The organism is Actinoplanes derwentensis (assembly GCF_900104725.1).
GTDB classification, from domain to species: domain Bacteria; phylum Actinomycetota; class Actinomycetes; order Mycobacteriales; family Micromonosporaceae; genus Actinoplanes; species Actinoplanes derwentensis.
On record NZ_LT629758.1, the window covers coordinates 1,601,404 to 2,055,078 of the forward strand.

Consider the following 453,675-nt stretch of genomic DNA (forward strand, 5'->3'; position numbering starts at 1 on the left):
TTCGCGAAACGGGATCCGGTGGGGGCGCGGACCTATAGTCGCCGCCATGTGCGCTCACGTTCTGGTGGCAGACGACGACCCGCGGCAGGCCGAGTTGGTCCGCCGGTACCTGACGGCCGACGGCCACGAGACGGTCGTCGTCCATGACGGGCGGGCCGCCCTCGACCTGGCTCGCCGTCTGCGGCCCGACCTGCTGGTCCTCGACGTGATGATGCCGGAGCTGGATGGTCTGCACGTGTGCCGGACGCTCCGGGCGGAGTCGGACATCCTGGTGCTGATGCTGACCGCCCGGACCAGCGAGGACGACCTGCTGCTGGGTCTGGAGCTGGGCGCCGACGACTACCTGACGAAGCCGTACGGCCCGCGGGAGCTGATGGCCCGGGTTCGGACCCTGCTGCGCCGGGCGTCCAAACCGGCCTCGGAACCGGCGGCGCGACGGGTCGGCCGGGTGGGGCTGGATCCGGTACGCCACCTCGTGACCGTCGACGACGAGCCGATCGAGTGCACCCGCGGCGAGTTCGCGATCCTGACCGCCATGTCGGAGCAGCCCGACCGGGTGTTCACCCGCGCCCAACTGCTGCATCACACCCGCGGCATCGACCGTAGTTCGACCGAGCGAACGATCGACGTACACGTGTTGAATCTGCGCCGCAAGATCGAGACCGATCCGCAGCGGCCGGCCCAGTTGATCACCGTGTACGGCGTCGGCTACAAACTGGCCCACGGGTGAGCCCCGGACGGGTGCCGTGGCGGCACAGTCTGGTGATCCGGCTGCTGGCCGCCTCGGTGCTGATCGCCATCGCCGCCATCGCCGCGACGGCCTGGCTGGCGACCCGCACCGCGACCCGCGCGATCAATCAGGAGCAGGGCCGGTCGCTCACCGGGGACAAGGGTGTCTACGACATGCTGGTCGCGTACGCGGCCGGGCATCCAGACTGGTCCGAGGCTCCCGAACTGGTCCACCAGCGGGCCGCCGAGCTGGGACGGCGAATAACCCTGATGACCGAGGACCGTGAGGTGATCATCGATTCCGGCCCGGGCCCGTCGCTGCGGGCAGCCCGTCCGTCGGCGGTGATCGACCCGCTCAACCTGGACCTGGGCCTGACCGGCGGCACCGAACGGATCGACGAACGGGCTGTCGGACCCTATCTGCTGCCCGCGAGCGAGCGCGCCGAACTGCGCGACTACGCCCGCAGGATGCTGAACTGCCTGACCCGAGAAGGCGTGGGGGCTCGGATCATGGAGTCGCCGACCGGCCGGCCCAGCGTGCAGGTCATCTCGCCTGATCCGGACGGCGCGCGGCCCCGGTGCGGGGCCGATCTGGACGTGACCGCCACCGCCACCGAACGCAAGGCGCTGCGCACACTCGGCACCATGACCAGCGCCTGTCTCGGTGGCGTTAACGGCGGCATCCTGATGGTGTCGCCACAGTTCAGTGACTACATTCTCAGCAATGCCAACGGGGATCGTACGGTGGTCTCGGTGATCCCGGGCGGTGTCTCCTCCGAAACCGGCACGACCCGGATCAGGTCGTGTCTGGAGAAGTCGCGCCGCACCCAGCTTCAGCCGTACGTCGCCCCGCCGGCCCTGCTCTTCGTCACCGACCCGGACACCGGCGCCGATCGCACCACCTTCACCCTCTCTCGCGGCAACACGATCCGGATCGTCGCCGTCACGGGGGCCGTCCTGCTCGCCACCATCCTGGTCACCGTGCTGGCCGGCCGCCGCCTGGTCAGGCCGCTGCGGGCCCTCGCGGAAGCGGCCGGCGGCTCCGGTCCGGTCATCGTCACCGGCCGTGACGAGATCGGGCACCTGGCGAGAGCGCTGAACGACTCAGCCGAACGCCGGGACCGTGCCGAGGCACAGCGGCGGGCCATGGTCGCCGACGTCGCACACGAGCTGCGGACCCCGCTCACCAACATCCGCGGCTGGCTGGAGGCCGCCCAGGACGACATCGCCCCGACCGACGCCCAACTGGTGGCGCTGCTGCATGAGGAGGCGTTGTTGTTGCAGCACGTCATCGAAGACCTCAGCGATCTGGCCGCGGTCGACGCCGGCACCCTTCGGGTGCATCCGGAGGAGATTCCGGTGCGAGACGTGGTCGGCCAGGTCGTGGACATCCACGTGGGCACGGCACACACCGCGGGGGTACGTCTGGAGACGGTCGCCGTGGGTGATCCGGTGCTGTTCGCCGATCCGGTCCGCATACGGCAGGTGGTCGGGAACCTGGTGTCCAACGCCATCCGTTACACCCCGCCCGGCGGCACGGTCACGGTCACCGTGCAGGAACAGGCCATCCTGGTGCGCGACACCGGAATCGGCATCAGCGCGGAGCACCTGCCCCGGGTGTTCGACCGGTTCTGGCGGGCCGACGAGTCCCGTAGCCGTACCACCGGTGGCAGTGGATTGGGTCTTGCCATCACCCGGAAGCTGGTCGAGGCCCACGGCGGTGCCATCTCGGTGGAGAGCACCCCTGGCCAGGGAACCCTCTTCACCGTCCGGCTGCCGCCCGGTGCATGATCCGTGTCCGTTTGAGATGTCTTGACGGGGACCGTTCATCGCTGACTGTCGGTTCCGGGTTCGGCGGGTGGGTGCCGTAGGGCGAGGGTCGCGTGGACCTGGGCGAGCTGGGTGGTGGCGGTCAACATCGCCAGGTCGGCGCCGGGGACGTACGGCTCCTCCGAATGATCGTCTTCGTTGATGTTGGTGTGATAGTCGACGAGGCAGACCTGGTAGAGACGCTCGGCCTCGTCGGTGAGTTCGGCGGCGCGGGCGGCGTGCTCATCAGGAGTCATGCCGATCATGGTGCCATCCCGGCCCGGACGATCCGGTCAGCCTCGGCCGCCGTCAAAAGCCGGCCGGTGCGGGCAGGTGTACCTCGAACTGGCAGCCGGGGCCGGTGTTGCGGACGCCGACCCGGCCACCGTGGGCTTCGACGAGGCCGCGCACGATCGCCAGGCCGAGACCACCGCCGCCGGAACCGTCGGTGCCGGGTGTGCGGGCGCGTTCGCCGCGGAACGCGACGTCGAAGACCCGGCCCAGGTCGCTGTCGGGGATGCCGCCGCACGTGTCGGAGACGGCGAGCCACACGCTGCCGTGTTCGTGGCCGGCGGCGATGTGCACGGTCCCGTCCGCGGGTGTGTACCGCACCGAGTTGATCAGCAGGTTGCTGACGATGCGGGTGAGTTCGCGTTCGCCGGCCCAGACCAGCGGCCAGTGGGAGTCCGCGGCCACCAGCCGGATACGCCGGGACGCCGCCAGCGGGGCGACACCGGCGATGGCGTCGGACACGATCTCGCTCAGCGGAACCCGGGTGGGCACCAGGTGCAGTGCGCCGGCGTTGATGCGGGACAGTTCGAACAGGTCGTCGACCAGCTGCGTCATCCGGTCGGTCTCGATGCGGATCCGCCGGTGGTATTCGTCGACGGTGTCCGGGTCGTCGATGACGCGGTCCTCGAGGGCCTCGGCCATCGCCCGGAGCCCGGCCAGTGGGGTGCGCAGGTCGTGCGAGACCCAGGCGACGAGTTCCCGCCGCCCGGCCTCCAGATGCCGTTCGCGGTCCCGGGCCGCTTGGGCCCACACGGCGGAGGCGGCGAGCCGGCTTCCGAACACGGCGCCGACGGCGAGACTGATCACCGCGGAGGCGGTTACGGTGACCAGGACGACCCACAGGTCGTGCGCGGACAGGAACATCGCGTGGGCGACGGTGGCGACACCGGCGACCACGGCGAGCACGGTGACGGCGAGCAGGACCAGGACGTGGACGAGGATGGACCGGCCGCGCAGCAGCCGCAGCGCACCCGCGCCGGCCAGCCCGACCACGCCTCCGGCGGCCAGGGCGTAGAGCCCGATGAGCATCGTGTCGTTCACCGGCGGTGCCCGTCGACGAGGGGCTCGTAGCTGTACCCGACGCCCCAGACGGTGCGGATGCGGACCGGTTCGGCCGGGTCGTGCTCGATCTTCTCGCGCAGCCGGCGGACGTGGACGGTGACGGTCGACTGGTCGCCGAACTGCCATCCCCAGACCTTGTCCAGCAGATCGGAACGGGTCCAGGCCCGGCCGGGGTGACGCATCAGGAAGACCAGCAGGTCGAACTCCCGGCCGGTCAGCGCCAGCGGAGCGCCGTCGCGTTCAGCGACACGCCGTGCGGTGTCGACGCTCAGGTCCGCCTCCCGCAGCATCGCGGCCGGGCCCGGATTCACCGCCTGACCGCCGGTGCGGCGGAGCACCGACTGGATCCGCAGGACCAGCTCACGAGGGGAGAACGGCTTGGTCACGTAGTCGTCGGCGCCGACCTCCAGCCCGAGGACCCGATCGGCTTCCTCGCCCAGGGCGGTGAGCATGATGACCGGCAGGCCGGGCAGTTGCCGGCGGATCCGGCGGCACACCTCGAGACCGTCGATGCCGGGCATCATCAGGTCCAGCACCACGAGGTCGGGGCACTGGGCGGCGATCGCCGCGAGCCCGTCGGCGCCGTCGGCGGCCAGTCGCACCTCACAGCCGGCCTGTTCCAGGTAGCGCCGGACGACGTCACTGACCGTGGCGTCGTCGTCGACCACCAGCACCCGATGTCCCATGCCTGGCCACGCTACCCATCACCGGGCCGGTCGACGTCCTCGCCGGGCCTTTCGGAATCCTTACGGCCCCGCGTCAGGCGGGCGATCGCGGCGCCCACCGCGAGTAGAACCGGCATCCAGAGGAAGTCGTGGACGATCAGCACTCCGGCCAGGAACGTCAGTACACCGGCCGGTGCCAGATCCGGGTCGTCGAGGGCACCGGTGACGGCGTACCCGATGATCAGAATTCCGGTGAGGGCCAGGACGGTCCGTGTTCTGCTCATGACGCCAGCACGGTGATCCGGCCGACCCATTTGGTCTGCAGAACGCCGGGCCGGTTCGGGGCGATCAGCCGTGCCGGGTAGCCGTGATCCAGGTGCAGCGGTTCGCCGCCCAACCGCAGCGCGACCAGGGTGAGCGGGTCACCGATGTGCTCGGCGGGCACGGTCGTGGACCGGTACCGCCCGCCCGTCTGCAGCGATTCCACCAGCACCGCGACCTGGTCCGGGTCGTCACCGGCCAGTGCGACCAGGTCACGTAGCCGCACTCCGGTCCACTGCCCGGTGGCGCTCCAGCCCTCGACGCAGGCGATCGGCAGTTCCGCGGTGTGCTGGGGCAGCGCCGCGAGGGCGGCGAGGTCCAGGTGCAGCTGTCGCCGTGTGCCGGTGACCACCAGCCGGTACGACGGATCCACCGCCAGGGCGGCGACCCCGGCTCGGCCGGCGGTCTTGTTGACCGGCAAGCCCTGCGGGCCGGCGCCGGGACCGAGGACCGCGAGGGCGGACAGCGGCCGGACGGTCTGGCCGGCCGTGGTCAGAGTGATCAACCCGGCGGCGGCCCCTACCGCGCCGAGGATCCGGCGCCGGTTCGGGTCCGCGACGGCGACGGTGCGGGCGGTGCGAACGACCGGCAGTTGCACGGCGATGTGCACCAGCAGCGCGCCGACCACCAGCCAGGCCACCCAGTAGTGCCCGGCGGTGAAGAAGAACGGCATCGGCGCATACCAGCGGGCGACGTTCAGGACACCGCTGACCACCTGGAACAGGGCGGCGGCGACAAGTACCCCGACGCTCGCGCGTTCCGCCGCGTGGGCGATCGACCGGATCGGCGGCCAGACGAACAGGCGTGGATACACCGACCACAGTTTCGCGCCGAGCAACGGCACCGTGGCCAGCCCGGTCGCCACGTGCACGCCCTGCGTGAACCGGTAGAGCCCGACGGGCCGCGACGGCCACCAGAACCAGCCCGGCGGGTGCTGGACCAGATGACTGATCAGGCCGGTCGCGAAGCAGACGGCGAAACTCACCCCGAGCGCGATACCGAGCAGGCTGGTGAGCCGGGTCGATCGCAGCGCCGAGCCGAAGCGTCCGGGGCGGAACGGTCCCCGCCGCAGTGCCTCCGGCGGCGCGGGCACCGGGGCCCGCAACCATCGGCTCAACAGGCGGTCAGAGTGGCGAACCATCGACCGGCCTCCGTCCCGGTGCTGAGGACGCGCATGTCGGCCGCCGAGGCCAGGGTGGGAAGGTCGTCGACCGGAACACAGGCCCACGGCAGGGGACCGCCCTGCCCGGCCGGGGTCTGCACCGTCGCGATGCCGGACCAGGCGGGAGTGCCGGGCGGCGCCAGTTCGGCGTGCAGGCGCCCGCCGGGTCCCAGCAGCTCGCGACATCGGAGCAGGAGCCGGTGCGGGTCACCGCCGATGCCGATGTTGCCGTCGGCCAGCAGCAGGTGCGGCCAGCGGCCGGTGCCGGGCACCGGGTCGAAGACGTCGCGTTGCAGCGCGATCGCGCCGCGGCGGCGGGCCAGGCGGACCGCGGTGGCGCTGATGTCGATGCCGAGCGCCGGGTGCCCGGCGCCGGTCAGCGCGCCGGTGAGCCGGCCGGGACCGCAGCCGACGTCGAGGGTCGCGCCGGTGCAGCGGTCGAGCAGCGCCGCGTCGCCGGCGAGGACGTCCTGGCACCAGGCGGTCGGGTCGAACCGGAGCATGCTGCCGCTGGCATGCCGGGCGGTGAACGCGGCGGGAACGCCGGCCACCGCCCGGTTGATGGCGGCGTCGAAGACCGCGATGGCGGTCACCGGGCGACCGTCGCCGGTGCCGGCAGTTCGGTGGCGACGGCACGAGCGAAACGGCTGTCCGCCGGGCATCGGGCGGCCACCTCGTAGGCGTCGGCCGCGGTGTCCACATCACGCAGGGGCGGCAGCAGGTGTAAGCGCAGACCACGGCGGCGCAGCGCGGTCAGTGTCTGCCGTCCGGTGGCCGGCGTGGAGGTGGGGATGGCACGCAGGATCTCGGCATGACCGGGATCGCGCAGGCCCAGTGCCCACCAGCCGCCGTCGTCGGCCGGCCCCAGCACCGCGTCCACGCCGCTGAGCAGCCGCAGCGCCCGGTCGAGGTGATCGGCGGTGAGTTGTGGGGTGTCCATGCCGATCAGGACGGTGGCGGTACCCGGGGCCCGGGTGTCGGCGAACGCGTTGGCGAGGCGGTCGCCGAGCGGGCCGCCGCGCTGAGCGACCGTCGTCCAGCCCGCCGGCACCGGATAGGCGCCGTCGACGACCAGGATCCGGGCGCCGGACGCGGCTGTCGCGACCGTGTCGATGGTGTCGGCCAATGCGGCGGCGGCGATCACGGCCGCCTGGCCGGGAGTGCACGGTGGGCACAGTCGCGTCTTGACCCGCCCCGGCACCGGGGCCTTGGCCATCACCAGGATCTGGGCGGCGCTCATCGGGCCAGCACCGCGCTCATGTCGCGGACGGCCCGGACCGTGCCGAGGACGGTGCCGGTCACCTTGGAGCGGGTGCCGGCTGCCCGTGGGTGGTAGTCGACGTCCATCTCGACCACCCGCCACCCGGCCCGCCCCGCCTCGATCAGCAACTCCAGCGGATAACCGAACCGGCGGTCGCGCAGTCCCAGCGCCAGCAGATCGTCGCGGCGTACCGCCCGGATCGGCCCGATGTCGTGCACGTCGAGACCGGTCGTGCGGCGCAGCCGGCGGGCGAGAACGGCGTTGGCGACCCGCGCGTGCAGCGGCCACACCCCGGCCGCCACCGGACGACGCCGGCCGGTGCCCAACTGGGCCACACCGCGCCGGACCGGATCGGCCAGCCGGGGCAGCTGCGCCGGATCGAAGGAGCCGTCGGCGTCCATCACGCACACCACCCCGTCATCCGGGCCGGCCGCCAGCACACCGGCGTGCACCGCCGCCCCGTATCCGGGTTCGGTCACACTGATCACCTCGGCGCCGTACGCGCGGGCCACCGCGGCCGAGCCGTCGGTCGAGCCGTTGTCCACCACGATCGGCCGGTAGCCGGCCGGCATCCGGGACAGCAGGCCGGGCAGGGCCGCGGCCTCGTTCCGGCAGGGAAGCACCACATCGGTCATACAGCGGACGCTAGAACGCGATCGGCCGGCAAATCCTTACCTGGCGATGACGAGATCTTACGAAACGATGACGTGCCCCGGGAGTTCTTACGATCCGCTGACGGCCCGCCGTGACGTGGGCTTTCGGCCCGGTTCTGGTTCTACCGTCGGCGCCGTGACCCACGTACTCGTGACCGGTGGAGCCGGTTTCATCGGAACCCATGTCGTAGCCGCCCTGCATGACGCCGGCCATCAGGTGACCGTCGTCGACGCGGGCCATCCCGGCGCGCATCGCACGCCACTGCCGGACACCGTGGCGGGAGCCCCGCTGCACCGGTTCGATCTGCGCGACCAGGCGGCGGTCGCGGGTGTCCTTGCCGGTGTCGACGTCGTGGTTCACCAGGCCGCCATGGTGGGACTCGGGGTGGACCTCGACGACCTGCCCGAGTACGTCGGCTGCAACGACCTCGGCACCGCCGTCCTGCTCACCGAGATGGCCCGCGCCGGCATCCACCGGCTCGTACTGGCCAGTTCCATGGTCGTCTACGGCGAAGGCGCCTACACCTGCCCGCGGCACGGCGCGGTACACCCCGCGCCACGGACGGTCGCGGACCTGACCGCCGGACGGTTCGAGCCACCGTGCGCCACCTGCGGCACCCCGTTGGAACCCGGCCTGGTCGGCGAGGAGACACCCTTGGACCCCCGCAGCGTGTACGCCGCGACGAAGGTCGCCCAGGAACACCTGACCGCGGCGTGGTCCCGGCAGACCGGCGGCACCACCGTGGCGCTGCGATACCACAACGTGTACGGGCCGGGAATGCCCCGCGACACCCCGTACAGCGGCGTCGCCGCGATCTTCCGGTCCGCGCTGCAAGCCGGCCGGCCGCCGCGCGTGTTCGAGGACGGCGGGCAGCGCCGCGACTTCGTGCACGTCCGCGACGTGGCGGCCGCCAACCTCGCCGCGGTGAACGCGACCGGTACGCGTACCGGCTGGCGCGCCTACAACATCGCCTCCGGCCGTCCGGCCACCGTCGGGCAGATGGCCGCCGAACTGGCCCGAGCCGCGGGCGGCCCGCCTCCGGTCGTCACCGGCGAGTTCCGGCTCGGCGACGTCCGGCACGTGGTCGCCTCGCCGTCCCGGGCCCGGACCGAACTGGGGCTGTCGGCCACCGTGAGCCTCGCCGACGGCATCACCGAGTTCGCCTCCGCCGCACTGCGCGGATGAACCGCCGGACCCGGCCGGCCCGCGCCGACCTGATCGCCGCCGCCCTCGCCGCCGGACTGTTCGCGGTGGCCGCGATCACCGGCGGGGTGCTGTACCTGCTGGGCCGGCCGGTGCACGCCAGCACCGCGCCCCTGTTCGCGCACTGGCTGCCGCACATCGGCCCCGGCACACCGTTCGCCCTGCTGACAGCCGTGCTGGTCTGGTGGCGAGGGCCGGCGCTGGCGGCCCGGCTCTCCTGGCGGCCGTTGCTGGCCCTGTCCTACCTGACCGCCGTGGCCTGGACGTCGTCACTCGCGCTGATCGACGGCTGGCAGCGTGGTGTCGCCGGCCGGCTGACCACCGAGCACGAATACCTGCACGAGGTCCCCGGCATCACCGACATCCCCGCCACCCTGGCCGGATTCACCACCCGCATCCTCGACTTCCAGCCGGACTCCTGGACCACCCATGTGTCGGCTCATCCGCCGGGTGCCCTGCTCGTCTTCGTCTGGCTCGACCGGGCCGGACTCGGCGGCGGCGCCTGGGCCGGTGTGCTGTGCGTCCTGGTGGCGGGCCTGGTAGCGGTCGCGGTACCGCACACGGTCCGGGTGCTCGGTACCGACGAGGCGGCCCGCGCCGTGGTGCCGTTCACGGTGCTGTTCCCCGGTGCGGTCTGGGCCGGGGTATCGGCGGACGGACTGTTCGCGGGCGTGACGGCCACCGGTGTCGCCCTGCTGGCACACGCCGTAGCCCGCGGGCGTGCGACGGCCGCGGTCGCCGGGGGAGTGCTGCTGGCGTTCGGCTGCTACCTGTCGTACGGCCTCGTCCTGATCGGTGTCGTCGCCCTGGCCGTCGTCGTCCTGGCCGGCGCGCACCGGCGTACCGCGGGCTGGGCGCTGGCCGGGGCGGCGCCGATCGTGGTCGCGTTCACCGCGGCCGGGTTCTCCTGGCTGACCGGCTACCACCTGATCGTCGAGCGCTACTACCAGGGTGTCGCCGCCGACCGTTCCTACGGCTACTGGGTCTGGGCCAACCTCGCGCTGTTGGCCGTCGCCGCCGGTCCCGCCGCGGCGGTGATCCTGCGCCGAGCGGTGACGGCCGCGCGCCCGCGTGCCCGCGACGCCGTCTGGGTTCTGCCGCTCGCCGCCACGACGGCGATCATCGCCGCTGACCTGTCGGGATACAGCAAAGCCGAGGTGGAACGGATCTGGCTGCCCTTCACGGTGTGGCTGATGTCCGGTGCGGCTCTGATCCCGCCCGCCGACCGGCGTATCTGGCTCGCGGTGCAGGCGGCGGTGGCCCTGGCGGTCAACCACCTGGTCCTGACGGTCTGGTAGCCGCTCCACCAGTTATCGCCGACCTGCATCAACATCGGCCAAAGCTGTTCCTGACGCCCGCCGCGTCAGCGGTGCAGGTAGGCGGCCAGGCCGCCGAGTTCCTCACTGGCGATGAAGACCGACCGCACGTTGATGATCGCTTCCTCGACGTGCGCGTGGCAGCCCCAGGCCGCGTCGCCCCACGAGTCGGCGACCTTGAGTTCGGCCGGTGCGCCGCATCCGGCGGCGCCGCCGAGCTGGCAGCGTTCCGGGTGCGGGGCGGCGGCCTGTGCGGCCGCGGCGGCGCGCATCTGCGCGGTGAGTTCGGCGGCGGCGGTGGCGCGCTGCTCGGCGTCGGCGCGCAGGCGCTGTTCGGAACGGACCGTCCGGGCCAGTTCGTCGTGGGCGGCTCTGGCCCGGGCCTCGGCGGTCTGTTTCGCCTGTTCGATGTGGTGGCGCTCGATGGCCAGCGCGGCGGTGCCGGCGAACAGGTGGGCGAGGGCTAGGTCGGTGTCCTGCGGGACGCGGGGTGTGCGGTGGTACATGGCGAAGGTGCCCAGCAGGGCACCATCCCGGGCCAGGATCGGGGTGGACCAGCAGGCGGCGAGTTCGGCCTGCTCGGCCAGGTCCCGGAAGTCGGTCCAGAACGGGTCGGTGGTGATGTCGGTGACGATGACCGGCTCACGGCGGTGGGCGGCGGTGCCGCAGGAGCCGACGCCTTCGCCGGTGGCGATGCCGTCGATGGCCTGGTTGTAGAAGTCGGGCAGGCTGGGCGCGGCACCGTGCCGCAGGTGCCGGCCGTCGGGGTCGGCGAGCAGGACGGAGACGAGCACCTCCCGCGGGGCCAGGGTCTCGATGCTGCGGGCCATCCCGTCGAGCACCTCGGCCAGCGGCGCCTGGCGGGCGATCTGTTCGAGCAGGGCCCGGTGTTCGGCCGTCAGTCGCTGGGCGTGTTTGACCTGGGTGGTCTCCACGCCGATCATCCGGATCCCGGTCACCGTGCCGCCGACGTCGCGGTGGGGCTCGTAGGTGAAGTCGAAGAACGTCTCCCGCACGTGCGGGCCGGTGCCCAGCAGCACCCGGGCGTCCCGGCCGGTGTACGGCTCCCCGGTGCGGTAGACCTGGTCCAGCAGGGCGAGGAAGCCCTGGTCGGCCAGTTCCGGTAGGAGTTCGGCGAGCGGTATCCCGGTGCGGGCCCGGTCGGCGCCGATGGCGGCGAAGAACGCCGGGTTCGCGCTCTCCACCACGTGCGAGGGCCCGGTGAGCGCGGCGAAGACGGCGATGGACTGCCCGAACAGGGTCCGCATGTCGTCGGTGCCCGATACCGCTGTCATGCTGTGGCCTGCCCGTCGTCGTGATGGTTGCTCAACGGCAAATGATGGTGGTCAGACTACGCAGGGGTCGGCGTACCGCATCTCGGCCTCCGCCTCCCCGGCGAGATGTGACGGCCATCACATCCACTGTGGTGCAACCTTTTTCGTGGTTGTCACCGTTCCACCTCCGTCAAAGGAGGCTGACGATCTTGAATGTCGAGGAAGAGGAAGGGTTTCGCCAGTTCGTCGCGGCTCAGCTGGGCCCGCTGCGCAAACTGGCCTACCTGACTTGCGGTAACTGGCACACGGCCGAAGACGCCGTGGCCACCGCCTTGGCCAAGCTGTACCCGCGCTGGCCCAAGCTCGACCGTCCCGACCTGTACGCCAAGACGATGGTGTACCGGGCCGCAGTCGACGAGGTGCGCCGGCCCTGGCGCCGGGAACGTTCGGCCGGCGACGAGATACCGGAGGTCGTCCTGCACGACCCGTCGACTGCCACCGACGACCGGATCCGGATCCAGGCGGCCTTGCGTGCCGTGCCCCGCAAGCAGCGGGTCGCGCTGATCCTTCGCTACTACCTCGGGATGAGCCTCGAGGAGAGCGCGGGGGTCCTCGGGGTCTCCGTCGGCACTGCCAAGAGCCAGACGTCGCGAGGGCTGTCGCGCCTTCGTGAGGTTCTGGCCACCGAGAGAATCGACCTGCAGGTCGCGGATGTTGAGGAGTTGTCCCGTGCGGTTGCATGAGGTGGTGGATCTGGCGACGTCGGGCGCGCCGCCGGACCGGAACACGATCGACGAGATCGTCGGCAAGGGCCGCAGGGTGCAGCGTCGCCGGCGGGCCGGTTTCGCCGGTGCGGGCGCGGCGCTGGCCGTGGTCGCGGTGACCGCCGCGGTCACCGTTCCGTCGATCTTCGGGGGGACGGGTCAGGGCACGGTCGTCGACGCCGCGGCCCCGTCGGCCGGCACTCCGAAGACGGCCACGGCCGCGTGGGAGTTCCCGGCCGACCCGTTCCAGTTCACGTTCGGTGCCTTCGACGCCGGCCGCTGGCACGTGGCGGCGCCGGTCGTGGCGTCGACGTCGTACCAGATCGCGTCGGTCTACCTGGACGGCCGCACCACGAACGACCGGGCGGCCACCGACGAGGAGATCGCCCGGGCCGGCGACAAGCGTGGCGGCCCACCGGAACCGACGATCTACGCCTATCTGGTGCTGTACCGGCCGGGCGCGTTCAACCCCGCCGGTCTGACCGGGGCCACCGAGCTGACGGTCGACGGCAAGCAGGCGTACCAGGTCGGGGACCCCGGCGACGGCGGTATGGCCCGACGGACGCTCGCCTGGGCGTACGCCCCGGACGCGTGGGCGGTCCTGACGACCCACTCGGACTCCGCGGAGGACCCGTCCGACGCGGAGCTGCAGAAGATCGTCGCGGGCCTCAAGCCGTCCCAGGCGGCCCCGGCCAAGCTGCCGTTCACCCTCGACTACGTACCGGCCGGCTACCAGCCCGTCGAACTCGGCTCGCACGCCATGTCCGGTCTCAACGGCATCGCGGCGGCCCGGAACGGCGACTACGGTGGCGCGATCTTCGCGAACCCGGCACCGCCCACCACGAAACTGATCGAGCCGTACGGCGGCGCTGACGGTGAGAGCCTTCCCGGCAGCTTCCAGATCTTCGTGGTGCCGCAGCAGAACTCGAACCAGACGACCGGCAACACGACGATCAAGTGCGGCAACGGCTTCTGCACCCACCGCAGCCCGGACGGTAAGACCAGCATCCAGGTGGCGAGCGACGGACGTCTCTCCGACGCCGAGATGACCAAGATCCTCAAGGGTCTGAAGCTGAAGAACGTGAAGGACGACTCCACCTGGGCGGACGCGGCCACCGCGCTCGTCAAGTGATCCTCGTCTGAGGGCAACGGCCGGGCCCGCACGGGCCCGGCCGTTGCCCTCAGGAACGCCGGGTGATCACGGCGATGCCCACCGCCGAGGCCAGGAACGTGAACGCCAGCAACGCCCACCCGGTGGCACCCATCGTCACAGCCGCCGTCACGACGGTCGGCGCGGCCATCGCGCCCAGCGCGTATCCGGTGCCGTACATGCCCTGGTAGGCACCGATCCGGTCGGGCGGCGCGAGATCGAAACTGAGACTCCATCCGGCCGCGCTCGACGTGATCTCGGCCAGCGTGTGCACGGCCGCGGCCGCGAACAGCACCACGACCGCCACGATCACGCTCACCTGCCCGGCCGCGGCCCACAGACCGCAGGCGGCGGCCATCAGCCACCCGGCGTGCATCATCACCCGGCCCGCGCCCTGGACATCGCCGGTACCGCGGCTGAGCCGGACCTGCAACGCGATCACCAGCACCGTGTTGACCAGCAGCAGCGGCGACACCAGCACGTCGGGCGCCGTGGTGTGCCGCACGACCCACAACGGCATGGCGACCTCGAACAGCCCGAACTGCATGCCGAACACACCGCTGAGCACGGTGACGGCAAGGAACCGCCCGTCGCGATACGGCGACCGCGACCGGACCGCGGGCCCGCCGTCCGAATTCGGTTCAGTGCCGGGCCGGGCGTCGATCCGGTCGGCGGGCAGCCCGACGAGCAGCACCGCCGAGACGAGATAGAGGGCACCGGCCGCCGCCATCGTCACCCGGTAGGCGCCCCCGGTGCCGATCGCCAGCGGGATCGCCGCCACCGAGGTGCCCACGGCGATGCCGATGTTCGTCACGGTGCGCATGGTCGCGCGGATCCGGACCCGCTCCGCCCCCGGGAACGCCCGGCCGACCGCCGCCGCGCGCACCGACGACCCACCCTGCTGAGCGAGGGTGACCAGCGAGGAGACGACGATCAACGTCACCAGATCATCGACCCGGAGGTACGCCACCAGAGCGCATGCCTGGACCAGGTGCAGCACGATCAGCATCTGCCGGGAACTCCACCGGTCGGCGAGGTGACCGAACCCGAGCGAGGCCACGACACCGACCCCACCGGCCACGGTGAGCCCGATTCCCGCCGTCACCGCCGGAATCCCGACGACGGTGGTGAGGTAGAGCATCGTCAGAGTGAAGAAGGCGCCACGTCCCACCGTGTCCACCAGGGTGACCGTGAGCAGGCGCCGCAACAGGGCGTCCCGGCGGACGAGGGAGCGTAACGGAACAGCAGTCGTTGTCACGGCTCTGTTCTGCCGTACCGCGGGTGCCAGGCCAATCGATGTAGCGTACTGCTTAATGATCAGGTACCAACTGGCGCCGGGCGACGTGTCGGAGATCCGGTTCGGGATCTCCCCGCTCAGCGAACTCGGCCTGGGACTGCGCGCGGTGCGCTTCCCGGAGGCTTCGCCCCGTATTGGCCACGGATGCGCGCCGTCATGCAGGCCGACATCCTGTACCGCGGGCACGTGGCCTCCTCCGCCGGCCTGTCCCCGCACGTGTCGTTCGACGGACAGAACCTGGACGTACGCCTGAGCAGCCCCGACGCCCGTCGACGACACCCTGCCTCCCACGATCATGTACGCGGCCCGTGGCCAGGGCGCCATGTGGTCGGCCGGCGCCCGCCCCGACGCCGGCGCCGTCCGCGAACTGCTCGGAGGCACCCGCGCCGCCCTGCTGATCGCCCTCGGCGAACCGGGTTCCTCCACCGAACTGGCCCTGCGCCTGGGCATCACCACGTCCGCGGTCAACCAGCACCTGCGCCTGCTCGAACGCGCCGGCCTGCTCAACCGCGCCCGCTACGGCCGCAGCGTCCTCTACTACCGCAGCGACCTCGGCGAGGCCTTAGCCGCCGCTGACCCCTAGCTGCTACGTACATGTATGCGTATAGTTAAGTCATGCCCAACAAAACCATCTATGTGTCCGACGACGATCTGCCACTGTTCCAGCGAGCGCAGGAGATCGCCGGAGGCAAGCTGTCCACGGCCATCGCCGCCGCGCTGCGCCGCTACGTCGAGATCGAGGAGGGCCGCCAGCAGGGCTACGAGGAGATCGTCGTCCGCGTCGGCCCCGGCCTCGGCCGCAAACAGCGCTTCTCCGGCATGCTGCTGGCCGAGATGGAACTCAGCGGCAACGAACGCGACGAGACCTACCGCGTCTACCGCACCCGCACCGAGAAGTTCGTCGTCCACCACGAGCGTTCCGAAGCCCACGTGAACACCGGCCCGAACGCCGAGAAGTACCGCACCGGCTGGCGCGCGTGGGTCGGCGACTGGAGCGCCGACCAGTCCTGGACCCGGATTCCGGCCGACTCCACCCTGCACATCACCGAAAACCTCGACGCGCTGCGCGAGTTCATTCCGGGCGGACTGTACGACCTGGTCCTCGACGCCGTCGACCAGCCCACCATCGAAGACCTGGACATCTGACCAAGGGTCGCGCTGCTCGGTTCGAACGGCGCCGGCAAGGCCACCCTGGCACGGATCCTCGCCACACTGCTGAAACCGGACCACGGTACGGCGACCGTCAACGGCTTCGCCGTGCTGACCGTGGGATGCGCCGCCGCCTCGACATCGGCATGGGCCTGATCGGCGATCCGCCGGTGATCGTCCTCGACGAGCCGACCGCCGGCCTCGCCCCGGAGTCCCGCCGCGAGGTCTGGCAGGTGATCAAAAACTCGCCGAAGGCGGCACGACCATCCTGCTCACCACCCAGCACCTCGAAGCGGTCTTCCTGGCGACGGTCGGAAAGGGGCAGCGATGAGCACGCATGTCATGCACGACACCTAGGTGATGCTCGGGCGTTCCCTCCGACATGTCACCCGCAGCATCGACACCATCATCACCGTCACCATCACGCCGATCGCGTTCCTGCTGCTGTTCCGCTTCGTGTTCGCCGGCGCTATCGAGGCCGGCGCCGGCGACTACACGAACTACCTGATGCCCGGCATCCTGGTGCGGTTCACGCCGGCGCTGACTTGGCTGGCGGTGATCCCGGGCCTGTCGTTGTCCTCTGCCGCCGAAAGATCGCCTGAAGCCGGCCGGTCATCAGAACCAGGAGGGCGGCCACCACCACATACGCTTCGGCGGCGTGGCGGCCAGCTTCGCCATGAAGGCGGCGTCCGCGGCGACCCGTGCAGCGGCTTCGGCGGCGAAATCGGCCTCGGTCATCAGATGAATGGGAATCGGTTCCGACACGTGCGGCAGCACGGGCTGGTTCGGGGAACTGTTCTCTCCGGGGAACCGGCCGTCACTGTCCGGGAACAGGACCTGCTGCAGACGCATGCCGTCTCTGCCGTACGCCTCGCGGGCGACCGCCGGACCACCAGTCGACGACCAGGTGGCCACGTCACGGATCAGCACCCGGCCCGAGGACAGGACTGCCTGCTCCCCGTCGGCGAGGACCCGCCCCTCGGCGACCAGCCGGCCCAACTCCTCCAGAGGCCTCCCGGAGGAGTCGTAGGCCAGCAACTCGGGCCGCCCGAAGCTGGTCAGGCCCACTGTGTAGGAGAACAGCGGACCCCGGTCGCCCGCGTTGGGGACCAGAATGACGATTCCCCATCCGCGGTCCTTCATCAACTGCTCGCGGTCCCGGCGGTCGGGATCGGGCTCGAATGGCAATGTGGCCTCACTGGGAAAGACGGATCGGGGCGCGACGCCATGGTAGAGGCAGCCGGAAGTTGTCCGGTCACCGATTCGGCTGATGAGCCGATCGGTGTCTGGCGTGTCGTCATCCGCCGGTGACCGTGTGCCGTTGAGTGATGGCGCGGTCGGGCTTGTGGACGAGGAACCGGCCGCGACCAGTTCCATTCCTCGTCCACGGAGACACCGATCCGTGACTGAACAGCCGTACACCCCGACCCCTCACAGCGGCCCATCCGCGGCGCCCGTACCAGTCCAGCCGACTTACGGCCCCTCGACAGTTCCCGGCATGACCACGATGGTGGCTGCTCCGGCGAAGATGAGCCTGCACAAGAAGTTCGCGCTGGCCTATGTCGGCGTTCTCGTTGGTCTGACCGTCATCGGCATCGCTGCCGGTGGAGATGGAGAGACTCCCGCCGGAGTACCCGTTGCGGCAGCCACCACCATGACCGTTGCGGAGCCGGTCACGGTTTTGACCGTCTCCGAGCAGAACGCTGTCGAAATGGCATCCGACTACCTGGAATACAGTGCGTTCTCCCGTTCCGGCCTGATCAATCAGCTCGAATACGATGGTTTCACCACCGACCAGGCCGACCACGGCACCACTCAAGTGGGGCTGTAGCGCCGGTCAGTGGGTTCGGCGGGTGGGGAGGCCGGCCAGCAGGGCGTCGAGGGCGTCGGTGTCGGCCCAGCCGTTCACCGACACGTCGCCGGAGGCGGTGACGATCACTTCGAGGCGGTCGGGGCCGGACACGTCCCGTAGACGGTCGGTGAGGTGCCGGAACTCCTGGTTGGACGAACCCAGCCACGGGCGCTCGTGATCGACGAGGTCCTGCCGGAACGGGCCCGCCACCAGCAGGTCCGTGTGGTCCAGGAGGGCGGCCACGGCACGGTTTCCTTCGACTGCTTGGGTACGGAGGTCCGCGTACTCGTACCCGGTGAAGGTCATCACCGTCAGTCCCGCGGCCTGGACACCGGCCGCGATGACGGCCAGACCGGCGGGCTGTTCGAACGGTTCGCCGCCGAGCAGGGTGACTCCGCTGGTGCCGGCCGCCACCACCCGGGCCACCAGGTCGGCGGGGTCGGTCAGGGTGCCGCCCCGCGTACCGAACAGGTGGGGGTTGAAACAGCCCGCGCAGCGGATCGTGCAGCCCTGCACCCAGATCGCGGTCCGCTCGCCGGGGCCCTCGGCGGTGGTCTGCTCCAAAACCCGGGCCACCCGGACCGGCTCAGACATTTCCGGCCCGGTCCAGCACCCGGGCGACCCGGACCGGCTCAGACATCGACGATACGTCCGAACGGCTGATCCTGGACGTGCTGCGGAGTCGCCGGGGGAGTGCAGGTCAGCCGGTCCCGGACCGCCACGAACTCGTGCGGGGCCAGCCCGGCGGTGGCCAGGAAATCGGCGACCGAATGGAAACCACCGCGCGCCAGCCGGGCCGAGACGACGGTGGCGGCACGTTCCGCGCTGAAACCGGGCAGGGCGGCGAACTCGTCCGGGCCGGCCCGGTTCACGTCGACCAGCCCGGACGGCTGCGGCGGCGGCGCGGGATGGTCGAACAGGTTCCGCGGGCCGAATTGTTCGCCGAACGCGGGTACCGGATCCGCCGGAACCGGCGACGGTGCATCGGGATAGGGCGGCGGGAGAGAGTGACCCGGCGTCGTGGTCGCGGCCTGCTGGAAAGCGGGACCGGCGGGAGCGATGTAGGGCTGCGGCGCCGGGTAGGGCGAGGCGGGCGGCGTACCAAAGGTGGGCGTGGGGTAGGCCGGTGTCGCATAGAACTGGCCCGGCGCCGGGACCAGACCCTGCACCTGCGGCGGCAGCGGAGCCTGAGCGGGCCACGGCATCGGCTGCTGCGGCGGCAGATACCACGGGTGCTGAGCGGCCCGCCACCGCAACCACTCGGCGTTGATGATCAGCGCGTGCACCACCGAGATCATCCACGTGAACAGCACGCCCAGGGCCAGGAGCATCGACCAGACCGAGTCGTCCGGAACCTCGGGACCGACGAAGAAAAAGACGTTGGCCAGCACCGAGTAGACGATCCCGGAGACCCACCACATCGGACGCCGCGCCCGGATCCCGACGTAGCAGAACCCGGCCGCGCTCAGGCAGCCGAAACTCAGGATCGGCAGCAGCAGCCAGGCACTGTTCCCGATCCGCCACCACACCCGGCTCGGCCCGCGGGCCGGCTTGACCCCGTGGGGGTGACCGTCAGGCGGGGTCCACGTCACGGTTCACCTGCTGATCCTGCACGAACGAGGTCTGGCGCGTGTAGTCGCTGGTGAAGGCGCTGTTCTGCACCTTGCCGTCGATCAGGTCCTCCAGCACGGCGATGTAGTCGAGGCAGTGGTCGCCGAGGATGTCCAGGGTCTCGGCGCTGACCGTGCCGTCGGGGTTGACGGTGACCACGATCCGGGGCTTGCCGGTCACGTCCGCTCCACCTCGAAGACCAGCCGCACTCCGGCGTTGTCGTCGACCGTCTCGGACTCCAGCCGCAGTCCGGCGGCGGGTGCCTGATCGCGCAGCCGCTCCAGCACGGTCTGCTGCACCCGGCGGCCGTAGGCGGCGTCTGTCGCGGTCACCAGCTCGACCGCGCGGGCCTGGTCGGCGCCGGTGAAGTGGGCACCCCAGATGCCCTCGGTGTCGCAGGCGAAAGTGGCGCCGACCTCGCCCCACACGGCGGTCATCCGGTCGTCCGCGGTCGTCACCGTGGCGCCGGTGTCGCGCAGCGCGTCAGCCAGCAGGGTGACGTCGCGCATCCGGGTCCGGACCTGGCAGACGCCGTCGGCGCCACGGTCGGAAGCGGCTTTGATCGCGGCCGCACCGGCCACTGCCAGCGGCACCAGAAGTAGTGTCACACTCACGGCGAACCCCCGTTCCTCGTCGGTGTGCCGACACCTTACCGCCCGGACATGTCCCAGTCGTCGGTGCCGGTTGCCGAAACCGCCCTGGTGCGAGCCCAGCCGCGCAGCGCGTCGAGGCGTTCGGCCTGGGTGACGCTCAGCGGCACGATGCTCATCACCGCGCGCACCAGGTCGTCGCGGCTCAGCGGACGCCGTTCGGAGAAGGCGTCGAACAGCCCGGCGGTGACGGCCTGTTCGATCTCGGCGCCGGAGTACCCCTCGGTCAGCCCGGACAGTTCGAGGAACAGTTCGTCGCCCTCCGGTAGTCCACCGGCGGCCCGGGGATGGCGCATCGCCCGCCGCAGATGCACCTGCCACACCGCGATCCGCTCGGCCCGGGTGGGCAGGTCGACGAAGAACGTCTCGTCGAACCGGCCCTTGCGCAGCAGTTCCGACGGCAGGCCCTCGAAGTCGTTGGCGGTGGCGATCACGAACACCGGATGCTGTTTCTCCTGCATCCAGGTGAGGAAGGTGCCGAACACCCGGGAGCCGGTGCCGGAGTCACCCGTCCCGGACGCGAACCCCTTCTCGATCTCGTCGATCCACAGCACACACGGCGCGATCGCCTCGGCCGTACGCAGCGCGGTCCGCATGTTGTGCTCGCTGGATCCGACCAGACCGGAGAAGACCCGGCCGATGTCCAGGCGCAGCAGCGGCAGGTTCCAGACGGCGGCGACGGCTTTCGCGGTCAGTGACTTGCCGCAGCCGGGCACACCGGTGATCAGCACCCCGCGCGGGACGGGCAGCCCGTAGTCGGCGGCGTCGGCGAGCCACGATCCGTTGCGTTTGACCAGCCAGGCCTTCAGCTTCTCCAGACCGCCGACGTCGTCGAGCACGGTGTCGGTGGTGACGATCTCCAGCAAGCCCGACTTTCGTACGGTCTGACGCTTCTCGTCGTGCACGATGTCCAGGTCGTCCAGGTCCAGCACCGGGCTGTTGACCATGGCCCGGGCGTACGCGTTCTCCGCCTCCTGCATCGTCAGCCCGGCCGCCGCGGCGACGAACCGTTCACGCCCCGTCTCGTCCAGGTCGACCCGCAGCCGGCCGCTGGCCGTGTTCGAGCTGATCATCGTTTCCAGCAGCACCCGCCGCTGGGTCTCGCCGGGCAGCGGGTAGTCGACGATCGTGACGTCCTTGGACAGCTCGGCCGGGATCGCCAGAACCGGGGAGAGCAGCACCAGCGTGCGCGGGTGCAGGCCGCTGCGGAACACCTGGGCGATGTCGCGCAGCAGCCGGACCGGCTCCATGTTCTGCGGGTACTGCCCGTCCTGCAGCAGCGGATGCAGGTCACGGAAGACGAAGACGGCCGGCTCCTCGATGCGCTGGATCGCCTGCAGCGCGTCGACCGGTCGCAGACCGCCGGCTCGGGGCTGCCCGTCCTGGTGGATCAGGCCGCGGGTGGCCGTCCACGTCCACACCCCGCGCGGAATCCGCACCTGGTCGGTGTCCCGGGCGATCGCCGCGATCTCGTGCAGGGCCCGCTGCTCTTCGAACGACTCCAGGTAGAGGATCGGGAACCGGGCCTTCAGCAGTTGCGCGAAGGTCGCCGCGAAGGACCTGTGGTTCATGCCGCCATGTTCGCACGACCGGCAAGGGAATTCCCGCTTGTGGCTGCCGCGCGAAATGTGCGGGCATAGCACGACTCCCCTGAGCCTGATGAGATCTATCAGCTTCGATGGTTGCGCCGGTAATTTTCGACTCCGAAAGCCGTTTGGGGGCAAACGGCTCCTCTTCCACACCGATCGAGAGGAACAGGGGACGTGACACTCCACCGCACGTCAGCAGCGAGCGCGGGCCTCCTCGCGCTGGGGCTGAGCGCGATCGTCGGTTACGGCACGCCCGCCGTCGCCGCCGAGCCCACCGGCACCATCCTGGCCGCCGGTTCACCGGACGCCATCGAGGGCAGCTACATCGTCGTCCTCAAGGACGGCACCACCACGACGGCCACCACACTCGCCGGCCGGTACGACGGCACGGTCGAAGAGGTCTACGCGAAGGCGATCAAGGGCTTCGAAACCAGGATCGATGCCGACGACGCGGCGAAACTGGCCGCCGACCCGGCCGTCGCCTACGTCGAACAGAACCAGATCATCCGCCTGGCCGCCGGCACCCAGACCGGCGCCACCTGGGGCCTGGACCGGATCGACCAGGCGAGCCTGCCGCTGTCGACCACCTACACGTACCCGAACACCGCGTCGAGCGTGCACGCCTACATCATCGACACCGGCATCCTGACCACGCACTCGCAGTTCGGCGGGCGCGCGACCAGCGGTTACGACTTCGTCGACAGCGACAGCAACGCCACCGACTGCAACGGCCACGGCACTCACGTCGCCGGTACCGTCGGCGGCTCCACCTACGGCGTGGCCAAACAAGTGCAGCTCGTCGCGGTCCGGGTCCTCGACTGCGAGGGCAGCGGCACCACGGCCGGCGTCATCTCCGGCATCAACTGGGTCACCAGCAACGCGATCAAACCGGCCGTGGCGAACATGAGCCTCGGCGGCGCCGCCAGCACCACCCTCGACACCGCCGTGTCGAACTCGATCGCGGCCGGCATCACCTACGGCGTCGCGGCCGGCAACGACAACGCCAACGCGTCCAGTTACTCCCCGGCCCGTGTCACCAGCGCCATCACGGTCGGCGCGACCGCCAGCACGGACGCCCGCGCCAGCTACTCCAACTACGGCAGCGTCCTGGACATCTTCGCGCCCGGCACGTCGATCACCTCGGCCTGGTACACCAGCACCACCGCGACCAGCACCATCAGCGGCACCTCGATGGCCACCCCGCACGTCGTCGGCGCGGCCGCCCTGGTCCTGCAGGACAACCCGTCCTACACCCCCGCCCAGGTCGCCTCGACCCTGACCACCAACGCGGTCGCCAGCAAGGTCACCAGCCCCGGCACCGGCTCGCCGAACCTGCTCCTGCAGGTCGGCACCGGCGGCGGAGGCGAGACCCCCACCCCCACCGGCTGCACCGGCACCAACGGCACCGCCGTCAGCATCCCCGACGCCGGTTCCGCGGTGACCAGCTCGATCACCGTCTCCGGCTGCGGCCGCTCGGCCTCGTCGGCCTCGTCGATCGCGGTCGACATCACCCACACCTACCGCGGTGACCTGACCATCGCACTGGTCGCCCCGGACGGCACCAGCTACGCGCTGAAGGCCAGCAGCAGCTCGGACAGCACCGACAACGTCAACACCACCTACACCGCGAACCTGTCCAGCGAGGCTGCCGACGGCACCTGGCAGCTCAAGGTCCAGGACGTCTACTCCTCGGACACCGGCACCATCAACTCCTGGACCCTCACGGTCTGACCCCGTTCCCCCGAAGTGATCGGGCCCGGCGACCACTCGCCGGGCCCGATCACCATTGGGTGGCCGCCGGTAAGGCCGACGCCCTCGCGCCCCGAAACGCCGGGGCCTTGCGGAAACGCCGTCCGTGGCATAGCCCCGGGGTGACCGACGAGGACGCCCTGACCGCTCGGTTTCGACGGCATCCGGGTGTCGGTCGATGACGTCACCACCGCGGAGTCCGCGCTGGCCAGGCTCGCGGATTTCACCGGCATCGAAGGCCTGGACCCTTCGGCGACGGCGATCCACTCGGCGTTCCATTTCCGTCCCGCGGACCGCTGACCCGGTCGTTCTCCGGCGGCGCGGGGTCCGGGCGCCTCGGCGTGGGGGTGACACACTCTGATCATGGGTTTGTTCACATTGCCGGAAGCGCGACTCGAACTCGTGAAACTACGGCCCGTCATCGCCGAGATCATCACTCTCCGTGCCGACATGGTGGAACTCTCCGCGGCCCTGGTACCCGGCGGTGAACCCACCACGCTCGGCGGCCTGCCGGAGCGCAAATTCACCGAGGCCCGTCTCAACGAACTGATGACCGAGATCCAGCAGACCGGCGCCGCACTCAAGGGCGTCGCCCCACTGCTGCTGGACTTCCCCGCCGATCTCGACGGCGTTCCCGTTCTGCTGTGCTGGCTCGAAGGCGACGCCGACATCACCTGGTACCACCGCGCCGACCTCGGCTTCGGCGGCCGTCGCCCACTCCCCGAAACCACCTAGTTCAACCGAGATCCAAACCCTTTTCCGGTACGCCCCACGAAACGGTCCCGTCCACACCGCGCGAGATGGCAGCTGGTCACGGCCGACGACGCGGCCGCCGGGCCGAATGCGGTGGCCGCCGCTACGCCAGCCGAATGCGGTGGTCCCGGCACACCGGCCGAATGCGGTGGCCGCGGGGGCGTCGGCCGAATGCGACGACTGACCGCGGGCCGGGCCGAATGCGGTGACCCGGTGGGCGCACGGCTGAATGCGGCGGCTGTCGGCCGCCGGGTTCTGACCGGCCGGGCGCCGGGCTGAATGGGGGACCGCTGGGCGGTGAGCATCGCATTCGGCCCGGCGGTCGCGGGTCGGCCGTTCGCCGGGAACCGCCTCGCGGGGCGAGGCGGGACCGTTTTGTGGGGCGTACCGGAGAAGGGTCTAGGAAGTCACCGGGAGAGGGACGCCAGACGCCTCTGGTCGGCGGGGCGGCGGATCGCGCAGCGGACCTCGGGCCAGCGGGCGGGGCGTTCGTAGACGAGTTCGAGACCGTCTTCGGTGTCCCATTGTTCGCCGATCTGGCGGAAGCCGAAACCGGTGGCCAGCGAGCGCGAGGCGACGTTGTCGGGGGAGATGCTGACCCGGACCCGGTTGACGCGGGGGTCGCGGATCGCCCGGGACAGCAGATCATCGAGGGCGGTCCGGGCATAACCGTGACCGCGGTGGTCGGGGTCGATGCCGTAACCGATCTCGACCACGCCGGTGGAATCCGGTGGGCCGTGGAATCCGGCGGCGCCGACCGCCTTGTTGAGCGAACCGGCCCAGATCAGACCGGTCACCCAGGCTGCGGCGCGTGGATCAGCGTCGCATTGGGCGGCACGCATGCGCCAGACCGGGCCGCATTCGGGGCCGAGAAGGTAGGGGGTGACCGGAACCGGAATGACGGTAGCGGCGGTGGCCGCATCGCCGTCGGCTAGCGCGTGGAACGCCGCGGGGGTCAGATGCAGGATGCGTACGTCGGGGTGTGACTGTGACACCGGGGAAGAGTGCCACAAACCCGGCGACTGCGACCCTTCTCATTAGGAGCGTCACAGTCGCCGGAATCACACTTTCCTAAACTGTGAGCGTCCAGGTGCTCAGATAGCCGGTGTCGCCGGAGTAGTTGTCCTTCACACTCAGGCTCCAGGTGCCGTTCGCGGTCTCGCTCGACAGGTTCGCGGTGTAGGTGGTGTCGACGTTCGCGGCACTGTCCGAACTGCTGGCCGCCTTGAGGATGTAATAGCTGCCGTCGGGGGCGTAAAGCCAGATCGACAGGTCGCCGCGGAAGGTGTGCACGACGTTGACGTAGACCGTCGACGTCGCCGACGCCGCCGTGCGGGAGCAACCCGAAATGGTGATCGAGCTGGCCACCGCCGCGCCCGCGTCCGGAACAGTCACGTCGGTCCCGTTACTGCCGGTGCACGTGCCTCCGGTCGCGGTGACCGTCGGTGATGCGGTAGCGGTCGGTGACGTCGTGATCGTCGGGGATGTCGTGGTTCCGCCGCCGATCACCGTCACCACCGTGACCGTGCTGTTGGTGCACGCCGCGGCATAGGTGGTCAGCGCGGACTTCTCGGCGGTGTCCACGGTCAGGCCCCAGCGGGTCTTCACCGCGGTCCACTCGGTGATGTAACGGCAGCGCACGCTCGCCAGCGACGGGATCCACTCGGCCGGATCCTGATCACTCTTGGACTGGTTGACGTTATCGGTCACCGCGACCAGGGGCCGGGCGTCGCCGATGTCGTTGGCGTAGGCCTCCCGCTGCGCCGACGTCCAGTTCCGGGACCCGGAGTCCCACGACTCGGCCAGCGGCACCATGTGGTCGATGTCCAGGTCCGACGGGTCGGTCCAGGTCTCGCCGTCATAGTAGGAGAGCCAGGCGCCGCCACTGAGCGCACATCCCGAGCCGACGCTCGGCGCGGTGGTGGCCTCGGCGATCAGCACCTCGTAACGGGTGTTGCAGCCGTCGCTGTCGGCGTCGATCCAGTGGTTGAACAGGTCCCGGTCGTAGCCGGTGCGCACCTCGGTGGCCACCGGCAGGTTGGCGACCATCGTGCGCAGCGGCTGCGAGACGGTGGCCGCCGCGGCGGGCCCGGCCGTCACGACGACGGCCACCAGCCCACTCGCCAGGGCTGCCGCGGCGGTGATGACGAGGGCTAGACGTTTCCGGATCATGGGGGTTTCTCCGGTTCCTCAGGGGGTTTCTGAGATTCTGAGCCCTCACCGGGTCCGGATTGCATCGATCAACGGAAATGTTTCATGCCAGCTGGGCCATCGGGGCCGCGGTATGCCACGGCCCCCGGCCCACGCCCGACCGCTGACGTGAGCTGCGGGCCGTGGGTCAGATGCGGATGTCGATGTCGTTGAAGGCGACCTCTGCGGGGAGCTGGTCGGAGGTGTTCAGGACGCCCAGGACGATGCGGCCCTCGGTGAAGGGCGAGTCCTGCCAGGTTCCGAGCTTTTCGCCGTCGTGAGTGAAGGTCAGCTCGTCGCCCTCGGCGGTGACGCCGACGGTGATCGGGTCGCCCTGTGCCGCCGGTGCGGCGTAGTGGAATGTCGTCAGTTCGGTCATGTCGCTGCCGTCGTCGAGGCCGTGGGTCATCAGGCGGTAGCCGTCGGCGCAGACCGCCAAGAGGTGGCCCGCCTCCGTGTCGGATGACGCACTGAACTTGCCGAAACGCAGCCACACCGCCGCACAGCCCTCCCCGGTCAGCAGCCGGGTCGTCACCGTGACGGTGAAGTCGCGGAAGGTCCGGCGTGGTCCGAGGCAGCGATACGGCCCGGGCGACTTCTTCGTCACCACCAGAGCGCCGTCGAAGGAGCAGGATGCCTTGTTCGTCTTGTCCTGCACCACCCGCCAGTTCTTCTGAGCGGTCAGCGGGTCGGCGACGGCCGACTCCCTCTCGGGCGCCTTCTCCGCCGTGCCGGAGGGGGAGACCGGCGGCTGGGAGGCCGCTCCGGAAACGCCCTGGCGGGTGTCGTCACGGTTGACCGGGATGAGGCCGGAGGCGATCCCCGCGAGCAAGGACACCGCGACGACCGCGGTGAAGGCCAGCACGACGGAGGCCGTCCGGCCGAGACCTTGCCGGGGCTTCGGCGTTTCGGCTGGCGGCCGGGCCTCGACCCATCTGGTCGTCTCCGACCCGGGAACACCGGCGGCGTGCACGGCCACCGTGGGACCGGCCTCGTCGACTGGAGCCTCGTCGACCGGGGGCTGCCGCGGATGGAACCGGGTCGTCACCGAAGCCGGGCTCGCCACGGCATGCCTGTCGTCGGCGGCCTGGGCGTCGGCCACCGCCTCGCGCAGTGCCGGCCGCTGGTTCAGTACGGACGTGGCGTCACCAGCACGTTGTGGGCCGGAGTGCAGAAGCCGGTCCAGCAGTTCCCGGGCGGTGGGCCGGTCCGCCGGGTCCTTGGCTAGGGCCTGTTCGACGAGGCCCCGCAACGATCCGGGTAACCCGTCCAGGTTCGGTGGCATGGTCATGATGCGGACCGCGACCATGTGCGGCATGTCGGCGGCGAACGGGCTGCGGCCGGTCCCGGCGTAGGCGATCACCGCGCCCCAGGCGAAGATGTCGGCGGCCGGGGTCAGGGAACGGGCGGAGTCCTCGTCGAAGCGTTCCGGGGCCATGTAGGTCACCGTGCCGACCACTTGACCGGCGCGGGTGAGCTCGGTGGCCTGCTCGACCGCGCGGGCGATCCCGAAGTCGATCACTTTCGGGCTGCCCGGGGCGAGCAGGACGTTGCCGGGTTTGAGGTCGCGGTGGATGACCCCGGCGCCGTGGATCGCGGTGAGGGCCGTCGCCACACCGATGGCCAGACCGTGCAGGTTGGGTGTGCTCAGCGGCCCCTGCTCGGCGACGACCGTGGCGAGGCTGGGGCCGTCGACGTACTCCACGACCAGGTACGGCTGCTCATGCTCGGGGTCGGCGTCGAGGACCTCGGCGGTGCAGAACGGCGGCACGGCCTGCGCCCGCTCGACCTCGCTGCGGAACCGCTGCCGGAACTGCGGATCGTCGGCCAGCCCCGCCTTGATGACCTTCACCGCGACACGGCGGCCCTCCGGGTTCACGGCCAGATAGACCGTGCCCATGCCGCCCTCACCGAGCCGCCCGATCAGCTCGTAACGTCCCATGTGCCGTGGGTCGCCCGGCTTCAACGGACTGCCGTCCACCGGCCCGGTGGGATCGGTCATCAGATTCCTTTCGTGGACAATCCGGCCTTCGGGCCGGGGAGGAAACGGAGTGCCCTGCGGTGCAAGTCGGGGATAGTCGAGGCGGGTCGGCGTGTGCGCCGGATCCCCCGCAGGACCACTATCGGACAGGCGTGCTATCTAATGTGGATGAGCACCCTCGTGAAGCGGGCGTACAAGTTCCGCTTCTATCCGACGTCCGAGCAGGCCGACCTGCTGGTGCGGACGTTCGGGTGTGTGCGCAAGGTCTACAACCTGGCACTGGAAGCCCGTACCGCTGCCTGGTCCGAGCGCCACGAACGGGTGAACTACGCGGCGACCAGTGCGATGTTGACGGTGTGGAAGAAGTCGGAGGAGTCGGCGTTTCTGAACGAGGTTTCGTGTGTGCCGTTGCAGCAGTGTCTGCGGCATCTGCAGGGCGGGTTCGTGGCGTTTTGGGAGAAGCGGGCTCGTTATCCGCGGTTCAAGTCCAAACGCCGGTCGAAGGCGTCGGCGGAGTTCACCGCCTCGGCCTTCCGCTGGCGTGACGGTGAACTGACCCTGGCCAAGATGACCACACCTCTGAAAATCGTGTGGTCGCGGCCGGTGCCGCAAGCGTGTACGCCGTCGACCGTGACGGTGTCGCGCGACAGCGCTGGTCGCTGGTTCGTGTCGCTGCTGTTCGACGACACCATCGCCACCCTGCCCGCCACCGACACGGCGGTCGCGATTGATGTCGGCCTGAACCATCTGATCACCCTGTCGACCGGGGAGAAGATCGACAATCCCCGCCACGAACGCGCCGACCGTAAGAGACTGGCCCGCGCGCAGCGTGTGCTGGCCCGTAAGGAGAAAGGTTCCAGGAATCGGGACAAGGCCCGGCTCAAGGTCGCCCGGATCCATGCCCGGACCGCTGACCGGCGGCGTGACCATCTGCATCAGCTGACGACTCGACTCGTGCGTGAGACACAAACGCTCGTGATCGAGGACCTGCCCGTCCGCAACATGGTCAAAAACCACCGTCTGGCCAGGAGCATCTCCGACGCAGCCTGGTCGCTGTTCCGGGAACTGCTGACCTACAAATGCAGCTGGTATGGGCGGGACCTGGTCGTGATCGACCGCTGGTACCCGTCGACGAAACTCTGCTCGCACTGCGGGCACCTCATGGACAAGCTGCCGCTGGACGTACGAACGTGGGCATGCCCCGGATGCGGTGTCAGCCACGACCGCGACGTCAACGCGGCGAGAAACATTTTGGCCGCCGGGCTGGCGGTTGCTGCCTGTGGAGCTGGTGTAAGACCTCAACGGGGAAACCTCCGTGCGGGGCGGCAGGCTGTGAATCAGGAAACCCGGCGGGCGACCGCCGGAATCCCCGCCCCTTGAAGGCGGGGAGGATGTCAAGCGCTGTTCACCTGTGTCGCTTCCTGATTCGCTGTCCCCAGCCGGGGCGCCCACGTGGCCGGGGCCTCATCGGCCCCACCGTCGGCAAGGACCACGACATTAGCGCCTGCCGTCGAGTCCGCCGCCACGACCATCGCCCCGTCCGGTCCGCCGTCTCCCCGTCCCTCCCGGACGGTCAGGCCGTGCCGGCGCAGTTCCCGCACGGTCGTCACCAGACGGCGGGCGACCGGCGGTTCCGCGTCGACGACCAGCGTGACCTGGTAGGCCGCCGCCAGCTCTGCGGCCGTTCGCAGCACGGCGTCCGCCCGGGTGGCGCCGAGACGGGCGATCACGACACCGGCCGGCGCCGGGAGAGCCGCGACGAGGGTGATGACCGTGCCGGTCAGCGGCGTGCCACCCGGCTGCCCGTCGGCCATCACGACCAGGTCGGGTTCCCCCGAGCGGACGATGTCGGCTAGGTCGTCGGCGGGATTGCTGCTGAACCGGGCCACCACCGGCACGTCCGGGCCGTTCCCGGCGCGTGCCGCCAGAGCGGTCAGTTCGGTCATCGCCTGGTTCATCTCCAGCAGGCCGTTGCCGATCTCCAGCGGGGCGGCCGGGTACGGCACCAACCGGGCCAGTGCGAGAGTCGCCGGCCGGCGGGACCGGACCAGCGCGGTCGCCAGGTCCAGGACCGCTGCGGCGCGGGCCTCCGCGTCCGGCACCACCACCAGCGCCTTGTACCCGGCGGTGCCGCGCAGTGCCGCCCGTTCCGCTTCGGCGACGTCACGGTCGGCGATGCGCCTCGGGTAGATCCACCCGAGCAGCGGGCCGGCCATCATGGTGGTGACCAGGGCCATCACCACCATCATCGAGAAGATCTGCTGGTCGATGATGGCCAGTTGCAACCCGACGGACAGGATGACGATCTCGGTCAGGCCGCGGGTGTTCATCAGCGTCGCCAGAGCGCCGGCCTGCCGTGCCCCGACCCGGTTCAGCCTGGCTCCGGCGTACGCGCCGATGAACTTTCCGCTGATCGCCACGAGCAGGATCAGCGCCAGTTCCAGCAGTGCGCTGCCGTCGACGGTGGAGAGGTCGACCTGCAGGCCGGCGACCACGAAGAACACCGGTAGCAGCAGGAGCACACTGACCTGTTCCAGACGTTCGAGGATCTCGTGGCGCAGCGCCTCACCACCGGCCCGCGGCATCACCGCCCCGAACACGAACGCGCCGAAGATGGCGTGCAGACCCATGATCTCGGTGAGGTAGCAGGAGATCATCAGCCCGGCGAGGATCACGGCCAGGACGTCGGGGGTGAGCCGCCCGGCACGCTCGCGGGCCACCACCAGGCGCCGCAGCAGCGGCCGGACCCAGCGGAACATCACGACCAGGAACGGGATGATGCCGAGCACCTGCCAGGGCAGGCCGCCGTCGGCGGTGCCGACCGCCACGACCACCGCCAGCAGGGACCAGGCGATCACGTCGTCGACCGCCGCACTGGCCAGGGCCAGGCCGCCGACCTCGGTGCGGATCAGGCCCCGGTCGGCGACGATTCTGGCCAGCACCGGGAACGCGGTGACCGCCATGGCCGCACCGAGGAACAGGGTGAACGGCAGGATGTCGGTGACGTCGTGGCGTCCGGCCAGCCACAGCGCCAGCACGGCGCCGAGCCCGAGCGGTGCCAGGATCGAGCCGATCGAGACGCTGACCGCGATCCGCTGCCGGCCGCGGACCAGGGTCTGGTCCAGCTCGTAGCCGACGATGAACATGAACAGCACCAGGCCGACGTTGGCCAGTCCGGCCAGTGCGGGACGGACGTCGGCCGGGAACAGCCGGTCACTGACCAGGGTGCCGAAGATGCTCGGCCCGATCAGGATGCCGGCGATGATCTCGCCGATGACCGGCGGCTGGCCGATCTTGCGGGCCAGCGCGCCCAGGGCCCGCGCCAGCACGATGATGACCGCCAGGCCGAGCAGCAGCTGACCCACCGCGTGTGAGGTCACGGCTGGATCCCGTCGATGCGGTCGGCGAGGGTGGCGGCGTCCGGCCGCTGGTCCGCCGGGCCGAGGCACTCCCGTACCAGGTCGGCGACCGGTCCGGGCAGGCTGTCGCTGACCCGTGGGGTGGTGGACAGCACGCGGCGCAGGGCGAGCAGGCCGTCGGACTCGGGCAGATCCCCGTAGACGCCGGTCCCGGTCGTCACCCGGTGCAGCACGACACCCAGTGACCACACGTCGCCGGCCGGACCCGGGGCACCGCCCAGCAGCAGGGCCGGGTCGACGTACTCGATCGCGTCGAGACCACCCATCCCGGTGACCGTGACCCCCGCGGCGAACACCTGGGACAGCCCCAGGTCGGAGAGCCTGCCGCCGTCCGGATGAAGCAGCACGTTGCCCGGTTTGATGTCGCGGTGCGCGATGCCCGCCGCGTGCAGGGCCGCGGCGGCCCGCGCGGCAGCGGCCAGCGCCCGTAGACCCTGGACCGTGGTGTACGGCTCGGCCGGGTCGGCGAGTGACCCGGCGGGCAGGTACTCCATCGAGTAGAAGAAGACGCCGTCCTGCTGTCCCGCGTCGATCGGGGTCACCAGGTACGGGGAGCGCACCGCCGCGAACGCGGCCAGCTCCCGGGTGGCCCGGCGGAACGCCACGTCGCTGGACTCGGCGTGCAGCACCTTGACGGCGACGAACTCGACGTCCACCGGCAGCCGGCGCGGGCGCCGGGCTAGAAAGAAGTGCCCGTGGTTGCCGGAGCCGAGCGGTCGGATGAAGTCGTAGTCTGCGATTCCCTGCACCTGTTGATGTCCCTCACGTCTACGTGTTGCGGTGAGACTCGTAGCGGAACCATCGCGGTCCCATGTCGATCCGGGTGCCCGGGGTGATCACGGCGGGCACGCCGGGGGTGAGCTGTTCGGGCCCGGCGGCGCCGGGGCGGTGCAGCAAGGTGCCGTTCGCCGAGTTCAGGTCCACCACGGCGACGTGCCACCCGGTGAGCCGCACCCGCACGTGGCGGCGGGACACGCCGCTGGCCGGGCCGGTGATCCGCATCGGGTTGGCCCGCTGCGCGGCGACGTCGTCGTCGGTGTCGGGCTCCCGGCCCACCACGTAGTCGGTGTCCAGGCGCAGCGTGCTGCCGTCGTCGAGCAGCAGCACCCCCAGCGGCGGCCGCGGCCCGAGCCGGGACACCTGGGTCAGTTGGGCCATCGAGATGCCGCAGATCTGGCAGTACCGCTGATCCGGGTCGTTGAAGTGGTCGTCGCGGCAGTACACCCCTTCGACCAGGGCCTGGGTAGCGGGCGGCGGTTCGGGGGCGGGACCGGGATCGGGAGCATATCCGGGCAGCAGGAGGACTGCCTCGAACGGAACCGCCCGGTCGGGCCGGCGGGCCGGCATCACGGCCCGGCCGGCGGGGGCCACCGGCTGGTCCATCGGCGTCACCGGCTGTGCCGGCTGTGCCTCGAGGCCGGCGCCGCTGACCACCCCGGCTTCGAGAGAGGTCCGCGGATCCGGCGCCCCACTGCCCGGCAGACTGAGCCGTAACGTCGACAACGGGCCGTCGATCGTCCGGAACTGCAGCATCGGCCCCTGCAACTCGACCGTGCCCTGCCTGCCGTCCGCCACAGCGGCCGCGCTCCCGCGTACCAGAACGGCGGGGTTCTCACCCAGAGCGGCGACCGCGCAATCCGGACCATCGCCGCCGAGCCGACCGGCCAGCCGCGCGATCAGCACCGAGCCGTCGGCGCCCTCGGCCTCGGCGGCGACCTCCCGGACGAGCGCCAGCAGAGCGTCGGTCTGGGCGCCGCCGTCCGCGCAGACCGCGAGCAGCGGGCCGGTCCGGATGACCAGCCCGGCGCCCGGCAGTGGTTGTACCCGCATGCTCACACCAGCCTCCCGCCCCGGAACCGCCAGCGCAGGAACGGCACCCGCATCGGCCCGTTCGCGGCAAGCCAGACCGCCACCCAGACCACCCCGAAGTGCGTGGCGAAGGCCCATCCCGCAGGCGCCGCCCCGATCAGCGGAACCGCACCGGCCTTCAGCAGGATCCAGAGCAGCAGCCCTTCCGGTACGCCGGTGAGCAGTCCGAACAGCGTCGGCCAATCTTTCTCCCAGCGGAACTGCATCAGCAGGTGGTACAGCAGCTCCCAGCCGACGCCGATCACCGCGACCGCCGCCAGCACCACGAACGCGTCCCGATGGCTCAGGGGCAGCAGCGGGACCAGGACGAGGGTGATCAGTGAGCCGACCAGCGCGATCAGGAAGAACCTGGTCTGGATGCGGCCGATCAGGATCGGGACCATGCGGCACTTCCTTCCACCGGCCGGTTGAGGCTCCAGCGAATCCACTGGGCGGTCGAGCGCAGCGGCCCGAGCCGGGGTGCCCAGCCGCGCCGGGCCAGGTCGTCGGCGATCTCCTGCGCCGCCACCTGCAGTCCGAGGAACGTGTCGACGCCGGGGAAGTAGCCGCCGAGGGTCGCGGTTCCGGAGGCGTACAGGGCGCCGTCGCCGTTGGCCGTGCCCTTGACCTCGAACGTCCGCTCGACCTCGAGGCGGCCCAGCGGGTTGCGCCCGGCTCCACCGTTGGTGAGCAGATCGTTGAGCAGCCGGTGGTCGGCGATGTCGGCTTCCAGCCCGGTGCAGTCGATGATGAAGTCGGAAGCGATCCGCTGCACGCCGTCGTCGCGCTGCACGATGCTGGTCAGCCGGTTGCCCGGCTGCACCTGTTCGACCAGGCCCCGGTAGGCGCGGTACCAGCCGCCGTCCCGTCCGGCCTGCATCTGCTGCTGCCACCGGCGCCGTTTCGGGGTGTTGGTGCCGCCCATGCGCCGGTACTCGGCGGCCCGCTCCTCGCCGTCCAGCTTCCGCATCTTCGCCTTGAGCTGCCCGCCCCACACCGACTTCGGATAGTTGAAGCCCTGGTAGGCGAACCCGTGCCCGCCCTTACGCCGCGACCAGCGGTGCGGGCCGTGCGAGCCGGTCACGAACGTCCGGAAGACGTGCTCGATCTCGGTCCGCAGACCGAATTTCTCGCGGTCGTCCATCAGCCGCTGCAGCACCCGCGACGCGACGATCCCGCCGCCGCGCACCATCACGGTGCCGGGCGTGGTCTTCAGGTACTCGTACACGTGCTCGTGCGGCTCGTAGGCGTTGACCACGTGGTGGAAGTCGCCGTGTGTCTCCCGGAACGCCTGCAGGTCGGGCAGGAACTTCAGCCCCGGATAGCCGACGGCGATGTGCACGAACCGAGACCGGTAGGCGACACGTTTGGTCGCGGTGGTCCCGGCCGGCGGGGTGAGGATGGTGAAGTAGCCGCCGCCGGCCCGGCGGCGGACCATCCGGACCACACCCTTGACGAGCATCTCCGGGTACGCGATCCGCGCCGACTCCCGTTGCAGGCTGGCGAACACCGCCCCGGCCCGTGGGGTCCAGTAGTCGGCGAAGATCGGCTCACCGAGCACGTGCAGTAGCGGCCGGAGACTGCGGTCCTGCCAGGCCTCCGACAGCGCGTACGACGGAAAGCCCCAGATGTTGTCCGGCCGCGACGAGGAATCCGACCGGATCCGCTCCGGCACCGGAATCTGCGACACCCGGGTCAGATACTGATAGGTCTGCCACGGATGGTCGATGTTCGACAGCACGGCGATCTGGTCCGTCGGCACCCCGGCGATTCGCAGGTAGTCGACGGTGACGAACGACCCGATCCCACCGCCGACGGTGACGAACGGTATGTCGCGCACCTCGATGCCCGACTCCTGAACCATCGCGTCCGTCCACAGGGGACCTTCCAGGAGCCGCGGTGTCAGCTCCCCGGGCATGCCGGTGTCTCTGGATTCCATTGGTGTTCTTTCCCATCGACACATTTACCTGTCGCTCGACGGGCACATGATTACCACAGCCCAGCAAAGTCCCGGCGCCCGCGTGGCGCCGGCCCGTCAGAAACCGAGAGCCGTCGCAGTCCGGTGATAGAGCGCCGCTTCGGCCTGAATCGTGGAACTGTCGAGACCGGGGCGTTCGTTGGTGGTGACCATCCGGAACAGCAGCGCCCGCGCCACCGCCGACACCGGAACCCCCAGCCTGGCCGGCAGGTCGGGCGGGCCGTCGTGCCAGCACAGGGCGTCGGCGACGATCATGCCCTCGGCGAACGACACCGGCCGCCAATAGGGGGACACGTCGATCACCGCGGGTGGCAGGAGCGGCGCGAAAAGGATGTTTCCGGCCAGGTCCCCGTGGATCAACTGGGCGGGTTCCCGCTCGTCCGCGGAATCCAGGGCCCCGCGCAGTCGTGCCGCCAGCGCGGTGAACTCCGGCCGGAAGACGGCGTCCGATTCCGCCCACGCCACTCGGTCGGCGGTCGCCCAGCGATCCTGCCGGGTGCCGACGAACAGCGGTCGCTTCAGATGCGCGACCGCCCGCGATCACGTCCATGATGCGGGCCGGCCCCAGCCGGGGGTCGTGTTCCCGCAGCACCTGAGCAGCGGCCATCGAGCCGTGGGGGAGCACGTCGTCGACGAGGCGCTGCACCTCGGCGGGAAGAGACATCCAGAACTCGCGGTCGGTGGTCACCCGGCGATTGTCGTCGCAGCTGTGAGGCCGTGCACTTCGCCTTGCAGCCGGGGCGGCCGGGCGGTTGGGTCTGGGAGGCGCGTATCGGCTCGTTTGAGGAGACTGGTTTTGACGACGGGAGAACCGGCGGTGACGGAAGCGGGGCCGGCTCGGACGGCGGTGGTCACCGGCGCGAGTCGTGGATTCGGGCGGGCGCTCGCCCTGGAACTCGCTGATCGCGGGTGGCACGTCATCGCCGGTGTCCGCGAAGGATCACTCGACCACCCGCGGATCCGGACCGTCGTCCATGACGTGCGCGACCCGGTCGACGCGGCGCTGTTCGGGGACGGGCCGATCGACGTGCTCGTCAACAACGCCGGGATCGGGGCTCCGGCCGAGCCGATCGAGATCGCTGACCCGGCCACGATCCTGAGTGCGGTGGACGTCAACGTCGCCGGGCCGATGCGGCTCGTTCAGGCGCTGCTGCCGCTGCTGGAGAAGACGCCCGACCCGCTGATCGTCAACGTCACGTCGCGGCTCGGGTCGCTGAGCGCCCAGGCTGAGGGGCGGTTCGCGGACCGGCGGAGCAGTTACGCCTACCGGATCTCGAAAGCCGCCCAGAACATGCTGACGATCGCTCTGGCCCAGGAGTTGGCCGGGCAGGTGCGCTGCTGGGCCGTGCATCCGGGGGCGCTCACCACGGCGATGGCCTCGATCGACGCCGACACCTCGCCGGAGAGGGCGGCGGCCCGGCTGGCTGAGTTGATCGAGCGGGGCGGGCCGGAGTCCCCGAGCTATCTGTCGCTGGACGGTCCGAGGCTGCGCTGGTAGACGTACTAGAGCTGGGGGTTGATCAAGATTTTGGGGCCGGTCGCGCTGCCCGCCGGACGGCGACCGGCCAGGATCTCGGCGGCTGAACCCAGGCCGACCGTCGCGGCGACCAGCGGGCGCGGGTCGACCGAACCGGACGCGAAAGCCGCGATCGCCGGGGCCAGACCGGCCGACGCGCCCAGGATGCCGACCGTGGTGACGTCCTTGAGCACCGCGTCGCGCGTGTCGATCAGGCTGGGGGTGCCGGACAGGCCGATGTAGACGACACGACGGCCGGGTTCGACCAGGGATACGGCGAGTCCGGGCAGTTCGGGACCGTTGGAAGCGTCGACGACCGCGTCCCACGGCAGATCCGGCAGCGTCTCGCGAGTCCACGCGTCGTCGCGGCCCGCGCGCTCACCGAGCAGATGCACCTCGATACCGCGAGCCCGCGCCAGCATGGCGGTGAGCAGGCCGATCGTGCCGGTACCGAGGATCAGTAGACGTTCGCCGGGGGCGAGGGCGGCGGCGTCGACACAGCGCTGGGCGTTGCCGGCCGGTTCGACGAGCGCTCCGGCGGTGGCGTCGACGGTGTCGGGGAGCGCGTGCAGGTAGGCGGCCGGGAACGCCAGCTGCTCGGCCAGCGCCCCGGCGAGACCGTCGCGGATGCCGAGCTCGTGCCGGTCCGGGCAGACGTGGTGACGGCCGGCGATGCAGCGGCGGCAGTGTCCGCAACCGATCATCGTGTCGCCGGTGACGCGGCGGCCGGCCCACGACTCGTCGACACCGGGGCCGACCGCGCGCACGGTGCCGGACCACTCGTGCCCCGGCCGCAGCGGATAGGACGAGACACCGCTGTGCAGGTAGCTCATCTCGCCGGTGAACAGCTCCACGTCGGTGCCGCAGACCCCGGCCCGTTCCACGTCGACGATCACCTGGCCGACTGCGGCGACCGGTTCGGGCACCTGCTGGACCTCGGCCTTGCCGGGCCCGGTGAGTACCAGCGCACGCATCATGATCACGATCTTAGGACCTGCTCGCGGGATCGTCCGGCGGCCGCCCCCGCGACCACCTGGACCAGGCCCAGCGCGATCACCATGACCAGGGCCGATCGCCAGCCGCCGGTGCGTTCGGCCAGCACGCCCGCCGCGACCGGGCCGGCGGCCGCCAGCAGGTAGCCGAACGACTGCGCCATTCCCGACAGTCGGGTGGTCGCCGCGTCGGTGGTTCCGCCCAGGCTGATCAGTGTCAACGCGGTTACCAGGGCGGCGCCCTGACCGATTCCGGCTATCGCTGCCCACAGCACTGCCAGATGCGGGGTCAGTAGTAGCCCGGTTACCGCCAGGACCATCGGGAGGCTCGCCATTACCGCGCCCAGTCGCGGCCAGCCGTTCAACAGCAATGGAATAGCCAGCCCGCCGACGATGCCCATGCCCTGAAACACGAACAAATGCACCCCCGCCGTCCGCTCCGGCACCCCGTTCGCGACCTCGATCGTCGGCAACCACGTGACCAGCACGTAGAAGCTCGTCGACTGCAACCCCATGAACGCGGTGATCCACCAAGCCCGAGGCTGCCGCCACACCGCGACATCGCCGGTTGTCCGAATCGGCTCACGCTCCGGCACGCTACGGGCCCGCGGTGCCCAGGCCGCCGCGACGACCAGCGCCGGCAGACCCCACACCCCGAGCGCCAGCCGCCAGTCCACCGCGTCCGCGATCGGCACCGCCACCGCCGAAGCCGTAGCGGCCGCCACCGTGAGAAACGCGGTATAGGACCCGGTAGCCCGCGACATGTTCGCCGCGTAGTCGCGCTTCACGATGGCCGGCACGAGCACGTTCCCGACCGAAATCGCACACCCGATGATCACGGTTCCCACCCACAGCCCCACCACCCCCGTCCAGGACCGCACGACCGCGCCGACCGCGAGCACCAGCAGCGCCACCAGCACCGCCCGTTCCATCCCGAGCCGCCCGGAAGCCCGATGGATTTGAGGCGACACCACCGCGAACGCCAGCAACGGCAGCGCTCCCAACAGCCCCAGAGCACTCTCGCCAAGCCCCACACCTACGCCGACCTGCGGAAGCACCGGCCCCACCGCGGTGATGGCGGGCCGCAGACAGAGTGCGACGAGAAAAACGGCCGCCGCCGGAAGTAGGCGCTTCACGCCCGCGAGCCTCTTACGGGAAGAGCGAAAAGGTCAAGATCCATCCTTTCGGTACGCCCGGCCACAGCCCCGTTTCCGTCCCGCGAGGTACGCGATCCGCCCGGACCGCCGGGGCGCCCGCCTCCGCGAAAACGCACCCTGACCGCGGAGCGTGCCGAGGTGAAGCATCCGGCACCGCCGGGCGGCGGCTGGCGTAGGCAGCCGCCTCCTTGCGATCTCTCCTCGATCACCTGGATGACCGCCATCTATGGTGAATGGCGGAAGTCAAGGTGGCTGCCGCCTGAACCCATTGGCCAGAGGCATTGGAAATGGTGACGCCAACCGTATCTGGTAAGATGCGCGTCGCCCATCCCGATAATTGTCACCACAAAGGACGCAAAATGCAGGACGACGGAAGAACTCCAGTTTATTCGGCCGCCGATACGGTCGCCGTCGTACTGGACTTCCTGACCTTTCTGACGACCCTGCACCGCGACCGTGACCATCTCTATATGCCCCCGCCGGGAGGGTGGCCCGGTTACACGCCTGAGAACTGTGCCGATTTCAAGTCCGATCTCGTCGTCGAAGTGATGAGGAACCTCCCGTTCCTCGGCGGCGAGGCGACCCGGCACGACAGTTTGGGGCAAATTCACTACAAATGTTGCCTGCTTGACTACACCACGTTCGATCGCGAGGAACTCACGGAGCAGGAAGACCTCTGGGAGAGGGAGGACGAAGAGAGCGACGACGAGTCTGCGCCCGACCACGTCTTCATCCTCGCTGCTGGTTACGAGAGTGGCGGCCGGACTGTTTTCATCGACGCGCTGGAGGGCAAAGCCGTCGAAGCGGAGATCCGAGGTGGGAATGAAAACTCCATCTGGGATCTCAAAGAATACTTCGAGGACTTGAAGAACAAGTACCGGAATCTGGAGATCGTCCCCATCCCGCACGCCGAGATGAAAGTGATCACAATAGCGGACCTGCATCGTTTTGAGTCAGACGAAACGGTGAGCGAGGAAGAAGTTCTGATGCAAAGCGATCGCTGGTGGGGTAGCGACCTGGATATTAGATACACTCGGCAGCTCTACCGGGAGTTCGGGTGGCCGAATGATTTCCAGAGGGACGAGGCGTTCCGCGAACTCTGCAAGGTGATGGATGAGCGGATGGCCCGATAAGCAGAAGTCTCATCGGTGGGTGGTTCGAGGGCCCGCCCCGTGTGGAGATAATGCTCGATATGAACCCCCGATATGACGAGATTCTGGAACCGCTGCGCCAGGCGTACGATGCTCGCGCGGCCTGGCGGGACGGGACCACCAAGGAACCGTGGAAGTTGGCGGAGCGCCAGGCGTTCCGCGACCGGCTGGCGCCGGGTGCGCGGGTGCTGGAGGTCGGTGCGGGTACCGGGCAGGACAGCGCCTCCTTTCGGAAGGAGGGATTTGCCGTCGTCGCGGCTGATCTGTCGCCGGTGATGGTCGAGCACTGCCGGGCCAAGGGCATCGAAGCTCACGTGATGGACTTCCTGCACCTGGACTTGCCGGCCGGCTCCTTCGACGCGGTGTTCGCGATGAACTGCCTGCTGCATGTGCCCAACCGTGACCTGCCCGCGGTCCTGGAGTCGATCCGAGCGGTTCTGAGTCCCGGTGGTCTCTTCTTCGTCGGGGTGTACGGCGGCGAAAGTGCCGAGGGTCCTCTCGACGATGACCAGCACGTGCCGCCGCGCTTCTTCTCGTCGCGAACCGACGAACAGTTACTCGGCTTCGCCGTCGCCGCGCGGTTCGACGTGGTGGATTTCCATCCGGTCGATACCGGGCGTGGCTTCCGCTTCCAGTCGTTGACCCTGCGACGTCCGAGCGCCGGCTGATCGGGCCTTGCGGAGGTCCTGCGCCGGGTCAGAGCAGTGGGGACAGCCAGACCGCGGACGGGGTGGCCAGGAGCAGGCCGAGCAGGAACAAGGCCGCGGCGATGGTACGGCCGGTGCGGATCGAGTTCTGGTGGGTGGCGAGTGTTCCGGCTCGGGTGCCGGGAGTCAGGATCGTCAGGCCCAGACGGGACGGGCGCAGGCCGCGGGCGGTCACCCGTCCGGTGGCGAAGACGGGGACGGCTCGCGGTACCCGTACCTCGATCAGGCGGAGCCGGTCGTTCTTTCGCATGTCGTTCAAGATCGAAGCGGGGACGATCGGCGGGGGCGGGACCTGTTCCACGGTCGTGGTGATCGTGATCCGGGGCTCGGTCTGAATCGGATCATGGAGGGCGCCGGGGGCCACCAGCCGCGGGTCGACGGGGACGTGGTGGCCACGGTCGGCGATCACCGGCCAGGTGGGGGACTCGATCTCCAGGAGGACGTCGTGGTCCGAGTCGGCTGTCGCGCGGCTGGGTGTGCGGAGCACGGTCAGCCGGAACCATGTGCAGTCCTCGCCGCTCAGTGGTGCCGTCTGGGGTCCGGCGGGGCCGTATTCGGTGGTGGCCTCGAACGCCACCGGGCCGACAGCCCCGGCTGGGGCGGGGCGGCGGCGGCGCAGGATCCAGAGTGCGCGCAGATCGCTGAGCATGAGCAGGACGAAGATTCCGGAGGCGGCGATCAGGAGCCCGCCGATGCAGAACGCCACAGTCGCGACGGCCATCACGCCGCCACAGTAGGCGGGTGGGACAACCCGTGTGTTCGCAGCCGGTCACGGCCGGGATCTCTGCTGGTGAGGTGCTGCCTTGATCTGGGATCGATAGGTCTCGTAGGCCGGTTTGGGGAGGTAGCCGCCGGTGCAGAGGCCGAAAGTGCCGAGTGGGGAGTCCGCGGCGGAGTCGGCGTCGGAGAGTGCGAAGAGCTCGAACTGCGCGGCCCCAGCGGCGGCGGATGCGTCGATCAACGCGGTCAGGGAGGAGACCTGGCCGGTGGGTGTGCGGTGTGCCCCGCTCGGGCTGCCGGCTTCGGCGATGTGGATCGGCAGACCGGTGGGGAAGTGTGCTTCGGCAAGGCGGTGGCGGAGGTGGCCCAGCGCGTGCAGGGTGGCGCCGTGCACGTCGTCGTGGGGGGAGAAGCCGTCCGGGTAGAGGCCGAGGCCCACATAGTCGACGTGTGCGGCGAAATCGGCGTACGGAATCGCGTTGAGGGATCTCCAGAAGTCGTCGTCGCCGCCGAGCCATTCGGCGGGTTCGGCGAGGGAGAAGCCGACCTGGACGCCCTCGCTCACGCGGGTGCGTGCGTGGGGCAGGCCTTCGGTGAGGGCGGCGAGCACGCCGGGTGAGCTGCCGTCGATGTGCGGAATGGGAAAGTTCGGTTCGAGGGTCACCTGGAGATATCTGACGAGGTGGCCGTAGCGGTCCAGGGCCCGGTCGATGAAGGCGAGCCAGCCATCGAGGTCGGCGACCGGTGGCAGGTAGCTGAGCACGAGGTCCAGTTCGCGGCCGCCGGTGACGTACCAGTCGTCGGGCATGGTCAGGTGGTCGAGGTCGCCGGAGGCGCCGATCTGCTGTTCCAGGGCGGTATTGCCGCCGCACCAGCGGACATATTCGCGGATCACGAACGGCTGCCCGCCGGACAGGTCGTCGATCAGTGGGCCGATCCGAAGTGGATCAGCGGGGTCGGCGCAGGTGGCTCCGGCGCGGCTGCCGATGTAGATACCGAACCTCATGCGAGCACCTCCAGGTCGCCGCCGGTGAGCCGGTCGGCGGTCTCGGTCAGCCAGGTGATCTCGGTGGCCAGTACGCGCAGCCAGTAGTGGGCCTCGATCATCTGGATTTCGGGTAGGCCGGGCGGGAGCGCCGGTGTTTCGCGGCGCAGGCGTTCGGCGCGAGCGCGCAGCACGGCGATCGCTTCGGCGGCGGGCAGGATTCCCAGGTACGCCACGGCGGTGAGGAAATCGGCCGAGGCGGGCGCCGTTTCGGTGAGTGCTTCGCGAACCCGGGAACGGAACAGGGTGATCCCGGCATCGGTGGGACGGTAGATGGTCCTGGCCGGGCGGCCGGCGACGCTTTCCGGGGTGCCGGCGAGGAGAAGACCGCCGTCGGCCAGCGATTTCAACAGTGTGACCACGCTGCTGCGGCGGATTTTGAGGTGTGGGTAGCGGGCCTCCAAGCGGCTGGTGACTTCGTAGGCGTGGGCGGGCTGCTCGACGAGCAGCCCGAGGATCGGCAGCACGAGACTGTTGCGGGCGGCGTCCAACGGCATAGCGCCCACCCTATAGGCGTATACGTCTAATGGCTAGGCCGGGCCGGCACGAGCCCGTGGATCGACTCGCGAACGATGTCAGCGGGATGACCCGTGATGGTGGCCATACCTCCTATGCGTGCGGGTGATTTCCGGGTTGTTGCAGGCTTTGATTGGGTGTCGGTGACGGCGATCACAGCAGGGGGCTCGGGAGATGAAGCTCGATCACATCGGTGTGAGTGTGGGTGACCTGGCGGCGGCTGAGGGCTGGTACACGGCTGCGTTCGGGCTGCGGGTCGAACTGCGGCTGCGAGTCGAACCGGTTGACCTGGACATCGTGATGCTCATCCACGACGAGTACGGGTACCGGTTCGAACTGCTGCACCGGCCGGGAAGCGTCGCGGCGCCACCGGCCGGGTCGGCGGCGGCTGCCGTTCTGGCTCGGGGCTACGGGCACGTGGCTTTCGGCGTACCCAGGCTGCAGTCCGCTTTTGATCGGCTCCTGGAACTCGGGGCGCAACCGGTGATGGCACCGTGCCCGTCGCCGGAACCCGGCGTGAACATGGCCTACGTCGCCGATCCCGAAGGCAACCTGATCGAACTCGTGGAGCGTGCCCGATGACGGACCTGACCGGAAAGGTGGCGCTGATCAGCGGCACCGGCAGGGGAGTGGGCCGCGCGGCGGCCCTCGAGTTCGTGGCGCGTGGCGCCATGGTCTTCGGCGCGGACCTGGACGCCGCGGCGAACGCCGAAACCGAACGGCTTGCCGAATCTCAGCTACGGCTAGCCGTAGCTGAGAAAGGTCAAATGCGCTCGCTGGCTCCGGTCGATCTCGGGAACCAGGTCGGCGCGGACGCGTGGACAGCCGCGGCCGTCGAGGCTTTCGGCGGCATCGACATCCTCTACAACAACGCGTCTGCCCTGCGCCACGGCCCGATCGACACCATCCCCGAAGCCGACTGGTACTTCACCATCCAGAACGAACTCCACCTGGTCTTCCACTGCGTCCGCGCCGCCTGGCCACACCTGGTCGCCCGCGGCGGCGGGGTGATCATCAACGTGGCGTCGGTGGCCGCGAAACGCGGCGTGGCGTTCACCCCGATGGCTCCGCACGGCGCCGCCAAAGGCGCTGTCCTGGCGCTGACCAGGCATTTGGCTGCGCAGGGCGCCGACGTCGGCATCCGCGCCAACACCATCTCACCCGGCATGATCCGCACCCCGGAGACCGCGCAATTCGTCGACGACCCGGACGGCCCGGTGCCGGGACTGCTGGCCCAGACCCCGTCGCGGCGGGTCGGTGAACCCGCCGACGTGGCGAAACTGGCCGCGTTCCTGGCCGGCGACGACGCCACGTTCATCAACGGCGCCGACATCGCGATCGACGGCGGCGTCTCCGCGATGGGCGGCTGATCATGGACCTCGTCCTCCCCGGCGATCCGGGCTGGGAGCAGGCCCGCGTGGGCCGGGTCTTCAACGCCCGCCGTCCCGGCCGTCAGCCCGCCGCCGTTCTCCGGGCCAAGACCGAAAGAGATCTGATTGCTGGGGTACGGCTGGCCAAGTCACGTGGCTGGAGGATCGCCATCCGGTCCGGTGGCCACAGTTGGGCCGCGTGGAGTGTCCGCGACGACGCCCTGCTGATCGACCTGGGCGACTTCCGGGAGATGTCGTACGACCCGGAGAGCACCATCGTGTCGGTGACCCCGCCGGTCAAGGGCGGTGCCGAGCTGCGCCCGTACCTGGCCCTGCACGGCCGCTTCTTCGGCGGCGGCCACTGCCCGACCGTGGGTGTCGGCGGGTTCCTGCTGCAGGGCGGCCAGGGCTACAACGCCCGCGGATGGGGCTGGGCCGCCGAGAGCATCGTCGCCATCGACGTGGTGACCGCCGCCGGTGACCTGGTCCGGGCTTCAGCGACCGAGAACAGCGACCTGTTCTGGGCCGCCCGCGGCTCCGGCCCCGGCTTCTTCGGGCTGGTCACCCGCTTCCACTTGCAGACCCGCCCGCTCCCGAAGGTGATCGCCGAGACCGTCCACGTGTACCCGTTCGAGCTGTTCGACCAGGTGATGACGTGGCTGCACACGATTCATGCCACGATCTCGCCGGACGTGGAGATCGTCGCGGTGTCCGCCGATGGAGTTCTGGCGGTGACCGGTCTTGCTCTCGTCGACTCGCAGCAGGAGGCCGTCGCGGCTCTCGCTCCGCTGGAGACGTGCCCGGTCATCGACCACACGCTGCACCGGCAGACCGCTGTCCCGTCGTCGTTCGAGTCGCATGCGGCCCGGCAGATGGCGGCCAACCCGGAGGGGTTCCGGTACATCGTCGACAACGCCTGGCTGAGCGGGCCACCGGCCGAGCTGACCAAAGCGCTGCATCCGCTGTTCACCGGGCTTCCTACCGTACGGTCGTTCGTGATCTGGTTCAGCATGGCCCCGCTGCGGGAGCTGCCCGACATGGCGTTCTCCCTGCAGTCGGAGATCTACTCGGCGACCTACCTGGTCTACGACGATCCCGCCGACGACATCCGCCTCCGGGCCTGGCTCACCGACCGGATGACCGAACTGCAACCGTTCACCGCCGGGCAGTACCTCGGCGACTCCGACTTCACCGCCCGTCAGGTCCGGTTCATGGGCGAATCCCAGTACCAGCGCCTTGAGTCGATCCGCGCCCGCCGCGACCCGGACGGAGTCTTCGCAGGCTACCTGACCGCCGGCGGCACCGAACCGGCCAACGTCAACCCGTGGGAGTCATGATGCGATGCGCGGGCAAGATCGTCGTGATCACCGGGGCGGCCCGGGGCCAGGGCGCGGCCGAGGCTGCGGCGCTGCGAGCCGAGGGCGCCACCGTGATCGCCACCGACGTCCTGGACGCCGAGGGAGTACGCCCACTGGATGTGCGCTCGCTCGATCAGTGGACCGGCCTGGCTCAACACTTGCGGGAAACGTATGGACGTGTTGACGCGATAGTCAACAACGCTGGGATCACCGGCCGTGACCGGCTGCCCGACATCGATCTGGACACCTGGGAGAACACCCTGGCCATCAACCTGACCGGCCCGATGCTGTCGATGAAGACCCTGGTCCCGCTGATGCCACCGGGCTCGTCGATCGTCAACATCTGCTCGGTCGCCGCGGTCTCCGGGCACGCTGCCGCCCCGTACACGGCCAGCAAATGGGCTCTGCGGGGTTTGACCCGCAGTGCCTCCCTGGAACTGGGCGTGCGCGGCATCCGGGTCAACGCGGTGATGCCCGGCCTGATCGACACCCCGCTGATGGCGTCGGCCCCGCAGGCGTTCTTCGACGCGGCACTCCCGGAGATCCCCCTCGGCCGGGTGGGCACCCCGGACGACATCGCCCCGCTGATCGTCTACCTGGTCTCCGACGAGTCCGGTTACGTCAACGGCGCCGAGATCGTGGTCGACGGCGGCCTGACGGCCCACGTCTCCCACAAGGCCATCGCCGACGCGACCCGCCCCGGCTAGGCGGCCTTCCCGGTCAAGGCGCGAATGCCTTTTCAGTGTGGTGAGTTCGGGTTCGATTCGCACCCCAAGTCACCACGCGGGTACGGGCGGTGGAACTTCTCCCGACGTTCCACCGCATCCGGGAACGGCTGGCCGTCAGACCGGGACCGGGGTCTTCGGCCGGTTCAGCGCCGGAGCGACCACCGCGGCCACCGCCAGCAGCGCGAGGACGGCGACCATCGCGTACCGCAGGCCGTAGTGCTCGCCGAGGAAACCCAGAGCCGGCGGCCCGACCAGGAAGGCGACATACCCGGCCGACGCGACCAGGGCGACCCGGGTGGTCGGGTTGTCGCCGGAGTCGCCGGCCGCGGACAGCGCCACCGGGAAACCGAGGGCCGCGCCGACACCCCAGAGCAGCACCGCGGCGGCGGCCACGATCTGGTTGTCGACGAAGACCACCAGGGCCACGCCGATCCCGCCGATCACGGCGCTGGCGCCGAGGACCGCGGCCCGGCTGAACCGATCGAGGAACCAGCCGCCGCCGAACCGCCCGATCGTCATGGCGGCGGCGAAGACCACGTAGACACCCGAACCGAGGGCGGCGTCGAAGCCGTGCCCGTCGACCATGAGCAGCGGCAGCCAGTCGTTGGCGGCGCCCTCGGCCAGGGCCATCGCGAGCACCACCACACCGATGAGCAGCAGCCTGGTGTCGCGCCAGACACTCGGGCCGCTCTTGTCGGCAGTGGCGGTGCGCGGCTGGACACCGACGCCGGAGGGCAGTTGCCGGACGGCGAGTGCGGCGACCGGTGCGGTGATCAGCCCGATGACGACCAGGTGCCAGGTGACCGAGAAGTCGGCGGCGGTCAGGAACATCCCGGCGACGGCGCCGAGTACCGTGCCGAAGCTGAAGAACCCGTGCATGAGCGGGAGCACCGCGCGCCCGATGATCTGCTCGACGTCGGCGCCCTCGACGTTCATGGCGACCTCGCTGCCGCCCATGCCGAAACCGAACAGGAACAGCCCGGCCGCGACGAGCACACTGCTGGCCAGGCCGGCGCCGATCCCGACGACCGGGGCGCTGGCGGTGGCGGTGAGGATGCCGACGGTGGCGACCGGCCGGGTACCGAACCGGCTGACCAGCGCCCCGGAGCCGAGGATCCCGATCATCGAACCGGCGGAGAGCCCGACCAGGATCAGGCCCATCTCGGCGGTGGTGGCGCCGAGCAGGTCACGGACGTCCGGGGTGCGGGTCACCCACGACGCGAGACTGAGCCCGGGGATGAAGAAGAGCGCGAACAGCGCGGTGCGCCGGCGTGCGGTGGCGTGGTCCATCGAGATCCCTTTCCTAGTGCGTACAAACGTACGCACCAGGAAACGGGTCCTACCATGGGCCGACCGGGTCCGTCACGTCCGGAACGGGCCGGTGACACAGTAGGTGATGCCGCCCGAGGACGAGCCGCTGGTGCCGCGCTGGGACGAGAAGTAGAGGCGGTTGCCGGCCGGGGTGAATGCCGGGCCGGTCAGCTCGGACGAGCCCTGACCGGTGACGCGCAGGAACACCGAGATCTTGTCGTCCGGCGTGATCACGCAGATCTCCATGCTGCCGCCGTCTTCGGCCACGTACAGGTCGCCGTACGACGAGCCGGTCACGTTGTCGACGCCGGTCAGGGGAGCCGAACCGGACGTGACCAGGCTGTCGTCGTACGCCAGCTCGAAGGTGTTGCTCTGGAGGTCGACCTGCCAGACCCGGTTGTCGCCCTTGGTGGTGAACCAGACGGTGTCGTTCGCGTAGTGGCAGCCCTCGCCGCCGTTGAAGGACTTCGCGCCGGAGACCTGATACCGGGTCCGGGTGGGGGAGCCGTCCGGGTCCGGCACGTTCTGCCAGCTGAACGAGCCACTGGTGCCGGTCCCGGCGACGAGCACCTGCAACGTGCCCGTCGACAGGTTCCCCCAGGTGCCGGGCACGAAGCGGTAGAACCGGCCGTCGGTCTCGTCCTCGGTCAGGTAGATCACCTGGCGGACCGGGTCGGCGGCGGCCGCCTCGTGCTTGAAACGTCCCATCGCGGGCCGGACCACCGCGGTCCCGCCGAGCGGGTAGGTCTCCCAGACTCGGCCGAGGGTGATCTCCTCGCAGCTCAGCCAGGTGTTCCACGGGGTCTTGCCGCCGGCGCAGTTCTGGTTGGTGCCGGACAGGATGCGGGAGGCTCCGATGATCGCGCCGGCCGAGTCGAACCGGATCCGGGACGCGCCACCGCCCGCCGAGGAGCTGACCTCGGCGTTCGACACGTAGATCCAGCCGCTGCCGTCGGGGATCACCGCGCCACCGTCGGGGGCGTCGTGCCACACGTAGGAGGTGCCGGGTACGGCCTGCCGGGAACGGGCGATCACCGTGCTGGTGAAGCCGGCCGGCAGCTGGATGCCGTTGCTGTCGGCGGCCCGCAGCGCGCCGTAGGGGCCGGTCGCGTTCTGAGCCGGTGCGGCGTACGCCGCCGACCACGCGGTGAAGGGCAGGGCCAGGCCACCGGCGCCGGCCAGGGTGGTTCGCAACAGGTTTCGCCGATTCATGCGGCGGACGTTAAGCATCCATTGAAGACGGTCGGTCAACATCCGGAAGCCAATCGCTGAACTTCAATGTGCGGCATGGTTTGCCCGATTCGAGGGCTTTGTCGGGGGGTGCCCGAACCCCCGTCTCAGTTATCGACCGAACCATTGTCGATCGGCGTGCGGCGAATGAACATTCGATGGCAGACGACGTTTTTATCCAGTGGGGAGAAAGAGAATGGGCAAGACAATCCCGAAGGTATTCGGAATCGCCGCAGCCGTCGCTCTCGGTGCTGCTGGAATCACTCTCATCCCGACGGCTGACGCGGCCACCGGGTCATTCGCGAAGGGGCCGGCGCCGAGCAACAGCAGTATCCAGGCGGCGCGCGGGCCGTTCGCGATCGCCGAGAGCAGTGTCGCGCGGGCCTCGGTGTCCGGGTTCGGTGGCGGCGACATCTACGCGCCGACCGACACCAGCGCGGGCACGTTCGGTGCGGTGGTGATCGCGCCCGGCTTCACCGCCCGCAAGTCGAGCATGGCGTGGCTGGCACCGCGCCTGGCCTCGCAAGGGTTCGTGGTGTTCAACATCGACACCCTGACCACCTCGGACCAGCCGGCCAGCCGGGGCCGGCAACTGCTGGCCGCCGCCGACTTCCTGACCAGGAGCAGCAGCGCCAAGGCGAAGATCGACCCGGCCCGGGTGGCGGTGGTCGGGCACTCGATGGGCGGCGGCGGAGCACTGGAGGCCGCGCAGAGCCGGTCGTCGCTGAAGGCCGCGATCCCGCTGACCCCGTGGAACCTGACCAAGAACTTCCGGCAGGTGCAGGTCCCGACGCTGATCGTCGGCGCCGAGGCGGACACCATCGCGCCGGTGCGCAGCTTCTCGACACCGTTCTTCGAGAGCCTGCCCGCGGCACCCGGCAAGGCGTTCCTGGAGCTCAACGGGGCCAGCCACTTCGCGCCGAACACCCCGAACGCCACCATCTCGTCGATGAGCATCTCCTGGCTGAAGGTGTTCGTCGACGGCGACACCCGCTACCAGCAGTTCATCTGCCCGGGACCGGGCCGGGGCGCGGCGGTCGAGCAGTACACCGCGACGGCCTGCTAGTCCTGCAGCAGCGCCCGCAGAGCCGGCTCGGCCGACTCGAAGGCGATCGGCCCGCTGCCCAGCAGCGGGCCGTACAACACCCCCTCCAGGGTGCGCACGTAGAGGGCGGCACGGCGGCGCAGGTCGTCCGGGCCGCCCTCGATGCCGGAGTCCCGGAAGATCCGGACCTGGGCGTCGATCGACCGGTGTTTGACATCGGCGGCCGCGGTGAACAGGACCCGGGCCGCGGCCTCCGGCTCGGCGGCCATGAACCGCCCCAGCTGCTGTGCCGACTCCAGCAGCTCCGCGAAGACCCGCGAGATGTCGATGACCCGCTCCGGCCCGGTGTTACGGGTCTCCCCGGCGGCCTCCGCGATCAGGATCTCGGCGATCGCCCACAGCACCTCCCCGAGCAGTCCGTCCCGGCTGCCGACCGCCCGGTAGAGAGTGGCCCGGCTGATCGCGAGTTCACCCGCGAGAGTGTCCATGTCGATTGTCGAATACTGCAGGAAATGGTTCGCCGCACCCCGCAGCAGAACCTCCGGGTTGATGACACGCCGAGCGGTGGGAATGGCGGTTCTCCCGTCCTGAAGAATGGAGGCTGGCCGTGGGTGATACGCCTTGTCGGGGCGGCCGGTTCAATCCTTCGGCAAATATCATCCGGACGGCTGACGGGATTCGGTGATTCGCTCCCGTAACGGGACCGAAATCTCACCCACGGCAACCGGACGAGTGACAGATGCGCGGAAGAGCCGGCCGGAAGTCCGGTTTGTGCCACCATCCCTGGTTGGTAGCCGTTCGAGGAGGTCAAGTGGGCAGTTCAACGCGGCCGTGGTGGGTGCGGCTCGGGATCGTCGTCGGCGCTCTCCTGCTGGTCCCGGGCACTCTGGCCGCCGCCCACCCGATCCGGATATCCGCCCTCACCATCGACGGCCCGGTCAACCTGCTGCTCGTCGGCATCGACCCGCGCGGCAGCCATCTCCGGCCGCTCGCCGACACCATCATGATCGCGCACATCCCGCGGAACCGGCGGGGCGTCTACCTCTTCTCCCTGCCCCGCGACCTGGTGGTGCAGATCCCGGCCTTCCCCCGCAACGGCAGCCCCACCCAGCGCGCGAAGATCAACGCCGCGATGGCGCTGGGCAGCCAGACCGGCCCGAACCGCTACGACGCGGCCCAGGGCTTCGACCTGCTGTCGCGCACGGTCGGGCAGGTCACCGGGATCCGCCGGTTCGACGCCGGGGCGGTCCTGAACTTCGGCGGCTTCCAACGGCTGATCACCGCGATGGGCGGCGTCACCATGGTCATCGACCAGGACGTGGTCTCCGAGCATCGCAAGCCCGACGGACGGCCCCGCGACCGCCGGCCCGAGTGCCGGGGGCACGACAACTGCCCACGGCCCTACACCGGCGTGCAGAAGACCTACCGCAAAAGCCCGTCGCCGGTACGTCTGACCGGCTGGGAGGCACTCGACTACGTCCGGCAGCGCTACGGTCTGCCCCGCGTCGACTACGACCGTCAGCGCCACCAGCGGCAGCTCGTCCGAGCCCTGGCCGGGCAGGCGGCCCGGGCCGTGGCCGCCGACCCGGCCAAGCTGCCGAGGGTGATCGGGGCGCTCGGCGACTCCCTGACGTTCATCGGTGGCCCGTACAGCGCCCTCGCCTGGGCCACCGCCGTCAAGAACCTCCGGCTCACCGCCCCGGTCTCGGTCACGTTGCCCGGCCGGGCGTACTTCGAGAACGGAAAGTACCTGGGCGAGCAACTGGAACCGGGGGCCCGGGACTTCTTCGCCGCGGTCAACGGCGACCGGGTGGCCAGGTTCCTGGTCGACCACCCGCGGATCGTCGACTAGGTTTCGGGTGAGTCCCGGGCGGACAGCTCTTCGGCCGGTTCCCTCCAGCGCAGGCGTCTAGCGGCGCCGCCGCAGCCGGGCGATCACCAGGCCGATCAGCCCGGCGGCGATTGCGAGAGCCCCGCCGGCGATCAGTGCCCCGGTCGGCAGCTCCCGGTTGTTGGAAGCGGGCGCGGCCTTTGCGGCCTTGGTGGGCTCGGTCGTCACCTGAGCCGCCGCGGGCACGCCGTCCAGGGGATGGCTCAGCAGGTCGACCTTCTTCAGCCCGTCGGCCATCTCGGAGATGGTCAGCAGGGCGCTGCCGTCGGCGGAGTACGCGATCGACTCGCCCTGTGGCTCGTCCGGCAGCGCGACCGTCCGGGCCGTACCCCCGCTGATGGTTTTGACCAGGCCCTCCGCATCGGTCTGGCCCTCCGGCACGTCGAACTCGAAGGCGTCGGCATAGGTCCGCAGCGCGATACGCCGGCCGTCCGCGCTCACCGCCCCGCCGGTCACCACCAGCCGCCCCTTGAAACCGTAGGGGTTGCTGGTCGCGGTGATCGGGATCGTGAAGTCCCCGGCCCGCCGCAGCGGTGTCGTCCCGTCCGCCGTCAGCGGCCCGGCCGGCACGTAGACGCCCGCGGTCAGCGGATCCTTGGTGACCATGATCGGGACACCGTCCGAGCCGACCAGCAGCGCCTCCGCGTCGTGCGCACCGTCCGGGTAGGACATCCGGAACAGGGTCGGTGACTTGCCGCCCGGCTTCAGCCGCCACACCCCGATGGTCTCGCGGACCCGGCTGTTGTCACCGATGTCGCCGACCCAGATCGTGCCGTCCGCGCCGCGGGCCAGGTCCTCGGTGTCGCGCGGCTGCGACGGGTAGGACACCTTGTCGGTGACCTTGCACTTCCTGTTCAGGAAGAAGATCTTGCGGCCGTTCGGGTCGTCGGCGCCGTCGTTGACCACCACGTAGCCGTCGCCGTCGGCGGCCAGGCCGGAGATCTCGTCGAGGAGATCGTTCTTGACCGTGCACGTGGTCTGCGGGGCCGCGGCCATCGGGATCGGGACAGCGGTCAGGGACACCGACAGAACCGCGGTGGTCAGGAACGTCATGAGCTAACCCTGCCACGGCCCCGCCAGATACCGCGCACTCAGTAATCCCACAGGAGGCTCACGGGGCGAGCAGAAAAACCCAGGTCAAGCTGGGGACATGACACAGATGGCCCTCCCGTACGCGTACCCGTCCACCCGCCGAGCCGCGCTCGGCGACACCACCCCGGCCCGCTGGCGGCTGTTCGGCGCCGAGTTCGCCACCGCGCTCGCCGTCAACCTCGGCCCGGCCGCCGGCCAGCCCGTTCCCGACCACGGGGTGATGATGACCGCCGCCGCGCCCGGTGCCGTGATCGTCGGCGCGCAGACCCGGCTCGTCGCGGTTCAGCCGTCGATCACCTCGTGGTGACCGCTGTGCCGGAAGTCATAAGTCCCACATTGTGGACGGTCGGCCCGCCGGGGCCCGTGTCCCCGGCGGGCCACCGGCCACCGTGAACAGCGATCTTGAGACGTGATACGTCCGATTGACGACTGATTGACAACTCTCCCCTGCGGACACACGGAGCCGGTCGATCCCTGTACCGTGCCGCAGTGTCGAATTTGATCGCAGAACGTTACCGCCTAGTAGGTCAACTCGGCCAGGGCGGCATGGGTCGCGTCTGGGCGGCCCGTGACGAGTTGCTCGCCCGGGACGTCGCGATCAAGGAGCTGACGCCCCCGCCCGGCCTCACCGAGCCGGAACTCGTTGCGCTGCGGGAACGCGCCATCCGCGAGGCCCGCTCGATCGCCATGCTGGACCAGCCCAACGTGGTCCGCATCTTCGACGTGGTGTTCCACGGCGGTGACCCGTGGATCGTCATGGAGCTGGTGCCGTCCCGCTCTCTCTTCGATACTGTCCGTGACGACGGCCCGATGGCTCCCGACCAGGTGGCCCGAGTCGGCCTCGGTGTGCTCGCCGCGTTGCGCGCCGCCCACCGGGTCGGTCTGCTGCACCGCGACGTGAAACCCGGCAACGTCCTGCTGGCCCATGACGGCCGAGTGGTCCTGACCGACTTCGGCCTGGCCACGGTGGCCGGCGACGTCAGCATCACCCGCACCGGCGTGGTCCTGGGCTCCCCGCAGTACCTCGCTCCGGAACGCGCCCTGGACGGCGAGGTCGGCCCGGCCGCCGACCTGTGGTCGCTGGGCGCCACGCTGTACGCCGCGGTCGAGGGCCGCCCGCCGTACGTCCGCTCGTCCCCGATGACCACCCTGGCGGCCCTGGCTACCGAACTGCCGGACCCGCCGGAACGAGCCGGTGTGCTGCGGGTCGCGCTGACCGCCCTGCTCCAGCGCGACCCGGCCCGCCGCGCCGACGCCGAGACCGCGCACCGTCTCCTGCTGGCCGCCACCGCCCCGGGATCACCACCGCCGGCCGACGTCCCGGTCTACGGCGACCCCACGTTCGCCACCACCAAACCCAAGACCGCCACGCCCGCTCCGGTCGCCGCCGTCGCCGCCGGCAAACCCAGTGAGCCGTCCGAGTCGCTGACCACGGAGTCCGCCTCGAAGAAGGCCGAGAAACGGCGTGCACCGGTCGCCGTCGGAGTGGCGGTGGCGGCGCTGCTGATCGCGGTCGGGGCGATCACGTACCCGCTGGTGTCGAAGCCGGAGACGCCGAGCCCGCAGGCCCTGCCGTCCGCCTCGCTGCCCGGTCAGGCCGCCGGAGCCGGGACGCCACTGCCCGGCAAGCCGAGCAAAGCCGTCCGTCCCCGCCGCAGCCCTTCACCCGGCGCCCCGTCAGCCAGCGCAACCGCCGCCGGCACGGTCAAGGGCGGTAAGAAGCCGTCCGCGGGCGCGTCCACCGCCGCGACCGGGACCACCACCCCCACGACCGAGGCGGCGGCCACCGGAACCCCGTTCGAGAGCAACGGCACCGGGACCTGCCTGTACGCCCCGGCGAGCACCGGGCAGATCCAGTCCTGGGCCTGCAACGGTTCCGCCGGTCAGCGTTTCACCATCGGATCCGACAAGACCCTGCGGGTACGCGGCAAATGCGTGCAGATCGGCAGCACCGACGACGGCGCGACCCTCCGGCTGGCCACGTGCACCGGCGCACCGGCCCAGCAGTGGGACTACAACTCGTCGTTCGACCTGGTCAACCTGTGGGCGATCAAATGCGTCGACATCCCGGACGCCAGCAGCTCCAACGGGGTGGTCGTGCAGATCTGGGAGTGCACCGGCGCCTCCCACCAGAAGTGGAGCCACGCCTAGACGTGCCGGAGCCGGGCGAAACCGAAGCCGGCCAGCAGGACCGTGAGGGTGAGGTAGAGGCCCAGCTCGATCCATGGGAACGACCAGGACCGGCCGGCCGGGTCTGCCGTGCACTGTGGCCGACCTGTTCACCACCACCGTGAAAGCCACCATGAACCGGCGGCGGGCCTAACCCGCCGGGCGGCCCACGAGCAGGCGCAAGGCGCCGAGGAACTGCGGCTGGGTGCGCAGGTGGCCGTGGCGGCGGTCCCACGCCCCGGAGCCGAGGTCGGCGCGCAACCGTTCGACGGCACGGGCGGTGGCCGTCTCGTCGACGAAACCCCAGGCGGACTGCGCGGCCCGTACACGTGCGTCGAGGAACTGTTCGGGACGGGCGTAGAAAGCCTCGGTGAAACCGTCTGCGCAGTCGATCGGGATCGGCACCTCGACCACCTCGGTCGTTGTGCCGATCGCGGCCGCGATGTCGTCGACCGGCGGGTAGCGGCGGCGTTCCGCGGCGATCAGTTCCGGGGCGTACTCGGCGAGCCAGAGCCGGTCCAGGGCGTCGCCGTCGAAGGTCAGCACCACCACCGGACCGCGGGCCACCCGCCGCAGTTCGGCCAGGCCCCCGGCGGTGTCGGCCCACTGGTGCACGGTGACGGTGGCCATCACCGCGTCGAACGCGCCGTCGTCGAACGGCAGCCGCTGCGCGGTCGCGTCCAGCGCCGGGACCGCGGTCGCCGGCCGTTGGGCACGCATCTGCGCGGACGGCTCGACCGCGACCACGTACCGATCGGCGGGCTCGTAAGATCCGGCCCCGGCACCGACGTTCAGCACGGTGCGGGCGTCACCGAGCACGGTGTGGATCATCGCGGCGATCCGGGGGTCGGGGCGGCGCTGCCGGGCGTACCCCGAGCCGTTGGTCTCGTAGTCGAAGTCGCCGCCCGTTGCTGTGCTCATGTGCCGACGCTAAACCTGTACCCCCGGGTCCAGGTCAAGCGCGCACGGCGACGGCGTGGAAACGGGCCGGGGAGTCGTCGTAGCCGACCAGGTCCCAGCCGGTGTCGGGGGTGAGGACCCGTAGGACGGGTCCGGCCAGCGGCTCGTCGGGGTCCAGGACGCGGCCGCCGGGCGTCGGCGAGCAGCCCGGCCCGCCCGTCGACCAGCGCTGCTGCGGGAAAGGTCAGGTGGGTAGGGCGGCCTCGGCTGCCAGCCGTAGGCTCCTGATCATCGGGTTCGGGTCGCCTTTGCGGCTGACCAGGACGACCCGGCTGGGGGAGGCGCCTTCGATCGGGACGGTGGCCAGGTCGGGACGCAGCGAACTACGACGATCACCGGCCGGGAGTACGGCGATCGCCCGGCCGTTCGCGACCAGTTCGAGTTTGTCCTCATAGCTCTCGACCTGCGGAACACCTGACCCGAGCAGCTGGTACGACGTCCAGTCCGCGGTCTCGAACACGCAGGGCGCCGCCTGCACACCGGCCAGCTCCGCCGAGGTCACCGACGCGCGCCCGGCCCACGGATGGTCGTGCGGGACCACGAGCTTCCGCGGCTCCTCGTACAACGGGGTGGTGCGCACGTCGTCGTCGGCCAGCGGCAGCGGCGCCCGTGCGATCAGCGCGTCGACAACCTTGCCGGCCAGTGCGCCGACATCGCGGCAGTTCAGGTGCCGGGTGGTGATCTCGGCGCCGGGGTGGCGGCGGCGCAGTTCCCGGACGGCGGCCGTGATCACCAGGTCCTCGACGTAGCCGATGGTGATCCGTTCGGCTTCGGCCTGCTCGCGGACGGCCAGTTCGGCCTCGCGGGCGGCCTGCAACAGAGCCCGCGCGCGGGGCAGGAACGCCTGCCCGGCCGGGGTGAGCCGGGTGCCCTGCGGGATCCGGTCCAGCAGCCGTACGCCGAGATGTTTCTCGAGCCGCTGGATCTGGCGGCTCAGCGCCGGCTGGGCCACGTGCAGGTCGGCGGCGGCCCGGCCGAAGTTCTGGTGCTCGGCCACCGCGGTGAAGTAGCGCACGAGGCGCAGTTCCAGGTCTTGTCCGAGATCGTTCACCCGGTCCAGCGTACGCGTCATGCCGTTTCGGAATGATCGGGTTACCGGACCGGTCTTGGACGGCCGGGCCGTCGCGGGCTTTGACTTCAGGGGCAACGATTCCCGAAGAGAGCGACAGGAATGATGAAGGCGATCCAGTTCCACGAAGCCGGCGGGCCGGACGTTCTGCGGTACGACGAGGTGCCGGTTCCGGCGATCGGGCCGGGTGAGGTGCTCGTCCGGGTGCACGCCGTGGGCATCAACCCGCCGGACTGGTACCTGCGTGAGGGCATGACGGTCATGCCGCCCGAGATGCGGCCGGCGTTGGAGTTCCCGCTGACTCCCGGTACGGACATGTCCGGCGTGGTCGAGGCGGTCGCCGTGGACGTGCCGGAGTTCGCCGTCGGTGACGAGGTGTTCGGGATGCTGCGGTTTCCCGGGTTCGACGGTCGCGCGTACGCCGAATACGTGGCCGCACCGGCCGCGGACCTGGCCCGCAAGCCGGCCGGGGTCGACCACGTGCAGGCCGCCGGGGCGCCGATGGCGGTACTCACGGCCTGGCAGTATCTGATCGATCTCGGCCATGACGTGCCCTCGCCGTTCACCGGGCAGGTGCACCGGCCGGTGCTGATCACGCCGGGGATGACCGTGCTGGTCAACGGCGCCGCCGGTGGGGTGGGCCACTTCGCGGTGCAGTTGGCGAAGTGGAAGGGGGCACGCGTGATCGCGGTGGCCTCGGGTCGGCACGAGCGGTTCCTGCGCGAGCTGGGTGCTGACGAGTTCATCGACTACACCACGACGGACGCCGCCGACGTGGCCCGCGATGTGGACCTGGTGATCGACGCGGTCGGCGGGCCGGGCGCCCAGCGCTTTCTGAACGTCCTCAAGTCCGGTGGCACGATCCTTCCGGTGTTCTTCGCCGAGTACGACCCGCAGGAGACAGCGCGCCGGGACATCACGGTCTCGAACATTCAGGTTCGGTCCAACGGTCCCCAGCTCGCCGAGATCGGGCGGCTGTTCGATTCCGGTCTGCTCCAGGTCGGGGTGGACAGCACCTACCCGCTGTCCGAGGCAGCGGGCGCGCATGCGCGGGCCGCGCAGGGCCACATCCAGGGCAAGATCGTGCTGACGGTTCGCCCGTGACCACCGGACCTGAGTAGACGGTGGCGGTCCGCCCGGATGCCTGAAGCTCCCCGAGTTGGTAAGGATCTTGACCGAGCCCGCGTGACGTGGTCGTCACAGGCTCATGGTGACGGTGGTGGCGCTGCGGGGAGCGGTCTCCGGGTTCGGAGACCGCTGCGGCTCCAACGGCGACCCCGGCACCAGGCCCCTGCACCAGGTCCGGCGGCGGCACTCTCCGCAGCCGTCGCGACGAACAGTGGCCAGATGGCCGGCGGCATCCAGAAACCTCGCCGGGCGGGGGAGTGCGGGATCCGCATGAGTTGGGATAGTATCCAATCAAGCTCAGGTTGGGTCCCGCTGAATGGTGGACTCTTGGCGTGAGCGGGATGGGGTCGTGGGTCCACCCGGAGGGTCGGAGTTCGGCTTCCTCCATTTCGGCGGTGCGCTGGAAATCGCACTGGAGTCGTGTGCGTCGGCGATGCCGACGATGCTCTGAATATGGCATTTTCCCAGGTGGCGTACGGGATGGCCGGTTCTTGATGTGGCGCGTGAATTGCTGACCGCGCCATTTTTTGCTGTCCGTTCGCTGTGCAATGGGCCCGCAGTCGAGTTTTCGGGAACGAAACAATCGCTTCATCATTCGTTCGCATTCTCGATCTTTCCTATCACTCGATAGCAACGAGCCCGGCGGGTCCCGCCGAGACCGGAGCGACTCCGTGACATCCGTCGAGAGGTTGCGCACGATGAATAGAAGGAAACTCCTGACCGCGGCCGTCGTGGCCACCGCACTGACCGCCCTGTCCGCCTGCAGCGGCGGCGCCACCCCGGGGACCTCGTCGTCCACCGGCACCGGCGGCACGCTGAAACTCGCCTTCCTCGCCGGCATCAGCACCCCCGACCCGGACACCGCATACGACGGCCCGGAGCTCAACCTCGTCAACAGCGCCTACGAAGGTCTGCTCAAGTACCAGCCGGGGCAGGCGAAACCGCAGCTCACCGGCGCACTCGCGACCAAGTGGGCGGCGAACGCCGACAACACCGTGTTCACCTTCGACCTGCGGACCGGCGTGACGTTCCACGACGGCACCGCCTTCACCGCGTCCGCGGTCGAACCGTCGTTCCAGCGGCGCACCACGATGGCCAAGGGCCCGTCCTACATGGTCGCCGATGTCAAGTCGGTCGAAGCGCCCTCCGACAGTCAGGTCGTCATCACGCTGAAGGCGCCGAACAGCGCCTTCCTCGACCTGCTGGCCTCCCCGTTCGGCCCGAAGATGCTCAGCCCGAAGGCCCTGCAGGACCACCCGACCAGCACCGACGAGGACAACTGGTTCGCCACGCACGACGCCGGCACCGGCCCCTACACGTACGGCACGTTCGAGCCGGACGCCGACTACAAGCTGACGGCCTACCCGGGCTACTGGGGGACCAAGCCCGGTTACAGCGCCGTGGACTTCACTGTGCTGGCGAGCATGTCGACGATCCAGCTCAAGTTGCAGAGCGGTGAACTCGACGGTGTCATCGGCTCCCTGGACGGCGCCAGCTTCACCACCCTGAAGGGCGACAGTTCGCTCACCACCAGCGCGTTCTCCAGCATGCAGACGCCGACGCTGTTCGTGAACCCGAAGAGCGCTGCCGTCGGGGCCGCCGATGTCCGGGCCGAGCTGCTGGCCGGTATCGACTTCGCGGCGCTGATGAAGAAGGCGCTGCCGGACACCACCGAGCCGACCACCGAGGTCTTCCCGGTCAACCTGCTCGCCGACCCGGGCACCGACCAGCAGAAGATCACCTACGACGCGACCGCGCTGGCCGGGCTCGCCTCGGGCGCCCTCGCCGGCAAGACCGTCAAGATCGCGTACACCCAGACCGGCCCGGACGGTCAGGCCCTCAGCGACAACCTGGCGGCCGTGCTCAACACCGCCGGCATCAAGGCGGAGAGCGTCGGTTACGCCGCGGGCACCTACTACCCGGCGCTGGCCAAGGGCGCGGACGCGCCGGACCTGACGATCTTCGCCGGGTTCCCGGACACCGCACACCCCGACGCGTGGGCCTCGGTCTTCTACACCCCGGACGGTGGCCTGGACCTGTTCGGCGCCGAGGTGCCCGGCCTCGCCGAGACGCTCGCCGCAGCCCGCAAGACCAACGACCAGGCGGCGTACGGCAGAGCAGCCGCCATGGTCAGCGAGTCCGCCTACTGGTACTCGATGGGGACCATGAAGGGCACCGCCTCGTTCGCCAAGGACGTGGCCGGCGCCGACACCGCCTGGCACCCGGTCATCACCGGCGTGCTGGAACTCAACCTGCTGCACCCGGCTTCATGAGTGCCGACCCGGTGCTCGACGTCGCGGGCCTGACCATCCGGTACACCTCGCGGACCCCCGCGGTGGTCGCCGTCGCCGGCGTCAGCCTGCGCGTCGCCCCCGGCCAGTGCCTCGGCCTGGTCGGGGAGTCCGGATCGGGCAAGAGCACGATCGGACTCGCCGTCCAGGGCCTGCTCACCAGCGAACGGCACGTCACCGCCGACGGCGACGTGACGATCGCCGGCACCCGCCTCGGCGTCACCGACGAGACCGGCTGGGCCGGCGTACGCGGGCACCGGGTCACCACCGTCTTCCAGGACCCCATGTCCTCACTCGACCCGACCATGACGATCGGGCGGATGCTGCGCCGGGTCACCGGCACCCCCGCCGACAGCCTGCGCTGGCTGGACGAGGTGGAGATCCGGGACCCGAAAGCGGTCCTGCGTTCCTACCCCCACCAGCTGTCCGGCGGCATGCGCCAGCGCGTGATGATCGCGCTGGCGCTCGCCAGGGGCCCGGCCCTGCTGGTGGCCGACGAGCCGACCACCGCGCTCGACGTCAGCGTGCAGGCGCAGATCCTCAAACTGCTCACCCGGCAGCGGGAGGGCCTGGGCTGCGGGATGCTCTTCATCACTCACGACCTGGGTGTCGCCCGCGCGATGTGCGACGACGTGGCGGTGATGCGGGCCGGCGAACTCGTCGAACAGGGCAGCGCCGGCACGATGTTCGGCGCGCCGGTCGACGCGTACACCAAGCGCCTGATCGCGTCCCGGCTCACCTTGGACACCGACCGGGACCGGCCGGTCGGCCTGCCCGAACCGACGGTGGTCGCCGCCATGACCGAATCGCCCACCGCCCCGCCGGACGTAGCGGAGTCCTGGGCCGGTAACCGGCTGACCTGGTCGGCGTTCGATCGTGAACCGGCCGGTGTTCGCGGCGGGCACAGCCTGGAACTGGTCGGGGTCACCAAGTCGTTCCGGACCGGCGGCCTGTTCGGCACCGGCCGCAAGACCGTGCTGACCGGCGTCGACCTGCGTATCGCCCGCCGGGAGAGTGTGGCCCTGGTCGGGGAGAGCGGATCCGGCAAGAGCACGATTCTGCGGATCGTCGCGGGACTGGAGACCGCCGACAGCGGCGACGTCTACGTGGACTCCACCCAGGGCACCGGTGTCCAGGTCGTCTTCCAGGACGCGGGCGCCTCGCTCACCCCGTGGCGCACCGTCGGGCAGCTGCTCACCGAACGACTCGACAACGCCACCACCCTGTCCACGGCCGACAAGAAGGCCCGTGTCCGGGAAGCTCTGGAACGGGTCGCGCTCGATCCGGTGCTGGCCGGTGCCCGGCCCGCGGAACTGTCCGGGGGCCAGCGCCAGCGGGTCGCCATCGCCCGGGCCACCGTCGTACCACCGGCCCTGCTGCTCTGTGACGAACCGACGAGCGCCCTGGACGTGTCGGTCGCCTGCTCGGTGCTGAACCTGCTCAACCTGCTGCGCCACGAGCTGGGCCTGTCCATCCTCTTCGTCACCCACGACCTGGCCGCCGCCCGGATCATCGCCGACCGGATCGACGTGATCAGTGCCGGTCAGATCGTCGAACGTGTGCCGGCGGCCGACCTGGCCGACGGCATGACCAGCGACTACGGCAGGAGGCTGCTCGATGCTGTCCTCGCGTGACCTGGTGCGGCCGGTCACCCTCAAAGCGGCCGGACCGGGCGAGCGGATCGCTGTCGGGCTGCTGTTGGTCCTGGTGATCGTGGTGATCTGCGGGCCGCTGCTGTCGCCGTACAGCGCGATCGTGCCGTCCGGTGAGCCGTACCTGCCGCCGCTGTCCGCCGGGCATCCGCTCGGCACCGACAACCTCGGGCTCGACGTCGCGACGCGGGTGCTGGACGGCATGCGCACCAGCGTGTACGCGGCCGTCGTGGTCACCCTGTTCGCCGCCGTCGCGGGCCTGGTCATCGGTACTCTCGCCGGTTTCGCCGGCGGTTTCCTGGACACCGCGCTGATGCGTTTCACCGACCTGTTCCTCGCGCTGCCGGCGACCATCGTCGCGATGGCCATCGCCGCCGGTCTCGGCCCCAGCCTGACCAGCTCGATGATCGCGATCGGGGTGGTCTGGTGGCCGCTCTACGCCCGTCTCGTACGCGGTGAGGTCCGGCGCGTCACCACCGGCCTGCACGTCGAGGCGGCCCGGATGAGCGGTACGAAGGGACTGCGTCTGGTGCGGCGGCACGTCGTCCCCAGTGTGCTGCCGACCGTGGCCGTCACCGCCAGCCAGGACATCGGCGCGGTCATCCTCACCATCGCCTCCCTGTCGTTCGTCGGGCTCGGCGCGCCCGCCCCGGCACCCGAGCTGGGCCTGATGGCGTCGGCCGGTATGCAGTACGTCGTCAACGCCTGGTGGATCCCGGTCGTCCCCGGCCTCGCCGTCGGACTGCTGTCGCTGCTCTGCACCTATTCCGGCGACGGACTGCGATCCGTCCTACGGGCGAAGGGAGCCTGACCCCCATGCTGCGCTTCGCGGTACGACGTACCGTCGCCCTGTTCTTCGTCCTGCTCGTCCTGGTCGTGCTGGTGTTCCTGATCAGCCGGTACGGCGGCGGCGACCCGGTCCGCGGCTACCTGGGCGCCAACGCCTCCGCGGCGGCCGTCGCCCAGGCCCGCGTCGACCTCGGCCTGGACCGCCCGGTGTGGGCCCAGTTCGCCGACTACCTGGGACGGCTCGTGCGCGGCGACTTCGGGATCAGCCTGAGCAGCAAACGCCCGGTCGCCGACGACCTGAGCTCGCGGATCCCGGCCACCGCCGAACTCGCGATCTGGACCGTCTTCGTCACCGTGTTGCTAGGTGTGCTGCTCGCCCGGGTGTCGTCGATGCGCGGCCGGTTCGCCGGGGTGCTGCGGTTCGTCCTGTTCAGTGGCGCCAGCGCGCCGTCGTTCTTGCTGGCCACCGGCGGCATCCTGCTGTTCTTCGTGCACCTGCGGATCCTGCCGGTCGCCGGGCGTACCGCGTACGGGCCGAGCGAGGGACTCAGCGGCATGTACGTGCTGGACGGGCTCCTGACCGGCAACCTGGCGTACGCCGGGGACGCGGTCCTGCACCTGCTGCTCCCGGCGGTGGCCGCCGGACTCGGCCCCGGACTCGCCCTGGCCCGGGTCCTCGCCGACGGGCTCACGAGCAGCCTGCGATCCGGGTACGCCCGGACCGCGCGCTCACTCGGCGAGACCGAGTCCAAGGTGCTGTGGCGGCACTCGCTGCGCAACGCCGCCAGCCCCGCGCTCAGCCTGCTCGGCGTCCAGCTCGGCATGATGCTGTCCAGCCTCGTCGTGGTCGAGCAGATCTTCAGCTGGAACGGCCTGGGTCAATATCTGGTACGGGCGATCAGCGGCGCCGACACCAACGTCGTCGCCACCGTCAGCCTCATTCTCGGCGCCTGCTACGTCGTCCTCAACGCGCTCGTCGACCTCGCCCTCGCGGCCGTCGACCCGCGCGTCCGTCTGTAAGGAAGGAACCCCCGTGATGGCACTGCAAGTCACCGACATCACCCCCAGCGACCAGCTCAAACCGGTCGGGAACGTCGTTCTGGTCGTGGTCGACATCCAGGGCGGCGGGCTGGAGAACCCGTTCACGCCCAGCAAACCCGAACAGACCTTCATGCCCGGCCGGCCGGAACGCAACGCGGCGGCCGTCACCCTGGTCGAGGCGTTCCGGGCCGCGCAGGTGCCGGTCGTGTTCATCCAGGAGGTGCACAAGCCGTCGCTCGTCGACATCGGCCGTGAGCTGGACGGCAACGAGGGCCCGCACTGCATCGAAGGCGAGCCGGCCACCGAACTGCACCCCGGCCTCGACCCCCGCCCCGACGAGTACCTGATCAAGAAGCGGCGTTACTCCGCGTTCTACGGCACCGAACTCGACATCGTGCTGCGCGGCTACAAGGCCGAGACGGTGATCCTGATCGGTGGCATGACCGACGTCTGCATCCACTACACGGCCGTCGACGCCCACCAGTACGACTACCACATCCGGACCGTCTCCGATCTGGTCGTCGGATCCGGGCAGGAGCTGCACGACGCCGCCCTGCGCGCCATCAAGTACCTGCAACGCGACGCGCTGGTCAGCAGCGACGCCGTCTACACCTGGCTGGGGGAGCAGAAGTGAACATCGTCGGGAAGACCGCACTCGTGGTCGTCGACTTCCAGGGCGGACCGCTCGACGGCCCGCAGAGCGCCTACGCCCACGAGCAGCGGGACAAGGCCGTCGCCATGGTCGCCGCGTGCCGGGCCAAGGGGGTGCCGGTGGTGTGGATTCAGGAGGTCCACAAACCCCACATGATCGACATCGGCCGGGAACTGGACGGTTCCGAGGGGCCGCACTGCATCGAGGGCGACAAGTACACCGAGATCGCCCACGGGCTGACGCCGCTGCCGGAGGAGTTCCACATCCGCAAACGGCGCTACTCGTCGTTCTTCGGCACCGAACTCGACATCGTGCTCAAATCGTACGGCGTCGACAGTCTGGTTTTGATCGGCGGTTTCACCGACATCTGCATCCTCTACACCTCGGTCGACGCCCACCAGCGCGACTTCTACCTCAACGTGGTCACCGACGTGGTCGCGGGCAGCTCGGTGCAGGCCCACGACGACGCCCTCAAGATGATCAACTACTTGCAGCACAAGTCGCTGGTCGAATCCGGCGAGGTCATGGAGTGGCTCGCGGCATGACGGAGCACCGGAACCGGGCGGGTAGCGGGCGGGAGCGCATCCTCGACGCCGCGGCGCAGCTGTTCGCCGCCCAGGGGTACGCCGGCACCTCCACCCGGGACATCGCGCAGCAGGCCGGCATCCGGCAACCGTCGTTGTACGCACACTTCTCCGTCAAGTCCGAGATCCTTTGCGAACTGCTCGTCGAGACGTTGCGGCCACCGGTCGAGTACGCGGCGAAACTGTTCGACGACACCGACCTGCCCGCCCGGGACCGGCTGATCCGGCTGCTCGACTTCGACATCCGCGGACTGTTCGCGGGACGCCGGCCGGTGGCCGTGCTCGGCGTCCTGCCGGAGGTGCGCGGCCCGGAGTTCGCCGAGGCGCACCGGCTGCGCAACGGGCTCCGCGAGCTGTACGGCCGGCTCTGCGGTGACGCTCTGGCCGCCGCCGGCGCCCCGGTCGGGCCGGACGAGCTGCACCGGACCACCGCGATCGTGTTCACCCTGGTGGAGGGCATCAGCGCCCGGCGGTTCGAGGACCCGGATCTGGACGTGGACCGGACCATCCAGGACACGACCACCGCGATCCTTCGCATCCTCGGCGTGTAGCCCGTGGCCCCGGACCGGCTGACTCAGGCCAGGTCGGCGCGGACGTGCTCGAAGAGCCCGTCGCTCTCGGTGGGCGGTGTCGGACATGGGTGCTCCTCTTGTTCGTGGAGGGCATCACCATGCCTCGGGCGCCCGGAAACAACCAGGGTGCGGTACTCCCTGGAAGATCCGTCAGGCGGTCGCGTGCGCTGCGGGACGTACCGCCTCGTCGCTCTTGGCAGTCGGTCGGCGACCGCGCACGCCGCTGACCAGGACCAGAACGACTCCGAGTACGAGCCAGGCGGACAGGACGACGATGGAGTGGGTGGTGCCGCGGCCGTCGAAGTAGGCGGTGGAGCGCAGTAGTTGCCCGCCTGCTCCGGGCGGAAGCAGCTGGCCGAGGGCGCCGGCCCAGCCGGGCAGCATCTCCGGGGCGCTGGCGGTGCCGGACAGCAGGGTGCCGACGTCCACCTCGGCCGCGGCGGCGATCCCGCGGATGGTGGCGCGCTCGTAGCCGAGTTCGGCGAACAGGCGCCGGGCGGTCTCCAGGATCCGCCGCCGGGTGCGTTCACCCTTGCGTTCACCGTGCGACGGCTCCCCGTCGGCGGCCGGTGCCGGAGTGGCGGCCTGGGTCATCGTGCACCTCCGGTACGTCGGCGTCCGACCGTACAATCAGCGATCCTCGGCATCGGTTCGGTGCGGCCGTTCCCTGTCCAGGCGGGTGGAACCACCGGCACGGTTCGGCGGTTGGAACAGGCCGGTCTTGTACGCCGCTCGCCGTCGGTCTCCGGCGAGCGGGTCACCATCGTCGGACCGGCCGCCGCCAGGCTCGCCCTGCGGCACGAGGCCGTGAGCATCATTTTTGAGATCCTTGACACAAACGTCATGGGCTCGTAACGTAAATGACCACGAAGGTGAAACGTTTCAAAAATGCGATTGCAATTCTTGGGAGTCCATATGCGCTTCGACCGCAAGTTCGCCGGTGCTCTGGCGATCACCACGGCGACGGCCCTCGTCCTCACCGGCTGTACCAAGAAGAACGAGACGGATACTGCCGCGTCGGGTGATGCGGGGAGTAAGACGTACAAGGTGGCGTTCGTTCCGAAGTTGCAGGGGGTGCCCTACTTCGAGGCGATGAACGCCGGTGGTGAACAAGCGGCTGCGGCGTTGGGGAATGTGCAGTGGCTGTATCAGGGGCCGACGCAGGCGGATGCGGCGGCGCAGGCCGACATCGTGCGGTCCTACATTCAGCAGAAGGTCGACGCGCTGATCGTGGCCCCGAACGACCCCGATTCGATGGCGCCGTTGTTGCAGCAGGCCAAGGATGCCGGGATTCATGTGGCGACCGCGGACACCGACGCGCCGTCGAGTGTGCGGGAGGTGTTCGTCAACCAGGCCACCGCCGAGGGCATCGGCCAGGGCCTGACCGACAGTCTGTTGACCGCGATGGGCGGTAAGGGCAAGTACGCGATCGTGTCGTGCGGGCAGACCGCGGAGAACCTGAACTCCTGGATCGAGGTGCAGAAGGCGTACACGAAGGAGAAGTACCCGGACGCGCAGATCGTGGACATCGTGTATGCCGGTGAGGATCAGGCCAAGGCCACGCAGATGGCCACCGACCTGATGAACGCCCACCCCGATTTGACCGGTCTGGTCGGCGAGTGCACCTCCAGCGCGCCGGGGGTGGCGCAGGCGGTCAAGGACGCCGGGAAGATCGGCAAGGTGTTCACCGTGGGTCTGGGCACGCCGCAGGCGATGAAGCCGTACCTGACCGACAAGTCGTCGACCGCCGCGATCCTGTGGGACGTGGAGAACCTGGGCTTCCTGACCGCGTGGGCCGGCGCTCAGATCGCTCAGGGCAAGACCCCGGAGGCCACCAACAACGTCTCGGCCGACCTGCCCGCGGTCACCTACGACAGCACCTCCAAGATGCTGCTCCTCGGCCCGGCCCTGGCGATCACCGCCGAGAACGTCGACCAGTTCAACTACTGACCGGCCCAGCCGCAGACAGCACGAGGCCCGGGACGGGCGACCCCGTCCCGGGCCTCGTTATGCTTCACCCGGCGTCGGCCACAGCGGTGAGTCCTGAGGTCACCCCGCGGGCCGGGCGCGACGACAAGAGAACACGCTGAGGAGTGGCTTGGTGCGCACGACTGTGCAGGATGTCGCGCGTGCGGCCGGGGTGTCGGTGTCGACGGTGTCGCGGGCGCTCACCGGCGGAGCGGTCAGCCCGTCGACCCGGGAGGCCGTCGTTGCCGTGGCACACCGGCTCGGCTATCGACCCAATCGGGCGGCTCGGGGACTCATCACCGGGCGTACCGGCAATCTGGGTTTGATCGTCCCTGACCTGCGCAATCCCTTCTTCGCTGATGTCGCCAAGGGGGTCACCGCGCGGGCCCGGGCGGTCGACTGCGGTGTCTTCATCAGCGACACCGACGAGGATCCGGTCGCCGAGTTGGAGGCCGTCGCCACGTTGCGGCACAACACCGACGGCATCCTGCTCTGCTCGCCGCGGTCCTCCGATGCGCAGATCCTGGCCGCCGCCGACCCGCAGAACACGGTTCTGCTGCACCGGCGGGTGCCGGGCATGACCTCGGTGGTCGCCGACGTCGCCGACGGCATCCGGCAGGCCGTCCAGCATCTGCGGGCGCTCGGGCACCGGCGGATCGCGTTCGTCTCCGGGCCGGAGGATTCGTGGGCGTCCCGGCAGCGGCTCGCCGGACTCGCCGCATTCGGCGCCGACCGTGAGCTGGAGATCCTGCCGGTCGGCACGGTGGCGCCGACCTTCGACGGCGGGGTGCTCGCCGGCGACCTGGTGCTCGCCAGCCCGGCGACCGCGGTTCTGGCCTACAACGACCTGGTCGCGATGGGTCTGCTGCACCGGCTCGCGGCTCGTGGCGCGGTGGTGCCGGACCGGATGAGCGTGGTCGGTTACGACGACATCAGCCTCGCCGGGATGAGTCATCCGCCGCTGACAAGCGTTTCCGTCCCCAAGGATCGGGCCGGGGCGATCGGTCTCGACCTGCTGCTCGGCCGGGCCGGCACGGTCACCGCCGCACACGGCGCCGAGGTCATCCTGCCGACCGCCCTCGTAGTACGCAGCTCGTCCGGCCCTCTGGCTCAGGCCTGACCTCAGGTGACCGCGCCCAGTTGCCACGGGACGAACTCGTCGCGGCCCAGGTCCAGGTCCTCGCTGGCGGTGAGTTCGCCGGAGGCCACGGCCAGGATCGCCTCGAAGATCTGCTCGCCGGACTCGGTCAGCGAAACGGTTCCGGCGACGATGCCGCCGGTGTCGATGTCCATGTCCTCGCGCATGCGCTGGTAGATCTCCGAGTTCGTCGCCACCTTCAGCACCGGCGCCGGTTTGCCGCCCAGCACCGAACCCCGGCCGGTGGTGAAGACGACGACGGTGGCACCCCCGGCGACCAGGCCGGTCACCGAAACCGGGTCGTACCCCGGCGTGTCCATGAAGGTGAACCCGGTATCGGTGATGGGTTCGGCGTACTCGTAGACGGCGGTCATCGGAGCGGAACCGCCCTTCGCCACCGCACCCAGGGACTTCTCCAGGATCGTGGTCAGGCCACCCGCCTTGTTGCCGGGGGAGGGATTGTTGTCGAGCGTGCCGCCGCCCGCCGAGACGTAGGTGTGCCACCACGCGATCCGGTCGAGCAGCCGCTGCCCCACCTCCTTGCTGACCGCGCGCCGGGTGAGCAGGTGCTCGGCGCCGAACACCTCGGGTGTCTCGGCGAGCACGGTGGTCGCGCCCTGCGCCACCAGGAGGTCGGAGGCGTGACCGAGGGCCGGGTTGGCGGTGATGCCCGAATAGCCGTCGGAGCCACCGCAGTTCAGGCCCACGACCAGGGACGACGCGGGCACGGTCTCGCGGCGGCGTTCATTCAGACGATCCAGGAGGGTGCGAATGACGGTCGTGCCGGCGCGCACGGTCGCTCGTACGCCGCCGGTGTCTTGAATGGTCAGTCTCTCGACGATCGTGTCCGAGGCCTCGGGGAGCCCGGCCAGCACCGTGTCCACCCCGATCATCTCGCAGCCCAGTCCCAGGACCAGCAGGCCGCCGATGTTCGGGTGGTTCGCGTAACCGCGCAGCGTACGCAGCAGGATCCGGCCGCCCTCGCTGGCCGGGACCAGGCCGCAGCCTGAGTCGTGGGCGAGCGCGACCACGCCGTCCACGTGCGGGTACGCCGCCATGACCGGGCCGCGGAACTGGTCGGCGATCATCCGGGCGGTGGAGGCCGAACAGTTGACCGAGGTGACGATGCCGACGAAGTTGCGGGTGCCGACCCGGCCGTCGGCACGGCGGTAACCCTGAAAGGTGCGCGTCTCGGTGGCCGGTTCCACAGGTTTGACGCCGGTGCCGAACTCGTACTCGTGATCGACGGCGGCCATGCCCAGGTTGTGGGCGTGCACGTGCTCGCCGGCCCGCACGCCGACGGTGGTGCTGCCGATGACCTGGCCGTACTTGTGGACCGGCGCGCCGATGGCCAGGTCGCGCAGCGCGATCTTGTGGCCGCGCGGAACGGCGGTCCGCACGGTCAGCTCCCGGCCGTCGTGGCGCAGCGTGTCGCCGGCCGGCAGTTCCCGGGTCGCCACGGCGACGTCGTCGTTTTCGCGCAGCAGCAGTGCCACCTCGCGCAGGTCCAGGTGCGGCATGAGCAGTCCTTGACGATTTGCGGGAACGTTTGCACCACCATCCTGACACGCCCGGCATCGATGGGAAACCCGCCGTGAACACTTGACGGCCGTCGAGTCGGATGAAAGCCTCGGAATGCGCTTTCCTGCAGGTGGAAAAGAGTTTCGATCTCGATCGAGAGAGGACTTCCGGTCAGGAATGAATCGATTCACGCAGGACCGAGGGAAACCCGGATCGTCGACTCGATCGCCAGCCCTGACGTCGGCCCGGTCGCACTCCCACACGTCGGCCCGATCGTTCGCTCGTCGCCGCGCGGCGATCGTCGGGACCGGGGCGATCGCGGGCGCTCATGCTGAAGCGTTGCGGGCCCACCGCGACCGCGTCGAGATCGTCGCCGTGCAGGACCTCGCCGTCGACCGGGCCGAAGCCTTCGCCGAGACGTGGCAGATCCCCGCCGTCCACGCCTCGATCGACGAGTTGCTGGCCACCGGGATCGACCTGGTCCACCTCTGCACCCCGCCCGCCACCCACCTGCCGATCGCCTTGCAATGCCTCAAAGCCGGAGTGAACGTCCTGGTCGAGAAGCCGCCCACCCTCTCCCTCGCCGAACTCGACCAACTCGCTGAAGCCGCCGCCGACTCCGGGGCACACTTGGCCACCGTCTTCCAGCACCGGTTCGGCTCCGGCGCCGCCCACCTGAGAGCCCTCATCGAGACCGGAACCCTCGGCCGGCCGTTGCTCGCCACCTGCCACACGCTGTGGTTCCGGGACGACGCCTACTTCCAGGTGCCATGGCGCGGCCGGTGGTCTACCGAAGGCGGCGGCCCGACGATGGGCCACGGCATCCACCAGTTCGACCTGCTGCTGTCGGTACTCGGCGGCTGGGAACGGATCACCGCCGTCGCCGCCCGCCGCAGCCGTCCGGTCGAGACCGAGGACGTGTCGATGGCCCTCGTCGAGTTCACCGACGGCACGGTCGCCTCAGTCGTCAACTCGGTGATCTCACCCCGCCAGACGTCATCGCTGCGTTTCGACTTCGAACGAGCCACCGTCGAACTCGACCACCTGTACGGGTACACCGACGCCGACTGGACCCTGACCCCCGCCCCCGGCCACGAGTCGATCACCTGGTCGCCGCCTCCCACGCCCGCGGCTTCACCTGGGTCTGTCGCCTTCCTCGCCAGGAGTGGGCATGCCGATCAGCTCGCGGTCCTGCTCGACGCACTCGACGCCGGTGCCGAACCACCGGTGAGTATCGGCGACACCCGCCGGACCATGGAGTTCGTGGCGGCGCTCTACGCCTCCGCGGCCACCGGGCAGCAGGTCAGGCGAGGCGAGATCACCGACGGTCATCCCTTCTACCGCGCCATGAACGGAGACCGATGGACCTTCGCGTAGACCACCGGTTGGACGATTCGGTCACCGTGTCCGCGGGAGACGTGCCCATCGCCGAGTACGTCTACCGCCCGGACACCGTGCAACGGGAATCCCCGAAGCCCTACCTGCACCCACTGCGCACGCTTGCCGGAGACGAGGTGTCCCTGTTCCGCCCGCACGATCACGTCTGGCACAAGGGAATCGCCTGGTCGTTGCCGCACGTGGGGGAGCACAACTTCTGGGGTGGCCCGACGTATGTACACGGCAGCTCCTATGTACAGAAGCCGAACAACGGCAGCGCCACCCACCGGCGTCTCGTCAACATTGATGCGGCAACGTTGACACACGAACTTGACTGGACTGCACAGGGCGGCGAGCCCGTCCTCACCGAGGAACGGACCCTCACCTTCGCGGTGATCGACGACATCAGCTGGGTGCTCACTTTCGACACGGCGATGACCAACGTCTCCGGGGCCGTTCTGGCTTTCGGATCCCCGACCACAAAGGGCCGGGAGAACGCAGGTTACGGCGGCCTGTTCTGGCGCGGCCCGCGCTCGTTCTCCGACGGCCTGCTGCAGTCCTCGTCGACAACGGGCGGTGACGAGTTGCGCGGCACCCGGGCCGAATGGTTCGCGTTCCGCGGCCGTCACGACGGCACCGGCCGGGCGTCGACCGTGCTCATCGTGGACGACACGGCCAACCCCCGTCACCCGCCGCAGTGGTTCGCCCGTACCGAGCAATTCGCCTGTCTCAACCCCGCCCCCTTCTTCAGCGAGGAACTGGACCTGGCCGACCAGGAGACCGTGCGCTTCCGCTACGCCGTCGTGATCACCACCGGTGACCACGGCGAACCCGGCACCGCCGCCCTGGCCACCCACGGCCGAAAGGCGCTGGCATGACCCAGTTCCCCGGCGGGACGTCGGTCACCCGGCTTCAGGTCTATACCGATGGCGGCGGCACCCCGCATCTGCACACCGTCTCCACCGAGGCATATGTGGTGATCGGCGGCAAAGGCACGCTGCAGACCCTCGACATGTCCGGCTTCCGGGAGACACCGCTCGAAGCGGGCAGCACCGTGTGGTTCACCCCCGGCGTGATCCACCGGGCGATCAGCGACGGTGACCTGCAAGTCGTCGTGGTGATGTCGAACGCGGGGCTGCCCGAGGCCGGCGACGCCGTGATGACTTTCCCCGCCGACGTGGTCGCCGACCCGGTCCGTTATCAAGAGGCGATCACCCTCGGTGACGATCCTGCCGAGCCGGTACGGCGGCGCCGGGACCTGGCCGTCGAGGGATTCCTCTGCCTGGTCGACGACCCCGGCGCGCTCGCCGGCTTCTACCGGGACGCCGCCGCCCTGGTCCGGCCACGCATCGAAAAGTGGCGCCGGATCTGGTCACACACCGCCGAGGCGCAGACCCGTCGTACCGCCGCCATGCTCGACGCCCTCGACCGCGGCGACTTCCAGCACCTGCACGAGGCCACGTTGCAGGCCGCCGACCCGGACCCGGCCCCCAGCTGGGGCATGTGCGGGCACCTCCGCCCACTCCACGCCCTTCCCGCCCCATCGTCCTCGGTCACCCCGCGGCCCGCCGTGACGGCACCGCTTTCCGTGACGGCGCCGTCGTCAGCCGCCCCGGAGCCTTCCGTCACCTCGCCGCTTCCCGTCGCCTCGCCGCCTCCTGCTACCGCGCCATCGCCCGTCAGCCCGCCCAACAACGTTCCGTGAAGGGAGCCCCATGACCCGCCGTTACGGCATTGTCGGGCTTGGTCACCGTGCACAGCTCTACGTCGACGCGCTCGCCGGAGACTGGAGCGACACCGGCACGATCGTCGCGCTCTGTGATACCAACCGCACCAGGATGGCCTACTACAACACCGGATTGCGGTTGTACGACCCCGCAGAGTTCCCGGACATGCTCTCGACCATCGACGCCCTGATCGTGACCACGGTCGACGCCACCCACGCCGGCTACGTGTGCGCCGCTTTGGAAGCCGGTGTCGACGTGATCGTGGAGAAGCCGCTGACCACCGATGAGGAGGGGTGCGCCCGGATCGCCGCGGCCGCCGCCCGTAGTTCGGCCCGGCTGATCGTGACGTTCAACTACCGCTACTCGCCGCGTAACTCCGCGGTGCGCGAGGTGCTCGCCTCCGGCCGGATCGGGCAGGTCACCGCCGTGCACTTCGAGTGGCTGCTGGACACCATCCACGGCGCCGACTACTTCCGGCGCTGGCACCGCGAGCGGGAGAACTCCGGCGGACTGCTCGTACACAAGTCGACACACCACTTCGACCTGGTCAACTGGTGGCTCGGCAGCAGCCCGGCGATGGTGTTCGCGCAGGCTGGGCTGCGGTTCTACGGGCCGGATGGCGCCGGGGTGGGCGGTGGGCCGTTCGGGCTCGACCTCAATGTTGATCCACGGTTGAAGGCGCTCTATCTGGACGCTCAACATGAGGACGGGTACATCCGTAATCAAGATGTATTCGGCGACGGTATCAACATTGACGACACCATGTCGGTGCTGGTCCGGTACGCGAATCAGGCGGTGCTGACCTACTCGCTGACAGCCTACGCACCGCGCGAGGGCTATCGGGTCGCGTTCACCGGCACGCGCGGGCGTCTCGAACTCGAAGTGTCGGAGCGGGCGTGGTGCTCGACGGAAGCCGCCATCGACCCGACCGCGGGCAAGAGCGAGGAGGAGACGTACGAACGGCTGACCGTCCAGGAGCATTGGAAACCGGTCGAGGAGATCGTCATCAAGCAGGGCTCGGGCGGTCACGGCGGCGGCGACGCGCTGCTGCTCGACGACGTGTTCCGCGGTCCCGGCGACGACCCGCTCGTCCGGCAGGCAGGTTGGCGCGACGGCATCCGCAGCGTCCTGACCGGAGTAGCGGCGGACCGATCAGCCCGCTCAGGCCAGCCGGTCCAGTTCCTCGCCGACGGCCTCGCCCTGAAACCCGCCCCCTGACACCGAACCGCCTCTAGGCCGACCCAGCCTTCGCATCGGCCGGACAACCGGACACCGGGGCATCAGGACACCCGGTCGCCCTGCCCCGGCCTGTCTCCGGGCGGTTTCCTTCGGATGGGCTCGGCTCTGGAACGGGTGAATGCGGATCGGGGGGAGTGGCGGTGCTTGCCAACCGGCCGTGGCATCCTTAGCTTCGTGCAAATGAAAATCGCTTTCACTGGCAAGGGTGGCAGTGGGAAGAGCACGATGGCCGCGCTGTTCGTGCAACACCTGCGGACGGCCGGTCATCGGGTCCTCGCCGTCGATGCCGACGTCAACGTGCACCTCGCCCCGTTGCTCGGGGTCACCGCCGACGCCGGCACCGCCCTGTCCCACCCCGACAACGCGCGGCGTGTCCGTACCCACCTGCTCGGCACCAACCCGCGCGTCGGCGGCGTCGAGCGCTTCGTCGCCACCACCCCGCCCGGCCCCGGTTCCCACCTGATCACCCTGGACACGGGCGACCCCGTGCTCGCCGGGCACGCGGTCGTCCTCGACCCGCGTACCCATGTCATGCACGTCGGCACGTACGAGCCCAAGGACATCGGGGCCGGCTGCTACCACGGGCATCTCGCCATCCTGGAGAACCTGCTCTCGCACCTGGATCCGGCCGATGACGGGTGGGTGGTCTGCGACATGGTCGCCGGAACCGACGCGTTCGCGAACTCGCTGCACGCCCAGTTCGACGTGATCATCGTGGTCGCCGAGCCGACGCCGGAGTCCGTCTCGGTGGCCCGCCGGTACCGCGAACTGGCCGCGGCGGCCGGGGTCGCCGACGCGGTCGCGATCGTCGGCAACAAAGTCGCCGACGAGGCCGACCTCGAATATCTCGAGCGTGAGTTGGGCGTACCACCGATCGCGGTCCTAGGTCTGCAGACCGGTCTGCGCCGGGCCCGTCAGGCCGGCGTCCCACCGCGCCCCGACGACCTCGACGACGCCTCCGCGCTGTCCGCGATCGCCGCCCACGCCGCCGTCGGCTCCCTGCCGCCGGCCCAGCGGGAAGCCTTGATGCGCACCCTCCACCTGAGGCTGGCCGGCAAGGGCTGGGTCCGCGCCGCCCACGGCGACGTCACCACCCAGCTCGCCCCGGTCCCCGCAACTCCGTAGCAACCCTGCTCCCGGCAGCGGCCGCCGAGCCCGCCGCTGCCGGGTCTGCCTTTCGGTCGATGGGTGGTGCGATGCGGGCCGTCCCATTCCTTGACTGGCGTGTCACCCACCGCGCATGAGCCCGGCCCCGAGCAGATGAAGGTGCGGATCGCACCCGGCACTGACCCGCGGCCGGGTTCGGGGTTGCGCCGTGTCGGGCGCTTGAACCGTGCCTCGCGTCCGGCCGTCCTCGGGCACAGGCGTTAGCATGTGCCGCGATCTTTGTTGCGGCTCGAGCCGCGATTTCTGGCGGCTGAGACGAGGCGACATGAAGTGGTTCCGGTTCGGATCGAATAAGCACGAGGGCGAGAGCGACGCCGGACGGCAGCAGGAGATCTACCGCGAACTGCAGCAGCGCTTCCCCCAGGCGCCGGGCGGCACCGCGCCGGCCCCGGGCGTCTACGGCCAGCCTGCTGGAGGTGCCGCGGGCGTCTACGGCCAGCCTGCTGGAGGTGCCGCGGGCGTCTACGGTCAGCCGGCTGGTGGTGCGGCTCCCGGCGTCTACGGCCAGCCCGCCGGTGCCGTTTACGGGCAGACCCCGGGTGTCTACGGCCAAGCCCAAGGCGGCAACGGTCAAGGCGTCAGCCAGGGCAACGGCCAGACCCTCGGTGGGTACGCCGCTCAGGCCACCGAGGCCGCCCGGCTGCTCGAGGGCGACGACGGCATCGCGGTCGCGTCGGTGATACTGCACGAATATGCCGACGCCGTTCACGCGGCCCTGGCCGGGCAGGGTTTCGAGGTGGACCGCCGGCACTACCGGTGGACGTGGGAGGGCGCCGGCCCCCGGCTCCGTTCCCCGCTGCTGGCCGGACCGCTGGGCGCCTTCCACCCGTTCATCCAGGTGGCCGCGTCGGTGACGGTCGTCAGCGCCAAGGCCAAGCAGACGGTGAAGGTGGTGGCCGCCGCCCCGCTTCTGGAGCACCTCTTCGAGATCCTCGACCTGGTGACGTCCGGCTGGGAGTACGGCGGTGTCCGGGCCGACACCGACCAGGCCACCCTGGCCGCCTCGTTGATCTTCGCGGCCAAGGAGGTCCGGGACGCCATGTCCGACGAGCCGCCCCTGCCGAACCCGATCCGCGAACAGATGCGCCGCAACAACACCGTCGACATCTGGGACCCCACCGGCACCCGGGTGGTGAGCGGCTTCAACCCGGGCCGCTCGATGCGCGAGTCCCTGCTCGCCTGACCATCGGGTGCTGCTCCGGCTCGCAGAGGGAGGAATTCCACGAACCGGAGCAGGCCCGATCAGCGCCGTATCTCAGAGGCGACGTACCTCAGAGGCGCCGAACATGAGAGGCGCCGAACGTCAGAGGGGACCTGGACGGCGGCGCCCAGCGCGTTCGGGGATCACGCGCTTTCCGAGGGCGTAGCGGTAGGGGACGGACTCTCGGTGGGCGACGGGCTCGCCGTCGGCGAGGGTGACGGGGAAGCGGTCGGCGGCGGACCGGACGGCGGCGGTCCACCGGGCCCTCCGGGACCACCCGGGCCGCCACCACTGTCGTCGCCGCCGACCACGGTGTCCGACAGATCCAGGCCGACCGCGAACCGGGCCGCATAACCGCCCCGGACACGCCGCGGGTTCAACAGCATCTGCTCCCCGGCGGCGAGGTAGATGAAGTCGGTGGCGTTGGTGGTGTCAGGGGTGCCTTTCGCCGCGTACGGGTCGGTGGCCAGGAACGTCGTGTTGAACTCGTCGGCGAAGAAGAACTGGGACGTGAACTCGTACGGGTTGCCGTCGGTGCCCGTCGTCCGGATCTTGACGTGGAAGTGGACGGTCCGGCCCTGGTACCAGCCGGGCAGCACGGTGATGAACCTGAGCCGGCCGCAGTCGTCACTGACCTGGTAACCGCGCAGGAACGTGTGCCCGACCGAGTCGTTGGCGGCCTGGTCGGAGTAGACCCCGTACGCGTCGCAGTGCCAGAGGTCGACGAGTGCTCCCGGCAGGGCGGTGCAGCCGGCGGTGGAGATCTGGAGAACGTCGATGTCGAGGACGAAACGGGTGCCGTCGGAGACGGTGCCGTCGTAGGTGTCGATGCGGATGTCGGAGCGGTTGAGACCTTCGTCGACGTAGTAGGGGCCTTCTGTCATCTCCGGTTTCGCCACACAGTCGACGGTCAGCGGAGCAACGGTGGAGCGGGGTTCGCCCGCGGCCTGGGCGGCAGTGCCGGCCAGGGCCAGTCCGGCGCCGGTGAGTCCGAGCGCGGCGAGTGCCTGTCGCCGGCTCAAGACCCGGCCGACCAGTTCGTCGTCGGTATCCAAGGGATCCTCCTCGTGGGATGGGACCCGCCGAACGCTAGGAATAGATGCTCATAAATACCTCAAGGAAGTCTGTGTCAGGCCTGTGGAAAAGCCGTACCGGCCATCAGATCGGCGAAGGCGGCAGCCGCGTACGGCGACTCGAACAGCCGGTCCAGCCGGGCCCGGGCCAGTCGTCGCCGGAACGCGTCGGACTCGGCACCCGCGTCGTGCACCATCTCCGCGAACCAGCGCGAGAACTCCTGGTAATCCCAGGTCCGCCGCAGGCAGGCCGCCGAATAGGCGGCCAGCCCCGCGTCGTCGCCGTGCAGTGCGGAAGCCGTGATCGCCCGCGCCAGCAGGTAGGCGTCGGTGATCGCCAGGTTCATCCCCTTGGCGCCCATCGGGGTCAGGATGTGCGCCGCGTCGCCGGCCAGGAACAGCCGTCCCCACGCCATCGGCTCGGCCACGAAACTGCGCATCTCCACCACCTCACGACCGGTGATCGGCCCCTCGGGCAGCGCGTCGTCACCCAGCCGCAGCCGCAACCGGCTCCAGGTGTGCTCGTCGGGCCACTGCCGCGGGTCGTCGCCCGGCTGGTACTGCAGGTAGAAACGACTGGCCTGCGGACCCCGGGCGAACTGCGCGGCGAACCCGTGCCGGCTGACGGCCATCAACGGGTAACGCGGCGGCGGAGAGTCGGCGAGGACCGTGTACCACCCGATGCCGTGGTCGAACGAGTAGGTGGTCAGCTCCTCGGCCGGGATGCTGGCCCGGCTCACCCCGTGAAAACCGTCGCACCCGGCGACGTACGAGCAGGTCAGCTCGTGGGTGGTGCCGTCGGCGTCGCGGTAGGTGACGTGCGGCCGGTCGCCGTCGAGGTCGTGCGGGGTCACGTCACGGGCCTCGAACCGCAGGTCACCGCCGCCGTCGAGATAGCTGCCGATCAGGCGCTGCACCAGCAGCTGTTGCGGGACCAGGCGGCTGGGCCGGCCACCGGCCAGCGCGGGCACGTCGAGCAGTCGGGGCACCCCGTCGGTGCGGATCTCCAGTAACGTCTCGACCGGCCCGGATCCGGTGACCTGGTCACCGAGGCCGAACTCCGCGAAGATCTCCCCGGCCCGGTGGTCGATCACCCCGGCGCGTTGACGGCCTTCGACGTAGGCCCGGTCCCGCATCTCCAGCACGACACAGCCGACGCCGCCACGCTGCAGAAAGTTCGCCAGCGACAGCCCGGCCGGCCCGGCCCCGATGATCACGACAGTGGTGTCCAGCGACATGACGCCCTCAAATCCACATAGGATGATCGATCCTACGACAGGCGCAGCCTCTTGTCGGCCACCCCGATCCGGATGCGCTGCCCCCAGGAGAGTTCGAGGGCGTCGGACTCCAGACCGTCGGCGAAGACCACCAGACGCTCGGACTCGCTTGTCAGCTCCAGCTCGGCACCGGCACTGAGCAGTCCCGACGTCTTGGTGACGCCGGTCGCGGGGGAGGGCCACGCCTCCCGGACGAACCAGCACAGCGCCGGATCGCCCGGACCCGGCAGCGGCGGGCCGGCGGGCCGTTCCCGGGCGATCGACGCGCACCAGCCGGTCGCCCCGGTGCCGGAGCCGACGATCAGGCCGGACGACGACTGCCGTTCCCGGGCGCCGTCGGGGGTGCCGAGCACGTACCGCGCCGACTGGTGCCCGGCGTGGCCGACATAGACCTCGTTCAGCCCGAACAGCTCCTGGCCGTCGTCGAGCCGGGCCACCACCATGGTCCGCTCCTGGGCCGGCTGCTGGCCGGACCGCAACCGGGCCGCCAGGTCACCGGCCCGATGCCGGGCGAGCACCCCCGGATTGCGGCCCGGCTCCGGGTCGACACCGATCACCGGTTGACCGTCCAGGTACTTCGCGACGTTCGCCACCAGGCCGTCCTGGCCGACGGCGACCACGATGTCCTCGGGAGCGAACAGGAAGCGCGGCAGGTCGGCGCGGTCGACGTGCCCGCGCCGCCAGTCGGCCGGGACGGCCGCACCCACCTCGGTGAGCGCGGACCGCAGGGCCTCGTGCCGGGCCGTGACCTCGTCGAGGTCCCGGCCCCGCTGGCGCAGGAAGTAGGCGGCCGCGCCCATCGTGCCGTGCCGGGCGAGCAGCTCGTCCAGCTCACTGCGCCGCGACACGATCACGATCCGCGGGGCCAGGGTGCTCACTGGCCGAGCCGCCCGACCAGCTTGGTCAGCACGTCGGGGGTGATCGTCAGCTCGTTGATCTGGGGGAGCTGACCGGCCAGTTCCTTGAGCGCCAGGGCCTGCAGGACGGCCGGCGGCAGGTCCTGGTAGGCGGCCAGGCGCGCGGCTTCGGCCTCCGCCTCGGCCAGGCCGACGATCCGGGCGCCGGTCGCGCGGGCCTCGTCACGGACCCGGGTCGCCTCGGACTCGGTGATCGCGGTGCGCCGGGATCGCTCGGCGGCCGCGATGCTGGCGACCTCCTTACGGTCGACCTCGGCTTTCGCCGCGACCAGCTGCGTCTCGGCGTCCAGTTCGGCCTCGCGGCGGGTGTTGGCGCCGTGCTGTTCGACCAGCTCCTGCTGCCGGCGGGCCAGTTCGATCTTGCTCTGCAGCTCGGTCTCGGCGATCTGGCGCTCCTGCTCCACGGCGTGGGCCCGGCGGGCGTACGTCGCCTTGTCCGCGTCCTGTTGCACCTGCTCACGGGTCGGGGTCTGCAGGGCCCGCTCCAGGTCGGGCTCCGGGCGGATCGCGACCACCCGGGCACTGACCACCGACACCCCGGTCTCGCTGAGCCGGGGGTCACCGGCGAGGGCGTCGGCGACCGACTGCCGCACCGGCGCGATGCCGGTGGTCAGTGCCTCGGCGAGCGGCAGGCGGGCGAGCACGTCGAGGGCCGGCTGCTGGGCCAGCTCGGCGAGCAGGGTGGCCACCTGGTCGAGGGGCTGGCCGCGCCACTTGCCCTTGTAGGGGTCGATGGAGAAGTCGAGGCGGCCCGCGGCGGCGGCCGGGTCGCTGAACCGGTAGGTCACGGTGGCCTGCACGGTCACGTCGGCGAAGTCCTCGGTGCGGGCGTGGAAGAGCAGCGGCAGCTCGCGGTCGTCGACCGGCACCTCGCTGAGCACGGCGGTCAGCGGCCGGTACCAGAACGACAGGCCCTTGCCCGAGCGCTTCTCCTTGCCTTTCACGGTGTGGCTGACCCAGCTGGTCGGAGCGCCACGCAGGTGCCGCAGGTGGAAACGGCGCGTCACGTCAGCCATCTCGAAGATCCCTTCGTTTGTCGTCGAGATGACGATAATCCCGTCAGGCTATTATCGTCAACATGACGCGAACTGAGTTCTCCGTCACGGTGGACCTGGTGCTGCTGACCATCCGGCAAGCCGCGCTCCAGGTCATGCTCGTCCGCCGTGGCATCCCGCCCCATCAGGACCGATGGGCGCTACCCGGCGGATTCGTTCTCGGCGACGAGGACCTGGGTGACGCCGCCGCCCGTGAACTGCGCGAGGAGACCGGCCTCGACCCGCGCGACGGCCACTTCGAGCAGCTCGCCACCTATGGGCGGCCGGGCCGGGACCCGCGCGGCCGGGTCGTCACGGTGGCCTACCTGGCACTGTTGCCGGACCTGCCGACGCCGGTGGCCGGCAGTGACGCGGCCGGTGCGGCCTGGCGCCCGGTCGACGAGGTTCGCGGGGAGCTGGCCTTCGACCACGATCAGATCCTCGCCGACGGTGTCGAGCGCGCCCGGTCCAAGCTGGAGTACACGCCGCTGGCCACCGCGTTCTGCCCGCCCGAGTTCACCGTGGCCGACCTGCGGGCCGTCTACGAGACGGTGTGGCGCACCCGGCTCGACCCGCGCAACTTCCACCGCAAGGTGACGAGCGCCGACGGTTTCGTGGAGTCGGCCGGCGGCACCGTGATCCGGGATCGGGGGCGGCCCGCCCAGCTCTTCCGCCGAGGACCGGCCACTACGTTGCACCCGCCGCTACTGCGGGAACCTAGTAGACCGGCAGAGTGATCGCGGTCGCGGCCCGGTGGATGGGCTCGATCACCTTGGCCATCAGGCGCTCCTTGCCGGGCAGCCGGGCCATCAGGCCGAGCATCAGCATCGACATCCGGACCTGCGTGCGGGTGCCCATCACCATGCGCTTGATGTTGGCCGGGCCCAGTTCCTGGTTGCGCAAGGCGAACGGGCGCATTCGTTCCTCGTACGATCGGAAAGCGGTCTCGAAATCGCCGGAGGCGGCGGCCAGCTCGCCGGCCAGGAGGTAACCGCCGACCAGGGCCAGACTGGTGCCCTGCCCGGAAGCCGGTGACGCGCAGTGGGCGGCGTCGCCGAGCAGTACCACCCGCCCGGCCGACCACCGGTCCATGTGCACCTGGGCGATCGTGTCGGCGTAGAAGTCGGGGGTGTCGTCGAGACCGTCCAGCAGGCGCGGAACCTCCCAGCCCTCAGTCGCGTAGGCCTCGCGCAGCGCCTGTCGGGAGAGGGCGGCGTCGCCGGCGAACAGGAACATCGCCTTGAGGGTGGCGTCGTGGGTCGTGCTGTAGACGAGCGCGGTCCGCCCGGGGCCGATGTAGGTCAGCTCCTCGCGGTCCAGTCCCAGGTGGTTGGGCGCACTGTAGATCGCGATGCGGTAACCGAGGTCGCGCACGAACTGCTCCTCGGGGCCGAACGCCAGCGCACGGGTCGCCGAATGCACGCCGTCGGCGCCGACCACCACGTCGAACTCCTCGGTGCCGCCACTGGCGAAGGTCACCCGGGTGTCGTCGATCGCGACGATCGAGTCACCGAACCGGTGGTCGACCGTGGTGGCGGTGAGGTCGAACAGCATCCGGAGCAGGTCGCCGCGCAGCACCTCGGCGTCGTCGTGGACGCGGCCGCCGAACGTGTCGGCGTCCATCGAAGCGACCCGTTTGCCGGTGGTGTCGACCACCGAGCCGCTGCGGACCCCGGTGCGCAGCCGGCGCAACTCGTCGAGTATTCCCATCGAGCGGACCACGTCGAGGGCGGCGCCCCGGATGTCGACCTTGTAGCCGCCGTCCCGGATGCCCGGCGCCTTCTCGACGACGGTCGGGGTGATGCCGTGCCTGGTCAGCTGGTGGGCGAGGGTGAGGCCGGCGACACCGGCGCCGGAGATCAGAACCTTCATGCCACGACCATACGGCCGTATAAGACGTTTGTGCAATACATACGTGCAATACGTATGTGCGAGACGACTGTCTCAGACGGCGTGTAGGGTGAAAGCATGGGAAACCGGGAACTTCTGCTCGACGCCGCCAAGCGATGCCTGTACGACAAGGGCTACACCCGCACCACCGCCCGTGACGTGGCGACCGCCGCCGGGGTCAGCCTCGCCGCGATCGGCTACCACTACGGGACGAAGGAGGCACTGCTCGACGCCGCGCTCCGGCAGGCCCTCGAGGAGTGGGGCGACGATCTGATCCGGGTGCTCAGCGACGAGCACGACGAAACGGCCGTCCCTGCGGATCGATTCGCGGCCGCCTGGGACAAGGTGATCGCGTCGTTCACCCGGACCGCGCCACTGTGGGCGGTGCAGTTCGAGATCATCGCGTCCATCGACCGCGCACCGGAGATGCGCTCGGCCTTCGCCGAGGCCAACAGCCACGCGCGGCTGGCCCTGGTGGAACTCTTCAAGCTCACGGTCCCGGCGGAGCGGCAGGAGGCGGCCGGCACGCTGTTGCAAGCCGTGCTCGGCGGCCTGGCCGCGCAGTGGCTGGTCGATCCAGACAGCGCCCCCACCGGAGAAGAGCTGGTGGAGGCGCTGCGGTCGATCTCGGAAAGCCTTACGACACCAGCGGCTTGAGGGCTGCGCCGACCTGGGAGACAAAACCGGGGCGGTGGCCGTTGCGGGCCAGGTTGATGGTGATGCCGTCGATGCCGGCGCCCAGCACCTTCTCGTGCAGCTGCTCGGCGACCTGGTCGGGGGTGCCGAGGAAGGTGCGGTTGCGCCGGTCCTCCGGGATGGCCTGGGCCAGCTCCTTGACCTCCTGCTCGTCCTCGCCGACCAGGCCCATCACCAGGCAGCTGGTGGCCAGGGTCGCCGGGTCCCGGCCGATCTCCTCGCAGCGCTGGCGCAGCACGGTGACCTTGTGGGCCAGCACGTCGTTGTCGGCGATGATGTTCATGTGGTCGGCGAAGCGGGCGGCCAGGCGGAACGTCTTCTGCTCGCCACTACCGCCCAGCATGATCGGGATGTTCGGCCGGACCCGCGGGTTGTTCATCGCGCCCCGTGCGGTGTACCACTTGCCGTCCAGGGTGCCTGGCTCACCCTTCAGCATCGGCGCGATGATCTGCAGCGCCTCGTCGAGACGCTCGAAGCGCTGCCCGAAGGTGCCGAACTCGAACCCGTAGTCGTTGTGCTCGCGCTCGAACCAGCCCGCGCCGATGCCGAGGATCGCGCGGCCGTGCGAGACCACGTCGAGTGTGGTGACGGTCTTCGCGAGCAGGGCCGGATTTCGGTACGTGTTACCGGTGACCAGCGTCGACAGCTGAATCGTGGACGTGGCGGTGGCCAGTGCCCCGAGGGTCGTGTAGGCCTCCAGCATGGCGTTCTCCGGCGCACCGATGCCGGGCAGTTGGTAGAAGTGGTCCATTACCAACACGGTGTCGAAGCCGGACGCCTCGGCCTCCTTGGCCTGGGCGACGACGGAGTCGAACAGCGTCTCGACCGGACCCGGGTAGGTGAAGTTCGGGATTTGGTAACCGAGCTTGATGGTCACAGTGTCTCCGATGGCTTCGATGTAAGAGGGCTATCACTTGCTAATGTAAGAGCCTACTCACATGGAGGCAAGCGTGTCGTCGAATCGGGCCTATCACCACGGTGACCTGCGCGCCGCGCTGATCACGGCCAGTTTCGAGGTTCTCGCCGAGTGCGGGCTCCAGAAATTCTCGGTCGCCGCGGTGGCCCGTCGGCTGAACGTCAGTTCCGCCGCGCCCTACCGGCACTTCCCCGACCGCGACCACCTGCTCGCCGCCGTCTCGGCCGTCGCCGCCCGCGACCTGAACAGCACGATCCTCGCCGCCGCAGCCACCGTCGGCCCCGACCCGGGCGACCGTCTCGCCGCCGCGGCCGGCGCCTATGTGCACCACGTGGCCCGCTCCGGAGCCGGCCTCCCGGTCATCTACGCCGCCGGGCTGTCCCGGATCACCGTCGACGGCCGCCAGGAGCACACCCGCACCCTGATGGCCACCCTGATGGACCTGGCCGCCGGCACCGGCGCCGGCACCCACCGCGAGGAGCTTCTGCTGGTCGAGGCCACCATCGCGGTCGCGCACGGGTACATCGCCCTGTTCGACGACGGCTTCTTCACCCGCGGCCATCACACCACCGACGACATCGCCGCCCGCGCGATCGAGGCCGCCCGTGCGCTGACCCCGTCACGGTGCCCGTGACCCGCGCAGATTCTCCTGCTCGACAAGCGCGTCCCGGTCGGCCAGCCGGCGCAGGCCCTGCAACGGCCGGTTCATCCGATGGTTGCCGGTCAGCCGGGGCTCGTTGCGGGCCAGGAAACTCCAATATCCGGCGGTGTACGGGCAGGCCGAGTCACCCACCCGCGACCGTGGGTCGTACCGGCACCCGCCGCAATAGTCGCTCATCCGGTGAAGGTAGGCGCCCCCGGCCGCGTACGGTTTCGTACTCATCCGCCCGCCATCGGCGAACTGACTCATCCCGATGACGTTCGCCGTCATCACCCACTCGTAACCGTCGACGAAGTTGCGATGGAACCAGTCGGCTACCGCCGCCGGCCGCCACCCCCGCTGCATCGCATAGTTGCCCAGCACCATCAGCCGGGGAATGTGATGCACCCAGCCCCGATCGCGGACTCCGGCCAGCACATCGGACAGGCAGCGCGCCTGTACCGCGTCGGCGTCCAGGGTGGCGAACCATTTCGGGATCCGTCCTCCGGCCCCCAGCTCGTTCGCCGACCGGTAGCGGGGCTCGAAATACCAGTACAGATGCCACACGAAGTCGCGCCACCCGAGGACCTGCCGGATGAACCCTTCGGCACTGGCCAGCGGCACCGCCCCGGCCCGGTAGGCGTCCTCGGCAGCCGCGATCACCTCCAGCGGATCGAGCAGACCGAGATTGATCGCCGGACTGAGCGCGCTGTGCGCCATCCACGGGTCCCCGGCCAGCATCGCGTCCTCGTGCGGGCCGAACCGCGGCAGCCGGTGCGCCACGAAATGCCGCAGCCGGTCCACAGCCTCCCGCCGGGTGACCGGAAACAGGCGGGGCCCGTCGTTACCGGCGAACTCGATCCCCTCGTCATATTGCCAACGGTCCAGCTCCGCCCGTACCGAATGATCGATGTGGTCTTCGGTGATCGTCGGAGGTGACGCCACGTCAAGCCGGGTGACACCGCGCGGGGGAGGCTCACGGTTGTCGGCGTCCAGGTTCCAGCGGCCCCCGGCCGGCTCGGCACCGTCCATCAGCACACCGTGCCGCTGCCGGGCGAAGCGGTAGAAGTCCTCCATCCGTAGGTGATCACGCCCGCGCGCCCACGCCGTGAAGTCCTGCGGCGCGGTGACGAAACCGCGCGGCGGCAGCATCTCGACGTCCGGCATCCGCCGGACCAGGTCGCGGGCCGCCCGGGAGGTCGGATGACACACGGTGACCGGCTCGCCGACCCCGTCGCGGTACGTGTTCGCGCGCACCAACCGCACGTCACCCTCCTCGGCGCGGTGGCGCAGCGCCGACAGGATCAGGTGCGCCTTCTGCCGATGGAACACCCGGCGCCGGAACACCGCCTTCGACTCCACCAGCAGCACCGGCTGACCGGGCTCGTCCAGGAAGTGCGGCCCGAGTTGATCGGCGAACAGCCAGCGACGCCTCATCCGGTCATAGTCCCGCAAGACGGGCAGAAGAGCGGTCCGGCACACCCTTCAGGATCGCGTTTTCCCAGCCGACTGTGTGAGTCCGGCGGCTACACCGCCGTGGCGAGCGGGGAGTGACGACGTGCAAGCAGTTACCGGGGGCGTGGACCAGGTGGCCTGGCAGCCTGAAGACGCCGACATCGCGGTCGTGGAACGGATGTTGAACCTGGTGCGCGCCCATCTCGGGATGGACGTGGCCTGGGCTTCGACGCTGACGGCGGACGAACAGACCATCTACGCGGCGACCGGCGACGTGGAGACGATGGGCGTACCGATCGGCCGGGGTCTCGACCTGCGGGACTCGTACTGCGCCCGGGTCCTGGCCGGGGTCATACCGCCGGTCATCACCGACGCCCGGACCCATCCGATCGCCCGTGAACTGCCCCCTACCATGGACTATGGCATCGGCTCCTATGCCGGAGTGCCGTGGCGCGGGCCGGACGGCGCGGTCGCGGGCATGGTGTGCGGCGTCAGCCGCCAGCCGGACCCGTCACTCGGCGAGCAGTCGCTGAGATACATGGCCCTGATCGCCGACGTGATCAGCGACCACATGGGCAGCCCGATCGTCCGGCAACGGCACGCGACCGCGGCCATCCGTCACACCGTGCAGGCGGTCCTCGACGCCCAGTCCGTCCGGATGGTGTTCCAGCCGATCATGCGGATGACGGACCAGGACATGATCGGGTACGAGGCCCTCGCCCGTTTCGACCCGACCGTCTTCACCGGCCCCGACAAGGCGTTCGCCGCCGCCGCCCGGTGCGGACTCGGCATCCCGCTGGAACTGCTGGCGCTGCGCCAGGCCCTGTGGCGTCTGCCGGACCTGCCGCCGGACGGCTGGCTCGCGGTCAACCTGTCCGCGGAGGCCCTGCTCGACCCGCACGTCCGCGACATCCTGCTGCTGCACGCCGAACACCGGCTGGTCGTCGAGGTCACCGAACACACCCAGGTCACCGACTACGCACCGCTCACCGGTGCCCTGCAACGACTGCGGCAGGCCGGCATCCGCCTCAGCGTCGACGACGCCGGAGCCGGGTACGCCAGCCTTCAGCACATCCTGAAACTGCGCCCCGACCTGATCAAACTCGACATCAGCCTGGTCCGGGACATCGACACCGACCCGGTCAAGATCGCGCTGGCCCGCTCACTGGCCGGGTTCGCCGACCAGATCGGCGCCGAACTGGTCGCCGAGGGCATCGAGACCGCCGCCGAACAGGACTGCCTCACCGAACTCGGCGTCACCTACGGCCAGGGCTATCACCTCGGCCGGCCCGCCGAGCTGTGCTGACCGCCTTTCCGGGGGCACAGCGCATAGATTCTCCGGCGTGACGAACACCTGGGCGCCGCTACGGCAACCCGTCTTCCGTGCGCTGTGGCTGGCCGTTCTCGCGGGCAACGCCGGCACCTGGATGCAGACCGTCGGCGCGCAGTGGCTCGTCGTCCACGAAGCCGACGCGGCCACCTGGGTCAGCCTCGTGCAGGCGGCCACGACCCTGCCGGTGCTGCTCCTGGCGCTGCCCGCCGGGACGCTCGCCGACGCGCTGGATCGGCGGCGGATGCTGCTGACCGTACAACTCGGGCTGTCGACCGTGGCCGCGAGCCTGGCCGCGCTCGCCTTCCTCGGCCTCGTCGAACCTCCGCTGCTCCTGCTCTTCACCTTTCTGCTCGGCGCGGGCCAGGCGCTCACCCTGCCGTCCTGGCAGGCGATCATCCCGGAGATCGTGCCGCGGGAGCAGTTGGCCGGCGCGTCGGCGCTCGGCGCGGTCAACACCAACCTGGCCCGCGCCGCCGGGCCCGCGGTCGGCGGCCTGATCGTCGCCCAGTTCGGGCCGGCCGCGGTCTTCGCGCTCAACGCCCTGTCCTTCGCGGTGTTCGCGCTGGCCCTGGCCCGCTGGCGGCGCCCGGCGCAACCCGCGGCCGGTCGCCCGGAGCGGTTCGGCCCGGCGTTGCACGACGGCACCCATTTCGTACGGTATTCCGCTGACGTGCGCCGCATCCTCGGCCGGGTGCTCCTGTTCGTGCTGCCCGGCAGCGTGATCTGGAGCCTGCTGCCCCTGGTCGCCCGCCGGGAACTCGGCATGGGCGCGAGTGGCTACGGCATCCTGCTCACGGCCCTCGGCGCCGGTGCGGTCGGCGGTGCCCTGCTCATGCCCCGGCTCCGCACGCTACTCAGTCCCGACCGGCTGATCCTCGTCACCGGCGTCGTCTACGCGGCCGCGCTGCTGGTGATCGCGATGGTCCCGCACGTGGCGGCGGTCATCGCCGTGCTCGCCTTCGCCGGGCTGGCCTGGATGATGCTGGTCTCCCGAATGAACGCGGCCATGCAACTCGTCCTGCCGAACTGGGTCCGCGCCCGCGCTCTCGCCATCTACCAGGTGGTCTTCGCCGGAAGTCAGGCCGCCGGAGCGCTCGTCTGGGGTCAGGTCGCCTCGGCCTTCGGCCTGCGCGCCACGTTCCTCGCCGCGGCATCGCTGATGGTCACCGGCCTTGCGCTGGTACGGGTCTGGCCGGTCCGCCCGCACGAGGACCGCGACACCGACCCGGCCGTGTTCTGGCCCGAACCACACCTGCTGACCGAACCGCACCTGGATCAGGGCCCGGTGCTGGTGCAGGCGACCTACCGGGTGGCGCCCGCCGACGCCGGCGCCTTCACCAGGGCGATGCTGGAACTGCGCGAATCCCGGCTGCGCACCGGAGCCACCCGCTGGGGGGTGTTCCGGGACACCGCCGACCCGGAGGTGTTCGTGGAGGCCTACCTCGTCCCCACCTGGGAGGAACACCTGCGCCAGCACGAGGGCCGCCTGACCGGCAGCGACGAGACCGCCGAGCAACGTGTGCGAGCCCTGGCGTCCGGCCCGCCGGTGATCGCCCACCTGCTGGGGGCCGACGTCCGGGGCTGATTCACGTGGTCAGGGCGGAGGGGACCTCCAGATCCTCGGACTTGTAGAGAGCCGCCAGCGAAGCCGGGTCGTCGGCGGCGCAGGTGTCGGCGATCGTGTCGATCAGGTGGTCGTAGTCGGCGCCGGTGCGGCCCTGGTACGACGCGTCCATGCGGCCCCACTCGTCCCAGGGGAGGGTCTCGACCCGGTTCAGCGCGGCCAGGTCGCGGATCGCGTTGCCGCGGATCTCGGCGGGACCGAAGTTCTCCGTGCCGTGCACCCCGAAACGGCTCGCGTCCAGACGGCCCGCCCGGAACTGCGACCACGCCTCACCGCCGGTCAGGAACTGGCCGGGTGCCAGCGCCTCCGGTGCCGCCAGCACCGGCAGGCCCATCGCCTCCGGGTCGGCCCGCGTCCACGGCCCGGCACTCTGCCGGAACTCGACGACCCAGTGGTCGAGGCCGAAACCCGGCTGGAAGTAGGTGGCGAACCCGCACCGGGCTCGGGCCGCGATGCCGCGACGGCGCAGCAGGGCACAGGTCAGGACGGCGAAATGCCGGCAGGTGCCGACCACCCGCTGGTCCGGTGCCCGGCCGGCGGCGAGGGGCGCCGGATCCAGGGTGAGCAGGGCACGGATCAGGCTGGCGGCCGGGCGGAGCTGGTTCTCCGAGAAACGGCCCGGTGACAGGTCGAGCTGGCCCGCGTCGGTGGGCTGGATGACCAGCCGCGGTGCCAGCGCGCAGAGGGCGACCGGATCGTCCGGCAGGCCGTCGAGAGCGGCCCGGCTCACCGTGCTGAGGTCGGTCAGCGGACCGGCTGCTGCGTAATCGATCCCCGTCATTCCCGCATCGTAGGCGCCGGGTCCGACATTCTCTGTCCGATCGGGTGGCACCCGATGGGCGGAATCGGGCCGCCGGTCTGGCCGGCGGCCCGATTCGACTACTTCTTCTTGTCCTTCTTGGACTTTTTGTCCTTCTTGGACTTCTTGGATTTCTTCGCCATGGCAGCCTCCTCGGGGTACCTCGGAATCTTCCCGCTCCGATCCTAGGCCCGACGCTAACCCAGCGGCGCCGTTTGGTCACTGCAAGTCAGTGGACGGTTTACCTGCCGTTCACAACCCGGCGTTTGCGGCCCTCAGTGGCGCGAACCTTGCGGGACCGGCACGGAACCGTTGGGATACCCGTACCGGATGATCGTGGAAAGGCCGGTGCACATGCGCCCTTTCGGTCGATGGTGGGTTCTCCTGGACGAACGTGTCGAAGAGGCGATCGCCTACCTGGGCCGCGCGCCCGGGGTGTCCGGGTTCCTCGTCGCGGGCAGCGTCGGGCGCGGCGAACCATGGCCGATGTCCGACAACGATCTGCTTCCGATCTACCCCGGCACGGTTCCCCGAGTGGCAACGGCAGGCAGACCGGGCCCTCGCGGAGGTGACACGCGCGCCGGGAGGTCGGCGAGGACGTCACCGAGGATCAGAACGCGCGGGATCAACTGGCCGCCTACGCGCTTCACGTGGTGCGCAAACGGCCCGAACTGGGCGGGCCGTGGACGGTGAGTCCGGATCGGCTGCTCGGTGCGCACCTGGCGGAACTGCGTCAGTTGCTGATCGGGCGTGATTCCCGGTCGTAACCGAGCTTGTCCATCAGGTTGCCGGTCGCGTTCGCGAAGGCCTGGGTCAGGTCGTCGTCGAAGTGGTTGCGCCAGTCGCCGGGACAACCCTTGCGGTAGTGCGAGACGCCGCCGGCCTTCTTGCGGTCGTTCATCCGGCTGAAGCTGTACTTGTCGAGCAGCCCGGCCAGCTCCGGGCGCGGGACGGCGATTCCGCAGTGGCGCATCAGCGCGTCCATCTCGGCGAGCTGGTCGTCGCCGGTCAGGTCCTCGTAGCGCACCAGCCGGACGTTTTCCGACGGTGGCGCGTCGACCCAGGAGCGGACCGCGGAGAACATGCCCTTCTTGGCCAGGTGGTCGATCAGATGGAGCATTCCCTCCTTCTTCGACTTCTCCCGTAGGATTGCGCGGACTTCGAGCACGTCGCCCATCGGGGTGTGCGAGTCACGGGTCGAGAAATAGCTGGAGACGACCAGGTCGCGCGGATCCCGGTAGATGAAGAAAGCCCGATGGGAGTCCGGCTTCGGCATCTTGCTGAACCGTTTGTGCGAGAAATACAGCGACAGGCCGATCCGGTTCGGCGGGACAACCCGCGGATCCTTCCAGCCGTAGTAGCGCGGATCGTAGGTGGCCAGGCCGGAGTGCCGGTACACCACCGGGTCGCTGAACACCGACTTCACCCACTGGCTGGCCGTCTTGCGAACCGCACAGTGATAGACGTTCGTGAACTCGCAACGGTCCGCCACCGGAACGCTGACCCGGAGCCGGAAGTTGTGCGCCTCGAGCTGCGCGCGGCGTGCGACAACCCGCACGGAATCGGGGGAGTGCTGCTTGGCGAACATGATCGCGCGATTCAACATCGTCAAAGTCCCGATTCCTTGCCAGGCGGAACGGCGCGCCGACAGCGCGCACGCCGTCGTGCGTTAGTGCACTTTACAAGAACATCGAGACTGTCACGAGAGTGTCTCGTCTTCTTCGGTGAACGCAAGCTGTGAAAAGGCTTGGGTGAAGCTGAGAGCGGCCATGTCGTTATTCGTCTCCACCTGCGAAAACTCTCGGCTGTGGGGTGGGTGATGCCTGCTCGGAAGCTTAAAGGATTCACAGTTAACGAGTGTGATGGACCTGTTGCTGGACTATCTCGCAAATATCAACGGCCGCCGTTGAACCGGGTGGGGCGGGGACTGGTACGACAGACAGAAGCTCGGTGAGTGGGGGTCTGGTGCCGTTTCCTGGCAACGTTCTGGAGGCTGTTCTGTTCGATGTCTGGCGGGGGATGGTGCCGCCGGAAGCTCTGCTGATGGCCGTCGCCGATCATCCGGTCTGGGTTCCGCTGCCGGAACGGCCGGACGGCAGCGGGGGTGGGCTACCCGGCATCCTGATCGACGGGGCGCCCTACATCGCCGTCTACACCTCCGTCGAACAGCTCGCGGTCGCTGGTGTGGCGGAGCTTCGGCGGGTTCGGCTCAATGGGCGGCAACTGTCATCGCGTACCGCGCAAGGGTCTGGATTCGCCGTCAATCCGGGGTGCCGGGTCGGGATGCCGCTGCCGGCGGCGGCCGTCGACCAGCTTCGAGGGCCACAGCCGGGCCAGGAGCGGGGGCCACGGCCGGGCCGGGAACGGCGTGTGCGCCTCAGGCATCCGCATCCCCCGCCGCGGGAACTGCTGAACGCGCTGATCGCCGAGTTCCACCGGACCCCGGCCGTACTGGAAGCCCGGATCGTGCTCAGCGCCGGTGACGACGAGCCGGGCACCCTCGTCGTCGGGATCCGGCCGGACCGCGGTATCGGCACCTGGCTCGCGGACTCGCGAGACGCGGTGCGGCGGGCGTCCCGGACGATCCTGCTGGCCTACACCGTGGACGGTCTGTTCCTCGACGAGCCGGGCGGCGTCGTCGTCGACTGGATGATCCAGGAAACGGAGCCCTTCTATCGTCGATGGTGACTCGGCGGTGTTTCGGAGCCCGTGCCGGTTGAACTAGGCTGACCTCTCATCCGAGTTGCCGAAAACCTTTTCGAGAACGTAATGAGAAGGAAAAATCCTTGTCACGAGCCACCCTTCGAGACGTCGCCAAGCTGGCCGGCGTCTCGGTTGCGACCGCTTCCAAGGCGCTCAACGGCCAGCCGCAGGTGCGGGCGGAGACCCGGGACCGCGTCGTCCGTGCCGCCGAGCAGCTCTCCTTCTCCCCGAACACCCTCGCCCAGGGCCTGATAACCCAGCGCAGCGGTACGGTCGGGCTGCTCACGTCCGACCTGGAAGGCCGCTTCTCCATCCCGATCCTGATGGGTGCCGAGGACGCGTTCGGCTCCGATCAGACATCGGTGTTCCTCTGTGACGCGCGTGGCGACACGATCCGGGAGAAACACCACCTGCGGGCGCTGCTGTCCCGCCGGGTCGACGGGTTGATAGTGGTCGGCGCCCGTCCGGACAGCCGCCCCTCACTGGGGGAACTGCCGATCCCGGTGGTGTACGCGTACGCGCCGTCCGACAACCCCGGCGACATCTCCCTGGTCACCGACAACGTGGGCGGCGGCCGGACCGCGGTGGACCATCTGATCCGCTGTGGCCGCCGCCGGATCGCGCACATCACCGGTGACCCCGGCTACGGCGCCGCCCAGGACCGGGCCCGCGGCGCCCTGGAGCGGCTCGCCGAGGAGAACCTGGAACTGTCCGGCGGCGAGGTGTGGTTCGGCATGTGGTCCGAGGCGTGGGGCCGCGGCGCCACCCGCATGCTGCTCGACCGCGATCCGGGCGTGGACGCGATCTTCGCCGGCTCCGACGAGATCGCCCGCGGTGTCCTCGACGTGCTGCACGAGGAGCGCATCGACGTGCCGTCGCAGGTCGCGGTGATCGGTTTCGACAACTGGAGTGTGCTGGCCGCTAACTCCCGCCCGCCGCTGACCACCATCGACCTCAACCTGGAACAGCTCGGCCGGATCGCCGCCCAGCGCCTGTCCGCCGCGATGGAGGGCCACCCGGCCTCCGGCGTGGAGACCTTCCCGGTCCGCCTGATCACCCGCGAGTCCACAGCCCCACTGCGCTAGATCCGCGTGCGGTAGGTGACACATTCCGGCACCTACCGCTGCGAAGCTCGGTGCTGTCGTCACCGCCGACGTCTACGGCGGTGACGGTGCGACCGAACGGATCGTCGGCAAAGCCCTGCACGGTCGCCGTGACGACGTGGTCCTGGCCACCAAGTTCAACGGCCCGATGCGCGCCGTCGCATACGTGCCGGCCGCGCTCACCCGGCCCGAGCTGGGCCGCCGGGGTGCCGGCGACCGGGCGCTGTCGATCTAGACGATGGTGGCGAGGCGCGGATAGACGCGGCGGGCGTTGCCCTCGTAGACCTTCTGCTGGTCGGCGGGGGAGAGCTGGAGGTGGTCGACGTACCGGCGGGTGTGGTCGAAGTATTCGCCGGTCTGCGGGTCGACGCCGCGGACCGCTCCGACCATCTCGGAACCGAACAGGATGTTGTCCACGCCGATCACCTCGAACAGCAGGTCGATGCCGGGCTGGTGATAGACGCACGTGTCGAAGAAGACGTTGCCCAGCACCGACTCGGTCAGCGGTGGCCGGCCCAGCATGTCGGCCAGCCCGCGGAACCGGCCCCAATGGAACGGCACCGCTCCGCCGCCGTGCGGGATCACGAAACGCAGTCCGGGGAACTCGGTGAACAGGTCGGACTGCAGGAACTGCATGAAGGCCGTGGTGTCGGCGTTCAGGTAGTGCGAGCCGGTGGCGTGGAAGTTCGGGTTGGTCACGGCGGAGACGTGCACCATCGCGGGCACGTCCAGCTCGACCATGGCCTGATAGAACGGGTACCAGCTCGGGTCGGTCAGCGGCGCGGAGGTCCAGTCGCCGCCGCTCGGGTCGGGGTTGAGGTTGCAGCCGACGAAACCCAGCTCCTCGACGCAGCGGCGCAGCTCGCCGACCGAGTTCGCGATCGGCACGCCGGCCGTCTGCGGAAGCTGGCAGACTCCGGCGAAACTCCGCGGGTAGAGCCGAACGACCCGGGCGACGAGGTCGTTGCAGGCCCGGGTCCAGGCGGCGCTGACCTGTTCGTCACCGAAGTGGTGTCCCATGGCGGAGGCGCGGGGCGAGAAGACGGTCAGGTCGATCCCGCGTTCCCGCATGAGGCGCAGCTGACTGCCCTCGACCGACTCCCGGATCTCGTCGTCGGAGATCCACGGGTACGCCGGAGCCGCCCGCCCGTCCCGGAACGCCGCCTGCTGCGCTTCCCGCCAGGCGGTGTGCGAGCCGGGGGCCGTCGTGTAGTGACCGTGACAGTCGATGATCATGCGGAGCCCTCCCGGACCGGCAGGACCGGGGTGCCGTGTGTATGGAACGTGTCGATCGTCTTCAAGCCCCAGGCCTGGCCCTTCGCGCGTTCCTCCTTGATCCAGCTGACGGTCTTCCAGTCGGGGGCGAGGATCAGGCGGGCACCGGCGTTGCAGATCTCGATGCGGTTGCCGCCCGGCTCCCACACGTACAAGAAGAAGGTCTGTTGAATGGCATGTTTGTGTGGTCCGGTCTCGATGTGCACGCCGGCTTCGAGGCAGACGTCGGCGGCCCGCAGGATCTCCTCACGGGTGTCGGTGGCGAACGCGACGTGGTGCAACCGGCCGCGGGTGCCGGTCCAGTCCTCGGTGTAGACCAGGTCGTAGGACTTGTTGCCGAGGGAGTACCAGATCGCCGCCGGGGTGACGTGGTCGTCCTTGACGATCTGCTCGGTGCAGCGGGCGCCGAGGACGTCCCGCAGGAATCCGGCGGTCCCCGGCACGTCCGCGGTCAGGTAGTTGACGTGGTCGAGGCGGCGCAGGTTCGCACCACGCCCCGGATAGGCGGCGGCCTGGTTCTTCAGCGCCGGCCGATCCTGGTCATCGGCCTGGTACCACTCGACGTCCCAGTACAGGCCCATCTCGTGGCCGTCCGGATCGGTGAACAGGTAGACCTCGCCGAGACCGCGCACGTCGTCGACCCGGCCCCGGCCGAGTCCGGTCGCCTCGATCGTCGCGATCAGACGGTCCCGTGCCTGCGGGCTCGCGGCCCGCAGATAGGTACGCCCGATGCCGGCCTGCTCGCGGTGCACCAGCCGCAACGTCCAGGACTGGTAGTCGTCCCAGGTGTGCAGATAGCTCGACTGCTCGTCGCGGTGGACTTCGCGCAAGCCCATCACCTGCACGAAGAAGTCGCGGGACTGCTCCAGCACCGGGGTGTACAGCTCGACCGGGCCGATGTGGGCGATCTCCCGGCGCCGATCGGGATCGTGGGTCAGACGGGGCTCGGGTGCGATGGTCATACGGATTGCCCTCCCTTGCGCGGCCACACGAGGCCGTCGGACAGTTTGCGGGCGGTACGGACCACCGAGCTGGCGTGCAACCGGGTGCCCGAGCCGGTGCCGTCGAGCGTGACGTCCACGTCGAAGGTGCCGGTGGGGTGTTCGGTGCGCACCAGCGAGCCGCCCGTTGTGTGCGCGACGGTTCCGGCGGTCCGGACGGCGGCGGCGACGGACACCGCTCCCAGCACACCGATCGCGGCGTGCACCCGGTGCGGGATGAAGGTGCGGGTGGTCACCGTGCCGCCGTGGCGGGGCGGCGACACGATGCTGATCTTCGGGACGGTGGTGTCGCGGACGTCGCCGAGCCCCATCGCGGGACCGGCCGCACAGCGCACCGCCTCGACGGTGGCGCGCAGGCCGGTGTTCTCCTCCAGCTCCTCCGGCGACTCGGCACCGTCCAGGCCGAGATCCGCCGCGCGGACCACCACGACCGGCATACCGGCGTGCACGCAGGTGACTTCGATGTCGCCGAACCGGTCGACCAGCCGCCCGGTCGGGAAGACGCTCCCGGCGTCGCCCGGGAACCGGAGACCGATGGGGGCGGCCGGGAACGGGGTGCCGGCCATGACGGTGTCGCCGTCGTAACGCACCCGGCCGCCGGGCGTCTGCACCCGCGCCTCGGCGAAACGCACCGCCGGATTCAGGATGCGGATACGCACCGTCGTGAGGTCGCCGCCGGGGGAGACCAAGCCGCGTTCGACAGCGAACGGGCCCACCCCGGCCAGCAGGTTGCCGCAGGTCTGGGCGTCGGTGACCACCGCCCGGTCCGGCATGACCTGCAGGAACAGATAGTCCACGTCGGCCTGTGCGTCGGCTGACCGGCTGATCACGGCGATCTTGCTGGTCAGCGGATGGCCGCCGCCGATGCCGTCGATCTGCCGCTCGTCCGGTGAGCCCATGATGCGCAGCAGCAGGTCGTCGCGCTCGTGCGGGTTCGCGGGCAGGTCCGCGGCGAGGAAGTACGCGCCCTTCGAGCTGCCGCCGCGCATCTGCATGCAGGGGATGCCGTCGGTGTTCACGAGGGGAGCCGGTCGACGTACTGAACGCCGAGCGCCGCCAGCAGCGGGCGAAGTTGGTACAGGTCGACGCCGAGCGTGCCCGCGGCCAGCTTGGCGCGTTTGCCCGTCTCGGCGGCGAGTCGGGTCGCGGCGGCGGCGGCGACCTCCGCCCCGCTGGTGGCGGGCACCGCCAGCACACCGTCGTCGTCGGCGACGACGATGTCACCGGGCCGGATGATCTGGCCGTCGGCGACCACCGGGACGTTCACCGAGCCGGGGCTGGCCTTCACCGTGCCCTGGGCGTGGACGGCCCGGGACCAGACCGGGAAGCCCATCTTGCGCAGGGTGGCGATGTCGCGCACTCCGGCGTCGATGACCAGGCCGAGCACGCCCCGGGCGCGCAGCGAGGTCGCCAGCAGATCGCCGAACATACCGTCGGTCGACGGCGACGTGGTGGTGACGACCAGGACGTCACCGGCCCGGCACACCTCGACCGCCGCGTGGATCATCAGGTTGTCGCCGGGCGGGCAGGACACGGTGATCGCCGAACCGGCGATCACCGTCCCGCTCTGACGGGCCTGAATGGCCGGACCGAGCAGCCCGGTACGGCCGGCGGCCTCGTGGACGGTGGCGACACCGGCGTCCCGCAGGACGGCCACGGTGTCCGGCGCGGCACGGTCGACGTGGCGTACGACGTAGTGCGATGCCATCGGTCAGCTCCGATCCGAAAGGGGTGCCGACCACTCTGTCAGCGGTATACCGTCCCGATCAATATCGTGAGCAAGATTGTCTTCCGGATTGTTGACAATTTGTGGGTCAGGCGATGTAGGCCAGGCCCTTGAGCGTTTCGATCACGCTGGCGATGTGGTCGCGCATCGCGGTCTCGGCGGTCCGGGGATCCCGGTCGCGGATGGCGGCGATGATGCGTTCGTGCTGGGGGAGTGACGTCTGCGGCCGGCCGGGGACCATCGACAGCATGTACTGATGGCGGACCAGTTGGCCGCGGAGTGTCTCGACGATGCGGTCGGCGGTGCCGTGGCCGGCGATCACCCGGATCAGGGCGTGCAGGCGCTGGTTGAGGTCGCTGTAACGGCGGTGCTCACCGGCTTCGACGGCGTGGCGCATCAGAGTGCCGATCTCGTCGAGTTCGACGACCTGGGCGTCGGTCACCCGCTCGGCGGCCCGGCCCGCGATCAGGCCTTCGACGACCAGGCGGACCTCGGTGATCTCCACCGCCTCGGCCATCGAGACTTTGCGGACCTGGGCGCCGCGGTTGCGGTGAACCTCGATCAGGCCTTCGGCGGCTAGGTCCTGGAGGGCGGCGCGCACGCCGAAACGGCCGGTCGCCAGCCGCTGGCAGAGCTGGGCCTCGACGAGTCGTTCACCGGGCAGGTATTCGCCGGACAGGATGGCCTCGCGCAGAGTGTCGCGGACCAGGGCGGCGTTCGCGGGGCGGCGTTCGTCGTCAGGCATGGGTGCTCCCGAGGTGGTTGAACCCGCAATCATGCCGGAAGCGGTCGGCCACCGGAGATGCCGACCGGGCGGGAGCGGACAGCGGCCAGGACCAGCAGGATCCACATCAGGCGGGCGTCGAAGTAGTCGCCGGAGAACAGGCAGGTGGCGCCGATGAAGATGCCGCCGTACGCCGCCGTTCGGGCCGCCAGGCCACGTTCGGTGCGCGGGGCCCGGATGTAGGCGTGCCACAGCATGAACCAGGCCAGGCCCAGAAGGGTCAAACCGACGAAACCGCCTTCGGCCGCCACCGACAGCGGCAGGTTGTGGACGTAACGTTCGCCTTCGCCCAGGTCGGCGATGGCGTGGAAGCCGTTGAGGCCGGTGCCGATCAGTGGGTGCTGCCAGAACAGGCGCAGCGCCCACGCGAACAGCACGTCCCGGTCGGAGGTGTAACCCTGGCCGACGGTTGCCTCGACGAAACGGGACTGGACGAAATCGGCGATCGTCGGGCCGGCCGTCACGGCCAGGAACACCGACAGCACCAGCAGCAGGCCGGCCGGGCGAGCCAGCCGGTTCCAGCGCGGGCGGGGGCGGACGGCCAGCAGCGCCACCCCGATGGTGACGGCCAGTGCGACCATGCCGCCGCGCGATCCGGAGGCGATGGCACCGAACAGGAACCCGGGGATCGGCACCAGCCAGCGCAGCCGGTCGCCGGAACGCAGGTACAGGTAGATGCTGGTGATGACACCGAGGATCATCACTCGTACGAACACGTTGGGGCCGCCGCCCAGCGCCGCCCACCGCCCACCCGGCGCATGCCCGCGTCCCGTGCTGGCCGCCAGGAGGTAGACCCAGGCGGCGGCGTGGAAACAGCACAGGGTGACATGGGTGACGTGGTCGCGGTCCCACCGGGCCATCGCGGCGTAGACACCGACCAGGAACGCGGTGGCGGCGATGTCACCGGACATCGGGCCGGTGACCGCGTGCGACGGCGCCCACGTGACCGAGAGCAGCTGGTAACCGAACAGGCCCAGGATCGGCAGGACGCAGTAGGTGCCGGCGGCGGATCGCGGGCCCAGCCGGTGCGACTCCAGCATCAGACAGAGCAGCAGGACCAGGTAGAGCGGCACCCGGACGTCGTTGAGGATCGGCACGTCGAGGCCGATCCGGGTCAGGGTGAAACGGCCGGCCAGGGCGGCGACGAACGCCAGGATCACCACCAGGCCGGGCCGGTTCATTCGGCCAGGGCACGTTCGACCAGGGCCACCGACCAGATGCCGAGCAGTGTCGCGGCGGCGGCCATCGCGACCAGTGCGGCGTACGGCGGGGCCAGCACGAGCATCGCGGCGTGCGTGAGTACCACCTGCAGGCCGAGGCAGCCGAGCAGCAGCCGGTTCAGGCGTGGTGGTTCGGGCAGGGCGTCCAGCACGGGCCGGGCGGCGTAGAACATGGCCAGCGGGACGGCGGCGAAGATGCCGACGTGCAGGACACCGACGGCGGCATCGAACTCGGGGCCGAGGAAACCGCGGATCAGGTACGGGGCGGCCAGTGCGATCGTGACGGCGGCGATCGCGGCCAGGGCTCCGGCCAGCACCGGTAGCGAGGTGAGGGTCCGCAGCGTGTGGCCGTCCTGACCGGACCGGTGGAACATCCGGCTCAGCCGGGGTAGCAGCACTGGCGACAGGGTGCCGAACAGCGAGCAGATCAGGGTGGTGGCGGAGGTGACGAAACCGACGTAACCCGCCTCGCCGCCGCCGGGCAGGGCCGCCGCGACCACGAGCGTCGGGTAGGTGAACAGAGCAGGCAGGGCCATGTCCGCGGGCAGGCGCTTGACCCCGTACCCCAGCAGGGTTTTGAGGTCCGGCTCGGGTTTGCCGGGGTGTGGGGCCGGGCGGCGGCGGACCGTGACCATGCCGGCCACCGCGACCACCGCCGCGCCCGCCCCTTGCAGGATCAGGAAACTCTCGATGCCGCCGGTGATCTGGATGGCGGCGAGCGGCACCAGCCCGAGCCCAGCACCGGCGACGACGTTGGCGTGCACGATCTGGTGGGTGCCGCGCAGCGCCGCGATCGTCACCGTGCACAGGCAGGTGCCGGTGAGCAGCACCAAGGTGGCGGCGACCGACGAGGCGCCGCCGGGCAGGCCGAGGAACCGGTCGGCCCACGGCGCGAGGGCGAGCCCGGCCAGCACGAAGACGGTCGCGACCGCGGCCTGGACGGCGAACGCGCCGCGGGCCAGGCGTTCGGTGCCGGTGTGGGTGCGCGGCAGGTAGCGTTGCAGACCCTGGCTCATCCCGACGGTGAACAGGGGCTGAAAGGTGCTGACCACACCGCGGGCGATCTGGTAATAGGCGAAACCGCCGACCCCGCCGACGGCCGCCACCAGGTGGAACAGGAACAACCCGGCCCCGAGGACGAACCACTGCACCAGGGTCGTGGCGACGTAGTCGTGGGCCAGCGACCGGAGCACACGCCGCCGGTCAGCGCCGAACATGCGCCAGATCGAGCGGTACCGCCCGCTGGAGCATCTCGCCGGTCCGCCGGTAACCCAGCAGCGTGAGCGCGGTCAGCACCAGGATCCGCAGGTCGGTGCCGAATCCGCGATGCTCCACGTAGGCCAGGCCCAGTGCGATCTTGCCAGGGCGGATCAACTGGTCGTACGCCCGGTCGACGTCCTCGTGCCCGGCCAGGATCGTGCCCTCGTCGTGGAAGACGATGGACGCCCAGTCGGTGACGCCGGGCCGCACGTCCAGCAGCCGCATCTCGTCCTCGGTGTACCGGCTCACGTCCGAGGCGACCTGGGGGCGTGGCCCGACCAGGCTCATGTCGCCGGTGAGCACGTTGACCATCTGCGGCAGCTCGTCCAGTTTCCACTTCCGCACGAATGCTCCGGTGCTGGTCAGGCGCGGGTCGTCGTCGGCGGTGGACGGGCCGCCGAGCAGTGACGCGTCGACGACCATGCTGCGGAACTTGAGCATGGCGAACGGTTTGCCGTACCGGCCGATCCGGGTGCCGTGGTACAGGATCGGGCCGCCGTCCTCGCGGCGGATCCGCCACGCCACCGCGACGGCGATCGGGGTCGCGGCGAACAGCACACCCGCCGAGACCGTGATGTCCAGAGCCCGTTTGGCGATCTCGTAACGGCCGGTGGCCTTCTTCTCCCGGGCCGGGGTCCTCGGTGGCGGGGCCGAGGACGACAGCCGGTGGACGTAGATCCGGGAGGCGGTGCCGCGGTGGACCTCGGTGCGGCCGGCCAGGACGGCACCGGACTTCTCGTAGAAGCCGATCGCCCGGACCTGGCGTTCGCCGGCGACGACTTTCACGGAATCGACGTTCTGCCCGGCGAACCAGTCCATCAGGTGCTCGAACAGCCGGGCCGCCACACCCCGCCCGCGCAGCGACGGCACCACCACGAAGTTGACGATCTCCGCCGCCGGCAGGCCGGGGTCCGCCGACGACGGGTAGGCGAACGTCTCCAACAGCCGGAACACTCGGGCCGGGCGCAGCAGCCGGGGCAGCACCAGCGGCACCGCGACCGGCCAGGCCTGCCGCACGAACTCGCGGAACAACGCCGAGGTGTCCACCGAACCGGCGATGTAGCCGAGGGGCTCGCCGGACGGCACCGATTCGGCCAGGAACAGCACCGCGTGCGGGCTGCCGGCCAGATGCCGGTACAGCATCCGCAGCACCGGTTCGCCGAGTGACGACAGGAAACCGTTCGGCACCTCGTCGACGTGCATCCGGGCGACCGCGCTGATCTGGGCGTGACTGAACGGTCCGGACACGATCCGGAACTGCTCCTCAGACATGAGCACCCACCGGCCGCAGGTCGGCGAGCAGGTCGGCGGCCCGGCCGATGCTGTCCCGCCGGGTCGCGGCGCGCACCGGCAAGGTGACCACGTGCTCGGCGGCCCACTCGGCGTTCGGGCAGGAACCGGGCGTGTAACCGGCGAGGGCCAGGTCGGGGCCGGACAGCGGGTGGACCGGGGTGGCGAACCAGCTCCCGATCTCCAGGCCGGCGGCGCCCGCGGTCCGCAGTGCCTCGTCCTTGTCGGCGACGACCGCCGGGAAACGCAGCGGCATCCCGGGGACGATCCGGTGCATTTCGATCTCGTACGCGTCGGCCAGCTCCCGGCGCCGTTTCAGTTCGGTGTGCCCGGCCGCGATCCGGGCGGCCAGGCGGCGGCGGGTGCCGGTGCTCATCCGCCAGCCGTACTCCGGGCTGACCCGCGGATCCGGCGGGTACGAGCCGACGACCAGGCCCATTCCGGCCAGCCGCCGGTACAGCGCCCGCAGCCGCCACACCATCCCGGCCCGGTCCGCCGCCCGGAAGGCCAGGTACTCGGCGTTCGTCATCAGCTCCCGCAGCCCCGGCGGTGCCGTGTAGCGGGCGTAGCCGTCCCGCATCGCGGCCGCGAGTTCCGGATCGTGGACGACCGCGGTGCCGCCGAGCCCGGCGACCACCGGCTTGCCCCATTCGAACGAGTAGAAGGCGGCGGCACTGCGCGACGTGTCGATCAGTCCCGGTGTGACGTGCGCGCAGTCCTCGATGATCGGCACGTCCACGTCGATCTCCTCGACCGGCACCGGGATCCCGAAGGTGTGCTGCACGATCACCGCCCGGGTGCGGGACGTGACCGCCTCGGCGATCCTGTCCGGGTCGGGGCCGAACGAGTCCCGGTCGATGTCGGCGTAGACCGGCCGCACCCCGAGACGCAGCAGCGGCTCCACCACGGCCGCGCAGGTGTAGGCCTGGAGGATCACCTCGTCACCGGGCCGCACCCGCAGCCCCTCCAGGATCGCGTGCAGGGCGACCCGGCCCCGATGGTAATGCAGAACCGTGCTCATCGGACGCCTCCCCGTCGGTCCAGAACGGCCCGGATCGAGCCGATCCCGTAGATCACGTGCGTGGCCAGGAACACCGCCGGAAGCACCGTGGCCAGGGCCGGATCCTTCTGCCGGCGGGCCGACCGGACGGCGAACGTCAGCGCGGCCGAGCCGTAGGTGGCCAGGATTCCGCCGGTGACGCGGCGGGCGGTCCGGCTGACCGGCGACAGCGCGGCCCCGGCGGCCACGGTCAGGACGAAACCGGCCGGTACCACGTTGCGCCACGATCCGATCCAGCGTCCGACCAGACGGCTCGCCTGGAACGGCCAGTAACCGGCTTCGAACGTCCACGCGCAGAACTCCCGCAGATCGCTGCGCGCGTAGTACGTGCAGGTGATGTCCGGCAGCAGCAGGATCTGGCCACCGGCCGCCCGCAGCCGCTGGTTGAACTCCCGGTCCTGCGCGCGGGTCAGCTTCTCGTCGAACAGCCCGATCCGGTCGAACACCGCCCGCCGGTAGCAGCCACCGAACACCGTGTCGACCCACTGCGGTTCGCTCGCGCCGGTCCGGTACCGGGAGTTCCCGGCCCCGAAGACGCTGGTGGTGGACGCGGCGATGGCCCGGCCCAGCAGCGTCTCGTCACGGGCCCGGGACAGCCGGATCCCGCCGACGTTGTCCGCACCGGGATTGTCCATCAGCCCGCGCACGCAGCGTTCCAGATAGTCCGCCGGGTACTCGGCGTGCACGTCGAGGCGGATGATCACGTCGCCGCGGGCCCGGCGGATGGCCCGGTTGAGCCCGGCCGGCTTGCTGTGGCCCGGATTGTCGACCAGGTGCACCCGATGGTCCCGGGTCGCGTAGCGGCGGACCACCTCACGGGTCCCGTCGTTGCTGTAGCCGTCGGCGAGCAGGATCTCCATCCGGTCCGCCGGGTACGTGTTGCCGAGCACCGAGTCGAGGAATCCGGCGATGAACCGGGCCTCGTTCCAGCACGGGATCACCACGCTGAGGAAGGGCATCTCCATGTCCGGCCCCTCAGCTCGCGCCGAAGAACCGGCGGATGCTGCCGGCCACGATGTCGATCTGCTCGTCCGCCAGCTCCGGATGCAGGGGCAGCGACAGCACCCGGCGGCACAACTGTTCGGTGTGCGGCAGACTCCAGTGTTCCAAGCCGAGGCCTTTCTGCTGGTGCATCGGGATCGGCCAGGAGATCAGCGTCTCGATGCCGTCGGCGCGCAGATGTTCGGCGAGGCGGTCCCGGGCGTCGGTGGTGACCGGATAGTTCTGGAACACGTCGTAGCGGCGGCCGTCGGCGTTCGGGCCGACCGGCAACTCCAGATCGGGTAGGTCGCTCAACTGCTCGTCGTAGCGCCGGGCCAGTTCCCGGCGGCGTTCGATCCACTGCGGCAGCCGGGCCAGCCGCCAGTCCAGGACGGCGGCGTGCAGGTTGTCCAGGCGGCAGTTGTAACCCCAGCCGTCGATCTCGGCCTTGGCGACCCGGCCGTGGTCGCGCAGCCGCAGCAGCCGGTCGGCGAGCGGTTCGTCGTCGGTGAGGACCGCACCGCCGTCCCCGAACGCGCCGAGCAGCTTCGCCGGATAGAACGAATAGGTGCTGGCCAGCCCGAACGTACCGGCGGTCTGCCCGTCCAGGGTGGCGCCGAGCGCCTGCGCGGCGTCCTCCAGCACGGTGGCCCCGACCTCGCCGGCGAGATGCATGACCATGGGCATGTCCACGGTCCGCCCGTTCAGATGCACCGCGATGATCACTCTGGTTCGTTCGGTGATCTTCGCGGCCAGGTCGGCGGTGTCCATCAGATGGTCCGGGCCGATGTCGGCGAAGACCGGGGTGGCGCCACGCAGCACGAACGGCGAGACGGTGGCGATGAACGTGTGTGCCACCGTCACCACCTCGTCGCCGGGGCCGATGTCCAGGGCGTGCGCGAGCAGCCGCAGCCCGTCGGTGCAGTTGCTAACCCCGACCGCCCGGCGTGAGGTGGTGAACTCCGCGAGGTTCTTCTCGAAGTCCGACAGTTGGTGGCGCAGCATGAGGTCACCGGCCGCGAGGGTGTCCTCGATGACGGGCAGCAGCTCACTGCGCTGCCGCCGCCACTGCTCGGGGTAGTCAACGAATTTGACTCGCCAGTCCACGGTGGGCCTCCAGATGGTTACGGACCCGGCGCCGGATCGATTCCGGGTCCAGTTCGTACGCGCCACGCAGGTAGTCCTGGTCACCGACGACCGACATCGACTGGGCCGGCAGCGCGATCCGGACCAGCGGGGTGCCGGTCGCCGTTTCGGCCAGCACCTCGGCGATCGCGCTGCCCAGCCCGCCGACGATGGAGTGCTCCTCGACCGTGACGATCACCGAGTAGGCGTCGGCTGCCTCCCGGATCGGAAGAGTGTCGAGCGGGTCCAGCCACGGGAAACTGCGCACGTCGGCCCGGATGCCGTCGCTTTCCAGCAGCTCGGCGGCCTGGCAGACGTTGCCGAGGATGGCGCCGGTGGAGCACAGCAGCACCTCGCCGCCGTGTGACAGCGGGATCGAGGCGCCACGGGGGGCGTCGACCGGGTGGGCGTGCACCGTACGCTCGCCGGTCTTGCCCAGCCGCAGATAGGCCGGGCCGCCGCCGGCGAGCAGATCGGTGAGCACCGCCCCCACCTCGGCCGGGTCACCGGGCGCGGCCACCGCCATGCCCGGCAGCGCCCGCATGATCGCCAGATCCTCGGTGGCATGATGCGACATTCCCAGCGCGCCGTACGCCATCCCGCCGCCGACCGCGACCACCGTCACGTCCGCGTGGTGATAGCAGATGTCGTTGCGGATCTGCTCCAGGCACCGCAGCGTCGGGAAGTTCGCGATCGAGTAGGTGAACACCCGCCCGCCCGCGAGGGCGATCCCGGCGGCCAGCCCGGCCATGTTCTGCTCGGCCACCCCGGCGTTCAGGAACTGCCCTGGCCGGACCGCGGCGAACTCGTCGACCGCCCCGAACCCGAGATCCGCGGTGATCAGCACCAGATCCGGGTCGATCAGGGCGGCCGCCAGCAGCCCTGCGAAGAACCGGTCCCTCATCCGGTCCCCACCTCGGCCAGCGCCCGTTCCAGTTCGTCGGCCGACGGCGGCCGATAGTGCCAGAGCACCTGGTTCTCCATGAACGAGACACCCTTGCCCTTGACCGTACGAGCCAGTACGCACCGTGGCCGGGCCCGGCCCGCCTCCCGCGGCACCCGCATGGTGGCGGCCAGCGCGTCGTGGTCGTGGCCGTCGATCTCGGCGACGTCCCAGCCGAACGACTCCCACTTGGCCGCGAACGGCTCCAACCGCAGCGTGTCCTCGGTGGTACCCATCGACTGCAGGCCGTTGCAGTCCACCACCGCGACCAGCAGGCCCAGCTCGTGATGCCCGGCGAACATGGCCGCCTCCCACACGCTGCCCTCGTCGCACTCACCGTCGCCGAGCAGTACGTAGGTGCGCCATTCCCGGCCCATCTGCCGGGCCCGCCACGCCAGCCCGGCACCGACCGGCAGGCCGTGCCCGAGCGAACCGGTGGACAGGTCGACGCCGGGCATGCCGACGTGACTGACGTGCCCGGACAGGTAGGAGCCGTTCTGGTAGTGCCGGTGCAGCACCGCCGGGTCGAAGAAGCCACGTTCGGCCAGTACCGCGTACAGGGCGGCCCCGGCGTGGCCCTTGCTCATGATGAACCGGTCCCGGTCCGGCCAGTCCGGGTTCGCCGGGTCGACGCGCAGTACGTCGGCGTAGAGCACGGCGAGGATGTCGGCGCAGGACAACGCCGAGCCGATGTGTGAGCTGCGGCCGACGCTGGTCATGGTCAGCACGTGCCGGCGCACGGCGTTGGCCAATCGGGCGCTCATAATATGCAATATCCGATGTAGGGGTCGAAATCGAACCGACGCAACTCCAGCGAATTGATCCCCACCTCGTCCAGCACCGCTGTCGTCTCGCCCGGCCACAGCGGATTGTCCAGCTCGTCGAAGGCCAGGACCGCGCCCTTCGGCATCCGGGGCAGCAGGTGCCGCAGCGCCGCCACCGTCGGCTCGTACAGGTCCAGGTCCAGGAACAGCAGGCTGATCACCAAGTGCGGGTTGTCGGCCACGAACGACGGGATGGTCTCGGTGACGTCACCGCGGATCAGCCGGGCCTTCGGCAGGTGGCCGAGGAAACGGTCGCTGTCGTAGATCTCCAGCAGCTTCGACAACTCGTCGTAACTGTTCGAGGCCAGATCCCCGGCCCGTGCCCCGGTCGTCTCCGGCCGATCCCGCTCACCCACCTCGGGGAACCCGCCGAACGAGTCGAAACCGTAGAGCCGCCGCGTCAGGTTGGTCGGCTCCAGTGCGGCACTGAGCTGCGCGAACGTCATGAAGCTACTGCCCCGGAACACGCCGCACTCGACGATCGAACCCTTCACCGGCAGGGCCAGTTTGAACAACTCGTACAGGGCCGCGAACCGGGTCACCTGGGCGCGCCGGGCGTACCGGGCCAGGTTGGCGAGGCGTGTCGGCAGGTCGTCGACACTGCCCGCGAAGACTTTGGCGATCGCCGCCGGCACCCGCCGTTCCGCGTCGGTCTGCAGAGCACCCGGACTGGTCACGCCGCCACCTCCAGAGACATCCGGCCCCACCAGCGCTTCTCGGAGGGCTGCGGACGGGTGTACTCGTCGAAACCGGGCGTGGCGTCCGGATCCCGGCGCGGCACCATGTTCAGCACACAACCCAGCAGGGACGCGTTGACCGCGTGCAGCGCCCGTACCGCCGCGGTGACCTGGTTGTTGGTGGTCCTGCGGGACCGGACCACGAGCAGCGTGCCGTCGGCACGAGCCGCCACCACCTCACCGTCGGTGACCGGTAGCAGCGGCGGGCAGTCAAAGATCACCACGTCGAAACGGCGGCGCACCTCGTCGACCACCTCGGTCATCCGGGGCGAACTCAGCAGCTCACTGGGGTTGGGCGGCGGCGTCCCACCGGCCAGGAGCCACAGACCCACACCCCACGGTTGTATGGCCTGATCAAGGTTGGCCGACCCGTTCAGCACATTGCTCAGCCCGGTCTGGCCGTCCAGTCCGAGGAACCGGCCCAGCCGGGGACGGCGCAGTTCGGCGTCCACCACCAGCACCCGCTGACCGGTCTCGGCGAACAACAGCGCCAGACTGCACACGATCGCCGACCGCCCTTCCCGCGGCACCGCACTGGTCACCGCAAGGGTCTTCAGCGAACTCCCGGCGGCTGCCGACTGCAGCAGCGTGCGGACCTGGCGCAACGCCTCGGTGCGCGCCGACGTGCCCGGCGACACGAACGGCCCGGACACCGAGGGCGCGCGGGCGTCCTCGGGCACCCGGGCCAGCACCGGCACGGCCGCCAGCTCCCGCAGCGAGTCCGCGGACCGCACGGTGTGGTCGGAGATCTCCCGGACCACCGCCGAACCGGCGCCGACGATCAGCCCGGCCATCAGCGCCAGGGCGTAGTTGTCGACCGGGCGCGGCGCCACCGGGTCGGGCATCATCCGGGGCCCGTCGACCACCTCGACCCGGATCACCGGTTCACCGCCGGGCTGTGTCTCCAGGTTCTCCACCGTGGCCTTGAACAGCACCGCGAGCTTCTGGGCCAGCAGCATGCCCCGGTCCGGCGAGGTGTCCTCCACGGTGACCTCCATCAGGACGGTGTCGGCGATGGTCTCGGCGGAGATCCGGTCGCCGATCAGGTCGGGGCTCAGGTTCACCCCCGGCACGGCGGCCAGCGGGACCTCGATCTCCTCACTGGTCAGCAGCTCGGCGTAGGTGGCGAGCCGCCCGGAGGAGAACATGCTGCCCGGGTAGAGCTCGGCGGCCTCGGCCATCGGCGCGGTGAAGAAGAACGTGACCCGGGCGGCGTGCACCGGCGTGGTCCGGACGTTCACCACCAGTGCCACGCCCAGCGCGACGACGACCGACCCCACCAGCAGCCACCAATGTCTCTTGGCCACACGGAGGTAGTCGCGTAGGCCCATGCGAAGACCCTAGGGTGATATCGGACATGCCTGGTGAGTATATAAAAATCACTCTTTGGGGGGATCGGCGCTGATAACCTGCCGACGTGCCAGCCGCCCTGCCGTTCCGGCGCCCGATGCCGCCGATCTACGCGGCGATCGCGCTGGCGTTCGGCGTCCGGTTCGTGCGCTCGCGGCGCCGACGTCGCCACCGGCGTTCGGACGACCGGGTGGTCCTGTTCGGGGCGGGTCGGGCCGGCACTCTGCTGCTGCGGTCCATGCTCACCGACCCGGACTGGCGCTGCCGGCCGGTCGGGCTGCTCGACGACGACCCCGGTAAACACCGGCGGCGGTTGCACGGCGTGCCGATCCTGGGCGGACGCGACGACATCGGGACCGTGCTCCGGCGTACCCACGCGGGGACCTTGATCTTCGCCGTCGCCAACGCGGGAGCCGACCTGGTCCGCGACGTCCGGGAGAGAACCGTCGCGGCGGGCGCCGAGTTCAAGGTGGTGCCGTCGGTGACCGAACTGCTGGACCATCCGGTCGCCGTCGACGACATCCGGGACGTGCAGGTCGCCGACCTGCTCGGCCGCCACCAGATCGACACCGGCCTGGACGGCGTCGCCGGGTTCCTGACCGGCCGGCGGGTGCTGGTCACCGGGGCCGGTGGCTCGATCGGTTCCGAACTGTGCCGGCAGATCCACCGCTTCCACCCGGCCGAACTGATCATGCTGGATCGCGATGAATCGGCGCTCCAGGCCACCCAGCTCTCCATCGACGCCCGGGCCGGCATCGACGACCCGTCGATCGTGCTGGCCGATCTGCGCGACGCCGCCCACCTGCGGCAGATCTTCCACAGCCGCCGTCCCGAGGTGGTCTTCCACGCCGCCGCCCTCAAACACCTGGCACTGCTGCAACGGTTCCCCGGCGAGGCGTTCAAGACCAACGTGCTCGGTACCCTCAACATGCTGGCCGCCGCCGAGGGTGTGCAACGGTTCGTCAACATCTCCACCGACAAGGCCGCCGACCCGACGAGCGTCCTCGGCTACTCCAAACGCGTCACCGAACGCCTCACCGCCTGGACCGCCGGACGCCATCCCGGCACGTTCCTGAGCGTCCGGTTCGGCAACGTGCTCGGCAGCCGCGGCTCGGTCTTCACCACGTTCACCGCGCAGATCGCCGACGGCGGCCCGGTCACCGTCACCCACCCCGATGTGACCAGATATTTCATGACCGTCCAGGAGGCGGTGCACCTGGTCGTGCAGGCCGCCGCGATCGGCCGCGACGGCGAGGCCCTGGTCCTGGACATGGGGGAGCCGGTGCGGATCGCCGAGGTGGCCCGGCAGATGGTCGAACTCCGGCCGCATCCGGTGGACATCCGCTACACCGGGCTGCGGCCGGGCGAGAAACTGACCGAGACCCTGTTCGGGGCCGGGGAAGTCGACACGCGGCCGTTCCACCCGCTGATCTCTCACGTCGAAGTCCCGGCACTGAGCGCGGCGGACGTCGCCCGGTACGACCCGGACGGCGCCCCGGAGAACACCGCCGCGGGCCTGGCCGAACTGTGCGCGCTGCCGTCGCTAACCGGTGCGGGCGGGTAACTCCAGCGCCCGCACCGGCGCCCGGTCGGACAGCACCATCCGTGGCGTGCCGGCCGCCAGTTCCAGGGCCGAGCGCAGCCGTTCCTCCTCCCGGTCCCGGTCGCGGTACCAGGCGACCGACCAGATCCGGTGCAGCTTCCAGCCCAGATCAGCCAGCACCTGACCGCTCAGCCGGTCCCTGTCTCGGGCCGCCGAACAACCCGCGTACGCCGGGCCGTCACAGCGGATGCCGAGAGCGAAACCGGCGTCCGCAATCCCCGGCGTGCGTACCCCGATGTCGACCCGGCCGCCCGCCGAACCCAATGCCGGAACCGCTGGATAACCCCAGGACCGGACGGTCGCCAGCACCGACTCGGCGAACGGGCCACCCGGCCCGGCCGTGGTCTCGGCCGGGATCGCCCCGTGCTCGGCGTACTCCAGGTAACCCGCGAGCAGCCGGACACCCTCGTTCTCGGTCACCGGCACGTCCCGCGCGCTGATCGACGTCACGATCTCCACCCGGTAGCGGGCCCGGGTGATCGCCACGTTCAGTCGCCGCCAGCCGTTCGGCCTGTTCAGCGCCCCGAAATTAGCGCTGATCTTGCCGGTCTCGTCGTAGCCGTACCCGATCGAGAAGATCATCACGTCGCGTTCGTCGCCCTGCACCGTCTCCAGGCTCTTCACGAAGAAACCGTGCAGCCGATCGTCGTCGAACAGGCGCCCCGGTGCCATCGCGGCCAGAGCCTTGTCGATCGCCTCGGCCTGCGCCACCGAGAACGTGACCACCCCCAGCGACAGCCCCGGCCGGGTGCTGAAGTGATGCAGGATCCGCTCGGCCACCCGGTGCGCCTCGACCGGGTTGTCCCGCGCGCCACTGCGCCGGTAGACCCCCTCGGCCGGGATCAGCGCCACCCCGGTGTCCGCCCCGGCCGGTGTCGCGCTCGGGAAGACACTGAGCCGGTCCTGGTAGAACTCCCGGTTGGAGAACGCGATCAGCGCCTCGTGCCGACTGCGGTAATGCCAGTTCAAGCCCAGGCTTGTGAACGCGCCACAGCCCTTGGCCAGCTCCAGCACCGACTGGAAGTCCAGCACCGGTAGTTCGGTGCCGGGTTCGTCGGGCGTACCGGCGGCCCGGTCGAAGAACGACGTCGGCGGCAACTGCCGCTCGTCACCGGCGGTGATCAGCGCCGCACCCCGGTAGACACAGTTGATCGCGTCGGCCGGGGTCACCTGCGACGCCTCGTCGAAGATCACCACGTCGAAACGGATGTCCGGCGGCAACGACTGGCTGACCGTCAACGGCGACATCAGGAAACACGGCCGCAGCCCGAGGACCAGCTCCCGGGCCTGCCCGATCAGCTCCCGCACCGGCAGATGACGGCTGGCCTTCATCGCCTCCCGGCGGATCAGCTCGGCGCCGGGGGAGTCGGCGGCCGGACGGCGCGACACCACGGCCCGCTCGATGTCGGCGGACGCCGCCGACCCCAGCCGCAGATCCCGGGTCGCGAAATCGGCCGCCAGCCGATCCCGGTCCGACGCCCGCCACGGGCGCAGCCGCTGGTCGGACTGGATGACCGCGTCCGCCCACGACCGGAAGAACGCGCGCTCGACCGCCGGGCGCACCTGGTCGGCGGGGACCGCCCGGTCGGCACAGAACTCGATCACACCGTCCAGGCCGTACCCGCTGAGCACCGCCCGGGCGTCCTGCGCGGCGAACCACTCCTCCTGGCCGCCCGCGTCGGCCCGGATCTCCTCCAGGAACCCGCGAGCCCGTTCGTGGTCACCGAGCCGGGACTCCAGGTCCGGTCGCCGGGCCGGGGCGAACGCCTCCAGCACCGCCTCGCGGGCCGCCGTCCACTGCTCGGCCAGCCGGTTCAGTCCGGCGATCGGCCGCAGATCACGCAACTCCCCGGCGTGGGCGTCCGACAGCGGCTGCTCCTGCCCGGTCAGCAGCCGACGCGCGGTCGCCGTCCAGTCCAGGGCGGCGGCCAAGGCTTTCTCGTCGGTGTCCGCACCCTGAAACGCCTCGCCGAACACCGTTGCGTAGTCGGCCGCCCGCTCGTCCATCGCCGTCTCGGCCCGCGCCACCTCCTGACGCAGCCGGCCCAGATGCGAGACCTCGGCGAAGTCCAGGTGGTGTCCGGTCGCCGCGTCGTAGGCGCGGACCACGGTGGCCACCGCGGCCAGGGCGGTGCCGTGCGCGCGCAGCCACTCGACAGCCGTGTCGATGCTGCCGGTGAGCAGTTCCGGGGGACCCGGACGGCTGCCGAGAACCGCGTCCCGGGCGGTGGTGGCGAGCCGGATCAGGTCCGAGTCCGGGCGTGGCGAGCACAGATAGGCCGCCACCGCCCCGATCGACGCCACCGGCGCCATCCGCAGTCCCGCGTCGACCACCTGCAGCGCCTCCGACACGGCGGCGAAGTCGGTGCCCGGGCCCTGCCAGTACCGGCCGAGCACGCTGCCGTACGCCTGCTCGGCCGCGGCCAGGTCGAGCCGGGCCCGCTGCCACGCCACCGCCGTCTCCAACCGCGGCAGAGCATCCCGGACCGAAGCGGTGGGCAGCACGAACGTGGCCACCACCCGCTTGTCCCGGCGGTATCCGCCGAGCATCCGCCGCCAGCCCCGGTGCACCCGGGCGAACCGGTCGGCCAGCTCGTCGACCGGCTGGGTGAGAATCGCCTCGGCGAAGAACGGCCGGGCCCGCACCTCGGCCGCCACCAGGTTCTCCAGCGACCGGCGCAGCACCTGCGCGCCGGTCGCCACAGTCGCGGCGGTCCCCGGCCCGAACCAGAACGGCTCCGGCCGGTTGCGCCGGGCCCCCAGTTCGGCGAGGGCCGCGATCCGGCCGATGTCGGCGACCGCGACCGCGTTCGGCAGGCCGAGCTTCGCGGTCACCCGGTCGACCGCGCCGCGATGCTTCTCCAGGGCGTCGGCGGCCTCGGTGCATTCCCGGGCCTGCCGGTCGGCCTCGGCCGCGGTCAGCCGGTTCAGGTCCACCGGCGCCGGAGTCAGGCCGGACAGGTTCGGCACCGACGGCAGATCGGCCGGCACCGGCAGCGCCGACCAGGTCGTCCCGGCCCGCTTGCCGGCGGCGTCACGGGCGGCCCGGACCGCGGTCAGATCACGGCCCAGAGTCTGGGCGGCCCGGCGCATCGGCGTCAGATCGGCGGCCGTCACCCACTCGTCGCGGGCCGCCGCCGGGCGCTTCCCGGCATGGCCGGCCAGCCTGGCGAGCACTGCGGCGTCACCGGGCCCGGCCAGTCCGAAGGGTGCGGTGGCGGGCAGCGCCCGGGCCAGCCCCGCCAGGGCCCGCTCGGCACGCGACAGCACCGGGTCGAGGGGTTCGCGGCGCAGCACGTCCCGCCACGGCAGTGACTCCCGGCCGGCGACCGCGCGCCAGGCGGTGGACAGCCGGTCGGCGGCCTCCCGGATCCGGCGCAGCGACTCCGGTGTCACCGAAGCCGGCGGGATCACCGGGACCGGCGCGGCCGGGGCTCCCGACAGCCGGGAGCAGATCCCCAGCACGTCGTGCAGGCTGCGGGCCAGCGGTTTACGGACTTCGTTCATGGCGTACGCGTACGCGCTCAGTTGTTCGCGAAGTTCCCGCGGCGCCCGCCGATCCAGGGAATCCGGCTGCCGCGCCGGCGGGTGACTCTCGTCCAGGGCCGCGGCCAGCGCGGTCGCCACCTCCTTGCGGCCCGCCTTGTGCCCGTGCAGCTCCAGGACGTGCCGGTGCAGCCCCGCCTCGACCAGCCGGTGATGCACCACGTCCAGGGCGGCGGCCTTCTCCGAGACGAACAGCACCCGTTTCCCGGCGTGCAGCAGACAGCCGATCATGTTGGCGATCGTCTGCGACTTACCGGTGCCGGGCGGTCCGTCCATCACGAAACTGTGGCCGGCCACCGCGGCGGCCACACACGCCCGCTGTGAGGCGTCCGCGTCCAGCACCAGGGGGATGTGCTCGGGGGGCGCCAGCCGGTCGATGTCACCCGGCTGGATCGCGGCGAACCGGAAGTCGCCGCCCGGCTCACCGCCGCCGGTCGAGGCCAGCGCCCGCACCACCGGGTGCGCCACGATCCGGTCCTCGTTGACCAGCAGGTCCCGGTAGATGGCCTCCTTGTGGAAGGTCAGCCCGCACAGCAGCACCCCGCGTTCGACGTGCCAGCCGCGCCGCCGCGACACCTGACTCTGCAACGCCGACCACAAACCCTCAAGATCAAGATCGGCTTCCTGTCGTACGACCGGAGGCTCCACACCCAGCCCGCGCAACCGGATCGCCAGCGCCGGATTGAACACCGCGTCGTCGTCGCGCAGTCGCAGTCTCGGCGGGTCACCCGGCCCCGGCGTCACCAGGTCCACCGGCACCAGCAGCACCGGGCTGGCGAACTGGTCCCCGCTCTCGTCCCGCCAGCGCAACAGCCCGAACACCAGGTGCAGCACCGACACGCCGCGGTCCAGGTACTCCTGCCGGGCCTTGCGCGCCATCCGCCGCACGGTGGCGTCCAGTTGCGCCTCCGGCATCTCGGACCGCAGCACCACGCCGTCGGCCGCCAGCCGCTCCGGATCGGCCCCGGTGCCGGCCAGCCCGCAGTCGTCCTGCAGCCGCAACGCCGCCAGCACCGCTTCCGGTTCCGGCCCGACGACCTCCACCAGATCCGGGTGATCCGGCGGAAAGTTGATCAGCCGGTTGGTGTCACCCAGGTCGACGAGGCTGTCCCGCCAGGCATGCAGCGCCGCATGGACGTCGTCTCTCATGCCACGATTGCAACAAGAGCACACCCCTCTTCGCTGGCGAATCAGAATCCTCGCGTGGCACGGATTCCCTTTACATCCCGGTGGCGTGGGTGCCGGCGAACTCCCCGATGATCTTGATCAGCGCGTCGGGGGTCTCGATCTGCGGCAGGTGCCCCGATTGCGGGATCAGCACGAAATCGGCGCCCGGGATCGCCGCGGCGTAGGCCCGGCCGTAGTCGGGGTCGCCGATCCGGTCGGCCTCACCCCAGACGACGAGCGCCGGGCCGGTCACCGCACTGAGCCGCCCGGCCAGCGTCGGGTCACCCATGCCGGCGCCGCTGTAGACCCCGAGCGCCAGACGGTTGCCGGCCATCGCCTCCCGAACCGGCGGCGCGAGCTCGGCCGGGTCGATCCCGTAGGTAGCCGGGTCGTGGTAGCTGAGCTTCGCGACCTCGGCCATGGTCAGCGAGAAGAAGTCGGCGACCGGGTGCCCGTCGACCACGATGCCGACCGCGTCGACCAGCACATACCTGCTCACCCGAGGCGAGTTCAGCAACGCCAGTTCAGCGGTGATCCACCCACCGATCGAGTTCCCCACCACCGTGACATCCTCAAGATCAAGGGCTTCGAGCAGGGCTGCGTACGTGATAGCCAGACCACCGATCGTGTCCAGCCCCTCCGGCCGAGGGGTGCCGTTGAAGCCGGGGTGGATCGGGGTGAACACCCGGGCGTGCTCGGCTCCGGCGAACCGGTCGGCCCACGATTCGACGGTGAACGGCCCGCCACCACCGTGCAACAGCAGCACCGGACGGCCCGCCCCGCGCTCGGTGACGGTGACCTCGACGGCGCCGATGCCGGGAACGGTGAGCGAATGGACAATCATGGTTTGCTCCTCCTGCGGGACCTTTATGTAAGGAACCTTAGATCAGGAACCTTATATAAACAACCTTCCGGTAGCCTCGACCCGTGAGTACCTCGTTGCAGCAGGTCGGCCTCGCCGTCAAACGCCTCCAGTGGCGCCATCACCGGGAGGCGAACCGGGGCCTGGCCCTGCTCGGCCTGTCACTGGTGCAGTGGGACACCCTGCGCCACCTGCACGCCAACCCCGGCGCCTCACTGCACCAGTTGGCCGAACTCACCTTCCAGACCGACCAGTCGATGGGCGAACTCGCCAAACGGATGGTCGACCGCGGGCTCATCGAACGGATCGAAGGCCCGGGCCGCAAGGTCCAGCACCAGCTCACCCCCGCCGGCGACGAGCTCCGGCAGGCTGGCGGGGCCACGGTCGACGGTGTCCTCGCCGGCTCTCTGGGCCATCTGAGCGACGGCGAGCGCGAGACACTTCACCAGCTCCTACTCAAGGCCGCAGGCTCCTGACGTTTATGCCGTACGGCTCCACTCGTCGGCCAGCAGGGCATAGCCGACGCAGTCGAGCCACGCGCCGGATCGGTGCAGGGAATCCCGGACGGTGTAGAACTCGCGACGCATCCCGACACGCTCCATCAGCCGCCACGACGCCTCATTACCGGCGAAGCAGGTGGCCGTCACGCGGTGCAGCCCGAGATCCTCGAAGCAGAGCCGGAGCAACTCCCGGACGGCTTCGGTGGCGTACCCGCGCCCGGCGTGTTCCGGGTGCAGCACCCATCCCAGCTCCGCTTGCATGCCACGGGCCCGGTCGGCGACCTCCGCCTGAGCCCACGCGTCCTCGACCTTCACCATCAGGTCGCCGACGACCGTACCGCCGTGCTCGATCACCAGGGTCCGGCCCAGACTCTCCGGGGCCCGGAACCAGGCTCGATGCTCGTCCAGAGTGGCCGAAGCCCGGGTGATCCATCGGCTCACGTCCTCGAGACGACGGAACGGCCAGGTGGCGTCGGCGTCGTCGATGGTCGCCGGCCGCATCGTCAGACGGTCGGTGTGCCGAGGCCAGGTCAACCCGCCGAGTCCGGCATTCACTGCTTCTTCCGGACGGCGTACCGGTGCAACGTCACACCCTCGTCGAAGCGCGCCTGCTCGAGTAGATCCAGCTCCAGCGGCTCGTCGAGGCCGTCGAACAGCGACCGCCCGGCGCCGAGAACCACCGGGTGGGTGACGAGCAGCAATTCATCCAGCAGTCCCGCCCGGAGCAGCTCGGTAGCCAGCGTGGCACCCCCGACACCGATGTCACCTTCGGTCTGCGCGCGCAGGTCGGCAAGCGCCCCGACAGAGTCGATCACCCGAGTGTTGTATTCGGCGCTGGTCCGTGTCCGCGACACCAGCACCTTCGGCATCGAGGTCCAGATCCGTCCGTACTCACGAAGATATTCGGGCAACGAGGCGTCGTCGCGCGCTTCCGGCCAGAACCCCTCCATCGTCTCGTAGACGACGCGCCCCTGAACCATCAGCGACATCGCCCGCGCCCGAGAGTTGAACTCCTGATGCAGAGACTCACCGATGCGCGCCCACGATCCACTGCCCTGTTCATTCTCGGTGTACTCGATCCGCAGGTCGAGGGACACGTTGATCCAGTACACGAACCGGCCTGACATCAGCTCTCCCGAGTGATAGCGGTCTGCAACTGCTCAGTCGAGTGATAGTGACATGCCATCACTGTGGGAGCGGGCATCGACGGATTCCGCGCCACGTTCGTGCTGCGCGACGTCAGTTGCGACGATCGTCGCCACTTCCGCGAACTGCTCGCCGCCAGCGAGGAAGGCGGCACCCCGAACATTCTCAGCAGCCGCTTGCAACCCCGCTCGGAGGCGGGCCCCCTCACGCGCGGCAGTACGCCCGGCGCGGGCAGTGGGTGGCCAACTCACTCACCGCGTACTCGTTCACGGACGACCTACGCCACCTACAGCACTGGTCAGGTGCCTCAGGACAGCTCTTGAACCCTTGCTTTCAGCGCAGTCTCCAGCCCTTCCGGGCGTTCCCCGAGGAGCAGCGCGTCGTGGAACCTTTCGGGAAACAGGGTCGTGACATGCCCGGTGCCCCAGTCGGCGTCGGTCGGGATGTCGAACCCGATCACAGGTGCCAGGTGCACACCGATCGGCAGAACAGCTGCCGTGCGCTGGGCTGTGAGGGTCTCGCAGCTGGCCCAGACGTACACGGCTTGCACTTGAGTGATCGTGTCGGCATCCGCGGGTATCGTGCCGACCGGTTTCACGGCGCAAGCCATCTCGGCGGGACGGGTCGACCAGTCCGTCGTCAATTTCGCCTCGATGAGGGGAGTCACCTTGGTGATCAACTCGGCTTCGAATCGCGGGTCGAGCGACGGCAAGGCCGCCCTTCCGGTGAACCAGAAGACGGCGGCGCCAACCACGGCAATGGCCAGTGCGGCAAGAACCGAATTTCGGATGCCTGCAGCTGACAACCCCGGCAAGCTGCGCCTGTCAAAGATCGGCGGCCGGTTGAAAAGACGTGCTGTACCCCGCATGGGTCCTCTCGGTCCGATCTTGAGAAGGGAAGGTACTCGATAGATTCGCAGCAAAACAGAGTCGTTCGTCCGCCTTGACATCGCGACACGGGGATGACGAGCTGGCCGTCAAGCTTCAAGGTTTCGGGCGAGAACTGCATATGAAACTGCTCCGGGATGGGCCTGCCTCAACCGCGGACGGCGGCCATCGCTCGGTCCAGCAGCTCGTCGCGGGAACCCGTACCGTCGCCGGCCACCCACGTCTTCATGGCCGCGTTGAAGCAGGCCATCGCGGCGGTGACCAGGGCTTGGGGGCCCGGTTCCGGCTCGGGTAGGCGGGCGGCGACCAGCGGGACGAGCAGTTCCGCCCAGCCGTCCTGTTTGTCGCGGTGCCGGGGGAGCATCGTGGGGTTGCAGTCGAGCATCCGGTAGAAGGCCAGGGACTTCTCCGGCTCGGCCGCGTTGATCGCGGTGATCACGTCGAAGGCGCGGCGCAGTGACAGCCACGGGTCCTCGGTGGCGGGCCGGGCGGCGAACGCGGCGGCGAGCCCGGGACCCAGGTCGGCGACCCAGGTCAGGACCACGTCCTGTTTGGTGCCGAAGTAGCGGAAGAACGTGGTGCGTGACAGCCCGGCCTCGGCGGCGATCTGTTCGACGGTGGTGTTGTCGCAGCCCTGTTCGGCGAAGAGGCGGGCGGCGACGGTGCTGACTTCGGCGCGCATCGCCTGGCGTGTCCGTTCCCGGAGCGACCGGGGCGATGTCTTCGGTGTGTCCGTCACTACACGACCGTACCCGGTTTCGATGTGGGACTCAGTACCACTTCGGGCTACGGTTCCCTCATGTCTTCCGCACTTTTCGCCCCGCTCCAGCTGGGCGCGATCGCTCTGTCCAACCGCATGGTGATGGCTCCGCTGACCCGGCAGCGCACCGACAACGACGGGGTTCCCAGCGACCTTCACGTCGAGCACTACGCGCAGCGCGCGTCGCTGGGCCTGATCATCACCGAGGGCACCTACCCGGTTCGCGAGGGCCGGACCTGGACCGGCCAGCCCGGCATCGAGACGCCCGAGCAGGTCGCCGGCTGGCGCCGGGTCGCCGACGCGGTGCACGCCGCCGGCGGCAAGATCGTCATGCAGGTCATGCACGGCGGCCGCATCTCCCACCCGGACATCAGCGAGACCGGCCGGATCGTCGCGCCCAGCGCCATCGCCGCCCCCGGCGAGATCCGGATCCCGGACGGCAAGGCCGACTACCCGGTTCCGCACGAGCTGACCACCGACGAGATCGCCGGCATCGTCGCCGGGTTCGTCAGCGCCGCGCGCAACGCGATCGAGGCCGGGCTGGACGGTGTCGAGATCCACGGCGCCAACGGCTACCTGATCCACCAGTTCCTGTCCCCGGCGGCGAACACCCGCACCGACGGCTACGGCGGTTCCCCGGCCGGCCGTGCCCGCCTCGCCGTGGAAGTGGTGACCGCGGTGGCTGCCGCGATCGGCGCCGACCGCACCGGCATCCGGATCTCCCCGGCGCACAACATCCAGGGCGCCCTGGAGACCGATCCCGCCGACGTCACGGCCACCTACACGGTGCTCGCCGAGGCGCTGGCCCCGCTCGGCCTGGCGTTCCTCGACATCCTGCACGCCGACCCGGCCGGCGAGCTGGTGCAGAAGCTGCGCCACGCGACCGCCGCCCCGGTGATCGTCAACTCCGGCTTCGACGTCCAGACCACCCGCGAGTCCGCGGTCCAGTTCCTGGAGGACGGCTTGAGCGACGCGGTGGCGATCGGCCGGGCGGCCCTGGCCAACCCGGACCTGGTGGCCCGCTGGGCCACCGACGAGGCGCTGGAGAACACCCCCGACCCGGCCACCTTCTACACCGCCGGTGCCCGCGGCTACACGGATTACCCCAGCCTCGCCGTCTGACTCCTCTGGCGGCTGACCGACGACTTTTACCGGGTGCCGGTCGAGCGGGACACCTCGGCCAGGTAGGCGTCGGTCAGTTCCCGCAGGACCGACGGGGTGCCGGGCGGGCGGGGGAGGCCCAGGTGCTTCTCCCGCAGCTCGTCCATGAACCGGTCCCACAGGTCGGGGCCGCCGTGTTCGAGGAGTTCGGCCCGGATCGACAATTCGGGGGTGACCGGCAGGTGGCGGCGGCCCCAGGCGCCGAGGTGGGCCAGCACCGGCACCAGCTGGATGGCCGGTTCGGTGAGGCTGAGCAGGATTCGCTGTTTGTGGCCGGGGTCGGGCGCTGAGGTGATCATGCCGAGCTGGGTGAGGCGTTGCAGGCGGTCGGCCAGGATGTTCGTGGCGATGCCCTCTTCGGAGTTGGTGAGCAGGGCCCGGAAGTGGCGGCGATCGCCGAACATCATGTCGCGGATGATCAGTAATGACCATCGGTCTCCGATGACCTCGAGTGACAGGTTGATCGGGCACCCGGACCGGTGGTCCTCGACATGGATCATGTGTTCCTCATTCCACACCGACCGGTTGCAGCCTACTATCGGTTTCACTACGCAACCGGTTCGAGAGTGAGGATAGGTCATGGCTTTCGTGACAGCGTCCGTCGCGGTCTCCGCCGACGGGTTCATGGCAGGCGAGAACCAGCGGCTCGACCAGCCGTTCGGGGACGGCCCGGTCGATCAGATCACCCGGTGGATGCTGGAGACCCGGGAGGAGAACGCGGCGGAGCTGGCCGACGTGACCGACGCCGACGCGTTCATCATGGGGCGCAACATGTTCAGCCCTGACCGGGGCGAGTGGGATCTGTCGTGGCGGGGCTGGTGGGGCGAGGACCCGCCGTACCACAAGCCGGTCTTCGTCCTGACCCACCATGCCCGCGAGGATCTGCCGATGGCGGGCGGGACGACCTTCCGCTTCGTCACCGGTGGGCCGCACGACGCGCTGGAGCGGGCGGTCAAGGCCACCGGTGACGGCCGGATCTCGATCGCCGGTGGCGCCGAGACGGTCAACCAGTTCCTCACCGCGGGCCTGATCGACCAGCTCACCCTGCACGTCACGCCGGTGATCGTCGGTTCCGGGTCACGGCTCTTCGACGGGGTGCCGCCGGTGAAGCTGGAGCAGGTCAGCTCACGGGCGGCATCGCTGGTGACACACCTGACCTATCACGTGGTGCGCTGAAACATCGGCTGCCACGAGGTGCCGTCGGCGGCTGCGGCCAAGGCCTCGGCGACCGCCTCGCTCAGTTCCGGCCGGTCCACGGTGGCCAGCTGGTTCGCGAGTTCCCGCCAGGAGTCGGACTGCGCCCAGCCCCGTAATCTCGTCTGCCGGACCAGTTCGGTGTCGAGAGTGCGGGGCAGGGTGGCGCACTCGCTGAGCCCGCCGCCGATCTCCAGGGCGATCATCGTGGCCACGCACTGGTCGCAGGAGCCGCAGTTCACCCCGGGCTGGGTGCGGGTGCAGACGGTCAGGGTGCGCAGGGCCAGCGCCGAGTGCACCAGGTACCGGGAGATCTTCTCGATCCGGGCCGCCTCGACCCCGTCGTGCAGCAGGGACAGTCCTTCGGTGGACCACAGCGGGTCCAGCAGCGGGTGGGAGCCCCACGGGGGCAGGTGCCCGTACTCCTCGGTGGACGCCAGCAGGCACGTCCCGAGCACTCCTTCCAGGGTCAGCGCGACCGAGGCCAGGGCGGCACCGTGGTACTCGTTCCAGCCCACCACCTCCTCGGTCAGCGACCGCAGGTTCGTCTCGACGATCAGCAGCCGTTTCCCGGTCTCCCGGGCCACCTCGGTCAGCCGGGCCAGCAGCCGTTCGTGGTCCGGCCCGTCGTCCTCGTGCACGTTGGCGAAGACCAGGTGGGTGATCTCCCGGTGGCCCGGGGCGTCGGCCCGGCGCAGGTCTTTGAGCAGGCTGTAGTGCGAGTCGACCCCGGCGGTGAAGAACAGCCCGACTCCGGCGGCCGCCGAGGTCGGCCCGGCTGTCGTGGTCGGCACGATCTCCACCGGTTTCGCGTCCCACCAGCGGTGGTAGAGGTCCATCGCGTCGCGGGCGCCGCGCAGCAGCCGCCCGGAGACGGGCGCGTTGATGATCAGCGGCTCTTCGATGGCCATGGCCGGCAGGGCGAAAGCCGGAACGAAAGTGTTACCCGGGTTCGCTGGTGGGGGCGGGGGTGGACCGCCGGCCGCGTCCCGGATCCGGAATTCCAGCAGTTCACCCTCGTTGCGCGGCCACCGGACCATGCCCAGGACGCGGGTCTCGTAGGCGCCGGTCTCCGCTGCTACACGTTCGAGCATCACCCGACAAGTATCCGGACAATACGGAATTATCGGGCGGTTTGTCCTGGAAAGTCCCCCTTCAGTGGCCGGTTGACTGGCGTTCATCGGCTACAGAGACCATGTGCACGTGTTGACGTACCTCCGACTCACCGGCCTCGCCGGATCGCTCATGCTCGTCACCTCCGGGTGGCTCGGCGGAGCGCACCCCCACGCCGACCTGGCCAGCAACCCGGTCAGCATCGCCCGCGGCCCGTACGGCCCGGCGATCCTGCTGCTCTGGCTGATCGGAACCGGACTGCAGGCGTGGGCGTGGTGGTCGGCCCGCGATCGCACACCCTCGGTCCGCTGGGCCATGGTCACCGCGCTGCTGTGGATGCTGCCGTTCCTGTTCGTGCCGCCGATGGGCAGCCGCGACGTCTACTCCTACGTCTGCCAGGGCGAGATGTTCCTGCACGGCATCGACCCCTACCGGTTCGGCGTGTCGGAACTGCCGTGCACCTGGCTGGACACGGTGTCACCGATCTGGCAGCACACGCCCACCCCGTACGGCCCGCTCTCCATCCTGATCGCCGCCGCGGTGGTCACGCTCGGCGGCGGCCTCACCGGCGCCATCGTCGTCTTCCGCCTGGTCACCCTGGCCGGCATCCTCGCGGTCGCCGCCGGCCTGCCGGCGCTGGCCCGCCGCTGCGGCGTCGATCCGCAGCGCGCGATCTGGCTGGCGCTGGCCGGCCCGCTGCTCGGCGCGCACATGCTGGCCGCGCCGCACAACGATGCGATCATGCTGGGGTTGGCGGTGCTTGCGTTCTTCGTGCTGGTACGAGTGGGCAGGCATCCGTTGGTCGTCCTCGGCGCGGGCGCCCTGCTGGGACTGGCGGTCGCGGTGAAGGCCACCGCCGGGGTCCTGATCCCGTTCGCGGTCCTGCTCGCGGCCCGCCCGTTCCTGCAGTCGGCGGCCCTGATCGGGGCCGGCTCACTCGGCGCGTTCGGCGCGGTGACCGCCGTCAGCGGCCTCGGCCTGGGCTGGATCCCGGCGATGCGCGTGGGCGACGGCCTGATCCAGTTCACCTCGCTGCCGACCGCGGTCGGCATGACCATCACGTACACCGGCCGGTTGTTCGCCCCGGACTTCGACGCGGTCCCCGCCGCCCGGAACGTCGCCCTGGTGGTCCTGATCGCGACCCTGGTCTTCCTGTGGTTCCGCGCTCTGCGGGGCCCGGACCGCCCGCGCGCGGCCCTGCACCACGCCGCGCTGGCTCTCGCCGCGTTCGTGGCCCTGGTCCCGGTCTTCCACGCCTGGTACATCCTGTGGCCGTTGACGCTGCTGGCCGCCACCACCGTCCGGACCAGACTGGTGATGCTGCTGACGATCGCCGCGGCGTTCCTGGTCCTGCCGGACGGCGGCGGCCTGTCCCGTTTCCTGAAGTTCCCCGGCGCCCCGCTGGTGGTGATCGCCCTGATCGTCCTGGTCACGGTCCAAGCTCGCCGCCGCCGCGTCGCCGTCGAACCGGTACCTAGCTGATCTTGGCGGCGGTGCGCACGAATCCCGGGATGAGCACCGCCGCGAGCACCGCGTGGGTCAGGGCGAGCACGACTTTGCTGCCGGTGGTCGCCTCCACGCTGAGGAACGGCACGAACGAGACCGCCAGGACCAGCAGTGCCGCGATGGTCCAGACGGTGAGGGCGCGAGCGGTGAACCGTTCCAGGATCGCGAGCGCCGCCCACCCGAGCAGGCTGGACGCCGCCGCGATGAAGGCGATCTGCGAGAGACCGAGGTCGGTAGCCGGCTGTCCGGGCCCGGTGACGACCAGGTCGTGGCCGAGAACCGGTTCCCCGATCGCCCAGACCAGCACGGTCGCGAGGACCGCACCCACGACCACGATCAACCGCTTGCCGGTACGCCCGGTCAGCGCTGTGTTCCCCGTTGCCACCGTCACGATGCCTCCTTGGGAGAGTCAATTGTTGAGGTACTCAACCTTTCCGGGAGCTTAGCAGAAACTTGAGCAAGTCAACTATTGATGCGACGTATCATCAGGATATGAACGACTCGCCTGCCGAGGACCAGCTGATCACCGAGCTGACCGACCTGGTCTTCCAGGCGGCGGGCCGGCTCCGGCAGGGCTTCAACACGATCGCCGCCGAGCTGGGCCTGACCCCCGCCCAGGCCTTGGCCCTGGTCAACTTGCGGGGTCCGGCCCCGATGCGCGACCTGGCCGACGTGCTCAGCTGCGACGCCTCCAACGTGACCGGCATCGTCGACGCCCTGGAGAAACGAGGCCTGGTCACCCGCCGCCCCGACCCGTCCGACCGCCGGGTCAAACACGTGGTCCTGACCGACGAGGGCACCCGCCGCCGAGACCAGCTGACCACCGAGGCCAACACCCGGTCCGCCGACCTCTTCCAGGTCCTGGCAACCGACCGCACCCGCCTGCGCGACCTCTTGGCGGCAGTCGTCCACCAGGAGCCAGTGAGGGCTGCGACGGTGAGTCAGCCCGAGCCGGAGGATGCCGCCGGGCGGCTCTGATCGCCGGGCACCGCCTGCTCAGGCATGGCGGAGCAGGCGACGAACAGGCCCAGAACGAAGCCGAGCAGGGCGCACATCGCGGCGATTTTGGCGATCGACGAGAAGTCGGTCCAGATTCTCATCGAGTGCCCCATTCAGGCCGTAGGGGGCAGCGGAACTGGCTGATAACCTGACGCATAGTGACGCCTTTCGTTGGCCGGCGAGCCGGGAGGGTGTCTCGGCTGGGCCGATGTAACGGCATCGGCCCAGCTTCGTGTCTGCTGGGCGCTGGAGCGCCCGGACCTTCGAGGCGAGTCGCGACCTCACCCCTCTGAACGATCGTTAAAACGCCGGTAGTCAAATGATGCGGTGGCAAGTTGGCAATTGCCAACTCCGATGTGCCAAATTGGCATTGCCAGAGTTGCTACCATCTGAACAGCTACCTGGCTGACTCGGCGCACCGCCGTGCCCGCTCTACGGAGGTGAACCCGATGTCTGGTGATCCCGGGCCCATGGTTCGCCGGCGGCAGCTCAGCGCACTTCTGCACCGCTACCGTCTTGCGTCCGGCAAGTCGGTCAAGGAAGTCGCCGAGCGCTTGTTCGAGGCGCCCTCGAAGGTCACCCGTATCGAAAAAGGGCAACGCCTCGCGACCGTCCGTGACATCGCGGACCTGTCGAGAATCTATGACTTACCGGACGACGTCCGGGACCAATTGATGGATCTTGCACGGGGCAGCCGGGAGCGGCAGTGGTGGCAGCGGCCGGATCTCAGCCCTGCTCTGCAGATCCTGATCGGAATGGAGGGAACGGCCCAGTCGATCAGCGAGTTCGAACTCACGCTGGTCCCCGGGCTTCTTCAGACGTCTGAGTATGCTGACGCGCTCCTGCGCCGCTGGGTGCTTGACGCCGGCAAGCGGAGTGAACTGGTCGCTGTCCGGATGAGGCGGCAGGAGATCCTCCGTCCGGGGAGTTCGCCGGCTCTCCGCGTGGTCGTCGACGAGGCGGTGCTGCGACGTCAGGTCGGCGGACCGGAAGTCATGCGTGAGCAGCTGTCGCACGTCAGTGAGCTGGCCACGTCAGGAATCTGTGACTTTCGGGTGATCCCGTTCGGCGTCAGCGAGCCCGTGGGTGTCAAGAACGGCTTCACGGTTCTCGAGTTCGGGAACCTCACCGCGCTGCCTGACGCGACTCCCATTCCGGGTGTGCTCTTCCTGGAGTTGAGTGACGGAGACAGGTACCTCGACGACCCCGACCAGATCGAATACCATTTGTCCTACTTCCAGAGCCTTCAAGCACAGGCTCTGACAAGCGAAGAATCCATCAACATCATTCGAACCGCGATCGCCGACATCTGAGGCGAGGTTCGCCCATTTTATGGAGATATAACATGAATAACGGCAAGTCGGTCAGCGTTGACTGGCAGACCTCTTCGTACTGCTCCTCCAGCAACTGCGTCCAGGTGGCGGCGATCGAGGACTCGATCGCGATCCGGGACTCGAAGAACCCGGACGGCACCGTTCTGATGGTCGCGCCCGGCGAGTGGCACGCGTTCCTCGACCGTGTCGCCAACGGGGACTTCAGCTCCATGGCGTAAGCGGGACTGGACGGACGGAGGCCTTGCGGGGCCTTCGTTCGCTTTGGGGCGCCGGTCGTGATTGACAGGGCGGGCACAGCGCGGGCACAAGAGGGTCCTCGGTTGGCGGGATTGTCTGGGGGTGTTCAGTTCTGCCGCTACGAAGGGTGACCCCTGATGTCTCGCTACACCCTGTCCCGTCGTTCGTTCGGGGCCGCTCTGGCCGGGGTCGTCGGCCTCGTCGCTCTCGGGGCCTGTGCCGAGGAGTCGACGTCGGCGGCGGGAAGCAGCGCGGCCACCGCCGGTAGTGGGCTGTTCGACGCCACTCAGGTGCATGACATCGAGTTCGCGTTCGCGGAGGCCGACTACGACACGATGATCGACGCCTACCTGGACTCCAGTGACAAGAAGTGGATCGAGGCCACGGTCACGGTCGACGGGACGAGGTTCGAGAAGGCGGGCCTGCGACTGAAGGGCAACTCGTCGCTGCGCGGGCTCACCAAAGCCGGCGCCACCGCCAGTACGGAAAGCAACAACCGTGGCGGGCCGGGTGGGAGCATCTCGTCGGACAACCCGCAGGACCTGCCGTGGCTGGTGCGGCTCGACAAGTACGTGGACGGCCAGGCCCTCGGCGGCTACACCGAGTTCGTGGTCCGCTCGAACAATTCGGACTCGGCGCTGAACGAGGCGGTCGCTCTGGAACTGCTCGGGGTGGCGGGGCTGGCGACCCAGAAGTCGGTGTCGACACGGCTCAGTGTCAACGGCGGCGACGACGTGCTGCGCCTGATCATCGAGAACCCGGCGGACAAGTGGGACGCCGACAACTTCAGCGGGGCCGGCATCCTCTACAAGGCGGAGGCGAACGGCGACTACAGCTACCGGGGCGACGACGCGGCCAGCTACACCGACATCTTCGACCAGGAGACCGACTCCGACAACGTCGATTTCGCGCCGCTCGCCGCGTTCCTCAAGTTCATCAACGAATCCACCGACGCCGTGTTCGGTGCCGATCTGGGCGAGCACCTGGACACCGCGGCGTTCGCCACCTACCTGGCCTTCCAGGAGCTGATCAAGAACTCGGACGACATCGACGGGCCGGGCAACAACTCGTACCTGCGTTACACGACCGACAAAGATCAGTTCACCGTGGTCGCGTGGGACCACAACCTGGCGTTCGGTGGCATGGGCGGCGGCGGTGGCAACCGCGGTGGCGGCGGAAACCCACCCGAGGGCGGTGCCCGGCCCAGTGGTGCGGCCGCACCCGGCGGCCAGCAGAACCAGAATCAGGGTCAGCGGCAGGGCGGCGGCGGGATGGGCGGCAAGAGCAACATCCTGGTCACCCGGTTCAACGCCGACAAGACCTTCAAGGCGGCGTACGAGAAGGCCCTCACCGACCTCAAGGCCGGCCTCTACACCAGTGGCAAGGCCGCCGAGATCCTCCAGACCCGGGCGGCGGTCCTGACCGCGAAGGCGTCCGACCTGGTCAGCGCCGAAACGATCACCAGCGAGTCGGACAGCATCAAGCAGAACTTCGCCTAGCCGGGCGCCGAGTCCCGGCGCGGCGCGTCACTCGCGTTCCTGAACGGCGTCGGTGAGCCGGCGGAGGAAGTCGAGAACGACCTCCTTCTCCGGCTCCGGCAGGGCGGCGCAGACCTCGTCGATCCGGCGGATGACCGGTGCCCACGCCTCCAGGGACGCCTGCCGGGCGGTTTCCGTCTCGGTGATCGTGACCCGGCGGCGGTCGGTGGTGTCCCGGGTGCGTTCGACGTGGCCGGACCGTTCGAGGCGGTCGAGCAGCAGGGTCGCCGACGCGGTCCGGATGCCGAGGTGGGTGGCCAGTTCGGTGGCGCCCATCGGCCCGTTCTGCACGAGTGCCCCGATGGCGGACATGTCAGTGGCGTTCATCTTCATCCGCCCGGCCATCCGCCCGACCAGTTCGCGTGATCCGCCGATCATGTCGCGGACGGCCAGGGTGACGGGGTCGAGTCCGTCGTACAGCTCGGTCAGTTCTTCCTGCATGGAGGTATTTCATCATGCCTTGCAACTAGGGAAACTAATGGCTAGTTTGCCTAAGTGTTTTGTCACGACGTGGACCGGCGGCACGACGTGGTCCAGCAGCATGTGCGGCTCCTGCTGGAGGCGCCGTTCCGTGCCGACGCGGACCGTCGCTGCCGGGCCGAGGAGATCGCTCGCACCGGGCAGCGGGTCGTCGAAGGCGTGTTGTCGTCCGCCGCTGACTGGGAGCTGCGGGACTGGCTCACCGGCGCGGTTCTCGCGCGCGGCGACGACGGTCCCGCCGGGCTGGCGAGCGCCTTGTCCGGCCACTACGACGCCGACAACCTGTTCACCGACGACGCCCCCGGCCTCATCGGTGAGCAATGCTCGGTGACGACGGCGATTCCGCCGTCGCTGGGGCGGGCGATCGAACAGTGGCTGTTCGCCGACGAGACTCCGGATCAGGAGATCGCCGAGTTCATCGGCTGGCCGGTGGGGTCGGTCCGGGAGCACCGATGATCTCGCGCAACGTGTCCAGGACGGTGCGGACCGCGGCCCGGTGCAGAGTCTCCGGCCGGGCCAGCACGTCGATGTGACGGGCGGCCGGCAGGTCGGCGAGCGGCCGTAGCACCAGCCGCGGATCGGCGACCGTGAGACGTCCCGGCAGCAGTGCCAGCACGTCACCGGCCGCCACCAGACAGGCCGCGACGCCGAAGTCGTTGATCCGGTGCCGCACGTCGAGCGGCCGCCCGGCCGTCGCGGCGATCGCCGTCAGCACTCCTTCCAGCGGAAACCCGGTGTGCACGCTGATCCACGGCCACGTGCTGACGTCCGTCGCGCGCAGCGGGTCGCGCGCGGACAGCGGATGGTCCGCGGACATCGCGACGTACAACGGCTCGGTCATGATCGGAACAACCGTGAGCCGGTCGGCGGGCCACGGCGGACTGTGTGCCAGCCGATGGGCCAGGACCAGGTCGTAGTCGCCGACCAGGGCCGGGAAGTCGGCGTGCGCCACGTCCGCGTCCGAACAGCGCACACCCGGCGCCCGCAAGATCAGCGGCGCGAACCAGGCCTGCCCGGCGCTGTGGAAGCCGGCGATGGTCACCGGCGCGTCCGGGTCGTCGAGATGCTCACCGACGGCGCGGGCGGCCCGGTCCAGCGCGGTCATCACCTCGACGGCCGCCGCGGCCAGCGCCGCCCCGGCCGCGGTGAGCACGAGCCGGCGCCCGCGGCGTTCGGTCAGCGGCACCGGCGACGACCGTTGCAGAACGTTGAGCTGCTGGGACACCGCCGACGGGGTGATGTGCATCGCACGGGCGACGGCGGCGACACTGCCGCGCTCCCCGAGTTCCCGCAGCAGCCTCAGGTGATGCGGATCCATTAGGCCTCGCTACATCGTCGGTTCATCAGTTGGTGTCTTGTCTACCGCATCGGTGGGCCGCAAGCTTCCCGATGTGATGGGAGATCTTCTACTGCTGGCCGTTGCGGTCATCTGGGGCAGCAGCTATCTGGCGGCCAAGACCCTGGTGGTCGCCGGTGGTGTGCTGCTCGTGCTGGCGTTGCGGTACCTGGTGTCGGCGGCCGTGCTGCTGCCGTTGATGATCCGGCGGCGGGTGCAACGCCGGGAGCTGGGTGTCGGCATCCTGCTCGGCTGTACCCAGGCGTCGGTGCTGGCGCTGGAGACCTGCGGGGTGTCGATGACCAGCGCCACCAACGCCGGGGTGCTGATCAGCCTGACGATTCTGATCACTCCGCTCCTGCAGGGCGGCCTGCCGCCGAAGTTCTTCGCGGCGGCCGCGGCGGCCACCGCCGGTGTGGCCTTGCTGGTGGCGGGGCCCGGACTGCGTACGCCCAATCTCGGTGACGTCCTGATGCTGCTCGCCGCACTGGTCCGCGCCGCGCACGTCACGCTCTCCGGTCGTCTCAGCCGGCCGTCGTACGACACGGTCACCCTGACCACCCTGCAGACCGTGGTCGGCGCGGTCGTGTTCAGTGCCGCCGCCTGGCCGCTGACCACCGGCGGTTTCCGGACGGCCGAGTGGGCGGGCGTGCTCTATCTGGCTCTGGGCTGCAGCGTCTTCGCGTTCCTGGTGCAGCTGTGGGCGATCCGCCGGACGTCCGCCGCCCGCGCCAGCCTGCTGCTGGGCACCGAACCGGTGTGGGCGGTCCTGATCGGCGTCGGCCTCGGCGGCGAACACCTGACCCCGTTGGCGGTCGCCGGCATCGTCCTGGTGCTGGCCGGCGTGTTCTGGGGCCAGCGAGTGGAACGCGAGGCCCGCACCGCCCGGCTGCGGGTCCCGCGTGCAGGCTCTAGTCCTGTGGACCCAGGCAGGAGCGCATATGCGGAGCCGCGGCCATGAGCAGTTGCCGGCCGATCGTGGTGAGCTGGCCGACCTGTTCGGGGGTGAGTACGTCGAAGACCAGGCGGCGGGCCTCGCGGACGTGATCGGGAGCGGCGGCGGCGATGGCGTCCCAGCCGCTGTCGGTGAGGACCGCCCAGACGCAACGGGCCTCGGTGGCGGTCTCGACGCTGCGGCGTTCGACCCAGCCGTGTTTCTCCAGGCGGGCGACGGCGTGCGAGAGACGCGACGGTGATCCGGCGGCGAGGTGGGCGAGCTGGCCCATTCGGACCGCCCGGTCGGGGGCCTCGGACAGCGCGGAGAGGATCGCGTATTCGAAGTAGTTGAGCCCGGAGTCCCGTTTGAGCTGGGCGTCGATCGCCGGGGGCAGGGTGGTGAGTACGGAGATGAGCGCTCTCCAGGCGGGTGCTTCGTCGGCGGAGAGCCAGGGGGCGGATGTGCTGTCGCTCACGGATCAGAAGAATACGCGACCGGTGACTTGAATGTTCAATACGAGGCATGGCACTCTCCTGTTGAACATTCAAATCGAAGGGACACCCATGGCCATCCTGCGTATCGACGCGAGCATCCTCGGCCCCAACTCCGCGAGCAGCGAGCTCGCCGACCTGGTCGAGAAGGAGCTCGCGGGCGCCGAGGTCAAGCGCCGCCATCTCGGCGCCGACCCGCTGCCCGCCGACGCCTGGGCCACCGCCATCCAGGCCGCCTACGTGCCGGTCGACCAGCGCAGCGACGCCCACCACACCTCGGTCGCCCTGGCCGGCGAGCTGGCCGGCGAGCTGCGTGCCGCCGACGCCGTGATCGTCGCCCTGCCGTTCTACAACTACGGCGTCTCCCAGCACGCCAAGACCTGGATCGACCTGGCCATCGCCGGTGGCGAGAACGGCGAGAAGCTCCTCGAGGGCAAGCCCGCCGTCGTCCTCACCACCCGTGGCGGCGCCTACGGCCCCGGTACCCCGCGTGAGGGCTGGGACCACAACACCGACTTCCTGCGCCGTGTCTTCGCCGACGTCTGGGGTGCCGAGCTGACCCTGATCGAGCGCGAGTTCACCCTGGTCGGCGTCAACCCGGCCCTGGACGCGTTCACCGACACCGCCGCCGAGATGCGCAAGATCGCGTTCGAGGCGGCCACCGCGGCCGGCCGTACCCTCGCCGCTCGCTCTTGATCTTCAGGTTTCCGTGCCGGGCGTGCGACAGCCGTGTCGCATGCCCGGCACGGGCCGATCAGGCGGCCGCGATCGCTGACGCGAAATCGGGGTGGGCCCCGATCTGGGCGAGCAGCACGCCCGTCGCGTTGTAGCAGTTGAACCTTTCGATCTTTCCGTCCCGCAGATACCAGAGATCCGCCGCCGGCACGTCGATCCGGTTTTCGGTCGCCGGGATCTCATCGGCCGGGGTCGGGAATCCGCCGAGATGTGTGCCCTGGATGCGCAGTTCGACGGCGACGACATCCCCGAGCGCATGCAGTTCGAGCAGCTCCCGGTGGACATCGGGGAAGACGCCGGCGAAGCCGGCCACCGCCTGGGCGACCTGATCGCCGCGGAAACTCAGCGCGTTCGGAATGTCGTTGAACGACCCGTCCTCGGTGAACAGGGCGCGGAAGCCGGCACCGTCGAGGGCGTTCCCCTCCGCGAGCCGGTAAGCCTCGCGAACGATCTCCTCGTTGCTCTTCACGTCTGCTTCTCCCGGGGCTCGATGTCTGTCGTGGGCAAAGCTAGCTCGTTTTTGACTAAATGGTCAATAACGTAGGCTGGCTCACATGGCACGTCCCCGGAAGTTCGTCGAGAGTGATGTCGTCAGCAGCGCCGGTGAGGTGTTCGCTGTGCACGGCCTCGCCGCCGCGACACTCGACGACCTGGTGCGGGCGACCGGTCTGGGGAAGCAGAGCCTGTACAACGCGTTCGGCGGAAAACGGGAACTGTTCCTCCGGGCGCTCTCCGAGGACCGGGAGGAGGCGGCGCGGGCCGTCTCGGAAGCCCTCGGCCACGGCGACGCGCTGCCGCTGGAACGGATCCGGGGCCACATGCTCCTGATGGCGATCGATTTCAGCCACAGCGATCGGCGGGTCTCGCTCACCACCCGGGCACTGGTCGAGTCGACCGGCGAGGACGACGCGCTCTCCACCGCCACCAGAGCCGGCATCGACCAGCTCGCCGGGATCTACGCCCAGTGCCTGGAACACGCGCGGGAGAACGGCGACCTCCCGGCGGACGCGAACGTGCCGTCGCTGGCGATGTACTTCGTCGCCATCACCCGTGGAATGGAACTGCTCGGCCGTGCCGGTGTCGGCCGCGCCGCCCTCACCGCGGTCGCCCTCGACGCGCTGCGCGTGCTCCGCGCCCCATGACCAGGCTGATCCTGCTCAACGGGCCGCCGGCGTGCGGCAAGTCGACGATTGCCCGGCTGTTCGTGGAGCGCCATCCGCTCGCGCTGACCCTGGACATCGACCGGATCCGGGACCTGATCGGCGGCTGGCGCGACCAGGCCGGCCCGGCTGGGCTGCTGGCCCGCGACATCGCCCTGGCCGCCGCCCGGACCCACCTGACCAGCGGGTACGACGTCGTAGTGCCGCAACTGCTGGCCCGCCCGCAGTTCATCGAGCGGGCCGAAGCGCTCGCCGCCGAACTGGGCTGCCCGTTTCACGAGGTGGTCCTGATGGACGGCCGGGAGAACGCGCTCCGGCGCTGCGCCGTCCGCGACGGCGAGGTTCCCGCCGAGATCGGTGCCTTCTACGACCGGCTGGTGGCCCTGATGGCGACCCGCCCGGCCGTGCGTTTCGTGCACAGCCGGGAAGGCGAGATCGAACAGACCTATCAGGACTTCCTAGCCGTGCTCGGCGGCGGCCTGCCGTAGGTCGATCTCCTCGATCATCTCGCGAGCCGTCTCCTGGTCAGCTTCCGGTCGCGGTCTGCCGGGAGTGTGCTCAGGAACGCCGCCACGGCCGGGTGGCTGGCGGCGCCCCGGCGGAAGGCGACCCTGGTACGTCGGCGGGTCGGCAACGGCAGCAGCGTCACCCCGGCAGGCAGCCGGCCGGTCGCGAGCTGTGGCACCATCGCGACACCCTGACCGGCGGCGACCAGGGCCAGGACGGTTCCGAAGTCGTCCACCCGATGCCGGCCGCGCGGGGCGAACCCGGCCGCCCGGCAGATCTGCAGGGTCGCGGTGTGGCAGAGCGTTCCCGGGGTGGCCAGGATCCAGTTCGCGTCGCGGTGATCGGACAGATCGGTGCCCGGGCCGGTGCCGGCGAGATGGACCGCCTCGTCGAGCATCGGGACACTGTCCAGCCCCGGATCCCACTGCTGCGGCACCACGTCGTAGTCCTGGATCAGTCCGACGTCCAGCCGCCGGTCCAGCAGCGCGGCGGGCACTGCGGCCGGATCGATCTCGGTCACCATCAGGTCCAGGGCGGGGTGTCGTTCGCCCAAGGTGACCAGCGCCGGGGTGAGCAGGGTGCTGATCGCACTGGGGAAGGCGCCGATCCGCAGTTCGCCGGACGGCCCGGAACTCGCGGCGGCGAGCGCGGCCTCGGTGCGTTCCAGCGCGGCCAGCACGGTTTCGGCGTGTGTCACCAGGACGCGTCCGGCGCCGGTCAGGGTGACGCGGCGGCCGGTGCGTTCCAGCAGCGCGGTGCCGGCTTCGCGTTCCAGCGCGGACAACTGCTGGGAGACCGCGGACGGGGTGTAGGTGTGGGTCTCGGCGACGGCGGCGATCGTGCCGAGGCGGGACAGGTCGCAGAGCAGACGCAAGCGGCGTACGTCGAGCATCAGTTCAGCTTACGGAGGTCCGCAGGAACGTGAACTGGACCTGATGCTCGGCAGCGCCGAGGCTTGTCGCATGGCATTGAACGGAATCCTCGTACCGCTGATCACGCCCTTCGACACCGACGGCAAGGTGGCCCTCGACGCCCTGGAACGTCTGGCCCACCAGGTCCTCGACGACGGCGCGGCCGGCCTCGTCGCGCTGGGCACGACGGGGGAGCCGGGCTCGCTCGACCCGTTCGAGCAGGAGGCGGTGGTCGGCGTGGCCGCGACGGTCAGCCGGGAACACGGCACACCACTGCTGGTCGGAGCCCGCCCCGACCTCGCGGCGTTGCCGGGGGTGACGGCAGCGCTGAGCACGGTTCCGGCGTTCGTCCGGCCGGGTGAGGCCGGGGTGATCGCGCACTTCGAAGCGCTCGCCGCGACCATGCCGCTGGTGATCTATCACGTTCCCCATCGGACCGGGCAGGCCTTGTCGGCACAGACGCTGTTGCGGCTGGCCGGGATCCCCGGGGTGATCGGTATGAAGTATGCGACCGGGGTGATCGACGACGCGACAGTGGCCCTGGTCGCGGGCATGCCGGACGGGTTCGCGCTGCTCGGCGGCGACGACGCGCTCCTCTCGCCGCTGCTCGCGATCGGTGCGCACGGCGGCGTCTCGGCCTCGGCGCACGTGGACACCCGGTCGTTCGTGGACCTCGCCACCGCCTGGCACTCGGGAGATCATTCGCGGGCACGGGCTCTCGGCAACCGGCTCGCCGGGCTGTCCCGGGCACTGTTCGCCGAACCCAACCCCACCGTGATCAAGGGGGTGCTGCACGAGCAGGGCCGGATCCCGACCCCGGCGGTGCGGCTGCCCCTGCTCGCGGCGAGCCCGGAGTCAGTGCGCCACGGCTCGGGCCTGGGCGGTGACGGCGGTCAGGAACGCGGTCAGCGCTGGTGACGGTGGAGCGTCGCGGGTCACCGCGAACAGGCGGCGGCCCAGCACCGATTCGGCGGCTTCGCGGTAGGCGAGGGCCGGTTCGGGTGGCGGCAGGGTGATCCGGGGCAGGAGGGCGACGGCGCCGGTCAGACGGACCAGCTCCAGCTGTACGTCGGCGTCGTTGGAGTGGTGCCGCAGATCCGGGTCGAACCCACCGAGTGCCCGGCAGGTCCCGACGACCATCGCGTGATGGCCGGTGCCCTCGTGCGACGACACCCACGCCTCAGCGCGCAGAGCCGCCAGCGACACCGGGCCGCCCGCCAACGCCAGCGGATGCGCCGACGGCAGCACCAGCCGGGACGGCTCGGACAGCAGCGGCACGAAACGCAGCCCGTCCGGTCGCGGGCGGGGATGGCCGTCGTACTCGTCGCTGATCACCAGGTCCACCGCACCCAGCCTTAGACCCGGTAACGCCTGCTCCAGCTCCAGTTCGGCGACCTCCAAGCGAACACCCGGATGCTCGGCCGTCACCCGTGCCACCGCCGGGACCAGCAGCCGCCGGGCCGCCGACTGGAGACCACCCGCGCGGACCGTCCCCCGGATCTCGCCACCGAGCGCCGCCAGAGCCGCCAGATCGGAGGTCGCCGCCTCCGCCGCGGCCAGCAGGATCCGCGCGTGCCGGGCCAGCACCCGCCCGGCGTCGGTGAGCCGGACTCCCCGGCCCGCCTTCTCCAGCAGAACCGTCCCGACCTCTTTCTCCAGCACGGTGAGCTGCTGCGACACGGCTGACGGGCTGTAGCCGAGGGCGGCGGCCACCGCGCCCAGGGTGCCCCGCTCCTCGAACTCCCGCAGGAAACGCAGCCGCCGCAGATCCATGCACAAACCCTAACCAGTCAACTCCAAAAACCATCACTGGACCTGTACGGTTCGGCGTTCGATGCTCGTACCCATGGGTCCGTTGCTCTGTCTGTTCTCCGCCGCCTGCTTCGGGGCGATGGCTGTCTTCGGCAAGTACGCCTACCAGGCCGGAGTCACCCCGCCGACCCTGCTGCTGATCCGGTTCACCCTGGCCGCGGTGCTGCTGGGACTGTTCCTGCCGTTCGCCACGACCCGGCCGGCCCGGGTGCCAGGGCGGGTTCTGGCGATCGCACTCGGGCTGGGCGCCATCGGGTACGCCACCCAGGCGAGCCTCTACTTCGCCGCGCTGACAGTGATGGACGCTTCCCCGCTGGCGCTGATCCTCTACACGTATCCGCTGATGGTGACCGTCGCCGCCGTCCTGCTCGGCCGGGATCGCCTGACCCCCGCCCGGGGCGTGGCCCTGATCGCGGCCACCGGCGGAACACTGTTGGTGCTGCTCGGATCCGGCGCCGCGTCGTTCCACCCGCTCGGGGTGGCCCTGGGAATCGGATCGGCGCTCACCTACACGGTGTACATCCTGGTCTCCGACCGGGTGGTGCGGGAACTGCCGCCGCTGCTGCTGGCCACGCTGGTGATGGCCGGTGCGGCGGTGGCCCTGGCCGGCCGGTCGGCGGCGACCGGCGGCCCCGACCTGAACTTCGCCCCGGCCGGCTGGCTGTGGCTGGCGTGCATCGCGGTGGTGTCCACGGTGCTGGCGATGCTGACGTTCTTCGCCGGGCTGCGCCGCACCGGTCCGTCGACGGCGGCCATCCTGTCCACCTTCGAACCGGTGGTCACCGCGGCCCTGGCCACCCTGCTGCTGGGCGAGTCCCTGTCGCCGCTCCAACTGGTGGGCGGTGCCCTGGTGCTGATCTCGGCCATGAGTCTCGGCTCGGCCGGTGCCGCCGCCCGCGGTGCGCCTCAGCCGGCCGGTGGCGGTGGGTCAGAGCACCAGCTTCATCCGCGGGGCTGAGGTCATCGTGAAACCCAGCTTCGCGTAGAGCGGCAGGGCCGCCGGGGTGGCGCTCAGGTCGACGCGGTCGGCGGCGACCGAGCGGGCCCAGGCCAGCACGTCGAGGACGAGCGTGGTCGCGAAGCCGTGGCCACGGTGCTCGGCCAGGGTGATCACGTTCATCAAGCGGACGGTGCGGCCCTTGGCGCAGTACGGGTTCGGCACGCCGAGTTCCAGGGTGCCGATCGCGGTGGCGACGATCGCGCCGTCGACTTCGATCACCGGGAACCGGGCGTTGTCCGCGTCGTCGACGAGCCGGGTGAACCACCCAGCCGCGTGCTGGCGCCACGGTTCGTTCGTGGTAGCCGCGACATCGCCGAACAGCAGCCCCCAGAGCCGGACCAGGTCACCACAGTCCTGGGCGGTAGCAGCCCGCAGGCGACCGTTGACAATCCTTGACACGCCGCCATGTTGACACGCCCCGCTTCCGGGCCTGCTGCGGGGGCGGTGCCACGGCGGTCAGGGCCGGCGGGATTCAGGGTTGGCGACGGGGAGGTCTGTGCTGGGGAGTGAACGGGCTACCGCATATGCCCGGTGGTCGCGGGGGGACCTTGCGCCGGGAACACCTTGCGGGGACGGGGCGGGACCGTTTTGTTGATCGTACGAAATGGGCATTTTTGCCTTGTGAGGTTACGAAGTTTGGCTTGGGTCAACGGAAAGCTTGGGTTTGATTGGCCTGGGCAACGGAATCCCTTGCGTTTGGGGGTAATGGCTACCATATTGAGCGAATGGCGTTCGGTGGATGAGGGTGGTCATGGAGCTGATCCGGGCGGCGACGTTCGACTCGCCCGCGCGTGTCGAGGAGCCGGTTCGGCCGTTGCTGCGGGTCGGGGTGGTGCAGCATCGGTGGCGTTCGGATCCGGCTGAGCTGCGGGAAGTGTTGTTCGGCGGGATTGCTCGGGCGGCTGCGGAAGGGGCTTCGGTGGTGTTTCTGCCGGAGTTGACGCTGTCGCGGTATCCGGCGTTCGAGGAGCCGGTCGGGAAGCCGGTCGATGCGGCTGAGGACCTGGTCGGTGGGCCTACCGTGGCGTTCGCTGCCGAGGCTGCCCGGCGGTACGGGATTCTGGTGCACGCGTCGTTGTATGAGAAGGTCGATCTGGGGGACGGCCTGGGATACAACACCGCGATATTGGTGGACGAGTCCGGAAATGTCGTTGCGAAGACTCGGAAGACGCATATTCCGGTTACCGAGGGCTACGTCGAGGACAAGTATTTCCGGCCCGGGCCGGCTGACGACGCCTACCCGATCCACCGTGTCGGTGATGTCGCGTTCGGGCTGCCGACCTGCTGGGACGAATGGTTTCCGGAGGTCGCCCGCGCGTATGCGCTGGCCGGCGCCGACATTCTGGCCTACCCGACTGCGATCGGCTCCGAACCCGACCATCCGGGGTTCGACACCCAGCCGCTGTGGCAGCAGGTCATCGTCGGGCACGCCATCGCCAACGGCCTCTTCATGATCGTCCCGAACCGGACCGGTGACGAGGGCGGCATCAGTTTCTACGGTTCGTCGTTCATCGCCGACCCGTACGGCCGGATCCTCGCCCGAGCACCCCGCGACGACGAAGCCGTGCTGGTCGCCGACCTCGACCTCGACCAGCGTAAAGACTGGCTGACGCTGTTCCCGTTCCTGCGGACCCGGCGCCCCGACACCTACGGTGGCCTGGCGTGACGTGGCGGATGCCGGCCGAGACCGAGCCGCACACCTGCACCTGGATGGCCTGGCCGTCCTCGGGGTACACCGACGGTGACGACGCCCGCGAGGCGTGGGCCTCGGTGGCCCTGGCGGTCGCCGAGTTCGAACCGGTCCGGATGGTCGTCGACCCGTCGGCCGTCAAGGACGCCCGCCGCTGGCTGGGTAACGCCGTCGAGTACTTCGAGGCGCCACTCGACGACGCCTGGATGCGTGACATCGGCCCCACCTTCGTCGTCGGCCCGGACGGCCTCGGTGCGGTGGACTGGGTGTTCAACGGCTGGGGCGGGCAGAGCTGGGCGACGTGGGAACGGGACGCGAGGATCGCCCGGCAGGTCGCCGAGTGGGCCGGTGCCACGATCATCGGCTCGGAGCTGGTCAACGAGGGCGGCGGCATTCACGTGGACGGCCAAGGCGCCGTGCTGGTGACCGAAACCGTTCAGCTTGATCCGGGTCGTAACCCGGGCTGGTCGAGAAATGACGTCGAGGCCGAGTTGTTTCGTACGCTCGGCGCTGACCGGGTGGTGTGGTTGCCGCGTGGCTTGACTCGTGACTATGCAGAGTTCGGGACGCGCGGCCATGTCGACATCGTGGCGACGTTCACCGCGCCGGGGGCCGTGCTGCTTCATCTCCAGACCAACCCGCGGCACCCGGATCACGCCGTGTATGACGCGATAAAAGCGGCATTCCCGGCGGGTTGGATCGTGGAAAACCTGCCGGCCCCCGAGAAGATCAACGACGCCACCGGGCCAGTTGATCATTCTTACGTCAATCACCTAGTCTGCAACGCCGGTGTCGTCGCCTGCACGTTCGACGATCCCCGGGACGCCGCGGCTCTGGACATCCTGGCCGCCGCCTATCCCGGCCGCCGGGTGATCGGCGTCGACGCCCGGGCGATCTTCGCCCGCGGAGGCGGCATCCATTGCATCACCCAGCAGGAACCCGCCGTACCTGGAGGAAAACCGTGACCGACTTCGACGTCGTGGTGGTCGGTGCCGGTGTCACCGGACTGACCGTCGCCAACCGCCTGCACGCCGCCGGGAAGAGCGTGATCGTCCTGGAAGCGCGCGACCGGGTCGGCGGGCGCCTGCTCACCGAGGACATCGAGGGGGTCCGCCTGGAAGTCGGCGGCCAGTGGGTCTCCCCGGACCAGACCGCCCTGCTCGCACTGATCGACGAGCTGGGCCTGGAGATGTACTCCCGCTACCGCGCCGGCGAGTCGGTCTACATCGGCGCCGACGGGGTGCGCCGCACGTTCGAGGGCGAGAAGTTCCCGGTCTCGGCCACCACCGAAGCCGAGATGGCCCGCCTCACGGACGAACTCGACCGTCTGGCCGCCGCGATGAACCCGCTCCGCCCGTGGGAGCACCCGGACGCCGACGAACTGGACCGCATCTCGTTCGCGACCTGGCTCGCCGCGCAGACCGACGACGCTGAAGCCCGCGACAACATCGGCCTTTACATCGGCCCGGCGATGCTGACCAAACCGGCCCACTCGTTCTCGGCCCTGTCCGCGGTGCTGATGGCGGCGTCGGCGGGCGGTTTCAGCAACCTCGTCGACGCCGACTTCATCCTGGACCGCCGGGTCGTCGGCGGCCTCCAGCGGGTACCGCTCGCACTCGCGGACCGGCTCCCCGACGGCACCGTGCACCTGTCGGAAGCGGTCACGAAGATCGAATGGGACGACGACGGCGGCACGGTCTTCACCGGCCGGGGCAGTTACTCCGGCCGCAAGATCGTGATGGCGGTGCCGCCGACACTGGTCAGCCGGGTGCAGTACATCCCCGCGCTCCCGCCGGTCCAGGCCCAGATGCGCCAGCACATCTCGTTCGGCCTGGTGGTGAAACTGCACATCACCTATGACACGCCGTTCTGGCGCGCGCAAGGCCTGTCCGGAACGGCGTTCAGCCCCTATGCGCTGGTCCACGAAGCCTATGACAACACCAATGAGGACGTCGACGGCGAAACCCGCGGCACCCTGGTCGGATTCGTCTCCGACGTGAAAGCCGACAGCATCCTGTCGCTCGATCCGGACACCCGCAAGAAGGCGGTCCTGGATTCACTGGCCGCCTATTACGGCCCGGAGGCACTGACGCCGGTCGCCTATTACGAGAGCCCGTGGATGGCCGACGAATGGACCGTCGGCGCCTTCGGCACCAGCTTCGACATCGGTTCGCTGACCCGTTACGGCCGCCATCTGCGCCAGGAGGTGGGCCCGCTCTCGTTCGCGAGCAGCGACATCGCGGGTCTCGGTTTCCAGCACGTGGACGGTGCGATCCGGATGGGCGAAGAGATCTTTTCTCGGTACGAATGACGAAACGGTCGCCTGACTACCGCGCGAGGTAGGTGCCCGCTCCCGCCCGGTCCCGCGACCGCCGGGGGCGGGCGGCCCCACCGGAAACCTTCGTTTGCCGTCTCTTGTCCGAACGCTGGCATTCGAGGCGGCATTCGTCGCCATAACGTGTGCATGCGATGACCCGTTGTCATGCCGGGTTCCGAATGGAAGCCCACGACCAGCGGAATCGTTGTCGGCCACCGTTGGTGACCGACGGCCGGTCCGCTCGCGCCGCCAGCCCCTGTGACCTGGTGCTGCTGGACCTGGGGCTGCCCGACACCGACGGCCTCGACGTGTGCCGCGAACTGCGGGCCCGCGGTGCCGTCCCGATCATCGTGATCAGCGCCCGGGCCGGGGGGATCGACCGGGTGGTCGGCCTGGAACGCGGCGCCGACGACTACGTCGGATTCCAGTCTTACCAGACATATGATCAACTTTCGGCCGCCGAAGGGATCCCCATGCTTGAGCGGTCGCTCAAAAACTTCGCTACTCTGCACTCGGGCAGCGAATTGAGCGACTGCTCAAACGGGGGAGACCGATGGTGGAGAAGAAGCGGATACGGGCGGCGAACCTGGTGCTGGTCGGCCTGATCGCCGTCTTCGGGGCGGTGTTCCTGTGGCTCACCGTCCGCGCCGGGCGCGCCGACAGCGCCCTGCTGTTCGTGGTTCTGCCGACCGTGGTGGCCGCGTCCCTGGCACTCGTGCCCGGGGGCACCACACACGGGAAGGTGTTCCGGCTGACCACCATCGGTCTGCTGCTCGCGGCCGTGGCCCTGCACGAGGGAGCGATCTGTGTCGTGCTCGCCGCGCCGCTCGTCTACGGGGTCGCGCACATCGTCACCGGCGTGGTCGGCTCGATCCGGGAGTCCCGGCGGCTGCCGGCACTGATCCCGCTGCCCCTGCTGCTGCTCGGTGTGGAAGGCGTGCAACCGCAGTGGCGGATCAACCCGGACCAGTCCGTCGAGGTCAGCCGGGTGATCGCCGCCGACCCGGCGACCGTGCCGGCCCTGCTCGCCGCCGGCCCGCGACCGGCTGACCCGCGACCGCTGTCACTGCGGCTGCTCGGCGTCCCGACTCCGGGTCACGTGCACGGCGACGGGCTGGCCGCGGGGGACCGGTGGACGTTCGGATACCACGGCAGCTCACACGGGCCGGGCGGGCAGATCGTCACCGAGGTCACCGAGGCCGGGCCGCAGCGGATCGTCTTCCGGGTCGTCGAGGACAGTTCGATCACCGGCCGCTGGGTGGACCTGCGCGACGCCACCCTGAGCTGGCAGCAGCTGGGAACCGGCACCGAGGTCACCGTGCGGATCGACTACCGGCGCGGACTCGACCCGTCCTGGTACTTCGGGCCACTCCAGGACAGCCTGATGAGCGCCGGCGCCGAACACCTGCTGGACATGCTGGTCCTGCGGTGACCATCACGCTGGCCCGCTACCTGTGCCTGCTGATCCCGCTGGTGGCACTGCTGGCGGCGGCCCGCGCGAACCCGCGCCGGGCGGGTGCCGCCCTGGCCTTCACCGCCGCCGCCACCGGCATCGCGGCCCTCCACGAGGTGTCCAGCTGGTACACGTTCGCAGCGGTCGACGGCTCCTACCGGGGTATGCCGGTGGACCTGTGGCTGGGCTGGGCCGTGCTCTGGGGGCCGATCCCCGTGCTGCTCCGGCGCCACCTGCCGCTGCCGGTGGCGCTCGGCCTGCTCCTGTGGATCGACGCGATCGCGATGCCGGCCCTGGAACCACTGGTGGTCCTCGGCCCGCACTGGCTGACCGGCGACATCCTCGGCCTGCTCCTGATCGCCCTGCCCGCGCAACTGCTGGGCCGCTGGACCGACGACCGCCGCCACCTGATCCTCCGGGTCCTGCTGCAGATGGCCGTCTTCACCGCATTGGTGATGTGGCTGGCCCCGAGCGTCGCCTACACCTTCGGCGACGGCGGCTGGCAGCACCTGCGTGGCCTGCCCGCCGAAGTACGGTTCCTGCTCGCCCAAGCGGGGCTGGTGGTGGCCCTGCCCGCACTCGCCGCGGTCCGCGAGTTCGCCATCCGCGGCGACGGCACCCCGTTCCCCTGGGACCCACCACAGAAGATCATCACCACCGGGCCGTACGCCTACCTCGCCAACCCGATGCAACTCAGCGCCGTACTCCTGCTGCTCCTGCTGGCCGCTGTCACCCACAGCACGGTCCTCGCGGCGGCGGCCGTGACCGCAGTCGCCTTCTCCGCCGCGGTCGCCGGTCCGCACGAGGAACACGACATGGCCCGGCGGTACGGCGAACAGTGGCGTGCCTACCGGCGGCACGTGCGGGACTGGTGGCCGTCGCCGGTGCCCTACCGGGCGTCGACACCGGCGACCGTGTGGCTCGACGACGACTGCGGGCCGTGCCGGGCGTTCCGTGACGCCCTGAACAGGAGAAACCCGGTCAACCTGACGATCCGTCCGGCCGCCGACCACGAGCGGACACTGTGGCGGGCCCGCTACGAAGCCGCCGACGGCTACACCGTCGACGGAGTCGGTGCCGTCGCCAGAGCCCTCGAACACACCAGCCTGCTCCCCGCGTACGCCAGTTGGCTCCTGCTCCTCCCGGTTTTCAAGCACCTGGCCCAGCTCGTCACCGATGCCCTGATCGCACCTCCCCATCCCGCCCTGCGGCAGAATGAGCGCCAATGAGCGAGCTTGCGAGCGAATCATCAGCACAGTGGAAAATTCATGGCGGCGCCGGAGCGAAGCGGAGGTGACGTCATGAACGACACCAAGCAGCGCCTTCTCGACGGAGCTTTGACCGCGCTGCGCGAGCACGGTGTCACCGGGGTCTCGGCCCGGACCATCGGAGCCGCCGCCGGGGTCAACCAGGCGCTCGTCTTCTACCACTACAAGAGTGTCGACGAACTGCTCGGCGCGGCCTGCCTGGCGGCTACCCGGGAGCGGGTGACCGCCTACGCGGACCGGTTCGCGGCGGTCGGTTCGCTGCGGGAGTTGTTGCAGGTCGGGCTTGATCTGCACGCCTCGGAACTGGCCGGCGGCAACGTGTCGGTGCTGGCGCAGATGCTGGCCGCGGCGCAGACCGGGGAACGGCTGGCCACACCCACCGCCGCCGCTCTGCAACTCTGGACCGACGAGATCGAGATCGTGCTGAACCGGCTGCTCACCGGTTCGCCGGTCGCTGAGGTGGCGGACATTCCGGGACTGTCCCGGGCGGTTTCGGCGGCTTTTGTGGGCCTCGAACTGTTCGAGGGGGTGGACCCGGCGGGGGCCCGGCAGGCGCTGGCCGCGCTGGATCAGCTCGCGGTGCTGGTCGAGGTGGTGGACGAGCTGGGGCCGATCGCGCGGCGGGCACTGCGATCGAAGGTCAAGAGTCACCTGAAAGTGCGGGAACCTTCCGGTCCGCAGTAGCGACCAACCGCCGTGACACTTCCTGATTTAACGGCATATGTCCCGCATCGCATCACCGCGGACGCGGACTTCGAGGGGACCGTGGTGCCCGGACTGCGCGCCGAGTTCTTCCGCCGCCCCGACGGGGACCGGATCGCTTCGGTGGGGCGGTATTCGTACCTGGGCCGCGAGGTCTTGATGGCCTGGGGTTTCGTGGACGAACAGCACTGCCGGTGGCACGCGGTCCACGACCCGGTCGACGGCTGGCAGGCGACCGTCGACGGATGCCCCGACATCCGCAAGAATCCGGACACCATCGAGGTCCGCACCCCGACCGGCGCGTGGCTACCGGTAGGAGCGTGAACAGGGCCAGGGTCCGGCGGACCCTGGCCCCACCACGAACTAAGCGTGGGAACGGGACTTCCGGCCGGCCCGGCGAGCCGCGTCGATGACCGGATCGGTCTCGTCGTCGAACTGCCCGATCACCTGCTCCAGCAGGTCCTCCAGCGCGACGAGCCCGATCACCGACCCGTCGTCGACGACCAGCGCCACCTGATTGCGCAACTGCCGCATCGAGGCGATCGCGTCGAGCACCGTGGTGTCCGCGGGCAACCGCAACGCCGACGTCATCAGCGACCCGGCAGTGGCGTCCGTCCCGCCGCCGACCGCCTTCGCGGCCTCCCGCACATGCACGATCCCGGCGATCTCCCCGGACGCGTCGGTGACGGCCAGCCGCGAACGCCCGGCCTCGGTACTGCGCAACTCCACGGTCCGGGCGTCGTCGGCGGCGGTCACCGTGACGATCCGGTCGTTCGGGGTCATCACCTCACGCACGGTCCGCGACTCGATCTGCAACATCGCGGTCAACAGCTCGTGCTCGGCGGCCGGAATGGTGCCGTGCTCCTTGGACGTCTGCAGCAGCAGCCGCAACTGCTCGGCGTTGTGCACCTGCGCCAGCTCGTCCTGCGGTTCCACCTTGAACAGCTTCAGAACCGCGTTGGCCAGCCCGTTCAGAGCCAGCAACACCGGCTTCAGCACGGTGGTGAACCCGACGAACGGGATCGCCAGCAGCGTCGCCGACGTCTCCGGGTGACTGATCGCCCACGACTTCGGGGCCATCTCACCGACCACCACGTGCAGGAAACTGACCAGGACGACGGCGAACAGGAACGCCACCACGTACGCCGCGTCACCGGGGATGCCGACCGCGGTGAACACCGGCTCCAGCAGGTGTGCGACCGCCGGTTTCGCCAAGGCACCGAGGCCCAGCGTGCACAGGGTGATGCCGAGCTGCGCGCCGGCCAGCATCAGCGACAGCCGCCGGGTGCCGGCCATCGCCGCCCGGGCCCCACGGGACCCCTCGGCGGCGGCGGACTCCAGCCGGTGCCGTTTCGCGGCGACCAGGGCGAACTCGGCCGCCACGAAGAACGCGTTGGCGACGAGCAGGAAGAACGAGATCGTCAGCGACAGGGTGGTGCTCATGCCGGCACCTCGACTTCGACCTCACTGAGAGCGACGCGGGACGGCACACGCCTGCGGACTTCGAGCACGGTCAAACGTACCGCCGCCTGGGGTTGAGGGTTTCCGTCGTCGTCGATCGAGGGCGTCGGTGTCAGCTCGACGCTCTCCTGGACCTCCGGCAGCCGGCCGAGCCGGGCCAGGACCAGGCCGGACAGCGTGTCGTAGAGGTCGTCCTCGGGCAGGCTGATCCCGGTGGCCTCGGCGATCTCGTCCATCCGGGCCCGCCCCGGAACCACCCAGGAACCGTCGGTCCGCTGCTCGATCACCGGCTCCGGCAGGTCGTCCTCGTCACGGATCTCACCGACCAGCTCCTCGGCCACGTCCTCCAAGGTGATGATCCCGGCGAAACCACCGAACTCGTCGACGACGATCGCCATCTGCCGGTGCGCGGCCTTGAGCCGGTCCAGCACCACCGGCAGCCGGCACGACTCGGGCAACGCCACCGGGGGAGTGGCGAGCGTGCTCACCGGCGTGCTGTCACGCACCGCCGGGTCCAGGGCTACGACCTCGGCGATCGACACCACCCCGAGCACGTCGTCCAGCCCGTCACCGATCACCGGGAACCGGGAATGCCCGGTGTCCAGCAACTCGACCACCCGCGACGCCGGCTCGTGCCCGCCGATCGACGTGACGTCCACCCGCGGGCGCATCACCTCGGCGGCCGTCCGAATCCGGAAGTCCAGCCCGTGATCCAGCAACCGGGCCGCCCGCGCGTCCAGCAGACCGTGCGCGCTGGACGCCTCGATGATCCGGTCCAGGTCCTCCGAAGTGGCACCCTGCGGCAGCTCCTCGATCGGCTCGATGCCGATCGCACGCAACAATCGGGTCGCCGTCGAGTCGAACAACCGGATCAGCGGGCCCATCACGGTCAGGTAGATCGCCGTCGACCGGGACAGCGCCCGCGCCACCGCGACCGGCTCGGCGATCGCCAGGTTCTTCGGCGCCAGCTCGCCCAGCACCATCTGCACGACGGTCGCGAACAGCAGCGCGAACACCATCGACACCGAGGTGGTCAACGCCTCCGGCAACCCGGTCGCGCCGAGCAGCTCCGCGGTGCCCTCACCCAGGAACGGCTCGGCCACATAACCCGCGAGCAGCGCGGTCACCGTGATGCCGACCTGCGATCCGGAGAGCACGAACGACAGTTTCTGAGTGACCTTGAGGGCCCGCGCGGCTGCCGCGTCACCCTCGTCGGCGAGAGCGCGCAGACGCTCCCGGTCCACCGCCACGTAGGCGAACTCCTGGGCCACGAAATATCCGGTGGCCGCTGTGAGCAACACAATCGCCACGATGCCGATCGTGATCAGCAACCGGGTTCCCTCCGCACGTTCAAATGTATGTTTGCCCGATGAGCGATCTGTTGCGCATCGGGGAGCTCGCCGCTCAGGCCGGGGTCTCCACCCGCACCGTTGACTATTACACGCAACAGTTCGAGTAGACCGGCATGCGCAACACATCATCGGGCTGTTGACCAGGGAATATGGAAACCTATTGATTTGTGTCCTCCGTACCCGGTAATCGGGCGTTAGAGGCGCTGAAGTCCATAGTACCTCGGTCAAGATCACCGTTCTCAGGCCCACGGTCGCTATGTTGACGTTAACAACAGGCTGAGAAGCCCTCAGAGTTCACGGCAACCCCTGTTCATCGGATCACCCAGGGGTCAATTGGTTCGTCGCTCAGCGGCCACTACAGCGGGCTAAGCAATTCGTATAGCCGCTGAACTAATGAAACCGTTCGTTCCCGGAAAACTGTCAACACCCGATCACCGGATATTCAAAAGGCCGATATCCAGATATCCTTGTATCTGTCGGCAGGGAATCGCGAAGTCTTTGCAGCAAATGATTCCTGCAACCAAGCTGCACCCGTTTGGCAACTGACAAAGAATGGCTCTACAGCGTATACTAGAACCACACCCGGAAAGACATGCCCTGCCAAATCGGTGGGGCATTTCGCAACCCCGAAAGTTAGAGGAGAGAACAGCATGATGGTTTCTGTTCGGACGCGTTGGATGCAGGTCAACGCCCCTACCCGTAAGGCCGTGATGGAGCAGCTTCGCACCCTCGGAATCGACATCAGTAGCGAACTGCCGATCGTTGACACTGAGGTTCGCATGATGCCTGCCGCACAGTTGATGACGATGATCGATGAGGAGTTCTTCGCAGAGATCGGGCAGCACCCGATGAAGGTTCTCGTTATGCACCTCAACCACCTGAAGCACTTCGGGTACACCCCCGAACAGCAGGCGGGGATTGAGAAGTTCGTTGCCGACAACATCACGTGGTGCGAGATCGATCTGTCTAGCAACAAGATCACGATGGCGGATCACGAGGAGTGCGACCACACCGTTCGGGCCGAGTGCTGGCACGTCGGCGGTTGGGCCAACCGCTACTTCCCGAACGAGAACACCAGCCCCCTTCGGCTTATGTGCAGCCAGGACATCTGATGCGTTGCCCGGAACATCGATGGAAGAAGCACTACCGGTCAATCAGTGACGCTGATCGGGTGGCCCTGCTCTGGGGCTCGTACGTCTACGACTGCGGTACCGGCACCGGGTACCACATCACTACCAACATTAATTTTGAGGAGAACCGATGAACTACAACGATCCCGGTAAAGACGCCTGGGGACTTGCGCCGCCGAACGGTCTGGAGATCTTCCAGGTCGAGGGTCACCACATCCGTTTCGGGTACGACACCGAGCGGGACGCTGCTTACGCCGTTGGCCCCGACTTCGCTAAGGCGATGGGACATCGGGATGCCGCTGACGCTGCGCGTCTGCTGGAAGACTCTGAGAAGGGTACGCAAAATGTGCGTACCCTTGGCGGTCTACAAGAGATGACTGTCTTCTATGAGGATGGCCTCTGGGAGTTGATCTTCCGGAGTTCCCTTCCCGGCGCTAAGGCTATCAAGGGACGAGTCAAAGAGATTCTGAAGCAGATCCGCAAAACCGGGTCCTACTCAGCTACACCAGCGATCCCTACCAGCTTCGCTGAGGCGTTGCAGCTTGCTGCCGATCAGGCCCGTGAGATCGAAGCTCAGCGAGCCATCAGTGCGGCTCAGTCTGCACAGCTTGAGATTCAGGCCCCGATGGTGGATGCCTATCGGTCCTACCTGGAATCGGCTACAGACAAGAACATCTCGGACGTCTTCGGGATCATCAGCTCAAAGATCAACGAGCGATACGGCCTGAAGGTCAAGAACAAGCACGTCAAGTTGCTCCGTCGGACGTGGTTCACGTTCAAAGCCGGTACTGATCAGGTCACCGGTAGTACGGCGTACGCCCGCACGAACGGATATCTGACCGAAGAACCCGGAACATACGGTAACCAGGTTCGATTCACGACAAAGGGCGCACTGCGTCTGGCTGAGATCGCCGAGAAGCACTTCAAGCGATAGGTAGTGGGGCCGGGCCTACGGGTTCGGCCCCTTCCCAGCCGAGTAACTTTAACCGCGCGGTTAAAGAAATCAAGGGTACTTACCAGAGCAGTACCCCGTCACACCACAGAGGAGATTTGAAGTGAGCGAGAACGTAGGCAAAAACGGCAGTTCCCTGGGTCCGCCGGAAGAGGAAATCTTCTTTCCACTGAGCGAAGAGCGTGACCCGTGGTGCGACTGCTACAGCGACGTAGACGATTGGGAGAGTTCAAAATGGGATGATGGGGAGGAGTTCTGATGACTGAATTTATCAACCGCGACAACAGTCCAGAGGAGAATCTTAGGATCGCTCAACTGATGTACGCCGGGGCAGAGACGATCATCGAACGGGATGCATACTCCGATGTCCCATCCGTCAACCAGGCCCGTTTGCTGGTTATGGAAGCGATCATCGCTGGCGCACTTCACCATCGAGATCACTACCCGATTATCAGCACGCCGCTGATTAGAGAGTTCGCCATAGCCAAGGCCGGTAGGTCTTTGGCTCGCGGTCAGATTGACGATGCCCTGAAGTTCTGGGGAAAGACCAACGGTGGAACAACCAGGAAGGGATCTCGATACATCGAATTCCAGCCTGGCACTAAGGGGTCCAGGAAACCTAGGAAGTACATCCTTGGCCACTTCCTGATTGAGCACGCCGACGAAGAGTCGCCGGTCAACTTCCGGGCCGATCTGTTTGGTCCGATCTACGAAGCGAGTCGCAAGGCGAAGGAGGTGGTAGGAACTGCCGTCTCCAAAAGTGACCGAGCAGATCGACCAGCTAAACCGTCTGTCGTGGCTGAACTTCCCGGTGATGCCGAAGACGTTCCTGCTGGCAACCGAGCGAGGGGTGAGGATTCACGCGACGTTGTGAAGGTCTATCCATGGCAGCTCAAGGGTGTCTCGGCCAATCCAACGACCGAGGACTTCGCCGTGTGGGAGGAGTTCAACCCAGACGAATCGGAGACAGCTTTCGATGAGTTGTGCGAGCTGTTCGTACAGGGTCGACTGGAGAGTCTGTAGTGATCAGGGGGCGGGCTTCGGTCTGCCCCCTAGGTCTCATTTGGCTAGTCGATAGCTGTCACTTAGCTGCACGCTAGCTAGTCAACTAAAGAAGACCATGACCGAGACCAAGACGAGGTCAATGACGAAGATTAAGACGAAGACAAAAACCACAGATCGCCAGCAACCGAAGCTGGCTCAGTGAAGATCTTCCATCTGCTCCGAATCCGGGATTCGGGCCACATACAAAGAACTTGAAAACCTTGGTCGTCGCAAGCTCCTCCTACCTTGGTCGCTGTCGCTCCTCGTCTCCGGGGCTTTGGCCCTACGACCAATTGAAGGACCGAGCCGGTAGAGCGAAGGTCAAGGGCAAAGAGGAATGCCACTCTGAAGAACCGAGTGTCATGGTGGGTCAAGGTCAAGGGCTGTTGCTGTGTCTACTACGGAAGCAGATCTCCCAAACTCAGGTCGATGGAACTGACCTTCGGAACTTTGGTCGATGCTTCCTTACCAGCTAGGTCGTCGATGACTCCCTTACGCTGTCCTGTAGGAATATTGCAGCAATAGATCATTTAAGGTGCCCAGCAAAGCCGTACAGGCGTCAGAAGCTAATTCAGGTACTCGGCTTAGGGTCTGCAATTCCCAACGGCTTAGAATGGCTCTCAAGTCACAGGGCGACTCTCAGCCTGGTGACGGCTCTCACGCAGTCAAGCCGAGTGCGCTCTCCTGCTCACGCTCAAAGTCAAGAGCGGACTTTTCGCTCTGACGCTGGCGCTCAGAGGGTTACAGTCTTAGCCGGCATACTATGCCGGGCGGCTTGATGAAGGATGATGTCGGTAGTACCGACGTCATCTGTAGACATTCTGAAGGGTCCGCAGATTGTGCGGGCAGACCTCGGTAGTACCGAGGTCTGGTCTCAGTTACCGTCTCAGACCTCCCGTCACTTCTTAGTCTCTCTGTTGGGCACCAACCAAACGCTGAACGCTCCAACGACGATTAGGCCCGTGGTGATCCACGGTGTGTCGTACTGAGCTGCGAGTCCTGTGAGCACCAGCCACAGCAGGGCGACAATCGATTTCGCGTACTCCAAAGCCTTGCCGGTCAGAAGACCCATTGAAACCTCCCAGTTGGATTGATTAGTAGCTCTTACGGGTTATCACGTCACTATCGACCAATCATGCACTGATAGAGGGGGTGAGCTGAGAAACCGAGGAGGACGAATGCGTACCTATATCGAAGACGGTGTGTTCCGGAACCAGTACAAGCGCTGTGCCTGTTGCAGTCTTGAACTGCACGTCTACCACTATCCATTGAGCAACGGCGTCCGAAGTCTGATCACATGCGTCGCCTGTAAGCGTGACTGCCGTGGGTCTGCGGACTGCAAGCTCGGAATGCTGGTTTAAAGCCTCGGTGTAAATCCCGGGCGGGCATCGCCTCTGAGGCTCCAGAAATACGAACTGGTGGGATTGGATGCACGACCTATTACAGCCGCTCTGAGCGGCACTGAACACTTCACGAGCAAGCTCGCTTGTGAGAGTAACGATTGGAGATTGAAGATGACTGAGCGAAAGAAGACCGAACCGAAGACTGACGACATCAAGTCACAGGGCGACTCTCAGCCTGGAGACGACAAAGCTGAGACCTTCCGACTGATGAAAGAGGCGGTCGAGAAGAGTGGAGTCAACCCGACGCCGTGCTCTGTATGCGGGTCGGTTGTGGAGCCTCACCAGCACGCTGAAGCGGATGAGTGACGGCTGGCGCGGAACCAACACCTATCAATGGCGGAAGGTACGCGACTACGTCCTACAGCGCGACAACTATGAATGTCAGCTTAAGCGTCCAGGGTGCACACAGCGTGCCACCACTGGGGATCACATCGTCCCACTTAGCAAAGGCGGCAGCCTACTCGATCCGAACGGAATCAGAGCTGCGTGTCATCACTGCAACTCAAGCCGACAGGCAGGCAAAGGCAACCCTGAATGGAAGCCCGGTCTGACGCAATGGTAACCGGACAGGAAAAAGTTCAGCGGAACTCGTTCAGTTCGGGAAAAAGACAGTGATAACCCAGGTGTAGAGCAACCAAACACTTGGAGGATCAATGGAGCGCGGGCGACCGATTAAGCACGAGATCAACGTCGGGGATGTATTCGGCAAGCTGACTGTACTGGACGCGTCAGTTCGGGTGCCGATGAAGAACGGCTACACCAAACGTGGCGTAGTCGTTGAGTGCGCATGCGGTAGCAAACTGACAATCGGAATGGAGAAGCTTTACAACGGTCGAGAAAAATGCTCAAAGGATTGCTCTGCTGTTGAGCGGCTGACATTGCAATACGCGAGCCCCATCGGACCTAAGCCCGTCTCATCGTCGTATATGTCAGCGCACCAGCGTCTCAAGCGTCGTCGTGGCAAGGCTACTGAACACACATGCCCTTGCGGTAAGCCTGCCAAGGAATGGGCGTACAACCACGCGTGTCCTAACGAGATGAAGGAATGGCGGGAAGCGCGCCAAATCAAGGGACACGGTACGCAGTCAGGTCGATGGATGCCATTCAGCCAGGACATCGAGATGTATGACGCTCTGTGCTATGAGTGCCACGCTGCGCGTGATGGGAACGGACACTAAGGTCGTCTTTCCCTCAATCGGAACATAAGCGCAGTCCCCGCTCTGTCTGTTTCCCCCCGGAGGAATTTGACGAAACTGCTTGACACTTAGAGGAGATTCATTGACAACTACGACTATTCAAGAAGATCGTCCCGTTCTTGGGTACACACTCCCAAGACTGTTTACCGAACCCAAGGTTTCGCTACTGACGAGGCGTACGACTCTGGGATATGAGGTCATCGAGTTTGGACAGCGGATCGGGATCAACGTCCTTCCGTGGCAACGCTGGTGGTTGCTGCACTTCCTCGAACTGAACCCAGACGGCACTCTGCGGTTTAAGCGTGCTCTGCTGCTGGTGAGTCGGCAGCAAGGCAAGTCATTCCTGTGCTCGCTGTTGGCCCTGTGGATTCTCAGTCGCGGTAGAACGGTTCTCTACAGCTCGACAACCATCGACACCGCTAAGGAGCAGTGGGAGATCACTGCCGATTATGCCGAGGACCACCCAGAATACTTCGGTGGTGAGGTCAAGCTCCGCAAACCGAACGGACAGTACGCAATCGAGTGTCCAGGCTTGAAGTGCAAATACAAGATCGTCTCTGCCGGTAGACGAGGGGGTCGCGGTTTGAGCGGTGTGGGTCTCGTCCTAGTCGATGAATTGCGCGAGCATATGGACTTCGATGCACTTAACGCTGTCGAATCGACGACTCTATCTGTTCCTGATGCTCTGCTCGTTATGCTCTCGAATGCTGGTGATGTCCGGTCTGTTGTGCTCAATCATTGGAGGGCGGTAGCCCAATCCGGTGAGGACCCTGAACTGTTCTATGCTGAGTGGTCGGCTGCTGATGGCTCTGAGATCGACGACGTTGAAGCACTGAGGCAGGCAGGGTCATTGCGTTCTGGGGTAACTGCTGGTCACGGCGGTGATGAGGTCGTGTGATCGGCGGTCGGCGCGTCGGTTGGCGCGGGCGATGTTGGTGGCGCCGTTGATGCGGTGCCAGCCGATCGCGGTGTTACGCAGGGTGGCCATGACGGCGGGTCCGGTGCCGGTCCGGGCTTGGTGAAGATCCTCACGGAAAGTGACGTCTCTGACGTTGTGGACCTGGTTCTCGATCAACCACTCTGCCCTGGCCCATTTTTGCAGGTCAGTGGGCTGGGCGTTGGCGGCGCTCAGGGAGGTGATCAGGTAGGTGGTCTCGCGGCTGGTCTTGCCGTCGATGGTGCGGGTCCGGGTGATCCGGGCGGCCTGCTGGGCTTTCGGGAAGGCGATTCCGCCCGGGGTGTGCAGGGTGACGGCCTTGACCGTGCGGGTCTCCTTACGGCCGTGCCCGCGGTCGCGGGTGCGGTCACCGACCGGGATCTGCGCCCACGGCAGGGTCTTGAGCTGGGTGTGAAGGGTGGGCTGGTTCCCCTTCGCCTGCAGCAACAGGTGTGCTCCGCGGCGGGTGATCTGCTCGGCGTGATCGGTCTGGGTATGCATCGCGTCGGCGACGAACAGGACCCCGGTCAGGCTGCCCAGCACGTTTTCGACGGCGGTGAGCAGGGGTGTGAAGGCTGGGATTTCGTTGCTTTTGGTGTCGACGGTGACCTGGGCCAGGACGATGCCGGTGCTGGTGTCCAGCGCGGACAGCAGATGCACCTGGCGGCCCTCGGGCAGGCGGGCGCCCCGCAAGGTCTTGCCGTCGACGGCTATCACGGTCCGATAGCGGCGTGGCCGGGCGGGTGCCGGCGGTGTCCGCGACCGCAGCCAGCCGGCCAGAACAGTGCTGACCACACTCGCGTCGAGGCGGGTCAGCAGCCGCCACATCGTCGTGCCGGCCGGCACGCCCCGGGTGAACCCGAGCCGGACCTGGTCGGGCTCGTCGAGGTCGTACAGCCAGTCGGCGATCGCAGCGAACGAGGTGGCACCGGCCAGGACCGCGCAGACCGCGACTGTCAGCAACGCCACCAGGGAATACCGGGTCCCGTGCGGGTTACGCGGGTCCGGAATCCGGCCCAGGGCTTCGGCGAGCCCGGTGTGTTCACTATCGGTGACCGGTGATGGTGGAGTGTCGGAGCCGGGGGTTGTCACGGTCAGTGCGCGAATCAGAGATGATGCCATCGGCGGGTGGAGTTCCTCGGTGGTCGTGCAGCGTGAAGAACTCCATGATCACCTTGAGGGCTTCACCCGCTTCCACTGCCTCCACAGAGGCCGATCACCCCACGAAATCCCTGTTCAGCGGGTCAAGGACCGAGAACGCAACAGCCCTGCTGAGGCAGGCAAACCCGAGTCTCGGTAGGACCGTGACTCTCAGGTCGTTGAAGGCATTAGCCGGCGGTCCAGTGAACGCATTCAAGACTGAGAATATGTGCATGAGTATTCCGAGTCTCAATAGCTGTGTCTCTCCGGAGGCGTGGCAGAACTGCCTAGACCCCAATCCGATCAAAGACAGATCGAGGGTATGTCTCGGTATCGATGCTAACGACGATCTCAGTCACATCACCGTTGTGGGTGCAGTTACAGGCTCAGACGGACGTACACGAGTTGAAACCGTAGCTGTCTACCAGTCCACCAGAGAGTTTCGTTCGGAGTTCGGTGACCTCCTCAGCAGGGTTAGGCCACGCTTCGTGGGCTGGGGTCCTACAGGACCGATGAGTGCGCTCCGCAGCGACTTCGGAAAGCTGAAGTTCAAGCGCTTCAACGAGTTCAAGGGTGATCAGCTTTGCTCTGCCGCAATGGAGCTTGCCGACCAGGTAGCCGCTGGCAGAATTTCCCACAGTGGAGACGAACTTCTCACCACTCAACTGCTGTCTGCTGCTCGATTGAACGTCGGTGACGGTTGGCGTTTCGGTCGTAAAGGCGACATCGACTGTGACTCAAGCTACGCGCTCAGTTTCGCTGTTCGTCTGGCTCGCTCTATTCCGGAATCTCAGGGTCTTCGTGTCGTCACCCTCGACGACGAAGCTGCCTAAATCGGTCGATCGAAAAGAAGTTTCCAAAACTGACGCACTTACCGGGATCTTGCACTGATAAGGAAAAGCGAAGGGAGTGATGCATTTGCATACAGCTAAAAGCCCCTTGAAGAGATTGGAGGTACTGCCGTGAAGTTCTGGACACCCTGGAAAACCCAAGCGGAATCGTTCGCCAGCACTGCCACTTCCGGCGGTACCCCCATCCTCTCCACACTGCCCAATGACTGGAGTACGTGGCAGGCACTCATCAATGGCACCGAATCCCCGACTCAGGTCAGTCGTGATGAGATCATGGCCCTTCCTGGTTTCGTCCGGGCAAGAGATGTCTTCTGTTCGCTCGGCAACCTGCCGCTCCACTCAATCAACGGTAGTGGTCAGAAGATCGATCGGAAGCTGTTCACTCAGCCTGAGTCGACCATCGGTCGTGTTCGGTCAGTCACTATGGCGAACCTTTTTGAAGACCTCTTGTTCGATGCCGTATCGCTCTGGGTCGTTGTTGCTCGTGACGCTACCGACTATCCGACCGCTATCCGGCATTACAAGTTCGGTGAGTGGAGTCAGGACGAAAAGACCGGGCGTATCCGCATCGGAACCGATCTAGTTCCCGCTGAGGACGTGATCCTCTTTGAGTCTCCAAATGCTCCGCTCCGCAAGACTGCTGCTGGCACCGTCCAGACCGCAAAGCTGCTGGCCGCTACTGCCAATCGGTACGCCAATTCTCCTCAAGCCGTCGGCATCTTCAAGCCAAACGACGGCAGTGAACCAGAAGACGATGTCATCCAGTCATTCCTCGGCAAGTATCGCGCCGCTCGTCAGAAGAATGTGGATGCCTTCCTCCCAGAGAACATCGATTACGTCCCCGGTCAGATGCTCACCGCTGACGAACTTCAGCTCATCGGTGCACGCGAGTTCCTGATCTCTGAGGCTAGCCGGCTAACTGGTCTGCCGTCCTCATGGCTCGGTCTGAACACGACTACCAGGACGTACAGCAACGCGATCGACGAGCGTAAAGACCTGATCGACTTTGCGGCTAAGCCGTTCCTGTCAACGATTGAACAGCGGCTCTCGTTGGGTGACGTAACCCCTAACGGTCAGGTCGCGAAATGGAGCCTTGACGGTTTCCTTCGTAGTAACACAACGGAGCGATACCAGAGCTATAAGACCGCCCTTGAAGGTGGCTGGTTGACCGTCGATGAAATCCGATCCTACGAAGACCTTCCCAAACTGAACGGAGGTGCCGAGTGACTGACCGATTCGATCTCGAAGCTACCGAGCTTTTTAGCGACCGTGATTCACGGGTCATCCGTGGACTTCTGATTCCTGCCGATGACGTTACCAAACGCGGAGGCTATGACCTTCGATTTGCACGCGACTCGGTGACCTTCTCGGATCGGACCCCGGCTCTTCTTCATCACGACAGTAAGCGTCCCGTTGGTCGACTGAGCACTTACGAGTGGACTGATCGAGGACTTGAGATTGCCGTCAAGGTCTCCAAAACCGTCGATGGTGATGAAGCCCTTGAGCTTGCCAGTGAAGGTGTCCTCGGCTTCAGCGTTGGGGTCAACATCCGCTCTGTCCACGATGAAGGTAAGAGCCGTACGGTGCTCGCCGGTGACGGCGTAGAGGTGTCCATGGTTGCACTGCCCGCGTTCTCTAAGGCGCTTGTCGATTCTGTTTCATTCAGTGAAGAAATCAATCATCAGGAGGTAAATATGTCCGAGGAAATCCTTGCCGCTCTCGCTGGTCTCAGTGAGAAGCTTGACCGTCCTACCGTCACTCCCGTTCCCGTTGCCACCGTGACCAAGGAAGAGCCGCTTTACGACCTCAATGGTGGGTCTGCTCGATTCAACTTCTCCGAGGATGTCGTTGCGTCCTTCAAGGGTGATGCTGCCGCTCACCAGCGCGTGGACGGTTTCATCAATGAGACGTTCTCTGTCTCCAGTGCCGATGTCACCCCCGGCAAGGCTCCCGGTTGGCGACCCGAGGTCGGCTACAGCAACCTTCGTCCCTACGGCCGTGTCCTCGATCGTGTCATCACCCGTGGGTCGCTCAGCGACAACCAGCCGTTCGCCTACCCGATCCTCAATGGTGTCACTGGCACCCTCGTGGCGCCTCATGTGGAAGGTGTTGAGCCTGTGGTTGCTGGCGGTGCCACCTGGGGAACCCAGACTGTCATCCCTTCGGCTCTGTCCGGCAAGGTCGGCTTCAACCGCGAAACGATCGACCTCATCGGTGGGATGGCTCAGAGCCTCCTGTTTGCCGAGATGACGAAGGCTTCGGAGAAGGCGGCTGAGCTCCGTCTCGTTGCTCTGCTCGATGGTCTGTCGCTCCCCGCCGGTCAGATCAAGACTGTCAATGGCTCGAACGATGTCCTGATGGACAACCTGGACGCTATGCACCTTGGCTTGCTCGAACCTCAGCGGTTCGACGGGGCTGTGGCCTCTCCTGCCCTTTACTCCAAATTGTTTTTGGCGAAGGACTCCACGGGTCGCCGACTCAACAGTGCTCTCAACCCCAGCAACGCTAACGGTCGTGCCGATGGTCTCTCGGCTATCTCTGCGAACGGGCTTACGTTCATCCAGGGGCGTGACACTCTCGGTAACGGCACCGTGAACAGCTACCTCATCGATTCGAGCTGCGTCTATCAGTGGCTGTCTGCCCCCAAGCGCCTTGACTTCGATATTGCTGTCGCAGTCGTCTACATGGGTTTCTGGCAGTACTCGGCTGAGGCGGTCACTGACAAGTCCGGGATCATCCGAATCAACACCGGAGCCTGATCACTCTAAGCCCCCGGTGTTGGCATGGGCTCCTCCTCTCCTGTGCCAGCACCGGGTTTCACCTGGAGGTGATTAAATGATCTCTGTCTCTGTCGCGGCGGTCTACGTCAACGCGTCTGTTGAGGATGTCCAAAGCAGCTACGACACTGCTGTAACGATGGTCTCCGATTTCCTCGGACCGGTTACATCTTGCCCTGTGGAGCTTCAAGAGCTTGCTGTACTGATGGGCACTGCTCGTCTTTTCGAACTCCGGAACAGTCCGAACGCTTCGGTTCAGTGGTCACCTGACGGTTCCACGATGGCATTCACTCCCAAGGATCCGTTCACGACCGTCAAGAGTTTGCTTCGCAAATACAAGCCTATCGGTGGTTGTGGCTGATGGACATCCAATCGATCCGAGCCAGACTCAAGGCAGCTTTGGAATCCACGGGCCTCACAGTCACCGATGGCGAAGACGCAAGGGTTCAGGTTCCTGCTCTGCTGATCTCTCAGCCTGCCGGTCAGTTCATCGAGGCCAGCGGCAACGGATACACCCTGTACTTCGAAGTCACAGCCATAACCCGTATCGGGTCGATGAAACAGAACGTCGAAGAACTCGATGCCATGGTCCAGGCGGTCATACTCGCCGCAGACGAACACTTCTTCGGTTTCCGTGGCTGTACGAGCTACGCACTAGCCAACATCAATGGCGCTGATACTCCGTGCGCCGTCATCACACTCTCATACTTGGAAGGGGTTCAATAATGGCTCTCAATGGTCTTCGCGCAAACCGACTCAGCATCCTTGTTGGTGCAGTCGAGAAAAACTACGAATGCACATCCGTCGCTATCAGCTCCGAGGACACTGACGCCGGTTTCGTGTCGTTCGCTGACACCTCGGATGGCAAGTCCTACAGCCTCGTGATCACTGTCGCCCAGGGCGACACTCTGTCGCTCGTTGGGTACAACAACGCTGGTGAAACCCGTACCGTCACGGTCGATTTCAACCGCATGGATGGTTCTAAGATCCGTGTCACTGGCACCGTTACCGTGGCCGCTACCGATGGCACCGTGTTCGGTGGGGATGTCGACAAGTCCGGCAGTGCTCTGTTCACATCGGAGATGACGTGGCCGTTCCTGGCGAAGCCGACTCAGACTCTGATCGCTGCTCCCTGATCAATGAGAGATTCCGGTGGTGTTCGGATCGAGGGTCTTGCTAGAGCCGTCAACGGTCTAATCCGATCCGGTGTAGAACTTCAGGATCTCAAGGCTGCCTTTGGTCGGATTGCGGATCTGGGTGTGGAGCTGGCTAGCCGGTTCGCACCCATCCGTACCGGTGCCCTTCGTCGATCCATCAGAGGCAGCAAGGCGAAGAACAAAGCCACAGTCCGCGCTGGTGGTGCCAGGCTCCGATATGCCGGACCGATCAACTACGGCTGGCCACGCCGCGAGATCCAGCCAAACCTATTCCTTCAGCGTGCGGAGACAGTCCTCCGCCCTGATGTACTCCCGATTCTCGAACGCGAGATCAACACAATCCTTGAACGACAATTCTGAAAGAGGTACCCAATGTCTACCTTCACCGCCCTTGACCTCACCGTTGAGGAAGCCTTCAAATCCCTGACTGGTTTCCAGAGCATCGCGATTCGGCAGACGTTCGGTAAGCCGGTCCAGGAACTCGACAACCTCCTCATGGTGTATGCCCTCCTGATGTGCCACAGCGGACGTTCCTATGAAGAGGTTATGAAGCTTTCGATCTCGGAGGTTGACGCTCTGTTCAAGGCGGAGGATGAGGACCCCTTTCGCGGAAAAGCGTGACCTCAGCAACGACCCGTGGGGACACCTCGGGTTGTTCATCACCTTTGGCTTCACCCCTGATCAATACCGATCTATGACCTTTGCGGAAATCGACTGTGCCTTGGAGGCATACAGCAAAAAGAACAGGATGTGACCATGGCGGGATCGTCGATTGTAATCAGCATTCTCAGCAACAGTGCTAGGGCTCGTGCGGACTTCGTTAGAACCTCACGATCTCTGGACCGGCTAGGGGATTCGAGCAGGGCTGTAGGCAGAACCCTCAGTGGTGTTACGTCAGGTCTGACATCGATCGGTCGAAGCGTCAGCAACGTCGGTGGCAACATCCTGAGTGTCACTACGAAGGTCGGATCTCTTGCTACCGCTCTAGTAGGTGTCGGTGCTGCTATTCCTGTGATTGCTGGACTCGGTGTCGAGTTCAAGAACCTCACAGGACTGCTGTTCCTGGTGCCTGCTATCGGTGCCAGCATCGCGGCAACCATCGGTGCAATCGCCATCGGTTCTAAGGGCCTGGGTGATGCTCTTGAAGCTGCCTTCCTGCCTCTGACTGCCAAAGGCAATGAGGACTTCGCGAAGCAGATCGAAGGACTCTCACCGGCTATTCAGCGGCTAGCTGTTCGTGTCCGTCGTCTGTCACCTGCTCTGGTCAAGGTTCGGGAGAACGTCTCGGCGAGTTCAGTCAGTCGTAGCATTTGATCTTGATGGGTCGGTGGGACAGGATGCCCGCCGTGCGCAACATGTTGACCCTGGTCGATCGTGAAGAGATCTCCCGTGGCTTGGCCGAGGGCCTGGAATTCAAGGAGATTGCCCGGCTGATCAGCCGGAACCCGTCGGTGGTCTCACGGGACGTGGCCCGCCACGGCGGCCGGGCGGAGTACCGGGCCGTGACTGCGGACCAGTTGGCGCTGACCGGTCGGTTGCGGCCGAAGGCGTACGCGGTCGACCGGTCACCACGGCTGCGGACGGTGGTCACGCAGCTGCTCAAGGGCGGCTGGTCGCCGGCGTCGATCGCGGGCCGGTTGCCGCGCGACTACCGCGACGATCAGGCTGTACGGGTGTCACACGAAGCGATCTACCAGTGGGTCTACGCCCAGCCGGTGTCCGCCCTGGCTCGGGAACTGCTGAAGCTGCGCACCGGCCGGACCGCCCGCCGTTCGGGCCCCCGCCCGGCCCCGGCCCCGCGGATCCGTGAGCCCCGCTACCTCGACGAACGCCCCGCCGAGGTCGAGGACCGGCAGGTGCCCGGCCACTGGGAAGGCGACCTCGTGATCGGCAAGGCCGGCAGGTCCGCAGTCGCGACCCTGGTCGAGCGGACCTCCCGGATGCTGGTCCTGGTCCCGTTGACCGGACGCGACGCGCTGACCGTCGGCGACGCGGTGATCGCCGCCGCCGGAACGCTGCCGCCACAGATCGCCCGCTCGCTGACCTGGGACTGCGGCTCCGAGATGGCCGGACACGCACGGATCACCGCCGCCGGGCTGCCGGTCTACTTCGCCCGCCCGCACTCACCATGGCAGCGCGGCAGCAACGAGAACGCGAACCGCATCCTGCGCGAGTACTTCCCGAAAGGCGTCCCGATCACATCAGATCCGAAATACCTGGCAATGGTGGCTTCCGAAATCAATGACCGACCCCGTAAGATCCACAATTGGAAGAAGCCCTCCGAGATATTCGCCGAACTCGTAGAGGAAAATGCTTCGACTGCCTGAATCTGCCCTCTGCTGCTTTGGTGGAGCCTTTCAGTCGCAGACTGGAGAGTGCAGCTAGCCGGCTGCTGCCAACCCTGGACCGTGGACTTACGAAGATAGCTGGGACTCTCGGCAACTTCGGTGGTCGCTTCCTGGAGTTCCTGGCTGACAGTCGTTCTCTGTCCGTTCTGGAGAAGGTCTTCACCAACACCGCTGTCGCTCTTCAGAACTCTTCCGATGGTGCCTTCAGCCTGTTCCGGCAACTGCGGCGCATCACCGGGATCGGTGCCGACTTCCTGCCCCGTATCGGTACCGCCGTAGGGGACTTGCTTCAGAACATCAGTGACCGTCTCGCAAAGGTGAACGTCCGTAAGGCTATCGAGGACGGTATCCAGGCAGCGAAGGATCTCTACAGTGACTTCAAGCTGGTGCTCAGTATCGGCAAAAAGCTGGGCTCGGTGTTCAGCTCGATCTTCGGTGACGACATCAATACGACGTTCCTTAATGTCATCGATGAGGCTGCTAAGTCCCTCGACAAGTTCTTCAAGACCGCTGGTGCTCAGGAAGACATCCGTCTACTGAAGACCACCATCAACGATCTGGCTCGGATCTTCACCAGGGACCTCAAGGCGCAGTTACCGGACATCCTGTCGTCGATTCGTATCCTGCTGCCACAGGCTGTCTCGCTGTTTGATTCGATCAGCAGATTTGGTGCCTCACTGTCTCCGTCGCTGCCGTTGCTCAGTCAGGTGCTGGTCGGTATCGCTGAGTTCGTGGGTTCTGGACTGGACGCAATCACTGACAAGCTGATCAAGCCGTTGACCAAATTCGGCGGTGGCAGTGAGGTCGCTACGTTGACGGCTCTGTTCGTCGCCATCGGTGCGGTGAAGGGCTTGAGCGCTCTCGCAGGCCTCGGTGACAAACTTTTCGGTGGTCCTCTCGGTCAGATCTTCGATCGTTTCGGCAAGCGTGGGGAAAGCCCTGCCAAACCGTGGTACGTCTTCGTGGTCAACCCCTCTGGCGGCTCCAGTGATGTCGTCCCTGGTGGTGGTGCCGGTAGGGGCAGACGAATTCTCGACACCCTGAAGACGGCAGATTCAGGCAGTCGAAGCATTTTCCTCTACGAGTTCGGCGAATATCTCGGAGGGCTTCTTCCAATTGTGGATCTTACGGGGTCGGTCATTGATTTCGGAAGCCACCATTGCCAGGTATTTCGGATCTGATGTGATCGGGACGCCTTTCGGGAAGTACTCGCGCAGGATGCGGTTCGCGTTCTCGTTGCTGCCGCGCTGCCATGGTGAGTGCGGGCGGGCGAAGTAGACCGGCAGCCCGGCGGCGGTGATCCGTGCGTGTCCGGCCATCTCGGAGCCGCAGTCCCAGGTCAGCGAGCGGGCGATCTGTGGCGGCAGCGTTCCGGCGGCGGCGATCACCGCGTCGCCGACGGTCAGCGCGTCGCGTCCGGTCAACGGGACCAGGACCAGCATCCGGGAGGTCCGCTCGACCAGGGTCGCGACTGCGGACCTGCCGGCCTTGCCGATCACGAGGTCGCCTTCCCAGTGGCCGGGCACCTGCCGGTCCTCGACCTCGGCGGGGCGTTCGTCGAGGTAGCGGGGCTCACGGATCCGCGGGGCCGGGGCCGGGCGGGGGCCCGAACGGCGGGCGGTCCGGCCGGTGCGCAGCTTCAGCAGTTCCCGAGCCAGGGCGGACACCGGCTGGGCGTAGACCCACTGGTAGATCGCTTCGTGTGACACCCGTACAGCCTGATCGTCGCGGTAGTCGCGCGGCAACCGGCCCGCGATCGACGCCGGCGACCAGCCGCCCTTGAGCAGCTGCGTGACCACCGTCCGCAGCCGTGGTGACCGGTCGACCGCGTACGCCTTCGGCCGCAACCGACCGGTCAGCGCCAACTGGTCCGCAGTCACGGCCCGGTACTCCGCCCGGCCGCCGTGGCGGGCCACGTCCCGTGAGACCACCGACGGGTTCCGGCTGATCAGCCGGGCAATCTCCTTGAATTCCAGGCCCTCGGCCAAGCCACGGGAGATCTCTTCACGATCGACCAGGGTCAACATGTTGCGCACGGCGGGCATCCTGTCCCACCGACCCATCAAGATCAAATGCTACGACTGACTGAACTCGCCGACTGCTGGTGGAACCGTCGCCATCTACTACGGTGCTGGCAAGTTCCTTGAGTCGATGAACCTCGTTTCCGAGAGGGACTGGAATGTGTTCAGCACGTCTTTTTGGACTGAGGCCCTGAAGACGTTCACCGGAGACGGCACTGTCGGACCTCTGGGTCAAGCGATCACGAAGTACATCGACGAGCCGCTGGCGAAGTTCTTCACTGTGTCGCTTCCTGGGTACTGGACCTCCCTAAAGGTGTCTGGTGTAGAAGCGATCAACTACCTCATCACTAAGTTCAACGGTTTCCTGTCTTACCTCGATGAGATCGGCAAGACGGTTCCGTTCTTCGGCGACAGTTTCAAGTCCTCTTCGAAGATTCCTCCGCTGTCTACCGAGCTTGCGACTAGGGATGTCACCAGCGATCGGAAGATCAATCAGGGTGTCGTCATCAATGTCAATGGCGCCTATATGACGAAGCAGGACGTAGGCGCTGCGGTCCAGGACGCTCTCAACAGCTTCAACAAATACCGGGGTCGATGATGGTTGACATTTACGATCCCGATCCTTCAGGTATCCACTTGATAGTTGAGCGCTGGTATCCAGATGAGGCCACCTGGATTCAGCTCGCATTTTCCCAGTTCACGAACACCAAATTTGCGTATTCGACTACTGCGGTCCTGGAAGATCCTGAGTTGCCTGCCGACGAGCAGACCAACCCTCGATCAGTTCCGATCCTTCAACCTGGTTTGGCTACGGTGTCGTTCTCCAGATTGCACTCACAGCTCTACCGACCGCTGAAGGTAGGGGACGAAGTCCGTTGCCGATACGACAATAGGACGCTCTTCGATGGGATCGTTTCACAGACGAGTGTCAGTGGACGTTTAGACCGCCCTGGAGTGTTCGTCTGGGATTTCACTGCAACACTCATTAGCGATTCGGTTCTGGCATTGACTGAGGAGTATTGCTGGGTTGGCAGTCTGCCTGAAGAGCGTGCCATTGAACGATTGAAACGCGTAGAAACCCTCGGCTGGACTGTGGCTGTCCAGCAACCCACGACGGTCTCTTCAAACCGCAAGCTCCAGACCCAAACATTGATCCGTGAACCTGTCGTATTCGAAACATCGAATGGTGTCATCGAGTTCGTCGGTTCTGGATACCTCAACGAGATTGATTGAGAGGCACCCATTGATTATCTTCGTCAAACGTCCAGCTTCCGGAGTCGCATCGGCTCCCATGGATAAGGTCGCGGTGTTCGTCGACAGTGATGGACTGCTTCAGTCTAAGGATCAGGCTGGAGTTTTGAAGACCCTTGGTGATGGGATTACGTCGGTCGCTCTGATCAACACTGCCGGTCTTAACAAGACGTACCGCATCACCCGTGACTCGGGTGGAACCTTCGACTTCGTTGTCGCCGATGGTGCTCAGGGCATCCAGGGTCCACAGGGCATTCAGGGTCCTCAGAGGGCGGTAAGAAAGATTAGGTCCGTTTCGGGATGAGAGTGAATATTCCGGGTTCGTTCTCGATCAGGATTCCGCGGCTGACCATGCGTTTGAGTCGTGCCCGCGCGCCTTCGACGTGTTTCGGCGCGGGGTCGACGCCGACGGCGAGGCAGACGTCCTTGGCGCGCATCCCGGCCGGGTTCGCCGCGAGAGCGGCGAGAATCTGTTGGTAAGGGGCGCTGGCGATCGTCGGGTCGTCGTCGGTGAACTGCTCGGCGGCAAGGTCGCGCAGGGTCGTGCGGGTAGTCGCCAGATCGGCCAGCTCGCTGTCAAGGCGGGCGAGTTCGGCGGTGAGTGCGGTGATCTGCTCGCGGAGCTGGTCGGCGGCGTGACCAGCGGTGGTCTCTCGCTCGGCGATCAGGTCGAGGATCGCGGTCAGGTACACGGCGGATTCACCGCCAGGTCGGCGTGACGGCGTTCGTCAGCCGACGCACGATGTTGGCCGTGGAGGCCCAGAGCGTGCGTGACACGCTCGATTCGGGCCGGCTCTCGTATTCGCGGGTCAGCCGCCGGTGCAGCATCAGGGTGCCGTTGACCTGCTCGACCAGCCATCGCTTCTTCACCGGCACGAACCCGGGCCGGACATCGGAGCGTTTCACGACCTCCACGTCGATGCCCAGCACGGCACCGTGCAGGGCGAAGTCCTGTTTGAACCCGGCGTCGACGAAGGCACGGGTCACCGTCGGCGTGTGTTCGGCGACCTTGTCCAGCAGCCGGATCCCGATCGCGTTGTCGGTCACGGACGCGGCGGTCACGATCACCGCGATGATCAGGCCGAGAGCGTCCACGGCCAGGCCGCGTTTGCGGCCGGGAACCTTCTTGCCGGCGTCTTTGCCGGTGGTCGCGGCGGGGACGTGGTTCGCGGCCCGGATCGACTGGGTGTCCAGGATGACCGCGGTCGGGTCCTCGGCACGGCCGGCCTTCTCGCGGGCCTGACAGCGCAGCAGGTCATGAATCGCGGCATCGGTGCCGTCATCACGCCACAACCCGAAGTAGTAGTAGGTCACCGGCTTCTGGGGCAGATCGTGCGGCAGGTACGCCCACTGGCAGCCGGTCCGGTTCTGATACAGGATCGCGTTCACGATCTCTCGGAGATCCTGGTCGCCCACGCGTCCCGCGACCGAGACCCGTTTGGCTCTCCAGGCGTCCAGGAACGGGCCGATCAGCGCCCACTGTTCATCGGTGACGTCACTGGGGTACGGCTTACGCACGTTCATGACCAGCCCAACCGTGCAGCCGACCGGCCTGACGTGACCGATGTTCATCTATCACGCCATCGAGTGATCACTATCTACCGCGTACCCGCAGAACGATCTCCAAACGGACCCAACGCATAGATCAACCTAAACAGTCCGTGACCGCCCTCTCAGGGGAACGTCGGACCACAGGGACCGGCAGGCACACCTTCACCTGTCGCTTCGGTCCACGGGCGGACAGGTGCTGTCGTTGGTGTCCTCGGTGATTATGCGGGCATCTACACAACGACTGCTCAAGCTGCTGCTGCCGCACCAGTTCAGAACTTCAACGGTCGTACCGGGAACATCGTTCCTCAACAGGCTGACTATGACGCGTTCTTCACGACGGTTGCTGAGGCCAGTGCTGCTGCTCCTGTTCAGAGTGTCCAGGGTCAGACCGGCAACGTCACGATCGCCCCTGCTGACATCGGTCTAGGCACGATCACGGTCCCTGCCACTACACGATTCCAGTCGACTGCCGCTCAGGCTCTGACAACCACTGCCGCTACTGCTGGCACCCTGACGATTCCGGCGAACAAACTGGTTGCTGGCTCCACCTTCGATGTCGTCGTTCTGTTCTCGTCTCTGATCAACACCACGGCGGCATCCAACCTGGTGCTAACGATCCGGTCCAACGCCATTCAAGTGACGACTGCAACCATCGCTCTAGGCACTACCCCTGTTGCCTCCCCAGGTCGTGGCGGAGAGGCACGCTTCCGTGTGGTGTTCCGAAGCGCCGGATCTAGTGGGTCAGTGATCGCTAACGGCGCGGTTCAGGTCAACAACTTGATGCCGATGGCAAGCAACACAGCCGGAACAATCACTGTCAACACGACTGCGTCAGTGACTCTGGATGTCCTGGTGAACGTCTCTGCTGCAACGACTACCGGTCAGGTCCAGTCCGTTTCTATCGACCAGATTCTCTGAGGGGTAACTGAACTGATCTCAGCAAGGAATTGAAGCCGATTCGGGATGACACGGGTGAATAGGTAGTTTCGGACGGTCCTCGAAAAAGACGTGGAGCCATCGATAGACAGGTCTTGCGACAGATCCACGTCTTCGAGAGGGCTCCACGTGCTGGCTTATCGTGCCATGGTCGACGTCCCGAGGGAACTGGTGCAGTACGTGGCGCGGTTGCTCCATGCCGAGCGCCGCGCCCGTGGCACGCGGAAGAAGACACGTGCGCTGACCTGCTTCTACCAGGCGTTACTCGTACTCGTCTGGTTCCGTAAGCAGGAAGACCTGACACTGCTGGGCGCCGGTTTCGGGGTCTCCCGGGCGACCGCGTACCGCTACCGCGACGAGGGCATCGCGGTGCTCGCCGCCCAGGCACAGGACCTGCACACCGCTCTGAAGCGGGTCGCCGCCGACGGCTGGTCGTACGTCATCCTCGACGGCAAACTGTTCGACTGCGACCGGCTGACCGAGACCACCCTGTCGGTCAAGGGAAAGACGATCGACGCCTGGTTCTCCGGAAAGCACCGCGACTTCGGCGCGAACATTCAGGCGATCATGCGCCCGGACGGACTGCCGATCTGGACATCGGCGGCGATGCCGGGGCATCTGCACGACACCAGCTGCGCCCGCGACCTCGGCGTCACCGCCGCCCTGAACTGGTCCGCCGCCGAACTCGACCTGCCGGCCTTGGCCGACTCCGGCTACGAAAGCACTGGTCAGGGCATCAAAACCCCAATCAAGCAACCGGCCGACGGTAAACCCCTCGCCGTCGACAACCGCGCCTACAACCGGCTCCTACGCGGTCTGCGCTGGCAGGGCGAACGCGGCTTCGCGATCCTCGTCGGACGCTGGAAAGCCCTGCGCCGCACCACGATAAGCCCACGCCGCACCGGCGATGTCGTCGCCGCCGCGCTGCACCTGACCCATTTCGAATACAAATACCTAACCGGATCTTGCTGAGATCAGTTCACTATGTCTAACCACATTGAATTCAGGATCGTCAACACACTCGCTCCCAGCGGTCAGGTAGCCGGCAGTCGACTCCAGGTCCGCACCAAGGATGTCGTCGCTTCGGTTCTGGGGCTGATCCCTCTTGCTGCCACATGGTCTGCGTGGACAGACGTTTCCGTTGAAGTAGTGAACGAATGACCTTCACAGCTATAGAGCCATCTCTGTTCTGGAGCTCAGCTACCGTAATCGATGTCACCCGATACAAATACGAGCTGGAAGTCAGCAACGTCAACGTCGTCAACCATCGTCGATTCGAAGCCCTCACCAACGGCAACAACTACCCCGATGATAGTCGATGGATGGGTCCTCCGGCTGGCGGTAATCCTGGCACGACTTCGTTCGAAACCAACGGCGTCTATCCGTTCGCAGCCTTCGCTTTCATCGGGGACGGTCTCACTCATACGTTCGTTGTCGAGGCGTTCGCCAACCCGCAGCGTGGCGCTCTGATCGCCATCTACAGCAAAGCCAACTACCCGCCTGGAACTCGGTCACCGCAGTCGATGGGATTTGGCTCGACCACTCTTCCGATTCCTCCGAACAGTCCCACCATCACAGTCAATTTCCCGACGATCGACGGTCGTTTGTACTACTTCGAGGTGGCTCCTCCGAGTGCTGAAGCCGACACCCCAGGGCAGCCCGGCAGCGGTACCCACCAGTCGTTTCGGATCACGGTCAATCCGTCCGGGTTTCCTGATGCTCCAGCACCCGGCACTGAGGACGACGACGGTACTCCTAAAGACACACCGATTGGTGAAGACCCTCGGGATGTAGATGTCCCTCGTCCTACCACTCCTGCCGAACCTGAGACCTGTAGGTCTGTTTTGGACATGTGTAATGACTACAGCATCGCTACGGGTTCTGCGGTGCGCATCGATTGGCGTAACCGACGCATCCTGATCGTCGATCCTCAAGAGGCCTTACCTCCGGGTGTCGTCAACGGTCTAGGTGCCTCGTACTACAGCCGGATCACTGTCGACGTAGAAGCTGGAGACGAAACGCTACGTCTCGATGAAGGGTCTCAGGTCCAGACTGCTAGCGGTGACTGGCTAGACAACGACCTGAGGGTCTTGGATACCCAAGGGTGTCAACGGCTTCCTATGCCGAATCTGCCTCCTGGCAAAACTGTCCGTCTGCAGTACACGTTCACTCCGGATCGGTTCACTGCTCAGGTGGATTTGGTGTACGACGAAGTGCCATTGAAGAGCAAGATCTACTCAGACTAAGAACCAAACACAAAGAGCAATACTCTAAGGGTGGTTTCTAAGAAAGGAAGTGGCATCCATGAAAGTCCGTGAACGCAAACCTATCGACCTACCGGCCGGTACGACGCTCATCAAGAACTACCGATTCGCTGTGATGGTGGACGGTGAGAAGGTCTACCTCACCGATGAAGACATCGACTCTGTTCTGTTCCGCATCCGCGACGCTTCGAAGAGTCTGGTGATGTCGTATCCGCTGGTGTGCACAGGCGACCTCTGGTCTGTGGAGATCCCTGCCACCGAAACTCAGACGTGGTCCGACCACCGAGCTTTGTACTACGTCGTTGACAAGATCGTCGTTGACCGTGTGAGCCGCTATATCGAAGGACCAATCCGAGTGTCGCCCTATGGAGGTTTTGGAAAATGAGTGAGATCGAGATTGTAGAGATTCTGGAAGGTACCCCCGGTCCTCGGGGTGAGAAGGGAGATCCCGGTGCGGCGTCTACTGTCCCTGGTCCGGCTGGACCTGCTGGCGTTGCGGGACCTCCGGGTCCTACTGGCGCGGCATCTACCGTTGCGGGTCCGATGGGTCCTGCTGGTCCTGTTGGTCCGCAAGGCGTTGCTGGTGTTACAGGTCCGACAGGCTCTCAGGGACCGACAGGGCTAACCGGTCCTACCGGTCCTGCTGGGAGTACAGGCGCAACCGGTCCGGCTGGGCCTACCGGTGCAGCTTCTACTGTTCCTGGACCAATTGGACCTGCTGGTGCTACCGGTCCTGCTGGTCCCACGGGACCTGCTGGTGCTGATTCGACTGTGCCCGGTCCTGCTGGCGCAACGGGTGCCACGGGTCCTCAGGGTTTGACGGGAGCGACCGGACCTCAAGGCATTCAGGGTGTCAAGGGCGATACCGGTAACACCGGTGCCACTGGAAGTACGGGTGCCACAGGTCCACAGGGTTCGCCGAACACCCTTTCCATCGGGACGGTCACAAAGATTTCTGCTGGTGGAACTCCTACTGCTTCGGTCACTGGCACTGCTCCCAACCAGACTCTGAACCTCGGTTTGGTCACTGGTGACGGTGGAGCTGCTGGTGGGTCTCTGACTTACACCGTAATCGGTAGTGGTAGTTCTGCGGTCAGCGCCACAACAGGCAACCTGTACGTCATCGATACATCAACGTCAGTGCGACAGGTCAACCTTCCTGGCTCTCCGGCTGCTGGCGCGACTGTCGCATTCAAGAAAGCAACATCTGACCTCAATTACATCACGATCACGGACCCCAGTAGCTACACCATCGACGGAGAAGCGAACCTCCGGCTGTTCGGTCGCGATCAAACAGTGACTCTGATGTGGTCGGGATCTACGGCTACCGGTTGGAAGGTCGTTAACAAAGCCAATCCTGCACCCACCCAATACATCCCTTCCCTTGGGGTTTACGGCTCCAACTGGCAGTCAAATCAGATATTGAGCGGTTTAGCTCAGGGTGCGAACATGAGCCTCGCCGCCGGTACTGCGTATTACGTTCCAGTCTGGAATCCGACTCCGTGCCGGATCTCGACGGTTGGACTTCAGCTCCAATCAAACTTTGGGGGGTCGGCGTTGTATGCGGGGGTGTTCTCGTGCAGCACTACTAACGCATCGATGCCGGGTGCTCTGTTGGGTTCGGGAAACCTTGACGACTCTGTAGCTGGATTTAGGCAGTCCACTCTGGGAGGTACCCCCGTAACAGTCCCGGCAGGATGGAATTTCATTGCCTGGCTTGCAATCGGTGGCGCAGCTAGTGTCGTTTCGGCAGTTGGCACTCCTGCGTGGGCTGGGCACGTGAATTCGTCGACTTTTATTCCTGCTACGTGTGCCACGAAATCGGGTCAGGTCACTCTGGTGTCAAATCCGGCATCGCCGGGGCTCGTCTCGGGTGTCGGGTCCTGCCCTGCGTCTCTCTACTTCGTAAGCTGATCAGGAGGTAAAAAGGTTTATGCCAGCACTGAACAATTTCCTTCGAACGTTCCGAGAGAAGGTGAACAAGAAGTACCCGAACCGCAAGAAGACTTCGGACGGAACCCTGGGTGACCAGGCACATAAGTCTCGGGTTTCGGAACACAACCCAGATGGTGACGGCACGATCGACGCTTGGGACATGGACTGTAACCTCCTCGGCTCCTCTAACGACACTGGTTCTGCTGCTGAAGACGCAGAGGTTCGTAAGGTCATAGCCGAATTCTTGAAGCAGCCACAGGCTCAACTCGTCATCTACAACAAGCACATTCATAACGTCGACATCGACGAACCTGGTGAATGGCGTTGGTACGGCGACTGGTCTAGCGGCAAAAACCCCCATGACCATCACGCTCATTTGCAGTCTAAGCAGTCCAGAGAAGACATCACCTACAAGGGCAACCTTGACGGTGTGGTGAATGCTCAGCCGAAGCCTGCTACTGGTGAGCTCAGTCGAGGCGACACGGGCGAACGAGTGAAAGCTCTTCAGCGTGGTTTGCGCAAAGTCTTTCCGCTGTACTCCGGTGACCTCGAAGTCGATGGGCAGTACGGTTTGCGCACGGAAAAAGCTGTAGCCCAGTTCCAGAAACGCTCTGGACTGAAGGTCGATGGTGTCGTCGGCGGCATCACGAGAGCAGCGCTCGCGAAGCACGGAATCAAACTCTGACAAAGTTAGATGCTCGGCATAGTATGCCGTCCCTTTTCGTCCGATTCGTGGTCACGGACCGATGTGCGAGGATCGAGCACCTGAAGCGCACACCACAAAGAAGGACCCCCACCGGTTGGTGGGGGTCCTTTGCCATTCCTGCTGGGGACTGACCAGCGCTATTCTACTGGATTGGTCGGCTAGCGGTTACAGCCTGTCTCCGAGCTTGGCTGAACGAGCAGCACCTAACGCCCGTTGCTGAGCACGTGCTCTGCCGTAGACACTCGTCATGATGCTTCGCTCAGACCATCCAAACAGCTTGTTCATGTCCGGTGTCGAGATACCAGCTTCCATAGCTCGATCTGCTGCTGTGTGGCGGATCGACTTTGCATCCACGTGACCCAGACCAGCTTTCTTGGCCCGACGGACGACGATGTCTCTGAGAGTTGTGATACCCATCCCCAGGTCCGATTGCCTTCCGGTAAGCCACAACCAGGGTGATCCGGATTGCCTGTGCTTCTCGCGTAGCTTCATATATTGCTCGATGGCTCGCGCTGTCTTGTCTCCGAACGGGATCGGACGCAGATAGGTCTTGGAGACGGAGACGTTAGCCACCTGATTCAACCAATCGATGTCTTCGACGCGCAGCAACCGAACCTCTGTGTTGCGCATCCCACCAGCTTCACTCATCAGACGGATTATGGCGGCGTCCCGCTTGTCTCGCAGATTGGGTCCGTCACACGCTTTGATCAGCTTCCGGAGTTCAACCTCAGAGAGCACCCGAGGTGGTACGTCGTCGATGCTCGGTTGTGGCAGGCCCTTGAGCGGGTTCCGGGAGATGTGTTCCTCGGAGACGCACCAGTTGAAGTAGGCACCCAGGTTGATGTAATGGTGCAGCCGTGTGGAGCCTTTGAACTTGCCGATCCAGGACTCTAACAGTTCTTCCAGGTCTAGCCTGCTGGCAGTGTGTACAGGCCCACCAGTGAAGTCAGCGACTTTGGCTCTGGACTTCCGGTAGTTGGTGACTGTCTGAGCGCTGATGCCGCGTAGCCGTAAGTGCCGCTCGTAGCTGAGCCAGACGCGATCGTCCATGAGTGCCGGATCTCCCCAATAGTTAGGGGTCTCCACAGTCCCTGTGCCTGACAGGCCGGAAGTTAGGGCGTAGATTCGCCCTGGTGACCGGTTTACTCCGCATCGGGGAGCTCGCCGCTCAGGCCGGGGTCTCCACCCGCACCGTTGACTATTACACGCAGTTGGGGCTGCTCACGTGCGCCGACCGCACCGGGGGTGGCTTCCGTCTCTATGATCAGACTGCTGTTGACACGATCGCCACGGTGAAGAGCCTGGAAGTCCACGGCCTGAACCTGCAGACCATCGCCACTGCCCTGCACGGTGAAGCCGACCGTGACCTCGCCGCCGGACTGGCCGACCTCTCCACCGACCTGCACGCCCTCCAGCAGGCCGCCGAGGGAGCCCCGCATGCGCACGCCCTTCTCACCTTGATCAGCGGCCGGGCACACGCCCTGATCGACCTCGCCCTCGCGATAGTCGACTCCCCGCTGGTCTGGCAACCATACAGTCGCACGTACCGGTGTCCGGTTAACCCCTTTCTGGTACGCCAGGGTGAAGCCCCGGCCCCGGCCCCGCGAGGCGGCGACGGAGGCCTCAGTTCCGTTACACCAGCGGTTCGGCGACGTTGCGGGCCTGGGCGTGAGCGGTGCGCCGAGCCGGATCCGGATCGGTCACGTCGGGCCCGAACCGGATCGGGTGGATCTCGGTGACCCCGGCCCAGCGCAGCCAGCCCTCCAGGTACGGGGACTGGAAGTCCGCGCCGAACTCGGGCGGCAGGCCGGGCCGGTAGACCGCGCTCGTGTAGATGATCGCGGCACGCTTGCCGCGCAGCAGCCCTCGATAGCCGGACGCCGGATCGAACGCGAAGACCAGGCCCGGCTGGCTGATCACGTCGATCAGCTGCTTGAGGATGTAGGGGATGCCGGCGTTCCACATCGGGACGCTGAACAGGTAGGTGTCGGCGGCGTCGAAGCGCCGGAACACGGCGGCCGAGGCGTCCCGGGCGGTGGTGGCGGGCCCGGACGGGGTCCGCGCGGTGAGGCGGAGATGTGCAGCAGGTTCATGACGGCTCCTCGGTTGGTGCGTGCGCCCGGGTTCTTCTCTCCGCAGCGTGGGTCACTCTCCCCGTAGAGTGCGTGCGCACGCACATTCAAATGCTGATGTGTGCGTGCGCACAAGAAATCGCTACCATCGGGTGATGAGCGACACTGACGTGGCTGCCTGGTCAGCCCTGCTCCGGGTGCACGCCGCCCTGGTGCCGGCCCTCGACCGCGAACTGCAGAACACCTGCAACCTGCCGCTGACCTGGTACGACGTGCTGTTGGAGCTATACCACGCCCCCGACCGCCGGCTGAGCATGGGCGAACTCGGACAGAAAGCCGTCGTCAGCCGCACCCGCGTCAGCCGCGTGGTGGAAGCCCTCGGGGCAGCCGGCCTGGTCACCCGGGAAGGCAACCCCGACGACCGGCGCAGCGCCTACGCGACGCTGACCGAAGCCGGCCGCGAACGGTTCCGGGCCGCCGCCCCCGTCTACATGGCCGGCATCAAACGCCACTTCACCGACCTGATGACAAAGGGTGAGGCCCGGACGGTGGCGCTAGCCCTGGAGAAGGTCCTGACCCAGACCCGCTGAACCCCGGCTGGCGCGCGGCAGCAGGTTGATTACGGCCCGGCCCGGCTTCTTCTGGCTCGGCCTCTCCTGGCTCGGCTTACCTTGGCCTGGTTCCGTGAACGCTCCCCGGCGAGCGGGTGACCGATGTCAGCGAGCCGGTCACGATCCCGTATCGGGCCGTCTCGGTGCTGGAAACAGGGCAGAAGCGGCAATCGAAGCTCTGGTACGTTGCGGGCTTCAACGGGGTACTGAGTAAGGATTGACATTGCTTCACAAGCGCTTTGGGCTGCTTCTCTCCTCCGTCGCCATGGTCGCGCTGATCGGTGCCTGTGACTCGGCCACCGAGTCGACCGACACTGCGGGCACGCCCGCCAGCCCGGCAGTTCCGGCCGAGGCGGCCAGCGCGGCACCGACCGTGGACGAGGCCACCAAGAAGGCCTGCACCGAACTACTCGCCGCGATCGACGACAATGCGAAACTGGTCGCTGAAGCCGAGAAGATCGGCCCGCCAGCCGGCCACATCGCCGTCGGCGCTCAGTACATCGCCGGCTCCATGGACCTCTACGCCAAGGCCATCGGTGCCGGCCCCGCAGTCACCGAAGCCGCGAGCAAGGTGGCCGACGAGATGGACGCGCTGGACAAGGCCTACCAGAAGAACCCCGACAAAAAGCCGAGCAAGGCCGACTTGGCCGAGGCGATAACCGGCTTGGAAGCAGCCTGCGGCCAGGGCTGATCACCCAGCCCAGCCCCGCCCCGCCCGGCAACCAGCTGGCCTCGTCTCGCCCAGGCCTGGCCTGGCCTCGCCTGGCCCGGCGCGGTCACCAGTCGGCCCCGCCGGCCACAAATCGGCTGCGCCTCGCCCGGCCCGGTCGCCATTCGGCCCCGCTCTGCCGCCCTCGGTAACTGGCCGGTCCGCCGGATCGGAGCGGCGCCCGGCCTCCCGGCGGGTGACGGCTGATACCCGGTGGTTCGTAGGCGAGCGGGTTGGCGGTGAGTATCGCTCACGCCCGGCGGTCGCGTTGGGCACCGTGCGTGGTGGCGCTACCTCGCGGGGTAGATACGGGCGGTGTGGTTGCGGTTGTGGGGTGTCGACTCGTACCGGAAAGCGGGGTTGATCCTCATGGGCCGGGAGCGGACGACCATCGCTGAGATCACCGACGTTACCGAGGCTTCGCTGGCCACCGTGCCGAAGGTGTGGATCGGGCGGGCCGAGGTGTGGGACCGGACGCGGCGGCGGGTCAAGAACCTGCTGCGGGGGCGCGGTTATCGTGGCCGCTCGGTGCTGTGTGTCCGTTCCCGATCAGCGGTGCCCCGGCTCGTCTCTCCAACCTCTCGCACCGACCACAGCTCTCCCCGGCCCGTCTCCCCCCAGCCGATTTCATCCCGGCCCGTCCTCCCCAGCCCTACTTCCATTTCGGCTAGCCGTAGCTGAGCAATGTCATAGCGGGTCCATGACGTTGCTGAACTACGGCTCGGCTTGCCTGGCCGTAGTTCAGACCTGTTATGGAGCTCCAGAACCTGGCTGAGCTACGGCTAGCCGTGGGGCATGAGTTTGATTGGGAGCGGCATGTTGGACACCAGTCTGGGCGGGACGGGAGAGTCTTAGCCGGTAGTGCGCTTGCCGTGGCCGAATCCGCGCCTTGACCGTCGGCCTCGGTTTACACGGCCGGTGGCGGGGGTTCGGGGGGCGCCGTGTGTGTTGTTGTCCGGTCAGTTGCTGGTTGCGGCCCAGAGCAGGCCGCGTTCGGTGAGGGTCTGGATCTGTGGGACCTTCAGGTCGGCGGGGGAGTGGCCCAGCGTCGACACGAAGACGCGGCCCTTGCCGAAGTGTCGTGTCCACACGACGGGCATCACCACGCCGGCGGTGTCCGGCTCGTCGTGTGCGCCGTCGAAGGTGGTGGTGGCCAGCACGTTCAGGCTCGGGTCGACGTGGCAGTAGTACTGCTCGGTGTGTACGGCGAACGAGTCCAGGCCGGCGGTGATCGGGTGGTCGGCGGTGAAGTCGACCGTGTGGTCGATGAGGCCGCCGGGGTGGCAGACGAAACGGCCGCCGACCATGAACTGGTAACGGGCCGCCTGATAGCCGAACGCGATGATCCCGCCGTGCCATCCGGCGAAACCGGCCCCGGCGCGCACTCGGCCGACCAGCCCGTCCTCCTGTTCGGCGGTGAGGTCGCCCCGGGTCCAGCACTGCACGATCAGGTCAGCGGCGTCGAGGATCGCCTTGTCGGTGTAGACGTCGAGAGTGTCGGCGACGGTCACCGTGAAGTCCCGCGACTCGAGGAATCCCCGGAACTGGTCGGTGCAGGCTACCGGCTCGTGGCCGGTCCATCCGCCGCGGACGATCAACACGTTCATGATCGGTCCAGCTTAGCCCGGCGGCGCGGCGCTGATCCGCGGCGCGGCGCAGGGCAGCGCTGGCCACGTCCGGCTCTCGGCCTCCAGAAGGGCGGAGAAGCCGTTGCGACCCATGCTGAGACGGCGTTCGAAGACCGCATCGGATCGTGTCCAAGGCTGTCCAACCCCGGCCGACATCGCGGGCGCCCGTCGATGTCGCCGCGCTAGCGTCCGCGCGCAGACACGCTGACGATGGGGGATGTCTTGCGAGGCAACAGGATTCGCCGGGTCGTGACCGGACTGACGGGGTCCGCGATGCTGCTGGCACTGGGGGCGGTGCCGGCGCACGCCAAGGATCAGAACGACGTCGAGAGCCGCAAACGGCAGGTCACCTCGACCGGCGCAGGGACGCCCCGGCCGGCGGTGACGGCGCCCGGTGACACGGTTCAGCTCGTCGTCGGTTTCGACGCGGGGGTGAGCGCGGCCACCGCGACCCGCAGCCTCGGCACCGCCGGTGTGCGCGCCGCGGACAGCGCGCCACTGGCGAAGCTGGGTGTGCGCACGGTGAGCGTGCCGCGGTCGCGGAGTGCGGCGGTGACGGCGACGCTGCGGTCGGCGCCGGGCGTCACCTATGTGGAGGTCGACTCCGGGGTGCGGGCCGACGCGGTGGTCCCGAACGACCCGCGCTGGTCGGATCAGGGTGAGTTGCGGCAGATCACCGTGCCGGACGCGTGGAGTCTCACGACCGGTTCGGCGGTGACCGTGGCGGTGGTCGACGGCGGGGTCGACGCGATCGGGGACCTGGCCGGGGCGGTCCTCAGCGGCCGTGACCTGGTGAACAACGACGCGATCGCCAACGACGAGAGTGGTCACGGCACCGCGGTGGCCTCGCTGATCGCGGCTCGGGGCAACAACGGGGCGGGGATCGCCGGGACCTGCTGGGCCTGCAAGATCCTGCCGGTGAAGGTGCTCGGTGCGGCGGGTGACGGCAGTATCGCCATCACCGCGGCGGGCATCGTGTACGCCGCCGATCGTGGGGCGAAGATCATCAACGCGTCGCTGGGCACTTCGCAGGACCTGGCGGTGCTCCGTGACGCGGTGTCGTACGCCCAGCGCAAGGGTTCCCTGGTGGTGGCGTCGGCGGGCAACGACGCGGTGAAGACGCGGCGTTACCCGGCGGCCTACCCGGGGGTGATCGCGGTCGGTGGTACCGACGAGACGAGTGACATCTTCCTGACGTTCGACCCGTGGACCTACGAGATCTACGGATCGAACTACGGGCCGGACTGGGTGGACGTCGCCGCGCCGTGGTGCACGCTCGCCGCTGACCTGGCGACCAAGGGCTACGCGAACTTCTGCGGCACCTCGGCGTCGGCACCGTTGGTGGCCGGGACGATCGCGCTGATGAAGTCCAGGCATCCCGGTGCGACCAACACGGCGCTGGTGCAGAGCCTGACGGCGACCGCCAAGGCCACCGAGACCACGGGTTTCACCCAGTTCGGTGAGATCCGCGCGGGCCGGGCGGTGGCCGGTGTGGACACGAGCGCACCGCGGATCACCGGATCGAGCCCGCGCCAGTCGGCCCGGTTCCGGGGCACGCTCACCGTGCAGGCGACCGGGGTCTCCGACTCCGGTTCCGGGGTGGCCTACGCCGACCTGTACGCCGACGGCCGTTTCGTCGGCCGGGACACCACCGCGCCGTACGCGGTGCGGTTCAACGGCAGCAAGCTCAACCGCGCGGTCGCCCTGCAGTGGCGGGTGTCGGACCGGGCCGGCAACCAGGCCCGTTACAACCGCAAGGTGATCGCCGACAACCGCGGTCCGGCTCTGAAGATCACCAAGGCCCCGCGCAACGGTGCGAAGGTGCGGGGCACGGTCACCGTCACGGTCAAGGCCACCGATGCGGCAGGTGTCGCCCGCACCGAGGTCCTGATCAACGGCAAGGTCGTGGCGCGGGACACCAAAGCCCCGTGGACCTTCAAGATCAAGGTCGCTAAATACGGCAAGACGTTGACCGTGCGGGTCCGCGCGGTGGACAAGGTCGGCAACGTCACCACCACCGGCGCCCGTACCTGGAAACGCTGACCGGAATCGAGGACACCATGGACCGGAGCCGGGCGGTAACGTCGTGGCTCCGGTCCGTTCGCGCGGCCGGGCGGAGAACGACGAAGGGTTCCAGGTGCCGGCCGACATCATCACCGTGGCGGAGTTCGGACAGTTGCTCCGCCGGCTCCGGCGCCGGCAGGCCCGCAACGCCGGCAGCAAGGAGTTGACGTACCGGCAGCTGGCCGAGCGGACCGGATGGTCGCACGGGATCGTCGGGGAATACCTGGCCGGGCGAGTGCTGCCGCCGACCGACCGCCTCGATGTCCTCGTCCGGCTGCTCGGCGCCACACCGGCGGAACAGGGCCAGTTCGCGACCGCCCGGGACCGGCTGGAGGAACAGCGCCGCCCGGGGACCGCCACCCGCGCCCCGGTGCCCCGGGAACTGCCCGCACCGTCGGGGACGTTCGCCGCCCGCACCGCGGAGATGTCCCGGCTGGACGCGATGTTGCCCGACCGGCGCCCGGTGGTGATCAGCGGGATGGCGGGCGTCGGCAAGACGACCCTGGCCCTGCACTGGGCGCGCGGCGTCGCCGACCGTTTCCCGGACGGCCAGTTGTACCTGAACCTGCGCGGTTTCCACCCGGCCGGCGCGGTCGGCACCCACGAAGCCCTGCAACAGCTCCTCGGCTCGCTCGGCGTGCCGCCGGAACGGCTCCCGGCGAGCCCGGAGGCTCAGGAACGTTTGTACCGCACGATGCTCAGCGGCCGGCGGTCGCTGGTGGTCCTTGACAACGTCGCCGACGCCGAGCACGTCCGGCCGCTGCTGCCGCCGGAGGGCTGCCTCTGCGTGCTGACCAGCCGTGATCATCTGACCGGCCTGATCGTGGCCGAGGGCGCCCAGTCGTTGACCCTGCAGCCGTTCGGCGTTCCGGACGGCCGGGAGCTGCTGGCCCGCAGACTGGGCGCGGACCGGCTCGCCGGCGACGACACCGCGGTCGGCCGTATCGTCGCAGCCTGCGGTGGCCTCCCGCTGGCGCTGGCCCTGGTCGCCGCCCGGGCCACGATCCATCCGACCTTCGAGCTGGCGGAGATCGCCGCGCGGCTGGATCAGGCTGCCGGTGGACTGTCCGCGTTGCGCAGCGACGACGTGAACACCGATGTCCGGGCCGCGTTCTCCTGCTCCTACCGCCTGCTTGCGGACGCCGGGCAGCGCATGTTCCGGCTGCTCGGGCTGCATCCGGGGCCCGACGTGTCCGACCGTGCCGCGGCTGCCCTGGCCGGGACGACACCGGGCGAGGCCCGCGCCGTCCTCGACGATCTCGCCCGCGCCCAGCTCCTCACCGAGCACCGGCCGGGCCGCTACGTCTCCCACGACCTGCTGCGCGCCTACGCCGCGGAACTGACCGCCGAGGCCGATCCACCTGCTGAACGCCGGGCGGCGCAGCTCCGGCTGATGAATTACATGGTGTCCGCGGCGTGCGAGGCCGCCATCACGATCAACCCGCTGCGTAAACCCCTCACACCCGGAGCCGGGGAACCGTACGACAGCGAGGCGCACGCGATGGCCTGGTTCCGCGACGAGCATCAGGTGCTGCTCGCCGTCTTCCGGCTCGCGGCCAGCCTCGGGGCGGATCGTCTCACCTGGCGACTCGCCTGGGGCATCGGCGAATTCCTCGACCGCAACGGCAGCCTGCAGGACTGGACCGCGGTCCAGTCCACCGCGCTCGCCGCGGCGGAACGCCTGGACGACCCCGCCGCCCAGGCGTTCTCCCACCGGGTCCTCGCCAACGGCTGCATCCGGCTGGACCGGCCGCACGACGCGCTCAGTCACCTGGCCCGGGCCCTCGACCTGTATCTGTCGCTGGACGACCTGGCCGACGCCGCGACGACCCTCTACCTGACGGCCTGGGCCCACAGCCTCAGAGGCGACTGGCCGCAGGCCATCGACCACGGTGAACGGGCCATCGCCCTGGCCCGCCGCGCCGACGACCCGGTGGTGCTGGGCCTGGCCCTGAACATGGCCGGGCACCTGCACGCCGAACAGGGTCGGTACGACGTCACGCTGGACCGTTGCGGGGAGGCGGCCCGGTTGCAACGCGCGATCGGCCACCGGGTCGGGCTGTCCGCGACCCTGGACACCCTCGGTGTCGCCCACCAGGCGCTCGGCCGTCCCGAACTGGCCGTCGAACACTACCGCGAGGGGATGCGGCTGCACGCCGAGCTGGGTGACCGGTACAACGAGGCGGACATGGCGGTGCGACTCGGCGACGCGTACGCCGCGGTCGCCGACCACACCGCCGCCGCCGGGACCTGGCAGCGCGGGCTCGCCGTCATCGAGGCCATGGACCATCCCGCCGAGGCCGGTCTCCGCGAGCGCCTCGCCGCCCTGGGGTGACTACTTCACCTCGATCCGGCCGATCGGGCCGGGAGCCGCGCTGACCTCGGTCTGCCAGGCGGTGGTGTCGATGCCGAGAGCCGTCCGCAGGAACGCGGTCGAGGTCCGGCGGATCAGTTCCACCCGCTCCGGGCTCTCGTCGGTCGTGTCGGCGGCCCGGTAGGCGTGGATGCCGCCGAGCAGATGCTGCCCGCCGAACACGGTGACCAGGCCCTGGGCGCCGGGGCTGTGGTGGTACACGTCGGTGAACCAGTCCGGGCCGCGGGTCGAGAGCGCCGACTGGTCGTCATCACCGGCGACGACCAGGGTCGGAGTCTTCAGCGCGTCGAAGTCCGGGTGCATGAACGAGAAGTGCTCCCGCGCGAACGGAGCCAGTTCCTCCCCGCCGATTCCGGTGGTGGCCAGCAGGACGCCGGCTTTCACCCGAGGATCGGTGCGGTCGTTGTCGTCGCCGATGACGCGGGCGCCGAGCAGCATTCCAGCGGACTGGCCGCCCCACGAGTGACCGGCGACCGCGAGACGCTCGTGGTCGACGCGACCGGCCAGGCCGGGCACCGCGGCGAGGATCGTGGTGAGGTCGTCGATGACGCGGGTCAGGTCGTCTACGCGGGTCTGCCAGATGGTGGGGTACCGCGGGTCGGCCGGGGTGACAGCGAGTGTCGTGGAGTCCAGGAAGGTGGGCTGGACGACGACGAAGCCGTTCGCGGCCCAGTGGTCGACGAGCGGGTCGTACCAGTCCATCGCGCCGCCGAAGCCGTGCGCGAAGACGATCACCGGCAGCCCGGTGCCGGAGTCGGGTGCGGAGACCCGGATCTGCAGGTCGTCGCCGCGGCCGGGGGCGGGCAGCACGACAGGTTTGAGGGACAGGATCGACATGGGGAGTCCTTACCGGAAAGTGAATCGGAACAACGTTCCACATCAACATACGGAGCGTGGTTCCGTTTCGCAAGCCGAAACGGAACCACGCTCCGTTTTGTGCGGGGCGTGACACAATCCCGGGGTGACGACGGATTCAGGCAGTACGACACCGAAGCGGCGCTCGGACGTCGCGCGCAACGAGCGCGCGCTGCTCGACGCGGCGGCCGAGGTGTTCGCGACCTCCGGCGTCGACGCCACGGTCCGCGAGGTGGCCGCGGCTGCCGGTGTGGGCATCGGCACGCTCTACCGGCACTTCCCGACCCGGGCGGACCTGATGGTGGCGGTCTACCGGCACCAGATCGACGCGTGCGCCGACGCCGGCCCGGCTCTGCTCGCGACGGCGCCGTCACCGTTCGCCGCACTGCTCGACTGGGTGCACCTGTTCGTCGACTTCCTCGGCACCAAACACGGCCTGGCCAAGGTGCGCCAGGGCGACGACGCCGGGTACGCGGCGCTGCACCAGCTCTTCCTCGACCGCCTCGTCCCGGTGCTGAAGGATCTGCTCGACGCGGCCGGCGAGTCCGGCGAGGTGGTCGCCGACATCCGGCCGTACGAGCTGATCCGCGCCGTCGGCGACCTCGTCGCGTGGAACGTGCGGGACCCGGACTACGACGTCCGGCGGATCGTCACCCTGCTGGTCACCGGCCTGCGCCAGGATCAGCCGGCGTGGAAACCGGCCGGAGACAGGCCGTAGAGGTCGCGCAGCGTCCGGCCGGTGTACTCGGTGCGGAACAAGCTCCGGCACTGCGGACAGCGGGTCGTCCAGGGGCAGGCCGGTCAGGTCGGCTCCGACCTAGACCCCATTCTCCTATCGAAGATAAATGCTATCCCGAGCCATGCTGGCCCGCATGAACGCGGAACTGGAATGGTGGGCCAACAGTTCGGTCATGCTCGGCCCGTTCCCGGCCGTCCGGTGGAAGTGACCGAAGCCGACTCGTGCGAGGTCGCGGAGGTCACCGGGGGACCGTAAGATCACCGCGATCGTATGGGGGATGAGGTTTTCTCGTGGTGAACGCACGTAGTGGCGCGGCACTGTTGGGTATCGGGGCGCTCACCGGAGCCCTGTTCGCGGGAACACCGGCGCAGGCCGACGGTCACCCGCTCTACTTCTTGATCGACCCAATGGTCAACAACGGCAGACCGGTCGTTCTCGGCAACGATCCCAAGGTGAAGATCACGGTTCCGGTCCGGGCCGAGGTCTGGGACCAGTCCGGTGGTGTGGACATCGCGGACGGCATGCTGAAGGGCCGCGGCGGCTACTTCTTCCAGTTCCTGAACGGGCCGTCCGGCGACAACATGGAGTGCGTGCAGGCCTCCTCGGAATCGTCGATCTGCACCGGTACCGCGACGTTCGGATCGTCCGACATGTCCAACCCGGACGCCGGCGGGACGATCATGGTGGACATCAGCGGGTTCGCCCGCGACGCCGCCCAGTTCCACCGGATCAGTGAGCCCGCCGACGAGGTGGCGATCCTCAAGCAGACCCGGCTCACCACCGCGGACGCCACGCCGGAGCCGTCCCGCAAGGGCGGCACTCTCACGGTGACCGGGAAGCTCACCCAGCCGGACTGGAACTACTACGAGGCCGACGGCACGCAGGCGATGGTCGGCTACGCCGGTCAGCAGGTGGTGTTGCAGTTCCGCAAGACCGGGTCGGCGAACTTCAGCACCGTCAAGACGGTCAGGACCGCGAGCGACGGCACTCTGCGCACCACTGCTGCGGCGACCTGGCCGGGTGAGTGGCGCTGGTCGTTCGCCGGTAGTGCCTCGGCCGCCGGTTCGACCTCCGGGATGGACGCGGTCACCCTCTACAAGGTGGCGAGACTGACCGCGAACGCGGCACCGGAGCCGGTCCGCAAGAACCGGAATCTCACCGTGACCGGCCGGCTGACCAGGGCCACCACGGATGCGGCTACCACTTTCACCGGGTACGGCAGCCAGTCGGTGAGACTCCAGTTCCGCAAGACCGGTAGCGGCCGGTACAAGACGGTCAAGACGGTCCGGGCCGATGCCAAGGGCAACCTGAAGACCGTGGTCAAGGCCACCGCGACCGGCTACTGGCGGTGGGTCTTCGCAGGCAGCGCGACAGTCGCCCCGGTGTCCGCTGCGGGCGACCACGTCAAGGTCACCAAGTAGTGAGGTCCTACGCGGTGGCCATGAAGTTCGCCGCGACCGGCTCCACCACGGGTGCGGGGACCAGCAGGGCCACCGCGAAGGCGGCCGCGGCCGCACCGGCCAGGATCAGGAACGACATCGTGTAACCGGACTCGGCGGGCAGGCCGTGGGCGCCGGGGTGGGCGGTGACCACCGCGCTGACCACGGCCGTGCCGATCGAGGCGCCGATGGTACGGATGTTGGTGTTCATGCCGCTGGCGGCGCCGGTCTGGTGCCGGGGGACGCTCTGCACGATCAGGTTGACCATCGACGAGTAGATCAGGCCCAGCCCGACCCCGAAGATCGCGGCGGCCAGTACGACCGTCCACTTCTCGTCATGTGCCAGGGCCAGTGTCAGGCAGGACAGGGTGCCCATCGCGGAACCCCACAGCAGCTGCGCCTTGTTGCTGACCCATCGGGTGAGGGGACCGCTCAAGGAACCGAAGATCGCCATCGCGACCAGCATCGGGGCCATCAGCAGGCCGGCTCCGGTGACGGTGGCGCCGAACCCGTACCCGCTGATCGTCGGAATTTGAATCAGCTGGGGGAGGAAGGCGAAGACACCGAACATCGCGGCCCCGAAGAGCAGCGCGGACAGGTTGGTGGCCCAGACCGTGGGCAGGCGCATCATCCGCATGTCGATCAGCGGCTCGGCGGAGCGCAACTCGGCGACCAGCCACGCGGCGAGCAGGACCAGGGCAAGACCGAAGAGGATCAGCGTACGCCCGGACGACCAGCCCCAGACGGCTCCTTTGCTGAGCGGAAGCAGCAGGGCGACCAGCCAGCCGGCCAGCAGCACGGCCGACACGATGTTGACGCGTCCGGGGCTGCGCACCGGGGACGCGGGGACGATCCGCCACGCCGCCACCGTGACGAGCGTGACCACGGCCATCGGGATCCAGAACAGCCAGCGCCAGTCGAGGAAGCCGACGATCGGCCCGGCCAGCACGATGCCGATACCGCTGCCGGTGGCGATCACGGCGGCCATCGTGCCGATCGCGGAGGCGACCCGGTCCGGCGGGAACTCGTCGCGGATGATCCCGAACGACACCGGGAACACGGCGGCGCCGAGGCCTTGGAGCACGCGGGCGGCGATCAGCACGCCGATGCTGGGGGCGAGCGCGGCGATCAGGCAGCCGAGTGCGATGGCGCCGAGCGCGACGAGCAGGGTGCGGTCCTTGCCGATGATGTCGGCGATCCGGCCCATCAGTGGGGTGGCGACCGAGGCGGCGAGGAGCCAGGCGGTCAGCACCCAGGTGACGGTGCCGGTGGTGGTGTGCAGGTCCCGCTGGATGGTCGGCAGGACCGGGGTGAGCAGGCTCTGCATCAGCGCGAACGCCGCTGCCGCCGCGGCGAGCACGGCGAAGGTCGTTCGCGGCGTGGCCGGTGAGGTCCGCGTCGCGGCGGGGATCACCGATGGCGCGGCCTGATAAAGTCGAGGCATGCCTCCACCTTACCGGAGGGGTGCCTCCGTTTCGCAAGGGACTTGCCGATGATCACAGTGCGACGCCCGCAACGCGCCGACGCCCGGCGCAACTTCGACGCGCTCCTGATCGCCGCTCGCGCCGCCTTCGCCGAACACGGCGCCGACACCTCCCTCGAGGAGATCGCCAAACAGGCCGGCGTCGGCATCGGCACCCTCTACCGCAACTTCCCGACCAGGCAGGACCTGATCGAGGCGGTTTACGTGGAGGAGGTCAACCAGCTCGCCGAGGCCGCCACGGCCCTGGCCGGTCAGCCCCCGTGGCCGGCGTTGCGGGCCTGGCTGGAGCGTTTCGTGGCGTACGCGGCGACCAAACGCGCCCTGATCGACCTGCTCAATCGCGACTCGCAGATGTTCGGTTCCTGCCGCGCGGTGATGTATTCCGCGGGCCAGCCCCTGTTCGACCGCGCGCAGCAGGCCGGCGAGATCCGCCCGGAGGCCGCCTTCGACGACGTCCTGCGGATGGTCGCCGGCCTGACCTCAGCCGCCTTCGTCGACGACGGCCAGCGCGCCCGGGTGCTGAACTTCGCCCTCGACGGCCTCCGGCCCCGCACCTGACCGCGTTCCTGTTCGCTGGCGCGAGCCGGCCTACCAGGGGCGCCGGAAACGGCCCGGCCGGAGCCCCGTGGCGAGGGGCCGGCCGGGCCGGTCGTCACTTGGTCAGCGGGGCCAGTTTCGGGTCGTCGGCGTAGGCCTCGGCGGCGGTCGCCTTCGTGACGATCACCGGCGGGAGCAGGTAGGCGGGAACGACCTTCTTGCCGTTGTCGTACGACTTGGTGTCGTTGACCTCGGGCTCGGCACCGGTCTGCAGCGTCTTGACCATGTTGATCGTCTCGGTGACCAGCTTTCGGGTGTCCTTGTTGATCGTCGAGTACTGCTCACCCAGCATGATCGACTTCACCGACTCGACCTCGGAGTCCTGGCCGGTCACCACCGGGACCGGCTTGCCGGCGCCCTTGACCGAGGTGATGATCGCGCGGGCCAGGGTGTCGTTCGGTGACAGCACCCCGTCCAGGGTCTTGCTGCCGTAGGTGGAGGTCAGCAGCGCGTCCATCCGGCTCTGCGCGTTCTCCGCCTTCCAGCCCTGGGTGGCGGTCTGCTTGACGTCGGTCTGACCCGACCCGACGACCACGTCACCGGAGGCGATGGCCGGTTTGAGTACCTCCATCGCGCCGTTGAAGAACACCCCGGAATTGTTGTCGTCCGGCGAACCGGAGAACAGTTCGATCGTCCACGGCCCGGTGGCCTTCTTCGCCTTCATGCCGTCCAGCAGTGCCTGCCCCTGCAACTGCCCGACCTTGAAGTTGTCGAACGCGATGTAATAGTCGACGTCCGGAGTGTTCGTGATGAGCCGGTCATAGGCGATGATCACCGCGCCGGACTGTTTGGCCTGCGCGACCTGGGTGGACAGCTGCGCCGCGTCGGTCGCGCCGATCACGATGACCTTCGCGCCCTTGGTGATCATCGCGGTGATCTGGGCCTGCTGGTCGGCGACCGTGGTGGACGCGCCGGCGTACTGCACGTCGCCCTGGAACCCGGCCTCCTGCAGCCCGGCGGTGAAGAGCCCACCGGCGAGCACCCAGTTCTCCGACGTCTTGGACGGCAGCGCCACACCGATCAGCGAATCCGCCGCGAATCCCTTCGCCGGAGCGCTCGAGCCATCGGTCGAGCCGGCGCCCTCCCGTTCCGATCCACAGCCACCGGCCACCATGGCAAGGGCAACACCGACAGCAATGATTTTGGTACGCATAAAGGCGATCACCTTCCTGACGAAGAAGTACTGGCTTTCTCGCTCTCGGAACTGGGGACTGCCGGTTCTGCCGTGGGGGCGGCGACCGAACCTCGGAAGGGCCGGGTCAACGATCCGATGATCGAGAAGCGGCCCTGTCTCTTGTTGTAGACGTCCAGCGCGACGGCGGCGAGCAGGAAAAGCCCGCGGATGATCTGGTCCATGTCGGATCCGACGCCGGTGAGCTGCAGACCGTTCTTGAGTACGGCCATGACCAGGCCGCCGACGATCGAGCCGCTGACCGTGCCGAGACCGCCGGAGACCGCCGCCCCGCCGATGAAGACCGCGGCGATGGCGTCGAGTTCCCAGTTGAGCCCGTCCTGCGGGCCGGATGCCGTCGACCGGGCCACGAAGATCATGCCGGCCACCGCGGCCAGGACGCCCATGTTCGTCATCACCAGGAAGTTGACCCGGCGCAGTTTCACTCCGGACAGTTCGGCGGCCCGGGCGTTGCCGCCGACCGCGTAGATGTGCCGGCCGCCGGCGGTGTTGCGGGTGTAGAACGAGTACGCGATGACCAGGACGGCCAGGATGATGCCGGAGACCGGGAAACTGGTGCCCAGCCGCCCGCCGGCGAACCGGAAGGTGGCGAAGACGATCACCCCGATGAGCACGGCCAGCCGTAGCCCGGACACCCAGAGCGGGGCCGGTTCGGCGCCCTCCATCTGCTGGCGCACCCGTCGCGACCGCCACTCCCGCCAGATCACCGCGAGGCACAGCAACAGCCCGAGCAGCAGCGTCAGGTTGTTGTAACCGGTCTCCGGCCCGGCTTCGGGCAGGTAACCGGCGCCGATCACCCGGAAACCCTCCGGGACCGGCACCGTGTCGGCGTTGCCGATGTACTGGTTGCCGCCCCGAAACAGCAGCATCCCGGCGAGCGTGACGATGAACGCCGGCACTCCGATGTAGGCGACCCAGAACCCCTGCCACGCCCCGATCAGCGCGCCCACGACCAGACCGAGCACGATGCCGGCCGGCCACGGTACGCCGTGTTCGGTGATCGCCTTGGCCACCACGATGCCGGTGAACGCGGCGACCGAACCCACCGACAGGTCGATGTGACCGGCGACGATCACCATCAGCATGCCGATCGACAGGATCGAGATGTAGGCGTACTGCTGGGTCAGCGCGATCAGGTTGCCCGACGTCAGGGTCAGCCCGCCGGTGCGGAACTGGAAGAACGCGATGATCGCCACGAGCGTGAAGATCATGCCGAATTGGCGGGCGTTGGAGGTGGTCCCCCCGAAAAGGTTCTTCTGTAGGTCTTTCCAGCGGCTCATGGCGTGGTCAGCTTCCGGTTCGAGGTCATCCGCCTCATCAGCAGTTCCGGTTCGGCGTCCGCGCGGGCCACCTCACCGGTGATCGCGCCTTCGAAGACGGTGTAGATGCGGTCGCAGAGCCCGATCAGTTCGGGCAGTTCCGAGGAGATGACGATGACGCCTTTGCCCTCGTCGGCGAGCCGCTGGATGATGCCGTAGATCTCGTATTTCGCACCGACGTCGATGCCCCGGGTCGGCTCGTCCAGGATCAGCAGATCCGGGTCGGTGAACATCCATTTCGCCAGCACCACTTTCTGCTGGTTGCCGCCGGACAGCCGGGTGACGCCCTCGTCGACGGTCGGTGTCTTGATCCGCAGACTGCGGCGGTAACTCTCCGCCTCGTGATACTGCACGGTCTGATCGAGCACCCCACGGCGAGTGATCTTCGACAGTTTCGCGGCGACCACCGAGGTCTTCACGTCGTCGAGCAGATTCAGGCCGATCGCCTTGCGGTCTTCGCTGACATAGGCGAGCCCGTTCTTGATGGCTTCGGCCACCGAGTTCACCGGGATCTCGTGGCCGTCCTTGAAGACCTTTCCCTGCAGGTGTACGCCGTACGAGTGGCCGAAGACGCTCATCGCCAGCTCGGTCCGGCCGGCACCCATCAGCCCCGCGAATCCGACGATCTCGCCCCGGCGCACCGTGAAACTCGAATTCTTGCAGACCAGCCGCTCGGCCGAGATCGGATGCCGCACCGTCCAGTCCCGGACCTCGAAGAACACGTCCCCGATCTGCGGCGTGTGCTCCGGGAACCGGCTCCGCAGATCACGGCCGACCATGCCCCGGACGATCCGGTCCTCGTCGACCCCGCCCTCGCCGACCGTGATGGTCTCGATGGTCCGCCCGTCACGCAGAATGGTGATCGCGTCCGCGATCGCCTCCACCTCGTTGAGCTTGTGCGAGATCATGATCGAGGTGATGCCGCGTTGTTTGAACCCGCGCAGCAGATCCAGCAGATGCCGCGAGTCGTTCTCGTTGAGCGCGGCCGTCGGCTCGTCCAGGATCAGCAGCCGCACGTCCTTGGCGAACGCTTTCGCGATCTCGACGAGCTGCTGTTTCCCGACGCCGATGTCCTTGACCAGGGTGTCCGGGTCCTCTTTCAGCCCGACCAGGCCCATCAACTCCAGGGCCCGGTGGTTGGCGGCCTTCCAGTCGATGCGGCCCCAGCGCCGAGGTTCGTTACCGAGGAAGATGTTCTCGGTGATCGACATGCCCGGAACCAGCGCCAGCTCCTGATGGATGATGACGATCCCGGCGTTCTCGCTGGCCCGGATGTCGGCGAACCGGCACTCCCGGCCCTGGTACAGAATCGTGCCCTGATAGGTCCCGAACGGGTGCACCCCGCTGAGCACCTTCATCAGAGTGGATTTACCGGCGCCGTTCTCTCCACAGATCGCGTGGATCTGCCCGGCCGGCACGGCCAGGCTGACGTCGGCCAATGCGACGACGCCGGGGAACTCCTTGGTGATCGATCGCATTTCGAGCAGGGCTTCGCCCACGGATACCCCCGGACGGTTTGATCAAGTTCGATGAACAGGGCGTTTCCGCACTGTAAATCCAATTGACTGTCGCCGCCATCCCGGCAAGCGAAGATCCGGTTCCGGAACCTCGGAGCCGTCCCGGAGGCGACTCTCCCCTTACGGAAGGGTAGAGTCGCCGGGCCCGCTCCCGGGTGCCGTCCGAGAGGAACCCTGAAGTCATGCCGGTTTGGCTCACGTCACCCAAGGTGCTGCGCACCGAGATCCTGGCCGGGCTGGTCGTGGCGCTCGCCCTGATCCCGGAGGCGATCTCGTTCTCGATCCTCGCCAACGTCGACCCGAAGGTCGGGCTCTTCGCCTCGTTCACGATGGCCGTCACGATCGCGATCTGCGGCGGCCGCCCAGCGATGATCTCCGCGGCCACCGGTGCCATCGCCCTGGTCGTCGCGCCGCTGGCCAAGGAACACGGGCTCGGCTACCTGACCGCCGCGGTGGTGCTCGGCGGCCTGCTGCAGATCGCCCTCGCCGCGGCCGGAGTGGCGAAACTGATGCGTTTCATCCCGCGCAGCGTGATGGTCGGCTTCGTCAACGCCCTCGCGATCCTGATCTTCACCGCGCAACTGCCGCACCTGATCGGCGTGCCCTGGCTGGTCTACCCCCTGGTCGCGGTCGCGCTGGCGATCATGTTCGTGCTGCCCCGGTTCTTCACCGCGATCCCGGCGCCGCTGATCGCGATCGTGCTGATCACCGCATTCGTGCTGATCGCGCACGTCACCGTGCCGAACGTCGGTGACGAGGGCACCCTGCCGGACAGCCTGCCAGTCTTCGGTATCCCCGAGGTCCCGTTCAGCCTGGCCACTCTGACCCTGATCGCGCCCTACGCGCTCGGTATCGCCCTGGTCGGGCTGATGGAATCGCTGATGACCGCCAAGCTGGTCGACGACGTCACCGACACCCGCTCCGACAAGACCCGCGAGTCGTGGGGACAGGGCGTCGCCAACATCGTCACCGGCTTCTTCGGCGGTATGGGCGGCTGCGCCATGATCGGCCAGACGATGATCAACGTGAAGGCGTCCGGCGCCCGCACCCGGCTGTCCACGTTCCTGGCCGGTGTCTTCCTGCTGATCCTGGTGGTGGTCCTCGGTGACGTGGTCGCACTGATCCCGATGGCCGCCCTGGTCGCCGTCATGATCATCGTGTCGGTGGGCACCTTCGACTGGCACAGCATCGCCCCCGCCACCCTCAAGCGGATGCCGGCCGGCGAGACCGTCGTCATGCTGATCACCGTCGCCGGCACCCTGGTCACCCACAACCTCGCGGTCGGCGTGATCCTCGGTGTCCTGGCCGCCATGGTGGTCTTCGCCCGGCGGGTGGCCCACTTCACCGAGGTCACCAGGATCGAGGACACCTATGTCGTACGCGGGGAACTGTTCTTCGCCTCCAGCAACGATCTCGTCCACCAGTTCGATTACGCCGGCGACCCGGACCACGTGGTCATCGACCTGAGCGCCGCCCACATCTGGGACGCGTCCTCGGTGGCCGCCCTCGACGCGATCACCCAGAAATACCGGTCACGCGGCAAGAACGTCGAGATCGTCGGCCTGAACGAGACCAGCGCCGGATTCCACCAGAACCTCGCAGGCAGGCTGAACGCCGGACACTGACAGACTGTGGCGATGACCGGACGGCACATGCAGATCGGGGAAGCAGCGGAACGGGTCGGGCTCAGCATCCGCACCATCCGCCACTACGAGGAAGCCGGGCTGATCGTGCCGTCCGCCCGCAGCGACGGCGGCTTCCGGCTCTACACCGACCCCGATCTGGACCGCCTGCGCGTGGTGAAACGCATGAAACCACTCGGCTTCACCCTCGACGAGATGCGCGACCTGCTGCACATCCTGGACGAACTCACCGCCGGCACCGGCGACCGGGGCGCCCTGATCCAACGCCTCGCCGGTTACCACGAAGCCGCCGAAACCCGGGTCCAGGCATTACGCGACCAGCTGGCGCACGCCGAGGGCTTCGCCCAGCAGATGCGCGAACACCTGGACCAGCACAGCCGTTAGCCCGCCGCTATCCGGCGGTCACCGGTTCGTGGCGACCGCCGGCACCCGGCCCGTCGGCCGGGGCCGATGGCTGTCAGAGGTGCGGGAGGACGAACATGTAGCCCTGCGCCGAGTGGCCGCCGCCGCTGGGGCACCGGCCCTTGTTCTCGTAACCGTCGTAGAACATCACGTGACATTTACGGCAGTAGCGCCACTCCGACTGGGAGCCGGCGCCGGTCACCATGTCGTGCGGCAGCACGAAGTTCAGGCCCTGGGCGGCGTGCCCGCCTCCGGCGGGGCAGACGCCCGCCGGTGAGTAGCCGTTGTAGAACATCGCCTGGCACTTGCGGCAGTACCGCCACTGCGCCTGCGCGGTGGGTGTCTCCACACTGCTGTGCGGCAGCGCGAAGTACAGCCCGCTCGCCACGTGCCCGCCGCCGCCGGGGCAGGAGCCCTTGCCGGCGTACCCGTCGAAGAACATCTCGTGGCAGTGGTCGCAGTAGCGCCAGTAGTTCTGCGTCGGCGCGCCGGCCCGGGCCGGCGCCGGGATCGTCAAGGCCCCGGCGGCGACCGCGGCGCCCAGTAAAGTCCGTCGTGTCAGGTTTGTCATGTTTTCATGATAGATATCAGCCTTGGGGGATTTCGAACCGGCGGGCGTAGAGTCGAGGCACATCACCGGTACCGGTGGTCCTGACGACGGGACGTCCGATGGCATCACCGATCGTTTCCCGCGCCCGCGCGCAGGCCTTCTACCGTGCCGTGGTCACGGCGGGCCGGGCACCCTCGGCGCACAACACCCAACCGTGGCGGTGGCGCGCCTCCGGCCCGGTGCTGGACCTGCTCGCCGGCCCGGCCGGGCACCTCGCGATGATCGGCTGCGGCGCGGCCCTGCACCACGCCCGGCTGAGTCTGGCCGCGCAGGGCTGGCGGGCGACCGTCGAGCGCCGCTCCCGTTCGGCCCGCTCCGGCCCGCTGGCCCGGTTGCGCCTGGAGGGCCGGGCCCCGGCCAGTCCCGGCACCGCCCGGCTGGCCCGTGCCGTCCGTCAGCGGCACACCGACCCGCGGCCGGTCACCGGCCGGGCGATCACCGCCGAGGAGATGCGCAACCTGGTCCGGGCGTTCCACTCGCACGATGTCGGGTTGCACGTGCTGCGTCCGCATCAGGTTCTCGACCTGGCGGTGGCGGTGGCCGGCGAGGGTGCCGCCGACCCGGCTGAGCAGCAGTGGCACGAGCAGCTGGCGCTGTGGACCGGCGGTGACCGGATCGTCGGCGCCGCCGACCGTGGCCGGCTGCCCGTGCGGTGCGGCTCGCGGGACCGGGCGGCGACGTTCGCTGTCCTGCACGGGCGCGGCGATCACGACATGGACTGGTTGTACGCGGGGGAGGCGCTGTCGGCGGGCTGGCTGGCGGCTACTCAGCAGGGGGTGTCGGTGCTGCCGTTCTCGGCGCCGATCGAGCGGGCGGACGCGCGGGAGATGCTGCGGCGGGCGGTGCCCGAGGCGGCCCAGCCGTACGTGATGATCCGCCTGGGCCGCCACGCCACCCAGGCTGTCGCGGGCCCCACCTCGCGGCTGGGTGTCCGGCAGATCATCGACCGGGGTACACGCCGGCAAACGGTGTGATTCGCGGCGGCCGTCCGGGGAACATCATCGACGACCCGTTGCCGCACCCGAATCAGGTTGATCATGCTGTTCGTCGACGAGACAGTGCTGGGCGATCCCGCGCGCCTGGCGGCGGTGGACCGGGCGCGACGGTTGTTACCCGTACAGCCGCTGCCGTTGAACGCGCTGGTCCGGATGGCCGCCCGGCTGTTGCACGCGCCGCTGGCGACGATGGCCCTCGCGGGCCGTGACGGGGAGCACCTGGTGAGCGCGCACGGAGCCGGGGAGGCGGGCGCCGAGGGGGCGTGCGGGCACGTGGTCAGCCTGAACCGCCCGGTGCGCAGCGGTTTCCTGGGGGTGCCGATCCGTGACGACGGCGGCCAGCCGGTCGGGGCCCTCGCCGTCTTCGACTCCGCGGAGCGGGTGTGGACCGACGGTGAGGAGGCGGCGCTGACCGAGATCGCCGAGCTGCTGCGGGCCACCGGCGAGGCGGAGGCACGGGACCGTAGCCTGCTGTCGGTGCTGCTGGAGAACCTGTCGGCGTCGGTCATCGCCTGTGACGACACCGGCCGGGTGATCGCGTTGAACCGGTCGGCGCGGGAGGCGCACGGGCTGTCCGCGACCGGGCCGATGCCGCCGGACTACGAGTCGACCGCCGACGGGGTGCTGCGCGACTCCGCGATGCGGCCGCTGGCCGGGGATCACACTCCGTTGATCCGCGCGCTGCACGGGGAACACCTCGACGCGGTGGACGTGCTGACCACCACGCCCGGCGACCAGATCCGCACCTTCGCGACCACGGCCCGGCCGCTGACCGCCCGGGACGGGCGGTTGCTGGGCGCGCTGGCGGTGGCCGACGAGCTGACCGAGATCCGCCGGGCCGAACGGTTCCGGATCTGTCACCTGGCCGTCGACAAGGCGCTGCGTACCGCGCAGACCGAGTCCGGCGCGGCCCTCGGGGTGCTGACGGCGGTCGGGACCACGCTGGGCTGGCCGTGCGCGGAGCTGTTCCTGATCGACGAGTCCACCGGTCTGCTGCGGTCGGCCGCGCACTGGGACGTCTCCGGTCACGACACCGACGGCTTCTTCGGCAACCCGCCGAGCCGGGGGATGGGCGTGACCGGTCGGGTCTGGGAGTCCGGTCGCCCACTCTGGGTGGCCGACGTGGCCATCGACGACGACCTGATCAAACCCCGGGAGCTTGCTGAGGTACGTGTCTGGCGGCGCCGTGGCATCCGGACGGTGCTGGCGGTCCCGGTGCACGACGGCGACACGATGCTGGGTGTCCTGATCTGCTGCGCCGACTCCCGGGAGGACCACGAGCAGCTGCTCACCGTGCTGCTGGAGGGGGTGGCCGCCCAGTTCGGCGTGTATGTCGCGTCGCGCCGCACCGCGCAGGTGACCCGGCAGCTGGCTCGCGCCCAGGACGACCTGATCGCTCTGGTCGGCCACGAGATGCGTACCCCACTGACCTCGATCGCCGCGAATGTGACGATGCTCGTCGAGGACTCCGGCGATCTCGGCGAGGACGTCCGCCAGATGCTGCGTTCTGTGGCCCGCAACACCACCGCGCTCCAGCGGATCGTGGACAAGCTGCTCGACCTGGCCGGCCTGGACTCCGGCTACCTGCTGCTGGATCTGGAGAAGGTCGACCTGGCCGTGCTGCTGGCCGGCACGGTGTCCGCTACCCGGCACCTGGCCGCCGACACCGGTGTGGTGCTGCGGACCGCGCTGCCGGCGCATCTGGTCCTGGACGGGGACACCGTCCGGTTGCGGCAGGTCGTCGACGATCTGCTGTCCAACGCGGTCAAGTACAGCCCGCTCGGGGGTGAGGTCCGCATCGCACTCACGACCGACGACACGATGGCCGAACTCCGGATCACCGACACCGGTATCGGTACCTCGGCGGACGAGCGCGGGCGGGTCTTCGACCGGTTCTTCCGGGGCAGCAACGTCCGGCATCAGGGCACCGTCGGCAGCGGGCTCGGGCTCAGCCTGGCCAGCACGATCGTGCGGATGCACGGCGGAGCCATCCAGCTGGCCGCCAACCAGCCGACCGGCACCGTGGTCACCGTGCGGCTGCCGCTGCCCGTGGCGTGAGGGCCCGGTCTACTTCTGGATCAGGGTCATCTCGAACGCGTAGAAGTCCGGGCGGTAGACGTGCCGGCCGAACTCCACCACGCGGCCCTCGTTGTCGTACGCGGTGCGCTCCATGGTCAGCAGGGGCGCGCCTGGTTCCTCGGCGAGCAGCGCCGCCTCGGCGGGGGTGGCGCGGCGGGAGCCGATGCGCTGCTGGGCCACCGACATGGAGACGTTGGCCCGGCGCAGCGAGGAGTAGAGACCCTCGTTCTCCAGGTCGAACGGTGCCAGGTCGACCATGTCGCACCGCAGGTAGTTGCGCAGGATCGCCAGGGGCTCGTCGCCGATCAGGCGCAGCCGTTCCAGGTCCCAGATCTCGTCGTCGGGGGTGGTCCGCAGCGCGTGCGAGAGCGCGGCGTCGGCGGGGATCCGGTCCTGCCGCAGGATCCGGGTGCGGGGACCCTGGCCGGCGCTGTTGAGGTCGTCGAAGAGGCTGGTCAGTTCGAGGGTGCGCCGGACCTGGCCGTGCACCACCTGGGTTCCGACGCCGCGTTTGCGGACCAGCATGCCCTTGTCGACCAGCAGCTGGATCGCCTGGCGGATGGTGGGGCGGGAGAGGCCGAGCTGCTGGGCGAGGGCGATCTCGTTCTCCAGCCGGTCGCCGGGGCGCAGCGCGCCGTCCACGATCGCCCGCTCGAACTGCTCGGCGACCTGGAAATACAGCGGCACGGGGCTGGCCCGGTCGAGGGTGACGGGAGGGGGGAAGCTCACGCTATGAATCTACCTCTCGCCGGGCAACGTCCTAATGTCCTGACAAACTATTGACAGGGGGTTGTGACCGCGAGCACAGTTCATCTGGTCGAAACGAGTTTGTCACGACAAAGTATTCAGCGGAAGGGACGAACGATGGTCGCAGGTCAGCAGGCCTCCGCCCGGGACCGGATCGCCGGTGCCCCCATCTCCTGGGGCGTGTGCGAGGTACCGAACTGGGGTTACCAGATGCCCGCCGAGCGGGTTCTCGCCGACATGCAGAGCCTGGGGCTGCGGGCCACCGAGTTCGGGCCGGACGGGTTCCTCCCGGACGCACCGGCCGACAAGGCGACACTGCTGCGGTCGTACGGGCTGCAGGGTGTCGGGGGTTTCCTGCCCGTGGTCCTGCACGACCCCGGACATGACCCGATCGGTGAGGTGGACGTCTTCGCCGACGCCTGTCTCGCCTCCGGCGCGGGGGTGATCGTGCTGGCCGCGATCACCGGGCTGGACGGTTACGACGTGCGCCCCACCCTCGACGAGCTGCAGTGGAAGACCCTGCTCGGCAACCTGGACCGGATCGCCGCGCACGCCGCCGGGCGCGGCCTGCTCGCGGTGATCCACCCGCACATGGGCACGATGGTGGAGGGCGCCACCGACGTGCAGCGGGTCCTGGACGGCTCGCAGATCGGCCTGTGCGTCGACACCGGGCACCTGGTGGCCGCCGGCGCCGACCCGGTCGCGATCACCGTGGCCAACCCGTCCCGGGTCAAGCACGTGCACCTCAAGGACGTCGACGCCGCCCGCGCGGCCCGGGTGGTGGCCGGCGAGATCTCCTTCTCGGACGCGGTCGCCGACGGCATGTGGACCGTCCTCGGCGAGGGGTCGGTCGACGTCCGGGCCATGATCGACGCGCTGGAGGGTTCCGGCTACCAGGGCTGGTACGTGCTGGAGCAGGACTTGATGCTCCGCGACGGGGAACCCGGTGGTGAGGGGCCGATCGCCGACGTACGACGGTGCCTGGCGTTCGTCGAGAAGGCGCTCTCGTAGATCATCTTTGCAAGTGCTCCCATGAAGTTGTTCTCACACACGAAAAGGAACGCACATATGAAGATGCAGCGAATCGTCGGAACCGTCGGGGCCGCCATACTGGCCGGCACCGTCCTGGTGGCCTGTAGCGGCACCGGCAAGGAGGAGGACACCTCCTCCACCACCACCACCGGCGGCGGCACCAAGAGCAGCGGGTTCACCTACGCCGTCGTCACCCACTCGGGCCCCGGCGACGCCTTCTGGGACCGGGTGAAGTCCGGCGCGGAGAAGGCCGGTGCGGACTACGGCGCGACGATTCAGTACAACTCCGACCCCGACCCGGCCAAGCAGTCGCAGCTGATCGACGCCGCCGTGGCCAGCAAGGTCAACGGCATCGTGGTCTCGATGGCCAACCCCGACGGTCTCGAGGAGAGCGTCAAGAAGGCCGTCGCCGCCGGTATCCCGGTGGTCACCATCAACTCCGGCCTGGACAAGTTCAAGGAGTTCGGGGCGATCACCCACGTCGGTCAGAGTGAGTCGGTCGCGGGCGAGGCCGTCGGCGCCCGGCTGAAGTCCGAGGGCCAGACCAAGGCCGTCTGTGTGATCCAGGAAGCCGGCAACGTGGGCCTGGAGGAGCGCTGCGCCGCCGCCGCCAAGGCCTTCGGCGCGATGGAGAACCTGCAGGTCGACGGCACCGACGACGCCGCGGTCCAGGCCTCGATCACCTCCAAGCTGCAGGCCGACCCGGCCATCGACACGGTGCTGACCCTCGGCGGGCAGTACGCCGTCGACGCCGTGAACGCCGTCGGTGAGGCGAGCAGCAAGGCCAAGGTGGCCACCTTCGACCTGTCCGAGGACGTGGTCACCAACATCGAGAGCGGCAAGATCCTGTTCGCGGTCGACCAGCAGCCTTACGTGCAGGGCTTCCTCGGGGTCACCACGCTCTACCTGAAGTCGGTCAACGGCAACGACGTGGGTGGTGGCCAGCCGATCAACTCCGGTCCTGCCTTCGTGACCAAGGAGAACGCCGCACAGGTCGCCGAGTTCGCCGCCAAGGGCACCCGCTGACGACCGGGCCGGGTACGGCCAGCCGCCGTACCCGGCCTCGTTCCCCCTCCCGCACACCCCCCAACGCCTCCAGCGAGGAGTAGTTCGGCTCATGTCGACAGCAACGGCGGTCGACGAGCGCGTCAGCGGCTCGTCGAATTTCACCAAGGTCCTGAAGAGACCCGAGAGCGGGGCGATGGTCGCCGCCATCGTCATCTTCCTGTGGTTCGCCCTGACCACCGACGCGTTCGCGACCTCCGGCGGATCCAGCACCTGGCTCCTGGGTTCCTCGACGATCGGCATCATGGCCGTCGCCGTGGCACTCCTGATGATCGGCGGCGAATTCGACCTCTCCGCCGGAGCGATGACCGGATTCACCGGCCTGCTGGTCGGCATCCTCACCACCGAGTACGGCCTGAACATCTGGGTCGCCATCGTCGTCTCCCTGGTCCTGGCCCTGCTGATCGGCGCGGTCAACGGCATCCTGGTGATGAAGACCGGACTGCCCAGTTTCATCGTCACCCTCGGCACCTTCTTCGTCCTGCAGGGCGTGGACCTGGCCGGCACCAAGGCGCTGATCGGTCAGGTCGCCATCCAGGGCATGGCCAAGGTGCCCTACTACGACCAGCCGCACGCGATCTTCGGCTCCGCGGTGACCTGGGGCGACGGCGGTTCGGTCTACGCCTCGGTCTTCTGGTGGATCGGCGTGACAGCGGTCGCCACCTGGGTCCTGATGCGTACCCGGATCGGTAACTGGATCTTCGCGCTCGGCGGCGCCCAGCAGTCCGCCCGCCAGGTCGGCGTCCCGGTGTTCCGGGCCAAGGTCGGCCTGTTCATGACCACGGCGGCGGCCGGCTGGCTGGTCGGCATGCTCACCCTCTTCCGCACCTCGACGGTGCAGGCCAACACCGGTGTCGGCCAGGAGTTCATCTACATCATCTGCGCCGTGGTCGGCGGCTGCCTGCTGACCGGCGGTTACGGCTCGGCGATCGGCGCGGCCTTCGGCGCCCTCATCTACGGCATGGTCAACCAGGGCATCGTCTACTCCGGCTGGGACAGCAACTGGCTGAAGACCTTCCTCGGCGCGATGCTGCTGGGTGCGGTGCTGCTCAACGAGTGGGTCCGGCGCAGAGCGGAGCAGTCCCGATGACCGAACAGGACACCAAAGACATGGACGTTCTCGTCGAGGTACGCGACATCGGCAAGCGGTACGGCAACATCATCGCCCTCAGTGACGTCAGCACGTCGGTGCGGGCCGGGGAGGTGACCTGCGTGCTCGGCGACAACGGCGCCGGCAAGTCGACCTTCATCAAGATCCTCGCCGGATCGCACGCCCACACCGACGGCACCCTGCTCGTCGACGGGCAGGAACGCACGTTCAGCAGTCCCCGCGAGGCGCTCGACGCCGGGATCGCCACGGTCTACCAGGACCTTGCCGTGGTCCCGCTGATGCCGGTCTGGCGCAACTTCTTCCTCGGCAGCGAGGCCACCAAGGGCAGCGGGCCGCTGCGCCGTCTCGACGTGCCGTTCATGCGGAAGACGGCCAAGACCGAACTCGCCGCCATGGGCATCGACCTGCGCGACGTCGACCAGCCGATCGGCACCCTGTCCGGCGGTGAGCGGCAGTGCGTGGCGATCGCCCGGGCCGTGTACTTCGGCGCGCGGGTGCTGATCCTCGACGAACCGACCGCGGCACTGGGCGTCAAACAGTCGGGTGTGGTGCTCAAGTACATCGCCAAGGCCCGCGACCGTGGCCTGGGCGTCGTCTTCATCACCCACAACCCGCACCACGCGCACCCGGTCGGCGACCGGTTCATGCTGCTGCGCCGGGGCCGCAGCCTCGGCGACTTCGCCAAGGCCGAACTGTCGATGGACGACCTGGTCTCGATGATGGCCGGCGGCGCCGAACTGGAGGCCTTGGCCCACGAGCTGGAACGCTCGATGGGCGCCGACTCGGCCGTCGTGCACGAACTCAAGGAGGACCTGCGATGACCGCGGGCAAACCCACCCTCGGTGTCGGTGTCGTCGGCTTCGGCTGGATGGGACAGGTGCACGCCCGGGCGTTCAGCAGGCTGCTGCAGCACTATCCGGACGCCCCGCTGCGGCCGCGGTTCGTGGCGGTGGCCGACACCGCCACCGACGACCGCAGTCAGCGGGCCGCCGCGGCCTTCGGCTTCGAGCACCAGCTCACCGACTGGCGGGACCTGATCGCCCGCGACGACGTTGACGTGGTCTGCGTGACCGGCCCGAACTTCATCCACCGCGACGTCGCCGTCGCGGCGGCACAGGCCGGCAAACACCTGTGGGTGGAGAAACCGGCCGGGCGGACCTCGGCCGAGACCGGCGAGATCGTCGCGGCCGTGCAGGCGGCCGGGGTGCAGGCGGCGGCCGGGTTCAACTACCGCAACGCCCCCGCCGTCGAGTACGCCCGGCACCTGGTCCGGTCCGGTCGTCTCGGCCGGATCGAGCACACCGCGGTCCGGTTCTGCTCGGATTACTCGGCCCACCCGGACGGGGCGCTGACCTGGCGTTTCCAGAACGAGTTCGCCGGTTCCGGAGTTCTCGGCGACCTGGTCAGCCACGCCGTCGACCTGGTCCGTTTCGTGGTCGGCGATCTGACCGAACTGGTGGTCGACCGGGCCACCTTCATCACCGAGCGGCCCGCCGCCCTCGGGGCCGCCTCGCACTTCAGCCGGGGCGCGGACGGGCCACGGCTGCCGGTGGAGAACGAGGACTACGTCGCGGCTCTGCTGCGCCTGGCCGACGGGTCGCGGGGCACCTTGGAGTCCAGCCGCACCGAGGTCGGCGACCAGAACGCGTACTCCATCGAGGTGCACGGCACCGAGGGGGCACTGGCCTGGAACTACCGGCGGATGGGTGAGCTGCGGGTCTGCCTGGATCAGGACGTCCAGGACGCGCAGTACGCGACACTGATGGTGACGCCCGCGCATGGCGAACTGGGCGCGTTCCAGCCGGGTTCGGCCAACCCGATGAGCTACGACGATCTCAAGGTCGTCGAGGCGTACCGGCTGGTCGAATCGATCGGCACCGGCAAACCGGTCGGCGCCACCGTCACCGACGCGCTGATCGCGGCGCGGACCATCGACGCCATGCTGCTCTCCTCGCAGGAGCGCCGCTGGGTCACCCTCGGGGAGGCATGATGAGCCAGCCGGTCCGGATCGGCCTGATCGGCGCGGGACGCATCGGGGCCTCGCACGCCGCGGTCCTGGCCCGCCGGGTGCCCGAAGCCCACCTCACCGCCGTCGTGGACCCGCGGCCCGGCGCCGCCGACCTGATCGCCGGCCCGCTCGGTGCCCGGGCGCTCTCCTCGGTCGGTGACGTCCTGGCGGACCCGGCGATCGACGCCGTGGTGATCTCCGCCGCGTCGGTGGCCCACCGCGACCTGATCGTGGCGGCCGCCACGGCCGGCAAGCACGTCTTCTGCGAGAAACCGGCCGGCATGTCGCTCGCCGAGATCGACGAGGCGCGGACGGCGGCCGCCGCGGCCGGTGTGGTGTTCCAGGTCGGCTTCAACCGCCGGTTCGCCGCCGACTTCGCCGCCGCCCACGACCTGATCGCCGGCGGCCGGATCGGCGAGGTCCAGCTGATACGCTCGTTGACCCGCGACCCCGGCACCGGCCCGGCCGACCCGGGTGCCGTGCCGCAGTGGACGATCTTCACGCAGACGCTGATCCACGACTTCGACACCCTGAACTGGCTGAATCCCGGCGCCCACGCGGTCGACGTGCTGGCCACCGCGGACGCCCTGATCGCACCGGACCACCGCGACCGCGGCCACCTCGACACGGCCGTGGTGGTGATCCGTTACTCCAACGGTGCGATCGCCACCGCCGAGGCCAGCTTCGCGGCGGCGTACGGCTATGACGTCCGGGGTGAGGTCTTCGGCTCGAACGGCATGGTGACCATGGGTGAGGGCGCGACGACCTCGATGCGCCTGCACGACCTGGCGGGTCGCGCGGCCTTCACCGCCCGCAGCGACACCGACCTGCTCGTCGACTCCTACACCGGTGAGCTGACCGAGTTCTGCCGGGCCGTCACGGAGAAGCGGCCGGCTGCGGTGACCGGCGACGACGCCTACGCCGCCTTCGCGATCGCGCAGGCCTGCATTGACTCGGTGACCACCGGCGCCCGCGCGGCGGTGACCCGGTGAGCGAGCTTGCGAGCGAACCGAGTAGAACAGCGGAGGCGTAGCAATGAGTTTCACTCTCGCGATCTGTTCCGAGATGGTCTACCTGGACCTGCCGCACCTGGACCGGGTCCGCCGCATCCACGACGCCGGGTTCGCCGTCGAGATCTGGGGCTGGACCGACAAGGACGCCGCCGTGCTCGCCGCCACCGGCGCCCGGTTCACCTCGATGACCGGTTACGTCACCGGCGACCTGGTGACCAAGGAGGGCGCCGACGACCTGCTGCGCACCGCCGCCGACTCGATCGCCTTCGCCCAGCGGATCGGGCGACCGGGCCTCAACCTGCACGGCACCGGACTCGGCGAGGGCGGCCTGCCGGTGCGCCCGCACCCGGTGGTCACCGGCGCGGACTGGATCGCGGCCGCTCGCACCCTGGAACGGATCGCGGCCCTCGGCGAGCAGCACGGTGTCACCTTCGTGGTGGAGAACCTCAACCTGGACGTCGACCATCCCGGCGTGCCGTTCGCCCGCGCGGCCGACACGCTGACCCTGGTGGCGGCGGTCGGCAGCCCGCACCTGCGGATGAACCTGGACCTCTACCACGCCCAGATCGGCGAGGGGAACCTGGCCGAACTGATCCGCCGCAGCGCCCCCTACCTGGGGGAGGTGCAGATCGCCGACGTGCCCGGCCGGTGTGAGCCGCTGACCGGCGAAGTGCGCTGGGACTTCCTGGCCCGGGTCCTCGCCGACAGCGGGTACGACGGCACGGTGGCCCTGGAGGCGTGGGCCTCGCAGCCCGGCGTCAAGGGCAGTGACCTGGCCCTGGAGCGGTTCCGTGCGGCTTTCACGCTGTGACCGTCCGCGCATGTTAGTAAGAATGTCCTGACAAAGTCTTGACCCTGGGAAACATTGGGCCAAGGGTGGAATACGGGCAGCACAGCACCAGCAACCAACGGACGGAGCCACCGTGAGCGTGACCGGCACTGAGAGCGAACAGGCCTTCGACCTAGTCGCGATCGGCCGCACCGGCGTCGACATCTACCCGCTCGACCACGGCGTCGGGCTGGAGGAGGTGCGGACGTTCGAGAAGTTCCTGGGCGGCAGCGCGACGAATGTGGCGGTCGCCGCGGCCCGCTACGGCCGGGGCAGCGCCCTGATCACCCGGACCGGCCAGGACGCCTTCGGCCGGTACGTGCGGGCGGAAGCGGAACGACTCGGCGTCGACCCCCGGTTCATCACCACGGTGGCCGGCCCGCCCACGCCGGTGACGTTCTGCGAGGTGTTCCCGCCGGACGACTTCCCGCTCTACTTCTACCGCTACCCGACCGCCCCCGACCTGCTGATCCAGGGTGACGAACTGCCGCTGGACGCGATCCGCCGGGCCCGGGTGTTCTGGGCCACCGTCACCGGCCTGTCCCAGGAACCGTCGCGGGCCGCCCACCACACCGCCTGGGCCGCCCGTGGCCGCACCACCCACACCGTGCTCGACCTCGACTACCGGCCGATGTTCTGGTCGGACCCGGTCGAAGCGTCCGCCGAGGTCGGCAAAGCCCTGGAACACGTCACCGTCGCCGTCGGCAACCGGGAGGAATGTCAGGTCGCGGTCGGCGAGACCGAACCCGGCCGGGCCGCCGACGCCCTGCTCGACCGGGGCCTGGAACTGGTTCTGGTCAAACAGGGCCCGAAAGGTGTCCTCGCCGCGACCCGCAACGAGCGGGTCGAGGTGGCACCCCACCCGGTGAACGTGGTCAACGGCCTCGGCGCCGGTGACGCGTTCGGTGGCGCCCTGGTCCACGGCCTGCTCGCCGGCTGGGACCTGCGCCACATCGTCGAGTTCGCGAACGTGGCCGGTGCCCTGGTCGCCGGAAAGCTCGAATGCTCCACCGCCATGCCGACGGAGCCCGAGGTGCGCGACGCCATGAATGAAAAGGACGCCTGAGCGATGATCGACCTCACTGAGATCCGGGCCCGCCACCCCCAGCACATCCCGCAGGCATGGGCGTCCCGGACCCGCCGGGACCTGCTCGGTGACGACGGCCGGCTGCTGATCGTGGCCGCCGACCACCCGGCCCGCGGCGCGCTCGGCGTCCGGGGCGACAGCCTGGCCATGGGCAGCCGCCGCGACCTGCTGGACCGGCTCGCCGTCGCGCTGTCCCGGCCCGGCGTCGACGGGGTGCTGGGAACCGCCGACATCCTGGACGACCTGCTGCTGATGGGAGCCCTGGACGGCAAGGTGGTGTTCGGCTCGATGAACCGCGGCGGACTGCAGGGCGCCAGCTTCGAGTTCGACGACCGGTTCACCGGCCACACCGCCGACGAGATCGCCGCCGCCGGCATGGACGGCGGCAAGATGCTCACCCGGATCTGCCTGGACGACCCGGGCAGCCTCGCCACCATCCAGGCCACCGCCCAGGCCGTCGACGCGCTCGCCGCCCGCAGACTGGTCGCGATGATCGAGCCGTTCTGGTCCGAACGGGACGCCACCACCGGCGCCATCAAGCACCGGTTCGACGCGGAGAGCACCATCAAGTCCATCGCGGTCGCCTCCGGCCTCGGCGCCACCAGCGCCTACACGTGGCTCAAGCTCCCGGTGGTGGACGAGCTGGAGCGGGTGATGGAGTCGACCACCCTGCCGTCGCTGCTTCTCGGCGGCGATCCCCAGGGCGACCCTGACGACACGTACGACTCGTGGGGTGAGGCTCTGAAGCTGAACGCGGTCCGAGGCCTGATCGTCGGCCGGGCGCTGCTCTACCCGCCGAACGGCGACGTGGCCGGCGCCGTCGACATCGCCGCCGGGCTGGTGCACCCGTGAGCCGCTGGGTGAAGCCGCTGGGCACCGCCGCCGCCGACGGGTTCGACGTCGTCATCGACGAGCGGATCGACGGCTGGGAGCACACCGGCCTGCGGATCGTCACGTTCGACGGGCTTTCGGCAACGGAACTGGACGTCGCCGGTACCGAGTTCGTCGTCGTGCCCCTCAACGGTGGTTGCCTCGTCGAGGCGTACGACAGCGATGGTGTTCTGCACACCGCTGACCTGGCCGGGCGCGCGGACGTCTGGGCCGGGGCCACCGACGTCGCCTACGTGCCGGCCGGATGGCGGATCAGCCTGTCCGGGCCGGCCGGTGGCCGCACCGCGATCTGCACCGCCCCGGTCGGCGCAGCGGCCGCGCCGCAGAAGTTCGCCCACCTGCCCGCCGCGGGTGTGCCGGTCGAGATGCGCGGCGCCGGCACCTGCTCCCGCGAGGTGCGCAACTTCGGGGTTCCCGACGTGCTCGACGCCGCCGCGATCATCGTCTGCGAGGTGCTGACCCCGGCCGGGAACTGGAGTTCCTACCCGCCGCACAAACACGATGAGGACCGCCCCGGCCAGGAGGCCGAACTCGAGGAGATCTACTACTTCGAGACCCGGGTCGAGGGCGGCCGGGCCGTCTCCGGCGCCGACCCGGTCGGCTACCAGCGGGTGTACGGCACCGGTGACCGCCCGATCGACGTGTCAGCCGAAGTGCGCACCGGCGACGTCGTCCTGGTCCCGCACGGCTGGCACGGCCCGTCGATGGCCGCCCCCGGCTACGACCTCTACTACCTGAACGTGATGGCCGGCCCCGGAGCCACCCGGGCCTGGCTGATCTGCGACGACCCGAGCCACGGATGGGTCCGCAGCACCTGGACCGGCCAGGAGATCGATCCGCGACTGCCCTTCGGAGATGAACCAACATGAGTGTGACGGTGCGCTTGACGGTGGCGCAGGCCACGGTGGAGTTCCTGGCCCATCAGTACTCGGAGCGCGACGGCGTACGCCGGAAACTGTTCGCCGGCTGCCTCGGCATCTTCGGGCACGGCAACGTGGCCGGGATCGGGCAGGCGTTGCTGCAGCACGAGACCGCGGCCCTGGCCGCCGGTGAGACCCCGGGCCTGCCGTACGTGCTGGCCCGCAACGAGCAGGCCATGGTGCACACCGCCGTCGGGTACGCCCGGCAGAAGGACCGCCTGCAGACCTGGGTGTGCACCGCCTCGGTCGGCCCCGGCTCGACCAACATGCTCACCGGCGCCGCCCTCGCCACGATCAACCGGATCCCGGTGCTGCTGCTGCCCTCGGGCACCTTCGCCACCCGCCGGTCGGCCCCGGTGCTGCAGGAACTCGAACACTTCGGCGCCGGCGACGTCACCGTGAACGACGCGTTCCGGCCGCTCTCCACCTACTTCGACCGGGTGTCGCGCGCCGAGCAGCTGCCGTCGGCGCTGCTGAACGCGATGCGGGTGCTCACCGACCCGGCCCAGACCGGCGCGGTCACGCTGTCACTGCCTCAGGACGTGCAGGCGGAGGCGTACGACTGGCCGGAGGAACTGTTCGCCGACCGGGTCTGGCACGTGGCCCGCCCACCCGCCGAGAAGTCCCGGATCCAGGCAGCCGCCGACCTCATCCGTGACTCCCGCCGCCCGCTGATCGTCGCCGGTGGCGGCGTGCACTACTCCGGCGCCGAGGACGCCCTGGCCGCGTTCTGCGAGGCCACCGGCATCCCGGTGGGGGAGTCGCAGGCCGGCAAGGGCTCCCTGCTGCACGGGCATCCGCAGCTGCTGGGCGCGGTCGGCTCCACCGGCACCACCGCCGCCAACGCCATCGCCCGCGACGCCGACCTGGTGATCGGGATCGGCACCCGGTGGAGCGACTTCACCACGGCGTCGAGGACCGCTTTCCAGGCGGCGGGCGTACGATTCGTCAACGTCAACGTGGCGAACTTCGACGCCGGGAAGCAGTCCGGACTGGCCGTGGTGGCCGACGCCCGCGAGGCCCTGGAGTCCCTCACCGAAGCCCTGCAGGGCTGGAGTGTCGACGACGGCTACCGCACCGAGCAGGCCCGGCTGTGGGCGAACTGGGACGCGGCCGTCGAGGCCACCTACCACCCCGGCCCCGAGGTCACCGCCGCCCTGGCGCCCGGCCGGCTCACCCAGGGCACCGTGCTGGGCCTGGTCAACGAGCTGACCGACCCCCGCGACGTGGTGCTGTGCGCGGCCGGTTCGATGCCGGGTGACCTGCACAAACTGTGGCGGGTCCGGGACCGGCGCGGCTACCACGTCGAATACGGCTACTCCTGCATGGGCTACGAGGTGCCGGCTTCGATCGGGATCCGGCTGGCCGACGAGTCCCGCGACGTGTTCGCGATGGTCGGTGACGGTGGCTACCTGATGATGCCGACCGAACTCGTCACCGCCGTCCAGGAACGGGTCAAGGTCATCGTGGTCCTCGTGCAGAACCACGGCTTCCACTCGATCGGCTCGCTCTCGGAGAGCCTGGGCTCCCAGCGGTTCGGCACCCGGTACCGCTTCCGCGGCCAGGAGTCGCACCAGCTCGACGGCGGCACCCTGCCGGTCGACCTGGCCGCCAACGCCCGCAGCCTCGGCGTACACGTCATCGAGGTGCACAGCCGCGACGAACTCGGCAAAGCCATCCAGGTCGCGAAACACGCCCCGTCCGACGGTGGGCCGATCCTGATCCACGTCGAGACCGACCCGCTGATCCACGGCCCGGACAGCGACTCCTGGTGGGACGTGCCGGTCAGCGAGGTGTCCGAGCTGGACAGCACCGCCGCGGCCTACGACACCTACCTGCAGCACAAGCGCCTTCAGCGCCACCACTTCTAGAAAGGGACGCCGTCATGGCAACCATCGAGCACTGGATCGACGGCGCGTACACCGCCGGGACCGGCACCCGGCGTGCAGCGGTCTTCAACCCGGCCACCGGTGAGCAGCAGCACGAGGTGGTGCTGGCCGGCTCCGCCGACGTGGACGCCGCCGTGGCCTCGGCCAAGGCCGCTTTCGAGTCGTGGGGCCAGGCCTCGCTGAGCAAGCGCACCAAGGTCCTGTTCGCGTTCCGGCAGCTGGTCAACGACAACATCGGCCGGCTCGCCGAGGCGATCAGCGACGAGCACGGCAAGGTGCTGTCCGACGCGGCCGGTGAGGTCCAGCGCGGCCTCGAGGTCATCGAGTTCGCGTGCGGCATCCCGCAGCTGCTCAAGGGCTCCTACTCGGATCAGGCGTCGACCGGCGTGGACGTGTTCAGCTTCCGCGAACCGCTCGGCGTGGTCGCCGGGATCACCCCGTTCAACTTCCCGGTCATGGTGCCGATGTGGATGCACCCGGTCGCCATCGCCTGCGGCAACACGTTCGTGCTCAAGCCCAGCGAGCGCGACCCGTCGGCCGCCAACCTGGTCGCCGAACTGTGGAAGCAGGCCGGACTGCCGGACGGCGTCTTCACCGTGGTGCACGGCGACAAGCTCGCGGTGGACGCGCTGATCGATCACCCCGACGTGGCCGCGATCTCGTTCGTCGGCTCGACGCCGATCGCCAGGTACATCCACGGCCGGGCCACCGCCAACGGCAAGCGGGTCCAAGCCCTCGGCGGGGCCAAGAACCACGCGATCATCCTGCCCGACGCCGACCTCGACTTCGCCGCGGACCAGCTGTCGGCGGCGGCGTTCGGGTCGGCCGGCGAACGGTGCATGGCGATCTCCGCAGCGGTCGCGGTCGGTGACGCCGGGGACCGGATCACCGACCTGGTCCGGCAGCGGGCCGAGAGCGTGGTGGTCGGTAACGGCCGGGACCCGCGCAGCGAGATGGGCCCGGTCGTCACCGACGCCGCCCGGCACCGCATCGAGAGCCTGATCAGTTCCGGTGAGGCCCAGGGCGCGAAGGTACTCGCCGACGGCCGCGGGCTGCGCGTCGACGGGTTCGAGAAGGGCTTCTTCGTCGGCCCGACCGTCATCGACCAGGTCACCACGTCGATGGACGTCTACACCGAGGAGATTTTCGGCCCGGTCCTGTCAGTGGTCCGCGCCGACGACGTCGACGCCGCGATCAACCTGATCAACAGCAATCCGTACGGCAACGGCACCGCCATCTTCACCTCCAGCGGTGAGTCGGCCCGCCGTTTCCAGCGCGGTGTGCGAGTCGGCATGATCGGCATCAACGTGCCGATCCCGGTGCCGATGGCCTACTACTCCTTCGGTGGCTGGAAGGACTCGCTATTCGGCGACCACCACATCCACGGGCCGGAAGGCATCAACTTCTACACCCGCGGCAAGGTCGTCACCTCCCGCTGGCCGCAGGCCAAGACGGCACCCGACGCCTCGCTGCAGTTCCCGACCGCCAGCTGACGAGGTTTCGCGACACGAAAGGGCCCGCCGGACGGCGGGCCCTTTCGCTTTGTGCAAGAATGGGAGCGCTCCATTCCGTGACAACACCGGAATGAGAAGTGTGAGAGGTATCGGAAACGATGTCCGGACCCCCGTCTCATAACGCTGTGAAACCGTTGAGAATTGTCAGCCGGAAGCACAGGATTCGAGCTCACCCCTGTTACGTCCTTTAATGAGGGAGAGACGTGTCCACGACCACAAAGCACCGGGCAGTTTTCAGCACCGTCGTCGCGGCCGCGCTGACCGTAGCCGGAATCGCACTCGTGCCGGCCGCGAACGCCGCCACCACCGCCTACCCGAAGGGCCCGGCCCCGACCAGCAGCAGCATCGAGGCGTCCACCGGCCCGTTCGCCACCGCGCAGACCAGCGTGTCCCGGCTCGCGGCCAGCGGCTTCGGCGGCGGCGACATCTACTACCCGACCAGCACCGCCAACGGCACGTTCGGGGCCGTGGTGATCGCGCCCGGGTTCACCGCGTACAAATCCAGCATGGCCTGGCTCGCGCCGAGGATCGCGTCACAGGGCTTCGTGGTGTTCAACATCGACACCAACACCACCTCCGACCAGCCCGCCAGCCGCGGCCGCCAGCTGCTCGCCGCCGCCGACTACCTGACCGGCAGTAGCAGCGTGCGCACCCGGATCGACCCCACCCGCGTCGCGGTCGTCGGCCACTCGATGGGCGGCGGTGGCACCCTGGAAGCGGCGCGCAGCCGCCCGTCACTGCAGGCCGCGATCCCGCTGACCCCGTGGAACACCACCAAGTCGTGGAGCGGCAACACCGTCCCGACACTGGTCATCGGCGCCGACGGGGACACCGTGGCGCCGGTCGCGACCCACGCGCTGCCGTTCTACAACAGCCTGCCTAACAGCCCCGGCAAGGCCTACCTGGAACTGAACAACGCCACCCACTTCGCGCCGAACAGCTCGAACACGACGATCGCCAAATACAGCATCGCCTGGCTGAAACTGTTCGTCGACAACGACACCCGCTACCAGCAGTTCGTCTGCCCCGGCCCCGGCGCGAGCCTGACCGTCGACCAGTACCGCAGTTCCTGCGCCAACTTCACGATCTGACCCTTGAAAAACCGGCTTCGGGTACGCGTACCCGAAGCCGGTTTTTCAGCCTTCCGCCTGGACCTTCTGCAACGCACCCAGGAACGCGTCGGCGGACTGGGCGCCGGAGATCCCGTACTTCTGGTTGATCAGGAAGAACGGCACCCCGCTGATGCCCAGCTGGCGCGCCGTGCGGATGTCGTCGTCGACCTCCGAGCCGAACTTCGAGCCACCCACCACGTCGGCGACCTCACCGGCCGGCACCCCGATCCCGGTGGCCAGCGTGACCAGCACCTCCGGGTCGTCGACGACGGCGGCGTCACACAGGTGAGCCTTGAGCAGCGCCTCGTGCATCTCGGTGCCGAGACCGTGCTGACCGGCCAGGTGCGCGACCCGGTGCGCGTCACGGGTGTTGACCGAAACGGCGTTACCCAGGTCGTACGTCAGACCCTCCGCCTCGGCGAGCTGTGTGACCTGATGGGTCATCGCCCGCACCTGCGAGGCCGGTGCGCCGATCTTCTTCGCCAGCATCTCCCGAACCGGCTCCCGCTGCCCCTGAGGGATGCTGGGGTCCAGCTGGTAACTGTGCCAGTCGACGGTGACCTCACCGTCGAACCGGTCGAGGGCGGTCTCCAGGCGGCGCTTCCCGATGTAGCACCACGGGCAGACCACATCAGACCAGACATCGATGCGGATGGTCACAGGCAGGCTCCGTTCTCGCAGACCGGCGCGTCCTCGGTGCCCTCGAGAAGAATCATCGTCGGGATCGGGGCCGGGATCTGCTCGGTCTCCTCGACGGGTGCTTGCTCGGTGGTTTCCGGCATGGTCGCTCCTCCGGCTATTCTGACCTGGCGGTCAAGTTGCCCGGCAACGGTAGCAGACATGTTGACCGCCCGGTCAAGTTACGGAGGGGCATGCGCGCGGACGCCCAACGCAACGCCGTCAAGCTACGCACAGCGGCGTCGGAACTGTTCCAGGAACACGGCCTGCAGGTCTCCCTCAAGGAGATCGCCCGCCGCGCCGGAGTGAGCCACGGCACGCTCTACAACCTGTTCGGCTCTCGCGAGGTCCTGATCGACGAGGTGATCGCCGACCTGGCCGCCACCCGCCTGAGCGCCGCCGCCACCCGGGCCCTGGCCAGCGCCGACCCATGGCAGGGTTTCGCCGGTTACCTCACCGAGGTCTGCGAGTTGCAGGCCACCGACCCGGCCCTGGGCGACGTCCTGACCCGCCGTTACCCCGACGCGAGCCGCCTGATGGCGGTGTGCGACAACTCGTACGCCGCGACCGAGGCCATCATCGCCCGAGCCCACCACGACGGCTCCCTGCGCCCCGACTTCACCGCCTCCGACCTGCTGTCCTTCCTGGCGTCCCACGCCCCCTTGGCCCGAGCGACGGCGTCCACCGGCTCAGAGGCGTGGCGCCGCCAGATCACTTTCATGCTCGACGGACTCCGAACCGCAGCGGCCACCCACCCGCTCCCCGCGGCGCCGCTGACCCCGGCCCAGATCAACCACCTGCTGATCCAGGAGTCATGACCGCTGTTCCCGTCGTTGATTGTCGGCGGATTACAGGTTGTTGATCCGGGCCAGCAGTTCTGCCTCGGTCAGGTTCTCCAGGACGGTGTCCTGCTTGCGGCCCAGGACTGCCAGCAGCTTCTCCTTCTCCAGCTTCTTGGCCGCCGCTGCCTTCGCTGCCTGGTCCTCGGCGAGGCGGATGGCGATGACGTGCTTGACGACCTCCAGCTTGGTCTCCAAGGTGGCCTTCGCCGGATTGGTCTCGGTGGCCACGAACGACTCGGTGGCGGTGGCCTTGAGTTCGGCGTTGACGGCCTTGGCCACATCGTCGAGGCTGAAGCCGGACTTGGCGGTCAGCGGAAGCTCCCACAGCTGTTCGGTGGTCAGCAGGCCCTTGGCCGACGGGTAGCGGAATTTCTCCCGCGTGGCCTTCTCGAAAATGGTCACGGTGGCCTCTCTCGGATGTCCGGGTAGGGGATCAGAACTGGATGCTGACGAGGCGGTGCCGGCCGCCTGTCATGGTCACCTTGGCGACCACGGAGTTGCGGACCGTGGAGCTGAAACCGAGGCCGGACAGCTGATCCGGGGACGGCTCGCACTTGGTGCGGTCGCCGAGGACCTCGAACACCTTGCGGTGCGGTTGCAGGTCACGGCGTAGGAACTCGTTGTAGATGCCCCGGGCCGGCTGGTCGTTCACGCAGTCTTTCAGCATGAAGAAGTAGTGACGGTTGCCGACTTCGCTGTCGTCGAAGTGGTTCGGCGAGTACATGATGGTGGACACCGGCACGAACTGTTCGGTGGTGATGCCCCACAGGTCTTTGCCGGCGCTGCCCGCCTGCATGTCCTTGCCCGGCCGGAACGCGGTGATCACCTCGCCGGCGACCGTCATCCGGCCCACCTCGACGGTCTCCTTCTGGCTGACCGCCCGTTCGTGGCTGTAGTGCTCGATCTTCCCGTTGCTCTCGGTTTCGATCACGAAACCGACCCCGTTGCTCTCCCGCTTGCGGAACTGGTTCACCGCGATCCGGTATTCGCCGGCGGGGACCTTGCCGGTCCAGGTGACGTTCTCCACCGGCTCGCGGGAGTGGCCGCTGCCCGCGTTCATGTCGACGTCCAGCTTGTTGCGCTTCTCCTGGTACCAGATGTGGGTGCCGTCGGGTTCGTACACGTGCAGGTCGAGGTCGTCGAAGTTGAACCAGGACAGGCTCACCCGCAGTTTGCCGGTGACGTTGCCGCCGGCCCGTTTGACCCGCTCCTTGATCGAGTCGGTGACGTTGCCGCCGTACGACCAGGCGAAGTCGTTGTCCCAGGTGAACAAGCGCGGGGCAGCGGGGTGCCGGCCGGTGGTGAGACTGACGAAGTGCGGTTCGTGGCTGTTGGCGACCCACAGATCGATGCTCGCGGCATCGGGCAGGATGTCCTTCATGAAGGTGACGATCGGCACCTCCTCCGGTTTCGCGTCCCGCAGACGCGCACCTGAGGACCCGGTGGTGGCCGCCTGCATGAGCAGCCCTTCGATGCCGTCCTTCATCCGCGACCGGGTGTCGTTGTCGACCCACAGCACGTTGTTGACCGACACGTCGGAAAGCCGGGCGAAACGTCGCTGCAGCGACTCCTCGATGCCCAGCTCGTCGATGGTCTTCATGGCGGCCTTGACCATGGCCGGGGTGATCAACGCGGTGGGGCGCTGATAGTTCTGCGGCGCCACCTTCGTCTCGAACGACCGGACCGCCTGCTCCAGGTCGACGCCCGCGGAGAGATCCTGGACGAGGGTGCCGATCACCGTGTTGCGGAACCGGGCCGCCGGGTGCATGGCGTTGGCGAACACGAACGCCCGCCGGTCGGCCGCCTGCGTCCACTGGTTCTGCAGCGACCGGAACTCGGTCACCGCCCGGCGATGCTCCGTGCCGCGGTAGAGGGCGTTGCCGTCGATCAGGTCGGCGACGGTGTCCAGAGCGTGCGGGACCAGCTCGGCCAGGCCCCGCTGGAACACCTGCACCGCGGCGTCGAAGGTGCCCCGGGCCGGGCCGACGTCCGTGCTGTGATGCCGCTTCTCCACCCGGCCGTGCAGGTGGTGCCACACCTCGACCTGGCCGTCACGCAGCGTCCGGGTCGTCTTCGTCCCGTACTGCGCCTCGGGCGACCGGAAGATGCCGGACAGCGGCAGCGAGCCGACGAATTCGTCCATCGCGGCGGCGACGACGGAGAAGACCGGGTCAGAGGCGGACACCCCGGACCAGACGGTACGGACCTGTCCGTCCCGGATCTCGACGACGTTACCGAAGCCCTTGACGAATCCGCGGCAGGTCGAGCAGTCGTACTCGGACCGCTCACGGAATTTGAGATTGGTGCCGGCGGGAAAGGAATCGAGAAAGGTCAGCCAGAGTGAGTCCCGGTCGAGACTGTCCCCGGCGACGTACAACTCGCCCTTTGACATCGCGGACAGACGTGTAGTCACATCCGTCACGAACTGCTGATAGTCGCCCACCGTGAACTGATCTCAGCAAGATCCGGTTAGGTATTTGTATTCGAAATGGGTCAGGTGCAGCGCGGCGGCGACGACATCGCCGGTGCGGCGTGGGCTTATCGTGGTGCGGCGCAGGGCTTTCCAGCGTCCGACGAGGATCGCGAAGCCGCGTTCGCCCTGCCAGCGCAGACCGCGTAGGAGCCGGTTGTAGGCGCGGTTGTCGACGGCGAGGGGTTTACCGTCGGCCGGTTGCTTGATTGGGGTTTTGATGCCCTGACCAGTGCTTTCGTAGCCGGAGTCGGCCAAGGCCGGCAGGTCGAGTTCGGCGGCGGACCAGTTCAGGGCGGCGGTGACGCCGAGGTCGCGGGCGCAGCTGGTGTCGTGCAGATGCCCCGGCATCGCCGCCGATGTCCAGATCGGCAGTCCGTCCGGGCGCATGATCGCCTGAATGTTCGCGCCGAAGTCGCGGTGCTTTCCGGAGAACCAGGCGTCGATCGTCTTTCCCTTGACCGACAGGGTGGTCTCGGTCAGCCGGTCGCAGTCGAACAGTTTGCCGTCGAGGATGACGTACGACCAGCCGTCGGCGGCGACCCGCTTCAGAGCGGTGTGCAGGTCCTGTGCCTGGGCGGCGAGCACCGCGATGCCCTCGTCGCGGTAGCGGTACGCGGTCGCCCGGGAGACCCCGAAACCGGCGCCCAGCAGTGTCAGGTCTTCCTGCTTACGGAACCAGACGAGTACGAGTAACGCCTGGTAGAAGCAGGTCAGCGCACGTGTCTTCTTCCGCGTGCCACGGGCGCGGCGCTCGGCATGGAGCAACCGCGCCACGTACTGCACCAGTTCCCTCGGGACGTCGACCATGGCACGATAAGCCAGCACGTGGAGCCCTCTCGAAGACGTGGATCTGTCGCAAGACCTGTCTATCGATGGCTCCACGTCTTTTTCGAGGACCGTCCGAAACTACCTATTCACCCGTGTCATCCCGAATCGGCTTCAATTCCTTGCTGAGATCAGTTCCGTGTCATCCCCTTTGATCACCGCAGATCCTAGGGAATGCCGGCAATCGGCGAAACGCATTTCCGGCGGCGTGCTGGGACCTTCGGTGAGAGGGCCGCAGCACGCCGCCGGGTATCGCGTTCCTTCTAGCCGGACCTCAACTGCAGGACTTGGCTCCGGACGCGTACGCCAGGCCGAAGCCCGCCGCTGACGAGTCCATGAAGACCACCTTGCGCCCGCCCGCCGCGGTCGCGTACATCTGCGCGCCCGGGCTGCACGACGCCGGGCCGAGGTACCGGCCTTGAAGCGTGTACTGCTTGAGCTTCGGATTCAGCGAGTTGCCCGGGTAACCGCCGCTCTCCATCCAGGCACTCACCGGCGCCTCCTCGGTCACGGTGAGGGTGCTGTCGGACAACGCGACGGTGACGGCACGGATCGCCTGCGGCGAGTTCTCTTCGAAGAGCAGGCTGCTGGTACGGGTGGCGAAGTCGTAGAGCCGCACCGAGTCGTGGTACGCCCCCTTGCTCCACTCGCCGTCGACGATGGTCCCGTAGTCGCGGTCGGTCATCCAGGCGACACCGGTGCCGGACAGATCGGGATAGCTCATCCGCTCGGCACCGACATCACCACCGGCGTACGCCGTCTTCCCGGTCGCGAGGTCGTACACCTCCACGCCCAGCGACCAGTACTGCCCGTTGGCGTCGGGCTGGCGGTAGATCTCGTACCGGACGTAGGAGATCTTCCCGTTCTCGACACTCGGGGCCGTCGCGCTGCCGAACCAGTCCGGATGGGTGAGGGTGTGCACGTCCGGCGAGCCGATCCGCAGGTAGCGCACCACGTCGAGGTATCCCTGCGCCGGATCGTACTGACTCCACGTGACCACGTCACGGTCGAAACCCAGACCATCGATGCGGTACGGGGAACCGTACAGCTCCTTGACCGGACCGCCACCGATCGGCGCTGACAGGATGCGGGTGGTCTCCCCGGTCGGCGAGCCGGGGTCCAGTGCGATCGACGACCACACGACGCGCTTGCCGTCGGTGTGCGGGAAACCGTTGGCGCTGCCGTCGGCCGGGGAGAGCTGGTACGGCGTGCCCTTGCCGTCGGTGCGGCCCACCCAGATCGACGTCGGTTCGGTGCGGTTCGCGTCCGATCGCGGCACGGCGAACCAGCCGTTCGCCACGCTCGCCTTCATGTCGGCGTACATGCCGGTGTTGAGCCGGTCGATCAGGACCTCGGTGCCCTTGCCGTACAGGTTCTTCTTCCACTTCGCGGTGATCCCACGGGAGTCGAACGCCGCCTGCACCACCTTGAGGTCCTTCTTGCTCAGGCGGAACGACTTGGCGGAGGCGAGCACGGCGTCACGCGCGTCGACGAAGTCGGACATCGGCGTCAGGTAGTCGGTGAGCGCCCGGTAGACGATCTTGTCGGCGACCGTCTTGTCCAGCCCCTGACGCATGTCCCACAGGGCGCCGGACACGATCGTCGAGTTGAGGTGCACGCCGCCGTAGTCCATCGACGCGATGTCGATGAGGTGCTGGAAGTCCGCGGTGGTGGCGCCGTCGTCGAGGTCGCGCAGGGCACAGTCGGCGGGCGCCAGGGTGCGGCAGAGGTCACCACCGAGCAGGCTGGCCTGCGGGTCGGACATCGAGGTGCCCGACGCGTCGACGTCGATGGCGTTGCCGAAGTAGTCGGCGATCGCCTCGTTGAGCGCGCCCGGCTGCCCGGCGTACACCAGGTTCGCGGTGCGCTCCACCACTCCGTGCGTCATCTCATGGCCCACCACGTCCGGGTCCGCGGCCAGCGGCAGGTACTCGTCGTCGCCGCTGCCGTACACCATGCGGGTGCCGTCCCAGTACGCGTTGACGAACGGGTAGCCGCCGTATGTGATCCCGACGACCGAGTCGATCGGCATGCCCGCGTCGTCCAGGCTGTCACGCCCGAGTTTCGCCTGGTACCACTCGAACACCTGCGCGGCGCTCCAGGCGGCGTCCACCGCACCGGCTTCGGTCAGGTCGGCGCCGAGCGTGGTGGTCGGCGACACGAACGGCGTCAGGCCCTCGGGCCACTGGCCGTCCATCAGGTTGTAGTAGTCCCAGCCCCGGCCGTCCCAGGTGGTGATCGGCACCGTCGCACCGCTCGGCCGGCGGTGGGTGATGTCCATCATCAGGTAGGAACCGGCGTCGAGCAGCGACAGCGGCACGGTGGCGCCGTGCAGCGTGGTGCCCTGACCGGCGACCGACCCCGTCCCGTCACCGGCCTGACGCGGCTGCGCCGCTTCCTGCGGCACGGCGGCTGCGGCCTGCTGGTCGGCGGCGAAGGACTTGAGCCGGCTGACGCTGAGAAGCGGCACCCCGTTCGTCGCGCCCACGTACACGTCACGCAGCACGGGCAGGCCCGAGACGGTGTCCTTGCCCTGGACGAGCACCCGCCGCGCGAGCACACCGGTGCCGGTCGGCATGACCAGTAACCCCTGGTCGGTGCCGGTGAGGTCGGTGGCGGCCGTGCCGGGACGCGGGGCGGACGGCACCACCGCCGTACCGGGATGCAGGCTCTTGCGCACCTCCTCGACCGCGCGGGAGATCGCGAGCGCGGTGGGGATCGGGGTGGCGGTGGTGTCGACGTCCAGGTTCGTGAAGTAGGTGCCCGACGTTCCGGTCACCGTGCGCTCGGCGGCCTTCTTCTCGGTACGCACCACGTACTGGGCACCGAACACCGGCAGGCCCCGGTACTTCTGGTTCAGCCGGACCGTCTCCCGCTCGCCGTCGGTCTCGACGCTCGCGGTGGTGAGCGTGCCGGCCGGATCGCTGATCTTGTAGCGATCCTGGTGGCCCGCGAGGTGAGCCTTGGCGGCCTTGTCCGGCGCGACCGTGGCGTCGACCGGGTCGGCCACATCGTCCACCAGCGCGGGTGTGTCCGTCTCCGGCGCCACGGTGACCGGGACCGGCTCGCCGGCCGGTGCCGCGGGCGCCGCGGGTGCCGCGTTCGCGGCCTGCGCGTTGGCGCCGAGGAGGGCGGCCACCGCCAGAGCGGCGATTGCGGGTAGTGCCTTGGGTCTGCGCAACTGTTGCTCCTGCGAGGTTGTGGACAGGCTCCAGCCACCGGCCGGCTGGTTCCGCACCGGTTCGCCCACCTCACCGCGGGCCCGGCACCCGCCACAAGGACGATCTTGTGCACTTGCGCAAGTGCGCAGACCCGGCCGGACAGCTTCTTACCCATTCGTAATCCCCGATTCATCGGAGCCATCGGCACGCCGAGCATGCTCGGATCGAGGGGTGTAAACGCGTATGAATACAACGGACATACCGTGGTCGGCGACGGGTCTCGATCCGTCCGCCGGCCGGGTGCTGGAGCACCTGATGGCGGTGCGATCGGCGGACCGCGACGAAGTGGCGTCCGCGGCCGGTTTGACGCCCGCCGAGGCGGACCAGGCACTGTGGCTGCTCGCGGACTCGGCACTGGCGTCGCGGATCGGTGGCGTGGTGCCGCGCTGGGCGGCCGCGCCACCACGGTCGTCGCTCGGTGCCCTGCTGGCCCGGCAGCGAGCCGAACTGGCCCGGGCCGAGGACCTGGTGGAACGGCTCTTCGAGACACACGAGGCGGTGTCCGGGCCCCGTAGCACCGGCGTGGTGGAGGTGCTAAGCAATGCCGACGAGGTGCCCGCGCGCTACCGCCAGCTGCTGACCGAGAGTTCGTCGGAGGTGCTGCATCTGGCGAAGCCGCCGTACGTGACGAGTGCGTCGGCCGAGACCGTGGCAGTGGCGCCCGAGGTGCGGATGCGATCGGTGTACGAGACGGACGGTCTCACCGACGCGGTGTCCCTCATGACGGCGTTGCGCGGCACGGGCCAGGGCGGCAAGATGCGGCTGACCTCGCAGATCCCGGTGAAGCTGGTGATCTTCGACCGGGCGGCCGCTCTGCTGCCGATCCGCGGGGACCGCCCCTCCTCCGGATCGCTCGTGGTGCACTCGCCCGCACTGGTGACCGCGCTCGTGGCACTGTTCGAGAGCGTGTGGGACCGCGCCGAGCCGGTGTTGCTGACGAAACGGCACGACCTGTCGGACACCGGCGACGCCTTACCGGCCTCCGGGCGGGACCTGCGGACCCGGGAGATCCTGCGGATGATGGCGGTCGGCATGAAGGACGACACGATCGCCCGGATCCTGCACCTGAGCCGCCGTACCGTTCAGCAGCACATCAGCGACGCCGGCTCGGTACTCGGCGCCCGGACCCGTTTCCAGATCGCCGTGCTGGCCGGGAAACGGGGGTGGCTGAGCGACCAGGACGACAGTGCGCCGCAGCGTGGCATCATCGGCGGATGATCGATGCGGAGACGCTGCGGGCGACATTGCCGGGGCAGTGGCGGGTGCTGGCGAGCACGTTCCCGATGTGGCTGTCCGGGCGGAGGATCAACCCCACTTTCTCGTACGGGGTACTGCCCGGTCCCGATCTGCGGTTCAGCGACGAGGTCGGCTATCGCACCCGGTCCGGCAGACAGCGGCGGATCACGGGTGTCGACCGGTTCGACCCGGCGACCGGGCGGTTCACGTGGCGGGGCCGGGGTGCCCTGGGTCTGCTGACCAGTCGATGGCGGGTGGACCACCTCAGCGACGACCGCGAACTGATCGTGCTCACTTTCGACCGGTCCCTGGTCACCCCGGCCGGCACCGATGTGATCGGCCGCGGCCCGGATCCGCGCCCTGGAGCCCGCGACCGCCTGCCGGCGCTGTCCACCGACGGGCTCCAGTGGCTGCCGTAGTCCACAATGCACGGATGACGCGACCCCCTCAGGTGCCCGGACTGCCCCTGCTCGGCAACGCCCTGCCGATGATGGGTGACGTCCAGCGGTTCTTCGTCGACACCTACCGCCGGCTCGGCCCGGTCTACCGGGTCAAGGCACTCAACCAGGCGTTCGTCATCATGGCCGGGGAACGCGCCAACCGTTTCCTGCTCGAACACGGCGAGGACGTGTTCTCCAGCGAGACCAGTTTCGGCGGGCTGAACCACGAGTTCGGCATGCGCGTCCACGTGCTGCGCGGGCGTCCGCACCGGCATCTGCGCAAGGTCCTCGCCACCGGGCTGTCCCGGGACCTGCTGGCCGCACGCTGGGACGACGTCGTGCGGGAGACCGAGCAGGCCTTCGACGGCTGGCAGGGGCAGCGGTCGTTGCCGGTGGTCGACGCCTGTCAGCGGCTGGCCGCCGCGCAACTGTCCGTGGCGTTCACCGGAGCCAGCTCCGCGGCCCGGTTCACGACGCTGCGATCGGCGTTCGAACTGGTCCTCGACGTCACCATCGCCGGGAAGTGGCCAGCGGCGGCGCTGCGGCTGCCCGCGTACCGGCGGGCGCGCGCGGAGATCCACGCCTTCGCGCGGGACGCGCTCGCCGAACGGGCCGCCCACCCGACCGGCGGGCCGCGGGACCTGCTCGACCAGGCCCTCGACGCGGTGGACGAGAACGGCGAACAGTACTCGCTCGACGTCCGGGCCGGCATGGCCCTGCAGGGCTACTTCGCGGGTGTCAACACTGTCGCCTACCTCTACAGCTTCATGCTGCGTGCGCTCCTGGACAACCCCGGAGTGCTCGAACGGGTCACCAGCGAGGCCGGCGCCGAACCGATCACGTGGGAACGGCTGCGCGGTCTTCCGGCACTTCGCGGGCTGATTCTGGAGACTCTGCGCGTCTACCCACCGGCGCCCGGCTCCGCCCGTACGGCGACGAAGGCCTTTGATTTCGAAGGTTTCCACATCGCCGAGGGGGACCGGGTGCTGGTGGCGACCTGCGTGCCCCACCACCTCGCCGAGTTCTTCCCCGATCCGGACCGGTTCGACATCGACCGTGATTTCACGGCGGCTCGGCGGGCCTCGGTCTACGCGCCGTTCTCGGTCGGCGGCCACACCTGTCTCGGCGCCGGGATGACCGAGGCGCTCGCAGTCGCCACGGTGGCGTTGCTGGTCCGGTGCCTGACCATCACGCCCACCCATCCGGGCCGGCCACTGCGCATCACGGCCACCCCCGGCCCCAACCCGGGCCGCCGCTTCACGGTGTCGGTCAGGCGGTGAGAGCGGTGGTCGCCGCCCAGAGGGCCTTGGCGGTGGTGGGGTTCCGGGCGGCTCGGCTGGGTTTGCGGACCTTCGGGTAGCCGGTGAAGCTGAACAGGCCGTCGGGACCGACGTAGGCGTTGCCGGGGACGTTCTGGGTGGCCGCGTACAACAGGGGGAGTGCGCCCTGTTCGGCGTCCTGGACCAGGAACGGGAACCGGTTGATGACACCCAGCGGGGAATGATCCACCAGGGCGGTCCGGGCGACTCCGGGGTGCGCGACCAGGGAACGGACCGGGCTGCCGGCTTCGGTCAGGCGACGTTGCAGTTCCAGGGAGAACAGGACCACGGCCAGCTTCGACGACTCGTACACGGCGAGGCCGTTGTATTTGCGGGTCTGCCAGTCGAGGTCGTCCAGGTTCAGCCGGCCGAAACGGTGCAGCTGGCTGCCGACCGTGATCACGCGGTCGGTCAGGCGGGGGAGCAGCAGGTTGGTGAGCAGGTGCGGGCCGAAGTAGTTGGTCGCGGTCTGCAGATCCAGGCCCTGCGCGGTCCGGGCCGCCGGGATGTCCATCACACCGGCGTTGTTGATCAGGATGTCGACGGGGCCGCTGTAGGACGCCGCGAACGTTCGCACCGAGTCCAGGTCGGCCACGTCCAGGTGCTGGATCACGAAGTCGCCGCGCAGACCGGACACCGCGCGGTGGGCCTTGTCGACGTTGCGGGCGGCCAGCACGACGGTGGCGCCGGCCCGGGCCAACTCGCGGGCGGTCACCAGGCCGATGCCTCCGGTGGCACCGGTGATCACCACGGTGGTGCCGGTCAGGGCCGGGAGCTGGGCGGCGGTCCAGTTGCTCATGGGAACTCCTCAGGAGTGGAAGAAGACGTCCACCAGTAGACGAGCCCGCGCCGGGCGGATGAAGGCCCTGCCCAGCCACTGAATGACAGGGCGTGGATAACCGGCACGCGTCTGCCGGACGATGAGGGGAGACGACGAGGGGAACCCGATGACAGCACTGGACCGAGACGGGCTGGGTGACTTCCTGCGCGGCCGCCGGCTGTCCCTGCAACCGGAGGACGTCGGGTTGCGGCGTGGCGCGCGCCGGCGCACGAGCGGGCTGCGCCGGGAGGAGGTCGCCGAACTGTGTGACATGTCGGCCGACTATCTGGCCCGTCTGGAGCGGGGCAGCGGCTCCCAGCCGTCGCCGCAGATGGCCGCGGCCATCGCCCGTGGCCTGCGGCTGACCCCGGACGAGCGGGACCATCTGTTCCTGCTGTGCGGGCACCGGGCCCGGTCCCGGCAGCTGCGCGATGCGCACATCAGCCCGGGACTGCTGCGGGTGATGGACCGGCTGCAGGACACCCCGGCCGAGATCCTGGGACCGCTCGGCGAGACCTTGCAGCAGACGCCGCCGGCGGTGGCGCTGCTCGGCGACGAGACGCGGTTCACCGGGCCGGCGCGCAGTGCCCTCTACCGGTGGTTCACCGATCCGGCCGCCCGCGCCCGCTACCTGCCCGACGACCACGAACTCAACAGCCGCGTGTACGCCTCGATCCTGCGCGCCGTCAGCACCACGCACGGCTCCGGATCGCCGGCCGCCGCGCTCGTGGCCGATCTGCTGAGGCTCAGCGACGAGTTCGCCGGGCTGTGGGAGCGGCAGGAGATCGGGTTGCGCTGGAGCAACGCCAAGCGTTTCGTGCATCCCGAGGTCGGGCGGATCGACCTCTACTGCCAGACGCTGCTCGACCCCGACCAGGGACAGTCACTGTTGATCTTCACTGCCACTCCCGGCACCGAGAGCTACGACAAACTCGCGCTGCTGACCGTGCTCGGTTCCGACACGTTCACCGGGTCACGGTGAACACACGTTCACCGGGTCACGGTGAGGTCGCCGGGGTCACCGCGCCGAGCACCGCTCCGAAGCCGCCCATCGCGATCACGATGATCGCCGGGACCAGCAGGATGTAGCCCAGGATCAGCCCGGCGACCGCCATGCCGTGCCCGGACCGGTGGCCGTTCTTCGTCTCCCGCAGCGCCAGATGGCCGAAGAGCACCGCGAACGCGCACGGGATGCCGAAGGCGCAGAAGCCGCCGAAGAAGCCGATCAAACCGAAGATCAAGGACGCGACTGCCAGACCGGACGTCGGTACGACCACCGCCATCGGTGGCGGCGGATAGTAGCCGGGCTGCGGCGGGTACGGCGTCATCGGCGGCCCGGACATCGGCGGCCCGGACATCGGGTGAGGCCGGTAGTGGCCGTGGTACTGCTGCGGGTACGGCTGCGGCGAGTACGGCTGACCCGGATACGGCTGCGGCGGGTACGGCGGCTGCTGGCCGTACGGATCTTGTGGTCCGGGCGGGGGGTAGCTCATGGTTCGGGACATCCTTCGGTCGGGGCTGCACAGCATCTGACCGCGGGTGACGCGGTCGTGTTCGGTTCGTCCTCCGAACCCGCCGCATGGTACTGGCCGGCAGGCTACCTCTCATCGGCCAGGGCGAGGACGACCGAACTGATTACGACGGCGATCGTCCAGGCCAGGACCACCGGCACGATCCGGTCGTGCCAGTCGGGGCGCAGGCCACCGAGCAGCACCGACCACCAGTACAGCCAGTCGATGCCGGTCTTCTCGGCTATCCAGCGGCCGGCGACCGAGCCCAGCAGCAGGAACGTGACCCATTGGAAGGCCCCGCCCGGTTTGAGCACGAGCAGTTTCCCGGTCAGTGCGTTGTAGGTGGTGCCGGCGAGTACGGCGACCGCGCCGCAGATCCAGAGCCAGTGCGCGGTGAACGCCAGCCAGGTCGCCGCCGCGGCCGGGGCCACCACGAAGACGGCGAACGCCAGCCGGCGCAGCCACAACTCGGTGCCGAGCCGGGCCCGGACCCGGGCACCCGATTTCGGCGGGCCGTCCCAGGTGAGCAGCGAGAACCTCGCCAGGAAACCCTGCAGCTCCCACATCGTCAGGGTCGTCTCCGTCGCTCGGGACCGGTCGACCACGGTGAGGTCGACCTTGCCGCCGTGACAGGAGAAGAGCGCCGTCGCCGGCACCTTGACCAGCCGAGAACGGGCGGTGCGCACGAACGTGATCACTTTCGGTGAGCCGAACGCTCCACCCGCGAGGATCAGCGACGCCACCGGCCAGAGCGCGGCGGTCGCCCCCAGCGCCAGCAGGTAGTGCGTCAGAAAGGTGAGCATGGGCGGGCACTTCTCCCTCTGGCTGCCGGCGGCTCAGTGGAACAGCTGGTCGATGATGTCGTCGATCACGCCGTGGTACTGCATCGCCCCGGTCGCCAGCAACCGGCGTACCCCATCCTTGCCCTTGCTCGGCCGGCGTCGCGCAGCAGTTCCAGCAGGCGTTGCCGAGGATCGTCGGCGGCGGTCAGTTCCGTGACGGTGGGCCGGCCGGTCAACGTCCGCAGCCGGTCACGCAAGCCGGTGTAGGCCTCGCCGACCGCCGACGTGGTGGCTTCGGTGATGCCGGAGCTGGCACCCGCGGCCAGGGCCGCCAGGATCAATTCCGCAAAGCCCATCGAATCAGCCTCCGCATTCGCAACGACGGTGCAGCGTATCCACGGCCGGAGCGGTATCCGGGCGCCCGGAACCGGCTGTGGATGATCGGCGCGGTAACGCGGCCGGCAGGCCCCGTCGTTCCGGCTGGAGCGAAACTACCGATCTGCAACGCGGCGAAACCTCTCCCGCAGCGGCGGGGCGACCGAACGGGGCGGGCATGGACGACGCGCGTGCCCCCAGGACTTCAGCGGCCTTGGCGGATACCGCTGAGCGCCAGGCCAATCTGTTGAGCAGTTCGGCGGTGCCGATCTATGTGGCGGCGGCCTGGCTCCTGGACGGGCCGATCCGCTGGGCGATGGCCGGGATGGCGTTGCTGCTGACGGTCGTCGGATTCGCCGTCCGGAGAGCACCCGGAGACCGGGACAAGTGGGCTGGCGTCGTCACGTGTCTGCTGGCCAGCGGGGTCTGGGGATGGCTGACGCCGCGGATTCCAATGCTTGCCTCCGCCGTGCTGGTCGTGGCGATCATCTATCCGGCACTGATGCTGCCGGCCCGCAGTGCCAGGGGTCTGCTCGTCGTGGCGCCCATGGTCGCGTTGGCGGCACAGTTCGCTGAAGGGTTCGCGGGCAGCCAGGCTGTTCAGGCTGTCGCGGTGGCGATGACCAGTGTCGGGCTGGGGCTCGTCTTCTACCGGATCCGGCGAGTGACGGCCCAGCGGATCTCCGATGACACCCGGGCGCTCGCCGAGGCGAACGCGCGGCTGGAGAACCTGTCCCGTACCGACGGGCTGACCGGGCTGGCCAACCGGCGGCGGCTGGACGAGGCGCTGGACCAGGCGTGGGTGGACGCTGTCGCCGGGGACGAGCCGGTCAGTGTGGTGATGGTGGACATCGACCATTTCAAGAGCTACAACGACCACTACGGGCATCTGGGTGGTGACGACTGCCTGCGGAAGGTGGCCGCGACCCTCGCCGGGGCGATCCGGGAGGGGGACCTGGCGGCCCGGTACGGCGGTGAGGAGTTCTCGGTGATCATCGCCGGTGGTGACGCCGTGGAGGTGGCGGAACGGATCCGGCTGGCGGTGTCGGAGCTGGCGGCCGAACACGTGACGGCGCCGAGCGGACGGGTGACCGTCAGTGTCGGGGTGGCTACCGCCCGGCCGGGTGAAATCGGTGCCGCGCGGCAGCTTCTGGAGGCCGCCGACCTTAGTCTGTATCAAGCTAAACGGGACGGCCGGAACCGGGTGGGACCGATGGTCACGCACCTGCAAGCAGCATGATCAGCTGTTGTGGGGACGTGGTGATCTGATCGTGTCCTGGGTGCAGTAGCTTGCCTGAGCCGGGCTGTTCGGGCCGGTGCTGCCGACCGACAGGAACCGACTGCGATGACCGTGGCTCACGTGCTGATCGTCGACGACGACGATGCCGACACCATGATGATCGAGGAAGCGCTGGCCGCCGAGCCGGTGCCGCCTCTGGTGAGCCGGGTGTCGGACGGTGCCGAGGCCTTGGCGTTCCTGCGGCGCGAGGGCGAGTACGCCGACGCGCCCCGCCCCGACCTGGTGCTTCTCGATCTGAACATGCCGCGGATGGGCGGCCATGAGGCGTTGTTGCAGATCAAGGGTGACGACGCGCTGAAGAGCATCCCGGTGGTGGTGCTGACCACGTCGGACGCGCTGCCGGACATCACCGCCAGTTACGTGCGGCACGCCAACGCGTATGTGAAGAAGCCGATGGACCTGGACTCGTTCGAGCAGGCCGTCCAGCGGATCCGGCGCTTCTACGCCGAGGTCGCGGTGCTGCCGCCGGAGTGATCGGGGGCGATCCACCGGCGTTCGATGGTGACCCGGGTGCCGGCCGAGGTGGCGGTGACCCGGACGTCGCCGTACGCGTTCATCAGAATCGCGCCACGGCCCCGGTCCCGGGCCGGTGGGCGGGCCCGCCAGCCGCCGAAGTCCTGGATCTCGACGCGTAACAGTCCGCCGGCGGCCAGCATCCGCACCCGTACTTCGGGCCGGCTGGGCTGCTGGGCGTGTTCGACCGCGTTGTTGATCGCCTCGGTGACGGCCACCTGCAGGTCGTAGAGCAGGTCGGCGTCGACGTCGTCGGGCAGGATGGTCTGCAGGTCGCGGCGGGCTGCCGAGGACGCTCCGGCTTCCAGCGGGTAGACCCAGGTGACGTCCAGGTCGGGCAGTTCGGTGTCGGCCGGGATGGCGACGGCCGGTCCGCGGCGCACGGTGACGGCGGCGTTGTCGCCGGAGTAGAGCACCAACTGTTCGCCGTGGCCGAGCAGGTCGCCGGTGAGCCGCTGGCCGGGGACACCGGGGACGACGTGCGCGGGGCCGGGGTGGCCGGCGCCGGCCCAGCTGAAACGCCCGGTCCGGGGGTCGACGGTGACGACCAGCAGGGTGGCCGGGAGGGAATCCGGCGCGGCCGGGACGAGACGGGCGACGAGCCTCGCGGGGGAGGGTTCCTCGATGGCGTACGCCCGGACCGCGGCCCGGAGCAGTTCCGCGGTGACCATGGCGCTGAGCCCGGGGCCGCTGCTTTCGCCGACGCTGACGAGCAGGTCGCCGTCGCCGGTGGCGGTCACGTCGGTCCAGCCGCCGGCCCGTGGTGGTGCCAGGTGCAGTTCCCAGCCGTCGGGGACGGGCGCGTGCTGGTCGTGGCCGGTCTGCCGGTCGTTGTGGGCGAGCCGGGCGAGGACTTCGGCGGCGGCCGCGAGGAACGCGCCGGTGGCCCGGCCGGGGTCGGTGACGTGCAGGGTGATCTCGCCGCGGCGGAACCCGGCCGGGGAGCCGGTGATCTCGGCCCGGAGCTGGTCTCCGGTGGTCTCGGCGCCGGTCTGGCTGGCGAACCGCAGCGGCTGCGTGCCGCCGTCCAGGACGGTGACCGCGGCGGAGGCGCCGGTGATCGCCCGGACCAGATCGGTGGCGCTCTGGAAGGCCTGCTCCAGCTCCCAGCCCGCGGTGATCAGGGAGGCGGCGTCGGTGGGTGCGGGGTCCGGTCCGGCGCCGGTGGCCCGCACGTTCGCCAGTCGCAGGGTGCCGCGGACCCGGGCGATGAGTTCACGGGCGCTGAACGGTTTGACCACGTAGTCGTCGGCGCCGGCGGCCAGTCCCTCGACCCCGGACTCCTGGCCGGCGCGGGCGGACAGCATCACGATCGGCAGGGCGCGGGTGGTCTCGTCGGTGCGCAGGCGGCGGACCAGGGCGAACCCGTCCAGCCGGGGCATCATCACGTCGGTGATCAGCAGGTCGGGGCGGATGCGGCGGATGGCGTGCAGGGCGGCTTCGCCGTCGCCGACCGTCTCCACCCGCCAGCCTTCGGCGGTGAGCAGCCGGGCCAGGTAGGACCGCATGTCGGCGTTGTCGTCGGCGACCAGGATCCGGACGTCGCCGGTACCGGACACGATCGATTCGCCGCCGTCCCAGTTAGCGGCGATGCTCGCGGCGGTCCGGACGTCGGCCAGGGTGGAGACGTCGGGGGCGTCGTCCGAGGTGGCGCCGGCGACAGCGGTCCACGGCAGAGCCACGGTGAACGTGGTGCCCTCGCCGGACACGCTTGTCACGGACACGTCACCACCGGCGAGCCGGGTCAGTTCGCGGACCAGCGCCAGCCCGATGCCGGTGCCCTCGTGACTGCGCGACCGCGTACCGCGAACCCGGTGGAATCTTTCGAAGAGATGCGGCAGTTCGTCGTCGTCGATGCCGATCCCGGTGTCGGTGACCTTCAGCCGGACCTCGGTCGCATCGGATTCCAGCAGCACCCGGATCTCGCCGGTGAAGGTGAACTTCAGCGCGTTCGAGATCAGGTTCGTGACGATCTTCTCCCAGTGGCCGGGGTCCACGGCGACCGGGCGCGGCAGGGGTGGGCAGTAGACGATCAGCCGCAGGCCGGTCCGTTCGACGGCGGCCCGGAACACTCCGGCCAGCTCGCCGGTGAACCGGGCCAGGTCCAGGGTGCGGGGTTCGGTGACGGCCTGGCCGGAGCCGGTGCCGGCGAATGTCAGCAGCTCGTTGACCAGGGTGAGCAGCCGGTTCGCGTTGCGCAACGCGGTGTCGGCTCGGGCTCGCTGCGCTTCGCCCAGCGGCTCGTCGTGGTCGGCGAGGGCGTCGGCGAGCGGTCCCAACATCAACGTCAGCGGGGTACGGAATTCGTGGCTGACGTTGGTGAAGAAGTCGGTCTTCACCCGGTCGAGTTCGGCCAGAGCCGCCGCCCGGTCACGTTCCTCCTGGTAGGCCCGTTCGTTACGGACCGCCACCGCGACCTGCTGGGCGAGCAGTTGCAGGAACGAGCGGTAGGTGACGTCCAGTGCCCGGCTCGGGCTGACCCCGATGAGCAGCACCCCGAGTGGCTGGGACGGATCCGCGGACGGCAACGGCTGGGCGAACGCCGTACCCACCGGATCCTGCCAGGCACCACCGGTGACGGTGAGCAGCCCGCCCACCGCGACCGTCGCGGACGCCGCGCCCCCGGCGACGGCCCGCAGCCGCCATGGATCGGCGTCGTCGCCGTCCAGCGCGACCGTCTCCGGCAGTGCCGAGGCGTCGGCGCCGACCATCGCCGATCGGCGCAGCACACAGCCGTCGGTGAGGTAGACGGCGGCGAACGGCACGTCCAAGGGCTGACCGCCGATGATCGCGCACAGTTCGGCGGCGACCGCATCGGTACCGGTCCCGCCGATCGCCGGGACCGCGAGATCGCGCAGCAGCCGCAGCCGCCGCTCGCCGACCACCTGCTCGGTGACCTCGCTGCACACCGTCAGGACCCCGACGGTGGTGCCGGTGTCGTCGCGGGCGGGGGCGTGGGAGACGCTGAAGTATGCCTCCTCGCGGTAGCCGGCCCGGTTGAGCAGCAGTTGCAGGGCCGGCACCCAGCTCGCGACGCCGGTGGTCATCGCGCCGCGGATCAGGGGTTCGAGGACGTCCCAGCCCTCGGCCAGGGTGACCCGCACATCCATCCCGAGGGCGGCCGGGTGCTTGTCGCCGATCAGCGCGGAGTACGCGTCGTTGTACAGCTGTGTCAGGTCCGGGCCCCACAGCAGCAGCATCGGATAGCGTGAGGACAACACGACCCGGACGGCTGATCGCAGGCTCTGCGGCCAAGCGCTGACCGGCCCGAGGGCAGTGTCCGGCCAGGCTCGTGCGCTCATGAGGCGGCCGGTCTCACTGCCGCCTGCGAAGAGATCGTCGGGTGGGGTCGTCACACCCGATCACCACTCAATTCTGGTCCGCGCCAAGTCTCGATCGGCGCAACCGTACCCTGTTCAACGTCATCCATGCCCGGTGATCACCCGCGGAAGATCTGGGAGCGCGCCCATCAACTCGCCGTGGTGGGGCCGTAGACCAGGCGCTGAATCGCCTCGGCGATGTCCTGGACGGCGTCGTCCAGCTCGGTGTCGGAGGCCTTCGCCATCTGCGCCCACCGGGCGTCGCGGATCGCGCCGATCATCTCGGCCAGCCGGATCGCGGCGATAGTGGTGGTGGCCGTGCCCAGCTCCTGATCGCGGCTGATCTTGTCGGCGCAGCGCTGGTCGTGGCGGGCGGTGACCCGCGTGTTGAACTCGCGCACCTCGGCCGAGCTCGGGGTGCAGGACAGCACCCCGGCGTGCTCGCGCCACAGCCGGGCGGACGCGAGCAACTGCTCGCGCAGCAGGGCGGGGGAGGGGCCGGTGCTGTCGAACCAGACGTGCGAGGCGCCCAGCACGTCCCAGAACCGGGCCATCAGCGCGGTCAGCACGGCGCCTTTGGTGCGGAAATAGAAATAGAACCCGGTGCGGGACAGCCCGGCGGCACGGGCCAGGTCGTCGATGGTGACCGCGTCGAACGGCTGCTCGGTGAACAGAGTCCGCGCGGCGTCGAGGATCGCCGCCTCCCGCATGTCGCCCTTGGACGGGCCGGTCCGCCGCCGGTTCATGATCGCCACCCTACCGATGTGATTCTCGACGCCTGACTGAAAAACTTGACGCTCTGTCAATTATGCCGTCTAGCATGACCGCCATGAACCCGCCCCCGCGGCCGACGATGCTGCTGATCGCAGCCGCGGCCAGCAGCTTCCTGTTGTCGATGATCCAATCCATCCCGGTGCCGGTGCTCCCACAGATCGCCCAGCAGCTGGGCGTCGACGCCACCACGGCCGGCTGGGTCACCACCGCCACGCTGCTCGCCGCCTCCGCCTGTACCCCGCTGCTCGGCCGGCTCGGGCACGTCTACGGCATCAAACCGGTCTTCATCGCCGCCCTCGTCATCACCCTGATCGGCAGCGTGATCACCGCCACCGTGCACGACATCGGCTGGCTCATCGCCGGCCGGATCCTGCAGGGCGCCAGCATGGGCCTGTTCCCGCTGAGCATCAGCCTGCTGCGCCACGAGCTGCCCGCCGACCGGCTCACCGGCAGCATGGCCGTGGTCGCGTCCACTCTCGGTGTCGGCGGTGGTGTCGCCCTCGTCGCCGCCGGACTGCTCGCCCAGGGTGACGGCGACTACCGCCGGGCCTTCGGTGTGTCGGTGCTGGTCAGCCTGATCGCTCTGGCGCTGGCCTGCACTCTGCCCCGGCGTGCCGGTGGCGGCGGGCGCGTCGACTGGCTGGGTGCGGCGGTGCTCTCCGCCGGGCTGATCAGCCTGCTGCTGCCGATCTCCCAGGGCCACAGCTGGGGCTGGACCTCGCCCCGCGTGCTGGGCCTGTTCGCAGTCGCCGCTGCCATCCTGGCCGGATTCATCATCCTGGAACGCCGCTCCGCCGCACCCCTGGTCTCGGTCGAACTGCTGCGCCACCGTCCGGTCCTGATCACCAACCTGGCCGCTATGGCCGTCGGTTTCGCCATGTTCGCCGGGCAACTCGCCACCAGCTACCTCGTCCAGATCCCCCGGGAGACCGCTGGTTTCGGCTTCAGCGCCTCGGTCCTGGAGACCAGCATCGTCTTCCTGCTGCCCGGCGCGGCCGTCAGCATCGTCGCCGGCCCGCTCGCCGGCCGCCTGGTCAACCGGATCGGCCCGCGTCTCGTCCTGGTCGCCGCCTGCGTGACGGCCGCACTCAGCTCGCTGTCGCTGGCCCTCGCGCACGACGGCAAGGCTGAAGTGATCATCGCTTTCGTGCTGCTGAGCTGTGGCATCGCGATGGCTTACGCCGCGATGCCGGCTCTGCTGATCAGCCACGTCGACCCGCACGACACGAGCATCGCCAATTCCATCAACTCCATCATGCGTACGATCGGCGGAACGATCGGCAGCGCCCTGGTCATCACCATCCTGGCCGTCCCCACCCAGGCCGCGTTCCGGATCAGCTACGTGATGAGCGCGATCGTCTACGCCGTCGGCGCCGCTCTGGTGCTGATCTTCATCCGTTCCGCTTCGCGCACTTCCCGCACCGCTGACGAACTCGTTACCAGCCGGACATAGATGATTTACAATCGCGGGAGCGCTCCCAGGCCTGATCCCCGTTCGTCCCCGGGCCCGGGAGGTCGACCCCCACGAGAGGGAACATCAATGACCTCGACAGTACGAAAGGCCGGGCTCGCGGTCCTCGCCGCCACCCTGGCCTTCGCCGGAGCCGTGTACGGCGTGACGAGACCAGCGGCAGCCGACGTCACGGCCGCACTGACCGGTCCCCAGCTGGTCGCCGACATGGGCGCCGGCTGGAACCTGGGCAACACTCTCGAAGCCAGCAACAACGGCATCCCCAGCGAGACCGCCTGGGGCAACCCGGTGGTGACACAGGCCCTCATCGACCGGGTGGCGGCCTCCGGCTTCAAGACGATCCGGATCCCGGTCTCCTACCTCGGCTACATCGGAGCGGCGCCCGACTACACGGTCAACACGGCGTGGTTGAACCGGATCAAAGAGGTCGTTGATTACGCGTACAGCAAGGGTCTGTATGTATTGATCAATATGCACGGTGACGGCTACAAGACGGTCTCCGGTTCATGGTTGATCTGCGACGCGTCATCACAGACCACGATCCAGGCGAAGTACCAGAAGGTCTGGCAGCAGGTCGCGACCAAGTTCTCCGCCTACAGCGAGAAACTGATCTTCGAGTCGATGAACGAGAACTTCGACGGCCAGTACGGCAACCCCACCCAGCCGTGCTACACGAACATCAACGCGTACAACCAGATCTTCGTCAACACCGTGCGCCAGACCGGCGGCGTCAACACCTCCCGCTGGCTGCTGGTCCCCGGCTGGAACACCAACATCGACTACACGGCCGGCAACTACGGCTTCGTGATCCCGACCGACACCTACCGGTCGTCCACGATCCCCGCCGCCGAACAGCGCCTGATGATCTCGGTGCACTACTACGACCCGTGGGACTTCACCGGCACCGAGGACGGCACCATCACCCAGTGGGGCGCCGCCGCCACCAACCCGGCGAAGAAGTCGACCTGGGGCCAGGAAGACTTCATGGACGCCCAGTTGAAGAAGATGCAGGACACCTTCGTCGTACGGGGATATCCGGTGTTCGTCGGCGAATACGGCTCCATCGACAAGACGTCGTACGACTCGGCCAACAACACGTACCGGGCGAACTACGCGCGCACGCTGGTGGCGACCGCGAAGAAGTACGGGGCGGCCACCGCGTACTGGGACAACGGCTGGAACGGCCAGCACGGCTTCGGCCTGTTCGACCGCAGCGCCAACACGGTCACCCAGCAGGGCATCATCACCGCCATCATGGCCGGCCTCGGCACCCAGCCGTCGACCTCGCCGTCGCCGTCCACCTCGCCGTCCCCGTCGACATCCCCGTCGCCGTCCACGTCTCCGACCGGGGGCACCGGCGCCTGCCGGGTCACCAGCACGGTCAACGCGTGGAACACCGGCCTGACCAACACGCTCACCGTCACCAACACCGGCACCACCGCGATCAACGGCTGGACCCTGGCGTTCACCCTGGCCACCGGCCAGACGATCACGTCAGGTTGGAGCGCCGCATACGCCCCGTCCAGCGGCACGGTGACGGCGACAAACGCGAGCTACAACGGCGCCATCCCGGCCGCCGGTTCGGTCTCCATCGGCTACCAGGCCACCCACACCGGCAACGCGGCGGCCCCGACCGCGTTCAAACTCAACGGCGCCACCTGCAGCTGACCTGCACCGACGGGCCGGAGCCGCGCCAGCGGCCCGGCCCGTCGGGTATCTCACTGCCCAGTCGGCGTGGCAGGATCGCCGACATGGCGATCATGGACGGGGACGCCTTCTGGGCGGTAGTCGAGGACGCGCGTGCGGGTGTGGACGACACCCGGACCGCCGAAGGTGCCGAGGAAGTGGCCGAACGTATCGAGAATCGTCTCACCGAACTGGGCCCGGAGTCGGCTGTGGCGTTCGCGCTCCACTACGACGTGCTCGGTGCGCGGTCCTACGACGGGAACCTCTGGGGTGCCGCCTACCTGATGAAAGGTGGCTGCTCCGACGACGCCTTCGACTACTTCCGCGGGTGGCTCGTCACCCAGGGACGCCGCACCTGGGAGCGGGCGCTGCAGGACCCGGACACGCTCGCCGAACTCGGCGTCGACCCGGATGACGACTTCCTCGAATGCGAGGACATGCTCGGTGTCGGGCGAAGGGCGTTCGGCGAAGAAGAGGCCTTCTATAGAGCTCTCGACGCGGCGCGAGGCAAGCTTCCCGCCGAAACGTTCGAAAGGCCCGCGGCCGCCGACGACTTCGATCACGACGACGACGGTGAGATGCGGGCCCGCTACCCACGGCTGGCCGAGATCTACCTCGAGCGTGCTCCGGAATGACCACGGCTGGGGACTTCAGCATCGGCCCGACCGCGCCGAGGGGAGCCGCCGAACAGGCCCGGTCACCCGCGAGGCGGCTACCGTGCATCGGTGGGTATCTCCTCGCATCTCGCTCGGCTGCGGGCGGTCATCGGCCACGAGATGGTGCAGTTGCCGTCGGTGTCGGTTGTCGTCGTCGACGATTGTTCGCGGATTCTGTTGGTGCGTCATGCCGGGGATCCGGCCGGGTGGGCGGTGCCCGGCGGGGCGGTCGACATCGGAGAGTCGCCGGCTCAGGCGGCCGTGCGGGAGATCCGGGAGGAGACCGGGGTCCAGATCGGGCGGCCGCGGCTGCTCGATGTGCTCGGTGGCGCCGACTTCGAGGTGACCTACCCCAACGGTGACCAGGTCGCCTACGTGACCGCCGTCTACCAGGCGGGCCTCGTCGGCGGGACGCCGGTCCCGGACTACGAGGAGATCAGCGAGGTGGGCTGGTTCGCGCTGTCGGAGCTTCCCGGTGTTGATCTCAACCGGTTCACCCGGGCGCTTCTGCGGGCCACCGGATACCTCGTCACCTGACCGGCAGCGCGGCTATTTGGCGCGGATCGCCTCGGTGAGCTGGTCGAACGTACTCACAAGGGTTGCTCGTCTCTGGGTTTTGAACTCGGGGCTCGGCTCCAGATCGTCGATGCTCGCGTCCCACGCGGCCAGGTAGGTCGCCTTCCAGGACTCGACCGTCGCCGCCTCGGGCAGCGTTACGCCGACCCAGTGCTGGGTGGCCAGGACGTTCAGGATCTCCAGGTTGCAGGGGACGGCGACGCCCCAGTACTCGTCGGCCTCCAGTTCGACCGGGTCGCCGGACATCGCGTCCTCGATCTCGCGCACCAGCCGTGCGGTCAGGCTCGACAGATGATCCGCGGCCGTGTCGCTGTCGAAGTTGCCGCTGCCCCAGGTACCCACGTGCACACCCTAAAGGATCTAGGTTGGGGGCATGACGATTCCTGTCGATCTGGTGCGCAGTGGGTGGATCGCCGAGGAACTGGAGCACGGATCGGCGAACGAGACCACCGGCGGGGTGTGGCGGGTGCGCCGCGATGACGGGCCGGTGGTTCTGAAGGTGGCCGCGCCGTGCGGGGGCGATGCCGCACATGGCGGCGAGTGCGGACCCGGGCCACTTCAACTACTGGAGGCGAGAGCCTTGCGCGTACCAGGCCGGGGTTCCGTCCGAGATCTTCGCCGCGGGCGGCTTGTCGGCTCCGGAGTGTCTGTCGGTGCAGGAGCGGGCCGACGGGTCGGTGGCGATGTGGCTGGAGGACGTGGCGGGGGCGCCCGGCCGGTCTTTCGGCCCGGCCGAGCTGGGTGATGTCGCCTACCGGCTGGGTGTCGCGCAGGCGGCCTGGGCCGGGCGGGAACCGGCGAGAGTGCCCTGGTGGCCCCGGGATTTCATGGCCGACGCCACCCTGGCCCAGCCGGTTCCCGGCGTCGTGGACTGGGACCATCCCGTGGTGGTGTCGGCCTGGTCGCCGGAGCTGCGGGCCGGCCTGCGGCGGTTGTGGGAGCGACGGCACGCGGTGCTGGACGCGGGCCGGGCGCTGCGATTCGGGTGACCGGCGCGGCACGGCTCTTCTGGCTCGCGCCGCGGATGGTCGCCGCGGTCGGCGGCCCGGTCGACCGCGGCGGCTACACCTACGACAACCGTGACATGGCGGAACGTTTCACCGGCCGGGCTCCGATCCTGCGTAAGCTCGCGGCCTGGGCCGACGACCTGTGAGCACTACAGGTACCGGACGCCGGTCAGCTCCTCGGCCGCCGTCCACAGGCGTTTGCCGACGGCGGGGTCGGCGGCCTCGCGACTGGGACGGACCTCGGTGACCTCGCCGAACAACTCGAACGGGCCGCGCGGGCCGAAGAACTGGCCGCCCTTCACGCCGTGGCCCGTCGCGGCCCGTAGCTGCGGCTGGGTGCCCTGTTCCAGCGGCTGGGTGGCCAGCAGGCCGAGCCGTGCGATGATCCGGCCCCGCCGGCCGAGGTGTTCCCAGGCGCGCGGGGTCAGGTTGGTGCGGGTCATCCCGGGGTGGGCCAGCACACTGATGACCGGGGAGTTCGCGGCGCGCAGGCGGCGGTCCAGCTCGATGCCGAAGACGGTGCTGGCTAGTTTCGACCGGCCGTACGCGGAGTTGCCACGGTAGTTCCGTTCGTACATCAGATCGTCGAAGTTCAGTTTCGCGGGTTTGTGAGTGACCGAACTCAGGTTGACCACACGCTCCGTCACGTGCGGCAGCAGCAGGCCGGTCAGGGCGAAGTGGCCCAGCATGTTGGTGGCGAGCATCAGCTCGAAGCCGTCGACCGAAGTCCGGCGCGGGCCGAGCAGGACCGCGCCGGCGTTGTTGATCAGCAGGTCGACGGTGGGATGGTCGGCGGTCAGCTTCTCGGCGAACGTGCGCACCGACGCTTGCGACGCCAGGTCCAGCTCGCGGACCTCGGTGTCGCCGCCGATCCGCCGGGCCACCTCCTGACCAGCGGCGACATTGCGGACCGCCAGCACCACCCGGGTGCCGCGGCGGGCCAGTTCGGTGGCGGTGACCAGGCCGAGGCCCGAGTTCGCGCCGGTCACGACGGCGAGGGGACTGCTCATGAAGTGCTCCTTCGTGGGTGTTGCCACGACGCTAGGAGCGATGCGGGCGGGCTTCGTCGTACTCGTCTGCCTAGGACGAGCAGACCTACCTTCGGCCCTCCGGCGCGAGGCAGACTCGGGGCATGAACAGCACGCATCCGTACGCGAGAGAGCTCGGTGACTTCCTCAGAGCCCGGCGCAACCGGCTGCGCCCCCGTGACGTCGGCCTGGAACCCGGTGGGCGGCGCAAGGTCGCCGGGTTACGGCGCGAGGAACTGGCCATGCTGGCCGGGCTGAGCACCGACTACTACCAGCGGATGGAACAGGGCCGGGAAGTACGGCCGTCCGACGACGTGCTGGACTCGCTCGCCTCCGCGCTCGCCCTCGACGAGGAGGAACGCCGCCACCTGTTCACCCTGGCCCGCGCCGCCCGCAAGCCGGTGCCCGCGACGGCCGGCCGCACACCCGAGCGGGTCCCGTCGAGCACCAGCCGGATGCTGCGGGCCCTGCACACCCCGGCGGTCGTGCTCAGCCGCCATCTGGACGTGCTGGACTGGAACCCGATGGCCGAGGCGCTGCTCGGCAGCCCGGCCGACTACCCGCCGGACCGTCTCAACATGCTGCTGCTGATGTTCGAGGACACCCTGACCGGCGACCGCGGTTGCCCGGACTGGGAGCGGCAGGCCCTGGAGTACATCGGCATGATGCGGACCGCCGTCGCCACTGACCCCACCCACCCGCGAGCCACCGCGATCGTCGGCGAGTTGTCGATCCGCAGCGCCGAGTTCCGCCGCCTGTGGGCCCGGCACGATGTCCGCGAGTCGGTGAGCGGCACGAAGACGTTCCGGGTCCCCGGCGTCGGCGACATCCTCCTGGACTGGGACACCTACCCGCTGCCGGGCAACCCGGGCCCGGTGATGCTGGTCTACACCGCCCCGTCCGGCCCCGACGCCGACCGTCTCCAACTCCTCGCCTCACTGCACGCCTCCCGAGCCGGTCAGCACCACCCCTGAGTGATCCGATTCGCCCACGGGCCGTCGTCCATCCCGATTTTCGCGACACCTCGTCGCAATCTTGACGACAGGTTGTCGTATAAGGCATGGTGCGGGCATGCAGAAGCTGATCGTGGTCACCGGTGCTTCCACCGGTATGGGTGCCTCAACCGCTCGGGAACTGGCGCGCCAGGGATTTCATGTTCTGGCCGGCGTGCGACGGGACGCCGACGCCGACGCCATCCGTGCGACCGGCGTCGAGCCGGTCATCCTCGACATCACCAGAGCCGAGCAGATCGCGGCGCTCGCCGCCCGGGTCGGTGCAGACCCGCGTCCGCTGCACGCCCTCGTCAACAACGCGGGCATCCAGGTGAACGCGCCGGTCGAAGCACTGCCGATGGAGCAGTGGCGGTGGGTGTTCGAGGTCAACCTGTTCGGCCACATCGCCGTCACCCAGGCGCTGCTGCCCGCGCTGCTGGACGGTAAGGGCCGCGTGGTCAACATCAGTTCGATCGGGGGCAAGGCCGCCATGCCGACCTACGGGGCGTACGCCGGTGCGAAGTTCGCCTTGGAGGCGGTGAGCGACTCGCTGCGGCGGGAGGTCGCGTCGCTGGGTGTACCGGTGGTGGTGGTCGAGCCCGGTGGCGTCCGTACGAAGATGGCCGCCCGTGGGGTCGCCACGGCGAACCGGCTGGCGACCGAGATGACGCCGGAGCAGGACGCCCGTTACGGCGGCCTGGTCCAGGCGATCAACACGTTGATGGAGACGGGTACGGCTTCGGGTGTGACCGCCGACGCCGCCGCCCGGGTCATCGCGAAGGTCGTGACGGCCCGCAGGCCGCGTACCCGTTACACCATCGGCCGGGACGCTGCCCTGATCATCGGCCTGACCCGGCTGCTCTCCGACCGGCTGCTGGACCGCGTCATCGCCGCCAATCTGCGCCGCCACTACCCGAAGGTGGTCACCGGATGACCCGCTGCCGTAGGGAAGGATGACCGGATGCCGCGGATCCGGGGAGCCAGCATCGGGGAACATCACGAGATGGTCTGGGCCGATCTCGCCGAGGCGATGCGGCAACTACTGCTCGAACGCGACTACGACTCGATCAACATGGGACACATCGCGGCCCGGGCCGGGCTCGCCCGCAACACGCTGTACAACTACGGCCGCGACCAGGCAGCGCTGGTTCTGGCATTGACCCAGCGGGTGGGCCGGCCCACGGTCGAGCGGGTGGCCACGATCGCCGCGCGTTCCACCGACCCGGCCGCGGAGCGGATGCGGGAGATCGTCGAGGCGGTTCTGGCCGCGTTCCAGGACCCGGTCCTGCAGTTGATGTTCCGGCCCGGCCTCGGTCTGCCGTCCGTCGACGTGCCGAAGGGGCCGGACAGCCCGTTCCACACGATCGTCGTCGAGGTCGAGAACGTGGTCCGGGACGGCGTCGAACGCGGCGAGTTCCGCGACGTCGGCGACGTGCACCTGGCGGTGGAGCTGCTTTCCGGTGTCATGCGGGCGGGCGCGGAACGTATCGGCCGGGACCCGGCCACCTATGCACCCACCGTCGATGCCGCCCGGGAACTCATCCTCGCCTCTCTCGACCGCCGCGCAGGACAGGCGTAAGACACCGGCGCCGCTGGAGGCCGAACGTCCCCCGGATCGCCGGCGCCTGACCAGGGCCGGATGCCAGTCGTCGGTCTGCCGTGCCGGAGACGGCTGGCAGAATGTGCGGAGTGACGTATCAGGTGCGGTCTCTCGGTCCCGCGGATCAACGGCTCGCGTGGGAGCTCGGGAGCCTGACGTTCGGGTACCACGAGCGGCCCATGCCGCCGGACTGGAGTTCGGACACCCCCGGCCGCCGGTCGCTGGGTGTCTTCGATCCGGACGGTCGGCTGGTCGCCAAGGCGGTGGATCGCGAGCAGGGCCACTGGTTCGGTGGCCGAACGGTGCCGGCCAGCGGCGTCGCGGGTGTCGCGGCCGCGCCGGAGTTGCGGGGGCGTGGTCTCGGCCGGCTCGTGCTGACCCGGCTGCTCCAGGATGCCCGGGAACGCGGTGCGGTGATCAGCGTGCTGTTCGACACCACCCCGGCTCCGTACCGGGCGCTGGGCTGGGAAGAAGTCGGGGCGCTGACCTACTACCGGGTGCCGACGCGGGTGCTGGCCGGGATCCGGCCGGACAAGGCGACGACGCTGCGGCCCGCGGTTCCTGCCGACATCGAGACTGTCCAGGAGATCTACCGGGAGGTCGCGCGAGCGGGCACCGGCATGATGGAACGCTCCGGGCCCACCTTCGCGACGCCGCCGGAACAACTGCTGGCCGACTATCACGGCTTCACCGTCGCCGTCGACGACGGCGGCACCATCGTCGGGTACGCCAGCTGGAACCGTGGCCCCGGCTACGACGCCGGTGGCACGGTGACCGTGGACGACCTGATCGGCCTGACACCCGAGGCGACACGCACGCTGCTGGCGATGTTCGGCGGCTGGGCCAGCGTCGCACCGGCGACACTGATCCGGCTCGGCCCCACCGACCCGGCCTGGTCGCTGCTGGCGCGCGGCGACGCCACCCCCGAGGCGCCGCAACCATGGATGCTGCGGGTCGTCGACGCGCCCGGCGCGATCGCCGCTCGCGGCTGGCCACGGCACCTGACCGGCGAAGTCGACCTGGAACTGACCGACGACGTCTGCCCCTGGAACCAGGGCCACCATCGGCTGACCCTCGACGGCGGGCACGCACGGCTGGAACCGGGTGGCGCGGGCGTCGTCCGGCTGGCAGCGCGCGGTCTGGCCGCCTGGTACGCGGGTGCGACGCCGCAGCAACTGCGCCGCGGCGGCTTCCTGACCGGTGGGAACGCCGACACCGACGAGGTGCTACGCGCTGCGGCCAGTGGCCCGGCCCCGACCCTGCACGACTACTTCTAAAGGACGGACAGGACGTCCAGGCGGGAGACGGCTCGGGTCAGGGCCACGTACAGGCGGTTCTGGCCTCGGGGCTCGGCGTCGATGATCTCCTGCGGGTTCACGACGATCACGTGGTCGAACTCCAGGCCTTTGGCCAGGTGGGCGGGGAGCAGCGTCACCCGTACGTCAATGATGTCGGGGTTGATGGTCGCCAGGCGGGATTCGGTGGCGATCACGGCGATCGAACCCTCGTAGGTGAGGGCGGCGCGTACTGCCGTCGCCACGTCGGGGATCTCGTCGACCGTCAGTGAACCGTCGGCGCGGACCGACGTGGTCGCCGGGACCGAGACGCCCAGGGCGGGTAGTAGGCGGTTCGCGTAGTTCAGGACCACGGCGGGGACCCGGAAACCTCTGGTCAGAGCCGTGATCGGGGCATCGGGACGGCCGAGATGGGCCATCTGGGCGGGCCAGTCGGCGGCGGCCCATCCGCTGGTGCCCTGGGCCAGGTCGCCCAGCACGGTCAGTGATCCGTGGCGGTTACGGCGGGCGATCACCCGGCACTCCATCGGGGACAGGTCCTGGGCCTCGTCGACCACGATGTGGCCGAAGGACTCCGGGTGGTCGATCAGGCCGGCGATCTCGTCGAGCAGCACCAGGTCGGCGGCCGACCAGCGGCGGGAGCGGCGCGGACGGCGGATCGTGGCCTGTTCGGCGGCGGTCAGGATGCCGTCGGCGGCACGGGCCAGGGTTGCGGGGTCGCTCAGCAGGGTGGCCAGCAGGTCGTCCGGGCGCACTTTCGGCCACACCTGGTCGAGGACCGCCTTGACCGGTTTGCAGCGGCTGATCCGCTGGGTCCAGGCGTAGCCGGTGCTCTCGCCGCGGCTTTCGATCTGCCGGGCCAGCAGGCCGGTGATGCGGGCCCGCAGGCGTTCGCGGCCCAGCTCGTGCGGGAGGTTCTCGGCGCGGATCCGGCCGGCCAGCCGGGCCAGGTCTGCTTCGGGGACGCGCAGGCGGACCGAGCCATCCGGTACGACGAGGTCACCGATCGGCGCGCTGATGGTCGCGCGGATCGCGGCGGCCAGCACCGCGGCCATCCGCGGGTCGTGTTTGACGGTGTCGGCAGCGGGGTCGTCGGCGAGCTGCGGGGTGCCGAGCAGGTCGCTGAGAGTGCGCTGCCGGATGTCGATCTCGCCGAGGGCGGGTAGCACCGCGGCGATGTGACGCAGGAACGCCGGGTTCGGGCCGACGATCAGCACGCCGGTACGTTTCAGCTGCTCACGATGGGTGTAGAGCAGATAGGCGGCGCGGTGCAGGCCGACCGCGGTCTTCCCGGTGCCGGGGCCGCCCTGGATGCACAGCGAACGGTTCAGTGCGGTGCGGACCAGTTCGTCCTGGTCGGGCTGGATGGTGGCGACGATGTCGCGCATCGGGCCGACGCGGGGCCGTTCGATCTCCTCGGTCAGCAGGCGGCTCGGTTCCGCGTACTCCCGCAGCAGGTCCTCGTCCTCGAACCCGGTCAGCTGGGCCGGAACGGTCATGGTCCAGCCGTAACGTCGCCGGGCGGTGACACCGAGCGGGTTCCGGGCGCCGGCCTGGTAGAACCGGGCCGACACCGGCGCCCGCCAGTCGATGACCAGGGCGGCCCCGGTCGCGTCGGTGATCCGGCGGCGGCCGATGTAGTAGCGATGGTCGTCGTAGTCCATCCGCCCGAAGTACGGCGGGCCGTCCGGCTCGGAGGCTAGTTCCTTCGCGTGGCTCTTCAACATCCGGCCGAGGGTTTCGGCGGTGTACCGGTCCCCGGCGATCTGTTCGCCGGTGGTGACCCGCATCCGGGCGTGGTCGAGCATCCAGGCCAGGGCGTCGCGAACCCGTTGCAGGTAGAGGAGTTCGAGGGAGAGCATGCGCGAAAGTGTAACTCGGTAACGTTATTGACCAAGTTATACTTCCGGTCATGTCCCTCCGCGAGCGCAAGAAGCAGCGCACCCACGACGCCATCTCCGGTGTCGCCATCTCGCTGTTCCTGGCCCACGGCTTCGACCGGGTCTCGGTCGCCGACATCGCGGCCGCCGCCGAGATCTCCAAACCGACGCTGTTCCGCTACTTCCGTTCCAAGGAGGAATTGCTGCTGCACCGGATCGCCGACCACCAGGGCGAGGCGGCCCGCGTCGTGCGGGACCGTGCCGGCGGGCAGTCGCCGGTGGCGGCGCTGGAGGCGCACTTCCTGGACGGGCTGGAGCGCCGGGATCCGGTGACCGGCCTCAACGACGTTCCCGAGGTGCTCGCCTTCCACAACCTGATCTTCAGCACGCCGAGTCTGGCCGCCGGAGTCGCCGAGTACGTCGCCCGCGACGAGGACGCCCTGGCCGCGGCGATCGGCGGTTCGCTGACCGGGCGGCTGGCCGCCGCGCAGATCATCGCCGTGCAGCGGGTGCTCGCCCGGGAGAACTGGAGCCGTCTCAACCGGGGAGAGACCGCCGACGAGATGTACGCCGAGGCGGTCCGGCAGGCGTCGGCCGCTTACCGGACCCTCCAGCAGGGGATGGGGTCAGATCGCACCCTGGCCGGGCATCCGGGCGTATGACGAGGTGTCGACCCGCTCGGTGACCTTCTCCATGGTGTTGATGCTGACGTGCGGCCACTTGATCCGGCCCGGGCCACCGTCGGCGCGGGCGAAGAAGTCGAGCTGGACCACCTGCACGTACTGCAGGCGCAGCCGGATGCTGCCGTCCTCTTCCTGGATCTCCTGAATGAAGAACGTCGCCTTCATCTCCGAGGCGTTGGCCTGCCGGACCACGAACGGGATGTTGTTGATGCCGCCGTGCTCGACCGTGGAGTCGAACTCCAGCACGGTGGTCCGGACGATGTTCAGGCCCTGGTTCGCGGCGGTGAGCAGCGCCGTCGGGTCGGTCGGGTCGAACAGGCCCTGGAACAGGTTGTCGTGGAAGTGCTTGTACGCCGCCAGGTAGCGGCTGTTCTCGAGGTCCTGGCTGACGCCGATGGGCAGCGCGTTCACCGTCGGGATGACCGGGGGACCGTCGACCGTCCGGACACCGCCCATGGCCAGGACGGCGTCACCGTGCGGGATGGTCGCCAGCCGGGCGATGGTGGGGCCGTCGCCGGTCTGGTTGGTCATGTTCAGCAGCAGGCCGGGTTCGTGGTGGATCGCCAGGCCGGGCTGGCCGGCCAGTCCGCTCTGCGGGAAGTCGTCGGCGGCGATCTGCGCGATGGCCTGCTCGTAGTCGAGGGTGACGATCAGCTGGTCGGTGTTGACCGGCCCGTTCAGGTCGACGCCGCGGTTGGGGACGGCCTTGTCGACGAGCTGGAACTTGAGCTCTTCGTCGAACTGGTTCACCAGTAGCCGGAACGGGGGTCCGCCCACGCCGGGAGGTGGTGCGAACGGCAACGCGATCATGTTCCAGCCACGGCCGGGCAGACCGGGCTTGTTCGCCCAGGTACCGGGCAGCAGCTGGAAGGGGCCGAGGTCGGGGTCGCCGGTGCGGGCGGCCTCGAGGTGGCGTCCTTCAAGTTCGAGGCGTTCGATGTCAGCGGGACTGGTCACAGGTGCGGCCTCTCCGAGATGTCGCGCCGGACGGTTCCGGGCGCTCCATCAGAGGAACGACGACGCGGCGGTCTGATACCGGGCCGGCTGTCGGCTTTACGGCAGACGGGGGACGCTGGAGAGCAACTTCCTGGTGTACGGGTGGGCAGGCGCGCCGAGCACGGCGTCGGTGTTGCCCTGTTCGACGAGACGGCCGTGTTCCAGGACGGCGGTGTGGGCGCACAGTTCGGTGACCACGCCCAGGTCGTGCGAGACCAGCAGGATCGTCAGGTCCCGTTCGGCGCACAGCGACACCAGCAGGTCGACGATCCGCACCCGGGTGCCCAGGCCCAGGCCACGGAGGGGTTCGGCGACGATCCGGCCGTCGCGCAGCACGTGTGTGTCGTGCACGACGCGGGCGGCGACCGGCAGATCGTGGGTGATGAACAGCAGCGCGGTGTCCTGTTCGGTGACGATCCGGTCCAGCAGGTCCAGGATCTCGGCCTGCACGGTCACGTCGAGGCGGTGGTCGGTTCGTCGGCGATCAGCAGCCGGGGCTTGCAGGCCAGCGCCATCGCGATCGCCACCCGCTGGCGCTGGCCGCCGGACAGTTGATGCGGATAGGAGCGGGCGATCCGGCCGGCGTCGGTCAGGCGTACCGCCGCAAGGGCTTGGGCGACCGCCTCCCGCAACGCCCCGCCGCGCAGCTCCTGGAACCGCCGGATCGGGGCGGCGATCTGCCGCCCGCGGTCGGGGGTTTCGACATGCGTCGAGGTTGACAGATGTCGAAACCGCGTGCAAGCGTGACTTCGACAACCATCGGATTCGAGAACTGTCGAATCCGATGGTGATGGGTCCGCCTGAGATCTCAGCAAGGAGTACCGCGATGAGTAGCGACGCTTCGACCACAGCCGAGCAGGGCGGTGAGCTGCCGGTCGTGGTGATCGGCGCGGGCCCGGTCGGGCTGGCTGCCGCCGCGCACCTGATCGACCACGCCCTGCCCGACGTGCTCGGCGCCGATCGGGACGCCCACGCCGGCAAGCACACCATCGTGGTCGGTGCGGGGCATTCGGCCGCCAACACGCTGCTGGGCCTGGCCCGTCTCGTCGAGACCGAGCCCGGCACCCGGATCACAGGGGCGGTGCGCAGCGGCTCCGCGCAGCGGGCGTTCGGCGGTGCCGACGCCGACGAACTGCCCGCCCGTGGCGCGCTCGGCAGCGGTCTGCACACCCTGGTCGACACCGGCAGGCTCACCCTGGTCACCGGGTTCGCCGTACACGCCGTGCACAGCGACGCCGAGGCCGTCACCGTGGTCGCCGCCGACGGGCGCACCCTGACCGCTGACCGGGTGGTGTCCGCGACCGGGTTCCGGCCCGATCACAGTATCTCCGGCGAACTGCGCCTGGACCTCGATCCGATCCTGGGCTGCACCCGCACCCTTGCGGAGCTGATCGACCCGAACGAACACTCCTGTGGCACCGTCGCCCCGCACGGTTACCGCGAACTGGGCCAGCCCGAGCCGAACTACTACGCCGTCGGCATGAAGTCCTACGGCCGCGCGCCCACGTTCCTGACGGCCACCGGCTACGAGCAGGTCCGCTCCATCGTCGCCGCCCTGGCCGGGGACTTCGACGCCGCCGACGACGTGCGACTCGACCTGCCCGAGACCGGGGTGTGCAGCGCCACACTGCCCAGCCTCACCGCTTCCTCGTCCGGTGGCGGCTGCTGCGCGTGACCCGGCACTCCGGCCCGCCGGTGCCCGCCGACGTGGGCGTCGGCGGGCATCCGCCGTCACCACCGGGCAATCGGGTGCTCGTGGCCGCGCTGGCGATCACCCAGACGATCGGCTACGGCGCCCTCTACTACTGTTTCGCGGTCTTCCTCACCCCGATCGCCGCCGACCTGACCACCTCCGTCACCGCCGTGACCGGCGCGTACACCGCCTCCGTCCTGGCCTCCGCCGTGCTGGCCGTGCCGATCGGGCGCTGGCTGGACCGGCGCGGCGGCCGGGCGCTGATGACCGGCGGCTCACTACTGGGCACCCTGCTGCTGGTGAGCTTGTCGCGGGTCGACGAGCTGTGGCAGCTGTACGTGGTCCAGATCGGCATCGGCGTAGCCTCGGCGGCCAGCCTCTACGAGGCCGCGTTCGCGGTGATCATCGCCTGGCACCGGCCACGGCACCGGTCGGCGGCGCTGCTGGCGCTGACCGTGGTCGCCGGATTCGCCAGCACCATCTTCCTGCCACTGGCCGGCTGGCTCGCCGACCAGCACGGCTGGCGCACCGCCCTGCTGATTCTCGCCGCCGTCCACGCCGTCACCGTGCCCCTGCACGCCGTGGTCGTGCGCCGGCCGCCGGGCATCAGCCGCGACCCCGGCCGGCAGCACGGCGACTCCGGTGCCCACGCCCTCCGTGCCGCGCTGACCGACCGCGGATTCTGGCTGCTCGCCGCCGGATTCACCGCCCACACCGCGGCGATCAGCGCCTACACCGTCCTGCTGATCGCCGCCCTGATCGGCTGGGGCCATCCGCCCGCCTTCGCCGCCGCCATCGCCGGACTGCTCGGCGTGCTCTCCGTCACCGGGCGGCTGGTCACCACCGGCCTGCAACGGCGCTACCGCACCACCACGATCACCGCCGTGGTCTTCGCCGTCCAGGCAGCCGCGGCACTGCTGCTCCCGATCCTCGGGGACACCACCGGCGGAGCGATCGTGGCGGTCGTCGCGTTCGGCTTCGGCTTCGGTGTCGCCACCATCGCCAAACCGGTCATCCTCGCCGAACGCTACGACACACGCCGCTACGCCACCCTCGCCGGCGTACTCGTAGTGCCGATGACCCTGGTCAAAGCCGGTTCCCCGTTGGGCGCCGCCGTCCTGCGCACCGCCACCGGCTCGTACACGCCGGTCCTCGTCGCCGTCGCCGTCTGCTGTGGTGTCGCTGCCGTAGCCCTTGCCGCCAGCTCACGCCCGGCGCTGTCAGCGACGGGCGACACGAGTGCCGATGCGCCGGTAACCGGCCCGACCGACTGACTGATCCGGCATGGCGCACCTACCTCCGAGCCCGGTAGCGCAGGATCACCACGCCGCTCGGCAGCGGCGTCGCGTCGAGCAGCGTGAAAAGGTGCGGCGCGAACCCGGTCGCGGCCAGCGGGACACCCTCGCCGGCCACGACCGGGTTGAGCTTGATCACGAGTTCGTCGATCGCCGGCAGCAACTGCCCGGCCAGATCACCGCCGCCGGCCAGCCAGATGTCCAGACCCGGCTGCTGTTTGAGCTTCGCCACGACCGTCACCGGATCAGCGGTCTCCCGGCCCAGACCACGAGAGAAGACGATCTCCTCAAGATGGGCGTACGGGTGGGTGATGCCCGCCTTGAGCGCCGGCTCGTAAGTGTGCCGACCCATCAGAACCGTGTCGAACACCCGATTGGATGGGACGTCCGGCCCACGCACATGACTCGGCAGCGTCTCCGGATAGTTGTCCCGCATGTAGCCGAGCACGTCCTCGCCGGACTGGAAGAAGTCCCAGGTGCCGTCCGGCGCGGCGATGAATCCGTCGATGGTGCTGGCCACGAAGTAGACGAGCTTGCGCATGCCGGTTCCCTCCCTCATTCGGTGACGACCACCGTGTAACGGACCTGCCCGCAGACGTGCTCGCCCACCGGAACGAACCCGGCCGACCGGGTCATCCGGAGACTCCGCTCGTTCCACGACTGCACCACGGCCCGCAGCCGGTGTCCGCCGGTAGTACCCCGAAAGTGCTCCAGTACCGCACCGAAGAACCGGGCGCCGTGCCCGAGCCCGACCAGCGCCGGGTCCATGCCGATGCCGATGTCCAGCACACCGTCCTCGGCTTCGAGGCCCGGCACCCGCGCCTCGAAACCCGAACAGCAGAACCCGACCAGCGGCCCACCACGGGCTCCCGCGACGGCCAGATAGTCCGGGTTGTCGCTCATCAGCCCGTCATCCGGCCGCGAGTCGTAGACCTTCCACGGCCCGTCGTAACGCCACCCGGCGATCAGTCGGGCGTCCTCGACGGTGAGCGGGCGAACGGTCAACTCGGACGGGAAGGTGTCGGTCACGGCCGACAGGATGGGCTGTTCCCCGGGCGTACCGCAAACGATTTGGCATTGACATGTTCCGGCCATGGCGGAGTTCACCCTGGCGGAGGCGGCTCGGTTGCCGCAGTACGCCGCCGTCGTGCACCCCCCCTCGGCGAGGTCGAGCACCGTTTCGGCAGGTGGGAACGCTCCGAGCAGCCTTCCTTCAACGCCGACGGCAGCCTGCTCGCGGTCGGCTGGTGGTCACCAGGTGACGGTTCCGCGGTCGCGGTGTTCGGCACGGCCACCAAGGAGTTGCTGGAACACGACGCCATCCATCACGGCACCTCCGCGGTCGCGTTCGCTCCCGACGGTGACCTGCTGGTCGCCTGGCTCACCGCCGTTCGACAGCCGAAAGCGGGATCGCCGGCCTGTTCGACGCCCGTGACGGCACGACGAAATGGCAGCTGCCGCGCGGCGTGCCGACCCCGAACAGTGTCTGCTTCACGGTGGGAGGCCACCGCATCGCCGTCGGCACCACCGGTGGCCTGCTGTTACTCGTCACGGCGGAGGGCCAGATCGTTCAGCATTGGCCCGACCATCCGCTCATCCACACGGTTCACGACGACCCGCACCACCGGGCGCTCCTGGTGACGACCCCGAACGGCCTGCACCGCGTCCCGCAGGTACCCGCTCAGCGCAATGGCCGACAATGATCGGATGGATGCCAGGGAACTGCTGCGCCGGGCCATCGCCGAGTTCCCTCCGGACGTGGTCAACGCCGCCGGTCTGACGGTCGCCGTGGCGCAGGAATACCTCGATCAGAACGAGCCCGGCACCTCCGAGATCCTCACCGTGACCGCGCCCGGCGTGGATAACCGCTCGTCACGGTAGGGGCTGCTGTGGCATGGTCGCGCGCATGTTGCGGGAGATTCGGGCCGACTTCGATGCTGAGACGATCGTCGTTTACCAGGCCTACTCGGCGGCCGTCGCGGATGCGGCTCTGGCGGCGGGGCGGTTCGTGGCGCCGTTCTCGTTCAGCCGGATGACCTGGATCAAGCCGTCGCTGCTGTGGCTGATGCATCGCAGCAACTGGGGTGGCAAAGCCGGCCAGGAACGGATTCTGGCGGTTCGCATCACCCGTACGGGGTGGGAGCAGGCGCTGTCGCGGGCTGTCCTCACCGCGCCGGAACCGGCCGTGCACGGCAGCGCCGCCGCCTGGAGTGCTGAGTTCGCCCGCGCGGCGGTGCATGTGCAGTGGGATCCTGAGCGGTCGCTGCGCGGTGCGGCACTTCAGCACTACAGCATTCAGGTCGGGGTCGGCCGGGGTTTGATCCGTGAGTTCGCCGAGGACTGGGTCGTCGGGGTGCGGGACATCACGCCCACTGTTCACAAGATCGCCGGGTTGGTCCGGTCGGGGCAGAGTGCGAAGACTCGGCGGTTGTTGCCGCCGGAGCGGCCCTACCCGCTCGCCCCTGTCATCGCCCGGCGGATCCACGCCGGCGCATGACGGCCGGGCCGAGCGAGCAGGTGACGCGCCGTCAGAAGGGGACGGGTCCGCTTCCGGTCAGCGAGATCAGCACCTGGGTGGCGAGCAGCTTCCGCATGCCGGTGACGGTGACTGTGCCCTCCCGGTCGTAGGGAAGTTCCAGCTGGATCTCCCCTCCGGCCTCTTCGCGCAGCTCGGACGGGGCCTTGTCCGGACGGAACGTGCCGCCCCAGCCGTTGACGCCGCCGCGCTGGTTGGTGTTGAGAGAAGCCATGCCGGATATGCATGCGCCGTCGACCAGGATCAGCCGTGCGGGGCCCGAATAGGTTGTCGTCATGTCATGTCCTTCACCGTGTCGCGCTGTCGTACCCGCTGGTCCGCCCGCCTGAGGGGGCGGCGCGTAAAAGGCCGAACGGCGGCCCGCTGAATCAGTCGGGCCGCCGTTCGCGGAGTTCGGATCAGAGCGGACGGATGTTCTCCGCCTGCGGGCCCTTCTGGCCCGGGGTGATGTCGAACTCGACCTTCTGGTTCTCCTCGAGGCTGCGGTAGCCGCTGGTGGCGATCGCGGAGAAGTGGGCGAAGACGTCAGCGCCGCCGTCGTCGGGGCTGATGAAGCCAAAGCCCTTGTCGGCGTTGAACCACTTCACGGTGCCTGTAGTCATTTCTGCTCCTTCGCAGGCTGATGAAGCCCGCACTGTGCGAACTCCGGGTGCCGCCGTGTTGATCACCTGCGTCGAAATGACACGAGAACGAAAAAGCGCCTGGGAGGGTGTCAGAAACCCATCAGGCGCCGGCAAACGTCTACGGAAATCAAAACTGCAACGAGAAGAATCTAGCACGCCCTCGGCGGGGAGCGAACAGGGTGGGGTGCCCGGACTGTTCGTGGCGGCTCTGAGCTGCGGTTGCCTGCGATTCGGCGGTGCGCCGTCGCGGGTTCGGCAACGTTGGCGAGGTCACGACGTACCGCCGCAATGGGGTTGGGGATGTTGTCGTGAAGGAATGTCGACTGCCCGGAACCGCTGCTCACGGGGCTGCTTCACCGTGGTCAGCGCCCTATAAAAGGACGCGCGGGGCTACTTCAGGCGGTCACGAGTGCGAATACCTAACGAATGTTAGGGTTCACCTGTGATTACGACCGAGTGAGCACGCCTGACGCGGCGTACTGCCGTGTTCGGCGATCACTCGTACCGCAAGGACTTCTACCAGTAACTCGTCAGTGTTTCGATCCCTGACGAATCATCTGGATGAAGAGTGAAAACAATGTTCCGTGAATCCTTGCTGTCCTGATACCACCATTCCGGCGCCCGCTGGGCGGTCGCCCTCATACCCCTGCCGCACGAACCTTCGCGGCACGTCCTTGCCGGTCTGCGAGTCGGTGTGTGCCTGCACATCGAACCGAAGACCGCCGTTCTCGCCACCTTACTGGTTCCAGCCGGGACGCGGGTACACCTGAATCTTGAAGGTCCTCCGGACGGCTACAACGCCCAGCCGGTGCCCGCTCCGCCGCCCGCGAGACCGGCCCGCGTGTCGCCCTGATCGGGATCCTGCTGCGAGACCTGGGCCATCATTCGGGTACGCCCAGGCCGGGGACTGGCCGCCGCCACCTACCCGATGAGGCCTATCATTTCGGCCTCATCGGGTGTCCGGACGCCTGATCGGGGTACCCGATCGCCCGATGGGATCCGTTGCACGCCGGGTGAGGGTGAATGACTGTGCGAAGACTTGCGGCGGCTATCGGGTTCGTGCTGGTGGCGGCCCTGCTGCCCGGTACGCCCGCGGCGGCGGCTCTGCCGGACAAGCTCGCGCACGTCGGCAACGCCCGGCAGGTGATCGTGGTGAGCGGCAACAGCTGGGGGTCGACGTACGCCACGCTGCGCGCCTACCAGCGCGGTTCGGACGGAGAATGGCGGCTGAAGTTCGGGGCGATGAAGGCGCGCAGCGGGTACGGCGGGTGGGCGTGGGCGTCACAGCGGGTGCAGGACACCGGCCAGACTCCGGCGGGCACGTTCCGGATCACCGAGGCGTTCGGGGTCCGCGCCGATCCGGGGACCAGCCTGCCGTACCGGAAGGTCGACAAGAACGACTACTGGAGTGGCGACAACAAGGACGCGAAAACGTACAACGTCTTCCAGCCGTACGCGTCCGCGAAGCGCACCTGGCGTAAGTCACAGGCCGAGCGGCTCGCGGCGTACCCGACGCAGTACGCCCACGCCGCGGTGATCGACTTCAACCGCCCGGCCGGGGTCCGCTGGGACGCCACCCGCCGCCAGAACGTCACCAGCACACCGGCGAACACCCGCCTGGGATCGGCGATCTTTCTGCACGCCAGCGGCAAGGGCTCCACCGCCGGTTGCGTCTCGGTGAGCCGCGCGAACATGGTCCGCCTGCTGAAGTGGCTCAATCCGGCGAAGAAGCCCCGCATCGTGATGGCCCCGGCCTCGGCCCTCACCCGAGCCTGAAGTCCTTGCGCGGCCGTTCACGGCCACCTTCGAATCCCACACGGTCATCCTTGCGGGTGATATGTGCGGTTATTCCGGCACGGATCCGGCTGATAATGTCATTCGATCACGGCTCCACCAGCGTATCGACTGTCAAGGAGTGCAGCAGTGCGGATCCTGTCCGAGACGTCCCGGACCTTCGGTGAATACCTGCTTCTGCCCAATCTCACCGACGAGGACTGCACACCGGACCGGGTGGATCTGTCGGCGCCTCTGGTTCGGCACCGGGTCGGGCAACAGTCGCCGATCCGGATCGCCACGCCCATGGTCAGCGCGATCATGGGTGCCGTCTCCTCGCCTCAGCTGGCGATCGCGCTCGCGCAGGTCGGCGGTCTGTCCTTCCTGCACCAGAACCAGCCGATCGGCGAACAGGCCGAGATGGTGGCGACCGTCAAACGGCACAAGGCCGGCTTCCGGCACAACGACGTCAACATCAAACCCTCGGCAACGCTCCACGAGGCCGACCTCCTGATGAGACAGACCCGCCTCGACGTGGTCGTCGTCACCGACGACGGGACACCGTCGGGCCGGTTCCTCGGCCTGATCGGCACCCGCGACTACAACTTCCACCGGCATCAGCCCGGCGACAGCGTCGAGTCACGGATGCTGCCGGTCGCCGATCTCGTCACCGCGCCGCACGGAACCACCCTCGAACGGGCGAACTCACTGCTCTGGGACTCCCGTCAGGACGTACTGCCGATCGTCGAGGCCACCGGTCACCTGACCGCGCTCGTCCAGCGCCGCGACTACGAATTGCACGAGCAGTTCCGCACCGAGACCGTGGACGGCGACAAACGGTTCCGGGTCGGCGCCGGCGTCAACACCCGCGACTTCAAGGACCGGATCCCGGCCCTGGTCGAGTCCGGAGCCGACGTCCTGTGCCTGGACTCCTCCGACGGCTACTCCGTGTGGCAGCACCGCGTCATCGAGTTCGTCCGCGAACGCTACGGCGACACCGTCCACATCGGCGCCGGAAACGTCGTCGACGCCCGTGGTTTCCGCTACCTCGCCGACGCCGGCGCGGACTTCGTCAAGGTCGGTATCGGCGGCGGCAGCATCTGCATCACCCGCGATCAGAAAGGCATCGGCCGGGGCCAGGCGACCGCCCTCGCCGAGATCGTCCCCGCCCGCGACGCTCTCGCGGAGAAGACCGGGATGTACGTGCCGGTGTGCTCGGACGGTGGCGTCATCCACGATTCCCACATGGCCATCGCGTACGCCTTCGGAGCCGACTTCCTCATGCTGGGCCGCTACTTCGCCCGTTTCGACGAAAGCCCGGCCCCGAAGGTCCGTGGCGCGGGCGGCCAGGTCCTCAAGGAGTATTGGGGCGAGGGCAGCGCCCGCGCCCGTAACGCTGCCCGGTACGGCCAAGGCGGCGACATGGTCTTCGAAGAGGGCGTCGACGGCTACGTCAACTACGTCGGGTCACTCGCCGACAACGTGAAGGTCACCCTGGCCAAGATCCGGTCCACGATGATCAGCTGCGGGTCTACTTCGCTGCGGCGATTCCATGAGACCGCCGTCCTCGAACCCATCTCGCAGCAGACCTTCGTCCAGAACTCCGAAGAGGTCGACCGTAACGAACGGCCCACTGTCGTCTGATCACCGTGCTCTCACGGACCCGGCGACCGCACGTAGAGGGCCATGGCACCGCGTTTCACCGTCCACCGGCCGGCCCGCTGGAAGTCGGTGTCCAGCATCCGTTGCAGGTCCGGGCGTCCGCTGGCGGGATCAGCCCGCCGCCCATAGGCGACCAGCCAGATCCGGTCGGTGCCGGCCAGCCGGGGGACCGGGTCGGGGTGTTCGGCCGCTTCGAGGGTGGCGGTCTGCGCCGCGGACCGGTTCAGTAGGACATCCCGTGGCCGGCCCGGGTCGTGGCGCAGGTAGAAGTCGATTCCGGCCCGCATGGTGCGCCCGCCTTCGAGCACGATGACGTCGCCCGGCTGCTGCCGTCGCTCGATGATTCCGGCCAGTGTGCGGTAGTCGCTGCCGTTCTTGACCGTCGGCTGGCGCACGGCGAGCTGGCCGGGCACCGAGGCGGCGGCTACGACCGCGAGGGCCGACAGACCGGCGATCCTGGTACGCGGTAGTCCGGCGGCCGCCACGATGACCGCCGGGAGCAGCACGAACAGCAGGTAACGATTGATCCAGAACGACACTCCGCCGAACGCGGCGGCACACAGCACCGCCATCGGCAGCAGGGTCACCGCCGCCAGTTCGAGGATCTGCCGGGACGGTCGGAACGCGGCGAACAGCAGCAGCCCGATCAGCAGCCACGCGACCTCGGGAGAGCCGGTGAGCAGTTCCGGGAAGCGGTAGACCCCGCCGGCCGTTATCGGTCGTACCCAATGAAGCTGGGTCTCGCGTTGCCGCAGGCCCCACCAGATCAGCGGCGAGACCACCACCAGCACCGCCAGAACCGCAGCGCACCAGGGCACCCAGAACCGGGCGCCGCGCCGGGCCAGGACGACCGCGAAATGCCCCGCCAGCGCGACCAGCGCGACCAGGCTGAACAGGCCCATCGCGGTGATCGCGGCGGTATAGGCGACCCACCGGCCGGGCCCCGGCCGGTCGAGCGCGCGAAACAGCAACAGCAGGGCGAGGACCGAGAACATACAGGCGATGGTGTACGGCCGGGCCTCAGCCGCGTACCGAGAGATGTTCGGAATCAGGCACAGCAGCCCACCGGCAAGACAGCCGACCAGCGGCCCGAACAGCCGCCGGCCCAGCTCCCCGGTCAGAGCGGCGGCGACCGCCATCGCCAGGATCGACGGCAGCCGCAGGCTCAGCATCGAGTCGCCGAACACCGAGGTCCACAGGTGCATCGTCAGGTAGTAGACGCCGAAGACCCCGTCGATGTGGTGAACCAGTCGCCAGATCTGCTCCACCGACCGCTGCGCCACGTCGGCGGTGGCGATCTCGTCCCAGCTCAGCACCGCCCGGGTGGGCCGGACCAGCCCGATCACCAGCATGGCGAGACCGGGCAGCGCACTCGGCAGCCACCGCCGGATCATGCGCGCCTTGTCGTCGGACAATCCTGAGAACACGCTCGAACCGTAGCCACGTCACGCTCGTCCACTGAGCCCCAGCGACGGCTCGGGCAGACCCGGGCGACCGGGTGTGCACTTTCTTACCAGGACCCGAGAGGATCAGACGCCGGCGTAGATGTGTGCCGCCCAGACCGAGGGCGTCCCCGGATACCAGTCGCGCAGTTCGCTGGTGACCTCGTGGACTGTCCGGGCGACGTCCCCGTCGCTGTCCGGCGCGGCGCCCTTCGAGTGGAGCCTGCCGGCGGCGGCCGGCGGTGCCCTCACCACGCTGCTCATCCATACGACTGTGGTTCGGCGAGGCCGACGGCGTGACCGGCGGTACCGGTGACATTCGGTATGCCCCGGACAGGTGATTGAGCTCAGCTGCCCGGAGTTTCGCTTGACCGGTCGTCCTCACCGACCCATGCTCCCTATCTGTGCCGCAACTCGAAATCAAGGTGTGTGGATCGGCTCTGACCGAGGAGGACCTGGCCGACACCGGCCAGGCGCTGCGCTCGGTGCTTCTCGGTCTCGATGTCGACGACGTGACGATCCCGAGCGGTGGCCGGCCCGTACCCCATGCGAAGTCCGCGGCATTGGCCGCCGTCGGCGTCCTGCTCGTCTCCGCCGCGCCCGAGATGGTCCCCGCCGTTGTCGACGCGGCGCTCAACTGGCTCAAACGCCAACTGATCCTGGACGTGCACCTGGAGATCGACGGCCAGGTCCTCACCGCACAGGTCACCCGATCCCAGCGTGACGCCCTGGTGTCGGCATTCCTGGCGCGCGTCACCGACGACACGGGTCAGGCGTGACCGCGCCCCAGACGAGGCGACGCGCGCTGCTTCTGGCCTGTGAACGGTTCACCGACGACTCGCTGCCCGCACTGCGATCGCCCGTCCGGGACGCGAAAGCCCTCCACCAGGTGCTCGACAAGACCGGATACGCCGTGACGACGCTCACCGACTGCACCGCGCACGAGGCCCGGCACGCGGTCGCCGAGTTCTTCGAGACAGCCACCCGGCACGACGTCAACCTCATCTACTTCTCGTGCCACGGGTTGCAGGACAGCGAGATGAATCTGCACTTCGCCTTCCAGGACAGCCAGTACCGGCGGCCGGACGTCACCGGGGTGAGCGCCGAGTTCGTGCGCACCCAGATCGCCCGCAGCCGTTCCCGGGCCACGGTGGTGATCGCCGACTGCTGCTTCAGCGGGGCGTTCCTGCGCGCGATGCGCCCCAAAGCGGGCCGCGACGCCGGAGTGAACGCACTGGTCCGTGACCTCCCCGAAGGGGCCGGCGTAGCGGTCCTCACCTCCTCCGGCGCGACCGAGGTGAGCCTGGAGGACCCGGACGATCAACAGGCCGTGAAGTCACGCGGGTCGTACTTCACCGAGGCGCTCCTGACGGGGATCCTGACCGGTGCGGCCGACACCGACCGGGACGGCCGGATCACGGTGGACGAGCTCTTCACGTACGCCTCGGACCGGGTCGCGGACGGACCGTCCCATCAGAAGCCGCGTAAGTACGTCGAAGCGGTGGGCGAGATCGTGGTCGCCGATGTCCGGGTACGCGGGCCGGAGCCAGGGCCGCCGGCCGCCGCGCCGGACCTGACGGCGACGAGCTTGCAGGTCCCCGACCGGGTCCCGCCGTGGCCGCCCCTGCCCGCACCGGCCTCGGCGCCACCCCGTCTACGGCCACCGACCGGATACGCGGCGCAGTCACCGGCGGACCATTCGGCACGCCCGGAGACTCGCGGATCCCGGCGGAGGCCTGGAATCAGACCCACGCTGGTCGCCGCCGCGCTGGCCGGCGGCCTGGTGGTCTGGGTGCGATGGCCGTCAGCTGCTCAGGCCGACCCGGTGATGGTTCCACCGGTGGTCGGCCTGAGCCGCGTCGACGCGGAGACCGTGATCCGCTCCGCCCGGCTCGTCCCGGTCGCGGTCCCCCGAACCGGCGACGACGCGGCATGCACTGCCGACGCGGTGATCGGCCAGGTCCCGGCACCGCGTAGCAGCGCCGTCTGGGGTTCGACGGTGACCTATCAGGTCTGTGCCCCGGAGTACTCCGCACTGCCGAGCGTGTCCGGCCCGGAACCTTCCGCATCCTCGTCGAAGCCGATCGCACGCACTGCTTCCTCGACCCGACGGCCGCCGTCCCCGCAGAGAGTCCCCTGTGTGGAGGGCAAGAGCCAGGACACCGCAGAGGCGATCCTCTCCGAAGTCGGCTACAACGTCGACATCGTCGAGGTCTCAGCCCTGGTAGCCCCGGGCACGGTCATCTCGCAGAGCCCCGATTGTGGTGTGCGGGCCGCCCGGGACACCACGGTCACGATCAGCGTCGTGCAAGAGGAGAGCCCGGTGGGTCCGTCGATCGATGTGACGTCGGCCGACCCGATCACGACCACCTCGTCGGCCGGCACCGGAAACGGCGGATGAGTCACGCCGCCGAGACGGCCACCGCCCGGCGCAGCAGGCCGATCGCCTCGTTCAGGCGCGCGCGATCCGGCGTACCGCCAAGGGTTTGCAGAATGTCGGCGGCCTGGCGGCCGAGCCCGTCAGGATCCGGGTCGGTGGTCATCCATCAAACTCGGCCGGTTACGCCGGGGCGACGGCTTCGTCTTCTACTCGCCCACCCGGCAGATCTTCGACCGCACCCCGCTGCGGGCCGTGACTCAGGTCGGTGTCGTGGCCGACGACGAGCCGTACCTCACCCTGACCGACTTCGCGCTGATCCGGGACGCGATGACGTCGCCCGGCTCGTGAGAGCCGGGCGGGCAGAGCCGGGCGGGCAGTCAGCCCTCGGTGGCTGGGTCGCGTTTGAGTAGCGGCGGGGCGCACGGGTCGCAGAAGGACTCGGCGGGAGTGGGTTTGGTCAGGCGGTTCGGGATCAGGAACCAGGCCAGGACGCCGCCGCCGGTCATCAGAGCAGCGCAGATCAGCATCGCGGTGTGGTAGACCGGCGCCAACGTGGCCGCGTCGGTGAGGCTTCCGGCGCCGATCCCGGCGGCCAGCGGCAGCACCGCCACCGACAGCAGGCCCGCGGCCCGGGCCACCGCGTTGTTCACCCCGGAGGCGATACCGGCGTGGGAGTCGTCGAGGGACCCGAGCGCGGTCGCGGTCAACGGCGCGACCAGCAACGACAGACCCAAACCGAACAAGATCACCGGCGGGAGTACGTCGACCGGGTACGACGCGCCCGTGCCGATCGCCGACAGCCAGAGCAACGCCGCCGCGCAGACCAGTGGACCCGCGGTCATCGGGATCCGAGGTCCGACCCGCTGCGCGAGGGCACCGGACCGCGCCGACAGCAGCAGCATCAGGACCGTGATCGGGAGCAGTCCCAGGCCGCCCGCGAGCGGGTTGAACCCGGCCACCACCTGCAGGTTCAGCACGACCAGGAAGAACACTCCACCGTTGGCCGCGTACACCAGGAAGGTGACCGCGTTGGCCCCGCTGAACGCCACCGACCGGAAGATACCCAGCGGCAGCATCGGATGCGGAGAACGGCGCTCGGCCAGCACGAACGCGACCAGCCCGACCACCCCGACAGCCAGCGAGGCCAGCACCACCGGATCACCGGGACCGTCGGCCGGCCACGCGGTGAAACCGTAGGTCAGCCCGCCGAGCCCGGCCGCACCACAGATCAGCCCGGCCACGTCGAACGACTTGGCGGCCGCCGGGTTACGGGACTCGGGCACGTGCCGGGCCGCCACCCACAGCACCAGGGCCGCCACCGGCACGTTGATCAGGAAGATCCACCGCCAGCTACCGATCTCCACCAGCCAGCCGCCGAGGAACGGGCCCAGCGCGCCACCGATACCGCCCAGCCCGGACCAGGCGCCGATCGCCCGCGCCCGGTCCTCCGGATCGAACGACGCCTCCAGGATCGCCAGGGCACCCGGCGTGAGCAGCGCCCCGCCGACGCCTTGCAGGATGCGGGCCGCGACCAGCAGTTCGATGGACGGGGCGAGACCGCAGAGCAGTGACGCCGCCGCGAACCAGGTGACACCGGTGAGAAAGATGCGTTTGCGGCCGAACCGGTCGCCGAGCGAACCACCGAGCAGCACCAGCGAGGCGAGGCTGAGGGCGTAGCCGTTGACCGTCCACTGCAGGCCCGCCGCGTCGGCGCCGAGTTCCTGCCCGATCGTGGGCAGCGCGATGTTGACGACGGTGGAGTCGATGAAGGCGAGGCTGGACCCGAGCACGGTGGCCAGCAGAACCCAGCGGCCGGCCGCTGATCGGTAACGCATGCGACGAACCCTAGTACGACCGGATTCGATGAGATCAGGAACGCGGTTACAGCGGGGAGAGAGTGAACTGGACCAGAAGACCGACGCCCACCAGAGCGGACAGAGTCACGTAGCCCACCGCGGTTCCACCGGAGGCGCGGTCGGCAATGGGCGGCGACAATGGGGGGATGCTGCTGCTCGGGGTGCTGGTGTCCGTGGAACAGGTCGACAGTTCGGAGTTCCGGGCGCGGGTGGGGGAGAAGGTCACGCTCGGACTGAGCCTGCACTGTCTGCGGCGGGCCACCGCCGACGGTGACGGTGGCCCGGACCTGGCTGGTCCGGCGGATCGCCCGGCTCACCCCCGCCGGGAATCCGGAGGTGCGGGCGATCGAGCGGGGCGGAGATCGCCGCGGCTACCTGGTCGACCTGGAGAGCGCCGAGCTATAGGCGGGCCAGGGCGGAGGGCGGATCCTCCATCGCGTCGGCGACGGTGCGCAGGAAACCGGCCGCCGCGCCGCCGTCACAGATCCGATGGTCGAAGACAAAGGACAACTGCGTCACTTTTCGTACGGTCAACGCACCGTCCACCACCCAGGGCCGATCGATGATGCGACCGATTCCGAGCATGGCCACCTGCGGGTGGTTGATGATGGCGGCGCTGCCGTCGACCCGGAAGGCGCCGTAGTTGTTCAGGGTGAACGTGCCTGCCGACAGTTCCGCCGGTGTCGACTCGCCCCGGCGGGCCCGAGCCGTCAGGTCACGGATCGCCGAGTCCAGTCCGGAAGTCGTCATCGTCTCCGCGCCGGGGATCGCGGGGACCACCAGGCCGCGGTCACTCTGCACCGCCAGGCCCAGGTTGATCCGGTCCAGTTCGACGATCTCCTGGCGTTCGATGTCGAGGCGGGCGTTGAACACCGGGTATTCGCGCAGGCCAGCCACCACGAAACGGGCCACGTAGGCGAGCAGTCCGGGGGAACCGGGAACGGCTCGGCCACGTTCGCGCAGCTCCCACAGAGCGGTCGCGTCGACGTCCACCCAGATCGTCGCCTCGGGGATCTCGGCCCGGCTGCGAGTCAGCACCGCCGCCACCTGCTTGCGGAAGCCGTTCAGGGGAATCCGCCGCTCACCCGCGACGACCACCCGGCCGGGTTTCGGCGTGGTCGGTGGGGAAGCGGCTTCGACGTCGTGGCGGGTGATGACGCCGCCGGGGCCGGTGCCGTTCACCGAGGTCAGGTCGACGCCGGTGTCTCTGGCCAGGCGGCGGACCAGGGGTGAGAGCACCATGGGGACGGAACGTTCGTGCTGCTCGGGAGTTCGAGGGTGGGGGATGCGTGGCTTGCGGTGACGTACCGCCGCCTTGTCCGGGGTTGTCCCGTAGCCGATCAGGACGTTGCCGGAACCGCCCGGCTCGGCGACGGTGATCAGCGGGGATCCCACGTCCAGGGTGGTGCCCTCGGCGGCGTGCCGGGTGGCGACCCGCCCGGCGTGCGGGGACGGCACCTCGACCACCGCCTTCGCCGTCTCCACCTCGACGACCGGCTGATCGATCTCGATGATGTCGCCCTCGGCGACCAGCCAGCGCACGATCTCCGCCTCGGTCAGCCCTTCCCCGAGGTCCGGCAGCAGAAAGGTCCGTGCGCTCATGCGTACTCCCACTGCAGGTCGTCGACGGTGTCGAGGATGCGGTCCACGGACGGGAGGTGGACGTGTTCGAGTTTCGGCGGCGGGTACGGGATGTCGAAACCGGTCACCCGGCGGATCGGGGCGTGCAGGTGGTGGAAGCAGCGTTCGGTCACCCGGGCCACCACCTCGGAGGAGACGCTGGCGAAACCGGCCGCCTCGGCCACCACCACGGCCCGGCCGGTGGAACGGACCGCCGCGCACACCGTCTCGTCGTCGAACGGGACCAGCGAACGCAGGTCGACCACCTGCAGACTGCGGCCCTCCTGGGCCGCCGCTTCGGCGGCCTCCAGCGCGACCGGCACCGCGGGACCGTAAGCGATCAGCGTCGCGTCGGTTCCGGGACGCCGGATCACCGCGGTGCCGATCGGGGGGACCGGGACGGTGAAATCGGCTTCGGCGCGGGCGAAGTACAGCTTCTTCGGCTCCAGGAACACCACCGGGTCGGGGGAAGCGATGGCGTGGCGGAGCAGCCCGTACGCGTCGGCCGGGTCGGACGGCGCGACCACGTGCAGGCCGGGGGTGTGCGCGTAGTACGCCTCGGACGAGTCGCAGTGGTGTTCGACGCCGCCGATGCCCCCGGCGTACGGGATCCGGATCACGATTGGGACCGTCACCCGGCCGCGGGTGCGGTTGCGCATCTTCGCGGCGTGGCTGATCAGCTGCTCGAACGCGGGGTACGCGAACGCGTCGAACTGCATCTCCACCACCGGGCGCATGCCGTTCATCGCCATCCCGATGGCCATCCCGAGGATGCCGGACTCAGCCAGCGGGGTGTCGAAGCAGCGCTGGTCACCGAACTCGGCGGTCAGACCGTCGGTGATCCGGAAGACGCCTCCGAGCGGGCCGACGTCCTCACCGAACATGACCACGGATTCGTCGGCGCGCATGGCGTCGCGCAGCGCCTGGTTGAGGGCTCCGGCCATGGTGATCTTCTCAGAGGTCACGGGACACCTCGTCGGCTACGAGCGCCCGCTGCTCCAGCAGCTGCGGGGTGGGTTCGGCGTAGACGTGGGCGAAGAGGTCCCGGTAATCGGTGGCCGGTTCGCCGGCCAGGCCGGTGCGCAGGCGCTCGGCCATCAGCGAGGCTTGTTCCACGTACCCACCAATGATCTTGTCGTCGAGCAGACCGCGACCCCGCAGGAACGTCTCCAACCGCGTGATCGGGTCCTTGGCCAGCCAGGGCGTGACCTCGTCGGCAGAACGGTAGCGGCCGGCATCGTCGGCGTTGGTGTGCGCCTGCACCCGGTAGGTGTGCGCCTCCACCAGCTGCGGTCCGTCGCCGGCGCGGGCCTGGTCGACGGCGGTGCCGAGCACCCTGAGCAGGGCGGCGACGTCGTTGCCGTCGACCCGTTCGCCGGGGATGCCGTAGCCGACACCCTTGTGGGCCAGCGACGGCGCGGCGGTCTGCCGGTCCAGCGGCACCGAGATCGCGTATTGGTTGTTCTGGATGAAGAACACCACGGGGGTACGGAACACCGCCGCGAAGTTGAGGGCCTCGTGGAAGTCGCCCTCGCTGGTGGCGCCGTCGCCGCAGACCGCCATCACCACTGTCGGTTCGCCGCGCAGCCGGGCCGCGTGGGCGACGCCGACGGCGTGCAGCAGATGGGTGGCCAGGGGCGTGGCCTGCGGCGCGACCTTCGTGGCGTGCGGGTCGTAACCGCTGTGCCAGTCGCCGCGCAGCAGGGTGAGGGCCTGCACCGGGTCGACGCCGCGGGCCACGATCGCCGCGGTGTCGCGATAGGTGGGGAACAGCCAGTCACCGTCGTCGAGGACCTGCACGCAGGCGACCTGGCAGGCCTCCTGCCCGTGCGACGACGGGTAGACCGCGAGCCGGCCCTGCCGGACCAGAGCGCCGGCCTGATCGTTGAAGCGGCGGGCGGCGAGCAGGGCGCCGTACGCGTGGATGAGTGCCTGCGGGTCGGGCATGTCCTGGCCGACGGGAACGGGGTGGCCGTCCGGGTCGATGAGCGTCACCGGCTCCGTGGACGGCAGCAGGAGAGCTGCGTCACGTGTCATGAGGGGATTGTGTCCAGCTTGCCAATCGAACACCATAGGTGGCCGAAGAACGAGAATTTTGTTCGCGTCACGGTCTCGGGGGTGGCCGAACGTCCAACCTGAGGGGGAACGGCGATGCTCGACGATACCGATCGGCTGATCCTGGCCGAGTTGGCAGCCGACGGCCGGATGTCGATGCGGACGCTCGCGGAGACGTTGCACATCTCGCGCGCCAACGCGTACGCCCGGGTCGCCCGCCTGCAGCAGACCGGTGTGATCCGCGGCTTCCACGCCGACGTCGACCCGGTCGCCGCCGGGCTGACCACCGCCGCCTACGTGACTCTCAACCTGCAGCAAGCCAACTGGCGTGAGGTTCTCGGCAGGCTGCGGGCACTGCCCGGCGTGGTGCACATCGGTCTGGTCGGCGGCGACTTCGACGTGATCCTTCTGGTCCGGGTGGCCGACAACACCGAGCTGCGGCACCTCGTTCTGGACGAGATCCAGGGCATGGCGGGTGTCGTCAGCACCCGGACGCTGCTGCTGTTCGAGGAGTCCACACCGGCTCGCCGGGTTGCGGCGCCGCCGTCCGATCGGTAGAGATGCACCGGTGAGGACGATTACGCGCGGCTTGGCGGTTCTGGTGCTCGGGCTGGCGGGGTGTTCGGCGTCGGCCGGGGAGCAGCCGGCACCCCAGCAGACGGCGGGGCTGGTCGCCACCACGATCACGGCGACCGGTCAGGCACCGTTCGATCAGGACCGGACACTGCTGGCGCCGCCCGGCTGGACGGTCAGCGTGTTCGCCCGGGTGGAGAGCGCGCGGCTGCTCGCGTGGACCCCGGACGACCAGCTGCTGGTGTCGAGGCCGAAGTTCGGGGACGTGATCTCGCTGGGGTCGAGCCGGAAGACCCTGCTCAGTGGGCTGAACCAGCCGCACGGGCTGGCGTTCGACGGAGACACCCTGTACGTGGCCGAAAGTGATCAGGTCAATGCGTACACGTACAAAAGTGGGGTGGTGTCCGCTCGTAAGATCGTCGTGGACGACCTGCCGGACGCCAAGAGCCCGGAACTGCGCGGCGCCTACTCGCACGCCCTCAAGAGCGTCACCGTCGGTAAGGACGGGTCGATCTACGTGTCGGTCGGGTCGACCGGCAACATCTCGGCCGCCGACCGCGAGGCCACTCCCGAACGGGCTTCGATCCTGAAGGTGGCGCCCGGCGGTGGCAAACCGACGGTTTACGCGCGGGGTGTGCGCAACGGCACCGGGCTGGCCGTCGACCCGGACGGCGCGGTGTGGACCGCGGTCAACCATCGCGACAACGTCGGCCTTCCGGCGGACGGTTACGGCGGCTACAAACACGACGTGGTGCAGGAGTATGTCAACGACCACCCGATGGAACAGCTCGCCCGGCTGACCGAAGGCCGCGAACTGGGATGGCCCTACTGCAACCCGGACCCGCAGCTGGAACCCACGGTCAGCTACAGCAACCGGCCGTTCCTGCGCGACGTCCAGACCAACCCCGACGGCGCGAAACTCGACTGCGGCAGCCTGCCGCCGACCGAACAGGGGATGGGCGCGCACTCGGCGCCGCTGGGCCTCAGCTTCGTCACCGTCCCCGAACCTGGTGCGCTCGTCGGCATCCACGGCTCGTGGAACCGCAGACCGCCTCGCCCGCCGGAGGTGTCGTTCTACGCCTGGAAGAACGGCACCCTCGGCCCGCAGCAGACCCTGCTCACCGGTTTCCAGCTGAAGGACGGCTCACGATGGGGCCGCCCGGTGATGGCGGTGCAGGGAACCGACGGCGCGCTCTACGTCAGCGACGACCAGGCGGGCGCAATTTACCGGGTAACCACCGGTAAAACCTGACAGCCCGCGTCAGGTTTTCCTGTCAAGGTCCCTTTCATGGAACGAGACCTGACAGGAAAAGTCGCCCTGGTGGCGGGGGCGACGCGCGGCGCTGGACGGCAGATCGCCGTGCAGTTGGGTGCCCGGGGCGCGACGGTTTACGCGACCGGGCGCACCACCCGCGAACAGCGCTCGGAGATGGATCGGCCGGAGACGATCGAGGAGACCGCGGAACTGGTCACCGCTGCCGGAGGCACCGGCATCGCCGTACAGATAGACCATCTGGAAGCCGACCAGGTGGGTGCACTCGCCGAACGGATTGACGCCTCGCATAATCGTCTGGACGTGCTGGTCAACGACATCTGGGGCAGCGAACTGCTGTTCAGTTGGGAGCACAAACTGTGGGAGCACGACCTTGACAAAGGTCTGCGCATCCTTCGGCTGGCGATCGACACCCACATCCTGACCAGCCACTACGCCCTGCCGCTACTGATCCGGCGACCCGGCGGGCTGGTCGTCGAGATGACCGACGGAACCCTCGAATACAACAGCACCAACTATCGCGTGTCGTTCTTCTACGACCTGGCCAAGACCGCGGTGCTGCGGATGGCCTTTTCACAATCAAAGGAGCTTGCCTCGTACGGGGGGACAGCGGTCGCGCTGACACCGGGCTGGCTGCGCTCGGAGATCATGCTGGAGAACTACGGGGTCACCGAACAGAATTGGCGCGACGCTCTCACGGTCCAGCCACATTTCGCGATCTCGGAGAGCCCCGCCTTCACCGGCCGGGCGGTCGCCGCGCTCGCCACCGATCCGGACGTGGCCCGCTGGAACGGGCAGTCACTGTCCAGCGGGCAACTGGCGCAGATCTACGGATTCACCGACCTCGACGGCAGCCGCCCTGACTGCTGGCGTTACCTGGTCGAAGTGCAGGACGCGGGTAAACCAGCCGACGTCAACGGTTACCGCTGATATCTGTCGTGGAGTCGTCGCGCGGCGGCCCGCATCCGCTCGCGCAACGACTCCGGCTTCAGCACCTCCACCTCCGGGCCGAGACGAAGCAACTGGTGGTAGGCCACTTCGACGGACTCGACCGGTAGGCGTACCGCAATCCATCCTTGATCGTCAGGGGCTTCAGCCGTTTCGGCGGCGGCCTGGACCGCGGGCGGCTCCTCCGCATCTGCGCGCCGGTACCGCAACGTCACCGCCAGGTCCTGCCACACCGCACCGACAAGTGCGGTCAGCATCGGCGGCGGCTCGCCGTCATGGAACCAGCCCGGCACGTCCAGGTGGAATCGTTGAGTGGCCCGGGCCTTGCGCAGCCCCGCCGGCAGCGACGCGCTGACCTTGAGCGCGGCGGTGGCAAGCAACTCGCTCAACCCCATGTCCCGGGCCGGGCCGTCCAGGCCTAGCAGGAACAGGGCCTCCGCCTCGTCCGGGCTCAATCCGGTGAGCCGGGTCCGATAGCCGTCAACGAGCCGGTAGCCCCCGAGCCGTCCCTGCTCGGCGTAGACCGGCACTCCGGCGGCGCCCAGCTCCCCGATGTCGCGGTAGACGGTTCGTTCCGAAACACCCAGCTCAATGGCGAGTTCGGCAGCGGTCACCGTTCCCCGCGACTGGAGCAACAGGACCATCTTGAAGAGGCGGGAGGTACGCACCCCGCCATCCTGCCGTTCTCGCACAGCAGTCGGTTCCGGCTGTCCAAACGTGATCCGCGTTTGCCTGTCTTGCGGCGCAATTTTCGCGGTCAGTGATCGGTGCGAGACACGAGGGCGGCTGGAATATCAAATGAATGAGAGTACGGTCTCTTTCATATGAATTCCGGGTCGCTTGTTGTTTAACCTTTCCGCGACCACGTTCCGGAATATCGCGGGGGCTTGCAAATGCACCGGAATTCTGTACCCACCTCATTTATCGAGGAGCAGGACTTTCTCGACGCGGCCATGGCCCGGCGCGACAGCCTCACCGCGCATCTGCGGGCTGAGCTGGAGCTGGACGCCGCCGACGCGGTCGAGCTGGGGCGCCAGCGGATGCTGCGCCGGCAGTACGAGGAGCTGCGCCGCGCCGGGGAAGGCCTCGTCTTCGGGCGGCTCGACGCCACCGACGGCAGCACCCTGCACATCGGCCGGATCGGGCTGCACAGCGACGACGAACCACTCCTGGTCGACTGGCGGGCACCCGCGGCCCGGCCGTTCTACACGGCCACCGCGGTCGAACCGCAAGGGCAGAAACGACGCCGGCATATTCGTACGACCGGATCGGTCGTCGTGGGGGTGGACGACGAACCGCTCTCCGCGACGCCGGGACACGACGGTGACCTCGGCCTCGTCGGTGAGGGTGCGCTGCTCGCGGCTCTCGACCAGCGGCGCACCGGCCACATGACCACGGCGATCTCCACCCTGCAGCGCGAGCAGGACGACATCGTCCGCGCCGACGCGACCGGGCCGCTGATCGTGCAGGGCGGGCCCGGCACCGGCAAGACCGTGGTGGCGCTGCACCGGGTCGCCTACCTGCTGTTCACGTACCGGCAGATGGCCGACCGCGCGGTCCTGGTGCTCGGGCCGTCGCCACGGTTCCTCGACTACATCGGTCAGGTCCTGCCGGCGCTCGGTGAGACCGCCGTCGTCGCCGCCACCTGCGACACCCTGCTGCCCGGCGTCACGGTCGAACGCGCCGAGAGCCGGACGGCCGCCGAGATCAAAGGCCGCGCCCTCTGGCAGGGGATCCTCGAACGGCGGGTGGCGGCGCTGACTCCCGGCCCGCGGGAGCTGAAGATGCGGTGGGACGGCGACTTCCACGTCATCCCGGCCACCGCCGTGGCGCAGGCGCTGACCTCGGCCACCCAGGGCCGCTCCTACCACCGGGCCCGCGCGGTCTTCGCCGAACAACTCCATCAACTGCTGGCCGACGCGATCGCCGAACAGCGGGAGACCCTGATGGAGGAGATGGAGCGGGGGTACGAGGACATCCTGAGCCGTATCGCCGACACCTCCACCGGCGCCTCCCGTAGCGACGTCGACGGGCTGCTGTCCGAGGAGGAACTGGAGGAACTGCGCGAGCGGATCGCGGACAACGCCACCATCGCCCGGTTCGTCGAGTCGCTGTGGCCGACCCTCGACCCCGGCACCCTGCTGCGGGAGATCCTCGTCGACACCGAACTGCTCGCCACCGAACTCACCCCGGCCGAGGTCGCCACGGTCACCGCGGAACCGGCGCCCTGGGCGTCCAGTGACATCCCACTGCTCGACGCCCTGGCCGAACTGCTCGGCGAGCGGGATGGTGAGCAGCCGCGACCGCAGGGGGAGTTCACCGCCGACCGGGCCCGTGGCCAGCGCGACTGGGTCTACGGGCACGTCGTCGTCGATGAGGCGCAGGAACTGTCCGAGATGCAGTGGCGGATGGCGTTGCGGCGCTGCCCCAGCCGGTCGGTCACCGCGGTCGGCGACATCGACCAGGCGGAAGCCGCCCACCGGCACACCAGCTGGGCGCAGGCGGTGCGGGCGGTTCTCGGGGATCGCTGGACCGCGGCCGAGCTGACCATCTGTTATCGGACGCCGAGTGAGGTCATGGAACTCACCGGGCCGGTGCTGGCCCTGGCGGGAAGCCACAACACCCCACCGCGGGCCGTACGATCGTCCGGCGTCTTGCCCTGGCAGCTCGCGGTCACCGCCGCCGACCTGCCCGGAGTCGCCGCCCAGGCCGTACAGGAACTCCAGCAGCGCTGGGAAGGCGGCACTGTCGGGGTCATCGCCCCCGCGTCACGCATTCCCGAGCTGCGCGCGGTCCTCGGCGACGTGCCGTTGATGACCGCGACCCAGTCCAAAGGCCTGGAATGGGACGCCACCCTGCTCATCGACGCCGACGGCATCAGTGCCGAGCCGCGCGGTCACAACGGGCTGTACGTGGCGCTGACCCGCTGCACCCAGGAACTCGGCCGGCTGACCGTCAGCTGAGGGGGTCGGCGTCCCGGGTGACCTGGAACGGGCCGACCCGCAGCGCCGTCATGGTGATGCCGTCGCGGTCGGCCTCCGGCACGTCGGCCGACTCGGCGACCGATCCGGCGGACTCCGGGTCGACGATGAACTGGAGCGCCACCCCGACTCCGCAGCCGGAGCTGTCGGCGGTGCAGACGTCCCACTGGATCCGGGACCAGGTGCTGGACTCCGGCTCCAGGTCGATCACCGCGGCCGCCGTACCGATCATCTCGGTGGGAACCTTGACCACCTCGCCGGGCGGGGTGACCAGGGCGACCTCGGGCCAGCCCTGGATCTGGCAGGCCGTGGTGGAGGTGTTGGTGAGCTGCAGGACGGCCTCGCGCACGCCCGACCCGGCCTGGCGCGGCACCCCGATCAGGGTGCCGGTCAGGTCGTCGGTCAGGCAGTCGGCCGGGGCCACGGACGGCTCGGTGACGGTCTCGCCCACGGCCGCCTCGCTGGTGCGCGGTGCACCGACGAGACCGACCGCGACGGCCACGATCAACAGGGCCGGCGGGAAGGTCATCAGCATGCGGGCGGCGGTGCCGCGCGGCGCGTTCCGTGTCATGCCGGTTACTCTGCCGTCCTGAGTAGTCACTTGATCGCTCGCACCGGATGCGCGGCACGAAACCGGTACCCGGCCTCCGGCGGATCAAAACGATCTTCATTCGGTACGGCGGAATCTCACTCCCGGATCGCGGTGCCGGCCCAGTCTCGTAGCAGCGACGTGTAACGCCGCGGGTCGGACTGGTGCATCATGTGAGTCGCCTCCGGCGCCGACTCGTAGACCACGTTCACCCCGGCGGACTCCATCAGCTGACGGGCCCGGGTGGCCTGTTCGTCCACCTGCGCAAGTCCTCCAGCACCACACCCGGCGAGGGGGCGTGAGGTCAGTCGATCGCCAGGGCGGCCACCGGGCTCACCTTCGCCGCGCGGCGGGCCGGGAGCAACCCGGCCAGCACGGTGATCGCGGTGATGGCCAACAGAATGGTGGCCAGCCAGCCGGCCGGGAACGTCAACGGCAGGTCCAGCCGTAACGCCTCCAGGGTCAGCCAGGCCATCGGCACCCCCAGCACGATGCCGAGGATCGCGCCGACCAGCCCGTACAGGCCCGCCTCCACACCGATCATCAGCCGCAACCGGGCCCGGGTCAGGCCCAGCGCCCGCAGCAGTCCGGACTCGCGGGTGCGTTCCAGCACCGACAGGCCGGTGGTGGTGCCCACCCCGACGACCGCGATCAGCACGGTCAGGCCGAGCAGCCCGAGTGCGGCCGCGAACAACGACGACACCTCGGCGTCAGCCTTGTCCCGCGCGTCGGCCAGCACCGCCACCTCGGCTCCGGCGGGCGCGGCGATGCGGCGCAGCACCGCCAGGGCCTCGTCGCGGGTGCCGGAGGCGATGTCGGCCAGCACGCCGGGCCCGCTGACGCCCAGCGAGTCCAGATCGGCCGCGGTCAGCACCGCACCGGATCGCAGTGGGCCCTCGCCGGTGAGGATCGCCACCACCTCGACGCTGACCTTCCCCGTCGCGCCCTCGGACTGCAGGGTGACCGTGTCGCCGACGGCGGCGTTCAGGTCGGCGGCGGCCGGTGCCGACAGGATCGCCCGGCCGGGGGCGAGCGCCGTGATCGTCCCGGCGGACGCTTGCAGGCTGCGCAGCGCGGGCAGTCCGGCCATGTCGATCTGGATGGCGCTGTGGGAGAAGCCCAGGTTCGCGGCGGTGAAATCACCCAGCCGGAACGGTGTCACGTCCCGGAACCGGGGCTCGGCCCGGACCGCGGCCACCGCCTGCTCGAATCCGTCCGGCTCTTCGGCGATCAGGGCCAGGTCGGCCGGGTTGCGGGCGGCCATCTCCTGATCGGTCCACAGTTGCAGGCTGTTGATGCCGACGACGGTGCCGGCCAGCATGGTCACGCCGAGCGCCACCACCACCGAGACCGCCGCGGCCCGGCGGGGTGCGCCGCCGATGCCGCTGACCGCGAGCCGGCCGGTGGGGCCGAGCCGCCGCAACGGCCAGCCGGCGACGGCCAGCACCGGGCGGATCAGCAGCGGGCCGAGCACGATCAGCGCACCGAAACCGAGGGCGCCGACCCCGACGATGTAGAGCAGCAACTCGTTGCCGCCGGTGTCCATCCGCGCGCCGGTCACCGCGCCGAGACTGGCGGCCGCGGCCACCAGGATCAGGCCGGACACCAGGCGGGGCGCTTCGATGCCGCGTTCGGCGGCGGCGGTGCTCGCGCTGCGCAGCGCCTGCAGCGGGGCGACCCCGGCGGCCGAGAACGCCGGAGCCAGCACCGCGCCGACGGTCAGCAGCCCGGCGCCGATCACCACGGCGACGGCCGCGCCCACCGGGACACCGGGCCCGGACAGGGTGTGGCCGGCCAGGCCGGCGAGTGCGGGAGCGACCAGCCCGGCCGCCTGGGCCAGCAGGACCCCGGCGGTGCCGGTGACCAGGCCGACCACCGCGCCTTCGACGGCCAGGGCGAACACCAGCTGGCCGCGCTGGGCGCCGATCGTGCGCAGCAGGGCCAACTGCCGCAGCCGCTGGGCGAACACGATCCGGAACGTCGAGGTGGCGACCAGGGCGGCGGCGACCACGGCGATCGCCACGAACATCCCGATCAGGGCGAACAACTGGTCGAACTGGCTCACCGCGTCGCGGGCCTCCCGGACCCGCATCGCGTCGCCGGTGGTGACGCTGACGTAGGCGGTCGGATCGCGCAGCAGCCGGTCGGAGATCGTGGTCGTCATCGCGATCAGGTCGGCGCCCGGCTCGGCGAGCACATCGACCCGGCGGAAACCCTCCTCGCCGCTGAGGCCCGCGACCACGTGATCCGGGGCCCAGGCGCGTTCGGTGTCGTCGCGCGGTCCGTCGACGACACCGGTGACGGTCACCGTCACCGGCTCGGCCTCGTCACCGAGGTGCAGCCGCAGCCGGCTGCCGGCCGTCACCCCGAGGCGCCCGGCCGCCCGCCGGTCCACCGCGATCTGCCGGGCCCCGGACGGATAGGCCCCGGAGACCAGGGTGAGCCGGGAGAGTGGGCCGCTGCCGGGGTCGGACAGCACGTCCAGCCGGTTGCCGGTGCTCTCGTCGCCGACGGTGAACGAGACGGTCGTGCGGCCCGTGACCCGGACGACCCCGGCGGTGGCCCGGATCTCGGTGATCTGCTGCGGGGACACCGGGTAGCCGCCGGCGGCGAACGCCACCAGGCTCACCCCGGTCGGTGTCTGGCTGAACGTGTCCAGGGTGGTCCGGGTGACGACCTGGTAGGCGAGGACCGTGCCGAACACGACGAACGCCGCGACCAGCACCGACAGCCCGGTCATCAGCGTCCGGCCGGGGCGGCGCAGAACCCCGCTGAGCTGGGTGCGCAGCACGCTGACGTTCACCGGCTGGTGTCCTGCACGATGCGGCCGTCGGCCAGGACCAGGACCCGATCGGCGTACGCCGCGGCGCTCTGGTCGTGGGTGACCATCACGACGGTCTGGCCGAGGCGGTGCACCGAGTCACGCAGGAAACTGAGGACTTCGGCGCCGGAGCGGGAGTCGAGGTTGCCAGTCGGCTCGTCGGCGAAGATCACGTCGGGGCGGGTGCTCAGGGCCCGGGCCAGGGCGACCCGCTGCTGCTGGCCGCCGGACAGCTCGGCCGGCCGGTGATCGAGGCGGTCACCGATCCCGAGGATGCCGACGACCTGGTCGAACATCCCCTGGTCGACGGTGCGGCCGGCCAGCTCGGCGGGCAGCGTGATGTTCTGCCGGGCGGTCAACTGGGGGAGCAGGTTGAACGACTGGAAGACGAAACCGACCCGGTCGCGGCGCACCGCGGTCAGCGCCCGGTCGGACAGGCCGGTGATCTCGGTGCCGCCGATGGTGATGCTGCCGCTGGTGACGGTGTCGAGACCGGCGAGGCAGTGCATGAACGTCGACTTGCCGGACCCGGACGGGCCCATGATGGCGGTGAACCGGCCCCGGTCGAAGGTGGCCGAGACCCCGTCGACGGCCCGGACCGAACGATCACCGGAGCCGTACGTCTTGACCAGCTCGGTCGCGGTGACGGCGCCCATCAGAACACGATCCGCGGAATCTTCAGGTCGACACCGCTGTCGTCGCAGTGCCCGATGGCCAGTTCGGTGATCTCGTCGAGTTCACCGGCGTCCGGCCGCTCGGTGGCGCCGGTGGCCTGCACCCGTTTCCAGCTCACATACCGCGCGACCTGGGTGCTGATGCCCTGGTCCACGAACTGCGTGTAACGGATCTGGCGGATCTGCACCTCCCACTTCTCGGCCTCGGCGGGGTCGGCCGGTGGTGTCTGCGCCTTGTCGAAGAGCTGCTGGGCCAGCCGGCAGTCGGCGGCCGACGCGGTGGTCGGGCCGAACCGTTTGTCCCACAGATAGTTCACGCCGTAGGCGACACCGGCCAGGACCACCACGGTGAGCACCGCGAAGGAGAGGAGTCTGCTGTTCACGGCTCTGATTCTTCGCCGGGGCGGCGTCGTCGCGCATCGACGTCAGATCTGATCTATGGGCCGCCCGTGTACGACTGCGGTACTACGGCCCTGGTTTGACCAGGCCGATCTCGTACGCGAAAACCACCGCGTGCACCCGGTCGCGTAACTCCAGTTTCGCCAGGATCCGCCCGAAGTGGGTCTTCACCGTGGACTCGGCGACGTGCAGCCGCCCGGCGATCTCCGCGTTCGACCGGCCCGTCGCGACCAGCTCCAGGACCTCCCGCTCGCGCTCGGTCAGCGCGGACAGGCGCTCGTCGGCGCGGCCCGGCAGGGTGAGCTGCCCGGCGAACCGGTCCAGCAGCGCCCGGGTGACCCGCGGCGCCACCACCGACTCCCCGGCCGCCACCGTCCGGATCGCCTCCAGCAGTTGCTCGGGCGGTGAGTTCTTCAGCAGGAACGCGCTCGCTCCGGCCTGCAGTGCGGCGAACGCGTCGTCGTCGGTGTCGAACGTGGTGAGCACCAGCACCCGGGGCCCGCCCGGATCGGCGCAGATCCGCCGGGTCGCCTCGACGCCGTCCATCACCGGCATCCGGATGTCCATCACCACCACGTCGGCGGTCACCTGGTCCAGCAGGGTGAGGGCTTGCGCGCCGTCGCCGGCCTCGCCGACCACCGTCATGTCCGGCTGCGCGGACAGCACCATCACGAAACCGGCCCGCACCAGCGCCTGGTCGTCGACGAGCAGCACCCGGATACTCACCGCGGGATCATGGCACGGACCGACCATCCGGAGCCCGGGCGGGGCCCGGCGGAGAACTTCCCATGGTGTACGGCTACCCGCTCGCGCATCCCGGTCAGCCCGTTGCCGCCACCGACGCCACCCGCACCGGTCCGGCCGGTCCCGTCGTCGGTGACCTCCAGCGTCACCCGGTCCTCGGCCAGCCCGAGGTCCACCGTGACCTTCGTTCCGGTTCCGGCGTGCCGCAGCACGTTGGTCAGTGACTCCTGCACGATCCGGAACACCGTCAGCTCCACTGCCGGGGACAACTGCCCGGTGTCACCGTCGATACGCAGGTCAACGCCGAGACCCGCGGCCCGCGCACCGTCGACGATGCTGTCGAGCTGGTCGATGCCCAGCCGCCGCCGGTCCGGTTCGGTGTCGTCGCCGGTGCCGCGCAGCACCGCCACGATCCGGTGCATGTCGGCCAGTGCCTCCCGCCCGGTGCCCGCGACCGTGCGCATCGCCTCCCGCGCCCGTTCGGTGTCGGTGCCGGCGACGTAGCTGGCGCCGTCGGCCTGCGCGATCATCACGGCGAGGCTGTGCGCCACCACGTCGTGCAACTCGCGGGCGATGAACGCCCGTTCGTCGGCGGCGGCCAGCCGGGCCAGGTGGTCGCGTTCGCGTTCGGCGATGGCCACCCGGTCCCGGTTGCCGCGCATCACGTACGCGATCAGCCACAACGCCCCGCACGCACCGAGCACGGCACCGCTGTCGGCCAGGTACGGATAGGTGACGGCCGAGCCCTCCCAGGAGTCGTCGATCCTGAGCACGGTGCCGAACAGCACGCTGATCGCCACCACGACCAGCGACAGGTAACCGGCCCGGGCGGACCGCGCGTGCGTGACGACGGCTGCCATGGCCACGAGCACCGCCAGGTCGTACCCGGCCGGAACCGCTGAGGCGACGACCACCTGGAGCAGACCGAGAGCGCTGACCACCGCGAACACCCGGACCGGTGCGAAGCGCCGGGCCACCAGGGCCGCGGCCATCGTGAGGCCGATCAGCACGTCCCACAGCGAACTGGACCGGTACTGCAGAGCGATCGTCGCCACCACCGTGACGATGATCAGGTCCCAGAGGAGTAGAAGCTCACGCCTGCCCACGCGGGTCGACGCTACTGGATTCGGGCGCGGCCAGGCGGACGGTGTGGTCGGCGAGCGCGGACTCCTCGTCGTCGTGGCTGGCCATGATGATCGCGGCACCGTCGCGGACCCGTTCGGTGAGCAGCTCGTGGACCCGGTGGCGGCTTCCGGTGTCCAGCGCGGCGGTCGGCTCGTCGAGGATGTAGACGCCCGCGTCCTGGGCGAAGGTCTGGGCGATGAGGGTGCGCTGGCGCTGACCGCCGGAGAGTTCGCGCAGCCGCCGCCGGGCCAGGTGGGCGATGTCCAGCCGTTCCATGAGCGCGGTCACCACGGCCCGGTCCCGTCGGCTCGGCAGGCGCCAGGGGGTGAACCGGCCGATCCGGACGCATTCGGTGACGGTCAGCGGCAGCGCGTCGATGTCGGCGGTGCGCTGGGGGAGCAGGGCCACCCGGATGCCGGGGTCGCGGGTCACGGTGCCTTCGGCTGGCTGTGCGACACCGGCGAGCAGGTGCAGCAGGGTGCTCTTGCCGGAGCCGTTCGGGCCGGTCACGGCCAGCATCGCCGCGGGTTCGGCACGCAGGTTCACGTCGTGCAGCACGGGGATTCCGGCATATCGGAAACCCAGGTGTGAGGCGGTCAGCATCGCATCCCCTAAATGGTAATGAATTTCAGTACCACTATATTCGACCGGGTGATGACGACCCTTGCCGAGCCGTTCACCGTCTCCTTCGTCCTGCGCGCCCTGCTCGGCGGCGTCCTGCTGGCCGCCGTCTGCGCCCTCACCGGGGTCTGGGTGATCGCCCGCGGGATGACCTTCCTCGGCGAGGCGATGAGCCACGGCATGCTGCCCGGCGTCGCGATCGCGTCGATCGTCGGCGGCAACCTGGTGATCGGCGCCGCGGTCAGCGCGTTCGCGATGGCCGCCGGAGTCAACGCGCTCCGCGACAGCCGCGAATTCGGCCGCGACACCAGCATCGGACTGTTCTTCGTCGGCATGCTCTCGGTCGGGGTCATCGTCGTCTCGCACTCCCGGTCGTTCGCGACCGACCTGACCGCGTTCCTGTTCGGCGATGTCCTCGCCATCCGCACCGGCGACCTGCTGCTCCTGGCCGGAGCCGGGGTGCTGGTGGCGGTGATCGCGGCGGTGTTCCACCGGCCGTTCCTGGCGCTGACCTTCGACCCGCGCAAGGCCCGCACCCTCGGCCTGCGCCCGGACCTCGCCAACCTGGTGATGATGGCCCTGCTCACGATCACGATGGCGGTCGCGTTCAGTGTCGTCGGCACGCTGCTCGCCTTCGGCATGCTGATCGCCCCGTCGGCGGCGGCGATGCTGGTGACCCGGCGACTGCCCGCGGTGATGCTGACCAGCTTCCTGATCGGCTCCGCCGCCACCGTGCTCGGCCTGTGGATCTCCTGGTTCGCGGCGACCGCCGCCGGCGCCACCATCGCCGCCACCGCGGTCGGCATCTTCTTCGTGATTCTCGGCGCCCGGCGCCTCACCACAGCGTCACCCCGCGCGACATCGCTGCCCCGGAAAGGAAACCAGTGATCAGAAACAGTCTCATCAGTGTGGCCGCCCTGAGCCTTGCGCTCACCCTGTCCGCCTGTGGACCACCAGGAGAACAGGCCGCGGACCAGCCGCACGGCTACGTCGAAGGAGCGGCGGAGGCGGCCGAGGCGCAGCCGGCGATGGCCTACGCGGCCCGGGGCGGACGGCAGCTGCACCTGCTCGACCTCGCCACCGAACAGGAGAAACCGGTCGGTCTCGCGATCGGGGCCGCCGACCTGAGCGAGGACGGGCGGTTCGTCTACGTCACCGACGGCGACCGGACGGTGGAGATCGTCGACTCCGGGGTGTGGACCGTGGATCACACCGATCACGTGCACTACTACCGGGCACCGGCCAGGACGCTCGGCACGATCGTGCTCGATCAGCCGGTGGCGGCGGTCGCCGGGGCCGGGGCGTACACCACGGTCGGCACCACCGACGGGCGGATCCGGGTCTACGACCGGCGGCAGTTGGAGCAGGGCCGGATCGCCGAGGTGGCGACGATCGACTCCGGGAGTGCCACCGGGCTTGCCGTGCCGTACGGCGAAGGGTTGCTGGTCGCCGTCGGCGATGATCGAAATCAGCCGGCCGACCGCATTGTGGTGATGAGTCCGGACGGCCGCGAGACGGGCGCCCTGCAGGCACCGTGCGAGGCGCCGGCCGGGTGGGTGGTCCTGCGCGGTGGGGCGATGATCACATGCATTGATTCGCTGGTACGTGTCAAGCAGGTCGACGGGAAGCTCACCGCCCAGGTGCTCGCCTCCACCGACGGTCCGATCCCGGCGAACGCGTTCGGCTTCCGGCCCCGCAGCAACGAGGCGGCCGTGGCCGATCGCACCGGCATCTGGTCGGTGAACGCGGCCAAGGCCACCCTGCGCCACGTGCCCGCGGACGGCCGGGACCTGGTCGCCGCCGCCTCACCGGCCGACGGCCGGACCGTGCTCGCCCTCGACCATGACGGTGCGCTGATCAGTTACGACCTGGCGACCGGAGCGACGATCGCGGAGACGCCGCTGCGCGCTTCGGCGTTGACGCTGGACGTCAGCCGCGCCTACCTGACGGAACCGGCGGCGCGTGTCATCCACGAGATCGACTACGCCGACGGGCTGCGCACCGCCCGCACCCTGCGCACCGCCGAGCAGCCGGACCTGGCCGTGGAGGTGGGCCGATGAGACGGCTGCTGGCATCGATCGGAACCGCTTCCGTCCTGCTGGGCGGCGTCACCGCCTGCACCGGTGACGACGAGGCGCGCATCGTGGTGACCACGAACATCCTCGGTGACGTGGTCCGGCAGATCGCGGGGGAGCAGGTGACGGTGCTGATGAAGCCGAACGCCGACCCGCACTCGTTCGCGATCTCGGCCCGGGAGGCGCACACCATGCGGACCGCCGATCTGATCGTCTACAACGGGCTGGGCCTCGAGGAAGGGGTGCTGCAGCACGTGGAGGCGGCTGTCGCGGAGGGGGTGCCGGCCGTCGAGGTGGGTGCCCGGGTGGAGCCGCTGGAGTATCGGGACGGGGACGCGGCCGGGCTGCCCGACCCGCATTTCTGGACCGATCCGGTCCGGATGGTGACCGCGGTCGACCTGCTCACCGAACAGATCGTCACGCACGTCGACGGCGTGCGGGAGAGCGCCGTGCGGGAGCGTGCGGCGGCGTACCAGCGGCGATTGCAGGAATTGGACGCGGACCTGGCAGCGCGCTTCGGGCAGCTCCCGGCGCAACGTCGCGTGCTCGTCACCAACCATCACGTCTTCGGCTATCTGGCCGCCCGCTACGACTTCGCCGTGGTCGGCGCGATCCTGCCGAGCGGCACCACCCTGGCCTCACCGAGCGCCTCCGACCTGGCGTCGCTGGTGTCCGCGATCGAGACGCACCGGGTTCCGGCGGTCTTCGCCGACACGGCGCAACCGGCCCGGCTGGCCGAGGTCCTCGCGGCCGAGGCGGGGCTGACGGTGCGGGTGGTCGGCCTCTACTCCGAGTCGCTGAGCGATGTGGACGGTGCGGCGGCGAGTTACCTGGCCATGATGCGGTTCAACGCCGACGCGATCCTCGGCGGACTGTCCGCCTGACCCCCGCTGGATCCGCTCCGGGGACCCACCTGTACCTTTATTGAAAATGATTTCCATTATCAACCTGGGGAGATTTCTGATGTACCGACGTGGGATCGCGGTTGTCGCCGCCGCCTCGCTGGCCCTGGCCGCCTGCGGCAACGAGACGACCGCCCCGACGGCCGCGGCCGCCCCGGACGTCGAACGGCCGGTCGCGATCACGTACGACGGCGGCGTCCTCGTCCTCGACGGCGAGACCCTGACGGTGGCGCACAACCTGCCACTGGCCGGGTTCAACCGGGTCAACCCGGCCGGCGACGACAGTCACGTCTTCGTCTCCACCGAGTCCGGTTTCCAGGTGCTCGACGCGGCCGGCGGCGAGATGACCGACATCACCTGGCCCGGCGCCAAGCCCGGCCACGTGGTCCGGCACGGCGCCAAGACCATCCTGTTCACCGACGGCACCGGCGAGGTCGTCAGCTTCGACCCGAAGGACCTGGCCGGCGGTAAGCCGCAGGGGCGCCGGTACAAGACCGCCCAGGCGCACCACGGTGTCGCCGTGGAACTGGCCGACGGCACCATGATCGTCACGGTCGGCACCGAGGAGTCCCGCACCGGCGCGGTCGCCCTCGACGGCTCCGGCAAACAGATCGCCCGCAACGAGGACTGCCCCGGCGTGCACGGCGAGGCGGTGGCCAAGGGCGAGGTGGTCGCGCTCGGCTGCAACGACGGGGTGCTGCTGTTCAAGAACGGCGCGTTCGTCAAGGTCGACAGCGGCCGTGAGTACAGCCGGATCGGCAACCAGGCCGGCAGCGACGTGTCCCCGATCCTGCTCGGCGACTTCAAGATCGACCCGGACGCGGAGATGGAGGCCCCGGAGAACTTCTCCCTCATCGACACCACCACTGACAAGATCACCGTGGTGCCGATGCCGAAGGGTGTCAGCTACACGTTCCGCTCGCTCAACCGAGGCCCGAAGGGCGAGGCCCTGATTCTCGGTACGGACGGCAAACTGCACGTCATCGACCCGGTCACCGCGAAGATCACCAGTTCGTGGCCGGTCGTCAGCCCCTGGACCGAGCCGGTCGACTGGCAGCAGCCCCGCCCGGCCCTGTTCGTCCGCGGCGACGACGCCTACATCACCGAACCGGCCACCAAGAAGGTGCACCAGCTCGACCTGACCAGCGGCAAGGTGGTCATCTCCACCACCCTGGACGCGATTCCCAACGAGATCAGCGGTGCCGTTGCGTCTGCTTCTTGACGTCGTACATCGCCACGTCGGCTCGGTGTACGAGGTCGTCGACGGATTCGTCGCCGGGTTCGGTGAGGGCCACGCCGATGCTGGCGGCGGGCTGAACCACCGTGCTGCCCAGGTCGATCGGGACGGCCATCGCCGATCGGATGCGCTGGACCACGGCCTGGGCAGCAACCGGAGTCCCGCGGTGCCCCGCGACCGCCACGCACCGATGCCGAACTGCTCGGCAGGGGCGGCGCGGAACTGAGGCCGTCCGATCGGGAGGACCGGACGGCCGTCAGGTCACGGCCGGTACACGTCGCAGTTGCGGCCCTGCTCGGCGATTCGGGTGGTCGGGCCGGCGCACAGGCGCAACGGCGGCTCGGCTCCGCCCCACAACAGCTGTGACGTGGCCCGGAAATTGGTCTTGCCGGGGCGGCACAGGCCGCTCAGCGTGCGCCATGCGATACCGTCGGCCGGCCCGTTGTAGGCGATCTGCACGACCGCGCACTGGCCCGGCCGGTTGACCGCCAGGGTGCCGCTGACCGCGATCGGCGGCACCGGACGCTCCGGGATGCTCATCATCCGGTCGTAGCTGCCATAGGCGGAGGCGCCTGCGGTGGACAGAGAGAACGCGTTCGCGGGGGCGGCGGCCAGCATCGCACCGGCCAGGACCAGGGCGATCATCAGCGCACCAGCAGCGTGTAGCTGGCCACGATGCCGGTCCGGCAGCGGTACGACACCCACACCCGGCGGGCCACCCCGTCGGCGCCGACCTTGTTGCATTCGCCCTGCGCGTCCTTGACCTGGTTGAACGCGGCCGTGTAGACAGTCGTCTCGGCGCGGCTCGGGGCGGTGGCCGGCCGGTAGGTGATGGTCAGGTCGTCGCCGGCGAACCCGGACCGGACCGAGTACGACCGCCACACTCCGGCGTTCCTACCGGCCTGGCCGATGACCGCGGCCCGGCCGAACCCGTAGGTGCCCAACAGGGCGGTGACGTTCTGTGACGGCGGGCTGGCCTGGGCGGGTGCCGGCGTGAGGGCCGTCATGAGGGCCGCGGTGATCACGGCGGCCGGCAACATCGTACGCATCAATTGGTGTCCTTTCCTTTTGTCTCGGGACCTCCCGTGACATAAGGGACAACCGTTGTGAAGAAGATCGGTTTGTCACCCGATCCGGTTAGGCTGGCGATCATGGATGTCGTGGTGGTGGGCGCCGGGATCGCCGGACTTTCCTGCGCGCGGGCGCTGACCGAGGCCGGCGCCCGGGTCCGGGTCCTCGAACGCGGCCGGGTGGCCGGCGGCCGGCTGGCCAGCAAGCGCTACCACGGCCGCTATGCCGACATCGGCGCAGCGTATCTGGTCGCCGACGACCCCGGCTTCGCCGCGCAGGTCACGTCCTGGGAGTCCCGGGGCCTGATCCGGCCGTGGACCGACACGCTGCGTGTCCACCCCGGCGGCGACACCAGCGGCCCGATGCGGTGGGCGGCGCCCGGCGGTCTGCGTTCCCTCGCCGAAGACCTCGCCACCGGATTGGACGTACGGCTGTCGAGCCCCGTCGACGCAATCCCGACCGGCGCCGACGCCGTGGTGCTCGCGATGCCCGGCCCACAGGCGCTCCGGCTGGCCCCGCCGCCGCGGATCGCCGCCGCCGCGCAAGCCCAGACCTGGCATCCGGTGATCGCCGCCGTCCTCACCTACCCGGTCCGGGAGTGGCCGGACTTCCACGGCATGTTCGTCAACGACCACCCGGTCCTCGCCACGATCTGTGACGACGGCGATCGCCGTGGCGACGGTGCCCCGGTCCTGGTGGCGCATTCGACGGCCGGGCTGGCGTCACGCCATCTGGACGATCCGGTCTCCGCCGGTCCGGACCTGGCTCGCGCCGTAGCGGACGTGCTGGGCATCTCTCCCCAGCCTTCCGTGGAGATCCACCGGTGGACCTTTGCCCAGCCCGAACCCGGGACCGGGGACTACGCTGTGGACGGTGACGTCTGGCTCTGCGGCGACGCCTTCGGCCGTCCCCGCGTTCAGACGGCCTGGCTCTCCGGCCGTGCGGTGGCCCGCGACCTGCTCTGAGTCAGCCACCGCATCACGTCGAGAGCGTGCGACGCGGGATCCGGAATCGGATGGAAGACGTGTTCCACCAGGTCGTCGGTGACGACCAGGGTCAGGCGCTCGTAGACGGTCAGATCCCCGGTGGTCCGGGTCGGCAGTCCGGTCGCGGCGGCCAGGGTCAACTTCGGATCCGGGATCAGCGGGTACGGCAGCCGCAGCCGATGCACCAGCTCCCGCTGATAGCCGGTGGACTGCGCGGACAGGCCGTACACCCGGGCGGCCCCGGCGGCCAGGATCTCCGCGTGATGGTCGCGCAACCAGTTGCCCTGCCCGTCACCGCGGGCTCCGGGGATGTCCAGCAGACCGCGCGGCAGGTCCACACCGGGCCGCCCGGTCAGCGGGTAGACGAAGACGACACTGCGGCCCGGCCCCAGATCGTGCAGGCTGATCGGCCGCCCGTCGGTACCGTAGAACCGCAGCTCGGGCAGTCTGCGGCCGATCAGGTCCGCCACCTTGCCCCGAGTCGCGGGCGGTCCGGTGACGACCTGCTGGGCGACCGTGTCGATCCGGGCGTCCAGGGCCTCCCGCTGGGCGGTCAACTCCCCGATCCGGCTCTGCAGGTGGGTGACCGTGCTGCGGAACGTGGCCACCGCCGCCGCGCACACGTCATCGTCGTTGGCCAGCGACTCCACGAACGGCCGGGTCTCCTCGACGGTCAGCCCCAAGGCCATCAGCTCGCGGATCTGGGCGACCTGCCGCTCGGCGATCGGATCGTAGTCGCGGTACCCGTTACCCAGACGGCGCGGCACGACCAGCCCGCTCTGCTCGTAATACCGCAACGCCCGGACCGTGGTGCCGGTCCGTCTCGCCAGTTCCCCCACACGCATGCGCCGACCCTAAACCTGTACCTCCGGGTACAGGTCAACGCGATTCTTCTCGCGGTGACTTTCCGGCCCCGCAACAGCCACTCTGGTCCGGCAACGACAACGGGACCAGGGAGTACGCGATGACGGCCATCAGCCGAGTGACCGGGCGGCAGATCCTCGACAGCCGGGGCAACCCGAGCGTCGAAGTCGACGTGGTGCTCACGGACGGATCGACCGGCCGGGCGGCAGTGCCGTCCGGGGCGTCGACCGGCGCCGCCGAAGCGGTCGAACTGCGCGACAACGACCCGCGGCGCTTCCACGGCAAGGGAGTCAGCCGGGCCGTGGCCGCGGTCAACGGCGAGATCGCCGACGCGGTCACCGGCCTGCACGCCGAGGAACAGGCACTCGTCGACACCACGATGATCGACCTGGACGGCACCGAGGACAAGGGCCGGCTCGGCGCCAACGCGATCCTCGGCGTGTCCCTCGCTGTGGTGAAAGCGGCGGCGGCCGCCCACCGGCAGCCGCTCCACCGTTACGCCGGTGGGGTCGGGGCGCACCTGCTGCCGGTGCCGATGATGAACATCGTCAACGGCGGCGCGCACGCCGACAACCCGCTCGACTTCCAGGAGTTCATGATCGCCCCGGTGGGTGCACCCACCTTCTTCGAAGCCGTCCGGATGGGCTCCGAGGTGTTCCACACGCTGCGCGGACAGCTCGCCGCCGCCGGGCACAGCACCAACGTGGGCGACGAGGGCGGGTTCGCGCCCGGCTTCGCCGACGCTGACGAGGCACTACGATTCGTGGTACGGGCGATCGAGGACTCCGGCTACCGGCCCGGGACCGACATCACCATCTGCCTCGACCCGGCCAGCTCCGAGTTCTTCCACGACGGCGCCTACGTCTACAGCGGCGAGAAACTCACCCGCTCGGTCGACGAACACATCGCCTACCTGCTGGAACTCACCGGCCGCTACCCGATCACCTCGATCGAGGACCCGATGGCCGAAGACGACTTCACCGGCTGGCGTGAACTCACCCGGCAAGCCGGCGACCGCCTCCAACTGGTCGGCGACGACGTGTTCTGCACCGACGCCGACCGGCTGACCAGCGGCATCGAAGGCGGTTACGCCAACGCCATCCTGGTGAAGCTCAACCAGATCGGCACCCTCACCGAAACCCTGCGCACCGTCGACACCGCACACCGGGCCGGCTACCGGGTGGTGATGTCACACCGTTCCGGCGAAACCGAGGACACCACCATCGCCGACCTGGCCGTGGCCACCGGCTGCGGCCAGATCAAGACCGGTTCGCTGTCCCGCAGCGACCGCACCGCCAAATACAACCAGCTGATCCGCATCGAGGAGGAACTCGGCCGGTCCGCCCGCTACGCCGGCCTCGGCTGACATCGTCGCCTGAACCGGCCGGGCCTGTTCCGCTGCCACCCCGTTCCGGGTGGCAGCGGAGAGGGTCAGCGCTTCTCGCAGGCCACGCCGTCCTTGTCGCGGTCCATCTTCTTGTTCGCGTTGTACAGAGCCGTCGACACCTTGAAAGTGGTGACCGGCTTGGTCGAGCCGCGCACCTTGTCCTTCGCGCCCTTCTTGGCGACCCCGTGCTTGTACGTCTTGTTCAGCGCGGTGCAGTTCTTGAACGTCTTCGGCGCCGCGTCGGCCGGCGAGGCGATAGCGAGGCCACCGAGGAGAAGTGTGCCCGTGAGAAGGCCACGAACGATGCTGTTCAGCATGGGATTCCGTTTCGTCGAGATTACGACGCAGACGTTATCCAGCCGTTCCGGCACCCGGGATCAGTGATCCGGCTGGAACGGCACTGCGATGGGGCCGGGATCCGCCACCGCCCGTACCAGTGATTCCAGCTGTGTCGTGAGAGCGGCACGGTCGAAGACTCGCCCGGCTCCGAAGACTGTCAGCTCGTAGTGCCCGAATTCGGTCTCGCTGTTGGCGGTCTGGATTCCGCCTCGGCTGGATCCAGACCGCCAACCTGATCATCACCGGGCTGATGACCGTCGCCACTGCCGTCGGACTGGGCCGGCACCCACGACCGGGCGCGGCCGGACGTGGGTGCCGTTGCTGATCGGCGGGTACGGGCGTGGGCATGATCGGCGCCGGGATCTTCATCGCCGCGTGTCTGATCCTCGGATCACGGTTCGCCGACCCGGTCGTACCGCGATCGCCTGGTTCTCCCGGGCCGCCGGCATCGTCTTCCTGGCCGCTTCCAGCGCCTGTCGGGTGGCCGACCCGATCGGAAGGGCGATCGACGATCGGCTTGCTGTGAGTTCTCGCTGTCGTTTGCGTTGGAGCGCGCTCGAAGCTCTAACGTCGGCGCCATGAACGTGAACGAGCAGTTGGCGGAGGCGTTGCGGCTCGCCGTCGACCCGCCGGGCGGAGTTTCCGTCGAGGCCCTGCAGGACCTGGTCCTCGACGATGAATCCCGGCAGTGGGACATCGCGACGGCGGCCCGTCACGTGGGCGTGAGCCCGCACACGCTGCGGTACTACGAGCGAGCCGGCCTGATCACGGTGCCACGCAATCCGGCCGGGCACCGGGTCTACGGTGCCCCAGCGGTCCGGCGCCTGGTGTTCTTGACACGGATGCGCACCTCCGGGATGCCGATCAGCGACCTGCGCCAGTACGTCGAGCTCGTCAACCGCGGTGACGTCACCGTTCCCGACCGCCTCGACCTGCTCATGGAGCACCGCGACACGCTGCGGGCCCAGCTTGCCCAGATCCAGCTGGCCTTGGCCGCCACCGAATACAAGATCGCGACGTACGGAGGATCCACCCAACCGTGAGCACCGCACAGCACGACGTCACCAGCGCCGGCAACCTCGAACGGCGCAACCGTGGTCTTGACGTCCTCGCCGAAATCGACGGCCACGCCGGAACCTCGGTGATCGACTCGCTCGCCGACGTCTCCCCCGCGCTGGGCCACCACGTTGCGGCGTTCGCGTTCGGCGACATCTACGACCGGCCCGGCCTTGATGCCCGGTCCCGCCAACTGGTCACCATCGGTATCCTGACCGCCCTCGGCGGCTGCGAACCCCAGCTCAAGGTCCACGTAGGCGCCGCGCTCAACGTCGGCCTGACCCCGGACGAGATCGTCGAAGCGATGCTGCATGCGGCCGTCTATGCCGGTTTCCCGCGCGCTCTGAACGCCACTTTCGCCGCGAAAGAGGTCTTCGAAAGCCGCGGTGTACGCCCTTCTTCGACGGCTCCGCCGACCTGATGACGCAGGAAAGGAGCGCTCAGATCGTGCAAGGGGTGCACGACCGCCGGCACCTCATCGGCCGCCGCGAGCGCATTCGGCGGCGGCTGACGAGGTGCCGACCAGCGGTCAACGCTCGGGGAGAACCTCACGAAGGTGCACCGCCGCCGCCGCTTGCGGAGGGCCGCACCCCGCCGAACGGTCCGAGTTGCACATCTCGATGGTTTGGACTGAACGTCATGGATGGACTTCCGGAAGCAACCCTCCAATACTCTTAGGATGGATGTGAATACGGGGGGTAACTTCACTGGGGGGCCGGCGGAAGCCGTCGTCGAACTGAGCGCGGCCGAGGCCCTCGCCGGTGTGACCAAGGCGGTTGCGGTGCCACCGGACGGCACGCCCGTCCTGCTCTACTTTCCGCCGGGCGCCCATGACGGTGCGGTGTTGAACGTCGGTCTGCCATGGACCGACCCGGCCACCGGTGCGGCGACCACGCGAAACGTGTCCGTGACCATCCGGGTGCTTCCCGCGGGGCCGTTCCCGCAGTTCGGACCGCCGCCGCCGGCGCCCGCCCACCCCGGGTTCGCCGCGCCCGCCCAGCCGCGGTTCGGCACTCGGACCCGGGTGATCGCCGTCGTCGTGGGCGTCGTTCTCGTCGGCGGGATCTGTCTGGTGCCGACCCTGTTCCGGGGGAGCGACGCCGCGACCGGAAACCGGGTCAGCGGGGGCACCACCACGACCCAGCCGGTCCAGGAGGCCACCCCGACCCCCACCCCGCCGCCGCTCGACGCGAAAGCCTTCCAGCTCGCGCTCGACGAGGCCAACAGCCAGCTGACCGCCGGGCTCGCCACCCTCCGCAAGGCCACCACGCCCCGCACGGTGGGAGCGGCCGCCGACGATCTCGCCGAGACGGCCCGCAGCCAGGCGTCCACGCTGTCCACGCTGACCGTTCCGGCCGAGGCCACCGCCGCGCACAGTGACCTCGTCTCGGCGCTCTTCTTCCTGGAGGAGGCGCTGACCGCGGTGTCCGGTTCGGCCGGTGACCGGAGTGTCTGCACCGGAGTCTCGGCCACCGCCGCGCTCAGCCGGGCCGGTGCCGCCGCCGACCTGCGGACCGCGGTCACCGCGCTCGGTGCCGCCGACCCGGCCGCGAAGTACCGGTTCGGCTCGTTCCTGCCCGCCGTGACCAAGGATCAGAAGCGCCGCAAGACCAACGGCAGTTACCTGACCCGGACCACCGGCGGCAGCGGTCAGCTCTCCACCGACAACGGCAACGCCGAAGACACCGTGATCAAGCTGGTCAAGTCGGGGTCCAAGAAGCCGGCCGTCGCCGTTTACGTGCGAGGTAAGAAGAAGGTCACGACCGGCCGGATCAAGGACGGCACCTACCAGATCTACCTGGCGTCCGGCACCGACTGGGACGGCAAGCGTTTCACCCGCAACTGTGGATTCAGCAAGTTCGACTCCAGCTTCAAGTTCACCACCACCTCGCGCCAGTACACGATCTGGAGGATCAGCCTGAAGGTGCGGGCCGGCGGCAACGCCACCTCCACCGACGTCGACCCCGACGCGTTCCCGAACTGACGGCGGGCCGGCCGCCTCCGGCGTCGCTGTAGGTCCTGATCAGAAGTGCTGGCTTCGCCAAGTCACTCGCTGAGGCCGCGGCGCCGGAGTTCGGACCGAATGCCCGCCGCCGACGACCTCAGCCCCGCAATCGGCATGGAGAAGCGCAGTAGGTCACCCTCGCGCTTACGAAACGGCCGACGGCCGCCACGGTCAAGTCCCATCAACCGCGACTCATCAGCGGAGTCAACGAAAACGTCGAGCATCGCGACGGGCCACACCCACCGGACGCGGGCACTCGTCACGGCCTGGTAGGGCACCACGACCACATCGCGCCGCTCAGCCGCCAGCTCGACCCAGCCGTCGCCAAACCTCAACCAAGCCGGGCGCGCGCGGGAGAACAACAGAGAAAATATGGCGATTGAAATCGCGCATATAGGTACAAGAGCGGCATCGCGTGCGGTGACGAGGTTGCCTGGCCCGCCGGCACGATCCGAGGACAGCAGAGACGCGAGCCGCACGACGGCGGTCGCAACGAAGCTGATCGCGGCCGCCGCGACCACGTAACGCCACGACGACCACCCGAACACCACTTCACCCGACACCGGGGTGTTGCCGGAAACCATGAGCTGATCATGGCAGCGGCTGCCGCGCCGACGCCAGACCGGCTGGTCGACCTGACCGCCAGGGTTCACGATCAGACGACCAAGGCCGCGTGCCCCAAGGTCATCAAGGTCATCAAGAAGGCGCCAGGCCTATGAGAAGAACCGGCCGTCATGCGCCGGAGCCGGCGACCAGCACGACCGCCCGGCCGGATGAGAGCGCCGGCTCAAGGCGGCCTGCCCGGCCGGCGTCGCGGCCCGGGCGGTGGGCTTCGCCGGTCAAGGCCGGCGGCCGATTCAAGATCGCTGGTCGTACGTCCGGAGAACCGGTCACGCCTCGACGGTGCCGGGCTCTGTCGGCTCGTGAAGTCGGGTCAACGACCGGGTCAGCCACTCGGCCATCAGTGCCCGCTCGGCACCGGTGAGCCCGGGCAGGCCGGGTAGCGCGGTGGCGAAGGTGACCACGACCGCCCCGACGTCGCTCGCCGGTGCCGCCGGTGTGCCGGTCAGGATGTTCGCGGCGACTGCGTCGAACATCTGGTCGGCCAGCCCGAGGTCGCGTTGCTCCGCCGGCAGGCCGAGCAGGGTGCGTACGGTGCCGGAGCCGGCCGCGTGGATCATCGCGACGGCCCGTGGCTCGTCGACCCGCAACAGTCCGGCCGTGGCCAGCCGGTGCACCTTCGCCCGCAGCACGTCGATGCCCGCGGCGGTGGCGGGGGAGCGCTCGGCTCGTGCGGGGCTGGTCATCAACTCGTACAACCAAGGGTTTGCCAGTCCGAAATCGATCTGCGCCTGCCAGCCCGCGCGCAGGTCGGCCACCGGGTCGGAGCCGGGCCCGGCGGACGACTTGGCGGACACGTAGGTGGCCATCACGTGCTCGGCGACGGCGTCGATCAGGCCGTCCTTGTCGCTGAACAGGCGGTAGATGGTCGGCGCCTGCACTCGCGCGGCCTGCGCGACGGCACGGGTGGTCACGGCGCGGGCGCCCTGCTCCCGCAGGATCTCGGCGGCCGCGCTGACGATCCGTGACCGGGTGTCGGCCCCTTCGGCAAGCTCCATCTAGCGATGGTAACAGTCGCTTGTTAGCGACGGAAAAATCAGTGCTAACGTCAAGGGCGTAACAACGGAAACATCCTGAGGAGTACGCATGATCGTCATCACCGGAGCCACCGGTCAGCTCGGTTCGCGGATCGTCGGCCGGATTCTGCAGCGAGTGCCCGCCTCGACCGTCGGGGTCAGCGTCACCGACGTCGCGAAGGCCGCCGCCCTCGACGCCCGCGGCGTCCGGGTGCGCCGCGGTGACTTCACCGACCCGGCCTCCCTCGCGGCCGCCTTCGAGGGTGCCGACCAGGTCCTCGTGGTCAGCGCCGCGATCCGGGGCGAGGGGGCGGTCGACGCCAACCTCGCCGCGATCGACGCCGCCAAGGCGGCCGGGGCCCGGCGCATCCTCTACACCAGTCACCAGGGCGTGTCGGTGGACTCGCTGTTCCCGCCGATGATCACCCACGCGCGCACCGAGGAGCACCTGGCCGCCACCGGCGTCCCCTACGTCGCCCTGCGCAACGGCTTCTACTCCAGCACGCTCCGCCTTTACCTCGACGCTGCATCGGCCACCGGCCGGCTGGCGGTTCCGGCGGACGGCCCGGTCTCGTGGACCGGCCACGACGACCTCGCCGCAGCGGCCGCCGCCCTGCTCACCGACGACTCCGCGACCGGCCCCACCGCACCGCTGACCGCGCCGGTTGCACTCGACTTCGCGGCGGTCGCCGCCATCGCCGGCGAGGTCATCGGCCGGAAGATCACCCACGTGGTCGTGGGCGACGACGAGTGGGTGGAGTCGGCGGTCGAGGGCGGCATGCCCCGCCCCGCCGCCGAGTTCAGCCTCGGCATGTTCCGGGCGGCGCGCCGCGGCGAGTTCGCGGTCACCGACCCCACGTTGGAGAAGCTGATCGGCCACCCGGCCGAGCCGGTCCGCACGATGCTGGAGCGCACACTCTGAGGTCCGGCCACGGTCACTTCTCGAAGACGGCCTGCCGCAGGGTGCGCAGTGCGTAATGCAGCCGGGAGCGGACGGTGCCCTCCGGGATGCCGAGGCGGTGGGCCACCTCGGTGACCGCCCGGTCCTCGAAGAAGACCTGGAAGAGGACCTCACGCTGCACCCCGCTCAGCCGGCCCGCCGCCTCCCGTAACGACTGCCGGGCGAGGACGAGCACGGCGGTGTCCGGCTCGGTGGCCGCGGCGGTGAGGTCCACTTCACTGACCTGGACCGGACGGCGTTGCTGCCGGCGGCGGTCGTCGATGAACAGCCGCCGCAGCACGGTGAACAGCCAGCGCCGCGAACCGGGCTCGTCGGCGGGCACGGTCCGGATGCTGCGCCACGCCCGGATCAGCGCCTCCTGCACCAGGTCCTCGGCCGTCGCGTGGTCACCGGCGGTGAGACTGAGCGCATAGCGCCGCATCGTCGGCCCCTGCTCGTCGATGAGCACCCGGAGACGCCGCTGAGACTGGTCGGAAACGTGTTGCGGGCGGCCCACCGGAACTCCTCGATCGTTGCGGCACCGAACCTGCTCGGTGTTCGCTGACGAACCTAGGGAGATGTTGTGGACAGCTTCTTGACGCGCTGGTCGTACACCGGTTGAAGGATCCAGGTTCTTCGACGTTCTCTCAGGTATCGGGCCGATGCGGCCCGCCACACAGGGGAGACGACGATGACCTATGCGACGACCACCGGGTCGTTCCGCCGCAGCCTCGGGATCGGGGCGTTCGGCCAAGTGGCGATCTTCCTGGTGCTGGCCGCCGTCCTGCGGGTGGCCAGCCGTTTCGGTGACGAGGGCACCGCCATGGCGGTGGCGCTCAGCTTCCTGCCGGCGCTGGTCCTGGTGGCCCTGCTCTACCTGGTGATGCTGATCGTGGTGGCGGCGGTGCCGTCGTGGCGCGCCCGCGCCGGTTCCGCTGGCGGCCTGCTACTCGGCTGGCTGCTGGGCACTCTGCTGGTCACCGGCCTGATCGCGCTGGTGCTCGCGCTGGTCTGATCATGCACCGCGGCCGTAAACGGTGCCGTACTCCGGCGGTAGCAGATCTCCGGTGGTGGCGTCGGTGCAGAACGCGTTGAACAGCTCCGCATCGGAGATCTCGGCAGCGTCATGATCACCGAGCCGCCAGCCGAGAACCCGGGTCTGGGCGACACCACCCCGAAGATCAACCCCGGTCCGGATCCGTACGATCAGGCCGCCGCCGTTCACCACACCAGCGGCGACAGCCGTGAACAGCAACTCGAAAGGCCTGCTGACCTGCATTTCGTCCCCGGCCAGCTCCCAGGGGAACAGCACCGTGGTGACCTCGTCGCCGGGCGCGCTCACGGTCACCGTGACACTGCCCGGCCCCGGCGGCGCCGACAGCATCAGATCCGTCAGCTCCTCGACGACCTGCTGCGCCGCCGCGATCGCCTCTTCGGCGCGCGTGCCGACGGAGTCGAGCAGGCTCGCACTCAGCAGCAGGTCCCGAGCCGACCCGTCCCATTCCTTCACCTCGGCACTCGCACCGGCCCGCACCGCGTACGCCGACCGGGACGCGGCACTGTCCGGCGCCAGCCCCGCCTCGGCACAGAAGTCGACGAAGTCCGCATGCTCGAACCTGCCGACCAGCACCACCGCACCGTCCCGGCGACTCTTCTCGATCGCGTCGTCGTGCACGTCCAGGTACTCCGAGTGCTGATCCGGCGACCACACGAACGACGCGTACGCCGCACTGAGCTGCCGAAAGGTCGCCTCGTCCGCCACCATCAGAGTCACCCGCTGCACGGAGGACCGAACCGCACGACGCCGACGCCTACGCGGGCTGCTGCTACTCGCCATCTTCTCCGGGTCCTTCCCACGACGGTCTGCGATCACCAGATCAGCGTCCAGGGTAGACAGCCGAGTCCGGGCAGGCGTCGAGGTAACTCTCGCCGGCGGCGAAAGTCATCCATTCCTGACGGTTGAGGCCACCGGTCTGCCGGCAGAGTGCGGGGACCGGGGCGGCGGACAGTGTCAGGTCCCAGATCCGCGTCTCGGGGTTCGTGGCAGTGGCGATCGTGCCGGCGTCGGGGCTGAAGGCGACCGCCTGAACCTCCGCGACCGGAAGGTCGCGGACCGGCCGCCACCGCGAGGAACCTGCCGTCCGGGCTGTACGAGAGGGCGGTCTCCTCGTCGGGGGCGGCCAGCGGAGCCAGCGCGGACGTTGCCAGAACCCCGATCAGTGCGGGTGCGGACACCGACCGCACCCGGGTGCCCTGCGTGACGACCGTGGCCGCCACCGCCTCCCGCATACGGTGCCTGATGTCGTCCGGCCCCGGCGCCGGTTGCCTGGACATCGCCATGCCGACTGATACGGCGGACGCCGGCACCGCGGACGCGGAACCGCCATCCCGGCTTCCCGGCACTGGCCACCATGATCAGAAATATTGCTCTGGCCTGCGTCGACGCCATATCCGAGGCGGGCAGCCATCAGAATCCTGACAAACGCCGGGGACCCCCGACGGGTGACCCTCAGGCCGCCGGCACGACCCGGACGCCCGGCTGCACGGTCAGAGTCGCGGCCGCGGTGTCGATGGTGGCCCGGGTGCCGAGGGGGACGGTGAGCTGGCCGTTGCCGTGGCCGATGCGCAGACCGCCCAGCACCGGGACGCCCAGACCGCCGAGCCGGTCCTGCACCGCCTGGGCCGCGGTCCACTGGCCGCTGGTGACCGGCGCGTTGGTGAACTGGCCGATCGCCACGCCGGCGATCTTGCGCAGCGCGCCGGCCCGGATCAGGTGGGTCAGCATCCGGTCGTAGCTGTACGCGGACTCGTCGGTGTCCTCGATCAGCAGGATCGCACCCCGCAGGTCGGGCAGGTCCTCGGTGTCGATGCTGGTCTGCAGCATCGTCAGGTTGCCGCCGAGCAGCCGGCCGGTCGCCGTGCCGGGAACCGCGACCGCGGCACTGGGCTCGGCCGGATCACGGGTCAGCACGGTCGGCTCGTCGGTCATGATCGCCTTGCGCAGCGACTCGATCTCGGCCGGCCCGGTCCGCGAATCGGTCCAGTTCACCATCGGGCCGTAGAAGCTGACCAGCCGGGCGGCGTTCCACAGTCGCCCGCTGAGCACGGTCAGGTCACTGAACCCGACGACCACCCGCGGATCCCGGCGGACCGCGGCCAGGTCCAGCCCGTCGATGATCCGCTGCGTGCCGTAGCCACCGCGAGCAGCGAAGACACCTTTGATGCCGGGGTCGCCGAAGGCCGCGTTCAGGTCGGCTAGCCGGTCCTCGTCGGTGCCGGCCAGATAGCCGAACCGGTCGTACAGATGCGCGCCGGCCTCGACGACCAGCCCGAAACCCTCCAGGATCTGGATGCCGCGGGCCAGCCGGGTGTCGGGCACTCCGGCGGGGGCGACCACCCGGACCCGGTCGCCGGGACGCAGCGCGGCCGGCCGGATCACCTTTCGCGTCTGCGCGTCAGCGGGGGCCGCGGCCATGGCGGCACCCGCCCCGGCGGCGGCCGCGGTGGCGATGAGCGAACGACGGGAGATCTTCATGGCGCGAACGTTGCCGCCAACCAGCCCGACAGTCAAGCTGGTCGATGCCATTCACCGACCGTCCCAGCCCGGCCCGTCGACGGTCCACTGCCACGAGCCGTCCCCGAGCTGACGGCCCACCTCGATGACGATCGTGCCGTCGGACCGGCGAGTCGACGTCAGGGTCGACTCGCCGATTCGCAGAGTGCGGTGCGACGTAGTCAGGTCGTCGCGGACATCCAAGAGTTTCATGGAGCCGATTCTGCCCGAGGGGTACGACAAAATCGTGACGGTTTACGGTCAGTGCACCGGGAGGTGTCCCTCGGGGAGCGGTTCGCTGCGGCGTACCAGCAAGGAGAGAGCCACCGCGACCAGCGAGATCACCCCGCCCCACACGAACGCCGCCTGAATCCCCTCGGTGGTCGCCACGAGCAGCGTGGCGCCCTCGGCGCTGCGGGCCGTGATCGTCTGGGACAGCACGGTGATGAACAACGCCGTGCCGGCCGCCCCGGCCAGCTGCTGCAGGGTGCCGATGATGGCGCTGCCGTGGCCGTAGAGGTTCATCGGCAGGGTGCTCAGCGCCGACGTCATCAGCGGCGTGATCAAGGTGGCGAGTCCGCTGGTCAGCAGCATGTGATAGACGACGACCAGGGGGAGCGCGGTGCCGGGGCCGACGGTGGAGAGCAGCCACAGACCGGCGCTGACCGCGAGGGTGCCGGGGGTGACCAGCGGGCGCGGGCCGTACCGGTCGAAGAGCCGGCCGACGATCGGGGACAGCACGCCCATCGCCACCCCGCCGGGCAGCACCAGCAGACCGGCCTGCAGGGTGCCGACACCGTGCACGTTCTGCAGATAGATCGGCAGCAGGATGAGCGCGCCGAACAGGCCGACGAAACCGGTGACCAGCACCAGCAGGCTGACCGTGAACGATCGGTGCGCGAAGACCCGCAGGTCCATCAGCGGGCCCCGGCCGGACTGCAGAGCACGTTGCCGCCAGACGAACAGGACCAGCGCCACGACTCCGGCGGTCACCGGGATCCACGGGGCGACCGGCGTGTGCCCGGCGGCCTCGCCGAGGCTGGACAGCCCGTAGATCAGACCACCGAAGCCGATCGCCGACAGCAGCAGCGACAGCACGTCCAGGTGGGCCTTCTTCGGGGTGGTGATGTTGCGGACCTTCCAGGCGCCCAGGGCGAGGGTGGCCAGGGCGATCGGCAGGACCACCAGGAACAGCCAGCGCCAGCTCAGCCGGGACAGCACCAGGCCGGAGACGGTCGGGCCGATCGCGGGCGCCACCGAGATCACGATCGAGATGACACCCATGATCCGGCCCCGGGAATTCGCCGGGACCAGGGTCATCGCGGTGGTCATCACCAGCGGCATCATCACGCCGGTACCGCCGGCCTGCACGATCCGGCCGAGCAACAGCAGCTCGAAGCCGGGAGCGACGGCGGCGATGGCGGTGCCCGCGCTGAACAGGCCCATCGCGGCGATGAAGATCTGCCGCAGGGTGAAGCGCTCCATGATGAAGCCGGTCGCCGGGATGACCACGGCCATCACCAGCAGAAAGCCGGTGGTCAGCCACTGGGCGGTGGCGGCCGAGATGGAGAGGTCCGCCATCAGTCGTGGCAGCGCCAGCGACATGACCGTCTCGTTGAAGATCACGACGAACGCGGAGAAGACCAGCAGGCCGATGAGGCTGCGGTCGGGTCCGCTCAACCGGGCCGGTCCGGTGTCGGGCTTGACCTTTTCAGGTGTGGTGGTCAACGTGAAACTCCCCGTTATTGATTGGCGCCTCCTACAGTAGTGGCAGTGACTGCCATCTTGGCAAGCGGTAGCATTTCGCTCGTGACTGACACCACGGATCTGCGTGAGCGGCGCCGCCTGGCCACCCGTGCCGACATCGAGGCCGCCGCCCTCGACCTGTTCACACAGCGCGGGTCGGAGCGCACCACCGTCGACGACATCGCCGTCGCGGCCGGAGTCTCCCCGCGCACGTTCTTCCGCTACTTCCCGACCAAGGAGGACGCCGCGCTCGGCACCAACCGCGCGTTCGACGAGGCCATCACCGCCCGGGTCGGCAGCGGCACGGTCACCCTCGCCGTGGTCGTCGAGGCGGTCGCGGCGACCCTGGCCGAGTTCGGCGGCGCACCGATCGACCGCCTGCTGCGCGTGCGCTGCCTGCTCAACCACGACGACAACCTGCGCCGGGCCGCCCTGCGGACGGAGGCCGACCAGTGCCGGGCCGTGCACCGCGACCTGCGGGCCCGGGTGATGGCCGAGACGGTCAACGTCGCCATGCGCGCCGCCCTCGACGAGTGGGCCACGCACCGTGCGGCCGGGGAGGACGCCGACCTGGTCGAGATCTTCCACGAGGCCTGTGCCGTCCAGAGCCGGATGTTCGAGGGTTTCCACCGGGAGTAAAGACCGGACAGCCCCGGTGACTGTGACGATCCCCGTTGGAAGGGGTGCCGAAAGAGGTCCAGGATGGTCTGCGCGTTCCTGGCCACCACCTCGTCCCCGGTGAGGGCGCCTTCCCCGGCGACACCACCTACCACCAGTTCAAGGCCCGGCTGACCGGCGGTGCCCGGCGGTCAGCCGCCGGGCATCGGTTCAGGCCGGATAGTCCACGTAGGCGAAGTGCCGCCCGTCCGGGGACCAGCTGTTCACGTTGATCGTGCCCTGGCCGCCGGGCAGCTCGACCAGGGTCTGCGCGGCCTTCCAGTCGCCGTCGACGACCAGGCGCAGTTCGACCCTCAGGTCCGCCGGGTGGCCCTCGGTTCCCGGCGGATAGCTCAGGTAGACGGCGTGGTCGCCGGCCGGGGACAGGTGCGGGAACCAGTTGACCCGCTCGTCGTAGGTGAGCTGTTCCATCCCGCCGCCGTTCGGCCGGACCCGCGCGATCTGCGCATGCCCGGAGAACCGTTCGGTGTTGAAGTAGATCCAGCCGCCGTCCGGTGCGTATTCCGGCCCGTCGTCCGGCCCGTCGCCGGTGGTCAGCGGGGTGCTCTTCCCGCCGTCACTGCCGATGGTCCACAGCGTGCCGCTGTCCCACTGCTGGTTCACGATGCCGACGTAGGCCAGCGTCGATCCGTCCGGGCTGACACCGTGCAGGAAGTGCATGCGGTCGTCACCGGTGATCCGGCGGGCCGGGCCGCCGCTGAGCCGCCCCCGGTAGATGTGCCCGTCATCGGCCGACAGATAGATCGACGCCGAGTCCGGGGCGAGCACGTGGTCGTTGTTGAGGTCCGGCAGTCCGGTGAAGGGAACCGCCCGGGGCGGGGCGGAACCGTCGGCGGCCATCGTCCAGAGCAGGCCGTCACCGTTGAGCACGAGTTGCCCGTCCCGTGTCCAGTTGGGCGCCTCGAACAGGACGGCGGTGCTGGTGTGCACGACGGTGGCGGTTCGTTCCACGATGTCGTACGTCGATACACGGCACTGTTGTCCGTCGGCGAGTTTCCGTGAATACGCCAAGACAACGCCTCCTCGAAGTCGGGAGTGCACCCGCTCCGAGAACAGGGCGGGTGCACCAGCAAAGCAGGTCGGTCAAGCTCGGGGAAGTGCCGTCGAACTCGACCGACGACGTTACGGCCCGGCCCTCATGGTCCACCGAGGATTCCTTCCCATTCCACCCCGAAAGGCCCCGCATATCCCGATTCCCGTCCACCGCCACCCGCCCGTCCGGGCGAGCCTCGGGTTGCCCGTGGCCCGTCCATGCCCACCCGTCATGACGAGCGGGCGGCAACCATGAGGGTTGCCGCCCGCTCAACCGAGCTGATCGACGTTTGTTGCTGGGAAGGCTGCTCAGTCCAGGAGATCGTCGAACTCGCCCTTTTTCGCCCCGTCCAGGAAAGCCGCAAACTCGGGCTGCGTGTAGAGGATCATCTCGCCTTTCGGGCGCTTTGAATTGCGGAAAGCAATCAGGTTGTCGCTTTTCGCGACTTCGACACAGTTTCCGCCGCCGCTGCGACTAGCGATTCGCCAGGCCAGCGCATTGCGATCGATTTTAAGCTCGGTCATGATCTTTTCCTTGAATTTCAAGGATAGGGCACGGATGCGATCGTCGATCAATCTCAGTGATTCCTCCGGACTGAGCGCGCCGGTGGAAAGATGCGTGAAGGCGCTTCGGGTGCCTTCCACCTCGCGCGGGTCGCCCTCAAACAACTGCCCCAACTGCCCCTCGGTGTAGACCGCCGGTGGCATCAGGTCCTCAGAAAATTGCAGAATGGAGAAGGGTCCGTTGAGCCCTGAATGGACGTACGTCGCCAGTGGTAAGACCTGGATGGTCGCGTTTGACGACTCGACGGCGACCTTCTTGATGTGCACCAGTTGGTCCTGCAGGATCTCACGACTTCCGATGACTTGGTGCAGAACCGATTCGTCGATCGCGGCGTGAAAAATAAGAGCGCTATCGTCACGCAGGATGCGCTGCCGCTGGATGCGGGACTCTACCGTCTCTGCTGGTTGGGTCGCGGGAAGATTCTGCCGAAGTGGCGCGAGAATAGTTTCCGCGTAGTCGAACGTCTGGAGCAGGCCGGGCACGACCGACGTCTCGAACTCGTCGATCGACAGGGCCGCGGTCTCCAGGTCCAGGTAGGTCGCGGTGGGTGACTCCAGGTCGTAGCGCTGCCACCAACCAGGCTGGGCGCCCTCCTTGGCGAGCGGGACCGGCCGCTCGGTGGTGCGGGCGCCCAGGCCGTAGTAGCTGCAGAGGGCGCGGACGTTGGGGGCGCCGGAGCGGGGTGACGTCCGGGACGCGGTCTCCAGGCGGCTGATGGCCGCGGGGGACAGGGGGCGCCAGTCCGGGCGCCGTGACGACGATCATCCGGATCTAACTTGCACTCAGTGCACGACAGGTTATGGTCGGGGAGTGCGACAACGCAGCCCACAGACGTGGCGCCTGATCCGGGACTCGGCCGTCGGCCTGATGGCGGAGCGGGGCTTCGACGCGGTCTCCGTCGACGACATCGTGGCCACCGCCGGCATCTCCCGGCGGACCTACTTCAACTACTTCGCCGGCAAGGAGTCGGTGCTGTTCGACCCGGACCCGGACGACCCCCGCCTGTGGTCGGAGCTGACCGCCGCCCGGCCACCCGGCGAACCGCTCTGGACCGCCCTGCACCAGCTGATCCTCGCCTACACGGCGGCCGCCGGTGAGCAGATCGTCCGGCAGTGCCGGGTCATCGCGGCCAGCCCGTCACTCGCGGTCTGCTCCCGGGAGACGTGCGACCGCTTCTGGGATTGCGCGCGAACCTGGGCTGCCGGCCGTGGCACCGCCGCCACCGGACTCCAGCTGGACCTGCTGATCAACACGGCCCGTGCCGCCTTCAGCACGGTGTCGGCCCGCTGGGACGTCGACAGCGGCATCCCCGGCCTGCACGCGCTCATCGACGAGGCGTTCACCCTTCTGCAATCCCCGGAATGGAAGACACTGTGACCCGCGTACCGCTCTCCGTCCTGGAACTTGCCATCGTCCGTGAAGGACACAGCAGCGGCGACGCCCTGCACGGCGCGATCGGCACCGCCAAAGCCGCCGACGACCTCGGGTACTCCCGCTTCTGGGTGGCCGAACACCACAACACCCCGGCCGTCGCCTCCACCGCGCCGCCGGTGCTGATCGCCGCGGTCGCCGCGAACACGTCCCGGATCAAGGTCGGCTCCGGTGGCGTGATGCTGCCGAACCACATGCCGTTCGTGGTCGCCGAACAGTTCGCGATCCTCGAAGCGCTCTACCCCGACCGCATCGACCTGGGCATCGGCCGGGCACCCGGCACTGACCAGGTGACCGCGGCGGCGCTGCGCGGGGTCTCCCCGTACCTGACGGTCGAGCAGTTTCCCGAGCATCTGCGGACCCTGCTCGGCCTGCTCGGCGACGACCGCAACGCCACCCGGGCCGGGCGCCTGCAGGCCACGCCCGCCCCGGAGACGTACCCGGAAGTCTGGATCCTCGGCTCCTCGACCTATGGCGCGCAGATCGCGGCGAAACTCGGCCTGCCGTTCTGCTACGCCTACCACTTCCCGACCGCGTCCGGCCTGGAGCAGGCCCTGGACCTGTACCGGACCGGGTTCCAGCCGTCACCGCGGTTCCCGAAACCGCACGTGATGGTCAGCGCCTCGGTGATCGCCGCCGAGACCACCGAGCAGGCCCGTTTCCAGGCCGGCCCGGCCCGAGTGATGATGCTCAACCTGCGAACCGGCGGTTTCCAGCCGATGATCTCCCCGGAGGCGGCCGCGGCCCGCGAGTTCTCCGACCTCGACCGCCAGATGATCGAGGCGCTGTCCGGAGCCCAGCACGTCGGCACCGCCGACGAGGTGGTGGACGCCTTGGACGCGCTGGTCGAACACACCGAGGCCGACGAACTGCTCCTGGCCGGGATGCTGTACGACCCCGCCGTCGCCCAGGACTCCCTGGCCCGGATCGCCAAGACCTGGGGCCGGTAAGTCCCGTCGTCCGCTAAAGCCACCGGGTGCTGGTCCGGAGTATGGGAAACGTGATCACTACCTTCGCCTCATGGCGCGGGGTATGAACGACTCGGCAGCCTGCCGGGAAGTCGGGATCAGCCGCCGCACCGGCACCTGCTGGCGATACGGCCGGACCGTCACCAGCGCGGGCGGCGAGTCCCGGATCTACCCGCCGCCCGCTGCGCCGATGAGATCCTGTCTCGGCCGGATATCTGTCCGGAGACGCCTCGGTATCTGTCATCAGCGAGTCGAGCGAACGCCTACGGTGGGCAGCCTGATTGAGAGCTGCTCTGCCGGTCACCTCGGTCATGCCTGGCAGAGCAGCGGTTGTGCCACCAGTAGATGAGTAGCCGAGTCGAGGGTGTTGCCCTGCCCGACGCTCGATTGATGGACGTTCTAGGATCCATCCATGCCGATCACCAACACCCGGTTCATCTGGCCGATCGGGGACGGCATCGTCCTGATACCTCGCACTCCCGCGATCACGGTCCCGTACCACGCCCTCCTGGCCACCAATCATTCTCGGCTGGCGGTCTGGTCGCCGGGTATCAAGGAGCCGACGGTGGAGGCCACCCGCACCGCTCTGGAAACCTCCGGGAATGCCTGGCTCGCAGGCACCCGCCTTCCACTTGCCGTCGGAGTCCGCGCCGACAAAGGTCATCGTCTGGTCGGAGCGATGAACCTGGCCATCGAGCCTTCGGCGGGATCTGCCGAAGTCGGGTTCTGGATCGACGCCGCCGCCGAAGGCCAGGGGGTCGTCAGCCGGGCGCTGCACGCCGTGCTCGGCCATGCCTTCGCCGACCTCGGCCTGCACCGAGTCGAGATGCGGACCCTGACCACCAATGACCGAAGCCACCGCCTGGCAGACCGTTTCGCTTTCACACTTGAGGGTGTTCTGCGCGGGGCAGTCCGATTCCCGGACGGTCACCGTGACGTAGCTGTATACGCCTTGCTCGCGGAAGAGTTCGCCAAGGCGACGCAGCGGTACTGAGCCCCGGTTTACTTGCGGTTCCCTAGTAACTGTTGGAGAGTTAGCTGGTGGGAACCAGGCAGGAGATCAGCGCCATACCGCCGGACGCCGATCTGGCGCGGGCCGACTCGCTGGCTCGGGAGATCTTCTCGGACATCGCCAACAAGTGGGCTCTGCTGATCATCGAGTTCGTCGGCCAGCGCACCATGCGATTCAGTGAGCTGCGCGACGAGATCGGCGGCATCAGCCACAAGATGCTCACCCAGAACCTGCGCACCCTGGAGCGCAACGGCCTGATCACCCGCAAGGTCTACGCGACCATCCCGCCGCGGGTGGAGTACACCCTGACCGAAGCCGGCCAGGCCCTGCGCACCGTGGTCGACGGCATGTGCGGCTGGACCCAGCACTATCTGTCCCACATCGAGACCGCCCGCCGCGACTTCGGCCAGGTCTAGTCGAGGACCGCGGTCACCTCGAGTTCCACCAGGTGCTCGGGCACGTCCAGCGTCACGATGCCGAACAGGGACGCCGGCGGCGCCGCGGTGAAACCCAGCCGGGCCTGGGCCCGGCTGATGCCCTCGACCAGCGCGCCCATCTTCTCCGGCTGCCAGTCGACGACGTGTACCGTCAGTTTCACCACGTCGTCGAAACCGGCGCCGACCCCGGCCAGCGCCGTCGCCACGTTGACGTAACACTGCTCGACCTGGGCGGCCAGGTCACCCGCGCCGATGGTCTTGCCGTCCTCGCCCCAGGCGACCTGGCCGGCGACGTGCACCAGCTTCGATCCGGTCGCCACCGACACCTGCCGGTAGACGTCGATCACGGGCAGTCCGGGCGGGTTCACCAGAGTCACAGCCATCAGAAGTACCTTTCTCTTTCGGTTCCTCGGTAACCATAAGAGACCGTTAATGAGCTGTGAAGAAGGCACTTTTTCGGAACCCGGTCACCTTCAGGTAACCCGTTCGGGGCAACAATGTCCTGGTGAGCAACAGGTATCAACATCCCGACAGGGTCCGGTTCGGCGCGGCGTACTACCACGAGTATCAGCCCACCGACCGGCTGAAGACCGACCTCGACCTGATGGCCGCGGCGAAGTTCTCCGTCATCCGGGTCGGCGAGTCGGTCTGGTCGACCTGGGAACCGGAGAACGGGCGCTTCGACCTGGAATGGCTCCTGCCGGTCCTCGACGGCGCCCACGCCCGGGGCATCGGCGTCATCCTCGGCACCCCGACGTACGCGGTCCCGCCGTGGCTGGCCCGGCTATACCCGGAGATCGCCGGCGAGAGCGCCACCGGACAGCGCATCCCGTGGGGTGCCCGCCAGGAGGTCGACTACACCCATCCGGCGTTCCGTTTCCACGCCGAACGCGTCAGCCGCCGGATCCTCGCCCGCTACGCCGAACATCCCGCGATCATCGGGTTCCAGGTCGACAACGAGCCCGGCAACGTGCTGCTGCACAACCACGGCGTCTTCCAGCGGTTCGTCGACTGGCTGCGCGCGAAGTACGGCGACGTGGAAACCCTGAACCGCGAGTGGGGACTGGTCTACTGGTCGCATCGCCTGTCGGAGTGGGCCGACCTGTGGACCCCCGACGGCAACGCCCAGCCGCAGTACGACCTGGCCTGGCGCACCTTCCAGGCCGAGCAGGCCACCGCGTTCATCGGCTGGCAGGCCGACATCGCCCGGGAGTACGCCCGGCCGGGCCAGTTCGTGACGACCTGCATCGCGTACGACCGGGCCGCCGTCGACGACCGGACCCTTGCCGCGACCCTCGACGTGACGGCCGGAAACCCGTATTACGACATGCAGGACGCACTCCAGTTGCCCGACGACCGGTCCCGTCCGCAGGACTGGACCACCCGCGGCACCTGGGCGCTGTACCAGAGCGCCGACCGGATGTACTCCTCGCGCCAGGAGCCGTTTCTGGTCACCGAGACCGACGCCCAGGCGATCGGACATTCATCCATCAACCGGCCTGCGTACGATGGACAATGGCGTCAAGTGGCCTGGGCGCTCATCTCCCGTGGTGCCGAGGCGATCGAATACTGGCACTGGCACACCCTGCACTTCGGCACCGAGACCTACTGGGGTGGCGTGCTGCCGCACAGCGGCCGTCCGGGCCGGGTCTACCGGGAGATCGCCCGGATCGGCGCGGAACTCGACCGGGCCGGAGCCGCGGTGACCGGTTTGACGCCGGGCGCTGACGTCGCGTTCGTCTACTCGACCCAGAGCAAACGGGCGCTGGAGTACCAGCCCTCGCTGGCTCTGCCGAACGGGGAACCGGACCTCCGCTCGTACCAGGAGATCGTTGACGCCTTTTATCGTGGCTCTTTCGACGCGAAGTTGCAGAGCCGGGTGTGGCACGCGGCGCACCTGACCGCCCGGCCTGCGGCGGACGTGGCCCGGGAGCATCCGGTGCTGGTCGCGGCGGCGCTCTACATCACCACCGACGCCGATCTGGACTGGCTGCTCGCCTACGCCGAGGCCGGTGGGCACCTGATCCTCGGGCCGCGCACCGGGTACGCCGATCAGGAGGCGCGAGCGCGCAACGAGCAGTTCCCGGCGCGGCTGCACGAGGCGGCCGGTGTCGAGTACGACGAGTTCAGCAACGTCGACGACGCCGTCACGGTGCCGGGCTTCGGTGCGGCGACCCGGTGGATCGACGGGCTCGTCCCCACCACCGCCGAAGTGCTGGCCGGTTATGACCACCCGCACTTCGAACAGTGGGCGGCCGTGACCACCCGGCAGCACGGCACCGGCCGGATCACCACGGTCGGGACCGTGCCGTCACCGGCGTTCGCCCGCGCCTTGTTCGCCTGGGCGACCGAGGCCCGCACCGATGCGTGGCGGCCGGAGACCCCGGAACTGACGGTCACCTCGGCCGTCAACTCCGGCGGCGGCCGGTTGCGGTTCGTGCACAACTGGTCGTGGGGCGAACAGACGTTCACCGTGCCGGTGACCTGCACCGATGTGCTCGACGGCACGACCGTCGCGGCCGGTGAGGCGATCACCCTCGGGCCGTGGGACGTGCGGGTCCTGCTGCTGGCAGCCTGACCGCGGACCCGCCCGGCGGCCGCTACCCGAACAGGGCGGCCGCCGGTGCGGGGCTCAAGCCTTGGCGGCCTTCAGGGCGTCCGCGGCGTGCTGGTTCATGTCCAGCTCGCTGTGGATCACCTCGATCACCTTCTGGTCCTTACCGATCACGAAGGTCATCCGCTTGGTGCTCAGCGGCCCGAGCGGAAGCTTGCGCTTCACCCCGTACGCGGCAAGGGTTTCGGAATCGGGGTCCGACAGCAGTGGATAGTCGAAGTTGTAGGTGTCCGCGAAGAGTTTCTGCTTCTCCACCGGGTCCTTGCTGATGCCGACCCGCTGCACCCCGGCCTCCCGGAACTCGGCGGCCAGATCGCGGAAATAGCAGGCCTCCGCAGTGCAGCCCTTGGTCATCGCACCGGGATAGAAGAAGAGGACCACGGGGCCGTCCGCGAGCAGCTCGGTCAGCTTGCGCGGGGTGCCGTCCTGGTCGGGAAGTTCGAAGTCGGGCGCGATATCGCCCTTACCGATGCTCACCCGCACGACGATACGTCAGTGAAATCAGTTCGCATCCGTCGCGCGCGGGGTGAAAAACTGCCGGAATGTCACTGGAGGAGATCCCGCTCACTGGCGGCAACGTGTCGGCCGGGGTGGTGCGGGTCGGTGACACCGTGCGCCGCCCCGCCGGGCCCTGGACACCGGCGGTGCACGCCCTGCTGGAACACCTGTGGTCGGTCGGATTCCGCGGCGCGCCCCGGCCGTTCGGTCTCGACGGCCAGGGCCGGGAGGTGCTGAGTTTCATCCCCGGCGAGGTGCCCTGGCCGTCGCGTTTCGACCTGATGGAGCCGCTGTCCGAGTTGGCCCGCGTCGGCCGCCTCGTGCGGGACCTGCACGACGCGTGCGCGAGTTTCACCCCACCGCCGGGCGCGCGGTGGAACACGCTGATCCCCGCCGACCGCGACGACCTGATCGTCCACCACGACCTGGCGCCGTGGAACCTGGTCGTCGGCGACCGGATGGTCTTCATCGACTGGGACGGCGCGGCACCCGGTTCCCGGCTGTGGGACGTGGCCTACGCCGTGCACGGTTTCGTTCCGATGTCCGCCCACGCCGACTGGCAGCGGGCCGACGCGGGACCCCGGTTGCGGGCGTTCGCCGACGCCTACGGCCTCGACGAGTCACAACGCCGCGAACTGGCCCCCATGCTGGCTGTTCGCACTCGGGCGATGCACGACTTCCTGCGCGAGCAGGCCACCCTCGGCGTGGAACCCTGGACCACCCACTGGCACACCGGCCACGGCGACGTGTGGCGCGCGGACGCCGACTACATCGAACGAAACACCGGCCGGTGGCTGACCGCGCTACTGACTTGACCGGCTTCCGGATCCTGATCCGGAGGCCGGAATTAATACGATTGCCGGGGACGGAACCGGCTACTAATGTTTCCCTCACAAGCCGCACCGAACGCGTAAGGAGAACTCCGATGACGTCAGTCGAATCGAACCAGTCCGGTTCGGTGGCCGTCGTGGTCGAGCAATCCGAACAGCAGGTCATTTCCGGGAGGGGCGTCTGACGCCCGCCGAAGCGCACAGCGCTGAAGCCGCCTCCCGAAATCGGGCCTGGCGGCTTTTTTTGTACGCATGGACTCGTGGAGCAGTGGAACGCTCGTCAGCCTCTCACGCTGGAGACGCCGGTTCGATCCCGGTCGGGTCTACGAAAGGCATTGGATGTTCTTTGCCGACATTCCGAGATGGTGCAATCGGCAGCACGCCCGATTCTGGATCGGGAGGTTCGAGGTTCGAGTCCTCGTCTCGGAGCGCACGCCGATGTAGCTCACCTGGTAGAGCGTCGACCTCGTAAGTCGAAGGCACCCGGTTCAAGCCCGGGCATCGGCTCTTCACACAACTGAACAATTTTGGATGGGCCAGCCGATGGGCGCCGGCCGCGGTCCCGAAAACCGTTGGGGGTAAAACCCGTGCGAGTTCGACTCTCGCCCCATCCGCGCATGTCACGTCCGGCTGGCTCAGCCTGGTAGAGCGCCGCCCCGACACGGCGGAGGACGCTGGTTCGAATCCAGCGCCGGACACGCAGGGCGCAGTGGGCGAACAGGTAGAGCCGCCGGTCTTTCAAACCGGACATTTGCGGGTTCGAATCCCGTCTGCGCTGCGTTACGGCTTCACCGCGTGAAGAAGAAGCGAAGCCCGGCTAGCTCAGGGGAAGAGCGTCTCGTTTACACCGAGAGGGTCGGCGGTTCGAAACCGTCGCTGGGCACCGGGGTCCCCCGCCGCAGCGGGGGACCGGTGTGGTTCTGTTGCTCAGACGGTCACGACGATCTTGCCGAGCGGGTGCCGGCGGGCGTAGTCGATCGCCGCCTCGACGCCGTCGTCGAGTGAGTAGCGCCGGGCGATCGGCGTGGTGAGCCGGCCCGCGGTCGCGGCCTCGGCGGAGACCCCGATAATCGATCCGGCCGTGGTGGCCCGGGCGTTGGAGGCTGGTGAGGTGATCCGCCTCGGGCCGCAACCCACCCGGACCCGCATCCCCTCGTGCACAGCGCGATGGAGTTCATGCACGCCGAGCCCGCACGGCCATGGACCACGACGACGCTGGCCTCCGCCCTGGAGGTCTCCCGGGCGACCCTGTCCCGCCGCTTCCGGGCGGCCATCGGGCAGAGCCCCGCCGCCTACCTGACGCAGTGGCGGATGGACCTGGCCGCGGTCCGCCTGCACTAGACCCGGGAACCGGTCGAGTCCGTCGCCGCGGCGGTCGGCTATCAGTCGGTTCCCGCCTTCAGCAGGGCTTTCGCCCGTTCCCACGGCATGACTCCCGGCTGATTCCGCGCCGAACGCCGCTCACCGGCGCAACCTCCCGTCCCGGAGTAACGCCGCGACGATGTGAACGTCAGCCGGTATTGAGGATGATGTCCTTCAATTCGGCGAGAGTCTTGATGCGGTAGGTGGCGTGGGTGAAGTCATGGGTTTTCGTGAATTCGTTGTGGACGACGGCGCAGTCGATGCCGGCCGCCACGGCTGAGTTCAGCCCTCGGGAGGAATCCTCGACGACCAGGGCCTCATCGTTGGTGGCACCGAAGCGCTTCAAGCCGGTCAGGTACGGTTCCGGATGCGGCTTGGGCAGCCTGTAGTCCTCGCGGACGAGGGCGAAGTCCATGAACCGCATGATCTGGCGCTTCTCGTGGATCACCGCGAAATCCGCACGTTTCGCTGTCGTCACGATGGCCATGCGGACGTGTTCCGCCAGTTCTGCCAGGGTCTCGACGACGCCCTCGATCTCGATGGCCTCAGTTCTGAGGTACCCCTGGTAATAGGCATCGCGAATCACGCGCTGTCGGCTGATCAGCTGGTCATCGATGCCTGCCGCCCTGGCTTGGGCCCACGTTCCCGCACTCTGTCCCATGTCGTGGAGGTATTGATCCTTGTCCAGAGCGAAACCGATGTCCGCCAGGGCGCGTTCGCCAGCTCGGAAATACCAGAACTCGGTGTCCACCAGCACGCCGTCGTGGTCGAAGAGGATGTACTTCCGCACGGTCCTGGGCCCCTTCAGGCGTTGGTTACATTGAGAAGTGGCGATTCGTGCCGACTGCCGATGGAGAGCTGGTAACCGTCGCCGGACGGGTAGCTGATGGCCACGATGCCGGGTGCCACGTGGATGATGGTGTCCTGTTCCGGGAACGACGCCGGGGACACGGGCACCCGGGTCAGGCCGGCGACGAATCGGTCCCGCTGCTGCTCGGTGATCTCGAAGTGTGCGGTGTGCGGTGCCGACATCGCCGCCTCGACGAGAACGAACTGCAGCAGCACGCCACTGAGGGGCTCGGGGTCCGGTTCGCCGTCGTCGTACACCGTTGGGTCGTCGTCTTCGGGGTTGATGACCTTGACCCAGATGCCCTGGTTCTCGGCGGCGAAGACGACACCGCCCTCGTCCTCGTCGTATTCCAGTTCGTGCGGCGGGTAGACGCTGTTGTGCACGCCGTAGATCACCGGTTTGCGGGCGGCGAGCTGGTAGAAGACCTCCAGCGCGGCGGGAACCGGCACCGGACTGTCGAGTTCTTCCGGCGCGACCGGCGGAACGTCGGCGTACCAGTCGTTCAGGAAAGCGCGCATTGCGGCGATCCTGTCGTTCGGGACGTCGGCGAGCCAGTCGATCACCGGAGGATCATAGGGGCGGGGCCGGCGACTCACGGCTCTGGGTTGCGGCGTAAGCGGCGGGGGTGGTGCCGTAACACTGCTCGAGGACTCGGATGTGGATTGACCGGCCGTAGCCGTCCTCGTTCGGCGGATGAGCCGCCGGTGCCTTTCTGGCGCCGATATCCGAATGGATCGGCGCGCATATTCAAGACGTGTGCACTATCGGCTGTCATCGGCGGCCCGAATGGTCGATCGGGGTTGGCGGAACGCAATCGTGGGCAAGGCCGGAGCCGTACCGAAGTCCACTGAGGTGAAGGAGCGCACGATGGGTACCCGGACGATGCGATTCGCTCTGCTCGGCGCGATGTCCGCGGGTGTGGTGTTCACCCAGCAGGCCTGCGCCGACGGCACCGCCGTCGAACCGGTTGCGGCACCCGCCGCTTCGGAGACTACGGCCGCGACTGCGGCGTCACCGTCGGAGACGGAGAGCACCAGCCCGGACGAGGGCGCGGTTCCGGTGTGCAAGACCGCTGACCTCGAGGCGAACATCACGCTGCAGCCGGACAGCACGGGTGACACCCGGAAGGGCCTGGTTACGCTGACCAACAAGTCCGACATCGAGTGCGGCGTCCACGGCCGCGCCGCGATCGCGCTGAAGAACCCGGCCGACGAGGTGGTCGACGTGCCGACCGAGAACGTCGAGGAACCCGGCGAGTCGATCCGGACCGCCCTCAAGTCCGGCTCCAGCGTCTACCAGGGCATCAAGTGGACGATCTGCGACAAGGGTGACTCGACCTGCGGCGCCGGTAACACCCTGGTCTTCAGCCTGGACGGGTCCACCGACGCCAAGCCGGCGAAGCTGTCGAACTTCCCCGCCCCGGAGAAGAACGAGATCACCATGAAGTCGCTGCAGATCGGCACGATCCAGCCCAGCCGTCAGGGTGTCGTCGCCTGGTGACAGCCGGGTGCCCGAAAGGTCTTGCGGTAGGCGGTCGGTGGTAGGCCCAAGGTGGTCTGCAAGTGTCTACGGAGCAGGGTGGCGCTGCCGAAACCGACCGCCGCCGCGACCCGGTCGACCGGGAGATCGCTGGTCTCCAGCAGATGGCGGGCGTGGTCGACACGCTGCTGGATCAGCCACTGGTTGGGGCTGCTGCCGGTTTCGGCGGTGAATCGGCGGCTGAACGTGCGCACGCTCATGTTGGCGTGGGCGGCCAGGTCGGTCAAAGCCAGTGGTTCACCGAGCCGGGACAAAGCCCATTCGCGGGTACGGGTGGTCGAGGTGTCCGTCTGCCGCGGCACCACACGCTCGATGAACTGGGCCTGGCCGCCGTCGCGCCAGGGTGCTATCACGCACCGCCGGGCGGCGGAGCCGGCGATCGCGGCGCCGTGGTCGCGGCGGACCAGGTGCAGGCACAGGTCGATGCCGGCGGCTGCTCCGGCACTGGTCAGGATGCGGCCGTTGTCGACGAACAGCACACTCGGGTCCAGGTCGACGTGCGGGAACAAGCGGGTGAACTCGTCGGCCAGCGCCCAGTGAGTGGTGGCCCGGAGCCCGTCGAGCAGCCCGGCCGCCGCGAGGATGAACGACGAGGTGCACAGGCTGACGATGCGGGTGCCGGGGCGGATCAGGGCCAGCGCGGCACTCACCTCCGGGGGCAGCGAGCCGGAACGCAACATTCGCGTGGTGGGCTCCTGAGTGGCGACGACGACCGTGTCCGCGGTGTGCAGGGCCTGCTCGTCGTGCTGGACACCGATCGTGTAACCGGCGCTGGTGGCGACGGGGGCGCCACCGATCGAGCAGGTGATCACCTCGTACAGCCGCCGGCCCTGGTCGTTGATCGCCTCGTTGAAGACCCGGGACGGGATGCCGAGGTCGAACGGGATCACGTCGTCGAGGGCCAGGACCGCGACCCGATGCGGGTTGGCCGGATTTTTGCGCACCATGTCATATTAGCCACTCGTCGGTGGTCCGGAACGCGCCGACGATGGTCGACATGACTTCTTCCACCATGCGTGCCGTGACCCAGCTGACCTTCGGCGGTCCCGAGGTTCTGCAGGTCAGCGATGTTCCCAAGCCGGTGCCACTGCCCACCGAGGTCCTGGTCCGGGTGACCGCCGCCGGGGTCAACCCGGTCGACTGGAAGACCCGCGAGGGCTCCGGGATGGCCGGGGTGCTCGGTGCGCCGCCGTTCATCCCGGGCTGGGACGTGGCCGGGGTCGTCGAGGAGACCGGCTTCGGTGTGACCACCCTCGCCGTCGGTGACGAGGTGTACGGGATGCCGTGGTTCCCGCGCGCCGCTGGTGGTTACGCCGAGTATGTGACCGCCCCGTCCCGCCAGTTCGCCCGCAAGCCGAAGTCGGCCACGATGGAGCAGGCCGCGGCCGTCCCGCTCGCCGCGCTGACCGCCTGGCAGGCACTGTTCGACACGGCGGGTGTCACCGAGGGTCAGCGGGTTCTGATCACGGCGGCGGCCGGTGGGGTCGGGCATTTCGCCGTCCAGTTCGCCCGCCTGCGCGGCGCCGAGGTCATCGCGACTGCCAGTGCCCGCAACGCCTCGTGGCTGACCGGCCTGGGTGCGAGCACCGTGATCGACTACACCAGCACCCGGTTCGAACACGAGGTCAGCGACGTCGACGTGGTGATCGACCTGGTCGGCAACCAGGACGACACCAGCCTGCGCGCCCTGACGGCGCTGCGGCCCGGCGGCCTGCTGGTCGCCGTCCCGTCCGGCGTCTCGCCCGAGGTCCGGTCCGCCGCACTGGCGCAGGGCAGGCGGTTCAGCTCGTTCCTCGTCGAGCCGGACGGCCCCGCCCTGGCCCGGATCGCCGCCCACATCGACGCGGGTGACGTGCACGTCGAACTCGACCGGGTGCTGCCGCTGGACGCGGCCGGCAAGGCCCACGAGGCGGTGGCCGCCGGCCACACCCGCGGCAAGATCGTCCTCCGGATCGGCTGAGGCCCGGGGGTCGTACGCTGCGGGAATGGTTCTTCGGTTCGCTGCCCTGGTGGTGCGTCGGCGTAGTGGGATCCTGCTCGCCGCGATGGTTCTCGCCGTGGTCGGCGTCGGTGTCGCGGCCGGTGCCGATCAGGAACCGGACGGGATTCTCGGGACCGCCTTCGGGGCGGCGGCGGTCGCACTCATCCTGGGGGCGGTGGTGTCGGTCGCTCTGCGGTGGCGGGGCACTGCCGGGTTCGAGGTCGACGCCGAGCGCCGGGTGTTCCGTACGCCGCGCCAGGCCCCTCCGGTTTTCGTCGGGTTGTTCATGATCGGTGCGTGGGCGGGTTTCGCAACGATCGGCGGTTGGTTGTGGGCGCACGGTGACCCGGACCGGGGCTGGATCCCCTTCGTCCTGGCGATGACCGCCGGTGTGCTGGTGGCCGGGCCGTTCGCCTGGCGGGGGACCGGTTTCGCGCTGAGCGCCGACGGGATCCGCGCGGACCGGCCGGCCGGGCGGGTGGTGATCGGCTGGGCGGCTCTCGCGCCGGGCCCGATCACGCACGCCGAGCAGCACCTGGACCTGACGATCGCCGACCCTGCGCAGATCACCCGGCAAGGTGTCGCCTGGCGTCCGCGGCGGCTGGCGTTCGAGCAGATGACGCCGGAGTTCGCCGCCGCTGTCGTGCGGCACTACGTCGAACACCCCGGCGACCGGGCCGGGATCGGCACCGAGGCCGAGCACCGGCGGCTCACCGAGATGTTCGGTCTGACGCTGCGGCCCGCGGGCCCGCCGCCGGCGCGGGGCCGGGTCGTGGTGCTCGCGATCGGCGCGGTGCTGCTGTTCGGGGCCGGGATCACCGTTCAGGCGATCGAAGCGGGCTTCGCGATCCGGGTCGTTGGGACGCTGCTCGCTCTGCTCGGTCTCGGGCTCGGTGGGAAAGCGTTCCGGGGTGCCCGGGCCCGGAAGTTACTTGCAGGTTAAAGAAAGCCGAGGGTGCTGAACAGAACGGATCACTGCGGTTCCAGGGCTGCGCAGTCTGTCCAGCAGAACCGCCGTCGTTTGCGCAGAAGGTCCGGTGCTGTGACGCTTCGCCGCATGATCGACACCCTGGAGAAGCCGGCGGCAGTACGGCACACCCGCACCGAGGACGCCGTCAGCATCGTCACCGGGGCGTTCGTGGCGTCACTCGGGCTGTTCCTGCTGCAAGCGGGCGGTATCGCGACCGGTGGCACCGCCGGGCTCGGGCTGCTGATCGAACGTGTCTCCGGCTGGCCTCTCGCGGCCGTGTTCGTCCTGGTGAACGTGCCGTTCGTGCTGCTCGCGATCAGCCGTCGCGGGTGGGAGTTCACGCTGCGGTCGGCGGCCGGGGTCGGGCTGGTGTCGGCGTTCTCGCTGCTACACCCGGCGATGATGCCGCAGGTCCAGATGGCCCCGTTGTACGCGACGATCACCGGCAACGTGGCCACCGCCATCGGTATCCTGATCATCTTTCGGCACGGCGGCAGCCTCGGTGGCTTCGGCGTCCTCGCCCTGATCGGCCAGGACCGGTTCGGATGGCGGGCCGGTTATGTGCAGATGGCGCTCGACTCGGTCGTGGTGCTGCTGTCGCTGTTCGTGTTGCCGGTCGGTGCCGCCCTGCTGTCCGCGGCCGGTGCGGTGGTGCTCAACCTGGTGCTGGCGATGAACCACCGGCCGGGCCGTTACCTGGGTGCCTGACATCCCATAGTTGCCAGAGCTATGCAACAACACAATGGTGTCAATATGCTGCCTCTGAGGCCGGTTCACTGCCCCGGTCGTTCAGAGGAGAAACACGATGCATGTTGAGGCGATGCACATCGCCAACGGGATCATCAACGGTCCCGTCTCGGCGATCTTCCTGGTGATCGCGGTGGCCGGCCTCGCGGTGTGCGTGTGGCGGGCCAAAGCCGATCTCGATGACCGGCTGGCGCCGATGGCCGGACTGGTCGCGGCCTTCATCTTCGCCGTGCAGATGCTCAACTTCGGTGTGCTGCCCGGTGTCTCCGGTCACCTGCTCGGCGGCACCCTTGCGGTGATCCTGGTCGGCCCGTGGGTCGGCGCCCTGTGCGTGGCCACCGTCCTGATCGTGCAGGCGCTGGTCTTCGGCGACGGCGGCCTCACCGCTCTCGGGCTCAACATCACCAACATGGCCCTGATCGGGGCGGCGGCGGCGTACCTGCTGGTCGCTCTGCTCCTGCGCGTCCTGCCGAAGACCGCGGCCGGTCTCGGGGCCACCGCCCTGATCGCGTCGATCGCCGGTGTCGTGCTGGCGTCCCAGGGCTTCGTCCTGGAGTACGCGCTGGGCGGTACCACCGACCTGTCCCTGACCGGGATCGCCGCCACGATGGCCGGGGTGCACGTGCTGATCGGTATCGGTGAGGGCCTGATCGCCGCCACCACCGTGGTCACCGTCGCCAAGGTCCGCCCCGACCTGGTCTACGCGTTGCGCGCGTTCCGCAAGCCGATCCTCACCGCGGGAGTCGTCGCATGAACAAGCGGGTATTCCTCGTCGCCGGCCTGCTCGTGGCTCTGCTGCTCGCCGGTGTGGCCAGTAGTTTCGCCTCCGGCAGCCCGGACGGGCTCGACTACGCCGCCCGCCAGGGCTGCACCTTCAACGCCGCCGACGAGATCACCGGTGGTGACTGCATGGCGAAGCAGGCGAAGGATCACGAGTTCGCCGACGGTCCGCTCGCCGACTACGCGGTCCGTGGCATCGACAACGAGTTCCTCGCGACCGGCCTGTCCGGGGTGATCGGCGTGCTACTCACGTTCGCCATCGGCGGCGGCCTGTTCTGGCTGCTCCGGCGCCGGGCGAGCCCAGCATCCTGAGGTTGTTGCAAACTTATTGCAACTGAGTCAAGATGGCGTTAGGTGAGGGCGTCCCGGCCCGCGATGATCCAGCAGCCGGGACGCCCTCGGCATGTCCCAGGTTTCGGTCAGTGTCCGAAGACGTCCGAGTCCACCACCGCGGACTCGCCCTGATCCAACGCGGACAGCGCCGTCATCTGCTCCTCGGTCAGCTCGAAACCGAACACGTCCAGGTTCTCCCGCAGACGCTGCGGATCGGCCGACTTCGGAATCGGCAGCAGACCCGTCTGCAGGTGCCAGCGCAGCACCACCTGCGCCCCGGTCCGGCCGGTCTGCCGGGCGATCTCGCCGACCACCGGCAGGTCCAGCACCCGCACACCCTGCCCGCCGATCGGCGACCAGCTCTCGGTGACGATGCCGTGCTCGGCGTGGAACGCGCGGGCCGCGGCGCGGGTGGACGCCGGGCTGAGCTGGATCTGGTTGACGTCCGGGGCCACCCCGGTCGCGGCGATGATCCGCTCCAGGTGGGCGGGCTTGAAGTTGCTGGTCCCGATCGCCCGCACGGTGCCGGCCTCCAGCAGCGCGACCAGGCCCTCCCAGGCCTCGACGTACTTGTCGTGCGCCGGGTTCGGCCAGTGGATCAGGAACAGGTCCAGATAGTCCAGGCCCAGCGTGTCCAGGCTGCGCCGCACTGCCTCGGCGACCTTCTCCCGCCCGTGCCATTGTTTGTTGAACTTCGACGTGACGAACACGTCGCCACGCTCCACGCCGGCCGCCTTCAGGCCGCGGCCGACACCGAGCTCGTTCCCGTACGCCTGCGCGGTGTCGATCAACCGGTAACCGGCCGCCAGCGCGTCGGCGACCACCCGCTCGGCGTCCGCGTCGTTCAGCGGCCACGTCCCGGCGCCGATCCGCGGGATCTCCGCACCGTGCAGCAGCGTGATCGTCTCGGCCATGTCGAACTCCCCATCGTCGTCGTCGCGGCCAGCCTACGGACGCTCCGACCGCGACTGATCCTGCCGGTATCGTTTCCGGATGCCCGCGCGACCGATCATTTACTACGGAAACCCCGTCCTGCACCGCCGCTGCGCCGACGTCACCGTCTCCGAAGGCTGCCTGTCGGTGCCCGGCCCGCGCGCTGACCTACCGCGCGCCGCCCTGGCCTTGGTGACCGGGTTTGATCAGCACGGCAACCCCATCACCATTTCTGGTACGGGGTACTTCGCCCGTTGTCTGCAACACGAGTACGACCACCTCAACGGCACGCTCTACGTCGACCGGCTGCCCGCCGGGCAGCGCGGCGAACTCCTGAGCGAAGCCGGCCTGCGCTGAGAAGGCCGGAGCCGTGGTGAGCCGCGAACCCGCACGCACCACGGCCCGCACGACTACACCCGCGCGGTGATCAGGAACTGCATCTGGACCTCGTGACCGGGTGAGACCCCGTGTCGCCGGTCCAGGTCGTAGATCGTGGTCAGCGGCGTCGCGGACACCTCCCGCAGCCCGGCGTCGGCCAGGGCCAGCACCGTCTCGTCGATCGACTTGGCGGCGGCCAGTGGCAGCACCGCGCGGACCTCGTCGTCGTAGGACGCGGTGAACAGCTCCGCACCGGTGTCCAGACCGTTCGGGAACCAGGTGCTGTCGACCATCGCGACCAGCCCGCCGGGACGCAGCAGCTCGATCCAGTTGGCGACCGCCTCGGCCGGGTTCCGCAGCGTCCACATCACGTAACGGCCGACGATCGCGTCGAAGCTGCCGGGCGGGAAGTCCGGGGCGACGGCGTCACCGAGCTGGAAGTCCGGGGCGCCGGTGGCCGTGGCGGCGTGCTTGCGGGCCTGGCCGAGCATGCCTTCGGACAGGTCGACGGCGGTCACCCGGTGCCCGAGCCCGGCCAGGGTGAACGCGACCTGGCCGGACCCGGTCCCCACGTCGAGGACGTCGAGGGGAGCGGGCGGCAGCGCCTGGGACCAGACTTCGGCCCAGGCCAGGTTGTCGTCGCTGAGCCGTTCCGGGCGGTGCTGGTCGGCGTCGTAACTGGGGGCCCGTACGGTCCAGTAGTCGTTGATCCGGTCTTGAGCAGTCATGCGGGGGGTTCCTCGTCGTTCGGGTGACCAGCGGGTGCGGCTGGTCCTCTAGGGCGATGCGGTGCCGAACACGGTAGGTTCCCCGGTGCCGGCCATCCGGAACTTGCTGACAGGCCGGTCAGACTACGGGTGTGACCCCCGGATCACCCATGGACTGTGTCGTTGATCAAAGCCACCTCGCAGTCCCGCCCGGGCCAGGGCCTCGGCCCGCATTTCCTGCGTGGTGATCGATCGTTATCGTCATTGCCTGTGCAGGTCTGAGCGGGAGGTGACGCCGGTGATAATCCTGAGTGCGCTGTTCGAGCGCGACGATCCCGCGGCTCCGCTCCGTCACCGGGTGCAGACGGTTCTCAGCGTGGGTTCCGGGGCGGCAGTCGGTGCGGAGTGGATCGGGGATGTGCTGATCGCGGTCAGCGAGCTGGTGCAGAACGTCGGTCAGCACACCGGCGGCGGCGGTGAACTCACGCTCTCCGCCACCGCTGACGGTCTTCTGATCGAGGTCGCCGACTCCATGATCGCCGCGCCGCGCCTGCGCCAGCCGGATCACCGCCAGGTCGGTGGCCGTGGGCTGCTGCTGATCGACTCCATCTCGCTGGGCTGGGGGACCCGTCACCACGAGCACGGCAAGACGGTCTGGGCACTGATGCCGGCCCCGGCGCTGGTGGGTTCCGGGCACTGATACCCCCACCCGGAACGCCCTGCTCACCGGGTGGCAACTACTCTGGCTCACGTCGGCGGGGGAGGCGTGATGATCGAAGTGGATGTCCTCGACCGGCTGTGTCTGGGTGACCACACGTGTCTGGTCTTCGACGACGACGCGACCCGGATGCAAGCCCTGACCGGTTTCATCCGAGCCGGGCTGCGCGACCACCATCGGATCCGGTACTTCGGCGACGGCCACGACGAGATCACCAGCGCGCTCATCGCCCGGGGTGTCGACGCGGCGGCGTCCATCGCGGCCGGCCAGTTGCAGGTGTCGACACCGTACGAGTCGTACCTCGCCCCCGGGGTCTTCGATCCTGAGGCGACCGTCGGTGCCTGGCGGGCCGAGGCGGCGCTGGCGAAAGCCGCCGGATACCGGGGGTTGCGCGTGATCGGGGACATGTCGTGGGCGAGCCGGCCGATCCCGGGCGCGGACCGGCTGGCCTGGTACGAGGCCCAGGTCAACCGGGTGTACGCCGACGGTGACGCGATGGCGCTGTGTCTCTACGACCGTCGTCTGTTCAGCGCCGCGGACCTGCAGCGGGCCCGCTGGGCACATCCGGCCGCCGTCGACCGTGACACCGCTCACGAGTCGGTGCCGCTGTTGCGCGCCGTCCGTACCGTCGACGTGCCGGGAATCCGGCTGGAGGGCGAGGCGGACATGTCGAACCGTCATGCGTTGCGTGCGGTGATGGAACACCTCGTCGAGGACACCCCGGCCACCAGCCGCCCGCTGACCGTCGACGTGAGCGGTCTGCGGTACGCCGACGTGACCGCCGTCCGGATCCTGATGCACATCGCGGTCACCGCCGCGCACCGGCTCCACCTGGTCGGCTGTTCCCCGGTGCTGCAGCGGCTGCTCGCCTTCAACGGTGCCGGTGCGGTGCCCACTCTCACGGTCCAGGCCGGCGCGTGACGACCGCGGTGTTCGACCATCCCGGCCTGCTGTACCACGACGCGGGGGAATACCTGCGGGCCACGACCGGTTTCGTCCGGGCCGCGGCGGCCGCCGGGGACGCTGTTCTGGTGGCTGTTCCCGGCCCGAACCTGACCCTGCTGCGTGAAGCCCTGGCCGACCTGGCCGATGTCGTCACCTTCGCTGACATGACGGTCGCCGGGCGCAATCCGGGGCGGATCATCCCGGGTGTGCTGCTCGCCTTCGCCGCCCGCTACGCCGGCCGCCGGGTCTCGATCATCGGCGAGCCGATCTGGCCGGCCCGCTCGGACGTCGAATACCCGGCCTGTGCCACGCACGAAGCGCTGATCAACGTGGTGTTCGGTGGTTTCGACGCGGCGATCCTGTGCCCGTACGACGCGCTGAACCTGACCCCGGAACGGCTGCACGACGCCTGGCGCACCCACCCCGAGATGATCACGTCCGGGCAGCGCCGGCCGAGTCCATGGTTCACCGACCCGCTCGGCACCGCGGCCACGTTCAATCAGCCGCTACCCGAAGTGCCGGTCCACGCCTCGGCGATCTCCTACGCGGACGCCGTCGCGCTCAAGGCGGTCCGCCGCTTCGTGGGCTCCCACGCCGTCGAGGCGGGACTCAGCGCCGACCGCGCCGACGATCTGGTGGTGGCGGTCAACGAACTCGCCGAGAACACCATCCGGCACACCCCCGCCGGTGGCGTGGTGTCCCTGTGGCGCGAGGACGAGTACCTGGCCTGCCAGATCGACGATCACGGGACCATCGCCGACCCTCTGGCCGGGCGGATCCCGCAGGCCCCGCACACCGAAGGCGGCCGGGGCCTGCTGCTCGCCCACCACTACTGCGATCTCGTGCGCATCCACACCACGCCGGACGGCACCAGCATCCGCCTGCACATGAGCTGATCAGCTGGTGCGGGGCAGCCGCGCGATCTCGCCGTAGAAGGTACTGATCTTCCGGACCGCGGTCTCGAAGGACTCCAGGTCCATCGGCTTGGTCACGAACGCGCTGGCGTGATGCTCGTAGCTGGCGATGATGTCCGGCGGCGCGTCCGAGGTGGTCAGCACCACCACCGGGATCGCCTCCAGCGTCGCGTCGGCCTTGATCTCGGTCAGCGTCTGCAGACCGCCCTTCCGCGGCATGTTCAGGTCCAGCAGGATGAGATCGGGCCGGACCGCGTCAGCGTACTGTCCGGTGCGGCGCAGGTAGGCCAGGGCCTCCTGCCCGTCGGGCACCCGGCCCAGAACCGTGGGCACCGCGGAATCGATCAGCGCCTCCTCGATCATGAAGGCGTCGGCGTCATCGTCGTCCACCACGAGGACGTTGAGCTGCACCAGCGGTCCTGACGTCGGCATGTTCTCTCCTCCCGACCGCCGGGACATCCCCGACATGTCGGCAAGAACTTACGGCACTGCGGGGGCTACTTCCGAAACGACGTCGATGAGAAATCCTTCAACGCCCCATCCGAGTCAGAGTTATCACAAGTCATCTGCAGGAAACGAATCCCGGCAGAGAAGACGAGGGGTGGGACAAGGCGACTACATCGTTCGATCCGGGCCATGCCGCAGGCTCAGCCGGGCGGCTCGTCCTGGTCCAGTGGGTGGAACAGCAGGTGCAGGTGGCCTTCCAGGTCGATGCGGTGCATGCCGATGCCGTACACCGGTTGCAGGATCTTCGGGTCGAGGACTTCGTCGACGGTCCCGGTGGCGACCACCCCGCCGTTGCCGAGCAGTACCAGGTCGTCGCAGTAGCGGGCGGCCAGGTTCAGGTCGTGCAGGACCACGACCGAGCAGGTGCCCAGGCCGTGGACCAGCCGCAGGATCTCGTGCTGGTAGCGGATGTCCAGGTGGTTGGTCGGTTCGTCGAGCAGCAGATGGGTGGCCTCCTGAGCGAGGGCGCGGGCGATCAGCACCCGCTGGCGTTCACCGCCGGACAGGCCGGCGAACGGCCGGGCCGCCAGGTGGGTGGCGCCGACGCGGGCCAGGCAGCGGGCCGCCACCTCGTGGTCGTCGCGGCCGGCCCGCTGGAAGGTGGACAGGTGCGGGCCGCGGCCGAGCAGCACCATCTCGGCCACGGTCAGCGCCGTGTCGCCGGTGGTCTCCTGCACGACGACGGCCATCCGGCGGGCCGACTCGCGCGGGGCCAGTGACTGCAGGGTGTCGCCGTCCACGGTGACCCGGCCGGTGGGGCTGCGCAGAGCGCCGTAGAGCAGGCGCAGCAGGGTGGTCTTGCCGCTGCCGTTCGGGCCGATCAGGCCGAGGAGCCGGCCGGGGCGGGCGGTGACGCCCACCCCGTCGATCACCGGGGTGGCGCCGTAACGCCAGGAGACTTCCGCGGCTTCGATCACGGGAACCGCTGCACGATCTTCTCCAGGCCGTCGATGGAGAGCGGTGTCGGCGGTTCGGTGAAGTTGAACAGCTGCGGCATGACGTCGCCGGACTGCACGGCCTTCAGCTTGTCGGCGCCGGGCAGGCTGGTGATCGCCTGCTCGACGTCCTTCGGGTCACCGTCGGGGTAGAGCAGGATCAGCACGTCGGGGTTGCGGCCGAGCAGTTCCTCCAGGGTGACCTCGAAGACGCGTTCTCTGCTGTCGCCGAAGACGTTGGTGAAACCGGCCGCCTCCAACTGTGGGTGGGCCATGCTGGTGGACCCGTAGGCGTAGGTCACCCCACCTCCGAGCGTGGGGTAGAGGACCGCGGCGGTGCGCTTGTCACCCGTACCGGCGGTGGCGGTTTTGATCTTTTCGAAGCGCTCTTTGAGGGCGGTGACCGCGGTGGCGGCCTCGGTGGGGCGGTTGAAGACCTTTCCGTAGGTCTCCATCTGCCGGAAGACGTCGTCGAAGGTGGGGACGGCGGTGGCGTTCTTGCACATCGCGGGTTCTTCGAGGAGCGGGATGTCGACGGCGGCGAGGGTGTCGCGGGAGAGATTGTCGACCTCGCCGAGGACCAGGTCGGGAGTCTGCGCGATGACTACTTCTTTGGAGATCTGCAGGTGGCCGCTGGTGTCGGTCTTGTCGGCGAGCAGCGGGATTCTGTCGATCTCGGCCTGGGTGGCGGCGTCGTAGTAGTCCTTCGGGTACTGCCCGGCGCGGGAGACGACCCGGTCCATCACCTCGAGGGCGTGCAGGTACGGCACGGCGGAACTCTTCAGCATCACGATCCGCTCGGGCGCTTTGTCGAAGGTGACGTCGACACCGCAGTTGCTGATCGTGACGGCGGCATCGTCCGGAGAGGCGGCAGTGGAGGTGCCGCAGCCGGTCAGGAGAACGGCGGCGGAGGCGGCGGCGAGGAGAGACCGCATGGGGGTCCTTTCAGTTCGCGTGCAGACGGCGGATCAGGATCAGGAGGAAGGGGGCGCCGAGCAGGGAGGTGATGATGCCGATCGGGATCTCCTGCGGGGCCAGCAGCACCCGGGCGATCACGTCGGCCCAGACCAGCAGGATCGCGCCGAGCAGCGCGGACACCGGGACGACACGGACGTGCGGGGCGCCGACGATGCGGCGGGCCAGGTGCGGCACGACCAGGCCGACGAAGCCGATGCTGCCGGACGCGGACACCAGCACGCCCACGCAGAGTGACACCAGCACCAGCATCCGCATCCGGAACCGGTCGGGGGAGACACCGAGGGTGTGCGCGGTCTCGTCGCCGACGGCGAGGACGTCCAAGCGGCGGCCGAGGACCGTCATGTAGAGGATCGTGCCGAGGATGACGATCGCGGCGACGCCGAGCAGCGCGTCCCAGCGGGCCAGGCCGAGCGAGCCGAGCAGCCAGAACATCACCGAGCGGGAACCTTCGGCGCTGTTGGAGGCGAAGATCAGGAAGCTGGTGGTGGCGTACAGGGCGTAGCCGACCGCTACCCCGGACAGCAGCAGCCGCATCGAGGTGATCCGGCCGGCGGCTCGGGCGATCATGAAGACCAGCAGGGACGCGGCGAGCGCGCCGAGGAAGGCGCTGACCGAGAGCGCGTACTGGCCGAAACCGGCACCGGCGCCGAACAGCAGGGCCGCGGCCGCGCCACTGGAGGCGCCGGAGTTGATGCCGAGCAGGTACGGGTCCGCGAGGACGTTGCGGACCATCGCCTGCAACGCCACCCCGCAGACCGCGAGACCGGCGCCGACCAGGATGCCGAGGACGATCCGGGGGAGCCGGACCTGCCAGACGATCGCCTGTTCGGGCGGTGTCCAGGTCACCTCACCGATGCCGAGCGCCTGATGCGCGACGATGCGGGCGACGGTGACCGGGCTGATCCCGATCGCCCCCGTGCCGACGGCGACCAGCCCGGTCACCAGCAGACCCGCGGTGAGAGCCACCAGCCAGATGACCGTCCGGCGCCGCTGTGCCGTGACGCCGAGAAGATCCACAGCCACCTGCCGCTCCTCAGTTGTTGCAAATTATGTGCAGCAACGTACCATCATGATCATCGCTACCTGACGGTGCGGTGTCGACGGCTGAGGTCAGCGGATCTGATCGAGCAGTGCGCTGCGGGCGGTGGCCAGGGACGGGCCGTACCAGGTGAGCAGGCGCCCGGACACCAGCACCGTCCGGATGCCGGGGAAGGACTCCGGGCCGTCGGTGGGCGTGAAGACGTACGGCTCGTCGGGCAGCAGCACCAGGTCCGCGCCGGCAGTCCGCAACTCGGCCAGGTCGGTGTGCGGGTAACGGTCGGCGGCATCGGCGAACACGTTGACCAGTCCGAGCCGGGTGAGCAGGTCGCCGGTGAAGGTGCGGGCGCCGACCACCATCCACGGGTCGCGCCAGATCGGCACGACGACCCGTGCCGACGGCTGTGGTGCGGGCCGTTTCCACTGCTCGGCGGCCTGGATCAGCCAGTCCGGTTCACCGGCGGCGAGTACGTCGGTGAACAGTCGCCGCATCGACCGCACGGCGTCGTCGAGCGATTCGATCACGGTCACCCACACCGGCACCCCGGCATCGCGGAGCCGTTGCACGTCGATGCGGCGGTTCTCCTCCTGGTTGGCGATCACCAGGTCCGGTTCGAGCGCGACGATCGCCTGCCGGTCCGGGTTCTTCGTTCCTCGTACCCGCGCAATGTGCAGGTGGGGTGGGTGGGTGCACCAGTCGGTGACCGCGATCAGGCGATCGGGAACGGTCACCGCCAAGGCCTCGCTGAGCGACGGCACGAGCGAGACGATGCGCCGGGGCGGCCGGTCGAAGCGCATCGGGTGGCCGAGGTCGTCGGTCAGGGGTCGGCTCACTCGTCGAAGTCTCCGGCGGTCCGGCGCAGGTCCTTGAGCGTGCCGAACAGGTCGCGCATGCCGGGGGAGGAGAGCTCTGGCCGGCTGAAGACCTGCTCGTTGAGCAGTTTGGAGGCCAGCGCGGCGGTTTCGCGGCCGGCGTCGGTGATGGTGACCAGCACGCCGCGGCCGTCGTTGGGATCCTGGCATCGTTCGACCAGCCCGGCGGCCTCCAGCCGGGAGGCGGCGTTGGTGACGCTGGTCGGGTGCACCTGCAGGCGGGCGCCGGCTTTGGCCATCGGCAACCGGCCCTGTCTGGTGAACGACAGCAGCATCAGCAACTCGTACCGGGCGAAGCTCAGTTGCAGCGGCCGCAGCACGTCGTCGACCCAGGACTGCACGATGGCCTGCGCCCGCATCAGGGAGGTGACGGCTGCCATGCCGTCAGCGGCGGTCTCCCAGCCGTGTTCGCTCCAGAGCCGGGCGGCTTCCCCGATCGGGTCAAACGGGAGCCGTGCGCCTGTCACTGATGTCCTCCTGAGGTCGACGGGCATCATACGTTGCGACGGTACTGGCCACCGACCTCGAAGAACGCGCCGGAGATCTGGCCCAGCGAGCAGAACCGCACGGCGTCCATCAGAGCGGCGAACACGTTGTCACCGTTCATCGCGGCCGCCTGGAGCCGGGCCAGCGCGGCCGGCGCCTCGGAGGCGTGCCGGGCCTGGAAGTCGGCGAGCCGGGTCAGCTGGGACTGTTTCTCCTGCTCGGTCGCGCGGGCCAACTCGACGGACTGCGGCGGGGTGTCGTCGCGGTGCGGGTCGAGGAACGTGTTGACGCCGACGATCGGCAGGCTGCCCTCATGTTTGCGGTGTTCGTACAGCATCGACTCGTCCTGGATCCGGCCGCGCTGGTAACCGGTCTCCATCGCCCCCAGCACCCCGCCACGCTCGGCGATCCGGTCGAACTCCACCAGCACCGCCTCCTCGACCAGATCGGTCAGCTCGTCGATGACGAACGAGCCCTGCAGCGGGTTCTCGTTGCCGGACAGCCCCCACTCCTTGTCGATGATCATCTGGATGGCCAGGGCCCGCCGGACCGACTGCTCGCTGGGGGTGGTGACAGCCTCGTCGTACGCGTTGGTGTGCAGGCTGTTGGCGTTGTCGTAGATCGCGCACAATGCCTGCAGGGTGGTGCGGATGTCGTTGAAGTCCATCTCCTGGGCGTGCAGGGAACGACCCGAGGTCTGTACGTGGTACTTCAGCTTCTGGGACCGTTCGCCCGCGCCGTAGCGTTCGCGCATCGCCACCGCCCAGATCCGCCGGGCCACCCGGCCGATCACGGAGTATTCGGCGTCCATGCCGTTGGAGAAGAAGAACGACAGGTTCGGGGCGAAGTCGTCGATCGCCATGCCGCGGGCCAGGTACGACTCGACGTAGGTGAATCCGTTCGCCAGGGTGAAGGCGAGCTGGCTGATCGGGTTCGCCCCGGCCTCGGCGATGTGATAGCCGGAGATCGACACCGAGTAGAAGTTGCGCACCCGCTGATCGATGAACCACTGCTGGATGTCGCCCATGCAGCGCAGCGCGAACTCGGTGGAGAAGATGCAGGTGTTCTGGCCCTGATCCTCCTTGAGGATGTCGGCCTGCACGGTGCCCCGCACGGTCGCGAGGGTGCGAGCGACCACCTCGTCACCGGGTTCGCCGGGGTGGGCGGCGAGCTGCTGATCGATCGCGGTGGTGAGGAACATCGCCAGGATCGCCGGGGCCGGGCCGTTGATGGTCATCGACACCGAGGTGGTCGGCGCGCACAGGTCGAAACCGTCGTACAGGGCCTTCATGTCGTCGAGCGTCGCGATCGAGACTCCCGAGGTGCCGACCTTGCCGTAGATGTCCGGGCGCAGGTCCGGGTCACGGCCGTAGAGGGTGACCGAGTCGAACGCCGTCGACAGCCGGGTGGCGTCACCGCCCCGGCTCAGCAGGGTGAACCGGCGGTTGGTGCGGAACGCGTCGCCCTCGCCGGCGAACATCCGGGCCGGGGCCTCACCCTCGCGTTTGAACGGGAACACCCCGGCGGTGAACGGGAAGAACCCGGGCAGGTTCTCCCGGCGCAGGAACGACACCAGTTCCGCGTCGTCACGGGTGCGGGGCAGCGCCACCCGCCGGATCCGCGAACCGGACAGGGTCTCGCGGGTCAGCGGGGTGCGGATCTCCTTGTCGCGGACCCGATAGACGAACTCGTCGCCGGAGTAGGCGGCGACCCGCTCCGGCCAGGCCCTCAAAAGCTCACCGACCTCGGGAAGCACCTGCCGTTCCTGGTCGGTGACCAACTCCCGCACCCGGTCGGTGGCCGGGTCGTCGCCGAGCAACTCCACCGTCGTGCGCAGGGCCTGGCGGCGGCGGACGACATCGGCCTGCTCCTCGGTCGTGCGGTGATAGTCGCGGACCGCGCCGGTGATCTCGGCCAGATAGCGGGAGCGGGCGGCCGGCACGACACTCGTCAGCCCGGAGGAGGCCCGCACGTCCACGGCCGGTAGCGTCCCGGCCCGCACGTTCAGTCCCTTGCCGGCCAGTAGTCCCCGTAGTTCCTGGTAGAGGGCGGTGACTCCGTCGTCGTTGAATCGGGCGGCGCTGGTGCCGAACACCGGCATCTGCTGCCAGCCGGTGCCGAACGCCTGCCGGTTGCGCACCAACTGGCGGGCCACGTCCCGGCGGGCGTCCTCGGCTCCGCGGCGCTCGTACTTGTTGATCGCCACGACGTCGGCGAAGTCGAGCATGTCGATCTTCTCCAACTGGGAGGCGGCGCCGAACTCCGGCGTCATCACATACAGCGCCACGTCCGCGAACGGCACGATCCCGGCGTCACCCTGCCCGATACCCGGCGTCTCCACGATCACCAGATCGAACCCGGCCGCCTTGACCCCGGCCAGGATGTCAGCGAGATTCTCTGGCAACTGCCCGCCGGCGGTACGGGTGGCCAGTGATCGGAAGAACGTGTGGCCGTCCTGTCCGGTCTCCAGGGCGTTCATCCGGATCCGGTCGCCCAGCAGCGCACCGCCGCCACGGCGTCGGGTCGGGTCGATCGCCAGGACGGCGATCCGCAGTTTGTCCTCCTGGTCCAGCCGCAGGCGGCGCAGCAACTCGTCGGTCAGCGACGACTTGCCCGAACCGCCGGTGCCGGTGATCCCCAGCACCGGGACCACCCGGCCCGCCGCTGCGGCACGCAACCGGTCGGCCAGCTCCGGTGACCGGCCCGTCTCCAGCACGGTGATCGCGCGGGCCAGTGCGGCCGGATCCCCGCCGGCCAGGGCCTCGACGTCCGGGCCGGTCTCGGACAGGTCGGTGTCACAGGCCCGGATCAGTTGGTTGATCATGCCGGGCAGACCCAGTCGCTGCCCGTCCTCCGGTGAGAAGATCGTGACCCCGCGCTCGCGCAGCGCCGCGATCTCGGCCGGCACGATCACGCCGCCGCCACCGCCGAAGACCCGCACGTGACCGACTCCGGACTCGGCCAGCCGATCCACAAGGTAGCTGAAGTATTCGACGTGGCCGCCCTGGTACGACGAGATCGCCACGCCCTGGGCGTCCTCCTCCAGCACGGCGCGCACCACCGTGTCGACACTGCGGTCATGACCGAGGTGGATCACCTCGGCGCCCTGGGCCTGCAGCAGCCGCCGCATCACGTTGATCGCCGCGTCGTGACCGTCGAACAGGCTCGCCGCGGTCACGAACCGGACCGGGTGCTCGGGAACGTGCAATTCGGACGACCTGTCGGCAGTCATCGTCGCTCCTGACCTCTCGGCGGCCGGACGACATCCGGCGCGACCCAGATACTTGGACGTCCATGTACTTTAGGCCGGAGATGCTAGGAAGTCCAAGTAAATCCCGGGTGTTCGGGTCGTGGCGCTCCGCAGTCGGGTGTACCGCGGCGTGGGTTTCAAGATCCAAGCGATTAGCATGCCTTGCGTGACCACACCCGAAGACATCCTCGCCGGCACCGCCTGGGCGGAGCTGGAGCACGCGTACGGCCCCGCGGACGACCTGCCCGCACTGCTGAAGCCTCTGCTCAACGGAGACCCCGGCGACTTCGCGGCGGCCATGCACACCCTGGCGTGGAACCTGAACCACCAGGGCACGCTCTACTCGGCCACCCTGCCGGCCACCCGGTACGTCGCCGCGGTCCTCACCGACCCCCGGACCAAAGCCGGCAAGGCCGCCATGCTGAGCTGGCTCGACTCGGTCGCCGGCAGCGCCATCGAGTTCGAGGAGTTCGAGAACGAACCGGACGCCGACGCCTGCCGGGCGGAGATCCCCGCGCTCTACCCGGCGGTGGCCGCCAACCTCGAACACGCGAACCCGATCGTCCGGGTGGCCGCGCGACGGGCCGCGCTCACCATGCTGTACCGGCCGGGCCTGGAAGCGGAACGTCGCGCCGCGGCCCCGCACCTGCTGGCCGAGATCGACCTGCTGACCGAAGCCGAACAGAGCGTGGTCCGCGACGCCGTCCGCGCCTGGGAAAGCGGCGCCTGACCGGACGCACGGGAGAGCGGCACCGGTCAGGCGTCGGCCAGGGCCTTGCGCAAGGTGAGGCGGTGGGCGCGGCGGATCTCCGCCTGCTGGAAGGCGATCCGGTCGGCGTCGGTCTCCGGCAGCAGCGCGGGTACGGGCCGCGGATGGCCGTCGTCGTCGACGGCGACCATCACCAGGTTCGAGGTCGCGACCGTCTCCGGAGGCACGGCCCGGTCCCAGCGGTCGGCGGTCACCCGCACCGCGACCTCCATCGAACTGCGCCCGGCCCACGTGATCCGGGCCTCCACGTGCACCACGTCACCGACCCGGACCGCACGCAGGAACAACGTCTCGTCCATGGCCGCGGTCACCGCGGGACCGTCGGAGTGCCGGGAGGCGACGACTCCGGCGGCCGAGTCGATCAGGTTCAGGATGCGGCCGCCGTGGATCGTACCCAGCAGGTTGGTCTGGTGTTGATCCATGATCTGGGAGAGCGTGAGCTCGGAGGCCGACGGGGGCCGTCCTGGCAGGGTCATCGTGGTCCGTTCCGGGGGGAGGTCGACGGTTGTTGATCATAACCGTCGACCTTTGACACGCCGTTACGGCTGGAATACGCCGGACGTCCCGGTGGCGCGGAGGTCAGGAACCGGCGGGAGCCGGGGACACCGGCACCTCCGGCGGGGTGCGGCGGCTGCGGACGGCTCCGATCAGCAGGTCGGCGGCCAGGAACGCCAGCAGCGGGATACCGAACAGCGGGAGTGCCCAGGCGACCGCGAAGACGATCGGTACACCGGCGACGATGCCCCATGTCGGGAGTTGCTGCCAGGCGCCGCGGGCGGGCGGGGCGCCGGCCAGGGCGCGCCGGTCGACGCGGGTGGGGCGGCGCTGCCACCACATCCGGTAGCCCCAGACGATGACGCTGATCAGGCCGATCGCCAGCAGGGCGAGGACGATCTGGTTGGCGAGGCCGAAGAGCAGACCCATGTGCGCTTGGACGCCCCACGAGGTCAGTTTCGCCAGCAGTGGCCAGTCGGCGAAGTCGACCCGGTCGGTGACCGCTCCGGTGGTGTCCACGGCGACGCTGTCGAACCGTACCGGCCAGAGGTTGTCGGTCTGTGAGACGGTCCAGGCGCTGGTGGCGTCGGCGGGCGGGGTGATCTGCACCGGGCCGTCGAGTCCGGCCTGGCGGGCACTGGTCAGTGTGGTCTCGTAGGCGGCCGGGTCGACGGGCGCGACCGTGCCGGAGCCGCCACTGTGGTGGCCGCCGGTGGGGGCGGCGGCGTCCAGTTCGGTGGCCACGTACGGGCGGTTGCCCCGCATCGCGTCCAGGGCCGCACCGAAGTTGGCTCCGGCGTAACCGGACCAGGTCAGACCGGTCGCGGACAGGATCAGCAGCCCGGTGGTGAGCCAGATCCCGGTGGCGGCGTGCCAGCTGCGGCTGCGGCGGACACCCTTCTTCGCGGCCAGTTCCGGGGCGAGCAGGCGGCGGGCGGTGCGGTTGCCGCTCTGCCGGCGCCACCACAGGACCACGCCGCCGAGCGCGAGGACCCACAGCCAGCTGGCGGCGAGTTCGGAGTACAGCTCACCGGCCGGGCCCAGGTGCAGGTCCCGGTGGAAGGTGTCCAGCCAGGTGTTCAGCGGGGTCGCCGTCCACCAGGTGGTCAACTGCCCGGTCACTTCACCGTTGTACGGGTTGACGTACACCGTGTGCACGAGTTCCGACTCGGGTGTCAGGTCGGGCGAGGTGAAGTCGACCTGGGTGGTGACGTCGCCTTCGCCGATGCGTACCCCGGTCAGGTCGCCGTCGGGGTGGGCGGTCCGGGCCGCCTCGATCTGCCGCGCCACCGGCACGGTGGTGTCGCCGGGGTCGGCGACCACGAGTTCGGCACTGTAGACGATCTTGTCGAGGGTTGGGACCAGTGTGAACAGGAAGCCGGTCGACGCCGCGATCAGGATGAACGGCGCGACCAGGATCCCGGCGAAGAAGTGCAGCCGCAGCAGCAGGGGGCCGAAGCTGCGGGTGCTCGCGGGACGGCGTAACGCGGGTGCGGTCACCGGCGCGGGGTCGGTGACTTCGGGGATGATCGCCATCGGCTGTCCTCATGAGGTGTCGGCGTCCGAGTGACCTCCGCCACGGTGCGCAGGTCAGAGCGGTAGTCGCCGTCCAGCGCCGAAAAGTTCCCAGCGATCTATCAGAATGTGCGGAGTGCCTGCTGAACTGTGGGATCATCCGGTCCGATGCCGTAGCGGTACCGGTAGACGGCGAGCACTTGATCCCGTACCGAAGCCTCGGAACCGTCCCAGGAGGCGGCGATCAGCCGCAGCGGATGCGGATGGCCGCCGGGCTGGGTCGGGCGGTAGTCGCGGACCGGCAGCAGCACCGCGCCGAGCCGCTCGTAGAACACGATCCGCCGCTGCCGGATCAGCTGTTCATCGGCATCGATACCGGTCTCGTCCGGGTCCTCCACGTCGAGCAGGATCCGGGTGCATCCGGCGTCCGCCCAGTACGCGCACAGCAGCCGCCACATCGCCGAGCCCCGGCCGGTGCCCCGGTCGTGGACGGCGAAGTACCGCAGGAACACCCAGCCGGTCGGGCCGAGCCGCCGGGTCACCGCGAAACCCGCCGGACGGCCGTCCACGAGCAGCACCAGCATGTCGTCGGCCAACAGGTCGTCGAGCGGGGCCCGCAGTTCGGCGGGGAAGGCGTCCCGATAGATCGCCTCGGTCGCCGACAGTTGCGGGCCGTCGAGTTCCACCGCCGGGATCAGTTCCACCGCCACTGCCCTTCGATCATGGTACGTGACACCTGGATCCGCCCGATGTGGCCGGTGTCCACACTGGTGGGGTCGTCGGAGAGCACCGCCAGGTCGGCGAGTTTGCCGACCGTCAACGAGCCGGTGACGTGTTCACGGTGCGAGGCGAAAGCCGATCCGAGGGTGTACGCCCGCAGCGCCTCGCGTGCGGTGACCTGCTCGTGCCGGCTGAACGGCTGCCCGGAGGCGGTGGTCCGGTCGACCATCGCCTGGATGCCGAGCAACGGCGCCCCGATCGTCACCGGCCGGTCCGAGCTGCCCGGCAGCACCATTCCGGCGTCCAGCAGCGATCGCAGCCGGTAGGCGTCGCCGACCCGGCCGGGCCCGAGCGCAGCCAGCATCCCGTCGCCGATCTCCGGCACGAACCGGGCCTGCGGCACCCCGATCACCCCGAGCCGGACGGCCCGTTCCACCTGGTCGTGGCGGGCCACGCCGAAGTGTTCGATCCGGTGCCGCACGTCCGGGCGCGGCGTTTCCCGCTGGGCCTGCTCGTACGCGTCGAGGGCCAGGTCGATGGCGGCGTCCCCGATGGCGTGCGCGGCCACCCGCCAGCCGCTGCGGTGCGCGTTCACGATCGTCGCGGTCAGCGCGCCGGCGTCACCCTGCAGATAACCGGAGCCGGGCATGTCGGCGTAGTCGTGGCAGAGCGCGGCGGTGTGCCCGATCAATGATCCGTCGGTGAACACCTTGACCGGCCCGATCCGCAGCCAGTCGTCGCCGAAACCGGTGCGGATGCCCAGGTCCAGCCCCAGCGGCAGGCCGTCGGCGGGGTGCGCGGCCAGCGGGTGCAGGGCGTCGGCGGCGACCATCAGCTCGGTCCGCACGTGCAGCCGTCCCTGGTCTCTCGCGGCCTGGTAGGCGGCCAGTTCGACCGGGCTCTTGCCGATCCAGCCGCCGCCGATCCCGGCTTCGGTGACGCTGGTGATGCCCTCGGCCAGGTAGCGCCGCCCGGCCCGGTCGACGGCGTCGGTCAGCTCGTGCAGCGGGTAGGGCAGGACCAGTGCGTTCACCAGGTTCTGCGCCTGTTCCTGCAGCAGTCCGGTGGGCCGGCCGGTGGGGTCGGTGACGATCCGGCCGCCGTCGACGTCCCGGGCGTGCTCGTCGAGGCCGAGCATCCGCAGCACCACCGAGTTGACCACGCACATGTGCCCGGAGACGTGTTTGAGCCAGGCCGGGCGGGTGGGCGCGATCCGGTCCAGGTCGTCGCGGGTCGGGTGGCGGCCGATCTTGTTCTCGTCGTAGCCGCTGCCGATCAGCCAGCCGTCGTCGGCTTTCGCCGTGGCCAGGGCTTCCAGGACTGCGTCCATGCTGGTCAGGCGCAGGTCTACTTCGGCGAGGGTCAGCCCGTACCAGGCCATGTGGTTGTGGGCGTCGTGGAAACCGGGCACCACCGTGGCGCCGCCCAGGTCCACGGTCTCGCGGGCCGGGACCTCGTCGAGCGCGACGATCCGGCCGTTCAGAATCGCCAGGGCGGTGGCGTCGGGGCCGTCCACGGTGAGGAAACGGGCGTTGGTGAGCAGCAGATCGGCGGTGATCATGCGGACAGCTCCTCGAAGACGGTGCGGTACCAGTCGGACCACGGGACCGGGCGGCCCGTCGACGGGTCGACCTTGACGATCACGCGGTGACCGGTGGCGTAGACCGGATCGGTGCCGCAGGTGAACCCGTACACCGCGCTGGTGTTCCCGATCTTGAGACCGGTCAGTGTGACCGCCATCGGACCCGGTGCGGAGACCGGGGCCAGGAACTCCACGTGCAGCTCGCGGACCACGTAATGCAGGTCGGCCTTGCGCCCGGCCGGTGTGGTGGCACCGCCGGTTAGCTGCTCGAACAGGGCCGACTGGGCGCGTTCGACGTGCACCGCGAAACGGGCGTTGTGCAGATGCCCGTTGGGATCGAGTTCGTCGAAGAAGACCGGGCTGGCGAAGGTGAAGCTCATGACAGGAGGTTCTTCGCGACTCGTTCCGACGAGGTCATCGGCAGTTCGGCCCGGAACTCCCAGTAACGCGGCACCTTGAACCGGGCGAGGCGTTCGGTGCACCAGTCACGCAGATCGTTTTCGGCCACGTCACCGACGATGTACGCCTTGACCTCCTCGCCGCGCATCTCGTCGGGGACACCGGCCACCGCGGCCAGGCGCACGCCCGGATGATCCATCAGCACGCGTTCCACCTCGACGGCGGCGATGTTCTCGCCACTGCGCCGGATCATGTCCTTGATCCGGCCGACCAGGTAGACACGCCCCTGCTCGTCGAGTCGTGCCAGGTCACCGGTGGGGAACCAGCCGTCCCGCCACGGCGCCGGATGCCCGAGGTAGCCGTCGAACATGCCCGGGCCACGCAACAGCAGCTCCCCGGCGTCGTCGACACGGATCTCCCGATGTGCGGCGGGGCGGCCCAGACAACCGGTGCCGACCAGTTCGTCGTGCTCGTCCGCCCCGACCCGGATGTCGGCGCCGGTTTCGGTCATGCCGAACGCCTCGAACCACGGCACACCCCAGCGCTCCTCCAGGTCGGCGTGCCGGGACGGTGGAATGGCGGAGCACTGCACCACCCGTACCGCATGATCCTGGTCCTGGGAGTCCTGCGGCATCGCCAGCAGCAGGTTGGGCATCGCGCCGAGGCAGTAGAAGTAGGTCACCCGGTGGCGGCGCACGTCGGCCCAGAACGTCGACGGGTGGAAACCGTCCAGCACCACCAGTTCGGCACCGGACAGCAGGGCGGCGACCACGTTCCACTGCGGGTCGACATAGCTGAACGGCTGCGCCGTCAACATCACGTCCGAGTCGGTGAGGTGCGGGAACTCGTCCACCAGGCTGCCCGCCAGAGCCAGCCAGTAGCGATGGGACAACAGGCAGCCCTTGGGTACGCCGGTGGTGCCGGACGTGTACTGCACGTTGACGATCGCGGCCGGGTCGATCGGTTGCTGATCGAAACCGGGCTCGGGCTTCAGGTCGTCGAGGGTGTCCTCGGTGATCAGCAGGACCGCGCCGGAGTCGGTGAGCAGGTGTTCGGTGTCGGCGCTGCGGTACTTCATGTTGACCGGCACCAGCGCCGCCCCCAGCCGGGCCAGGGCCAGCCAGAGCAGGGGGAACTCGGCACGGTTCGGCAGCATGACGGCCACCCGGTCGCCTGCTGTGACACCTTTGCCGCGCAGGGCCTGGGCGTAGCCCGCGCTCAACTCGGACACCTCGGCGAATGTCAGGTTCTGTTCGGACGGGAAGCGCCACGCCGTCCTGGCCGGCCAGCGCTCGGCCGCGTCTGCCACGAGAGTCACCAGGTCAGTCATGGGCGAACTCCCGGCGCGGTGCCGCGTTCTCCCCGGTCAGGCTGGTGATCAGCGCGTGGTCCACCTCGACCGCGAGCGCCTGCTCCAGAGTCGAGTCGGTGCCCAGGTCGAGCACTCGCTTGGCCAGCTGCAGCGCCGCCCGCGGCCGGTCCACCAGTTTCGCGGCCAATCCGAGCGCGAACTCCTCGTGCTGCCCAGCCGGGGCGACCCAGCCGATCAGGCCGATCTGCCTCGCCTCGGGGGCGTGCACCCGATCGCCGAACAACAGCAGCTCCCGGGCCTTTGCCAGGCCGACCAGGTGCGGCAGCAGCCGGGACACCCCACCGGTGACACTGAACCCGACACCCACCTCCGGGAACCCGAACGCCGCCGGCTCATCGGCCACCACCAGATCGCAGGCGAGCGCGAACTCGCAGCCCGCGCCCAGCGCGTAACCGTGCACGGCCGCGATCACCACACCCGGATGGTTACGGATCCGCCGGGTCACCTCCTGGATGCGTTCGAGCCGGGCCCGGGTCTGCGGCAGCGTCTCCTTTTCCAGAGGCTCCTTCAGGTCGGCGCCGGAGCAGAACGCGCGGCCCCGGCCCGCCAGCACGACGACCGGGGCGTCATCGGCCCGGGCCTGATCCAAAGCGGCCAGCAGGTCCTCCACCAGCGCGGGAACGACGGCGTTGAGCCGCTCCGGCCGGTTCAGATGAATGCGGGCGACACCGTTGACGAACTCGTAATCCACGACCACCGCCCCACCATAACCGCTCCCGATCGATCGGTCGATCGGGAACCGCTAAGATGCTGCCTGTGACTGAACCGGCCGGCCGCCGGGTGCGCACCGCGGCCCTCGAACTCTTCGCCGAGCGCGGCTTCCACGGCACCGGCATCCGCGACCTGGCCCAGCGCGCCGGCGTGTCGACGGCGACGCTCTACCACTACATGGGCACCAAGGAAGACCTCCTGGCCGAGATCATGCGGGACAGCATGCGGTTGTTGCTGCGAGCGGCTTCCCCGACCGGCACCGGCGGTACGCCCACCGAACGCATCGCCCGCCTCACCCGGATCCACGTGCTCGCGCACGCGGCCCGCCCCTTGCACACCCGGGTAGCCGACGACGAGTTACGGGCCTTGTCCCCGGGTTCCCGGGCCGAGATCACCGCCCTGCGTGACGAGTACGAACGCTTCTGGCAGTCCGCCATCGACGACGGCGTGTCCACCGGCGAGTTCCGGGTCCAGGCCCCCGGCGTCGCACGCCTGGCCCTGCTGGAGATGTGCAGCGGCGTGGCCCGGTGGTATCGCCCCGACGGCCCGCTGACCGCGGGGGAACTGGCCGCCCGCTACGTCGAGATGGCGCTCGGCCTGCTCACCGTCGACGGCATCCGGCTGGAGCCGGACCCCGGCGCGGTCGGCGACATGGACCGCCTGGTCGCCGAACTCTGGCCGCCGTCGTGAGATCACCCGGCTGACGGGCACCCACAGCCTGTATCCGGGCGGTAGGAGCCAGTCGCGTTCCGCGCGGTCATGAGAACCGTCGCCGTCCAGGTCCAGGTCCAGGTCCAGAACAGTTTCGGCTAGGGGGTGCGCATGCGTCCCGTGGTCACCTCGGGCCCCTGGTCAGCCGGGGGGCAGGACTTCGGCCCGCAGGATGCGGTCGTCGCCCGGCCGGGCGACGGGTCCGCCCCAGGTGGCCCGGTCGGTGTTGGACGTGACGAGCCAGAGGGCGCCGGCGGGTGCCACCTCGACGGTGCGGATGCGCCCGTAGTCACCCTCGAAGTGGGCGATCGCCGCACCGGTGGCCTCGCTGCCGTCGACGGGAAGCTGCCACAGCCGCTGGCCTCCCAGCGCACCGATCCACAGAGAACCCTCGGCGTAGGCGGCTCCGGAGGGTGAGGCGTCGTCAGGGTGGACGTTGCGGTGCCCGGAGGAGTACACGGGTGAACCGGAATCGGGGTTGTCGCCAGGGATCGAGCCGTCCGGCCGGATCCGCAGGATCTTGCCGTTGAGGCTGGCGTCATCGGCGGCGTTCTCCGGTTCGAAGGCGTCGCCGGTGCCGCCCCACAGATTACCGTCGGGCCCGATCGCCAGGCGGCCGCCGTGGTGGCGGTCGGCGGTCTCGATGCCGTCGAGCAGGACGCGCTCGCGGGTGAGTGACCGGTAGTCTGCGGAGATGCGCAGGGCGACGATCCGGTTCTGCTCCGCGCCGGAGACGGACGCGTAGACGGTACGGTCCGTGGCGAAGTCCGGCGAGGCGACGATGCCGAGCAACCCATCTTCGGAGCTCACTCGCACGTCCGGCACGATGCCGACCGGGGTGGCGGCGCCGCCCGTTCCGGGTATGCGCTTGATGAGTCCGGTGATCCGTTCGGACACCAGTGCGGAGCCGTCGGGCAGGAACGTCAGGCCCCACGGCGCCGACAGGCCGGTGGTGAGTTCGGTGGGTCCGGCGAGCGTCGCTATCGGGGCGCCGCTGCGGACCGGTCCGGTCCAGCCGCCGGCGCCGGACTCCGAGGTGCACCCGGTCAGGGCGAGGCCGGCGGTCAATCCGGTCGCTATCAGGCGGCCGAGGACCATGAAGCCTCCACGGGGGTCATGACGGTAGCCGGAGGGTTTCGCCGAAGCCGAGACGGTGAACGAAAGCCTCCCGGGTGAGGTCCGCGAAGGCCATCACGTGGTCGACGCCGGCCTCGGTGAAGTCGACGACCGTCCGGAAGGGCTTCTGCCCGCGGGGCAGTGCTAGCACGCGGGCGATCTCGTCGGCGACACCCTGCGGGTCCGGGTCGACGTCCTGCCGTACCAGTGCGGCGGTGGCCTGCTCGTTGCGCGCGACCAGCGGATCGAGGGCGGAGTAGGCGGCGGTGACGGCGGTGTCGGAGGCACGACTGGCGTTCGGGAAGTGCGAGGTGCCCCGGGTGATGGCTCCCGGCATGACGATGCTGGTCTCGATGCCGAACTGCGACGCCTCGTAGGACGTCACCACGGCGAGTGCGTCGAACGCGGCCTTCGACGCGACGTACGGGCCGAGGAACGGTGGGGTCGTCACGATGATCGTGCTGCCGACGTACAGAAGCGTGCCGGAGCGTTGCTCCCGCAGGTACGGCAGGGCGGCACGATTGACCCGGTGGGCACCGACCGCGTTGACGTCGATCAGGTGCGTGAGGTCGTCGTCGGTGAAGGCTTCGACGTAACCCACGTACAGATGACCGGCGTTGTTGATCACGACGTCGAGGCGGCCGGACTGCTAGACCACCGAGCGGACGGCCTTGTTCGCGGACTCCTGAGAGGTGACGTCGAGCTCCAGGGCGTGCAGGTTCTCGACGGCGGCGAACTCGGCCGAGGCGGCGGTGCCGTCAGCGCTGGCGAGGGAGCGCACGCTCGCATGGACGGTGTGTCCCAGCCGGGCGAGTGTGAGTGCGGTCAGCCGGCCGATGCCGGTGCTGGAGCCGGTGATGAGGACCACGGCCATCAGGCGGCACCGCCGTTGGTGTAGAGGACCTGGCCGTTGACCCAGCGGCCCGGTCCGGCGAGGAACGCGGCCACCTCGGCGATGTCCTCGGGGGTGCCGAGGCGTTCCATCGGGTTGAGCGAGGCGATGTGGTTGATGACCTGCTCGCTCTTGCCTTCGAAGAACAGCGGCGTGGCCGTCGGGCCGGGTGCGACGGTGTTGACCATGATGTCGCGGCCGCGCAGCTCGCGGGCGAGGACGAGGGTCATGGCCTCGACGGCGCCCTTGGAGGCGGCGTAGGCGCCGTAGGTGGGCATCTGCAGCCGGGTGATGGACGTCGAGAAGGTGATGATCGCTCCACCCGCGCGCACCTGCCGGGCGGCGAGCTGGCTGACCACGAAGGTGCCGCGCACGTTGGTGCGCTGGATGCGGTCGAAGGTGTCGAGGTCGGTCTGCGCGATCGGCGCGAGCGGCATGATGCCCGCCGTGTGCGCGACGACGTCGACGCCGCCGAAGGTGTCCGTGGCGTGCTGGAACAACGCCGCCATCTCCGCGGGGTCGGCGACGTCGCCGCCGAACGCGGTGGCCTGGCCGCCTGCGGCGACGATCTGCTTCACCGCGTCCTCGGCCTTGGCCTCGTTGCCGCTGTAGTGCACCACCACGGCGATGCCGTCGGCGGCCAGGCGCTCGGCGACGGCGCGACCGATGCCGCCGGATCCTCCGGTCACGATGGCGACGCGGGTGGGAGTGAGGTTGCCGGACATGTGCCCTCCAGGTATGTGGACTAGGTGTCCATATAACCGTAGCGAGATAAAGACTAGTTGTCCACTAATCTGAGGGCGGAGTTGTCGAGACGAGAGGAACGACCATGGCTGAGCAGTCGTCGCCCCCGGTGGCACCGCAGCGACGAGGACGTGGCCGCCGGCCGGCCGCCGAGGTCCGGGCAGGCGTGTTGCGTGCCGCCACCGAGCTGCTGCTGAGCGAGGGGATCAAGGCGGTCACGTTCGACCGGGTCGCCACCGCGGCCGGCTCCAGCAAGATGACCCTGTACAAGTGGTGGCCGTCCGCCGGGGCACTGGCAGCGGAGGCCTACTTCACCCACAGTGAACCCATTCTGGAGTTCCCCGACACCGGCGACATCCGCGCCGACATCACCGCACAGCTCTGCACCTTCGTCAGGCTCCTCAACACCGACGGCACCGGCGCGATCCTCGCGGGACTGATCGGGGTGGCGCAGACCGACCCCGAGCTGTCCGCGGCGTTCTCACTGCACTACTCGGCCACCCGCCGCGCGCTCGCCATGGCGGCCTTCGAACGGGCCCGCGAGCGTGGTCAGCTGCGCGACGACCTCGACCTCGGCATTCTCGTCGACCAGCTCTGGGGAGCGTGCTACCACCGCCTGCTCATCCCCGACGCCCCCCTGACCGAGGAATTCGCCATCGCCCTGGTCGACAACGCCCTCGACGGCGCGGGGAATAGGGCGGCCGGGACGAGACGATCGGTGTCGGGACGGATGGGGCGTACCCCGTAGGATGGGTGGGCAGTCGGTTCGCCCGGTTCGCCAGATCGGGTGTCGTAAGAGGGAACCCGGTGGGAAGCCGGGACTGCCCCGCAGCGGTGAGTGGGCGACGGTGCGTGCCCGCGAGTCCGAATACCTGCCACTGCCCGCGCCTGACCTGGTGTGGTGTTGTCGGTGACCTCGAGGGCGGGTCGGCGGTGGGAGAACAGCTGATGATGCACGCGCCGGTCGAGGAGCGGCTGAGTGCCGGGATACTCGCCCGGCGGCTCGGTGTCGCCCCGACCACCTTGCGGACCTGGCACCAGCGGTACGGACTCGGCCCGTCCGGGCACGAGTCCGGGCGGCATCGGCGCTACACCTCGCACGACGTCGCCGCGCTGACCGTGATGGCGCAGCTGACCACCCGAGGAGTGCCCGCGGCCGAGGCCGCCCGGCAGGCCCGCCGCGAGACCACATCATGGACTGCCGACCGTCCGTGCGGTGACCCTGGTACCGACGCGGAAGCCCGTGGGCTGGCCCGGGCCGCCCGCCGGATGGACGTGCTCACCCTGCGGGAGACCCTGGCGGCCTCGGTGGCCGGGCATGGTGTCGTGCACACCTGGCACACCATGGCCGGGCCCGCGTTCAGTCACATCGGGCACGCCCGCTACCCGGAGACGCGCAAGGCGATCGCGCGGCGGCTGCTCACCCGTACCCTCAGTGAGGTTTTTGCCGCGGTGCCCCGCCCACCTGCGGGTACGCCGGTCTCGGTGCTGCTGATGGCCGCCGACCACGGCCGGGACGTGGCCGCCCTCGACGCACTCGCCGCCGCGCTCGCCGAACGCGGAACCGCTTCGATACACCTCGGCGCCGGCCTGTGCGGGGAGGTGATCGGCGGCGCGGTGGCCCGGGCCCGGCCCGCGGTCGTGGTGCTCTGGTGCGACGGTCCCGGACCGATGCCGGCGGAAATCCTCGCACCCTGCATCGGTGACCCGGCGTGGCGGCCGGCCGTCGTCGAAGCCGGACGAGGCCGGGCGTGCCCACACCTCGCCGACGCGGTGGCGGCAGTCGCCGGGCTGGTCGCGGCGTGACCCTTCGAAAACAGGATGGCCGGAACGGTCGCGGCGTGACCGGGGCGGCTCTGGAAGCGGCGGCCCGGCTCGGCCCCTACTTCGCGTGGGAACCCTACGACGGTGAACCCGGCTGGCGGCCGGTGCGGGAACTGCTCGACCCTGACGTGATCGCCCAGCGGGTTCGGATCGGGCGGCGGACCCTGGCCGGGCTCGGCGGGCTGGACCACGCGGACATCGACGAGCGGGCCGCGGCGTCGATCATCTTCCTCGGGCTCGCGTCGCGGCTGCTGTCACCGCTGCTCGGGGCGGTGGCCACCGGCGGCGTCCTGCCGATCGCCGACGTGGAACGGCTGTGGTGGCGGCAGGTCGAGGCGGGACCGATTCCGATCGCCTGGCACGGACTCGACAGCGGGCCCGGCACAGCCGAACTCTTCTCGCGTACCGCGATCCGGGGTCTGGTCGAGCCGGTGCTCGACGTCTTCCGTGAGCGGTTCCGGCTGTCGCCGCAGGTGCTGTGGGGCAATGTCGCCTCGGCGCTGGGCGGTGCGGCGGGCATGATCGCCGACGCGATGCCGGGCGCCGCCGAAACCGCCGCGACCCTGGTCACCGGGTGTCTCGAACTGCCGCCACTGCGGGGAACCGCCACCCTGACCCGGCCCGATCCGGCGCGGGCCCGCTGGTACCTGGCCCGCAACAACTGCTGCCTCTACTACCGCATCCCCGGCGGCGGCACCTGCGGCGACTGCGTGCTGAACACCCGGCGGCCGGGTTAGGAGGGTTCGGGCGCCCGAACCCTCCACCCGCGCAGAGGGCTAGCGCAGTTCAGCGGCCGCCGCTACCAGGTGACGCAGGGACGCCTCGGTCTCCTCGTACCCGCGGGTCTTCAAGCCGCAGTCCGGGTTCACCCACAGGCGGCGCGCCGGAACCGCCTCGGCCGCGAGCCGCAACGACGCGACGACCTCCTGCTGGGACGGCACGCGCGGCGAGTGGATGTCCCACACGCCTGGGCCGACGCCGCGGCGGTAGCCGATGGTGGCCAGGTCGTCGAGCACCTCCATCTTGGAACGGGACGCCTCGATGCTCGTCACGTCCGCGTCGAGGGCGTCGATCGCGCCGATCACCTCGCCGAACTCGGAATAGCACAGGTGGGTGTGGATCTGGGTGGCGTCGGTGACACCGCTGGTGGCCAGGCGGAACGCGCCGACCGCCCAGTCCAGGTAGGCCTTCTGGTCGGCGCGGCGCAGCGGCAGGGTCTCCCGCAGGGCCGGTTCGTCGACCTGGATCACCGTGATCCCGGCGGCCTCCAAGTCCACCGTCTCGTCACGCAGAGCCAGCGCGACCTGGTCGGCGGTGTCCGGCAGCGGCTGGTCGGTGCGGACGAACGACCAGGCCAAAATGGTGACCGGGCCGGTGAGCATGCCCTTGACCGGCTTCGCCGTCAGCGACTGGGCGTACGTGGACCAGGCCACCGTCATCGGGGCCTTGCGGGACACGTCACCGTGGATGACCGGCGGGCGCACGCAGCGGGAACCGTACGACTGGACCCAGCCGTGGTCGGTGGCGGCGAAGCCGTCGAGTTGTTCGCCGAAGTACTGCACCATGTCGTTGCGTTCCGGTTCGCCGTGCACCAGCACGTCCAGGCCCAACTCCTCCTGCAGCCGGATCACCCGCTCGACCTCGGCTCGCATCAGCGCGGCGTAGGTGGAGTCGTCGATGGTTCCGGTCCGCAGGTCGGCGCGGGCCCGCCGCAGTGCCGCGGTCTGCGGGAACGAACCGATCGTGGTCGTCGGCAGTTCCGGCAGATTCAGGCGCGCCTGCTGCGCGTCGGCGCGGTCCGGGTAGGCGCCGCGCTCCCGGTCGGCGGGGGTCAGCGCGGCGAGGCGGGCGCGCACGTCACCGTTGTGCCAGGCTTCCGGAGCAGACTGCGGCGGTACGGGAACATGAGCCGTGCCATCGCGCAGCGCTTTGCCGAGCAGCACCACCTCGTCGACCTTCTGCCGGGCGAACGCCAGCCGTTCGAACAGCTCCGGGGCGAGCCGCGTCTCCACCGACAGGTCGACTGGCACGTGCAACAGCGAACACGACGTGGACACGGCGACGTGATCGGCTAGCGCGGTGACGGTGGCGCCGACGGTGATGGCGGCACGCAGATCGGTACGCCAGATGTTGTGCCCGTCGACCAGCCCCGCCACGATCGTCCGGCCACCCAGCGGGCCGGCCGCGGCGAGACGGCGCACGTTGCCCGGGCCGGCGACCAGGTCCAGACCGATCGCCTCGACCGGGGTGTCCAACAGGGCCGGTAGCGCGTCGCCGATCTCGACGAAGTAGGTGGCCACCAGGATCCGCGGCCGTTTCGCCAGCTCACCGAGGCGGGTGTAGGCGCGGCGCAGCCCGTCGATCTCGGCCGGGGTGCGGTCGGCGACGTAGGCCGGTTCGTCGAGCTGCACCCATTCGACGCCCGCGTCGGCGAGCACGTTCAGGATGGTGGCGTACACCTCGACCAGTTCGTCGAGCCTGGCGAACGGGTCGGCACCCTTCGCCAGCAGCAGGAACGTCGCCGGGCCCACGAGCACCGGACGGGTCGTGATGCCCAGGCGCTGCGCTTCCTCGTACTCGGCAAGCGGCTTGGTGGGGTTGGGGGTGAAGGTCGTCTCACCGTCGATCTCGGGAACCAGATAGTGGTAGTTGGTGGCGAACCACTTTGTCAGTTCCAGAGCCGGTTCGGCGTCGACACCGCGCGCCATCGCGAAATAGGTGTCCAAGGCGGACAGGCCCAGCCGGGTGAACCGGGCCGGAACCGCGCCGACCGCGACGGCGGTGTCCAGGACGTGGTCGTAGTAGGAGAACGTGTTCGACGGGATGCCGTCCAGGCGGGCGTTGCGCAACTGCTGCCACACCTCGGCGCGCAGTTCGGCGGCGGTGTCCGCCAGTGCGGCGGCGCCGATGCGGCCCGCCCAATACGACTCGACGGCCTTCTTCAGCTCACGGTTGGCACCGATACGCGGATAGCCGAGCACCGTGCTCTGACCGAAAGTGCTGCTCACGGATGGGTCCTCTTCCCTCGAAGTGGCCGACGGGCACACCGAGAAGGAAGGGTTCTCACCCCTGGTCCTCCCGAGAGACCGCCGGCGGCGCACACCGTCCGGCGTACGCGGTGCTGGCAGGTCTTCGGACTCGCGGGCACGGCTTCGCTTGACGCGGAGCCACCTACTGGCCGTCGCTTCCCAGACCGCGTGCGCGGCCCAGTGCTTGATGACGGCGGTCGTTCCCACTCACCGCTGCGGGGCAGTCCCGGTATCGCACCGGGTTCCCTCTTACGACACCCCGTCTGGCGGACAGGGCGAACCAACACCACCGGTCAGGTTACCGCGCCCGGAATCGTCGGCACGACATCGATGAAGCTGCAGTAGTGGTAGTAGGGATGGCCCCGTTCGTAGAGGGCACGGAGCCACGGCTGTCTGACCTCGGGCAGCCGGGCCAGAACTCTGAGAAAGGTCGGGCTGTCCGGTAGGAGCCGTTGACCGGGGATCTGGGCCGGCAGTGCCTCGGGCAGAATCGGGACTGACCGTCCGACCGGTTTCGGGTCGCGGTGGAACGCGAGATTGTGCCAGGCGTCCCAGGCCAGCGGGACCGGTTTCACCGGCGCGTTCACCGGCCAGCGGTCGCCGGTCTGTGGATGTACCGGGACGAGGGCGAGGTCACCGACGGCGGCCGGAAGGCCGGGGCCGGCCAGGACCAAGGTGCGCTCCGGCCGGGCGCCGGCCGGCCCGATGAGACGGTCGAGGACGGGCCGGAAGATCACGGCGACCCGCTGATCCGCGATCAGGATCGGGTCGCCGTCCGAGGCGGCCAGCAGATGCGCCAGTGCCGAGGCCACGGCGGGCTCCCACACCGGGTGCCAGAAGCCGTTCGGTTCGGTCGGCGCAATGCCGGGCCGCTCATCGATCAGTTCCGTCCAGCCGAGCACCGGGTAGGGGCCGGGTCCGTCGTCGACGGCTCGGGTCGTCCGAGGGTCCAGCCACACCTCCTGCCGTCTTCCGCAGTCGTCGATCCGGAGAGCCACCGGGGTGCCGCAGGTGACGCAGACCATGTTGGGTTCGCTGCCGTCCAGGCCGCAGCACCCGTATTCGCTCAGCAGGGCCGGGTCGATGACGGCGCCGCGGACATCACCCGGAGCCAGCAGCACCCAGTCGGCCGGCCCGTCGGAGACATTGAACCTCGGCGCGTACCAGCCGAGCATCTCGGCCTCACCGGCTTCGAGTTCGGCCCACCGTCGCTGCGGCGAACCGAAGGGCAGCGGATCCACCGCGAAGGTGCCAGGCTCCAGAGGCGGGTCGATCGAACCCGGCCCGTTGTGGTACTTCTGACGCGCGTGAACCGGAAGCGCCACCCTCGACACCGGAACCGTCAGAGCCGATCCGCAGGTCCGGCAGCCGAGAACCGTCAATGTCATCCCCTGTGTGTCGACCGAGGGCCAATCTAGATCACCGTCGAGCCCGGTCTCTTCCCGCGGTTCGAGTCATCCGCGGGCCTCCTGTTCGAACGTATCGACCGCGACGTGGAGTACACCCTCCAGGTTCTGAAGGCTCTTGTCTCTCCGGCAGTGATCAGGCCTCCCCGACGACTTCGTCGGGGAGGCCTGATCACTGGGTGGGTCGGGTCAGAGGCGGGGGTCCTCCTGGATCTTCAGGGCGTTGAGGATCGGGTCGGCCTCGTCCTTCTCGCGGGTGAACACGATTGTCAGGTCGCCGGCGGTGTGTTTGACGGTCACCTTGTTCGTGTCTGCGGTCAGGGTGCCGACCTTCGCCTGCACGTCGTGGTCGTAGAGCACGACCTTGCCGTCGGCCAGCACGTCGAAGGCTCGCTTGCCGGGCTTGAGCTTCTCGAACTCGGCGAAGTCGAGGTCGATCCGGTAGGTCCCGGCCGGGGCGTTCTTGAACACGTAGCTGAACGTCTCGCCGGTCCGCTGGGTGCGGAACAACGCGTCGTCCTCGGTACCGGCGATGGCGGCCTTGGTGGTGCGCGCTTTGCCGCCCACGTAGCCCCAGGAGCGCGAGCCGAGCGCCTGGTCAGGCGACCAGACGACGCCGCCGGTGCCGACGTGTCCAGGGCCGCCGGCGTCGACGTTCTTGCCGTAGGCCGACGTCGCCAGGCGGACCGGCTTGAGCTGGGTCTCGCCCTTGCCGGCGTTCGACGCCACGAGCAGCTCCCCGGACAGTACGCCGGGTTTGATGCCGGTGTTGTCGGCCGTCACCGTGACCGTGGTGGACGTGCCAGCCGGGAGGCTGACCGGGCCGGTCGCGGCCGTGCCTGTGAGGGTCAGCCACGGAAGGTCGGTGGTCTCGCTGATCCGCACCTCTAGCGGGGCGGAGCCGCTGTTGGTGACGGTCACCTCGGCCGTCGCCTTGCGGCCCGCGTCGAGGAGCCAGTCGAGGTTCCCGCTGGTGACGGTGGCGATGCCGGTGGTCAGTGCCGTGTTCCGCACCTCGGCCTGATCCTTCTCGGCGATGGTCACCGCGTGGCCGGTGGTGACGTAGTTCGGTGCCGAGACCTGCACGGTGTTCTCGCCGACCAGCGCCTGGGCCTTCCACCGGCCCTTCACGTCGGTCGTGATGACCCGCTCGCCGAGCGTGACGATCGCGCCCACGATCGGCTTGCCGTCGTTGCGGTCGGTGACCGTTCCTTCGACCGTGCCCGCTGCGGGAAGGCTGTACTCCAGCCCCAGGCCGGTTTTCAGGACGGTCTGGTTGAACGAGTGCTGGATCGCGGGGTTGCGGTTCAGGCTCTCCACCCCGACCGTCGCCGATGAACCCTGGGTCAGCGGGTTGTCGCCGCCGACGCCGTCGCCGTAGCCGATCTGGATCCGGCCGTCGGCGATCAAGGTGACCGAGAAGCTGACCCGAGCGGTCCGGTCACTGTAGAAGGCGACATCGCGCCACTCGACCACCTGAGCGGCCACCCCGTCCACCTCGGTGGTGCCGAAGTAGATGCCCGCCTCGTCGTCGACGACGAGGTCGTCCCAGAACGGGTAGATCGCGTCGATCGGGTACGAGGACGGAAGCGCCGTGTTGCTCCCCAACGTGTAGGCGCGGTCGAAGGTCAGCGTGCCGTTCGTCGTCACGCACACGCCGTCCCAGGCGCCGTCGTAGAACGGCTGCAGGTATCCGGCGTCGAACCACAGCGGGCCACAGAGGTCGTCGCCGTGCCAGCCGGACTCCTGTGTGCCCTGGCGGTAGAGCCCGTCGGTCACCTTCATCGTGTACGAGCGACCGGCGGGCGCCACCGGCACGGGACCGGGGTCCGGCTGCTCGGGCTGGGGTTCCGGCTCCGCCACGTCAGCGCGCGGGTCCAGGGTCACCCGCAGCGCGGCGATGGTCGGGGGCTTCAGGCCCTTCGAACCTCGCAGCTCCACGGTCAGCGGGCCGCCCTCGTGCTGCACGACAGCCTTACGCCAGTCGGCGGTGTTCGGGCCCACGGCGGCGGCCGGATCGTACGCGTAGTCGGTCAGCGCTCCGTCCACGAGCACGTCGAACACCCGCTTGCCCTTGGTCACCTTGTCGATCTCGGCGAACCCGAAGTCGATCGTGTAGGTGCCCTTGGGCGCGTCCGGGAAGCGGTAGAACAGCTGCTTGTCCGTCGTGGTGCGCTGTGACTGGAACAGGGTGTCGTCCGTCGTACCGGCAATCGGGCTCTTCGTGGTGTTGACCTTGGTTTTGCCCTGGTAGGCCTGATCGGCGGACCAGGTGTAGCCGGAGCCGTCGGTGAACTTCGCGCCGCCGGCGTTGACGCCTACCTGGTACTTCGTGGTCGTGAGCGTCACCGGGACGTAGGTCTTGGACTGCCGGCCGGAGTCGGACCGGACCACGATGTTCGCGCCCTGGACTCCGGGCTTGACGCCGTTGGAGGTGATCGAGACCTTGACGGTCGTGGTCTGGCCGGGGGCGAGGGTACCGCCGGTCGCGGAGAGCGACAGCCACGGCAGGTCGGTGAGCAGGTCGTCCTCGACGTCGACGAGCACGACGTCATCGGCGATCTGGTCCGCCGCCCACAGTGCCCCGGTGGCGTCGGTCTCCAGGCCGCCGCCCTGGCCCGCCTTCTGGCCGGGGAACCACCACGCGTTCACCAGCGAACAGTCGACCGGGTCGACCTGCAGCAGCCGGGTGGGCCGGTTCGAGGTGAGATCGGTGTACCAGATCGTGTCCGACGCCTGGTTGTAGGCCAGGCCCATCACCTCGGGCAGCGGCGGGGCACAGAACGACAGCAGCGCGCCCGGCTTGTCGTGCGACGTGCCGGCGACGGTGCCGATCATGCCGTTGCGGCGGCCGCCGACGTAGAAGACGTCCCGCGCCGGGTTGTAGGCGAGACCGGTCAGCTGCAGCGTGGACCAGTCACCCTTGACCTGCCGCGTCTCCTTGCCGGTCTCCCGGTCGAAGCAGTGGATGTAGCTGGCCGGGCTGTCCTCCATCTGGCACATGTCACCGGTCTTGGTGTCCAGGGCCATGTCGAACGCCCGGTACGCGGGGTTCCACGACGCGTCGAAGACCTTCCCGGTCTTCTTACCGGTCACCGTGTACGCGGTGTTGGTCCGCTTGTCGTAGTCGTGGACCCAGACGTCGCCGTCGTATCCGATGCCGGAGGGTTCCTTCTCCGCGATCGTGCCGGAGATGGGGATCCGGGTGATGACGTCACCGCCGGAAGTCGCGCCGACCTTGGCGACCGCCTGCGCTTCCGCGGCGCTCGAGGTGGCCGGCTTGCCGTCGACGTCCGACGCCTTCATGCCGCTCGCACCGGCTTTCCACGCGGCGAGGTCGACCTTGCCGGTGCGTGCGGTGATATCGGCGGCGTCGAGTTCGGGATGCCGGGCGGCCTCACCCAGATGGTACGTGAGGGGCGCGGAACCGTTGTTCGTCAGCGTGAGTGAGCCCACGCCGTTCTGATCGGTGCCCAGCAGCGCGTCGAGGCCGTCGCCCTTCAGCCCGGCGGCGCCCGTGGTCAGGCGTACGCCGATCTCGGCCTTCGCATAGAGCTGCGTCAGCGAGAAGGGATACGTCGCGGTCGTGTAGTTCGGCGCCTCGACCGTCATGGTGTAACCGCCGGTCGGAAGCTGGCGGTGCACGATGCCGGTCCCGTTGGTGGTGACGGTCTCCACCAGGCCGTTCTCGTTACTGAAGGAGACCTTCGCACCGGCGACCGGCAGCCCGTCGTTCTGGTCGGCCACGGTCGCGTCGAGGTAGCCGAAGTCAGGCATGTCGTACGTGACGATCATGCCGTCCCGCAGGATCGGGGCACTGTCGGAGAACCGGATGCCGTCGACACCGGCCCAGCCCTGGATGCCCGTGACGGCGTGCTTGCCGGCGGTCACCGGGTCGTCGGAGCCGATGCCGTCGCCGTACCCGAAGATCATGGTGCCCGAGCGGGTGAGCGTGGCCGAGAAGTTGACCGGCTCGGAGTACTCCGACCGGGTCGGATAGGACCAGAGCCGCGCGTTGCGGTACTCGACGACGAACGCGTCCTCGCCGTTGACCTTGGTGGCCGCGGTGAAGACACCACCGCCGGTGGCGAACTGGACCGGGGTCTGGACGTACAGCGGGAAGATGCCCGCGCCGCCGTAGCCGGGTCCGGTGCTGCCGTCCGGGGCGATGACGCCGCGCAGGCCGATGCCGAGGGTGTCGTGGCTGCCGTTGTAGAGCGCGATCGGGAACGGCAGCTTCACCGTGGTCCACACCCCGCTGGGGAAGGCGACCGGTTCGGTGCCGCGCAGGTACTCACCCTCGGTGACGGCGCAGCTGTAGCCGCCCTTGTCGACGATGAGCCCGACCGGGATCTCGGCCGGCTCGTTGTTCGCGCCGACGGTCAGCGGGACCGTGCTGGGCGAGAAGCAGGCGTTGGGCGTGACGGCCAGCTGGTACGCGCCTTCGGGGACGCCGGTGATCGTGAACGCGCCGTCGGCCCCGGTGCGTACCGGCTTCAGCGGCGTGTCCTTGACGGCGACGTCCGCGTTCGGAACCGGCCGCTTCTTGTCATCGACCACCCGGCCGCTGACGTCGTGCCGCGCGGCGGCCGTGAGCGGCAGCTTGACGGAGGTGTCCTGGCCGAGACTGATCGTGACGTCGGCGGTCGCGGTCAGGTAGCCGAAGGCCTTGGTGCTGAGCCGGTAGTCACCGACCGGGAGGTTCGTGGTGAACCGGCCGTCCTCGTCGGTGCCGATCGACCGGCTGAACGGGCCGCTGATCGTCACGTCGGCGGCCGGGACCGGGGTGCCGCCGGCGGTGACGACACCGGTGAGGACGCCGCCCTTGCGGGGCGCGAGTTCCAGCAGGCGGACCAGGTCGAGCCGGCCCTCGCCGTACTTGTTGTTGACCTCGGCGGTGCCACCGCACTCGGTGTCGTCGACGTCGGCGGCCGACTCACCGAGCAGGCGGCGAGTCTCGTCGACCTGCCCGATCAGGGTCGGGTCATAACTCCAGAGGGCCGCGACGGCGCCGGCGACGTGCGGTGCCGCCATCGACGTACCGGACATCTCGATGTAGTTGTTGTTCGGGTAGGACGAACGGACACCGGCGCCCGGAGCGGAGATCTCCGGTTTGATCCGGCCGCTCTCGCCCTCGCCCTTGCGGGAGAACGACGCGAGTGTGCCGTCCGACTGGTAGGCACCGACCGCGTAGGCGCTCTCGGCGGAACCGGGCGAGGAGACCGTGTCGCAGGCCGCGAACGGCGAGGTGTTCCCCGACGACCAGACGCTGAAGATTCCGGCGGCGGTCCAGGCCTCGTCGATGGCCCGGAAGAAGGTGTTGAAGTCGTGTTCGGCGTTCTGGCCCCACGAGTTGTTGACGACGTGCGGGCGCTTGGCCGGATCCGGGTTGTTGCCCTGGACGTCGGTCGGCGCGAGCAGCCACCAGCCGGACCGCAGCAGCGACTCGACACCGGAGTCACTGCAGCAGCCGTCCGTCGCGATCCACTGCGCGTCCGGTGCGACACCGACGTGGTTGGTGCCGTCGTCGCCGACCATGGTGCCCATGGTGTGCGTGCCGTGCCCGTCGTCGTCACAGGGCGCACTCGTGCACGAGCCCCGGGTGGCCATCCAGTTGTAGTTGTGGTCGACGGTGCCGTCGGCCTTGGTGCCCCGGTACTGGTCTTTCAGGGCCGGGTGGTCGAACTGCACGCCCGAGTCGAGGTTGGAGACGGTGATACCGGCTCCGGTGGCGCCCATCGCCCACGCCTGCGGGGCGTGGATGGACTCCAGGCCCCACGTGACGGTGCCGTCCTCGGCCACCGCGGACCGCTCGGTGCTGATCTTCTCGTCCACCGGTTCGACCAGCGCGACCTGCGGTGTCGCGTGGATCTCGGCGACCTGCGCCCGCGACGCCATGTCGAGGGCGAGCTTCTCGGTGCCGCCCTTGACGAGCACCGCGTTGGCGATCGGGTAGGAGGTGTACTTGACGCCGGCCCGGTCGAGTTCGGCGGAGACGGCGGCGGTGGACTGTTTCGCCGCCGCGGTCAGCGCGTCGTAGACGAACCGGCCACGAGCCGCCCAGTCGGTGATCTTCCGCGCCGGTGCGAGGTCGGCTCCGGTCTCGAAGGTGATCCAGAAATCGGAGGACGGCTGCGTGCGGAAACGATCCGTGAGGGTCGGTGAGATCTTGCCGAGATCAGGATCTTCCGCGTACGCCGGGAGGGGCTGGAGCATGCTGAGGCCGACCGTGATGGCCAGCGTCGCCGCGAGGGTTTTGAGTCTCATGGGTCTCTTCCGCCTACAGGGGTTGGTAGGGGTCGTGGCTCTCGTGGTCGTCGGCCTCGTGGGCCTCGTCCGTCTCGTCCTCAGGGGGAGACGGGTACTCGACGCCGGAGTCGTCGGGTTGCTCAGACATGCATCGGCCGATAGCTATGGATCATGCAGCCATGCTCGGGCCGGACGAGGGGTCTTAGCTATCCGGCGGATACGTCAAAAAACACGCCGGCCTCGACTGCCTTGACCGCGAGCGCGGTCCGGGAGCTCACCTTCAGCTTGCGCATCGCCGCGCGCAGTTGCTGATCCACGGTGGCCGGAGACTTCGACAGGATCCGGCTGATCTCCCGGTTCGTCTTGCCCGCCACGACCAGCTGGACCACGTCGAGTTCGCGCGGGGAGAGCTCGTCGCCGTACCCGCGCCGGCCGCCACGCCACAACCGTGGAACCTCGGCGCCGTGCTCGCGCAGCCGCTGGGCGACCCGGTCCGCGTCACCGCGGGCACCGAGCCGGAACAACTGCTCGTACTGCGCCGCCAGCAACTCGCGGCCCGGCTCGATCCTGCCCTGCGCCAGCAGCGCCTCGGCCTGCCGCTCGCGGGCACGCAGGGCGTCGTAGGGACGTGGCAACGCACTCCACGCGCGCGCCGCCCGGTCGAAGGCCGTCGCCGCCCGCGAGTGGTCGCCGGCCGCGGCGAGCAGCAGAGCACGGCACCCGGCGAGCGCGGCCCGAGGCGCGGGCGCCGTCCGGCCACGCAGCCCCCGGGCGAACCGGCCGACCAGGCGGGTCGCCTCCGCCGGGTCACCGAGGGCGAGAAGCGCCTCGACCCGGGCCGGCACGAGATCGGTCGCCCAGACCCAGACACCCTTGCGTTGTACGGTGTCCATCGGCTCGTCCGTGACCCGCAGCGCCCGGCGGCTGTCCCCGTCGATCAGCCACAGTCTGGCCAGCGCGGCGGCGGCCTCCATCGTGTCATCGGCCGCGCCGAGCCGGGCCGACTCCTCCAGGACCAGCCGGAACTGCTCCTCCGCCGCACGCCGCCGTCCGGCCGCGGCTGCCAGCCGGGCAGCCAGGCGTACACTGCCGAGGTAATGTGCCGGCCGGTCCCGGTCGGCGTCGGCGAGTGCCGCGCTCGTCTCGGCGAGACCGTCCCACCGGCCGGTGTTCCACGCCAGGTTGGCCTGTTCGAGGCGGACGTTGTGCTGCAATCGCGACGCCCGCTCGGCCTCGGCCAGGCGCATGGCCACCGCGAGGTGCTCCTCGGCGTCGGCGTACCGGCCCCAGATCAGCGCCCCGGTACCGACATTCACGTGGATGCGCGCCACATCGAGACGCTCCGCCGCCGTCGTGCCGTCGACGGGCAGACCGGCGACGACGTCCCAGGCCTCCTGTTCACCCAGCATGAGCAACGCCGCGGCCCGGTTCCCGGCCAGGTTCAGCCGCTGCGCGGGGGAGTCGATCCGGGCGGTCAGTTCAGCGGCGCGATCCAGCCAGCGCCGGTGTGTCGAAGCCGGCCACGGTCCCGCGTACGCCCAGCCCAGGTAGGTCATCGCCCGGGCCGCCTCGACCGGGTCGTGATCGAGACCGGCCACCGCCTGCTCCAACTCACTGAGCGCGGCCTGCGCCTCGCCCCCGGTGATCAGCAACCGGCCCAGGGGATTGCGGATCTCGGCCTGCTGACGAGCCGACAGGCCGGGGGTCTCCAACACCGAGCGCAGAGTACGGATCACCCGGTGGTAGACCTGGTCGACCGGTTCCCGGCGGCCCAGCGCGGCGACCCCGGCGAAACTCGCGACACGCGCCCGGTCCACCGGCGGCAGCACGGCCCACGACAGCAGGTCGACCAGCAGATCGACCGCCTTGGTGTGGTCACCCGAGGCCATCGCCAGTTCGGCGCCCTGTTCGGCGTACCGCGCCCAGGATGTCTTCTCCCCGGCCTCGCGGAAGTGATGGGCGAGCCGCGCCACCGGCGGGGGACGCAGGTGTTCCAAGGCCCGGCCGGCCAGCAGGTGGAAGTGCCGGCGCTCGGTCAACGGGATCGCCTCGTAGACGGCGGTGGCGGCCAGCACATGCCGGAACCGCCAGCGGTCGCGGTCGTCCCCGTCGAGGACACCGGCGACGGCCGTCTCCGTGACGGCACCCCGGCACACGGCCGGTGACAGGTTGGCGGTCATCGCGATCGTCGCCACCGAGGAACGCTCGGAAAGGGTGGCCGCCGCGCGCAACACCTGCTGCGCCGTCGGCGACAGACGGCTCACCCGCTCCCGGGTGGAGTCGCGCACCGTCGGCGGAACCCGTAGCTCACGCAACTTCAGCCGGACCCACTGTCCATCGCGGAAGACCAGGTCGGCGCGGTCACACATGAGGCGGACCGACTCCTCCACCGCGAGGGGGACACCGCCGGTCCGGTCGTGCAGGAACGTGGTGAACTCCTGCGAGATCGGCTTGCCGTCCAGCATCGAGGACACCAGCGTCGCGGTGTCGCCGGGTTGCATGGGCGCCAGGGCGATCCGCAGTTGGGTCACACCGGCGGGCAACCGGGACGTCAGCCGCAGCAACAACGAACCGTCGGCGACCTCCTCCGGCCGGTACGAGATCACCAGGCTGAGGCCGTCCGGCTTCTGCCGGGAGATGACGAACAGCAGGAACTCCAGGGTCACCTCGTCGGCCCAGTGCGCGTCCTCGAGCACGAGAACGTCGACACTCAGAGCCCGGAGCAGCTCGTCCAGGGCTCGGAACAGGCGATGCCGGGCCGCTTTCGCATCGTCCAGAGGTGGCAGTGCGGGCGGCAGGTTCGACGACCACTCCGGGAACAGGGGCCGTAACGCGCCCGCGAGTTCGGTGAGCCGTTCGCGGGGCACCGGGCGCTCGATCCCGAGGAACGCGTCGACGATCGGCCCCAGCGTCAGCGACTCACGAAGCGGCGGGCACATCGACACCAGGACGGTACGCCGGTCCGGCGCGGCCAGCCATTCGCGCAGCAGCCGGCTCTTGCCGATCCCCGCCTCACCTTCCACCAGCACGATCGCCGGAGGCCGGGCCAGGGCGCCCCGCAGAGCCGCCATCTCCCGCTCACGCCCGACGAAACGGGGCGTGGAAACGGCCGGCGAGGTCCCGTCGTCCTCGGGCGAGGGATCGAGCATGCGTGATGATCTCGCTTCCGGACCCCCACGCACAAGCCCGTCCCGGCGACCGGCCAGTCCCCGGGACGGCGCGCCCCATCTCTGGTCTCGGCATCTCCGGAAACAGCGGTTCTACCGATGGATGTGTTTGAAGGCTCGTAGAGGCGAACCTGGTTCGGAGCGTGGACGTACTCTCTCGAAACGTTGTCTGTTCGGGGGAAGGTCTGGTCATGGGTGTTCCGGAGGTGTTCGTAGACCCTGACGGCTTGCGGGATGTGGGGCGTGATGTCGGTGTGGGGTTGCGGGACGCTGAGTACGTGCTTGCCCGTGAGGGTGACGCTCAACAGCGGGCAAGCGCCGGAGGACGTGCGATGACGACGAGAACGAAGATGCCGGGGTCCTGGCCGCCAAGACTTCCGACGGTTTCGCCCTCGACCTGGAATCGACAAGTGGTCAGGGATTCGCGGTGATCATCCACTCGGCCTGTTTCGAGCGGCCGTGACAGTGACTCGGGAGACGGCTACGGCACGGCCGAGTGCGCGGGTCTTCGGGAGCTGACCAGGCGGCGGCCGGTGACGGTGGCCAGGGTTGCGGTCAGGACCACGGCCAGGGCTGGGGCCAGGACCAGGTGGGGAGCGTCGAACAGGTGGTTGCGGCCCTCGGCGACCATCGCTCCCCACTCGGGGTCCGGTGGCTGCACGCCCAAGCCCAGGAACGACAGACCGGAGACGGTCAGCAGTGTGCCGGCGAAACGTAGCAGCAGGTGGGCGAAGAGTGGGCCGCTGATGTTCGGGGTGATCTCCCGGAAGATCACATGGAACGGGCCGGCGCCTAAGGAACGGGCGGCGATCACGTACTCGCGGGCCTTCTCGGCGACGGTCAGGTGGTAGGCCTGCCGGGCGAACGGGGTCCAGCCGACGGCGCAGACCGCGGCCAGGATGGACGGCAGTCCGGGACCCAGGACGGCGGCGGCGATCAGGCCGACCAGGATGGTGGGCAGGGCGGCCAGCAGGTCGGCGATGCGGGGGACGAACCGGCCGAGCGGGCCGCCGATCATGGCGGCTGTCATGCCCGCCACGGTGCCGGTGACCGACGTGACCAGCAGGGTCGCCATGGTCAGGCCGAGGGTGAGGCGGGCGCCGGCGAGCAGGCGGGCGGCGACGTCCCGGCCTAGCTGGTCGGTGCCGAGCGGGTGATTCAAGGACGGGGACGCCAGTACGGCGGTGTAGTCGGCGGCGAGCGGATCCGGCAGCACCAGAGCGGCGACGACCAACAGCGCGCCAGCGGTGACAGTTGCCAGAAGGAACCGTAGACGAGTTACCCGAAGAGGCGGGGGCTTCATCGGTCCGCCGTGTGCTGGCGCGCCACCGGATCAAGGGCCAACTGGGCTACTTCGGAGAGCGCCCCGGCAACCAGGGCCACGGCTATCACGGCGAGGGTTCCGGCCTGGACGATCGGCAGGTCCTGGGCCAGCACCGCGTCGTAGAGCAGCCGGCCGAGCCCGGGGATCCCGAACACCACCTCGACCACCACCGACCCGCCGATCAGCCCGGCCACGAACATCCCGGTCAGTGACAGCACCGACGTGGTGGCCAGGCGGGCACCGTGCCGCCACAGCACCGGCCCGGCGGGCAGGCCTTTCGCGCGGGCGATCAGCACGTGCGGGCGCTGCAGAGCGGTCACGGTCTCGGCGCGGACGAGCTGCGCGGTGAGGGCGGCCGGGTAGACGGCCAGGGTCAGCACCGGCAGTGCCAGGTGCGCGGGGGTGCCCCAGCCGATCGCGGGCAGCAGACCGGCGCGCACCGACAGCGCCAGCACGAGCAGCGGCGCGAGGACGAACTCCGGCACCGACACCCCGACGATGCCGGCGCCGGTGACGATCCGGTCGAGGAGAACGTTCGGTCTACGAGCGGCGTACACCCCGGCCGGCACCCCCACCAGCAACGCCACCACCAGCGCGACGACCGTGATCGTCGCGGAGACCAGCAGCGCCTCGCCGACCTGAGGGCCGACCGGAGTACGGGTGACGAACGACAACCCGAAGTCCCCGCGCACCGCCGCCCCCAGCCACCGCAGGTACTGCTCGACGACCGACCCGTCCAGCCCGAACTCGGCGGCCACCCGGGCCTCGGTGGCCGGGTCGGGAACGGCCGAGGCGGTCCGGGCCCGCAGGACCGTCCGGACCGTGTCGGCCCCGGTGAGCCGCGGTAACGCGAACACCAGGACCGATGCGGCGAGTAACCCGAATGGCAGCAGCGGGAGCCGCCGCAGCAGCAGAACCGTCACCCGGCGGGTTTCAGCTGCGGCAGGACCGGCCGGACACCCAGCGGGTCGGGGGTGAATCCGGTGACGCCACGGGTTCCGGCGGTGTTGTTCGGGTGCACGATCATCACGCCGGCGGCCTGGTCGGTGAGGATGCCCGCGGCCTGGGTGAACACCTTCTGCCGGGCGGTCACGTCACTGGTGGTGGCCAGCGTGCCGACCAGGGTGTCGAACTCCGGCGAGCAGAAGTGGTCGATGTTGTAGCTGCCCTTGCACGTGTAGTCCGAGGTGAGGACGCTGGCGGCGTCGGCGAAGTCGGACAGGTAGCTGCGCGAGTTCAGGAACATGTCGAAGTCACCGGCGAGCACCTTCGGCTCCTGCGCCGAATAGTCACCGACCGTCACCTCGACCTTGATGCCGGCTTCCCCGAGCATCGACTGGATGGCGGTGGCGAGCACCGGCATCTCCGGACGGTTCGGGAACGTCCAGAGCCGTACGGTCAGCGGCTTGCCCGGCCCGTACCCGGCCTGGGTCAGAAGGCTTTTGGCCTCGGCGAGGTCGGCGGCGGGCGGCGGGACCCGCGAACCCCACGGCACGGCGGTGCCGAACAGGTCGGCGGCCGGTGTCGCGGCACCTTGCAGGACCTGGGCGGCGAGGGTCGGCCGGTCGATCGCGGCGGTGACCGCCCGGCGTACCCGCAAGTCGTTGAAAGGTTCTGCGCTCTGGTTGAGGAGCAACTCGACGGTGCGCGCGGCGGGATAGGCGGTCACCGCGCCCCCGGCGGCCTCGACCTGGGCGGTGGCGGCGTGCGGCAGGCCCTCGGCGAACTGCACATCCCCGGACTGCAGGGCCAGCGCCCGGCTCTGCGGGTCGGTCACATAACGCACCGTCACCTTGCTGGCGGCCGGCGCGGCACCCCAGTAGGCGTCGTTGCGCTCCAGCACGGCCGAGTCGGCGCCGTTGACGGCCGACAAGACATAAGGGCCGGTTGCGGTACGAACGACCTGTGGCTGTCCACCCGCCGCGTACGCCGAAGGCGCCAGAATCCCGAGGTTTCCACTGCTCATCCGCAGCGGCAGCACCGGATCGGCCATGCTCGTGCCGATCAGCACCGCACCGGCCCCGTCGGCTTCGACGGTCAGGCCGATGTCACGGACCGCACGCGGCGGCGCGGACACCGTGGAGATGTAGGTCAGCGCGGTGACCACGGCGTCCGCGGTCAGCGGCGTGCCGTCGTGGAACGTGACCCCGTCACGCAGTGTGAACCGCCAGATCTTCGGGTCGGCGGTCTGTTCCCACCCGGTGGCCAGGCCGGGTGCGGGCTGTGCCGACGCGTCGACACTGGTCAGGGTCTCGGCGACACCGAGAGTCATCAGCAGGGCGCCGTCGTCGGCGTCGAAGGCGTACGCGGACCGGGGCGGGAACTGCATCGCCACCGCGATCTCGCCGTTGACCGTCGTCACCGGGGCGGCACCGCCGGAGCAGGCGGCCAGTGTCAGTGCGAGAACCGTCACAGCGGCTGGCCGCAGGCGGGCTGGGAGTTTCACGAAGACCTTTTCCCTCGAAGTGGCCGACGGGCACACGACAGGAAGGGCTCGTCACCCCCTTGGTCATCCCGAGAGACCGCCGGCGGCGCACACCGTCCGGTGTGCGCAGTGCCGGCAGGTCTTCGGACTCGTGGGCGCGGATGTGTTCCAGCCACCTATTGGCCGTCGCTTCCCAGGCCGCATGGGCGGCCCAGTGCTCGATGACGGCGGTCGTTCCCACTCACCGCTGCGGGGCAGTCCCGGTTTCACACCGGGTTCCCTCTTGCGACACCCCACCTGGCGGGCAGGGTGAACCAGCACCGCGGCACATGCTACCGGTGAAGATCAGCACCTGGAAACGGGTCAGGCGGCCAGGCACGCCACCCCGACCAGCGCGGCGAACACCCGCAGAGGTGTACGGCCGGGAGCCGCTCCCGCAACAGCACGGCGTTGAGCAGTACCGTGACCGCCGGATAGAGGGAGGAGACGACAGCCGCGGCACCGACGGCGACCCCGGCCGCGGCCACGGCGAACGCGCCGTCCGCGACCGTCTCCAGCACGCCGACCCCCACGGGCAGCAGCCAGGGCGAGCCGGTGCCGCGCGGCATCCGGATCCGTCGCCGGACCAGGGCCTCGGTGAGTAGCAGCAGACCCGCGATCCCGCCGGCGAGCCGGACATAAGCGGTGGCGATGTACGGATCGTCGGGCGCCGCCTCGTGCACGAGCACGAAGAACGTGCCGAAGCAGAGTGCCGCCCCGCCCGCACACCAGGCCGCCCGCCACCGGGCCCGCCGTCCCGCGCGATCTCCGGCGGGCCAGGACGCGCAGGTCATCCCGGCCATCGCGGCGACCGCCCCGAGGATGCCGCCCGCGCTGAGCCGTTCGCCGTGCAGCAGGCCCCAGGCGACCGGGATGAGCGCCGCACCGGCCGCGACCGGGGCGACCACGGCCAGTGATCCGTCGCGCATCGCCCGGTAGACCAGGCCCATGCCCGGTACGGAGAGTGTGCCCGCGACGGCGCTGATCACCAGTAGCCGCGGATCGGTGGGCAGCGGACCGTCCCGGACGGCCAGGTAGACGAGAGCCAGCACCAGGCCGGTCAGCTGGGCTCCGATCAGGACGGCGCGGACCGGTAGCCGCCGCGCGCCGACCCCGGCGAGAAAGTCGGAGAAGCCCCATCCGGTGGCGGCGATGCCCGCCAGTGCCAATGTCCAACTCAACGCTGTGTGACGCCCCGCAATCCCGGCAGTTCTCGGCGGGCTCGGTGCGGCCGGAACGCGGCGAGCCGCATCCATTGACGGATCCGCCCGCCGACAGATGATTGACACCGGAATGACGCACCTCACGCCAGGGCCGGGAACCAGCCGGGCCCGGAAACCGACCAACACGGCGTTGCCGCAGGGTCAGGGGTGGAAAGTGAAGTCAAGAACACGGTCGGTCACGGCGCTGGTCGCCGGGACGGCCGCGGTGGTGCTGGTGCCCGCGCTGATGTTCGCCGGGGGAGTGGACACCACCGTCATCCCCGGCCTGCCCGACGCCGGGCCGGTCACCCCGTGGGCGTTGCCGGTGGTCACCACCCTGTCCGACCTGCTGGCGGTGCTGCTCGCCGGAGTGCTGGTGACGGCCGCGTTCCTGCTGCCCGGCGACGGTCCCAGCGTCTCCGCGCACGGCTGGCAGCTGCTGCGCCGGGCCACCTGGCTGGCCGCTGCGTGGCTGCTGGTCGTGGTCGCGCGGATCCTGTTCAGCGTCTCCGACGTGCTCGGCGTGCCGGTGCCGGAACTCGGGGTCCAGCCGGTCGCCGGGTTCGCCCTGTCCATCTCGCAGGGGCAGGCCCTGATGTGGCAGGCCGGGCTGATCCTGCTGGTGGTGGTGCTCAGCCGGGCCGGGCTGTCGCGCGGGCTGGCCGCCGTCACCACGATCCTCGCCCTGGTGGCGATCGTGCCGCCCGTGTTCACCGGGCACGCCGCCGGTGCCGGGGACCACCAGCTCGCGGTGTCGAGCCTGGTACTGCACGTGCTCGCCGCGACCCTCTGGATCGGCGGCCTCGGCGGGCTGCTGCTGGTGCGCCGGGCCCGGGCGTTCCCGGAGGCGGTCGCCCGCTACAGCCGCCTCGCGCTGGCCTGTCTCATCGTCACGGCGGTCAGCGGTGCCGCGAACGCGGCGGTGCGACTCGGTGCCTGGTCAGAGCTTTTCGGGAGCCGGTACGGGTTACTCGTACTCGCCAAGGTCCTGGCTCTGGGTCTGGTGGGTCTGATCGGCGCGCTGCACCGCGCCCGCACCCTGCCCGCCCTGCGAACCGGCCGCCCGCGTGCCTTCCTGCGCCTGGCGGTGGGGGAACTCGTGGTCCTCGGCGCCGCGATCGGCTTGGCCGTGGCCCTGTCCCGCAGCCCCGCCCCGCAGTCGGAGGTCGCCGACCTCGACCCGCTGACCGAACTGCTCGGCTTCCCCGCCCCGCTCCCGCCGACCGGGCTGCGGATGCTCGGCGACCCACTGCCCGACATGTTCATCCTTTCGCTCACGGTCGCCGGCATCGCCGCTTACCTCATCGGTGTCGTACGTCTGCGCAAGGCCGGACACCACTGGCCGCTCGCCCGCACCGCCTCCTGGACCGGCGGCCTGCTGCTGCTCGCCGCGATCACCTGCCTCGGCGTCGCCCGCTACGCGTATGTGCTGTTCAGCGTGCACATGATCCAGCACATGGTGCTGTCGATGGTGGTGCCGATCCTGCTTGTCGGCGGCGCCCCGGTCACCCTGGCGTTGCGGGCGCTGCGCCGCCCCGCCGACCCTCGGGTCCGGGGCCCCCGCGAATGGCTGCTGATCGTCCTGCACAGCCGGGCCGCCCGGCTGTTCACCCATCCGCTGGTGGCGCTCGGTATCTACGTGGCCAGCCTGTACGGCCTGTACTTCAGTGACCTGCTCGGCATCCTGATGCGCTACCACCTCGGTCACCTCGCGATGATCGCGCACTTCGTGATCGCCGGATACCTACTGTTCTGGGTGCTGATCGGCACCGACCCGGGCCGCCGCCGGATCCACCCGGCCCTGCTGGTGATGGTGCATTTCCTGGCGATGGTGGCGCACGCCTTCTTCGGGTTCGTGCTGCTGCAGTCGGCCACGATCATCGGCCTGGACTGGTACGCCGCCGTGCACCCCGCCTGGGCCCAGCCGCTGCTCGACGACCAGCGTCTCGGTGCCGGGCTGGCCTGGGCGTTCGGTGAACTGCCCGCCGCGGCGATCCTGCTGGTCCTGGTCCGGCAGTGGATCCGCAGCGACGAACGCGAACAGGCCCGCACCGACCGGGCCTCGGACCGGGCCGTCGCCGCGGGGGAGGACGACGAACTGGCACGTTATAACGCCTATCTCGGTTCTCTTCCCGAATAGGTACTCAGGTGGCAGACCGGTTGACCGATTCTCACGGCGTGCCCATGTTCTCGATCAGGTCCGCCGCCGACGGCACCCGCCGGGCGCTGTCGTCGGCCATCGTCGTGCTGACGATCAGCTCGCTGCTCTCCCTGGGCCACTACCTGGGTGACTGGTACGACGTCCTGGCCGGCGGCGGCACCCCGAAGCTCCATGACTGGGTGGCCCTCGCCGGAATGTTGTGGCTGCTCGTGGTCGCGGCCACGGTGCGCCGCCTGATGCGGGTGCACCGCGACCTGGCCGAGACGGCCCAGACCGCCACCGAGGCCTTCCACGACGCCGCCTCCAGCGCCCAGGGCTGGGTGTGGCGGATCGACACCGACTATCGGTACACCTACTCCAATCCGGCCGTCGAGGCCATGCTCGGGTACCGCCCCGACCAGATCATCGGCAACCGTTCGATCGACCTGTTCTTCCTGCCCGAGGACCAGGCCGCGATCAGGACCGAAGTCAACGCCAGCCGGGTGAGCAACGGCTGGCAGAACCGGGAGTCCCGGATGCTGCACCGCGACGGCAGCATCCGGCACGTCCGCAGCAGCGCCACCGCCGTCCACGACCGTGACGGCCGGCTCATCGCCTACCAGGGTTCCACCGCTGACATCACCGCCGAATACATCGCCCGGACCGCCGCCGAAGCCGCGACCGCACACCAGACCGGCATGCGCGACCGCACCGTCCGGGCCCTGCGCGACCCGGCCGCCCTGCAGATCCTGTTCCAGCCCATCCACGACCTGCACACCGGGCGGATCGCCGGGTACGAGGCGCTGTCCCGGTTCGCCGGCACCCCCTACCGCACCCCCGACGTCTGGTTCGCCGAAGCGTGGCAGGCCGGCCTCGGCATCGACCTCGAACTGCATGCGATCACCTTGGCCGTACGCCAGCTCGAGCTCATGCCGCCGACCGCCTACCTGTCGGTCAACGCCGCACCCCAGACCATCCTCGACGACCGTTTCGCCGCACTGCTCACCGGACTCGGCCCGGACGCCGCCCGCATCGTCGTAGAAGTCACCGAACACGCCGCCGTCGCCGACTACGACACCCTGGCCGCCGCCGTCCAGCGTCTTCGCCGCACCGGAGTCCGCTTCGCCGTCGACGACACCGGCGCCGGCTACGCCTCCATGCAGCACGTCCTGCGCCTGCGCCCCGACGTGATCAAACTCGACCGTGGCATCGTCGCCGGCATCGACCTCGACGTGGCCCGCCAGGCCCTGGCCACCGCGATGGTCACCTTCGCCGCCTCCCTCGGCATGAGCGTCGTCGGCGAAGGCATCGAGACCGCCGGCGAACTGGCCGCCCTCACCCAGGCGGGCGTCCGCAACGGCCAGGGCTACTTCCTGGGCCGTCCGGCCCCGTTGACCCCGGCCTACGAGAACGCCGCGTGAGCGGCCGGGGTCAGCCTTCGCGACCTTCAGTCATGAACGCCGTCGCCGTGCCCCGCCGGGAACCCGGACGTCCACGGCAACACCGTCGTGTGGGACGCAGGCAGTAGCCGACCCTTGTGCGGGACGCGTACCCCTTGACGGGCTACTTGCATTTTGCAAGCATGGCCCGCATGAGCCTCTTCATCACTTGCCCGGTCGACAGCGTCGAGCGCGCAACCGCCTTCTACACGGCCCTCGGCTGGACCCTCAACGCCGATATGTCCGACCACAACGTGTCGTGCTTCGCGATCGCGCCCGAGCAGTACGTCATGCTCGGCAGCCGCGAGATGTACGCGAGCGTCGGCGGAGTCGAAGAGCTGATCGGCGGACCTCAGACGCCCTCGAAGGTCACGGTCTCGTTCGACCTGGGCAGCCGCGAGGCGGTCGACGAGCTCGTCGACCGCGCCGGCGCAGCCGGCGGGCGGATCGGTGACACCGACGACTACCCCTTCATGTACCAGCGCCAGTTCGACGACCCCGACGGCTACCACTACTCACCGTTCTGGATGAAGGCGGACGCCGACCCGACAGCGTGAGCGACCTCGCCGCGGCCCTCGACGTCGTCGGAGCACGGTGGGCCCTGCTCATCGTGGAACGGCTGCTCGACGGGCCACAACGCTACGGCGATCTGCAGCGCGACCTCGGCGTGCCGACGAACATGCTCGCAACACGCCTGCGCGAGCTCGAAGCGGCTGGCGTGCTGTTTCGCCTGCCCCTTCGACACAACACCCGGGCCTATGCGCTGACCGATCGTGGGCTCGCCTTGCGCGAGGCGATCGCCGCACTCGGCAACTGGGGCAGGAACGACGCCGGGGAACCGTCTCTCGAATCATGATCTGGTCCGGAGCAGGATCCCCGCGAGGGTGAGTGCGGGCCTGCTGCCGCTGTGACCAGCGGCAGCCCGAGCAATCGACCGCGCCGTCGAAGAGCGCGACGACGGCTCGATCCTGGAACCGCCACCGTCGCCACTGACGCTCGTTAGCGTCAGCGGGGCGGCGCACAGCCGGAACGTATCGCCATGTCGGGTGATGCCCCGGCGCACCGGCCGGGGCACGATGGACGGACGCTCCAGCCCCGAACAGACCTTGAGGAGGTCACCGGTGGCGCAGATCCGAATCGTCTTCGACCCGAGCCTGAAAGTGGACGCCCAGCAGCTCGCGAACCTGTGGGCGAACGACCCGGAGGCCAAGGAACTGCTGGCCGGGCAACCCGAGGTGCACCGCGAGCGGCCGGGAACGTTCGACTGGCAGACCGTGGTCGAGTTCCTGGTCGTGCCGCTGGCGGTCAACGTGGCGAGTGACATCCTGGTCGGGATCACCACTCGCCTGTACCAGCACTACCGGCCCGGCGGCACCGCAGCCGTCTCGGTCCCGGAGGTCACCGGTGATCAGGATCGGACCGTGGTCGTCGAGAGTGCCGAGGTGGAGGCGCCCGGCGACGAGCCGCGGACATGACGCTGCCCGGCATCACCACCATCGAGATCATCCAGGCGGGGCGGCCGGTGGCCGGCTCGTTCGAGGCGCAGTTGCGGATCGACGGCCACTCGATGATCAGCATCGCCGTCGCGGATCCGGGTATCGCCGGTTTCGAGGAGACGCTGAACTGGTACCACGAGGTGCTGCCGAACTTCCCGCGTGCTTCACCGGCCCGGCAGGAACGAGCCGAGAAGGCGATCCGGGACTACGGTCACCGTCTGTTCAGCCAGGTCTTCGGGACACCCGACGCGATGTGGGCGCTGGCCCAGTACCGCGCGGGCCGCTTTCAACATTGCCGTCTGGTGGTGTCCGGCGAGATGGCGTTCCATCGACTGCATTGGGAGCTGATGGAGGAGTCCGCCAACCATGAGCCGCTGGCTGTTCAGATGCCGTTGCAGCGGGGCATCTTCGACCGGCAGGTCCCGGTGTCCCCGATCGGGTCGGGTCCGTCGCTCAACGTCCTCGTCGTCGCGGCACGGCCACTCGGCGCGGGTGATCTCGACTACCGCAGCATCACCCGGGTGCTGCTGGCGGAGTCCTGGAACACCGAGATGCCGTTCCGGGTCGACGTGGTGCGGCCCGGAACCTGGCGTGCGCTCAGCCGGCATCTGGCCGATCAGGAGGACGTCTATCAGGTCGTCCACTTCGACATGCACGGCACGATCGGTGTGGCCGCGGACCTTCGCCGGGAACCCGAGGTCCGGATGTCGATGGGCCCCGGTGGTACCTCCGACGACCGCAGCGCGTTCCTGATCTTCGAGACCGACGAGCCCGGTGTCTGCGACCTGATCCCGGCCTCGGAGGTGGCGCAACTGCTCTCCGACAACAGCATCCCGATCGCCGTGCTCAACTCCTGCCGGTCGGCGGAGGTCCCGAGCGGGGAGCCCAGCCTGGCCGAGTGGATCGCCAGCTTCGGGGTGCAGGCGGTCGTCGCGATGGCCTACCCGGTCACCCCGGACACCGTCTCCCGCACGATGGCGGTGCTCTACAAGGAGATCGCCAAGGGCATCGGCCCGGCGGAGGCGGTCCGCAAGTGCCGGAAGGACCTGCGGGCCGACCGGCGTCGTGAGGTGTCCCAGAAGCAGATCCTGAGCCTGCAGGACTGGTCGGCGCCGGTCATCTATCAACAGCCGGTACCTCTGGACCTGAACCTTCGGGCGATGACCCGGGACGAGCGGACCGCACATTTCAGCAGCAGGGGCGCGGCGGGCCGGGAACCGACCGAGGTCAAGGGCCGCGACTACGACGTGTTCGCGGTGGAACGCCTGATCACCGGCGACGGCCCGCGAACCCTGCTGATCCACGGGCCGGCCGGCGTCGGGAAGACCTGGTTCACCACGAGACTGCTGCGCTGGTGGTGGCTGCGGACCGGGCTGGCCGCCAAGGACGTGGTGGTCACGATCGACGACGGAGCCCTCACCACCGTCTCCGCGATCGTGCGTCACATCGCCGGGATCGTGCTGACCGTCGACGAGCTGGCCGGTTTCGACGACCGGCCCTGGGGAGCCCGGCGGGAAGAGGTGGCCCAGCGGCTCCGCTCCCACCCCCATCTGGTGATCATCGACAGCGGGCGGAGTCCACTACCGGACCCGCCGGAGCTGGGCGAGTTCCTGCGCCAGACCGACAACGGTCAGTCCCTGATCGTCGTCACCTCCCGTTCCGAGGAGCCGGCCCTGGCCGACGACGCTTTCGGCGGCAAGCGCTACCAGCTGCGACCCACGGTCTCCACCTCGTGGCCGATCCCGGCAGCCACCCCGGTCCCACCGGAACCGACCACCGCGGAACCAGATCCGGAACCAGATCCGGAACCAGATCCGGAACCGGAACCGGAACCAGATCCGGAACCGGAACCGGAACCGGACGACGTCGTGCCCGCCCCGCCGGTGACCATGCCGGATTCGGAAGGCAAGCCGCCCGGCACCCGGCCGGTGCTACCCGTCGTCGGCATCGGTCTCGCCGTCGTCCTGGTCGCCACCGTCGGATTGATCCTGCTCCGGAACACCACGGGCCGAGGGACGCCCGGTCCGGCCACCACCGTGGAGGCTTCGCAGGCGGCCACCGAACCGGATTGGGTGAGTGGCCCGGTGGTCGCGGGCGTCACGATCACCTCGCCGACCGAGGGGCAGACCACCAAAGCATGTGTGACGGTGCGCGGCACCGCCACCGGCCTCTCGCCGGAGCAGACTGTTCTGCTGGCGATTCGGAACACCAAAGCGTCTGACGGCGAGCTTTACTTCTTTCACCAGGTAAAACTGGACGGCACCGGCTGGCAGGCGAAGGAGGTACACCTGGGTAACAGCACCAACCAGGACTTCGACATCTACGCGCTGGTGGGGAACCAGAAGTCGATCGACGAGGCCGAAGAAGCCGCTCCGGGAAACTTCACCAGCCAGACACCGATCAATGGAGGGCTGCGACAGGGCGCCCACATCGGTGTCCACCAGAGGGACGAGTGCTGATCAAGAACAGTCGGCCGGCCCACTGCCTTTGACCCGGTTCAGGTCGACGTGCGCGGCGACTGTCGTGCCCTGCGGATTCTCCCGGGAGTGCCAGCCGTCGACTTTGGTCTCCTTGTTCAGCTTCGTGGCCAACTTCAGGTCGATGATCAGGATCTCGACGCGGAAACTCTGACCGGCCGCACTGTCCTTGTCACCGAACCACTGCGGGCCGGTCCAGGTAGCGAGGTCCTTGGGGTACTCCCAGTCGGTGACCAAACCGAAGTAGCGTTCCGGGTTTCCGTTGTCCTTGTTGCGGACCCCGATGAGGATCGTCTTGTCGGCGGGCAGGGCGGCCCGGCCCCGGAAGATCTCGCACCGTTTGACGTCGGCTTCGTCGGCCGGGAAGTCCAGGACGACCTCCCCGGCTTTGAGCTCGACCGGAGCCGCCGTCGAGGTGACCACCGGGGTCGCCGGGGCCGGGATCTGCTTCTGCTCCGGTTCGTCGCAGGCAGCCAGGCCGGCGACTCCGGCCAGCAGAAGAACGGCTGCTCGTTTCATGGCTCTCTCCTCGATGGGTGTGGTTCAGGAAGTCGTGGAGAACGTGTTGGAGATGATCTCGACGCCGTCGTGCAGGGCGTGGCGGGGGAACCCGTTCTCGCCGTTCTTGTCGGCGGTCAGGTTGTCGCGCAGCCAGTCGCGGCCGCCCTGGGTCCGGCCCGCGACGATGGCGAAGTCGCGGGGCTCGCCCGGTTCTCCGGAACCGTTCAACAGCCGGACGGGGTAGGTGCCCGCACCGTCGATTTCGGTCTTGGCGAACCAGTCGTCCTGGCTGTGGCTGACGATCCAGTACTCGTCGGTACCACTCGCTTCCTCACAGATGGTGACGGTGATGCGCGGCCGCTTCCCGGTACTGTCCTGGTCGTCGACGAATAGGGCGGTCAGCTCCCCGTCGCAATCCTCGAGTGGATCTTCGGTCCCCGACGGTGACGGGCTCGGCTTCGGCGATCTCGAAGGCGATGGGGAAGGCGATCGGGAAGTGCTCCGGCTGCCCGTCGTCGACGGTCGCGGTGACCGGGCCGGCTCGGAGGCGGCCGGAGGCGGCGTAGTCGTCGAAGTAGGAGACGGCGGCGGTGGCGAAGAACGAAGCGGTGTCACTGAGGGTGACGGTGGCGGGTTCGAGGTGGCCGCCGGGGCCGCGGATTTGACGATCCGGCGGGCCTGCCCGTCGTGGACGGCCCAGGCGATCCGGCCACCCACGTCGTCCAGCCAGAGAAAGCTCCCGCTGCGGTGCACGTCGACGTCGAGACGCCCGGGTGCACCGAATTCCAGCGGCTTCTCCTCACGCAGCCCGCCACCGATCACGAAACGGTGCACCGTCCCGGCGGCCGGGTCCGGCAGATGGACCAGGTCACCGTCGACGGCCGGCGGACCGGGATCGAAGGTGAGAACCTGACGGAACTGGTCACCGCCGCTGACCACGATCAGCTCACGGCCGCGCAGCAGCGCGAACCCACGGCCGTCCGGTGCGGCGGCGAACGCGTCCGCGGGACCGGACGAGATCGTCGCGGCCACGGTCGGCTCGGTCCCCCGTACCAGAAAGATCTCGCCGTTGTCGCTGTTGAATCCGGCGACACCGTCACTGGTCCCGGCGAGCAACGGAGCCGTCGCGCCCAGCCCGCGAACCCGGGTCGCGCCCGTCGCGTCCACCCTGGTCAGGTCGCCGTCGGCGGCGACGAAGAGAGCACCCGGTGCCGTCGCCCAGCCGGTTACCCGGCCGAGGCGATGGGTCGCGGCCGGCGCGAGGGTCCCGGCGTCGAGCACGACAAGATCATTTGCTGGTACGCGGTACAGACGCTCACCGTCCGCAGCCACCACCCCGTCACCGGCCGGAGCCGTGACAGCGACCCGATCCCGGGCGTTCAACCGGGTCACCGTCCCGTCAGCGGCGGAGACGACGACTCCGCCCGGCACCGGCAGCAGCCGCATCCCGTCCGCCGCCGGAAAAGACAGGCTGTCGACGATCTGCGCCGGACCCTCGGCGACCAGGGCGTTCGCCCGCACCAGGCGCCCGTTCGCGGCGGCCAGCCACATGGTGGCCGGATCGGACGACGGCGTGGCCGCCCGCAGGCCGCCGCTCCACAGTCCCGCGGCGGCGACCAGCGCCGGAACACCCAGCAGCGCGACCCCGTAAGCGATCCGACCCCGATACTCACCGTAGCGACGCATCGTCACTGTGCTCACCTCGCAAGAGGAGCACTCTACGGTCGGAGCTACGCGGAACGGGGTGCTCGATCGAGTGGATTAACCGGCCCGAGCGGGCGAAGGATGAACCGGATCATCCGGTAGCCCGCACACTGAACGGTCACATCGGACACCGATCGAATGACTCTGCGTCACAACAGCCGTGCCGGGGGCTAGCGTTGCGCCCGACCATCATGTCCGGCACACGGGAGACCCCGGATGCAGACGAGCGACACCACGGCAGCCCTCGGTTTCGAGGAGTTCGCCGCCCATTTCGAGTGGCTCACCGGGCAGGTCGAGCGGCAGCTGTCCGGGAAACGGCACCAGGTCCGGCGGGCGTTGCTGTGCCTGCTGGCGGGTGGTCACCTGCTGCTCGACGACGTGCCCGGGGTGGGCAAGACGACCCTGGCGCGGGCGCTCGCGTCGGTGATCGAGGACGGCACCGCCAGCCGGATCCAGGGCACCCCGGACCTGCTGCCCAGCGACATCGTCGGCACGTCGGTCTTCGAACCGGACAGCCGCCGGTTCACGTTCCGGCAGGGTCCGATCGTGGCGAACATCGTGCTGTTCGACGAGATCAACCGGTGTGCGCCGCGCACCCAGTCGGCGCTGCTGGAGGCGATGCAGGAGCGCCGGGTGACCGCGTTCCGGCACGAGGAAGTGTTGCCGGACCCGTTCCTGGTGGTCGGCACCCAGAACCCACAGGAGACGCTGGGTACGTACCCGCTGCCGGAGGCGCAGTTGGACCGGTTCCTGCTGCGGCTGTCACTCGGCTATCCGGACCGCGCGGCCGCCCGGGAGATGCTGAAGACACACGGCCGGGGCGCCACCGGCTCCGGCCGTGGACTGCCGGTGGAGACGCTGCTGGCGATGACGCGGTTCGCCGCGGCGGTGGAGGTCACCGACGCGGTGTACGACTACCTGCTGGACATCGTGGACGCGACCCGTGACCATCCGGAGACCGCGCTGGGTGCGAGTCCCCGGGCCGGGGTCGATCTGCTGCGTGCCGCCCGGGTCAACACGCTGCTGCGCTGGGACCGCCGTGACGGCGAACGACCCTACCTGCGGCCGGACGACATCCGGGACATCGCCGTCGACGTGCTGGCGCACCGGGTGGTGCCGGCCGACCGTGGGATCCGGGGTTCGGCACCGGCCCAGCGGGACCTGGTGGATCGGATCGTGGCACAGGTGCCGGTCCCGCAGGAGACACCCCGGGCGGGCCGGCCTCGATGGTTCCGCTGACCGCCGACGGACTGCTCGTCGCCGCCGCCGGAGCCGCGGCACTCGGCGGTGGCCTGGTGTTCGGCTATCCGATGGGTGTTCCGGTGGCCGTCGTCTGCGTGGTTCTCCTGGTCGCCGGGCTGCCGGTGCCGCCGTGGCCGGGCCGGACGCTGCGGCTCGGCCTGTCCGCCGACGCGATCACCGTCGAACGGGGCGCCACCGTCACCGTCACCGTCGTCTCGACCGGCCGAACGACCGCCCGGTTACGGGCCGTCGCCGAGACGTACGACCTGCCGGCCGGCTCGGTCTGGGTGTCCCCGCCGCTGGCCCGGGGCCTGCACACGATCACCGTCGACCGGGTGGAATCACGCGGCCTGCTCGGGCTGTGGCGCCGCCGTATCCCGTTCACGGTCGAACCCCTGCAGGTCACGGCCCTGCCCCGGCACGTCGATTTCGGTGATCCACCGGACGTCGTCGACCTCGAACAGGACGGCCGGCCCGCCCGGATGGGTGCCGGGACCGGATCGTCGTTCGCGGGGCTGCGCGCCTACCAGCCCGGCGACGATCTGCGGCACATCGACTGGGCGGCGTCCGCCCGCTCCGGTGGCGGTGACCTGCAGGTCCGGCACTTCACGCCGGCGCTCGCCGAGGACCGGGCGGTCGTGCTGGACCCCCGGCCGGCGGCCGATCCGGAGGCCTTCGAGGTCGCCGTCGACCTGGCGTACTCGTTCGTGCTGGCCGGAGTGGACCTGCTGATCGACGGTGAACCGGAGCCGATGCGCGGTCTGGTGGCGACCCGGGAGGCACTGGTCGGCCTCGTCCCGCGTACCGCCGTCCTCCGGTCGTCCCGCCCGCCCGGGACGGTCGCCGTGATCACCGCGACGAGCGACGATCAAGAGCTACGGCGGGCGTACGGGTACGAAACGGTGCTCGTCGGCACCAGCGGCACGGATCTCGCCGGTGCCGCAGCGATGTGGTCCGGGCTGGTGTCCCGGTGACGCCGGCGCTGCCACTGGAACGGGTCGCGCTCGCGGCAGGCGCCGGGGCGGCCGGGCTCACCTGGATGCCGGCCTTCACGTCGCCGGCACGGGTGGCGCTGGTGGTGTGCGTCGTCGCGGTACTGGTCGGTGCGTTGCTGCCGCGCGGGTGGTGGGCGGTTCCGGCGGCACTCACCGGGCCGGTCGTGGCCGTGTTGCTCGGTGGTGTGACGGGTGACCTGTCCCTGCGGTTCGCCGAGTCGATGGTGACCGGCCCGAGCCGGGCACTGCGGCTCACCCTGCCGCTACCCGCTGAGCTACTACTCGTGCCGGCGCTGCTCACCGGGGTTGCCGCGGCGGCCGGTGCGGTCCTTGCCCGGCAGCGGCCCGGCAGTCTGGTGGCGCTCGTCCCGGCCGCGCTGGCCGGGGCGTACGGCGTGCTGGCCGCGGGTCTCGACGCCACTGTTCTCGCTCTTCTCGGCGCTCCCCAGGTGATACCGGCAGCGTTGGGTGTGGGTGCGGCCGGTTTGCTGCTCGTGGCGGGCCGTCGCCGGGCCGGGGCACCGGCAGGTGCCGTCGCGGCGGTAGTGGTGGTCCTAGTGGTGGCGGTTCCACTGCTCGGATTGCTCCGGGTGGCGCCGGGCGGGGCTGATCCTCGTGATCGGTTCCGGACCGCGGCGCGGTTGACGGCGGGTGTGGACGTGATCGACCAGGTCGGCGGCTGGCTGTCCGCACCGGACGGGGAGGTGCTGTTCAAGGCCGACGCGGCACCGGTTCCCCGGTGGCGGCTGGCGGTGCTCGACGCGTACGACGGTCAGACCTGGCAGTCCACCGACCTGCCGGTGCCCGCCGGTCTGGGGGTTCCGCCCCACCACGGTCCCGTTCCGGCCGGGGCGACCACGTGGACGATCGAGCTGGTGGCGCTGCGTGGCCCGTACCTGCCGGTGGTGGACCGGCCGATCCGGGTGCAAGCACCGGTCGACGCGGTCGGGCCGCAGACCGGGAACCTGTTCACCACCCATGCCGTGGCCGCCGGAACCCGCTACCGAACGACCGCGCTGACCGGCGCGTTCGCGGCCAGGGCGGCCCCGGTCACGGCGGCTTCGCGGGACGTACCGGCCGATCTGGCGGTCGCGGTGCGCGATTTCCTCGGATCCGTGGCGGATTCCGCACCCGCCCCGGCCGTGATGGCGGCGCTTCGCCAGGGCCGGCGCAACGTCACCGGCGCGCCGGTCAGCGCGACCGCGACCGCGGTGCAAGGGCTGCTCCGGCAGGGCGGGACCGGTACGACGGTGCAGTTCGCGACGGCGTTCGCTCTGGCGATGAGAATGCGGCAGGTGCCGGCTCGAGTGGTCGTCGGATTCGCCGCGACCACCGTCGTGCGCAGCCGGGACGTCCAGGTCTGGACCGAACTGCACCAGCCCGGCACCGGCTGGGTGGCCTACGACCCGGCACCACCCCCGAGCCCGCCGGACACGCCGCAGCCGGCACCGGCCGACCCACCGCCGCTGGCCGGCGATGTCGCGCCTTCCCCTGATCCGGCACCGTCCGCAGTGTCTTCGCCCCGCCCGGCCGGGCCGTCGACGCCGTGGCTGTGGCCGTGGCTGTGGATCACCCTCGCCGTGGTGGCCCTCGCCGTCCTGGCGCTGCTGCTGTTCCGATGGTCGATTCCGGTCATCCGGCGAATTTGGCGGCGCCACCGGCCGGGCGGGCCCGACGCCCGGGTCGCCGCCGCCTGGCGCGAGGTGTTCGACGCCTGTGAGCCGCCACCCGGAACACCACGGGCGACGATCACGCCGGCCCGGCTCCACGAACTGCTCACCGACCGGCTCGCGTCCGCCGAACCCGACGGGCGCACCCTGCGCGACCTCGCCGGCCGGGCGCTCTACAGCCCACAATCGTGCACACCCGCCGACGTGGACATCGCCTGGCGGGCCGCCGGGAAAGTGCGCCGGGCCATAACCGGCGCGGCCACGTCCCCGTAAGGGCTGGATTCTCTCGTTCGGCCGCCCGTTCCCCGACGCGCCCGCGCCGGACCGGGAGCCGATCCATCTGGCGACGGCCACCTTGGAACGGGTGCACCAGCAGCCCGCCGCCCTGACGAACGCCATCGTCGTCCCCGAAACGCAGATGAGCGACACGAAGACCGGCCGCACCAGCGGCGCCACGGTCAAGGCCACCCTCACCGGCGCCTGAATCTCTCCTCGCGTGGCAGCATCACCATCATGGACGAGAAGACCGCAGGACAGCTGCGGCTCATCCGCGAGGTCGTCGCGGTCCTCCGGGCGGACGATGTCCCGGCGTGGCTGTTCGGCGGCTGGGGACTGGATGCGAGGATCGGCCGGATCACCCGTGAGCACGGCGACGTGGAGTTCTGGGTCGAGCGGATACATGCCGAGCGTTCGAAGGCGCTTCTCGTAGCCGCCGGTGCCACGGTTCTGCCGACTCAACCGCCGGAGGAGTCCTGCGAGTTCACGTGGGACGGCGTCCTGTTCAGCACCGCGTATTTCGATCGGCGGCCGGACGACTCGTTCAGCCAGCCTCTCGGGCGGTTCGCCGACTGGCTGTTCCCGCCGGGATCGTTCGGTGCGGAGCCCGTGACCCTCGACGGCACGCCGGTTCTGGCCATGAGTGTCGCGGGCCTGCTCGCCATGAAAGAGCAGTTCCCGGGCCTGCGCAACGGCCGGCCCTGGCGGCCGAAGGACGTCACCGACGTGGCGGTGCTCCGAGGACTGGCCGGCCCGTCCTCGACACCCCCGGCTTCGTGACTCGGCGTCGTAGGCTTCGGGTGTGATCGAGGAGCAGACCGAGAAACGCAAGAAGTCCTTCTGGCGGGAACTTCCCATCCTGCTGGGGGTGTCGATCCTCGTCGCCGTTCTGGTTCGCACCTTCGTGCTTCAGACCTTCTTCATTCCGTCGGCGTCCATGCAGCACACCCTCGAACTGTGGGACAAGGTCCTCGTCAACAAGGTCGTCTACACCCTCCGCGAACCGCGCCGGGGCGAGATCATCGTCTTCGAAGCGCCAGCCGTGTGGCATCCGGGCGCTGACGGCGAGGACTTCATCAAACGGGTCATCGGCCAGCCCGGCGACAACGTGGTCTGCTGCGACACCCAGCGCCGTCTGATCATCAACGGACAGTCCCTGGACGAGCCGTACGTTTATGTGGAATCCGACGGCACCCGCAACCAGGTCGCCAGTCAGAATTTCGACATCACCGTCCCGGTGGGCCGGCTGTGGATGATGGGCGACCACCGTGAGGCGTCCGGTGACTCCCTGCAGCATTACGCGCAGAGCATCGCCACCGATGAGGCCGGCAAGATCCAGGAGGCGACGATCCCGATCGACGCGGTCGTCGGCCGCGCCTTCACGATCTTCTGGCCGCCCGGGCACGCCACGCTGCTCTCGGTGCCGAAACAGTTCGACGCGATCCCCGACGCGGGCCGGTGACGCGTGACAGTGCTGGTCGGGAACGAGACCGTGGGTGGTCCGGCCGATGATGTGGCGCTCGGGCCGTGGCTGCTGCGCCATGGACTCGGCGGCGCACGGGACATCCTGCGTGTCCATTCGCCCGAGCCGACAGCGGCTTTCAGCCGCCGGGACACACGGCGGCTTGGGTACGAACGGGCTGCTCACGCCCTACGACAGCAAGGTTTTGAACCGGTTGTCCGTCCGCAGGGTGGAAGCCTCGCCGCTTATCATCGCGGCAGCGTGGTCGTCGACCATGTCCATCGTGAGCCGCCGGAGACCTTCGATCCGGTCGAGCGGTTCCAGCGGTTCGCCCGGCTGCACGCCGCGATCCTGGCCGGGCTCGGCGCGGACGCCCGGATCGGCCCGGTGCCCGGCGAGTACTGCCCCGGCGACTACAGCATCAACGCCGCCGGTACGAAGATCGTCGGCTCGGCCCAGCGCGTCACCCGCGACGGCTGGCTGTTCAGCACGGTCATCCAGGTCACCGGCACGGAAGTACTGCGTGGTGCCCTGACCGCCGCGTACGGCGAACTCGGCTACGACTTCGACCCGTCCACCGTCGGCACCCTCGAGGACGTGCTGCCCGGCCTGACCGTTGCCGACGTCACCGCCGCGGTCCTGACCGCCTACGACGTGACCGGCCCGCCGGTGCTTTTGCCCGCTACGACCCTCGCTACTACTTGACCGGACCACTGGTGTCTCGGCCAGCTGCCCCGGCGTCTGCGCGGGAACTTCGGCGGCAGGACAGCACCACCACCAGCGGCCAGCAGGCCTGAGCGCCCGCGGCGACACGTTCGGCGAGACCGGTAGGGCCAACGCCGGTGAGGGTCGTCGTGAACCACCCGACCAGTCCGAGCAGCACCACCGCCGCGGCGAACGCCACCACCGGACGTAGTACCGCAGGGTACAGCCCCGCCGGGCTGCGGGAATGCCGCCGCCAGGCGAACGCTGGCCACACCGCCAGGGCCGCGAACGCCAGTCCAGCGACCACGGCGTGTTCCGGAGCCGGCCCGGCGATCGGCAGCGGGAACACCGCCACCAGCGCCGTCGCGACACCACCGAGACCGAGAACAATCCGGCCAGCACGAGCCGGCTGGGACAACCCGAGCGCTGTCACCACGTGACAGACGCCGACACCGATCAGGGCCGCGGTCATCAGCCACCGGTCGGTGGCACCCCGCGCGGCCAGCGCACTGATCGTGTCCACCGTGCTGTCGAACCCAATGGGCTGGCGTCGAGCGGCGAGTGTCCAGCCCCCGATCAGCAGAACCGGAGCCACTGTCGAGGACAGTACCGCCCACCAGGGCACGGAGACCTTCACAGACGACCCGGCCGTTCGGGTGGACGGCTTCACGACGGCCCGGCTGATCGGGTGGTCCGGCGGGCGTCGTGCCAGGCGATCCAGGCGGTGCTCATCCGGGGTGATCGCACGGGCTCACCCCGGCGGCGGGCGCGGAGCTGCCCGATCAGCGAAGCCGGGGCGGCGGCCTGCTCGACCGCTTCGCTCTTGGTGAGCAGTTCACCGGTGCGCAGGGCGTGACGACCCCGGGCCATCGAGGTGAGGCCAAGGTCCGCGATCACCGGATCGAGCCACAGCCAGGGCCGCCGGGCCGCCCACGCCCAGTAGCCGGTCAACTCGGCACGGGCCGCCGCGCGAACATCATCAGCGGTCATCGCCGGGAACAGTTCCAGCGGCTGGCGACCGAAAACGGTCCGGCCGAAGGTCACCAGCTCGGCCCGGGTGATCCCGGAGACGATCCGCTGAACGAGCCTGCCGTGCGTCCAGGTCGGATGCCGATCCCCACCCGCACCGATCCGATCACCGTCGATGTAGGCACACCCGAGGTTCACCCGATCCCACCGCGGATGCAGAGAAGCCAGGACTGCCTGACGCTTTTCACCGACCGGCCCACGCGTCACCGCGACCAGGTCGAGATCACTGACACCCTCGATGTAATCACCGGACGCCAGCGACCCGGCGATCAGCAGATCGCTGACCCAGCCCAACTTGGTCAGCTCTTCACCGAACTCGGCCACCGCCCACATGCTCAGAGGCTAGTCGACGACAGCACCGATCAGGTTCCGGCTACCGCCCCACAGGACGAATGATTCTGACGGCCATCAGCCGAGATCAGCGATGCGGCCACAGCGCCTTCAGCGACGGGTCCCCTTCGGCCCGTCAGACGCGCGGATCGCAGATCAGTACGTCCGGCACCGGCCTTTGCCAAGCTCATCAATTGACTCCCGAGCGGATGGTTGGGGTGAGGTATTGGCACGATCCCCTCATGGAGATCCAACCCGGTAGGGGCGTAGCCGCAGCGCGAATCGGTGAGACCCGGGAGACAGTGGAGAACCGGCTCGGGCCTCCGATGCATCCCGGGAAGGTGAGCCGGGCGGTCTACGACATCGGCCGGCTGCTGGTGATTTCCTATACCGGCGACGATCTCGTGGAACTCGTTGAGCTTCCGCATGATGCAGGCAGGGGAGATGAGGCATTCCTCGACGGCGTGCAGCTGACCTGGCGGTTGTTGGACGACGTGGTCGCGGACCTGGCGGCGAAGGGCTACCGATACGAACAGGACGAGTCGTCGAGCTTCTTGTTCGAGGCGGGCTTCGTGCTTTTCTCAGCGGGATCGCGTACGCCCCGGGACTTGGGGCTGGATGCCGTGGAGAACGCTTCCCGATCCGTTTGTGAGGGCGTCTCGGTGGGCCCCTATGAGTATTTCGCCGCGGAGCCGACCGAGGAGCAGGTCGCAGCATGGGAGCGGGAGTTCGAGGCGGCCGTAGCGGCGATGGACGCTGACGAGAGCATGCGGAAGTTTCGTGGGCTGCTGGAGTAACAGCAGGGCTGCTCTGTGAGGTGCCGAGCGTGATCTGAACATTCCGGAGCCGTGAAAGGCGGCGTGGATCAAGTCGGCTGGGGTCGAGGTTCCGGCGGGCTCGGTCGTTTCGGTTGGAGGTGCATGGGTCGGCGGGTTGCCGCATGCCGGTTCATCCGGGCGCCGCGGGTGTTGCGCAGATTCGGGCCGTCGTCACGCTGTTCGCTGGCCCGGTCGATCGCGCGGGCCAGCGACGGAAGTCGGCAAAGTGATTCATAGGTAGTCGAAGAACCGCCAGAACCAAGTCGCCTCCTCAGACCCGGATACCCAATAGTTCGGGCCTTCGTACGGCAAACCGAGGATGCGCTCGGGAACGAGCCGGAGCTGCAGCTCAGCCGACACCTGCTCGACGCGGCGGTAATCTTCCTGATGTACCGGCGGGGTTGGGCCGGCATCAGGTGCGGGCCCGACCCGGTACGGCAGGCACGTGGTCAGGCCGCCGAAATTGCTCAGGATCACCGCCAGCGGGAAGCAGGCCCCGCTTCGCCGGTCGTGAGTGCGGGTGACTTGGGCCGGGATCCGGATGATGCCAAAACGAGCGGCGTCCTCCTGTGGGCCTTGCCCTCCGAGCAGCGGGCAGCCAAAGGCCTCGCTCAATCCGTCGACCAACTGATCGAATCGAGTCTGCGTCGCCGCACGATCGAAGTCGCCCGGGAACTCCAAACCGCCGGCCGAGCCCAATCGGCCCGGCTCGTCCAGGGCACGCAATACCGACAACCATTCTGCTTCGCCCGCCGACCGCGCACCCGCCTCGATATCGGTGGCATCGCCCATGGCTGGAGGGCTGCCCGTGTGTGGGGACGGGCCCGGTGCCGAGGTTGGCTTCCCCTGCTCGGCGTACAGGCGGCCGTCCCCACACCGATGGCGGAACTCGGCCGCCATACCGCAGCGGCGCCCTGGGCAGACACCTGCCGCGATCAGTTCGTCACGCAGTTGTGGCGGCGTGTTCGGATGGTGAGCGACTACGTGACGTTTCTTGGCGGCCGTATTCGGGAGTCGGGCTGCTTCCGCTTCTTCTGCTTCCTGGCGGGCCAGAAGTTCCAGTGCCACCGCGGGAGTTCGCAGGTGATACAAGGCCTCATTTCGTACGCTGCAGTCCGCATCCTGCAGGAGGGTTGCGACGGCGTCCGGAGGGGTGTTCGGGTTCCGGGCGGTCCACACCCTTACCGGCCGAATCGGGTCGGCCGCCAGTTCTCGGAGGCGCTGCTCTGTTGTAGCGGTGGAGCGCGCTTCGTGCACCCTGAGGAGTCCGAGCTTGTTCTCGGCCGCCGACCGAATGTACTGGTATTCCATCGCGGCATGATCTCAACAGCGAGTCTGCGGTGCACCTGCAATTCCACTGGTGGGATGCATTCAAATCGGCACGAAAAGGCTCCTTCGCGTACGACTCGGAGGTCTTCCGTCGTGTGCTGCGAGAGCGGCACCTCGCTCCGCCGACTAGCGACTGGTCGCCAGCGCCTACGGCGGCACCGGTTCAGCGCCGAGAATCCGGAGATCTCCGTAGCGCCGGGCCACCGCCCGGCAGCCCAGGTCACAGCTGGATCAGGTCGGCGATCTCCTCGGGCAGGCCGGGTGACGTCAAGACATGGCCCATCCCTGGTACGACGTGCAGGACCGCGCCCGGGATCGCGGCGGCCAGGGCCTCTCCGTGGCCGAGTGGATAGAACGGATCCTGGTCGCCGTGCACGATCGCGGTCGGCGCGGTGATCGACGACAGCGGAGTAAGCAGACCAGGGTCGGGCATCCACACGGCCCGGTGATGGTTGGCCGCAGCGGCCGGGGCGGTGGCCCGCGACAGCGCCAGCTCGAGCATCGCCCGGGCGGCCGGCTCGTCGAACGGCCGGACCGGCCCGTTGAAGACCCGGAACAAGGCCACGTCGGACTCCACACCCGGCGGCAGCTCAGCAGCCAGATGCGCGAGATACGACGACGTCGGCGGCGGCAGATCATCCGGGTCGGCCGGCTCCCCGGCTCGCGCTCGCGCCCAAACCCGACTCGGATCGTGACCCATGAGCGAGCTGGACATCACCGTCAACGACCGCACCCGTTCCGGCGCGTGCACGCCCAGCCACTGCGAGATCATGCCGCCCAGCGACGCCCCGGCCACATGAGCGGAATCCAGCCCGTAGCCGTCCAGCACAGCCAGGCAGTCGCGAGCCATGTCCCCGATCGTGTACGGGTGAACGTCGAAGTCGACGATGCTCGACCGGCCGGTGTCTCGATGATCGAACCGGATCACCTGAACACCACGCTCCACAAGCCGGTCGATCAACGCATCGGGGCAACTGACTCCCTGAGCGGCCGAGCCCATGACCATCAGAACAGCAGGGAGTCCCGGATCCCCGACCCGCTCGGTCCAGATCCGCAACGATCCGGAGGCCACGTATCGCCCGTGCGCGTCCACCATGGCGGCACGGTAACGGCTTCCTGCCGACGGACGCCAACACTTTCCGCCGGACTTGGGGTGGCGGTCGAGGTTCTTGCGGCCTCGGCCGGGTGCTTGAGACGCGGGGTTGCCGCGTGCTGGTCCATCCGGGCGTCGCGCTGCTTATCCGTGATCAGTAGCTATTTGTGCAGGCGAGAACGTGTGCGACATGTTGCAATCGGCGTCGGCGTCGGCGTCGGCGTGGGCGTCGGCGTACGGGTTCCGGTTCCGGTTCCGCACGCCAAATGTGCGGAGGCCCCGTGGACACGAAGCGCTCTGTACGCCGCGACGGCGGCGGGGCCGGCGACCTACCTCCGCCGCTCACGGTAATTAATCGATGAACGTGAGATGGTGCCCGGATCGCGGCAGAAGCGGGCGGCGACCATCGCTACGTCACGAGCAGTCGAGGCTGACACGTTGCGTGGCCGGCGCCGCGATGCGAGCATCGGGACCATGATGATCAACCGAAAGGGCCATGCCGCGTAAGCGGCCTGGCGCGATCCGCGCCGCGCAACAAGCCATCGGTCGTACCGTCCGCCAGTGGACCTGCGAAGGCGGTGGCCCTATCGACCAACTGTCGCTTGCTACAACCGCCGCCGTCCGAGCGGTCGAACATGGTGCCTCCTTCGGTTGGTACGTAGGGGGAGGCGGGGAGTGCTACGACCCTGACCCGTTCAATGAACACATTCGGCCCGGACGTACTGCTCACTTCCTCCTGGAATATCGAAAATTCCTGCGCCAACCGGGACGGAAGCTTCGCCTTGAAGCCTCACTCTGTCCTTCCTGTCCCGGCTGCCAGTACGACGACCTAGCGCTCGTGCGAGACGCGTTGGAGGCCGTGACCCGCCTTCTACCGTTATCGGCACGCGCTGAGATGCGCCGCCTACTGAGCTGCCTCGACGGGGATCTTCGACGCCGCACTCTTCCCGACTCCAGCCCCAGAACAAGCTGGAATGGTGAGCCCTTGCCATGGTGGCATCGGCGGATCTACAAGAACTGACTTCCCGTCCGCACATCGGCACGAGCGGGCGCCGGCCGGCCCTCGGCGGCCGTGACGCCATGTAGCGAGCGGATCGCGGCAAATGAGGATGCCGCCCGCGCCTCCTAATATCAGCGTTCGTCAATCTCGCCGACCTGTCGGAGCGCCAGCCACAACGGCAGGCCACAGCTGGGTCCTACAAGTAGGGTCGCGATTGCTACGGCCCACTTGGTGCCGATCAGGCGAGAGTCACGCATCGCGCCGACCAGCACCGTGACACCGCAGACGACCACATCAAGAGCAAAGAAGGCGGCACCCGGCGAGCCGAACGCCTGTTGCGACAGCCGAACCAGATCCAGGCCATGCCGACTGATGAAAACGGCAAATGCCGCATAAGGAACGACCGCTCCGAGCACTGCCAAGCCGACGTAGACGCGTCGCGACACCATCCGGTTGCCTCTCGCCTATGCGGCTGGTTGCGTTGGATCACCATAGGCCATCACGATGTCACCGGATCGGCGCTATTGCCCTCGGCCACGTGAGGACGAAACGTCAGTGCGCGGTGCCCAGATCATTTCGGCAAGCATCCTCAACTCGGCATTACCTGCATATCAAGCAGATCCGGATGTTGAGTAGGGCACGCCGGGCACGCGATCGTCGTTCCACTTTTGAGGAAGCGGAACAGGACAGGGCAGGTCAGTCAGACGGCCGCCACGGCGGCCGCTCCGCTTCTCGCTTGACGTGCCGGGCCTGCTTGAGCGCCGAACGCCACCGCTTCTCCTGAGCCGCCGGATCCGGGGCGTCGGCGGCGGTCGGGGAGTCGGCCAGCGCCGTCCGGATCTCTTCGACCTGCCAGCCTACGGCGAGAAGCCCGGCGACCTGGTGGGCAAGGGAAGCGACGCGGCCGCGGGCACGACGGCGCTCGGCATCGGTGTCGCCGAGCTTCCACGGCAGCGCGTCGACGATGGCGTCGGCCTCGGGCAGGTGGGCCTTGATGTCCGGCGGGGACGTGTCGGCGGTCATGGGCCGCATCTTCTCGCAGCGCCGTGACACGGAAGAGGGGGCGCGCCGCCCCGCTCAGCGCTGATCCGGGTCGAGCGGCTTGACCAGGCCGACCGCGTCGTTCCACCACCACCAGCTGCTTCTCGTACGCCGTGGGCCCTCGCGCCCCGACTATGCAGTTCAAGACATACGCCGACAATCGGTGGCGATTTGGGTCCGCAGCTTCATCAGTTCCTGGCGAGTGGCACGCAGGTCGGCCCTGGCCTGGTCGAGGTCGCGTAGGTAGCCGCGGGCGATTTCTCGGGTGGCGGTGAGTTCGTCGGCGAGGTCACGGCCGGTTTCCTGCAGGCCACGGGTGGTGTCCCGTTCGTCCATCAGCTGCACCCGCAACTCGGCGGCCTCCCGTTGCAGTTCCTCCACCATGCCGTGGTCGGGGTGGGTGGATGCGGTACCGAGGGCCTGGTGGGCGTCGCGGCGCAGCTGGGTCAGCTGGCGGCGCAGCTCGACGCCTTCCTGTTGGGAGGCAAGCAGTCGGGCTTTGAGCGCCTTGGAGGACGCGGTCGCTTCCGGGTCGGCGTGCCGGGCGGGCGGCTGCTGCCAGGAGGCGTCCCGTAGCCGTTGGACTTCTGCCAGCAGGTCCGGGTTGCGGCGCAGGGTGGCCGGGTGGACGCCGGCGGCCCGGGCTACGGACTGCACGTTGACCGGCTGGTCCTGCCTTTGCAGGGCCACGATCGCGGTGGTGATTCTGTCTCGGTTCGCAGTGGCTTGGGCTTTCTTGGTCTCGATCGCCCGGGACGGGTCCCGCCCGCTGGCTGCGGCCTGTGGGTAGAGCTGGGCCGTCGTGGTGGTGGGTTGCGCGTCGGTCGTGTCGGGGGTCATGGCCGGGCCGTCGTGGGGAGAGTGGTGGTGCCGGCGAGGTTGAGGCCGCCGGAACGGATGCGGGAGCGGAAGTCCCGCACGATGTCGGCGGCGGTCTCCACGCGTTCCCGTTCTGCCGGGTCCAGGGCATCCAGGTGGCCGGTGAGAACGCTCAGCATGCGCCGCCATCCGTCCCGGCGGGCTGCGAGGACGGCGACGTGGTGGGGTTTGAGGGCGGTCTCTTCCTCGATCTCAAGTCGGGCCAGGGTCATGGTGCAGGTGTGGATCTCGGTCTTGATGTCCGGGATGTAGCTGGGGTCGGCGGCGAAGTGGTCGCAGCCGAAGCACATCCGGTCGTACTGGCACCCTTCGCGGCCCAGGGCCAACACCTGCGGGTTGGTGCAGTCGTTCGTGGTCATGTCCCGCGCCGGTGCACTGGCCAGGGCAACGCCGTTCGTGGCGGGGCGGCCGTAGGTGTTCAGCCGGTGCGTGGCCAGCAGATCGACTGCCTCCCGCAGCTTCTCGTCCTGGACCCGCACATAGGAGTTGATCGTGGTCTGCACGTTGCCGTGGTCGGCGAGTTCTTGGACCAGGAAGATGTCGGTGCCGAGGTTGACCAGGTGCTGCAGATAGGTGTGCCGGAACAGGCGGACCTGCAACTGGTCGGGGTTGATCCGCGTGGCGCCGAGGTTGACCCCGGGGATGCCGCCGCTGGGGTAGCCGGCCGCGAGCGGGAGCCAGCCTTCTCCCAGTGGCTTGAACCGGGCCGCGGATACGGAAACGAACTCCATCGGCCGACGCCCTCTCAACGGGTTGGGGCGGGGTGGCGTGAAGGGGTCCGGGAACATGGGCAGATCGCTGAGGTCCGCCGGGGCGTACTTGCTGCCTGCCGCCCGGGCGGTCGCGTCGGCAAGGTAGTCGATCAGTATCTGGGCTGTCGGGGCCGGGAGAACGTGCTCCTCGTCGGCGACGTGCAGGGTCTGTCCGGCCAGGGCTCGGCAGGGCAACTCGCACAAGGCCTCGAGTGGCAGGCCTGCGGTGGCCTGGTGGAGGTGGGCGAGCACGATCGCCTGCTCGAGCAGCGTCACCCACAGACGGAACCAGGCCGCGAGGATGACACTCCTCATGGGGCGAACGCCGGCAGGGTTGGCGTGGGGCGCTGGCAGCAGGGCCAGGGCGGCGAAGGGTGTGTCGGGGTATCGGCCACGCAGCCGTGGGATCCAGTCCTGGACGAAGGCAGCGGTGCGGGCATCGACCGGCAGCCACACCTGGTCCCGGCCGGACTTGAAGTTGGTGTAGAGCAGTTCGCCGGCCCCGGCGTCGGCGACCCGCACTCGGTGAGCGAGCAGGGAGCACAGCTCCTCGGGCCGGCGGCCGAAGCTGGCGGCCAGATGCAGTGCGGTGACGAACACCTCCCCGCGGAATGTCCCGCCCGGGATGCTGCGGGCCAGCTCCAGCACTCGTGGCCCGAGCAGGTCATCTGCGCCGAGGAGGAACCGGAACGTGGCGTCGGGGAATGCACGGTCTTCCCGGACCATCTGCTTCTTGTCGGGATAGTGCCCGTGGTGAACGGTGAACCCGGCAGGAAGACCATGACGGTCGACGAGCCCCAGCGCCCGGGCCTGCGACAAGACAGCCCCCACCCCCGCCACCGTGCCCTCATGCATCACCGAGGTGACGTCGCGGTCCGCCCGCAGCGCGGCCACGAAGCGGTCCATCGCCGCAGTGGACAGCAGCCGTGGGGCGCTACCCGCATCGGTGCGGGTGGCCAAGAACCGCGACAACCGTCCCACCGAAAGCACCCACGATGCCGCCGAGCGGACGGCGAGGTGATGGATGCGAACCCGCAACAGGTTGACTAACAGGTCCCGAAGCCACGGCTGGGTGATGTCACCGACGCGCAGAACCAAGTTCGGCGCACCGGGCTTGACGACCGCAAGCCTGATTTCGTCCCGGTCCCACTCGCTCTCCGGATCGGCATTCATGATCGTCAGGCGCGCCCGCCAACGGCGCACCACGATCCCCACGACATGCGCGATGCGAGTGTCGTCCAGCTCGAGCAGGAAACACCCCGCCTGGTCCTGTATCGCCCGCACCACTGACCGCGCCGAGGAAGGCCTCATCTTCGTCCCGCCAGCGGCATCTGCGGCCAGGGACGCCAGGACCTCCAGCGCCATACCTGGCGCCAGGTCTCGGGTTCTCACCGTGCGACCTTTCGAATACGTGCTGCCCATGTTGAGGTGGTCTCCGGGCTCGTACTCGAACACGCCGCTGCCGGGATCCCATCGGTCAAGGGCCCACTGTTGCAACGGCAAGGTGAGCAGCCGCCGCGCCCACAACGGCACGTCGTCACCGTTCAGACCAAGTGCAGCAGCCAGCGGCAGAGCCTGCACGGGCAAGGTGGAGGTCGGAACCGGCCGCAGCGAGGGTCTTGATCCAGAGGTAGAGCTGGAGGCCAGGGTAGTCATCCGGCGATCCCGAGAAGTCGCTGGCGCCAGGTCGCCAGTTGGGCGACGGCGGCGGTGAGGGTGTCCATCCGGGCGTGGGTGTAGATCTGGGTGCTGGTCGGGGACCGGTGTCCGAGCAGTTCCTGGACGGTGAACGCCGGCGCCCCGGCGTCCAGGAGCTCGGAGGCCCACTCGTGCCGCAGCAGGTGCGGAGTCACCTCTTCGAGCCCGGGGATCGTCCTCACCTTGGTCTGCCACATGCTGGTGAACCCGCTGATCGACCAGGCCCTGCCCCGGGTAGGCCCGGCCAGGGAGATCGTCAGGTAGGGAGACTCCATGCTCTCCGGGGCGTGATCGAACGCCCACGCCTGCCAGTCCCGATAGGCCTGCAGCACCCTGGGCGCGATCGGCACGACCCGCTCACAGGGCGACTTGGCCCACGCGCCATTGCTGTTGCGGCGCCGGCGCACGTGCAGATGCGGCCCGCCATACACGCGGCAGCCGAACACCGCAGCGACCTCCGGGCCGATGCACCAGTCCTCGACCCGCAGCCCAAGGGCTTCCCCCTCACGCAGCCCGGCTCCGTACAGCAGCTCCACCATCCACCGGTCCCGCGGCGACAGGTTCACCGTCAGCAACGCCGTCACCTGCTCCGGTCGCAGTCGCCGGGCCCTCATCGTCTGCGGGGCGGCGGGGGTCTTGAACCCGGTCACCGCCCGGCCGGCCACGGCCGAAACCCGCCCGTTGTGCATCGCCCACCGGTAGAAACCCTTGATATGGACCACCCGCTGGCTGACCGTGCTCGGTCGCCGCAACCGCGGGTCACCCGGCAGAGCCACCACCTTGCTCGTCAAGGGCAAGTCCTTCGGCACCGTCTGCAGTGCGGCCACGAACCGGGCGAACGTCACCGCGTCCACCGTCAGCGGGTCCGCCCCGATCCCGAGGCACCATCGCCACCACTGGGCCAGGGCCTGCGCCTGGGACTTGATCGTGTTCGGGGCCGAGGTCGAGACTTCGGAGACGATCAACCAATCGCTGACCTCGTCCACCCTCCGCATCCCGGACTCGTCGTGGCGGACCAGCAGCCAACCGGTCCACCCCGGACTCGGCTCATACGGTGCGGAATATACAAAACCGGGCACGCAGGAAACGTATGAGAATGATTCCCTGCCGTCCGTGAGCGACACACCGCAAGATCGTGCGTCTATGAAAGAGACCCCCGCGGCGACCCCGTGGATATCGGCATGTTCAGGCGCCGAGCAGATGAATCGAGTGCCGGGCCGAGTCGAGCACCCGTGCGGAGCCGGTCCGGGCGTACACGTCCAGGGCTGTGTCGGCGAATTTGATCGCGTGTTCGTCGCCGTCTTCGGCGGCCAGGGCCATCACGAGTTCCGGGGGACGGGCGGGCACCGGGCGTGCGGTGCCGGGGGAGTAGGCGGCGGTGATCGCGGCCGTCGCCGACCAGGCCGCTGCCAGGCTGGGTTTCCACAGGGCGTCCGGCAGGACGGGCAGGACGCGGGCGACGGCGCTGGGGGCGGTGGCCGCGTGGACCAGCATGACCGGGGCGGCGTACCCGTGGGTGCCGTGTCGCAGTGTCGCCGCCTCGACGATCGCTGCCAGCCTGGTGGGCACGTCGTCGGCGGGATCGCCGGGGACCGCACCGGAAGCGCCGGCCCAGCCGGGGGTGGCGGCCAGTTGCGCCAGCCGCTCCCGGGCGCCGGACCGCTGGTCGGGCACGCGCGGCACCGCGTCCAGCGCCGACCGTGGATCGGTCGCCGGGTAGGGGCCGGCGCCTGGTGGGGCGAGCGGCTGCCATCGTGCCGCCCAGTACGCCAGGCCCTGCCCCAGTTCGCCGATTCGGGCGGGTGTCGGACCGTCGATCAGGGACCGCACCGCGTGTCCGACTCGGATCACCCCGTGCGTCGCGCCCGCGGCGATACCGGGCAGCAGCCGCGGCCACCAGGAGACCAGCACCTCCCGCCACGGTGCCAGCGCGAGTTCCCGGTCGAAGAAGTTCAGCCAGTCGCCGGTACGAGTGGGGTCGCCGAGTGGTGATTCCCAGTCGTCGGCCAGGACCGGGCTGATGCCGCGTGGCCGGGTTTCGAGGCGGTCGGCGTAGTCGTCGAGCCACCGGTGCACGATCCGCTCGTGTCCGTGCCGGATCAGCGCCTCGGCGGCCATCGGCGCGTGATTGGACAGCCATCCGTCGCGTTCCGGCCCGGTTCCACGGAGCCGCTCGTACACCTCATCGACGTTTGTCATGCTTTAGATTCTGCAACCTGAACCACGGTGGAGGTAAAGCATGGACGGTCGCTACCGCATTCGCCCTGGCCGGGCCACGGACGTCACCGCGATCGCCGAGTTGCAGGCCTCGGTGCAGCTGCAGGACCGTACCGGTGGGAAGCCGCATCCACAGATCGCGTCCTGGGTCGAGGACCTGATGGCCGGGCATCCGTCGGTGCGCCCGGAGGACTTCCTGGTGGCCGAGCAGGACGGCCGTGTGGTGGCCAGCCTCGTCGAACTGCGGCAGGAGTGGAGTCTCGCCGGGGTGCGCCTGCCGGTGGCGATGATCGAGCTGGTCGGCACGGTGCCGGAGCATCGCGGTAACCGGCTGACCGACCGGCTCTTCGAAGTGTTGCACCGCAGACTGGCCGACGACGGTGTGCCGCTGCAGGTCATCGAGGGCATCCCGTACTTCTACCGCCGGTTCGGCTACGAGTACGCCCTGGCCAACGACGGCGCCCCGACGATCCCGGTCAACGCCCTGCCGGACGGGCCGACGGTCGGCGGTCTGCGTCCGGCGACCGTGGACGACGCGGACGCGCTTGCCGCCGTCGACCGGGAACTGGCCGGGACCGGGGTGCTGAGCTGTCCCCGGGACGCGGCCGCCTGGCGTTACGAGATCGCCGGCCGCCGTCCGGACGACATCGCCCGCCGGGTCGTTGCCGTACACGAGGACGGCGGCTACCTCGTGCACACTCCACAGACGGCCATCGTGGTCGCGGCGACGGTGCGGCCGGACGACGCCGTCTACGCATACCTGCGGCAGGCCGCCGGGCCGGACCAGACCGAGCTCCGGCTGCTGCTCGGCCCGGAGCACCCGCTGAGCCTGTCCGGCCCGGCGGGTGTGCCCCGTCGTACCCGCGGCTGGTATGTCCGCACCGGCGACCCCGCCGACCTGCTCGCTCGCCTGAAACCCGTGCTTCAGGCGCGTTGGCAGGCGGCGGATCTGCGGTGGCCGGGGCCGTCCATGACGGTCGGGACGTACGGCCGGGCCGCACGCCTGCACTTCACCGACGGCCTCCTCACCCACGTCACCACCCATCGTGGCCGCGCCGAACAGGACGCCATGATCCCGCCCGGCGCGCTGCTACAGCTGGCCCTCGGTCATCGCAGTCTGCCGGAGATCCTCGCCGAGTGGCCGGACTGCCTGCCCGGCGACCGGATCACCGAGCGTTTTCTGACGGCGGCGTTTCCACGGGTTCCGGTGCGGGTGTGGCCTTGCGCCTGACAAGCAGACGCAGCAGCGGCCAGCACAGGATCAGCAGGATGATGCCGTAGATCAGGTACGAGATCGGGCCGCCGAGCAGGCCGGACAGGTCGCCGCCGGACAGTTGCAGCGCCATCCGGCCCTGTCGTTCGGCCATCGGGCCGAGGATCACCCCGACGATCAGCGGGAGGACCGGCAGTCCGAAGCGCCGCATCCCGAACCCGAGCAGCCCCAGCAACAGCAACAGCAGCAGGTCGAAGGGCTGGGCGTTGACGGCGTACGCGCCCATCGAGGCGAAGAACAGGATCCCGGCGTACAGGTACGGGCGCGGCACCCGCAGCAGTCGCGCCCACACCGGGGCCAGTGGCAGGTTCAGTACCAGCAGCAGCAGGTTGCCGACGAACAGGCTGGCGATCAGCGTCCACACCAGTGTCGACTCGCGTTGCAGCAGCAACGGGCCGGGCTGGATGCCGTAGCCCTGGAAGGCGGCGAGCATGACCGCGGCGGTGGCGTTGGTCGGCAGCCCGAGTGCCAGCATCGGTACCAGGGTTCCGGCGGCGGACGCGTTGTTGGCGGCTTCCGGCCCGGCCACGCCCTCGATCGCACCCTTGCCGAACTGTTCCGGGTGCTTGGTGAGGCGCTTTTCCAGCGCGTACGACAGGTAGGTGGGGATCTCGGCGCCCCCGGCGGGCATCACGCCGAACGGGAAGCCGAGTGCGGTGCCCCGCAGCCACGGTTTCCACGAACGCCGCCAGTCGTCGCGGCCCAGCCACGGCTGACCGACCGGGATCACTTCGACGGGGCGTTTGAGCAGGTGAGCGGCCACCCACAGGGTTTCGCCGACGGCGAAGATGCCGACCGCGACCACGATCACGTCGATGCCGTCGGCCAGTTGCGGCAGGTCGAAGGTGAGCCGCTGCTGGCCGGTCACCCGGTCGATGCCGACCAGCCCGACGGTCAGGCCGATCAGCAGGGACGCGAACCCGCGGATCCGGGACACGCCGAGCACCGCGCTGACCGCGATGAACCCGAGCAGCATGATCGCCAGATAGTCGGGGGCGCCGAGACTGATCGCGAACGACACCATCGGCGGGGTCACGAACACCAGCAGCAGAGTGCCGATGGTGCCCGCCACGAACGAGCCGATCGCCGCCGTCGCCAGAGCTTGCGCGGCCCGCCCGGCTTTGGCCATCTTGTTGCCCTCGATGGCGGTCACCACCGACGACGACTCGCCGGGGGTGTTGAGCAGGATGGACGTGGTGGATCCGCCGTACATGCCGCCGTAGAAGATGCCGGCGAACATGATGAACGCCTGCGTCGGTTCCATGCCGTAGGTGAGCGGCAGCAGCAGCGCCACCGTCATCGCCGGGCCGATGCCGGGCAGCACCCCGACCGCGGTGCCGATGGTGACGCCGATCAGGGCGATCAGCAGGTTCTGTGGCGTCACCACGTTGGCGAAACCGTCGAGCAGGTTGGTCAGTTCGGTCATCAGAGGATCCCCTGCAGGACACCGGCGGGCAGGTTGACGCCGAGGCCGATCGCGAAACCGTAGAAGGTGACCAGGGCCAGCGAGACCGCGATCACCGGCGTGAGCAGGTGCTTTCGGGATCCGAGGGCGTACGCCGAACCCCAGAACAGCAGTGACCCGCTGATCACCCAGCCGAGCGGTTCGATCAGCACCGCGTTCAGCCCGAACGCCACGATCAGCAGCACCACGGTCCGCCAGTCGATCCTCGATGTCAGGTCGACGTCCTCGCCGTCCTCCTCTTTGCCGGTGCCGCCGCGGGACACGTCGATCGCGTACACCACCGCGACGACCAGCAGCAGCGCGCCGATCAGGATCGGTACCGGCCGCGGCCCGATCGGGTCGTTGCTGCTGGTGGCATGCCCGATCGTGGTGGCGTCGACCAGGACCAGCACCCCGATCGCGGCGAGAAAGGCGCAGACCCCGTACTGGGCCCGGTCCTTGGTCACGCCAGACCCAGGTCTTTCAGGACGTCGGCGACCGCCTTGTCCTGCTCGGTCAGGAACGTCGCGAACTGGTCGCCGGTGACGAACGCGTCGGTCCAGCCGTGCTTGGTGACCTCCGCCTTCCACGCGTCGGTGGCGTGCATCCGGGTCAGCACGTCGATCCACTGCTGCTTGTCGGCGGCGGAGATCTCCGGCGGGGCGACGATGCCCCGCCAGTTCGTGAAGACCATGTCGATGCCGGATTCCTTCAGCGTCGGCACGTCCTTCACCGCGTCCAGGCGCTGCTCGCTGGTGACCGCGAGGACCCGTACCTGCCCGGCTTCGACCTGGTCCAGGAACTCGCCGACACCACTGGCGCCGAACGCGATCTTGCCGCCGAGGACTGCGGGCAACAGTTCGCCGCCCCCGTCGTACGACACGAAATTGACGGTCTTGGGGTCGATCCCGACGGTTTTCGCCAACCGCATGGGCAGCAGGTGGTCCGGCCCGCCGGGCGAGGATCCGCCGCCTACGGCGATCTTGCCGGGGTCGGCCTTCCACGCCGCGACCAGGTCGTTGATGGTCTTATAGGGCGATTCCTTGGGTACGACGATGGCCCCGGGTTCCTCGATGACCTTCGCCAGTGGCGTGGTCTGGGTCAGTTTCGCCGGCGACTTCTGGGTGTAGGACGCCCCGACCACACCGAGGCCCATCTGCATCGCCAGCTTGCCGTTGCCCTTCTCGTTGACGGTGCGCTGCAACCCGACCACACCACCGGCCCCGGACAGGTTGAACACTTCGACACCCGAGGCGATCTGGTTGTCCTCCATCACCTTGGCGATGGTGCGGGCCGTCGTGTCGTACCCGCCGCCCGGGGTGTTCGGCACCATCAGCCGCAGATCGGCGACCGGACCACCCGCCTCGGTCTTGCCCGCGGTCGCGCCGCACGCGGTGACTGTCAACGTCATCAGCCCGGCCAAGATCGCCTTCGTCGATGTTTTCATCGCTGTTTCTCTTTCGTTTCGGGACGGTCCGGCGCGATGATGGTGGCCCTCGCGCGACGGCATGTCTGCGTTCTGTAATCAGCGAAGGTTGAGTAATTTGTGGTCGCGAACCTGAAGAGGCCGACACTCGCCGGACAACTACTGGTTCTCCAACTCGCGATCATCGTGATCGTGCTGGTGGCGGTGGCCGCGCTGTCCCTCGCCCAATCCGCCGCCACGTTCAACCGGGTCGAGGGCCGCCGGGTCGCCGCCCTCGCCGAACAACTCGCCGACAACCCGCTGATCCGCGCCCAGCTGGAACAACCCGCACCCGGCGCCGCCCTGCCCGCCCTCGTGCAGGCCACCCAGACCCAGTCCGGCGTCAGCTCGGTCACCGTCGCCGACACCCGCGGCATCGTCGTCGATTCGACCGACCCCACTCTGGTACGGGAGAGGCTGCCGCTCGGCGACCAGTCGGTGGCTCACGGCCGCAGCTGGTCCGGCGAGTTACGCCTGAACGGGACCCTCGAACTGGTCGCCCAGGTGCCGGTGCTCGGCGATCAGCACGACAACCTCGGCCGCCAACTGGGCGTGGTCGTCATCGGCGAGGTGTCGCCGACCCTGTGGCAACGGGCGCTCGACGCCTCGTACAACATCGGGATCTATCTCGGTCTGGCCAGTCTCGTCGGCCTGACCGGATCGTGGCTGCTGGCCCGGCGGATCAAGCGCCAGACCCTGGGCCTGGAACCGCGCGAGATCGCCGGCCTCGCCGAACACCGGGAAGCGATGTTGTACGGGATCGCCGAAGGTGTCATCGCGCTCGACCCGCACCATCGGATCACCCTGGTCAACGCCCCCGGCCGGGCCTTGCTCGACCTGCCCGAGGACTGCGTCGGCCGGTCGCTCGGCGAGTTGGACGTCGACGGCCGGCTCGCCGAGGTCCTGTCCGGCGGCGATGCCTCCTCCTCCCGTGGCCGTGATCAAGTGGTCGTCCGCGCCGGGCGGGTCCTCGTGATGAACCGGATGAGCGTCACCGGCCTCGGCTCGGTCACCACGCTGCGTGACCGCACCGAGCTGGCGCAGCTGGAACGGGAGATGGGCTCGTTCCGCAGCACCACCGAACTGTTGCGGGCCCAGGCCCACGAGTTCGCCAACCAGCTGCACACCATCTCCGGGTTGATCCAGATCGGCGAGCACGACGAGGTCGTCCAGTACGTCGACGCGCTCGCCCGGCACCGGGAGTCCCTGGACCTGACCCTGACCAGCCGGGTCCACGACACCGCCGTGGCCGCGCTGCTGATGGCGAAGTCGGCGCAGGCCGCCGAGCGCCGCGTACGGCTGAAGATCTCCGAGCGCACCTCGCTGGACCGTCTGGAACCGGCCGACGCCGCGGATGTCGCCACGGTCGTCGGCAATCTGGTCGACAACGCCATCGACGCCTGCTGCTCCGGCGACGACGCCTGGGTCGAGGTCGAACTGCGGCAGGACACGTCGACCGTGGAGATCGTGGTTCGCGACTCCGGCCCCGGGGTCGCGGAGTCCCTGGCCCGGGAAGTGTTCTCCCACGGGTTCACCACCAAAGTCGCTGAACAGGGCGAACGTGGCATCGGACTGGCCCTGACCCGGCTGATCTGCACCCGGCACGGTGGCGAGGTGGCCGTCACCGGCGCGATGTTCACCGCCCGTCTCACCGTAGGGGGAACGTCATGATCGGTGTCCTGGTCGTCGACGACGACTTCCGGGTGGCCCGCATCCATCGCAGTTTCGTGGACCGGATCCCCGGGTTCGGCGTCGTCGGCGTGGCCCACTCCGGAGCCTCCTGCCTGGACCAGGTCCGACGGCACGCGCCGGACCTGGTGCTGCTCGACCTGTACCTGCCGGACATGTTCGGCCTGGACGTGGCCGCCCGGTTACGCGCCGACGGCCACGACTGCGACGTCCTGGTCATCTCGGCGGCGAAGGAAGCCGACGCGATCCGTGGCGCCGTCCGCAGCGGAGTCGTCAACTACCTGCTCAAACCGTTCGGCTTCGACGACCTGCGCACCCGGCTGGAGCAGTACGCCACCCAGCGCACCGGCCTGTACGCCACCTCGGTGCACGACCAGGCCGACATCGATCGCGCCCTGACCTGCGCGCCCCGGGCCGGCAACGCCCTGCCGAAAGGCCTGAGCAGCGAGACCGACCAGCTGGTCCGCACCGCCCTGAGCACCGCGGCCGGGACACTGTCGGCCGCCGAATGTGCTGACCAGATCGGTATCTCCCGGGTCAGCGCCCGCCGCTACCTGGAACACCTGCACACCACCGCCCGCGCTGACGTCACGCTGCGTTACTCGGTGCCGGGCCGCCCTGAGCGTCGCTATCGCTGGATCGGCGCGTAGGGGCCGCCGGGGCTCCGGACTGTCCACTGTATATGGTCGAGAGGTGACGCAAACCCGTAAACGGGGCCCGCGGGGTCCGTATCATTCCGGGCGGGAAGCGCAACGGGCCATCCTCGACGCCGCCCGCGCGGTCTTCGCCGAACACGGGTTCCGTGGGGGAGTGCTGCGCGACGTCGCGGTGCGTGCCGGAGTCAGCGCCGCCAACATCATTCACCACTTCGGCTCCAAGGAAGCGCTGCTGACCGCCCTGCTGGCGGAGCGCGACATGGGCGGCAGCCTGATGTTGCGGACCTCGCCGGCCGGATTCATCGCCGAGCTGCGGGACCTGGTCCGCCGCAACGCCGCCGACCCCGACATGATCCGCCTGTTCAGCACCCTCGCCGCCGAGGCGACGGCCCCCGACCATCCGGCGCACGAGTTCTTCCGCGAGCGGTACGCGACAGTCACCCAGGAGACCACCACCGCCGTCGAGACCGCCCGCGAGGAGGGCGTCCTGCCCTCCGGCCCACCGGCCGACCAGATCGCCGCCGGTCTGATCGCGGTGATGGACGGCCTGCAGACCCAGTGGCTGCTGGACCCCGGTTTCGACATGGTCGCCGCCTTCGACGCCCACCTCACCGCCATCGGCGCCGACTGAGCCAGGAAGTAGCCGTCTGAATCAGCAAGCAGCCGTCTAAGTCAGGAAGCCGCCGACGGTGCGCGGGCCGCTGGGAAGAGGGTCAGCTGCTCGGTCGGGGCCAGGCCGGTGGTCTCGTCGGCGCCGCGGCGGCGCAGGCAGCGGCGGCACGTCACCGAAGCCGTCGTCGGGCGCAGGGCGGCCAGCTCGCCGCCGCTGACGCCGACGTGGCACAGGGGTGCCGGCACCTCCAGCTCGCCCAGCCAGCGGACGGTGGCCACGGCGTGCACCGCGCTGCCGCCGCGCACATAGGCGTTGTGACCGGCGAAGTCGGCGACCGCGCGGGCCACCACGGTGGCGAGGAGTTCCCCAGCGGAAGTGGTCACCCGGCCATCATGCTCCGCGGGTGCGACATTCCAGGCCGCCGGCGACGCCGAACCGTCGAGGTGTCAGCCGGATCACGCCGAGCACTCCGTCGGCGTGCTCTCTCAGCGCACTCCGTCAGCGTCCTCCGTATGGCGGGACTCTCTCAGCAGGGGGCGATCGACCTGGCCGGGCCGCCGATCCGATACCAGCGGTCGCCCGTGCCGCTGTATTTCATGACCATGTCCCGGTTGGGGGAGAGAGCGTAGAGGGCGGTGTCCCCGACGGAGAAGGTGTAACCCGGGCCGCCGATCCGGTACCACCGGCCGTCGCGGTAGCGGACGATGTCGCCGGAGGCGGGGCTGATGGCGAAGAGCCCGTACCCGCCGGCGTACAACTTGCGGGCCGGCCCGCCGATCCGGTTCCAGGTCTCGCCCTGTCCGCTGTAACGGTTCACGGAGCTGCCGTCCGGCGCGAGCCCGTAGAGCGCCTGCCCGGAGACGACGAACTCCCGCCCCGGTCCACCGACCCGGGTCCACTGACTGCTGCGGTACCGGAGGATGTCACCGGAGGTGGGCCTGGTGACGAAGAAGCCGTAGCCACCGGCGTACAGCGTCCGGGCCGGCCCGCCGACCCTGGTCCAGGTGTCGCCCTGACCACTCCAGCGGTTGACGGAACTGCTGTCCGGCGCGAGCCCGTAGAGCGCTTGCCCGGACACCACGAACTGCCGCCCCGGACCGCCGACCCGCGACCACCGGCCGTCACGGTAGCCGTAGATGTTCCCGGAGTTCGGATTCGTCGCGAAGAAGCCGGCCCCGCCGCCGTAGATGTTCCGCGCCGGCCCGCCGATCCGGGTCCACGACACGCCCCGCCCTTGGTAGCGGCTCACCGAACCACCGTCCGGTGCGACGGCACACACCGTGCTGGTCGTCGCGAGCCGGGCCTGCGCGGGCAGGGCTCCGGCGCCGACGGTCGCGACGGCCAGCAGACCGGCACCACCGCGGCGCAACAGGTTCCTGGTCGCGAGTCTCATCAAGGCCTCCTCATCGATGTGGGTGGGTGAACGCCAGCCCGTACCGATTCTGTGGGCCCTCCGAGCAGCGGATACAGCGAATGCGCGAACACCACCCACCGTCGCGATGGGACTCGTGTCGATAGCCTGGGACCCGTGACGAGCGACGAGGTGCCGGTCGGCCGGCTGACGCTCGCCGGGCGGGTCGAGGCCGGGGACCGGGCGGTCGAGTTGGCCCGGCCGGTGTTCCTGCGGGCGGGGGAGACGATCCAGGTCGACGGCGATTTCGTACGGGTACGCGGGGCGGACGGGAGTGTCATGTCGTACCCAGGTGAAGGGTTCTGGCTCTGCTAAATTCTAGAACATGTTCTAGTCTTGGAGGGTTCGGATGACGGCAGTGGTGGTGAGTGCCCGGGAATTGGCGCGCCGGTCGCAAGCGGCGGCGTCCGTAAAGGATCGGGCCGGCTGGCTCGGCCTGTTCGCCGGCGACGCCGTGGTGGAGGATCCGGTCGGGCCGTCGCCGCTCTGCCCGGACGGGCGCGGGCATCACGGGACCGAGGCCATCGCCGCCTTCTACGACAGCGTGATCGGGCAGGTCGACCGGATGCGGTTCGAGATCGAACGGTCCTACCTGTGCGGTGACGAGGTCGCCGACGTCGGCACCATCCACCTCACGTTCCCGGGCGGCGACACCATGCGGGTGCGAGGCGTGTTCACGTACCGCGGCGACGGCACCGGCAAGATCGCGGCACTACGAGCGTTCTGGGAGTTCACCAATCCAGACGGCCAGTCGTAACGTGCCCGGCGGGTGCGGACCGCGCCGTCACGCTGGCTGGCCGCCGCACCGTCCGATTCCGATCTGTCCCGCCGCGATCATCTGTCGCTGGCCGACCTGAACGGATGGCCCAGTTCGAACTGCTCCCGCCGGAGCGGCCGTCGCCCGGCCGGGATCCGGCCAACGTCATCATCGGCCGGGCCGGTGGGGGGAGTGCGGGAGTGAGGTGCCCCGCCGGGCGGTGAGCCCGGCGGGACGGTGGCACGATCAGCAGGTGCCGATCTTGGTGTAGGTGCTGGCGCACCGGTCGTCGCAGCTCGCGAGCAACTGGCAGTTCTTGCAGTAGTAGGCGCCGTTGGAGGCGCAGTAGCAGAAGCCCCAGAACTGTCCCGGGGTGCAGGCCGCCGCGGCTTCCACCTCGGGGACGAAGCGGGCGAGCAGGCGGTCGGCCAGGTTTCCGAGTCGTCGCATGATTCTCCTCGTATCGGGTGTCGATCACGCACCGCAATGGCTGCGGCCAGCCGAACGTAGGGCGGCCGGGTACAGCCGGGATACATCGCCGCGGCTGTACCCGCGCTGTATCCCGGGCTCCTACCGTCGGGTCTCTCGGCGGCGGTGAGGAGCGTGCGGTGAACTGGACGGTGGCCTGTCAGGCGATGCTGGTGCTGACGTTCGCCGTCGCCGCGGCCGGGAAGGTGCGGCCGGCCGGGTTCGGGGAGTTCCGGGGATCGTTGTCGCGGAGTCTGCCGGTGCCGCGCCCGCTGGGCACCCCGCTGGCCGCTGGTGTGGTGGGCGCGGAGCTCACGGCGACCGCGGCGATGGTGCTGCCGACCACCGCCCGCTGGGGGTTCGGGCTCGCCGCGATCCTGCTGGCCGGGTTCACCGGGGCGATCCTGGTGATGCGCCGCCGCGGTTCGGCCGAGCCGTGCCGTTGTTTCGGGGCGTCGGCGGAGCCGCCGGGCCGGGCCGCCGTGGTCCGCAACGTGCTGCTGCTGGCGACCGCGATCTTCGGGCTGGCCGGTTCTCCGGCCGGTCCGGGGCTGCCGCTGCCGGCGGTCGCCCTCGCTGTCGCGGCGGGCGCGGTGACGGCGCTGCTGCTGATCAACCTGGACGAGATCGCCGGCCTGCTCGCGGCGACCTGACCTGTCGTATCCACCGTTTCCACGTATCGGGGAGTGTCATGTCCTATCTGACCGCCGCCGTCGTTCTCGTCGGGTTGCTCGGTGTCGTCAATCTGCTGCTGTCCTTCGGTGTGCTGCGCCGGCTGCGCAGACATTCCGAGCTGTTGTCGGCCCGGCAGACCGAGCAGGGCCCGCTGATGCTCGCCGCCGGGCAGACGGTGCCCGCGGTCACCGCGACCGCGATCGACGGCCGCCCGGTGGCCCCGGCGGAGTTCCCCGGCCAGACACTGGTCGGCTTCTTCTCGCCCGGTTGCACGGCCTGTCACGAGCGTCTTCCTTCCTTCCTGTCGTACGCCGGGGAACTGGCCGATCCGGCCAAGGTCCTGGCGGTCATCGTCGGCACCGGGGCGGACGTGGCCGCACTGGAATCCGAGCTGGCGGCGGTCGCCCGGGTGGTGCGGGAACCGGCCGACGGGACGTTGACGGCCGCCTTCGCGGTCCGCGGCTTCCCGTCGTTCCTGCTGGTCGAGCCGGGCGGCATGGTGCTCGCGAGCGGCCTGGCGATGAGTGAACTGCCCGTGCACGCCACGGCATGAGGCCGCTGCTGCGGGCCCAGCGTTACGTCTGGCAGGCCTCGCCGGTCCGGTTGCTCGCCCGGATCCTGCTGGTGGTGGCCGCGGGACTGGTTCCGGTGGCGCTGGCGTGGCTGACCAGGACGGTGCTGGACCGGATCGGTGATCCGTCGGCGCCGCTGCTGGCCCCGGCCCTGGCACTGGCCTGCGCCGGGGTGGCCGCGGCCATGCTGCCGCAGCTCAACGGCTACCTCGGTAGCCAGATCACCCGCACTGTCACGCTCGCGGCCAAAGATCGGCTGTTCGGGGCGATCGGGCGGCTTCGCGGGCTGGCCCGGTTCGAGGACGCCGCGTTCCACGACCGGCTGCGGATGGCGACGCACGGAACGAGCGGTCCGGCCGATCTGGTCAGCAGTGTCCTCGGCGCCGGTCAAGGAGCGCTGACGATCGTGGGGTTCCTGGGCACCCTGGCGGTACTGAACCCGTGGATGGCGCTGGTGGTGGTGGCCGGGGCGGTGCCGACTCTGCGGGCCGAGCTGACACTGAGCCGGGACCGCGCCCGGGTCGACTTCGCGTTGAGTGCGGCCGGGCGCCGGGAGATCTTCTATGCCGATCTGCTGACCAGCGTACGGGCGATCAAGGAAGTTCGGCTCTTCGGTCTGGGTGGTCTGTTCCGGGGCCGGATGCTGACCGAGTTGCGGGCGATCGACGCCGGGCAGCGCGGAGCGGACCGGCGGGAGCTGCTGGCCCAGGCACTGCTCGGGGTGACCGGTGCGGTGATCGCCGGCGGCGGGCTGGTGTGGGCGGTGGTGGCGGCACGGCAGGGCCGGCTCAGTGTCGGTGACGTGGCGGTGTTCGTCGCGGCGGTCGCCGGGGTGCAGGGGGCGCTGGCGACGGTGTTCAGCACGGCCGGGCGGGGTCATCACGCGATGCTGATGTTCGGCCACTACTGCGCGGTGGTCGACAGTGAGCCGGATCTGCCGCCGCCGGCGTCCGGGCAGGTTACGCCGGTGCCGGAGCTGCGGCACGGGATCGAGCTGACCGATGTGTGGTTCCGGTACCGGGACGATCTGCCGTGGGTGCTGGCCGGGGTGGACGTGGTCATTCCGGCCGGCCGGGCGACCGCGCTGGTCGGGCTGAACGGGGCTGGCAAGAGCACCCTGGTCAAGCTACTGTGCCGGTTCTACGACCCGACCCGCGGCTCGATCACCTGGGACGGTGTCGACCTGCGCGACTTCGAGGTGGACGAGCTGCGCCGGCGGATGAGCGTGGTCTTTCAGGACTTCATGGAGTACGAGTTGAGCGCCGCCGAGAACATCGCGGTCGGCGATCTCACGGCGCTGGACGACGGCGGTGAGCGCGTCACCGAGGCGGCCCGGCGGGCCGGGTGTGATCCGTTCCTGCGGGAGCTGCCGCACGGCTACGACACCCTGCTGACCCGGATCTTCCTGGACGCCGCCGATCGTGACGATCCCCGGACCGGGGTGGTGCTCTCCGGCGGCCAGTGGCAGCGGGTGGCACTGGCCCGGGCGCTGGTCCGCACCCACGGTGACCTGCTGATCCTGGACGAGCCGAGCGCCGGGCTGGACGCCGAGGCCGAACATCAGGTGCACGAGCGGCTGCGGGATCACCGGCGGGGCCGGACCAGTCTGCTGATCTCGCACCGGATGAGCACGATCCGGCAGGCGGACACGATCGTGGTGCTCGGTGCGGGCGCCGTCGTGGAACGCGGTGGCCATGACGAGCTGATCACCGCCGGTGGTGAGTACGCCCGGCTGTTCGCGTTGCAGGCGGCCGGTTACCGCAAGGCGGTGGAGGTCTCGTGACGTTCTCGGTCCCGGTGGTGGCTGTTGTAGTGCTCGCGGCGGTTGTCGTGCTCCGTCGGGTGCGGCGGCGGCATGCCGTGGTGCGGGTGACCGGGTCGTCGATGGCGCCGACGTTCCGGCCCGGGGATCGGGTGCTGGTGCGGCGGACGGTGGCCGGGGTGCGTACCGGCGATGTGGTCGCGGTCGAAGCCCCCGAACAGGGTCGATGGCCGACTCGGCCGCTCAGCACCGGCATCGGCGGGCGGCGCTGGCTGATCAAACGGGTCGCCGCGGTCGCCGGGGAACCGGTCCCCGCGACCGGGATACCCGCGCTGGCCGGGGAACGGATCGTGCCGGACGGGTTCCTGGTGCTACTCGGGGACGCCGGGGAGATCAGCTACGACTCGAAGCAGGTCGGCTACTTCCCGGCGGCCCGGGTGCTCGGCGTCGCGGTCCGGTTGCTGGACGGCTACCGCCAGCGTGGCGAGTTCCGCATCGAGGCGTGACCGGCCGGGCGGTCCTCGTGCATCACCAGGCGCACCAGGCCGTGTACCCGGTAGCGGCCCGGCCCGTTTTCGGTCAGGAACCCGCCGTCCACCAGGACATCCAGCAGATCCGTGTCGTCGTCGGTGACGCCCTGAGACAGGCTCAGTGACTTGAGCAGGCGGCGGGCCGCCGGTGGCAGCGCCCGGCACGCGCCGGTCAGCCGGGACCGGATGTCCAGGTCACCGGTGCGCAGGGTGTCCAGCCGGGTGGACTCGTCGTCCAGCAGCGCGGCCAGCCGGTCCAGCGGCCGCCCGGGACGGCTCGTGGCCCGCGCGGCGGCGATCCGGACCGCCAGCGGCAGCGTCTCGCAGCTCCGCACGATCCGGCCGATCACCGCCCGGTCCCGGTCAGCCGGGCCGCCCGTCACCGCGCGTTCCCGGTCGGCCGGCCCGTCGAGGACGGCGCTGAACAGGGCAATCGCGTCCGGCTCGGGCAGACCGGTCAGGGTGATGTGCCGGGCGCCGTCGAGTGCCGGAAGCCGGGACCGGCCGGTCACCAGCACCCCGCAACCCGCCGTGCCCGGCAGCAACGCCCGCACCTGCGGCTCACCGGCGGCGTTGTCCAGCACCACCAGGACCCGGCGGCCGTCCAGAGTGCTGCGCAACATGCCGGTACGGGCCGGGAGCGCGGCCGGGATCCGGTCGGCCGGCACCCCCTGTGCCGTCAGGAACCGCCCGATCACCTCCTCGGGCGTGGCCGGGTCCGGGCCGTCACCGCGCAGATCGGCGTAGAGCTGACCGTCCGGATAGCCGCCGGCCACCCGGTGCGCGAGGGCGACTGCCAGCGCGGTCTTGCCCACCCCGGCCAGCCCGGAGACCACCACGATCGGCAGGACGTCGCGCCGGGCGGGGCCGAGTACCCGTACGCCCAGTTCGATCTCGCTCGTCCGGCCGGTGAAACCGGCGACCGGAGGCGGCGTGAGAAACGGTGTGAACAGGGGATCAGCGGCCACGATCGGCTCCGGCTCGGGACGGTCGCGATCCAGCCGGGGACTCCGGTCCAGGACGGCGAGGTGCAGGTCGGTCAGTTCCCGGCCCGGTTCTATGCCGAGTTGGTCCCGCAGCAGATCCCGGGCGGTGGCGAAGGCCGCCAGCGCGCCGGACACGTCGCCGCAGTGGTAGAGCGCCGTCATCAACTGGGCGTGCGCGTGCTCCCGCAGCGGGTTGTCGTCCAGGTGCCGGCGCAGCATCGGCACCGCTTCGGCGAACCGGCCGTCGCACAGGCGGGCGTCGACGGTCTCCTCGACCACCTGGACCCGTTCCTCCTCCAGCACCGCCGCGAACGTGCTGAGCATCGGCCCGTCACGCAGCCCGTCCAGTGCCGAGCCCCGCCAGATCCCCAGCGCCTGGTCCAGGTGCCGCATCGCGGTACGCGGCTGCCCGCCGGCCGCCCGGCCCCGCTCGACCAGGGCCCGGAACTCGTTCAGGTCCACCCGACAGTCGTCGGCCAGCCGCAGCTGGTAGCCGTGCGGCCGGGCCAGGATCGACACCGGCGCCGGAGCCGAGCCGAACGAGCGGCGCAACGCGGCCACATAGGTCCGGATGTTGGCGACCGCCGACGACGGCGGCGACCCGGCCCACAACTCCCCGGCCAGCTCGTCGATCGCGATCACCCGGTCGTGGTTGGCGATCAGGTACGCCAGCACGATCCTCGTCTTGCCCGCCGCCATCCGGATCGCCGCCGTCCCCCGCCGGACGTCCAGTGGACCCAGCAGACCTATCGAAACCGACACCGCGCACTCCCCGCCCCGTAGACGTGCCCCGTGATCGACATGGTCGGGGCGGGCGCTTACCGCACGCTTACCCGGCGGCTCGTTTGCGCTGGCCGGGACTGTCCTTCATGGATGTTGACAACGAAAGACATGTAAAGTGATCAACATGGTTGTCGAGTTCCGGTTGCTCGGCCCGGTGCGGGTCACCGCCGGCGGCAACGCGGTCGTGATCGGCGGCCGGCAGCGCACCGCCCTGCTGGCCATCCTGCTGCTCAACGCCAACCGGGTGGTCGGCACGGACCGGCTGGCCACCGTGCTGTGGGGTGCCCGGCAGCCGCGCAACGCCCGGTCCACCCTGCAGGTGCGGGTCTCCCAACTGCGGCGGGTGCTGGCCGAGGCGGGCCTCGGCGACGACCGCCTGGCATACCGGTCCCCCGGTTATCTGCTGCGGGTCGGCGCCGGGGAACTCGACCTGCAGCGGTTCCTCACACTCGCCGACCGTGGCCGGGACCTGCTCGCCGCCGGTGACCACCAGGCCGCCGCCGGCCTGCTGCACGAGGCGTTGGAGCTGTTCACCGGCCACCCGTTCGAAGACGTGACCGCACCGCCGCTGGACGCCGAACGCGACCGGATCCAGCAGCGGCGGCTGGCCGCACGCACCGACCGGATCGACGCCGACGTGCGTGCCGGCCTGCACGACACGGTCCTCGGCGAACTGACCGCCCTGGCCGAACAGCACCCGCTCGACGAACGCCTCGGCGGGCTGCTGATGCTGGCCCTGCACCGGGCCGGGCGACGCTCCGACGCCCTGGCGCACTTCCGCCGGATCCGGAAGCTGTCCACCGAACGGGACGGCCTGGAACCGTCCGAAGAGCTACGCCGCCTAGAGAAGGCGATCCTCACCGATGCCCCGGTCACCGTACTGGTGCCCGCCCAGCTCCCGGTTCCGCTGGTGCACTTCACCGGCCGCGACGACGACCTGCGCCGCCTCGACGACCTCGCTCCGCGGGCCGGTGCCGTGGCCGTACCGGTCGTGGTCTCGGCCATCGGCGGCATCGCCGGGGTCGGCAAGACCGCCCTCGCGGTGCACTGGGCGCATCGGGCCCGGACCCGGTTCCCGGACGGCCAGCTCTACGTCAACCTGCGCGGCTTCGACCCGGCCGCCGCGCCGATGACCCCCACCGGCGCGCTGCGCACCCTGCTCGACGGCCTGGGTGTGCCCGCGCAGCGCGTCCCCTACCAGGTGGACGCCCAGTCCAGTCTGTACCGCAGCATCCTAGCCCGGCAGCGGGTGCTGGTCCTGCTCGACAACGCCCGCGACGCCGAGCAGGTGCGCCCGCTGCTGCCCGGTTCGCCCGGCAGCATGGCCCTGGTGACCAGCCGTAACCAGCTCACCGGCCTGGCCGCCACCGACGGCGCCCGGTTGCTGGCGCTCGCCGCGTTCGGCCCGGACGGCTCCCGCGAACTGCTGGCCGGGCGTCTCGGACCGGACCGGATCACCGCCGAGCCGGAGGCCACCGGCCGGATCATCGAACGGTGCGCCGGTCTGCCGCTGGCCCTGTCGGTGGTCGCCGCGCAGGCGGCCGCGAACCCGGGACTGGCACTGGCCGCCTTCGCCGACGACCTGACCCTCGATTCGCTCACCGTCGGTGACGTCGGCAGTGACGTCCGCGCCGTGTTCTCCTCGTCCTACCGGGTCTTGCGCGACGACACCAAACGCCTGGTCCGGCTGGCCGGGCTGCACCCCGGGCCGGATCTCACCGCCGGTGCCGCCGCCAGTCTCGCCGCCTGCTCACCCGCCGAGGCGCGGACCGGGCTGGCCGAACTGGTCCGGGCCGGATTCGCCACCGAACACACACCCGGCCGGTACGGGATGCACGACCTGCTGCGGGAGTACGCCGCCGACATGGCCCGGCGGCACGAGACCGAACCGGACCGGCGGGCGGCGCTGCACCGGTGCACCGACCACTACCTGCACACCGCCTGTTCCGCGGCAGAGGCCCTGGTCCCGCACGGCGACCCCTTGACCCCAGGACAAGCCCACCAGGGAGTACGCCCGGAGCCGATCGCAGACCGGACCGCCGCCGTGGCCTGGTTCACCGCCGAACTCCCGGTGCTGCTCGAAGTCTTCCACGCGGCGGTGACCGCACGGCTCGACCGGCGGGTGATCGACCTGGCCTGGGCACTGGCCCGGTTCCTCGACCTGCGCCGCCGCTACCACGACATGACCGCCACCCAGCAGGCCGCACTGACCGCCGCCACCCGGCTCGGCGACGACCCGGCCCGCGCCCGCGCCCACCGGCTGATCGGCTTCGCCGCCAGCCGGGAAGCCCGTACCGGCGAGGCCCTCGAACACCTGAGTGCCGCCCTCGACGTCAACCGGCAGATCGGCGACCACCTGGCCCTCGGCCACACCGGCATGACACTCGCCCAGCTCACCGCCCGGACCGGTGACCACACGCGGGCTCTGGAACATGCGCGGACCGCGTACGCCGCGTTCCAGACCGCCGACTCCCGTTACGGGCAGGCCAACGCCCTGAACTCGATCGGCTGGTACCACGCCAAACTCGGCGAGTACGAAGCGACGGTCGAGTTCTGCACCTGGTCCGCCGAACTGGCCGGTGAACTCGGCGACGCCCGTGCGATCGCGGCCGCCGCCGACAGCCTCGGCTACGCCCACCACCACCTCGGCGACCACGAGCAGGCGGTGCGGTGTTATCAGCGGGCGGTGCAGACGTACGCGGCGGCCGACGACCGCTACTTCGAAGCCGACACACTGCTGCACCTGACCGACACACTCCAGGCGATGGGCCGGACCGCCCCCGCGATCGAGGCGGCCACCCGCGCACAGCGGCTGCTGGACGCCCTGGAACACCCGGACGCCGACCGGGCCCGCCGCAAACTGGAAGAACTGGGCACCCATCGATAACGGTGAGTGATGCGCGATGATCTCGGGATGTCATTCGGGGTCGGCGTGTGGTTCCTGCTCGGGCTGTTCCTCATCGCGGCCGCGATGGCGCAAGCGGTCAAGACCGGGCGGCTGGGCCGCGACGGGCTGCGCGCGGCCGGGTCGGTGGTCCGGATCGAACAGTCGCCGGACGGGCGGTCGCTGTACTCGCCGGTGATCGCCTACACCGACGAGACAGGGGCCTGGCGGGAGTTCACCGTCGGGCTCAAGGCGTTCAAGCCGATCCATCCGGTCGGCGCGCGGGTGCCGGTCCGGTGGATCGCGGGACGGCCAGAGAGCGCTTCGCTGTCGTCGGTGCGGCACACCGTACTGATGATCGGTGTGCCGTTGATCGTGGGTGTGGCCTGTCTCGCGGCCGGCCTCTGGTCGATGGACTAGAGCCGTGAGCCGGTAATGACGACGCCGCGGCGGCCCGGCGGCGGATGTCCGCGTCGAAGGCGCCCGACGAGATCCAGATCGTGGCGGGAATCCCGCGTACCGCACCCTTGCACTGCTGGACCGCGAGGTCATGCGGATCTCGACGATCACCCGGCGCGGGGCGCGCACCCGGAACATGGCGATGGGTATGGGCCTACATGTCCGCGGCTACTCGGAGGACCTGGTAGCGACCATCCTCGACATCCCCGGCGTCGAATTCCTGGCCACGGTGATCGGCAACTACGACATGATCGGCACCGTCTCCGGCAACTCCCTGCCCGCGTTGCAACAGGTCGCCGAGCAGGTGCGCTCCTTCCCCGACATCACCGGTATCTGCACCTGGGTCCACATGGACTTCGTCCACGAGACCTACCGGCTGCCACTCGGCCTCTGAGCCGTCCGCTACCGGCTGCCGGGCCGCATCACCGACCACCAGACCGTGACCAGCGGGACCATCGCCATGACCAGGACCGCTGCCATCGACACCGCCAGCGACACCATCGGCGCGGGCCACGCGACGACGATCGCCACCAGCCCGAGCAGGAGCATCGTGATGCCGGTCGGCCGCAGCTTGCGGCGCTGCGCCTCCAGAGCCGTGTCCAGTCCTCGCCGGACCGGGTCACAGATCTTCCCGTCGAGTGCCTCCGGGACGGCCGGCGCCTGTTTGGGCCAGGCATTACCGACGACGATGACCACCAGCGCGACGGCGGCGGCCACGTAGCCGAGCGCGGACCCGATCTGCCCGTCGGCCGCCCGGAGCAGCAGCAGATGGATGCTGAGCAGCACCGGGGTCACCACCCCCAATGCAAGATCAACTGCCTTGCGGTGGGTACGGTCGTCGCGGCCCAGTGTCAGAAAAGCGGCACCGGGCAACCGCTGGACGGCCAGTGACAGCACGCCGATCGCCGCGGTCAGCAGCGGGAACCCGCTCAGGACCAGCGCCTTCGACGCATGCTGATCGGTACCGTCCTTTCCGGCGCCGGCAAGCGTGACCGGGTCGGGCAGGTGCCCGGCGGCCTGCCAGGACAGTGCCGCCATCACCGCCAGCCCGGCGACCAGCACCACGATCCCGGTCAGCGGCACCCTCGTCTTATCAGCCGTCGCCATCTCGCCCTCCCACTCCTCGCCGGGCGCACTCAGTCGTCGCCATCGCTGACCTCCCCGTTCCGGGCGCCGAGGCGCATGTTCTCCATCAGTTCGGCGATGGCTCCTTCGAGCACCGACATCTTGGTCACGTACCGGATCGTCGTGCCCTGCCGTCGCGTGTCCACCAGGTCCGCGGCTCGCAGCACCTTCAGGTGACCGGACAGCGTCGGCCCCACCACATCGAGCGCGGCGGCGATGTCCCCGACCGCCATCGGCCCGTTGCGCTGCAGCAACGTCAGCACGGCTCGCCTGGTCGGGTTGGCCAGCGCAGCGAACACCCCGTCGGACAAGACCCCTCCGCTTATTTCGGTTTCTTCGAAGATAGCAAATGATCGAAGCCTTCGCCAGGCTCCGCGTCATCCGTCAAAACGGTCTAATACCGACAACCCCAACCACGGGCTGATCATCTCCGGCTCGGGAACCGTGAACGCCGGCGCCCTCGCGATCGGCGAGAAGGCCGAGGCTGTCAACAAGGTGATCCACAGCGGTCTGGCCGATCGTGACAGCGACGACCTCGCCGCCCGCCTGTCCGAACTGGTCGAACAGTTGCAGAAGCACGCGGCGGAGATCCCGGAGAGCGAGGATCTGCTCGCCGCGACCGAGAACGTCGCCCTGGAACTGGCCAAGGACCAGCCGAGCAAGTTCACGGTCAAGACGCTGTTGACCGGAATCGCCACCGGAGCCGGCCCGGTGACCAGCGTGGTCGAGGCGGTGCAGGCGATCCAGAGCCTCCTCTGACCACCTGCCACCCCGCCATCCGCTCAGGCCGCCGACGGCAGCTCGCCGACATCCCGCGCGAACTCCTTGGCCAGTGGGTGCCCGGCACCGATCGCGAACCACTGATGGATCGGCACGCTGCTGAGACCGCGGCGACGGTCAGCCGCTGGGTGGCCGACCACATCAGGGAGTGGACCGGCCGCCCGGGCCGTACGCGACGGTCCGGGCGGCGATCTCCGCGTCGGTGCCGGTCCACAGTGCGTCCAGCCACGGTCCGGCGAACAGGCCCACCAGTGTGGGCGTGCCGTCGGCGGCGGTGGCGTCGAGCCACTCGCAGATGTCGTTCGCGCCGGGGCCGTGGACGCGGTGGTAGCCGGCCGGATGGTCGGGCCAGAACCTCTCCTCGAACCGGAGGATCACCTTCTCGACCCGGCCCATGCCCAGGCGGGACAGTGCGGTCCGGTGGGACGCGGGCAGTTCGGGTGCGAACGTGATGTCGGTCAGGGCCCCGAGGGGGACGGTCACGATCACCGCGTCGAAGCGGTCGCCGCCGACGGTCACCCCGTGCTCGTCGACCTCGATGCGGTGCACCGGCCGGTTGAGGCGGATGTCGAGACCGGCGGCCAGATGATCCACCAGCAGGCGGTAGCCGCCGACGATCCAGCGGTCGCCCTCGCCGACGCCGGGCTCGAAACCGTACCGGGCGCTCAGCCACGACAGCGGAGCGCCCGAGTCCATCACGATCTCGGCGTCCACGTACCGGCGAATGTCGTCGATCGCCCACGAACCCGGAGCCGCCAGCCAGGCCTCGACCACGTCGGAGATCGCGGCCCCGGCCGGTGCGGCGGCGAGACGAGTCCGGAGTTCCTTCTCGATGCCGTCCGGAACCGCGCGGCCGTCGAGGATCAGCGGATCGTTGAAATCGGTCGGCACCAGGCGTAACCCGAGTTCCTCGGCGAGGCGGGCGAGCACGTTGTCGTCGAACTGCTGCAGCCAGTTGGCGCCCAGGTCGAACGTCGTCCCGCCCACTTCGGCGCCCGCGGTGCGCCCGCCGGCCCGATCCCGTGCCTCCAGGACGATCACCTCACGACCGAAAGTGGTCAGGGTTCGGGCGGCGGCGAGGCCGGCCATGCCGGCGCCCACCACGGCGATGCGATCATGCCCCAGGCCGGCGGCCCAAGATCCGGCTTGGACCCCTTGCTCGTACGCCCCGTGTGTCATGCCCGCACGAGAGGCATGGGTGGCCTCCCCGGCCAGCCGAAGCCTCGTCCCGATGGGCGCGCCCAGGTCGACCCGGTCCTGCGGGCTGCCGTCGTGTCCGATCAGGCTCCACGAGCCTTGCGACCAGGGGTCCTCAGCCCAGTGCGAGACAGCGAAGGCCACCGGCGTGATCGACATGGGCCGCAGGCTAACAGCCGGTCCCGGTCCAGGGCGCCGGGATTATCAGCCGCGGGCCGCTGGGATCGCGGTGCTGTAGAGGTAGGCGCGGGTTCGCTTGGCGGTGTCCGCGCCCGAGGTGATCGCGCCGTCCATCCAGCCCATCCAGCGCCGGGACAGGTCGCCGCCGGCGAAGAAGAGCGGACCGGGCCGGTTCGCGAGATCGTGCAGCGCGCCCAGCTGTCCGGGCCGGGCCGCACACCGGGTTCCGCGGGCGTACGGGTCGGCGCACCAGTCGTTCCATCGCTGCTCGGACAGCACCGCGTCCGGGTAGTGCCCGGCCAGTACGGCCGCCGGTGCGGTGCCGTGCTGGTGGAGGGCGGCGACCCCACCCGGTACGGCGTACGTCTCGACCACCACCGGCCAGCCCGTGGTGCCCTCACCGGCGACCACCCCACTCGCGCGGTGCCACACTTTGACCACCTTGCCCGCGTGCGGACCCGGACCGGGCAGTCCGTCGATGTCACCGAAACAGTTCAGCGGCACCGCCACGATCACCGCCCGGGCCCGGTGCGGGGTGCCGTCCGCGGTCATCACCGTGCAGCCGCCCCGGGGCGCGGTGATCGACTCCACCGGTTGACCGAGACGGACCACCGAGCCCAGTTCGGCGGCGATCGCCTTCGCCAGGCTGTCGGCACCCCCGTCGATCCGGTGCGAGTCACCCCCGAACGCGGCCTTCGACGAGCCGAAACCGGCGATCTCGTGCAGCAGGTGCAGGGCGCTGTACTCGTTCTCGTCCCCGCCCATCAGCGTGAACGACCACGCCAGAATCAGACTCCGGACCCGCTCCGACGGGCAGAACTCTCGCAGATACCCACCGAACGGGACGTCCAGGTCCGGCGCGCAGTGGTGCCAGTCCGGGCGGTCGAAGTCGATCCGCTCGGCGTCGGCCTCCAGCCGTTCCAGGGTCTCGGCGAGTACCCGCTTCTCATCGGGGTCGGTGGGCTCCGGCCCGCTGGGTAGATACCAGCGGTGCGGCCCGCGCAACGGCTCGGCGGTGACCAGCTCATACCGGGTTAGTTCGCTGGTGACAGCGGTGTGCTGCTGCGGCGAGAGCCACTCGGCGCCCAGGTCGACGGCGGCCTGCGTGCCCGGCAGCGGGGCCGTCCACGTTCGCCCGCCGACCCGGTCACGGGCTTCCAGGACCTGGACACTGAGCCCGGCGGCGCGCAGATCCCGGGCCGCCACTAGACCGGCGAGACCCGCACCGACAACAATCACGTCCACGGGGACCTCCGCTGGTAGCGCCTTGTGGTATGGAGATACCAGTGGACCGTACCGGAGGGTGTGGATCTTGGGAATGCGCCGTGCCTCGCGGAACAGGGCCGACCTGCTGATGCAGGCTGCCGAAGTGGTGGCCGAACGCGGCTTCGAGAACACCCGGTTCACCGACGTGGCCGGGCGCACCGGCGCGTCCATCAGCACGTTGCAGTACCTGTTCGGCAACCGCGAGGACCTGGTCGTGCAGGCGCTGCGCACCCGAACCGCCCACCTGCTGGCCGAAGCCCGCACCGCCGCCGAGGCGATCACCGACCCGATCGAACGACTCCGCTGGGTAGCCGGCCACCTCGCCGCCACCGACGGCTCCCCGGACGCGGCCCGCGCCGAATGGATGCTGTGGGTCGAGTACTGGCGAACCGCCCTCCGCGACGACGAACTGGCCACCGAATCGATCAACACGTACGACGGCTGGGCGTCCCTGGTCCGCGACGCCATCCACGCCGCCGTCGCCGCCGGTGTCCTGGCCGAGCCCTCCGACATCGACGCGGTCGCGCAGGGGGCGTGCGCGCTGGCCGACGGCTTGGGCGTCCAGATAGCCCTCCGACGCCCCGGCCTCACCTGGGAACGAGCCGCCGCGATGACCCGAGCCTGGCTGTCGGTAACCCTGAACTGCCCCGCCCTCGCCGACCATTAGCGTCCTTGACGCGGTACTGAACTGATCTCAGCAAGATCCGGTTAGGTATTTGTATTCGAAATGGGTCAGGTGCAGCGCGGCGGCGACGACATCGCCGGTGCGGCGTGGGCTTATCGTGGTGCGGCGCAGGGCTTTCCAGCGTCCGACGAGGATCGCGAAGCCGCGTTCGCCCTGCCAGCGCAGACCGCGTAGGAGCCGGTTGTAGGCGCGGTTGTCGACGGCGAGGGGTTTACCGTCGGCCGGTTGCTTGATTGGGGTTTTGATGCCCTGACCAGTGCTTTCGTAGCCGGAGTCGGCCAAGGCCGGCAGGTCGAGTTCGGCGGCGGACCAGTTCAGGGCGGCGGTGACGCCGAGGTCGCGGGCGCAGCTGGTGTCGTGCAGATGCCCCGGCATCGCCGCCGATGTCCAGATCGGCAGTCCGTCCGGGCGCATGATCGCCTGAATGTTCGCGCCGAAGTCGCGGTGCTTTCCGGAGAACCAGGCGTCGATCGTCTTTCCCTTGACCGACAGGGTGGTCTCGGTCAGCCGGTCGCAGTCGAACAGTTTGCCGTCGAGGATGACGTACGACCAGCCGTCGGCGGCGACCCGCTTCAGAGCGGTGTGCAGGTCCTGTGCCTGGGCGGCGAGCACCGCGATGCCCTCGTCGCGGTAGCGGTACGCGGTCGCCCGGGAGACCCCGAAACCGGCGCCCAGCAGTGTCAGGTCTTCCTGCTTACGGAACCAGACGAGTACGAGTAACGCCTGGTAGAAGCAGGTCAGCGCACGTGTCTTCTTCCGCGTGCCACGGGCGCGGCGCTCGGCATGGAGCAACCGCGCCACGTACTGCACCAGTTCCCTCGGGACGTCGACCATGGCACGATAAGCCAGCACGTGGAGCCCTCTCGAAGACGTGGATCTGTCGCAAGACCTGTCTATCGATGGCTCCACGTCTTTTTCGAGGACCGTCCGAAACTACCTATTCACCCGTGTCATCCCGAATCGGCTTCAATTCCTTGCTGAGATCAGTTCACTGAACGACGTAACTGATCCCGTGCGGTTCCTCGCGCGCCGGACAGGAAGTGGCGAGAATTCTTCAGGTTTTCGATGTGGGCGCCGATGACGTGGCGACGAAATCTGGGAGAAGTCATGCTTTGTGCCCGCTGTGGTTCGGCCGTTCCGGCGAATGGTCACTGCCAATTCTGTGGTCATGCTGCCATGCATGCCTCGGCGCACGCCCCGTCTGCGGTGCCCGGTCCCTCGGGCGTGTACGCGCCTGAGGCCTGGCAGCCAGGGGGCGGGCCCGGTCAGGCGCCTGTCGCCTGGCAGCCGGGTGGAGGACCCGGACAGGCGCCTTACATGGTCATGCCGCAACCCGGATACGCGATGCCCTCTTCCGCGAAAGCGTTCAGCATCGCATCCTTCATTTTCGCCGCGATAGCATTGTTGTTCGTGCCGATCCTTTTCGGTGTGATCGCCGCTGTCCTGGCGAGTATGGCCAAGAAACGTGGCGAGAAATGGGCCACCGTCGCGCTGCGAGTGGCTGTCGGCGCAGCCGGTTTCGGTATGGTGGTCGGAGCCATCGCCCGGTCGAGCTCGTAGGCGCCTTTAGAAAGTGGCCAGCAAACGGGCGCAACGTTGCGGGTCGTCGGTCAAACCGGCGGTGAGACCCCACAACCAAAAGTCGGCGGTACGGAAGACCACCCAGTCCCGGCTTCGGTCCCGGTCTGTTTCGGCTGCCGTGACCACGATGTCGAAGTGACGGACGATGCGGGCTGGTGAGGGCATCTCGTCCAGGCGGGTCCACAGGGTTCGGGCCAGGTCGTAGTCGATTTCGCCACGCATCAGGACGGGGTCGACGACCAGCCAGTCCTCCCTGGTGGCGCGGAGCACCTGCGCCGAGTGCAGGTCGCCGTTGACCGCGAGTTCGGGCCGGGCACCCTGCGACAGACGTGCGCCGATCTCCAGGGCCTCCCGGAGGCGGCTTTCGGGGAACGGCCGACCGAGGTGCCTCCACTCCTGTTCCATCGTGGCCATCCGCCGGGCGACGGCCGCAGCCGTGCTCGGAACGTCGGTGATCACGCCTGGCGGGGCGGGGATCGCGAGCCGGCGCATCGTCGAGCCCAGGATGTGCATCGCCTCATCGGTGGGAACGGTGTGCAGCGACGTGCCGGGGGTCAGCCGTTCCAGGAGCATCGCGTCACGGTGGGTGTCGACCAGGTGCACGGTCCCGCGACCGTTCCAGAATCGCAGCGCGGCGACCTGCGCAACCGCGTCGGGGCCGGGCGGCGTCAACCGCAACACGAAGTCACCGTCGGCGCGGGTCACCGGGACGACCAGGGCGTTCGATCCGTGCACGGCCGTGCCGGAGACGGTCAGCCGCCAGCGCTCGCACGACGAACGGATGAGTTCGGGCAGCTCGTCCAGCCAGGCGGTGCCGTCGCGCGACCAGCGGGGCATTTTCCGGAACGACGGGGGGATCATGCTCGGCCCGCGGCCAGCAGGGCGGTGGTGGGCAGCGCTAGGCGGCCGTCGGGTTCGCGGTAGGGCGTGACGTGTTCGTCGTACCGGGCTCGGATCCGGGTGATGGTTTCCGGGGTTTGGCGTTTCATGATCAGGCCGGGGGTGCCGATGCCGTTGGCGGGGCCGCTCCACCAGGCGTCGGGGGTGGTGCGATGAGTCCAGGAGAGTGTTTCGCCGCTGATGTCGGTCAGTCCGGCTCGGTGCAGCAAATCCGACAACCCGGCGGCGGTACGGGGGAAGTCCCGGTCCGGTGGCAGCCGGGGCAGGTCGGTGGGGCGTTCGACTCCGGCCGCGTCGAAGACGGTGGACCAGAGGTGCTGGGCCGGTGGGGCCGGGTAGGGCCAGATCGTCACGGAGACCCGGCCGCCGGGGCGTGTCACCCGCCGCATCTCGCTGACGGCGGCCAGCGGATCGCCGACGTGGTTGACCACGAAATTGGCCACCACCGTGTCGAAGACGCCGTCGTCGAACGGCAGATCCGGCAGCGTCGCGTGGTGGACCCGGGCGTCCGGAATCCGTCGGCGGGTCGCTTCCACCATGCTGGGTTCGGCGTCCACCGCGACGACCTTCACCCCGCGGGTGTACGCCAGGGCGGCTACCGTGCCGGTGCCGGTACCCACGTCGAGCAGCCGGCCACCGGCCCGGACCTGCCCGGCGTCCAGCAGAGCGCCGGCCGGATGGGCGCAGAGCGCGGCGAAACTGTCCCGATAGGCCGCCGCCTGCCCGGCCCACCGGGCCCGTTCATGGTTGTCGAAGGTCGTCATCCGGCCATCTTGATCTATCTGGCGAACGGCTGGCTATCATCGCCGCCATGATCCAAGACGTGGCGGGGCCGCTGGCCGGGCAGGACTTCGGGAGGTGGTCGCGTGCCGATGTCGAGCGGGTCGCCGGTGCGGTTGGATGGTCCGTCCAGGACGGTGACCATCACCTGACGGTTGACACCAGGAGCCCGCTCCGGGCGCGGTCCACGAAGATCGGTTATGGCCAGGACGCCTTCGGCTACGGCGAGCAGATCGACTTTCAGGTCACCGAGACCTGCCCGGCCGACGAACTGGCGGCGCTGCACGCGGCCACGCTGGCCTCGGTGGCCGACGTGCTCGGGCCGCCCGCGCTGGTCGGCGGGCCGGGTGCCTGGGCGTTCTGGCGTGAACCGCGGGTCCGGGTGGAGCGCCATCTGCGGCGTTGTTTGGTGACCGTGCGGGTGGAGCCGGCCGGGCCCGCCGAGCACGAGGAGCACAGCACCGCCGAGTGGAGCCCGGACTGGGAACCCACCGATCTCTGGTACGCCGAACCCGATGTGCACAGTGCCGCCTGCCGGTCGCTGGGCGGCATGATGTTCCACGATGCCCGCAACGCCGCTACCTGGGCGGAGTTCGAACAGAGTGTTCGCGAGCTGTTCGTGTCGTTCGCCGCTGACCTTCCGGCGCTGGCGGGGCACGTGTCGCACGTGGCCTGGGACATCAGCCCGGAGGCCGGTGACCGGGAGGTGCAGGGCGTGTTCAACGAGAGTGGCGCTCGCGTCTGCGAGATCGTCTTCGGCGTGACCGAGACGGCCGACTACACGAGACTCCCGCCGGGATCCGGCAGTGGCGCGCGAGTCGCCGAGATCGCCCTCGACATCATCCGGGGCTGGGATCTCGACTCGCCGGAGCGGCTGCGCCACTACTGCTACACCCCGGCACCGGGCCGGATCACCGCGCGGTCCGGGTTCCGGATCGACGGCTGACGGAGGAGCCGGGGCCCCTCCGTCAGGACTCGTCTCAGCTGGCGTAGGTTTCGAACTCGGCTACTTTCGGCGTACCGGACGAGCTGGTGATCTTGAAGGTGATCTTTGTCGTCGAGGTGGCCGGGAAAGTGATCACGCCAGCTCCGGAGCCTGAGGTCAGGACGGCGCCGGTGGCTCCGTTCAGGACCTGGTAGGCGCCGATCGACGAGCCCGAGGCCTCGCGGATGTTGATTTTCGAGACCGTGGTCGCCGCGGACCACTTGATGGAGATGTCGCCGGTGGCGCCGCTCGGGGACCAGAACGTGGTCAGGCTGCCGTCGCGGACGTCGCCGTAACTGGTGCCGCTGGCCTTGCTGGAACCGTCCGAACCGGCGCCGACGCTCAGGTTGACACCGGTCGGGTTACCGGTCGGCGAGGTGGTCGGGGAGACCGTGGGGCTGGCCGTCGGCGACGACGTGGGAGACGCGGTCGGCGAGGTGGTGGTCACGCTGCAGGTGCCGGTCGAGACCTTCAGGCCGGTGTTCGCGCCGGCGGTTGCGGCGACGACCGACGGGACGCAGGACGCGCTGTCGGCGGTGAACGAGTAGGGGATGCTGACCGTGGTGTTGGAGGTGACGTTCGGGCCGGCCGGGTTGTTCTCCGAACCGGGTGCCGACCAGGTCACGTTGTCGAAGATGTTCCCGGACACCTGCCAGTAGCCGGCCTGGTCGGTGTAGAAGGTGCCGAGCACGTCCTTGGAGTTCTGGAAGTAGTTGTTGTCCACTTTCGCCCTGGCTCCGGCGCGGGAGTTGATACCCGACTCGACCAGGCCCAGGTAGTGGTTGTTGTAGATGTGGGCCACCCCGCCACGCAGCAACGGCGTACGAGAATCGATGTTCTGGTACTTGTTGTGGTGGAACGTGACGAACGAGTTGCCGGTGTCGGTCTCGCTGGAGCCGATCAGGCCGCCGCGACCGGAATTGCTCAGGGTGCTGTAGGACAGGGTGACGTACTGGACGTCGTCCTTCAGGTCGAACAGCCCGTCGTAACCGGCCGACTCGCCGCCCGAGGCGAGCAGGGTCGCATGGTCGACCCAGACGTTGCGGACCGTGCTCTCCATGCCGATCGCGTCGCCGCCGTTGGAGATCGGCGAGCCGGACTTCTTCACGTTCTTGACGGTCACGTTCTGGATGATGATGTTGCTGGAGTCCCGGATGTGGATGCCCAGCTGGTCGAAGGTCGCCCCGGCCCCGACCCCGAGGATCGTGACGTTGCTGATCTCCTTCAGCTCGATCTTGTCGGCCGCGGTGTTGCAGCTGTCGCCGGAGACCTTCGTGGTGTTGCCGTGGTTGATCGTGCCCTCGACCTGAATGATGATCGGGGTCGAACTGCTGGCCCTGGTGCACAGCGCGGTGTGGATCTGGGTGCCGGTGGTGGCCCGGACCGTGGTGCCGCCGGCGCCTCCGGTGGTGCCGCCGTTCTGACCGGCGAAACCGTCGGCCGACGCGGCCGCCGCGAACGCCTCGGGCTGTGGCGCGCCCAGGGCGATCGCCCCGGCCAGGCCGACGGTGCCGAACACCGCGGAGAGTCGTAGTACGACTGATCTTCTCATCTCTGCTTCACCTGTTCCCGCGCATGGGGATGCGCGTTCGGGGGATGGTCGGCGGTACGTGTGGGGATGACCGCCGTGGTGTGCCCTAGATGCGGGAAAGCGCTTTCCTGAGGTGCAGGGTAGAGCGATTTCGATGAATGTGGCAAGGGGGAACCCCTGTCAAGGTCACCGGAAATGCCGCTCCACACTCGATAGTGGTGACTGACGATGAAAAGGTTGCTCGCCGCGTTCAAGATCCTGGCTCGGGGTGCGGCGGCCGGTCGGCGGCGACCCATGATTGAGGGGACTCGAGGCTCTGGCCAACTACCTACTGGTGAGTAACAATCACTGGATGTTTTGAACCGGCGACGAGTGCCGGCCGTTTTCAAGGTCACCATCTACCGAGGAGTCGACGATGATCATCGGTGTACCGAGGGATCCGGACCCGGGTGAGCGCCGGGTGGCGGCCACGCCCACGACCGTCACACAGCTCGTCAAGCTGGGATATCAGGTAGTCGTCGAGCCCGGAGCGGGCGCCGCGGCGTCGTTCTCGGACGAGTCCTACGCCGACGCCGGAGCCACCGTCGGCGACGCGCTGGCCGCCGACATCGTGTTCGTGATCAACCCGCCGCCGGTGGCGCAGCGTGACAAACTCGCCGACGGCGCCACGCTCATCGGCATGCTCAACCCCCGCCTCGATCCGGAACTCGTCGCCGACCTCGCCGGACGCCCGATCACCGCGCTGTCGATGGACGCCGTGCCGCGGATCTCCCGGGCCCAATCCCTCGACGTGCTCTCGTCGATGGCCAACATCGCCGGATACCGCGCGGTCGTCGAGGCCGCGCACGCCTTCGGCCGGTTCTTCACCGGTCAGGTCACCGCCGCGGGCAAGGTTCCCCCGGCGAAGGTCCTGGTGGCCGGCGCGGGCGTGGCGGGCCTGGCCGCGATCGGCACGGCCGGGAGCCTGGGCGCGATCGTTCGGGCCACCGACCCCCGCCCCGAAGTCGCCGACCAGGTCAAGTCGCTGGGTGGGGAGTATCTGCCGGTCGAAGCGGCCGACGTCGAGGTGTCGTCGACGGGTTACGCCAAACAGATGTCGGACGACTACAACGACCGGGCCACGCGCCTCTACGCGGTGCAGGCGGGCGAGGTCGACATCATCATCACCACCGCGCTCATCCCCGGCCGGCCCGCACCCCGGCTGATCACCGCCGGAATGGTCGCGACCATGCGGCCGGGCAGTGTCATCGTCGACATGGCCGCGGCCAACGGGGGCAACGTCGAGGGCACCGTCCCCGGCGAGGTGGTGGTCACCGCCAACGGGGTGACGATCATCGGATACACCGATCTGGCCGGCCGTCTTCCGGCGCAGGCTTCCCAGTTGTACGGCACCAACCTCGTGAACCTGATGAAGCTGATGACTCCGGGCAAGGACGGGCAGCTCGTCCTGGATTTCGAGGACGTCGTGCAGCGGGGGATCACCGTGGTCCGAGACGGGGAGCTGACGTGGCCCCCGCCTGCGGTTGCGGTGTCAGCGGCGCCCCCGAAAGCATCAGAAAGTTCAGTAAATCCCGATAACTCGGTAAAGGGTGAGGCGGTCGGCTCGAAGCGGCGGCTGAACACGCTGACCGTCGTCGGCGCGGGTGCCACCGGACTGTTCCTGCTCACCGCCCTTGCCCCCGCGGCGCTCCGCGGTCACCTCACCGTGTTCGCCCTGGCCATCGTCATCGGCTACTACGTGATCGGCAAGGTCCACCACGCCCTGCACACCCCACTGATGTCGGTCACCAACGCCATCAGCGGCATCATCGTGGTCGGTGCCGTGCTGCAGCTCGGCGACAGTCAGGACCTGATCACCGTGCTGTCGTGCGCCGCGATCCTGCTGGCCAGCATCAACGTCTTCGGTGGATTCGCGGTCACCCGCCGCATGCTCGCCATGTTCTCGAGGAGCTGACCGTCATGACCATCGAGACCGCGGCGCAGGCCGCGTACATCGTCGCCGCCCTGCTCTTCATCCTGGCCCTGGCTGGCCTGTCCCGGCACGAGACAGCCCGCGCGGGCAACACGTTCGGCATCGCCGGAATGGCTTTGGCCCTGTTCGCCACAGTGGGCTTGGCGATCGCCGGCACGATCAGTGGCGTGAACCTGGCGCTGCTGCTGGCGGCGACCGTGATCGGCGCCGCGATCGGCCTGCACCGGGCGGCGAAGGTCGAGATGACCGGTATGCCGGAGCTGATCGCCCTGCTGCACAGTTTTGTCGGCCTGGCCGCGGTGCTGGTCGGCTGGAACGGATACCTGCACGTCGAAGCGCACCCGGACGGCACCGAGACGGCAGTGCTGAGCGCCGAGGACATGCTCGGCATCCACAGCGCCGAGGTGTTCATCGGCGTCTTCATCGGTGCGGTGACGTTCACCGGCTCGATCGTGGCGTACCTCAAGCTCGCCGCGAAGATCAAGTCCAGTCCGCTGACGCTGCCCGGCAAGAATCTGCTCAACATCGGCGCGCTCGCCGCGTTCGCGCTGCTCACCGCCGGGTTCGTGATCGCACCGTCGCGGTGGCTGCTGATCGCCGTCACGGTGCTCGCCCTGGCGCTGGGCTGGCACCTGGTCGCCTCGATCGGCGGCGGTGACATGCCGGTGGTGGTGTCGATGCTCAACAGCTACTCCGGCTGGGCCGCTGCGGCCGCCGGGTTCCTCCTGGAGAACGACCTGCTCATCGTCACCGGGGCACTGGTCGGTTCGTCGGGTGCCTACCTGTCGTACATCATGTGCAAGGCGATGAACCGGTCCTTCCTCTCGGTGATCGCCGGCGGGTTCGGCATCGTGGCGGGACCGGCCGACGACAAGGAGTACGGCGAACACCGGGAGATCAACGCCGAGGGTGTCGCGGACCTGCTCGGCAGCGCCGACACGGTGATCATCACGCCCGGGTACGGGATGGCGGTCGCCCAGGCGCAGCACGGGGTCGCCGAACTGACCCGCACGCTGCGCGAACGCGGCGTGACCGTCCGGTTCGGCATCCACCCGGTCGCCGGCCGTCTGCCCGGCCACATGAACGTGCTGCTCGCCGAGGCGCGGGTGCCGTACGACGTGGTCCTGGAGATGGACGAGATCAACGACGACTTCGCCGGTACGTCGGTGGTGCTGGTGATCGGCGCCAACGACACCGTCAACCCGGCCGCCCTGGACGACCCGTCGAGTCCGATCGCCGGGATGCCGGTGCTGACGGTGTGGGAGGCCGACCACGTGATCGTCTTCAAGCGCTCGATGGCGTCGGGTTACGCCGGCGTACAGAATCCGCTGTTCTTCAAAGAGAACACCGCGATGCTGTTCGGTGACGCCAAGGACCGCGTCGAGGACATCCTGCGGGCGGTGTCGGCCCTGCAATCGGCCCGATGACATGGTGATGGCCCCAGCCGCAGGGGGATCGGCTGGGGCCATCACTTTCGGGGGGACGATTCAGTAACCGAAGTCCTGGGTGTAGTACGGGGCACCGTTGGCGGCGAAGACCACGCCCACCCCGGCACTGGTGGACTTGCAGTTGAGGATGTTGGTGCGGTGGCCCGGGCTGGTCATCCAGCCGCCGACCACGGCCGACGCGGTGCGGTAACCCCAGGCGATGTTCTCGGCGGACGGCTTGGCGTAACCGGTGGCCTTGACCCGGTCACCGAAACGGGACCCGCCGCGGCCGGTGTGCGAGAACGCCCCGGTCTGCGCCATGTACTCGCTGTGCGCCCGCGCCGCCTCGGTGAGCTGCGCGTTCACCGTGAGGGCCGAACAGCCGCCCCTGACCCGCTCGACGTTGATCAGGTCGTTGATCTCGTTCTGCAGCGCCTGCTCCGCAACCGTCGCCTGGGGCGAGGCCGCCGCAGCCGAAGCCGGGGACGCTGTCATCGTGGCGGCGCCGAGAGCGGCGACCGGGGCGAGGAGGGCGGTCACGGCGAGGCGGCGAAGAAGCTGGCGCAAGAATTCGATCCTTCCGAAGCACGTTCCCGCTTTCTGCGGGCTCACCATTGACTTCGGCCGCGGTCGCGGCGACTGGATCGCAGACCCGGAGCGTGCGGGTCGCCATTCGGTTGCCGGACCCGCCGGCGCGAGATGTCGCCGTGGTTGTGTAGCGTGCCCCGCGAGACATCGACCATCATTAACGACAATGGGAGTACGTGTTGGCGGACGGCACCGGGAAAGCGAACCAGCGCGCCGAGTCGTTGCGCCGGATGTTCCCCCAGCGACCGCCTGAGCCGATCACACCCCCTCTGCCGGTGGAGGAGCCGAAACCGGAGCCGCGGCGGCGATGGCCGATCGCGGTCGCCGCGGTGGCCCTGCTCGGTGTGGCCGGTGTGGCCGGCGCGCTCAGCCTGCGCGAACCCGGGGAAGCGAGCCTGCCCCCGGTGCAGATCGGGCAGGGTTTCCCGCCGGTCGCGCCACCGTCCTTCGACGTGACCCCGCCGGTCCCGGTGGCATCAGCGACCCCGCCGTCTCTTTCCCCGGCGGCGTCGGCCCCGGACGCGTCCGGGTACGCACCCCAGCGGGCAACGAGACCGGCCACCGTGCCCGGCGCCGGGCCGATCACCGCGACGAAGGCCACCGTGCCTGACGCCGGGCCGATCACCGCGTACTCGGCCTGCGCCGTGGGGAAGTCGGTGCTGTTCCGGGCGACCTTCGCCGACGGTTTCGACTACCACCACGTGTTCATCGACACGGACGGCGACGCCGCCACCGGCTACCAGATCACCGAGGTAGAGGGCGGTTTCGGCGCCGACTACCTCCTGGAGAACGAGTTCTTCTACAAGTCCACCGGCCCCGGCTGGGACTGGCGCGAGATGGACGGGGAGAGCCCGCTCCAGGTGCGGTCCCGCGACGGCTACCTGTGGAGACTGCGGGCCGACTACGGCGGCGTCCGGGCGGTGTTCAACGGCTCCGACGACGCTGACCCGGAGATCTTCACCGCTGTGACCCCGGTCAGGTCCTGCTGACCCCCACTAACCACGCGGCGGGCTGCCCGGTTCGTGTGCCGAGCTGGGGTTCGAAACGAACCCCAGCTCGGCACACAGCGGCGGGGGTGGGTCAGGAGGGGGGCGCCGGGTACGAGGCCCGGACCACCGGGGTGGCCGGGTCGCCGTCGACGGCGGCGGCGATCTGCGGGACGATGCCGTCCAGCAGGTACGGCAGGCTCAGCGGGCTGATGAACGAGGTGGCGCCGCCGAGGACCTCCTCGTCCTCCAGGAACAGGTCGCGGCCCTCGGTCTTGACCTTCATCTGAGCAGCGAGTCCTGTTCGGTCAGCCCGGCGACGACGACGCGCTGGGGTTCGGTCTTGATCTCGGCCGCCCCGCACCTGGCGTCCCGGCTGACCCGCGGCAGCGGCCCCGGAGTGCTGCCGGCCGCGGCGATGGCGGAAGGGACGACGGGGCTGATGGACGGGCGACTTCAAGGTCAGAATCTGACATTGGCGTACGAACAACGAACGGTCGCCGAGGATCTCAGCGTGACGATCGCCGACGGGTCGTTCACCGTGGTCGTCGGGCCCAACGCGTGCGGCAAGTCGACGCTGCTGAAAGCGCTCGCGCGGGTGCTGAAACCGGTGTCCGGCACGGTGTTGCTCGACGGGGCCGGGATCATCACGTACAACTCGAAAGAAGTGGCTCGTCGCCTCGGCATGCTGCCGCAGTCGCCGGTCGTGCCCAACAGCATCGTCGTCGAAGACCTCGTCGCCCGCGGCCGCTACGCCCACCAGCGGATGCTGCGCCAATGGTCGGCCGAGGACGAGCAGGCCGTCACCGAGGCGATGACCCTGACCGAGGTCAGCGAACTCGCCGACCGGTTCGCCGAGGAACTGTCCGGCGGTCAGCGGCAGCGGGTCTGGCTGGCCATGGTCCTCGCCCACCAGACCGGCATCCTGCTGCTCGACGAACCGACCACCTTCCTCGACCTGGCCCACCAGTTCGACGTCCTGGACATCTGCGCCGACCTGCACGACCAGGGCCGCACCATCGTCGCCGTGCTGCACGACCTCAACCACCCCTGCCGGTACGCCACCGACCTGATCGTGATGAAAGCCGGCGCCGTCGTCGCCCAGGCCCACCCGCCGACGTGATGACCCCGGAGCTGGTCGAGGACGTGTTTGGCGTGCCGTGCCGGGTCATCCCCGACCCGGAGACCGGCACCCCGATGGTCGTGCCCGGCGACCGGGCCCGCCGCCGGGCCTCGGTCAGTTCTCCACGATCGGCGTCGGCGTCAGGGTGATCCGTTTGCTGCCCGCGCCGTCCCGGTCCAGGTTGTAGTCCAGCGTGCCGTCCACGCCCCACGCGCCCCGGTCGGTCGAGCGGTGATAGGCGGCCGGGCACAGGAACAGCCCGGTCTCGCTCTGGTTGACCCGCTCGGCCAGATCACACTCACCCTCGGTCACCGCCACGTTCATCGCGATCAGGCGGTAACCGATCACCAGCTCGTCGAACTTGCGGCTGCCGTCGCTGGTGTTGTCGCCGCCGTTCTCCCATGACACCTGCGCGTACCCGCCCCGCGTCGGTGAACCGTGCGTCAGGCACAACCGCACCCGCAGATCCGTGTTGTAGCCCGGCGTCTCGAACTCGATCGACTGGTACTCGCTGCACGAGTTCACCGCCTGCACGGGAGAACCCACCAGTACCGTCGCGGCCGTCACCGCTGTTATCACGCTCACCATGGCTTTCACCAGCCGATTGTCGACTTTCCAGTGGCCTCTGCGGGGCATATTCGCCGAGTTGGCGGGGTATACGGATGGCACAGGAGGTGGTGGAAATGGCAGAACCTGTCGGCACACTGACGCCGCTGAGTGACACGGGGCAGATCATCGCGAACCCGGATCAGGACGTCCGAGGGCGGTCCGTCGTCGACAGCGACGGGGAGAAGATCGGCACGGTCGCGGACCTGCTGGTCGACACCGCAGGCAACCACGTGCGGTTCCTTCGTGTCGAACACGGCGGAATCCTCGGGTTCGGCGCGGCCTCGTCGTTCGTTCCGGTCGAGGCGATCCGTGAGGTCAACGACGACGAGGTGTTCGTGGCCTCGTCGAAGGAGCACATCGCCGGAGGGCCCCGGTACGACCCGGAGTTCGTCGATCACCGGGCTTATTACGAGGATGTGTACGGGCACTATCAGCAGACACCGGGAGCCCAGAGCGGTTACCTTCCGGCGTTCCCGCCCAACCAGGGCTTCCCGCCGTTGCGCTGAGGTTCACCACGACGTCCCGGGGCCGGACCGCCCCGGGACGTCGCTGTCCGCCCCGATGGCCATCGCGACTTTCACGGCTGTCCCTTCTCGGCCAGCAGCCGGGCGATCCAGTCGTTCCGGGTGCGGCGGGCCGCCAGCGACAGGGCGGCTGCCGGGAAGAGGGCGTCGAAACCGTGGAAGCCGCCCGCCCAGATGTGGAGTTCGGCGCCGAGACGAGACGCATAGGCGGTGGCCTCGTCGCTGAACAGTTCGGCGCTGCCCGCGTCCACGTAGGCGGCGGGGAGGCCGTCGAGGTCGGCGGCGAGAGCGGGGGAGACGTACGGGTTCGGTACGCCGTCCTTCAGCACCGAGCGCCAGCCGAAATCGTTCATCTCCTGGGTCCAGACCTCGTAGTGACGTGTTGACGTGGTGCGGTGATCGAGCATCGGGCCGATCAACACCTGACCGGCGATGTCGGCGGTGCCACGATCCCGGGCCATCAACGTGACCCCGGCCGCCAGACCGCCACCGGCGCTCGCCCCTGCCACGATGACGCGCCCGGAGTCGATACCCAGTTCGGCGGCGTTCTCGGTCACCCACCGCAGGCCCTGGTGACAATCGTCGACCAGGGCGGTGCCGGAGGACTCCGGGGCCAGCCGGTACTCGACCGAGACGACCACGGCCCCGAACCGGTCCCGCCATTCCAGGGGGACGTCGATCTGCGAGAAGCGGTCGCCCATCACCATGCCGCCGCCGTGGATCCAGTAGACGCACGGGGCGCCGCAGGTGGTCTTCTCCGGTTTGATCACCTGCAGCCGGAGGCCGCCGGCGACGGTGACCGTCTCGCCCGGATCGCGGCCGGTCGCGCCCACCGCGAACGGGCGGATCAACGGAAGGGTCTCCGCGTCGAGAGCCGGCATCGCCGGCATCCCGCTGAGCAGAGCACGCAGTTCCGGGTCGAGAGTAATCAGGCTCCGAGTCATCAGAACGCCGCCTTCCCGCCGACGGGAACCTCATCGGTGTACGTGGACCGGCCCGACAGCAGCGGCTGGATCGCGGCCACCAGGGCCTGCGCCGGCTCGGAGGCGAAGAACTCGCGGTGCGCCGGCTCACTGACCCAGCCCTCGGTGACATGGACGACGTCCGGGTCGGCGGCCGACCGGCCGACCAGGAAGACGACGCAGTCGGGATGCCGCAGGGACGGGGCGTTCAACAGCAGTTCGATCAGCTCGCCGCCCCGCCCGGGCTGTGCGCTCATCGTGGCGTGGAAACCGTGGTTCACGACCGTTCCTCTCCTTCGTGGTGCGGTGTCCAATCAAGGAAAGCAGTCTGAACTGCTGAAACGTTAGATCGATCCTCTTCGTCTCTTGCCTGATCCTCCCGTGAGCGGGTTTGATGGCACCGTGACTGTCGCCTTGCTCCGGGATCTGCTGGATCGGCACGCCCGTCCCGATCAGAGCACCGCCATCGACGATGTCCTGATCTCCCGGGTCACCGATCCGGCCCCCGAGGGGCCCACCATGACGGGTGCGGTGGTCGCGGTCGTCGCCCAGGGCACCAAACGTCTGGCCCTGGGCGATCGGGTGTACGAGTACGGCGCCGGACAGTACGTGATCGCCTCGGTGGACATGCCGGTCACCGGCCGGTTCCTCGACGCCGGCCCCCGCCATCCCGCCCTGGGTGTGGGCCTGATCCTGCGGCCGGAACTCGTCGCGGAGCTGTTGTCGCAGGCGGGCCCCGCGCTGGCGCCGACCGGAGGGACACCCTCCGGACTGGCCGTCAGCGACACGACCCCCGAGCTGCTCGACGCGGTCGTCCGGTTGGTCCGGCTACTGGACTCCCCGTCCGACGCGGCCGTGCTGGCACCGCTGATCAAGCGGGAGATCCTGTGGCGGGTGATCAGCGGCCCGCAGGGAGCGGCAGTCCACCACCTGGGCCGGGCCGACAGCAACCTGACACATGTGGCGCGCGCCGTCCGCTGGATCCGCGACCATTACCGCCTGCCGTTCCGGGTCGAGGAACTCGCGTCGATGGCCGGAATGAGCGTGTCAGCCTTCTACCGTCATTTCCAGGCGGTGACCGCGATGAGCCCGATCCAGTTCCAGAAACAGATCCGCCTCCAGGAGGCCCGCCTTCTTTTGGCCACCCGTCCGTCCGACGTGACAGGAGTGTGCCGGCACGTCGGTTACGAAAGTCTCTCCCAGTTCAGCCGCGAATACCGCCGTCAGTTCGGCACCCCACCCAGCCGCCACCACGTTCCGCCCGTCCGGCAGGAGTAGCGATTCATCTCAGTGGGTGATGACCGGCTGGTGATGTGACCCGTATCTTCGGATGTCATGCAACCTCGGGGACCCGGACCGCGTCTGGGTAGGGAGGTGGTGCAGACGCCATGAGGACCAGGGTTGCAGCCGTCGTTTACGCTCCACATTCGTTGAAGACGATATGGAGATTCCTCGCTGTGGTGACCGCGCTCGCTGTCGGAGTGCCGGTCGCCTCGCCCGCTCACGCGATCGCCAACGGCGATCAGGTAGCGGATGGGAAGTACCCGTTCGCGGTCAAGATCACCGCCACCGGGATCCCGACACCCGAGGGCGGTAAACGCAACAGTTCCTGTACGGGCGGGCTGATCTCGCCGCGGTGGATCCTCACCGCCGCGCACTGTTTCCGCGACGCCCAGGGCAACCGGGTCGCCCGGACCGTCGCCGACAAGACCACCGCCACCGTCGGCCGCGCCGATCTCACCGGCGACGACGGGATCGTCGCGAAGATCGTGCAGGTGAAACAGCACGGTGAGGCCGATGTGGCGCTGGCCCGGCTGGACCGGCCGGTCACCGGGATCACCCCGCTGACCCTCAACCGGGCGAAACCGCGGAAAGGCCAGAAAGTCCGGCTCGTCGGGTTCGGCTTCATCACCGCGAACGCGACGCGCACCCCGAACCGGATGCGGACCGGGCGCTTCGAGGTCACGTCGGTGGCGGCCACCGAGATGGGCCTGTCCGGCATCGCGCCGAAGAAGAACACCAGCCCGTGCGAGCGCGACTCCGGCGGACCGTACTTCACCGAGGCCGCCGACGGGACAGCGGTCGTGTTCGGCGTCGTCAGCCGGGGCCCGGACTGCCCGCACCTCGGGCCGGACACCGCGACCCGGGTGGACACGATCGCCACCTGGATCCGGTCGGTGATCAAGAACGACGTGGCCCCGTCACCCTCGCCGCCCGCGACCACCGAACCGGCCGCCCGTGCCAGCGAAGCCGCCACCGACGGCGCCGCCCCGCAGGCCGACCCGGTCGCGTCGTACTCCCCGGTCCTGCTCGCTGCCATCCCGGCGGCAGCCGTCGGGTTCGTCGCGCTGCTGCTGGCCGGCACCCGCAAGAACCGGCGCCGATCCGGTCATCGCAGGCGGAGATGACTCCCGGTGTGAAACCCGGGGTCTCATTGATGGAGACGGGCCAGACGCCACCGAATTCGACACCAGCCCTCTCAGCGGCAAGCAGGTGAGCATCTTCCGGTGCGGTGGCCAGAGCTGGCGGGAGCCCCGACCACCGAAGAACAACATCAGGTGCTGCCGATGGCCGTTCTGGTCGAGGTTTCGGACGTCTTTGGCGCGTGAGCCGACGATTGCGGTGACGAGGTCGGCGCCGCGCTGACGGGTGCGTCCAAGTATCGACCTGGTTCCATGTCGTGTAACTCTGTTGTAACGTCGCTAGCGCTCGAACATGTTCACTTTTGGTCGTACGTGTTGCGAGTCCGATCGTCGTGCCCTCAGATAGCCGTGGAGCGGAGCCGTCGTGTTCGCACGTGTTGCCATCGCCGGAGTGATCTCTACCCTGTTCGTCGCGCTCGGCGCCGCGCCCGCGGCAGCCGCCGAGCCCGAGACCCCATCGAAAACGATCAGAATCGATCCCAGCTACCAGCAGCCCGCATTCGAGGGCTGGGGCACCAGCCTGGTCTGGTTCGCCAACGCCACCGGCGGATATCCGGAGCCGATCCGCCGCAAGCTTGTCGACATGCTCTTCGGACCGGACGGTCTGAACCTCAACATCGCCCGCTACAACATCGGCGGCGGCAACGCCCCGGGCGTGCGCACGAACTACATGAAGAACGGCGCCACCATGCCCGGCTTCTGGTCGGCGCCGCCCGGCACGACGGTCGCCGACAAGGACTGGTGGGATGCGGAGAACCCGGACCACTGGAACCTCGACGCCGACGCCGATCAGCGCTGGTGGATCGACCAGATCAAGGACGACGTCGACATCTGGGAGGCGTTCAGCAACTCGCCACCCTACTTCCAGACCGTCAGCGGATACGTGTCCGGCGGCTTCAACGCGAGCACCGACCAGATCCGCACCGACCGCGTCGACGAGTTCGCCACCTACCTGACCCGGGTCGCCCAGCACATCGAGCAGGCGCACGGCATCGACTTCGACACCATCGACCCGCTCAACGAGCCGAACACCAGCTACTGGGGTACGACACTCGGCGCCGACGGTCAGCCCACCGGCGGCCGTCAGGAAGGGGCACACGCCGGCCCGGCCCTGCAACAAGCGGTCATCCTGGCGCTGCGGGACAAGGCCCGGGCGGCCGGCATGCGGGTGTCCGCGATGGACGAGACCAACCCCGGCATCTTCATGACCAACTGGAACGCCTACAGCACCGAGGCCCGCGCCGCCGTGGACCAGCTGAACGTCCACACGTACGGCACCGGCTCCCGGACCAGCGTGCGCGACGCGGCGAAGGCATCCGGCAAGAAGCTGTGGATGAGCGAGGTCGAGGGCAACTGGGGTCCCGGCACCACCGACTACACCGGCATGCTGCCCGGCTTGGGCGTTGCCACCCGCATGATCGACGACATCCGCGAGCTGGAGCCGTCGGCCTGGGTGTTCTGGCAGCCGATCGAGGACGCGATCCCGCAGCAGGCCGGCAACGGCAACTGGGGCAGCATCCACGTCCCGTTCAACTGCACCGCCGCCGACACCCTGGCGACCTGCCCGGTCCGGACGAACACGAAGTTCGACACGATCCGGAACTTCACCCACCACATCCGCCCCGGCGACCACTTCGTCAAGGTTGACGACCCGTCAACAGTTGCCGCGATCAACACGTCCCGGAAGACCGCGACAGCGGTACACGTCAACACGAACACCGCCGACACGACCGTCACCATCGACGTGTCGGCATTCCGGACCGTTCGGTCCGCGGCCACCGTCACACCGGTGGTCACCAGCACATCCGGCGCCTTGATCCGAGGCAACCCGGTCCGCATCCGCAACGACCGGGCCACCCTGACGGTCCCCGCCCAGTCGGTGACCACCTTCCTGATCAGCGGCGTCCAGGGTGTCGACAAGACCGAGCCGCTGATCAGGAACGGTCACGTCTACCGCCTGGACGGCGTGGCCAGCGGCAAGTCGCTCACCCCTGACACGGCGAAGACCACAACGGTGCTGCGCACTCCCACGGCGGCGGCCGACCAGCTGTGGTCCTTTACCAAGCTGACCGGCGGACACACCAATCAGGAGCGGTACGAGGTGACCAGCCCCGCCACCGGCAAGCGCTTGACAGTTCGCAACAACGCCCTGGTACTTGAGGACACCGTGCCCGGCGTGCCCGCAGGTCCGGTGTCTTCGGGCGGCGAGTCGGAGGCCGAGACGGCTACGGCCGGCACGACTGGGGCCGACGATGGCGGGACGGACGCCGGGGCGGTGGTGCGGAACAGCGCGGCTGTCGCGGGTGACGCCGATCCGGCGGCTCAGTGGGTGCTGTCGACCACCGGGGACGGGACCTGGACGCTGCTCAACGTCGGTTCCGGGCGTCTGATCGATGTGACCGGGCAGGCCACGGCGGACGGCAGTCCGGTGGGGACCTACACCCCCACCTCCGGTGCCAACCAGCGCTGGACGGTGACCGACGAGACGGTTCTGCGTACGGATGACGTGGCTGTTCACACCGTACCCAGGCTGGCTCCGGTCCTTCCGGCGACCGTCAGCCCGGTCTACCGGGACGGTGCCCGGGGCAGCCTTCCGGTCGTCTGGGATCTTCCGGAGGAGCGGGTGTGGCGTCAAGCGGGCAAGGTGAGGGTCAAGGGAACCGCCACTGATCCGCTCGGCGGCGAGCACCGGGCCACCGCAGTGGTCACCGTCGACACCTTCGTCCGGACGCTTCCGGTGGAGGCCAGAACCTACCCGGGCGGACGGCCTCAACTGCCGGACGCGGTGATCGGGATCGGGCGCCACGGCGGGCGCGCGGAGCTGCCGGTCGTCTGGGAGCCGGGAACCTACGACCAGCTGGGCCAGGTGACGGTCCACGGCACGGCCACCGTCGCCGACGGCAGCACCCTCGCGGCGGCCGCAACCGTCACGATCGTCGAACCGGTCGAGGTCGACGCGGCCGCCGACGACGGGGTGACGATCGCGGCGACCTACACCGAGAGCGGCTATTCCACGGCGGGTCTGCGCAACGGAGTCCGCACCGAGAAGGCCTGGTCGAACTGGCGGTCCGGCACCAAGAACACCACCGACACGATCACCGTCACCCTTCCCGCCGAGCGTGATCTGACCAGGTTCGTCACCTACTTCTACCGGGACGGTTCCACTGCCAGCTTCCCGTCAACTTTGCGCGTACAGGTGCTCAATATTGACGGCACCTGGATCGACGCAAGCCCCGAGATCACCGTCGGGAGCGAGGGCAGCCCGATCGTCGACGTCCCGCTCTCGGTTACCGGCCCGGTGACCGCGGCACGGGTCGTGATGACCGCCCGCCCATCCGGCTACATCACGGCGAGCGAGATCGAACTTTACGCAAAGGCGGTCCCGGCATGAGGGAGCGCGCGGAAGACCTGTCTGGGCGACGGCGGGAGGGGTTCGGCATGAGGAGCGTGTGGAAAGCCGGTCTGGGTGAACGGCGGGGCCCTGGTGAGGGCGAGTCCGGTCTGAGGCGGGGTTCGAGGCGACGGCTTTTCGGCTCGGCGGGGGCCACGGCCGGTCGGGCCCGTGGCGGCTACCTGGCGCTTCTGCTGGTGGTGGGGCTGTTGACGGTGCCCGCTGGTGCCGCGTACGCCGTTGACGATGTGTATCGGTATCTCGAAGATCCGCAGATGACCGGGGAAGGGCAGGAGGCGCCGCACGCTGACCTGCGGCCCTACGGGGACGTGGCCTCCGCCGTGCGGGACACCACGGAGCACTCGGCCGGGTCGCCGTTTGTGGCCAGCCTCAACGGGGGCTGGCGGATGAGGCTCTTCGACCGGCCGGAGGATGTGCCGGCCGGGTTCGAGGCGGCGGGCTACGACACGTCGTCGTGGCCGAGGGTGTCGGTGCCGCACACCTGGCAGTCCGACTTCATCGATCATCCGATGTTCCGCAACATTCCGGAGGAGATCTGGCCGGACAGCCCGCCGTCGGTGCCCAAGGACGTCAACCCGACCGGTGCGTACGTGCGCTCGTTCGACGTGCCGACGAACTGGGACGGCGGCCGGGTCGTCCTCCGCTTCGAGGGCGTGACCAGCGGATACTTCGTCTGGGTCAACGGCGCCTACGTCGGGTACGACCAGGGCGGCTACACACCGGCCGAGTTCGACGTCACCGCGAAGCTGAAGCCGGGCCGCAACTCGATAGCCGTTCAGGTGCACCGTTGGGGCGTCGGCTCCTACCTGGAGGACTTCGACCAGTGGCGGTACAGCGGCATCTTCCGTGACGTATGGATGTACCGAACCGAACGTGTGTATCTACACGATGCATACGTCACCACGGATCTCGACGAGAACTATCGCGACGCGACCCTCAACGCCCGGGTGGACGTGGCCGGGGCCGCTGCTGGCTACACCGTGCGGGGTACGCTGCGTGACGCCGCCGGGAAGACGGTAGCCACCGGGAACGAGAAGGTCCCCACCCCGAGCGAGGGGACCGGTGCGCCCGGGCGGCAGAACGCCGGGCAGAGCCGGGTGATGTTGCGAGCGATGGTCTCGGAGCCGGCGAAGTGGACGGCTGATGAGCCGAACCTCTACAGCCTCGCCCTGGAGCTCGTTGCGCCGGACGGGCATGTCGCGCATGTCACCGCGCAAGCTGTGGGATTTCGGGAGATCGAGATTCGGGACAAGCAGCTGCTGGTCAACGGCAAGCGGATCCTGGTCAAGGGGGTGAACCGGGCCGAGACTGATCCGGACACCGGGCGGCACGTCACCCGTGAGGCTCAGCGGGACGATGTCTTCCTGATGAAGAAGCTGCACGTCAACGCGGTTCGGACGAGTCACTATCCGTCCGATCCCTATCTTTACGACCTGGCTGACAAGTACGGGCTGTGGGTTGACGACGAAGTCGACATCGAGACCCACTCGCGGGAGAACTGTCCCAGCAACTGTCTGGCGTCCAAGCCGGAATGGCAGGCGGCGTTCGCCGACCGGTTCCAGGCGATGGTGGCACGGGACAAGAATCATCCCAGCGTCTTTCTGTGGGATACCGGTAACGAGGCTGGGCTGGGTACCGCCCACTACTCGATGGCGGATTGGGCCCGCGCCAACGATCCGACCCGGCCGCTCTACCACCAGTCCAACTCGCCGGACGGGGACGCGCCGTTCGCTGATGTCAGCGGACCGCGCTATCCCACGCCGGCGTCGCTGGAGAACAAGGCCCGGACCGGGACCAAACCGATCATCATGGGCGAGTACGCGCACGCCATGGGCAACAGCATGGGCAACTTCGACGAGTTCTGGGCGATCGCTCGCAGGCAGCCGTCGATGCAGGGCGGCTTCATCTGGGACTGGGCCGAACAGGACCTGCGACAGCCTCTGATCGTCACCCCGGACTCGTCCGGCAACCGCATCCAGGCGTTCCTGGTCGGCAAGCCGTCGACTGTTGACGGTCAACTCGACAAGGGCAGTCAACATGATGAGGACGGTCAACATGATGAGGACGGTCGACGGGACAAGGCTGTTGATCTGTCCAGCCTCGATGACTTCGTCAATGTCTTTCGGGACGCGCGGCTTGACCTGACTGCGGCGGTCACCCTGGACGCGTGGGTGAAGCCGGGGCTTTGGGCCGGCAGCCTGCCTATCGTCACCAAGGGGCAGGCCTACGCGCTGCAGATGCGGGATCAGGACACCCTGGAGTTCCGGGTGAACGCCGGGGGATCCGTGGCGGTCGCGGTCGACGTGCCGGAGGACTTCTACGGCTCGTGGCATCGGGTTACCGGGACGTACGACGGGGCGGTCTTGAGGTTGTTCCTTGACGGCGCCGAGGTCGCGTCGATGGCGCGGACGGGTCCGATCGACCCTGGACTTTACGAGGTCAACATCGGGCGTAACGCTGAAACCCAGCAAGATGATCTGAAGGTGCGGACCGGGCGGGCGGCAGTCGACGACGTGCGGATCTACGGCCGGGCGCTGACGCCGGAACAGTTGCGGGCCGACCCGTACCGGCAAGCGGTCCTTGCTCTGGATCTTGACCGATTCGAACGGCGGGGTGACTTTCTCAGTCTCGGGTTGAGCCTGTCCGGCACCGACGGCATGGTCAGTTCCGACCGGGTTCTGCAGCCGGAGACCGAGGAGGTGGCCTGGGCGCACTCGCCGGTCCGGTTCAGCGCTGTCGATGCGGGCTCCGGCCGGGTCACGGTCACCAACGAGCAGACCGCGGGCACCTTGCGCCTGCGGCTGGAGTGGTCGTTGACCGAGATCGATCGCAAACTGCGCGGCGGTACGAAAATCCTGACCCTGGCTCCGGGGCAGACCATCGACCTGGACCTCGATGTGGAGATGGCCAACCCGGAGGACCGGGAGCGGTGGCTGAACCTGGCGGTGACGACGACCGAGGATCTGCCGTGGGCGCGACGGGGCTGGGTCTTCGCCAGGGAACAGTTCGCGGTCGGCGGGCGGGTCGTGCCGGGCATTCTTCCCGGACCGTCCACCGGGAAGGCGCCGACGATCAAAAAGGACGGCGAGACGATCACGGTACGTGGGGACGGCTGGCGTTACCGATTCGCCGGTGGCACGCTCACCTCGATGTCGGCCGACGGTCGTGAGTTGCTGAAAGCCGGCCCGGAACTCGACGTCTATCGGCCTCCTACCAGCAACGAGACCTATGGGTGGGGGACCGCTGACCGCAACGTCTGGCACGAGGTGGGACTCGACCGTCTCACCACCACCGTTGACGGGGTGTCGGCTAGCACCGAGGGCAGCCAGGCGGTGATCACCGTCCGTAGCACCGCTGCGGCTCCGGGGCTGGACAGTGTGTTCGCTGTCGGCCAGACGCTGCGCTACCGCATCGACTCCCGGGGCACCCTCACTCTCGACCATCAGGTGCGGCCGCGCGGGACCCGGGCGAGTGCCCTGCCCTATCTGCCGCGCGTGGGTGTGGCGGTGAAGGTTCCGGATTCGCTGGACGAGTTCAGTTGGTACGGCACCGGTCCGCACGAGACCTACAACGACCGCAACAGCGGCGCGACCGTCAATGTATGGACCAGTGATGTTGACGATCAATACGTTCAGTACGCACGTCCACAGGCGAACGGCAATCACACCGGCACCCGCTGGGCCGCCCTCACCGACGGTAACCGCGCCGGACTGCTGGTCGGTTCCCCGGACGGTGGTTCGCTGGACGTGAGTGTCAGTGAGTACGACGAACTGGCCCGTGCCGAGTACGCCCACCAACTGCCGTTCGTGCGCAACGCCGGATGGATCACCCTGCACGCGGGCACCGGCGAGACCGGGATGGGGGAGACGCCGAACTCGGTGCTGGCGCCCTACCGGTTGTCGCCGACCCGGGAGTACGACTACTCGCTGGTCCTGCGCCCGCTGCCGGGTGGAAGGCTGCCGGATTCGAAGGCCGCCGCCCCCTGCCCGCCGGACGTGGCACTCACCACCGACGGCGAAATCACGGCCGGGGCCGCCGAAACGGTGTCCGTGCAGGTCACCGCCCGGTGCGCGGCCGGGCTGCGAAACGTCACCGCGGCTCTCGACGTACCCGAAGGCTGGCAGGTCACCCCGGCCGTCGCTGACCTGGGTGACGTGGTGGCGGGGGTGCCGGAGACGGCCGGCTTCACCGTGATCGCGCCGGTCGGCACCGACTGGGGTCGGCACGCGCTGACAGCATCGGTGTCGTCGACCACGCCAGCCGGTTTCCTCAGCACCACGACGGCTGCCGCAGTCATGCGTACGCCGCTGCCGCAAGGGTCTGTCTGGGTCAGTGACCTGGCCTTCCTGGAGACGCGGAACGGGTGGGGGCCGGTCGAGCGGGACCGTAGCAACGCCGAACAAGCAGCGGGAGACGGCCGCCCGCTGACTCTGGGCGGTGTCGTCTACGACAAGGGGCTCGGTGTGCACGCGGTCTCGGCGGTGGCCGTCGACCTGGCGGGGCGTGGCTGCACCACCTTCCGGGCCGACGTGGGTGTCGACGACGAATCCGGCTCGGCGGGGTCGGTCACGTTCGAGGTCTGGGTGGACGGCGTTCTCCGGGCGTCCACCGGCCGGCTGACCGGATCCGCCGACGCTCAACCGGTCAGCGCCGACGTCACCGGCGGTAGCCGTCTGGAACTGCGGGTGACCGACGCGGGGGACGGCAACGGCAACGACCACGGTGACTGGGGTGCCGCCCGGCTCCTGTGCACGACGTCCTGACGAGTTGTTTACCCTGATCACGCCCCGGCGAGTGCCGGGGCGTGATCATTTGTTTAGCGGCAACGGACTTGTGGATACTTATCGGTCGGCGATGGGCGCCGGACTGACTCGGGAGCGTGACGGCGGGTGCGGAATTCCGATTCGGGGTGGGCCGCAGCCCTGCACCGGATGTGGACTTCGGTGGGGCGGATCGGTGCTCGGGACGATCTGGCCGAGTTGATTCTGCCGCCGTTGCAGGCGCTGCCGGGCGTGGTCGCGGTGTGGGGGTTGCGGCACGATCCGGCCGGCGACGGTGTCCTGGAGTACCGGTGGACCGGTGTGCCCCTGGAGGGCGACTTCCGTGACCTGGCCCGCCGCTGGGGAGCCGAGCCGGAGACCGTGATACCGGACGGTCTGTACGGCCTCGGGGTGACCACGGTCCTGCGGGCCCGTTTCGACCTGGCCGGCGAGGCCGCCGGGACGATCATGGTGCTGGCCGGTGACTCGGCAGACCTCGATCTCGTCGGGACCTGTCTCGGCCAGGTCATCGAGGTGACCCGGGAGGCGATCCGGCTGCTCGTGGTGCGGCGGTCCGAGCGGGCCCAGCAGACCCGGGACGCCCTGCTCGCCGAGGCGTCCCTGCAGATGGACGCGGTCCTCGACACCAAGCAGACGATGCAGCGGGTGCCGCGGATGGCGGTTCCGGCGATCGCCGAGGGATGCCTGGTCTTCGTGACCGAGGACGGCAAACCGGTGCTGCGCAGTTCGGTGCACGTCGACATGCGCCGCCTCAACGGGCTGCTCGCCGACCCGGCCGCCCGGGATCATCTGGCACATCTGGTCGGCCAGGCCATCCAGGGTGCCGAGGTCCCCGCCCCCGACGCCGCGCTGCTGGCCACCCGTACCGCCGATGTGCAGGTGTTGCGCGCCCGCGGTGAGGTGGTCGGCGCCCTGGTCTTCCTCTTCGACCGGGAGGACGCGGCGGTCCCGCCGCCGTCGTTCCTCCGCGACCTCGCCTCCCGGGCGGCACTCGCCATCGACAACGGCACCCGTTACGAGCGGCGGCGCCGCGACGTGGTGACCATGCAGCAGCATCTGCTGCCGACCCGCCTGCCCGACGTCGACGGGCTCTCGGTGGCCGCCGTCTACCTGGTCGGCGACCGGATCCTCGAGGTCGGCGGCGACTTCTACGACATGGTGGTCTGTGACGACGGCAGCGTCGCCGCGCTGATCGGGGACGTCTGCGGCCGGGGTGTCGACGCGGCCGCCCTGACCGGGATGGCCCGGCACACCCTCGCCGCCCTGCTCCAGGAGGGTGCGTCACCGGCCCGGGCGATCAGCCGGCTCAACGCCCGGCTGCGGCTGGACGGCTCCTGGCGGTTCGTCACCGCGGGTGTCGCCCGCCTGGAACAGCGCGGCGACGGGGTGACCGTGCAGTGGACGTCGGCCGGGCATCCGGCACCGGTGCTGGTCCGGCGGGGCGGCCGGATCGAACGCGCCACCGGCGGTGGGACCGCGCTCGGCATCGTCGCCGACCCCCGGATCGGGTGTTCCGAGATCCACCTGGCGCCGGGCGACACCATGATCATTTTTACCGACGGGTTGTCCGAGAGTCGTGACCCCGACGGCACGATGTTCGAGGACCGGGCTCTCGGGGAAACCCTGGAGCGGTTGCGTGACCGGCCGATCGACGTCCTCGTCCACGAGTTGAGCCGGGCGGCGGCGGCCTTCGACGGCGCGGGCACCGACGACATCGCCATTCTGGGGATCCATGTTGAGGGGAACACCGATGAGCCTTCGGGCCGATGACCTGGTCTTCGTGGTCGAGGACAGCGACGAGGACGTGGAGGCCATCGGACGGGCGATCGGCCGATCACATCCGGGCACGCGCCTCGAGTTCTTCCGGTCCGGGGCGGCCGCGCTGTCCCGGTTCGCCGAGGGGACGGAGCGGCCCTGGCTGGCGCTGCTCGACCTGAACATGCCCGGCGAGAGCGGCCTCGACGTGCTCCGCGGTGTCCGGGCCGACCGGGATCTCGACGGGGTGACGGTGGTGGTGTTCACGTCGTCGGAGAACCAGGACGAGGCGGACGCCTGCTTCGCCGCCGGGGCCGACTCGTACATCTACAAGCCGATCAATTTCGCCCTGTTCCAGAGTGTGCTCAGCCAGACCCTCGATTATTGGAGGTCGCGCCCGGCCGGGAACGACGCGCGGATGGTGGTGCCGCCGCCGGGGGACTCCTCCGCCCAGACCTGACCGCCGTGCCGCTCCACGACGCGGCGCACGATCGCCAGGCCGGCGCCCGAACCCTCGAAGGTGCCGGCCGGGTGCAGGCGGCGGAACAGCTGAAACGCCTGCTGCCGTAGGTGCGGTGGCATGCCGATGCCGTTGTCGCGGACCATCAGGTCCGGGCCGCCGGAGACGGTGACCCGCCGCGGCCCTTCGGAGTGGGCGTACTTCGCCGCGTTCACCAGCAGGTTCACCAGCACCTGGTCGAACAGCACCGGGTCGGCGGCGACCGTGACACCCCGATCGGGCAGGATCACCGACACGCCCGCCTCCCGCAGCCGCGGCCCGGCCACCACCATCGCCCGCAGCACCGCCTCCCGCAGGTCCAGGTCGGCGCGATGCAGTTCGGTCCGTCCCAGCCGGGAGTAGTAGAGCAGCGAGTTGAGCAGTTCGTCCATGCGTTCGGCGAGCCGCTGGATGGAGGCCAGGCGCCGGGCGGTCACCTCGTCCAAACCGTCGGCGGCGTCCTCGGTGATGAACGTGGCGGTGTTCGCGATCCCGCGCAGCGGTTCCTTCAGATCGTGGGCGGCCGCGTGCGCGAACGAGTCCAGGTCCACGTTGCTGCGGGTCAGTTCGACGTTGAGCGCCGACACCCGGCGGGCGTGCGTCACCGCGATCCCGACGACGGTCCGGCCCAGCTCGACGGCCATCGCCAGATCGGTCACCGTCCACCGGGTAGCCCGGCCCCGCACCGACGCCAGGAACACCGCCGTCGAACCGCGCGGGGTCAGCCGGCTGCCGTGCGGGCCCAGCGTCACCGGCACGTCCGGGTCGGCCGCCCACCGCCGCGACACCGTCCGCTCGCCGCGCAACCACACGATGCAGTCGCCGGGCGCGCCGGACGGCAGGATCAGCACCCCCGCCACCGACGGCGCGAGAGCCGCCGCCGCGGGCAGGTCCTCGGCGAGCCGGTCGGTGTGCCACACCTCGCCGAACGGCGGCACCGGCAACTCGGCGAGCAGCGCCGCGAGAGCCTCCGGGTCCGGAGCGGCACCGTGCGCCGCGATCTCGCCGCCGACGCGGACAGCCACCGCCTCGCACGGGATCAGGCCGAGCAGACCGTCCCGGTCCATCGGCCAGGTCCCCACCGGGCCGTCCGAATAGCCCTCCAGCAGCCGGGAGATCACTCCGCGGGACCGGTCCCGAACTCCGGTCTCGTCCCGCTCCTGCAGTGCCGCCAGGTGCAGCGACAGCGCCACCCCGAAGAACTCGCACGCCGACCGCACCTGCGGGCCCAGCGCGTTCACCTCCCGCCCGTGGCAGGCGATCAGTCCCCACAGCTTGCCGCCGGCCAGCAGCGACACCGACATCGACGACCGGACCTGGATGTTGCGCAGGTACTCCAGGTGGAACGGCGACACCGTCCGCAGCACCGACATCGACAGGTCCAGCGGGGCCCCGGTCTCCGCCAGCGTCGGCGGCGACAGCCGGACCGTCTCGTCGTCGACGTCGGCGATCACCCGGATCCAGTTGCGCTCGTAGAGCCGGCGCGCCTGCGGCGGGATGTCGGTCGCCGGGAACCACAGGCCCAGCCACTGCTCCCAGTCGCCGGTCACGTCCTCGGCGATCACCTCGCCCGGCCCGTTGTCGCTCTCGAACCGGTAGGCGACCACCCGGTCGTATCCGGTGATCGCCCGGATCTCGCGCACCGCCGCCCGGCACGCCTCCAGGACCGTGCCGGCCATCTGCAGGCGCATCAGGGCCTGCCGGATCGGCGAGTAGATCATCGGGAAGTCCTGGGCCGAGCCGCCCGGCTCGAACTCCAGCACCAGCATCCCGCAGGACCGGTGCAGGGTCACGTCGAACCGGCCCGATCCGGCCTCCACGGTGGTCTGCACCGGCATCATCGCGGTCTGCCCGGTGTCCGCGTCGGCCAGCCCCTCCAGGGTCGCGAGCTGCGCGGCGTCGATCAGGCGGGTCGCCGGGCTGCCGGACAGCCCTGCCAGGCCGAGCATCTTCTCGGCGTTCTCGCTGACCACGGCGATGTGGCCGGCCTGGATGGCGATCAGCGCGCCGTACGATTGGATCCCGCCGAGCAGGTGGATGGGTTCCTGCACACACTCGGTCAGGTCGAAGGTGCCGCCGACCTCACGCTCGGCGGCGGCGACCCGTTCCGGCAGCCAGGACGTCTGATCGGTCACCGGGGAAATGCTACGCGGGCGAGGTCAGGCCGGCGTCTGGACCATGAACGAGCTCTCGCCGTCGAACGCCGCACCCTCCGGCTTGTCGATGTAGAGCGAGGCGTCCTTGCGCTGATGGATCCGGTAGTCCGGGTAGTTCTTGGACCGCAGCCGGATGGTGCCCGCATCGGTGCCGGACTCCTGGCAGAACGTGGCGTCCGCCCGGAACAGGTCGGAATCGTCGGAGGCGTCGAAACGCAGCCGGTAGTCGAAGTGCCGCAGGAACCGGCCGTCGGACAGCCGGAACGAGAAGCACGCCTCGTCGCCCAGGCCCGCGACCACGGTCACTGTCGCCGGGTCGGCCGGGGACATCTTCGCGAAGTCCCCGCTCACCGTCAGATAGGTGTTCTCGTCACCGAGCGGGGACAGCTGCCACTCGCCGGCGCCGAGCAGCGGTTTCGCCGGTTCGGCCGCGGACGGTTGCGCCGCGGCCGGGGTGGTGGCGGCGGTGGCCGTCGCGGCCACGGCCGGGTCCTTCTCGCCGGTGATGCTGTTCCACGCGGCCCAGGCCAGCAGGAGCACCGCGACGCCGCCGGCCCCGACGGCGATCGGCACGAACCGGGGCAGCCCGTCGCTCGGTGCGGCCGGACCGCCACTGCCGTAGACGGTGCCGGACGGGCGCGCCGGCCCGGGGCCCTGGTCGGTCATACGACTGCTCCTCCATGTCGGCGTCGTTTCCCGGAAAGCCGGATGAAACGACCGGCTCCCGGCCCGACAGGTTACCCGGTGCTGCCCCGCAGGCCGCTACACGCCGGGGGCCCGCCCGACCAGGCGCAGCGCGGCGGCGGCGACGATGCCCTGCAGGACTTCGGTGGCGGGCAGGTCGTCGAGGTCGCGGCGCATCCCGATGACGCTCTCTACCAGGCCGAACACCAGGTCGCCGGTGATCTCCGGGTTGTCCAGGTGGCCACCGCAGGCGGAGACCAGCGTGCGGTACGCGTACCGAAGCCGTTCTCGCTCCTGCCGGAACCGGGTGAAGGGTTCGCTGGCGACCTCGGGCAGCGCGTAGAGGATGCCGACGTTCCAGCGGGCGCCGAGCAGCACCCCGACGTCGTAGCGGACCAGTGCGTGCAGGGCGGCGGCCGGTTCCAGTCCCTGGCCGGTGATCTCGCCGGCGTAGTCGAGCGACGGCCGGACAGTGGCTTCGAGCAGTTCGGCGAGGACCGTCTCCTTGTTGTCGAAGTGGTAGTAGAGCGACGCCTGCCGGATCCCGACCCGTTCGGCGATCAGCCGGGTGGAGGTGGCCGCGTAGCCGCGCTGGGCGAACAGTTCGGCCGCCGCGTCGAGGATCTCGTCGCGGGCACTGGCGGTCGGCAGTCGCCGGGCGCCGGAGCGGGGCCGGCCGACGGAGGGGGCGCTCACGTTCTGCATCGTCGCACGCCGGTTCTCACGTAACGTCGCGGACATAGTCGGCAACTCAAGGTTTACCGCCGGGAAACCGGCGTCGGCGCTGGTCACCGGAATCTGTCAACTGACAGATATCTCCTCAGGAGGCGGTATGACCACCACCACGGATGCCGCGGACCTCCGCGGTTTCGGATATGAGCCGGAGCTGCGGCGCAGCATCGGCACCTACGCGTCGTTCGCTGCCGGGTTCTCCTTCGTCTCCATCCTCACCACGGTCTTCCAGCTCTTCGCCTTCGGATTCTCGTTCGGCGGCCCGGCCTTCTTCTGGACCTGGCCGCTGGTCTTCCTCGGCCAGTTCATGGTCGCGCTCAACTTCGCCGAACTCGCCGCCCGCTACCCGCTCTCCGGCTGCATCTACCAGTGGTCGCGGCGACTCTCCAACGCCACCGTCGGCTGGTTCGCCGGCTGGGTCATGATCATCGCCCAGATCGCCACCGTCGCCGCCGCCGCGATCGCCCTGCAAGTCGTCCTGCCGTCGATCTGGTCCGGTTTCCAGCTCGTCGGTGGCGACCCGTCACTGACCTCGCCGACCGGAGCCACCAACGCCGTCATCCTCGGTTCCGTCCTGATCGCCCTGACCACCGTCGTGAACGTCATCGGCGTCCGCCTGATGGCCATCGTCAACAGCACCGGCGTCACCCTGGAGATCATCGGTGTGGTCGCCGTGGTGATCCTGCTGCTGTTCAACATCGAACGCGGCCCCGGCGTCGTCTTCGACACCGGCGGAACCGGCAGCGGCCTCGGCTACGTCGGGCCGTTCCTGGTCTCCGCCCTGATGGCCGCCTATGTGGTGGTCGGCTTCGACAGCGCCGGCGAACTCTCCGAGGAGACCCGCGACCCCCGGCACACCGCACCCCGCACCATCCTGCGCGCCCTCGCCGCGGCCGGTATCGGTGGCGGACTGATGCTGCTCGCCGCCCTGATGGCCGCGCCCAGCCTCACCGACGGGCGGCTCGCCACCGAAGGACTGCCGTACGTGCTGACCAGCCGCCTCGGCGAGACCGGTGGCCGGATCCTGCTGATCGACGTCGCCATCGCCATCGCCGTCTGCACCCTGGCCATCCAGACCGCCGGCAGCCGGATGATCTTCTCGATGGCCCGCGACAACGTGCTGCCGTTCTCCGCCGCGCTCAGCAAGGTCAACCCGCGTACCGGCACTCCCGCGCTGCCCGCGATCGTCGTCGGGGTCGGCGCGGCCGGGCTGCTGCTGATCAACATCGGTCAGGCGGCGCTGTTCACCGCCATCACCAGCGTCTGCATCGTGATGCTCTACATCGCCTACGCACTGGTCACCATCCCGCTGCTGATCCGCCGGGTCAAAGGCTGGCCGCCCGCCGACGGACAGCTCACCGAACGCGGTGGCAAGCTCTTCGCCCTCGGGCGGTTCGGCATCGTCGTCAACGCCGTCGCCGTCGTCTACGGCCTCGGCATGATCCTCAACCTCGGGTGGCCCCGGCAGGAGGTCTACGACCCGGCCGGCACCCACTGGTACCTGCACTACTTCTCCCTGCTGTTCGTCGGCGGCGCACTGATCACCGGAGCCCTGGTCCACCAGCGCTACCTCCGCGCCGCCCAGCCCGCCACCGCTGTTCCGGCCGCCCTCTGACCGTCCTCGCCCTTTTCATCACCTCCGTTCCTGCAGTTGTTTCCGTCACCTGTCGTTGTTTCCGCCACCGAGGAGACCTTATGAGTACCGCTACCACCGCCGGGGCGCGTGATCACGCACGCGCCCAGGGCGGCACCGTCGTCGACTGCATGCCGATCGTCCCGGCCACCTCACTCGGCCCCGATCTGACCTGGGCGGAGACCGTTCCGGGCGGCGGGTACGCCAGCAGACGGCTGGCCCGCGGCACCACCCTGCGGCTCACCGACCTGGCTGGCGACGCTTGCGTGTCCATGTTGATCCTCAACGCTGACGAGCCGTGGGAACGGATCAACATCGCCGACACCGTCAAGGTGTTGTGGCAGGCCTACGTCGGTGAGGGCCACCTCCTGCTGTCCGATCAGGGCCGTGTCCTCGCCTCGGTCACCGCCGGATCGCGGGACCGCTCGGACACGTTCTGCGGCACGACAACCCTCACAGGCAACACTTCCCGGTACGGGGACGGCAGTCCGCACTCGGCCACTCCGGCCGGCCGGGAACTGTTCACCCTGGCCGCCGCCAAACACGGCCTGACCAGGCGTGACCTGCCACCGAGCATCTCGTTCTTCCAGGGCGTGCGCGTCGGCGACGACGGCACCTTCACGTGGCTCGGCTCGGCCGGGGCCGGGGCGACCGTCGAACTGCGCGCCGAGATGCCGGTGACGGTGCTGCTCGTCAACGTGCCGCACCCGCTCGACCCCCGCGAGGCGTACACCAGCACTCCCGTCGAGATCCGGGCCTGGACCGGGCAGCCGACCGCGCCCACCGACCCGATCTGGTCCCGCTCCCCGGAAGGCGAACGCGCCTTCCTGAACACCGCCGACTACCTCACCGCCCGGGGGATCCGATGACCGCGCCCTCCACCGGCCAAGCCTTCGCCGCCACGCCCGAGACCGACCACGCACTCGCCGCCGAGCCGGTGGGCGGTAAGTCCGAGACCAATCAGTCCGCTTCCGGGCGGGTCGTTCTGGACCAGACGGTTCCGGCTCGGGCTCCCTGGTCGGCGGTGGTGCGGCGGGGTGACGTGCTGACCATCGTCGACCTGCACGGCAACCAGGCCGTGGACTGCCTGCTCTACGACGCCGGCGACACCTCCGAGCGCTACTCGGCGCAGGACACCGTCGCCGCGCAGGGTGGCATCTTCCTCACCACCGGCAGCGTGCTGCGCTCGTCGGAGGGCAATCCGCTGATGACCGTGATCGCGGACGAGGTGGGGCGGCACGACACCGTCGGTGGGGCGTGCAGCCGGGAGTCCAACACGCTGCGCTACGGCCACCACACCAAACACCAGCACGCCTGCGTGGAGAACTTCCTCATCGAGGGTTCGAAGTGGGGACTCGGCAAACGCGACCTGGTCAGCAACATCAACTGGTACATGAACGTCCCGGTCGACCCGGACGGCAGCCTCGGCATCGTCGACGGCATCTCCGCCCCCGGCCTGTCACTGTCCCTGCGGGCCGAGACCGACGTCCTCGTGCTCGTCTCCAACTGCCCCCAGATCAACAACCCGTGCAACGGCTTCGACCCGACCCCGATACGAATGATCGTCACCTCATCGGGGGAGGCGGCCGGTGTTTGACACTCTGCTCGTCGCCAACCGGGGTGAGATCGCCTGCCGGATCATCCGTACCGCCGCTCGTCTCGGGTTGAAGACCGTCGCGGTCTTCTCCGACCCGGACCGGGGCGCGCCGCACGTCCGGATGGCGGACACGGCGGTCCGCCTGGGACCGGCCCCGGCCAGGGAGAGTTACCTGCTCACCGACCGGGTCATCGAGGCGGCGCTCGCCAACGGTGCCGGTGCCGTCCATCCGGGATACGGATTCCTGTCCGAGGACGCCGCGTTCGCCACCGCCGTGGAGGCCGCCGGGCTCGTGTTCGTGGGCCCGACCCCGGCACAGCTCACCGCCTTCGGGGCCAAGCACACCGCCCGTGACCTGGCCCAGGCCGCCGGAGTACCGATGATCCAGGGCACCGGGCTGCTCTCCGGGCTCGACGAGGCGCTGGCCGCCGCGTCCACGATCGGCTACCCGGTGATGCTCAAGGCGACCGGGGGCGGCGGTGGCATCGGCATGCAGGCCTGCCACGACACCGCCGAACTGACCGAGGCCTACGGCCGGGTCGAACGGCTCGCTGTCGCGAGTTTCGGCAGCGGCGGGGTCTTTCTGGAACGGTTCGTGCAGCGGGCCCGGCACGTCGAGGTCCAGGTCTTCGGTGATGGGTACGGCCGGGTCGTCGCCCTGGGAGACCGGGACTGCTCCCTGCAACGACGTAACCAGAAGGTGATCGAGGAGGCGCCCGCACCCGGCCTGCCCGACGCGGTCCGCGCCCGCCTGCACGAGTCGGCGGCCGCCCTGTGCGCGTCGGTCGGCTACCGGTCGGCGGGAACCGTCGAGTTCGTCTACGACGCCGCCCGCGAAGAAGCGTCGTTCCTCGAGGTCAACGCCCGTCTCCAGGTGGAACACCCGGTCACCGAGGAGGTGCTCGGGATCGACCTGGTCGAGTGGATGCTGCGGCTCGCCCAGGGCGACACCGGCGTGCTCGACACACCCCGGAAAGCCGCCGGGGCCGCGGTCGAGGCCCGGGTCTACGCCGAGGACCCGACCCTGGGGCACCGGCCCAGTGCCGGGCTGGTCACCCGGGTCTCCTTCCCGGCCGGAGTGCGGGTCGACGGCTGGGTGGAGAACGGCACTGAGGTCTCCACCTCCTACGACCCGATGCTCGCCAAGATCATCGTCACCGGTGCCGACCGGGCCGAGGCGTATGCCCGGCTCGGTGCGGCTCTGGCGGAGACCCGGGTAGACGGGATCGAGACCAACCTCGGACTGCTGCGCGCGGCAGTTCTCGAACCATCCGTGCTCAATGTCGAACACTCGACGGCAACGTTGATCAACGTGTACGACAACGAGCCCAGAATCATTGTCGAGCGTGCCGGAACGTTGACGGCCGTTCAGGACTGGCCCGGCCGGGTCGGCCTCTGGGAGGTCGGGGTTCCGCCGTCCGGCCCGATGGACGACAAGTCGTTCCGGCTGGGGAACACCGCGCTCGGCAACCCCGAGGGCGCCCCGGGCCTGGAGTGCACGGTGGACGGGCCGGCTCTGCGGTTCAGCGCGGCGACCACGGTCTGCGTGACCGGCGCGGACGTGACGGTCACCGTGAACGGTGTCCCGGTGCCGTGCTGGGAGCCGGTACTCGTCCCGGCCGGCGGGCTCCTGGACGTAGGAAAGGCCACCTCAGGCCTGCGCCCCTACATCCTGTTCGCGGGCGGCCTGGACATCCCCCTGTACCTGGGCAGCGCCGCGACCTTCACCCTCGGCCAGTTCGGCGGGCACGGCGGCCGGGCCCTGCGCCTGGGCGACGTCCTGCGCGTGGTCACCCCGAAAGACCAGCCGGCGGCCGAGCCGGTGCCGGTGGGGGAGCGGCCGGTCATCGGGCGGGAGTGGCGGATCGCCGTCACGGAAGGGCCGCACGCGGCGCCGGAGTTCTTCACGCGGGAGGACATCGACGAGTTCTACGCCGCCTCCTGGGAGGTGCACTTCAACTCGGCGCGGACCGGGGTTCGCCTGGTCGGGCCGAAACCCCGGTGGGCGCGCACCGACGGCGGGGAAGCGGGGCTGCACCCGTCGAACATTCATGACACCGCCTACTCGGTGGGGGCGATCGACTTCACCGGTGACGTGCCGATCCTGCTCGGACCGGACGGTCCCAGTCTCGGCGGGTTCGTCTGCCCGGCCACGGTCGTCACCGCTGAGCGGTGGAAACTCGGACAGCTCACGCCCGGCGACCGGGTCACGTTCGTACCGGTCAATGATATTGATTTCACGCCGTTGATTGTCAATGTGGACGACGGTGTCCTGGCACGCGGCGAAGGCGTCACCTATCGGCGGTCCGGGGACGACAACCTGCTGATCGAGTACGGGCCGATGACTCTCGACCTCGGGCTGCGGATGCGGGCCCACGCGCTGATGGACCGCCTGCGCGCGGAGAACCTCGCCGGAGTCGTCGACCTGACCCCGGGCATCCGGTCCTTGCAGGTGCACGTCGATCCGGCTCGGTTACCCGTACGCAAATTGCTCGGTCTGGTTCGGGAACTCGAGAACGAACTGCCGGCCACCCGGGAACTGGAGGTGCCGAGCCGGGTCGTGCACCTGCCACTGTCCTGGGACGATCCGTCCACCCGGGAGGCGATCGCCCGCTACATGGCCGGGGTGCGCGACGACGCGCCGTGGTGCCCGTGGAACATCGAGTTCATCCGCCGGGTCAACGGCCTGGACAGCGTCGACGACGTCTACGCGACCGTCTTCGACGCCAGCTATCTGGTGCTCGGGCTCGGCGACGTCTACCTCGGCGCGCCGGTCGCCACCCCGCTGGACCCCCGGCACCGGCTCGTCACCACCAAGTACAACCCGGCGCGCACGTGGACGCCGGAGAACGCGGTCGGCATCGGCGGCGCGTACCTGTGCATTTACGGCATGGAAGGCCCCGGCGGTTATCAGTTCGTCGGCAGGACCGTGCAGGTCTGGTCCCGCTGGAAGCAGAAACCGTGGCTGCTGCGGCACTTCGACCGCATCCAGTGGTACCCGGTCGGCGCGGAGGAACTGCTCGACCTGCGGGCCGACATGGCCGCCGGCCGGCACCGGCTGCGGATCGAGGACGGCACCTTCCGGCTCGCCGATCACGAGAACTTCCTGGCCGAGAACGCCACGTCGATCGAGGCGTTCCGGGAGAAGCAGGCCGCCGCGTTCGGCGCCGAACGCCAGGCCTGGGCGGCGGCCGGCGAATTCGATCCGCGCCCGGAACCGCCCACCCCACCGGCCGCCGGTCAGGTGACCGTCCCGGACGGCGGCGCCCTGGTCGAAGCCCCGTTCGTCGCCAGCGTGTGGCGGCTCGACGTGCGGCCCGGCGACCGGGTGGTGGCCGGACAGCCGCTGCTCGCGCTGGAGGCGATGAAGATGGAGACCGTCGTCGTCGCACCCCAGGACGGCGAGGTCACCGACATCCTGGTCAACCCCGGCAGCCAGGTCGCGCCGGGAAGCCCGCTGCTCGTACTCTCCGGAAGGACCGCCGCATGACCCCCCAGGACCGTGTCCGAGCCGCCTACGCCCGGATCGCCCTCGGTGAACGCCCCGAAGCCTGGATCACCCTGCGTGACGAAGCGGCGGTGCTGGCCGACGCGGTGGCGGTAGAGGCTCGCCTCGCGGCCGGGGAGGACCTGCCGCTCGCCGGGTCGCTGCTGGCGGTCAAGGACAACATCGACGTGGCCGGGCTGCCGACCACCGCCGGCTGCCCGGGGTTCGCCTACCAGCCGGACGTCAGCGCCCCGGCGGTGCAACGCCTCGTCGACGCCGGAGCGCTCGTTCTCGGCAAGACCAATCTCGACCAGTTCGCCACCGGGCTGGTCGGCACCCGCAGCCCCTATGGTGCCGTCCGGGACGTCCGTGACCCGTCGCTGGTCTCCGGCGGATCCAGCTCCGGATCGGCCGTGGCGGTGGCCCTCGGCATCGCTGACCTGGCCCTCGGCACCGACACCGCCGGATCGGGCCGGGTGCCCGCCGCCTTCCAGGGCATCGTCGGGATCAAACCGACCCGTGGCGTGGTGCCCAACGACGGGGTGGTGCCGGCCTGCCGGAGCTTCGACTGCGTGACGGTGTTCGCCCGTACCCTCGGTGACGCCCAGCGGGCCGCCAACCTGATGGCGTCACCGGTGTGGCCGGCTTCCGCGCCGCTGGCCGCACCGCCCCGGCCGGTGGTGGCCGT

The 453,675-nt window shown here is 69.1% G+C and carries 447 protein-coding genes, 7 tRNA genes, 10 pseudogenes and 3 riboswitches (1 of these 467 only partly in view); of the genes and pseudogenes, 246 read left to right on the plus strand and 218 right to left on the minus strand.

Annotated elements, in window-relative coordinates:
* Positions 1–46: 46 nt before the first annotated feature.
* From BLU81_RS07190 to BLU81_RS51955, 3 genes and pseudogenes are all read left to right on the plus strand, one after another.
* Positions 47–730: a response regulator transcription factor gene (locus BLU81_RS07190; RefSeq protein WP_092542750.1), complete on the plus strand. Its 684-nt coding sequence runs from the start codon at positions 47–49 to the stop codon at positions 728–730.
* A 686-nt stretch (positions 731–1,416) separates the two neighbouring features.
* Positions 1,417–2,046: pseudogene (locus tag BLU81_RS51950) on the plus strand (histidine kinase dimerization/phospho-acceptor domain-containing protein); the annotation flags it as partial.
* Between the two features lie 207 nt (positions 2,047–2,253).
* Positions 2,254–2,520, plus strand: a pseudogene (locus BLU81_RS51955) (sensor histidine kinase); the annotation flags it as partial.
* A 35-nt stretch (positions 2,521–2,555) separates the two neighbouring features.
* Here the strand turns inward: BLU81_RS51955 and BLU81_RS07200 are convergent.
* The 8 genes from BLU81_RS07200 to BLU81_RS07235 are packed head-to-tail and all read right to left on the minus strand — an operon-like array spanning position 2,556 to position 7,935.
* Complete coding sequence (locus BLU81_RS07200) at positions 2,556–2,795, minus strand: hypothetical protein (protein WP_231954261.1); 240 nt, start codon at positions 2,793–2,795, stop codon at positions 2,556–2,558.
* A 52-nt stretch (positions 2,796–2,847) separates the two neighbouring features.
* Positions 2,848–3,858, minus strand: coding sequence for a sensor histidine kinase (locus BLU81_RS07205; protein WP_092556722.1), 1,011 nt, complete (start codon positions 3,856–3,858; stop codon positions 2,848–2,850).
* 8 nt (positions 3,859–3,866) lie between these two features.
* Entirely contained in the window at positions 3,867–4,577 is a 711-nt protein-coding gene (locus tag BLU81_RS07210; protein WP_092542756.1) for a response regulator transcription factor, read from the minus strand.
* Positions 4,578–4,588: 11 nt separating this feature from the next.
* Positions 4,589–4,840 (minus strand): hypothetical protein, encoded by a 252-nt coding sequence (locus BLU81_RS07215; RefSeq protein ID WP_092542758.1) that lies wholly within the window; start codon positions 4,838–4,840, stop codon positions 4,589–4,591.
* Complete coding sequence (locus BLU81_RS07220; RefSeq protein WP_092542760.1) at positions 4,837–6,018, minus strand: molybdopterin-dependent oxidoreductase; 1,182 nt, start codon at positions 6,016–6,018, stop codon at positions 4,837–4,839. The genes BLU81_RS07215 and BLU81_RS07220 overlap by 4 nt, the downstream gene beginning before the upstream one ends.
* Positions 5,991–6,632, minus strand: a complete 642-nt coding sequence (locus BLU81_RS07225; protein ID WP_231954263.1) for a class I SAM-dependent methyltransferase — start codon at positions 6,630–6,632, stop codon at positions 5,991–5,993. Before BLU81_RS07225 ends, BLU81_RS07220 begins: the two co-directional genes overlap by 28 nt.
* On the minus strand, positions 6,629–7,279 hold the full coding sequence (locus BLU81_RS07230) for a TIGR04282 family arsenosugar biosynthesis glycosyltransferase (RefSeq protein ID WP_092542764.1): 651 nt from the start codon (positions 7,277–7,279) through the stop codon (positions 6,629–6,631). The genes BLU81_RS07225 and BLU81_RS07230 overlap by 4 nt, the downstream gene beginning before the upstream one ends.
* Positions 7,276–7,935, minus strand: a complete 660-nt coding sequence (locus BLU81_RS07235) for a glycosyltransferase family 2 protein (protein WP_092542766.1) — start codon at positions 7,933–7,935, stop codon at positions 7,276–7,278. The genes BLU81_RS07230 and BLU81_RS07235 overlap by 4 nt, the downstream gene beginning before the upstream one ends.
* Positions 7,936–8,089: 154 nt before the next feature.
* Here BLU81_RS07235 and BLU81_RS07240 point away from each other — a divergent pair, with 154 nt between their 5' ends.
* Positions 8,090–9,139: an NAD-dependent epimerase/dehydratase family protein gene (locus BLU81_RS07240; protein WP_231954265.1), complete on the plus strand. Its 1,050-nt coding sequence runs from the start codon at positions 8,090–8,092 to the stop codon at positions 9,137–9,139.
* Positions 9,136–10,455, plus strand: a complete 1,320-nt coding sequence (locus tag BLU81_RS07245; RefSeq protein ID WP_092542770.1) for a hypothetical protein — start codon at positions 9,136–9,138, stop codon at positions 10,453–10,455. Before BLU81_RS07240 ends, BLU81_RS07245 begins: the two co-directional genes overlap by 4 nt.
* Positions 10,456–10,520: 65 nt before the next feature.
* On the opposite strand, the gene BLU81_RS07250 is transcribed toward BLU81_RS07245, so the two are convergent.
* On the minus strand, positions 10,521–11,768 hold the full coding sequence (locus BLU81_RS07250; protein ID WP_092542772.1) for a GAF domain-containing protein: 1,248 nt from the start codon (positions 11,766–11,768) through the stop codon (positions 10,521–10,523).
* Between the two features lie 188 nt (positions 11,769–11,956).
* Between BLU81_RS07250 and BLU81_RS07255 the strand changes: the two genes are divergently transcribed.
* Complete coding sequence (locus tag BLU81_RS07255; protein WP_092542774.1) at positions 11,957–12,490, plus strand: SigE family RNA polymerase sigma factor; 534 nt, start codon at positions 11,957–11,959, stop codon at positions 12,488–12,490.
* Positions 12,477–13,643, plus strand: coding sequence for a hypothetical protein (locus tag BLU81_RS07260; protein WP_092542776.1), 1,167 nt, complete (start codon positions 12,477–12,479; stop codon positions 13,641–13,643). Before BLU81_RS07255 ends, BLU81_RS07260 begins: the two co-directional genes overlap by 14 nt.
* Positions 13,644–13,692: 49 nt before the next feature.
* Here the strand turns inward: BLU81_RS07260 and BLU81_RS07265 are convergent, their stop codons facing one another.
* Positions 13,693–14,919 carry an MFS transporter gene (locus BLU81_RS07265; protein WP_157751369.1) on the minus strand — a complete coding sequence of 409 codons (1,227 nt, stop codon included), beginning with the start codon at positions 14,917–14,919 and terminating at the stop codon, positions 13,693–13,695.
* 334 nt (positions 14,920–15,253) lie between these two features.
* Between BLU81_RS07265 and BLU81_RS07270 the strand changes: the two genes are divergently transcribed.
* The 4 genes and pseudogenes from BLU81_RS07270 to BLU81_RS50310 all read left to right on the plus strand — a co-directional run.
* Positions 15,254–15,541, plus strand: coding sequence for a winged helix-turn-helix domain-containing protein (locus BLU81_RS07270; RefSeq protein ID WP_092556724.1), 288 nt, complete (start codon positions 15,254–15,256; stop codon positions 15,539–15,541).
* Positions 15,542–15,573: 32 nt separating this feature from the next.
* Positions 15,574–16,104 carry an EXLDI protein gene (locus BLU81_RS07275; protein ID WP_092542780.1) on the plus strand — a complete coding sequence of 177 codons (531 nt, stop codon included), beginning with the start codon at positions 15,574–15,576 and terminating at the stop codon, positions 16,102–16,104.
* Between the two features lie 9 nt (positions 16,105–16,113).
* Positions 16,114–16,399: pseudogene (locus tag BLU81_RS07280) on the plus strand (ATP-binding cassette domain-containing protein); the annotation flags it as partial.
* 68 nt (positions 16,400–16,467) lie between these two features.
* Positions 16,468–16,632 (plus strand): annotated as a pseudogene (locus BLU81_RS50310) (ABC transporter permease); the annotation flags it as partial.
* Between the two features lie 90 nt (positions 16,633–16,722).
* On the opposite strand, the gene BLU81_RS07290 reads toward BLU81_RS50310, so the two are convergent.
* Positions 16,723–17,295 carry a DUF4262 domain-containing protein gene (locus BLU81_RS07290; RefSeq protein WP_157751370.1) on the minus strand — a complete coding sequence of 191 codons (573 nt, stop codon included), beginning with the start codon at positions 17,293–17,295 and terminating at the stop codon, positions 16,723–16,725.
* Positions 17,296–17,605: 310 nt separating this feature from the next.
* Between BLU81_RS07290 and BLU81_RS07295 the strand changes: the two genes are divergently transcribed.
* Complete coding sequence (locus tag BLU81_RS07295) at positions 17,606–17,938, plus strand: Ltp family lipoprotein (RefSeq protein ID WP_092542784.1); 333 nt, start codon at positions 17,606–17,608, stop codon at positions 17,936–17,938.
* A gap of 6 nt (positions 17,939–17,944) precedes the next feature.
* Here the strand turns inward: BLU81_RS07295 and BLU81_RS07300 are convergent, their stop codons facing one another.
* From BLU81_RS07300 to BLU81_RS07320, 5 genes are read right to left on the minus strand one after another with little or no spacing between them, the layout of a single operon-like run.
* Complete coding sequence (locus tag BLU81_RS07300; protein ID WP_092542786.1) at positions 17,945–18,553, minus strand: 4Fe-4S single cluster domain-containing protein; 609 nt, start codon at positions 18,551–18,553, stop codon at positions 17,945–17,947.
* A gap of 38 nt (positions 18,554–18,591) precedes the next feature.
* Complete coding sequence (locus BLU81_RS07305) at positions 18,592–19,551, minus strand: helix-hairpin-helix domain-containing protein (RefSeq protein ID WP_157751371.1); 960 nt, start codon at positions 19,549–19,551, stop codon at positions 18,592–18,594.
* Positions 19,532–19,750, minus strand: coding sequence for a DUF2997 domain-containing protein (locus BLU81_RS07310; protein WP_092542790.1), 219 nt, complete (start codon positions 19,748–19,750; stop codon positions 19,532–19,534). The genes BLU81_RS07305 and BLU81_RS07310 overlap by 20 nt, the downstream gene beginning before the upstream one ends.
* Positions 19,747–20,163 carry a hypothetical protein gene (locus BLU81_RS07315; RefSeq protein ID WP_231954267.1) on the minus strand — a complete coding sequence of 139 codons (417 nt, stop codon included), beginning with the start codon at positions 20,161–20,163 and terminating at the stop codon, positions 19,747–19,749. The genes BLU81_RS07310 and BLU81_RS07315 overlap by 4 nt, the downstream gene beginning before the upstream one ends.
* 56 nt (positions 20,164–20,219) lie before the next feature.
* Entirely contained in the window at positions 20,220–21,791 is a 1,572-nt protein-coding gene (locus BLU81_RS07320) for an AAA family ATPase (protein WP_092542794.1), read from the minus strand.
* A 192-nt stretch (positions 21,792–21,983) separates the two neighbouring features.
* Here BLU81_RS07320 and BLU81_RS07325 point away from each other — a divergent pair, with 192 nt between their 5' ends.
* The 3 genes from BLU81_RS07325 to BLU81_RS07330 all read left to right on the plus strand — a co-directional run bounded on the left by BLU81_RS07325 (position 21,984) and on the right by BLU81_RS07330 (position 24,293).
* Positions 21,984–23,540 (plus strand): S8 family serine peptidase, encoded by a 1,557-nt coding sequence (locus BLU81_RS07325; protein WP_307833821.1) that lies wholly within the window; start codon positions 21,984–21,986, stop codon positions 23,538–23,540.
* A 186-nt stretch (positions 23,541–23,726) separates the two neighbouring features.
* Positions 23,727–23,858, plus strand: coding sequence for a hypothetical protein (locus BLU81_RS51420; protein WP_269460999.1), 132 nt, complete (start codon positions 23,727–23,729; stop codon positions 23,856–23,858).
* Positions 23,859–23,921: 63 nt separating this feature from the next.
* Positions 23,922–24,293: a DUF2203 domain-containing protein gene (locus tag BLU81_RS07330; protein WP_092542796.1), complete on the plus strand. Its 372-nt coding sequence runs from the start codon at positions 23,922–23,924 to the stop codon at positions 24,291–24,293.
* Positions 24,294–24,718: 425 nt separating this feature from the next.
* Here BLU81_RS07330 and BLU81_RS07335 read toward each other — a convergent pair whose 3' ends face one another.
* The 4 genes and pseudogenes from BLU81_RS07335 to BLU81_RS07345 form a co-directional block, all read right to left on the minus strand.
* Positions 24,719–25,306: a GNAT family N-acetyltransferase gene (locus tag BLU81_RS07335; RefSeq protein ID WP_197686144.1), complete on the minus strand. Its 588-nt coding sequence runs from the start codon at positions 25,304–25,306 to the stop codon at positions 24,719–24,721.
* 76 nt (positions 25,307–25,382) lie between these two features.
* Positions 25,383–25,730, minus strand: a pseudogene (locus BLU81_RS50315) (proprotein convertase P-domain-containing protein); the annotation flags it as partial.
* A 147-nt stretch (positions 25,731–25,877) separates the two neighbouring features.
* A pseudogene (locus BLU81_RS51425) lies at positions 25,878–26,483 on the minus strand (HNH endonuclease family protein); the annotation flags it as partial.
* A gap of 166 nt (positions 26,484–26,649) precedes the next feature.
* Positions 26,650–28,503 (minus strand): serine/threonine protein kinase, encoded by a 1,854-nt coding sequence (locus BLU81_RS07345; RefSeq protein ID WP_092542800.1) that lies wholly within the window; start codon positions 28,501–28,503, stop codon positions 26,650–26,652.
* 147 nt (positions 28,504–28,650) lie between these two features.
* Between BLU81_RS07345 and BLU81_RS07350 the strand changes: the two genes are divergently transcribed.
* Complete coding sequence (locus BLU81_RS07350) at positions 28,651–29,862, plus strand: RNA-guided endonuclease InsQ/TnpB family protein (protein WP_092556730.1); 1,212 nt, start codon at positions 28,651–28,653, stop codon at positions 29,860–29,862.
* Positions 29,863–29,876: 14 nt separating this feature from the next.
* Here BLU81_RS07350 and BLU81_RS07355 read toward each other — a convergent pair whose 3' ends face one another.
* The 6 genes from BLU81_RS07355 to BLU81_RS50325 form a co-directional block, all read right to left on the minus strand.
* Positions 29,877–31,862: a cation:proton antiporter domain-containing protein gene (locus BLU81_RS07355; RefSeq protein ID WP_157751372.1), complete on the minus strand. Its 1,986-nt coding sequence runs from the start codon at positions 31,860–31,862 to the stop codon at positions 29,877–29,879.
* A complete protein-coding gene (locus BLU81_RS07360) occupies positions 31,859–32,650 on the minus strand; it encodes a protein kinase domain-containing protein (protein WP_092542804.1) in 792 nt (263 codons plus the stop codon). The genes BLU81_RS07355 and BLU81_RS07360 overlap by 4 nt, the downstream gene beginning before the upstream one ends.
* Before the next feature lie 19 nt (positions 32,651–32,669).
* Positions 32,670–33,731 carry an FHA domain-containing protein gene (locus BLU81_RS07365; protein WP_092542806.1) on the minus strand — a complete coding sequence of 354 codons (1,062 nt, stop codon included), beginning with the start codon at positions 33,729–33,731 and terminating at the stop codon, positions 32,670–32,672.
* Positions 33,732–33,733: 2 nt separating this feature from the next.
* A complete protein-coding gene (locus BLU81_RS07370; protein ID WP_092542808.1) occupies positions 33,734–34,153 on the minus strand; it encodes a hypothetical protein in 420 nt (139 codons plus the stop codon).
* Positions 34,138–35,688, minus strand: a complete 1,551-nt coding sequence (locus BLU81_RS07375) for a hypothetical protein (protein ID WP_157751373.1) — start codon at positions 35,686–35,688, stop codon at positions 34,138–34,140. The genes BLU81_RS07370 and BLU81_RS07375 overlap by 16 nt, the downstream gene beginning before the upstream one ends.
* Positions 35,689–35,784: 96 nt before the next feature.
* Entirely contained in the window at positions 35,785–36,192 is a 408-nt protein-coding gene (locus tag BLU81_RS50325; protein WP_231954269.1) for a hypothetical protein, read from the minus strand.
* 331 nt (positions 36,193–36,523) lie between these two features.
* Between BLU81_RS50325 and BLU81_RS50330 the strand changes: the two genes are divergently transcribed.
* Complete coding sequence (locus BLU81_RS50330; RefSeq protein ID WP_231954271.1) at positions 36,524–37,225, plus strand: SDR family NAD(P)-dependent oxidoreductase; 702 nt, start codon at positions 36,524–36,526, stop codon at positions 37,223–37,225.
* Between the two features lie 5 nt (positions 37,226–37,230).
* Here BLU81_RS50330 and BLU81_RS07390 read toward each other — a convergent pair whose 3' ends face one another.
* Both BLU81_RS07390 and BLU81_RS07395 read right to left on the minus strand, forming a co-directional pair.
* Positions 37,231–38,220 (minus strand): zinc-dependent alcohol dehydrogenase, encoded by a 990-nt coding sequence (locus BLU81_RS07390; protein WP_231954272.1) that lies wholly within the window; start codon positions 38,218–38,220, stop codon positions 37,231–37,233.
* Positions 38,221–38,222: 2 nt separating this feature from the next.
* Positions 38,223–39,371, minus strand: coding sequence for an MFS transporter (locus BLU81_RS07395; protein ID WP_092542814.1), 1,149 nt, complete (start codon positions 39,369–39,371; stop codon positions 38,223–38,225).
* 380 nt (positions 39,372–39,751) lie between these two features.
* On the opposite strand from BLU81_RS07395, the gene BLU81_RS07400 reads away from it, so the two are divergent.
* Together BLU81_RS07400 and BLU81_RS07405 are read left to right on the plus strand one after the other, a co-directional pair.
* Positions 39,752–40,525 (plus strand): hypothetical protein, encoded by a 774-nt coding sequence (locus tag BLU81_RS07400; protein ID WP_092542816.1) that lies wholly within the window; start codon positions 39,752–39,754, stop codon positions 40,523–40,525.
* 50 nt (positions 40,526–40,575) lie between these two features.
* Positions 40,576–41,211, plus strand: coding sequence for a class I SAM-dependent methyltransferase (locus tag BLU81_RS07405; protein ID WP_092542818.1), 636 nt, complete (start codon positions 40,576–40,578; stop codon positions 41,209–41,211).
* Positions 41,212–41,239: 28 nt separating this feature from the next.
* Here BLU81_RS07405 and BLU81_RS07410 read toward each other — a convergent pair whose 3' ends face one another.
* The 3 genes from BLU81_RS07410 to BLU81_RS07420 are packed head-to-tail and all read right to left on the minus strand — an operon-like array spanning position 41,240 to position 43,512.
* On the minus strand, positions 41,240–41,974 hold the full coding sequence (locus tag BLU81_RS07410) for a hypothetical protein (protein ID WP_157751375.1): 735 nt from the start codon (positions 41,972–41,974) through the stop codon (positions 41,240–41,242).
* A 45-nt stretch (positions 41,975–42,019) separates the two neighbouring features.
* Positions 42,020–42,976 carry a hypothetical protein gene (locus BLU81_RS07415; protein WP_092542822.1) on the minus strand — a complete coding sequence of 319 codons (957 nt, stop codon included), beginning with the start codon at positions 42,974–42,976 and terminating at the stop codon, positions 42,020–42,022.
* The gene (locus BLU81_RS07420; protein WP_092542824.1) at positions 42,973–43,512 is read right to left on the minus strand and encodes a PadR family transcriptional regulator; all 540 of its coding nucleotides are present in this window, start codon (positions 43,510–43,512) and stop codon (positions 42,973–42,975) included. The genes BLU81_RS07415 and BLU81_RS07420 overlap by 4 nt, the downstream gene beginning before the upstream one ends.
* Positions 43,513–43,705: 193 nt before the next feature.
* On the opposite strand from BLU81_RS07420, the gene BLU81_RS07425 reads away from it, so the two are divergent.
* From BLU81_RS07425 to BLU81_RS07440, 4 genes are read left to right on the plus strand one after another with little or no spacing between them, the layout of a single operon-like run.
* Positions 43,706–44,113, plus strand: a complete 408-nt coding sequence (locus BLU81_RS07425) for a VOC family protein (protein WP_092542826.1) — start codon at positions 43,706–43,708, stop codon at positions 44,111–44,113.
* Complete coding sequence (locus BLU81_RS07430; protein ID WP_092542828.1) at positions 44,110–44,901, plus strand: SDR family NAD(P)-dependent oxidoreductase; 792 nt, start codon at positions 44,110–44,112, stop codon at positions 44,899–44,901. Before BLU81_RS07425 ends, BLU81_RS07430 begins: the two co-directional genes overlap by 4 nt.
* A 2-nt stretch (positions 44,902–44,903) precedes the next feature.
* Entirely contained in the window at positions 44,904–46,238 is a 1,335-nt protein-coding gene (locus tag BLU81_RS07435; protein WP_092542830.1) for an FAD-binding oxidoreductase, read from the plus strand.
* On the plus strand, positions 46,235–46,966 hold the full coding sequence (locus tag BLU81_RS07440; protein WP_197686386.1) for an SDR family NAD(P)-dependent oxidoreductase: 732 nt from the start codon (positions 46,235–46,237) through the stop codon (positions 46,964–46,966). Before BLU81_RS07435 ends, BLU81_RS07440 begins: the two co-directional genes overlap by 4 nt.
* A 135-nt stretch (positions 46,967–47,101) precedes the next feature.
* Here the strand turns inward: BLU81_RS07440 and BLU81_RS07445 are convergent, their stop codons facing one another.
* Both BLU81_RS07445 and BLU81_RS07450 read right to left on the minus strand, forming a co-directional pair.
* Positions 47,102–48,277, minus strand: coding sequence for an MFS transporter (locus BLU81_RS07445; protein ID WP_092542834.1), 1,176 nt, complete (start codon positions 48,275–48,277; stop codon positions 47,102–47,104).
* 72 nt (positions 48,278–48,349) lie between these two features.
* On the minus strand, positions 48,350–49,510 hold the full coding sequence (locus BLU81_RS07450; RefSeq protein ID WP_092542836.1) for an alkaline phosphatase PhoX: 1,161 nt from the start codon (positions 49,508–49,510) through the stop codon (positions 48,350–48,352).
* 214 nt (positions 49,511–49,724) lie between these two features.
* Between BLU81_RS07450 and BLU81_RS07455 the strand changes: the two genes are divergently transcribed.
* Positions 49,725–50,594, plus strand: a complete 870-nt coding sequence (locus tag BLU81_RS07455; protein ID WP_092542838.1) for an alpha/beta hydrolase family protein — start codon at positions 49,725–49,727, stop codon at positions 50,592–50,594.
* On the opposite strand, the gene BLU81_RS07460 is transcribed toward BLU81_RS07455, so the two are convergent.
* Positions 50,591–51,061, minus strand: a complete 471-nt coding sequence (locus BLU81_RS07460) for a QsdR family transcriptional regulator (protein WP_092542840.1) — start codon at positions 51,059–51,061, stop codon at positions 50,591–50,593. The two genes, BLU81_RS07455 and BLU81_RS07460, sit on opposite strands and share 4 nt — an antisense overlap.
* 323 nt (positions 51,062–51,384) lie before the next feature.
* Between BLU81_RS07460 and BLU81_RS07465 the strand changes: the two genes are divergently transcribed.
* Positions 51,385–52,425: an LCP family protein gene (locus tag BLU81_RS07465; RefSeq protein WP_231954274.1), complete on the plus strand. Its 1,041-nt coding sequence runs from the start codon at positions 51,385–51,387 to the stop codon at positions 52,423–52,425.
* Positions 52,426–52,482: 57 nt separating this feature from the next.
* Here BLU81_RS07465 and BLU81_RS07470 read toward each other — a convergent pair whose 3' ends face one another.
* Positions 52,483–53,517, minus strand: coding sequence for an NHL repeat-containing protein (locus BLU81_RS07470; RefSeq protein ID WP_092542844.1), 1,035 nt, complete (start codon positions 53,515–53,517; stop codon positions 52,483–52,485).
* A 97-nt stretch (positions 53,518–53,614) separates the two neighbouring features.
* On the opposite strand from BLU81_RS07470, the gene BLU81_RS07475 reads away from it, so the two are divergent.
* The 3 genes and pseudogenes from BLU81_RS07475 (at position 53,615) to BLU81_RS51965 (ending at position 55,707) form a co-directional block, all read left to right on the plus strand.
* Positions 53,615–53,863, plus strand: coding sequence for a hypothetical protein (locus BLU81_RS07475; RefSeq protein WP_092542846.1), 249 nt, complete (start codon positions 53,615–53,617; stop codon positions 53,861–53,863).
* A 167-nt stretch (positions 53,864–54,030) separates the two neighbouring features.
* Positions 54,031–54,976, plus strand: a pseudogene (locus BLU81_RS51960) (serine/threonine-protein kinase); the annotation flags it as partial.
* A 116-nt stretch (positions 54,977–55,092) separates the two neighbouring features.
* The gene (locus BLU81_RS51965) at positions 55,093–55,707 is read left to right on the plus strand and encodes a ricin-type beta-trefoil lectin domain protein (protein ID WP_407923899.1); all 615 of its coding nucleotides are present in this window, start codon (positions 55,093–55,095) and stop codon (positions 55,705–55,707) included.
* A 168-nt stretch (positions 55,708–55,875) separates the two neighbouring features.
* Here BLU81_RS51965 and BLU81_RS07485 read toward each other — a convergent pair whose 3' ends face one another.
* Entirely contained in the window at positions 55,876–56,646 is a 771-nt protein-coding gene (locus BLU81_RS07485; RefSeq protein ID WP_092542848.1) for a class I SAM-dependent methyltransferase, read from the minus strand.
* Between the two features lie 223 nt (positions 56,647–56,869).
* Entirely contained in the window at positions 56,870–57,736 is an 867-nt protein-coding gene (locus tag BLU81_RS07490; RefSeq protein ID WP_092556736.1) for a LysR family transcriptional regulator, read from the minus strand.
* A 120-nt stretch (positions 57,737–57,856) separates the two neighbouring features.
* On the opposite strand from BLU81_RS07490, the gene BLU81_RS07495 reads away from it, so the two are divergent.
* From BLU81_RS07495 to BLU81_RS51430, 8 genes are all read left to right on the plus strand, one after another.
* On the plus strand, positions 57,857–58,858 hold the full coding sequence (locus tag BLU81_RS07495; RefSeq protein WP_231954284.1) for an NADP-dependent oxidoreductase: 1,002 nt from the start codon (positions 57,857–57,859) through the stop codon (positions 58,856–58,858).
* 722 nt (positions 58,859–59,580) lie between these two features.
* Positions 59,581–61,155, plus strand: a complete 1,575-nt coding sequence (locus BLU81_RS07500) for an ABC transporter substrate-binding protein (protein WP_157751377.1) — start codon at positions 59,581–59,583, stop codon at positions 61,153–61,155.
* Positions 61,152–62,807, plus strand: a complete 1,656-nt coding sequence (locus tag BLU81_RS07505; RefSeq protein WP_092542852.1) for an ATP-binding cassette domain-containing protein — start codon at positions 61,152–61,154, stop codon at positions 62,805–62,807. Before BLU81_RS07500 ends, BLU81_RS07505 begins: the two co-directional genes overlap by 4 nt.
* Positions 62,791–63,636, plus strand: coding sequence for an ABC transporter permease (locus BLU81_RS07510; protein WP_092542854.1), 846 nt, complete (start codon positions 62,791–62,793; stop codon positions 63,634–63,636). Before BLU81_RS07505 ends, BLU81_RS07510 begins: the two co-directional genes overlap by 17 nt.
* Positions 63,637–63,641: 5 nt before the next feature.
* The gene (locus BLU81_RS07515) at positions 63,642–64,634 is read left to right on the plus strand and encodes an ABC transporter permease (RefSeq protein WP_092542856.1); all 993 of its coding nucleotides are present in this window, start codon (positions 63,642–63,644) and stop codon (positions 64,632–64,634) included.
* Between the two features lie 16 nt (positions 64,635–64,650).
* Positions 64,651–65,289, plus strand: a complete 639-nt coding sequence (locus BLU81_RS07520) for a cysteine hydrolase family protein (protein WP_092542858.1) — start codon at positions 64,651–64,653, stop codon at positions 65,287–65,289.
* Positions 65,286–65,852: a cysteine hydrolase family protein gene (locus BLU81_RS07525; protein ID WP_092542860.1), complete on the plus strand. Its 567-nt coding sequence runs from the start codon at positions 65,286–65,288 to the stop codon at positions 65,850–65,852. Before BLU81_RS07520 ends, BLU81_RS07525 begins: the two co-directional genes overlap by 4 nt.
* Positions 65,849–66,442 carry a TetR/AcrR family transcriptional regulator gene (locus BLU81_RS51430; protein WP_092542862.1) on the plus strand — a complete coding sequence of 198 codons (594 nt, stop codon included), beginning with the start codon at positions 65,849–65,851 and terminating at the stop codon, positions 66,440–66,442. The genes BLU81_RS07525 and BLU81_RS51430 overlap by 4 nt, the downstream gene beginning before the upstream one ends.
* A 171-nt stretch (positions 66,443–66,613) precedes the next feature.
* Here the strand turns inward: BLU81_RS51430 and BLU81_RS50340 are convergent, their stop codons facing one another.
* Positions 66,614–67,057 carry a TetR/AcrR family transcriptional regulator gene (locus tag BLU81_RS50340; RefSeq protein ID WP_092542864.1) on the minus strand — a complete coding sequence of 148 codons (444 nt, stop codon included), beginning with the start codon at positions 67,055–67,057 and terminating at the stop codon, positions 66,614–66,616.
* 111 nt (positions 67,058–67,168) lie between these two features.
* Here BLU81_RS50340 and BLU81_RS07540 point away from each other — a divergent pair, with 111 nt between their 5' ends.
* The 3 genes from BLU81_RS07540 (at position 67,169) to BLU81_RS07550 (ending at position 69,551) form a co-directional block, all read left to right on the plus strand.
* Positions 67,169–67,318, plus strand: a complete 150-nt coding sequence (locus BLU81_RS07540; protein WP_157751378.1) for a hypothetical protein — start codon at positions 67,169–67,171, stop codon at positions 67,316–67,318.
* Positions 67,319–67,378: 60 nt separating this feature from the next.
* Positions 67,379–68,413 carry an autoinducer 2 ABC transporter substrate-binding protein gene (locus BLU81_RS07545; protein WP_092542868.1) on the plus strand — a complete coding sequence of 345 codons (1,035 nt, stop codon included), beginning with the start codon at positions 67,379–67,381 and terminating at the stop codon, positions 68,411–68,413.
* Positions 68,414–68,564: 151 nt separating this feature from the next.
* Positions 68,565–69,551, plus strand: a complete 987-nt coding sequence (locus BLU81_RS07550; RefSeq protein ID WP_092542870.1) for a LacI family DNA-binding transcriptional regulator — start codon at positions 68,565–68,567, stop codon at positions 69,549–69,551.
* A 2-nt stretch (positions 69,552–69,553) separates the two neighbouring features.
* On the opposite strand, the gene BLU81_RS07555 is transcribed toward BLU81_RS07550, so the two are convergent.
* On the minus strand, positions 69,554–71,089 hold the full coding sequence (locus tag BLU81_RS07555) for a UxaA family hydrolase (protein ID WP_092542872.1): 1,536 nt from the start codon (positions 71,087–71,089) through the stop codon (positions 69,554–69,556).
* Between the two features lie 178 nt (positions 71,090–71,267).
* On the opposite strand from BLU81_RS07555, the gene BLU81_RS07560 reads away from it, so the two are divergent.
* From BLU81_RS07560 to BLU81_RS07585, 6 genes are all read left to right on the plus strand, one after another.
* Positions 71,268–72,467, plus strand: a complete 1,200-nt coding sequence (locus BLU81_RS07560) for a Gfo/Idh/MocA family protein (protein ID WP_092542874.1) — start codon at positions 71,268–71,270, stop codon at positions 72,465–72,467.
* The gene (locus BLU81_RS07565) at positions 72,452–73,345 is read left to right on the plus strand and encodes a DUF6807 domain-containing protein (RefSeq protein ID WP_092542876.1); all 894 of its coding nucleotides are present in this window, start codon (positions 72,452–72,454) and stop codon (positions 73,343–73,345) included. The genes BLU81_RS07560 and BLU81_RS07565 overlap by 16 nt, the downstream gene beginning before the upstream one ends.
* Positions 73,342–74,172 (plus strand): cupin domain-containing protein, encoded by an 831-nt coding sequence (locus BLU81_RS07570; protein WP_092542878.1) that lies wholly within the window; start codon positions 73,342–73,344, stop codon positions 74,170–74,172. The genes BLU81_RS07565 and BLU81_RS07570 overlap by 4 nt, the downstream gene beginning before the upstream one ends.
* A 10-nt stretch (positions 74,173–74,182) precedes the next feature.
* Positions 74,183–75,412 (plus strand): Gfo/Idh/MocA family protein, encoded by a 1,230-nt coding sequence (locus tag BLU81_RS07575; protein WP_092542880.1) that lies wholly within the window; start codon positions 74,183–74,185, stop codon positions 75,410–75,412.
* Positions 75,413–75,613: 201 nt separating this feature from the next.
* The gene (locus BLU81_RS07580; RefSeq protein ID WP_092542882.1) at positions 75,614–76,558 is read left to right on the plus strand and encodes a nucleotide-binding protein; all 945 of its coding nucleotides are present in this window, start codon (positions 75,614–75,616) and stop codon (positions 76,556–76,558) included.
* 307 nt (positions 76,559–76,865) lie between these two features.
* Complete coding sequence (locus tag BLU81_RS07585; protein WP_092542884.1) at positions 76,866–77,783, plus strand: hypothetical protein; 918 nt, start codon at positions 76,866–76,868, stop codon at positions 77,781–77,783.
* Between the two features lie 161 nt (positions 77,784–77,944).
* On the opposite strand, the gene BLU81_RS07590 is transcribed toward BLU81_RS07585, so the two are convergent.
* The 4 genes from BLU81_RS07590 to BLU81_RS07605 form a co-directional block, all read right to left on the minus strand.
* Positions 77,945–78,856, minus strand: coding sequence for a dioxygenase family protein (locus tag BLU81_RS07590; protein ID WP_092542885.1), 912 nt, complete (start codon positions 78,854–78,856; stop codon positions 77,945–77,947).
* A 74-nt stretch (positions 78,857–78,930) separates the two neighbouring features.
* Positions 78,931–80,112, minus strand: a complete 1,182-nt coding sequence (locus tag BLU81_RS07595) for a 4-hydroxybenzoate 3-monooxygenase (RefSeq protein WP_172890507.1) — start codon at positions 80,110–80,112, stop codon at positions 78,931–78,933.
* 32 nt (positions 80,113–80,144) lie between these two features.
* Positions 80,145–81,029, minus strand: coding sequence for an NAD(+)/NADH kinase (locus BLU81_RS07600; protein WP_092542886.1), 885 nt, complete (start codon positions 81,027–81,029; stop codon positions 80,145–80,147).
* On the minus strand, positions 81,026–82,084 hold the full coding sequence (locus BLU81_RS07605; protein ID WP_092542888.1) for an SPFH domain-containing protein: 1,059 nt from the start codon (positions 82,082–82,084) through the stop codon (positions 81,026–81,028). Before BLU81_RS07605 ends, BLU81_RS07600 begins: the two co-directional genes overlap by 4 nt.
* 62 nt (positions 82,085–82,146) lie before the next feature.
* Between BLU81_RS07605 and BLU81_RS07610 the strand changes: the two genes are divergently transcribed.
* Positions 82,147–82,839 (plus strand): NUDIX hydrolase, encoded by a 693-nt coding sequence (locus tag BLU81_RS07610; protein ID WP_092542890.1) that lies wholly within the window; start codon positions 82,147–82,149, stop codon positions 82,837–82,839.
* Here BLU81_RS07610 and BLU81_RS07615 read toward each other — a convergent pair.
* Complete coding sequence (locus BLU81_RS07615; RefSeq protein WP_092542891.1) at positions 82,820–83,974, minus strand: FAD-dependent monooxygenase; 1,155 nt, start codon at positions 83,972–83,974, stop codon at positions 82,820–82,822. The two genes, BLU81_RS07610 and BLU81_RS07615, sit on opposite strands and share 20 nt — an antisense overlap.
* Positions 83,975–84,070: 96 nt before the next feature.
* On the opposite strand from BLU81_RS07615, the gene BLU81_RS07620 reads away from it, so the two are divergent.
* On the plus strand, positions 84,071–84,649 hold the full coding sequence (locus tag BLU81_RS07620; protein ID WP_092542893.1) for a TetR/AcrR family transcriptional regulator: 579 nt from the start codon (positions 84,071–84,073) through the stop codon (positions 84,647–84,649).
* Here the strand turns inward: BLU81_RS07620 and BLU81_RS07625 are convergent.
* The gene (locus BLU81_RS07625; RefSeq protein WP_092542895.1) at positions 84,630–85,565 is read right to left on the minus strand and encodes an LLM class F420-dependent oxidoreductase; all 936 of its coding nucleotides are present in this window, start codon (positions 85,563–85,565) and stop codon (positions 84,630–84,632) included. The two genes, BLU81_RS07620 and BLU81_RS07625, sit on opposite strands and share 20 nt — an antisense overlap.
* A 73-nt stretch (positions 85,566–85,638) precedes the next feature.
* Here BLU81_RS07625 and BLU81_RS07630 point away from each other — a divergent pair, with 73 nt between their 5' ends.
* Positions 85,639–86,238 carry a TetR/AcrR family transcriptional regulator gene (locus tag BLU81_RS07630; RefSeq protein ID WP_092556742.1) on the plus strand — a complete coding sequence of 200 codons (600 nt, stop codon included), beginning with the start codon at positions 85,639–85,641 and terminating at the stop codon, positions 86,236–86,238.
* On the opposite strand, the gene BLU81_RS07635 is transcribed toward BLU81_RS07630, so the two are convergent.
* Positions 86,224–87,681, minus strand: a complete 1,458-nt coding sequence (locus tag BLU81_RS07635) for a cryptochrome/photolyase family protein (RefSeq protein WP_092556744.1) — start codon at positions 87,679–87,681, stop codon at positions 86,224–86,226. The genes BLU81_RS07630 and BLU81_RS07635 overlap by 15 nt on opposite strands.
* 121 nt (positions 87,682–87,802) lie before the next feature.
* Between BLU81_RS07635 and BLU81_RS07640 the strand changes: the two genes are divergently transcribed.
* Positions 87,803–89,005 carry an EAL domain-containing protein gene (locus BLU81_RS07640; protein WP_231954287.1) on the plus strand — a complete coding sequence of 401 codons (1,203 nt, stop codon included), beginning with the start codon at positions 87,803–87,805 and terminating at the stop codon, positions 89,003–89,005.
* Between the two features lie 37 nt (positions 89,006–89,042).
* The gene (locus BLU81_RS07645; protein WP_092542897.1) at positions 89,043–90,617 is read left to right on the plus strand and encodes an MFS transporter; all 1,575 of its coding nucleotides are present in this window, start codon (positions 89,043–89,045) and stop codon (positions 90,615–90,617) included.
* Between the two features lies 1 nt (position 90,618).
* On the opposite strand, the gene BLU81_RS07650 is transcribed toward BLU81_RS07645, so the two are convergent.
* Both BLU81_RS07650 and BLU81_RS07655 read right to left on the minus strand, forming a co-directional pair.
* Complete coding sequence (locus tag BLU81_RS07650; RefSeq protein WP_092542899.1) at positions 90,619–91,437, minus strand: transglutaminase domain-containing protein; 819 nt, start codon at positions 91,435–91,437, stop codon at positions 90,619–90,621.
* A 751-nt stretch (positions 91,438–92,188) separates the two neighbouring features.
* On the minus strand, positions 92,189–93,061 hold the full coding sequence (locus tag BLU81_RS07655) for a sulfotransferase domain-containing protein (RefSeq protein ID WP_092542901.1): 873 nt from the start codon (positions 93,059–93,061) through the stop codon (positions 92,189–92,191).
* A 344-nt stretch (positions 93,062–93,405) separates the two neighbouring features.
* On the opposite strand from BLU81_RS07655, the gene BLU81_RS07660 reads away from it, so the two are divergent.
* Together BLU81_RS07660 and BLU81_RS07665 are read left to right on the plus strand one after the other, a co-directional pair.
* The gene (locus BLU81_RS07660) at positions 93,406–94,143 is read left to right on the plus strand and encodes an enhanced serine sensitivity protein SseB C-terminal domain-containing protein (RefSeq protein ID WP_157751379.1); all 738 of its coding nucleotides are present in this window, start codon (positions 93,406–93,408) and stop codon (positions 94,141–94,143) included.
* Between the two features lie 98 nt (positions 94,144–94,241).
* Positions 94,242–95,243, plus strand: coding sequence for a LacI family DNA-binding transcriptional regulator (locus BLU81_RS07665; RefSeq protein ID WP_092542905.1), 1,002 nt, complete (start codon positions 94,242–94,244; stop codon positions 95,241–95,243).
* A 249-nt stretch (positions 95,244–95,492) separates the two neighbouring features.
* Here the strand turns inward: BLU81_RS07665 and BLU81_RS07670 are convergent, their stop codons facing one another.
* The 15 genes from BLU81_RS07670 to BLU81_RS07740 form a co-directional block, all read right to left on the minus strand.
* Complete coding sequence (locus BLU81_RS07670; protein ID WP_092542907.1) at positions 95,493–96,497, minus strand: amidohydrolase family protein; 1,005 nt, start codon at positions 96,495–96,497, stop codon at positions 95,493–95,495.
* A complete protein-coding gene (locus BLU81_RS07675) occupies positions 96,494–97,498 on the minus strand; it encodes a VOC family protein (RefSeq protein ID WP_092542909.1) in 1,005 nt (334 codons plus the stop codon). The genes BLU81_RS07670 and BLU81_RS07675 overlap by 4 nt, the downstream gene beginning before the upstream one ends.
* Positions 97,495–98,556 (minus strand): 4-oxalomesaconate tautomerase, encoded by a 1,062-nt coding sequence (locus BLU81_RS07680; RefSeq protein WP_231954289.1) that lies wholly within the window; start codon positions 98,554–98,556, stop codon positions 97,495–97,497. Before BLU81_RS07680 ends, BLU81_RS07675 begins: the two co-directional genes overlap by 4 nt.
* The gene (locus BLU81_RS07685; protein ID WP_092542911.1) at positions 98,553–99,245 is read right to left on the minus strand and encodes a 4-carboxy-4-hydroxy-2-oxoadipate aldolase/oxaloacetate decarboxylase; all 693 of its coding nucleotides are present in this window, start codon (positions 99,243–99,245) and stop codon (positions 98,553–98,555) included. Before BLU81_RS07685 ends, BLU81_RS07680 begins: the two co-directional genes overlap by 4 nt.
* A 106-nt stretch (positions 99,246–99,351) precedes the next feature.
* The gene (locus tag BLU81_RS07690; RefSeq protein ID WP_092542913.1) at positions 99,352–100,008 is read right to left on the minus strand and encodes a GntR family transcriptional regulator; all 657 of its coding nucleotides are present in this window, start codon (positions 100,006–100,008) and stop codon (positions 99,352–99,354) included.
* A gap of 29 nt (positions 100,009–100,037) precedes the next feature.
* Positions 100,038–101,228 (minus strand): O-antigen ligase family protein, encoded by a 1,191-nt coding sequence (locus BLU81_RS07695; protein WP_092542915.1) that lies wholly within the window; start codon positions 101,226–101,228, stop codon positions 100,038–100,040.
* Positions 101,225–102,484, minus strand: coding sequence for a lipopolysaccharide biosynthesis protein (locus BLU81_RS07700; protein ID WP_092542917.1), 1,260 nt, complete (start codon positions 102,482–102,484; stop codon positions 101,225–101,227). Before BLU81_RS07700 ends, BLU81_RS07695 begins: the two co-directional genes overlap by 4 nt.
* Positions 102,471–103,799 carry a GNAT family N-acetyltransferase gene (locus BLU81_RS07705; RefSeq protein WP_231954291.1) on the minus strand — a complete coding sequence of 443 codons (1,329 nt, stop codon included), beginning with the start codon at positions 103,797–103,799 and terminating at the stop codon, positions 102,471–102,473. The genes BLU81_RS07700 and BLU81_RS07705 overlap by 14 nt, the downstream gene beginning before the upstream one ends.
* Complete coding sequence (locus tag BLU81_RS07710) at positions 103,792–104,838, minus strand: DegT/DnrJ/EryC1/StrS family aminotransferase (protein ID WP_092542919.1); 1,047 nt, start codon at positions 104,836–104,838, stop codon at positions 103,792–103,794. The genes BLU81_RS07705 and BLU81_RS07710 overlap by 8 nt, the downstream gene beginning before the upstream one ends.
* Positions 104,835–105,842, minus strand: coding sequence for a glycosyltransferase family 2 protein (locus BLU81_RS07715; RefSeq protein WP_092542921.1), 1,008 nt, complete (start codon positions 105,840–105,842; stop codon positions 104,835–104,837). Before BLU81_RS07715 ends, BLU81_RS07710 begins: the two co-directional genes overlap by 4 nt.
* Positions 105,843–105,852: 10 nt before the next feature.
* Positions 105,853–106,965: a DegT/DnrJ/EryC1/StrS family aminotransferase gene (locus BLU81_RS07720; RefSeq protein ID WP_092542923.1), complete on the minus strand. Its 1,113-nt coding sequence runs from the start codon at positions 106,963–106,965 to the stop codon at positions 105,853–105,855.
* Entirely contained in the window at positions 106,940–107,887 is a 948-nt protein-coding gene (locus tag BLU81_RS07725) for a transketolase family protein (protein ID WP_092542925.1), read from the minus strand. The genes BLU81_RS07720 and BLU81_RS07725 overlap by 26 nt, the downstream gene beginning before the upstream one ends.
* The gene (locus BLU81_RS07730; RefSeq protein WP_092542927.1) at positions 107,884–108,690 is read right to left on the minus strand and encodes a transketolase; all 807 of its coding nucleotides are present in this window, start codon (positions 108,688–108,690) and stop codon (positions 107,884–107,886) included. The genes BLU81_RS07725 and BLU81_RS07730 overlap by 4 nt, the downstream gene beginning before the upstream one ends.
* A complete protein-coding gene (locus BLU81_RS07735) occupies positions 108,687–109,427 on the minus strand; it encodes a TylF/MycF/NovP-related O-methyltransferase (RefSeq protein WP_197686146.1) in 741 nt (246 codons plus the stop codon). The genes BLU81_RS07730 and BLU81_RS07735 overlap by 4 nt, the downstream gene beginning before the upstream one ends.
* Positions 109,424–110,818 (minus strand): polysaccharide biosynthesis tyrosine autokinase, encoded by a 1,395-nt coding sequence (locus tag BLU81_RS07740; RefSeq protein ID WP_092542931.1) that lies wholly within the window; start codon positions 110,816–110,818, stop codon positions 109,424–109,426. Before BLU81_RS07740 ends, BLU81_RS07735 begins: the two co-directional genes overlap by 4 nt.
* Positions 110,819–110,904: 86 nt before the next feature.
* Here BLU81_RS07740 and BLU81_RS07745 point away from each other — a divergent pair, with 86 nt between their 5' ends.
* On the plus strand, positions 110,905–112,401 hold the full coding sequence (locus tag BLU81_RS07745; protein WP_373873365.1) for a polysaccharide biosynthesis protein: 1,497 nt from the start codon (positions 110,905–110,907) through the stop codon (positions 112,399–112,401).
* Here BLU81_RS07745 and BLU81_RS07750 read toward each other — a convergent pair.
* Together BLU81_RS07750 and BLU81_RS07755 are read right to left on the minus strand one after the other, a co-directional pair.
* Positions 112,381–117,135: a DUF4011 domain-containing protein gene (locus BLU81_RS07750; RefSeq protein WP_092542933.1), complete on the minus strand. Its 4,755-nt coding sequence runs from the start codon at positions 117,133–117,135 to the stop codon at positions 112,381–112,383. The genes BLU81_RS07745 and BLU81_RS07750 overlap by 21 nt on opposite strands.
* 70 nt (positions 117,136–117,205) lie before the next feature.
* Positions 117,206–117,997: an alpha/beta fold hydrolase gene (locus BLU81_RS07755; protein WP_092542935.1), complete on the minus strand. Its 792-nt coding sequence runs from the start codon at positions 117,995–117,997 to the stop codon at positions 117,206–117,208.
* 83 nt (positions 117,998–118,080) lie between these two features.
* Between BLU81_RS07755 and BLU81_RS07760 the strand changes: the two genes are divergently transcribed.
* Complete coding sequence (locus tag BLU81_RS07760) at positions 118,081–118,491, plus strand: MarR family winged helix-turn-helix transcriptional regulator (protein ID WP_092542937.1); 411 nt, start codon at positions 118,081–118,083, stop codon at positions 118,489–118,491.
* 3 nt (positions 118,492–118,494) lie between these two features.
* On the opposite strand, the gene BLU81_RS07765 is transcribed toward BLU81_RS07760, so the two are convergent.
* The 4 genes from BLU81_RS07765 to BLU81_RS07780 form a co-directional block, all read right to left on the minus strand.
* Positions 118,495–119,016: a GNAT family N-acetyltransferase gene (locus BLU81_RS07765; protein ID WP_092556754.1), complete on the minus strand. Its 522-nt coding sequence runs from the start codon at positions 119,014–119,016 to the stop codon at positions 118,495–118,497.
* 50 nt (positions 119,017–119,066) lie between these two features.
* The gene (locus tag BLU81_RS07770; protein ID WP_092542939.1) at positions 119,067–119,642 is read right to left on the minus strand and encodes a dihydrofolate reductase family protein; all 576 of its coding nucleotides are present in this window, start codon (positions 119,640–119,642) and stop codon (positions 119,067–119,069) included.
* A gap of 326 nt (positions 119,643–119,968) precedes the next feature.
* A complete protein-coding gene (locus BLU81_RS07775; RefSeq protein ID WP_157751380.1) occupies positions 119,969–120,529 on the minus strand; it encodes a hypothetical protein in 561 nt (186 codons plus the stop codon).
* Positions 120,530–120,696: 167 nt separating this feature from the next.
* A complete protein-coding gene (locus BLU81_RS07780) occupies positions 120,697–121,287 on the minus strand; it encodes a TetR/AcrR family transcriptional regulator (RefSeq protein WP_231954293.1) in 591 nt (196 codons plus the stop codon).
* Between the two features lie 60 nt (positions 121,288–121,347).
* Between BLU81_RS07780 and BLU81_RS07785 the strand changes: the two genes are divergently transcribed.
* Positions 121,348–122,430, plus strand: a complete 1,083-nt coding sequence (locus BLU81_RS07785) for an alkene reductase (protein ID WP_092556758.1) — start codon at positions 121,348–121,350, stop codon at positions 122,428–122,430.
* Positions 122,431–122,456: 26 nt separating this feature from the next.
* Here the strand turns inward: BLU81_RS07785 and BLU81_RS07790 are convergent, their stop codons facing one another.
* On the minus strand, positions 122,457–122,969 hold the full coding sequence (locus BLU81_RS07790; RefSeq protein WP_092556760.1) for a winged helix-turn-helix transcriptional regulator: 513 nt from the start codon (positions 122,967–122,969) through the stop codon (positions 122,457–122,459).
* A gap of 79 nt (positions 122,970–123,048) precedes the next feature.
* Here BLU81_RS07790 and BLU81_RS07795 point away from each other — a divergent pair, with 79 nt between their 5' ends.
* Positions 123,049–123,645, plus strand: coding sequence for a dihydrofolate reductase family protein (locus tag BLU81_RS07795; RefSeq protein ID WP_092542943.1), 597 nt, complete (start codon positions 123,049–123,051; stop codon positions 123,643–123,645).
* Here the strand turns inward: BLU81_RS07795 and BLU81_RS07800 are convergent.
* Positions 123,630–124,760 carry a hypothetical protein gene (locus tag BLU81_RS07800; RefSeq protein ID WP_157751381.1) on the minus strand — a complete coding sequence of 377 codons (1,131 nt, stop codon included), beginning with the start codon at positions 124,758–124,760 and terminating at the stop codon, positions 123,630–123,632. The genes BLU81_RS07795 and BLU81_RS07800 overlap by 16 nt on opposite strands.
* Before the next feature lie 106 nt (positions 124,761–124,866).
* On the opposite strand from BLU81_RS07800, the gene mptB reads away from it, so the two are divergent.
* Positions 124,867–126,258 carry a polyprenol phosphomannose-dependent alpha 1,6 mannosyltransferase MptB gene (gene mptB / locus BLU81_RS07805; protein ID WP_172890508.1) on the plus strand — a complete coding sequence of 464 codons (1,392 nt, stop codon included), beginning with the start codon at positions 124,867–124,869 and terminating at the stop codon, positions 126,256–126,258.
* Here mptB and BLU81_RS50350 read toward each other — a convergent pair.
* Positions 126,251–126,673, minus strand: a complete 423-nt coding sequence (locus tag BLU81_RS50350; protein WP_231954295.1) for a DUF6069 family protein — start codon at positions 126,671–126,673, stop codon at positions 126,251–126,253. The genes mptB and BLU81_RS50350 overlap by 8 nt on opposite strands.
* Positions 126,674–126,774: 101 nt before the next feature.
* Here BLU81_RS50350 and BLU81_RS51435 point away from each other — a divergent pair, with 101 nt between their 5' ends.
* Positions 126,775–127,260, plus strand: coding sequence for a MarR family winged helix-turn-helix transcriptional regulator (locus BLU81_RS51435; protein WP_092542949.1), 486 nt, complete (start codon positions 126,775–126,777; stop codon positions 127,258–127,260).
* Here the strand turns inward: BLU81_RS51435 and BLU81_RS47675 are convergent.
* Positions 127,224–127,382, minus strand: coding sequence for a hypothetical protein (locus BLU81_RS47675; RefSeq protein ID WP_157751382.1), 159 nt, complete (start codon positions 127,380–127,382; stop codon positions 127,224–127,226). The two genes, BLU81_RS51435 and BLU81_RS47675, sit on opposite strands and share 37 nt — an antisense overlap.
* Positions 127,383–127,730: 348 nt before the next feature.
* On the opposite strand from BLU81_RS47675, the gene BLU81_RS07820 reads away from it, so the two are divergent.
* From BLU81_RS07820 to BLU81_RS07830, 3 genes are all read left to right on the plus strand, one after another.
* On the plus strand, positions 127,731–128,594 hold the full coding sequence (locus BLU81_RS07820; RefSeq protein ID WP_092542951.1) for a helix-turn-helix domain-containing protein: 864 nt from the start codon (positions 127,731–127,733) through the stop codon (positions 128,592–128,594).
* A 32-nt stretch (positions 128,595–128,626) separates the two neighbouring features.
* Entirely contained in the window at positions 128,627–128,833 is a 207-nt protein-coding gene (locus tag BLU81_RS07825) for a DUF397 domain-containing protein (RefSeq protein WP_092542953.1), read from the plus strand.
* A 156-nt stretch (positions 128,834–128,989) separates the two neighbouring features.
* Positions 128,990–130,351: a CotH kinase family protein gene (locus BLU81_RS07830; RefSeq protein WP_092542955.1), complete on the plus strand. Its 1,362-nt coding sequence runs from the start codon at positions 128,990–128,992 to the stop codon at positions 130,349–130,351.
* A gap of 27 nt (positions 130,352–130,378) precedes the next feature.
* On the opposite strand, the gene BLU81_RS07835 is transcribed toward BLU81_RS07830, so the two are convergent.
* On the minus strand, positions 130,379–130,831 hold the full coding sequence (locus BLU81_RS07835) for a MarR family winged helix-turn-helix transcriptional regulator (RefSeq protein WP_092542957.1): 453 nt from the start codon (positions 130,829–130,831) through the stop codon (positions 130,379–130,381).
* A gap of 54 nt (positions 130,832–130,885) precedes the next feature.
* Between BLU81_RS07835 and BLU81_RS07840 the strand changes: the two genes are divergently transcribed.
* Positions 130,886–131,326, plus strand: coding sequence for a hypothetical protein (locus BLU81_RS07840; RefSeq protein ID WP_157751383.1), 441 nt, complete (start codon positions 130,886–130,888; stop codon positions 131,324–131,326).
* Here the strand turns inward: BLU81_RS07840 and BLU81_RS07845 are convergent.
* A complete protein-coding gene (locus BLU81_RS07845) occupies positions 131,286–132,188 on the minus strand; it encodes a LysR family transcriptional regulator (RefSeq protein ID WP_092542961.1) in 903 nt (300 codons plus the stop codon). The two genes, BLU81_RS07840 and BLU81_RS07845, sit on opposite strands and share 41 nt — an antisense overlap.
* 76 nt (positions 132,189–132,264) lie before the next feature.
* On the opposite strand from BLU81_RS07845, the gene BLU81_RS07850 reads away from it, so the two are divergent.
* Entirely contained in the window at positions 132,265–133,167 is a 903-nt protein-coding gene (locus tag BLU81_RS07850) for a DMT family transporter (RefSeq protein WP_092542963.1), read from the plus strand.
* Here BLU81_RS07850 and BLU81_RS07855 read toward each other — a convergent pair.
* Positions 133,118–133,618 carry a MarR family winged helix-turn-helix transcriptional regulator gene (locus BLU81_RS07855; RefSeq protein WP_092542965.1) on the minus strand — a complete coding sequence of 167 codons (501 nt, stop codon included), beginning with the start codon at positions 133,616–133,618 and terminating at the stop codon, positions 133,118–133,120. The genes BLU81_RS07850 and BLU81_RS07855 overlap by 50 nt on opposite strands.
* Before the next feature lie 88 nt (positions 133,619–133,706).
* On the opposite strand from BLU81_RS07855, the gene BLU81_RS07860 reads away from it, so the two are divergent.
* Positions 133,707–134,330 carry an FMN-dependent NADH-azoreductase gene (locus BLU81_RS07860; RefSeq protein WP_092542967.1) on the plus strand — a complete coding sequence of 208 codons (624 nt, stop codon included), beginning with the start codon at positions 133,707–133,709 and terminating at the stop codon, positions 134,328–134,330.
* Between the two features lie 58 nt (positions 134,331–134,388).
* Here the strand turns inward: BLU81_RS07860 and BLU81_RS07865 are convergent, their stop codons facing one another.
* Positions 134,389–134,838: an ester cyclase gene (locus tag BLU81_RS07865; RefSeq protein ID WP_092542969.1), complete on the minus strand. Its 450-nt coding sequence runs from the start codon at positions 134,836–134,838 to the stop codon at positions 134,389–134,391.
* A gap of 85 nt (positions 134,839–134,923) precedes the next feature.
* On the opposite strand from BLU81_RS07865, the gene BLU81_RS07870 reads away from it, so the two are divergent.
* Together BLU81_RS07870 and BLU81_RS07875 are read left to right on the plus strand one after the other, a co-directional pair.
* The gene (locus tag BLU81_RS07870) at positions 134,924–135,511 is read left to right on the plus strand and encodes a TetR/AcrR family transcriptional regulator (protein ID WP_092542971.1); all 588 of its coding nucleotides are present in this window, start codon (positions 134,924–134,926) and stop codon (positions 135,509–135,511) included.
* Complete coding sequence (locus BLU81_RS07875) at positions 135,508–136,017, plus strand: AAA family ATPase (protein WP_092542973.1); 510 nt, start codon at positions 135,508–135,510, stop codon at positions 136,015–136,017. Before BLU81_RS07870 ends, BLU81_RS07875 begins: the two co-directional genes overlap by 4 nt.
* Positions 136,018–136,031: 14 nt before the next feature.
* Here BLU81_RS07875 and BLU81_RS07880 read toward each other — a convergent pair whose 3' ends face one another.
* Positions 136,032–136,928 (minus strand): LysR family transcriptional regulator, encoded by an 897-nt coding sequence (locus BLU81_RS07880; RefSeq protein ID WP_092542975.1) that lies wholly within the window; start codon positions 136,926–136,928, stop codon positions 136,032–136,034.
* A gap of 70 nt (positions 136,929–136,998) precedes the next feature.
* Between BLU81_RS07880 and BLU81_RS07885 the strand changes: the two genes are divergently transcribed.
* Positions 136,999–137,865, plus strand: coding sequence for a dihydrodipicolinate synthase family protein (locus tag BLU81_RS07885; RefSeq protein WP_092542977.1), 867 nt, complete (start codon positions 136,999–137,001; stop codon positions 137,863–137,865).
* Here BLU81_RS07885 and BLU81_RS07890 read toward each other — a convergent pair.
* Positions 137,803–138,720 carry a LysR family transcriptional regulator gene (locus BLU81_RS07890; protein ID WP_092542979.1) on the minus strand — a complete coding sequence of 306 codons (918 nt, stop codon included), beginning with the start codon at positions 138,718–138,720 and terminating at the stop codon, positions 137,803–137,805. The genes BLU81_RS07885 and BLU81_RS07890 overlap by 63 nt on opposite strands.
* Positions 138,721–138,781: 61 nt before the next feature.
* Here BLU81_RS07890 and BLU81_RS07895 point away from each other — a divergent pair, with 61 nt between their 5' ends.
* Complete coding sequence (locus BLU81_RS07895; RefSeq protein ID WP_231954296.1) at positions 138,782–139,717, plus strand: DMT family transporter; 936 nt, start codon at positions 138,782–138,784, stop codon at positions 139,715–139,717.
* On the opposite strand, the gene BLU81_RS07900 is transcribed toward BLU81_RS07895, so the two are convergent.
* Positions 139,688–140,158 (minus strand): GNAT family N-acetyltransferase, encoded by a 471-nt coding sequence (locus BLU81_RS07900; RefSeq protein WP_092542983.1) that lies wholly within the window; start codon positions 140,156–140,158, stop codon positions 139,688–139,690. The genes BLU81_RS07895 and BLU81_RS07900 overlap by 30 nt on opposite strands.
* Positions 140,159–140,498: 340 nt before the next feature.
* Here BLU81_RS07900 and BLU81_RS07905 point away from each other — a divergent pair, with 340 nt between their 5' ends.
* The 8 genes from BLU81_RS07905 (at position 140,499) to BLU81_RS07940 (ending at position 147,513) form a co-directional block, all read left to right on the plus strand.
* A complete protein-coding gene (locus BLU81_RS07905) occupies positions 140,499–141,425 on the plus strand; it encodes a nitrilase-related carbon-nitrogen hydrolase (RefSeq protein WP_231954300.1) in 927 nt (308 codons plus the stop codon).
* Positions 141,422–142,414, plus strand: coding sequence for an agmatine deiminase family protein (locus BLU81_RS07910; RefSeq protein WP_092542987.1), 993 nt, complete (start codon positions 141,422–141,424; stop codon positions 142,412–142,414). The genes BLU81_RS07905 and BLU81_RS07910 overlap by 4 nt, the downstream gene beginning before the upstream one ends.
* Positions 142,411–143,760 (plus strand): flavin monoamine oxidase family protein, encoded by a 1,350-nt coding sequence (locus tag BLU81_RS07915; protein WP_092542989.1) that lies wholly within the window; start codon positions 142,411–142,413, stop codon positions 143,758–143,760. The genes BLU81_RS07910 and BLU81_RS07915 overlap by 4 nt, the downstream gene beginning before the upstream one ends.
* A gap of 185 nt (positions 143,761–143,945) precedes the next feature.
* Complete coding sequence (locus tag BLU81_RS51970) at positions 143,946–144,371, plus strand: response regulator (RefSeq protein ID WP_373873377.1); 426 nt, start codon at positions 143,946–143,948, stop codon at positions 144,369–144,371.
* Positions 144,320–145,198: an SRPBCC family protein gene (locus BLU81_RS07925; RefSeq protein ID WP_092542991.1), complete on the plus strand. Its 879-nt coding sequence runs from the start codon at positions 144,320–144,322 to the stop codon at positions 145,196–145,198. Before BLU81_RS51970 ends, BLU81_RS07925 begins: the two co-directional genes overlap by 52 nt.
* Positions 145,199–145,200: 2 nt before the next feature.
* Positions 145,201–146,448, plus strand: coding sequence for a methyltransferase (locus tag BLU81_RS07930; RefSeq protein ID WP_092556764.1), 1,248 nt, complete (start codon positions 145,201–145,203; stop codon positions 146,446–146,448).
* A gap of 72 nt (positions 146,449–146,520) precedes the next feature.
* Positions 146,521–147,171, plus strand: a complete 651-nt coding sequence (locus BLU81_RS07935; RefSeq protein WP_092542993.1) for a TetR/AcrR family transcriptional regulator — start codon at positions 146,521–146,523, stop codon at positions 147,169–147,171.
* 84 nt (positions 147,172–147,255) lie between these two features.
* Positions 147,256–147,513: a hypothetical protein gene (locus BLU81_RS07940; protein WP_092542995.1), complete on the plus strand. Its 258-nt coding sequence runs from the start codon at positions 147,256–147,258 to the stop codon at positions 147,511–147,513.
* Between the two features lie 39 nt (positions 147,514–147,552).
* Here BLU81_RS07940 and BLU81_RS07945 read toward each other — a convergent pair whose 3' ends face one another.
* Positions 147,553–148,632 (minus strand): hemolysin family protein, encoded by a 1,080-nt coding sequence (locus BLU81_RS07945; RefSeq protein WP_092542997.1) that lies wholly within the window; start codon positions 148,630–148,632, stop codon positions 147,553–147,555.
* Positions 148,629–149,981, minus strand: coding sequence for a hemolysin family protein (locus BLU81_RS07950; RefSeq protein WP_092542999.1), 1,353 nt, complete (start codon positions 149,979–149,981; stop codon positions 148,629–148,631). Before BLU81_RS07950 ends, BLU81_RS07945 begins: the two co-directional genes overlap by 4 nt.
* A gap of 38 nt (positions 149,982–150,019) precedes the next feature.
* Between BLU81_RS07950 and BLU81_RS47680 the strand changes: the two genes are divergently transcribed.
* The 5 genes from BLU81_RS47680 to BLU81_RS47690 all read left to right on the plus strand — a co-directional run bounded on the left by BLU81_RS47680 (position 150,020) and on the right by BLU81_RS47690 (position 153,107).
* Positions 150,020–150,109 (plus strand): MerR family transcriptional regulator, encoded by a 90-nt coding sequence (locus tag BLU81_RS47680; protein ID WP_197686148.1) that lies wholly within the window; start codon positions 150,020–150,022, stop codon positions 150,107–150,109.
* Between the two features lie 543 nt (positions 150,110–150,652).
* Positions 150,653–151,114 carry a hypothetical protein gene (locus tag BLU81_RS07955; RefSeq protein WP_157751384.1) on the plus strand — a complete coding sequence of 154 codons (462 nt, stop codon included), beginning with the start codon at positions 150,653–150,655 and terminating at the stop codon, positions 151,112–151,114.
* Between the two features lie 148 nt (positions 151,115–151,262).
* The gene (locus BLU81_RS07960; RefSeq protein WP_092543003.1) at positions 151,263–152,066 is read left to right on the plus strand and encodes a BRO-N domain-containing protein; all 804 of its coding nucleotides are present in this window, start codon (positions 151,263–151,265) and stop codon (positions 152,064–152,066) included.
* A gap of 121 nt (positions 152,067–152,187) precedes the next feature.
* Positions 152,188–152,343, plus strand: coding sequence for a hypothetical protein (locus tag BLU81_RS47685; protein ID WP_157751385.1), 156 nt, complete (start codon positions 152,188–152,190; stop codon positions 152,341–152,343).
* Positions 152,343–153,107, plus strand: a complete 765-nt coding sequence (locus tag BLU81_RS47690; protein WP_157751386.1) for a hypothetical protein — start codon at positions 152,343–152,345, stop codon at positions 153,105–153,107. The genes BLU81_RS47685 and BLU81_RS47690 overlap by 1 nt, the downstream gene beginning before the upstream one ends.
* Before the next feature lie 919 nt (positions 153,108–154,026).
* Here the strand turns inward: BLU81_RS47690 and BLU81_RS47695 are convergent.
* Entirely contained in the window at positions 154,027–154,200 is a 174-nt protein-coding gene (locus BLU81_RS47695) for a hypothetical protein (protein WP_157751387.1), read from the minus strand.
* A gap of 629 nt (positions 154,201–154,829) precedes the next feature.
* On the opposite strand from BLU81_RS47695, the gene BLU81_RS07965 reads away from it, so the two are divergent.
* Both BLU81_RS07965 and BLU81_RS47700 read left to right on the plus strand, forming a co-directional pair.
* Positions 154,830–155,093, plus strand: coding sequence for an HNH endonuclease (locus BLU81_RS07965; RefSeq protein ID WP_092543005.1), 264 nt, complete (start codon positions 154,830–154,832; stop codon positions 155,091–155,093).
* A gap of 716 nt (positions 155,094–155,809) precedes the next feature.
* Positions 155,810–156,625, plus strand: coding sequence for a hypothetical protein (locus BLU81_RS47700; RefSeq protein WP_157751388.1), 816 nt, complete (start codon positions 155,810–155,812; stop codon positions 156,623–156,625).
* Here BLU81_RS47700 and BLU81_RS07970 read toward each other — a convergent pair.
* Positions 156,575–157,786 carry an ISAs1 family transposase gene (locus BLU81_RS07970; protein WP_231953782.1) on the minus strand — a complete coding sequence of 404 codons (1,212 nt, stop codon included), beginning with the start codon at positions 157,784–157,786 and terminating at the stop codon, positions 156,575–156,577. The genes BLU81_RS47700 and BLU81_RS07970 overlap by 51 nt on opposite strands.
* Positions 157,787–158,316: 530 nt before the next feature.
* On the opposite strand from BLU81_RS07970, the gene BLU81_RS47705 reads away from it, so the two are divergent.
* The 9 genes from BLU81_RS47705 (at position 158,317) to BLU81_RS08000 (ending at position 164,916) form a co-directional block, all read left to right on the plus strand.
* Positions 158,317–158,637 (plus strand): hypothetical protein, encoded by a 321-nt coding sequence (locus BLU81_RS47705; RefSeq protein WP_157751389.1) that lies wholly within the window; start codon positions 158,317–158,319, stop codon positions 158,635–158,637.
* 129 nt (positions 158,638–158,766) lie between these two features.
* The gene (locus tag BLU81_RS07975) at positions 158,767–159,882 is read left to right on the plus strand and encodes a phage portal protein (protein ID WP_157751390.1); all 1,116 of its coding nucleotides are present in this window, start codon (positions 158,767–158,769) and stop codon (positions 159,880–159,882) included.
* A complete protein-coding gene (locus tag BLU81_RS07980; RefSeq protein ID WP_157751391.1) occupies positions 159,879–161,414 on the plus strand; it encodes an HK97 family phage prohead protease in 1,536 nt (511 codons plus the stop codon). Before BLU81_RS07975 ends, BLU81_RS07980 begins: the two co-directional genes overlap by 4 nt.
* Before the next feature lie 76 nt (positions 161,415–161,490).
* The gene (locus tag BLU81_RS47710) at positions 161,491–161,793 is read left to right on the plus strand and encodes a hypothetical protein (protein ID WP_157751392.1); all 303 of its coding nucleotides are present in this window, start codon (positions 161,491–161,493) and stop codon (positions 161,791–161,793) included.
* On the plus strand, positions 161,793–162,158 hold the full coding sequence (locus BLU81_RS07985; protein ID WP_092543011.1) for a hypothetical protein: 366 nt from the start codon (positions 161,793–161,795) through the stop codon (positions 162,156–162,158). The genes BLU81_RS47710 and BLU81_RS07985 overlap by 1 nt, the downstream gene beginning before the upstream one ends.
* A complete protein-coding gene (locus tag BLU81_RS07990; protein WP_157751393.1) occupies positions 162,158–162,568 on the plus strand; it encodes a hypothetical protein in 411 nt (136 codons plus the stop codon). Before BLU81_RS07985 ends, BLU81_RS07990 begins: the two co-directional genes overlap by 1 nt.
* Positions 162,569–162,961: 393 nt before the next feature.
* Positions 162,962–163,210: a hypothetical protein gene (locus tag BLU81_RS07995; protein WP_092543015.1), complete on the plus strand. Its 249-nt coding sequence runs from the start codon at positions 162,962–162,964 to the stop codon at positions 163,208–163,210.
* Positions 163,211–163,600: 390 nt separating this feature from the next.
* On the plus strand, positions 163,601–163,903 hold the full coding sequence (locus tag BLU81_RS47715; RefSeq protein ID WP_157751394.1) for a hypothetical protein: 303 nt from the start codon (positions 163,601–163,603) through the stop codon (positions 163,901–163,903).
* A gap of 41 nt (positions 163,904–163,944) precedes the next feature.
* On the plus strand, positions 163,945–164,916 hold the full coding sequence (locus BLU81_RS08000) for an IS30 family transposase (protein WP_231954745.1): 972 nt from the start codon (positions 163,945–163,947) through the stop codon (positions 164,914–164,916).
* Positions 164,917–165,992: 1,076 nt separating this feature from the next.
* On the opposite strand, the gene BLU81_RS08005 is transcribed toward BLU81_RS08000, so the two are convergent.
* Positions 165,993–166,964, minus strand: coding sequence for an IS30 family transposase (locus BLU81_RS08005; RefSeq protein ID WP_231954745.1), 972 nt, complete (start codon positions 166,962–166,964; stop codon positions 165,993–165,995).
* A 124-nt stretch (positions 166,965–167,088) separates the two neighbouring features.
* On the opposite strand from BLU81_RS08005, the gene BLU81_RS08010 reads away from it, so the two are divergent.
* Positions 167,089–167,556, plus strand: coding sequence for a hypothetical protein (locus BLU81_RS08010; RefSeq protein WP_092543019.1), 468 nt, complete (start codon positions 167,089–167,091; stop codon positions 167,554–167,556).
* The gene (locus tag BLU81_RS47720; protein WP_157751396.1) at positions 167,553–168,191 is read left to right on the plus strand and encodes a hypothetical protein; all 639 of its coding nucleotides are present in this window, start codon (positions 167,553–167,555) and stop codon (positions 168,189–168,191) included. Before BLU81_RS08010 ends, BLU81_RS47720 begins: the two co-directional genes overlap by 4 nt.
* Before the next feature lie 302 nt (positions 168,192–168,493).
* Here BLU81_RS47720 and BLU81_RS08015 read toward each other — a convergent pair whose 3' ends face one another.
* Together BLU81_RS08015 and BLU81_RS08020 are read right to left on the minus strand one after the other, a co-directional pair.
* Positions 168,494–168,901: a hypothetical protein gene (locus BLU81_RS08015; RefSeq protein WP_092543021.1), complete on the minus strand. Its 408-nt coding sequence runs from the start codon at positions 168,899–168,901 to the stop codon at positions 168,494–168,496.
* A gap of 7 nt (positions 168,902–168,908) precedes the next feature.
* Positions 168,909–169,733: an IS5 family transposase gene (locus tag BLU81_RS08020; RefSeq protein ID WP_092556768.1), complete on the minus strand. Its 825-nt coding sequence runs from the start codon at positions 169,731–169,733 to the stop codon at positions 168,909–168,911.
* Between the two features lie 1,092 nt (positions 169,734–170,825).
* Here BLU81_RS08020 and BLU81_RS08025 point away from each other — a divergent pair.
* The 6 genes from BLU81_RS08025 (at position 170,826) to BLU81_RS08040 (ending at position 175,580) form a co-directional block, all read left to right on the plus strand.
* Positions 170,826–171,668 (plus strand): transposase family protein, encoded by an 843-nt coding sequence (locus tag BLU81_RS08025; RefSeq protein WP_172890509.1) that lies wholly within the window; start codon positions 170,826–170,828, stop codon positions 171,666–171,668.
* 185 nt (positions 171,669–171,853) lie between these two features.
* Positions 171,854–172,942 carry a hypothetical protein gene (locus BLU81_RS47730; protein WP_157751397.1) on the plus strand — a complete coding sequence of 363 codons (1,089 nt, stop codon included), beginning with the start codon at positions 171,854–171,856 and terminating at the stop codon, positions 172,940–172,942.
* Positions 172,943–173,000: 58 nt separating this feature from the next.
* Positions 173,001–173,345, plus strand: coding sequence for a hypothetical protein (locus tag BLU81_RS08030; RefSeq protein WP_157751398.1), 345 nt, complete (start codon positions 173,001–173,003; stop codon positions 173,343–173,345).
* Positions 173,346–173,411: 66 nt separating this feature from the next.
* Positions 173,412–173,585: a hypothetical protein gene (locus BLU81_RS50365; protein WP_231954919.1), complete on the plus strand. Its 174-nt coding sequence runs from the start codon at positions 173,412–173,414 to the stop codon at positions 173,583–173,585.
* Positions 173,586–173,642: 57 nt separating this feature from the next.
* Positions 173,643–173,780 (plus strand): hypothetical protein, encoded by a 138-nt coding sequence (locus tag BLU81_RS51440; RefSeq protein ID WP_269461001.1) that lies wholly within the window; start codon positions 173,643–173,645, stop codon positions 173,778–173,780.
* A gap of 1,155 nt (positions 173,781–174,935) precedes the next feature.
* Positions 174,936–175,580, plus strand: a complete 645-nt coding sequence (locus BLU81_RS08040) for a peptidoglycan-binding domain-containing protein (RefSeq protein WP_157751399.1) — start codon at positions 174,936–174,938, stop codon at positions 175,578–175,580.
* Positions 175,581–175,766: 186 nt separating this feature from the next.
* Here BLU81_RS08040 and BLU81_RS08045 read toward each other — a convergent pair whose 3' ends face one another.
* A complete protein-coding gene (locus BLU81_RS08045; protein WP_092543027.1) occupies positions 175,767–176,651 on the minus strand; it encodes a tyrosine-type recombinase/integrase in 885 nt (294 codons plus the stop codon).
* 83 nt (positions 176,652–176,734) lie between these two features.
* Between BLU81_RS08045 and BLU81_RS51975 the strand changes: the two genes are divergently transcribed.
* Complete coding sequence (locus BLU81_RS51975) at positions 176,735–177,340, plus strand: MerR family transcriptional regulator (RefSeq protein WP_373873369.1); 606 nt, start codon at positions 176,735–176,737, stop codon at positions 177,338–177,340.
* On the opposite strand, the gene BLU81_RS08055 is transcribed toward BLU81_RS51975, so the two are convergent.
* A complete protein-coding gene (locus BLU81_RS08055) occupies positions 177,234–177,740 on the minus strand; it encodes an NAD(P)H-dependent oxidoreductase (protein WP_092543031.1) in 507 nt (168 codons plus the stop codon). The two genes, BLU81_RS51975 and BLU81_RS08055, sit on opposite strands and share 107 nt — an antisense overlap.
* 88 nt (positions 177,741–177,828) lie before the next feature.
* Here BLU81_RS08055 and BLU81_RS08060 point away from each other — a divergent pair, with 88 nt between their 5' ends.
* The 3 genes from BLU81_RS08060 (at position 177,829) to BLU81_RS08065 (ending at position 178,975) form a co-directional block, all read left to right on the plus strand.
* Positions 177,829–178,263 carry a MarR family winged helix-turn-helix transcriptional regulator gene (locus BLU81_RS08060; RefSeq protein WP_092556774.1) on the plus strand — a complete coding sequence of 145 codons (435 nt, stop codon included), beginning with the start codon at positions 177,829–177,831 and terminating at the stop codon, positions 178,261–178,263.
* A 116-nt stretch (positions 178,264–178,379) separates the two neighbouring features.
* Positions 178,380–178,505, plus strand: coding sequence for a hypothetical protein (locus tag BLU81_RS51450; protein WP_269461003.1), 126 nt, complete (start codon positions 178,380–178,382; stop codon positions 178,503–178,505).
* Between the two features lie 2 nt (positions 178,506–178,507).
* A complete protein-coding gene (locus BLU81_RS08065) occupies positions 178,508–178,975 on the plus strand; it encodes a hypothetical protein (RefSeq protein ID WP_157751400.1) in 468 nt (155 codons plus the stop codon).
* A gap of 977 nt (positions 178,976–179,952) precedes the next feature.
* On the opposite strand, the gene BLU81_RS08075 is transcribed toward BLU81_RS08065, so the two are convergent.
* Positions 179,953–180,600, minus strand: a complete 648-nt coding sequence (locus tag BLU81_RS08075) for a ThuA domain-containing protein (RefSeq protein WP_092543037.1) — start codon at positions 180,598–180,600, stop codon at positions 179,953–179,955.
* Positions 180,601–180,870: 270 nt separating this feature from the next.
* On the opposite strand from BLU81_RS08075, the gene BLU81_RS08080 reads away from it, so the two are divergent.
* Positions 180,871–182,664: a S8 family serine peptidase gene (locus BLU81_RS08080; RefSeq protein WP_157751401.1), complete on the plus strand. Its 1,794-nt coding sequence runs from the start codon at positions 180,871–180,873 to the stop codon at positions 182,662–182,664.
* A 43-nt stretch (positions 182,665–182,707) separates the two neighbouring features.
* Positions 182,708–185,020, plus strand: coding sequence for an ATP-binding protein (locus BLU81_RS08085; protein ID WP_092543041.1), 2,313 nt, complete (start codon positions 182,708–182,710; stop codon positions 185,018–185,020).
* Here BLU81_RS08085 and BLU81_RS08090 read toward each other — a convergent pair whose 3' ends face one another.
* Positions 185,021–185,896, minus strand: coding sequence for an alpha/beta hydrolase family protein (locus BLU81_RS08090; protein ID WP_092543043.1), 876 nt, complete (start codon positions 185,894–185,896; stop codon positions 185,021–185,023).
* Positions 185,897–186,020: 124 nt separating this feature from the next.
* Between BLU81_RS08090 and BLU81_RS08095 the strand changes: the two genes are divergently transcribed.
* Positions 186,021–186,632, plus strand: a complete 612-nt coding sequence (locus BLU81_RS08095) for a TetR/AcrR family transcriptional regulator (protein ID WP_092543045.1) — start codon at positions 186,021–186,023, stop codon at positions 186,630–186,632.
* Between the two features lie 311 nt (positions 186,633–186,943).
* The gene (locus tag BLU81_RS08100) at positions 186,944–188,074 is read left to right on the plus strand and encodes a hypothetical protein (protein WP_092543047.1); all 1,131 of its coding nucleotides are present in this window, start codon (positions 186,944–186,946) and stop codon (positions 188,072–188,074) included.
* 7 nt (positions 188,075–188,081) lie between these two features.
* Here BLU81_RS08100 and BLU81_RS08105 read toward each other — a convergent pair whose 3' ends face one another.
* Positions 188,082–189,536: an MFS transporter gene (locus tag BLU81_RS08105; protein ID WP_092543049.1), complete on the minus strand. Its 1,455-nt coding sequence runs from the start codon at positions 189,534–189,536 to the stop codon at positions 188,082–188,084.
* 48 nt (positions 189,537–189,584) lie between these two features.
* Here BLU81_RS08105 and BLU81_RS08110 point away from each other — a divergent pair, with 48 nt between their 5' ends.
* Entirely contained in the window at positions 189,585–190,133 is a 549-nt protein-coding gene (locus BLU81_RS08110) for a TetR/AcrR family transcriptional regulator (protein WP_092543051.1), read from the plus strand.
* Positions 190,134–190,227: 94 nt separating this feature from the next.
* On the opposite strand, the gene BLU81_RS08115 is transcribed toward BLU81_RS08110, so the two are convergent.
* The 3 genes from BLU81_RS08115 to mmsA are packed head-to-tail and all read right to left on the minus strand — an operon-like array spanning position 190,228 to position 194,161.
* Positions 190,228–191,325 carry a substrate-binding domain-containing protein gene (locus BLU81_RS08115; RefSeq protein WP_092543053.1) on the minus strand — a complete coding sequence of 366 codons (1,098 nt, stop codon included), beginning with the start codon at positions 191,323–191,325 and terminating at the stop codon, positions 190,228–190,230.
* 8 nt (positions 191,326–191,333) lie between these two features.
* Entirely contained in the window at positions 191,334–192,644 is a 1,311-nt protein-coding gene (gene mmsB / locus BLU81_RS08120) for a multiple monosaccharide ABC transporter permease (RefSeq protein WP_092543055.1), read from the minus strand.
* Entirely contained in the window at positions 192,641–194,161 is a 1,521-nt protein-coding gene (gene mmsA, locus BLU81_RS08125) for a multiple monosaccharide ABC transporter ATP-binding protein (RefSeq protein WP_092556776.1), read from the minus strand. The genes mmsB and mmsA overlap by 4 nt, the downstream gene beginning before the upstream one ends.
* Before the next feature lie 221 nt (positions 194,162–194,382).
* On the opposite strand from mmsA, the gene BLU81_RS08130 reads away from it, so the two are divergent.
* Both BLU81_RS08130 and BLU81_RS08135 read left to right on the plus strand, forming a co-directional pair.
* Positions 194,383–195,825 carry a SulP family inorganic anion transporter gene (locus BLU81_RS08130; protein WP_092543057.1) on the plus strand — a complete coding sequence of 481 codons (1,443 nt, stop codon included), beginning with the start codon at positions 194,383–194,385 and terminating at the stop codon, positions 195,823–195,825.
* 12 nt (positions 195,826–195,837) lie between these two features.
* Positions 195,838–196,227, plus strand: coding sequence for a MerR family transcriptional regulator (locus BLU81_RS08135; protein ID WP_092543059.1), 390 nt, complete (start codon positions 195,838–195,840; stop codon positions 196,225–196,227).
* 73 nt (positions 196,228–196,300) lie between these two features.
* Here the strand turns inward: BLU81_RS08135 and BLU81_RS08140 are convergent, their stop codons facing one another.
* Positions 196,301–196,816 (minus strand): hypothetical protein, encoded by a 516-nt coding sequence (locus BLU81_RS08140; protein ID WP_092543061.1) that lies wholly within the window; start codon positions 196,814–196,816, stop codon positions 196,301–196,303.
* A 98-nt stretch (positions 196,817–196,914) separates the two neighbouring features.
* On the opposite strand from BLU81_RS08140, the gene BLU81_RS08145 reads away from it, so the two are divergent.
* Both BLU81_RS08145 and BLU81_RS08150 read left to right on the plus strand, forming a co-directional pair.
* Positions 196,915–197,829, plus strand: a complete 915-nt coding sequence (locus BLU81_RS08145; RefSeq protein WP_092543063.1) for a nitroreductase family protein — start codon at positions 196,915–196,917, stop codon at positions 197,827–197,829.
* Between the two features lie 63 nt (positions 197,830–197,892).
* Entirely contained in the window at positions 197,893–199,908 is a 2,016-nt protein-coding gene (locus tag BLU81_RS08150) for an ATP-binding protein (protein ID WP_092543065.1), read from the plus strand.
* 9 nt (positions 199,909–199,917) lie between these two features.
* Here BLU81_RS08150 and BLU81_RS08155 read toward each other — a convergent pair whose 3' ends face one another.
* Positions 199,918–200,658 carry a GntR family transcriptional regulator gene (locus BLU81_RS08155; RefSeq protein ID WP_092543067.1) on the minus strand — a complete coding sequence of 247 codons (741 nt, stop codon included), beginning with the start codon at positions 200,656–200,658 and terminating at the stop codon, positions 199,918–199,920.
* Between the two features lie 135 nt (positions 200,659–200,793).
* On the opposite strand from BLU81_RS08155, the gene BLU81_RS08160 reads away from it, so the two are divergent.
* The 13 genes from BLU81_RS08160 to BLU81_RS08220 all read left to right on the plus strand — a co-directional run bounded on the left by BLU81_RS08160 (position 200,794) and on the right by BLU81_RS08220 (position 215,126).
* Positions 200,794–201,687: a TIM barrel protein gene (locus BLU81_RS08160; RefSeq protein ID WP_092543069.1), complete on the plus strand. Its 894-nt coding sequence runs from the start codon at positions 200,794–200,796 to the stop codon at positions 201,685–201,687.
* 57 nt (positions 201,688–201,744) lie between these two features.
* On the plus strand, positions 201,745–202,734 hold the full coding sequence (locus tag BLU81_RS08165; RefSeq protein WP_092543071.1) for a sugar ABC transporter substrate-binding protein: 990 nt from the start codon (positions 201,745–201,747) through the stop codon (positions 202,732–202,734).
* Positions 202,735–202,825: 91 nt separating this feature from the next.
* A complete protein-coding gene (locus BLU81_RS08170; RefSeq protein ID WP_092543073.1) occupies positions 202,826–203,863 on the plus strand; it encodes an ABC transporter permease in 1,038 nt (345 codons plus the stop codon).
* The gene (locus BLU81_RS08175) at positions 203,860–204,705 is read left to right on the plus strand and encodes an ATP-binding cassette domain-containing protein (RefSeq protein WP_092543075.1); all 846 of its coding nucleotides are present in this window, start codon (positions 203,860–203,862) and stop codon (positions 204,703–204,705) included. The genes BLU81_RS08170 and BLU81_RS08175 overlap by 4 nt, the downstream gene beginning before the upstream one ends.
* On the plus strand, positions 204,702–205,874 hold the full coding sequence (locus BLU81_RS08180) for a Gfo/Idh/MocA family protein (protein ID WP_092543077.1): 1,173 nt from the start codon (positions 204,702–204,704) through the stop codon (positions 205,872–205,874). The genes BLU81_RS08175 and BLU81_RS08180 overlap by 4 nt, the downstream gene beginning before the upstream one ends.
* Positions 205,871–206,884, plus strand: coding sequence for a Gfo/Idh/MocA family oxidoreductase (locus BLU81_RS08185; protein ID WP_231954302.1), 1,014 nt, complete (start codon positions 205,871–205,873; stop codon positions 206,882–206,884). The genes BLU81_RS08180 and BLU81_RS08185 overlap by 4 nt, the downstream gene beginning before the upstream one ends.
* 43 nt (positions 206,885–206,927) lie before the next feature.
* Entirely contained in the window at positions 206,928–207,716 is a 789-nt protein-coding gene (locus tag BLU81_RS08190; RefSeq protein ID WP_092543081.1) for a TIM barrel protein, read from the plus strand.
* 118 nt (positions 207,717–207,834) lie between these two features.
* Positions 207,835–208,800, plus strand: coding sequence for a 5-dehydro-2-deoxygluconokinase (gene iolC, locus BLU81_RS08195; RefSeq protein WP_231954303.1), 966 nt, complete (start codon positions 207,835–207,837; stop codon positions 208,798–208,800).
* A 3-nt stretch (positions 208,801–208,803) separates the two neighbouring features.
* Positions 208,804–209,673, plus strand: coding sequence for a Cgl0159 family (beta/alpha)8-fold protein (locus BLU81_RS08200; protein ID WP_092543085.1), 870 nt, complete (start codon positions 208,804–208,806; stop codon positions 209,671–209,673).
* Positions 209,670–210,581 (plus strand): 5-deoxy-glucuronate isomerase, encoded by a 912-nt coding sequence (iolB, locus tag BLU81_RS08205; protein WP_092543087.1) that lies wholly within the window; start codon positions 209,670–209,672, stop codon positions 210,579–210,581. Before BLU81_RS08200 ends, iolB begins: the two co-directional genes overlap by 4 nt.
* Entirely contained in the window at positions 210,578–212,503 is a 1,926-nt protein-coding gene (iolD, locus tag BLU81_RS08210; protein ID WP_092543089.1) for a 3D-(3,5/4)-trihydroxycyclohexane-1,2-dione acylhydrolase (decyclizing), read from the plus strand. The genes iolB and iolD overlap by 4 nt, the downstream gene beginning before the upstream one ends.
* 14 nt (positions 212,504–212,517) lie before the next feature.
* On the plus strand, positions 212,518–214,014 hold the full coding sequence (locus tag BLU81_RS08215) for a CoA-acylating methylmalonate-semialdehyde dehydrogenase (RefSeq protein WP_092543091.1): 1,497 nt from the start codon (positions 212,518–212,520) through the stop codon (positions 214,012–214,014).
* 224 nt (positions 214,015–214,238) lie between these two features.
* Positions 214,239–215,126: an alpha/beta hydrolase family protein gene (locus BLU81_RS08220; RefSeq protein WP_092543093.1), complete on the plus strand. Its 888-nt coding sequence runs from the start codon at positions 214,239–214,241 to the stop codon at positions 215,124–215,126.
* Between the two features lie 45 nt (positions 215,127–215,171).
* Here the strand turns inward: BLU81_RS08220 and BLU81_RS08225 are convergent, their stop codons facing one another.
* Both BLU81_RS08225 and BLU81_RS51455 read right to left on the minus strand, forming a co-directional pair.
* Positions 215,172–215,807 (minus strand): DsbA family oxidoreductase, encoded by a 636-nt coding sequence (locus BLU81_RS08225; protein WP_231954304.1) that lies wholly within the window; start codon positions 215,805–215,807, stop codon positions 215,172–215,174.
* Positions 215,804–215,929 carry a hypothetical protein gene (locus BLU81_RS51455; RefSeq protein ID WP_269461006.1) on the minus strand — a complete coding sequence of 42 codons (126 nt, stop codon included), beginning with the start codon at positions 215,927–215,929 and terminating at the stop codon, positions 215,804–215,806. The genes BLU81_RS08225 and BLU81_RS51455 overlap by 4 nt, the downstream gene beginning before the upstream one ends.
* A 90-nt stretch (positions 215,930–216,019) precedes the next feature.
* Here BLU81_RS51455 and BLU81_RS08230 point away from each other — a divergent pair, with 90 nt between their 5' ends.
* Positions 216,020–216,643 (plus strand): TetR/AcrR family transcriptional regulator, encoded by a 624-nt coding sequence (locus BLU81_RS08230; protein ID WP_092543095.1) that lies wholly within the window; start codon positions 216,020–216,022, stop codon positions 216,641–216,643.
* A 30-nt stretch (positions 216,644–216,673) separates the two neighbouring features.
* Here the strand turns inward: BLU81_RS08230 and BLU81_RS08235 are convergent, their stop codons facing one another.
* From BLU81_RS08235 to BLU81_RS08250, 4 genes are all read right to left on the minus strand, one after another.
* Positions 216,674–217,069, minus strand: coding sequence for a hypothetical protein (locus BLU81_RS08235; RefSeq protein ID WP_092543097.1), 396 nt, complete (start codon positions 217,067–217,069; stop codon positions 216,674–216,676).
* A gap of 31 nt (positions 217,070–217,100) precedes the next feature.
* Entirely contained in the window at positions 217,101–219,110 is a 2,010-nt protein-coding gene (locus BLU81_RS08240) for a YfaP family protein (RefSeq protein WP_092543099.1), read from the minus strand.
* Positions 219,111–219,122: 12 nt separating this feature from the next.
* Positions 219,123–219,965 carry a transposase family protein gene (locus tag BLU81_RS08245; RefSeq protein WP_172890509.1) on the minus strand — a complete coding sequence of 281 codons (843 nt, stop codon included), beginning with the start codon at positions 219,963–219,965 and terminating at the stop codon, positions 219,123–219,125.
* Between the two features lie 274 nt (positions 219,966–220,239).
* Positions 220,240–223,203: a M4 family metallopeptidase gene (locus BLU81_RS08250; protein ID WP_157751402.1), complete on the minus strand. Its 2,964-nt coding sequence runs from the start codon at positions 223,201–223,203 to the stop codon at positions 220,240–220,242.
* A gap of 166 nt (positions 223,204–223,369) precedes the next feature.
* Here BLU81_RS08250 and BLU81_RS08255 point away from each other — a divergent pair, with 166 nt between their 5' ends.
* The 3 genes from BLU81_RS08255 to BLU81_RS08260 are packed head-to-tail and all read left to right on the plus strand — an operon-like array spanning position 223,370 to position 226,142.
* Entirely contained in the window at positions 223,370–224,404 is a 1,035-nt protein-coding gene (locus BLU81_RS08255; RefSeq protein ID WP_092543103.1) for a helix-turn-helix domain-containing protein, read from the plus strand.
* Complete coding sequence (locus BLU81_RS47735; RefSeq protein WP_157751403.1) at positions 224,401–224,841, plus strand: hypothetical protein; 441 nt, start codon at positions 224,401–224,403, stop codon at positions 224,839–224,841. Before BLU81_RS08255 ends, BLU81_RS47735 begins: the two co-directional genes overlap by 4 nt.
* 14 nt (positions 224,842–224,855) lie before the next feature.
* A complete protein-coding gene (locus BLU81_RS08260) occupies positions 224,856–226,142 on the plus strand; it encodes a cytochrome P450 (protein ID WP_157751404.1) in 1,287 nt (428 codons plus the stop codon).
* On the opposite strand, the gene BLU81_RS08265 is transcribed toward BLU81_RS08260, so the two are convergent.
* A complete protein-coding gene (locus BLU81_RS08265; protein WP_092543107.1) occupies positions 226,132–226,980 on the minus strand; it encodes an SDR family NAD(P)-dependent oxidoreductase in 849 nt (282 codons plus the stop codon). The genes BLU81_RS08260 and BLU81_RS08265 overlap by 11 nt on opposite strands.
* Before the next feature lie 148 nt (positions 226,981–227,128).
* Here BLU81_RS08265 and BLU81_RS08270 point away from each other — a divergent pair, with 148 nt between their 5' ends.
* Entirely contained in the window at positions 227,129–227,983 is an 855-nt protein-coding gene (locus BLU81_RS08270) for a helix-turn-helix transcriptional regulator (RefSeq protein WP_092543109.1), read from the plus strand.
* A 16-nt stretch (positions 227,984–227,999) separates the two neighbouring features.
* On the opposite strand, the gene BLU81_RS08275 is transcribed toward BLU81_RS08270, so the two are convergent.
* From BLU81_RS08275 to BLU81_RS08285, 3 genes are all read right to left on the minus strand, one after another.
* On the minus strand, positions 228,000–228,494 hold the full coding sequence (locus tag BLU81_RS08275) for a DUF4190 domain-containing protein (RefSeq protein WP_157751405.1): 495 nt from the start codon (positions 228,492–228,494) through the stop codon (positions 228,000–228,002).
* 104 nt (positions 228,495–228,598) lie between these two features.
* Positions 228,599–229,315, minus strand: coding sequence for a hypothetical protein (locus BLU81_RS08280; protein WP_092543113.1), 717 nt, complete (start codon positions 229,313–229,315; stop codon positions 228,599–228,601).
* A 65-nt stretch (positions 229,316–229,380) separates the two neighbouring features.
* Entirely contained in the window at positions 229,381–229,650 is a 270-nt protein-coding gene (locus BLU81_RS08285; protein ID WP_157751406.1) for a hypothetical protein, read from the minus strand.
* A 197-nt stretch (positions 229,651–229,847) separates the two neighbouring features.
* Here BLU81_RS08285 and BLU81_RS08290 point away from each other — a divergent pair, with 197 nt between their 5' ends.
* Both BLU81_RS08290 and BLU81_RS08295 read left to right on the plus strand, forming a co-directional pair.
* Complete coding sequence (locus BLU81_RS08290) at positions 229,848–230,909, plus strand: GGDEF domain-containing protein (RefSeq protein WP_092543117.1); 1,062 nt, start codon at positions 229,848–229,850, stop codon at positions 230,907–230,909.
* A gap of 105 nt (positions 230,910–231,014) precedes the next feature.
* Positions 231,015–231,443, plus strand: coding sequence for a response regulator (locus BLU81_RS08295; protein ID WP_092543119.1), 429 nt, complete (start codon positions 231,015–231,017; stop codon positions 231,441–231,443).
* Here BLU81_RS08295 and BLU81_RS08300 read toward each other — a convergent pair.
* On the minus strand, positions 231,410–234,838 hold the full coding sequence (locus tag BLU81_RS08300) for an ATP-binding protein (protein WP_231954305.1): 3,429 nt from the start codon (positions 234,836–234,838) through the stop codon (positions 231,410–231,412). The genes BLU81_RS08295 and BLU81_RS08300 overlap by 34 nt on opposite strands.
* A gap of 113 nt (positions 234,839–234,951) precedes the next feature.
* A complete protein-coding gene (locus BLU81_RS08305; RefSeq protein WP_157751407.1) occupies positions 234,952–235,548 on the minus strand; it encodes a TetR/AcrR family transcriptional regulator in 597 nt (198 codons plus the stop codon).
* Between the two features lie 83 nt (positions 235,549–235,631).
* Here BLU81_RS08305 and BLU81_RS08310 point away from each other — a divergent pair, with 83 nt between their 5' ends.
* The 4 genes from BLU81_RS08310 to BLU81_RS08325 all read left to right on the plus strand — a co-directional run bounded on the left by BLU81_RS08310 (position 235,632) and on the right by BLU81_RS08325 (position 239,926).
* The gene (locus tag BLU81_RS08310; RefSeq protein WP_092556782.1) at positions 235,632–237,029 is read left to right on the plus strand and encodes an MFS transporter; all 1,398 of its coding nucleotides are present in this window, start codon (positions 235,632–235,634) and stop codon (positions 237,027–237,029) included.
* Positions 237,030–237,116: 87 nt separating this feature from the next.
* Positions 237,117–238,715, plus strand: coding sequence for a cellulase family glycosylhydrolase (locus BLU81_RS08315; RefSeq protein WP_092543123.1), 1,599 nt, complete (start codon positions 237,117–237,119; stop codon positions 238,713–238,715).
* An 83-nt stretch (positions 238,716–238,798) separates the two neighbouring features.
* Positions 238,799–239,368 (plus strand): DUF4240 domain-containing protein, encoded by a 570-nt coding sequence (locus BLU81_RS08320; protein ID WP_231954306.1) that lies wholly within the window; start codon positions 238,799–238,801, stop codon positions 239,366–239,368.
* Between the two features lie 90 nt (positions 239,369–239,458).
* Positions 239,459–239,926, plus strand: a complete 468-nt coding sequence (locus tag BLU81_RS08325) for an NUDIX domain-containing protein (protein WP_092543125.1) — start codon at positions 239,459–239,461, stop codon at positions 239,924–239,926.
* A 12-nt stretch (positions 239,927–239,938) separates the two neighbouring features.
* On the opposite strand, the gene BLU81_RS08330 is transcribed toward BLU81_RS08325, so the two are convergent.
* On the minus strand, positions 239,939–240,307 hold the full coding sequence (locus BLU81_RS08330) for a DUF4259 domain-containing protein (RefSeq protein WP_092543127.1): 369 nt from the start codon (positions 240,305–240,307) through the stop codon (positions 239,939–239,941).
* Positions 240,308–240,495: 188 nt separating this feature from the next.
* Between BLU81_RS08330 and BLU81_RS50375 the strand changes: the two genes are divergently transcribed.
* Together BLU81_RS50375 and BLU81_RS50380 are read left to right on the plus strand one after the other, a co-directional pair.
* The gene (locus BLU81_RS50375; RefSeq protein WP_231954308.1) at positions 240,496–240,954 is read left to right on the plus strand and encodes a hypothetical protein; all 459 of its coding nucleotides are present in this window, start codon (positions 240,496–240,498) and stop codon (positions 240,952–240,954) included.
* On the plus strand, positions 240,951–241,118 hold the full coding sequence (locus BLU81_RS50380; RefSeq protein WP_231954310.1) for a hypothetical protein: 168 nt from the start codon (positions 240,951–240,953) through the stop codon (positions 241,116–241,118). The genes BLU81_RS50375 and BLU81_RS50380 overlap by 4 nt, the downstream gene beginning before the upstream one ends.
* Positions 241,119–241,121: 3 nt before the next feature.
* On the opposite strand, the gene BLU81_RS08340 is transcribed toward BLU81_RS50380, so the two are convergent.
* Positions 241,122–241,982 (minus strand): oxidoreductase, encoded by an 861-nt coding sequence (locus BLU81_RS08340; RefSeq protein ID WP_092543129.1) that lies wholly within the window; start codon positions 241,980–241,982, stop codon positions 241,122–241,124.
* A gap of 122 nt (positions 241,983–242,104) precedes the next feature.
* On the opposite strand from BLU81_RS08340, the gene BLU81_RS08345 reads away from it, so the two are divergent.
* From BLU81_RS08345 to BLU81_RS08360, 4 genes are all read left to right on the plus strand, one after another.
* Positions 242,105–242,974 (plus strand): helix-turn-helix transcriptional regulator, encoded by an 870-nt coding sequence (locus BLU81_RS08345; protein ID WP_092543131.1) that lies wholly within the window; start codon positions 242,105–242,107, stop codon positions 242,972–242,974.
* A gap of 97 nt (positions 242,975–243,071) precedes the next feature.
* Positions 243,072–243,926 carry an SDR family NAD(P)-dependent oxidoreductase gene (locus BLU81_RS08350; RefSeq protein WP_092543133.1) on the plus strand — a complete coding sequence of 285 codons (855 nt, stop codon included), beginning with the start codon at positions 243,072–243,074 and terminating at the stop codon, positions 243,924–243,926.
* 27 nt (positions 243,927–243,953) lie between these two features.
* Positions 243,954–244,571: a TetR/AcrR family transcriptional regulator gene (locus BLU81_RS08355; RefSeq protein WP_092543135.1), complete on the plus strand. Its 618-nt coding sequence runs from the start codon at positions 243,954–243,956 to the stop codon at positions 244,569–244,571.
* 110 nt (positions 244,572–244,681) lie between these two features.
* Entirely contained in the window at positions 244,682–245,869 is a 1,188-nt protein-coding gene (locus BLU81_RS08360; protein ID WP_172890510.1) for a GNAT family N-acetyltransferase, read from the plus strand.
* On the opposite strand, the gene BLU81_RS08365 is transcribed toward BLU81_RS08360, so the two are convergent.
* Positions 245,866–247,749, minus strand: a complete 1,884-nt coding sequence (locus BLU81_RS08365; RefSeq protein ID WP_092543139.1) for a HelD family protein — start codon at positions 247,747–247,749, stop codon at positions 245,866–245,868. The genes BLU81_RS08360 and BLU81_RS08365 overlap by 4 nt on opposite strands.
* 50 nt (positions 247,750–247,799) lie before the next feature.
* Here BLU81_RS08365 and BLU81_RS08370 point away from each other — a divergent pair, with 50 nt between their 5' ends.
* Positions 247,800–248,429: a TetR family transcriptional regulator gene (locus tag BLU81_RS08370; protein WP_092543141.1), complete on the plus strand. Its 630-nt coding sequence runs from the start codon at positions 247,800–247,802 to the stop codon at positions 248,427–248,429.
* Here the strand turns inward: BLU81_RS08370 and BLU81_RS08375 are convergent.
* The 3 genes and pseudogenes from BLU81_RS08375 to BLU81_RS51985 form a co-directional block, all read right to left on the minus strand.
* Positions 248,394–249,407, minus strand: coding sequence for a heme-binding protein (locus tag BLU81_RS08375; protein ID WP_092543143.1), 1,014 nt, complete (start codon positions 249,405–249,407; stop codon positions 248,394–248,396). The genes BLU81_RS08370 and BLU81_RS08375 overlap by 36 nt on opposite strands.
* A 96-nt stretch (positions 249,408–249,503) precedes the next feature.
* On the minus strand, positions 249,504–249,797 hold the full coding sequence (locus tag BLU81_RS51980) for an ABC transporter ATP-binding protein (RefSeq protein WP_456236555.1): 294 nt from the start codon (positions 249,795–249,797) through the stop codon (positions 249,504–249,506).
* 69 nt (positions 249,798–249,866) lie between these two features.
* Positions 249,867–250,261 (minus strand): annotated as a pseudogene (locus tag BLU81_RS51985) (ATP-binding cassette domain-containing protein); the annotation flags it as partial.
* Between the two features lie 11 nt (positions 250,262–250,272).
* Here BLU81_RS51985 and BLU81_RS08390 point away from each other — a divergent pair.
* Together BLU81_RS08390 and BLU81_RS08395 are read left to right on the plus strand one after the other, a co-directional pair.
* A complete protein-coding gene (locus tag BLU81_RS08390) occupies positions 250,273–251,121 on the plus strand; it encodes a hypothetical protein (RefSeq protein ID WP_373873280.1) in 849 nt (282 codons plus the stop codon).
* Positions 251,118–252,413, plus strand: a complete 1,296-nt coding sequence (locus BLU81_RS08395; RefSeq protein ID WP_092556785.1) for an MFS transporter — start codon at positions 251,118–251,120, stop codon at positions 252,411–252,413. The genes BLU81_RS08390 and BLU81_RS08395 overlap by 4 nt, the downstream gene beginning before the upstream one ends.
* Before the next feature lie 19 nt (positions 252,414–252,432).
* Here the strand turns inward: BLU81_RS08395 and BLU81_RS08400 are convergent, their stop codons facing one another.
* Together BLU81_RS08400 and BLU81_RS08405 are read right to left on the minus strand one after the other, a co-directional pair.
* Positions 252,433–252,975 (minus strand): dihydrofolate reductase family protein, encoded by a 543-nt coding sequence (locus BLU81_RS08400; protein WP_092543145.1) that lies wholly within the window; start codon positions 252,973–252,975, stop codon positions 252,433–252,435.
* A gap of 14 nt (positions 252,976–252,989) precedes the next feature.
* Entirely contained in the window at positions 252,990–253,463 is a 474-nt protein-coding gene (locus BLU81_RS08405) for a GNAT family N-acetyltransferase (protein WP_092543147.1), read from the minus strand.
* 437 nt (positions 253,464–253,900) lie between these two features.
* Between BLU81_RS08405 and BLU81_RS08410 the strand changes: the two genes are divergently transcribed.
* From BLU81_RS08410 to BLU81_RS08415, 3 genes are read left to right on the plus strand one after another with little or no spacing between them, the layout of a single operon-like run.
* Positions 253,901–254,137, plus strand: coding sequence for a hypothetical protein (locus BLU81_RS08410; RefSeq protein WP_092543149.1), 237 nt, complete (start codon positions 253,901–253,903; stop codon positions 254,135–254,137).
* A gap of 4 nt (positions 254,138–254,141) precedes the next feature.
* On the plus strand, positions 254,142–254,315 hold the full coding sequence (locus tag BLU81_RS47745) for a hypothetical protein (protein ID WP_157751408.1): 174 nt from the start codon (positions 254,142–254,144) through the stop codon (positions 254,313–254,315).
* A gap of 25 nt (positions 254,316–254,340) precedes the next feature.
* Positions 254,341–254,931, plus strand: a complete 591-nt coding sequence (locus tag BLU81_RS08415) for a DUF4291 domain-containing protein (RefSeq protein ID WP_092556787.1) — start codon at positions 254,341–254,343, stop codon at positions 254,929–254,931.
* Positions 254,932–254,962: 31 nt separating this feature from the next.
* On the opposite strand, the gene BLU81_RS08420 is transcribed toward BLU81_RS08415, so the two are convergent.
* Complete coding sequence (locus BLU81_RS08420; RefSeq protein ID WP_092543151.1) at positions 254,963–255,247, minus strand: hypothetical protein; 285 nt, start codon at positions 255,245–255,247, stop codon at positions 254,963–254,965.
* Between the two features lie 121 nt (positions 255,248–255,368).
* Positions 255,369–255,572, minus strand: coding sequence for a cold-shock protein (locus BLU81_RS08425; RefSeq protein ID WP_092543153.1), 204 nt, complete (start codon positions 255,570–255,572; stop codon positions 255,369–255,371).
* Between the two features lie 1,044 nt (positions 255,573–256,616).
* Between BLU81_RS08425 and BLU81_RS08430 the strand changes: the two genes are divergently transcribed.
* Both BLU81_RS08430 and BLU81_RS08435 read left to right on the plus strand, forming a co-directional pair.
* Entirely contained in the window at positions 256,617–257,369 is a 753-nt protein-coding gene (locus BLU81_RS08430) for a L,D-transpeptidase family protein (RefSeq protein ID WP_092543155.1), read from the plus strand.
* A 147-nt stretch (positions 257,370–257,516) separates the two neighbouring features.
* Complete coding sequence (locus tag BLU81_RS08435; RefSeq protein ID WP_092543157.1) at positions 257,517–259,010, plus strand: IMP dehydrogenase; 1,494 nt, start codon at positions 257,517–257,519, stop codon at positions 259,008–259,010.
* An 11-nt stretch (positions 259,011–259,021) separates the two neighbouring features.
* Here the strand turns inward: BLU81_RS08435 and BLU81_RS08440 are convergent, their stop codons facing one another.
* The gene (locus BLU81_RS08440; RefSeq protein WP_157751409.1) at positions 259,022–260,455 is read right to left on the minus strand and encodes a glycosyltransferase family 39 protein; all 1,434 of its coding nucleotides are present in this window, start codon (positions 260,453–260,455) and stop codon (positions 259,022–259,024) included.
* A gap of 102 nt (positions 260,456–260,557) precedes the next feature.
* Positions 260,558–260,734: a hypothetical protein gene (locus BLU81_RS47750; protein WP_157751410.1), complete on the minus strand. Its 177-nt coding sequence runs from the start codon at positions 260,732–260,734 to the stop codon at positions 260,558–260,560.
* A gap of 140 nt (positions 260,735–260,874) precedes the next feature.
* Between BLU81_RS47750 and BLU81_RS08445 the strand changes: the two genes are divergently transcribed.
* Together BLU81_RS08445 and BLU81_RS08450 are read left to right on the plus strand one after the other, a co-directional pair.
* Complete coding sequence (locus BLU81_RS08445) at positions 260,875–261,249, plus strand: hypothetical protein (RefSeq protein WP_092543161.1); 375 nt, start codon at positions 260,875–260,877, stop codon at positions 261,247–261,249.
* Positions 261,246–262,871, plus strand: coding sequence for a caspase, EACC1-associated type (locus BLU81_RS08450; protein WP_092543163.1), 1,626 nt, complete (start codon positions 261,246–261,248; stop codon positions 262,869–262,871). Before BLU81_RS08445 ends, BLU81_RS08450 begins: the two co-directional genes overlap by 4 nt.
* A 1-nt stretch (position 262,872) precedes the next feature.
* On the opposite strand, the gene BLU81_RS47755 is transcribed toward BLU81_RS08450, so the two are convergent.
* The 3 genes from BLU81_RS47755 to BLU81_RS08460 all read right to left on the minus strand — a co-directional run bounded on the left by BLU81_RS47755 (position 262,873) and on the right by BLU81_RS08460 (position 264,932).
* Positions 262,873–263,013, minus strand: a complete 141-nt coding sequence (locus tag BLU81_RS47755) for a hypothetical protein (protein WP_157751411.1) — start codon at positions 263,011–263,013, stop codon at positions 262,873–262,875.
* 214 nt (positions 263,014–263,227) lie between these two features.
* Positions 263,228–264,685, minus strand: coding sequence for a DHA2 family efflux MFS transporter permease subunit (locus tag BLU81_RS08455; protein ID WP_092543165.1), 1,458 nt, complete (start codon positions 264,683–264,685; stop codon positions 263,228–263,230).
* A 46-nt stretch (positions 264,686–264,731) separates the two neighbouring features.
* Positions 264,732–264,932 carry a hypothetical protein gene (locus BLU81_RS08460; RefSeq protein ID WP_092543167.1) on the minus strand — a complete coding sequence of 67 codons (201 nt, stop codon included), beginning with the start codon at positions 264,930–264,932 and terminating at the stop codon, positions 264,732–264,734.
* Between the two features lie 50 nt (positions 264,933–264,982).
* Between BLU81_RS08460 and BLU81_RS51465 the strand changes: the two genes are divergently transcribed.
* Positions 264,983–265,111 (plus strand): hypothetical protein, encoded by a 129-nt coding sequence (locus BLU81_RS51465; RefSeq protein ID WP_269461009.1) that lies wholly within the window; start codon positions 264,983–264,985, stop codon positions 265,109–265,111.
* Here BLU81_RS51465 and BLU81_RS08465 read toward each other — a convergent pair.
* Genes BLU81_RS08465 through BLU81_RS08475 form a run of 3 tightly spaced genes read right to left on the minus strand, consistent with a single transcriptional unit; the run spans position 265,106 to position 268,363 of the window.
* Positions 265,106–266,308, minus strand: coding sequence for a dihydrolipoamide acetyltransferase family protein (locus tag BLU81_RS08465; protein WP_092543169.1), 1,203 nt, complete (start codon positions 266,306–266,308; stop codon positions 265,106–265,108). The two genes, BLU81_RS51465 and BLU81_RS08465, sit on opposite strands and share 6 nt — an antisense overlap.
* Positions 266,305–267,270, minus strand: a complete 966-nt coding sequence (locus tag BLU81_RS08470) for an alpha-ketoacid dehydrogenase subunit beta (protein WP_092556788.1) — start codon at positions 267,268–267,270, stop codon at positions 266,305–266,307. Before BLU81_RS08470 ends, BLU81_RS08465 begins: the two co-directional genes overlap by 4 nt.
* A 10-nt stretch (positions 267,271–267,280) precedes the next feature.
* Positions 267,281–268,363, minus strand: coding sequence for a thiamine pyrophosphate-dependent dehydrogenase E1 component subunit alpha (locus BLU81_RS08475; protein ID WP_092543171.1), 1,083 nt, complete (start codon positions 268,361–268,363; stop codon positions 267,281–267,283).
* Between the two features lie 114 nt (positions 268,364–268,477).
* Here BLU81_RS08475 and BLU81_RS08480 point away from each other — a divergent pair, with 114 nt between their 5' ends.
* Genes BLU81_RS08480 through BLU81_RS08490 form a run of 3 tightly spaced genes read left to right on the plus strand, consistent with a single transcriptional unit; the run spans position 268,478 to position 271,157 of the window.
* Complete coding sequence (locus tag BLU81_RS08480) at positions 268,478–268,939, plus strand: Lrp/AsnC family transcriptional regulator (RefSeq protein WP_092543173.1); 462 nt, start codon at positions 268,478–268,480, stop codon at positions 268,937–268,939.
* 10 nt (positions 268,940–268,949) lie between these two features.
* Positions 268,950–270,206 (plus strand): PQQ-dependent sugar dehydrogenase, encoded by a 1,257-nt coding sequence (locus BLU81_RS08485; protein ID WP_092543175.1) that lies wholly within the window; start codon positions 268,950–268,952, stop codon positions 270,204–270,206.
* A gap of 36 nt (positions 270,207–270,242) precedes the next feature.
* Positions 270,243–271,157 carry an SDR family oxidoreductase gene (locus BLU81_RS08490; RefSeq protein WP_092543177.1) on the plus strand — a complete coding sequence of 305 codons (915 nt, stop codon included), beginning with the start codon at positions 270,243–270,245 and terminating at the stop codon, positions 271,155–271,157.
* Here BLU81_RS08490 and BLU81_RS08495 read toward each other — a convergent pair.
* A complete protein-coding gene (locus BLU81_RS08495; protein ID WP_456236553.1) occupies positions 271,148–271,843 on the minus strand; it encodes a helix-turn-helix transcriptional regulator in 696 nt (231 codons plus the stop codon). The genes BLU81_RS08490 and BLU81_RS08495 overlap by 10 nt on opposite strands.
* A gap of 225 nt (positions 271,844–272,068) precedes the next feature.
* Between BLU81_RS08495 and BLU81_RS08500 the strand changes: the two genes are divergently transcribed.
* On the plus strand, positions 272,069–274,138 hold the full coding sequence (locus BLU81_RS08500; RefSeq protein ID WP_092543180.1) for a HelD family protein: 2,070 nt from the start codon (positions 272,069–272,071) through the stop codon (positions 274,136–274,138).
* Here BLU81_RS08500 and BLU81_RS08505 read toward each other — a convergent pair.
* From BLU81_RS08505 to aztA, 8 genes are all read right to left on the minus strand, one after another.
* Positions 274,131–274,727 carry a DUF4232 domain-containing protein gene (locus BLU81_RS08505; RefSeq protein WP_092543182.1) on the minus strand — a complete coding sequence of 199 codons (597 nt, stop codon included), beginning with the start codon at positions 274,725–274,727 and terminating at the stop codon, positions 274,131–274,133. The genes BLU81_RS08500 and BLU81_RS08505 overlap by 8 nt on opposite strands.
* Before the next feature lie 116 nt (positions 274,728–274,843).
* On the minus strand, positions 274,844–275,005 hold the full coding sequence (locus BLU81_RS47760) for a hypothetical protein (protein ID WP_197686150.1): 162 nt from the start codon (positions 275,003–275,005) through the stop codon (positions 274,844–274,846).
* A 44-nt stretch (positions 275,006–275,049) separates the two neighbouring features.
* Positions 275,050–277,548, minus strand: coding sequence for an FtsX-like permease family protein (locus BLU81_RS08510; RefSeq protein WP_092543184.1), 2,499 nt, complete (start codon positions 277,546–277,548; stop codon positions 275,050–275,052).
* Complete coding sequence (locus BLU81_RS08515) at positions 277,545–278,222, minus strand: ABC transporter ATP-binding protein (protein WP_092543186.1); 678 nt, start codon at positions 278,220–278,222, stop codon at positions 277,545–277,547. The genes BLU81_RS08510 and BLU81_RS08515 overlap by 4 nt, the downstream gene beginning before the upstream one ends.
* The gene (locus BLU81_RS08520) at positions 278,222–278,623 is read right to left on the minus strand and encodes a hypothetical protein (RefSeq protein ID WP_092543188.1); all 402 of its coding nucleotides are present in this window, start codon (positions 278,621–278,623) and stop codon (positions 278,222–278,224) included. Before BLU81_RS08520 ends, BLU81_RS08515 begins: the two co-directional genes overlap by 1 nt.
* Before the next feature lie 82 nt (positions 278,624–278,705).
* Positions 278,706–279,365, minus strand: a complete 660-nt coding sequence (locus BLU81_RS08525; protein ID WP_092543190.1) for a response regulator — start codon at positions 279,363–279,365, stop codon at positions 278,706–278,708.
* Entirely contained in the window at positions 279,362–280,489 is a 1,128-nt protein-coding gene (locus BLU81_RS08530; protein ID WP_092543192.1) for a sensor histidine kinase, read from the minus strand. Before BLU81_RS08530 ends, BLU81_RS08525 begins: the two co-directional genes overlap by 4 nt.
* On the minus strand, positions 280,476–281,111 hold the full coding sequence (gene aztA, locus BLU81_RS08535; RefSeq protein ID WP_092543194.1) for a zinc ABC transporter ATP-binding protein AztA: 636 nt from the start codon (positions 281,109–281,111) through the stop codon (positions 280,476–280,478). Before aztA ends, BLU81_RS08530 begins: the two co-directional genes overlap by 14 nt.
* A gap of 51 nt (positions 281,112–281,162) precedes the next feature.
* On the opposite strand from aztA, the gene aztB reads away from it, so the two are divergent.
* The 4 genes from aztB (at position 281,163) to aztD (ending at position 285,328) form a co-directional block, all read left to right on the plus strand.
* Positions 281,163–282,017 (plus strand): zinc ABC transporter permease AztB, encoded by an 855-nt coding sequence (gene aztB, locus BLU81_RS08540; protein WP_092543196.1) that lies wholly within the window; start codon positions 281,163–281,165, stop codon positions 282,015–282,017.
* Positions 282,014–283,189: a WD40 repeat domain-containing protein gene (locus BLU81_RS08545; RefSeq protein WP_092543198.1), complete on the plus strand. Its 1,176-nt coding sequence runs from the start codon at positions 282,014–282,016 to the stop codon at positions 283,187–283,189. The genes aztB and BLU81_RS08545 overlap by 4 nt, the downstream gene beginning before the upstream one ends.
* The gene (aztC, locus tag BLU81_RS08550; protein WP_092543200.1) at positions 283,186–284,088 is read left to right on the plus strand and encodes a zinc ABC transporter substrate-binding protein AztC; all 903 of its coding nucleotides are present in this window, start codon (positions 283,186–283,188) and stop codon (positions 284,086–284,088) included. Before BLU81_RS08545 ends, aztC begins: the two co-directional genes overlap by 4 nt.
* Before the next feature lie 79 nt (positions 284,089–284,167).
* The gene (gene aztD / locus BLU81_RS08555; protein ID WP_092543202.1) at positions 284,168–285,328 is read left to right on the plus strand and encodes a zinc metallochaperone AztD; all 1,161 of its coding nucleotides are present in this window, start codon (positions 284,168–284,170) and stop codon (positions 285,326–285,328) included.
* On the opposite strand, the gene BLU81_RS08560 is transcribed toward aztD, so the two are convergent.
* From BLU81_RS08560 to BLU81_RS08570, 3 genes are all read right to left on the minus strand, one after another.
* Positions 285,300–285,527 (minus strand): diguanylate cyclase domain-containing protein, encoded by a 228-nt coding sequence (locus BLU81_RS08560; protein WP_157751412.1) that lies wholly within the window; start codon positions 285,525–285,527, stop codon positions 285,300–285,302. The genes aztD and BLU81_RS08560 overlap by 29 nt on opposite strands.
* A 77-nt stretch (positions 285,528–285,604) precedes the next feature.
* Entirely contained in the window at positions 285,605–285,988 is a 384-nt protein-coding gene (locus BLU81_RS08565; RefSeq protein WP_092543206.1) for a hypothetical protein, read from the minus strand.
* Positions 285,988–286,392: a hypothetical protein gene (locus BLU81_RS08570; protein ID WP_092543208.1), complete on the minus strand. Its 405-nt coding sequence runs from the start codon at positions 286,390–286,392 to the stop codon at positions 285,988–285,990. Before BLU81_RS08570 ends, BLU81_RS08565 begins: the two co-directional genes overlap by 1 nt.
* 99 nt (positions 286,393–286,491) lie before the next feature.
* On the opposite strand from BLU81_RS08570, the gene BLU81_RS08575 reads away from it, so the two are divergent.
* Positions 286,492–287,379, plus strand: coding sequence for an NAD(P)/FAD-dependent oxidoreductase (locus BLU81_RS08575; RefSeq protein WP_373873282.1), 888 nt, complete (start codon positions 286,492–286,494; stop codon positions 287,377–287,379).
* On the opposite strand, the gene BLU81_RS08580 is transcribed toward BLU81_RS08575, so the two are convergent.
* Complete coding sequence (locus tag BLU81_RS08580) at positions 287,331–288,245, minus strand: MerR family transcriptional regulator (RefSeq protein ID WP_092543210.1); 915 nt, start codon at positions 288,243–288,245, stop codon at positions 287,331–287,333. The two genes, BLU81_RS08575 and BLU81_RS08580, sit on opposite strands and share 49 nt — an antisense overlap.
* A gap of 119 nt (positions 288,246–288,364) precedes the next feature.
* Between BLU81_RS08580 and eno the strand changes: the two genes are divergently transcribed.
* Positions 288,365–289,630 carry a phosphopyruvate hydratase gene (gene eno / locus BLU81_RS08585; protein WP_092543212.1) on the plus strand — a complete coding sequence of 422 codons (1,266 nt, stop codon included), beginning with the start codon at positions 288,365–288,367 and terminating at the stop codon, positions 289,628–289,630.
* 65 nt (positions 289,631–289,695) lie between these two features.
* On the opposite strand, the gene BLU81_RS08590 is transcribed toward eno, so the two are convergent.
* The gene (locus tag BLU81_RS08590; RefSeq protein WP_092543214.1) at positions 289,696–289,968 is read right to left on the minus strand and encodes an excalibur calcium-binding domain-containing protein; all 273 of its coding nucleotides are present in this window, start codon (positions 289,966–289,968) and stop codon (positions 289,696–289,698) included.
* Positions 289,969–290,568: 600 nt separating this feature from the next.
* Here BLU81_RS08590 and BLU81_RS08595 point away from each other — a divergent pair.
* The 3 genes from BLU81_RS08595 (at position 290,569) to BLU81_RS08605 (ending at position 293,030) form a co-directional block, all read left to right on the plus strand.
* Complete coding sequence (locus BLU81_RS08595; protein WP_092543216.1) at positions 290,569–291,033, plus strand: MerR family transcriptional regulator; 465 nt, start codon at positions 290,569–290,571, stop codon at positions 291,031–291,033.
* Positions 291,030–291,467: a carboxymuconolactone decarboxylase family protein gene (locus BLU81_RS08600; protein ID WP_092543218.1), complete on the plus strand. Its 438-nt coding sequence runs from the start codon at positions 291,030–291,032 to the stop codon at positions 291,465–291,467. The genes BLU81_RS08595 and BLU81_RS08600 overlap by 4 nt, the downstream gene beginning before the upstream one ends.
* Positions 291,468–291,725: 258 nt before the next feature.
* Entirely contained in the window at positions 291,726–293,030 is a 1,305-nt protein-coding gene (locus BLU81_RS08605; RefSeq protein WP_092543220.1) for a hypothetical protein, read from the plus strand.
* A 62-nt stretch (positions 293,031–293,092) separates the two neighbouring features.
* Here the strand turns inward: BLU81_RS08605 and BLU81_RS08610 are convergent, their stop codons facing one another.
* A complete protein-coding gene (locus BLU81_RS08610; RefSeq protein ID WP_092543222.1) occupies positions 293,093–293,635 on the minus strand; it encodes a hypothetical protein in 543 nt (180 codons plus the stop codon).
* Between the two features lie 9 nt (positions 293,636–293,644).
* On the opposite strand from BLU81_RS08610, the gene BLU81_RS51470 reads away from it, so the two are divergent.
* Positions 293,645–293,770 (plus strand): hypothetical protein, encoded by a 126-nt coding sequence (locus BLU81_RS51470; protein WP_269461010.1) that lies wholly within the window; start codon positions 293,645–293,647, stop codon positions 293,768–293,770.
* A gap of 171 nt (positions 293,771–293,941) precedes the next feature.
* On the opposite strand, the gene BLU81_RS08615 is transcribed toward BLU81_RS51470, so the two are convergent.
* The gene (locus BLU81_RS08615) at positions 293,942–294,670 is read right to left on the minus strand and encodes a TetR/AcrR family transcriptional regulator (RefSeq protein ID WP_092543224.1); all 729 of its coding nucleotides are present in this window, start codon (positions 294,668–294,670) and stop codon (positions 293,942–293,944) included.
* 88 nt (positions 294,671–294,758) lie between these two features.
* Here BLU81_RS08615 and BLU81_RS08620 point away from each other — a divergent pair, with 88 nt between their 5' ends.
* On the plus strand, positions 294,759–295,610 hold the full coding sequence (locus BLU81_RS08620) for an NAD(P)H-binding protein (protein WP_092543226.1): 852 nt from the start codon (positions 294,759–294,761) through the stop codon (positions 295,608–295,610).
* A gap of 13 nt (positions 295,611–295,623) precedes the next feature.
* Here BLU81_RS08620 and BLU81_RS08625 read toward each other — a convergent pair whose 3' ends face one another.
* Entirely contained in the window at positions 295,624–296,145 is a 522-nt protein-coding gene (locus tag BLU81_RS08625) for a sigma-70 family RNA polymerase sigma factor (RefSeq protein ID WP_157751413.1), read from the minus strand.
* A 174-nt stretch (positions 296,146–296,319) separates the two neighbouring features.
* On the opposite strand from BLU81_RS08625, the gene BLU81_RS08630 reads away from it, so the two are divergent.
* The gene (locus BLU81_RS08630; RefSeq protein ID WP_092543230.1) at positions 296,320–296,643 is read left to right on the plus strand and encodes a hypothetical protein; all 324 of its coding nucleotides are present in this window, start codon (positions 296,320–296,322) and stop codon (positions 296,641–296,643) included.
* On the opposite strand, the gene BLU81_RS08635 is transcribed toward BLU81_RS08630, so the two are convergent.
* The 4 genes from BLU81_RS08635 to BLU81_RS08650 all read right to left on the minus strand — a co-directional run bounded on the left by BLU81_RS08635 (position 296,644) and on the right by BLU81_RS08650 (position 300,909).
* Positions 296,644–297,402 (minus strand): hypothetical protein, encoded by a 759-nt coding sequence (locus BLU81_RS08635; protein WP_157751414.1) that lies wholly within the window; start codon positions 297,400–297,402, stop codon positions 296,644–296,646. It lies immediately after the preceding gene.
* 735 nt (positions 297,403–298,137) lie between these two features.
* A complete protein-coding gene (locus tag BLU81_RS08640; RefSeq protein ID WP_231954748.1) occupies positions 298,138–299,103 on the minus strand; it encodes a S66 peptidase family protein in 966 nt (321 codons plus the stop codon).
* Positions 299,104–299,214: 111 nt separating this feature from the next.
* Complete coding sequence (locus tag BLU81_RS08645; RefSeq protein WP_092543236.1) at positions 299,215–299,394, minus strand: hypothetical protein; 180 nt, start codon at positions 299,392–299,394, stop codon at positions 299,215–299,217.
* Positions 299,395–299,442: 48 nt separating this feature from the next.
* Positions 299,443–300,909, minus strand: a complete 1,467-nt coding sequence (locus tag BLU81_RS08650) for an MDR family MFS transporter (RefSeq protein ID WP_092543238.1) — start codon at positions 300,907–300,909, stop codon at positions 299,443–299,445.
* A gap of 81 nt (positions 300,910–300,990) precedes the next feature.
* On the opposite strand from BLU81_RS08650, the gene BLU81_RS50395 reads away from it, so the two are divergent.
* Complete coding sequence (locus BLU81_RS50395; protein WP_231954312.1) at positions 300,991–301,566, plus strand: TetR/AcrR family transcriptional regulator; 576 nt, start codon at positions 300,991–300,993, stop codon at positions 301,564–301,566.
* A gap of 189 nt (positions 301,567–301,755) precedes the next feature.
* Here the strand turns inward: BLU81_RS50395 and BLU81_RS08660 are convergent, their stop codons facing one another.
* Together BLU81_RS08660 and BLU81_RS49485 are read right to left on the minus strand one after the other, a co-directional pair.
* On the minus strand, positions 301,756–302,616 hold the full coding sequence (locus tag BLU81_RS08660; protein WP_092543240.1) for a TolB family protein: 861 nt from the start codon (positions 302,614–302,616) through the stop codon (positions 301,756–301,758).
* Positions 302,617–302,946: 330 nt separating this feature from the next.
* Positions 302,947–303,933, minus strand: coding sequence for a DUF397 domain-containing protein (locus tag BLU81_RS49485; RefSeq protein ID WP_331717486.1), 987 nt, complete (start codon positions 303,931–303,933; stop codon positions 302,947–302,949).
* Positions 303,934–304,012: 79 nt separating this feature from the next.
* Here BLU81_RS49485 and BLU81_RS08670 point away from each other — a divergent pair, with 79 nt between their 5' ends.
* From BLU81_RS08670 to BLU81_RS08690, 4 genes are all read left to right on the plus strand, one after another.
* The gene (locus tag BLU81_RS08670) at positions 304,013–304,579 is read left to right on the plus strand and encodes a TetR family transcriptional regulator (protein ID WP_157751415.1); all 567 of its coding nucleotides are present in this window, start codon (positions 304,013–304,015) and stop codon (positions 304,577–304,579) included.
* Positions 304,564–305,583, plus strand: a complete 1,020-nt coding sequence (locus tag BLU81_RS08675; RefSeq protein WP_092543246.1) for an LLM class flavin-dependent oxidoreductase — start codon at positions 304,564–304,566, stop codon at positions 305,581–305,583. The genes BLU81_RS08670 and BLU81_RS08675 overlap by 16 nt, the downstream gene beginning before the upstream one ends.
* Positions 305,584–306,013: 430 nt before the next feature.
* On the plus strand, positions 306,014–306,595 hold the full coding sequence (locus tag BLU81_RS08685) for a GNAT family N-acetyltransferase (protein ID WP_092543248.1): 582 nt from the start codon (positions 306,014–306,016) through the stop codon (positions 306,593–306,595).
* A gap of 47 nt (positions 306,596–306,642) precedes the next feature.
* Positions 306,643–307,029, plus strand: coding sequence for a winged helix-turn-helix transcriptional regulator (locus tag BLU81_RS08690; RefSeq protein WP_092543250.1), 387 nt, complete (start codon positions 306,643–306,645; stop codon positions 307,027–307,029).
* Here BLU81_RS08690 and BLU81_RS08695 read toward each other — a convergent pair.
* Entirely contained in the window at positions 307,026–307,433 is a 408-nt protein-coding gene (locus tag BLU81_RS08695) for a RidA family protein (RefSeq protein ID WP_092543252.1), read from the minus strand. The two genes, BLU81_RS08690 and BLU81_RS08695, sit on opposite strands and share 4 nt — an antisense overlap.
* Before the next feature lie 122 nt (positions 307,434–307,555).
* On the opposite strand from BLU81_RS08695, the gene BLU81_RS08700 reads away from it, so the two are divergent.
* Positions 307,556–309,628, plus strand: coding sequence for a beta-galactosidase (locus BLU81_RS08700; protein WP_197686151.1), 2,073 nt, complete (start codon positions 307,556–307,558; stop codon positions 309,626–309,628).
* Between the two features lie 54 nt (positions 309,629–309,682).
* Here the strand turns inward: BLU81_RS08700 and BLU81_RS08705 are convergent, their stop codons facing one another.
* On the minus strand, positions 309,683–310,141 hold the full coding sequence (locus BLU81_RS08705) for a peroxiredoxin (RefSeq protein WP_092556794.1): 459 nt from the start codon (positions 310,139–310,141) through the stop codon (positions 309,683–309,685).
* A 65-nt stretch (positions 310,142–310,206) separates the two neighbouring features.
* On the opposite strand from BLU81_RS08705, the gene BLU81_RS08710 reads away from it, so the two are divergent.
* The 8 genes from BLU81_RS08710 (at position 310,207) to BLU81_RS08740 (ending at position 311,875) form a co-directional block, all read left to right on the plus strand.
* Positions 310,207–310,977: a phosphotransferase gene (locus BLU81_RS08710; RefSeq protein WP_092543256.1), complete on the plus strand. Its 771-nt coding sequence runs from the start codon at positions 310,207–310,209 to the stop codon at positions 310,975–310,977.
* 269 nt (positions 310,978–311,246) lie between these two features.
* Positions 311,247–311,318: transfer RNA gene (locus BLU81_RS08715), tRNA-Glu, on the plus strand.
* 30 nt (positions 311,319–311,348) lie between these two features.
* Positions 311,349–311,421, plus strand: a tRNA-Gln gene (locus BLU81_RS08720).
* A gap of 5 nt (positions 311,422–311,426) precedes the next feature.
* A tRNA-Thr gene (locus tag BLU81_RS08725) sits at positions 311,427–311,499 on the plus strand.
* 22 nt (positions 311,500–311,521) lie between these two features.
* Positions 311,522–311,606, plus strand: a tRNA-Ser gene (locus BLU81_RS47765).
* A 10-nt stretch (positions 311,607–311,616) separates the two neighbouring features.
* A tRNA-Val gene (locus BLU81_RS08730) sits at positions 311,617–311,690 on the plus strand.
* Between the two features lie 5 nt (positions 311,691–311,695).
* Positions 311,696–311,770, plus strand: a tRNA-Glu gene (locus BLU81_RS08735).
* Positions 311,771–311,803: 33 nt separating this feature from the next.
* A tRNA-Val gene (locus BLU81_RS08740) sits at positions 311,804–311,875 on the plus strand.
* Positions 311,876–311,919: 44 nt separating this feature from the next.
* Here BLU81_RS08740 and BLU81_RS49490 read toward each other — a convergent pair.
* Positions 311,920–312,153 (minus strand): hypothetical protein, encoded by a 234-nt coding sequence (locus tag BLU81_RS49490; protein ID WP_197686152.1) that lies wholly within the window; start codon positions 312,151–312,153, stop codon positions 311,920–311,922.
* Between BLU81_RS49490 and BLU81_RS51990 the strand changes: the two genes are divergently transcribed.
* Positions 312,148–312,333, plus strand: a complete 186-nt coding sequence (locus tag BLU81_RS51990; protein ID WP_197686153.1) for a helix-turn-helix domain-containing protein — start codon at positions 312,148–312,150, stop codon at positions 312,331–312,333. The two genes, BLU81_RS49490 and BLU81_RS51990, sit on opposite strands and share 6 nt — an antisense overlap.
* Before the next feature lie 169 nt (positions 312,334–312,502).
* On the opposite strand, the gene BLU81_RS08755 is transcribed toward BLU81_RS51990, so the two are convergent.
* Both BLU81_RS08755 and BLU81_RS08760 read right to left on the minus strand, forming a co-directional pair.
* On the minus strand, positions 312,503–313,144 hold the full coding sequence (locus BLU81_RS08755; RefSeq protein WP_092543260.1) for an HAD family hydrolase: 642 nt from the start codon (positions 313,142–313,144) through the stop codon (positions 312,503–312,505).
* A 14-nt stretch (positions 313,145–313,158) separates the two neighbouring features.
* Positions 313,159–313,767 (minus strand): hypothetical protein, encoded by a 609-nt coding sequence (locus tag BLU81_RS08760; RefSeq protein WP_092543262.1) that lies wholly within the window; start codon positions 313,765–313,767, stop codon positions 313,159–313,161.
* Positions 313,768–314,071: 304 nt separating this feature from the next.
* Here BLU81_RS08760 and BLU81_RS08765 point away from each other — a divergent pair, with 304 nt between their 5' ends.
* Positions 314,072–314,704 carry a DUF4232 domain-containing protein gene (locus BLU81_RS08765; protein ID WP_157751416.1) on the plus strand — a complete coding sequence of 211 codons (633 nt, stop codon included), beginning with the start codon at positions 314,072–314,074 and terminating at the stop codon, positions 314,702–314,704.
* On the opposite strand, the gene BLU81_RS08770 is transcribed toward BLU81_RS08765, so the two are convergent.
* Positions 314,683–315,690 (minus strand): GlxA family transcriptional regulator, encoded by a 1,008-nt coding sequence (locus tag BLU81_RS08770; RefSeq protein WP_092543266.1) that lies wholly within the window; start codon positions 315,688–315,690, stop codon positions 314,683–314,685. The genes BLU81_RS08765 and BLU81_RS08770 overlap by 22 nt on opposite strands.
* Before the next feature lie 50 nt (positions 315,691–315,740).
* On the opposite strand from BLU81_RS08770, the gene BLU81_RS08775 reads away from it, so the two are divergent.
* From BLU81_RS08775 to BLU81_RS08795, 5 genes are all read left to right on the plus strand, one after another.
* Complete coding sequence (locus BLU81_RS08775; RefSeq protein WP_092556796.1) at positions 315,741–316,703, plus strand: NADP-dependent oxidoreductase; 963 nt, start codon at positions 315,741–315,743, stop codon at positions 316,701–316,703.
* 25 nt (positions 316,704–316,728) lie between these two features.
* Entirely contained in the window at positions 316,729–317,667 is a 939-nt protein-coding gene (locus tag BLU81_RS08780; RefSeq protein WP_092543268.1) for a hypothetical protein, read from the plus strand.
* A gap of 99 nt (positions 317,668–317,766) precedes the next feature.
* Positions 317,767–318,402, plus strand: coding sequence for a YitT family protein (locus BLU81_RS08785; RefSeq protein WP_197686154.1), 636 nt, complete (start codon positions 317,767–317,769; stop codon positions 318,400–318,402).
* A gap of 97 nt (positions 318,403–318,499) precedes the next feature.
* Positions 318,500–319,195 carry an energy-coupling factor ABC transporter permease gene (locus BLU81_RS08790; protein ID WP_172890512.1) on the plus strand — a complete coding sequence of 232 codons (696 nt, stop codon included), beginning with the start codon at positions 318,500–318,502 and terminating at the stop codon, positions 319,193–319,195.
* Complete coding sequence (locus BLU81_RS08795; RefSeq protein WP_092543274.1) at positions 319,192–319,533, plus strand: PDGLE domain-containing protein; 342 nt, start codon at positions 319,192–319,194, stop codon at positions 319,531–319,533. The genes BLU81_RS08790 and BLU81_RS08795 overlap by 4 nt, the downstream gene beginning before the upstream one ends.
* Before the next feature lie 107 nt (positions 319,534–319,640).
* On the opposite strand, the gene BLU81_RS08800 is transcribed toward BLU81_RS08795, so the two are convergent.
* Positions 319,641–320,468, minus strand: coding sequence for an aldo/keto reductase (locus BLU81_RS08800; protein ID WP_092543276.1), 828 nt, complete (start codon positions 320,466–320,468; stop codon positions 319,641–319,643).
* A 79-nt stretch (positions 320,469–320,547) separates the two neighbouring features.
* Between BLU81_RS08800 and BLU81_RS08805 the strand changes: the two genes are divergently transcribed.
* The gene (locus BLU81_RS08805) at positions 320,548–320,844 is read left to right on the plus strand and encodes a peptide deformylase (protein WP_092543278.1); all 297 of its coding nucleotides are present in this window, start codon (positions 320,548–320,550) and stop codon (positions 320,842–320,844) included.
* Between the two features lie 53 nt (positions 320,845–320,897).
* On the opposite strand, the gene BLU81_RS08810 is transcribed toward BLU81_RS08805, so the two are convergent.
* The gene (locus BLU81_RS08810; RefSeq protein WP_092543280.1) at positions 320,898–321,593 is read right to left on the minus strand and encodes a class I SAM-dependent methyltransferase; all 696 of its coding nucleotides are present in this window, start codon (positions 321,591–321,593) and stop codon (positions 320,898–320,900) included.
* A 277-nt stretch (positions 321,594–321,870) separates the two neighbouring features.
* On the opposite strand from BLU81_RS08810, the gene BLU81_RS08815 reads away from it, so the two are divergent.
* The 3 genes from BLU81_RS08815 to BLU81_RS08825 all read left to right on the plus strand — a co-directional run bounded on the left by BLU81_RS08815 (position 321,871) and on the right by BLU81_RS08825 (position 324,131).
* Complete coding sequence (locus BLU81_RS08815) at positions 321,871–322,272, plus strand: ATP-binding protein (protein ID WP_157751417.1); 402 nt, start codon at positions 321,871–321,873, stop codon at positions 322,270–322,272.
* 69 nt (positions 322,273–322,341) lie between these two features.
* Positions 322,342–323,211, plus strand: a complete 870-nt coding sequence (locus BLU81_RS08820) for an MEDS domain-containing protein (RefSeq protein ID WP_092543284.1) — start codon at positions 322,342–322,344, stop codon at positions 323,209–323,211.
* Positions 323,208–324,131, plus strand: a complete 924-nt coding sequence (locus tag BLU81_RS08825; RefSeq protein ID WP_092543286.1) for a sensor histidine kinase — start codon at positions 323,208–323,210, stop codon at positions 324,129–324,131. The genes BLU81_RS08820 and BLU81_RS08825 overlap by 4 nt, the downstream gene beginning before the upstream one ends.
* On the opposite strand, the gene BLU81_RS08830 is transcribed toward BLU81_RS08825, so the two are convergent.
* From BLU81_RS08830 to icmF, 7 genes are all read right to left on the minus strand, one after another.
* Entirely contained in the window at positions 324,132–324,581 is a 450-nt protein-coding gene (locus BLU81_RS08830) for a response regulator (RefSeq protein ID WP_092543288.1), read from the minus strand.
* Positions 324,582–324,796: 215 nt separating this feature from the next.
* Complete coding sequence (locus BLU81_RS08835) at positions 324,797–325,573, minus strand: ABC transporter ATP-binding protein (RefSeq protein WP_092543290.1); 777 nt, start codon at positions 325,571–325,573, stop codon at positions 324,797–324,799.
* Entirely contained in the window at positions 325,570–326,526 is a 957-nt protein-coding gene (locus tag BLU81_RS08840) for an ABC transporter substrate-binding protein (RefSeq protein ID WP_092543292.1), read from the minus strand. Before BLU81_RS08840 ends, BLU81_RS08835 begins: the two co-directional genes overlap by 4 nt.
* Positions 326,527–326,536: 10 nt before the next feature.
* Positions 326,537–327,592, minus strand: coding sequence for a FecCD family ABC transporter permease (locus BLU81_RS08845; RefSeq protein WP_092543294.1), 1,056 nt, complete (start codon positions 327,590–327,592; stop codon positions 326,537–326,539).
* Positions 327,593–327,679: 87 nt separating this feature from the next.
* Positions 327,680–328,405: a helical backbone metal receptor gene (locus BLU81_RS08850; protein ID WP_092556798.1), complete on the minus strand. Its 726-nt coding sequence runs from the start codon at positions 328,403–328,405 to the stop codon at positions 327,680–327,682.
* A gap of 32 nt (positions 328,406–328,437) precedes the next feature.
* Positions 328,438–328,947: a MarR family winged helix-turn-helix transcriptional regulator gene (locus tag BLU81_RS08855; protein ID WP_231954313.1), complete on the minus strand. Its 510-nt coding sequence runs from the start codon at positions 328,945–328,947 to the stop codon at positions 328,438–328,440.
* Positions 328,948–328,973: 26 nt separating this feature from the next.
* Complete coding sequence (gene icmF, locus BLU81_RS08860; protein WP_092543298.1) at positions 328,974–332,198, minus strand: fused isobutyryl-CoA mutase/GTPase IcmF; 3,225 nt, start codon at positions 332,196–332,198, stop codon at positions 328,974–328,976.
* 184 nt (positions 332,199–332,382) lie between these two features.
* Here icmF and BLU81_RS08865 point away from each other — a divergent pair, with 184 nt between their 5' ends.
* Positions 332,383–332,946 (plus strand): hypothetical protein, encoded by a 564-nt coding sequence (locus tag BLU81_RS08865; protein WP_092543300.1) that lies wholly within the window; start codon positions 332,383–332,385, stop codon positions 332,944–332,946.
* Between the two features lie 26 nt (positions 332,947–332,972).
* On the opposite strand, the gene BLU81_RS08870 is transcribed toward BLU81_RS08865, so the two are convergent.
* The 7 genes from BLU81_RS08870 to BLU81_RS08900 form a co-directional block, all read right to left on the minus strand.
* The gene (locus BLU81_RS08870) at positions 332,973–333,461 is read right to left on the minus strand and encodes an acyl-CoA thioesterase (RefSeq protein WP_092543302.1); all 489 of its coding nucleotides are present in this window, start codon (positions 333,459–333,461) and stop codon (positions 332,973–332,975) included.
* 103 nt (positions 333,462–333,564) lie between these two features.
* Positions 333,565–335,016 carry a PepSY-associated TM helix domain-containing protein gene (locus tag BLU81_RS08875; RefSeq protein ID WP_092543304.1) on the minus strand — a complete coding sequence of 484 codons (1,452 nt, stop codon included), beginning with the start codon at positions 335,014–335,016 and terminating at the stop codon, positions 333,565–333,567.
* Between the two features lie 101 nt (positions 335,017–335,117).
* The gene (locus BLU81_RS08880; protein ID WP_157751418.1) at positions 335,118–335,699 is read right to left on the minus strand and encodes a GNAT family N-acetyltransferase; all 582 of its coding nucleotides are present in this window, start codon (positions 335,697–335,699) and stop codon (positions 335,118–335,120) included.
* Positions 335,690–337,276, minus strand: a complete 1,587-nt coding sequence (locus tag BLU81_RS08885) for an amidohydrolase (RefSeq protein ID WP_092543308.1) — start codon at positions 337,274–337,276, stop codon at positions 335,690–335,692. The genes BLU81_RS08880 and BLU81_RS08885 overlap by 10 nt, the downstream gene beginning before the upstream one ends.
* Positions 337,273–337,677, minus strand: coding sequence for an acyl-CoA thioesterase (locus BLU81_RS08890; protein WP_092543310.1), 405 nt, complete (start codon positions 337,675–337,677; stop codon positions 337,273–337,275). The genes BLU81_RS08885 and BLU81_RS08890 overlap by 4 nt, the downstream gene beginning before the upstream one ends.
* A complete protein-coding gene (locus tag BLU81_RS08895) occupies positions 337,674–339,026 on the minus strand; it encodes an AMP-binding protein (RefSeq protein ID WP_092543312.1) in 1,353 nt (450 codons plus the stop codon). The genes BLU81_RS08890 and BLU81_RS08895 overlap by 4 nt, the downstream gene beginning before the upstream one ends.
* Complete coding sequence (locus BLU81_RS08900) at positions 339,019–339,765, minus strand: enoyl-CoA hydratase/isomerase family protein (RefSeq protein WP_092543314.1); 747 nt, start codon at positions 339,763–339,765, stop codon at positions 339,019–339,021. The genes BLU81_RS08895 and BLU81_RS08900 overlap by 8 nt, the downstream gene beginning before the upstream one ends.
* Positions 339,766–339,824: 59 nt before the next feature.
* Here BLU81_RS08900 and BLU81_RS08905 point away from each other — a divergent pair, with 59 nt between their 5' ends.
* Positions 339,825–340,469: a TetR/AcrR family transcriptional regulator gene (locus BLU81_RS08905; protein WP_231954315.1), complete on the plus strand. Its 645-nt coding sequence runs from the start codon at positions 339,825–339,827 to the stop codon at positions 340,467–340,469.
* Positions 340,470–340,631: 162 nt separating this feature from the next.
* Here BLU81_RS08905 and BLU81_RS08910 read toward each other — a convergent pair whose 3' ends face one another.
* The 3 genes and pseudogenes from BLU81_RS08910 to BLU81_RS08920 all read right to left on the minus strand — a co-directional run bounded on the left by BLU81_RS08910 (position 340,632) and on the right by BLU81_RS08920 (position 343,223).
* A complete protein-coding gene (locus tag BLU81_RS08910) occupies positions 340,632–341,588 on the minus strand; it encodes a PQQ-dependent sugar dehydrogenase (protein ID WP_092543317.1) in 957 nt (318 codons plus the stop codon).
* Between the two features lie 16 nt (positions 341,589–341,604).
* Positions 341,605–342,480 (minus strand): annotated as a pseudogene (locus tag BLU81_RS08915) (SDR family NAD(P)-dependent oxidoreductase).
* The gene (locus BLU81_RS08920; protein ID WP_092543318.1) at positions 342,480–343,223 is read right to left on the minus strand and encodes an SDR family oxidoreductase; all 744 of its coding nucleotides are present in this window, start codon (positions 343,221–343,223) and stop codon (positions 342,480–342,482) included. The pseudogene BLU81_RS08915 and the gene BLU81_RS08920 overlap by 1 nt, the downstream one beginning before the upstream one ends.
* Positions 343,224–343,327: 104 nt before the next feature.
* Here BLU81_RS08920 and BLU81_RS08925 point away from each other — a divergent pair, with 104 nt between their 5' ends.
* The 3 genes from BLU81_RS08925 (at position 343,328) to BLU81_RS08935 (ending at position 345,803) form a co-directional block, all read left to right on the plus strand.
* Complete coding sequence (locus BLU81_RS08925; RefSeq protein WP_092543320.1) at positions 343,328–343,990, plus strand: TetR/AcrR family transcriptional regulator; 663 nt, start codon at positions 343,328–343,330, stop codon at positions 343,988–343,990.
* Positions 343,988–344,135: riboswitch (cobalamin riboswitch) on the plus strand. It overlaps the preceding gene by 3 nt.
* 55 nt (positions 344,136–344,190) lie before the next feature.
* Positions 344,191–345,048, plus strand: a complete 858-nt coding sequence (locus BLU81_RS08930; protein ID WP_092556800.1) for a MerR family transcriptional regulator — start codon at positions 344,191–344,193, stop codon at positions 345,046–345,048.
* Positions 345,049–345,083: 35 nt separating this feature from the next.
* Complete coding sequence (locus BLU81_RS08935) at positions 345,084–345,803, plus strand: (2Fe-2S)-binding protein (RefSeq protein ID WP_092543322.1); 720 nt, start codon at positions 345,084–345,086, stop codon at positions 345,801–345,803.
* A 39-nt stretch (positions 345,804–345,842) separates the two neighbouring features.
* On the opposite strand, the gene metE is transcribed toward BLU81_RS08935, so the two are convergent.
* The 8 genes from metE to BLU81_RS08975 form a co-directional block, all read right to left on the minus strand.
* Positions 345,843–348,074 carry a 5-methyltetrahydropteroyltriglutamate--homocysteine S-methyltransferase gene (metE, locus tag BLU81_RS08940; RefSeq protein WP_092543324.1) on the minus strand — a complete coding sequence of 744 codons (2,232 nt, stop codon included), beginning with the start codon at positions 348,072–348,074 and terminating at the stop codon, positions 345,843–345,845.
* A gap of 98 nt (positions 348,075–348,172) precedes the next feature.
* Positions 348,173–348,395, minus strand: a riboswitch (cobalamin riboswitch).
* Positions 348,389–349,477, minus strand: coding sequence for a hypothetical protein (locus BLU81_RS08945; RefSeq protein WP_092556802.1), 1,089 nt, complete (start codon positions 349,475–349,477; stop codon positions 348,389–348,391). (Overlaps the previous riboswitch by 7 nt.)
* 213 nt (positions 349,478–349,690) lie before the next feature.
* On the minus strand, positions 349,691–355,768 hold the full coding sequence (locus tag BLU81_RS08950; protein WP_092543326.1) for a S8 family serine peptidase: 6,078 nt from the start codon (positions 355,766–355,768) through the stop codon (positions 349,691–349,693).
* 188 nt (positions 355,769–355,956) lie between these two features.
* Positions 355,957–358,899, minus strand: coding sequence for a helix-turn-helix transcriptional regulator (locus BLU81_RS08955; protein ID WP_092543328.1), 2,943 nt, complete (start codon positions 358,897–358,899; stop codon positions 355,957–355,959).
* A gap of 499 nt (positions 358,900–359,398) precedes the next feature.
* A complete protein-coding gene (locus BLU81_RS08960; protein WP_157751419.1) occupies positions 359,399–360,151 on the minus strand; it encodes an ABC transporter permease in 753 nt (250 codons plus the stop codon).
* Positions 360,152–360,216: 65 nt separating this feature from the next.
* Positions 360,217–361,164 carry an ABC transporter permease gene (locus BLU81_RS08965; protein ID WP_092543332.1) on the minus strand — a complete coding sequence of 316 codons (948 nt, stop codon included), beginning with the start codon at positions 361,162–361,164 and terminating at the stop codon, positions 360,217–360,219.
* A complete protein-coding gene (locus BLU81_RS08970) occupies positions 361,161–362,654 on the minus strand; it encodes an ABC transporter substrate-binding protein (RefSeq protein ID WP_197686158.1) in 1,494 nt (497 codons plus the stop codon). The genes BLU81_RS08965 and BLU81_RS08970 overlap by 4 nt, the downstream gene beginning before the upstream one ends.
* A 129-nt stretch (positions 362,655–362,783) precedes the next feature.
* Positions 362,784–363,000: riboswitch (cobalamin riboswitch) on the minus strand.
* The gene (locus tag BLU81_RS08975) at positions 362,999–363,886 is read right to left on the minus strand and encodes an EamA family transporter (RefSeq protein WP_231954318.1); all 888 of its coding nucleotides are present in this window, start codon (positions 363,884–363,886) and stop codon (positions 362,999–363,001) included. (Overlaps the previous riboswitch by 2 nt.)
* A 196-nt stretch (positions 363,887–364,082) precedes the next feature.
* Between BLU81_RS08975 and BLU81_RS08980 the strand changes: the two genes are divergently transcribed.
* The 6 genes from BLU81_RS08980 (at position 364,083) to BLU81_RS09005 (ending at position 371,441) form a co-directional block, all read left to right on the plus strand.
* On the plus strand, positions 364,083–366,047 hold the full coding sequence (locus BLU81_RS08980) for a cytochrome c oxidase assembly protein (RefSeq protein ID WP_231954319.1): 1,965 nt from the start codon (positions 364,083–364,085) through the stop codon (positions 366,045–366,047).
* 44 nt (positions 366,048–366,091) lie between these two features.
* Positions 366,092–367,468 (plus strand): sensor domain-containing phosphodiesterase, encoded by a 1,377-nt coding sequence (locus BLU81_RS08985; protein ID WP_092543336.1) that lies wholly within the window; start codon positions 366,092–366,094, stop codon positions 367,466–367,468.
* Positions 367,469–367,638: 170 nt separating this feature from the next.
* Positions 367,639–368,043, plus strand: a complete 405-nt coding sequence (locus BLU81_RS08990) for a VOC family protein (protein WP_092543338.1) — start codon at positions 367,639–367,641, stop codon at positions 368,041–368,043.
* On the plus strand, positions 368,040–368,342 hold the full coding sequence (locus tag BLU81_RS08995; protein ID WP_092543340.1) for a winged helix-turn-helix transcriptional regulator: 303 nt from the start codon (positions 368,040–368,042) through the stop codon (positions 368,340–368,342). The genes BLU81_RS08990 and BLU81_RS08995 overlap by 4 nt, the downstream gene beginning before the upstream one ends.
* Positions 368,343–368,607: 265 nt before the next feature.
* Entirely contained in the window at positions 368,608–368,961 is a 354-nt protein-coding gene (locus BLU81_RS09000; RefSeq protein WP_092543342.1) for a hypothetical protein, read from the plus strand.
* Positions 368,958–371,441 (plus strand): CHAT domain-containing protein, encoded by a 2,484-nt coding sequence (locus BLU81_RS09005; protein WP_092543344.1) that lies wholly within the window; start codon positions 368,958–368,960, stop codon positions 371,439–371,441. The genes BLU81_RS09000 and BLU81_RS09005 overlap by 4 nt, the downstream gene beginning before the upstream one ends.
* On the opposite strand, the gene BLU81_RS09010 is transcribed toward BLU81_RS09005, so the two are convergent.
* Together BLU81_RS09010 and BLU81_RS09015 are read right to left on the minus strand one after the other, a co-directional pair.
* A complete protein-coding gene (locus BLU81_RS09010; protein ID WP_092543346.1) occupies positions 371,442–371,978 on the minus strand; it encodes a DcrB/PsbP domain-containing protein in 537 nt (178 codons plus the stop codon).
* Positions 371,979–372,002: 24 nt separating this feature from the next.
* Complete coding sequence (locus BLU81_RS09015; protein ID WP_157751420.1) at positions 372,003–373,652, minus strand: hypothetical protein; 1,650 nt, start codon at positions 373,650–373,652, stop codon at positions 372,003–372,005.
* Positions 373,653–373,880: 228 nt separating this feature from the next.
* On the opposite strand from BLU81_RS09015, the gene BLU81_RS09020 reads away from it, so the two are divergent.
* The 6 genes from BLU81_RS09020 (at position 373,881) to BLU81_RS47775 (ending at position 380,014) form a co-directional block, all read left to right on the plus strand.
* Complete coding sequence (locus tag BLU81_RS09020) at positions 373,881–374,903, plus strand: AAA family ATPase (protein ID WP_092543350.1); 1,023 nt, start codon at positions 373,881–373,883, stop codon at positions 374,901–374,903.
* Positions 374,891–375,880, plus strand: a complete 990-nt coding sequence (locus BLU81_RS09025; protein ID WP_092543352.1) for a DUF58 domain-containing protein — start codon at positions 374,891–374,893, stop codon at positions 375,878–375,880. Before BLU81_RS09020 ends, BLU81_RS09025 begins: the two co-directional genes overlap by 13 nt.
* Positions 375,877–377,844, plus strand: coding sequence for a DUF3488 and transglutaminase-like domain-containing protein (locus BLU81_RS49505; RefSeq protein ID WP_157751421.1), 1,968 nt, complete (start codon positions 375,877–375,879; stop codon positions 377,842–377,844). The genes BLU81_RS09025 and BLU81_RS49505 overlap by 4 nt, the downstream gene beginning before the upstream one ends.
* A gap of 240 nt (positions 377,845–378,084) precedes the next feature.
* Positions 378,085–378,627: a nucleotidyltransferase domain-containing protein gene (locus BLU81_RS09035; RefSeq protein WP_092543356.1), complete on the plus strand. Its 543-nt coding sequence runs from the start codon at positions 378,085–378,087 to the stop codon at positions 378,625–378,627.
* Between the two features lie 22 nt (positions 378,628–378,649).
* A complete protein-coding gene (gene lepB, locus BLU81_RS09040; protein WP_092543358.1) occupies positions 378,650–379,309 on the plus strand; it encodes a signal peptidase I in 660 nt (219 codons plus the stop codon).
* 51 nt (positions 379,310–379,360) lie between these two features.
* Entirely contained in the window at positions 379,361–380,014 is a 654-nt protein-coding gene (locus tag BLU81_RS47775; RefSeq protein WP_407923900.1) for a lipoate--protein ligase family protein, read from the plus strand.
* On the opposite strand, the gene BLU81_RS09050 is transcribed toward BLU81_RS47775, so the two are convergent.
* Positions 380,007–380,609: a DUF998 domain-containing protein gene (locus BLU81_RS09050; RefSeq protein ID WP_157751423.1), complete on the minus strand. Its 603-nt coding sequence runs from the start codon at positions 380,607–380,609 to the stop codon at positions 380,007–380,009. The two genes, BLU81_RS47775 and BLU81_RS09050, sit on opposite strands and share 8 nt — an antisense overlap.
* Before the next feature lie 71 nt (positions 380,610–380,680).
* Positions 380,681–381,376, minus strand: a complete 696-nt coding sequence (locus BLU81_RS09055) for a hypothetical protein (protein WP_092543364.1) — start codon at positions 381,374–381,376, stop codon at positions 380,681–380,683.
* Positions 381,377–381,615: 239 nt separating this feature from the next.
* Here BLU81_RS09055 and BLU81_RS09060 point away from each other — a divergent pair, with 239 nt between their 5' ends.
* Positions 381,616–382,170, plus strand: a complete 555-nt coding sequence (locus tag BLU81_RS09060) for a hypothetical protein (protein ID WP_092556806.1) — start codon at positions 381,616–381,618, stop codon at positions 382,168–382,170.
* Positions 382,171–382,422: 252 nt separating this feature from the next.
* Here the strand turns inward: BLU81_RS09060 and BLU81_RS47780 are convergent, their stop codons facing one another.
* The 8 genes from BLU81_RS47780 to BLU81_RS09100 form a co-directional block, all read right to left on the minus strand.
* Positions 382,423–383,502 (minus strand): hypothetical protein, encoded by a 1,080-nt coding sequence (locus tag BLU81_RS47780; protein ID WP_157751424.1) that lies wholly within the window; start codon positions 383,500–383,502, stop codon positions 382,423–382,425.
* Between the two features lie 238 nt (positions 383,503–383,740).
* The gene (locus tag BLU81_RS09070) at positions 383,741–384,616 is read right to left on the minus strand and encodes an alpha/beta fold hydrolase (RefSeq protein ID WP_092543368.1); all 876 of its coding nucleotides are present in this window, start codon (positions 384,614–384,616) and stop codon (positions 383,741–383,743) included.
* Between the two features lie 1,128 nt (positions 384,617–385,744).
* Positions 385,745–386,062 (minus strand): DUF2834 domain-containing protein, encoded by a 318-nt coding sequence (locus BLU81_RS09075; protein WP_092543370.1) that lies wholly within the window; start codon positions 386,060–386,062, stop codon positions 385,745–385,747.
* Between the two features lie 247 nt (positions 386,063–386,309).
* On the minus strand, positions 386,310–386,636 hold the full coding sequence (locus tag BLU81_RS09080) for a hypothetical protein (protein WP_092543372.1): 327 nt from the start codon (positions 386,634–386,636) through the stop codon (positions 386,310–386,312).
* Positions 386,637–386,795: 159 nt separating this feature from the next.
* Positions 386,796–387,494 (minus strand): hypothetical protein, encoded by a 699-nt coding sequence (locus BLU81_RS09085; RefSeq protein WP_092543374.1) that lies wholly within the window; start codon positions 387,492–387,494, stop codon positions 386,796–386,798.
* Positions 387,491–389,677 carry a site-specific integrase gene (locus BLU81_RS09090; protein ID WP_157751425.1) on the minus strand — a complete coding sequence of 729 codons (2,187 nt, stop codon included), beginning with the start codon at positions 389,675–389,677 and terminating at the stop codon, positions 387,491–387,493. The genes BLU81_RS09085 and BLU81_RS09090 overlap by 4 nt, the downstream gene beginning before the upstream one ends.
* Before the next feature lie 260 nt (positions 389,678–389,937).
* The gene (locus tag BLU81_RS09095; protein WP_092543378.1) at positions 389,938–390,978 is read right to left on the minus strand and encodes a tyrosine-type recombinase/integrase; all 1,041 of its coding nucleotides are present in this window, start codon (positions 390,976–390,978) and stop codon (positions 389,938–389,940) included.
* A 190-nt stretch (positions 390,979–391,168) separates the two neighbouring features.
* Positions 391,169–392,182: a questin oxidase family protein gene (locus BLU81_RS09100; RefSeq protein WP_092543380.1), complete on the minus strand. Its 1,014-nt coding sequence runs from the start codon at positions 392,180–392,182 to the stop codon at positions 391,169–391,171.
* Positions 392,183–392,222: 40 nt separating this feature from the next.
* Between BLU81_RS09100 and BLU81_RS09105 the strand changes: the two genes are divergently transcribed.
* The gene (locus tag BLU81_RS09105) at positions 392,223–393,431 is read left to right on the plus strand and encodes a GNAT family N-acetyltransferase (RefSeq protein ID WP_092543382.1); all 1,209 of its coding nucleotides are present in this window, start codon (positions 392,223–392,225) and stop codon (positions 393,429–393,431) included.
* Here the strand turns inward: BLU81_RS09105 and BLU81_RS09110 are convergent.
* Genes BLU81_RS09110 through BLU81_RS09120 form a run of 3 tightly spaced genes read right to left on the minus strand, consistent with a single transcriptional unit; the run spans position 393,367 to position 396,364 of the window.
* Positions 393,367–394,899 carry a tripartite tricarboxylate transporter permease gene (locus BLU81_RS09110; protein WP_092543384.1) on the minus strand — a complete coding sequence of 511 codons (1,533 nt, stop codon included), beginning with the start codon at positions 394,897–394,899 and terminating at the stop codon, positions 393,367–393,369. The genes BLU81_RS09105 and BLU81_RS09110 overlap by 65 nt on opposite strands.
* Entirely contained in the window at positions 394,899–395,384 is a 486-nt protein-coding gene (locus tag BLU81_RS09115) for a tripartite tricarboxylate transporter TctB family protein (protein ID WP_231954320.1), read from the minus strand. The genes BLU81_RS09110 and BLU81_RS09115 overlap by 1 nt, the downstream gene beginning before the upstream one ends.
* On the minus strand, positions 395,381–396,364 hold the full coding sequence (locus BLU81_RS09120; RefSeq protein ID WP_092543386.1) for a Bug family tripartite tricarboxylate transporter substrate binding protein: 984 nt from the start codon (positions 396,362–396,364) through the stop codon (positions 395,381–395,383). Before BLU81_RS09120 ends, BLU81_RS09115 begins: the two co-directional genes overlap by 4 nt.
* A gap of 99 nt (positions 396,365–396,463) precedes the next feature.
* Here BLU81_RS09120 and BLU81_RS09125 point away from each other — a divergent pair, with 99 nt between their 5' ends.
* The 3 genes from BLU81_RS09125 to BLU81_RS51475 are packed head-to-tail and all read left to right on the plus strand — an operon-like array spanning position 396,464 to position 399,358.
* Complete coding sequence (locus BLU81_RS09125; protein WP_092543388.1) at positions 396,464–398,053, plus strand: sensor histidine kinase; 1,590 nt, start codon at positions 396,464–396,466, stop codon at positions 398,051–398,053.
* On the plus strand, positions 398,050–398,721 hold the full coding sequence (locus BLU81_RS09130) for a response regulator (RefSeq protein ID WP_092543390.1): 672 nt from the start codon (positions 398,050–398,052) through the stop codon (positions 398,719–398,721). Before BLU81_RS09125 ends, BLU81_RS09130 begins: the two co-directional genes overlap by 4 nt.
* Positions 398,722–398,764: 43 nt before the next feature.
* Positions 398,765–399,358, plus strand: a complete 594-nt coding sequence (locus tag BLU81_RS51475) for a TetR/AcrR family transcriptional regulator (RefSeq protein WP_172890513.1) — start codon at positions 398,765–398,767, stop codon at positions 399,356–399,358.
* Positions 399,359–399,399: 41 nt separating this feature from the next.
* Here the strand turns inward: BLU81_RS51475 and BLU81_RS09140 are convergent, their stop codons facing one another.
* Together BLU81_RS09140 and BLU81_RS09145 are read right to left on the minus strand one after the other, a co-directional pair.
* Entirely contained in the window at positions 399,400–399,723 is a 324-nt protein-coding gene (locus tag BLU81_RS09140) for a hypothetical protein (protein ID WP_092543394.1), read from the minus strand.
* A 143-nt stretch (positions 399,724–399,866) separates the two neighbouring features.
* Positions 399,867–400,733 carry a hypothetical protein gene (locus BLU81_RS09145; RefSeq protein WP_092543396.1) on the minus strand — a complete coding sequence of 289 codons (867 nt, stop codon included), beginning with the start codon at positions 400,731–400,733 and terminating at the stop codon, positions 399,867–399,869.
* 135 nt (positions 400,734–400,868) lie between these two features.
* On the opposite strand from BLU81_RS09145, the gene BLU81_RS09150 reads away from it, so the two are divergent.
* Together BLU81_RS09150 and BLU81_RS09155 are read left to right on the plus strand one after the other, a co-directional pair.
* Complete coding sequence (locus BLU81_RS09150) at positions 400,869–401,066, plus strand: hypothetical protein (RefSeq protein ID WP_092543398.1); 198 nt, start codon at positions 400,869–400,871, stop codon at positions 401,064–401,066.
* Positions 401,067–401,100: 34 nt separating this feature from the next.
* Entirely contained in the window at positions 401,101–401,508 is a 408-nt protein-coding gene (locus BLU81_RS09155; RefSeq protein WP_092543400.1) for a nuclear transport factor 2 family protein, read from the plus strand.
* A 246-nt stretch (positions 401,509–401,754) separates the two neighbouring features.
* Here BLU81_RS09155 and BLU81_RS09160 read toward each other — a convergent pair whose 3' ends face one another.
* Positions 401,755–401,958 carry a hypothetical protein gene (locus tag BLU81_RS09160; RefSeq protein WP_092543402.1) on the minus strand — a complete coding sequence of 68 codons (204 nt, stop codon included), beginning with the start codon at positions 401,956–401,958 and terminating at the stop codon, positions 401,755–401,757.
* Positions 401,959–402,116: 158 nt separating this feature from the next.
* On the opposite strand from BLU81_RS09160, the gene BLU81_RS09165 reads away from it, so the two are divergent.
* From BLU81_RS09165 to BLU81_RS09180, 4 genes are read left to right on the plus strand one after another with little or no spacing between them, the layout of a single operon-like run.
* On the plus strand, positions 402,117–402,629 hold the full coding sequence (locus tag BLU81_RS09165) for a MauE/DoxX family redox-associated membrane protein (RefSeq protein WP_092543404.1): 513 nt from the start codon (positions 402,117–402,119) through the stop codon (positions 402,627–402,629).
* A 38-nt stretch (positions 402,630–402,667) separates the two neighbouring features.
* Entirely contained in the window at positions 402,668–403,204 is a 537-nt protein-coding gene (locus BLU81_RS09170; RefSeq protein ID WP_092543406.1) for a TlpA family protein disulfide reductase, read from the plus strand.
* The gene (locus tag BLU81_RS09175; RefSeq protein ID WP_092543408.1) at positions 403,201–405,006 is read left to right on the plus strand and encodes an ABC transporter ATP-binding protein; all 1,806 of its coding nucleotides are present in this window, start codon (positions 403,201–403,203) and stop codon (positions 405,004–405,006) included. Before BLU81_RS09170 ends, BLU81_RS09175 begins: the two co-directional genes overlap by 4 nt.
* A complete protein-coding gene (locus BLU81_RS09180; protein WP_092543410.1) occupies positions 405,003–405,491 on the plus strand; it encodes a S26 family signal peptidase in 489 nt (162 codons plus the stop codon). Before BLU81_RS09175 ends, BLU81_RS09180 begins: the two co-directional genes overlap by 4 nt.
* On the opposite strand, the gene BLU81_RS09185 is transcribed toward BLU81_RS09180, so the two are convergent.
* A complete protein-coding gene (locus tag BLU81_RS09185) occupies positions 405,455–407,263 on the minus strand; it encodes an AfsR/SARP family transcriptional regulator (RefSeq protein WP_092543412.1) in 1,809 nt (602 codons plus the stop codon). The genes BLU81_RS09180 and BLU81_RS09185 overlap by 37 nt on opposite strands.
* Positions 407,264–407,408: 145 nt before the next feature.
* Here BLU81_RS09185 and BLU81_RS09190 point away from each other — a divergent pair, with 145 nt between their 5' ends.
* The 3 genes from BLU81_RS09190 (at position 407,409) to BLU81_RS09200 (ending at position 411,021) form a co-directional block, all read left to right on the plus strand.
* Positions 407,409–410,171 (plus strand): AfsR/SARP family transcriptional regulator, encoded by a 2,763-nt coding sequence (locus tag BLU81_RS09190; protein ID WP_157751426.1) that lies wholly within the window; start codon positions 407,409–407,411, stop codon positions 410,169–410,171.
* A gap of 27 nt (positions 410,172–410,198) precedes the next feature.
* Positions 410,199–410,588 (plus strand): DUF3592 domain-containing protein, encoded by a 390-nt coding sequence (locus BLU81_RS09195; RefSeq protein WP_157751427.1) that lies wholly within the window; start codon positions 410,199–410,201, stop codon positions 410,586–410,588.
* A gap of 130 nt (positions 410,589–410,718) precedes the next feature.
* The gene (locus tag BLU81_RS09200) at positions 410,719–411,021 is read left to right on the plus strand and encodes an Lrp/AsnC ligand binding domain-containing protein (RefSeq protein WP_092543418.1); all 303 of its coding nucleotides are present in this window, start codon (positions 410,719–410,721) and stop codon (positions 411,019–411,021) included.
* 8 nt (positions 411,022–411,029) lie between these two features.
* On the opposite strand, the gene BLU81_RS09205 is transcribed toward BLU81_RS09200, so the two are convergent.
* Positions 411,030–411,734: a hypothetical protein gene (locus tag BLU81_RS09205; RefSeq protein WP_157751428.1), complete on the minus strand. Its 705-nt coding sequence runs from the start codon at positions 411,732–411,734 to the stop codon at positions 411,030–411,032.
* A 29-nt stretch (positions 411,735–411,763) separates the two neighbouring features.
* Positions 411,764–412,063: a metalloregulator ArsR/SmtB family transcription factor gene (locus BLU81_RS09210; protein WP_092543422.1), complete on the minus strand. Its 300-nt coding sequence runs from the start codon at positions 412,061–412,063 to the stop codon at positions 411,764–411,766.
* Between the two features lie 133 nt (positions 412,064–412,196).
* Here BLU81_RS09210 and BLU81_RS09215 point away from each other — a divergent pair, with 133 nt between their 5' ends.
* Positions 412,197–412,511 (plus strand): hypothetical protein, encoded by a 315-nt coding sequence (locus BLU81_RS09215; protein ID WP_092543424.1) that lies wholly within the window; start codon positions 412,197–412,199, stop codon positions 412,509–412,511.
* 162 nt (positions 412,512–412,673) lie between these two features.
* Here the strand turns inward: BLU81_RS09215 and BLU81_RS09220 are convergent, their stop codons facing one another.
* On the minus strand, positions 412,674–413,888 hold the full coding sequence (locus BLU81_RS09220) for a flavin monoamine oxidase family protein (RefSeq protein WP_092543426.1): 1,215 nt from the start codon (positions 413,886–413,888) through the stop codon (positions 412,674–412,676).
* Between the two features lie 45 nt (positions 413,889–413,933).
* Positions 413,934–415,346, minus strand: a complete 1,413-nt coding sequence (locus BLU81_RS09225) for a flavin monoamine oxidase family protein (protein WP_092543428.1) — start codon at positions 415,344–415,346, stop codon at positions 413,934–413,936.
* Here BLU81_RS09225 and BLU81_RS09230 point away from each other — a divergent pair.
* Positions 415,228–415,842 carry a TetR/AcrR family transcriptional regulator gene (locus BLU81_RS09230; RefSeq protein ID WP_157751429.1) on the plus strand — a complete coding sequence of 205 codons (615 nt, stop codon included), beginning with the start codon at positions 415,228–415,230 and terminating at the stop codon, positions 415,840–415,842. The genes BLU81_RS09225 and BLU81_RS09230 overlap by 119 nt on opposite strands.
* Before the next feature lie 27 nt (positions 415,843–415,869).
* On the opposite strand, the gene BLU81_RS09235 is transcribed toward BLU81_RS09230, so the two are convergent.
* The gene (locus BLU81_RS09235) at positions 415,870–416,712 is read right to left on the minus strand and encodes a transposase family protein (protein WP_172890509.1); all 843 of its coding nucleotides are present in this window, start codon (positions 416,710–416,712) and stop codon (positions 415,870–415,872) included.
* A gap of 465 nt (positions 416,713–417,177) precedes the next feature.
* Here BLU81_RS09235 and BLU81_RS09240 point away from each other — a divergent pair, with 465 nt between their 5' ends.
* Entirely contained in the window at positions 417,178–417,420 is a 243-nt protein-coding gene (locus BLU81_RS09240; protein ID WP_092543432.1) for a hypothetical protein, read from the plus strand.
* Between the two features lie 6 nt (positions 417,421–417,426).
* Here the strand turns inward: BLU81_RS09240 and BLU81_RS09245 are convergent, their stop codons facing one another.
* Both BLU81_RS09245 and BLU81_RS09250 read right to left on the minus strand, forming a co-directional pair.
* Complete coding sequence (locus BLU81_RS09245; RefSeq protein ID WP_197686159.1) at positions 417,427–418,278, minus strand: aminoglycoside phosphotransferase family protein; 852 nt, start codon at positions 418,276–418,278, stop codon at positions 417,427–417,429.
* Positions 418,279–418,298: 20 nt separating this feature from the next.
* Positions 418,299–419,105 carry a class I SAM-dependent methyltransferase gene (locus BLU81_RS09250; RefSeq protein ID WP_092543436.1) on the minus strand — a complete coding sequence of 269 codons (807 nt, stop codon included), beginning with the start codon at positions 419,103–419,105 and terminating at the stop codon, positions 418,299–418,301.
* A gap of 47 nt (positions 419,106–419,152) precedes the next feature.
* Here BLU81_RS09250 and BLU81_RS09255 point away from each other — a divergent pair, with 47 nt between their 5' ends.
* Complete coding sequence (locus BLU81_RS09255; RefSeq protein ID WP_092543438.1) at positions 419,153–420,067, plus strand: DUF6301 family protein; 915 nt, start codon at positions 419,153–419,155, stop codon at positions 420,065–420,067.
* Positions 420,068–420,101: 34 nt separating this feature from the next.
* Here the strand turns inward: BLU81_RS09255 and BLU81_RS09260 are convergent, their stop codons facing one another.
* The gene (locus BLU81_RS09260) at positions 420,102–421,658 is read right to left on the minus strand and encodes a pectate lyase family protein (RefSeq protein WP_092543440.1); all 1,557 of its coding nucleotides are present in this window, start codon (positions 421,656–421,658) and stop codon (positions 420,102–420,104) included.
* A gap of 394 nt (positions 421,659–422,052) precedes the next feature.
* Between BLU81_RS09260 and BLU81_RS09265 the strand changes: the two genes are divergently transcribed.
* Complete coding sequence (locus tag BLU81_RS09265) at positions 422,053–423,591, plus strand: Re/Si-specific NAD(P)(+) transhydrogenase subunit alpha (RefSeq protein ID WP_092543442.1); 1,539 nt, start codon at positions 422,053–422,055, stop codon at positions 423,589–423,591.
* Between the two features lie 5 nt (positions 423,592–423,596).
* Positions 423,597–425,036 carry a Re/Si-specific NAD(P)(+) transhydrogenase subunit beta gene (gene pntB, locus BLU81_RS09270; protein ID WP_092543444.1) on the plus strand — a complete coding sequence of 480 codons (1,440 nt, stop codon included), beginning with the start codon at positions 423,597–423,599 and terminating at the stop codon, positions 425,034–425,036.
* A 60-nt stretch (positions 425,037–425,096) separates the two neighbouring features.
* On the opposite strand, the gene BLU81_RS09275 is transcribed toward pntB, so the two are convergent.
* Complete coding sequence (locus BLU81_RS09275) at positions 425,097–425,603, minus strand: CAP domain-containing protein (RefSeq protein ID WP_231954324.1); 507 nt, start codon at positions 425,601–425,603, stop codon at positions 425,097–425,099.
* Positions 425,604–425,800: 197 nt separating this feature from the next.
* Between BLU81_RS09275 and BLU81_RS09280 the strand changes: the two genes are divergently transcribed.
* Positions 425,801–426,613 (plus strand): hypothetical protein, encoded by an 813-nt coding sequence (locus BLU81_RS09280; RefSeq protein ID WP_092543446.1) that lies wholly within the window; start codon positions 425,801–425,803, stop codon positions 426,611–426,613.
* Positions 426,614–426,704: 91 nt separating this feature from the next.
* On the opposite strand, the gene BLU81_RS09285 is transcribed toward BLU81_RS09280, so the two are convergent.
* Positions 426,705–426,896, minus strand: a complete 192-nt coding sequence (locus tag BLU81_RS09285) for a hypothetical protein (protein ID WP_092543448.1) — start codon at positions 426,894–426,896, stop codon at positions 426,705–426,707.
* 156 nt (positions 426,897–427,052) lie between these two features.
* On the opposite strand from BLU81_RS09285, the pseudogene BLU81_RS09290 reads away from it, so the two are divergent.
* Positions 427,053–427,882, plus strand: a pseudogene (locus BLU81_RS09290) (ABC transporter ATP-binding protein).
* On the opposite strand, the gene BLU81_RS09295 reads toward BLU81_RS09290, so the two are convergent.
* Positions 427,848–428,330 (minus strand): hypothetical protein, encoded by a 483-nt coding sequence (locus tag BLU81_RS09295; RefSeq protein ID WP_157751430.1) that lies wholly within the window; start codon positions 428,328–428,330, stop codon positions 427,848–427,850. The pseudogene BLU81_RS09290 and the gene BLU81_RS09295 overlap by 35 nt on opposite strands.
* An 86-nt stretch (positions 428,331–428,416) precedes the next feature.
* On the opposite strand from BLU81_RS09295, the gene BLU81_RS09300 reads away from it, so the two are divergent.
* Positions 428,417–428,848, plus strand: coding sequence for a PRC-barrel domain-containing protein (locus tag BLU81_RS09300; RefSeq protein WP_092556812.1), 432 nt, complete (start codon positions 428,417–428,419; stop codon positions 428,846–428,848).
* A 71-nt stretch (positions 428,849–428,919) separates the two neighbouring features.
* Here the strand turns inward: BLU81_RS09300 and BLU81_RS09305 are convergent, their stop codons facing one another.
* The gene (locus BLU81_RS09305; RefSeq protein WP_092543452.1) at positions 428,920–429,810 is read right to left on the minus strand and encodes an alpha/beta hydrolase fold domain-containing protein; all 891 of its coding nucleotides are present in this window, start codon (positions 429,808–429,810) and stop codon (positions 428,920–428,922) included.
* Complete coding sequence (locus BLU81_RS09310; protein ID WP_231954326.1) at positions 429,810–430,109, minus strand: putative quinol monooxygenase; 300 nt, start codon at positions 430,107–430,109, stop codon at positions 429,810–429,812. The genes BLU81_RS09305 and BLU81_RS09310 overlap by 1 nt, the downstream gene beginning before the upstream one ends.
* A gap of 121 nt (positions 430,110–430,230) precedes the next feature.
* On the opposite strand from BLU81_RS09310, the gene BLU81_RS09315 reads away from it, so the two are divergent.
* The 6 genes from BLU81_RS09315 (at position 430,231) to BLU81_RS09340 (ending at position 442,659) form a co-directional block, all read left to right on the plus strand.
* Positions 430,231–431,106, plus strand: coding sequence for an AraC family transcriptional regulator (locus BLU81_RS09315; protein WP_092556816.1), 876 nt, complete (start codon positions 430,231–430,233; stop codon positions 431,104–431,106).
* A gap of 182 nt (positions 431,107–431,288) precedes the next feature.
* Positions 431,289–432,236 (plus strand): S1 family peptidase, encoded by a 948-nt coding sequence (locus tag BLU81_RS09320; protein ID WP_231954332.1) that lies wholly within the window; start codon positions 431,289–431,291, stop codon positions 432,234–432,236.
* Between the two features lie 379 nt (positions 432,237–432,615).
* Positions 432,616–435,642 carry an RICIN domain-containing protein gene (locus BLU81_RS09325; protein ID WP_172890515.1) on the plus strand — a complete coding sequence of 1,009 codons (3,027 nt, stop codon included), beginning with the start codon at positions 432,616–432,618 and terminating at the stop codon, positions 435,640–435,642.
* A gap of 47 nt (positions 435,643–435,689) precedes the next feature.
* The gene (locus tag BLU81_RS09330; protein WP_092543456.1) at positions 435,690–440,426 is read left to right on the plus strand and encodes a glycoside hydrolase family 2 TIM barrel-domain containing protein; all 4,737 of its coding nucleotides are present in this window, start codon (positions 435,690–435,692) and stop codon (positions 440,424–440,426) included.
* A 126-nt stretch (positions 440,427–440,552) separates the two neighbouring features.
* Positions 440,553–442,214: a PP2C family protein-serine/threonine phosphatase gene (locus BLU81_RS09335; protein WP_157751431.1), complete on the plus strand. Its 1,662-nt coding sequence runs from the start codon at positions 440,553–440,555 to the stop codon at positions 442,212–442,214.
* Positions 442,195–442,659 (plus strand): response regulator, encoded by a 465-nt coding sequence (locus tag BLU81_RS09340; protein WP_197686160.1) that lies wholly within the window; start codon positions 442,195–442,197, stop codon positions 442,657–442,659. Before BLU81_RS09335 ends, BLU81_RS09340 begins: the two co-directional genes overlap by 20 nt.
* On the opposite strand, the gene BLU81_RS09345 is transcribed toward BLU81_RS09340, so the two are convergent.
* The 3 genes from BLU81_RS09345 to BLU81_RS09355 all read right to left on the minus strand — a co-directional run bounded on the left by BLU81_RS09345 (position 442,581) and on the right by BLU81_RS09355 (position 446,234).
* A complete protein-coding gene (locus BLU81_RS09345) occupies positions 442,581–444,833 on the minus strand; it encodes an ATP-binding protein (RefSeq protein ID WP_197686161.1) in 2,253 nt (750 codons plus the stop codon). The genes BLU81_RS09340 and BLU81_RS09345 overlap by 79 nt on opposite strands.
* A 24-nt stretch (positions 444,834–444,857) precedes the next feature.
* Positions 444,858–445,520, minus strand: coding sequence for an AbfB domain-containing protein (locus BLU81_RS09350; RefSeq protein ID WP_092543464.1), 663 nt, complete (start codon positions 445,518–445,520; stop codon positions 444,858–444,860).
* 96 nt (positions 445,521–445,616) lie between these two features.
* Positions 445,617–446,234, minus strand: coding sequence for a TetR/AcrR family transcriptional regulator (locus BLU81_RS09355; RefSeq protein WP_197686162.1), 618 nt, complete (start codon positions 446,232–446,234; stop codon positions 445,617–445,619).
* Between the two features lie 136 nt (positions 446,235–446,370).
* On the opposite strand from BLU81_RS09355, the gene BLU81_RS09360 reads away from it, so the two are divergent.
* From BLU81_RS09360 to atzF, 5 genes are all read left to right on the plus strand, one after another.
* Complete coding sequence (locus tag BLU81_RS09360; protein WP_092543466.1) at positions 446,371–447,885, plus strand: amino acid permease; 1,515 nt, start codon at positions 446,371–446,373, stop codon at positions 447,883–447,885.
* A gap of 80 nt (positions 447,886–447,965) precedes the next feature.
* Complete coding sequence (locus BLU81_RS09365) at positions 447,966–448,772, plus strand: urea amidolyase associated protein UAAP1 (RefSeq protein WP_092543468.1); 807 nt, start codon at positions 447,966–447,968, stop codon at positions 448,770–448,772.
* A complete protein-coding gene (locus BLU81_RS09370) occupies positions 448,769–449,500 on the plus strand; it encodes an urea amidolyase associated protein UAAP2 (protein ID WP_092543470.1) in 732 nt (243 codons plus the stop codon). Before BLU81_RS09365 ends, BLU81_RS09370 begins: the two co-directional genes overlap by 4 nt.
* The gene (locus BLU81_RS09375; protein ID WP_092543472.1) at positions 449,493–452,990 is read left to right on the plus strand and encodes a 5-oxoprolinase/urea amidolyase family protein; all 3,498 of its coding nucleotides are present in this window, start codon (positions 449,493–449,495) and stop codon (positions 452,988–452,990) included. Before BLU81_RS09370 ends, BLU81_RS09375 begins: the two co-directional genes overlap by 8 nt.
* A protein-coding gene (gene atzF, locus BLU81_RS09380) for an allophanate hydrolase (RefSeq protein WP_092543474.1) crosses the window boundary here: on the plus strand, positions 452,987–453,675 show its beginning. Its footprint extends 961 nt past the window's final position; only the first 689 of its 1,650 coding nucleotides appear in the window; the start codon lies at positions 452,987–452,989; the stop codon falls past the right edge of the window. Before BLU81_RS09375 ends, atzF begins: the two co-directional genes overlap by 4 nt.

Bases quoted from the DNA above. Each gene is read 5' to 3' on its own strand.
- BLU81_RS09155 (WP_092543400.1), top strand. From the start codon at position 401,101: ATGACGGCAGTGGTGGTGAGTGCCCGGGAATTGGCGCGCCGGTCGCAA.
- BLU81_RS07295 (WP_092542784.1), top strand. From the start codon at position 17,606: ATGACCACGATGGTGGCTGCTCCGGCGAAGATGAGCCTGCACAAGAAG.
- BLU81_RS08930 (WP_092556800.1), top strand. From the start codon at position 344,191: ATGATGCACGCGCCGGTCGAGGAGCGGCTGAGTGCCGGGATACTCGCC.
- BLU81_RS07655 (WP_092542901.1), bottom strand. From the start codon at position 93,061: ATGTTGAATCGCGCGATCATGTTCGCCAAGCAGCACTCCCCCGATTCC.
- BLU81_RS07300 (WP_092542786.1), bottom strand. From the start codon at position 18,553: ATGTCTGAGCCGGTCCGGGTGGCCCGGGTTTTGGAGCAGACCACCGCC.
- BLU81_RS08500 (WP_092543180.1), top strand. From the start codon at position 272,069: ATGCACCGGAATTCTGTACCCACCTCATTTATCGAGGAGCAGGACTTT.
- eno (WP_092543212.1), top strand. From the start codon at position 288,365: ATGACGGCCATCAGCCGAGTGACCGGGCGGCAGATCCTCGACAGCCGG.
- BLU81_RS09095 (WP_092543378.1), bottom strand. From the start codon at position 390,978: ATGCGGAGGGTGGACGAGGTCAGCGATTGGTTGATCGTCTCCGAAGTC.
- mmsB (WP_092543055.1), bottom strand. From the start codon at position 192,644: ATGAGCCGCTGGAAAGACCTACAGAAGAACCTTTTCGGGGGGACCACC.
- BLU81_RS07390 (WP_231954272.1), bottom strand. From the start codon at position 38,220: ATGATGCGTGCGCTGGTACTCACCGGGCCCGGCAAGGCCGAGGTCCAG.
- BLU81_RS08075 (WP_092543037.1), bottom strand. From the start codon at position 180,600: ATGAACGTGTTGATCGTCCGCGGCGGATGGACCGGCCACGAGCCGGTA.
- BLU81_RS08265 (WP_092543107.1), bottom strand. From the start codon at position 226,980: ATGAGCAACTGGACCGCCGCCCAGCTCCCGGCCCTGACCGGCACCACC.
- BLU81_RS07450 (WP_092542836.1), bottom strand. From the start codon at position 49,510: ATGAATCGGCGAAACCTGTTGCGAACCACCCTGGCCGGCGCCGGTGGC.
- BLU81_RS07820 (WP_092542951.1), top strand. From the start codon at position 127,731: ATGTCTGGTGATCCCGGGCCCATGGTTCGCCGGCGGCAGCTCAGCGCA.
- BLU81_RS07670 (WP_092542907.1), bottom strand. From the start codon at position 96,497: ATGATCATCGACTGTCACGGTCACTACACGACGGCCCCCGGCTCGCAC.
- BLU81_RS08090 (WP_092543043.1), bottom strand. From the start codon at position 185,896: ATGTCGATCCTGTCCCTCAAACCTGTCGTGCTGCCCGCCCCCGGCCGC.
- BLU81_RS08950 (WP_092543326.1), bottom strand. From the start codon at position 355,768: ATGAGACTCAAAACCCTCGCGGCGACGCTGGCCATCACGGTCGGCCTC.
- BLU81_RS08370 (WP_092543141.1), top strand. From the start codon at position 247,800: ATGTCCCTCCGCGAGCGCAAGAAGCAGCGCACCCACGACGCCATCTCC.
- BLU81_RS08695 (WP_092543252.1), bottom strand. From the start codon at position 307,433: ATGGCTGTGACTCTGGTGAACCCGCCCGGACTGCCCGTGATCGACGTC.
- BLU81_RS07970 (WP_231953782.1), bottom strand. From the start codon at position 157,786: ATGGCATCATCTCTGATTCGCGCACTGACCGTGACAACCCCCGGCTCC.
- BLU81_RS09035 (WP_092543356.1), top strand. From the start codon at position 378,085: ATGGACGAGAAGACCGCAGGACAGCTGCGGCTCATCCGCGAGGTCGTC.
- BLU81_RS07885 (WP_092542977.1), top strand. From the start codon at position 136,999: ATGGCATTGAACGGAATCCTCGTACCGCTGATCACGCCCTTCGACACC.
- BLU81_RS08320 (WP_231954306.1), top strand. From the start codon at position 238,799: ATGGCGATCATGGACGGGGACGCCTTCTGGGCGGTAGTCGAGGACGCG.
- BLU81_RS09130 (WP_092543390.1), top strand. From the start codon at position 398,050: ATGATCGGTGTCCTGGTCGTCGACGACGACTTCCGGGTGGCCCGCATC.
- BLU81_RS08590 (WP_092543214.1), bottom strand. From the start codon at position 289,968: ATGCTGAACAGCATCGTTCGTGGCCTTCTCACGGGCACACTTCTCCTC.
- BLU81_RS08430 (WP_092543155.1), top strand. From the start codon at position 256,617: ATGACTGTGCGAAGACTTGCGGCGGCTATCGGGTTCGTGCTGGTGGCG.
- BLU81_RS07605 (WP_092542888.1), bottom strand. From the start codon at position 82,084: ATGGCTGACGTGACGCGCCGTTTCCACCTGCGGCACCTGCGTGGCGCT.
- BLU81_RS07545 (WP_092542868.1), top strand. From the start codon at position 67,379: ATGCGCTTCGACCGCAAGTTCGCCGGTGCTCTGGCGATCACCACGGCG.
- BLU81_RS08285 (WP_157751406.1), bottom strand. From the start codon at position 229,650: ATGGGCTTTGCGGAATTGATCCTGGCGGCCCTGGCCGCGGGTGCCAGC.
- BLU81_RS08885 (WP_092543308.1), bottom strand. From the start codon at position 337,276: ATGATCACCGCCGATCTGCTGCTCACCAACGCCCGTTTCCTCACCGTG.
- BLU81_RS07765 (WP_092556754.1), bottom strand. From the start codon at position 119,016: ATGCGGCCGGCGACCATCGACGACGCCGACGCCACCTGGCCGTTCCGT.
- BLU81_RS07595 (WP_172890507.1), bottom strand. From the start codon at position 80,112: ATGTCGCTGGACACCACTGTCGTGATCATCGGGGCCGGGCCGGCCGGG.
- BLU81_RS08875 (WP_092543304.1), bottom strand. From the start codon at position 335,016: ATGGCGATCATCCCCGAAGTCACCGACCCCGCGCCGGTGACCGCACCC.
- BLU81_RS50340 (WP_092542864.1), bottom strand. From the start codon at position 67,057: ATGACCCAGGCCGCCACTCCGGCACCGGCCGCCGACGGGGAGCCGTCG.
- BLU81_RS08160 (WP_092543069.1), top strand. From the start codon at position 200,794: ATGGTCGCAGGTCAGCAGGCCTCCGCCCGGGACCGGATCGCCGGTGCC.
- BLU81_RS47755 (WP_157751411.1), bottom strand. From the start codon at position 263,013: ATGACCACCGACCCGGATCCTGACGGGCTCGGCCGCCAGGCCGCCGAC.
- BLU81_RS07585 (WP_092542884.1), top strand. From the start codon at position 76,866: ATGAAGTGGTTCCGGTTCGGATCGAATAAGCACGAGGGCGAGAGCGAC.
- BLU81_RS07220 (WP_092542760.1), bottom strand. From the start codon at position 6,018: ATGGTTCGCCACTCTGACCGCCTGTTGAGCCGATGGTTGCGGGCCCCG.
- BLU81_RS07740 (WP_092542931.1), bottom strand. From the start codon at position 110,818: ATGGGCCTACGCGACTACCTCCGTGTGGCCAAGAGACATTGGTGGCTG.
- BLU81_RS09260 (WP_092543440.1), bottom strand. From the start codon at position 421,658: ATGAGAAGATCAGTCGTACTACGACTCTCCGCGGTGTTCGGCACCGTC.
- BLU81_RS07960 (WP_092543003.1), top strand. From the start codon at position 151,263: ATGAACTACAACGATCCCGGTAAAGACGCCTGGGGACTTGCGCCGCCG.
- BLU81_RS51470 (WP_269461010.1), top strand. From the start codon at position 293,645: ATGGCAGCGGCTGCCGCGCCGACGCCAGACCGGCTGGTCGACCTGACC.
- BLU81_RS08345 (WP_092543131.1), top strand. From the start codon at position 242,105: ATGAACAGCACGCATCCGTACGCGAGAGAGCTCGGTGACTTCCTCAGA.
- BLU81_RS09025 (WP_092543352.1), top strand. From the start codon at position 374,891: ATGGTTCCGCTGACCGCCGACGGACTGCTCGTCGCCGCCGCCGGAGCC.
- BLU81_RS08425 (WP_092543153.1), bottom strand. From the start codon at position 255,572: ATGACTACAGGCACCGTGAAGTGGTTCAACGCCGACAAGGGCTTTGGC.
- BLU81_RS09365 (WP_092543468.1), top strand. From the start codon at position 447,966: ATGAGTACCGCTACCACCGCCGGGGCGCGTGATCACGCACGCGCCCAG.
- BLU81_RS08475 (WP_092543171.1), bottom strand. From the start codon at position 268,363: ATGACACGTGACGCAGCTCTCCTGCTGCCGTCCACGGAGCCGGTGACG.
- BLU81_RS08390 (WP_373873280.1), top strand. From the start codon at position 250,273: ATGAGTAGCGACGCTTCGACCACAGCCGAGCAGGGCGGTGAGCTGCCG.
- BLU81_RS08105 (WP_092543049.1), bottom strand. From the start codon at position 189,536: ATGCCTCGACTTTATCAGGCCGCGCCATCGGTGATCCCCGCCGCGACG.
- BLU81_RS07700 (WP_092542917.1), bottom strand. From the start codon at position 102,484: ATGTTCGGCGCTGACCGGCGGCGTGTGCTCCGGTCGCTGGCCCACGAC.
- BLU81_RS08645 (WP_092543236.1), bottom strand. From the start codon at position 299,394: ATGAAACTCTTGGATGTCCGCGACGACCTGACTACGTCGCACCGCACT.
- BLU81_RS08185 (WP_231954302.1), top strand. From the start codon at position 205,871: ATGATGAGCCAGCCGGTCCGGATCGGCCTGATCGGCGCGGGACGCATC.
- BLU81_RS07555 (WP_092542872.1), bottom strand. From the start codon at position 71,089: ATGCCGCACCTGGACCTGCGCGAGGTGGCACTGCTGCTGCGCGAAAAC.
- BLU81_RS08215 (WP_092543091.1), top strand. From the start codon at position 212,518: ATGGCAACCATCGAGCACTGGATCGACGGCGCGTACACCGCCGGGACC.
- BLU81_RS08610 (WP_092543222.1), bottom strand. From the start codon at position 293,635: ATGGTTTCCGGCAACACCCCGGTGTCGGGTGAAGTGGTGTTCGGGTGG.
- BLU81_RS08570 (WP_092543208.1), bottom strand. From the start codon at position 286,392: ATGCGTACGATGTTGCCGGCCGCCGTGATCACCGCGGCCCTCATGACG.
- BLU81_RS08795 (WP_092543274.1), top strand. From the start codon at position 319,192: ATGAACAAGCGGGTATTCCTCGTCGCCGGCCTGCTCGTGGCTCTGCTG.
- BLU81_RS08505 (WP_092543182.1), bottom strand. From the start codon at position 274,727: ATGACACGGAACGCGCCGCGCGGCACCGCCGCCCGCATGCTGATGACC.
- BLU81_RS08925 (WP_092543320.1), top strand. From the start codon at position 343,328: ATGGCTGAGCAGTCGTCGCCCCCGGTGGCACCGCAGCGACGAGGACGT.
- BLU81_RS08765 (WP_157751416.1), top strand. From the start codon at position 314,072: ATGGGTACCCGGACGATGCGATTCGCTCTGCTCGGCGCGATGTCCGCG.
- BLU81_RS07270 (WP_092556724.1), top strand. From the start codon at position 15,254: ATGTACGCGGCCCGTGGCCAGGGCGCCATGTGGTCGGCCGGCGCCCGC.
- BLU81_RS08020 (WP_092556768.1), bottom strand. From the start codon at position 169,733: ATGAACGTGCGTAAGCCGTACCCCAGTGACGTCACCGATGAACAGTGG.
- BLU81_RS08005 (WP_231954745.1), bottom strand. From the start codon at position 166,964: ATGTTGACCCTGGTCGATCGTGAAGAGATCTCCCGTGGCTTGGCCGAG.
- BLU81_RS08780 (WP_092543268.1), top strand. From the start codon at position 316,729: ATGGTTCTTCGGTTCGCTGCCCTGGTGGTGCGTCGGCGTAGTGGGATC.
- BLU81_RS07250 (WP_092542772.1), bottom strand. From the start codon at position 11,768: ATGACAGCGGTATCGGGCACCGACGACATGCGGACCCTGTTCGGGCAG.
- BLU81_RS47710 (WP_157751392.1), top strand. From the start codon at position 161,491: ATGATCTCTGTCTCTGTCGCGGCGGTCTACGTCAACGCGTCTGTTGAG.
- BLU81_RS07985 (WP_092543011.1), top strand. From the start codon at position 161,793: ATGGACATCCAATCGATCCGAGCCAGACTCAAGGCAGCTTTGGAATCC.
- BLU81_RS08060 (WP_092556774.1), top strand. From the start codon at position 177,829: ATGAGCGACACTGACGTGGCTGCCTGGTCAGCCCTGCTCCGGGTGCAC.
- BLU81_RS07505 (WP_092542852.1), top strand. From the start codon at position 61,152: ATGAGTGCCGACCCGGTGCTCGACGTCGCGGGCCTGACCATCCGGTAC.
- BLU81_RS08820 (WP_092543284.1), top strand. From the start codon at position 322,342: ATGATCGAAGTGGATGTCCTCGACCGGCTGTGTCTGGGTGACCACACG.
- BLU81_RS08130 (WP_092543057.1), top strand. From the start codon at position 194,383: ATGCCGGTTTGGCTCACGTCACCCAAGGTGCTGCGCACCGAGATCCTG.
- BLU81_RS47690 (WP_157751386.1), top strand. From the start codon at position 152,343: ATGACTGAATTTATCAACCGCGACAACAGTCCAGAGGAGAATCTTAGG.
- BLU81_RS08145 (WP_092543063.1), top strand. From the start codon at position 196,915: ATGGCATCACCGATCGTTTCCCGCGCCCGCGCGCAGGCCTTCTACCGT.
- BLU81_RS07880 (WP_092542975.1), bottom strand. From the start codon at position 136,928: ATGCTCGACGTACGCCGCTTGCGTCTGCTCTGCGACCTGTCCCGCCTC.
- BLU81_RS47680 (WP_197686148.1), top strand. From the start codon at position 150,020: ATGAGCGATCTGTTGCGCATCGGGGAGCTCGCCGCTCAGGCCGGGGTC.
- BLU81_RS08140 (WP_092543061.1), bottom strand. From the start codon at position 196,816: ATGACAAACCTGACACGACGGACTTTACTGGGCGCCGCGGTCGCCGCC.
- pntB (WP_092543444.1), top strand. From the start codon at position 423,597: ATGACCATCGAGACCGCGGCGCAGGCCGCGTACATCGTCGCCGCCCTG.
- BLU81_RS08985 (WP_092543336.1), top strand. From the start codon at position 366,092: ATGTTCTCGATCAGGTCCGCCGCCGACGGCACCCGCCGGGCGCTGTCG.
- BLU81_RS09200 (WP_092543418.1), top strand. From the start codon at position 410,719: ATGCGGATCTCGACGATCACCCGGCGCGGGGCGCGCACCCGGAACATG.
- BLU81_RS09145 (WP_092543396.1), bottom strand. From the start codon at position 400,733: ATGAGACTCGCGACCAGGAACCTGTTGCGCCGCGGTGGTGCCGGTCTG.
- BLU81_RS07460 (WP_092542840.1), bottom strand. From the start codon at position 51,061: ATGGACACTCTCGCGGGTGAACTCGCGATCAGCCGGGCCACTCTCTAC.
- BLU81_RS09120 (WP_092543386.1), bottom strand. From the start codon at position 396,364: ATGAAAACATCGACGAAGGCGATCTTGGCCGGGCTGATGACGTTGACA.
- BLU81_RS09350 (WP_092543464.1), bottom strand. From the start codon at position 445,520: ATGACCGACCAGGGCCCCGGGCCGGCGCGCCCGTCCGGCACCGTCTAC.
- BLU81_RS08840 (WP_092543292.1), bottom strand. From the start codon at position 326,526: ATGCGGTCTCTCCTCGCCGCCGCCTCCGCCGCCGTTCTCCTGACCGGC.
- BLU81_RS09070 (WP_092543368.1), bottom strand. From the start codon at position 384,616: ATGGTGGACGCGCACGGGCGATACGTGGCCTCCGGATCGTTGCGGATC.
- BLU81_RS08565 (WP_092543206.1), bottom strand. From the start codon at position 285,988: ATGATCGCCCTGGTCCTGGCCGGTGCGATGCTGGCCGCCGCCCCCGCG.
- aztB (WP_092543196.1), top strand. From the start codon at position 281,163: ATGACGACCCTTGCCGAGCCGTTCACCGTCTCCTTCGTCCTGCGCGCC.
- BLU81_RS09060 (WP_092556806.1), top strand. From the start codon at position 381,616: ATGGAGATCCAACCCGGTAGGGGCGTAGCCGCAGCGCGAATCGGTGAG.
- BLU81_RS08290 (WP_092543117.1), top strand. From the start codon at position 229,848: ATGGACGACGCGCGTGCCCCCAGGACTTCAGCGGCCTTGGCGGATACC.
- BLU81_RS07430 (WP_092542828.1), top strand. From the start codon at position 44,110: ATGACGGACCTGACCGGAAAGGTGGCGCTGATCAGCGGCACCGGCAGG.
- BLU81_RS08675 (WP_092543246.1), top strand. From the start codon at position 304,564: ATGGAAGACACTGTGACCCGCGTACCGCTCTCCGTCCTGGAACTTGCC.
- BLU81_RS08190 (WP_092543081.1), top strand. From the start codon at position 206,928: ATGAGTTTCACTCTCGCGATCTGTTCCGAGATGGTCTACCTGGACCTG.
- BLU81_RS07620 (WP_092542893.1), top strand. From the start codon at position 84,071: ATGGGAAACCGGGAACTTCTGCTCGACGCCGCCAAGCGATGCCTGTAC.
- BLU81_RS08790 (WP_172890512.1), top strand. From the start codon at position 318,500: ATGCATGTTGAGGCGATGCACATCGCCAACGGGATCATCAACGGTCCC.
- BLU81_RS08340 (WP_092543129.1), bottom strand. From the start codon at position 241,982: ATGAGCAGTCCCCTCGCCGTCGTGACCGGCGCGAACTCGGGCCTCGGC.
- BLU81_RS07795 (WP_092542943.1), top strand. From the start codon at position 123,049: ATGGCTTTCGTGACAGCGTCCGTCGCGGTCTCCGCCGACGGGTTCATG.
- BLU81_RS08805 (WP_092543278.1), top strand. From the start codon at position 320,548: ATGCCCGCGCGACCGATCATTTACTACGGAAACCCCGTCCTGCACCGC.
- BLU81_RS09305 (WP_092543452.1), bottom strand. From the start codon at position 429,810: ATGACTCGGAGCCTGATTACTCTCGACCCGGAACTGCGTGCTCTGCTC.
- BLU81_RS08990 (WP_092543338.1), top strand. From the start codon at position 367,639: ATGAGCCTCTTCATCACTTGCCCGGTCGACAGCGTCGAGCGCGCAACC.
- BLU81_RS07515 (WP_092542856.1), top strand. From the start codon at position 63,642: ATGCTGCGCTTCGCGGTACGACGTACCGTCGCCCTGTTCTTCGTCCTG.
- BLU81_RS07375 (WP_157751373.1), bottom strand. From the start codon at position 35,688: ATGGAATCCAGAGACACCGGCATGCCCGGGGAGCTGACACCGCGGCTC.
- BLU81_RS08365 (WP_092543139.1), bottom strand. From the start codon at position 247,749: ATGCTCTCCCTCGAACTCCTCTACCTGCAACGGGTTCGCGACGCCCTG.
- BLU81_RS08355 (WP_092543135.1), top strand. From the start codon at position 243,954: ATGCCGCGGATCCGGGGAGCCAGCATCGGGGAACATCACGAGATGGTC.
- BLU81_RS08775 (WP_092556796.1), top strand. From the start codon at position 315,741: ATGACTTCTTCCACCATGCGTGCCGTGACCCAGCTGACCTTCGGCGGT.
- iolD (WP_092543089.1), top strand. From the start codon at position 210,578: ATGAGTGTGACGGTGCGCTTGACGGTGGCGCAGGCCACGGTGGAGTTC.
- BLU81_RS09250 (WP_092543436.1), bottom strand. From the start codon at position 419,105: ATGACGACCTTCGACAACCATGAACGGGCCCGGTGGGCCGGGCAGGCG.
- BLU81_RS07650 (WP_092542899.1), bottom strand. From the start codon at position 91,437: ATGACGGGGATCGATTACGCAGCAGCCGGTCCGCTGACCGACCTCAGC.
- BLU81_RS08110 (WP_092543051.1), top strand. From the start codon at position 189,585: ATGATCACAGTGCGACGCCCGCAACGCGCCGACGCCCGGCGCAACTTC.
- BLU81_RS08400 (WP_092543145.1), bottom strand. From the start codon at position 252,975: ATGCGCAAGCTCGTCTACTTCGTGGCCAGCACCATCGACGGATTCATC.
- BLU81_RS07470 (WP_092542844.1), bottom strand. From the start codon at position 53,517: ATGACGTTCCTGACCACCGCGGTTCTGTCGGTGTCCCTGACCGCTGTC.
- BLU81_RS09230 (WP_157751429.1), top strand. From the start codon at position 415,228: ATGCGCCGTGCCTCGCGGAACAGGGCCGACCTGCTGATGCAGGCTGCC.
- BLU81_RS08000 (WP_231954745.1), top strand. From the start codon at position 163,945: ATGTTGACCCTGGTCGATCGTGAAGAGATCTCCCGTGGCTTGGCCGAG.
- BLU81_RS07560 (WP_092542874.1), top strand. From the start codon at position 71,268: ATGAATCGATTCACGCAGGACCGAGGGAAACCCGGATCGTCGACTCGA.
- BLU81_RS07580 (WP_092542882.1), top strand. From the start codon at position 75,614: ATGAAAATCGCTTTCACTGGCAAGGGTGGCAGTGGGAAGAGCACGATG.
- BLU81_RS08490 (WP_092543177.1), top strand. From the start codon at position 270,243: ATGGAACGAGACCTGACAGGAAAAGTCGCCCTGGTGGCGGGGGCGACG.
- BLU81_RS08230 (WP_092543095.1), top strand. From the start codon at position 216,020: ATGCGCGCGGACGCCCAACGCAACGCCGTCAAGCTACGCACAGCGGCG.
- BLU81_RS08850 (WP_092556798.1), bottom strand. From the start codon at position 328,405: ATGCGCTTCGACCGGCCGCCCCGGCGCATCGTCTCGCTCGTGCCGTCG.
- BLU81_RS07710 (WP_092542919.1), bottom strand. From the start codon at position 104,838: ATGAGCACGGTTCTGCATTACCATCGGGGCCGGGTCGCCCTGCACGCG.
- BLU81_RS07875 (WP_092542973.1), top strand. From the start codon at position 135,508: ATGACCAGGCTGATCCTGCTCAACGGGCCGCCGGCGTGCGGCAAGTCG.
- BLU81_RS08045 (WP_092543027.1), bottom strand. From the start codon at position 176,651: ATGGACGATCGCGTCTGGCTCAGCTACGAGCGGCACTTACGGCTACGC.
- BLU81_RS07615 (WP_092542891.1), bottom strand. From the start codon at position 83,974: ATGAAGGTTCTGATCTCCGGCGCCGGTGTCGCCGGCCTCACCCTCGCC.
- BLU81_RS09285 (WP_092543448.1), bottom strand. From the start codon at position 426,896: ATGAAGGTCAAGACCGAGGGCCGCGACCTGTTCCTGGAGGACGAGGAG.
- BLU81_RS07945 (WP_092542997.1), bottom strand. From the start codon at position 148,632: ATGAGCACCACCCTGTCGCTGACGATCTCGTTCTTCCTGCTCGTCGCC.
- BLU81_RS07785 (WP_092556758.1), top strand. From the start codon at position 121,348: ATGTCTTCCGCACTTTTCGCCCCGCTCCAGCTGGGCGCGATCGCTCTG.
- BLU81_RS47730 (WP_157751397.1), top strand. From the start codon at position 171,854: ATGACCTTCACAGCTATAGAGCCATCTCTGTTCTGGAGCTCAGCTACC.
- aztC (WP_092543200.1), top strand. From the start codon at position 283,186: ATGAGACGGCTGCTGGCATCGATCGGAACCGCTTCCGTCCTGCTGGGC.
- aztD (WP_092543202.1), top strand. From the start codon at position 284,168: ATGTACCGACGTGGGATCGCGGTTGTCGCCGCCGCCTCGCTGGCCCTG.
- BLU81_RS09105 (WP_092543382.1), top strand. From the start codon at position 392,223: ATGGACGGTCGCTACCGCATTCGCCCTGGCCGGGCCACGGACGTCACC.
- BLU81_RS08465 (WP_092543169.1), bottom strand. From the start codon at position 266,308: ATGAGCGCACGGACCTTTCTGCTGCCGGACCTCGGGGAAGGGCTGACC.
- BLU81_RS07445 (WP_092542834.1), bottom strand. From the start codon at position 48,277: ATGGACCACGCCACCGCACGCCGGCGCACCGCGCTGTTCGCGCTCTTC.
- BLU81_RS07925 (WP_092542991.1), top strand. From the start codon at position 144,320: ATGGTGGAGAAGAAGCGGATACGGGCGGCGAACCTGGTGCTGGTCGGC.
- BLU81_RS08605 (WP_092543220.1), top strand. From the start codon at position 291,726: ATGGATGTGAATACGGGGGGTAACTTCACTGGGGGGCCGGCGGAAGCC.
- BLU81_RS08770 (WP_092543266.1), bottom strand. From the start codon at position 315,690: ATGGTGCGCAAAAATCCGGCCAACCCGCATCGGGTCGCGGTCCTGGCC.
- BLU81_RS07370 (WP_092542808.1), bottom strand. From the start codon at position 34,153: ATGGTCCCGATCCTGATCGGCCGCATCCAGACCAGGTTCTTCCTGATC.
- BLU81_RS07455 (WP_092542838.1), top strand. From the start codon at position 49,725: ATGGGCAAGACAATCCCGAAGGTATTCGGAATCGCCGCAGCCGTCGCT.
- BLU81_RS08480 (WP_092543173.1), top strand. From the start codon at position 268,478: ATGCTCGACGATACCGATCGGCTGATCCTGGCCGAGTTGGCAGCCGAC.
- BLU81_RS08255 (WP_092543103.1), top strand. From the start codon at position 223,370: ATGAATACAACGGACATACCGTGGTCGGCGACGGGTCTCGATCCGTCC.
- BLU81_RS09020 (WP_092543350.1), top strand. From the start codon at position 373,881: ATGCAGACGAGCGACACCACGGCAGCCCTCGGTTTCGAGGAGTTCGCC.
- BLU81_RS07475 (WP_092542846.1), top strand. From the start codon at position 53,615: ATGACACAGATGGCCCTCCCGTACGCGTACCCGTCCACCCGCCGAGCC.
- BLU81_RS09160 (WP_092543402.1), bottom strand. From the start codon at position 401,958: ATGCGACGACTCGGAAACCTGGCCGACCGCCTGCTCGCCCGCTTCGTC.
- BLU81_RS08800 (WP_092543276.1), bottom strand. From the start codon at position 320,468: ATGGCCGAGACGATCACGCTGCTGCACGGTGCGGAGATCCCGCGGATC.
- BLU81_RS08150 (WP_092543065.1), top strand. From the start codon at position 197,893: ATGCTGTTCGTCGACGAGACAGTGCTGGGCGATCCCGCGCGCCTGGCG.
- BLU81_RS07675 (WP_092542909.1), bottom strand. From the start codon at position 97,498: ATGACCATCGCACCCGAGCCCCGTCTGACCCACGATCCCGATCGGCGC.
- BLU81_RS08640 (WP_231954748.1), bottom strand. From the start codon at position 299,103: ATGGCCGCGGCCCCCGCTGACGCGCAGACGCGAAAGGTGATCCGGCCG.
- aztA (WP_092543194.1), bottom strand. From the start codon at position 281,111: ATGCTGACCGCCTCACACCTGGGTTTCCGATATGCCGGAATCCCCGTG.
- BLU81_RS07755 (WP_092542935.1), bottom strand. From the start codon at position 117,997: ATGATTGTCCATTCGCTCACCGTTCCCGGCATCGGCGCCGTCGAGGTC.
- BLU81_RS07345 (WP_092542800.1), bottom strand. From the start codon at position 28,503: ATGACCGATCCCACCGGGCCGGTGGACGGCAGTCCGTTGAAGCCGGGC.
- BLU81_RS07770 (WP_092542939.1), bottom strand. From the start codon at position 119,642: ATGTCAGGCCGGTTCGTGTACTGGATCAACGTGTCCCTCGACCTGCGG.
- BLU81_RS07320 (WP_092542794.1), bottom strand. From the start codon at position 21,791: ATGAACCACAGGTCCTTCGCGGCGACCTTCGCGCAACTGCTGAAGGCC.
- BLU81_RS08135 (WP_092543059.1), top strand. From the start codon at position 195,838: ATGACCGGACGGCACATGCAGATCGGGGAAGCAGCGGAACGGGTCGGG.
- BLU81_RS07500 (WP_157751377.1), top strand. From the start codon at position 59,581: ATGAATAGAAGGAAACTCCTGACCGCGGCCGTCGTGGCCACCGCACTG.
- BLU81_RS07890 (WP_092542979.1), bottom strand. From the start codon at position 138,720: ATGGATCTGCGGCGGCTGCGTTTCCTGCGGGAGTTCGAGGAGCGGGGC.
- BLU81_RS08615 (WP_092543224.1), bottom strand. From the start codon at position 294,670: ATGGAGCTTGCCGAAGGGGCCGACACCCGGTCACGGATCGTCAGCGCG.
- BLU81_RS08420 (WP_092543151.1), bottom strand. From the start codon at position 255,247: ATGACGACAACCTATTCGGGCCCCGCACGGCTGATCCTGGTCGACGGC.
- BLU81_RS09220 (WP_092543426.1), bottom strand. From the start codon at position 413,888: ATGTCGATCACGCCGGTGGCCTTCGCTGTCTCGCACTGGGCTGAGGAC.
- BLU81_RS07750 (WP_092542933.1), bottom strand. From the start codon at position 117,135: ATGAGAGACGACGTCCATGCGGCGCTGCATGCCTGGCGGGACAGCCTC.
- BLU81_RS08280 (WP_092543113.1), bottom strand. From the start codon at position 229,315: ATGCTCACCTTTCTGACGCACTACCTGCTGGCGCTGGGGGCGACCGCC.
- BLU81_RS09005 (WP_092543344.1), top strand. From the start codon at position 368,958: ATGACGCTGCCCGGCATCACCACCATCGAGATCATCCAGGCGGGGCGG.
- BLU81_RS09075 (WP_092543370.1), bottom strand. From the start codon at position 386,062: ATGGTGTCGCGACGCGTCTACGTCGGCTTGGCAGTGCTCGGAGCGGTC.
- BLU81_RS09085 (WP_092543374.1), bottom strand. From the start codon at position 387,494: ATGACCCCCGACACGACCGACGCGCAACCCACCACCACGACGGCCCAG.
- BLU81_RS09175 (WP_092543408.1), top strand. From the start codon at position 403,201: ATGAGGCCGCTGCTGCGGGCCCAGCGTTACGTCTGGCAGGCCTCGCCG.
- BLU81_RS08810 (WP_092543280.1), bottom strand. From the start codon at position 321,593: ATGACTGCTCAAGACCGGATCAACGACTACTGGACCGTACGGGCCCCC.
- BLU81_RS08630 (WP_092543230.1), top strand. From the start codon at position 296,320: ATGACCTATGCGACGACCACCGGGTCGTTCCGCCGCAGCCTCGGGATC.
- BLU81_RS08890 (WP_092543310.1), bottom strand. From the start codon at position 337,677: ATGAGCTTCACCTTCGCCAGCCCGGTCTTCTTCGACGAACTCGATCCC.
- BLU81_RS07695 (WP_092542915.1), bottom strand. From the start codon at position 101,228: ATGAACCGGCCCGGCCTGGTGGTGATCCTGGCGTTCGTCGCCGCCCTG.
- BLU81_RS51430 (WP_092542862.1), top strand. From the start codon at position 65,849: ATGACGGAGCACCGGAACCGGGCGGGTAGCGGGCGGGAGCGCATCCTC.
- BLU81_RS08870 (WP_092543302.1), bottom strand. From the start codon at position 333,461: ATGACCCTGCCAGGACGGCCCCCGTCGGCCTCCGAGCTCACGCTCTCC.
- BLU81_RS07275 (WP_092542780.1), top strand. From the start codon at position 15,574: ATGCCCAACAAAACCATCTATGTGTCCGACGACGATCTGCCACTGTTC.
- BLU81_RS07485 (WP_092542848.1), bottom strand. From the start codon at position 56,646: ATGAGCACAGCAACGGGCGGCGACTTCGACTACGAGACCAACGGCTCG.
- BLU81_RS09245 (WP_197686159.1), bottom strand. From the start codon at position 418,278: ATGCCCCGCTGGTCGCGCGACGGCACCGCCTGGCTGGACGAGCTGCCC.
- BLU81_RS08470 (WP_092556788.1), bottom strand. From the start codon at position 267,270: ATGGCCGGAGCCCTCAACCAGGCGCTGCGCGACGCCATGCGCGCCGAC.
- BLU81_RS07215 (WP_092542758.1), bottom strand. From the start codon at position 4,840: ATGAGCAGAACACGGACCGTCCTGGCCCTCACCGGAATTCTGATCATC.
- BLU81_RS07190 (WP_092542750.1), top strand. From the start codon at position 47: ATGTGCGCTCACGTTCTGGTGGCAGACGACGACCCGCGGCAGGCCGAG.
- BLU81_RS08455 (WP_092543165.1), bottom strand. From the start codon at position 264,685: ATGCGTTACCGATCAGCGGCCGGCCGCTGGGTTCTGCTGGCCACCGTG.
- BLU81_RS09265 (WP_092543442.1), top strand. From the start codon at position 422,053: ATGATCATCGGTGTACCGAGGGATCCGGACCCGGGTGAGCGCCGGGTG.
- BLU81_RS09010 (WP_092543346.1), bottom strand. From the start codon at position 371,978: ATGAAACGAGCAGCCGTTCTTCTGCTGGCCGGAGTCGCCGGCCTGGCT.
- BLU81_RS09330 (WP_092543456.1), top strand. From the start codon at position 435,690: ATGAGGAGCGTGTGGAAAGCCGGTCTGGGTGAACGGCGGGGCCCTGGT.
- BLU81_RS07440 (WP_197686386.1), top strand. From the start codon at position 46,235: ATGATGCGATGCGCGGGCAAGATCGTCGTGATCACCGGGGCGGCCCGG.
- BLU81_RS08315 (WP_092543123.1), top strand. From the start codon at position 237,117: ATGACCTCGACAGTACGAAAGGCCGGGCTCGCGGTCCTCGCCGCCACC.
- BLU81_RS07245 (WP_092542770.1), top strand. From the start codon at position 9,136: ATGAACCGCCGGACCCGGCCGGCCCGCGCCGACCTGATCGCCGCCGCC.
- BLU81_RS07210 (WP_092542756.1), bottom strand. From the start codon at position 4,577: ATGGGACATCGGGTGCTGGTGGTCGACGACGACGCCACGGTCAGTGAC.
- BLU81_RS07520 (WP_092542858.1), top strand. From the start codon at position 64,651: ATGGCACTGCAAGTCACCGACATCACCCCCAGCGACCAGCTCAAACCG.
- BLU81_RS07205 (WP_092556722.1), bottom strand. From the start codon at position 3,858: ATGCTCATCGGGCTCTACGCCCTGGCCGCCGGAGGCGTGGTCGGGCTG.
- BLU81_RS07990 (WP_157751393.1), top strand. From the start codon at position 162,158: ATGGCTCTCAATGGTCTTCGCGCAAACCGACTCAGCATCCTTGTTGGT.
- BLU81_RS08910 (WP_092543317.1), bottom strand. From the start codon at position 341,588: ATGGTCCTCGGCCGCCTGATAGCGACCGGATTGACCGCCGGCCTCGCC.
- BLU81_RS07330 (WP_092542796.1), top strand. From the start codon at position 23,922: ATGGGTTTGTTCACATTGCCGGAAGCGCGACTCGAACTCGTGAAACTA.
- BLU81_RS51455 (WP_269461006.1), bottom strand. From the start codon at position 215,929: ATGCCGGAAACCACCGAGCAAGCACCCGTCGAGGAGACCGAGCAGATC.
- BLU81_RS08685 (WP_092543248.1), top strand. From the start codon at position 306,014: ATGCCGATCACCAACACCCGGTTCATCTGGCCGATCGGGGACGGCATC.
- BLU81_RS08920 (WP_092543318.1), bottom strand. From the start codon at position 343,223: ATGTCCGGCAACCTCACTCCCACCCGCGTCGCCATCGTGACCGGAGGA.
- BLU81_RS07415 (WP_092542822.1), bottom strand. From the start codon at position 42,976: ATGAGGTTCGGTATCTACATCGGCAGCCGCGCCGGAGCCACCTGCGCC.
- BLU81_RS08115 (WP_092543053.1), bottom strand. From the start codon at position 191,325: ATGCGTACCAAAATCATTGCTGTCGGTGTTGCCCTTGCCATGGTGGCC.
- BLU81_RS09055 (WP_092543364.1), bottom strand. From the start codon at position 381,376: ATGTGGGCGGTGGCCGAGTTCGGTGAAGAGCTGACCAAGTTGGGCTGG.
- BLU81_RS07715 (WP_092542921.1), bottom strand. From the start codon at position 105,842: ATGGAGATGCCCTTCCTCAGCGTGGTGATCCCGTGCTGGAACGAGGCC.
- BLU81_RS07570 (WP_092542878.1), top strand. From the start codon at position 73,342: ATGACCCAGTTCCCCGGCGGGACGTCGGTCACCCGGCTTCAGGTCTAT.
- BLU81_RS08295 (WP_092543119.1), top strand. From the start codon at position 231,015: ATGACCGTGGCTCACGTGCTGATCGTCGACGACGACGATGCCGACACC.
- BLU81_RS08275 (WP_157751405.1), bottom strand. From the start codon at position 228,494: ATGAGCTACCCCCCGCCCGGACCACAAGATCCGTACGGCCAGCAGCCG.
- BLU81_RS08200 (WP_092543085.1), top strand. From the start codon at position 208,804: ATGATCGACCTCACTGAGATCCGGGCCCGCCACCCCCAGCACATCCCG.
- BLU81_RS47735 (WP_157751403.1), top strand. From the start codon at position 224,401: ATGATCGATGCGGAGACGCTGCGGGCGACATTGCCGGGGCAGTGGCGG.
- BLU81_RS07495 (WP_231954284.1), top strand. From the start codon at position 57,857: ATGATGAAGGCGATCCAGTTCCACGAAGCCGGCGGGCCGGACGTTCTG.
- BLU81_RS07435 (WP_092542830.1), top strand. From the start codon at position 44,904: ATGGACCTCGTCCTCCCCGGCGATCCGGGCTGGGAGCAGGCCCGCGTG.
- BLU81_RS07610 (WP_092542890.1), top strand. From the start codon at position 82,147: ATGACGCGAACTGAGTTCTCCGTCACGGTGGACCTGGTGCTGCTGACC.
- BLU81_RS07825 (WP_092542953.1), top strand. From the start codon at position 128,627: ATGAATAACGGCAAGTCGGTCAGCGTTGACTGGCAGACCTCTTCGTAC.
- BLU81_RS09205 (WP_157751428.1), bottom strand. From the start codon at position 411,734: ATGGCGACGGCTGATAAGACGAGGGTGCCGCTGACCGGGATCGTGGTG.
- BLU81_RS07870 (WP_092542971.1), top strand. From the start codon at position 134,924: ATGGCACGTCCCCGGAAGTTCGTCGAGAGTGATGTCGTCAGCAGCGCC.
- BLU81_RS51435 (WP_092542949.1), top strand. From the start codon at position 126,775: ATGAACGACTCGCCTGCCGAGGACCAGCTGATCACCGAGCTGACCGAC.
- BLU81_RS08030 (WP_157751398.1), top strand. From the start codon at position 173,001: ATGAAAGTCCGTGAACGCAAACCTATCGACCTACCGGCCGGTACGACG.
- BLU81_RS47780 (WP_157751424.1), bottom strand. From the start codon at position 383,502: ATGGAATACCAGTACATTCGGTCGGCGGCCGAGAACAAGCTCGGACTC.
- BLU81_RS09080 (WP_092543372.1), bottom strand. From the start codon at position 386,636: ATGACCGCCGACACGTCCCCGCCGGACATCAAGGCCCACCTGCCCGAG.
- icmF (WP_092543298.1), bottom strand. From the start codon at position 332,198: ATGACTGCCGACAGGTCGTCCGAATTGCACGTTCCCGAGCACCCGGTC.
- BLU81_RS08350 (WP_092543133.1), top strand. From the start codon at position 243,072: ATGCAGAAGCTGATCGTGGTCACCGGTGCTTCCACCGGTATGGGTGCC.
- BLU81_RS47720 (WP_157751396.1), top strand. From the start codon at position 167,553: ATGATGGTTGACATTTACGATCCCGATCCTTCAGGTATCCACTTGATA.
- BLU81_RS08415 (WP_092556787.1), top strand. From the start codon at position 254,341: ATGTTGCGGGAGATTCGGGCCGACTTCGATGCTGAGACGATCGTCGTT.
- BLU81_RS51970 (WP_373873377.1), top strand. From the start codon at position 143,946: ATGGAAGCCCACGACCAGCGGAATCGTTGTCGGCCACCGTTGGTGACC.
- BLU81_RS07365 (WP_092542806.1), bottom strand. From the start codon at position 33,731: ATGCGGGTACAACCACTGCCGGGCGCCGGGCTGGTCATCCGGACCGGC.
- BLU81_RS07995 (WP_092543015.1), top strand. From the start codon at position 162,962: ATGTCTACCTTCACCGCCCTTGACCTCACCGTTGAGGAAGCCTTCAAA.
- BLU81_RS09360 (WP_092543466.1), top strand. From the start codon at position 446,371: ATGACCACCACCACGGATGCCGCGGACCTCCGCGGTTTCGGATATGAG.
- BLU81_RS47750 (WP_157751410.1), bottom strand. From the start codon at position 260,734: ATGAGCAGCGTGGTGAGGGCACCGCCGGCCGCCGCCGGCAGGCTCCAC.
- BLU81_RS08515 (WP_092543186.1), bottom strand. From the start codon at position 278,222: ATGGGCGCCGTCACCGCGACCGAGCTGGTCAAGACGTACGGCTCCGGT.
- BLU81_RS07200 (WP_231954261.1), bottom strand. From the start codon at position 2,795: ATGACTCCTGATGAGCACGCCGCCCGCGCCGCCGAACTCACCGACGAG.
- BLU81_RS07235 (WP_092542766.1), bottom strand. From the start codon at position 7,935: ATGACCGATGTGGTGCTTCCCTGCCGGAACGAGGCCGCGGCCCTGCCC.
- BLU81_RS08165 (WP_092543071.1), top strand. From the start codon at position 201,745: ATGAAGATGCAGCGAATCGTCGGAACCGTCGGGGCCGCCATACTGGCC.
- BLU81_RS08310 (WP_092556782.1), top strand. From the start codon at position 235,632: ATGAACCCGCCCCCGCGGCCGACGATGCTGCTGATCGCAGCCGCGGCC.
- BLU81_RS08010 (WP_092543019.1), top strand. From the start codon at position 167,089: ATGAACCTCGTTTCCGAGAGGGACTGGAATGTGTTCAGCACGTCTTTT.
- BLU81_RS07705 (WP_231954291.1), bottom strand. From the start codon at position 103,799: ATGTCTGAGGAGCAGTTCCGGATCGTGTCCGGACCGTTCAGTCACGCC.
- BLU81_RS07685 (WP_092542911.1), bottom strand. From the start codon at position 99,245: ATGGCATCGCACTACGTCGTACGCCACGTCGACCGTGCCGCGCCGGAC.
- BLU81_RS07405 (WP_092542818.1), top strand. From the start codon at position 40,576: ATGCTCGATATGAACCCCCGATATGACGAGATTCTGGAACCGCTGCGC.
- BLU81_RS07420 (WP_092542824.1), bottom strand. From the start codon at position 43,512: ATGCCGTTGGACGCCGCCCGCAACAGTCTCGTGCTGCCGATCCTCGGG.
- BLU81_RS08955 (WP_092543328.1), bottom strand. From the start codon at position 358,899: ATGCTCGATCCCTCGCCCGAGGACGACGGGACCTCGCCGGCCGTTTCC.
- BLU81_RS07935 (WP_092542993.1), top strand. From the start codon at position 146,521: ATGAACGACACCAAGCAGCGCCTTCTCGACGGAGCTTTGACCGCGCTG.
- BLU81_RS09195 (WP_157751427.1), top strand. From the start codon at position 410,199: ATGTCATTCGGGGTCGGCGTGTGGTTCCTGCTCGGGCTGTTCCTCATC.
- BLU81_RS08260 (WP_157751404.1), top strand. From the start codon at position 224,856: ATGACGCGACCCCCTCAGGTGCCCGGACTGCCCCTGCTCGGCAACGCC.
- BLU81_RS07400 (WP_092542816.1), top strand. From the start codon at position 39,752: ATGCAGGACGACGGAAGAACTCCAGTTTATTCGGCCGCCGATACGGTC.
- BLU81_RS07835 (WP_092542957.1), bottom strand. From the start codon at position 130,831: ATGCAGGAAGAACTGACCGAGCTGTACGACGGACTCGACCCCGTCACC.
- BLU81_RS07830 (WP_092542955.1), top strand. From the start codon at position 128,990: ATGTCTCGCTACACCCTGTCCCGTCGTTCGTTCGGGGCCGCTCTGGCC.
- BLU81_RS47675 (WP_157751382.1), bottom strand. From the start codon at position 127,382: ATGAGAATCTGGACCGACTTCTCGTCGATCGCCAAAATCGCCGCGATG.
- BLU81_RS08270 (WP_092543109.1), top strand. From the start codon at position 227,129: ATGACAGCACTGGACCGAGACGGGCTGGGTGACTTCCTGCGCGGCCGC.
- BLU81_RS07230 (WP_092542764.1), bottom strand. From the start codon at position 7,279: ATGAGCGCCGCCCAGATCCTGGTGATGGCCAAGGCCCCGGTGCCGGGG.
- BLU81_RS09370 (WP_092543470.1), top strand. From the start codon at position 448,769: ATGACCGCGCCCTCCACCGGCCAAGCCTTCGCCGCCACGCCCGAGACC.
- BLU81_RS07895 (WP_231954296.1), top strand. From the start codon at position 138,782: ATGCTCGTACCCATGGGTCCGTTGCTCTGTCTGTTCTCCGCCGCCTGC.
- BLU81_RS09225 (WP_092543428.1), bottom strand. From the start codon at position 415,346: ATGGACGCGCCGGTGCGCCCGGCCACGTCGGTGAACCGGGTGTTCTCG.
- BLU81_RS09340 (WP_197686160.1), top strand. From the start codon at position 442,195: ATGAGCCTTCGGGCCGATGACCTGGTCTTCGTGGTCGAGGACAGCGAC.
- BLU81_RS08175 (WP_092543075.1), top strand. From the start codon at position 203,860: ATGACCGAACAGGACACCAAAGACATGGACGTTCTCGTCGAGGTACGC.
- BLU81_RS08170 (WP_092543073.1), top strand. From the start codon at position 202,826: ATGTCGACAGCAACGGCGGTCGACGAGCGCGTCAGCGGCTCGTCGAAT.
- BLU81_RS50375 (WP_231954308.1), top strand. From the start codon at position 240,496: ATGGCGGCGAGTGCGGACCCGGGCCACTTCAACTACTGGAGGCGAGAG.
- BLU81_RS07635 (WP_092556744.1), bottom strand. From the start codon at position 87,681: ATGAGGCGTCGCTGGCTGTTCGCCGATCAACTCGGGCCGCACTTCCTG.
- BLU81_RS07510 (WP_092542854.1), top strand. From the start codon at position 62,791: ATGCTGTCCTCGCGTGACCTGGTGCGGCCGGTCACCCTCAAAGCGGCC.
- BLU81_RS09110 (WP_092543384.1), bottom strand. From the start codon at position 394,899: ATGACCGAACTGACCAACCTGCTCGACGGTTTCGCCAACGTGGTGACG.
- BLU81_RS07350 (WP_092556730.1), top strand. From the start codon at position 28,651: ATGAGCACCCTCGTGAAGCGGGCGTACAAGTTCCGCTTCTATCCGACG.
- BLU81_RS09190 (WP_157751426.1), top strand. From the start codon at position 407,409: ATGGTTGTCGAGTTCCGGTTGCTCGGCCCGGTGCGGGTCACCGCCGGC.
- BLU81_RS07775 (WP_157751380.1), bottom strand. From the start codon at position 120,529: ATGCGGGGTACAGCACGTCTTTTCAACCGGCCGCCGATCTTTGACAGG.
- BLU81_RS09255 (WP_092543438.1), top strand. From the start codon at position 419,153: ATGATCCAAGACGTGGCGGGGCCGCTGGCCGGGCAGGACTTCGGGAGG.
- BLU81_RS09300 (WP_092556812.1), top strand. From the start codon at position 428,417: ATGGCAGAACCTGTCGGCACACTGACGCCGCTGAGTGACACGGGGCAG.
- BLU81_RS47745 (WP_157751408.1), top strand. From the start codon at position 254,142: ATGGATGCCAGGGAACTGCTGCGCCGGGCCATCGCCGAGTTCCCTCCG.
- BLU81_RS07725 (WP_092542925.1), bottom strand. From the start codon at position 107,887: ATGAGGGACCGGTTCTTCGCAGGGCTGCTGGCGGCCGCCCTGATCGAC.
- BLU81_RS47705 (WP_157751389.1), top strand. From the start codon at position 158,317: ATGAGTGCGCTCCGCAGCGACTTCGGAAAGCTGAAGTTCAAGCGCTTC.
- BLU81_RS09100 (WP_092543380.1), bottom strand. From the start codon at position 392,182: ATGACAAACGTCGATGAGGTGTACGAGCGGCTCCGTGGAACCGGGCCG.
- BLU81_RS09170 (WP_092543406.1), top strand. From the start codon at position 402,668: ATGTCCTATCTGACCGCCGCCGTCGTTCTCGTCGGGTTGCTCGGTGTC.
- BLU81_RS07955 (WP_157751384.1), top strand. From the start codon at position 150,653: ATGATGGTTTCTGTTCGGACGCGTTGGATGCAGGTCAACGCCCCTACC.
- BLU81_RS09240 (WP_092543432.1), top strand. From the start codon at position 417,178: ATGGTCATGCCGCAACCCGGATACGCGATGCCCTCTTCCGCGAAAGCG.
- BLU81_RS07860 (WP_092542967.1), top strand. From the start codon at position 133,707: ATGGCCATCCTGCGTATCGACGCGAGCATCCTCGGCCCCAACTCCGCG.
- BLU81_RS08895 (WP_092543312.1), bottom strand. From the start codon at position 339,026: ATGACTGACCTGGTGACTCTCGTGGCAGACGCGGCCGAGCGCTGGCCG.
- BLU81_RS08305 (WP_157751407.1), bottom strand. From the start codon at position 235,548: ATGAACCGGCGGCGGACCGGCCCGTCCAAGGGCGACATGCGGGAGGCG.
- BLU81_RS07905 (WP_231954300.1), top strand. From the start codon at position 140,499: ATGAGGGTGGTCATGGAGCTGATCCGGGCGGCGACGTTCGACTCGCCC.
- BLU81_RS07845 (WP_092542961.1), bottom strand. From the start codon at position 132,188: ATGGATCCGCATCACCTGAGGCTGCTGCGGGAACTCGGGGAGCGCGGC.
- BLU81_RS08620 (WP_092543226.1), top strand. From the start codon at position 294,759: ATGATCGTCATCACCGGAGCCACCGGTCAGCTCGGTTCGCGGATCGTC.
- BLU81_RS07850 (WP_092542963.1), top strand. From the start codon at position 132,265: ATGGGAGATCTTCTACTGCTGGCCGTTGCGGTCATCTGGGGCAGCAGC.
- BLU81_RS08830 (WP_092543288.1), bottom strand. From the start codon at position 324,581: ATGCCGACGTCAGGACCGCTGGTGCAGCTCAACGTCCTCGTGGTGGAC.
- BLU81_RS07730 (WP_092542927.1), bottom strand. From the start codon at position 108,690: ATGAGCGCCCGATTGGCCAACGCCGTGCGCCGGCACGTGCTGACCATG.
- BLU81_RS07790 (WP_092556760.1), bottom strand. From the start codon at position 122,969: ATGATCCATGTCGAGGACCACCGGTCCGGGTGCCCGATCAACCTGTCA.
- BLU81_RS08710 (WP_092543256.1), top strand. From the start codon at position 310,207: ATGTCACTGGAGGAGATCCCGCTCACTGGCGGCAACGTGTCGGCCGGG.
- BLU81_RS07690 (WP_092542913.1), bottom strand. From the start codon at position 100,008: ATGCCTGACGACGAACGCCGCCCCGCGAACGCCGCCCTGGTCCGCGAC.
- BLU81_RS07425 (WP_092542826.1), top strand. From the start codon at position 43,706: ATGAAGCTCGATCACATCGGTGTGAGTGTGGGTGACCTGGCGGCGGCT.
- BLU81_RS07965 (WP_092543005.1), top strand. From the start codon at position 154,830: ATGAGTGACGGCTGGCGCGGAACCAACACCTATCAATGGCGGAAGGTA.
- BLU81_RS08580 (WP_092543210.1), bottom strand. From the start codon at position 288,245: ATGCGTGTGGGGGAACTGGCGAGACGGACCGGCACCACGGTCCGGGCG.
- mmsA (WP_092556776.1), bottom strand. From the start codon at position 194,161: ATGCGATCGATCACCAAGGAGTTCCCCGGCGTCGTCGCATTGGCCGAC.
- BLU81_RS08595 (WP_092543216.1), top strand. From the start codon at position 290,569: ATGAACGTGAACGAGCAGTTGGCGGAGGCGTTGCGGCTCGCCGTCGAC.
- BLU81_RS07575 (WP_092542880.1), top strand. From the start codon at position 74,183: ATGACCCGCCGTTACGGCATTGTCGGGCTTGGTCACCGTGCACAGCTC.
- BLU81_RS47695 (WP_157751387.1), bottom strand. From the start codon at position 154,200: ATGGGTCTTCTGACCGGCAAGGCTTTGGAGTACGCGAAATCGATTGTC.
- BLU81_RS08180 (WP_092543077.1), top strand. From the start codon at position 204,702: ATGACCGCGGGCAAACCCACCCTCGGTGTCGGTGTCGTCGGCTTCGGC.
- BLU81_RS07565 (WP_092542876.1), top strand. From the start codon at position 72,452: ATGGACCTTCGCGTAGACCACCGGTTGGACGATTCGGTCACCGTGTCC.